Here is a 370,208-nt window from a genome sequence, read left to right on the forward strand (position 1 = left end):
GCTCGATCAGCGTGACGGCGCTGTCCGCGCTGCTCGGCGTCGGCGCGGCGTTCGCCTCCGCGGTGATCACCGGCGACGCTGCGACGGCCGCCGAGGCGGCGACCGACACCCGAGCGCTGTTGGTCGTAGTGGGTGCGATCCTCGCCCAATTCGTCCTCTTCGACTTTACGAGCATCTACGGCGAGGACGAGTTCGGCGTGAAACACTACCTGTTCATCACGTTCATGACCTTCTCGTTCTGGTTCGTGGTGTGGGGCATCCTCCTCACGACGGAGGCAATGACGTAAGATGGCGGACGACAGCATCGCCGTCGTAGACTTAGATCGGTGCCAGCCGGACCGGTGTAGCTACGAGTGCAAGAACTACTGCCCGCCGAACCGCACCGGAAAGGAGTGTATCACCCTGCGAGGCGACGAGACGCCCCAGGGGCAGCCGGATCAGGTGCACATCTCCGAGGAGATCTGTCTCGGCGAAACCTGTGGGATCTGCGTCGAGAAGTGCCCCTTCGACGCGATCGAGATCATCAACCTCCCGCAGGAACTGCAGGACGATCCCGTCCACCGCTACGGCGAGAACGCGTTCTCCCTCTACGGACTCCCCGCGCCCCAGGAGGGGAAAGTCACGGGTATCCTCGGACCGAACGGGATCGGGAAGACGACGGCCGTCCGCATCCTCGCGGGCGACCTCGAGCCCAACCTCGGCCGCCACGACGAGGACGTCGGCTGGGACGACGTGCTCGAGGCCTACCGCGGAACCGAACTCCAGGATTACATCGCCGACGTCCGGGACAGCGAGGTGACCGTCGCCCAGAAGCCCCAGTACGTCGACCAGATTCCCGAGACGTTCGACGGCAACACGCGCGAACTGCTCGAGCGCACGGACGAGCGCGGCGCGCTCGACTCGCTGGTCGAACGGCTCTCGATCGGTCCCGTCATGGAGCAGTCGATCGACGACCTCTCCGGCGGAGAGCTCCAGCGCGTTGCGATCGCCGCAACCCTGGCCAGGGATACGGACTTCTACTTCCTCGACGAGGTAACGCCGTATCTCGACATCGGGCAGCGAGTGACGGCCGCGCGGCTGATCCAGGAACTCGCCGAGGAGGAGGACAAGTCGATGCTCGTCGTCGAGCACGACCTCGCGATCCTGGACCTGCTCGCGGACACGCTGCACGTCGCCTACGGTGAGCCCGGCGCCTACGGCGTGATCACCTCGCCGAAGTCCGTCCGCAACGGGATCAACGAGTACCTCTCGGGCTACCTCGACAACGAGAACATGCGGATCCGACCGGATCCCATCGAGTTCGAGGAACACGCCCCGCGGTCCGCGACGCGCGGCGACGTGCTCGTCGACTACCCCGACCTCACGAAGAGCTACGGCGAGGGCGAGTTCAGCCTCGAGGTCGAGGGCGGCCAGATCCGCGAGAACGAGGTGCTCGGCATCGTCGGTCCCAACGGGATCGGGAAGTCGACGTTCGCGAAGCTGCTGACGGGCGACCTCGAGCTGGACGAGGGAGACGCGGATCTCGATCTGGACATCTCGTACAAGCCCCAGTACGTCACCATCGACCAGCACATGCGGGTCGACGCCTTCCTCTCGTCGATCACGGACCAGTTCGGCTCCTCGTACTGGAACACCGAGATCGCCCAGCCGCTCCAGTTAGAGCGCATCATGGAGCAGAACCTCTCGGACCTCTCCGGCGGTGAGCGCCAGCGGGTCGCCATCGCGGCCTGCCTGTCGGATTCCGCCGACCTCTACCTGCTCGACGAGCCGTCCGCACACCTCGACGTCGAACAGCGGGTGCAGGCGACGAGCGCGATCCGGCGCTACGCCGAACAGCAGGACGCTACCGTGATGGTCATCGACCACGACATCTACATGATCGACCTGCTCGCCGACCGACTGATGGTCTTCGACGGCGAGCCCGCAGTTCGCGGCCGAGCCGGCCAGCCACAGCCGATGCGCGACGGGATGAACGAGTTCCTCGCGAACCTCGAGGTCACGTTCCGCCGGGACAAGCGGACGTCGCGTCCGCGGATCAACAAGCCGGACTCACAGCTGGATCGCGAGCAAAAACGAGAGGGCGAGTACTACTACGCGCCCTGACCGGCGATTAAAAAAACGGTACTCAGCGAAACCGTTACTCCTGTCTCGAGAGGAGGTCACCCCGCTGTTCTCGCAGTTCGTCGATTCGTGACTGGGCGGTCAGCCGGCCCTCACCGATCGCCGAGCCGACGAGCGCACCGACGGCCGCACCGGAACTCGCAGCGCTCCTGCTGAACAGTCCGCCGATTCCACCGCCGATCGCGGCGCCGATAGCTGCGTACCGTGCTCGACTGAGCACCAGTTCGAGTTGCTGTTTTACCATGTGCGATACTCTATTCGGAAGCGAAATAAACGTGTTCCCGGAGAGTCGCAACCACGAACACGAACGGGCGCGATATCGACGTTCGCAGCCGGTGCGATGGCGACACACGAACCCGCAGTTCGGTATGCTGGCGACGCACTGGTGACGACGAACAGGCCGTCTCGGGCAGGGCCCCCTTCGAACGACTCGCGGTCGAGTTCCACGAGTCCTCGAAGACGGTCCGGACGCGCTGCTCGGCGGAAAGTTCGGCCGCTTCGACGGCGATACACGGTTCTTTCCCCGTCAGAAAGTTCGCGTGCGCAGAGACGGTTCTCGTCCTTACACCCCTGGTAGCCCCGCTCGAGCGGACTCGAGCGATCGAGCGCGGCGACGGTGGAACTCTCGTCGTCGAGCGCACGACGACCCTCCACGAACGCCGCCGTGAAATCGTCGAGGAAACAGACTGTGACGAACGGGGCGCAATCAAGCGCATCGTCGGCGACGGGCAGCGATTCGGCGACGCCGCGGACGGGTCGACACCACGGTCGCGGGCGCGCTCGAGCGGGTTCAGTGTGAGATCGATACCGACGGAGATACCGAGCGGAGCGACGAAGCGGACGGTTCCGACGCCGATCTCGAGGCGCGCTCGCGGGCCGATCCGTCGGGAAGAACGCGATCGATCGCGGCCTGGTCCGTCAGGTGAGCGGTCTCGTTCGCGTCGAATCAGTCGTCGTACGCTCCGGGATGCGTTTCGAACGGGTGAGCCGTCGTCATCGGCCGCCGAGAGACGCGCCGAGCAGGAGAGTTCGGAGAATGGTCCGGATAACTCTGATCGATGTATTCAGTGGAATAAACGCTGACAGCTGCCACAGAGGTTCTCTTCTTTGATGTCGACCTCTCGAACCGTCGGAGAGAAGTTCATCACGCAGCGGTTGTTGTCGCAGTGTTCGAGCCCGTAGGTGTGGCCGATCTCGTGGACGATCTCCTTTCGAACGCGGTTCTCGAAGATCTCGCTCGAGCTCTTGTTCGAGAAGCCGCCGTCGCTCGAAGTCTGGAGGCGGTAGGTGGAGACGACGCTGCCGCTGCCGTCGAGGTACGCGAGCCCGAAGACGTAGTTTCGACGCCGGTAGAAGAGGTCGTGTGGCGTGATCGCGATGTTCTTCTCTCCGCGGCCGACGCGTTCGGCGAGCTGGATGAACGTCTCGGCGCAGTACTGGTTCCGTCCGGAGTCGTACGCACCGGTCGGGACCGACTGCGAGTCGTTGACCGTAACGTCGCAGTCGTAGACCGATCGCAGCGCGGTGGAGGCAGCCCGCTTGACCTCTGCGGGCACGCTGCCGACCGGCACGATATCGACGAGCATAGCAACTGCTATGATGGCGGGTGGCATAAACGTCCCGCCATGGCGACTCCCTGCCGTGATCCCGCGACGATCGAAGCACATCTTGCGACGTACGACCGGGCGGTCGAGGTCGGCATCGGACGCCGAACCGATCTGGCAGCGGCGCTCGTCGACGCGGGAGTGGCCGTAACGGCGACGGACGTCTACCAGCGCGACGTCCCCGAAGGCGTCCGGTTCGTTCGCGACGATATCGTCGATCCCGATCCGCAGGTCTACGCGGACGCCGACGCGATGTACGCCCGAAACCTGCCGCCGGAGCTCCACCGACCGGCGCTCGAAGTCGCCGAACGCGCGGACGCCGAGTTCCTGTTCACGACGCTGGGTAGCGATCAGCCGGCGATTCCGGTCGAGCGACGAACGGTCCGGAAGGGGACGCTGTACGTCGCTCGCACGGCGCCGCGGTAAGACGCGAAGGTATTAGTGGGGTGCGCGAGAGTTGCTCGAGCAATGAACAGCGAGTACGTGATCTACGCCGTCGCTGCGGTGGTTCTCGTTGCAGTGCTCGCACTCGCGGTGATGGGAATCGAGTACCTCCTCAGATACGCGTACCATCTCTTTACGTTCCCCGGCGTCGTCGCCCACGAGTTCGCTCACGCGACCGCCTGCAGGGCCGTCGGCGTGCCGGTGCTCGAGGTCGTCTACTTCCGGTTCGACGATCCGCCCGGATACGTCCGTCACGTCAATCCCGCACGCTATCGCCAGTCCGTCATCATCAGCGTCGCTCCGTTTCTCGTCAACACGATCGTGGCGTTCGGCTCGTTCCTCGGTCTGGGCGTCCTCGTATCGATGACCGAGAGTCTCGGCACGGCCCAGATCGAGACGATCGTCGCGGGAATCGTGCTCACCTGGATCGGGCTCTCCGTCGGGATGCACGCGTTTCCGAGCACCACCGACGCGAAGACGCTGTGGGACCGGTCCCGACAGGAGTGGCGGCGCTCGCCGATCGTCCTGCTCGGGATTCCGGTCGTCGCCCTGATCTACGTCGTCAACCTGCTCTCCTGGCTGTGGGCGCACTTCTTCTACGCGCTCGGCCTGCTCGTCACGGCGCTCTATCTCGTCTGGACGCTGCTATTTTGAATCCCGGGCGCTCCTGCCCCGAATCCGACCGCCTTTATCCCCGGGAGCACCTTCGAGTCGGTATGAACGCAGATGCCGTCGTCCTCGACATCGACGGAGTGCTCGTCGACGTCGCCGACTCCTACCGTCGAGCGATCGTCGACTCCGTCGAACGCGTCTACGATCGAACGATCCGCAAGGAAGACATACAGCAGTTCAAGAACGCGGGCGGGTTCAACAACGACTGGGAGCTGACATACGCCGCCGCGCTCTACGTGCTGGCGACCGAAGAGGGGTACCGCGGGTCGATCGACGAGTTCACCGACGCGATCGCCGCCGAGGGTGGCGGCCTCGAGGCCGCCGAAACCGTCGTCCGCGAGGCGATCGGCGCCCGGGCGACCCAGCGGGTGACGGAGCGCTGGGACCGCGACGGGCTCCGAGACGTTTTCCAGCAACTGTACCTCGGCGCCGACCTCTACCGCGGCCTCGAGGGCGGCGAACCCGAGATCGAGAGTCGCGGCTTCATCCACGACGAGCCGGTGATCCTCGAGGCCGACGTCCGGGACGCCCTCCTGGAGCGCTACGACGTCGGCGTCCTGACCGGCCGCCCCGAAGCCGAGGCCGAGATCGCCCTCGAGCGCGTCGGTCTCGAGGGCGAGATCCCCCACGAGCACCGATTCACGATGGACGACTGGGAGGAGGGCAAGCCCCACCCGCGGGCGCTGACCGCGCTCGCCGACCGGTTCGGCTCCGAGCGCGTCGTCTTCGTCGGCGACACGCTGGACGACGTGCGGACGGCGAACAATGCCCGCGAGGCGGATCCCCGGCGTGAGTACGACGGGATCGGCGTCCTGACCGGCGGGCTCACCGGCGAGGAGGGGCGCCGAGCCTACGAGGCGGAAGACGCCGCGGCGGTCCTCGAGTCGGTCAACGAACTCCCCGCGCTGCTCGAGTAACGAGCGGTCGAGCGCGGTTGGAGGACCGGGAACGTCTCGGGGCCTGCATCTTCCCCCCACTCGTTTTTTGCCCGCCTTCGGTGTAGTACGGCTCCGTTCTATGGCCGAACCCACCCGCGGCGGCGATCTTCCCGGCGAACCGACGTCCGTCTGGCTCGCGAGTACGCGCGACGACGATCCCGAACCGGAGTCGCTCGAGACCGACCACACCGTCGACGTCGCCGTCGTCGGGGCGGGGATCGCCGGCCTCTCGACGGCGATCAACCTGCGCGAGCGAGGGCGGACGGTCACGGTCCTCGAGCGCGACCGCGTCGCGACGGGCGTGACGGGGAAGACGACGGCGAAGCTGACCAGCCAGCACGGAGCGATCTACGACCACCTGCGCCGGGAGTTCGGCCGCCGGAAGGCGAGCCAGTACGCCTCGGTCCAGGAGGCGTCGATCGACGAGGTCGAACGCCGGATCAGTGAGAGAGGAATCGACTGCGGATTCGAGCGCCAGCCGTCGTACCTCTACAGCAACGAATCGGACCAGATCGAGCGCGAGACCGACGCCGCCCGCGCCGCGGGGCTCGAGGCGAGCTACGTTACCTCGGTGCCGCCGTTCGAGCGCGCCGCTGCCGCCGTCCGCTTCGACGATCAGGCGTGGTTCCACCCGCGGAAGTACCTGCTCGCGATCGCGGACGAGCTTCGGGCCGACGACGGGGCCAATCTCTACGAGGAGACCCGCGTCACCGATCTCGAGTCCGGAACGCCCTGCCGCGTCCGGACCGAGACGGCGACGGTGACGGCGCGCCAGGTCGTGCTCGCGACCGGGTTCCCGATCCTCGACCGGGCGGGCTACTTCGCCCGGATGCACCCGAAGCGCTCCTACGTCCTCGGGATTCGCCTCGACGGCGCGCCCCCGGAGGGAATGTACTACCGCACCGGCGACAACTACCGATCGGTCCGCACTTACCGCGATGACGACGAAGAACTCCTGCTCGTCGGCGGCGAGAATCACAAGACCGGGCAGGGAGGCTCGACGGCCGACCGATACCGGCGGCTCGAGCGGTGGGCTCGCGAGCGGTTCCCCGTCGACGAAATCGCGTACCGGTGGTCGACCCAGGACTACAAACCGGTCGACAAGGTACCCTTTATCGGCCGCGCCGGTGCCGGCACCGAGAACGTCTCCGTCGCCACCGGCTTTCGCGGCTGGGGGATGACCAACGGCACCGCCGCGGGTCGGCTCCTCGCCGCCGCGATCGACGGCGATCGGCCCGCCGAACTCGACCTCTTCGATCCGCTCCGGCTGACGCCGAAGGCGTCGTTCGGCAAGACGGTCACCGAGAACGCCGATGCCGCGAGCGAGTTCACCACCGACTGGGTCCGGGCGTTGCTCACACCCGACCGCTCGAGCCTCGAGCCCGGCGAGGGAAAGATCGTCCGCGAGGGCGGGAAGCCGATCGCCTGCGCCCGCGACGAGGACGGCGACGTCCACGCCGTCTCGGCCGTCTGCACCCACATGTACTGTCTCGTCGAGTGGAACGACGCCGAGGAGAGCTGGGACTGTCCCTGCCACGGCTCGCGGTTCGACCCGGACGGGGAGGTGCTCGAGGGGCCGGCGAACGAAGGACTGCCGGCTCGAAAGTCCCGGGAGCGATGATTCAGCGGACGGGTGCGTTCGTCGCGACTCCCGGATAGTCGGCGACGATCCCGTCGACGCCCGCCGCGGCGAGCTGGTCGAACTGGCACCAGGTGTCGATCGTCCAGACGTTGACGGCTCGGCCCTCGTCGCGGGCGATCTCGACGATGTCGAGAGCCGGCTCGTCGGTCGGGAGTCCGTAGTACGGCTCGCCCGCGAGTGGCGTGCCGGCGATCGCGTTTCGGGGCGGGTGGATCGCCTCGCAGTCGTACCGGCGCGCGATCTCGAGGCCCGCCTCGAGGTCGTCCCAGACGAGCGCGCCCGCGGCGTAGTCGGGTGCGACGTCTCGGACGGCGGCGAGGGCGCCCTCGCAGAACGAGGAGAAGAGGATCTCACCGTCGAACTCGTCACAGACGTCGACGACGCGCTCGACGAACGGGCACCACACCTCGCGCCGTTTCTCGCGTGCGCCCTGCGGCAGCGACTCGGCGAACCGCAGGTCCGTCGTTCCCGGATTCTTCAGTTCGACGTTGACGCCGACCGTCTCGGGAACCGCCTCGAGCAGCGACTCGAGCGTCGGAATCGACTCGTCTGTGCCGAGGACGGCCGTCGACTCGAGATCCGCGAGTGGCGTTTCCCAGACCAGGCCGGACGCGGGGGTGATGGGACGACCGTCGCGAGTTCCCTCGAGTCGCTCGTCGTGGAAGACGACCGGCGCACCGCAGGCCGCGGGCTGGACGTCGATCTCGAGCATCGCGGTTCCGTCGCGGTCGGCCGCGGAGACGGCCGCGGCGACGGTGTTCTCGGGGGCGATGCCGGCGTAGCCTCGGTGTGCGATGACTGCGGGGCGCGGCATATCGGCACCACGAGCGCGAGGCTATTGGCAGCACCGTTCGCTCGAGTGCTCGTCTGCCGGGCCGGCTTTCAATACCCTACTGACCGAAGCGTCGACGTATGACCGATACGACCCTCGACGACATCGAACGGAACCTCGACCGCGCGACCGACCTCGAGGCCGACGAGGCGGTTTCGGTACTGCAGACGGCCAGGCAGGATCTCGAGGCGCTCGGCACCGACGCCGACGTCGACGAGGCGCGCCGACGGGCCCTCGAGGAGCGACTCGACCAGCGTATCCGGGAGGTACAGGAACGCGACGCGTACAGCAGCGGCCTGGGGGCGGCGATGAATCCGGAGGAAGACGACGCTCCCTGAGAGTCGGTCGGGACGACAGCTGCCGGGCCGCGGGAGTGCCGCAACCGAGAACCCGGCGAGATCGGCCGACCCCCCACCATTTTATTCGGGTACCGTCCCGAGAGACGGGTATGCGAATCGCACTACTCGGCGGAACCGGCGATATCGGACAGGGACTCGCGCTTCGCTTCGCGCGCGATACGGATCACGAGGTCCTCATCGGCTCTCGCGACCCCGAGAAGGCTCGCGACGCGGTCGAGCGGTACGAGGCGGAACTCGAGGAACGCGGCGCCGAGTCAAACGTCAAGGGGTTCGTCAACGAGATGGCGGCCGACCGCGCCGACGTCGTGGTCCTCTCGGTCCCACCGTACTACGCCGGCGACACGGTCGAGGCGGTCGAAGACGTCCTCGACGAGGAGACGATCCTCGTTACGCCGGCCGTCGGCATGCAGGGCGACGAGGACGGACTGCACTACCATCCGCCGAGCGCCGGCAGCGTCACCCAGCTGGTCGCCCAGCGCGCGCCCGACGAGGTCCCGGTCGTCGGCGCCTTCCACAACCTCGCGGCGGACGCGCTGTCGGATCTGGACGACGAACTCGAGTTGGACACGCTCGTCGTCGGCGACGACGCGGATGCCAAGCGGACGGTGGTGGCCCTCGCGAACGAAATCGAGGGGCTTCGCGCCCTCGACGTCGGTCCGCTCGCCAACGCCGCCGAGGTCGAGAGCGTGACGCCGCTGGTCATCAACATCGCTCGATACAACGAGGACCTCCACGACGTCGGCGTGCAGTTCCACTGAGAACGCGAGGGGCGCTCAGACCCGTTCGAGCGAGCGAACCGTCTCGAGAAACTCCTCGGAGTCGACCGGCTTCGTGAGCGCGGCGTCGACCGGAAGGTCGTCGGTCCCGATGACTTCGTCCCGCGCGGGGTGGCCGGTCAGTACGATGAGCGGGATCTGGTCGAGGTCTCCCGTGTCGTCGATCTTGGCCGCGACTTCGTCCCCGTTCAGCCGCGGCAGTTTGAAATCGAGGAGGATGATGTCCGGTCTGGGCGCGTCGGCGTGCTCCCCCCGCCGGTGGAGGAAGTCGAGCGCTTCGGCGCCGTCGGTGACGACGTGAAAATCGTGGTCGATCGACGTCGCTCGCAGCGCTTCCTTCGTCAACCGCACGTCTCCCGGGTTATCTTCGACGAGTAAGATCTCTAACGCTGCGGGAGACTCACCAACACCATCCGACATGGTCCCACTTCGGTGTCACGAACGGATCCAATCGCTGCCTGAATCTGAAGGCATTAAAATACTATTCGTCGATCAGCGTCGTCTCGACGAGCGTCTTCGTTCCCCGTCGAAGCCGTTCTGAGAGCGACTGGGACGCGATATCGAGTTGCGCGGCGACGTCGGGTTGTGAGGCACCCCGCGGAACGTCGAAGTAGCCCGACTCGTAGGCGGTGATCAGCGCCTCGTGCTGGTTCGACGTGAGCGACGCGGTAGTTCCGTTCTCGCGTCCCCGCTGCCGGTACAGCGACCGGAGGTGAAACTCGAGTTCGCGATCCCGCAACGCGGCCCGGTACTTCGCGAGCATCCCGCGGTTGGGAAATCCGAGTCGGCTCGTCCACCCCTCGCTCGTTACCGCGATGTCAGCCGAGATCACGTCGAGGCCGGACCGCACCCGATACGCCGTGCCCGTCTCCCCCGCCTCGGAGATCGTCACCCGGTACATGGTACGCGACGGTGTCTCCGCGAGTTTCGTCGGGTCGGTGACCGTCGGATCCCCCTCGAGCGCCGACGCGAACTCGTCGTGGCCCTCGTCCCCTCTCGCCCAGAACAACACGCGGATCCCCTCGGACGTGGCGTACTGCTCCTCGACGGAGAGCGTCACTCCGGGCGATCGCTCGAGGGCAGTCCGAAAGAGCGGCGAGTCGACTCGGAACTCCGCGATCAGCATTATCCGATCGCATACGTGCTGGGAGCAAAAAGCTGCCCGGTCTTCGGGTGGCGCTGCGGCATCTCCGAACGCGGCGATCGCTTTGGCGGGCCGAGAAAACGTCGATAACGAGAGTCGGTGGCCGATCAGGCGCCTGCGTCCTCGAGGGCGTCCTCGAGGTCCTCGCGCTGGGTGACGCCGACGAATCGCTCGGCGACGCCGTCGTCGTTCTCGATAATGAGCGTCGGCAGCGAGCGGACTTGGTACTCGTTGGCGACGTCTTGCTGTTCGTCGACGTTTACCTTCTCGACTTCGAAGCGCCCCTCCCAGTCCTCCTCGAGATCCTCGAGGATCGGGTCCTGGGTCTTGCAGGGGCCACACCAGTCTGCGTAGAAATCCTTCAGTGTGACAGTCATCGGTTCACCGCTAGTTCCAACGCGTCGCGCATAAGGGTTTCCCACCGGCCTTCAATTGCCGCAAGTGGTGACGGAAACCGGTTCGAGCGCGCTGTCCGGTTCGAACCTGAGCCGGACGGTCGGTGAACTCCCGGTGCTTCCGTCGGACAGTACTCTCCGTCGAACGCGGCGATGATGTGTGAGATTTGGCGAATGTAATACGGCGCGAACACTACTCCAGAACGGGACGAAAGATTTAGTTCTGCTCGGCCGTTAGGGCCGATATGGATAAAGGGCAGAACACTGGTGGGCTGATGTCCAGTGCCGGACTCGTCCGGTACTTCGACTCGGAGGACTCGAACGCGATCCGTATCGACCCGAAGACGGTCATCGCAACTGGCGTCATGCTGGGCGTCCTCGTTCAGCTACTGACGTTCGTCTCGTAACGCGTCGCATCACCCCTCTCACAGACTCCGTCCGCGAGCGGTTGCGCCGTCGGATGCGGACGGACGTACTCGATCGACTTCCAGCGGCGCATCCGTCGCGGCCGCTCTCTTCCTCGTCGCTGTCGATCTATCCGGCACTCGGACCGTGACGTGGCACTTTTGCCGACCCTCTCCGTAGGGCGGGTATGACACTGGTTGCCGGCGTCGTCGCCGTCCAGGGCGACGTCGAAGAGCACGCCAAGGCCATCGAACGAGCAGCACGGGCACACGGGCGAGAGGTTACAGTCCGCGAAGTTCGCGAGTCGGAGATCGTCCCCGAGTGCGATCTGCTGGCGATGCCGGGCGGCGAGTCGACGACCATCTCGCGGCTCGTCCGCGACCAGGGAATCGACGACGAGATCCGAGACCACGTCGACGCCGGGAAACCCCTGCTCGCCACCTGTGCCGGCCTGATCGTCTCCTCGAGCGACGCGAACGACGACCGGGTCGACGAACTCGGTCTCGTCGACGCGAGCATCGAGCGCAACGCCTTCGGCCGCCAGAAGGACAGTTTCGAGGCACCGCTCGAGATTTCGGGACTCGAGGAGCCGTATCCGGCGGTGTTCATCCGCGCGCCGGCCATCGACGACGTCGGCGAGGCCGACGTCCTCGCGCGCTGGGACGGCCGTCCCGTTGCGGTTCGGGACGGGTCGGTCGTCGCCACCGCTTTCCACCCCGAACTGACCCCCGACAGCCGTATTCACGGGTTAGCTTTCTTCGAAAACGACGAGTCGACCGGTCCGGCCCTCGAGGAGACGACGGAGTGATCGATCGAGTTCCGCGGAAACGAGCGGCGAAATTCCCGAACCGTGCCGGCATTTGCGGCCGAACACGTTTTTCTCCCTCGCCCGCATCGGTTGGGATATGAACGCATCTATCGACGCGGTTCGCGTCGCGGGGACCCCGCAGGGACCGGTGCCCGTGGTCATCCTCGCCGTCGATGGGGAGAACGACATCGTCCCCATCTTCATCGGGTTCAACGAGGCGACCAGCATCGCGCGGGGACTCGAGGCCGAGGACATCGGCCGACCGCTGACCCACGACCTGCTGCTCGACGTGATGGAGGAACTCGGCAGCCGGATCGACCGCATCGTCGTCAACGGGATCGAACAACAGGCGGACGGGCGCGGTGGCACCTACATCGCCGACCTTCACCTCCAGACACCTCGCGGCGAGACGGTCGTCGACGCGCGGCCGAGCGACTCGCTCGCGCTCGCCGCCCGCACGAACGCCCCGATCGAGGTCACCGAAGACGTCTTCGAGGACGGACGAGACGACAGCGAAAAGTTCGAGCACCTCGAATCCATCCGCAACGTCTCCGGTGAGTTCTAGATGGAAGATACACTCGACGACCTGTTCGCCGTTATCGAAGACCGCAAGGAAACGCTGCCCGAGGACTCCTACACCGCGTCGCTGTTCACCCACGAGAAGGGGGAGAACGCGGTGCTCGAGAAACTCGGCGAGGAGACCACCGAACTCGTGCTCGCGGCGAAAGACGACGACCGCGACGAGATCGCCTACGAGGCGGCCGACATCGTCTACCACCTCCTCGTCCTGCTCTCGATGAAGGATATGGACCTCGAGGAACTCGAAGCGGAACTCGAGGCGCGACGCTGAGCGAAACGGCCGAGACCCGCTCTCGGCGCCTGCACTCGTCGCCTTGCAGTCGCTCAGCCCACCTTGATAGGAGCGATCGGCGATAGTCGACTACATGGCACTCGAACGACTCGAACACGCCGACGAGCACATGCAGGAGTGTATCGACAACTGCCTCGAGGCCGCACAGGTCTGCGAGTGGTGCGCCGACGCCTGTGCAGGTGAGGGCGAGGGGATGGCCCGCTGTATCCGGCTCTGTCGGGACGTGGCGGACGTGACGACGCTGCACGCGCGGTTCATGGCCCGCAACTCGGGCTACCACCGCGAACTCGCTTCGATCTGTGCGGATCTCTGCGAGGAGTGCGCCGAGGAGTGCGAACAGCACGATCACGACCACTGTCAGGCCTGCGCGGAGATCCTGCCGGAGTGTGCCGAGAGCTGTCGCGAGATGGCGTCAGCCTGAGTGGTCACCGATGGAGACGTCACTTCCGGGCACGGCGGAACGAGTGCCCGCGAGCACCCGGGAAACGATCAACGAGGCAATCAGACACCGGACCGGCGACCGGCAGCAGTACTACGCGGAACACCCCGAAGGGATCGACGACCGGCTCGCCGAACTCGAACGCGAGTGAGACGTCGAACGGACGCTCGAGGCGTTACAGGACGCGCAGTAACGATCCGAGGGTTAGTACCGGTCGGCGGGACGACCCGTTCGGTCGGGTCGACCGGGATTGAGGACGCCGCCGATGGCTCCCGCAACGGCGCTCTCGAGGGCCATGATGAACGAGACGATCACGGCGATCGCGAAGATCCCGAGACCGGCGATGCCGGTGATCGCACCGCCGATCGGACCCCCCGCCCAGCCGGCGACGCCGACGACGAGCGCGAGGAGTAGCCCTCCCACGATACCGCCGAGCGCCCCGGCGAGCAGGCCGTGCCAGAACCCGCTCCCGAGACCGCCGCCGGCGATGTAGCCGGCGACGAAGCCGCCGATCAGTCCCGCGGCGAGCTGGCCGATTCCCGGCAGGGCGAGCCCGACGATTCCGAGGACGGTCGCGACGAGGAAGCCGATGATGACGGCGCGCCAGTTTGTCATACGTGAAACCAGGTCTCGAGCGGACATAAGCGCTCGGCGTGTATACTGCGGCTGTCAATCAGTGAGTGAGATTCATCGACGGTGTCGGGCGAATTCCACAGCCAGTTACGGCCCGCGGTATAACGAACGACCTTTTACCATCGCGCGTTCTATCTGTGAACATGATTTTCGAAGACCTTCCGACGACGCCCACGTCGGAAGAGCTGATCGATAAGGCGTTTTCGCGGGCGGCCCGGGCCGGGAGGTCCAAACACAGCCTCGAGGCCCAGCAGTCGATGCTCCAGACCGCGGCGAACATCATCTCGGACAATCTCGAGAACGTGGTCACCGCGTGGCCGGACTTCGCGTACGAGGACGACGTACACCCGTTCTACTACGAACTCGCCGACGCGATCGTCGACGTGGATCGGCTCCGCCAGAGTCTCTCCGAAGTGATGTGGGCCAGCCGCAAGGCTCGAGAGATCCACGAGGAGTACCAGCCGAAGCTTCGCAAGACGGACGTCGACACCGCGCGCAAGCACCGCAAGCAGGCGTTCGCGCGACTCGCGGACATCGTCGAACAGGTCGACGACGAACTCATCTACATCAACAAGTCCCGCAACGACCTGCGGGACCTGCCCGAGATCAACCCCGACGAGCCGACGATCGTCGTCGCGGGCTACCCGAACGTCGGCAAGTCCTCGTTCGTCAACGACGTCACGAACGCCCGCGGCGAGACCGCCTCCTACCCGTTCACGACGAGGGGAATCGGTCTCGGCCACTTCGAACGGGATCACATCCGCTACCAGATCGTCGACACGCCGGGTCTGCTCGACCGGCCGCCGGCGGAACGCAACGAGATCGAGACCCAGGCGGTCAGCGCCATCGAACACCTGGCCGACTGTATGCTCGTCGTGCTCGACCCCAGCGCCGAGTGTGGCTACCCGATCGAGTCCCAGCTCGAGCTGCGGGACGCGATCGCCGCCCGGTTCGAGGACGTCCCGGTGCTCACGATCGCGAACAAGGTCGACCGCGCCGAGCACTGGAACGCCGACGTCGATGCGGACTACGAGATGAGCGTCGAGACCGGTACGAACGTCGAGACGGTGCTCAAGGCGGCGGTCGAGGCGATCGGCTACGAGCCCGAGCTACCGTTCGAGGAGTGAAACAGCGTACGAGAGGGATACGATGAAGGGACCGGGAATCTTCTGGATGATTCAGACCGCGGCGGGCCTCTCGATGGCCGGCCCGATGTTCGTCGTTGGAGTCGAGTTCGCGCGCACCGGCAGCCCCATCGCCGGCGTCGGGTTCTTCACGCTCGGCGCGCTCGCGCTGTACTTTCCGACCTACCTCATCAATCGGATCGGGGGCCCCCGGACGTGGATCCGGCGGCGACTCGGACGCAGCGACGACGGCAACGACGAAGAATCGACTCGTGCGCGTCCGAGCGCCGACGCCGGCGAGGAACACGGCGGACTGCGAGGGTCCGTCCTCGAGCGGCTTCGAAACCGGTGAGGAACACGTTCGGGCGAGACCGCGCCGCAGCCGCTACTCCTCGTAGACCGCGATATACCTGATCTCGACTTCGACGGGGTCGTCCGCGTGTTGTTCGATCCGATCGCGGAGTTCGGAGCCGAGCCCCGGCGCAATTTCACCCGGAGGACCGCCGATCGTGACGACCACCCGCTCGGGACTCTGGAACGGGTAGTCCTGGTCCATCACCACCTCGAATTCGAGCAGCTGGTACTGGGCGAACTCGTCTTCCTCGAGGGCGAGCACGACCTCCTCGCGGGCGTTCTCCTCGAAGCTTCCGGTCTGGTAGGAGGTGTAGGTGATCGCGCCGAGAAACGCGGAGAAGATCAGGACGATCACGACGAGACCGACGACCCGCTTTCGGACGCGTCGCTCCGTCTCCCCGAGCGCGAACAGGTTCTCGGGTCGGTAGCCGAGGTACCAGAGGGTCAGGAGGCCGGCGAGGTTCACCGAGAGAACGTTCACGAACACGAGCACCGTCGAGCCGATGGCCGCATCGGGTTGACCCCACGCCATCGCGATTCCCGCGGCCGCAGCGGGCGGAATCAGCGCCGCCGCGATCATGACGCCGACGAGCGCGACGGAGATCCCCGTCGCGATGCTGACGATGCCCGCGACGCCGGCGCCGAGCGCGACCGCGAGCGAGAGCAGGTCGGGCGCGAGCCGTTCGGAGATCTCGTCGACCTCCGCGAGGACGAGCCCCGGCGGGACGATGTTGGTCGTCCGTACCATCAAGGCGAAGGCGGCCGCAGCGCCAATCGCAAGGACGACTCCGATGATCTGGTAGGTCATGCTCTCGATGAACAGTTCCTCCTCGTCGATCACCGAGCCGACGCTGGCGCCGAGGGCCGGACCGATCAGCGGCGCGATCACCATCGATCCGACGACGACCGCGGGTGAGTCGAGCAATAGCCCCGCCGTCGCGACGACCGAACTGATGATCGTCATGATCGAGTAGACGCCGAACGTCGGCGTCAACGACTCCGCTTCCGTCCGGAGCTCCTGTCGGGAGATCCGGTCGGATTCGACGTCTCCCTCCTCGTACTCCTCGCGAAGCGCCTCGAACCGCCGAGAGACAACCGTCTCCGCGTCGACGACGACCGTGTACGCGTCCTCGTCGACGCCCGCCTCCTGGAGTTCGTCGAGCACCGGTTCGACCGCCGGTGACGGCAGCGGGAAGTACACGACCGCCGTGTAGTCCCGACTGCTCGCCTCGTCGGTGACGACGTAATCGATCTCGCGATCGTCGAGCGTCTCGAGGATCGTCTGTCGCTTGCCCGTCGGAACCGTCAGCTGTACCAGCCGCACGTCCGGTGGATAACGGCCCCGGGGGTCATAACTTCGGGCGCTTTCACTGTGCAGGAGGCCGGTTTCGCTCGTTCGAACTCGGTCGTCACCACGGCGGCGACCGCCGGCCGGTCGCGTGCGTGAACTATACCCCTCTCGCGTTCGTTGCAGGCGCCATGACACATCGGGTCACGGTCTCGCTGGACGACGACGCGCACGCGGCCCTCGAGACGCTCGGCGCCGAGACGGGGATGGGACAGAGCGAACTCGTTCGCCGCGCACTCTCGTTTTACGCCGCGAACTTCGAGGCCGCGCGCGAACGGCCGAGCGATAACTTAGAGCAGTACTACCAGATGCTCTCCTCGGGCGAGCACGTGCTGCTGGACGTGGACTTCCTGCACGCCTTCCTCGAGCACCTCTACGCCGGCGGCGACCCCGACCCGGCGTTCGTCGAGGCGGCCGACCGCGTCTCGGACTACCACGCCCGCGAGTACGAACACCGGTTCACCGAGGTCAGCGAACTCCTCGAGTGGCTCGCGTTCTGCGGGTTTCTCGAGGTACGCCACGAGGCCGGCGAGGTCTACCACGTCGTCTTCCCCTCGGAAGCGATTCAGTGGTTCATGACCCGCTTCATCGAGCGCAGTACCGCCTCGATGCCGACGGAGATCGAGATCGAACGGGGCGTCTCGAAGACGATCGTCGCCGAGCAGGGGAACGACTGATCGCCGGGAGCGCAGGCGGTCACAAGAGTTCATACGAATTCACACGCAGGCCGATCGGATCTGGTCGCTGACGCGACCGTATGATCGATTCTCAACAACCCTTATGCCGCTCTCGGAGAGCGAAGTATGTGGACAGTCAACATGGGCATCACCGACAGGCTGAAAGCGGTCGGACCGGGGGCGCTCGTCGCCGCGGCGTTCGTCGGTCCGGGAACCGTCACGACTGCGAGCGTCATCGGCGCGGAGTACGCGTACCTGCTCGTGTGGACGATCGCGTTCTCGATTCTCGCGACGATCGTCCTCCAGGAGATGAGTGCGCGGCTCGGCCTGATCACGAAGGAGGGGCTCGGCGAGGCGTTTCGAGACGAGTTCTCGAACCCGCTCGCGAAGGGGGCGACCGTCGTGCTCGTCGTGAGCGCGATCGGAATCGGGACGGCGGCGTTCCAGACCGGCAACATCGTCGGCGGTGCTGCCGGCCTGTCGACGATCACCGGCGTCAGCGAGAACGTCTGGGGGCCGCTCATCGGACTCGTCGCCGGCGCGCTGCTGTGGACGGGAAACTACAAACTGATCGAACGGGTGTTCGTCGGCCTCGTGGTCGTCATGGGGCTGGCGTTCATCATCAACGCCGCCGTCGTCCGTCCGGATCTCGGCGCGCTCGGCGGCGGGCTCGTCCCGACGGTCCCCGAGGGCTCGGCGTACCTGATCGCCGGCCTCGTCGGGACCACCGTCGTCGGCTACAACCTGTTCCTGCACGCGAGCACCGTCCAGGAGCGCTGGGACGGAGCGAGCGATCTGGCGGAGTGTCGCACCGACACGATCGCGATGATCGTCGTCGGCGGTATCATCACGACCTCGATCGTCGTCACGGCCGCCGCGGTGTTCCCCGAAGGAACCGGGATCACCGACGTCGGCGAGATGGCCGACCAGCTCGAGCCGGTCTTCGGCGGCTACGCGCTCACGTTCTTCGCGATCGGCCTCTTCGCGGCCGGCTTCACGAGCGCGATGAGCGCGCCGCTGGCCGGCGCCTACGCGACCGCCGGCGCGCTCGGCTGGGAGCGCGACCTGAAATCGACCCGGTTCCGGGCGATCTGGGGGACGATCCTCGGCGTCGGCATCGTCTTCTCGGCGCTCGACTACGACCCGGTCGAAGTGATCGTCTTCGCCCAGGTGGCCAACGGCCTCCTGTTACCGATCCTCGCCGTGTTCCTCGTCTACGCGATGAACAACGACGACTTGCTCGGCGAGTACACCAACAGCACCCTCCAGAACGTTCTCGGCGGGCTCGTCACGCTCGTCGTGATCGGCATCGGCGTTCAGACGCTCTACGACGTTATCTTCCTCTGAATTCGAATGAACGACGCAAACGAGACGACGGACCGACGCACAGCACGAAACCGAACCGAACCGGCACGGACGGACGGCGGAGCGGTCGACGACTCGAGCCGGACGCGAATCGGCGTCGACGTCGGCGGTACCTTCACGGACGTCGCGCTGTCGGTCGACGACAGCCTCGTCACGGCGAAGGTGCCCACGACCGCCGACCAGCACGTCGGCGTCCTCGAGGGGATCGCGAAGGCCTGCGATCGGGCCGGGATCGACCCCGGCGAGATCGACGCCTTCGCCCACGCGATGACCGTCTCGGTCAACGCCCTGCTCGAGCGCGGCGGCGCGAAGACCGCACTCGTGACGACCGAGGGGTTCGGCGACGTGCTCGAGATCGGCCGCCAGAACCGGCCCGACCTGTACGACCTCGAGGCCGAGAAGCCGGACCCGCTCGTCCCGCGACGACGGCGCTTCGAGGTCGACGAGCGGACCACCGCCGAGGGCGTCGAGCGACCGGTCGACCCCGAAGAGATCCGAGGGCTCGCGGCGACCCTGCGGGAGCGGGACGTCGAGAGCGTCGCGATCTGCCTGCTGCACGCCTACGCCGACCCGGAGAACGAACGGCGGGTCGCCGGGATCCTGCGCGAGGAACTCGAGGTCCCCGTGTCGGCCTCCTACGAGGTGCTCGCGGAGTTCCGCGAGTTCGAGCGCACGTCGACGACGGCCGTCGACGCCTACGTCCGACCCGCGATCGACCGCTACGTCGGCCGACTGGTCGAGGAGGCGACCGAGCGGGGGATTCCCGCGCCGCGAATCATGCAGGCCAACGGCGGGATCGCCGACCCCGAGACCGTCCGCGAGCACGCCGTGACGACGACGCTGTCCGGTCCCGCGGCGGGCGTCGTCGGCGCCGCCGCGACCGTCGGCGACGAGGACGTCGAGGGGCTCGTCACGTTCGACATGGGCGGCACCTCGAGCGACGTGAGCCTCGTCCGGGACGGCGAGGCCGAGCGGACGACCGACGCCGAGATCGACGGCCTGCCGATCCGCACGCCGATGGTCGACGTCAACACCGTCGGCGCGGGCGGGGGCTCGATCGCCTGGGTCGACGCCGGCGGCGCCCTTCGAGTGGGACCCCGATCCTCGGGTGCCGACCCAGGCCCCGCTTGCTACGGCCGCGGCGGCACGGAGCCGACCGTGACCGACGCCAACGTCGTGCTGGGCTACATCGGCCCCGAGACGGCGCTGGGCGGCGAGATGACCCTCGACGTCGAGGCGGCCCGCGACGCCCTCGAGCGGCTGGCGGACGAGGCCGGCCTCGAGAGCGCTCTCGAGGCCGCGCGGGGCGTCTACCGCGTCGCGAACGCGACGATGACCCGGACCGTTCGATCGGTAACGGTCGAGCGCGGCCACGACCCGCGCGAGTTCGCCCTCGTCGCGTTCGGCGGCGCGGGTCCGATGCACGCCGGGGCGCTGGCCGAGTCGCTCGAGGTCGACCGCGTCGTCGTCCCGCGGCCCGGCGGCGTCCTCTCCGCGTTCGGGCTGCTGGCGGCCGACGAGAGCTACGACGCCGCTCGCACCGTTCAGGTCGACCTCGCGAACGCGGAGACGGGACGCCTCGAGGACGTCTACGACGAACTCGTCGCGAACGTGCTCTCCGACGTCTCCGACTCTCGAACCGCGCAGGTCGAGCGCGGGGCCGACTGCCGGTACGCCGGCCAGAGCTTCGAACTGACCGTTCCGGTCGACGAATCGTTCGATTCCGATGCAGTCCGCGAGCGGTTCCACGCCGCCCACAAGCGGGCCTACGGCTACCGGATGGACGAGGGTATCGAGGTCGTCACCCTCCGCACGTCGGCGACCGTCGAGGGTGCGTCGCCGACCGTCCGCCACGCCGGTTCCGGTGACGCGCGGATCGGAACCCGGGAGGCGCAGTTCCCCGGACACGGCGCGCGCGAGACGGCGGTCTACGATCGCGACCGGCTCGATCCCGGAACGCCCGTCACGGGGCCCGCGGTTCTCGAACAGGCGGAGAGCACGACCGTCGTTCCGCCGTCGTGGGCGGGCGAGGTGCTCGAAGACGGAACGCTCGTGATGACGGAAGCGGAGGCGGATCAGGACCGATGAACGCGAATCAGCCCGCTACAGACGGCGGAATCGATCCAGTGACTCTGGAGGTGCTGCGAAATCAGCTCGAGAGCGTCGCCGAGGAGATGGGCCAAACCCTGATCCGCGGGGCGTACTCGCCGAACATCAAGGAACGACGGGACTGCTCGACGGCGCTGTTCGACGCCGACGGGCGGATGATCGCCCAGGCCGAGCACATCCCCGTCCACCTCGGCGCGATGCCGGAGGCGGTCGACGCCGTCCGCGAGTTCGATCCCGAACCCGGCGACGTGTTCGTGCTCAACGACCCGTTCGCCGGCGGCACCCACCTGCCGGACGTGACGATGGTGTCGCCGATCGCTCCCGAAGACGAAGCGGGGAACGACGAGGACCGATCCGACCGCGAGATCGTCGGCTACGCCGTTTCGCGCGCCCACCACGCCGACGTCGGCGGGATGACTCCCGGCAGCATGCCGGCCGGCGCGCGCGAAATCTACCAGGAGGGACTCCGATTGCCTCCCACTCGGCTCGTCGAAGGCGGCGAGATCCGAGAGGACGTCCGGGCGCTGGTGCTCGCGAACGTCCGCAACCCGCGCGAGCGCCGCGCCGACCTCCGAGCCCAGCTCGCAGCGAACGACCGCGCGGCCGATCGACTCGCCGCGCTGTTCGACGAGCACGGCCGGGCAACCGTCCTCGAGGGGTTCGACGCCGTGATCGACTACTCCGCCGAGCGGATGCGCGATCAGATCCGAGAGCTGCCGGACGGCACCTACGAGGCGACCGACGTCCTCGAAGGCGACGGCATCACGGACGAGGATATCGAGATCACCGTCGCTGTGACCGTCGACGGCGACGCCATCGAGGTCGACTTCGCGGGGACAGAGGGCCAGCTTACGGGCAATCTCAACGCGCCCCTCGCGGTCGCGAAGAGCGCCGTCTACTTCGTCGTCCGTTGCGTCACGGACCCCGAGATCCCGCCGAATCACGGCTGCTACGATCCCGTCGGGGTACGCGCCCCCGACGGGTCGCTCCTGAATCCGAACCCGCCCGCCGCCGTCGTCGGCGGGAACGTCGAGACCAGCCAGCGCGTCACGGACGTCGTCTTCACCGCGCTGGCGGCCGCCGCCCCCGACCGCGTCCCCGCCCAGAGCCAGGGGACGATGAACAACCTGACGGTGGGCGCCCGCGACGGCTCCTTTACCTACTACGAGACCATCGCCGGCGGCTTCGGCGCGCGCGCCGACAAGGACGGGATGGACGGCGTCCAGGTCGGCATGACGAACACGCTCAACACGCCCGTCGAGTCGATCGAGACGGAGTACCCCCTCCGGATCGAGCGCTACGCGCTGCGGCCCGACAGCGGCGGACGGGGCGCGTTCCGGGGCGGTCTGGGCCTCGAGCGCACCGTCACCGTCGAGACGGACGCGACCGTCTCGCTGCTGACCGAGCGCCGACGGCACGCGCCGAGCGGCGTCGCCGGCGGCGAGTCCGGCGCCCGCGGAGAGAACCTGATCGACGGCGAGTCGGTCCCCGCGAAGACGACGGTCGACGTCGACGCGGGAACGACGGTTACGGTGCGAACGCCGGGCGGCGGCGGCCACGGCAACCCCGACGACCGCGATCCGGACGCGCTCGAGGAGGACCGCGCCGACGAAAAGGTCGCTCGAGGGGACGATGAATGAGCCGACGGCCGACGGGCGGACGCGGCTGGGGCTGATCGTTCCCTCCTCGAACACCACCGCAGAACCCGAGTTTCGCCGACACGGTCCCGACGCGGCGACCGTCCACGCGGCGCGGATGCCCCTCGAGTCCGTCACCGTCGACGCACTCGACGCGATGAGCCGCGACGCGGTTCGCGCGGCGGAACTGCTCGGCCACGCCGACGTCGACGCGGTCGCCTACGCCTGCACGACCGGCAGCCTGATCCACGGGCCGGGGTTCGACGCCGAACTCGAGGCCGACCTCGCCGACGCGGCGGGCGTTCCCGCAGTCGCGACCGCCCGTTCGGTGTGCCGGGCGCTCGAGGCGCTTTCCGCCGAACGGGTCGCCGTCGCCACGCCCTACACCGCCGCGCTCGACGAGAAGGAGCGGGAGTTCCTCGAGGCGGCCGGTCACGAGGTCGCGGCGATCGACGGCCGCGGAATCGAGGCGAACGCGGAGATCGGCGCGCTCGAGGCCGCCGACGCGCGCCGACAGGTGGTCGACCTCGCCGCCGAAGCGGCGGCCCTCGACGAGAACGACGTCGACGCCGTCTTCGTCTCCTGTACGAACTACCGGTCGCTCGCGGCGGTGGCGGACCTCGAGGCCGAACTCGGGATCCCGGTCGTCACGAGCAACGGCGCGACGCTCTGGGACGTCTGCCGTATCGCTGGGATCTCGGTCGACGCGCCGGGAGCGCTCTTCCAGGGGTAACGGGATCGCAAATCGTCACCCGTTCGAGTGACTGCTGCGAGCGGCCGTCGCGCCACTTATAAGCCGCGACGCGACTACGGCTACACATGTTCGATACGCGTCCCGACCGCGAGGCGGAGGTCGCCCTCGTCGGTCGCTCGAACGTGGGCAAGTCCACGCTCATGCGCGAGCTGACCGGCCACACGTTCGATACCGGCGGCAAGCCCGGCGTCACCCGAGAGCCGAATCACTACGACTGGGCCCCGGAGGACTTCGTCATCACCGACCTCCCGGGCTTCGGCTTCATGAGCGGCGTCCACGAGGATCGCCGCGAGCAGATCAAGACCGACATCGTCCACTACTTAGAGGAGTACGCCGACAACGTCCTCGTCGGAATTCTCGTCGTCGACGGCAAGAGCGTCATCGACATCATCGACCGTCACTCCGGTCCCGACGAGATCCCCTACGACGTCGAGATGTTCCACTTCCTGCGCGAACTCGAGATCCCGACCGTGGTCGCCGTCAACAAGATGGACAAGGTCGACGACAGGGACGAGCGGCTGAACGAACTCTGCGACCGGCTGGGCCTGCTACCGCCGTGGCAGCAGTGGCGGGAGACCATCGCGCCGATCACCGCCAAGCGCGGGCAGATCGACCCGCTGAACGAGGCCGTTCGCGAACACCTGCACGAGCACGAGCGGGACGATCTGTTCAAATTCTTCTGAACCAACCTTTTGCTCTGCGGTCTGCTGCGCTCGCGACGGGTTTCCCGTCGCGAGCGCATCGTCCCTCGGCAAAAGGTTGATCAAAAGCACTCCTCCTTCCGTTCGCTCGTCCATTCGTCCTCGCTCACATCAGTCGTCGGCCCGCTCACTCCCTACGGTCGCTCGCGGCGAGTCCCGGGGCAGCCGCCTGCCCTCCCCCGAGTTGCACGGCTCTCGTGGTACTCGAGCCGTGCGCTCGGCCGTTCTCACACTCGGTCGTTCGTACGCTCGGCCGTTTCACCGACTGGTAGCCTGCAGTGCCTTCTTGGGTCCGTCCGTGCTCACTCCAGCCATGGTCGAACCCGGACGAATCGCGATCTGTCACTACACCGGACGCATCGTCGACGGCGACGAGGTGGGGGAGCCGTTCGACACCACCGACGTCGACCTCGCGAGGGAGAGCGGCATCTACCACGACGATCGAGATTACAAACCCCTCCAGATTCGCGTCGGCGAGGGCGAGGTCCTGCCCGGCGTCGAGACCGCGCTGCTCGACCTCGAGGCCGACCCCGACGCGTTGCCCGTGGAGACGACGATGCGACTCGAACCCGACGAGGCCTTCGGCGAGCACGACGGGAGCCAGGTCGTCGAGATTCCGGTCGACGAAATCGACGACTCCGGTGCCGAGGGCTCGCTCGAGCCCGAGACGCCGGTCCACACCGACGACGGGAAGACCGGCTGGGTGACCGACGTCGGCAACGAGACCGCCATCGTCGACTTCAACCACGAGCTCGCCGGCGTCCCCGTCGAGATCGAACTCGAGGTGCTCGAGGTGCGCGACGAACGGACGAAAAGCGAGTAACGTACCGGAATGGAAGCCGCAATATTTTCGGTCGCGGTTTGATCAAGCAGCCGTTACGTAGAGAGTGCGAATGGAACACCGGAAGTATTATCGGCTGAGTTGATACGGGTAGCGTATGACAGACGAGATTTCACTGGATGGACGGACACTTGCTGGCGTCGCAAATGATGAAGGCGGAGAAGTGGATGCAGATACCGTCTTTCACTTCGAGCAGAACGGCGAACGAATATACGCGAACTATTCTGGTGGCAGTGTTGTGGACGGACATTTGGTTGGAACCTTCGATGGGAAACAGTGGGATATCCGATACACCCAAATAAACACAGAAAACGAAACCGCCACCGGCCACTCCATCGGTGACGTTGAGCTTCTCGACGATGGTCGTATTAGGGTTGAAGATGAGTGGGAATGGGAATCGAAGCCCGGGAAAGGTGAGTCGGTGCACGAAGAAGTTGACCAGTAGATGGTTCCTGAATAATCAACCTTCGACCGTTCACTATTTGGCCTACACGTAACGCGAGTTTCGCACGCGATTCTGAAAGAAGAAACCCTGCTACTATCTACTGTTAACTGCTTGCCCTGAACGGAACACCGACCGGGCGGCTGACTACTCGCAGCCGTCGTCGACGACCGTCACGTCCACGCCGTGGGGGAGGTAAGCATTGTTCCCGTAACCGTCCTGATTCCACGGGAACCGATCGTCTTCGATCGTGAGTAGCCCCTCCTCGGCGTCTGCGACGGTCCTGGGCTGGTTGCGGCCGTGTTCGTCCGTCGCTCGAGAGACGATCGTATACTCTCCCGGTTCGGCGTCCCAGCAGTAGCGGAACTGTCGCCAGCCGTAGGGTCCGAGATCCTGGCCGAAGAAGTCGGCGTCGGCCCACGTCTCGCCGCCGTCGACGGAGATCTCGACTCGCTCGGCCCGGTCGTCGCCCGCCCACGCGACGCCGACGATCTCGATCCGTCCGTCCTGTTCTCGAGGCTCGAGCGTCGCGTTCTCGCCGGGATATCCGACGAGCGACTTGACGAGTTGATCGTAGAGATACGGCGCGTAATCGATCTCGCCGGCCGCCTCGGCGTCCATCTGCGCCCGGGTATCGAACTCGTCGATCGACTCGCGTTCGCTGGGCTCCTGGTCCGCGGCGAGCATCCGGTAGGACTCGTGTTGCCACTCGACGTAGTCGGCCCACGCCTCGCCCGCGTGCATCTTCTCCGTCACCTCGAGTTCGGCGACCCACTTCACGCAGTTGTTGCCGAACCAGCCGGGGACGACGAGTCGGACGGGGTAGCCGTGGTCCGGCGTCAGCGGCTCGCCGTCCATCTCGTAGGCGAGGATGCAGTCCTCGAGGACCTTCTCCACGGGCAGCGAGCGGGCGAAGACGTCCTCGTCCTCGGGGTGCTCGCCGCCGGCGACCACGAGCCACGTCCCGTTGTGCGTCTCCGCGCCGGCGCCCTCGAGCACCTCCCGGAGTGGCGCGCCCGTCCAGACGGTCGTGCCGACGGCGCCGACCGTCCAGGGGACGCCGTCGACCTCGGGTTCGAAATCGGCGCGGCCGTTGCCGGAGCACTGCATCGTGTGGGCGACCGACTCCGTCGAGAACTCCTCGCGGAGGGTCCGCGTATCGAGTTCGAGGCAGTCCTCGAGGCCGAGTCCGCGGAGTTCGATCGTCCACTCGTCGGCGTCGATCGCCGGCGTCGGGTAGTGGTTACGGACGTAATGCTCCGACGTCGGCGTCGTGGCTTTCGTGTACGTCTCGCGGTCGGCCGCCTCCGCGTTCTCGGGATCGTGGGTCATGACCCGCAGTCCGGGGTAGCGCTCCTCGAACGACTCCGGTTCCTCGCCGGGGCGCAGGTCCGGCGGCGGATCGGACTCGTCGCTCGAGGCCGTACTCGAGCGGCCCGCGATCGCGACGCCGGCGAGCGTTCCCGATGCCATCAGGAACCGACGGCGGTCGAGGAGGCGGCGTCGCGCGGTGGTCGACTCTGAACGGGACTCGGACGCCGGTTCGGACTCCGCTGGAGTGTGTTCCGGTGGCATAGTGAGACGCATCGCTCGAGTCGGTTACCTCACAGCCGTCCCGCTCTCGAGCGATGAACGCACCCGGCGCTATTCCGTTCCGCCGTGACAATCAACCGATTGCGGAATATCTCGCCGCTTTACGCGAACCGGTCGGCTTTCCGTCGCGGGCGAACGCCGCAAAACCGATTTCGAGTTACGGGGACGACAGTCGTTTCCGCATTCGGAGCGCCGCGAGCGACACGTCGTCGGTCATCTCGAGCACGACCGTCTCGTCCCCCTCGTACCCCTGGCGACGGTAGAAGTCGATCGCGTGTTTCGACGCGACGAGGACGATCGATTCGAGTCCCGCGTCGCGGGCGACTCCCTCGAGACGCTCGAGGATCTCGCGGCCGACCCCCTCGCGAACGGCGTCGGGGCGGACGTAAACGGCCACGATTTCGCCGACCGACTCGTCGCGGCCGCTCGAGTTACGATCGAGCCAGCCGAAGCCGACGAGTCGATCGTCGCGTTCGGCGACGAGCACGTGGATGCCGGCGTCGGTCTCCTCGATCGGATAGCGCTCCGGATGGACGTTCGCGAGCCACGCCCGTCGCTGCCGGTCGTCGTAGTCGCCGCTCCCGAGTTCCCGGATCGCCGCAGCGTGGACGGCGGCGATCGCGTCGGCGTCCGTCGGTGTCGCCTCCCGAACCCGCACGTCCGTCACGCTCACACGACCCGATTGTGGAACTGCTCGTCGCCCGCGAGTCGGTCGGCGTTCTCGCGGACGATCTCGCCGACGTCCCGGAAGTAGTCCCGCGTGTAGGCCGCGCAGTGGGGCGTGACGATCACCTCGTCCATCTCCCACAGCGGCGACCCCTCGGGGAGCGGTTCGGCCTCGAAGACGTCGAGCGCCGCACCCTCGATCGTCCCGGCCTCGAGGGCGTCGGTCAGCGCAGACTCGTCGACGACGGAGCCGCGGCCGACGTTGACGAAGTAGGCGTCCTCGGCCAGCGCGTCGAACGCGTCGGCGTCGAAGAGATGGTGGGTCTCGTCGGTCAGCGGCAGCGTGACGATCACGAAGTCAGCCTCGGAGATCGCTTCGTGGAGGTCGTCGTTCGCGTAGATCTCTTCGAAGCCGGGGACCGACTCGCCGCTCCGGCGAACGCCGGTCACCCGAACGCCGAGCGCGCCGACCACGTCGGCAACGCCCCTGCCGAGCGTTCCCGTCCCGACGACGCAGGCCGTCGTTCCGGGCAGCGTGAACGCCTCGTCCCACTCGGGGCGGTCCCACCGGCGCTCCTGCTGGTCGGCGACGTGGACGTGGAGCCGACGGGCGAACGCGAGCAGGTAGCCGGCGACCGTTTCTCCCACCGTGCGGTCGTGGATCCCGGTGCTGTTCGTGAGGATCACGTCGCGTGCCTCGAGTTCGTCGAACGGGAAGCGGTCGACGCCCGCCTGGATCGAGTGGATCCACTCGCACTCGAGGAAGGCGTCGCGGTGCTCGAGGGTGACGACCGCGTCGCAGTCGGTGATTTCGTCGTCGCCAACGACGGCGACGTCGACGGGCAGATCTGAGAGGAAGTCCGCGAGTTCCGACGGCGGGAACACCGCCTCGACGGAGTCGTGGACGCCGAGTCGCTCGAGTTCGAACTGCATGGCTGGCGCTACGAACGACTCGAGGTTCAACGTTTGCATGAAAGGCGGCTCGGAGAAAATCCCTCGTCACAAGGGGCTCGGAGGGGGTAACACTTCGTCACGGCCGCCACGTTCGGGCTACGCTCGTCACACGCAAAAACCCCACGAACCGCTCGAGTTCACCGAAACTCGCCGCAAACGAGCCTCGATGAGCTACCGATCGCGTTCGACTCGCCACTTCTCGCGCAGTAGCCCGTACCGGATCGTATCGCGGTAGTTCCCGTCGACGAACCGATCCTTGCGGATCCGGCCCTCCTCCGTGAAGCCGAGCGACTCGAGCAACCCTCGAGACGCGTCGTTGAAGTCGTACGCCACCGCGCCGACCCCGGGCACGTCGTACGTCCGGAAGACGTAGTCGATCAGCTGAGAGACTGCTTCCCGACCGTACCCCTCGCCGTGAACGTCGGGGAGGAGCCAGTACGTGAGATCGGGCCGTCGCCAGGCGGCGTCTTCGACGGTAACCGCGCCGATCCGGCGAGTCGATCCCTCGTCGAGAGTGCCGTCGTCCGCGTCGTCTTCGTCGAGACAGACGAGGAACCGATCCGCGTCGTCGTCCTCGAGCCACGCCTCGAGTTGGTCCCGGTTCTGCAGCGGCGCCCCGAGCGGGTAGCGAAGTTCGGGATTCGCGTAGGCCCGCTGGAGAAACGGCAGATCCTCGTCCTCGAGCGTCCGCAGCGTCACCCGCTCGCCGCGCTGAATGCGTGCTCCCGGCATACGGTATCGTTTCTATCAGTCAGCAAAAACGTTATGTGTCGGCCGGTGGCGCCGCTACGCGTCTCGCCACGCTTCGAGTTCGCGCAACTCCTCGGCCACGTCGGCGACGTCCCCGGACTCGAGCCGCCCGCGCTCGGTGGCGACTTCGTCCACGCAGTCGGCGGGCGTCACGTCGAACGTCGGATTGACCACGTCGATTGCGGCGTCGCCGTCGTACACCGCCGATCGGTTGCCGGACTCGAGGTTCACCTCCTCGCGGGTCGAGATCTTGTCCGTGGCCGCGACGACCGTCACCGGCACGCCTTCCCGGGCGGCGGCGATCGCGAGCGCTCGCGTGCCGGTCTTGTTCACGACGGCGCCGTCCGGACGGATCGCGTCCGCGCCGACGACGACTCGGTCGACGTCCTCGCTCGCGAGAACGTGTGCGGCGGCCGCGTCGGTGTGCACGGTTACGGCAAGGTCGTCGGCCAATTCCTCGGCGACGGCGACACCCTCTCGAGCCGGTCGGGACTCGCTGACGAACGCTCGAGTCGGGTCGCCGCCGCGAAGCGCCTCGAGGACGGTTCCCGACCGCGAAAGTGTCGCGACCGGGCCGTCGATCAGGTCAGCTGCGGTCGCCGCGGCCTCGGCGTCGGCCTCGAGCGCGCGGTCGATCCCCGCGAGCGTCGACTCGAGGATCGCAGACGCGTCGACCGCGTCGTCCGTGCTGTACTCGTCCGCCTCGGCCATCGCCCGGTTCACCCGGTTTCGGAGAACGGCCATCGAGGGCCGAGCCTCGAGCAGACGGCCCGCGAGTTCGGCGAGTTCGTCGCGCTCACCCTCCGGGTCGTCACCCTGCTCACGGATCCCCCGTTCGCCGTTCCGAGGCGACGGCGTCGCCTCGCTCTCGGCTCGTTCCGCGACCAGCAATCCCGCACGGTCGCGCAACACCTCGAGCGCGCGGATCGACAGGGACGCGGCGCCGTGTTCGTCGTCGGCGGCGATCGAGCGCACCGTCGGCGCGACCCGCTCGTAGGCGGTCCACAGCTTCGGCACCGTCTCGCGATCCGATTCGGGATCGATAATTTCGGTCGGCGGAACCCATTCGAACGCGTCGTGTTCCTCGCTCAGTTCGACGTCGGGGTCCCCGCAGTCGAAGAGGGAGGGGTGGACGACCCACTCGCGCTCGAGGTCCGGATCCGTAAACTCGACGGGACGGCCCGACCGGACGGGCGAAACGTCGTCCTCGAGGCCGGTTTCCTCACGGATTTCGGTCCAGACCTGTTCCTCGGGTTCAGCCTCCGCGAAGCCGGAGACGCCGCCCCACTGCCCCGTGTAGGTGCCGACAGCGTCGCTGCGGCGCAACAGGAGGATTTTGCCCCCGTTGCGGAGAAACGCAGTGACGACGTGGGTTCCAGTGCCCTCGCCGTTCGATGACTCGCTCATACGAACGCGAACGACCGGGGGGAGGGAATCGCTTTCGGGACTGCACGAAGTACGTCCGTCCATGCCGCGTATCGCCATCGTCGCAGACACACACACGTCCCGTCTCGAGCGACCGGCGTCCCCGACTGGGTCGAGGACAGAATCGGACGGGCCGACCACACGATTCACGCAGGTGATTTCGACTCGAAACGGGCCTACGATCGGATCGTCGATCTCGCCGAGGGAGAACTGACGAGCGTGAGCGGAAACGCGGATCCCGCGAGCCTCGAGGTGCCATCAGTGGCGACCCTCGAGGCGGGAAAAACGACGTTCGTCGCCACCCACGGAACTGGCTCACCTGTAGGGTGGTACCAGCGAGTGGTAGAGACTGCCCGCGAGCAAGCAGGATCGGATGCGATCGCCGTCGCGGGCCACACCCACGAGGTGGTCGACACGACGGTGGACGGAGTTCGGGTGCTCGACCCGGGTAGTGCGACCGGCGCGAACCCTGCCGACCGCGAGACGATGCTCGTCGCGACCGTCGACAACGGCGATGTCGCCGTCGAGACGCTGACCGAGTGAGCACGGTAGAGGGGGCGGCCGAATGCTCCGGTGACGGTGCGCTTTTGGCGCCGCTTGCCCACCCTCCGGTATGGAACTGCACGCAGTGCCGGACCTGCCCGAGATCCGGCCCGGCGACGACATCGCCGCGCTCGTCACGGATCGGGCCGATCTCGAGGCCGGCGACGTGCTCACGGTCGCGAGTACGATCGTCTCGAAGGCCGAGGGGCGGACGGCGAACCTCGAGGACTACCCCGTCAGCGGCCGCGCCAAGGAGATCGCCGAGCGGATCGGCGAGGTCGCCGGCGAGGAGAAAGATCCCAGATTCGCACAGGCGGTGCTCGAGGAGAGCACCGAGTTGCTGATCGACTGCCCGTTCATGCTCACCGAGACGCGCTTCGGTCACATCTGCGTCAACGCGGGGATCGACCGCTCGAACGTGCCGGATCACGACGTTCTGTTGCTCCCGCGAAAGCCGGCCGAGAGCGCCGAGCGGATCCGCGACGGACTCGCTGCGCGCGGCCACGAGGACGTCGCGGTGATCGTCACGGACACCTGCGGGCGGCCGTTCCGCCACGGTCAGCGCGGCGTCGCGCTCGGGTGGGCCGGGATGCCCGCGAGCCGGGACTGGCGCGGCGAACTCGACCGCGACGGACACGAACTCGGCGTCACCGTCCAGTCGGTCGTCGACGAACTCGCCGCCGCCGCGAACCTCGTGACCGGCGAGGCCGCCGGCGGGACGCCCGCCGTCGTCGTCCGCGACTGGGAGTTCGGCAACCTCGAGGGCAGCGACGAACTGTTCAGGGACGTCGAGGACGACCTGATTCGCCAGGCCCTGCGAGAGTGGGGGTTCGAACGGTGAGCGACGCGACGCCGCCGCTCGGCGACGGAACGACCTGGGGGATCGAACTCACGCCCGAACACCCGCCGGATCGGATGGGTGAACTCGCGGCATTGGCCGAGACGGAGGGGTTCGACGTCGCGTTCGCGAGCAGCCACTACTTCAACCGGGATCCGTTCGTCGCGCTCTCGCGGATGGCCGACGCGACCGACTCGATCCGGCTCGGGCCGGGGGTCGTCAACCCGTACGACAGCCATCCGGTGAAGCTCGCGAGCCGGACGGCGACGATCGACGAGGTCAGCGACGGCCGCGGGGTCTTCGGCGTCGGCGCGGGCGATCGCTCCTCGCTCGCGAACCTCGGATACGAGCACGAGCGTCCGCTCCGACGAGTTCTCGAGACGTTCGACGTCGCTCGCGATCTGTGGGCCGGCGAGACGGTGACTCACGAGGGAACGTTCACCGCGCGGGACGCCTCGCTCAACTTCGACGACCGAGAAATTCCCGTCTACGTCGGCGCGCAGGGCCCGCACATGCTCCGCATGAGCGCGAAACACGCCGACGGCGTGCTGATCAACGCGGCCCATCCGGACGACCTCGAATGGGCCGCCGGGCAACTCGAGAGGGGACTCGAGGAGCGCAGCGACCCGCGAGACGGCGCGTTCGAGGCGCTTGCCTTCGCCAGCGTTAGCGTCGCTGCGGACGAGGACGCGGCCCGCGAGGCGGCCCGTCCTCCCGTCGCGTTCATCGTCGGCGGCGCGGCCGAACCGGTGCTCGAGCGTCACGATATCGACCGCGACGCGGCGAGTGCGGTCAGCGAGGCCGTCGAGCAGGGTGACCTGCAGGCGGCGTTCGACGAGGTCACGCCTGCGATGATCGACGCCTTCTGTATCGCCGGGACGACCGAAACGGTCGCAGAACGGTTCGACGCGGCGCTCGAGCACGTCGACGGACTTGTCGTCGGCTCGCCGCTGGGGCCGGATCTCGAGGACGCGATCGAGCGAGCGAGCGACGCGATCGAGCGCGTCGAGCAATCACCGAGCGGTTAGTCCGACGTAAAGAGGCTGCCGACGGCACCGAGGGTCAACGCGCCGAAGACGCCGAGCGAGAAGACGATGAGCAGCGTGCCGACGAGGACGAGCAGGGGCGCGAGTCCCTCTCCCACCGCGACGTCGGTGAAGAGTTCGTTCATCTCCCGAATGTTGTCCGCGATGACGTTCAGCACTACGGCGGATTCCATGCGTGGGAATTGTCACCGGTGGTACTTGGGGGTGCCGGTCCGACCGGAGGACGGACGGATTGGCGATCGCGGAAGTGGCTACAGCAGAGCGATTAAGCCGTTCGCATTCGTACGACAGCACGTGACCGACGACGCGACGCTCTCCGATTTCGAATCTGCGGCGGACGGAGCGGACGACGAGCGAGCGACGGGCGAGACGACTCCCGGTGAGGTAGACATCGACGAGTCGGATGCCGACGGGGATCCGACCGGCTCGAGCGCGGCTGAATCGGACGACGGGACGGCACTATCGACCTACGCCTGGGGAACGTACACCTGTGCTCGCTGCGGGACGACGACCGAGCGCGCCTGGCGCGACGAGGGTTCGTTCGTCTGTACCGGCTGTAAGTCCTGGTAATAGCCGGCGTTCCGAGCGCCGAACGATCCTTCCTCCCAAACATTTATATCTCAGTCGCGGCTCTATAAACTTGCAATGGCGAAAGGAACGGTTGACTTCTTCAACGACACTGGCGGCTACGGATTCATCGAAACTGAGGACGCGGACGAGGACGTGTTCTTCCACATGGAAGATGTCGGCGGCCCTGACCTCGAGGAGGGTCAGGAGGTCGAGTTCGACATCGTCGAAGCCGATAAGGGCCCGCGCGCGGACAACGTCGAACGGCTCTGAGGCGATCCGGCGGAGGTATCGTTTTCTGATCGTTACTCGCCCAGTGGCGACACTCGTTCTCGACGGAGTCCAGAGGAAACGGCCGATCAGCGACTCGAGTCGCGGCCGACATAGTAGCCGCTGAAAGCCGGTGCACACCCGATCGTACGACGGCTGTGCGATCGGTGTGTGAACCGTTTGAGCTGGTACTACAACCCGTCTGTTCAGCGCACGACCACCTGAAACCGACCGTCAACCTGACCGACACAAAACATATAGTTCTAACTCATAGAACACGTACTGATGAGCAATTCGGCTGGGTCCCCCGTGAAGATCGTTTTGAGCCATGACTGACGCCAACCCGACATCCGCGACTGGCCGCGAACCGCACACCCCGAACACCCTTCCGGTATCCGCTATCGAATCTCTCTGCTCCGACGTCGAAGCGAACGTTTCGCGCGTGATCGTCGGTCACGACGACGCCATCGAGCACGTGATCACGGCGATTCTGGGACGCGGTCACGTACTGCTCGACGACGTCCCCGGCGTCGGCAAGACGATGCTCGCTCGTTCGCTCGCGAGGTCCGTCGACTGCAGGTTTCGCCGGGTCCAGTTTACGCCCGATCTCCTCCCCGCGGACGTAACCGGCGTCAACGTCTTCAACCAGAAGACGCGAGAGTTCGAGTTCAACGAGGGACCCGTCTTCGCCAACGTCGTCCTCGGCGACGAGATCAACCGCGCGCCGCCGAAGACCCAGTCGGCGCTGCTCGAGGCGATGGCCGAACAACAGGTGACCGTCGACGGAACGACGCGAGAGCTTCCGGACCCGTTTACGGTCATCGCGACCCAGAACGCCGTCGAGCCGAACCAGACCTACGAGCTGCCGTTCGCCGAGGTCGACCGTTTCATGAAGAAGCTCACCCTCGGCTACCCCGAGGCCGACGAGGAGACCGAACTGCTCGGGCGAGCGGTCGGCCACCACCCGATCGACTCGCTCGAGCCGGTGACCGACCTCGAGACGCTCGTTCGCGCCCGCGAGACGGTCGCCGGCGTTCGCGTCGAAGAGCCGATTCGGGAGTACGCGACGCGACTGGCGGGGTACACCCGCGAACACGCAGACATCGGCGTGAGCCCCCGGGCGGCGATCTCGCTGCTGCGAGCCGCCCAGGCCCGCGCGGTCACCGACGGCCGAGAGTACGTCATTCCGGACGACGTTCAGACGGAGGCACCCGTCGTGTTGAGTCACCGCATCAAGACCGACGGCCGCGACCGGGACGGCGCGTCGATCGTCGAGGACGCACTCGAGTACGTCCGCGTCACATGAGACTCACGAGCCGGGGATGGGCCGTCGTCGCCGTCGTCGCGTTCGGTATCACGATGAGCTGGCAGTACGGCCCTCGAGCGCTGGACGCCGTCGTCACGCCGCTGCTCGTCGTCCTGTTCGCCGGCGTGCTCACGACGGTCCGCGCCGAGCGTCCGCGAACGAGACGGCTCCCCGTCTCCGAGGGGTTCATCGGCGAGCGCCGGACGGTAGCCGTCGGGATCGAAACCGACTCGAGCGTCGCGGCGACCGTCCGCGACGACGTCGGCGACGGGCTCTCGGCGTCGGGCGCCGCTGCAGAGACGACCCTCGAGGGTGAAACCGAGTTCGAGTACGACCTCACCCTCGAGGGGCGAGGCGAACGCCGGATCGGCCCGCTGTCGGTCACCGTCGGCGACGTCTTCGGTCTCTGTGAGCGACGGTTCGAGTACGAGGAGACGACGAACGTCCTCGTCTACCCGCGCGTCTACGACCTGCGCGAGGGGACGAACCGCGACCTCGAGTTGCTCGCCGACGTCGCGAGGCGTGAGGATCGCGAGGAGTTCGACCACCTCCGGGAGTACCAGCGCGGCGACCCGCTCCGGGACGTCCACTGGAAGTCCGCCGCCAAGCGGCCGGGCGACGAACTGGTCGTCAAGGAGTTCGCCGCCGACGAGACGAGCGGGTCGGCGACGATCGCCGCCGAGTGTATCCCCGGTCGCGAGGACGAACTAGCGGGCGCCGCCGCCAGCGTCGCGACCTACCTGCTCGAACTCGAGGTCGACGTCGGTCTCACCCTCGCGGACGACCGTCGTCCGTCGAGCACCGGCCGCGAGCACCACCGGTCGCTCCTTCGACTGCTCGCCGTTCTCGAGGGCCGCGAACTCGACGACCGGGACCGGACGGAAGCGGACGTGCTGATCCAGTCCGACGCGAACGGGACGGTAGTCGTCGTCGACGGATACGAGATCCCGTTCGATCGGCTTCGCGGTGCCGCCGGAGATGAGACTCGCACCGATCGCGAGACCACCCCCGACGGCGGCTCCTCGCGAGGGGTTGCCGCATGAGCACGGAGTCGCGCGGGCGAACCGTCGGGGTCGACCTCGACTCGCCGATCGATCCCGACCCGTTCCGTCTGCTCGCACTCGGCTGCGTCGCGGTGCTGATCGCCTCGTACGTTTACGTTCTGCGGGAGGTGACTCGAGTCGTCGGCGGAACCGAGTCCTTGCTGTTGCTCGTCGGCGCGATGATCGTCGCGGCGACGGTGCTCGCGCGGACGATCCGGCCCCGGACCGCGACGATAGCGACCGTCGTGGCCGTCACCGTCGGCTTCACCTACTACTTCGAAGCGACCGGCGCCGGCGTCGGTGTCGCGCTCGCGGCGAGCGGAGCGCTCGTTTCCGACACCGCCGCGCTCGCGACCGGCCTCCCGCTCCTTCGAATGGTCGAAGTCGGTCTCTGGACGCTCGGATTCGCACCCGGCCCCGCTTTCCTCTCGTGGTATCTCGCGCTGCGCGGGCGGTACGCGCTGAGCGTCCTCCCCGCGAGCGGCGCGCTGCTGTTTCTCGTCCTCACGGGCGACGCGGGAACGACGATCACCCTGCTCGGGACGGTCGGCGCGATCGGCGCCGTCGGCTTCGGCGAACTCGAGCGCCGCGGCGGCTCGATCGCACAGGCTGACCTGCTCGCCGTGCTGTTCGCGGCGATCATCGTGCTCTCGCTGTCGGTGACGTTCCTCCCCGGCGACGATAGCGGTCCGGCGTTCGCGGACGGAGGCAGCGGGACCCTCGAGGGGACGATCGACACCTCGGACGAACAGTCGGGGATCGGCGGCCGGGTCGACCTCTCGCCGGAGGTCCGGTTCACGGTCGAGGCTGAGGAGCACTCCTACTGGCGAACCGGCGTCTACGACCGGTTCGCAGGCGACGAGTGGATCCGATCGGGCCAGACCGAGGAGTACGACGGCCGGATCGGCGCGCCGCCGGGCGAACACGAGACGACGACGCAGCGGATTACCGCCGAAACGGAACTCGGCGTCCTCCCCGGCGCGCCCCAGCAGGTCGGACTCGAGGGACCGCCGGTGAGATACGCCGACGTCTCGAGTCACGGCCAGCCCCAGCCGGCCGATACGCTCGTCGAGGGCGACGAGTACATCGTCGAGAGCGCGGTGATCGATCCCGATCCCGACGAACTTCGAGCGGCGGGGACGGACGATCCCGAGTACGTGACCGACGAGCACGATTACCTGCAGATGCCGGAGGACACCTCGAGCGAGTTCGAAGAGCACACCGCCGAGGTAACCGAGGGCGCGGAGACCCGCTACGACGCGGCCGTCGCGATCGAGCAGTACCTCCGCACGTCGAAGGGGTACTCGCTCGAGGTCGACCAGCCCTCGGGCAACGTCGCCGAGGAGTTCCTGTTCGAGATGGACGAGGGCTACTGCGTCTACTTCGCGACGACGATGGTCCAGATGCTGCGGAGCGAGGAGATTCCGGCCCGGTACGTCACCGGCTACACCACCGGTCAGCAGGTCGACGACGACACGTACGTCGTCCGCGGGCTGGACGCCCACGCCTGGGTCGAGGTCTACTTCCCCGGCCACGGCTGGGTCGCGTTCGAACCGACTCCCGGTGACGCCCGTGAGAACGTCCACAACGACCGCCTCGAGGAGGCTCGCGAGGACGGCCGCGACGACGTCGACACGGAGGAGAGCGAGGACGTTCCGATCTCCGACGACGAGGACGAGAACGAAAACGAGTCCGAGAGCGAACGCGACGACGAGCCGAACGAGTCGACGAACGACACCGATCCCAACGACGACTCGCCCGATACCGACGACGATCCGAGCGACGACACAGATGACGGATCCGGCGTCGACGACGGCGGCGGCGACGGTGATGGCAACCGAGATCTGAGCGAACTCGTCGCGGTCACGCGCGAGCAACTCGCCGTCGGATTCGTCGCACTCGTCGGACTGGTAGCCGGCGTCCGCCGAACCGACGCGACGACCCAGGTCCGTCGGGAGTTCCGGCTGTACCGACACGGCCGCCGGGGCGACCCCGACGCGGACGCCCGCCACGCGTATCGTCGACTCGAGCGACTGCTCGCACGCGAGTATCGGCCCCGACGCCGCGCGGAGTCGAGCCGACAGTACCTGGCGGCGCTGTCGGCCGAGGAGGCAGTCGATCCGCGCGCAAAACGGGTCGCGGAAGCCTACGAGCGGGCGACCTACGGCGGCGGCGTCGATCGAGAGGCGGCGGACGAGGCGATCACGACCGTCGACGAACTCGCTCGAGAGCGGCTGCCGATCCTCCGTCGGTTCCGCTAACCTCCTTTCCCTCAAAAAGAATCGCACGACGCGATGTAGGTCCCGATAGTGTTTAATATGCCCATTTCGTACCATCGGATGTAATGTCGGAAGTCTGCTCGACGTGCGGGCTGCCTGAAGAGCTTTGCGTCTGTGAGGACGTGGCCAAGGGACAACAGCAACTCAACATCCGCATTGACGAGCGCAGATACGGTAAAGAGGTAACGATCGTCGAAGGATTCGATCCGAAGGACGTCGATCTGGACAGTCTCTCGTCGGATCTCAAGTCCAAGTTCGCCTGTGGCGGAACCGTCGAGGACGGCCAGATCGAACTCCAGGGCAACCACACCGGCCGCATCGAGGATTTCCTTCGGGATCGCGGCTTCAACGTCGCCTGAGCCCGCGATGATCTGAGACGACTTCCGAACCCGCGACCGCAGCACGTACCGCCCGGCATCGATTTTCCGTCGCGCTGACGAATTTCCCGATAACTGACAAGGCAGTGGCTGCTGAAAAACGCCTCGAAGACGGAATACGGGTCCGAACGGAGACCGATCAGAACGGAGACTCGGCGTTCGCGGACTCGTCGGCGTCGCTCTCTTCCTCTCGAGCGAGTCCGTACTTCATACCGTACTCCTCCAGACCGCCGGCCATGCTCTCGACCGTCGCGTCGGCCGTCCCCTCGTAGGAGCCGATGAGCCTGGCGGCCTGAACGCTCGCCTCGCCGTGCGGGCAGACGGTGACGATGCGCTCGGCACCCTCGAGATCCTCGATACGGCCCGAGAGTTCGTGGAACGGCAGGTTCTCGCTGTCGGGGATGTGGCTGTGTTCGAAGCTGTGCTCGTCGCGGATGTCGACGACGCGAACGTCGGCGCCGTCCTCGAGGAGTTCCTTGACCTCCTCGGTCGAAATTTCGCCGTCCATGATTTGCGAGTTAGAACGCCGCGTGAATAAGCCCCACGGGTCGACATCGGTTCGAGCGTCCCTCGTTAGAGCAGGCCGTCCTCCTTCGCGAGCAACAGCGCGGTCATCGTCGAGTCGTTCGCCGGCTGCTCGCGGGCGCGCTCGAGGGCGCCGTCGACCGGCACCGTCGTCACCTCGAGGAACTCGTTGCTGTCGAGTTCGCGTTCGCCGGGTTCGAGCCCCTCGGCGTAGACGATACCGCGGTCGTGGCGGAGCACGCCGGTCGCGACGGCGTACTCCTGCAGCAGCGACGTACTCGCGGGACGAAAACCGGTCTCCTCCTCGAGTTCGCGAGCGGCGGCCCGCGTGTAGGACTCGCCGTCCTCGACGATTCCCGCGGGAAGTTCGAGGTGAGTCTCGCGGATCGTCGGACGGTACTGCTCGACGAACAGCAGGCGGTCGCCGTCCTCGTCGACCTCCGCGCTCTCGAGCACGTCGGCGTCGATCCGGGCGACCACGACGACCGCGGGCGGCAGGTCCGCCCAATAGTACTGTTTCTCGCTCCCGTCGGGCTGGACGAGCCGATCGTACCCCCCGTCGTACCAGGGCGTCTCGTACTCGGTCACTTCCTCGAGTAGCTCCCACTCGTCGGGCTCGGTCATGGTGAGAGGCTGCGTTCTCGAGGGTGTAATAGGTGCCGTCTCGTTCGATGCTCCGTTCGGCGCCGACGATCCGGCAGCCCGTTGCTCGCGTTCCGAACGTGGGCGACGGTATGGTCTCCGACGCGCCGCGCTCGAGCGGACGCCCGTCTCGACCGTCCCGACGAACTCCACGACGGCGACCCGCTTCGACGTCCCCGCGGTCGCGCGCCGACGCGACCGCTCCGTTCAGTCCGTCTCTTCCGCGAGTTCCCGGTAGATCCGGCCGAACGCCTGCCGTCGCAGCGTGGCGACCGCAGCGTCCTCTTCGTCCTGAAAGGTCGCCGCGACGGCGTCGCCGGTCGGCCCGGCGTGCCAGACGACGCGGTCGACGCGCTCGTGGCCGACTTCGGTCACCTCGCCGTCGAAGGACCCGCGCCACTGCTCGTACTCCTCGCGAGAGCCGACGGCGACCTCGAGTAGACTCGCGAAGAGCGCGTCGCGGGCGGTTTCGACGACGTCGCCGCTAACGCGCTCGTCGTACTCCTCGCGGTCGAACTCCATCGACTTCGCGACCTCGCGGACGACCGTCTGTGCCGCGGGGCCGACCGACTGGTACTGCGTGCGTGCCTCCTCGATCGACTCGAACGTGAACGTCCCCACCGTGTGCATATACGATCGGTCGACGGACGGGCAGTTACGCGTTTTCGTTTTCGTCGCCGGACTCGTCCGCGTTCGCTTCGTCCGCAGAATCAGCGGCCTCCATCTGACGGGTCATCTCGCGCGCCTCCTCTAGCACGCTCTCGGCTTCGGCCGTCATCGCGCCGCGACCCGGCTGGTTCGCCTGGCGGGAGAGTTCGTCCTCGAGCGCCGGCGGGCGGCCGGGGTCGTGTGCGCGGTCGTCGAACTCGGGCGTCTCGATCTCGGTCGCGCGCTCGGCGAGGATTTCGCCGAGTTCCTCGGGCCCGCAGTCGGCCCAATCGGGGGCGTGTTCCTCGAGCCAGGCGCGGTGGTCCTGGCGGCCGAGCGAGGCGGTGACGGCGAGGTGGTTCGCGAGGTGGACCGCGTCGGCCTCTTCGACGTCACAGACCGGGCAGACGTATCCCATAGCCGCCCGTACGAACGCCGGCGGTAAAACGTCCTCGCACCCCGAGGCTCACTCGAGTTTCCGGAGCATCACGATCGCATCCTCGTCGTTGTAGTATCCCGGAACCCGTCGAAGCCCCTCGAAACCGAACTTTCGGTAGAGGCGTTTCGCGCCGTCGTTCGACTCTCGTACCTCGAGTTTGACCGAGTCGGCGCCGTGCGCCGCGAGGACGGGGAGTACCTGCGACAGCAGCGCGGAACCGACGCCAGCGCCGCGTCGGTCGGGGTGGACGGCGATATCCTTGATGTGGCCGAGATCCCAACCGTAGTTTCGCGTCACGTCGGCGACGACGTACCCCGTGATCCCACCGTGTCCGCCGACCGCGACGAGAAATCCCGGTTCCTCGACGAACCGTTCGAACGCGTCGTAGGGCCAGGGTTGAGCGAACGACGCGTTCTCGATGCGAGTGACCGCGAGCAGGTCGGCGCGTTCTACGGGCCGGATCGAAAACCCGCTGTCGTTGTGGCTCGTCGGAACCGGGGTTGTCACACCCGTCACTACCGTGTCGAGACGTAAAAGAGGTGACGGCGGGTCCGGCTCAGACGCGGTCGAGGCGGTCGATCTCTTCGCTCGACCAGTCGTAGAAGTGCCTGTCGGTCTGCACCAGTGCGTCGACGCACTCGTTGTGTTGTTGCCGGGCCTCGTCGACCAGCGGGTCGTTCGGATTGTTCTCGATCCACTCGCGCAGTTCCGCGAGCGCCGCCGGCGAGTAGGTATCCATCCGCTTCTGGCGTTTGAGGATCTCGACCTTTCGGTCCTCCTGACGCAGGGTGCGGGCGAGCGCCCAGCCGGCGACGCCGTAGAACGCCAGCAGGGTGAACGCGAGCATCCCGAGGACTTCGGCGGTCAGCGCCATCAGTCGTCACCCCTCGTGACGCCAGCGGTATCCGGTTCGCCGCCACGACCCTCGAGAACGGACATGAGCGCGTAGCCGATGATCGGGAACAGCACGAGCACGAGCATGCCGCCGATCATCTCCGTGGTGCCGAAGTTCTCCCAGGCGAAGTAGGCCATGATGAACAGCATTACGGCCGGAATAACGTACTTGATGACCGGGTTCCACCAGCGGCCGATGTGGATGCCGGCGTTCTGGTTGACCGCGAGCAGGCGCAGGCGCTCGGGCCCCATCACCCAGCCGATGATTCCGATGATCATGAGCGTCGCCAGCGGCAGCCCCCAGTTGCCGAAGACGAAGTCCAGGTAGTCGAGAACGTCCACGGAGTACGCGCTCGGTAGGCCGAGCAGCCAGATACCGCCGCAGACGCCGAGGACGGTCTGGGTTCGATCGAAGCGCGTCTCCTCGGCCAGCGTCGTGACGCTCACTTCGGTGATCAACAGCCCGGAAGTGAACGTCGCGAGGAAGAAGCCGATGAAAAAGAGGACGGCAACGAACCCGCCCAGCGGGATCTCGGGGAAGACCTCCACCAGCGAGATGAACGCCAGTCCAGCGCCGACGTCGGGTTCGATGCCGACGGCGAAGACGATCGGGAAGATAGCGAGTGCCGCGAGGATACCGATACTCGACTCGCCGATCGCAGTGAATACGCCACCGCCCAACGGGACGTCGTCGTACTCCCGCAGGTAGCTGCCGACCGTCAGGGCGATCCCCCAGCCGAGGCCGGTCGAAAACAGCGCCTGTCCGAGCGCGGCGATCCAGGTGTCGCTGAACGTCAGGTACTCCCACTGGATCGTGAACGCGAAGGCGATCCCTTCACTCGCGCCGTCGAGCGTGAGTCCGCGGATAGCCATCACGACGAGTGCGAGCACCAGCGCAGGCACGGCGTACACGACGATTCGCTCGACCCCCCGCCGGATACCGAGCGCGAGTATCGCGGCAATCGAGCCCATCACGACCGTGTGGAGCCCGATCATCAGCGCCGCGTTGTCGAAGAGCCCCATCATGAACGGTTCGGCCTCGAATCCGGGTGCCGTGAACGTAAAGAGCAACGAGTGGACCGCGTAGTACAGCGTCCAGGCGATCACCGGCGAGTAGTACGACATCAGTGCGATGTTCACCAAGAGGACGACGACCCCGAAACCGACCATCCCGCCGCGGCCGACGACGTCACGGAACGCACCGATAACCCCCTTGTTCGTGTACCGGCCGAGCGCGACTTCGGCCATCAGTCCGGGAACCGCGAGGACGAACAGGAGGACGAGGAACGCGAGGACGAACGCACCACCACCGTTGTTCCCCATCACGTACGGGAATCGCCAGATGTTTCCAGCGCCGACCATGGCGCCGATCATCGCCATCAGGAACCCGAAACGCGTTCCCCACTCCGCTCGAGCCGTTTTTGTCGGAACATCTGCCATCGTAGACTCACACGAGCTGCATCATCGTATAGATAGGTCATATGTTACCGTGAAACACAATAGTAATGATCGATTTCCTATCAGACTGGAAAACAGCGCTTGTAGGCGTAATACCCCTCGGCCGGAAGCGCGTCCGAACCACGCTGGCTCGCTCCCGGAGCGGCGGCGTCGAACTGATGTTCGAGGTTCGGGACCTCGATAAACGTGTAGTCGACGTCTCGAGCGAAGAGCGGTAACCGATCCGGGGAGAACGCGCGATTCAGCGATCCGACGAGACGATACTCGAGTCCTTCTCCGTCAGCGGTACTTCACCTGCGGACGCGGTCGAAGCGGTTCAGTCCACTCATCGGCCCGTATCGCCTGCATCGTTCACGAGGGCGACGACGAAACGTTGATCGAGATTCACCTCGACGGCGTCCGTCTCTTTTCGGTGAAATGACGGATCAGCCACACGCCGACGGAGCGTCGGTGACGATCTCTCAGGAGGGGTCAGCGGTGCCGTCTCGACGCTTCTCATCGAACGGGCGCCGACTTCGACGGTCTCCCGCCGCTGTACGAGCGGGTCGATCCGGATGCGCTCGCACAACCCCTCGAACACAGCACCGATCACCTCTCCGTCTCCTTCGAATACGCGGGATACCGGATCACCGTCGCCGATGTCGACCAAATCGAGTTCGATCCGCAATCGAACGCCACGACATCGGACTGACGGTTCTTCCCGACCGGTTGATTCGTCACGACGAAAAGTTCGGACCGAAACGAGCTACGTCTCGTCTTCCTCGTCGTCGTCCTTGTCCTCGTCGGAAGAGGTGGTCGGCTGCTTGTCCTCAGTTCCGCCGGGTCTGTTTCTCCTCGGTTTCGTTCTCGTCCGTGTCGTCAGTCATGGGGTTACTCGGCCGGAATCGCGTCAATCTCGAAGGACTCGGTCAGTTCCTTCAACTCGTCGAGTGCGTCCTGTTCCTCACGGAGGTTCTCCTCCAGGAGGTCGGCTGCGTCGTCCAATCCGAGCTGATCCGCGAGCGGAATCAGGTTTCCGTAAGCGGCGATTTCGTAGTGCTCGGTCTTCTCCGCCGCGGCCATGCTGTGGTAGTCGAGCACTTCCTGGGACGGGTCCTCCTCGGTGAACTCCTCGTACTCCTGGATCAGCCCCTGGATCCCTTCGCACTCCTCTTTTTCGGGCGGCTCGCCGAACATCTCGAAGACCTTTTCGAGTCGATCGATCTGGCCCTCCGTCTCCTCGCGGTGCTCGGCGAACGCCTCGGAGATCTCCTCGCGTTCGGTGTGCTGCTCGAGATCCTCGAGCGCATCGAGCAGTTCGTGTTCGGCGTGGTAGATGTCCTCGAGGCCGTGCTCGAACAGATCGTGAATTGTATCGACGCTCATGGTTCGACCAACAGTGGTTCCGCTATCCGGGAGAAAAAGTCGCGTCCCTGCGAGGGCAGGCGATACTGGGATCGTCGCATTCGGAGCGTCTGTGCCGGTAGAACGCCGTCCGAGAGGATCGTTGCCGTACCAGACGATACGACGCCGAAGCCGGTATCGACTCGAGTGACGCCCTACGAGCCACCCTGTAGGTGCACGCAGCGCACTCACTCTCGATCACCCGACAGCGTCCACCGGGCAACCGTGGTGGTGATTCGAAAGGCTGCAGACGGAACCGACCTCCTCGAGCAGATCGCATCAACCGAGCCCGTCGACTCGACCGTGACGAATCGGTTGAGATCGCACACGAGACAGCCCCCTGGAGCGTTCGACGTCGTCTTCGAGCCCGTCCAGTTGCTGGACGATCAGGAGAGCTACAGTATCGTCACGGGGGAGCCTTCCCGAAGTGTCGACGCGGAACTCCCGGAAGCGACGCTGCGATACTCCACACCCTCGCGGAGCGCATTACCGGTGGACAGGTGACCTCGCGCTGTACTGCCACGAGAGGTTCGACGGCCCCTCACCGACAGCGACAAGGAGAGCCGCGAGTTCGACTGCGACGAGTTTCTCGAGCGGATTGCAGTGCGGACCGATACCGAGCGGAGCGACGCCCCGGCCTCGCGCGGGCAGTGTCCGACCGTGAGTCGACGGCCCGTGAAGAACTCGAGAACGTCGTCCGCAACTTCTCGAGGAGCACGACGGCTTCTTCGGCCGGTGATCCCCGACTCGGGATGCTACCGGGCCATCCGCCCATCCGCGTCGGAGGACTCGGACAAGCTGACAGCTGGAAGATATTACCGCATCCCCAGCACCCCATCTACCGGTGATTTTTACCACACTTCAAAAATTCGATCCGCGACAGTCCGCGTGAAGACGATTTCATCTACCAGAACGATTATTTTTCCTCCTCCGACCGGCCGGAAGGGTCGAAGGGTCAAACTCGATGAACACGCCCGTTCGCGGACGCCGGTAACGACTGCCCCAGCAGTCCGAACGTGCCGTCTTCCAGTACCGGCACCCGAATCGATTCAGTCCGAAAAAACGGAGCCATCGAATTCGTTCGCACACGATCCGACCGAGAGGATCTGCTCTCGGGAACGGCACATCAGCGGAATCACCTCGTCACGATGTTATTTCGTTGCCATCGACGTCCGAGATAACGGCAGAAGTCACCTCTAGGACAGAGCACGGGTATCGCTTGCAGCCGAAGCGCCACTTATCCCTACGGACTCCGAAGGGGGTTCCATGACTGACGCGGTCGAGCACACGGCAGAGACATCCGAGGAAGACGACGAGCGTGACGACTCTCACCTCGACGACATCGAGGAAGGCGCCGGTTGCACGGAAATCTGGGAGCACCTCGCAGAGAAACGCGGAAACTGATCGAGATACTTACCGTAGCATCGCCCTTTTTGACTGCGCCACCCCTACCAGGAGTCATGACCGACAACCGGCCCCGCGAGAACGCTGACGACCGCGACAAACGCGGTCGATTCGTTCCCACAGACCGTGAGTCGCCCGTTGGCACGCCAGTCATCCGGGGTGACGAATCGGTTGCCGGAACGCACGCCCGCGAGGCCGTCCAGTTCGATCCCGACGATCCAGACAGCCTCGCCAACGCCGCCGAAACCGTCCACCAGTTCGCCAGCGGCGAAATCGCGGACGATCACCTCTACATGCTTCGCGGCGCCGCCGCCTGTGCCGCACTCGTCCGCGGAGAGGGGTCGTACAAGGCCGCAGCCGAGCGCGCGGGAGGAGACGCGACCATCTCGTTCATTCGAAAGTGGGCCCGCGTTCACGACCTGCCGCGGTCGGTCCGCAAACAGGTCGCACTCGGCCAGATCGCGCCGACAGCCGCCAAACACATCGCTCGCGTCGCCGGCGAGGCCCGTCTCCTGCTCGCCTGGGCAACCCTCGACGGCAGCCTCACCGTCCGCGAGGTCCGGAGCGTTGCCAGTGCTATCAACGATGGTACCCCTATCGAGCAGGCGCTCGGAGAGTACGACGTCGAACTCGGCCGAATCGACGTGACGCTCTCACCAGAGACGTATCGGGACCTCCGGCGTCGTGCTTCCATCGACGATGTCGAACCCGGCGAACTCGTGACGACTGCACTCGAGGTGTACTTCGAGTAATCGCCGTCGTATCCACACCGAGAAAGAAACGTTTAACCACTACTCACCGATAGTAGGAAACGAAGGGCCGGTAGCTCAGTCTGGCAGAGCGTCTGGCTTTTAACCAGACGGTCGCGTGTTCAAATCGCGCCCGGCCCGCTTTTGCCACGAGCAAACTTGCGAGCGGCAGAACCGTCACGAGCGATTTGAAATAGACAAGTCGCAACCCGGGAAGCGAACAATCTGGAACGTCTTGGCGTAGTTCAAATCGCGTCCAGTTCGGTTTCTGTCAGCGAACGATACCGTGAACCGACAGCACCGAAATTGGCGACATTTGAATACAGGAACACACGACACGAACAACGGGAAGAGGATACACAGTCCGGCGGGTATACTCGTATAATCCGTGTGAACCATCGTACGTCATACCCGATCCGACATTGATCCGTCGCAATGAGTGGTTGCGAACGATCGCCCCCAGGTCGCGGAATTAGGAGTTGAACTCGAACGGGTGACGTTACTAAAAGTCTCTATGCCAGGTACACCATCACGGACACCAACATGATTAGGGATCAGAATTATTCCCCGTTGGGTGATACGGTAAAACGCAGTTAACTCCATTGACAGTCACAGTGATCTCACCGGTGTGATTCAACGCCGGAGGTCACATTTCCGAAGCACGACCTGTAGTTAACAGTCCGTTACCTCGGAGAATCAAAAGCGAAGTGAACGGACTGGAAGGTTTCGACTGTGACGTCTCACGTTCTACGTTCGTCCGAGAACACGCTCCAAACAAAGAATCGAAACGGAGCTGTCGCTCACAAACGAGTTACGATATCAAGCTAAGGACCGAATTCGAACCGGAGGGACTTCGCTTCGCTCCTCCAGGGTTCGAGTCCGTTGTCTGGTTCTGCCGCTCGTGAATTTGCTCGCGGCAAAGAAGCCAAGGGCCGGATTTGAACCGGCGGTGGGCGGCTCTGCAGGCCGCTGCGTTCGGCCGGACTCTGCCACCTTGGCGCAGTTTAGTGTTGTTACTGCGTTCGTTTAAACATAGCGGTACGGCCCAGCGAGACGAAACTGCGTACGCTGAGTGATATTGAAATACAGGAACCCGCACGAAGCTGGTGCTCCGTGCGGGCGTTGAAACGTGGAAGTGGCAAAACCACCCCACGGAGGGCGCGACCGCTGATCGGGCGCGGAATGAACGAAAGTATGAGTGGAGGCGGCGAATCGGATTTCCCAGAGGCTCGCGCACTCCAGTACTGACCGAAACGCAGGCAGGCTTATCTTCCGTGTTCGGGATGGGTACGGGAGGAACCCCGCCGCTGTGGCCGCCGTAACGCCGATTCACGGAATCGAACCGTGATCATGCCAATATCGGTGGCTTGTGACCGTGTGTATGTGTAGTCCAGTTTGCGTCCGGACCCGTTCGCGGGTACTGTTGATCCGAATGCGGTTATGATTGTGTGGCTCGATCGGTTAGTGCTCGCGGGCTCAATGCCTCGTTGCCTTGGCACGTACACCCCGAGTCTATCGAACTCGTCTTCTACGAGTGATCTCGATGGTATCTCTTTTCCAGGTGGGTTTCGAGCTTAGATGCGTTCAGCTCTTACCCCGTGGTGCGTAGCTGCCCGGCACGTGCTCTTTCGAACAGCCGGTACACTAGTGGCACCCATTCGTAGTTCCTCTCGTACTATACGAACGTTCCCGTCAGATACCGTAACACCCCCAATAGATAGCAGCCGACCTGTCTCACGACGGTCTAAACCCATCACGACCTCCTTTAATAGGCGAACAACCTCACCCTTGCCCGCTTCTGCACGGGCAGGATGGAGGGAACCGACATCGAGGTAGCAAGCCACTCGGTCGATATGTGCTCTTGCGAGTGACGACTCTGTTATCCCTAAGGTAGCTTTTCTGTCAGCAATTTCCCGCATCAAGCAGGATAATTGGTTCGCTAGACCACGCTTTCGCGTCAGCGTCCGTCGTTGTGCCGGACACTGTCAGGCTTCCGTATGCTCTTGCGCTCTTTCCCGAGTCTCCGACTCGGGTGAGGAAACCTTGGGGCGCGCTCGATATCTTTTCAAGCGCGTACCGCCCCAGTCAAACTGCCCGGCTACCAGTGTCCTCCGCCAGGAGTGAGAGTCGCAGTCACCATCGGGTAGTATTTCAATGATGGCTCGGTGGGCCGCTAGCGCGGCTACCTGTGTAACGCCTCCTACCTATGCTGCACAATGGCGACCACGTCTCAGTGACAGCCTGCAGTAAAGCTCTATAGGGTCTTCGCTTCCCCTTGGGGGTCTCCAGACTCCGCACTGGAAAGTACAGTTCACCGGGCCCAACGTTGGGACAGTGGCGCTCTCGTTGATCCATTCATGCAAGCCGCTACTAAAGCGGCAAGGTACTACGCTACCTTAAGAGGGTCATAGTTACCCCCGCCGTTAACGGGTCCTTCGTCCCCTTGTAAGGGGTGTTCAGATACCCGCACTGGGCAGGATTCAGTGACCGTACGAGTCTTTGCAGATTTGCGGTCACCTATGTTGTTACTAGACAGTCGGAGCGCCCGAGTCACTGCGACCTGCCTCTTTCCGAGGCAGGCATCCCTTCTTCCGAAGGTACGGGACTAACTTGCCGAATTCCCTAACGTCGGTTGATCCCGACAGACCTTGGCTTTCGCCGCCATGAGTACCTGTGTCGGATCTCGGTACGGACAGTGTGTTCGCCTTTTCACGGGCTCTAGGTTGACCTCTCTTGCGCTATCCAGCCATTCGTTCGCTTCGTGCCATTACGGCTTCCACGAATTTCGACTGTTCGACCGGGCGAGTGCCCGGCAGAGGCGGCCCCAAAGCGTTGGCTTTGAGTACACACTGGCATAGGAATATTAACCTATTTCCCTGTTGTCAGCTTCGACTTACGGGCTGACTTAGGACCGGCTAACCCTCAGCTGATCAGCATTGCTGAGGAACCCTTACTCATTCGGCCGTCGGGGTTCACACCCGACTAACGCTGCTACTATGACCAGGATTTTCGTTACTGAACGGTCCACACGACTTCTCAGCCATGCTTCCGCCCGAACAGAACGCCAACCTACGAGATCACCAGTTGAGTGGTGCTGCTAGGTCTCGGTGGTAGACTTGAGCCCCGATCATTTTGGGCGCCTCAAACCTCGGCCGGTAAGCTGTTACGCTTTTCTTAGAGGGTAGCTGCTTCTAAGCTCACCTCCCGGCTGTCTAGGGCTTGAGACCACCTTCGATCGCACTTAGTCTACACTTGGGGACCTTAACCCAGCTCTGGGTTGTCTCCCTCACGGTACACAGGCTTACCCCGTGCACCGGACTCCCCGCGTCGAACGGCGTTCGTAAGTTTGGAGTTGGACAGGGGGGCGCACTCCTCTCGGAGTGCGGTCCCCCAATCCGTCGCTCTACCTCACGAACTACCTCAGCGGAGGTCATGCTTCGACATGTTTCGGTTGGAACCAGCTGTTTCTGGATTCGATGGGCCTTTCACCCCTAGACGTAAGTCACGAGAGGGTATTGTAGGACACCAACTCTAACAGACTTCCACGTGCCTTTCGGCACGCTTCATCTTGCTCACGCCTAGATCATCCAGTTTCGGGTAATGCCCGTTTGACTCCCCGCGCTTGAACACGGCGGCCCTCACACAAAGTGCTGCGGCCCTGTCGGTTTCCCTACGCCTCCCCGGATAATCCGGTTAGACTCGTCAAACAGGCATACTCCCTGGTTCGTTTTTCAAAACGTACGACGGAACACCGGCTTCCTGATCGTCCTACTATGGGTTCGCACCCAGTTCGTTTTGATCAGGACCTTGTGTGCCCCGTCGCTCTATCGCCAACTGATTTCACGCCCTATTGCACCTCCCTTCTCGGGGTGCTTTTCAGCGTTCGCTCACGCTACTTGTTCGCTATCGGTCTTGAGGAGTGTTTAGTCTTTGCAGTCGATGCCTGCAACATTCACGAGGAATATCCAATCCCCGCTACTCTGGAGCTGACTCGTTCCTTACTCGTCAACAGTACGGGACTGTCACCCTGTATCGTGCTCCGTTCCAGGAGACTTCGTGTTGCGTTTCGGGAAGTGATCGTCAGTCCGAACACCACATTGCCCGTAAGGGCTTCGGTTTGGACTTCATCGCGTTCATTCGCCATTACTAACGACATCACGTTACGTTTTCTTTTCCTGTCGATACTAAGATGTTTCAATTCTCGACGTTCCCCATTGCGCGAAGCAATTGCGGTGGGGATTCCCATTCGGAGATCCCAAGTTCTTTGCCTCCGTGCGGCTCCCTTGGGCTTATCGCAGCTTGGCACGTCCTTCTTCAGCTCTCAAGCCGAGCGATCCACCAGCTGGCACAGTAGCCACGTTCGTCGGATCGGGGTTGCAACGCGGCGTTGCAACCGTAGAGTGACCCGGGAACGGGTCCAGTGGACGCCTGGACTACACGTACACACGGTCTCATTTGCACGCTTGTAGACGGCAAGCCTGCATTAACCCTTCCCAGCCACACTTGCGCGGGCTGGTGCATCGGTTCGTTCGGATTGATTCGTAGCGCCCTCTCCCACTTAAGGGGAGTGGTTTGCTTCGAATCGCACCGAGACATGGACCCACAGGGATTCGAACCCTGGGCATCCTCCTTGCAAAGGAGGCACTCTACCGCTGAGCTATGGGCCCACCCCGTCCGCCTCGATCGAGGCGGACGGGAGCGTAATGTTAGCCTTGGTAGTTCAAAGGTGCCCAGTCGGCCCGTAATGGGTCGACCGAACGTGGAACCGCTGTTAGGTGGGCTGGGGCAACGCCCCAGTCCCGATCTGTGGAGGTGATCCAGCCGCAGATTCCCCTACGGCTACCTTGTTACGACTTAAGCCCCCTTGCGAAGCCCAGATTCGACCCCTATACAGGGGCCTCATCCGGACCTCACTCGGGTGCTTTGACGGGCGGTGTGTGCAAGGAGCAGGGACGTATTCACCGCGCTCTTCTGAAGCGCGATTACTACCGAATCCAGCTTCATGAGGGCGAGTTTCAGCCCTCAATCCGAACTACGATCGAGTTTCGGAGATTAGCGTCGCCTCTCGGCGTAGCGTCCCACTGTCTCGACCATTGTAGCCCGCGTGTTGCCCAGCACATTCGGGGCATACTGACCTACCGTTGCCCGTTCCTTCCTCCAGTTTGGCACTGGCAGTCCTCTTAATGTACCCAACTACCACAAGGGTATTGCTGGCAATTAAGGGTGCGGGTCTCGCTCGTTGCCTGACTTAACAGGACGCCTCACGGTACGAGCTGACGGCGGCCATGCACCTCCTCTCAGTAGCTCCAGTAAGCTCATCACACTGACCTTCATTGCATACTGTCGATGCTGGTGAGATGTCCGGCGTTGAGTCCAATTAAACCGCAGGCTCCTCCGGTTGTAGTGCTCCCCCGCCAATTCCTTTAAGTTTCATCCTTGCGGACGTACTTCCCAGGCGGTCTGCTTCACGGCTTCCCTACGACACAGCACAGGCTCGTAGCCTGTGCCACATCTAGCAGACATCGTTTACAGCTCGGACTACCCGGGTATCTAATCCGGTTCGTGACCCGAGCTTTCGTCCCTCACCGTCGGATCCGTCTTTCCAGAGCGCTTTCGCCACCGGTGGTCCGTCCAGGATTACAGGATTTCACTCCTACCCCGGACGTACCCTCTGGATCTTCCGGTCCCAAGCCACGCAGTTTCCGTCGGACGCCTCTCCGTTAGGCGGAGAGATTTCCCGATGGACTTGCGCGGCCAGCTACGGACGCTTTAGGCCCAATAAGAGCGGCCATCACTCGTGCTGCCGGTATTACCGCGGCGGCTGGCACCGGTCTTGCCCAGCACTTATTCTGTGACCACCTTACGGTCACGAAAAGCGAGGGCTCTATGCCCTCGCACTTGGAGTCCCCTTATCGCACTGGCGTGCAGTGTAAAGGTTTCGCGCCTGCTGCGCCCCGTAGGGCCCGGTATCTTGTCTCAGATACCGTCTCCGGGCTCTTGCTCTCACAACCCGTACCGATTACTGGCACGGTGGGCCGTTACCCCACCGTCTACCTAATCGGCCGCAGCCACATCCTACAGCGCCGGAGCGTTTCGAGCTCACACCACTCCAGGTGATGAGCCGTATGCGCTATTAGCCTCAGTTTCCCGAGGTTATCGCGCTCTGTAGGGTAGTTTGGCCACGTGTTACTGAGCTATCTGCTACGAGTCTAAACTCGTGCAACTAGCATGGCTAAATCGGACTCCAATAGCAATGGCCTCCGGCAGGATCAACCGGAGTGCTCTTCCCCGGCAGAGCCGGGGGGTTTGGCGGAGTATGTAATGAATACACACTCACTTGCTATGGTCCACGTTCGGATCGACCACGATCGCGGACCGATCGGGCGTCACCGAACTACCAAGGCTAACATCAGATCCCATCTGTACGGCGGACCGCAGGGGTAGGATCCTCATTTCCTTCGGACGTATTCGTAAGCGCCGAGGAGTACTTAACCCCTTCGAAGCTACGTCAGCCCGAGATGACGGAGCGAGTTGAACGCTCCGTCGATCACGTCTTACATTGCATCCGAACCCCCGTATACACTTAAGGGCAACGGATCGCTCCCGCGCCGAAAACCGCATCCGGCGTGGACGTTTGCAATCCAATCTGAGTGCCCAGTTACGTATAAGGGCATCGGATCGTCGTGACCGGCAAAGCCGGCCACGAACACATCCAAATTCGAGTGCCCTCGTACGGATAAGGTCGTCGGATCGGACCGACGACCGAAGGGTACGGATATATGACCTGCCTCCGTGCCGGGAAACGGCCGGAGGGGACGTGGCGGCTTGCGCCACGTCGTTCGCATTAGTATCGAATGCCGGGTACACATATAATACCGTCGAACTGGATAGAGGTCGAAACCCGATACCATGGCACGGTTTTCCACTGGACAGTCACCAGTGTGACACGTATAAATCCCCAGCCGTTGCTCGAGCGGTCGCTCGTCGATCAGAATATCGCGCGGGCGGAGGTCGGCCGCTCATTCCTCCCTCGCAGGTACGGTCGGACCGAATGATACCCGCGCGTTTCGCACTACGAGCGCGCACGCGCAAGAAGGCTTCGAGTCGCAAGACGCGTCCGTCGGTTCTCGAGACCCACTGGGCGAGGTCGGTGAGAGTACCACACGTGCCGGCTTTCACGTCTGCATCGATGCCGATAAACCACCCGCGTTACAACAGCAAGACGAATGGTCCGGGACCCGATCACTTCGGAATCATCGCCGTCTCCGGAAGTGATCTGTTCTGCGCTGGACGACCCTGACTGCCGAGAGATCATTCGGAACCTCGAGGAGCCGATGACGGCGTCGGAGCTCAACGCGCGGTGTGAGATCCCCCAATCGACGCTGTATCGGAAGCTCGAGGTACTGACCGAGTCGACGTTACTCGAGGAATCGACCGAGATCCGTCGGGACGGCCACCACGCGAGCAAGTACTCGATCGCGTTCGACGAAATCACGCTCGCGCTCGATGACGACCGAACGCTGTCAGTTCAGATCGACCGCCCGGCGCGGACAGCGGACGAACGACTCGCCGAACTGTGGTCCGAGGTGCGAAAGGAGACATGACTCTACCACTGACTGAAATGGAAATCGCGCTCGCACTGGCAATCGTCAAGACGCTCGTTCTCGTCGTCGGAAGCGTAATCACGTACTTCTCGTTCAAGGCCTACCGCCGAACGCGTCAGCCGGCACTCGGCTACCTGACGGCAGGCTTCGGCATCGTTACGCTTGGGTTCGTCCTGGCCGGCGTTCTCCACGAAATTCTCGGCGTCTCGCTCGCGACGGGCGTCCTCCTCGAGAGTCTGCTGGTACTCGCGGGCTTTCTCGTGATCGCCTACTCGCTGTACGTTCAGTAAGACGACAACCAAAACCGGTTAGCCGTCGTATCCTGCATCGTCCATGATTTCGCCGAACTCCTCGGTCTCCATCGCTTCCTCGTAGACGATCGCAGTTGCCATGCCACCCGGGTAGGCGTCTTCGGTCGTAACGTGGTGTACCTTGTGGCAGTGGGCCGGATAGATACCCGGATCAGCATTGGCCTCGAACTCGAGGGTGTACCGTTCGGCGGGGGCAATGTTGATCACGTCTTCCTCGTGCTGGGCCGACTCCGGAATCGGCGACCCGTCCTTCTCGATGACCGTAAACCGGTGGCCGTGCGTGTGGAAGGGGTGGCTCTCGTAGCCGTGGTTCGCGATGTTCAGGTGGACCGTCTCGCCCTCGGAGACGATCAGCGGCGAGCCCAGTTCGGGGTGGAACGTCGTCGGTGCGCTCCGGCCGTTGATCGTGTAGGCGTTCGAGGACCGCTCGGACGGGCTGTAATCGGAGTCGCCGCCGGCCTCGCGGTCGTGGAGACGGGTGTCCCAGTCCCGTAGCGTAAAGAAGTACTCCCGGTCCGGCGGGTTGTAGTCCTCGGGATCCACCCGAATAATTCCGTACATCCCCATGTCGAGGTGGTTCTGCGTCTGGTAGTGGCAGTGGTAGACGTGCGTCCCCGGGACGTCGCCGTGAAGTGTGTAGGTGTGGCTCTCGCCGGCGTTCACCTGGGTCCGGTTGGTGACAGGGGCACCGTCGTCCGCCCACGTCTTGCCGACCGCGTGGACGTGAACGGTGTGGGGTCGGTTGTGCTCGCTATTGTCGTAGGTGAGTTCGAACGTATCGCCTTCCTGCATACGGTAGACGGGACCGGGAACCGATGGCTCGAGGTCGTCCGCCTGCCAGGCCCACACCTCGGGGAGTTCGACGGGACCACCGGACGCCGCCTCGGTGACGAGTTCGTGACGAGCTGCGACGGTTCGCAGCGTCGACTCGTACCCCTGCTCCGCGACGTCGACGATCTGGGGCGGTGCGGTGTAGGGGTAATCGGTTAGCGGTCCGTTATCGGCCTCTTCTTCATCGTCGCTGTCGTCGCTCTCGACACCGCCATCGTTGCCCGATAGCGCGGACGTACAGCCGGCCAGTGCGCCGAGCGCGCCCGTGCCAGCGATCGAGAGGACGGTTCGGCGTCGAATACCGGAGGGCGTGTTGGAGGTCCTGGTCACATGCGTCCGTTGGAGCCGACTAATAAAGGGTTGTTAAGTCAGTTCCCACCTGTCGGGAAACGCGCGATCAGTTTCTGGCCGTTTCGAACCAGTTTGGTCAAAAAGAGGGTGGCGACTCGGCCGTCGGTACCGAGTCAGCGGTTCAGCGTGTGAATCGCGTGGCCGAGCGCGTTCTCGGCGGCTTCCATCACGGCCTCCGAGAGCGTCGGATGCGTGTGGACCGTCGACGCGACGTCCTCGAGGGTCGCGCCGAGTTCGATCGCGAGGCCGAGTTCGGCGATGAGTTCGGACGCTTCCGGGCCGACGATCTGTGCGCCGAGTACGTAGCCCTGCTCGTCGTCGGCGACGATTTTGACGAACCCGTCCGACTCGCCGGTCGTCAGCGCCCGGCCGCTGGCCCGGAACGGGAACTTGCCGACGACGGTTTCGAAGCCGGCCTCCTCGGCCTCGGCTTCGGACATCCCCACCGTACCGATCTCGGGTTCGGTAAAGACCGCGGCCGGCATCGCCTGGTAGTCGACCGCCGACGGCTCACCGGCGATTACCTCGGCCGCGACCTGACCCTCCGTGCTCCCCTTGTGGGCGAGCATCGGTTCGCCGGCCACGTCCCCGACGGCGAGGATGTGCTCGACGTTCGATCGCGTGCGCGAATCCGTCTGGATGAAGCCGCGGTCGTCGGTCTCGACGCCGGCCTCCTCGAGGTTCAGCGTGTCCGAGACCGGTTCGCGGCCGACGGCGACGAGCACCTTCTCGGCGTCGAGTTCGAGCGTCTCGTCCTCTCCGCTCGCGGCTTCGCCGTTCGCTTGTTCCGAGGCGCCACGCGCCTCGCTCCCACCGTCGGCCGCAGCCTGTTCGGCTGCCTCGGCGACGACCTGGATGCCGTCGCCCGTCTCGGTCCACTCCGAGGCCGCGTAGCCGAAGTGAAAGTCGATCCCGAGATCGTTCGCGCGTTGCTTGACCGGCCGTTTGAGATCGTCGTCGTAGCCAGGCAGGATGCCGTCGAGCATCTCGATGACCGTCACGTCGGTGCCGAGTTTGGCGTAGACGCCGGCCAGTTCCATCCCGATGTAGCCGGCACCGACGATAACCATCGAGTCGGGCACGGAGTCGAGCGCCAGCGCCTGCGTCGAGTCGAGCACGGGCTCGTCGCCGTAGTCGAATCCGGGAATCTGGATCGGTCGAGAGCCCGTCGCGACGATGGCGTGTTCGAACTCGAGGGTTTCCGAGCCCTGCCCCTCGCCGCTGTGAGAGACCCGGACGGTGTTCTCGTCGGCGAAGGTCGCGGTTCCCTCGAGCAGGTTGACGCCGTTGGCCTTACAGAGCTTCTCGACGCCGCCCGTAAGCTGGCCGACGACCTCGTCCTTCCACTCCATCATCTTGGCGAGATCGATCGCGGGGTCGGCGTGAATCCCCATCTCCTCGGCGGTCTCCGCCTCGTGGGCGACGTCGGTCGCGGTGATCAGCGCCTTCGAGGGGATGCAGCCGTCGTTCAGGCAGGTCCCGCCGTAGGCGTCCTTTTCGACGAGCGTTACGTCCAGATCGAGCTGACCGGCCCGGATCGCGGCTACGTAGCCCGCGGGTCCGGCACCGACGACCAGCACGTCCGTTCCGGTTGTGACATCTCCGACGACCATCAGTTCGTTCCCTCGCGCGGTAGTGTACTAAGTTTCATCATTCGAGCAGTAGTAGTTCGGGGTTCTCGAGGTATTCCATCACGGTGTTGGTAAACTCTGCGCCGATCGCGCCGTCGATCAGCCGGTGGTCGAACGACAGCGACAGCGTCATCACCGAGCGCGGTTCGATCGACTCGGTGCCGTCTTCGTCGGTAACGACGCGGGGCTTGCGTTTGATCTCGCCGATCGCGAGGATCCCCGCCTCGGGGTAGTTGATGATCGGCGTGGCGTACTCGCCGCCGATTCCGCCGATGTTCGTGATCGTGAACGTCGATCCCTGGAGTTCGCCGGGGCTGATCGTGCGCTCGCGGGCCTTCTGGACGAGTTCGTTCATCTCCGAGGAAAGCTGGAGCAGCCCCTTTCCGTCGGCGTCGTCGACGACCGGAACCATCAGTCCGACGTCGGTCGCCGTGGCGACGCCCACGTTGTAGTAGTCGCGGTAGACGACCTCCTCGTTCTCCTCGTCGATCACCGCGTTCATCTCGGGGTACTCCTTCAGCGCCGCCGTCGCCGCTTTCATGATGAACGGCATGTACGTGAGGCGGATCCCCTGCTCCTCGGCGCGCGGTTTGAGTCGCTCCCGCGCCTCGACGAGTTCGGTCACGTCGACCTCGTCGTGGTGGGTGACGTGTGGCGCGCTGTACTTCGACTCGACCATCGCGTCGGCGATGGTCCTGCGGACGCCCTTGAAAGGCTCCCGGCGCTCGCGTTCGCCCTCGGCGAACTCGCCGGTCCCTTTCGAGACCGGTTCGCCGGCTTCGACCGCTTCGACGTCGGCTTCCTGCGCCTGACGCTGGGCCTCGGCGTACTCCTGGACGGCTTCGGGCGTAACGAACGCCTCGCCGTCGCGCTCCTCGGTCGCGGGCACGGCGTCGATGTCGACGCCCCCCTCCTCGGCGATCCGCCGGGTTGCGGGTGCCGCCAGCGTTCGGTCGCGGTCGGCCGACTCGACCTGGGCCGGCGCGGACGTCGACTGGGTCGTCTGCGTCGCGGCCGCCGCTTCGGCGGCCTCGGCGGAACTCGAGTCCGTCCCCGCGTCGGGTTCGGGCTCGGCGGTCGACGCCGCGGGCTCAGTCGCCTGCGCCGGGACGTCCGAACCGCCGGCGGCGGCCTCTACGTCGGCCGCGGTGATGCGACCGCCGGGGCCGCTGCCCTCGAGTGCGGAGAGGTCGATTCCCTCCTCGCGGGCCATCCGTCGAACGCGCGGCGGGGCGAAGACCCGGTCGTCCGGCGGTGCTACCTCGGCGGTTTCGGCGCCGGTCGCACCGGCGTCGCCGGCGGGTTCGCCCGCCGCGTCGTCCTGCGCCTGATCGGGAGAATCGACGCCCGACGGTTCGCTCGCTCGTTCCTCCTCGGACGTCGTCGGTTCGGCCGCGGCGGCGGACTCCTCGTCGGCCTCTTCGCCTTCGACGTCGAAGACAACGAACACGTCGCCGACGGGGACGATGTCGCCCTCCTCGTAGCGACGCTCGCGAACCGCGCCGTTGACCGGCGCGGGCACCTCGACGAGGGCCTTATCCGTCTCGACCTCCGCAACCGGCTGGTCCTCGCTGACCTCGTCGCCTTCTTCGACCAGCCACGAGACCAGTTCGCCCTCGGCTACCCCCTCGCCGACGTCGGGGAGTTTGAACTCGCGTACCATGTTAGAACCCCATCGCGTCCCGGATGCCGTCCTCGATGCGGGCCGGTTCGGGCAGGTAGTAGTCTTCGAGCGCGTACAGCGGGAACGGCGTGTCGAATCCCGTGATTCGCTCGACCGGAGCCTCCTGGTAGAGCAGCGCCTCCTCCTGGATCGTCGCGGCGATCTCGGCGCCCAGACCGCCCGTCTTGGGCGCCTCGTGGACGACCGCCGCGCGCCCGGTTTTCTTGAACGACTCGATGATGGTCTCCTCGTCGAGCGGCGACAGCGTCCGGAGGTCGACGACCTCGACGTCGACCTCGCCCTCGAGATTCTCCGCGGCCTCGAGCGTCGGTCGACTCATCGCACCCCACGTGAAGACGGAGATGTCCGATCCCTCGCGGCGGACGGCAGCCTCGCCGATCGGGACCTCGTAGGGTTCGTCGGGGACCTCCTCGCGGAACGCGCGGTAGATGAGCTTCGGCTCGAGGAAGATCACTGGATCCGGCGAGCGGATCGCGCTGGTCAGCAGCCCCTTCGTGTCGTACGGCGTCGAGGGGATGACGACCTTGAGTCCGGGCTGGTGGACGAACATCGCCTCCGAGGACTCTGAGTGGTGTTCGGGCGCGCGGATCCCGCCGCCGTAGGGTGCGCGAAGGACCATCGGACACGTGTATCGGCCGCGCGAGCGCGTTCGCAGGCGCGCGGCGTGGGAGACGATCTGGTCGAATCCGGGGTAGATGAAGCCGAGGAACTGGATCTCCGGCACGGGTCGCATCCCGTAGGCGGCCATCCCGATCGCCGTGCCGACGATTCCCGACTCGGCCAGCGGCGTGTCGATGACCCGGTTCTCGCCGAACTCGTCGTACAACCCCTCGGTGGCTCGGAAGACACCGCCGTTCTTGCCGACGTCCTCGCCCATGACGACGACGTCGTCGTTGCGTTCCATCTCGCTTTGTAACCCGTCTCGGACCGCCTGTACCAGCGTGAGATTCTCTGATTCTGCAGCCATGTCTTAGCCCTCCAGTAGCGCGTCGTCGCCGTGTCGCTCGCGAATCGATTCGAACCACTCGAGCTGTTCCTGTAATCGTTTGGGCATTCCCTCGTAGACGTGTGCGAAGATCTCCTCCGGGTCGGGACGCTCGACCGCTTCCGCGGCGTCGATGGCGTCGGCCACGTCCTCGGTGATCCGGCTCTCGATCGCGTCGACGCGCTCGTCGTCGAGGACGCCGTTGTTACGCAGGAACGTCTCCATCCGCGGAATCGGATCCTTCTGCTTCCAGTGTTCGACCTCGTCGTCGTCACGATACACCGAGGGGTCGTCCGCCGTCGTGTGCGCACCGAAGCGGTACTGAATCGCCTCGATGAGCGTCGGTCGGAGTTCGCCTTCGCCCGGGTTCTTCGCCTTCTCGACGGCGTCGCGGGTGACCTTGTAGACCGCGAGCGGGTCCATCCCGTCGACCTGGACGCCCTCGAAGCCGTAGGCCGTAGCCTTCTGGGCCAACGTGTCGCTCGCGGTCTGGCGCTCTCGCGGAACCGAGATCGCCCACTGATTGTTGTTACAGAAGAAGACGTTCGGGGTATCGAAGACGCCGGCGAAGTTCAACCCCTCGTGGAAGTCACCCTCGCTCGTCGCGCCGTCGCCGAAGTAACAGAGGAACGCCTTCTCCTCGTCCTGCAGACGGGAGGCCCACGCCGCACCCGTCGCGTGTGGGATCTGAGTGGCGATCGGGACGGCCACGGTGAAGATGTTGGCGTCCTCCGGGATCTGGTTGCCACGTTCGTGACCCATCCAGTACAGCAGGGTTCGCTTGAGCGACATCCCGCGAACGAGCGCGGAGCCGTGCTCGCGGTAGCTCGGGAACAGCCAGTCGTCGGTGTCCAGCGCGTGCGCGCTGCCGATCTGGGCGCCCTCCTGGCCGGACAGCGGGGGATACGTACCCATCCGACCCTGTCGCTGCAGGCTCACCGCGCGCTCGTCGAAGTGGCGAACGAGCCGCATCTGCTCGTACATCTCGACGAGTTCGTCCTCGGAGAGCTCCGGTACCTCGGCGCCCTCGAGGACGCGTCCGGCGTCGTCGAGAATCTGTACTCGCTCGCTGGGGTCTCGTTGTATCGTACTCACGGGTAAACCCACCTGTACATACCCTAACGAATTATCGCTCGCGTTAAAGGATTTTCGTAAATAGTTTACTATCAAAGAGATTCTTGCCCGACATACCGAGAGTGTTCGATGAACCGGGCTCGAACCGGGTGATCGTCCGAAAGGTGAGGGGTAGGGGTTCGGTTCGCGCAATATTTGCAAATAAATCATCGGAATACTGGACGAGCGGTCGATCTCGAGTCGAATTCGAAACCGGAGGCTGCGAGCGTACTCGAGGCGAGAACACGAGACGGGCGACGGATAACGGGCGACGGATAACGGGCGGCGGATAACGAGCGACGAGTAATGAGCGAAGGGTGACGAGCGGCGGACACCGAGCCCCGAGTCGTCGAGTCACCGGTTTCCCGGCGATCCGCGTCGATTACTCGGCCAGTTCCGTCGGCGATTTCGACTCCGACCGCGCGGCGCGGCGCGCCTCCGCCACGCTCTTGCCTTCCCGCAGGATGGCGTCGACGAAGAGTTCGCCCGCCTTGTACGACGAACGCACCATCGGACCGCTGGCGCAGTAGAGGAAGTCGAGTTCCTCCTCGGCGACCCGCCGCCACGTCTCGTACTTGTCCGGGTGGTCGTAGCGCCGGACGTCGAGGTGGCTCCGCGAAGGCTGGAGGTACTGTCCCAGCGTGACGACGTCGACGCCGCGCTCGCGGCAGTCCGCGAGCGTCTGGTAGACCTCGTGGTCGTACTCGCCGTGGCCGAGCATGATCGAGGTCTTCGTGTAGGTATCGGACTCGCGCTCGACCTGCTCGAGTACCTTCAGGCTCTGTTCGTACCCCGCGCGGCGGTCCCGGACGGGGAACTGGAGCCGTTCGACGGTCTCGATGTTGTGCGCGATGACGTCCGGATCCGCATCGATTATCTTGCGCACGAGGCGCTCCTCGCCCCGGAAGTCCGGAATCAGGACCTCGACGAGGATGCCGGGATGGCGCGCTTTGATCTCGCGGATCGTCTCCGCGAAGTGACCCGCTCCCTGGTCGGGCAGGTCGTCCCGGTCGACGCTCGTGAGGACGACGTAGTCCAGTCCGATCTCGGCGACGGCTTCCGCGACGTTTTCGGGTTCGTCGGGGTCGAGGGGCTCCATCCCGCCGGTCTGGACGTCACAGAAGTTACAGGCTCGAGAGCAGCGATCGCCCATCAGCATGAACGTGGCCGTCCCGCCTTCACTGTCGCCGGTCCCGGCACCGCCCGACCAGCACTCTCCGAGATTCGGGCAGTTCGCCTCCTCACAGACGGTGTGGAGGTTCCGCTCGCGGAGGGTCTCCCGGATGTCGGTGAACTCCCGACCCGACGGGGGTCGCATCTTGAGCCAGTCGGGCTTTCGAGCGCTGCTCATACTCCGAACGTGGTGGTCCGGAGGGAAAAATAGTTATGATCCACCACCCCGGATCCGCCGGCGCGTACGTTCCATCCGATAGAAATATTTATTTTACTTACTAATAATCGTGGGTACGATATGCTCGATCTCGACCGCGAGGAGATTACGACGGGATCCATTCCGAAGGCGCTCGCCCTTCTGGCGGCGCCGTTGCTCGTCCAGAATCTCGTTCAGGTCCTCCAGCAGGTCGTCGACACCCTCTGGCTCGGCCGACACAGCCTCGAGGCGGTCGCCGCGGTCGGGTTGACGTTCCCGCTCATGGGACTGCTGGCGGCGGTCTCGATCGGCGCCGGCATCGGAACCCAGGTGCTCGTCTCTCAGCGCGTCGGTGCGGGAAACGAGCGAAGCGCGCGTCGTGCGGTAGGAAACGGAATCGTCGTCGGCTTCGTCGCCGGGTCGCTCGCCGGACTCGCGGTCGCGTACTTCGCAGCCGACATCGTTGGCGTCTTCGGCGCCGGCGAACTCGTCACCCGGTACGCCGCCGCGTACCTCGTGGTCGCCGCGCTCGTGTTTCCCATCCTGGGTGCGAGCAACTGCCTCGAGTCGAGTTTCACCGGCTGGGGAGACACGCGAGCGGCGCTCTACATCAACGTCGTTGCGGTCGCAGTAAACCTCGTTCTCGATCCGTTCCTGATCTTCGGCTGGTGGCTGTTCCCCGAACTCGGCGTCAGCGGCGCGGCGCTGGCGACGGGGATCGGCTACGGCTTCGGCTTCCTGTTCGGCCTCGGAATGGCGGTGCGGGGACGCGACGGGTTCGTTCTCTCGCGAGACGTCTGCAAGTTCGACCTCGAGGACTGTCGCGAGATCGTCGACATCGGCTGGCCGACCGCCGGCCAGTACGTCTCGAGCCAGTCGGCGCGCGTCGGAATGGTCTGGCTCGTCGCGCTCGTCGGCGGCGCGACGGGACTGGCAGCGTACACGATCGGCGCCCGGGTCGCGACGATCGCGTTCGTTCCGGCGATGGGACTCCAGCAGGCCGCGCAGAGCATGGTCGGCCAGAACCTCGGGGCGGAACTCCCCGAACGGGCGCGGCGGACGACATGGATCGGCGTCGGCATCGCGAGCGTCAGCCTCACGGCCGTGGGGGCGATCCAGTTGGCGATTCCCGAAACGCTGTCGGTGCTGTTCGTCCCCGACGCGACGCAGGCCGAGGTCGCGATCGCCGCCGACTACCTCCGGATCCTCGCGTACGGCTACTGGGCGATCGGGGCGACGTATCTCCTTCAGGCCGGGTTCAACGGCGCCCGACGGACGCGGACCAGCCTGATCGCGACCCTGCTACAGTACTGGATCATCCGGTTGCCGATCGCACTCGGCGCGGCGCACCTCCTGAACATGGGCGTCATCGGCGTCTTCTGGGGCGTGACGATCTCGAACATCGTCGCCGCGCTCGGACTCGGCGTCTACTACTGGTACGAGACCGAGACCGGAATGAACGTCCGGGCGGTCGAAACCGCGGCTTCGGAGCCCGCGGACTGACTCGATTCCCGGTATCGACGCGCCGCGACAGCTTTACGGCGAAGAATAGAATAACAAGAGCCATGCCTCCTTCGTCACCGGACTGGCTCCACCTCTCGGACGACGAACGGATCGTCTGGGAGAGCCGACCCCACCCGATCACGATGGGGATCAGGGTGCCGATCGCCCTCCTGATCGTCCTCGGCGGGTTCGTACTCGCCGGCTGGAGCGCGGCCGACGGCACCAGTGTCCTCACGTACGCCGGGATCCTCCTCGCGCTCGTCGGAGCCGCCGCCGCGTTCGTCCGGTACATCTTCTGGCGAAACACTCGATACGTGATCACCTCCGCGGAGCTGTACAAGAAACGCGGCGTCGTCTCGCGGGACGTCACCCAGTTCCGACTCGACCGGGTCCAGAACACGACCCTGGAACAGGACGCGATCGGCCGACTGCTCGGCTACGGCGATCTGACGGTGTACACCGCCGGCTCCGGCGACCCGGAGCTCACCTTCGAGCGGACGCCTCGCCCCGAACGAGCGGGCAGCGCGCTCTCGGACCAGCTGAACGAAGCCGTCGACGGAACTCGAACCCGGACGCCGTGACTCGCGTCACGTCTCGGACAGATCGCGAAGGAAACGCCTTTCACTGCCGACTGCCCGTTTCAGTCTGATGGAGGTCGCCGAGGTTTTACCCGAGTTCGCCGACGCCTTCGCCTTCGAGGAGTTCAACCGAATGCAACGCGAGGCTCTGCCCGCGTTGCTCGAGTCCGAGGAGAACGTGGTCGCGAGCGCGCCGACGGCTTCGGGCAAGACCGCGCTCGCCGAGCTCGCGATCTGCAAGGCGCTGGCCGACGGCGGCACCGCGCTCTTTATCGCGCCGATGCGAGCGCTAACCAACGAGAAGGAAGACGACTGGGACCGCTTCGAAAAACTCGACTACTCGGTCTACGTCGTCACCGGGGAACGGGACCTCAATCCGCGGCGGGCGCGTCACGCGGACATCCTCGTGATGACCCCCGAAAAGCTCGACTCGGCGACCCGAAAACACGACTCTCGACGGTACGACTTCGTCACCGACATCGACCTCTGCGTCATCGACGAGGTCCACCTCCTCGACGCCGACCGCCGGGGATCGGTGCTCGAGGTGACGATCTCCCGGCTGCGGCGGCTCTGCGATCCCCGGATCGTCGCTCTCTCGGCGACGATGCCTAACGTCGACGACGTCGCGGCGTGGCTCGACGCGCCCGACGAGACCACCTTCGAGTTCGGCGACGAGTACCGGCCCGTCGATCTGAACGCCGGGGTCAAGACCTACACGCACGGCGAGAACTCCTTCGCGGACAAGTACCGCCGCCTGTACCGCGCGCTCGACCTCGCGGAACCGCACCTCCGCGAGGACGGCCAGTCGCTCGTCTTCGTCTCCTCTCGCCAGGACACCGTTCAGGCGGCCAAGAAGGCCAGAGACGAGATCGCCGAGCGCGACGTGCCGATGGGCGCCCGCGGCGACTACGACTTCCACACCGAGTCGAAGGAACTCGACAACGACACCCTCCGCAACTCCGTCCTCGACGGCGTCGCCTTCCACCACGCGGGACTCTCGAAAAACGACCGCGACCTCGTCGAGGAGTGGTTCAAGCAGGGACACGTCGAACTGCTGTTCTCGACCTCGACGCTGGCGTGGGGAGTGAACCTTCCGGCCCGTTGCGTCGTGATTCGGGACACGAAACTCCACGATCCGCTCGAGGGCGAGGTCGATATGAGCCCGCTCGACGTGCTCCAGATGCTCGGGCGCGCGGGCCGGCCCGGCTACGACGACGTCGGCTACGGCTGGGTTGTCTGTGACACCGCCGAGGCAGACAAGTACCGCCGGCTGCTGCGCGACGGCAAGGAGATCGAGTCCAGACTCGCGGAGAGCCTGGAAACGCACCTCAACGCCGAGATCGCGATGGGGACCATCACCGACTTAGAGGACGTGATGGACTGGCTCGAGACGACCTTCTACTACGTTCGCGGGCAGTCACAGCCCGAGGAGTACGACTTCCCCAACCTCCGCCAGCGCGTCCGGGACTGCCTCGAGGAACTGGTCGACCGAGGGTTCGTCACGATGGGCGAGTCGGGCGACCTCTCGATCGAGGCCACCCCGCGCGGAATGCTCGCCTCGAAGTACTACCTGCGCCTCGAGACGGCCGCTCGGTTTGCGGAACTCTGTGACGACGCTACGGTCGGCGACCTCGAGGCGGCGGATATCCTCGAGGCCGTCGCGACCGCCGCGGAGTTCGACTCGGTGTCGTCCCGGCAGGCCGAACGGGACGCCATCAGCGCGGTGCTCGTAGGCCAAGAGACCGACGACCTCGAGGCGGGCGAGCGAAAGGTGCTGGCGATCCTGCGCGGCGCCGCGAGCGGCTCCGTTCCGGGCGAACTCAGGAGCGACGCCTGGGTCATCCGCCAGAACGCGACGCGGCTCGTCTCCGCCCTCGGTGCCTTCCTCGACCGACTGGCAGGGCCGCAGGCCGCGAACCTCGCCCGGCGCGTCGAGGCGCGAATCGAGAACGGCGTCGCCGAGGACGCGGTCGGGCTGACCGCCATCGACGGGGTCGGCCCCGGCCGGGCGAGCAAACTCTCGAAGGAGGGGCTGTCGACGCCGGGCCACATCGTCGGCGCCGGCGTCACCGGCCTCGTCGACGCGGGTCTTTCAGAGGGCGTCGCCGAGCGCGTCTACGAGGGCGCGCAGTCGCTCCCCGCGGCCGAACTCGAGTGGGGGCCCTTCCCGGAGACGATCGGCGTCGGCGAGAACGACGTCTGTGAGGTCACCGTCCGAAACGTCGGCGAACCCGCGCGGGCGGGCATCCGCGTCACGGTAAACGGGGTCGAGATGACGAGCACGAACACCTACCTGCGCGATGCCGAGACGGTCCCCGTCGGCGTTTTCGGTGCCGACGCCGACGAACTCGAGTTTACCGTCAGCGTCGTCTTTCCCGAGGAGCCGCTGGTGCCGCTCGAGGAGACGCGGACCGTCGATGTCGTCTGAAAGGAGGCGATTTGCGCACCGGAACTACCGACTCGGTGTTCGGAGTCCGGCTCGTCGCGTGGAGTGCGAAACGTACCGCCGGGAGTTCTGTCAAGTCTCGAGTCTTATTGCTAGAAAGTGGTGACGCGGTCGCGGTGATACGCCTCGGCGTACTCGACGAAGTTCCGGAGTATCCGTAGCCCGAGCGGGCCGCTCTTTTCGGGGTGGAACTGCGTTCCCATCACGTTTCCAGTCTCGTTCGTAGCGATAGCGGCGAAGTCGAACCCGTAGTCACAAGACGCGACGGTGTGAGCGTCGACAGCCGACCCGTAAGAGTGGACGAAATACACGTACTCTCCGTCTTCGATGCCCTCTACGATCGGATGTTCCCGTTCGATCGTGAGCTGGTTCCAGCCCATGTGTGGCACTTTGACATCGGTGTGAGGGAGGCGTTCGACTCGTCCCGGAACGAGATCGAGCCCCTCGGTCGTTTCGCCGTCCGGAACACCCTCGCTACTCTCGGTGAACATGAGTTGGAGGCCCACGCAGATTCCGAGTATCGGAGTATCTTCGGCCGCCTCGACGAGAACGTCGTGGAACGGTCTGGAGTTGCGAACGCACTCTCCGAACGCGCCCACGCCGGGAAGAACGAGCGCCTCTGCGTCGGCAATCTGCTGTGGATCATCCGATATCTCTACCGTCGCGTCGGCTTGTTCGAGTCCGCGCTGAAGACTCCGGATATTTCCAACCCCGTAATCGATGATCGTTACCTTCACGTACGCAGTTCGAACCGGATCCACAAATGGTTATTCCCCGTGTTGCCCGCGTACGCACGTCTCCCGAGCTACGTTCAGCGCAGGGAGGGCGAGATACTCGCGGGGTCGCGCCGAACTCACCCTCTCCGTCCGGCACGCCGTTTTTGACAGGGTTTGTACGGATTACGATCCGGAGCGTTACGCCGTCCACCGGCATACAGCAGCCGTTTCACGAGCAGTTCGTCACCGCAGATCGGCGGCTTCGAGTTACGCGTCCTCGACGAACTCGAGCACCGTCTCACGAACCCCGTCGGGCGAGTCGACGACCTCGTCGGCCGGCGAGTAGTCGATACCGTCGTGGGCGTCGATCCGGTAGGCGACGACGAGCGTCTCCGCGCGGTCCGCCGCTTTGATCCCGTTCTCGGAGTCCTCGACGACGACGCAGCCCTCGGTCGGTACGTCGAGTTCGTCGGCGGCGTACTCGAAGACGTCCGGTTCCGGCTTGCTCGAGGCGTCGATCTCCTCGGCGCTGATCACGCGGTCGAACCCGTCCTCGAGGTCGAATCGCTCGAGGACCATCCCGATCCAGTCGTGGGGCGAGGAGGAGACGACCGCCGTCGAGACGTCGCGGTCGTCCAGTTCCGCGAGCAGGTCGTGGGTCCCGTCGAGCAACTCGACGCGCTCGGTGTAGAGCGTCTCGGCAGCATCGGCGAACTTGTCGACGTGTTCCTCGCGGGAGATCGCCGTTCCGTACTCCTCGTCGAGGTAGTCGTAGATCTCCCGGTAGTTCATGCCGGTCACTTCGGCGACGTCGACGTCCTCGTCGGGGACGGCCGCGGGGAGGATCTCCTCGCGCTGAAACTCGACCCAGTAATCTTCGGAGTTGACGAGAACGCCGTCCATGTCGAACAGGACTGCACTCATGTACGTCAGGGTAGCCGGGACGGACGTATAGCCGTTTGGCTATAGTAGTCACTGAAAATCGATGCACACCCGATCGCACGACGGCTGTGCGATCGGTGCGTGCATCGTTTTAGTTGGTACCACAGCGGTCGTCAGCCGAAAACCTCGCCGCGGCGCTCGTGTTCCATCTCTTCTTCGACCGCCGCAGCGACCTCGGCGCCGAACTCCCGCTCGAGCAGCCACAGCGCCAGGTCGATCCCCGCCGTGACGCCGCCGGCGGTGAGCACGTCGCCGTCGTCGACTACGCGCTCCTCGACGACGTTCGCGGCCGACTCCTCGAGGTCGTCGATCGCGACCTGGTGGGTCGTCGCGGGGCGCCCCTCGAGCAGGCCCGCCTCGGCCAGGATCATCGCGCCGGTGCAGACCGAGGCGACCGTCGCTCCGTCGGCGTACCGCTCGTCGAGGACGTCCGGCAGCACGCCCTCCTCGACGACGGCGCGGACGCCCTCGTTCGCGGCCGTCCAGCCGCCGCCGGGGACGAGCAGCAGGTCCGGCTCCTCGAGCGTTCCCTGCGGTTCGACCCGGAGATCGTGGCTCGCGGTGACGAGGTCGGTCTCCTCGAGCGTGACCAGCCGCGTCCCGATCGACGCGCCGGCCTCCGCGCCGTTCTCGAGGACCTCGTAGGGTCCGATCGCGTCGAGTTCGTCGAAGCCGTCGAATAACAGTATTTCTGCGGTAACGTCGACCATGTACGGGACGTCTTCGCCGTCGTAGAAACGTATTTCGCCGGACAGTTCGGGCCCGATCGTCGCCGCGAACCCGGGCGCGTATATCTCGAGATCCGCTCCGGACGCCGCGAGCAGAACGTCCTCCCAGCCGAACGCACCGACCAGTACGGCGATCAGAGCGACGGCGACCGTAAACGCCGCCGCGACGCGGACGAGATCGCCGTCGGCGTCGAGATCGGGATCGGGGTCGGGATCGTTCGTGGCGATCGAGCGGTGAAGTCGAGCGGGCCGCGTTTCCGCCGTCTTCGCTCGTGACGGGACGCGGACCGCGAACGGGGGATTACTTTCGGTCCGCGAGTGCGTCTCGAGGGATTTCGACGAGTGCGTCGAACACCGCCTCGTTGCCGGCGGCGACGAACCAGCCCTCGCCGCGCTCGGTCTCGAGGCCACTCTCGTCCGCAAAGAGTTCGCCGAGTCGCTGCTCTTCTCGATCCGGACGGTAGCAGACGATACCATCCAGCCGACCGCGAGCGAGCAGCCCCCAGTGGACCGTCGGGCTCCAGCTCTCGAGGCGGCGCTTGCACCGGTCCTCGACGGCCCGGTTAATCGCCTCCGAGATCGCCGCGCGGTCGGGCTCCCGCTTCACGTCGTGACCGATGACCGAGGCGACGGTCGCCGTCGACGGAGTCGCGTCGCTGTCGGCCCGCACGGGCCGTCCGTCGTACCTGACGCCCTCGTCTCGCCATCCGACGTACAGGTCGTCGAGCAGCGGCACGTAGACGACGCCGAGGACGGGATCGTCGTCCTCGAGGACGGTCACCGCCGAGGCGAACGACGGCAGCCCCGACTCGAAGTTGTTCGTCCCGTCGAGCGGGTCGACGAGCCACTCGTGCGCTCTGTCTCCGTCGTGAACGCCCGATTCTTCGGCGTCGATCCGGTGGTCCGGAAACCGCGACCGGACGACCTCGAGCATCCGCACCTCCGATTCGACATCGGCGCTCGATTTGACGTCGTGCTCGAGGCGGTCGGCTTCCGTGTCCCCGGCGCGATAGGCGTCGCGCAGGTACCTGCCGCCCGCGATACAGGCCTCGATCGCAGTCACCTCGAGTTCCGAGAGGGATGGCTCCATGACTCGCGTACGTCACCGATCCGTCATCTTGAACATTTCTATGACGGGGGCCGAACACACGCGAGTCGGCTGGGGAGGATGCGGTGAGTCCGCGTGTTCGGTAGAAGAAGAGCAGTCCCGTCGAACGCTCTCCTCCGTACGGACGATTCCGGATCGGAGCGCTATTCGGTGCAAGAAGGTACCGGACAGCGCGTTCGAAAGAGAGTGACTGAAACGACGTGTCCTGCTATCGTGACAACACGGAATTGCCACGCCCTCCCCAGCCGACTCGCTCGCACAGTATCGTCGACCGCCCTCGCTTTCGCTCGGTCGGCCGACAGCGCGCGCCACCTCGTGAGGTAGCCAGTCCGAAGCGGGACGTCGTCGACCACTATTGATCGCGAAGCACACCGCACCTTTCTTAGTCATGTTCCGAACCGATAGCATATGAACGACCGACAGCGACAGGTCGCGGCGTTCGTTGACGAACACGACCTCGAGACCCCGCTCGAGTACAGGCTGCTCGACCTCGTCTCCGAGGTCGGCGAACTCGCCAAGGACGCGAACGAGTCGACCGGCTACGGCGCGTCGCCCGCCGACCTCTCGATCGAGTCCGACGAACTCGGCGACGCCCTGTTCGCGCTGCTGGCCGTCGCCGACGCCCTCGAGATCGACGCCGACGCGGCGCTCGAGGAGGCCCTCGAGAAGTACGAGCGGCGACTCGAAGACGGGGGATCGCCGGGCTCCGGCGAGTGAGAAGCAGGGTCGATCAGGGGGTGGGGTCGTCCTCGACCGCGAGGACGGTCGCGGCCGCCTCTCGAACCGACTCGAGCTGCGCCGGCGGGGCGTAGACGCCGAGTCGCCAGATCTCGCGCGCGCAGGCGTCGAGGCCGGCGACCAGCGGCGAGCGATCGGCGAGGCGCTGCGATTCGCCGTCGACGACGACGCGGGCCCTGGACTCGGGCGAGGACGGGTCGCCGGGGCTGTCGAGGATGACGGACGCGGGATCGACGCCGGCCGCGCTCGCGATCTCGCGCTCGAGGTCGCGCGTCCGGTCGTAGTCGATCGCGACGAACTCGTCGGGGACGGCGTCGCGCCTGGCCCAGACCGCGCGCTTGTAGAGCCGGCGGTTGCGCAGCCGGGCCGCCAGGTCGGCCGTGGGCTCGTGGTCGGCGAGCGTCGCGAGCAGTTCCTCGTCGGTCAGCCGAGCGAACCGTTCTGCCGGGAGAACGCCGTCGACGAGGAGCCGTTCGCTCGCCCGGTCGAGCATCGCGCCGGCGATCCGGGAGACGTGGTGGCGGTAGACCGTCGCGTTCATGAGCGTCCGGGCGATCAGCGCGCTCTCGGCGGTCGCGACGTTGCCGTCGGCGAGCGCGAGGTCGCCGTCGACGATCTGGAACGCCCGGATCAGCCGTCCGTGATCGATCGTCCCGTAGGGGACGCCGGTGTGGTGGGCGTCGCGCACCAGGTAGTCCATCCGGTCGACGTCGAGCCCGCCCGAGACGAGTTCGCCGAGCGGGCCGCGCCCGTCGACGGTCGCCGCGACCGCGTCGGGGTCGACGCCCCGCTCCTCGAGGACGGTCCCGAGGTCCGTCTCCTCGAGCAGCCACTCGATCTCGTCGTGGTGGCGACCGAGGTGTCGCTCGATCGCGCGCTCGGTCTGGTGACCGAACGGGCCGTGGCCGGCGTCGTGGACCAGCGCCGCGGCGCGGAGACGGTCGGAGAGATCGTCTTCGAGGTCGAGGTGGTCGACGGCTCGCGAGGCGAGGTGGTAGACGCCGAGACTGTGTTCGAACCGGGTGTGGTTCGCAGAGGGGTAGACGAGCTGGACGGTGCTCAGCTGTCGGACGTACCGGAGCCGTTGCATCGGCTCGGTGTCGAGCAGCGCCTCCGCCATCGGACAGAGTTCGATGTAGTCGTGGACGCTATCCTTGATCGTCGTCATACGCGACAACTCGGCGGACCGGGGTCTTAGACGCGGTGGTCTCCGGCGGCCGAGAGCGAGGGCGGGGCGGCTGCCAGCGACGTTCGACGGCGGTTACCGCCCCTGGACGGCCGGCTCGAGGAGTTCGTGATCGATCTGCTCGTAGGTCGCCTCGAGCGATCCCGAGTTGTCGACGACGACGTGGTCGCGCTCGAGCGGATCGAACGACTCGCGCAGCTGCAGGTACTGTTCGAACCGGGCGTCGCTGACGGCGTCCGTACGGTTCTCGATTCGCACCTTGACGACCTCGAGGTCGCAGTCGACGTGGACGAACGTGAGTTCGGCGTCGACCGCCCGCGCGATCTCGACGGCCCGGTCGCGGTACGGTTTCGACTGGAACGTGGCGTCGAGAACGACGTTCGTGCCGGACTCGAGGTCCGAGCGCGCGAGTCGGAGCAGTTCTTCGTACGTTGCCTCGGACTCCTCCGAGGAGTACGTCGGTTCGGGGAAGAGCCGCTTTCGAACCCGGTCGCTGCGGTAGCGTTCCGCCTCGAGGTGCTCCGCCGTATAGGCGGACGCGACGGATTTGCCCACACCCGGCAATCCACAGTAGACGATCAGCGTTGGACGAGCCACGGTACCTATCGAGAGTACTCGTACTAAATCCGAACGGATTCCCGCGACGCGTCCCGAACGAGGTTCCGGGACACACCGAGCGAATCTCCTGTGTCGGCATATTATTCCACCGAGATAACTAAATATGAATACCGAAGTGATAACATATAAATTATCATTGATTTTATGTCGGTTCGCTTTTCGTACTACGTATGGCGCAGAGACCACGCGGCGGTGACAGCAGCCGACGATCGTTTTTGGCAGCTTCCGGGGGAGCCACACTCGTAGGTCTGGCGGGGTGTGTCGGCGGACTCGGCGGATCCGACGACGATGCCGTCCGGTTCATCCTCAACCCGGCGGAGGAACAGACCGACATCGTCGAAGAGTACACGCCGATGAAGGAGTACCTCGAGGAGGAGACCGGTGCAACCATCGACCTCATCCGCGCCGGCAGTTACGTCGAAACCCTCGAGGCGCTCGACTCGAACCAGGCGGATCTAGCGGACACGTCGCCGACGGCGGTGCCCGGCGGCGAAGGGTTCGCCGACGTCGTCGGCATGCGAACGGCCTTCGGCGGTCCGCTGTACTTCGCGACGATCTCGACGCTGCCGGACAGCGGGATCGAAAGCCTCGAAGATCTCGAGGGTGAGACGATCACCACGGGATCGCGGTTGTCGTTCAGTGGAACGCTGACCCCGACGCTGATGCTCAGCGAGGCCGGACTCGACGTCGGAAGTTTCCCGGACGGAGATGCGAACGACCTGGATATCCAGACCGCGGAGGATCACGACACCTCTCGCGAGCAGATGATCAACGACGATACGGTTGCGGCCGCTGCGACGGGCGCGTTCGCCTCCGCCCCGCAGATCCCACAGGAACAGTTCGAGGAGTACGACGAATTCGTCGAACACTCCGCCGAGTACGACGGTGCGGGCGACGGAGTCGACGACGAGAACCCGGAGCTACAGTTGCTCGCCGTCTCGGATCCGCTTCCTCGGGCACCGATTATGGCCCGCAGCGAGTGGGACGCCCCCGAGCGCGAGGATATCGAGGAGGCGCTTCTCGACGCCGAAGAGGAGGATCTGGTGCCCGAAGACGTCGACGAAGACAAGGAACTCTGGTTCACCGGCATCGAGGAAGCCGACCGGAGCGATTACGAACCCGTCCAGGAGGTTCTCGACGAACTCGGGCTCGAATTCGAAGACTTTGAGGAAGAGTAGCGGACACGTTCTAACAGACCGCGCAAGAATATTTAACAATGTCCGCTATCCGAGTAGAAAACCTCACAAAACGGTACGGTGAGACCGTCGCGCTTGACGACGTCTCGTTCGAAATCGCCGAGGGGGAGTTCGTGATCGTTCTCGGCATCTCGGGATCGGGGAAATCGACGCTCCTCCGGTGCATCAACGGGTTGACTGCGCCGACGAACGGCGAGGTAATCGTTCAAGGCGAGCCGGTCACGTCCCACCGAAACGACGTCTCGATGGTCTTCCAGCAGCACAATGTCATCGGCGATATGAGCGCGTATTCGAACGCGCTTACCGGCGCACTGAGTCGAGCCGACTTCGTGGAGAGCCTGCTCCGCTTCAACGACCGAGAAGACAAAATAAAAGCGCTGAACGCGCTCGACACGGTTGGACTGCTCGACGAGGCAGAACAACGCGCCGGCCGCATGAGCGGAGGACAACAGCAGCGGGTCGGCATCGCGAGAGCACTCGTTCAGAATTCGGATATTCTCCTCGCCGACGAACCGGTCGCGAGTCTCGACCCGGGTAGCGCACAGACGGTGATGGGGTATCTCCGTACTGCAGCCGAGGAACGCGGGTTGACCGCGATTATCAGTCTGCACCAGGTGAATCTCGCTCGGCAGTTCGGACAGCGGTTCATCGGCCTCGCCGACGGCGAGCTGGTCTTCGACGGCTATCACGACGATCTGACACTCGACGTAATCGACGAGCTGTACGGTGGCATCGATATGGGAGAGTTCCTGTCGGGCGGAGACAACAAAAGCGAGGCGACACGATGAGCGAGGACAAACTCATCGAACAGCGGTTAGAAGAGATCCGTCTGACCCGTCGGGTTCAGTGGGTCATGTACGGACTGTTCTCGCTGCTGTTTCTGATCGCTATCTACGGCTCGGTACGGTTGATGGATTTCTCGTTCGGCTATCTCTACCGGCAGTGGCCGTACTTCACCGATCAAGTCGTGAACTACGTCCCGGACATCGAATTCCTTATCGAGCGAAATCTGCCGCGTGAAGCAGGGATTACGCTCGCGATGGGATTCGTCGGAACCGTGTTCGGTATTCCGCTCGCGTTAGCCCTCGGCGTCCTCGGAAGCGGACGGGTTACTCCCTTCCCGTTTAATTTCATCTTTCGGTCGATCATGGCCGTCTCCCGTGCGATTCCCGCGCTGGTCTGGTTTTTCATCTTTATCCCGCTGAGCGGACTCACGGCCATCACCTCGACCATCGCGATCGCCGTCAGCACGATCGGAAACCTCGGTCGGCTGTTTACCGACGAGCTCGAGGAGGTCAAGGAGGGACCGATCGAGGCGATGGAAACCACCGGCGCGTCGAAATCACAGACGGTTACCTTCGGGATGCTCAGTCAGGTCAAAACGTCCTTCATCGCGTGGACGCTGTATATCTTCGAGGTGAACGTCCGACAGGCCGTCACCCTCGGGTTGATCGGCGGCGGCGGAATCGGCGTCGTCATCGAAGTTCAGCAAGGACTACGCGCCTACGACAACATGATGGCCGGCATCCTCGTCGTCTTCGTGCTAATCGTCGTCGTCGAGATGATCAGTCAGCGCATTCGATCCTACCTCCGCGACGACGAGGAAGCCGACGGGCTGATTCAACTCATCGTCGGGTTCCCCCAGCGGATGGCCGAGTCGGCGATCAAATAAGCGGCTCTTCTCTCGCGTTCTTCGCGATACTCAGTCGAGGTCCAGTTCCAGCGCTCGCGCACGCTCGAGGAACAGCGCCTTCGCATCGGTCTCGGGGTCGATATCGTCGGGGACGTACTCGAGGGCGGGTTTCTCACGCTCGCCGTTCGGAAAGTGCACGGCCAGCTCGTACCGACCGATCTCGGCGTCGACGGCCTCGACCAGCCGCTCGTCCGTACTCGTCACCTCGAGTCCCGCGGCCTCTCGGACGGCCGCCTGCAGTCGCGTCTCGGCGCGAGTGTACCCCGGAAGGCTGCGCTTGACCGGCGCGGGCACGTCCGAGAGGTAGGCCTCGCTGGCGTCGTGGAGCAGTCCCCAGCGCCGGGCCGCGCGGCTCCCGCCGCGGGCCTCGACCTCGCGGCTGACGTGAATCGAGTGACGGGCGACGCTGTAGAACCACCTCCCCTGGCCGGTGAATCGGCTGAGGTTCGCGAGGGCGTGGGCGACGTCGGCCAGATCGATGCGCTCCGGCTCGGGTTCGAGCGGCGTGATCGTGCTCCCCGATCGCGTGTCGATGGCGCCGTGATCGTCGGTTCGCTCGACGAGCAGGTCCTGGAGCCGACCTACGACGGTCTCGGTCCGCCGTCGAAGCTCGGCGTCGGGCCCCTCGCCCGCTCGGAGCGCCTGCGCCAGGGTCACCACCTCGTCCTCGAGTCGCCGGCGCTCCCCCGGAGGCCCCTCCGAATCGTCGTCTGGACTGACCATACTGTCACCGGTTCGAGAGGAGAGCCAAAGGTGTGACGCTGTCGGTGCCGGACTTCGACCGCCGGTCGGCAGCGGGAATCGGACCGCCGTCGTCCTCGAGTTTAAGTACCAGACCGCGGCCAACGGGGGTATGATCGACGACGCCATCCGCGTGCTCGCGGGCGACTGTACCGTCATCGCGGAAGGAACCGACCGATCGGAGTACCGCGGCCGCGTAACGACCATCGTCAAGCCGGACAACACCGTGCTCGTCCACGACGTCGACGGCTACCAGCCCGTCGCCTGGCTCACCCGCGCCGACAGCGTCTCGAGCGATCGTTCGGACGGGTTCACGCTCGTCGCGAAGAAGGACACCCAGACGCTGCGCATCGCCGCCCACGAGCAGGACGGGTTCGCCCACTACCCGGCCTCCGCGGCCGGAACGCCCGTCGGAACGTGTCCCGACTGCGATAGCGCGCTCGTACGTTCCTCGGGCGTCCACTGCGTCGGCTGCGGCAACCGCTACGGCGTCCCGACCGACGCGACGATCCGCGACGACCGGTGTGAGTGCGGACTGCCGCGGATGCGCGTCGAGCGCGGTCTCGCGTTCGACGTCTGTCTCGACCGGAACTGCGAGTCGCTCGACGAGGCCGTTCGCGAGGCGTTCGACCGCGAGTGGGACTGTCCCGAATCGGACTGCGACGGCGACCTCCGTATCCTCCGGCGGGGAGGCCTGATCGCCGGCTGCGAGCACTACCCCGACTGCGAGACCGGATTCGCGATGCCCACCGGCGTCGTCGACGGCGAGTGCAGCTGTGGGCTCCCGACGTTCGAAACGTCGACGGGGACACGCTGTCTCGACGCGACCTGTGAACGGGTACTGGAGGGGCCGCTCGAGGTCGGCACGAACGACTGATCCACCGACTCGATAGCGATTCGGCCATCTACCGAGCGAGAGCCGACCGATCAGCCGTCGCTGCGGTGGGCAGGAATGAAAGGGACAGGGGCTGTCAGGGTATTCGAATCACCGTTCGCGTTGGCTCTCCGGAAGAAGCGATCCACAGCCACTTAGTGGCCGACGGCCAAGCCACCGGTATGTCACTCGAGGGGCGGTTCGAGGACGGCGTCGTTCGCGTCGGCGGCGACGCTCGCCAGCGCTATCACGACTCGCGGGGGTACGGCTACCCGCTCGAGGGGAACGAGATCGCCCTCGCTCCCATCGAGGCGGCTCACCTGCTCTACCGGGGCGACCTCGAGGCCGTCGTCGACGAGAGCGGCGACCGCCTCGAGTTCCGGTCGTTCCTGGCTCGCGAACCCGGGCCCGACTTCGGCGTCCGCTTTCTTGTCTACGCCGACCTCCGCTCGCGGGGGTTCTATCTCTCGCCCGCAGCGGAGCCGTGGCTCGACGATCCGCCGGAAACCGACTTCGCCGTCTTCCCGCGGGGTAAGGGACCCGGCGACGGGAAGGTCGCCTACGCGCTCCAGGTCATCGGCGAGCGAACGGACGTGCCGGCACGCGACCTCGAAGCGGGCGTCCTCGCGGTCGTCGACGAGGAGAGCGAAATAACGTACTTCGAGGTCGCACGGCGGGATCCGACGGGTTCGTCGGCGTCGTCGCTGCCGGAGGGCTGCGAGGCGGACCTGCTCGCGGACCGCGTCGTCGTCTGGGAGCCGCCGCTCGCCCTGTACGAGGAGACGTTCTACGGCCAGCCGCTCGAGGGCCGGGAGTACGACGAACCGACGTTACAGTGTTCGCTGCTCGAGGCGGCCTACCTCGCCGAGGGGGACGCGATCGACCTCGAGCCGACGACGGTTCGCGAACGTGGCCGAAAGGTCGAGGGCGAGCGGTTCGACCGACGGTTCCGAGTCTACACTGAACTGCGCGAGCGTGGCATTGTACCCAAGACGGGGTACAAGTTCGGCGCGGACTTCCGAACCTACGCCGACGTCGACTCCGTCGACGACCTCGGTCACTCGGAGCTACTGGTGCGCGTCCATCCGGACGACTACGTCTTCGAGCCGCGCGACCTCGCGCTCGACGTGCGGCTGGCCCACGGCGTCCGGAAGACGATGGTGTTCGCGCTCGTGGGTGCGGAGAGCGTCGAGTGGTGGTCGATCGAGCGGCTGACGCCCTGAAGAATCGCACGACGGTTCCGTACAGGCGAACTGCGTATCACTTCGGACCAACCTATTTCCTGCGGTGGCGCGCGCTGTCGGCCGACCGAGCGCGAGCGAGGGCGGTCGACGACGCTGTGCGAGGGGCGAACGAGCGCAGCGAGTGAGTCGGCTGGGGAGGGCGTGGTAATCCCCCGTGTTCGTGCGAGGAGGACCTGCTCCTGGAGAATTACCGCGAAAGTCCCTGGCCCGCTCGCCGACTGCGACTCGCTGCGCGCTTCTTTCGCTCCGCTCAGTCTCGTTCGAAAGGCGCTTCGCGCCTTTCGTGATCACGAGAGAGCGAAGCTCTCTCGAACGACAGTGCTTGCGTCGTCTCGCTCGTCAACCGGGCCAGCCCCTTTCAGTCCCACCCGGCGGCGGTTGGCCGGTACTGCAGACTCGACGTCGGACGTTCCATTCGCCTCTCTACGTAACGAACGACCAGTTCGGGTTCAGAACCAAACTGCTGCTATTCGGTCCCCGGAATCGAGGCCCCCTCGTGCTCGAGTAGGCGACGCTTCAGCTTCAGCCCGCCGGCGTAGCCGGTGAGCGAATCGGTGCTCACGACGCGGTGGCAGGGGACGATCACGGGAAGCGGATTGCGGCCGCAGGCCTGTCCGACGGCGATCGGCGCGGTCTCGAGGTCGGCCGCAAGTTCGCCGTACGTGCGCGTTTCTCCGCGTGGAATCCGCTCCATCGCCCGCATCACCGCACCTGTAAAGTCGCCGGGATACTCGATTTCGAGGTCGAACTGCGCCCGCTGCCCGGCTTCGTACTCCCGCAGTTGCTCACGAACGGACGACGGATCCGCGTCGATCCGCACCTCGTCGAGTTCGAGTTCGCTCCCGAAGATTCGAATGCGCATCGGTCAGTCGTTCGTCGTCGGACGACTTAGCCCGTACGGTGGGTCGAGATCGACGGCGAGACCGAAGGCGAAGGCTTTTGCGCTCCGGCGCGCCAAAACCGTGGTAATGACCGGAGACGACCCATGCGAGGAGCCCGACTCAGCGGAACCGCGAACCGGGCAGCCGGTAGCGGACGGTGTTGAGCGATTCGCCTCGGCGCTCCGTTCCGACGGCGGAGCAGCAGGCGCAGACGACGTCGCACTGGATCCGTGGGGCTCCTCGGCCGTCTCCGACTACCGCAAACTGTTCGAGGAGTTCGGCATCGAGGAGTTTGACGAGATACTCGAGGAGGTTCCGAACCCCCACTACCTGATGCGTCGGGGCGTCATCTTCGGACACCGCGACTATCGACCGGTCGCGGAGGCGCTACGCAACGGGGAGGACGCGGCCGTCCTCTCAGGATTCATGCCCACCGGCGATCCGCACATCGGTCACAAGCTGGTGTTCGACGAGATCGTCTGGCACCAGCAACAGGGCGCCGACGCCTACGCGCTGATCGCCGACCTCGAGGCCAACTCCGCCCGCGGGATGAGCTGGGACGAGATCGACGAGCACGCGCGTAACTACCTCCTCTCGCTGCTTGCGCTCGGGTTCGATCCCGAGGAGGGAGAGCTCTACCGCCAGTCGACCAACCGCGAGGTCCAGGACCTCGCGTTCGACCTCGGCGCGGACGCCAACTTCTCCGAGTTCCAGGCGATCTACGGCTTCGACGGCGAGACCGACGTCTCCCACATGCAGTCGGTCGTCACGCAGATGGCCGACATCCTCTACCCGCAACTCGAGGAGCCCAAACCCACCGTGATCCCCGTCGGCCCGGACCAGGATCCACACGTCCGACTGGCTCGCGACCTCGCCGAGCGGACCCGATTCTTCAAGGTCTCGGAGGCGTACGCGAGCTTCGAACTCGATCCCGAGGAACGCGCCCTCGTCGCCGACTACTACGAGCGCCTCGATCCGGCCGAGTTCGACGACGACTCGCTCCGCTGCGTCCACGTCGCCGGGGCGATCGAGGAGACGCCGCTCGAGGAACTCGACGTCGCGGCCGACACGCTCAGCTCGGTCCTGACGAAGCTCGAGGAGGGCGGAATGGAGCCGATCCGTCCGCGGACGCGCTTCTCCGACCGACGGGCGACCGAGGAAGCGTTCGACGCGCTCATCGACGCCATCGACGGCGAGAAGCGCGTCTACGAGAGCCACGTCGACGCCTTCGAGATCGACCGCGCCGAGGCCGAGGAACTCGCCCGACAGGTCGAGGTCGACAACGGCGGCTACGGCTTCCGTCCGCCCTCCTCGATCTACCACCGCTTCATGACCGGGCTGACGGGCGGCAAGATGTCGTCGTCGGTGCCGGCGAGTCACATCTCGCTGCTGGACGATCCCGAGGACGGCTACAGCAAGGTGAAGTCGGCGACGACCGGCGGCCGCGAGACGGCCGAAGAGCAGCGCGAACTCGGCGGCCGCGCCGACGAGTGTCCCGTCTACGAACTGTACGCCTACCTGCTCTCGGGGGACGACGACGAGTTCGCCAAGCGCGTCTACGACGAGTGCGTCGGCGGGGAGCGGCTCTGTGGCGACTGCAAGGAGCAGGCCGCCCAGCTCATGAAGGAGTTCCTCGAGGAGCACCAGGAGAAGCGCAAGGAGGTCGCGGAGCTGCTCGAGGCGGCGGATATCGAACTCGAGTCGCCGCGGCGGGGGTAAATCGCCGCTCGAAGTTCGTTTCTATACCGGCTCTGACGAGAGCGCGTCGACTCACTTACTGCGTACGTCTGATTTTGCGATCGGTGTAGCGGAGTCTCGGACGGTGCAGCAACACACTGAATCGACCGCTCGACGGCTAGCGTCAGTTGATAACACAGACCAAACAGACTTACGAGTTTCTTTCTAAGATAAATTTAACAGCAGTCCTACTGAAACGTGTGATTATGAGCGAGACAACACACAGCGGCCTCGTAAAGGCGTTATCCTCGAAAGAGGTGCTGATACTGTCGTTCGGTGCGATGATCGGGTGGGGCTGGATCATCTTGACGGGAGAGTGGATCAACGAAGGGGGGCCGCTGGGGGCGATCACGGCGTTCCTTCTCGGCGGGGTCGTCGTCGGAGCAGTTGCGATAGTATACAGTGAACTCGCTTCCGCGATGCCGTTGGTCGGCGGCGAGCACGTGTACAGTCTGCGCGCTCTCGGTCCGGTCGGATCGTTCGTCTGTACGTGGGCAATTATCTTCGGTTACGTTACCGTCGCCGCCTTCGAAGCCGTAGCTCTTCCGTCTGCGATGGCGTTTATCATCCCCGGATTCAATGCGGTGCCGCTGTGGTCCGTGGCCGGCGAACCCGTCTACGGAACCTGGGTGCTCGTTGGAGTGCTCGGCACCGTCGGGGTGACCTATTTGAACTACATCGGTATTCGGCCGGCAGCACAGTTTCAGATAATCATGACGACGATCATCGCGTTCGCGGGGATCGTGCTGATCGCCGGTGCGATCGTCGGTGGTCAACCGTCGCCGGATAGCTCGTTTGGCGCGGGGACTGCGGGTATCTTTGCCGTGATTCTGATGGTCCCGTTCATGTTCGTCGGGTTCGACGTAATCCCTCAATCGGCCGAAGAGGCCAACGTCCCTCCTCGGACGTTAGGCCTTTTGATCGTTCTCTCGGTGGGACTGGCCGCAGCGTTCTACGTGGCCGTTATCTGGGGTGCCAGTCGTGCACTTCCCGGAAGCGCGCTCGTCGAAAGTCCGCTCCCCGCCGCCGAGGCGATGGCCGTCTTGTACGACAGTCAACAGATCGGACAGCTGATGGCCCTCGCCGGAATCGCAGGAATCCTCACCAGCTGGAACGCGTTTATCATCGGCGGAAGTCGAGCCCTCTTTGCGCTTTCCGAGTCCGGAATGCTCCCCGGAGTGCTCTCAAAAGTCCATCCGGAGTACAATACGCCGAGCAACGCGATTCTCCTCGTCGGAGGGCTCTCCGTACTCGCCCCGCTCTTCGGGGAGCAGATGTTGACGTGGATCGTCAATGCCGGAGGGCTCGGGATCGTCACCGCCTGGTTCCTGGTCGTCGTGTCGTTTCTCGTTCTGCGCTACCGCGAGCCGGAGATGAACCGGCCGTACGAAGTTCCGGCAGGATACCTCATCGGGACGATCGCGCTCGTGATGACCGCTGCGTTCGTCTATCTGTACCTTCCAGGGGGCGAATCCGAGCTGCTCTGGCCTTACGAGTGGATGATCGTCCTCGTCTGGATCGTACTCGGTGTCGTGCTCTATGCAGCATCAGGAGGAGCGACGTCGGAGACGACCGAGGATCTCGTCGAAAAGCTCGAGTCGTTGGAAGAATCTGACGATTAACCGCACGACTCGATTCCGTACTTGTGGGGTTCGGCGTCGTAAAACGACTCCCAGTCGAGTCACAGTATCGCATTCGCGTGCGAACAAACGGTTGTAAATCCCTGTCACCGTCCCGCAAAGCTTTTGCTCCGGACGGGGTATCCTGCGAACGTGGCACCCGAATCCCACGCCCGTGCCGGTGTCGCGCGCCAGCCACCGCTCTCGAAGGCGGGATTCGGTTTTTTCTTCGTCCGGTGACCCCGGGTCGGTGGAGTCTCGAGGGGCCACACCGGCTTCTCGAGCCGAAACCGACCGCACCGACGCCGGACGATTCGCGTCGACGCGAGTCGAGTCGGAACCGCTAACTGACCGACCAACAGCAATTCAGGTAAGCGAATGCAACTTCCCGAACAACAGGTCGCGGTCGTAGAGGCCGCGAGTGCAGACGAGGCAACGTCCGTCGACGCCCTCGCTGCGGCGACCGACCTCCCGCCGGAGACCGTCACCGGGGCGGCCTTCGAACTCGAGGAGGACGGACTGGTCGCCGTCGCCGAACGCGTCGACGAAACGATCGCCCTCACCGAGGAGGGCCGCGAGTACGCCGCGGACGGACTGCCGGAGGTTCGTCTCTACGAGGCCGCCCTCGAGGCCGGCGCCGACGCCGATCCCGTCTCGATGGGACAGGTCATCGGCGCCTCCGGACTCGAGGGGGCCCAGGTCGACATCGCGCTCTCGAACTACGCCCGGAAAGGCTACGGTGTGATCGACAGCGGCGAGATCACGGCCGATCCCGACGCCGATCCCGCCACGGATTCGGAGAGGAACGCGCTCGAGTCGCTGGCCGGCGACGGGGTGCTCGAGGGGAGCGAGGACGTTCTCGACCGGCTCGAGCGCCGCGGTCTCGTCGAGATCACCGTGTCGACCGTCCGCGAGGTGACGCTGACCGAGCAGGGCGTCACGGAGCTGATGGCCGGTATCGAGACCGCCGAGACGGTCGGGGAGGTCACGCCAGAACTCCTGACCAGCGGCGAGTGGGAGGACGCCGAGTTCGCCGAGTACAACGTCGAGGCCGACGCCGAGTCCGTCGAGGGCGGCCGCGTCCACGTCCTGCGCGAGACGTCCGAGCGGGTCAAGGACGTCCTCGTCGGGATGGGATTCGAAGAGATGGACGGCCCCCACGCCGACGCGGACTTCTGGATCAACGACTGCCTGTTCATGCCCCAGGACCATCCCGCGCGGACCCACTGGGACCGGTTCGCCCTGGAGCAGCCGACGCACATCGACGAACTCCCCGAGGACCTCGTCGAGCGCGTCGAGCGCGCCCACAGGGAGGGCGTCGGCGAGGACGGCGAGGGCTATCACTCGCCGTGGGACGAGAGCTTCGCGCGGGCGCTCGCGCTTCGCGGGCACACGACCTCGCTGTCGACGCGCTACCTCTCCGGCACCGAGATCGGCGAGATCGAACCGCCCGCCCGCTACTTCAGCGTCGAGAAGGCCTACCGCAACGACACCCTGGACGCGACGCACCTGCTCGAGTTCTACCAGATCGAGGGTTGGGTGATGGCCGAGGATCTCTCGGTACGGGATCTGATGGGCACCTTCGAGGAGTTCTACGCCCAGTTCGGCATCGAAGACATCCAGTTCAAGCCGCACTACAACCCCTACACCGAACCGAGCTTCGAGCTGTTCGGAACCCACCCGACGACGGGCGAACTGATCGAGATCGGTAACTCCGGCATCTTCCGCGAGGAGATGCTCGAGCCGCTGGGCGTCGACTGCGACGTGATGGCCTGGGGTCTCGCCTTAGAGCGGCTGGCCATGCTCACCACCGGCGCGGAGGACATCCGCGACCTCCACGGTACGCTCGCCGATCTCGAGTTCCTGCGGAACGCGGAGGTGACCTACTGATGCCAACCGTCGATATCGACCCGGACGAACTGCGAGAACTGACCGGCCACGAGGAGAAAAACGACGACGAACTCATCGACGACCTGTTCGGCCTCGGCCTCGAGTTCGAGGGCTGGACGGAAGACGACGAGTTCGAACTCGAGTTCGCGCCTGACCGCCTCGATCGGCTTTCGGTCGAGGGGGTCGCGCGATCCATGCGGTACCACTACGGCGACGCCCGCGGCGTTCACGTCCCGTCGACGAACAGCGCGGAGTGGACCATCGAGGTCGACGAGTCGGTTCCCGACGAGCGACCGTACGTCACGGGTGCGGTGGTCCGCGACGTCGATCTCGACGAGGAGAGTCTCGACTCGCTGATTCAGTTGCAAGAAAAGCTCCACGCGACGATGGGGCGCAAGCGCGCGAAGGGCGCGATCGGGATTCACGATCTGACGATGCTGAAGGGGAGTTCAGCCGTAGAGGAAGGCACCCCGTCGATCGAGTACGTCGGCATCGAACCCGACGAGGACCGGTTCGTCCCCCTCGACTCGGACGCCGAGATGACGCCGGCCGAGGTGCTCGAGGACCACCAGACCGGCCAGACCTATGCGGATCTCGTCAGCGAGTACGAGCGCTACCCCGCGATCTACGACGATATCGGGCTGTTCTCGTTCCCGCCAGTGATCAACGGCCGCCGCACCGAGGTCTCGACGGACTCGAGAGACCTGTTCGTCGAGATGACGGGCACCGACCAGTGGACGATCGACAAGATGCTGAACATCGTCTGCTACGCGCTCACGGCCCGCGGCGCGACGCTCGAGGACGTGACAGTCGAATACCCAGATAGCGAGTCCGCGAACGCGGACTCGGACGGGAGCCGGACGCAGTCCGGCGGGCGCGACCTCGTCCGGCCCGATCTCTCGACCAAGACCAAGACCGTCTCCCACGACCGTATCGAGACCGTTCTGGGGATCGATCTCGACCCCGACGAAGTGATCGATCTGGCGGAGCGATCCGGTCTCGATGCCGAGAAAGACGAGGACGAGGTCGAAGACGAACCCGAGGAGAGTATTACTCCGCTGGAGCAACGAGATGGACTCGAGGAACGGAGTTCCGCGGACGGTTCGAGCGGGCCGCGAGAGAACGACGAAGCCGCGCCGGTTGGCGACCTCGTCTACGAGGTCACCGTCCCGCCCTACCGCGTCGACGTGCTCCACCCGCTGGACGTCATCGACGACCTCGGGCGGGCCTACGGCTTCAACGACCTCGAGCCGACTTACCCCGACGTGGGGACCGTCGGCGGGCGTCACGAGCGCTCTCGACTCGAGCGCGCCGTCCGCACCCAGCTCGTCGGACTCGGCTTCGAGGACCTGCTGAACTTCCACATGAGCAACGAGGAGGTGAACTACGAGCGAGTCGACGTTCGACCGGGCAAGGAGTTCTACGGTGCCGGCGAACCCGCGACGATCAAGGAGCCCTACAGCGAGGACTACACCATCCTCCGGACGTGGTGTCTCCCCTCCCTACTGATGGTTCTCGAGAACAACACTCACCGCGCCTACCCCCAGCACCTCTCCGAGGTCGGCTTCGCCGCCGAAGTCGACGGGCGCGAGAACACGGGCGTCGCGGAGGGCCGTCACGTCGGAGCCGTCCTCGCGAGCCACGACGCCGGCTACGAGGACGCCAAGGCACGACTCCAGGCGATCGCCCGGGACTTCGACGTCGACCTCGAGACGCCCGCGACCGACCACCCGACGTTCATCTCGGGCCGCGCGGCGGACGTCGTCATCGACGGCGAGACCGTCGGCGTCGTCGGCGAGGTCCACCCGAAGGTGCTCGTCGAGCACGACCTCGAGGTGCCCGTCGCGGCGTTCGAGTTCGACCTCGATGCGCTTCGATAGGGCCGCTACCGAATCTCGCCGTACGTTCGCACCAGTTCTCCTTCCGCATATCGGCGTTGTTCGAAGCCGAGCGCGTTACACACCAGCGTGTGGCCCATAAAGGAGACGGCGTAGTCCGCCATTCCGAAGGGGTGAAGCTCGGTCTGCCGAGCCGGCGGGAGGACCGAACCGAGCACGGTGATCTCTGACTCGTCCGCGGCGAGCGTGCCGGCGCCGACGCCGGAGCCGACCGGTGCCAGGTTGCCGCCGTCGTCGTCCCACTCCGTGAACGTGCCCGCGATCGAGCCGCCGGCGTCCGCGAAGGCGTCCGGATCGACGGTCGTCGCCGGCTGGTCGACACCGGTGGTGTAGCCGAGCTGTGAGCCCTTCCAGATCTCCCGCTGTCGGGTCCTGATTCCCGCTAGCAGCGGGTGATCGAACTCACGATCCTCGAGGTTCACGAACTGCATCTGGACGTCGCGGACGTCTTCGGTCGTAATCGACGCGGCTTCGCCGACCTCGAGTTCGCCGAGCAAGTTGACGCCCGAATCGGTGAGGACGAGGTCGCCGCCGGCGTCGACGAACGCCTCGATCGCCTCGAGATACTGCGGATCGTCGACGCCGTCGTCGTGCGAAACGACGAGTTTGTCGTAGCGGCGTTCGCCCGAGTTTCCGCGCAGTAACCGACCGATGCGCACGTCGTGGACGCGCAGTCCGTCCAGCGAGCCGTCCTCGAGGACGGGTCCGAGATCGGCGAAGAACTGCATCGGGTTGACGGTGTACTCGCGCTGCTCGTAGCCGAGGACTTCCTCGGGGTCGGGAACGTCGCCGTCGACGTCGAGCATCGTCGTACCGACCGCGACTTCGGCGTCGCTCTCGACCTCGACCTCCCACCGGCCCGCCCGCGGTCGGCGGACGAAGAATTCCTCGAAGTCGTGTTTCCGCGCCGACGAGTCGTCCGGGTCCGCCGTCGCATCGATGTCGATCTCGCGAACGACGGTTCCGGACGGATTTCTCACGCGAACGACGCCCTCGGTCGCGTTGCGGATCCCGTCGAGGTGGACGAACAGGGAGTGTGAGGCGTCGGACGCGTCCGCCGAGACGCTCGAGGCACCGACGGGGCCGGGCTGGATCACGTCGTGGCGCCGTCGCATCTCCGTCGCGCGCTCCTGGCCGTGGCCGCCGCCCTGTCCGGGGTGCTCGTCGGCGTGAGGAAGATCGGCCGACGACCGCGTGAGTTCGTCCGTCGTGACGTAGGCGGTGTTCTGGTCGCCGGTCGCGACGGTCGCGTTCGTCTCCCGCGCGGTCATCTCGGCGTACTCGCGCATCGAGATCCGGTAGGCCGTTTCGTAGTGACGCACCCAGTACGGTTTCCAGTCCTTCCGGGCGTCCTGGTAGTGATTCGAGAGGATGATCTCCGGCGCGACGGTAATCGCGCCGAGTCCGCCGAACTCCTCGGGTTGGCCGGCCCAGCCGAGAAAGCCGCCGGTGATCTGGTAGGCGAGCGAGTCGTAGATCGTCCCCCAGTCGAACAGGCCGTCGTAGCTGTCGCCCTCCGGCACGAACGGGAATCCGTACATCTCGTCGCCGGCCGTAGCGATGTCGTCCGCGATCGCGTCGACGCTACCCCAGTGGTCGTGCATTCCCTCGCCGATCTGGATGTTGACCTCGTCTAAGTCGTGAGTGCCGTCGTGATCGAACGGCGCGTTCGTCTCGAGGTTGAACACCACGTGGTCCGCGGTGTACATGCCGTGGTAGTCACAGAGGAACGCCACGTTGTCGTAGCCGCGGAAGTGGTCGACGATCGCGAGCGAGTCCGGAACGAGATCGTGGAACTCCTCGGGCGCGCCGTCGGGTTCGGCCGGCCGGAAGCTCGGGTTCGTCCAGCCCATCGTCGGGTACTGGCGGTTGGTGTCGACCGGTTGTCCGTCGAAGAGACTCGCGTTCCCGCGCTGGAAGTTGGTGTCGTGGCCTTCGACCCACGGAATCTCGGTCTGGGGCTTGCGCGAGACCCAGCCGTCCGGGTTGGTAAACAGGAAGAGGATGACGATGTCGTCGAGCAGCTCCTCGAACTCGTCGGCTTCGCCCGCTGCGATGTCCTCGATGAGCCGACAGCCGGCCTCCGTGCCGGCCCGCTCGTCGCCGTGGATGCTGAGCGAGAACACGACTTTCTCCTTCTCGGCGAACGAGGAATCGTCCCGGACGTCGTTCGTGACCTCGGTGACGTAGATGTCCCGCCCGTCGGACTCTTCGCCCGCGAACTGGTTCGTCCAGCCCGGCGACTGTCCGATCGCCTTCGCTCGGATCCGGTCGGGGTTGTCCGCCTCGAGGTGCTCGAGCGCCTGGACCGACTCCTCGTAGGCGAGGTAGTTCCGGGCCTCCTCGACCGGCGGGAAGACGCCGTCCTCGTAGGGCGCCTCGAGTTTCCACCAGGGGTTCGCGCCGGGTGAGAAGTCCATCCGTTCGACCCCGTCCAGTTCGAGGACGTCACCGACCTCGTCGGCGGTGAGGTGTGCGTGTGCGGCCGGCGCGGGCGACTCGCGAGTGACCGCCTTCGGAGCGCGCTCGAGGTCCGGATCGGGTTCCTCCGCGTACTCGTCCGCGAAGGCCTCGAGCGCCTCCCCGTCGGCGAACTCGATGACGGTCGCGGTCTCGTACTCGTCGGGGGTGTGGTTGACGACGAACGCGTACTCGTCGGTTAACGGCTCCCCCGTTACGTCGGCTGTCGCGGCACCGGGGAGCGCGAGCGCGGCCCCCGTGGCGGCGGAGAGGCTGAGAAACGTTCGGCGGTCGATACCGCCCTCGAACGCCTCGTCCGGGTGTTCGTCCGCGGGACCGCCGTCGACACCGCTGGATCGGAAGCTGTCTGGATTCCGTATCATTTGGTATCGTGGGTGCGCCCCACGAGAACGAATCACAATGATTTCGGATAAATAAAATGATGAACGAGAGAATGTATCTGGAAGGTGCATATTTACGTTGCTGAGAGGCGGGAGAGTTCGGGAGGCGCGTCGCTCGGAGGCAAGTGAGTTCAGTCTCAGAAACACTGAAACGCGGCAGCGAGGCTCGAAGCGTTCGTATCGGCGCCGATCGATACCGGTTAGAATCGAGAACGAGGTCGGCGGCTCCCGTTAGAATTCGTGCTCTACATCGTTTTCGTCGGCCTTCTGAATGATAATCTTGCCATCCCGGACGCGGACGAACACCTCGTCACCGATATCCATGCCCGCGACTGCGAGTTCGTCCTCGTGGAGATTCAGATGAACGTTGTGATAATTGCCGTCTTCGTCTTTGGCACCGCTTGGACTCAACTTCTTTTTCCGTACCATCGCGGGATTCTAGGTCGAACTTCGCCGTAGGATATACTTAAGTGTTTTCTACGTCACAGCGAACGATATCGTCTTAACAGTGAATTACAGGAAAATACGCGACAGCGAGCGCATCGCGTGGAGAGAACACCACGGAAAGACCCGCGGCGGTATCACTTAAAGATGACGGCGCAGTCGGTCGGTTTTGGGGGATATCTTTATGTCGGATCGTGTGCTGAACTGACATGGAGGCGAAAACTATGGTACGTGAAGATGGCAAGCGAAACTTCGCACTGCGCGAATCGAGTGGCGACGAGACGAGCGTCTTCTCGGGGAACACCCCTCGTCAGGCCGCCCTCAAGGCGGCCCGTCGGCTCGAGCCCGGCTCGAGCGAGGACGCTGCTGATCGGGTCGAACTCCGACTCCGAGAGAAGGGAACGGACAAGGTCCACATCTACGACGGCTGGGCCTGGGAGGAGACGGCTCCGGACGACAAACCCGACTGGATGCCCAGCGAGATCACGGAGGCGAACGTCTCGAAGAAAGGAATCGAACACTTAGAGGAGTGAACGGACGACCGGCAGATGGGTTTTCAGAGAACTCGAGCCGCCGCGGATAGCGGTGTCGATGTCGGTCCATCGAGCGCGGACGCCCGAAACGTTCGGTACGACTCTTCTCGTCCGGGATCAAGAAGACGCGCTCGCGGAGCGCACACTCGCGTCAGTTCTGCACCCAGCGACGGTCTTTTGCTGTGGAACCAGTAAGGGATAGATAATGAGTACTGTAACTCTCGGTCCCGAAGGGACCTACTCGCATCGCGCAGCGGGCGCGATCGCCGCGGACGACGAGATCGACTTCCGGCAGTCGGTGACCGCGATCGTCGAGGCCGTCGCGACCGGCGAGTACGACCGCGGGATCGTTCCCATCGAGAACAGCATCGAGGGGAGCGTCAGCGAGAGTCTCGACGCCGTCGCCGAGTACGACGTCGCGATCACTCGCGAGATCGTCACCCCGATCAGGCACGCCCTGCTCGCCCAGGGGACGGAGTTCGACACGATCGCCAGCCACTCCCAGGCGCTGGCCCAGTGTCGCACCTACCTCGAGCGCGAGCATCCAGACGCGACCCTCGAGGCCGTCGCGAGCACGGCCCAGGGCGTCGAGTTCGCTCGCGAGGATCCCTCGGTTGCGGGGATCGGCCACCCGGCGAACGCCGACATCGAGAACGGACTCGAGGTGCTCGCCGAGGACATCCAGGATCAGGACTCGAACGCGACCCGGTTCTTCGCGCTCGCACCCGTCGAGGAGCGCTCGAAGGGCGGCGGGAAGACCACGCTCGTCGTCTACCCGAACGCGAACTATCCGGGTCTCCTGCTCGAGTTGCTCGAGCCGTTTGCAGATCGAGATATCAACCTCTCTCGCGTCGAGTCGCGTCCGAGCGGCCAGCGACTGGGTGACTACGTCTTCCACATCGATATCGACGCGGGACTGTACGAGTCCCGGGCCACCGAAGCGATCGCCGAAATCGAGGAACTCGCCGAAAATGGGTGGGTGCGACGGCTCGGTTCGTACGACACGGAACACGTAGTGGAGTGAGCACTCCCATCTCCGACGGCTCGTGAATCGCCTCGGGTACGACCTCGATGCGCTCGCCCCGTTTCGTCTCGAACGGCCGATTCCGAAGACGTCAGTAGTGTCCCATGACGCCGGCCGTTCGTGCTCGTTCCGTGAAGTACCGGAATAGAACGTATCCGAACGCAAAGTACGCGAGTCCGACCAACACGAGTACGGACAGTTCGAGGAGTTCGAGATCCCAGAGGCGAAGTTCTTCGTTCATTACGCGTTGAAGCAGATAGCTCCCCTGGACGAGCGGAAGGAATTTGAGCGCGAAGACGTTCTCCGAGGCCGGCCCCGCGGCGATGAGCGCGACGAAAACGAATTTGACGAGGCCGAAAATCGAACTGATGTTTTTGTATCGGATCGTGGCTCCACCGAACAGCAGTCCGAGACCTACCGTAGAGAGAAGCGTGAACGTGACGATCGGAAGGATGCTGACTAGATCGAGCGAAATCGAGGTTCCCGTCGTAAGAAGCATCAGCGCGAGCATCGTGAAACCGATGAAAAACGTCACGAGGAGTGAACTGACCGACAGGAGTACTGCGACGTGACCGAATTTGACCGGTGAGAGGTACAGCCGCTCTAACGTCCCCCACTTTGCCTCCGTCGCGAAGAGGCCCGCGAGCGTTTTGTAAGAGGCATTTCCCATAATAAAGAGAAAGAACCCGACGATGAGTGCCCCGAGCGTACCGCTGAATCCCGGACCGAGAAGCGAGCGACCGCCGAGATAGACGAGAAGGAACAGCGCGTACAGACCGATTATTGCCCCGGCGGTATTCAGCGGATACCGCTTCATGATGAGAATATCACGCGTCACTAGGGCCCGTAGTATCGAGACAGAGCTGGACACTCTCCCTCCCCCACCTCGTATCATCGTTCACCCCGCGCCGCACGGGATTCGTCGACGTGCGGTCGATCGTACACGAGAGACGCGAAAACGGTCTCGAAATCCGTATCGTCCATTCGTATCGACCTGATTTGCAGACCGCTCCGTACGAGTACACCCGTCAAGCCGTGAACGCGATTTGCGTTCGAAACGGCGACGGTCAGTTTCGTACAGCCTCGGTGTTCGACCCAGGAGACGACGTCGTACGCTCGTTCGATTTCGTTCCGGGTCGAGGCCGCGACGCGTCCCTCAACGATCAGTTCGTACACCCTCGTCTGGAGCACGTCGAGTAGATTCTCGATAGCGTCGTCGGCCACGATTTCGCCGTCGTCGAGGACGATGCCGCGATCGCAGACGGACTCGATCATACCCAGGTCGTGACTCGAAACGAGAATCGTTACGCCCCGCTGAGCCGCTAGTTCGGTGAGCGTCTGCTGCAATTCGAACGACCCCTCGACGTCGAGTCCGAGCGTCGGCTCGTCCAGGAACAGAACGTCGATATCTTGTGCCATTGCCGTGGCCAGCGAGACTCGCTGTTTCTCGCCTCGAGAAAGATCGTTTACCACGTCGTCCATCTTTTCGGTCAAGTTCAACCGCTCGAGGAACTGATGATCCCGTTTGCGCTCTTCGGTACCAACCTCGCCGTTCAACCGGCCGAAGAACTCGAGATTTTCGCGTATCGTCAACCGCCAGTAGGTGCTCCGCGCTCCTTCTAACACCGCAGCCATCTTCGCGTGAGCGCGATTCGGGTTTTCGACGACGTCGACGCCACCGACCGAAATCGAGCCGCTCGTCGGAGTGATGAGACCGAGTATCGATTTGATGAGCGTCGTCTTTCCGGCGCCGTTCGGGCCGAGCAGACCGACGATGCGTCCGGCTTCGACGGTTAGACTTACGCCGTCGATAGCGCGAACCGTCTCTTCTCGCCCGCCGTACGACTTGACGAGGTCCTCGATGGAGACGATCGAATGCGGGTTCGTCTCTCGTTCTACTTCTTCGCTTCCGATCATACACCGGTCCCTGTGCCTCGCTATGATACATATAATTCCGCGCCGGTACAGCGCTCGAGACGACTATTGACGATCGAACCGCTGTATTACGGATAGAGATCGGGCGCAGAAGTCCTTCGGACACCTATAGTAGCCACTGGAAGTCAATGCACATCCGATCGCACAGCCGTCGTGCGATCGGTGTGTACATCGTTCCAGTTGGTACTATAATGCGATATCCCGGTACCTAATTCGTTTGATAGTTCGTAAGTTTATATATGGATACGAGCAATCCGAGGTTGGGTGCTACCAACCCATGCTACAGTATATCGAAGCCAGTTACGATGGCGACACTATAAGCGCAACCCTCAGTATCGACATCGGTCCGTTCTAAACGGACGGACAGCAGGAGTATAGCCCACAAACAATCCGCTTTCGGACGCGAAACCGATCCTGTTCGGAAAGGAACGTTCATCCGAAGACTTCAGTTAGAAGATACGTCAATGGTTACGGACTGCGAGAACGAAGAAGCGGTACGATCGATAGACGAGTGGAAGGCCGGAATCATCCTACTCACGCTCCTCGGTGCTGCGTTGCTCATACTGGTCGGTTCGCACATCGCATCGAATCGATACCTGTCGATACCGTGGCTGCTGCCGGAGGCAGAAGGAGCGCTCGTCGGTATCCCAGCGGCACTCCTGCTCTACCTGTCTCTTCCGAGGTTCCTCAGTATCCCGTACGGCGCAGTGTTCATCGAGATGCCCGACAGATCGACGCTTCGATGGGTGTGCTTCGGAATCGTCCTTGCGGCGAGTGTCGCCACCGGGGCCGTCGTACTGCTACCCGGAACGATAACGGTACAGTACGACGGCCTGCAGACCCTCTCGACGATCCTGCTTAGTGCGATTCTGTTGGGGCTGCTCGCGGCGATCACGGAGGAACTGGTGTTTCGAGGATACATGCTCTCGTTCGTCGGGTATCGGTGGGGATGGCCGAAGGCCATCGTCCTGACTTCGGTGCTGTTCGGGGTATTACACAACGCGAAGGTCGAAGGGACGGGCGCCTCGGAACTCTACGTGCTCATCGCGGCGTCTGCAGGCCTGCTGTACGCTCTCGTCACATACTATACGGAAACCGTCTGGAACGCCGTCGCTCTTCACGCGATGTGGAACGCGGTGTTTCACGCCGACGTTCTCTCGATCAGACCGTTCGACGAACGGGCGAGTGAAGCAGTAATAACGTACGAGTATACCGACTCGAGTCACCTGTTCGGCGCCGACTGGACCGCCGTTACCGGATCGCCGTTCGTTCTCCTTACTCTGGTAGCCGTGTCAGCTGCCGTGTACGTTACGTATGACGAAATTAGTCTGAAAACGTCCGGTGTCAAATAGAAGTTGTTTTCATATTTATATAGGATAGGTAAGCTAGCAATCACGAGATGGCTGCAATACGAACGACCGACCTGACGAAGCGGTACGGATCTCACACGGCGGTTTCGGAGCTAAATCTCACGGTGAACGGCGGAGAGGTGTACGGATTTCTGGGTCCGAACGGAGCCGGCAAGTCGACGACGATCGGAATGCTGCTGTCGTACATCTACCCGACCGAGGGGACCGCTCGAGTCTTCGGGAAAGACGTCCACGAGGAACCGGTTGCGACCAAACGCCGCGTCGGCGTCCTACCGGAGTCGTGCCAGCTGTACGATCGACTGAGCGGGCGAAAGCACCTCCAGTTCGCCATCGACGCGATGGAGGCGGACGACGACCCTGACGCACTGGTCGGCCGCGTCGGACTCGAACCCGACGCGGCCCGACGGCCGGTGGGCGAGTACTCGACCGGGATGAAACAGCGACTGAAGATCGCGGTAACGCTGGTCGGCGAGCCCGACCTGCTCGTTCTCGACGAACCGTCGAGCGGGCTCGATCCAGCAGGGATTCAGTTGCTCAGGGAGATCGTCCTCGAGGAACGCGACCGCGGTGCTGCGGTTTTCTTTTCGAGCCACATCCTCGAGCAGGTCGAGGCGGTTTGCGACCGCATCGGCATCCTCGTCGACGGGCGGCTCCGAACGAGCGGCGACATCGAGGTGCTCAAATCGGATACCGGTCCCGCGGTCGAGCTCGACATCGAGGTCGATGCCCTTTCGTCGGAGCTCGTGACTGCCCTCGAGTCGATCGACGCCGTCACCGCGTGTACCGCTATGGAAGGGATTTCAGCGGGTTCTACTCCTACCATCACGGTGTCGCTGTCGACCGCTTCCGCGAAGGCCGAAATCCTGCGGACGGTCGAGGAGTATGCAACGGTCGAGGACTTCACCGCCGAGGAGCCGTCGCTCGAGTCGCTGTTCGACGATCAGGTCGCGGAGGCCAAACGATGACGGCGATCGACATCGCGCGCAAAGACGTCGCCGACGCCGTTCGATCGAGAGCGCTGTGGGCAGCGACCGCGATTTTTCTGGGATTCACGGTCCTGGCACAGTTCCTCGTGGTTACGGTGATCGAGAATCCGGACCCCGAGCTCGCCACGCACTTCCTCGAAGGTCCCGCGACCGAGGTCGTGCTTCCGATCGTCGGATTGATCGTCGGCTACCAGGCGATCGTCGGCGAACGCGAGACGGGGAACGTCAAATTCCTCCTCGGGCTTCCCCACTCCCGGCTCGACGTCGTGGTCGGGAAGTTTATCGGACGGTTCGCCGTGCTCTCGGTCGCACTCCTGAGCGGGTTCCTGGCAGCCATCGGTGTCATCGTCGCGACGCTCGGCGTTCCGCCGATCGTTCCGATCGTAACGTACGTCCTGTTCGTCCTCCTGTCGGCAGCGGCCATCGTTTCGATCGCGATCGGAATTTCGGCCGTCGTCGGCACCAGGGGCCGTGCCATCAGCATCGTCGTCGGCGGGTACATCTTTGCGACGATGCTCTGGTCGTACGTCGTCGACGGGGCCTATTACGCCATCAATCGGGACGTTCCGGGAGCGGATCCGCCGACGTGGGTCGCGGTGCTCGATCACCTCAATCCTCTCACCGCGCTGCGTACGAGTGGGAACGTGGTGCTCCCTGAAGCGAGCCATATCTCGATTACCGTGACGGAAGAGGGGGTCTCCGCGGCGCAGACGGGACAAGCACCAGCCGGGACGACGGAGACCCTCGTTCACGAACCGTTGTTCCTGATAGGAGTGCTCGTACTGTGGACCGTCCTGCCGCTCGCGGTCGGGTATCTTCGATTCCGCGACGCCGACCTCTCGTAGACGCTCCCTCGAGTTCGGCGTCGACACTGTGTTCCACAGATCCCAATCGCGCGCCCGCACTCTTGCCGTCTTCGAGCACCGTTCTACCGGGGGTCGCGACGATCGCGTGCAAACCGTTTTTTCGCATCGCCGCGCTATCAGGAGTATGGCACTCACCGCAGGCGACGACACGCCGACCGTAACCGCGCGCAACCAGGACGGCGAGGAGGTGACTCTCGAGTTCGAGGAGCCGACGGTACTGTACTTCTACCCCCGGGACGAGACCCCCGGCTGTACGGTCGAAGCGAACCAGTTCCAGCGCGAACTCGAGACGTACCACGACGCCGGCGTCTCCGTCTACGGCGTCTCGACCGACGACGTCGGCTCCCACCAGTCGTTCTGCGACGCGGAGGACCTCGAGTTCGACCTGCTCGCGGATCCCGACGGCGACCTCGCGTCGGCGTTCGACGTCGACGTCCGAGACGGGGCTGCCGCCCGGACGACGTTCTTCCTCGGCGACGGCGAGGTCAAGGCGGCGTACGAGAACGTCGACCCCGACGGCCACGCGCGCCAAGTGTTGCTCGACGCGCTCGAGGACGACCGCGTGACGCTTCCGGAGTAGCCGGGCGGCCGACTGTTCGCGGAACCGTTTCTGGAGTCTCCGGCCGATCGACTGCGATGGGCGTAATGGGTGGTTGGGTATACCAAGCACACTTTTTATAACGGCAGAGATGAAACGTGCGTCTGTCGCTGGACGATAGCAAGTCCGGTGATCGACTGGTAGCGTATCGCGTGTGAAATGGCCAGACACGACGATACGGGCCGCGCCTCCTCGGGGAATGGAGAAGAGAGACACGAGCGAGGAGTCGAGTCACCTGTTCGCGCGGCCCCTTTCAGCGCTGGAAGCCGCTGACGGCGAGACGAGCGTTCTGTTGTTTCGCTTCGAGCAGAATTTATCCCCGTCCACCTCCTACGTCGAGGTATGCGACGAAACCCGTTCGACGAGATCGAAGAGATGCTCGACCGCGTCAGCCAGCAGGTCGAAGAGGGGATGACCGGCGGCGGGCTTCAGGTTCCGAACTCGGTACCGGTCGACGTCGCCGATACGGGCGAGGAGTACGTCGTCACGGCCGACCTTCCCGGCTACGACACCGAAGACATCGACCTGACGCTCGCGGATGGGACGTTGCGTCTCGAGGCCCGCCGTGCCGACGAGACGGAAGTGGAGACGACGGACGAGGCGGGACGATACCTCCGTCGCGAGCGAACCCGAAAGTCGGTGAATCGACGAATTCGCCTGCCCGATCCGGTCGAGGAGGAGTCGGTGTCGGCGGGCTACGAGAACGGCGTTCTCACGGTTCGACTACCGAAGGTTTCGGGCGGCGAGGACTCGAGAGAGATCGATATCGAGTGAACGACGACCGCGGAAACCGGCGTGAGTTCGTGCGCGGCCGCCTTCTGTCGAGGCTATCGCGGCGTCCTGGAATCCAGCCCGCCCCGTTTTCGCCTCGCGGGCCGGCGACAGTACGTATCGACCAACCGTTGTATGGAAAGCTATAGGACGGCCTCGGCACCAAGCGTATATAAGCAAATGAGCGACGCGGGATACGACCACGCGGCGGTCGAACGACGCTGGCAAGAGGCGTGGGACGAGGCGGACGTTTACCGAACGCCCGACGACGTCGACGATCCGACGTACGTCCTCGGGATGTACCCGTATCCGTCGGGCAAACTTCACATGGGCCACGTCCGGAACTACACGATCACGGACGCGTACGCGCGCTACCGACGGCTTCGCGGCGACGAGGTTCTCCACCCGATGGGCTGGGACGCGTTCGGCCTCCCCGCGGAGAACGCGGCCAAGGAACGCGACACCAACCCTCGAGACTGGACGTTCGACTGCATCGAAACCATGCGCGACCAGATGGAGTCGATGGGCTTTGGCTACGACTGGGACCGCGAGATCGCGACCTGCACCCCCGAGTACTACCGGTGGAACCAGTGGCTGTTCACGCGGTTCCACGAGGAGGGATTGGTCGAACGCCGCGACGCCGAAGTGAACTGGTGTCCCGAGTGCGAAACCGTCCTGGCCGACGAGCAGGTCGAAGGCGAGGCGGAACTCTGTTGGCGCTGTGACACCCCCGTCGAGCAGCGCGAACTCGATCAGTGGTTCCTGCGGATCACCGAGTACGCCGACGAACTGCTCGAGGGTATCGACGGCCTCGAGGGGTGGCCGAACTCGGTGCGCCAGATGCAGCGCAACTGGATCGGCCGGCAGTACGGCACCGAACTCGAGTTCCCAATTGACGGCTACGGCAGCGTCGAGGCGTTCACAACCCGCGTCGACACCATCCACGGCGCGACCTTCTTCGCGCTCGCACCGGACCACCCGATCAGCGAGAAGCTGGCGGAGGAAGACGACGAGATTCACCAGTTCGTCCACCACGAGGCCGACCGCGAGGGGGACGAGCCGAACGGCGTCGAGACCGAACTGACCGCGACGAACCCCGTCACCGGCGAGGAGATCCCGGTCTACGTCGCCGACTTCGTCCTCTCGGACGTCGGCACGGGCGCGCTGATGGCCGTTCCGGGTCACGACGAGCGCGACCACGCCTTCGCGACGAAGATGGACGAGGAGATCGTTCCGGTCATCGCCCCCGAGCCGGACGACTGGGACGGCGAGACGGTTCCCGACGCTCCGGACGTCGGCGAGGAAGCATTCACCGACGACGGCGTGCTCGTGAACTCGGGCGAGTACTCCGGCCTCGAGAGCGAGACGGCCCGCGAGCGGCTGACGGCCGAGATCGAGAGCGCCGAGGAGGCGACGCAGTACCAACTGCGCGACTGGGGGATCTCCCGCCAGCGCTACTGGGGGACGCCGATCCCGGTCGTCCACTGCGACGACTGCGGGCCCGTGATGGTCCCCGACGAGGAGCTGCCGGTCGAACTGCCCGAGTTCATCAACACCACTGGGAACCCGCTGGACGCCGCCGAGGAGTGGAAACAGACGACGTGTCCGGACTGCGGTGCGGATGCGGTTCGGGAGACCGACACGATGGACACCTTCGTCGACTCCTCGTGGTACTTCCTGCGGTACGTCTCGCCCGACCTCGCGGACGCCCCGTTCGATCTCGAGCAAGCAAACGACTGGATGCCCGTCGACCAGTACGTCGGCGGGATCGAGCACGCCGTGATGCACCTGCTCTATTCGAGGTTCTTCACGAAGGTGCTGGCCGACAACGAGGGCCTGGAGCATCGCGAGCCGTTCACGAACCTGCTCGCCCAGGGGATGGTCCAGCTCGAGGGCGAGAAGATGTCCAAGTCGAAGGGCAACGTCGTCTCCCCGCAGCGAATCGTCGAGGAGTACGGCGCGGACACCGCCCGCCTGTTCATGATGCAGGCCGCCCAGCCCGAACGGGACTTCGACTGGAGCGAGGAGGGCGTCCGCTCGACATACGCCTTCCTGAACCGGCTGAAGGGGATGGTCGAGACCGCTGCCGAGACCGAGCCTGGCGGTGACGACGACGCAATCGCGAGCTATGTCGCAAACGAGATCGACGCGACGATCGCCATCGCGAGCGAGAAGTACGACGATCTGACGTTCAACCGGGCGCTGCGCCAGACGCAGGACCTGGTTCGGACCCTGCGCCAGTACGAGGACTACGCCGAACCCCACGCCGAGACCTACGAGCGCGGACTGTCCGCCGTCGTCCGACTGCTGGCCCCCGTCGCTCCGCACCTGGCCGAGGAGCTGTACGCCGAACTGGGTAACGACGAGTTCGTCGTCGACGCCGACTGGCCGACCGCCGAAGTCGACCGTGACCGCGTCCGGAAGCGCCGTCAGCTGGTCGAGAACACGCGCGAGGACGTCCGCCAGATCGTCGACGTCGCCGGGATCGAGGATCCCGAGCAAATCGACGTCGTCGTCGCGCCCGAGTGGAAGTACGACGCGCTCGAACTGGCGATCGAGAGCGACGCCGGCAACCTGATCGGCGAACTCATGCAGGAGTCACACATCCGCGAGCAGGGCGACGCCGCGGCCGACTACGGCCAGGATCTGCAGGCCGAACGCGAGGCGCTGTCGATGACGCTCGCGCCCGACGAAGAGTACGACGCGCTCGAGTCCGCCGCCTGGCTGATCGAGCGCGAGTTCGAGGCGCCCGTCCGCGTCGTCCGCGCGGACGAGGCCGACGAGAGCGTCCTCAAGAACGCCGAACCCGGCCGACCGGCGATCGAGATCGACGACTGACATCTCGGTCGCGATCGGCCGTAGTACCGGTCAGGGAGCCATTTTATGCGCCCGCTCGTCGTGTCGGAGGACACAGCGGCTTCGCTCCGCGAGGAGGACGATGAACGTACGATCCCGCACGGATCCCTCGAAATGGCCGGACTCAGGAGTACCGAGTCCGAAGGCACCGCACGTCGCCGCGATGACCTGGCGGGACGGACTGTTCGTCCACTGGCCCGTCGACCCCGACGACGTTCGTCCCCGCGTTCCCGACCGGTTGACCCTCGAGACGCGAGACGGCCACGCCTGGCTCAGCGTCCTGCCGTTCGTGCTCACGAACGCCGGACTTCGCGGCACGCCGTCGATCACGAGGACGGCGTTCGCCGAACTCAACGTCCGGACCTACGTTCGGTACCGGGGAGATCCCGCCCTCTTTTTCTTTAGTATCGACGTCGGGAACCCGATGATCGCCGAAACGGTCGGTCGGGCGACCCGCCTTCCCGTCTACTCCGCGCGAATGAACGTCAGTAGCTCCGAGCGGCAGGTCGTCTTCTCGAGCGAGCGTCGAGGAACCGAGGCGAGTAATCCGGCCCGGTTTATCGCGAGGTACCGTCCCGACGGCGACGTCTTTACCGCCGAGCCGGACACGCTCGCGTACTGGCTTACCGAGCGACGGCGGTTCTACGCCCCGTCGAACGGCGGCGTGCTGGCCGGCGAAATCGCACACGACCCGTGGCCGCTCCAGCCGGCCGACGTGACGATCCACGAGAACACGATGCTCGCCGTCAACGGACTGCCGTCGCCGACGGACGAACCGGTCATCCACTACTGCGACCAGCTTTCGATGACGGGGTCGATCCTCCGTCGACTGCCCGACGGCTGAACTCCAGTCGGTACCGGACGTCGGCTCGGGATCTCACTCGTTCGAACTGGAATCGCAAACCCGTCGTAGAGGGATACTGGTTAGAAATTGATAATAAGCACCACGCGTACATAATAGACTACCATTTTACTTCCGTATTTTTAATTATATAGTCACAAAACCGGCAGATTTGTTTACTGAGATTCGAAAGAACTCTTCATCGCTACCCTGTATGACAACAGAAAACACAAGCCACAAATCTGATGAACGGAACTCGTTCGTCTACGTGGTCGCGGCGCTGGCCGCGCTCAACGGGTTACTGTTCGGGTTCGACACCGGCGTCATCTCCGGTGCGATGCTCTACATTCGGGAGACGTTCGAACTGGCGACGATCCTCGGCTACTCGATGAACCCTGCGTACGTCGAAGGCGTCATCGTCAGTGGCGCGATGATCGGCGCAATTATCGGTGCGGCACTCGGTGGACGCCTCGCCGATCGGCTCGGTCGACGACGGCTCATTCTGGTCGGCGCCGTCGTCTTCTTCGTCGGGTCGTTGATTATGGCGATCGCGCCGACCGTCGAGGTGTTGATCCTCGGACGAATCGTCGACGGGATCGGGGTCGGGTTCGCCTCGGTCGTCGGTCCGCTGTACATTTCCGAGATCTCGCCGCCGAAGATACGGGGATCGCTCGTTTCGCTGAACCAGCTGACTATCACGAGCGGGATCCTCATCGCCTATCTCGTGAACTACGCGTTCTCGAGCGGCGGCGAGTGGCGGTGGATGCTCGGTCTGGGCATGGTCCCCGCAACCGTCCTGTTCGTCGGAATGCTGTTCATGCCCGAAAGTCCCCGGTGGCTCTACGAGCAGGGTCGTGAGGCGGACGCTCGGGACGTGCTATCCAGGACTCGTACCGAGGGACAGGTTGCCGCCGAACTTCGCGAGATCAAAGAAACCATCCGGACCGAGTCCGGAACGCTCCGGGATCTGCTCCAGCCGTGGGTGCGCCCGATGCTCGTCGTCGGTATCGGTCTGGCGGTGTTCCAGCAAGTCACCGGTATCAACACGGTGATGTACTACGCGCCGACGATCCTCGAGTCGACCGGCTTCGAGGATACCGCCTCGATCCTCGCGACCGTCGGTATCGGCGTCGTCAACGTCGTGATGACCGTCGTTGCGGTTCTGCTGATCGATCGTACCGGCCGCCGTCCGCTGTTGCTCACGGGACTGGGGGGGATGACGGTCATGCTCGCCGTCCTCGGAGCCGTGTTCTACCTTCCCGGACTGTCCGGCGGACTCGGCTTGCTCGCGACCGGGAGCCTGATGCTGTACGTCGCCTTCTTCGCGATCGGTCTCGGGCCGGTGTTCTGGCTGATGATCGCCGAGATCTACCCGATGGAGGTCCGAGGAACGGCGATGGGCGTCGTCACCGTGCTCAACTGGGCTGCGAACCTGATCGTCTCGCTAACCTTCCTCAGGCTCGTCGACGTCTTCGGTCAGTCGGGGACGTTCTGGCTGTACGGCGCGCTGACCCTGCTCGCGCTCGTCTTCTGTTACCACCTCGTTCCCGAGACGAAGGGACGGTCGCTCGAGGAGATCGAGGCCGACCTGCGCGAGACCGCGTTCGGAAGCGACGCCGACCGTCGCGACGCCGTCGGGAGCGACGACTAGTCGATCGCTGAATTTTTCGAAAATCGGGTTCGGATCGCAGTTCTCGACCGACGACCGGCGCGCTTATCGGTCGGTGTGGATCAGGCCGAAGTCGTAGCCGGACTCGTTCGCTCGAGCGTTCTCGTAGACGACGTGCGCCGCCGCGACGTCCTGGATCGCGAGGCCGGTCGAGTCGAAGACCGTGACGCCGGTGTCCTCGGTGCGGCCCGATTTCTCCCCGACGACGAGTTCGCCGATCTCGCCGTAGATGTCGTCGTCCGAGAGCGTTCCCTCGTGGTACGGGACGTTGACCTCCCCCGAGTGGGTGCACTGCTTGTGGTCGTCGATAACGATCGTCGACTCGAGCAGGAGGTCGTCCGACAGCTCGTGTTTCCCTTCCGCGTCGGCGCCGATCGCGTTAATGTGGGTGTGCTCGCCGACGTCCTCGAGGTCGACGATCGGATCCCTGACGGGCGTCACCGTCGAGAGGACGTCGCAGTGGCCGGCCTCGGAGATCGAGCCGGCGCGGACGTCGAACTCGTCGCCGTAGGCGTCGACGAACCGCTGGACGCGATCCTCGTCCTTGTCGGCGACGACGACCTCTTCGATCGGGCGAACCGTGCTGATCGCGTCGAGCTGGGTGTACGACTGGACCCCTGCGCCGATGACGCCGAACGTCGTGGCGTCCTCGACGGCGAGGTAGTCGGTGGCGACGGCCGCCGCGGCGCCGGTGCGCTTCATCGTCAGCGCCGTCCCGTCCAGGATGGCGAGCGGGCGCGCCGTCTCGGGATCGGAGTAGATCATCGTCCCCAGGACCGTCGGCAGGTCGTGGTCCGTCGGATTGTCGGGGTGGACGTTGACCCACTTGACGCCCGCGGCATCCCACTCGCCCGCGTCGAGGTAGGCGGGCATCGACCGGAAGTCGCCGTTGTACTGCGGGAGGTCGATGTAGGACTTGGCCGGCATCTGGGCGTCGCCGCGCTCGTAGGCGCCGAAGGCGTCCTCGACCGCGCCGATGACGTCCGCCATCCGCGCGTGCTCGTCGACGTCGTCGCTATCCAGGAGAAGCGTGTTCATGGTGGCGAATTTTGCGAGGGACTACTTAGTTGAATCGGATGTCGGAACCGGCCAGCGCTCACGGCGTTCGGCGGTCTCGGCTCAGGGTGAGATACGGCTCATCGGATACCGACGGCAGTATTATCTCTGCATACATCGAAGTAGCGGTCGATGGTTTCCGCGAACGAAGAGGAAGAATCCCGGCACGGCACTGGTGCGGGGATGTCGACCGGGCTCGCTCTCGGCGTCGCTATCGGTGTCGCGATGAACGAGTTGGCTATCGGTATTGCGCTCGGAATCGTCTTCGGTGCGAGCATCGAAGCTGGCTGGCCTCGAAAACGGCTGTCGTAGTTCGGTCGTCGTTCAGTACGTTCTCTTCCGCCAGTTCGGGATTCGCAGATCGAAACGAAGGGAGTGGCCGTGCCGTACAGAATCTCCGTATTCAGCACGCTACTCTCGAAGGCGCTTCGGCATTGCGGGTGGAATCTGCTGAACGGAGGGCGCGAATGCGACACGAATATCGGTCGGATTTCTCGAACCGAGGGCCGACGTCACCTACTCGAGAAGAACGATACGAGTCGGCGTTACGATAATACTACCGACACGTTTTAACTGAACGGTACTTATTCGCGTTAGAGAAATTGTACGCCATGAACACGAATCACACTGGAAGAGTGAGTCGGCGTCGCGTACTCCAGACGGTCGCCGGAAGCGGGTTCGTCTCGATCGCCGGGTGTGGGAGTCTCTCGTCTGACGACACCGAGCCCGGTGAGTTGAAGTGGGAGTTCAATCGATCACTCGTGGAATTCTCCTCGCCGACGGTAGTGGACGGAACCGTTTACCTCGGGTTCGACCACAGTGACGCGTTGTACGCGGTGGACGCGGAAACGGGCGAGGAAGAGTGGGCGTTCACCGAGCCGTCGTGGCGAGTAACCGTGTCGCCGGCAGTAGCTGACGGGACCGTCTACGTCGGATCGTGGGACGAGACGGTGTACGCGGTGGACGCGGAGACCGGCGAGTCGGAGTGGGAGTTCACCGACTCGTCCGGTGAAATACGTTCGACGACGGCGGCCGGTGGAATCGTCTACGTCGGGTCGTGGGACGGAACCGTATACGCGGTGGGCGCGGAGACCGGCGAGTCGGAGTGGGAATTTACCGGGCCGTCCGAAGGACTGCACTCGTCGCCGACGGTGGCCGATGGGATCGTCTACGTCGGGTCGTGGGACGGAACCCTATACGCGGTGGATGCAGAGACGGGCGAACGGGAGTGGGCGTTCACCGAACCGTCCGGAGAAGTAGAGTCTTCGCCGACGGTGGCGGAAGGGACCGTCTACGTCGGATCGTGGGACGAGACGGTGTACGCGGTGGATGCAGAGACTGGGGAGCGGGAGTGGGAATTCACTGACCCGTCCGATACGGTACGTTCTTCGCCGACGGTCTCGGCGGGGACCGTCTACGTCGGGTCTGCGGATACCACGTTGTACGCGGTGGATGCAGAGACGGGCGAACGAGAGTGGGCGTTCACCGAGCCGTCCGCGGGCGTGAATTCGTCGCCGACGGTGGCCGGTGGAATCGTCTACGTCGGGTCGTGGGACGGAACCGTATACGCGGTGAGCGCGGAGACGGGCGAGCAAGAGTGGGCGTTCACCGAGCCGAACGGCATTATGCAATCGTCGCCGACGGTAGCGGAGGGCACCCTATACGTCGGGAGTGCCGACGGGAGCCTGTACGCAGTCGATGCGGGCGTCGACGGATCGAGCGAAGACTCGAGGGTCGTGTTAGGGACGCTCGGCCATCACGACGAAACGGTCACTAATTGACCACCGTCGTTCGTCGACGCCGTTCTCGAGCCCACCGTTCGAAGCGGGGCGAGAATCAACTACGGGCGCGACGACGAACCGCAGGAAGAGTGAATATGGGCCGACTCGAGCGGTGAACGACGGCTCGAGCGGAAGAATCGCCCGATCCGAAAGAGCGGGAGCGCTCCGTGCTCTTTCGAAGATTCTGTCGAGGGTGCGCCGGAGGCGCACGTACGGTGCGGAAGGTCGGCCTACATCATGCCGCCCATACCGCCGCCCATGCCGCCCATGCCGCCACCCATGCCGCCGCCGGGTGGCATCTCCTCGTCATCGTCGTCGTCGGCAACCGCGAGGTCGCCGGCGGCGATGACGTCGTCGATGCGCAGCAGCATGACGGCCGCTTCGGTAGCGGACTCGATCGCCTGGGTCTTCACGCGCAGCGGCTCGTAGACGCCTTCCTCGCTCATGTCGATGGTGTCGCCGGTGAAGGCGTCCAGTCCGGACGCCGTGTCGCCGGCGTCGTGGTCGGCGCGCAGCTCGACCAGCGAGTCGATGGGGTCGAGACCGGCGTTCTCCGCGAGGGTTCGCGGGATGACCTCGAGTGCGTCCGCGAAGGCCTCGACGGCCAGCTGCTCGCGGCCGCCGACGGAGTCGGCGTAGTTACGCAGGGCGAGCGAGAGCTCGACTTCGGGTGCGCCGCCGCCGGCGAGGACCTTACCGTCCTCGAGGGTGGTGCGCACGACGCCGAGGGAGTCCTCGATGGCGCGGTCGACCTCGTCGATGACGTGCTCGGTGCCGCCGCGAAGGATGAGGGTGACGGCCTTCGCGTCGTCGACGTCCTCGACGAAGATGCGCTGGTCGCCGGCGATCTCCTTCTGGGCGACGTTGCCGGCGAAGCCGAGGTCGTCCTCGGTGAGGTCGTCGACGCTCGTGACGGGCGTGGCGCCGGTCGCGCGGGCCAGCTGGGACTGGTCGCTGGACTTGACGCGACGGACGGCGATGATGCCCTCCTGGGCGAGGTAGTGCTGGGCCATGTCGTCGATGCCGCCGTCGACGAAGACGACGTCGGCGCCGGCGTCGGCGACCTTCCCGGCCATCTCCTGGAGCTGCTGTTCTTCCTGCTCGAGGAACTGCTCGAGCTGGTCGGGGTCGGTGACGTTGACCTCGGCGTCGATCTCCGTCTCCTTGATCTCGAGGTCGCCGTCGACGATCGCAACCGACGCGTCCTCGGCGAAGTACGGCATGTTCTCCGAGACGCGTTCTTTGTCGACGATGACGCCCTCGACGAGTTCGGAGTTCTCGATCGAGCCGCCGACGACCTTCTCGACCTTGATGTTGTCCGTGTCGACCTCGTCGTCGTCCGCGACGGACTGGACGGCGTCGACGACGAGCCCCGCGAGCAGGTCGCGGGCGCTCTCCGCACCCTTGCCGGTCATCGCCGTAGCGGCGATCTGCTGGAGGATCTCCTCGTCGTCCTCGTCGACGTCGATCGCGATCTCCTCGAGGGCGTCCGTGGCCTCCTCGGCGGCCTGGCGGTACCCCTGGGCGAGGGTCGTCGCGTGGATGTCCTGGTCGAGGAGGTCCTCGGCCTGGCTGAGGAGTTCGCCGGCGATGACGACGGCGCTGGTGGTGCCGTCACCGACCTCGTCCTCCTGAGTCTCGGCGACTTCGACGATCATGTCCGCCGCCGGGTGGTCGATTTCCATCTCCGAGAGGAGGGTCACACCGTCGTTGGTGACGATGACGTTGCCCGACGAATCGACGAGCATCTTGTCCATCCCCTTCGGTCCGAGCGTCGTTCGTACCGACTCGGCGACGGCCTTTCCGGCCTGAACGTTCATCGACTGCGCGTCTTTACCGGAGGTTCGCTGGCTGTCCTCCGAGAGAACGATAAGGGGCTGGTTGCCCATCTGCTGTTGAGCCATAGTCACCCGAAGGATTGATTGTTATTCTATATAAAAGTTTCGTAACCGGCCCGCTCGAGGCGTGCGAATGGTTTACAGTCAGGCGGTCCTGCTGGCCCGTTGAAGGTGTATTATAATCGCTGTAGCCAGCCGATGAAGCGAGTTCGCTGAGGGTCGGTTAAGTAGGAGTCGTCCCGAAAAGCAATCGGGGTAGTGTATCCGGTTCGAACGGGAGGAGCCGACCCGAACCGGTTCCCGGCCCGACGACGCCGACATTGCCCTCCCGGCGTTCGAGATTTCGGATCGCTTCCAGCGACTTCCGTGACGATTTCGAATCGGGAAACCGACCGGCTCTCGGGCGGCACGGTCGGCCGCCCGTTCGATCGGTGCGTCCACTGCAGGGGCAGACCGTAGCTCGAAGATGTGCCACGGACCCGCCGCTCACGGGGTACAGTCACTGCAGGAAATGCATCTGCGACCGGTCGTCGAGAGGAGGGTGTTTCGAGGGTCGACTCAGACCTGCTCTTCGCCCGATCCAGGGTACCGGTGGTACTGCATGCCCTGGTGTTTCATCTCGTTGTGTCGCTCCTCGAGGAACGAGTAGACGGCGCCGTGTGGCGCTCCGTCCAGGAGCATCTCGGCGGCGCTGCGGACGGCGTCGACCTGGGGTGGCGTACCGATGATCCCGAGCGTCGAGCCGTAGATGACGACGTCGGCGCCAGAGAGTTCCTCCATGAGTTCTCGGGTGCGGCCACCCTCCCCGATGAGCCGGCCCTTCTTTCGCTTCATGTCGTTCGTGTTGCGCGCGGCGGCGTCGATGTCGACGAGGTCGAAGAGGATCATGTCGTCCTCGAGCAACTGCAGTGCTTCCTCGGGCGGGAAGCCACGGCCGATCGCACGAACGATCTCCGGGCCCTTGAGGCCGCGAACGGGGTCGCCAACTGTCTCGACGGCGACGGATCCGTTCTCCGAGTCGATGTCCAATCGGACCTCGGCTTCCGCCTCGATTTCGCGCATCGTCTCGCCGCCCTCACCGATGAGAACGCCGATGCGGTCCTGCGGAATCTTCACGTGCTTCATACCCCACGGTACTCGCCGGGCGAGGTTAAGACCTTTGTCCGTGATCAGCAGTGGAACAACTATGATCCGCTCCGACGTACGCACCCTATGACGAGTGAACCGCGATACGAGGTCGCCGTCTCGAGCGACGAATCGCTCGAGGGAACGCTCGTAGTCGGCCTCTCGAACGTCGGACTCGCAGGCCTCACCGCCGTCGATCACCTGGTCCACCGGCACGAGTTCGAGCAGATCGGTCACGTTCGGGCCCGAAACTTTCCGACGAGCACGCCGTTCAAAGACGGAACCCCGCGACAGCCGATCCGGCTCTACGCGGCCCCGGAGCACGACTGCTACGTCCTCACCAGCGAGACCGTCGTCCCGGTGTGGACCGCGCCGACGTTCGCGGACGCCGTCCAGAATTTCGTCGCCTCGAGCGAACTCGAGGAGATCACGGTCTTTCACGGCGTGCCGGTTCCGCACGGGCCCGACGAACACGCGCTCTTCTTCGTCGCGACCCCCGAGTATCGAGCGCGGCGACTCGACGACACCGAGATCGCACCGCTCGGCGGGGGCGTCCTCGACGGCGTTCCCGGCGAGTTCGCGAACCGGAGTCTGAGCGGCGAGCTTCCGCCGGTAGGGACGCTCGTCACGCCGATCCACCCGCCGGGACCGGACTTCGACGCGGCCCTTCGATTCCTTGCGTTTCTTCGGGAGCAGTACGGACTGGCGATCGAGGACGAACAGCTTCGCGAACGCTCCGAGGCGATGAGTCGGTACTACGACGAGCTCGCGGACCGGATCGAGACCCTCGGGTCGGATGGACTCGCACCGAGCGATCGGAACCTCCCCGTCGATCGGATGTTCATGTGAGAGGTGACGAACGACGTTACGGCTGCCGGGAACGAGCGACCGCCTCGCCGAGTCGCGGGAACGAAAGCGTCGCCAGGGCCGCGACGACGAACGCGACTACGAGCGAGAGCGTCGGCGTCCCGACCGCGGTCGCGACCACCACGCCGCCGGGGGCCGCCGCGAGGAAGACGGCGTTGTAGTACACCAGTCGCAGGCCGATCAACGAAGGAGAGAACGTCACCCAGCCGAGGGTCTCCGTTCCCAGCGGGCGGATCGATCCGCCGCGAACGAGGGCCCCCCCGAAGACCATCGTCGTCCACGCGACCAGCGCGGCCGCCGTCACGCCGTAATTTCCACCCGTACCGGTCGTCGCGATGTACATCAGTACCGGCAGTCCGAGGATCGAAACTTCTCCGAAGATGGACGCGACGTCGTGGAGAAAACAGCCGAACCGGCTCTTCTCCATGCTCGCTATCGACCCGTATCCGTACCAGGACTGTCGTCTTCGGGTGTAGGCGGGGCGCGTCCGCCTTCCGGGCGGACGATCGCGGCGATCTCGGCCCATGTCGGTCGCAACGGCTACCGCAGATAAATAGCCGGTGACTCGCTGCAAGCCGAGTATCCTCCGACTACTCGAGGACGGACCGGAACCGAACCGACTCCGAGAGCGTGTCGATGACAGCGACCGTTCGATGGTCGTCGTCGACGGTCGGGAAGTGGGCACCGGGGTTGAGCACCGTCGTTCGCCCCACCTCGGTGTGGTCGCGCTGATGGTGGTGGCCGTAGCAGACGAAGTCGTACTCTTCGGCCGCGGCGAGCGCCTCGACCTCCGCTTTCGATTCGCCGTGGAGCGCCGCGAAGGAGAGGCCGTCGAACTCGAGGGTTGCGAATCGGCCGTGGAGCGCGCTCTCCCCGCCGAGAGCGTCGAACCCCGCCTCGAGGCCGGAGATCTCGCCGTCGTTGTTCCCGAGAACGCCGTGGAGTTCGAACCCGTCGAAGGAGGGGAGCACCGGCGGCGCGACGAAGTCGCCGCAGTGGACGACGACCTCGACGCCCTCCTCCTCGAAGATCTGGCCCGCTCGCTCGGCCGCCGCGACGTTGTCGTGGGTGTCGGAGACGATGCCGATATTCATACGTAGTCGCGCGCGGGCGAGCCACTAAGACGTTCGGGAGGGAGAAGAGGAGAGAAGAAGCGAATTGCGGCGGTTACGTCCGCAGCGACGCCGGAACGCCGGCGGACTCGAGCGCCGTCCGTCGCTCTTCGGCGGTCAACCGGTAGGGCTCGAGTTCGTCCGCGAGCGGTCCGAGGGCCGCCCGACGGCGCTGGTGTTCGGCGAGGAAGTCGGTGATTCGCTCGATCGCGATCCCCTTCAGCTCGGCGCTGAGCAGGTCGCCGGACCGATACTCGCGAGCGAGGCGCTCGAGTTCGTCGTCGTCCGCCTCGAAGAAGTATCGGAGGTACCGGAACGGAACGTCGACCGACGGGTCGCCGCCTCGCTCGCGGTGTTCCTCGAGCGTCGCCCGGCCGCCGGTGTAGGCGCGGGTTCGGATCGTCTCGGCGACGGTCTCGGGATCGTCGGTGAGTGCAATCGACGCCGAATCGCCGGAGGAACTCATCTTTCCGGGCCCCTCGAGTCCCGGGAGGAAGCGACCGAGCAGGGCACCCGGCTTCTCGACGGGCAGGGCCCCCTTCGCCGCGACGTCGCGGCAGATCCGCACGTGCGGATCCTGGTCGACGGCGATGGGAACCAGCGTCGGCTGGCGACCCGAAACGAGTTGCGGAAGCAGGAGGTGCGTCGCCTGCACGGCGGGGTAGAACTGCAGTCCGACGGTATCCTGCTCGCCGTAGACGGCCTCGACGGTTGCGGGCGTGAGGTGTTTCGCGAGGCGAACGGCGATCGGATAGATGACGTCCGCGTCCGCGGAATCGACGACGATCCGCGTCCGGTCGGGATCGAGGCCGACGGCGAGGATATCCCGCAGGTTCTCGCGGGTGTGCTCGCCGATCTCCGCGAACGACCGGTCCTTCGCGAGGAACTTCTCGTCGTCCGAGAGAGGGACGGTGACGGTCGCGCCCGTCTCCTGCTGGAAGCGCTTCGCGAGATAGAGCGGCAGAGCGTGGCCGAGGTGCATCGGACCGGACGGTCCCCTGCCGGTGACGACGGCGTGGGGAGCGCCCGATTCGGCGGCCTCGAGATAGCGATCGACGCCCCGTCCGGCGTAGAACGTCCGCCGGCGGATCGCCGGATGATCGGGCAGGCGGTCGATCTGCTCGTCGGTGAGGGGGTCGGCACCGAAGCGCTCGAGCAGTTTCGCATAGTCGACGTCGCCTTCGACGTCGTACGGCGTAACGGTGAAGTCGTCGGCGGCAGTCGTGTCGTCGACGTCGGCAATCGTACGGTCGGTTCTGTCGGTCGAATCGGTCGGGTTCGGCATTCTATTTCGAATTCGATGGCGGCGGCTGACCCGCGATACGTGGAGAAGAACGGAGGGAGCGCCCGTCGCCGCGGCCGCCGGGTTAGGCCGCGTCGCCCGCGGTGACGAGACTGTTCGCTCTCGAGACGTCCCGGCGCCAGTGCCACTCGAGAGCGGACGGCATCGAGTAACCAGTGTCGCGCGGCGATAACAAGCGTTTCGGCCGGCTCAGTCTCGAGACGGATCCGGATCCGGATCCGTCACGAACTCGAGCAACTCGTCGGGATCGGTCTCGAGTCCCTGCCGGGAGAAGAAGTTCGCGACGTTCTCGCAGTCCCGCTCGAGGAAGGTGCGGCTGTTGGGATGGTGGACGGTCACGGCCTGGCCGAGGTCGATGACGACGAGCTGGCCCTCGTCGAAGACGACGTTGTACTCGCTCAGGTCGCCGTGGATCAGCCCCGCCGAGTAGAGTCGGCGCATGTACTCGCGCATGACCTCGTAGGCGGTCTGTGGGTTCTCGATGTGGACCTCGCCGAGGCGCTTCGCGCGGCCCTCGTCGTCGCCGATGTACTCCATCACGAGGACGTTGCGCTCGGTCGCGATCGGCTCCGGCACCCGGACGCCCGCCCGGGCCGCCCGTCCGAGGTTGGCGTACTCCTTTTTGGTCCAGGCGAGGACGACGTCCTTCTTCTTGCCCCCTAGGCCCTCGAAGCGCGGATCGCCCTCGAGGTAGTCGCGCATCTGCCGGAAGTTCGAGGCGTTGATCCGGTAGACCTTGACGGCGACGTCGCGGTCGTCGCCGAGCGCGTGGTAGACGTTCGCCTCCTTGCCGGTCGAGAGCGGGCCGCCGAAGGCCTCGACGTAGCCGTCCTGGACCAGTTTGTACAGCGCCGCCAGCGTCGCATCGTCGAACACCGACTGCTCGACCTTGAACTGGTCGGCGTCCTTGATCCGCTCTTCGAACTGCTCGAACTTCCGATCGCGCTTGCGGGCGATTCGATCGGCTTCGGTGTCCGAGACGTCGATCTCCTCCCACTCGTCCCCCGGCGTCTCGGCTTCCTCGAGATCGACCAGTCCGTACTCCGATTCCGGTCCCTGTTCCATCTACTCGGTCCTACTCGCTCTGGCGGGTAAAGTACTGGGTATCCTCTACCCGAGCCCGGGTCGCGTCGCCGCTTACCGCGACGGCGTTCGACGTCGGCTCTCCCGAGACTCCGTCGAGATGCCGAGAACAACCGTCGGCCGCGTCAGTTTGTCGACCCCGTTTACTCGCCCGAACCGGGTCGGTGTAGCCCCCGCACAGACTTATGTGCAGGTTCGTGGTCAGAAGATCTGCAGAACTATGAGTGACGTTAACACGCCAAGTGACGGGGAACCGGACCAGGATCACGACCACGCACATCACGACCACGACCACGAGGGGCCCGGCTACGCGACGCCCCAGGCCGCCATCGAGGAAGGAGGACGGGAGGAACTCGCCTACGTGATGAGCCTCTACGTCGGCACGGACGTCGACGCGCCCGACTTCGTAGCGGTCGTCGACCTCGATCCCGACTCCGACACCCACGGAGAGATCCTCGACCAGGTCGAGCTACCCAACCGCGGCGACGAACTTCACCACTTCGGCTGGAACGCCTGTTCCTCCTCGTGTCACGTGGAGGGTCTCGAGCGCCGGCACCTGATCGTCCCCGGTCAGCGCTCCTCGCGGATCCACGTGATCGACGCGAAGGATCGGCGGAACCCGGAACTGGTCGAGGTGATCGAACCTGAGGAGGTCTTCGAGCACGACCTCTCCGCACCGCATACCGTCCACTGCATTCCGGACGGGGAGATCCTAATCAGCATGCTCGGGGACGCCGACGGCGAGCTTCCGGGCGGGTTCCTCGAACTGAACGACGACTTCGAGATCGAAGGGCGGTGGGAGCCGCCGGGCGAGGTCGAGATGAACTACGACTACTGGTACCAGCCCCGGCACAACGTGATGGTTTCCAGCGAGTGGGCCGCGCCGAAGACCTACTACCCGGGGTTCGACATCGAGGACGTCGAGGCGGGCAACTACGGCCAGAAGATCCACTTCTGGGACTGGGAGGAGGGCACCGTCGAGCAGACCATCGACCTCGGCGAGGAGGGAATGATCCCGCTCGAGGTGCGCTTCCTCCACACGCCGGAATCGACCCACGGGTTCGTCGGCGCCGCGCTCTCGTCGAATATTTTCCACTTCTGGTGGGACGACGAGGGGGACGAGTACCGCGCCGAGAAGGTGATCGACTTCGAGAGCCGAGAGCACGACGACTGGGACATGCCGGTTCCCGCCCTGCCGACCGACATCCTGATTTCGATGGACGATCGCTATCTGTTCGGCTCGAACTGGCTCCACGGCGAGGTCTGGATGTACGACGTCTCTGACCCCGCGAACCCGCGCCGGGCCGACTCGCTCTCGGTCGGCGGCACCTTCGGCGAGGTCCAGGAAGTCCAGGGCCGCGAACTGGCCGCCGGCCCGCAGATGATTCAGCTCTCGCTGGACGGCGAACGGCTCTACTGGACCACCTCGCTGTTCTCGTCGTGGGACAACCAGTTCTACCCCGAGGAGGGTGAACGGGGATCGGTGATGCTGAAAGCCGACGTCGACCCGCGAAAGGGCACCCTCGAACTCGACGAGGACTTCCTCGTCGACTGGGGAGAGTGTCCGGCAGGGCCGGCCCGCGCACACGAGATCCGGTGGCCCGACGGCGACTGCACGAGCGACGTCTGGCAGTGAGCCGAGCGATGGCTCGCTACGAAGTCGCCCTCGACTGGGTCGGCGGTCCGAGTCGGACGATCGACGTCGACGAGAACGAGACGGTGCTCGAGGCGTCCCAGCGGACCGGCCGCTCCTTGCCGTACGGCTGCCGCACCGGGGCGTGTGGGACCTGTGTGGGACGGCTGCTCGCGATCGACGGGACGGCGGCCGACGACGATGCACGCGACGAGGAGCCGACCAACGTCGCGGACGCGTTCGCCTATCGACGGACGCCGAAAGCGCTGAAGTCACGACACCGAGACGACGGCTACGTGCTCCTGTGTATCGCCGCCCCACGAACGGACTGTCGGATCGCCGTCGGCTCGCGTGTCCAGGCCGAACTGGTGGACAATCCGTGGAAGTGATTCGTCTCGAGTCGGATCGATTCGCTCGCGGCCCCGCTCAACCGAGTCGTCGTCAGTAACGTTAACGGGTGGGAGTGGCTACGCTCGAGCAACGAATGTCCGTCGCCGACGAAAACGTAGACGAAGACAACCCGTACATCCGGGATCCGCCGACCGACTTCGCGCCGGTCGAGGACCTCCCGCCGGAGCGAGCCGAACGGCAGGTCGAACTGCTCCGCGAGGCGATCCGCGAGCACGACCGCCGATACTACGTCGAGAACGAGCCGATCATCGCGGACCGGACCTACGACGCGCTGTTCGCCCGGCTACAGGAACTCGAGGGGGCGTTCGACCTCTCGCATCCCGACAGCCCCACCCGGAGCGTCGGCGGCGAGCCGATCGACGCGTTCGAGACGGTCGAACACGTCGCGCCGATGCTCTCGATCGACCAGAGCGGCGAGGTCGAGAACGTCCGCGAATTTGATTCGCGCGTGCGAAGGGAGGTCGACGAGGTCGACTACGTCTGCGAACCCAAGTTCGACGGCGTCTCGATGGAGTTCGTCTACGAGGACGGCAGCTTGGAGCGCGCGGTCACCCGCGGCGACGGCCGCGAGGGCGACGACGTGACGCGAAACGCCCGGACCATCGGCTCCGTCCCCCAGCGGCTCCACGGCGACTATCCGGAGTTCCTCGCGGTCCGCGGCGAGGTCTACATGCCGAAAGACGCCTTTCAGGAACACAACCGGGAGCGGATCGAACGCGGCGAGGAGCCGTTCGCCAACCCCCGCAACGCGACCGCAGGCACGATCCGACAGCTCGATCCGTCGGTCGTCGCCGACCGGCCCCTCGAGGTCTTCTACTTCGACGTGCTCGAGGCCAGCGAACTCGAGGACAGCCACCGCGAGGAACTCGAGCGCTTCCCCGAGTACGGCCTCCGAACCAACGACCGCGTCGAGGTGGCGGACGACATCGAGGGCGCGATCGACTACCGCGATCGCATGCTCGAGGCCCGCGACGACCTCGGCTACGAGATCGACGGCACCGTCATCAAGGTCGACGACCGCGAAGCCCGCGAGGAGCTGGGACGGACCGCGCGCCACGACCGCTACGCGTTCGCCTACAAGTTCCCCGCACGCGCGGAGGTGACCCCGATCGCCGACGTGGCGGTTCAGATCGGTCGTACCGGCCGGGTCACACCCGTCGCCCTGCTCGAGCCGGTCGACGTCGGCGGCGTGACGGTCTCCCGGGCGAGTCTTCACAACCCGGAGGAGATCGCGGAGAAGAACGTCAACGTGGGCGACACCGTCCGCGTACAACGCGCCGGCGACGTGATCCCGTACGTCGAGGAGGTCGTCGAGAAAGGGAGTACCGGCCATTACGACCTCCCCGACCGCTGCCCCGTCTGTGACAGCGCCATCGAGCGCGACGGGCCGATGGCTTTCTGTACCGGCGGGCTGGCCTGCGACGCCCAGCTTCGGCGGTCGATCGAGTACTACGCGAGCGACGCCGGACTGGATCTAGAGGGGCTGGGCGAGCAGAGCGTCCGCCAGCTCGTGAACGCGGGCCTGCTCGAGTCCGTCGCCGACCTCTACGAACTCGAGCGCGAGGCGCTGACCGCCCTCGAAGGATGGGGTGCGACGAGCGCCGAGAACCTCCTCGCGGAGCTCGAATCCGGCAGGGAGCCGCCGCTGCCGGACTTCCTCTCCGCGCTCGGCATCCCCCACGTCGGGCCGGCGACGGCCCGCGAACTCGCGGGCGAGTTCGGCACGTTCGCGGCGTTCCGGGAGGTCGCCGAGACCGAACCCGAGCGGCTCGAGGGCGTCGACGACGTCGGCGAGACCGTCGCCGGGCAGATCCACGACTTCTTCGCGAGCGAGGCCAACGCCGAGGCCGTCGACGACGTCCTCGAGCACGTCTCGCCCGAGGAGTCCGACCTCGAGACCGGCGGCGACGAGCTCGAGGGCCTGACGTTCGTCTTTACGGGGTCACTCGAAGACGTCACTCGAAGCGAGGCCCAGGAGACCGTCGAGGCCCACGGCGCGAACGCGGCGGGCAGCGTCTCGGGGAACACGGATTACCTCGTCGTCGGGGAGAACCCCGGACAGACGAAGCGCGACGACGCCGAAGCCAACGACGTGCCGATCGTCGACGAGGACGAGTTCCGGGAGCTACTCGCGGAGCGCGGGATCGACCTCGAGTAATCGAACTGGGGAGACGGACACCAGCGGTGGCGCGTGCCGTCTCGCGATGAACGGCGGTGAATCGCGAGACGAAGCCGCGCGAGCGAATCGGCTGGGGAGGACGTGGAATCCCGAGTGCTCGTGCGAGCAGGACGCTCGGATTCACGAACCCAGGCACGTGCGCACGGTTCGAGTTCGTGATCACGTCCCGAGCCACGATTACGGGGAGACGACCGACAGCGTTCCCAACCTATTCCTCTGGAAGCCGTCCGGCGATCGACTCGAGCGCCTCGAGCCCCTGCACCTCGCCCTCGCGTTCCGGAAGCGTGACAACCTCGAGGCCGGGAAACGTCTCCCGAATCTCCCCCACCCGCCGTTCGTGGCGCTCGCGTCGCGACTGACAGCGCGAACAGTCCTCGTCGGGGTTCTCGAGCACCTGGTTTACCACGAGCCGTTCCACCGACACGTCGGCCTCGCGAAGCCGGTCGACGAGCCGCTCCGACTCGGCGATGGCCATCCCCTCGGGGAGCAAGACAACGCGGAACTCGGTCCGCTCGGGATCGACGAGCAGTTCGCGGGCGCGCTCGAGGCGCGCCTGGAACGCGGCGAGGTCGTCTTCCTCCTCCCTGCTTCCGGACATCATCGACATCGGGCCGAGCATCGCGCTCCGGGCCGCGTTCCCGATCCGGCGAACCTGTCCGCGAAGCGAGCGCGCCGTCTCGAGCGCCAGCCCCATCACCTCGGGCGTGTCGAACAGCCTGAGGGTGTGGCCCGTCGGCGCGGTGTCGAAGACGACGACGTCCCACTCCCCCGAGTCGACGAACTCGACGAGCAGGTCCAGCGCAGCGATCTCGTCGCTCCCGGCCGGCGTTCCCGAGGCGAAGAGCCGCTCGATCTCCTCGTCCTCGAGTCGAATGCCCGCCCGGCGGAGGTCGGCGGCCAGCGCCCGGGTCAGGTCCTCGTAGCGTTCCCTGCGCGTCTCCGGATCGATCTCGACGGCCCAGAGCCCGCCCGATTCCGCGGCTGAACCGGTTGCTACGCCGTCGAGATCGAGCGCCGTCGGCTCCGGGCCGAGGTCGGCGTCGAACGAGTCGGCCAGCGAGTGAGCCGGATCCGTCGAGACGACGAGCGTCTCCCGGCCCTCGGCCGCGAGACGGCGGCCGGTCGCCGCCGCGCAGGTCGTCTTGCCGACGCCGCCCTTGCCGCCGTAGAGGATGCAGTCGGTCACGCGCTCGAGTACGCCGCTCGGACACCTAATTCAATTCGCAGGGTGTCTCGAGTATCTCGCCGACTGAGGGGAACGGCGGACTGCAGTAAAACGGGCTCCCGGACGACCGCGGCGTTAGAGGTCGACCCGATCGAACCGGTAGAGCGCGACGGCGATCGGCGCGACGATCCAGAACAGGAGGATCAGGAACGCGAACCAGTCCTGGAGGTAGAACGGGATGTCGCCGCCGAACATGACCTCCTCGAGCTGGACGTCCAGGTCGGACTCCGCGGCACCCGTCACGATCGACAGCGCGTTGTTGTAGGCGTATCCGGGATCGATCGACTCGATGAAGAAGGCCCAGTCGGGCAGCCGTTCGGGTTCGAACGTCTCGCCGTTGAGCGTCATCGTGTACGTCTCGCCCGAGATGTAACCGCGGTCCATCAGGAGCCGAAGGGCCGACATGATGGCGTTCCAGACGATGTAGAAGAGGACGAAGACGCCGACCATCGCCGCTCCCGCGATCGTCGTCGAGCGAGTCAGCGAGGAGAGCGAGACGGCGATGCTCGTGTAGGCGACGCCGTAGAGGATCGACATCGCGAGCAGCCCGAGGTAGTCGGCGATATCGAAGCTCCCGAGCAGCGCGGCGACGATGATCGCCGCGAGGACGAACCCGACGACCAGCGAGAGCGACAGGACGGCCGACCGGCCGATCAGCTTCCCGAGGAGGACGTCCTTCCGCGAGTGGGGAAGCGACAGCAGGATCTTGATGCTGCCGGATTCGCGCTCGCCGGCGATGGCTTTCCAGCCCAGGATCAGCGAGATCAGCGGGAGGATGAGCCGCGTGATCTCGCTGACGAAGACGACGAGCACTTCCGTCGTCACGCCCTGCGCCGCGAGGTCTTCGCCGAAGTACGAGACGACGCCGGTCAGCGCGACCAGCAGCGTGAAGAAGAAGATGCTCAGCCCCCAGAACATCCACGAGCGGACGGAGTCCTGGAAGTCCTTCTTCGCGACGGCGCGGACGCTCTCGAGGTGGATGGAGCTCGCGGATGACGACCGATCGCTCCCACCCGTTCCGGTGCCGGTTTCGGAGCTCATCGAGCCTGCACCTCCGTCGTGTACGAGCGGAAGACGTCGTCGAGCGACGCCTTGGCCGTCGAGAAGTCCCGCACTTCGACGCCGCGGTCCTCGAGTTCACCGAGGACGGCCGTCTTCGATCCCTCGACCTGGACGACCAGCGTCGGGGGCTGTTCGCCCTCGACAACTGCGTTCGAAACGTCCGGCAGCGACCGAACGGCGTGGAGCGCGTCGTCGTCGATCCGGTCGACCGTGACCCGGAGGGTCGTTCCCTCGCTGACGGAGTCCCGGAGCCCCTCGACGGAGTCGACGGCGACCATCTCGCCGTCCCGGAGGATGCCGACGCGGTCACAGACCGCCTCGACCTGCTCCATGATGTGACTCGAGAAGAACACCGTCGCGCCGCGTTCGTTCTCCCGGCGGACGATCTCTCGCATCTCGCGTGCTCCGTTGGGGTCGAGTCCGGTGGAGGGCTCGTCGAGGATCAACAGCTCCGGCTCGCCGACGAGCGCCATCGCCAGCATGAGCCGTTGGGCCATCCCCTTCGAGTAGCCGCCGGCCTTCTTGTCGAGGGCGTCGACCAGGTCGACTCGCTCGAGCAGCCGTACGGGGTCGTCGTCGACGCCCTTGGACTCCATGGCGAACTCGAGGTGTTGGCGAGCGGTGAGTCGTTCGTAGGTCTGGTATCCCTCGGGGAGAACGCCGGTTCTCGAGCGGATCTCCCGACTGTGCGTCTGCGCGTCGAGTCCGAGCACTTCGATCTGACCGGCGGTCGGACGGACGAAATCGAGGAGGGCGTTGATCGTCGTCGACTTCCCGGCGCCGTTCGGGCCGAGAAAGCCGAACACCTCGCCCTCTTCGACCTGAAACGAGAGGTCGTCGAGCGCGAGCGTCTGACCGTACCTCTTGGTCAGGCCGTCGACTGCGATGGCGGGCATGTCTAGCCGTGTGGTCACACCGTCCGCCGATAAGGTTTGTTACTCGAGCGGGAAAATTACGGCCGGCGATTCGGAGAATCATAAGCGTCTCGACCGGTCGGATCGATTGACCGGTCGACCTTGATCGTAACGGCCAAGCCGTCGAATCCAACCGGTCGAAACCGTTCGATTTCGTTTCATTCTCGTTCGCAACAGTTGACGAGGAGATAAGTTCGCATAGTGACCTGATAATAATGAAACTGGTAGGTGTGAAGACCCGCATGTCGGATTGGAACCGACGGTCGGTACTGGCGACTGGTGCAGCGCTTTCGATCAGCGGGTTCGCGTCGATCGGCGCCGGATCCGAGGGGGACGACGCCGCGGGTTTGCCAGATTCGGACGTCGACCCTAACCCGGGGATGGTGGACGAGGATTGGCCGTCGTTCGCCGGCGACGCCGGCCACGCGCGGTTTATCGAAGACGGCCATGAGTTCGACGGCGACGAACTCGAGGTCGCCTGGACCGTCGACGGCGACTCGGTAAGTCACGGAGCCGCAAGTTCGCTGGCGGTCGCCGTCGCCGACGGCACCGTCTACGCGACCGGTCCCGTCGGCGCCTACGACGCGGCCGACGGCTCGCTGCGCTGGGAGAACGACGACCTCGACGTGCACAAGCCGTCGGTCGTCGGCGATACCGTCTACGTGACGGGCGAGGAACTCTACGCGCTCGACGTTTCGGACGGCAGCGTCCGCTGGCAGACCGAGTTCGCACCCGAGGAGCCGATCGAGAGCCAGACGGTCGCCTACGGAGCCGCGTTCGTCGTCGCCGACGGCACGCTGTACGCCCTCGAGGCCGACGACGGTTCGGTCCGGTGGGAGATCGACTCGGTCACCGTCGAAACGGGCGCCGACGAGGACGAAGAGGAGTTCGACTTCCACGCCACTACCGCCGCGGCGAACGGCGTCGTCTACGCCACGGTCGGGGAGAACTGGTCGGGAGCCGGGCTCGCGCTCGAGCCCGAAACCGGCGACGAGATCTGGCGAACTGATCGCTTGGAGAGGGGAAGCTACCAGGTTCGCGCGACGGAGACTGCGGTCCTCCTGGACAGGCTCTCGTACGCTCGACCCATCACCGACGCACAGACGGGCGAGGGAATCGGAAAAGTTCCCTCCGAAGGAGTCGACGCCGTGATCGGCAACGAGCTGTACGCCGGCGGGGGCGACTTCACGTTCAGCGTGGGTCGATTCGACGGTTCCGAGACGGGCGTGGAAGCACAACTTCGCTACAATAACGTCTCGTCCGTCATCAGCGGCGACACCGTCTACGCCTACTTCTACGAGCCGTCCCACCCCGATATCGAGTACGACGAGGATCTGGTCGCCTTTGACACGGACGAGGGCACCGCAAAGTGGGTGCTGGACGGATCGGAGCTGCCGGTCGGACCGATCTGTGCGATCAGCGACGAGACGATCTACGTCGCACACGACGACGAACTCGTCGCGCTCCGCGAACCAACGGACGAAGACGAGGGCGAGGAACAGCCCGACGAGGGAGACGAGGACGACGAGAGCGACGACGAACACGGTGACGGGGACGAACCCGAAGACGGGGGCGGCCAGCAGGAAGGCGAGGACGAAGAGGACGACCAGCAGGAAGACGAAAGCGACGGCGATGAAGACGAGTACGAAGGCGACGAGGACGACTGCCCGTCCGACTGTCCGGACGACGACCCGGCCGGCGGAGACGGATCCGGGGACGACGATGACGAGAGTGAGGTCGGAGACGACGACAGCGACAGCGATTCGGAGATCGGAGACGACGGAGCCGGAGACGAAACGGACGACGAAAGTGGGGACGCCGGAGACGGAAACGAGACGGACGATACCGACGCCGACGACGAAATGCCCGGCTTCACGACCGGCGCCGGACTCGCCGGCGGGGCGGCGACGCTCGAGTGGCTTCGCCGGCGGGCCGACGCGGACGACGAACCGGCCGAGTAACGGAGTTTCGGCTGCGACGATCTCGAGCGGGATCGACGCGACCGTCGCTCGAGGCGTCCGAACTCGCGTCGCTAGATCGCTTCGTCGGGGTCGTACCGGTCGGCGGTGCGGTCGACCTCCGTCGCGTACCGCTCCCGGGTTTCGGCGTCGGACACCGCCTCGAGTTGCGCCGGCTGCAGGTCCTTCGCCGCGGTCACCGTCGACCCGGTCGCGGCCGAGGCGGCCAGCTCGCGGCGATAGACGGACTCGCCGTCCGGCGTCGCGTAGGCCAGGGTGACGAGCCCCTTGTCGTCGTACTCCCGTTCGACCAGCCAGCAGCGGATCTCCTCGCTCATGGTCGGACGTGGTGAGTCCACCACCGAGAATGTACCGCGTCGGCCCGAGGAGTCAGGCTGAAACCTCCCGCCGCCCTAGGGCCGCCGATGAACGCCGACGGGGTTCGGGATCGCGCGCAGTCGCTGCCTCGAGAGCCGGGCGTCTACCAGTTTCGGGCCGACGGAGCGACCCTCTACGTCGGCAAGGCGGTCGACATCCGGGACCGGGTCCGCTCCTACGCCGACCCGCGGAGCGCCCGTATTCGTCGGATGGTCGACCGCGCCGACGAGATCGAGATCGCCGTCACCGACACCGAGACGCAGGCGCTGTTGCTCGAGGCGAACCTCATCAAGCGCCACCAGCCTCGGTACAACGTCCGGCTCAAGGACGACAAGTCCTATCCGATGGTCCAGTTGACGAACCACGAGGCTCCGCAGATCGAAATCACTCGCGACCCCAACGAGTCCGCAACCGTCTTCGGCCCCTACACGAACAAGCGCCAGGTCGAGACCGTCGTGAAGGCCCTGCGAGAAACGTACGGCGTCCGGGGCTGCTCGGACCACAAGTACGCCGGCCGGGACCGACCCTGCCTCGACTACGAGATGGGGCTCTGTACCGCGCCCTGCACCCGCGAGATCGACCTCGAGAGCTACGGGGAGGACGTCACCGCCGTCGAGCGCTTCCTCGAGGGCGAGACCGGCATCCTCGCCGATCCGCTCCGCCGGGAGATGGAGGCCGCCGCCCAGGATCGGAACTTCGAGCGCGCGGCGAACCTCCGGGACCGACTCGAGACCGTCGAGGCCTTCCACGGCGAGGGCGGCGAGGCGGTCCAGTCGGTCGGCGACGAGCGCGCCGTCGACGTCCTCGGCGTCGCCATCGAGGGCGGGGACGCGACCGTCGCCCGCCTGCGCGCGGAGAACGGGAAGCTGGTCGACCGGGATCGGCACACGCTCGAGGCGCCCGGCCCCGGCGGCGGCGCGCCGGCCGAGCCCTCGAGCGGCGGACTCGAGATCGACCCCGAAGAGGAGGGCGTCCCCGCCGTTCTCGCCGCCTTTATCGTCCAGTACTACGCCGAGCGCGACCTGCCCGACGCCCTGTTGCTGCCCGAACGCCACGAGGACGAGGAGGTCGCGGCCTGGCTCGAGGCCGAGGGCGTCTCCGTGCGAGTCCCCGGCGCGGGCCGGGAGGCCAAACTCGTCGACCTCGCGCTGAAGAACGCCCGGCGCAACGTCGGCGGCCGCGACGAGTGCGGCATGCTCGCGGACGCGCTCGAGATCGATTCGGCCCGCCGGATCGAGGGCTTCGACGTGAGCCACGCCCACGGAAAGTCCGCGGTGGGGAGCGACGTCACGTTCGTCGACGGCAGCGCCGAGAAGGCCGACTATCGCCGGAAGAAGCTCACGGACGAGAACGACGACTACGCGAACATGCGGGCGCTGCTCGAGTGGCGCGCTCTCCGGGCCGTCGAGGGGCGCGACGAGCGTCCCGACCCCGATCTGTTGCTGATCGACGGCGGCGAGGGACAGCTCGAGGCGGCCCGGGACGCGCTCGAGGAGGTTGGCTGGGACGTGCCCGCCGTCGCGCTCGCGAAGGCCGAAGAGCGCGTCATCACTCCCCGTCGCGAGTTCGCCTGGCCAAACGACGCGCCGCACCTGCACCTCCTGCAGCGAGTTCGGGACGAGGCCCACCGCTTCGCGGTCCAGTACCACCAGACGGTCCGCGACGAGGTGAAGACGGTGCTGGACGACGTCCCCGGGATCGGCCCCGAGACGCGCAAACGGCTACTGGGTCGGTTCGGCAGCGTGGAGAACGTTCGGGAGGCGAGTCTCGAGGACCTACGGAGCGTCGCGGGCGTAGGCGAGAAGACGGCCCGAACGGTCAAGGAGCGACTGTAGGCGCCCTCACCCGGACGTCCCGCGGCGAGAGTGAGGCGAGGCCCCAAACTCGGCACGAATCTTTCACGAGGGTGAAAAATACGCGGTACACGGCGTTTGAGGCGAGAAAGTCGGCCGATTACGAAATATTTTAAATACAATAGGTGTGAAGCGCGTTAGCATGGCATCAGAATTCGGAGCACTGTCGCTGGTACCGCCGTTGCTGGCGATCGCACTCGCCATCGTTACTCGTCGAGCGCTGTTATCGCTGTTTATCGGCATCTGGGTCGGGGGCGCGCTCTTCGCTTCGAGGGGGGCCGAGGGGATCGTCGACTACGTCGTACTGCCGCTGTCAGGCGGCGTACAGGCGGTCGACTGGATCATCGGGTCGATCGCCGACGAGTTCAACGCCCAAATCATCCTCTTCACGATGCTCATCGGCGCCGCGATCGCCCTCATCTGGCGGATGGGCGGGTCGATCGCCGTCGCCAATTACGCGACCTCGCGGGTCGATTCCCACCGGAAGGTCGGCGTCGCTTCGTGGGTGCTCGGCCTGTTCTGGTTCTTCGACGACTACGCCAACACGGCGATCGTCGGCTCGGCGATGAAGGACATCGCCGACCAGATGAACATGTCGCGGGAGAAGTTTTCGTACATCCTCGACTCGACGGCGGCGCCCGTCGCCACGTTCGGCATCTCGAGCTGGGTCGCTTTCCAGATCAGCCTCATCGACAACGAACTCCCGGCACTGGAGGGCGAGACGCCCGGCGCGGTGGCGACGTTCTTGCGGTCGATCCCGTTCAACGTCTACTGCCTGCTGGCGATCGTCATGGTGTTGCTGATCGTGCTCACCCGCCGGGACTTCGGCGAGATGCTCGACGCGGAGACGCGCGCCCAGACCACGGGCAAGGTCAACCGCGACGGCGCCCAGCCGCTCCAGAGTATGAAAGACGACCTCGGGGAGATGGCCTCCGACAACCCTCGACTCCGGTCGTTCGTCGTGCCCGTCGCGGTGCTCGTGCTCGTCGTCATTTCCGGTGCGCTCTACACCGGCTTCTCGGCGATCGACGCCGGACCGGCCGACGTGTTCACCGACTCCGACGCCCTCATCGACCTCGTCGACAACATGGACTTCATCGGCGCGCTCGTCTGGGGTTCGCTCGCCATGCTCGTGATGGGGATCGCCCTCGCACTGTACGACGACGTGATGGACTTGAACGAGTCGATGGAGACCGTCATCGACGGATTCGCGGTCATGCTCAACGCCGTCAGCATCCTCGTGATGGCGTGGTCGATCGGAACCGTCGCCGGCGAACTCGGAACGGGAGAGTACGTCACCAGCGTCACGGAGGGTATCATCACGCCGGCACTGTTGCCGGTCGTGATCGTGCTCTCCGCGGCGATCATCTCGTTCTCGATCGGCACCTCGTGGGGGACCATGGGAATCATGACTCCCATCGCCGTTCCGATGGCGTGGGAGATCGGGAGCCAGTCGCCCGAACTGCTGGCGGTCGCCGTCGGCGCGGTGTTCTCGGGAGCGATCTTCGGCGACCACTGCTCGCCTATCTCCGATACGACCATCCTCTCGTCGACGTTCGCCGGCGCCGACCACATCGACCACGTCCGAACGCAGATCTACTACGCCGCGACGGTGATGTTCGTGGCGATGCTCGTCTACCTCGCCTACGGCTTCACCGGCCTCACGCCGCTCGTGTTGCTGCCGGCGGGCGTGACGATCCTCGTCGGCCTCGTCTACGGCCTCTCCGAGTGGGACGCAGCGCGCAAGGGAATCGTCGCGAAGCCGTTCGCCGACACGACCGATCAAGAGGTTCCCGCCGACGACTGACTCGGACTCGCTCCGGGTCCGATCGGGTCGCCTCGAGACGAGTCGAAAACCCGGACGGTGCACAGTCCTATGCTGTTGGCGAGCGTAGTACAGTACGTGTCCAACGACGACCCGATCGACGACCTGCTCGACGAACTCGACAGCCACGGCGACCTCGAGGCCGCGGAACAACTGCTGTCGATTCGAATGGAAAAACGGCGGTACGGAAAGCCGGTGACGATCATCGAGGGGTTCGACCTCCCGAAATCGGAAATCGAATCGATCGCCTCGGAGCTCAAATCGTCGGTCGGAACCGGCGGCACCGTCGACGAGGGGCGCGTCGAACTGCAGGGCGACCACCGGAACAGGGTGCCGGAACTGCTTCGCGAGCGCGGTTTCGACGTCCAGACGTAACGCAGGTTGCACTGGTGCAACTCGAGTTGCGAGTACAGCTTTGGTTCTCGCTACCGTAGCACGCGCTATGGAGATCCGACCAGCTACCGCAGACGACCGCGAGGCGATCCGCGAGGTTGCCCGCGACGCCTGGCACGACACCTACGACGAACTCTCGAGTGACGTCGTCGACGAGACGATCGACGACTGGTACGCCGACGAGGAACTCGAGCGCGCGCTCTCGACGTCCGGAACAGTGATGCTCGTCGCCGAGACCGATGACGGCGTCGCCGGCTTCACCCACGGCGTCGTCCAGGACGACGAGGGCGACGTCCTGCGGATGTACGTCCATCCCGACCACCAGCGCGAGGGGATCGGGACGGCGCTGCACGAACGCCTGCGCGACGACCTCGAGGACTTCAACATGAACCGGATGCGAGCGATCGACCTGGCCTCCAACGACGGAGGCCGGGCCTTCTACGAGGAACTCGGCTTCGAGCGAACCGGCGACGGCGAGGTCGAGATCGGCGACGAGCAGCGGCGAGAGGTGGTCTACACCCTCGAACTGTAGTCCACGGATCGCGCGCGGAATCGGCGACAAAAGAAGAGGCTTGCATATTCACCGAACGGATGGAAGTGACCGCTTCGCGTGAGGGTGTGAACGACTCTCACAATGGGAACGAAAACGCCGTCAGAAGCTGACATTCTCCGTCCGATCAAGAATACGTCGACGACGTACTTCGTACTGGTTGGAATCGCCGGGCTAGCGTTCGTCCTCTTCCTCATCGGCTGGGCATATCAGCTCGCGGAGGGGATGGTCGTCACTGGGCTCTCCGACTGGGGGACCGGCGGCGGCGTCACCTGGGGAGTGTACATCGGTGCGTTCATCTGGTGGGTCGGGATCGCCCACGGCGGAATCATTCTCTCCGCAGCGGTCAGACTGCTCAGGATGGAGCGGTACATGCCGGTCGCGCGCATGGCCGAGCTCCTGACGATCGCCGGACTCTCCGCCGCGGGATTTTACATCGTCATCCACCTCGGCCGCCCCGACCGGATGGTCACGAGCGTCCTCGGACACTACCACATCACCGTCCACGCTTCGCCGCTGGTATGGGACGTGACCGTCATCACGGCCTACTTCGTGCTGACGGCGACCTACCTCGGACTCACCCTGCGCTACGACGTGACCCGACTCCGCGATCAGCTGCCGGATCACTTCGAGCCGGTCTACAGGGGGTTGACGATCGGTTACACCGAGCAAGAAGACGAGATCGTCCAGCGAATGGTCTGGTGGCTCGCGCTCGCGATCATCATCATGGCACCGCTGTTGCTCCACGGCGGCGTGATTCCGTGGCTGTTCGCGGTGCTGCCGACGTATCCGACGTGGTACGGCGGTGTCCAGGGGCCGCAGTTCCTCACGATCGCCCTGACGTCGGCGATCAGCGGGGTGATACTGCTCTCGTACGCCTTCCGCTGGGGGTACGACTGGGATCACATCATTACCGACGACGTCTTCCGAGGACTGTTGCTCTGGCTCGGGTTCTTCTGTCTCCTCTTCCTCTGGCTCCAGCTCCAGCAGAACGTGACCGGCCTCTTCAAGCCGCCCGTCGACGTGGGTCACGCCGCGGAAGGGAGGCTGGGTCATCCCATCTACCTCACCGCGATGGGTCTGGTCTTCCTCGTGCTCACGTACATCTTCGCGCAGGCGATCCGACCGTCGCTGTTCGCCAAGAAGCGAGCCGTCGTCGCGGGTCTCATGGTGCTCACCGCGACGCTGCTCGAGAAGATCCTCTTCGTCGTCGAGGGGTTCTTCCACCCCAGCTTCGATATCTACGGGGCGACCCCCGGCCTCTACTTCCCGAGTTGGATCGAGATCGCCTCGGTGACGGGCACGATCGGCATGGTCACGCTGTTCTTCCTCACCGTCGCCAAGGTCGTGCCGGTGGTCGAACTGCACGCGATCGAGCACCTGCGAGGTGACGACCGCGGCGATCGCGGAAACGAGCACAGCACGCGCGACGAACACCGGCGCGAGTGAGTTCGGCGGTCGTCGTATCCCTCGAAATCAGAACTCCTCGGCCGGCGGCGCGATCCCCTCGTCCTCACCCTCGAGTTCGAACTCCTCGCGCACCTCCCGGATTCGATCCCGGATGTCGGCCGCGAGTTCGAACTCGAGGTTGCTCGCCGCCTCCTCCATCCGATCTTCCAGTTCCGAGAGGTAGCGGGCGGCCTCCTCCTCGTCCTCGAGAGAGCGACCGGAGATCTCGGTGGTGTCCGTCTTGCTCCCCGGTAGGTTCGTCTCGCCGACCTCCTTCTCGATGGTCGTCGGCTCGAGACCGCGTTCTTCGTTGTACTCCTGTTGAATCTCGCGGCGTCGCCGAGTCTCATCGATGGCCGACTCCATCGCGCTCGAGGGGTCGTCGGCGTAGAGAACGACCTCGCCGTTGACGTTGCGGGCCGCACGTCCCATCGTCTGGACGAGCGTCGTCTCCGAGCGCAGGAAGCCTTCCTGGTCGGCGTCGAGAATGCCGACGAGCGAGACTTCGGGGATGTCCAGCCCCTCCCGGAGGAGGTTGATCCCGACGAGGACGTCGATCTCGCCGAGTCGGAGCGAGCGGATGATCTCGTGCCGTTCCAGCGTATCGGTCTCGTCGTGCATGTAGGCGACGTCGACGCCGGATTCCTCGAGGTACTCGGTCAGATCCTCTGCCATCCGCTTGGTCAGCGTCGTAACGAGGGTGCGCTCTTCGCGCTCGATCCGCTCGTCGATGCGATCCATGAGGTCGTCGATCTGGCCGCTGGCGGGCGAGACCTCGATCTCGGGGTCGACGAGGTGGGTCGGGCGAACGATCTGTTCGACGATCTGGTCCGATTCCTCGCGCTCGTAGTCGCTCGGAGTCGCCGACACGTAGAGCGTCTGGTCGGTCTTCTCCTGGAACTCCTCGAAGGTGAGCGGACGGTTGTCGTAGGCGGTCGGGAGTCGGAACCCGTTCTCGACCAGCGAGTCCTTCCGGGACTTGTCGCCGGCGTACTGGCCCCGGATCTGGGGCAGGGTCACGTGGGATTCGTCGACCACCGTCAGAAAGTCGTCCGGGAAGTAATCCAGCAGCGTGTACGGCGCCTCCCCTGACTCGCGATCCGAGAGGTAGACGGAGTAGTTCTCGATGCCCGAACAGTAGCCCGTCTCCTGCATCATCTCGAGGTCGAACGTGGTTCGCTCGTCGATGCGCTGGGCCGAGAGCATGTCGCCCTGGCGTTCGAAGTAGCTGATCCGCGAGTCCAGATCGTCGCGGATCTCGTCCATCGCGCGCTCGAGTTTCGTCTCGGGAATGGAGTAGTGCTCCGCCGGGTGGACGAGGACGGCCTGCTGGTCGCCCTGGGTCTTGCCCTCGAGCGGATCGACCTTGACCATGCGGTCGATCTCGTCGCCCCAGAGTTCGACCCGGACGGCGTAGCGGCCGTACATCGGGTAGATCTCGATCGTGTCGCCGCGGACGCGGAACGTCCCCTGCGTGAAGTCGACGTCGTTGCGCTCGTAGTTCAGGTCAACGAGCCGCGCTAAGAGCTCGTCGCGGCCGGTCTCCTCGCCGACCTCGAGTCGCATCGACATGTCGACGTAGTTGCGCGGGTCACCCAGTCCGTAAATGGCGGAGACGCTCGCGACGACGATCACGTCCTCGCGAGTCAGCAGCGAGCGCGTCGCGGAGTGGCGCAGGCGGTCGATCTCGTCGTTGATCGAGGCGTCCTTGTCGATGTAGGTGTCGGTCTGTTCGACGTAGGCCTCGGGCTGGTAGTAGTCGTAGTAGGAGACGAAGTACTCGACGGCGTTCTCGGGGAAGAGGTTCCGGAACTCCTCGTACAGCTGGGCGGCGAGGGTCTTGTTGTGGGCGATGACGAGGGTCGGCTTCTGGACCTCCTCGATGGTCCACGAGACGGTGTTCGTCTTCCCCGATCCCGTCACGCCGAGCAGCGTCTGCTTCTCCATTCCCGACCGGAACCCGTCGGCGAGTTGCTCGATCGCCTCGGGCTGATCGCCCGCCGGGTCGAACGGCGCGTCGACCTCGAACGGGTGGTCGGCCTCGGGACGATCCGGCTGGAGGGGACCTCGAGAGTCACTCATCATCGAGATCAGGGACTCGAGATACTTTACGCGCTCGCATGCGGCGCGCGAGCGCTCTCGAGAGTCATGACATCCGACCAGAAAGAATATGTGCGGAACCTGTAGACTGTCGCGCATGCCCTCCCGACGCACCGTGCTCGCCGCTGGAACGGCGGCCGGACTCGCCGCCGTCGCCGGCTGCCTCTCGAGCGGCCACTCGTTCGACAGCTTCGAGACCGACCCCGACACCTGGCGGCTCTCGCGGTACGACCTGGAGAACACGGGCCACAACGCCGACGCGACCGTCCCCGACGATCCCGAGAAACGATGGCGATTCGAGCCCGAGTCGCCGGTTCGCAGCATCGACGGGCTCGCCGTCGGCGAGGACGTCGTGGTCGCGGGCAGCGAGCGAAAGGCGAGCGACAGTCTCGTCGCGCTCGAGCGCGAGACCGGCGACGTTCGGTGGAAAGTCGACGACAGGGACGCGGACGTCGCTGCAGTGGCGCTCGGCGACGAAACGGTGTACACGACGTCGGACGGGCAGTACGTCGCCGCCTACGACCTCGAGACCGGCGAGCGGCGCTGGGCGATCGACGAGGAACGGCATGCCAGAACGTACGGAGCGCCGCTTCTGTTCGACGGGGACACCCTCTACCGAGGGGACGGTAACGGACTCACCGCCTACGACGCCGAGTCGGGCGACGAGCGCTGGCGCGTCTCCGAGCGGGGTGCGGTCGCGATCGACGGCGATCGGTTGTTTCAGGGCGGGATAACCGTCACCGCGTACGAGTCGCCGAGCGCGCCGGTTCGTCTCGGTACCGATAGCGAACTGGAAACGCTGTGGGAATCGTCCGGTAGCGGTAACGGGGAGCCGCCGGTCGTCTGGAGCGACCGCGTTCTCTCGGGTGTCGAACCCCGGCCGTTTGACGAGGGCGAACGACTGCAGGCGTACGACGCTGACAGCGGGGACCTCGAGTGGACCCACGAGTATCCCGACACGCACGTCACGTCTCCGGTAATCGTCGACGACCGGGCGATCTTCCACGTCGGTCGCGGCGACTGGGACGACGTTCCCGACGGGCCGAACGAGCTGCTCGCGGTCGACGCCGAGGGGAAGATCGACTGGGAGTTCGAGACCGAGTGGGGGGTGACGGTGGTTCTGGCCGCCGCCGGAGACACCCTGTTCGTCGGCGGCGAACCCGACGCTCCCGGTCTCGCCGCAATCGATCCTGCAACTGGCGACGTCCGCTGGGAGCGCGAGCCCCGCGGCGATAGCGTCCGCGTGGCCGAGGTGACGTCGCTGGCCGCGGTCGACGGGCTGCTGGTCGCGGGAACCGAGCACGGGCACGTCGTCGCCTACGGCTGAGGGGCGTCGAAAACGGTGTGAACGTCGAGTCGGACAAACGGTTCGAGAAGGGACCGGACGCCGAACCGGTACGTCGGTTACGGTTCGTTACTCGAGCCTAACACTGGTGGTCAGCTTCCGGCTTCTCCTTCCCGTCGGCAGCCGGTTTCTCGTCGTCGTCGGGCGGCTCGTCCTTCGCGTTCTTCTCGTCGCCCGGTTTCTCGTCCTTCTCGTCGACCGGCCGTTCGTCTTCCTCGTCGGCCATCGGCCCGTCGACCGTCAGCTCTACGGTAAAATCTCGGTCCGTCACGTCCTTCGCGGCTCGAAGTAGCCGATCGCGTAGCCGGTGTAGAGGGTTCCCGCCTCGAGCGTGACGTCGAACGTCGCCACTTCGGTGTCGGGATCGCCCGCGGGTCGGATCGAGAGCGTGTACGTTCCGGCGGGAACGGCGAGGTAATCGGAGACGTCGCCGCGATCGTGTAGAACGCCTCCCCCACCTCGACCTCGCCTTCGAACGCGATTCGCCGACGGTTCGACCCGGCACGTCGGGATCGCGCTCAGTTGCCACGTTAACTGTTATGGGTCGAGTCGTGCTTGCCTCGTATATGGCTCAGGAACTCAAGCAGGTTCGCGACGAACTCGAAAAGGCAGCGAAAGCGGCCGACGACGACGGCCTCCGCGACGACCTCCGCGAGCAAGTCGACGCGTTCGAGGACTACACGATCGGCGACCACGAACCCGATCACGCGATCCTCGACGAACACCTCAACCGGCTCCGCCAGCTCAGCCAGGCCGCCAGCGACGCCACGACGAAAGACCGGATCGAAAACGCGCTCGAGACGGCCGAGGACTACCGCGAAGGCGTCGACCAGGCTTAGACTACCGCTCCCGCGGCGTTCGGTCGGTGACGTCGACCTCGGTGTCCGTCTCCGAGAGCAGTTCCTCGAACCCGTAGTGCTCGAACTGGTCGACGGCGGCAGCGCGTTCGCTCTCGTCGACGGCCTCGAGCGTCGTTCCCAGGACCGCGGTCGTTGCATGCTCGCCGGTGACGTCGACCGTCTCCGTGCGCTGGTTTACCCGCGAGATGAACTCTTCTTCGGAGAACTGCTGTCCGGACTCGCCTCCCGTGAGGTGGTCGTCGATCTCTCGGGGCAGGTCGTCCGCGAGCCGGCGGGACCGGTGTTCGTCGATCCGTTCGCCGAGCGAGGAAACGACCGCCTGCGTCGCGTTTTGGGCGTCGGTCTCGTCGGCGAGGTTCGCTCGCTGTTCGACGGAATCGTAGAAGTCGTGACGTACCATACGGGATCGTTGAACGGATTCCGCCGTGGGGATCGGACCAGCGACTGCCGGTTCCGGTGACGACGAGTCCGCGCTCGACCCGCGACGGTCGACTACGTCCCAGACACGCTACCGCAGTAGCGGGTTGATCGCCGACGACGAGTCCGGTTCCGACTCGTCGAAGAAGCCCTCGACGCCGTCGAGTTCGAGGACGAAGTCGGCGCCGAACGCGCCGGCCGGCGTCTGGAACCCGCTATCGGCGTCGCCGGCGAGGACGCGTTCGGCCGCCGTCACGGCCGCGTTGACGGTCAGGATGTACGGGTCGGGCGTCCGTAGGCGGGAGACGACGCGCTCGTCGTCGGTACGCGCCTCGCCCCAGATATAGGCCGAGCCGCGCTCGCGCGACCACTCTGCGGGACCCTCGCGGACGAAACCGGCGAGTTGCTTCAGCGTCCACTGGACGGGCTTCAGTCCGAGCACGGGGGCGAGGTAGCGGTGGAGTTTGAGCGCGGTCCGAGCGGGTTCGGGCATCAGCGCGTACACCTCGACGTTCGGGATGCCGGTCGTGTAGTGTGCGGTCGAGACGTCGCCCATCGGCATCGTGACGGCCGGGCGAGTGCCGCGGCCGAAGTCGATCTCCCGCGTTCGCCACGCGGTCGGCACGCGCTCGAGTCGGCCGTCGCGACGGATCGCGCCGCCCGTATCGGCCCCCTCGATCACCGTCCTCACCGTTCCGATGGAGGGCGGCCGGAACGAGTCGACGCCGAGCGCGAGCGACGTCGCGTCCGGGAGCCGGTCGGCGAGGTGTGCGGCGAGACAGTCCAGCGGGACCGTCGAGAAGCCGGCGGCCGGGAGCAGCGTCGCGTCGGCGTCGATCGCCTCCTCGTCTCGACCCCGGATCGATTCGATGACCGGGATCTCTCCGGTGATGTCGACGTAGTCCGTCGCGCTCCGGAGACAGCCCTCGACGAGCGGTTCCGCGGTGTTCGAGAACGGGCCGGCGCAGTTCAGGACGCAGTCGACGTCCTCGAGCGCGTCCGCGACGGTCGCCGGATCCTCGAGGTCGAACCGACGACCCGGTTGGCCGAGTTCGTCGACCTGCTCGGCGAGTCGGTCGCGGTCGCGACCGGCGAGGACGAGGTCCCCGTCTCGGTCGATCGCCTCGCGGGCGATCAGGTCACCGACGAAGCCGTACGAGCCGTAACACAGGAGCGAGGGCATAGCTGCTGGTTCGACGCGTCAGCGGTTAAGCCATGGCCCAGCACTACGCAACGGAACGGGAGCGGTCCGAGAGGAACTGTTGTTGGTACGCGTCTTCGACTGGACGGACGAACGATGCAATGCTGGGGCATCTACGCTCCCGGTTCACTCGTTCCGCCGTCGATCCAACCGTCGTCTCCGTCGTATCGGTGACTGTGAACGCTCCTCGATCAGTAACGTTCTCGACCCACGCGAGACCGGTCGCGTTTCGCTCGAGCGCCGTCGCTCATACTGTCGGACGAACGTCAGTGAACACTCGGTCGCGTTTCACGGGTCGTCGCCGCCGGCGACGACCGTTCGAGTGCAATCGATCTGTGAATAGTTCTGTCCGACAGTATCAACTGTCGGCGTTTCCGTCGTCTTCCTCGTCGGAGTCGTCGATCTCGCCGTCGGAAGCGTCGGTCTCGTCCTCGACCGAGGATTGGACGTCGTCCATCTCGACCCCCGAATCGAGTTCGTCCCGATCGATCGCCTCGTCGAGCACGTCCGAGTCGGTGACTGCGTCCATCCCCCCGTTCTCGACCGCGGATTCGATCGTCGTCGCGTCGATAGCCGAATCGACGTCGTCCGATCCCGTGGCCGACTGCAGCGCCCGACGAACGGCCACGTACCCCGCCAGTGCGATCCCGCCGGAGGCGACGGCTCCCGGGATTCCGAAGCGCTTGTAGCCGAACGTGATAGCCTTTTTGCCGACGGTGAGTGCGCCGATCATAGTGCCCGGTGTAGCGTCAGCAACGACAAGTGTGCGGGGCTTTCGTGTGGAAGCCCGTGATCGAACGAAAATCCACCCGATTGATTTTTCTCTATCGAGAGTCGCTCGTGATTCGGCGAGCGCGTCCGGGAAAGACGTCGGACTGCCGGCTCACTCGAGCCGATCCAGCACCGCGTCCTTCTCGTAGGACAGCGAGAGCGAGCGCGAGCGACCGCGCCCCTCGATGTCGGCGTAGTCGGCGTCGATCAGTCCGAGCTGGTCGAGCTTGTTGACGATCTCGGAGTAGCGGGTGTAGCCGAGTTCCGACTCCTCGTGGAAGGTCTCGTACACCTCGCCGGCCTGGCCGCCGTCGTTGTTAGCGATGACCTCGAGCAGCGTCCGCTCGGTGTCCGAGAGCTCGGAGAGGCTCCGGGAGAGGGAGATGTACTTCGACTTCTCGTAGGCCTGCTCGACGTCCGTCATTTCGACGGTGCGACTGCCTCGCATCTCGGCGTTGAGCCCCGCCCGCCGCAGCAGATCGATTCCGACCCGGAGGTCGCCGCTCTCGGCCGTGCGGTCGGCCACGTGCTCGAGGGTGTCCCGCGAGATGACCCGGTCGCGAAAGCCGCGCTCGACCCGTTCCGCGAGGATGTCGACGATCTCCGACTGGCCGTACACCGGGAAGTAGACCTCCTCGGGGCGGAAGACGCTCTGGACGCGCGAGTCGAGTTCGTCGATGACCTCGAGCGTGGGATCCGAGGAGACGACGATGACGCCGATCTTCGCGCCGGGATACTCCTCGTGGGCCCGCAACAGCGAGTACAGCGTGTCGGAGGCCTCGTTCTCGTAGAAGAGATAGTTGATGTCGTCGAGGGCGACGACCAGCACGCGGTCGTCCTCGACGAGCTTTTCGGCGATCTGCCCGAAGAGCTTCTTGAACGAGATGCCCGAAGAGGGGGGTTCGTAGTCGAACGTTCCCTCGAACAGCCGCGAGAACACCGAGTAGCGGGTGGAGTTGACCTGACAGTTGACGCGAATCGTGCGCACGTCGCTGGTCTGGGTTCCGACCTCGTCGAACAGCTTCTGGATCGCCGTCGTCTTCCCCGTCCCGGGCGGTCCTCGAACCATAACGTTTAACGGTCGCGAGCCGCGCACCGCTGGCCGTAACGCGTACGTGAGGTTCTGGGTCTGGCCCTCGCGGTGCTTGAACGTCTCGGGAACGTAGTCGATTTCGAAGACGTGCTCGTTTCGGAACACGGACTCGTCCCACGACAACATCCCCTCCTCGGGGTCGTCTGCCATTACTTTCACCTCGCTGTCGAAGTTACTTAGTTGTTTGCGAGCGATGCGCGAACTGCAGGCGGTTCGACTCGATCGAGGCTAACGGAGCCCACTCTGGCGGTTTTCGTCCTAAAACGTCACGCCCGCCGAGCGCCGTTTACTTCGAGCAACGGTAAATGGCCGGACGGGCCGTCGAACTCGAGAATCCGTTTAACACCTGTATAATGAAGCGCTATACTCCAGAATAGGATTCTTGATGGGACCAGGTATCTCGTCGTGGCACGCGGACCGCACACAGACGAGCGCCACAGCACGTATCGCTGCCGGCGCCACAGCGTGTATCGCTGCCGATGTGTACTCGACGAGCCACGGCGTGACGCGAGCGGCATCGACGAGCTGGATCTACGGCTCGTCTGCCAGCACGGCTCGCGATCACGAGCGTCGTGGAGCCCCGCACGTCACGATCGCACCTCGATCCGTCTCCGATCGCCCTCGAGCGTCGCCAGCGTTCCGACGTGAGACGAACGCCGCGTCAGAACTACCGGAGACAGTACTATGAGCCATCCAAGTCAACAGCAGGAGGCACGATCAGTCTCTACCGGTGCACAGTTGCTGCTGGTCGTCGCCGGCATCGCGTTTCTCGTCGCCGGGATCGCACTCGCGGCGAGCGGTTCGAGCATCGACGAGGCGATCACCGGCGTCGACACCGACGATATCGACGAGGATCCCGACGAAACCGATACTCGAGACGACGAGGAACCCAACGACGGAAACGGCGGAGACGGCGCCGGTGATGAGAGCGACGGTGGAGACGAAAGCGGCGGCGGCGACGGAACCGACGACACCGGCGGGAACGACGAAGACGGTTCCGACGACTCCGGCGCCGACGACGGTGGCGACGGAGGCGGTGGCGGCGACGGAAACGACGGAGGCGGCGGCGACGGAACCGACGACACCGGCGGGAACGACGAAGACGGTTCCGACGACTCCGGCGCCGACGACGGTGGCACTGACGACGATGACGGAACCGACGACGGCGGGGATGACGGCGGTGACGGTACCGATGACGACGAAAGTGACGACGACGAAGCGGATGACGATCCGTTCGGAGGCGGCGATGACGACGCTGACGACGACGACGGTGGCGCTGACGACGGTGACGGAACCGACGACGGCGGGGATGACGGCGGTGACGGAACCGACGACGGCGGTGACGGTGCCGATGACGAGGAAGGTGACGACGAGACAGATGGCGACAGCGAGGAAGACGACGGGGATGACGAGGACGATGACGACAGCTGGTTCTCCTCCGTCAACAACTGACGTCGTCCGGCGGATCTAACTGCTTTAATACCGGTCCAACGATTGTTGTCCTCGAGGCGTTCTCACTCGTTCGATCGCACTGGTAGTGACGACGACGACTCGGTCGACAGCTGCTGACCCCGTCTCGACGTTCGAATCCGAGGCGTCGACGGATCTCTCGGAAGCGGTCGTCGACGACACCTGCACGGCTACGGTCTCGAGCCGGTCCGAAACGTACGGCACGGCTCGACAGTTCGCGGCGCACTGCGCTGACTCGTCCGGCAGCTCACAGGAGGAGAGACGACGCGTTTCGATCGGTCCTGTCGTTCGTCCCGATGAGCGAGCAGTCCACTGAGACGCTGGCGACCGTCCGTCGGATCGACATCGACGGTCCGTGATAGCGACGGGAGTAGCGCTCCCGCCCGGTGGCGAACTCGCGACGATCACCGCGGGTCGCTCGAGGTCGACGCTTCCGGCATCGTCGGTCGCGCCGAGTCCGAGGGGGACTGTCCGGACTTCGACGTGACGGTTCCTGCTCGTCGCAGTAAACCCACCTCACCGTAGTCGGGACGTAATCAACGTAGCGCCGGTAGCGACTCCTTGCGCGGGAACCGCTGACTGGCCGGTCACCAACTGCGAGAGCGACGCCGACCCGTCGGCGGACCAGTTGCGGCCACCGAAACCGGCCGCTGACCATCATCCGGGATGTACGGGCGCGTGCGTACATTCGAGCCTACGGGAGGCTCGAGGGGACCGACGACCCGAGCAGTCGGCGTTCCCCGTTCGTTCTGGCGACGACGAACGGCCGGCAGCGGTAGTTCGAGGAGTCGCGAGCGACGAACGTTGCTCTACGGGCGACGCCGGAAAATCAACGACAGAGTAGCCGCGGAACACCGCTGCAAAATCACCGAATCGACGAAAATCGGACCGACGCGGAAAGAGACAGTCAGCGCGGGAGGATGACCGCTACGGCGGTAGCCTTACTCGACGGTGACGCTCTTCGCCAGGTTGCGCGGCTTGTCGATCGGTCGGTCGAGCAGGTCCGCGGCGTAGTAGGAGACGAGTTGCAGCTGGACGTTCGCGAGCAGTCCGGCCCAGACGGGATGCGTGTCGGGGACCGAGAGGTGGACCTCGGCCGCGTCGACGACCGGGTGGTCGTCCGGCGAGACGGCGATGATCGACGCGCCGCGGGTTTGGGCCTCGATCGCGTTCGTCTTCGTCTTGTCGTCGTCGCCGCCGGTACAGACCGCGAAGATCGGGGTCTGTTCCGTGACGAGCGCCAGCGGTCCGTGCTTGAGTTCGCCGGACGCGAACCCTTCGGCGTGCTCGTAGGTGATCTCCTTGAACTTCAGCGCCCCCTCGAGCGCGACGGGGTGGCCGAGGCCGTTACCGATAAAGAAGAACGCCTCGCTGTCGATGAACTGTTTGGCGAGGCGTTCGGCGTCGGTGGTCTCGAGGATCTCTTCGACGTGCTCGGGGAGGTCCTCTAGGTCCGCGAGCATCTCCTCGAGGTCGTCGACGGGTGTGCCGTGCGGAACGTCGGCGGCGATGCGCTGGCTGACCAGCGCGAGCGAGACCGCCTGCGAGGAGAACGTCTTGGTCGCGGCGACCCCGACCTCCGGACCGGCGCGGATGTACATCGCGTCGTCGGTCTCGCGAGCGATCGTCGAACCGACGACGTTCGTAACGGCCAGCGTTCGCGCGCCACGATCGCTCGCCTCACGGATCGCGCCCAGCGTGTCCGCGGTCTCGCCGCTCTGCGTGACGGCGATCGTCAGGGTATCCTCGTCGACGGGCCCCGAAGCGGAGTCGTACTCGCTCGCGCGGATCACTTCGGTCCGGACGCCGGATGCCTTCAGCAGCTGAGCGCCGTAAAGTGCCGCGTGGTAGGACGTTCCACAGGCGACGAACTGGACCTCCTCGACGTCCGTAAAGGAGCCGGCCGGCAGCGCCTCGAGGTCGACCTCGCCGTCCTCGACGCGGCCCTCGATCGTGTTCGCGAGCGAGGTTGGCTGGCTGTGGATCTCCTTTTTCATGTAGTGGTCGTACTCGCCCTTGCCGGCGTCCTCCGGATCCCAGTCGACCGTGTCGACCTCGCGGTGGATCGTCTCGCCCTCGAGGTCGGTAATCTCGTACGACTCCGGCTCGAGAACGACGGCGTCGCCGTCCTCGAGGTAGATCACTTCGTCCGTATAGTCGAGGAACGCGGGGACGTCGCTCGCGAGGTACCACTCGTCAGCGCCGAGTCCGAGGACGAGCGGGGAGCCCTTCCGGGCCGCGTAGACGCGGTCCTCGCCGTCGACGATCGCCGCGATGGCGTAGCTGCCCTCGAGCGTGTCGACTGCGTGACGGACCGCCTCCTCGGTCGACATCTCGCCGCGGTACTCGTCGATGAGGTGCGGGATGACCTCGGTGTCCGTGTCGCTCTTGAAGACGTGGCCCTTCTCGCTGAGCTCCTCGCGGAGTTCGTCGTAGTTGTCGATGACGCCGTTGTGAACGACGGCGACGTCACCGGCAGTGTCCGTGTGCGGGTGTGCGTTCTCCTCGGTCGGCGGGCCGTGGGTACTCCAGCGAGTGTGGCCGATGCCGACGTTTCCGCTCGGCAGGTAGTTCAGCTTCGACTTCAGGTCGGAGACCTCACCGGAGGTCTTGTGGACTTTCACGCCCGAGCCGTTCTGGACGGCGATCCCCGCGGAGTCGTAGCCGCGGTACTCGAGGTTCTCGAGACCGGTCAGCAGCGAGTCGGCGGCGTCGTCGGAACCGATTCGCGCGATGATTCCGCACATTAGTGTGACACCTCCGGAGCTACGGTCGCTACGACCGGGGAGGGAGAGCGAGCAGAGCAGGCCGTCCGAGTCGCGGTGATCGAACGTCGGTTCGGTACGCCAGTGTGGCGTGCAGTCCTGTAGCGTGTCATAGATGTATTCCTCCCGGGCCTTCTGTCCCTGAGCGTCGACCCGGTGCGTACTCCGTAGATGTCCGACAACGCCCATTACTATGGATCGGATAAGTAGCGAGAGACGAGTGTTTCCGAAGTTTTTCCAGAAACGGTCAGAAGAATTATGCGAGTGTGTGATGGTTAGACGTGCTACTTCCTTCTCGGAACGAACGATCTCGGTCGTCCGGGGGGTGCTACGGGGCGAAAAACGACCGCTGACGCACGCGCGCACTCTGTTTCACGCGCGTTACGTGACCTTATTCGACCACTAAGGAGCGTACAGCCGTTGACTCCGCAACCCTGTCGATCGGCGTCGATACGACCGGCATCCAGAGCGATACTGTCACGATAGCCCGACGAATTCGTTGAAACGGCAGTTCTGTGTAAACAGTGGTCTTCGAAGAGCGCCGATAGACGAGCGCCGGGAACGTTCGTGTGACAGATATCGGATGCGCTTTTGCGCTTCGATCACCACTCGAGACTGGCGTAGTCGTTCGACCAGCGTCCGCGTGACTACCGGTCAGAACGGTTCGTAATCGTTCGGTCGAAATCCGCACGTCGGGCACCGAGAAGGAACGGGAAGCGAGCGGAAGGTGGAGAGAACCAGCGACGCTGACTGCGCAGCAACGATCTGGTTACTGCGGCGACTTTCTGACGGCGACCGACGGGTCGTCGGCCTGATCGGATCCGTCGGGACCGTGGTCCGCGAGGACGATTGCGTTCTCACGACCGACCGAAACCTTACCGACCTCGCCCCGTTCGTGCATTTCCGAGAGGAGACGGCTGACCTTCGACTTCGACCAGCCCGTCTCCTCGACGATGCGATACTGGTACGTCCGACCGTCGTTCTCGACGAGTATCCGGATGATCTGTCCCCTGTCACTCAGCAACTCGTCCGGCGTGTCTGGTGAGATGTACGCTTCGTACGTGTGCGTTGGCTCGTCGTCTACCGGCTCGTCGGTTTCGTCGGCTGTCTCCTGACCCGACAGTGCTGCCATCGGATCGAGGTCGAGGTCGCGGTTCGACAGCGCCTCGATGAGACGCGCCCCGATGAGTACGCTGATGATCAAGACCGCGGCGGCCACCAGTGCGAACTCCCAGATGGGGGCGTTCAGGAAGTGAACGACCTGCGAGACGCCCCGATCGACGACGGGAGCGGCCGCTGCCGGACGGAGTGTCCCGCTGTCGGCGGCCGAAACCAACGCTGTGGCGGGGTCTCCGTCGGTGAACAGTGCGTCGCTGAAGACGGATGCGGATACGATATCGGTCGTGCTGGGCTCCATGGTTGCTAGATTCGGGTATGACCGAACGTGAGAGAACATATTCACATCGGTCGTATCTGGGTACAATAATGACATCCAACTTCATTATGCGGTCAAACAGATTCGCTTAAGGCCGAGATAAGGGCTCAGCCCATGAGAAACGAAACCAAGGCCGAACAGTGGGCGAGCGGTGCGTAGACCGTTGATGTATCCGAACGGCGTCGGACGGGACAGTTTATCGGCTATATAGTAAACCAGTGACGCTGTCTTGTCCCACTCGAGGCATGTCAGCCGTCTCGAACGGCGTCTGACACAGCAGCCCGACGCACAGGCGTCGACCGTGCGTCGGGCGCGTGACACACCACTATGACCCCACCACTTAGCGACACCGAGAGACGAACGGACGGGCCAGAGAGCGATCATCAGACAGACAGTCAGCCGGACGGAGAGGTCCTCCTCGAGGAATCGGTGGAAGAGCGGGTCCAGGACGCGACGGTCTGTGTGGTCGGTCTCGGATACGTCGGACTCCCCCTCGCGGTCGGGTTCGCGAAGGCGGACTACCGCGTCGTCGGATTCGACGTCGACGATTCGAAGGTCGAGACGCTGCAAAGCGGGGTCGACACGACCGGCGACCTCTCGGACGACGATATCCTCGACGGTGACGTTACGTACACGACCGACGACGCCGCGATCCGTGACGCAGATTACGTGCTCGTCACGGTTCCGACCCCCGTCGAGGAGGAGCGACCGAACCTGGCGTTCATCAAGAGCGCCGCCGAAACCGTCGGTGAGCACGTCGAGCGTGGAACCACCGTAATTCTCGAGTCGACGGTCTACCCGGGGGTCACGCGCGAGGTGTTCGCCCCGGCTATCGAGGACGCCTCCGGGCTCGAGGCCGGCGAGGACTTCTTCGTCGGCTACTCGCCCGAGCGGGCGACGCCGGGTGACGGAGAACACTCGCTCGAGAACGTCGTCAAGGTCGTGGGCGGGCAGAACGAGGCTGTCCGGGAGGACGTCGCGACGCTCTACGAGTCCGTCGTCGACGCGGGCGTCCACCGCGCCTCGTCGGTCGAAGTGGCCGAGGCGAGCAAGGTCATCGAGAACGTTCAGCGCGACGTCAACATCGCGCTGATGAACGAGCTCTCGATGGTCTTCGAGGAGATGGATCTCGATACCCACGAGGTGCTCGAGGCGGCGGGGACGAAGTGGAACTTCCACGACTACCGGCCGGGGCTCGTCGGCGGACACTGCATTCCGGTCGATCCGTACTTCTTCGCCCACCGCGCGAAGCAGGTGGGTGCCGACCCGGAGCTGGTCCTGTCCAGCCGGAAGGTCAACGAGTCGATGCCCGAGCACGTCGCGGACCTGACGATCAAGGCGCTCAACGAGGGCCACAAGACGCTTCGAGACAGTCGCGTGCTCGTCCTCGGACTCACGTACAAGCGAAACGTCGCCGACATCCGGAGTTCGAAGGTCGCGAACGTCATCGACGAGCTGAAAGAGTTCGACGTCGACGTCGTCGGCTACGATCCGCACGCGGACGACGACGCCGTCGAGCAGTCGTTCGGCATCGACGTCCAGGACTCGCTCTCGTTCGAGGAGTTCGACGGCGTCCTGCTGGCGACGCCGCACAGCGAGTTCGACGACCTCGACCTCGGAGAGCTGTCGACGTCGCTCAACGACGACGCCGCGCTGGTCGACGTCGCCGGAGCGTTCGACGCCGACGAGGCGACCGCTGAAGGACTCATCTACCGGGGGGTATAATGTATCGCGGAAACACGGTCGGCGTCATCGTGCCGGCGTACAACGAGGAATCGCACGTCGGCGAGGTGCTCGAGACCATGCCCGCGTTCGTCGATCGAATTTACGCGGTCGACGACCGTTCGACGGACGGGACCTGGGGGATCATCCAGGAGTACGCGGCCGCTTCGACCCAGTCCACCGGCGAAGAGCGCGCGGATTCGACTGCCGACGAACGGGCCGCGACACCGGCCTCGATCCCCGACGGCGGAACGGTCGAAGGAACGGAGGTCGTCGCGATCCGTCACGAGGAGAACCAGGGTGCCGGCGGGGCACTCAGGACCGGCTACGTCCGCGCACGCGATGACGGAATAGACGTCGTCGCCACGATGGACGCGGACGGCCAGATGGATCCCGACCAGCTTTCGCGGCTGCTGGACCCGATCGTCGGGGGCGAGGCCGACTACACGAAGGGGAACCGGCTCGCCGACCGGGAGGACCGCAAGGAGATGCCGCCGTTCCGTCTGTTCGGCAACTGGACGTTGACCCAACTGACGAAGATCGCGAGCGGCTACTGGACCCTCCAGGACCCGCAGAACGGCTATACCGCGATCTCCAACGAGGCGCTGTCGGCGGTCGATATCGAGTCGCTGCCTGACGATCACGAGTATCCCAACGACCTGCTCGTCAGACTGAACATCGCGGACATGCGCGTCGCCGACGTCTCGATGCCCGCCAAGTACGCCGACGAGGAGAGCACCATCGAGTACAAGCGGTTCATCCCGACCACCTCGGTGACGCTGCTTCGCGGCTTCCTCCGGCGGATGAAAGCGCAACTCGCCGACGACCGAAGCGACCCGGCCGCACTCAGTTACCTGATCGGCATCGCGTCGCTGATCGGCGCCGTCGCGTTCACCGCCGCTGCTGGCATGAACGCCCTCGGAGGCGAAACGTCGCCTCGCGAACTGCTCACCACAGGATTCACGTTCGTCGCGAGCGCGGTCGTGTTCCTCGCCGCGATGGGAATCGACGCCACCAAAAACGCGGGGAATGGGGTGCGTCGCTAGATGCGTGCCATCGTGACGATCCAGCATCCCGGGCACGTCCACTTCTTCAAGCACGCCATCGCGGAACTCGAGTCCTCGGGCCACGACGTTCACGTCTTCGCGCGCGAGAACGAGGTCGTCACCGACCTACTCGAGTTCTACGGCATCGACCACGAGATCCTGGCCGGCGAGTCGAGTTCGCTGCTCTCGCTGGCGGCGGTCCAGGCGACCTACGAGACGCGACTGCTCGCGCGAGCGCGCCGGATCGATCCGGACGTGATCACCGCAATCGGCGGCGTCGCCGCGGCTCACGTCGCGAAACTCGTCGGCGCGAAGAGCGTCGTCTTCTACGACACCGAGCACGCGACGATCATCAAGCGACTCGCCTACCCGTTCGCAGACGTCATCTGCACGCCCGAGTGTTACGACGGCGACATCGGCTCGAAGAAGGTCGAGTACGCGGGCTACCACGAACTCGCCTACCTCCACCCCGACCGCTTCGAGCCCGATCCCGCGATCCTCGAGGAGGCCGGACTGGAGCCCGACGATACGTTCGTCGTGATGCGTCTGAGTAGCTGGGACTCCTCGCACGACGTGGGCCAGGGCGGCTTCGACGATCCGATCGAGGCCGTCGAGCGCCTCGAGGACGCCGGCGCCGAGGTGCTGATCACCTCGGAGGTCCCCCTTCCGCCCGAACTCGAATCCAACCGGCTCACGACGTCGCCGGATCGGATGCACGACCTGCTCGCGTACGCCGACTGTTTCGTCGGCGAGGGCGCGACGATGGCCTCCGAAGCCGCGGTGCTCGGCACGCCCGCGGTGTACGTCAACTCCCTGGAGCTCGGCTACACGACCGAACTCGAGGAGAACTACGGCCTCGTCTTCAACTTCAACGGCACGAACCGCCACGCTCGATCGCTCGAGCGGGCGGTGTCGATCGTCGAAGAGGCCGACGACGAGAAGTGGAACCGCCGACGCGAACGACTGCTCGCCGACCGGGTCGACGTCACCGACGTCATCGTCAGAGAGGTCGAAACCGTCTCCGGACACGATCCGGACCGGTCGGCGCTCGCTGCCAACGCTGATTGACACGATATGCACGTACTACATCTCATCACTACCACGCGCTCGTTCTTCGAGCAGCAGATCGACGTGCTCGAAGCGCGCGGCGTCGAGTGCACCGTCATCGGCGTCCCCGGCGAATACGCCGCCGACTCACCGCGGACGCCCGTCGACTACCTGCGGTTTTACCCGAGGGTGCTCTCGCACGTCCGTTCGGACGAGTACGATCTGATTCACGGCCACTACGGTCTCGTCGCGCCGTTCGCACTCGCCCAGCCGACGCGTCCGGTGGTGATGAGTCTGTGGGGAACCGACCTGATGAGCGACATGGGCTGGCTCGAGACGATCAGTCGATACGGCGCCCGGTTTGCGGACGCCACGATCGTGCCCAGCCCGGCGATGTCGCGCGAACTCGACGCCGACCACCTCGAGATCCCGTTCGGCGTCGACACCGAGCAGTTCAGACCCATCACGCGCGAGGAGGCCCGCGAACGCGTGGGCTGGGACCCCGACGAGCGGATTGCACTCTTTCCGTACGATCCCGAACGAGACGAAAAGGACTACTCGCGGGCCGAACGCGTCGTCGAGTGCGCCGACGCCGACCTCGAGTTGCGAACGATCGACGGCGTTCCCTACGAAGAGATGCCCTACTACATGAACGCGAGCGACGTTCTCCTCGTGACCTCGAAGCGCGAGGCCGGTCCGATGGTCGTCAAGGAGGCCGCCGCTTGCAACGTGCCGACCGTCTCGACCGACGTCGGCTTCGTCCGCGAGGCGATCGGCAACGTCGAGAACTGCGTCGTCAGCGACAGTGACGCCGAACTCGCCGCCGGACTCGAGTCGGTGCTCGCCGGCGACCGGCGCTCGAACGGCCGCGAGGTGATCGACGGCCTGAGCCTCGAGGCGATGGGTGACCGGCTGCTCGAGTGCTATCGAGAGGTTCTCGAGCGCAGGGGCCGCGAGGCGGCCGAACTGACCGTCGATCGAACCGAGGACGGAGAGGAGATCCACCATGGCGTCTAAGATATCACTGTCGAACGTGCGACCGCTGCGTCTCGATACGACGGCGGCGATCATCGGACTGGTCGTCGCCCTGTTGCTGTTCCCGCTGCGGTTTTTCGCCTCGCAGATATACATCAATACGATTCCGATCGTCATCGGGGTCGGCAGTCTCCTGTATCTCGCCGCCGTCCGACAGAGCCAGGACGAACGGACGCTTCCCGTGCTGTCGACGCCGGCGGCCATGGCGTTGCCGAGCATCGTCGTCGTCGGCATGGCGGCGATGGTGCTCGTAACGATGCTGCAGGAGGCTCGAACGACCGCGTTCTTCGTGATCTCGGGCGTGGTCGGGACGTTACTGTTCGGTCAGATCCTGTTCACCAGTGATCGCGATTTCAACCACGGACTCATCCTGTTCCAGCTCGTCCTCTTCGCGCTCGTCTTCCGGCTGCTCGCGTTGTACGCGACGCCGGGATTCGTCGGAATCGACGTCTGGACGCACATGACGGAGCTAGCGAGTGCGATCTACACCGAGGAGTCGCTGGGAGCGATCGCCAACGACAAGCACTTCGCCTCGCCGTTTTTCCACCTGCTCGTGGTCGCCTCCGCGCTCGTCTACGACGTCTCCCTGCGACTCGGGCTGTTCCTCTCGGTCGGTATCGTGATGCCGCTGTCGATTCTGCTCGTCTACGCCACGGCGAACTTACTCGTTCCGAGTCGATGGGCGACGTTAGCCGGGGCCCTGTTCGCGGTGAGCAGTCACGCCGTACTGTGGGGGATACACCTCATTCCGACGAGTCTGGGACTCGTCTTCTTCCTCGGCCTGTTGTACGCCCTGCTCCGCGTGATGCGGATCGAGTACACGGGTCGCGACTTCACGCTGTTGATCCTCCTCTCCGTCGCGATCATCCTCACCCACCAGGTGTCGACGTTCATCATGCTCGTTCTGCTGGGTGCCGCCTTTCTCGCCCAGATCGTGTTCATGATCGGACCGCTCGGGCTCACGCGACTCGACACGAGCGTCTTCCAGACGAAAAAACCCGTCAACCTCATCGGACTCGTCGTGTTCAACTTCGGGTTCGCGATCTTCGTCTGGTCGCTGACCCCGTTCCGACAGGACTCGTTCCTCGGAACCGTCCTCACCTGGTTCGGCGAAACCGTCTCCGAGAGCGCGGGCTTCCTGAATCTCGCATCACCGGGTGCGACGGATGACGACGTCCAACCCGGCGCCGCCGCGGAGACGACCACCACGCTGATCGATCAGATCGTTCCCTACGTGAACGAACTCGGTTTTCTCCTGTTGCTCAGCTTCATGCTCATCGGCTGTCTGTACGTCGTCCACCGGCGGCGCGCCGAGCAGTCGGTCTTCACCCTGGCGCTCGGGTCGGGTATCATGCTGTTCTTCGTGCTCGGATTGCCGATGTTCGGCATTCGAAACTTCATTCCGACGCGCTGGTTCGCGTTCCTCTACGCGCTGATGGCCATCCTCGGCGCGATCGGACTTCGGACGCTCAGTCGTAACCTCTCGGCGACGCCCGTCCTCGTCGTCCTGCTGCTGGTCGCACTGATCTTCCCGGGCGGGATGATGCTCGCGTCGGCCAGCAGCATCGACAACCCCGTCTTCGAGGAGCAGAACGAGCGCCTCGCGTACGACGAGGACGAAATCGCCGCGGCGTACACCGTCGGCGAGATGACCGGTTCACCGACCGGGAGCGAGATTCGCGAGGATCAACAGCTCTACACCGATCATCCGTACCAGACGATGGTGATGCGAACCCACTCCTATCCGCAGACAACGTCGGCGGAGATACCCGCGGAGGGCGGTGCCGACCACGAGTACACACTCTATCGAACGGCACAGTCGGAGGGGTCGGCGACGTACTTCCGGGACGAAAACGGCCACGGCTACATCGCGACGATCGACAGACACGAGCTCTGTCAGCCGGCCCAGTCGACTGTGTACGACAACGGCAACGTGCAGTTCTGTACGCCGTCGCCCGCACTCGAGTGATCCCGGACGGATAGCGATTCATTCCCGTCTCCCGGTCTCATTCCGCGTGGTTCGGTGTCAAACGGCCGGTACGAACCGACGAGCTTTCCTCTTCTGCGGACAGGTACGTACTGATGACGTTCACGCGTCGGCACGTTCTTGCGACGGGGGCAGCCGTTGGAACGGGACTCGGTGCTGGATGTACCCGACTCACTGAAGACGCGCTCTCGTCGACGCCAGCGACCGTCGACGACGACGCGCTGGCCGAAACGGGGTACGGCGAGCACGCGGTCGACGAACTCACGATCGAGCGCACCGTCGGCCGGTTCGGCCTCGAGCGAACGATCGAGGTGCGTAACTGGTACGCCGAGTACGACCGTGCCATCGCACTCGACGCGATCGGATTGACGCGCCTTCAGGCGGCGGTCGTCGCCGTCCTGAGCACGCCGCGAGTATCCGCCTTCGGGCGGTCGTTCAACCCCGTCGGCGAGTACACGACCGACGAACTCGTCGAGCTACTTCAGGAACGGTACGACGAACTCGAGGGGGTCGAGCGCGTCGACGAAACGGTCGTCTCGATCCTCGACACCGAGACGACGGTCGCTCGGTACGACGCCCGCGCTCGCCTCGTCGAAGCCGGTATCAGGTTCGACGTCGTCCTGCAGGTCAGCGAGCCGGTCGAGCACGGCGACGACTTCGTGCTCGGCGTCGCCGTCTATCCACGGATCGCCGGGCTCGAAACCGAGTCCGACGCGGTCCGGACGCTGATGGCCGGGATCGAGCACGAACAGGAGTAACGGGCAGCGGGGACGCTAACGGCTCGAATCGGGAAAACGAGCGGTCGGTAGAGAACGAGTCGTCGAAACCTAATCGAACGCGACCTGCTCGAACCGGCTACGAGACCGTGACCGGAAGCTCGATCGTTCGGTAGGCGTTCTCCCCGGTCGGCTCCTCCGGTGGCTCACCCTCGTAGAGGTACAACACCAGTCGGAGGTCGTCACCGGTCCTCGTCGGTTCGAACTCGAGCGTCTGCTCGTGGGTCTCGCCGTTCGCGACGGTCGCGGACTCGCTGGCGAGGACGTCCTGTTCGTGAACGGTCACGCTGTCGTCCTCGTAGCTCACCTGCTGGAGTGCGACCACGGTCGTGTAGGATCGCTCCTCGCGTTCCTCGTTCGCGATGTACGCCGTCACCGACTGCGATTCGCCGGCCGAGAGGGAGTCGTCGTACATCACCTCCATCTCCCCGTTGACTTCCTCCGTCTCGAGATAGAACTCGGTGTAGCCGTCGTGCTCGGGCGGGTTCGCGACCGCGAACCCTGCGGTCGCGAGCAGGACGACCAGCGCAACAACGAAGATCGCGTTGTACAATCCCGGACTCGGTGCCGATCGGCCGTACGAGCTCCGGTCAGCAGAGAACAGCAGGGACGACCCCGACAGCGAGAGGGCAAACCGACGTTCGGGCGGACACCGATACCGCTGGACGATCCCGAGCAGCGAGAAGACGATCGTCGCCAGGGCAACTCCGGCGACGACCGGTCGGACCGTGATTCCCCAGGGCGTCGCGGACGTAACCAGCGTGACCGCCGGAACGATCGCGACGCTGGCGACGACCGACAGGACGAGTCGCTCGATCGACTCGAGTCCACCGCTGCTCAACAACGGTCCTCGCCGGGTGCTCTTCTCGTCGTCGAACGACTGATACTCGTCGTCGGATCTGTCCGGGTACAACACTGCAACGAGGGCGTACCCCGGCAGGAACAGCAGGAACGGGATTCCGAGGAGGATACGAACCGGTCCTGGCACGCCGATGAACAGCCCGAACGTAACGAGGCCAGTCACCGCGATAACCAGTGCCAGATCGAGAAGCCACCAGTCGGAGTCACTCATTTATCGGGAATGAGTCCCTTGAGCGTTTAGTTATCGGTCGTATAAGCCGATCTGTGCCGACGCCGGTCGGCTCCGACGGCGGACGACGACCGGCGAGCGTACCTGCAACTCGGTGACAACAAACAGCGTCGAAGATCGAGGTGCGTTTCGTTCAACTATAAGAGTGTTTCGTCGATTCACGAAGTTCTGAACGGTGGAGTGTTGAGTGAGAGGATATCGACGGGACGAGAACTCGATATAGATTATTTGACTATTGAACGGAGTGGATCGAACAGAGGCCGATTGTGAACGCCCTTCCCGGAGAATGTACGTTCTGAAACAGTTAGGAACTCGAATATTAGTGGCAATTTCACCGAGATCAAACCGTTCATCTGTGGACGATTTTCAGCCTTTAATACTGGTCCGCGAGTGACGATCAACCAGTACGATGAGTTCCACACAGGCGGTCGCCGACGAACAGAATCGAGGTGAAGACCGGGCGGACGAACAGGCTTCGTCCGACGAGGAGTTACCGGTAGACGAGATCTTCCACATTCTGCAGAACGAGCGCCGTCGAATGGTCCTCGAGTACCTCCAAGAGACGGACGATTCCGTACGCATGCGCGACGTAGCCGAGCAGGTTGCGGCGTGGGAGAACGACACGACGGTCGAGGAACTGAGTTCCGATCAGCGACAGCGCGTCTACATCCCACTCTATCAGTCTCACCTGCCGAAACTGGACAAGGCAGGCATAATCGACTATCAACAGAACCGCGGCATCGTCGAGCGCCGCCCCCTCGCAAAGCAACTCGACTACTACCTCAACGCAGACTCGGAGACGAACGCGAGTAGAGCCGACGGCAACGCGGCGACCGGTGGCTGGGACGACTACTATATCGGCGCCGCCGGTCTGGGCGCGGTCTTGCTTCTCGGCGCAGTGTTCGAGCTGCCGCTCTTCTCGCTCATTACCGGAATCGGACTGAGCGCCCTCATCCTGCTGATGTTTACGGCACTGACGATCGGACAGTACGTCAGGTAATCGCGTTCGAATCCGACGAGCTCATCAGGAGGAAAGTGGCGCCCGTTACCCGATCTGCACGACCCTGCTCGAGATTACTATAGTACCAACTGAAACGATTTCCACACCGATCGCACTGTGCGCGGTTCTCGCTTGCTTCGCTCACTCCGACCCGCGCTCCCGTCGGGCGATCGGGTGTGCACTGACTGTCAGTGGCTACTATAGACGACGGTCGCGAGGATTCCGACAGCGGCGGTCAGGAGACCGAGAAGCGAAACCATCGCCGTAACGTTGAGGACGACCGGCGCGAAGAGCAGTCCGAGTGATGCCGCAAACAGGACGGCGAGCGCGTAGTTCCGAAGACGGGAACCCCGTTGTTCCACCAGTGTAACCGTTCCCCGCTCCGGATGGAAGTTGATCACGCCGGAGGCGTCGAGCGCCGGCAGCGCAGTCTGTGAAAGTCGTTCGTGAACGTCACCCCAGGCTTCGACGTCGTCGATTCCATCAGCGTCGTAGATCTGATCCGCGATCTCGTCTATCGTCACCGGTTCGTCACGCGACTTGAGCAGCGCAACGATGTCCCACTCGAGTTCCGGCGGTGCGGTGGCCGCTCCCGCATCGGTCTCGGTATCGTGTGAGACGACCGACGATTCGTCGTAATTAAACACTCTGACGGACGTCGACGCTTGAACTGTGGACTCGTCGCCACTCGAGTCCGAGGATGAGTTATCTCGAAACGGCGTCAGACGCATATTGTATATCACACACATCGGGTACTATAAATATGGTCCCGATATCGAAATCTGAATCGATTGCGGCCGTTCGTTCGCGCGTTCAAACCGAGGATAAACGTTTTACAGCCCGTGAAAACACCCATTACGACGCGAATTGTTACGCAACCGACGGGTGTTGGTCGAGCCAGGTTCTGGGCTGGTCGGCACCGTCCGCCCAACTGTCAACCCAGCCGAGGAAGTCGTTGAGTCGGAGTTTGTGACGGGCGGGCAGGTCGTGGACGTGCTCGAGTTCCGGCAACAGTCGCTGGTCGAAGTCGTACCGGTTGAACTGTTGTTCCCGGTCCGGCCAGGGGGACTCGAACGACTCGAGAAATGGCGTCTTACGCCGGACGAACCGTTCCATCTCGTTGAATAACGTGAGATCGTGGGGACGGTCCGGGGGCCGGTGTTTGAGCATGTCCGAGTCGATCATCTCGCAGGCCTCGAGAAACGTCTCGGTGGTCCGCTTGGCCGGCGGTGCCTGGAGGTGCCACTCGAGCAGTTCCGCGTCCGCGGCGAGAAACGACGCGAAGTAGTTGTCCGCAAGCTGCGTGTGGAACGGGATCGAGGGCTGGTTGGAGATTCCACAGCAGTTGAGCGCGTTCTGGATGGAGTCGGAGCGGTCCAGAACGGACTCGAACTCGGTTCGAACGGACTGTCTGACGAACGATTCGGGGTCGACGTCGAACGCCGTTCGCTCGGCCAGTTCGACGCTCGCCGACGGGCTGTAGCCGAACCGCGAGAGAAGAACGTCGATCGGATCCGGGTCGGGATCGAGGCGCTCGAACGGAATGCGTTTGCCGAACACCTCGAAATCCACCTGTGCCGTGAAGTGCCCGCGGAAGAACGTGTCACAGAGCAGGCCGTGGTACATCGTATCGACGTCCATCTCGTCGGAGTAGCCGGCGTGGTGGATATGCAGCGACTCCTTGATGCCCTGCGAGTAGCGGACTTTCGTCTCGTCCGCGTGGAGGTAGCGCTCGTCCGGTTCGAACGCGGTGTGTTCCGCGCCGTACTGCGTCGCGAGACGTTTGGCACCCGTGACTTCCTGGGCGGTCGGACTGCCGACCGTGTAACAGTGTTCGATCTCGGGGAGCTGAGAGAGGAGCGTTCGCGAGTCGTACCCCGCAGAGAGGAGCAGCCCCTTTCGTCCGGGGAGTATCGAGCGCCTGTCGATCGCCCGCTCGAGACGGTTCGCCAGGCTCTCGGCGTAGTCGAACTCCCGCGTGTCGTAGACGAACCGCTCGAGGTGCTCGACGGACGACCGCGTCAGGTAGCTGTCGATCGAGAGTCGAGACAGTTGCTCGACGCTCGTCTTCTCTCCGAGGGTGACGCCGAGGTGGAGAAACTCGAGAAGGGCATCCCGCCGGAACTCGGGCTCCTGAATCGTTGCCGCGACGGTAGAGGAGTCCGTCCCGAACACGCGAACCCCGGGGTCGTCGGTGTAGAAGCACTCCCGAGATCGAATCGGATCGGTCGCGGTGAACGCCCCGTCTCCGGTGTCGAGCACGACCAGGTACGAGCCGTTGAGCCTGGACAGCGCGTCGGTCCCCTCGCGCTCGTACGCCTCGAGGAACCATCGCGCGGCGTTCGACTCGCTACCGGGGACGTACACCTCACCCCAGATAGCGCAGACGCCGTCGTCACCCTCGTACGTCGCACTCCAGCCGGGGGTTCCGACCCGGGAATCTCTGATCCCGACGGTCGTCGACGGTCCGACGAGCATCTCGTCGAACTCGTCGGTCGACCTGAACCGGGTAAACGCTTCCATGCCGCCAAACACGCCGAAGAGTTCCGTATTCATCTCGAAGCCACCTCACTACGTGACTGCGGCGTGTGATCTCGACAGGCGACTCGTCGGTCTCGCGGTCGAGTTCGGTTGGCTGACCGGTGATCGCAGATCGGATACACGCTTGACTAGATCACAGTCGGGGCGAGCCACCATTAACTATAGTTCCACTAACGCGGCCCCGAGCGGTATCGATCGTGGGTAACTGAGAGAGATCCGTAAAATCGGTCTGCAACGATCAGCGGCGCCCTTTTCAACCGAGTTACCCGGGCTAATACCCATATAAGACGGCCGCTGAACGGCAGCTAAACCACTATCGGCTCCATAATAATACCGTTGCTGCCGGTAGGCCGATCCAGCAATGACCAAACGACCGAACACCCGACGACGATTCCTCGCAGCGTCCGGTGCGACAGCGTTTGCGGCCATGGCCGGCTGTATGGACCGGGTGAATTCCGCAATTCCGAACGGCGACGACGACTCCTCGAACGGAAACGACTCCGAGGGCGACAGCGGCGGCGACAGCGACGCAGACGAGTTCGATTCGCCCGAGCTCGCGGTCGAGACGGAGTACAACAGCCGGGAAGAGTTCAAACAGCCCGGCGACCAGCTCGACGACTTCGGAAACCTCGACGACTGGGAAGTGTCCAGCGGATCGGCCGAACCCACCGAGGACGTCGTCTTCGACGGCGATCAGAGCCTCAGGCTCACCGCCGAGGACGGTGAGAACATCGTCGTGGGGAAGCAGATCGAGACGACGGACATGAGCGATCTCGATATCTCGATGGCCGTACGCACGTCGACCCCCTCCAACATCGCCATCGACATCCGGCTCCTCGACATCTACGGCGGGTACGCCCACCACCAGCTTCGGTCGGTCACCTACCGGGATTCCGAGGTCGGCTGGTTCCGGATGTCCCCCGGCGTCTTCGAGGAGAGCTCGATGCCGCTCGAGCGAGACGTGGTCGAGGAGATCGAGATCATCGTCTACAACACCGACGACGAAGCGGAGGTGTGGGTCGACGACCTGCGCACGCACCAGAAGCCCGACAAGGGGTACGTTATCCTCAGCTGGGACGACGGCCTGACCGACTTCTACGACAACGCCTCGCCGCTGCACGACGAGTACGACGTCAACGCCGTGCAGGCCGCCGTCCGCCAGTGGACGCGAAACCAGCGCGAGGGCGTCATGTCGATCGACCAGCTCAAGGAGCGCCAGGAGGCCGGCGACCAGATCGTCGCCCACGGTACCCACACGCAGCTCGCGAACATGGAGGAGGAGAACCTCCGAGACGCGATCCGGCGGGACAAGAACTGGGCAGTCCAGAACGACATCGAGGGCGGACACTACATCGTCTACCCGCACAACAGCTTCAACCAGACGGTTCTCGACGCCGTGTCTAACTACTACTACGCCGGCGGATTCAACCAGTCCGGGAACGTCAACCTCACCGGCGTCACCGGCTTCGATCCGCTGGTGCTGCCGCGAACGATCGCCCACGACCTCGACATCGCGATGCGGTGTGTCAACCTCGCGGCGGAACACCGACAGTGTACGATCCTGAACTTCCACGCCTTCGACCAGGACAACACGATGGACCAGGACGACTACGAACAGCTGCTCCAGCACATCAACGACACCGACGACGTCGAGGTCATCGACTTCGACGACCTCTGGAAGATGCGCCGCCAGGGCCACGAGAACTGATCGGCGCCTCGAAAACCTGCTCGATCGGTCCGCTACTGACCGAAACCTGTCTGCGGTTCCCCGTTTCAATTTCTCGAACGAGAGCGAGAGCAGCTGCAAGCACGGCGGTCTATCGACGGACCAGTGTACTGTGATTTGCGCGGTCCGCTCGAGACGACTGCCGATGCTCGAGTCACGACCGGAGGCGGTTAGCGCTCGACGTTGCAAAAAAAGACGCTGCTAATCCGGTGCGGTCGAGTGCGAGTTACTCGCCCGAGAGCACGACCTCGGCGACCGAGGTCCGGCCCCCCTCGCTGGTGACACGAAGCGTAACGGTGTGGTCGCCGTTCGCGGAGATCGTCACGTCGATCGCCTCACCGGTGTCGTCGAAGTATCCGTCGTCGTTGACGTCCCACTCGTAGCAGTCGATCTCGCCGTCGACGACGCAGGAAGCGGACGCGTCGAGCGTAACGGTGGCTCCCTCCTCGAGAACCCGTTCGTCCGCGTCAGCGGGGATCGTCTCGATCTTAGCGATCGGTCGTCCCGCGTCGTAACCATCGTTCTCGGACTCGTCGGGCGCGTCTTCCTCCGGCTCTTCCGGCTCTTCCGGCTCTTCCGGCTCTTCCGGCTCTTCCGGCTCTTCCGGCTCTTCTTCCTCCGGCTCTTCCGGCTCTTCTTCCTCCGGCTCTTCCGGCTCCTCCGGCTCTTCCGGCTCCTCCGGCTCTTCTTCCTCCGGCTCTTCCGGCTCTTCTGGTTCTTCCGGCTCCTCCGGCTCTTCCGGCTCTTCCGGCTCGTCTTCCTCCGGCTCTTCCGGCTCTTCTGGTTCTTCCGGCTCGTCTACAGGTCCTTCTACCGGCTCTTCGGGAATGCCACTCGGGAAGAGTTCGTCCGCGACCAGTTCACCGACCAGTTGCAGATGCCAGTCGACGCGTGTCTCGAGATCGACGCCTCCGGAAAGCGTCTCGACGAGGTGTGACTGGGCGCCCAGATCGAGCCAGGTCTTGTGGGCGATCAGGTCGGTCGGATTGGTGTCGGGGCCGAGCGAGCTGGTCAGGAACTCGCGTTCCGAACTGTCGACGTAGTTCCGGTTCGCGTACTCGGCCGCCTGTTGGGCGTCCTGCGTAGCCTGCTCGTCGTCGGAGTGGAAGATCGCCTGACCGACACCGTCGACCGGGGAGCCCGCGTAGATACCGGTCGACTCGTGGAGATCGATGACGACGTCGGGATCGTACTCGACGAGAACGTCCCAGATCGCCTGGGCGAGGTCCGTTTGTGGTTCCTCGCCCTCGGGAAACTGACGGTTGAGATCGGATCCGTCCGGGCCGGATCGCGTTCCGCTCTCGACGGCGGGAGCGTCCGCTTCGGGAATCACGACGAGCGTCCCGGCTTCGATGTTCCACTCGGTGAGTATGCCTGCAGCCTCGTACCCCGCGACTTCGTTCCCGTGAACGCCACCGAGTACGGCGACGGTTCCCCCATCAGCACTCGCCGTCGTTTCGTATACCGTCGTCTCGTACTCGGTACCTCCCATAATTTCGAAGGAATCACGAGAGAGCGACGTTGACGTCGACTCCTGCTGAGCACCGCTGAGACCGACGATCCCGGCGGCTGTACAACTGGCTGCGGCGGTCAACACTTTCCGCCGATGCGTCTTCAAGCGCTCCATTACAACGTCCACGTGACGTGTAGGGGGCTTTACTATAGCTCCGTTAGTAAATTACCCTAAGTTGTTCATGAAACGAAACCGTTTAGCAAAAGGCCGAATGTCGTTCAAAATCGTTACGGATCGGCAACGGAACGTATTCTTCGGGGAAGAATTATCTATCTCCCGATATCTTCCGTGCAGCCACCGGGTTCAGGAGCGGAGGGCGATCAGACTGCCGACTGCGACGAGGGCGAGACCGGCGACCAGAACCGGGGTGGGGCGCCGGCGAACACCCGAGCCGGCCGCCCAGAGAACACCCGGAACGTGGCGCGGTTCGGGTGCCGCCCGGAGGAGGTGCCAGCCGCCGCGGAGCGGTCGTCCCTCCTTGAAGTAGGTCTTCGCGAGAACGAGGTCGTGGCTCGAGCGGATCTGATAGCCGTCTGCCTCGAACCGATCGACCTCGTCGGCGTACAGCGAGAGGTACTGTTCGTCGGCCCGCCTGATCGTCTCGGCCGGCGGCGTTCCGGTTTCCTCGCGAACGACGAGCGGCTCGTCGACGTACGCGAGTTTGCCGACCTCGAGGATGCGCAGGACGAACTCGGGATCCTGGAAGCGGTCGAGCGTCTCGTCGAAGCCACCGACCTCCCTGGCGACGTCCGTGCGGACGAGCAGCGTCGAACCGGCCCCCGTGTGGACGTTGTCCGCGAGAATCTCGCCGATCAGCTCCTCTCCGCCCTCCATCTGCGTCTGGTCGTCGGCGCGGGAGAGCACGCTGGCGGCCAGTCCACGCAGTCGATCGACCGGGCTGGTGAGTTCGAACATGAAGTCGCAGTAGGCGGCAACCCACTCCGCCGAACGCTTCTCGAGCAGATCGAGCTGGGCCTCGAGCTTCTCGGAGCGCCACTCGTCGTCCGAGTCGAGGAAGGCGACGTACTTGCCCCGGGCGTGTTCGATCCCGGTGTTCCGTGCGACGTTCGCCCCCTGGTTCGTCTCGTGATAGACCGGTCGCAGCCGCTCGTCGTCGTAGGACTCGAGTACGTCCTCGGTGTCGTCGGTCGACCCGTCGTCGACGACGACGACTTCGACGTTCTCGACGGTCTGGGCGAGCACGCTGTCGATCGCTCGAGAGACCGTCTCCTCCCGGTTGTAGGTCGGGATAATAACGCTAACCAGTGCCATTTCGCTCGACTTGGGACGCACGGCGTTTTATTATCGACGGGCTAAACGGCGCTGTCGCTCGGAGTCGGGAAGCAGTCGGATACCGGTGTCCGTCGAAACTCGAGACCTCACCGGCCTCAGCCGGCGCTGGGTGAACGAAAGCGTCGAGTTCGAGCACGCCGGGTTCGCGAACGTCGAGGCCGCCATCCCGAGCGTACCCGGGACGAGAGCCGGCTTACTCTCGAATGGGTGGAGACGATGGTCGAAGCCGGGTAGGAGGTAGCGCTTCCGGACACGACGTCGCGGACGCGATTCGGTTCGTCGATCTCGCCGATATCGGCAGGCCGGAGCGTTCGCTTCGAGCACGTCGGCGACGAGGAGACGTTCCGTGACCTGCTCGCCGTCGACGATCGGGACGTCTGCTTGGTAGCCGCGTCCGAATTACTCGAGCGGCGAATCGACGCGGCGTCGATCGTCGCATCTCACGGCCTCGGTTTTTCGCGGCGATCGAACGCGAGTCAGTCAGCGCGTCGTTCACGACGTGTACCGTTCGACGCCGCGCTACCCGAACACCGGACTGCCGCCCTCCGGCCCGAACAGGGCGATCAGCAGTCCGGACAGCAGGAACGTCACGCCCGTCAGGAACAGCATACTCTGGACCCAGCCCGCGATGGTCAGATCGGCGTGAACGCCCTCGAGTCGCTCCCGGACGAACTCCGCTCTCGAACCGAGCGGATCCGGGAACTCCGCGAGGACCTCGAACGGTTCGGCAGGTTCGATCGCGCCGGTCAGCACGGCGAACGCCAGGTAGATCGCGAGGCCCGTTGGCGGAACGATCACCAGCGCCAGCCACTCGTTCGTGATGACCGTCGCGAGCGCGAAGATCGGAACCGCGGCGAGCGCGGTCGTCGCGAGGACCCGGCTGAACCGTGCGTCGGCAAGCGGATTGAAGCCGACGTGTCGGGCAGAGACGCAGTGGAAGATGAACATCCCTCCGTACCCGATACTGGTCGCGACGGCCGCACCGCTCATCCCGTATCGGGGGATCAGCAGAAAGTTGAGTACGACATTGATCACCGCCGCGGTGCCGGTCGCCGCGACCGGATACCGGAGCGTTCCCTCACCCTGAGACACTGCCAGGATCGGCCGCGCGAGCGCGAATCCGAGCGCGCCGGGGAGCAACAGCAACAGCGGCTCGATCGCCGGCGTCGCGTCCGGACCGAAGTAGATCGGGACGGCGACGTCCGCCAGCGCTGCGAGCCCGACGGCCATGATGGCCGTCAGGAGGAACGTATACCGCGTCGTCTTCGAGGCGAGCGAGGTGATCTGTCTGGTGCGGTTTCTGGACCACAGCTCGGAGGTCGAGTGGACGTACACGGTCTGCAGTGCCAGCGGAACGAACCAGAGGAACTCCGCGAGGGTGAGCGCCGCCTTGTAGTTCCCGACTTCTGCACTCTCCCGGAAGTGCTGGAGCATGACGACGTCGATGTGATAGAGCGAGGAGAGCAGGAACAGGAGAACGATGCTCATCGAGTTGAACGAGAGCATCTTCTTCCGGGGGAAGTCAGTCGGCGGCGTCCGGAACACGTTCGAGAGCGAGGTCTGCTGGTGAATCAACAGCATTCCGATCCCGCCGACGACGATGCTGGCGACGGCGTGGCCCGCGAGCGCTCCGGCGACGCCGAGGCCGAAGTAGACGAGCGGGAGCGAGACGACGACGAACGTCACCTTGTCGAGGACGTTGAGCGGTTCCGAGTAGCGCTCGAGGCCGAAGCCCATGAGCGTCTTGCGCGAGTACGTCTGGAACTGGACCGAGACGACGAGCAGCGCCAGCCCGTAGAAGTAGGTCGTGTACTCCGCTCCGAAGAGCCGGGTAACGAGCCCGCTCCGGGAGGAGACGATCATCAGGAACGCGCCGGTGAGCGAGAACAGCAGCGCTAACCGGAAGTAGTAGCCGACCACGTGCGGTTCCCAGTCCGACATGGCACGATCCTCCGCGAGGAACTTGCGGACGCCGTCGGCGATACCCGAACTGACGAAGATCATGTAGATGGAGAACACCGACATCAGGAACGAGTAGTCCCCGAAACCGGAGGGCTCGAGGAGTCGGTAGAGGACCGGCGTCGAGACGATACCGACTAGAAGAACCACGATCTTGGCGCTGACGACGGAGAGAACACCGCTGGAAAGGCTTCGGTTCACCGTACCCTCCGGGAGCAACGCCGTTCGGTGGCTCCCATCACCGACGTTCGCTGAACTATCGGTACTTGAACGATATCCACAGTAGCTGGCACTCTGGCTCGGAGGGGCCTTATTATAACCGTATTAAGTGCCGGCCGACGGGGAAAATGCGACGGTGGTGGGCCCGATTCGGGCCGGCGACGTCGACGGTCGGGTGTCCGTCGATACGAGGACGACGGCGACCCGCTCGAATCGACGTTTAACCGGCTGATATATACGGGTGTGAAAGCGTGAGTGAAATCTGATGAACGACAAAGCGGCGCGGCGGGCCCTCCTCGGCACTGTTGGTGCCGGAACGCTCGCGTTGTGTGCCGGCTGTCTCGACCCGCGGACCGGCGGTAGCGGCGGCGAACCGATCGACGACGACGAGGAACCGGATGACGATACGAACGAGTCCGAGGATCTCGACGAAGTTCCCGATATCGACGGTGGAGCCGTGGTCTTCACGTACGACGACGGACCCATAGAAGACTACGAACAGGCGTTCCCCGTCCACCAGGAGTTCGACGCACCCGCGAGTACGGCCATCGTAACGGAGTGGGTCGGCCGCGAGGATTTTCTGGGTACCGACTGGATGGATATCGAACACCTCGAGGAACTCGAGGAGGCCGGCTGGGAGATCATGTCCCACACGACGGATCACACCGGAGTCGCGTCGTTCGAACTCGTCGAAGACGTCAACCCGGACGACACCCGAATCTATCCGGAACGACCACACCACGGGTTTCACGGCGGCTACGACGTCGAGATCACCGACGGAGAGAACTCCGTTCAACAGCCGATCGTCGACTCCGGCACGGACGACGTCGGGAACTACCTCGAGTTCGACGAGGCGATCGGCGAATCCTTCGCGGCCGGCGAGGCAGTCGAACGGTACCCCGAGGACCTCATGCACGAGTTCCTCGGAAACTCCAAGGAGCGACTCGAACGGTGGGGGTTCGAGATCGACACCTTCCTCGCACCGTACGACGTCTGCGACGAGTGGACGATCGGTATCGCCGAGGAATACTACGACGGAATCGCAAACACCAGTCCCACGTCCATAATCAACGACCCCGAGACGTTCGATCCGTTCGAGACGAAGCGCGACTACTTCATCGAATTTACGTCGCCGGTGAACACCAGAAAGATGATCGAAGAGATCGCGATGCAGGAGGCGATCGGCGTCGTCGGAGCGCACACTTTCAAGGAAGAGGTTACTGAGGAGCGCATCCGGGAGACCCTCGAGTGGGTCGAAGAGTACGATCTCGAGGTCGTGACCTTCCGTGATGCGATTAGAGCGACAGCCGCCGATTCCGCCCGAGCGGTCGCTGTCGGCGCGGAAAAATAAAAAGTGCCCCGTTACGGGGCGAACCTGACAGGGTTGACGATAGTAGTCGATACGAGGGGCCCGCGGAGTGGGACTCGAGTCGGGACCAGTTTTCGCCGCGTGTTACGTACTGTTGCCCTCCATGACGACCCCTTCTGCGCCGAAGTTGGCGACGCCGTCGACGATGCGGCTGTCTCTGATCGTCAGATCGCGACACGTATCGTACAGACAGACGGCCGAGCGACTGCCGTACGATTCCGCGTCGATGTTCGCGTACAGCGAGTCGGACGCCTGCTCGGAAACGGGGTAGAGAGTGGAACGAATTCGGGTGTTCTCGAGCGTCAGATTGTCGCCCGTGTTGCTGATCCCGACCCGATCGGCACCGTCGTCTCCGCGTTGAACGATCTCGGAGTCGACGACCGTAACGTTGTCTCGGCCACACCGGATTCCGTCGCGGAAGCCGTACTTGTTACCGGACCGGCCGTTGATCGTGACGTTCTCGCAGACGACTGGATCGGTACTGTCGGAGTCGCGGATCCAGAGCGGATAGCCGCCCGAAACCTCGTGGTTGATCTCCGTATCAACGATCCGCGTTTCACCGGCACTCGGCGAAACGACGATACCGTGCTGGGTCGTGTCGCCGCTCACGTTCACCGTCGTGTTCTCGATCGTGGCCGTGTTACAGGCGTTCATCACGGTGATCGGGTGACAGTTGTGTCGTTCCACGGAGACGTTAGCCACGAGCCCTCGCACGCGAACGTCTCCGCTCTCGAGTCGAATGCCGCGCTGGGAGGTGCGCCGGCCGTTAGACTCCTCGACGAAGACCTGCGGCCACCTGACGATGCTGTCGGAGCCACCGATTCGGATGCTCGCGGCGGTGCTGTTCCGGTAGACGCCGCCGTGGACGATGATTTTTCCGGACCCGCCGATCGCGTACAGGCCGGTTCCCGGGAAGCCGCTGATCTGGCACCGTCTGAACATGAGTTCTCCCTGGTTTTGGGTCGCGTTGATCCCGACCGGACCGCGCGATGACGTGTTACCAGCGTGAGGGGTACTGTCCGTCCACTCGCCGCCGTCGTTCGCGTAAAAGTCGACGACCCTCCCCGTTCCGGACGGGTCGACGACGTTGAACAGCGCCGGTCCCCACGTTCCGCTGTCGTGCTCTCCTCGAATGACGATGTCTTCGACGTCGAGTTCGTCAGTGACGTACGCTTCGAAGGCGCGAATCCCGGTGTCCGGCGCCGTCTGATCGACCTGAAACCCTCTGATCTGGAGGCGTCCGCCAGGATTCGTACTCGTCCCCAGACGGAACAGTCGATACCGGGGCCCGTCGAAGTCGTAGTAGTTCGCCGGGACGAGCGTCGCATTGTTGCCGATGATAGCGAAGTTCTCGTAGTTCGTAAACCGGAACTGGCTATCCATGTAGTACCGGCCCTCGGGGAAGTAGAATGCCGTGTTGTCGGCTCGAAGATCCTCGAGTACCGGTGTGATCGACTCGGAGCCGCTTCTGTCGGCGCCGGCCGCGGCGACGTTGACGACGTTGTCGTAGTTCTCGTAGTCGACGACCCCGTGGTAGGCCGCGGCCGACCCGCTTGCGGCCGCAGTCGCGCCGAGCGCCGAAAGTCCAGCGACCGCCGTACCCCGAAGGACAGATCGCCTGCTCTGGCACTCCGCTTCAGTTTCGTTTCTCGTTCGCTCGTTCGATTGCCCCCCTGTGTGAGAATCACACAGGCTGACCTGTTCGGATGGCTTACTTCCGTTCTCCATTGACAGTCACGTTAGAAGATATGACTTATCCATCCAATAAATGAGGATTCGGATATCCAGTCTTTAAGTAACCTCGTCATGATACATCATGCCACCCAGCTGACGCCCGGGTAAGGGTGAAACGGTCCGGCCGGCCGAAAACAGCAGAGAGATGTCGTCTTTCACAGAAACTCGTCAGTCATGGATCGATCGTAATCCGACGTATACTCGCCCGACCGGACCGTTCGAGATCTGAAACAGTACGTCGTTCGGCTGAGCGATACCGCACTCGAGCTCGAGCGGCGGTTCACGAGGTTTGCACACTTGTCAGAAGAATTTCACCCTGGCAAAAAGGAGGCGAGACGACCGGTGGGGACGATCACTGGAGCGTTTCCGGCGTCCGGTTGGTCTCGAGCGTCGCTGTGATGAGTTCCGCGACTGCGCGTCGAAGGCGCTGTGAGACGGCCGACGTCGAGATTCCGAGCTGCTCCGCGAGATCCCCCTGGGAGACGCGCCGCGGAATATCGTAGTAGCCGGCGTAGTACGCCAGCAACAGAATCTCGTGTTGCTGTTCGGTCAGGAAGTACGTGGCATCGTCGAGTGAACCGGACTCCTGGAGTTGGCGCACCCGAAACGAAACGTCGCGGTCCTGACAACCCTCCCGGAACGCGGCCAGTGCGTCCCGGTTGGGGAGGTAGATCCGGACGACCCAGCCTTGCTCGCCACTGGTAAGTTTAAAGACGAACAGTCCCTCCTCGGGATACTGTGTCGGATGCGGATCGAGTGCCGACGCCATCGTCACGCGGTAGATCGCTCGGTTGGGAAAGACGGCGATCTGCGTCGAGTCGGCAACCGTGTGGTCCGCATCGAACGCCTCCTCGATCGACTCGTACTCGTTTCCGAACACGGAGACGAAAAGAAACGAGTTCTCTCCGCTAGAGACGGTGTACTCGTACTTGATCGTGACATCCGAGACGGCCTCGATCGTCGGCAGTAACACGAGGTCCTCGTGGGAGAGGCTGGCTTCCAGTACGAAACCCATCAGCGACGCACCCTCACAGTATCCTCAGTTGAAGGGTCTCGGTTTTCCTTATATTGACGTTAAACTGTTTTTCTGTCCTGCCGATAGGTACGCGACGAATACGCTCGTCGCTGCGAAAACAGCCGGTGTGATCGGAGAGCCGACCGCCGAAACTCGAGCGAGAACCGACTTTGATCTGGATCTCTCCAATATGTGTCTATCGTGTCATATTCGACTCGGGAAGTGAAAACGGCGCCGACCACGGCGGTCGACAAACGATCGACTCGGTCGGGCGGTGGACTACGCCTCGAGTACGGTCTTCTTCTCGTCAGCCTTCGTGATTGCCGAGACCGCCGTCAGCAGAACGTTCTTCTGGTGGGTGGAGTACGAACTGTTGTTCCACGTGATCCGCTGGATCTCTTCGGACGAGAGATACGGTTCGACGCTGTTGGCGTCGTTCGGCGTGTAAACGAGTTCGCGAGGCATATCGACCGTCGAGTCCGCGCTCTTCCCGCCGATGAGAGACGTCACCCGCTTTTTGAGCTCCGGATGACCGAGCAGCCACTCGTAGGCGTAGCGCTTCGCTCGGTACTCGAAGGAGTTGATCGGGGTCCCGTAGTCGACGTAGTCGATCTCGACCGACCTCGGATCGAGTTCCGTGAGGAACGCCCGGGAGAGTTTGGATCCGCGCTTTTGCTCGGGCGGACAGGCCATCGACTCGGCGAAGAACTCCGGCGAGTACGCCGGCGTCGTCGACCACATCTGGTACCGGGTGCGGTCCTCGCCGTGGTTCTGGAAGTTGATGACCCGCTCGCGGAAGAAGAAGTGCAGGTGTTTCCCGTCGACCGTCGTCTCGGGGTACGAGTGGAGCCGCTCACGGAGCGACTCGACGAGTTTCGCCTCGGTGACGCCGGTCAGTGCGGTAACGTCCTCGAGCGAGAACACCTGCTTCTGGGTCGTGACCGACTTCACGATGTCGTCTATCGAGTCGACCTCCTGACGCGGCCAGCGGTCGGGGATCGCGATCCCGTCGCCGGTGATAAACATCGGATCGCCGTGTTTCGCCGCGACCTGTTCGGCGAAGTCGAGTCCGATAGCCATTCCGAGGTTGTTCATCCCCTGGGTCATGTCGAGGAGCTTCTCGCGGTGCTCCTCGGTTCTGTCCGCGATATAGGACTCCCAGGGAACGTCGAGGGTGCGCGCGACCTCTCTCGCGATATCGACCTCGTCGGCGTTGCCACCGTCCTTTCGGGCGGACGTCGCCGCCGTGACCGGGCCGTCAGTGTAGGTGTACGCCGCGAGGACTGCACGGGAATCGAGTCCGCCGCTCATCGAGACGATCGTATGGTCGGTGACCTCCGAGCGGCGTCGACAGGACTCGACGAATCGCTTCTTGAGCTGTTTCGCGTTCTCCTCGATGCTCCGGTTCGCATTGGTGTGCCGGTCGAGGCGCCACTCGTGGAGTGACTCCGCTTCGTCCGTCCCGACCTCGAGCACCGAGCCGGGCGGGAGCTGTTCGACACCCTCGTACAGCGTCCGCGTTCCGAGCGGATAGCCGAAGAGGAGCGTCTGACCGAACGCCAGCCGGTTCGGCTCGAGACCGTCTTCGAGTTCGTTGGCGAGCTGTCGAATGACCTTGAGTTCACGGGAGAGGATCGTTACGTCGCCGAACGACGCTCGGTACGTCGGGAGTCGACCGAACGCGTCGTTGACGGCCCAGGTCGTCCCGTCCGTGTGGTCGGTCACGACGATCAGGAAATCGCCGTCCCGGTTCCGGACCCAGTCGCCGAGTTCGTCGGTCTTCCCCTCGCGGAGCAGCGGGAGAATCTCCGAGACGGTCGCCTCGACGTCGTCGGCGTCGTAGAGATAGCCCTCGAGGACGATCGTCGCCTCGTCGAACTCGAAGACCTCGAACGGATACGCGTCGTACCCGGTCGTCGCGATCAGGTGCTCCGAGTCGTCGACTGCATCCTGGCGTCCGTACGCGGGAGTAAAGCAGACTGAATCGAGAGCCTCGTCAACTACGTCGTCGGCAGGGGGGTTCTCGATCGTCGTAATTCCTGGCATATGGGGACAGAGAAGCGTCCACCGGTGTTTATTATAATGTCGGTAACGACCGCCGGTTCGGCCCGCTGTCGCTATCGTACCCGATCACGAGCGTAACGAACGGTGTCGATCACAACCGGTAGTTTACGCGGTCTTCAATCGGCGACCGAGAAACCGATCCTGTGGAATCCTCGCGGCCGATATTGGGGCAGAGACGCGCCGTATCGGCTTAATTTGCCGTTAAACGGCGTAGCCGAGAACGGGTCGGTGCAGACGACGAACGACTGCTGGCCCGGTTATCGGAACGGAGCGTCGGCTTTCCGGCCGGACGGCTACGGAGAACGAAAAACGGAGCTCGAAAGAACGGAGAAGCGTCGGGGGCTGGAGCGCTCGGTCGAAGCCGCCGGTGACAGGCGGGCCGTCAGTTCATATATCCGAGGTCGGCGAGGCGATCCGTCACCTCGTCGTCGGCCTCCGGTCGGCCCCGGGTGCCGTTCTCGTCGTACTCCGGATAGCTGGTCGAGTCGACCGCGTCGACGACCGGGATGACGCTTCCGTCCATCCGGTCGCTGTACGGAATGCCGAACGACGCCATGATCGTCGGCGCGACGTCGAAGAGGTGTGCGCGCTCGAGATCCGCGTCCTCGTCGACGCCCTCGCCCATCGCTGCGAACACGCCGTCGAGTTTGTGGTTCCAGGGTTCTGCCGGACCGAAGTACTCGTCGCCGAGTTGCTCGGAGATGGCGTGGTCGAACTCGTCGGGGATCATGATGATGTCGACGGCCTCGTCAGCGTAATCGCCGTGGAAGTACCGTTCTCGCGGCGCGACGGTCTCGAAGACCGGCTCGCCGTCCGGCGTCTCGACCCCCTCGAGTTCGCGGATGATCTCCTCGCGAAGCTGCTCGTACTCCTCTTCCGGCACGACGCCCTCCGGGTCGCGCCCCTCGAGGTTGATCCGGATCCCGAGTTCCGTCCGCGCGCGGACGTACGCCTTCGAGGACTCGAAGTCGACCTGTTCGTTCGCGGTTCGTGCGACGCCGCCGGGCGCATACTTCATCGCGACGCCCGCCAGGCCGACGCGTTCGAGGATCATCCGGACGCGGTGAGCCGTGATTCCACACCGGTCGGCGACGGTCGCCGCGGCGCGCTCGACCGTGCCCGGCTCCCAGGTGTCGCACTCCTCGCCCTCGCGAAGCTTGCGACGCATGGGCGTCCAGGACGGCATCCCCTTGCCGCCGGTCATCGTCTCGAGATACCCCTGATCGCGGAGGAACTCGTTGACGCGGAACTCGTAGCCGTCGTACTCTCCCATCCCGTGGTCGCTGGCGACGAAGACGTGGTCCGGATCGAACTCCTCGAGGATCGCCGCGATCTGCTCGTCGGCCGTCTCGTAGACCGTCCTGACCTTCTCCTCGTCGCCGAAGAACTCGTGGAAGACGGTGTCCGTCTTCTGGAACTGAACGAAGCCGAAATCCGGCTCGTACTCGTCGGCGAGGTAGCGGAACGCGTCGCCGCGCATGCGGATCAGGCGCTGGTACTCTTCTATCTTCTCGGACTCCGGGATCGTGTCGTCGTCGCGCGAGTACGACGGGTACACCCGGTAGTCGCCGATCTCGTCGCGAACGTCGTCGAGTAGGCCCTCAGGGTGACACTGCGGGTCCTCCGGGCCGATGAAACCGGGGAGCAACGCGCCGTCGAACTCCTCCGGTGGATGCGTGATCGGCGCGTTGACGACGACGCTCGAGTAGCCGTGTTGATCCAGCAGCGACCAGACCGTGTGTTCGCCGACGTCGTCGCTGCTGGTGACGTGCCAGTCGTAGCCGTCGTAGCCGACGAAGCCGAACGCACCGTGCTTCCCGGGGTTGACGCCCGTGTACATCGAGGGCCAGGCGCTCGGCGTCCAGGGCGGGATCTGGGACTCGAGGGGCGCGCTGACGCCGTCGGAACAGAGCCGATGGATCGTCGGAATCTCCTCTTTCTCGTCGAGATCGTCGAAGACCGAGAGACTCCCCGCGTCGATGCCGATCAACAGCGTGTTCATACCGCTGGATTCGTTTTCATTCGATACCGCGTTGTTGTCTTGAGACGTTCGTGCCCTCCGTTCCATATTCTATCGTAAATCGTGTTCGTTCAAAGCAGACGATGTCGCTCCAGACCAATCGTTTCGGTTCGAGAAGGGCACTCCGCACACCTTATTATCTCGTCGTTAAACCGCACCTCACGCGCTGAAACGCACGTTCGAGTCGGAGCGCCGATACGTTCGAGCGGTTCGGTCAGTCGAACTTCTCGAGCAAGCGGTCGTAGAATCCGGATTCCGTCTCCTCTCGCCGAGATCCGTTCCGGTCCGACGCGACGGCCGCGTCCCGCGATTCGTCGGCGAGTTTCTCCACGATCAACTCCGGCGTCGACCGCGCCAGGTGGTCCTTGACCGGCGAACGGTTCACCTCGAGCTCGCCGTCGACCAGTCCGACGGCTTCGATCCCGTCGATCGTCACGTCGAAGCCGGCCATCTCGCGGATCTCGCCCGCGAGGTGAGAGACGAACACCGCGGTCGCGCCGTTCTCCGAGAGCGCCTCGAGGATCCCGGCGATGATCTTCGCGCTGGCCCCGGGTTCGGTGATGCTCTCGAGTTCGTCGACCAGCACGAGCGAGCCCTCCCCGCCCCGGGCCAGGTCGGCGAACTCTCTCACCGTGGACTCGAAGGCGCCCGCGTCGAGGGTTCCCTGGGTCTTGCCGTGATAGTGGAGGTCGTCGAACCGTCGGACGCGCGCGTTCTCGGCGGGGACGGGCAGTCCCATGTGGGCCAGCACGACCACGCTCGCCACGAGGTCGAGCGTCGAGGTCTTGCCGCCGCTGTTAACCCCCGAGAGCAGCGCGACGCCCGAGACCTCGTAGTCGACGGGATCGATCGCCTCGATCGGTTCGTCGAGCAGCGGCGAGCGGCCGCCCTCGATCGAGAAGCCGACGGGCTCCGAACGAGCGTCCGCCTCGACGACCGTCGGCATCGTACACTCGAACTCGCGGGCGAAGCGGGCGACGGCGAGTTCGACGTCGAGTTCGAGCGCGTCCCGGACTAGCTCGCGTGCATCCGCCCGCTGGTCGGCGAGGTCGGCCGCCAGTTCGCGCTTGAGTCGACCCGCGCGCCGCTCCTTGGCCGCCGTCAGCTCGGTTCGGAGCCGACCGAGGACGTCCTCGTCCCGTTCGACCGGGAACGCCGGCTCGTCGGTGAAGACCCGTCGAGCCAGTTCGGCCTCGCCCGGATCGAGCGAGAGCGACTCGATCAGGTGCTCGCGGGCGGCGTCGACGGCCGCCGCGTGTTCGTCCGCGAGCTCTCGAGACAGCAGCGAGTCGACGCCGGCGCCGCGCTCGACCAGCGAGAGCAGGTCCGAGCCCTCGATCGTGACGTCCTGCTCCCGGATCGCCTCCCGCAGGTGGTCGTTCGCGACGCTCTCGGCCGTCCCCGTCGCGGCGTCGAGGTCGTCGGCGGCCGTCGTCAGCCGGTCGAGTTCCTCGTCGCCGGCGACCGTCCCGTCCTCGGCGAGCCGCGAGAGCCCGTCCGTGAGCGTCTCGAGGTCGCAGGCCGGCTCGAGATCCGACGCGCGGTGAACCTCGACGGCCGCGCGCAGGCGGTCTCGGTTGCGGGCAAAAAAGGCCAGCGACCGTTCGGGAACGACGTCGGCGGGGTTCTCGAGGGCGTCCGGCTCGACCCGAACGTCGCCTTCGACGGTGACCCCCGCGAACGACTCGTCGAGCGCGATCACCGTCGCGTAGCCGCGAGCGAGTTCCGCCAGTCCCTGCGCGTCCTCGACGACCTCGACGGGCAGTTCGGGAATCGCCTCCCGCGCCTCGGCGTAGCGCTCCGCGTCGGTCGTCGCCAGACAGCGCTCGCGAACCCGGACGTCGCCCGGCTGTCGGAGCGGTTCGACGCCCTCGAGCGATCCGAGAACCGCGAGATCGGGGTCGCGCTCTATCGCCTCGCTCGCGAACGCCTGCACCTCCTCGATACGCGACCGCCGGGCGCTCGGATACAGCGTCTCGAGGCGCTGGGCCGCGTAGTCGGTGACCGTGCGTTCCTTGAGCAGACCGAGCACGTTCCGGTAGACCTCGCGGGCGCGATCGGTCGCGAGAAAACCGCCGGGATCGTCGTGTTCGCGACGGATCGCGCCGCGCGCGATGCGGGCGGCCCGCCCCTGCGAAATGTCGGGCGCCGCCGCGATCGCGGCGACGTCGCCCGCCCGCAGCGCTCCTTCCGGGTCGTCGAGGGCCGACAACGACCGGGCGGTCTTCTCGCCGACGCCCGGAATCGACTCGAGGTCCATCGTTCTCGAGCGTCGTATCAAAGCGGAGTGAGAAAAAGCTCCCGTCCGCTTTTCACCGCGGGAATGGTACCACTGCGCATGGAAACCGGCGCTCGCGCGTACCACGAACGGACGAAACACTCCCCGCGAAGCGTTCGCGAGGGCGGTCGCGGTCTCGACTTCGACAACAAGCCGACGCCGTACAAGGAGTACGAGAACCTCCCGGCGAAGTCGCTCGTCGAGCGGCTCCGTCCGCCCCAGCAGCCGGCGCTGGCGGCGATCGCCGAGCCGACGCCCGACGGCGATCGGAAGCGATCGCCCGATCTCGAGGCGCTGACGAACCTGTGTTACTACGCCGCGGGCATTACGAAGGAGATCGGCCGACGCGGCCGCAGCCTGCTGTTCCGGGCCGCCGCGACGACCGGCGCCCTGTACCACGTCGACCTCTACGTCGTCTGCGGGGATCTCGAGGCCGCGGACGAGGACGGCGGTGGCGGGCGAAACGGGCGCGCGCTCGAGGCTGGCGTCTACCACTTCGATCCGCAGACGCTGTCGCTGGACGTGCTTCGAGAAGGTGACTACCGGGGCGTACTCACGGCTGCCAGCGAATACGACTCCGTGAGCGAGGCGCCGCTGACGTTCGTCGCGACCTCGACCTGGTGGCGCAACGCCTGGAAGTACGAGGAGCGAACCTTTCGCCACGCGTTCTGGGACTCCGGGACGACGCTCGCGAATCTCCTCTCGGTCGCCCACGCGCTCGACTACCGGGCCGAGGTCGTTACCGGCTTCGCAGACCGACCCGTCGTCGACCTGCTGGGTCTCGATCCCCGGCTGGAAGCGCCCCTCGAGATCGTGCCGATCGGCACCGGCCAGTCCGCACCCGCGTTCGATCCCGGCGAACTCGAGCCGATCGATCCCGCGACCGCGCCGCTCTCGCCGAACGAGCGGGAGTTCCCGGCGATCCGCGAGGCCTGGGAGGACGGCACGCTCGCGGACGGCGCTGCCGCTGCGTCGTGGCGCTCCGAGCGGCCGTCTGGTCCCGTCGGGACGCGCGATCCCGGCGACGGCGAGCGAGTCGCGCTCGAGCCGGTCGATCCGGAGACGGCCTCGAGTCGCCCGTTGCACGAGACGATCCGCCGGCGAGGCTCCTGTCGCGAGTACGAGCGCGAGCCGATCAGCTTCCGGAAGCTGTCGACCGTGCTCGACAGGGCCGTGAGCGGCGTTCCGATGGATGTACGAGACGAGGACGACCCGCCGCTCTCGTTCGTCGATCCCTACCTGCTCGTCGACGGCGTTGACGGGCTCGAGCCCGGCAGCTACCACTACCATCCGGCCGACGGCGAACTCGAGTTGCTCCGGGCCGGTTCGTTCCGCCAGGAGGCGGGCCACCTCGCGCTGGACCAGCGACTGGGAGCCGACGCCGCGGTCTGTCTGTACCTCGTGAGCGACCTCGAGGCGATCGTCGACGCGCTCGGTGAACGGGGCTACCGGGTGGCCCAACTCGAGGCGGCGCTGACCGCGGGCCGCTGCTATCTCGGCACCTACGCGCATCGAAAACTGGGTGGAACCGGGCTGACGTTCTACGACGATATCGTTACGGACTTCTTCGCGCCGCGTGCTGCCGGACAGACCCCGATGTTCCTGTACACGATGGGGCGTCCTGCCTGAGAGAACCGTTACCAGCCGGTACCATTTTACGGGGCGTGAGCCGACCGGTTCGATCGTGACAGCTACCCGCTTTCGGAGATCGTGGCGGGGTATTCACTCAGTTAATCAGAACTCAGATACCCGTGAAAATGTTCGGGGATCAACAGCGCACGTATCCAATTATATACCCGCATGCTGCAAATGAACGATAGGCTCTTCGAAGCACTGGCAAACGAACGGCGACGGCAGATATTGTTTTCTCTCAAAGACGGTCCGGCGACGATCAGTATCGATTCACCGCCGGACGGGATCGACGAGCGAAAAGCCGTCATCCTCGAGCAGCGCCATACGCACCTTCCGAAACTGGCGGATTACGGGTTTATCCGATGGGTGCCAGGAACGAACACCGTCGAGAAGGGATCCCGGTTCAAGGAGATCAAACCGATTCTCGATCTATTCGACGAGTATCGGGAGTAGTTCGCCGACGCTCGAGCGTGCCACACTATTCGTTCCAAACACAATGCCCACTACTACCCGCCAGCAACACCCCGGCGAACCAGTCGACGTCCTCGTCGTCAAGGACAATCCCGGCGACGTTCGACTGATACGCGAGGCGTTCGAGATGACGGAGACTGACACCGAGACGGACCTACAAGTCGTCAACACCGGAAAAGACGCGATGGCGTTTCTGACACAGTCCGGCGAGTTCGAAGCGGCACCACACCCCGACCTCGTTCTCCTGGATCTGAATCTTCCCGGTCAGGACGGATGCGAGGTTCTCGAAACGGTCAGAACCGACCTCCAATTCCGACGGCTGCCGGTAATCGTGCTTACGGGTTCCGACTCCGCCGAAAACATCGAGCGGTGTTACAACGCCCGCGCCAACGCCTACCTGATGAAACCGACGGCTCCGGACGAGTTCGTCTCGACAGTCGAGGACGTCGAACGGTTCTGGCTCGATCAGGCACGATTTCCGCCGACAGCGCGATAATTTGCTGCGATTTTACGCGTTCTCGCTCGAATCCGGTGGCAGCAACCGGGCCGGTCGTCGCTGACGGCTCACGTCTACCGAGATTCCAGAAAGATTCGTCTGTTCGTCGAGATAAACGATTGATCTCTTCGCTCGAAAGCAATCGACGAGCCCCGCCGTGGTTGGGCCATAACGGGACTCGCCAGTACACTCTTCAGCCCGTGCCCTCAAGTAGCTTGTGTGATAATCCGAGTGAACAGGATAATTTCACAGGATTATTCTTGAAAACACCAACGTAGTGAACAAGAAGCAAACATGAATTCTTTTCCATCTGTGCGCCGTAGACTGCATGTTCGGATATCCGAATTCGTGGTTGGGCCATGACACAGGACGAAACAGAAACAGAGGCGATTAGCCTGTTACAGGATCTCGGGCTGCAGGAGTACGAAGCACGCTGTTTTATAGCGCTAAACAAACTCCCCAACGGGACCGCAAAGGAGATACACGAGATTTCCGAGGTGCCGCGGACGAGGGTGTACGACGCGATTCGCGTCCTCGAGTCCCAGGGGCTGGTCGAAGTCCAGCACTCGAGTCCGCAGCTCTATCGCGCCGTCGGGATCGACGAGGCGACGCGGATCCTCCGACAGCGGTACAACGACCGGATCGACACGCTCGAGACGTATCTCGAGAATACCGAGGTCCAGGAGAGCGAGGACGACGGGGACATCCAGGAGGTCTGGTCGCTGACCGGCCACGACGTGATCGAGTCGCGAACGCTCGACCTCATCGACGGAGCGGAGTCCGAGATCGCACTCCTCGTCGTCGACGAGGACATTCTGTCCGAGGCGCTGTTCGATACCGTCCACGACGCGGCGGAGCGCGAACTCTCGGTTATCCTCGGCGGACAGACCGAAGCGATCACGGAGAAAATCGGGACCGAACTGCCCAGCATTCGCGTGTTCGAAACGGGTCTCGAGTGGCTCACCGGTGTCGGAAGCCACGAAGAAGTCGCGATCAGTCGTATTCTGCTCGTCGACCGCGAGACGCTCCTGATCGGGTCGTACTATCCGGACAGGGACGGGAAAGAACAGGCGATCTTCGCGAAAGGGCTCCAGAACGGCGTCGTGGTACTGCTCCGTCGGCTAATGACGGAGGGATTGACCACCGTGGACGATCCGGGGAAGTAACTCCCGGAATTCGGTAGCGAGTCGCGGGCGTTCGTGACAGTCGGTACCCACACCGAGTACGAACGATCGGAAACGAAGGAATCAGTCACCGAACTCCGGACCGCTCGAGGGCTTGCGCGCTCCGGGACGCTCGTTATCCCGTCGACTCCGCAAGGACAGGTATGGTACTCAAGAAGCTCCTCGGGTCGAAGGCGACGCGATCGCTAACGGTCTTCTCGGTGCTCGCCGAGGCGAAACGGGCGCTCGACCGCGGAAACAGGACGCGCGCGCTGCTGCTGCTCGGGGTTGCGGCGCTCGCCTGGAAGTGGACTATCATCGGCATGGCGGCACAGGGTGTCGTCAAACTGCTCCGAAAGGGCGGTTCGTCGGCCTCGCAGGCGGCGTAATTGGTTCGACGTAGCGTTAGTTACCGAAGTCGGCTTCCTCGAAGTGTTCGTTGGCCAGGTCGTCGATGAGGCCCTCGATTTCTTTTCGCAGATCGTCGTCGAGATCCTCGACCGCGCCGACTCCGTGGCCGCCGCTCTTGGCGGTCTGCAGCGCGTTCCTGTTCAACTCGCCGCCGGGTTCGACCACCGGCAGTTTCAGATCGGTGAAGTTCTCCGGCGGGAACCCCGACGCCGAGAGGACGAAGTGATCGTCGACCTCGCTCAGATCGTCCGTCTCGAAATCCTCGAGTTGCGGGTCGTCCCACTCCTCCGTCGTTGTGGCCGAGAACTCGGGTTCGTGCATCTCGTAATCGGTCACACCCGAGCGAACGTCGACCGGCGTAATCGAGACTACCCCTGCGTTTTCAACCGACCGAACTCGAAGGAATCGTCAGCCGCAGCCGACTCACCGAAGAAGTTAGTTATCTGAACGTACAGAGGTAGGGATATGTGGCGTTCCGTCTCGCGGTCCGTCCGGTTGTTCCTGCGGGATCCGGCCGCGTTCTTCGCGGAGTACAGGCCGGCAGCGACGCTGCCGGTCGCCGTCGGACTGGTGATCGCGCTCGCGGTTGCACTCGTCCTCTCGCTCTTGGTGCTCGGATCGATGCTCGCCGGAACGATGGACGCGACGCTGACGATCGACAACCCCGACCGGCCTCCGGAGTGGGTCTGTGAACAGCACGGCTCCGACTCGTCGGAGTGGGAGGGCTGTGACGAACCCGAAACCGTCGAACGCGACGCCGGATCGCTGGTGTACGAGGCGACGACCGACTACCTCGGCTACGCCGCAGTCGTTCCGTTCGTCGTGTGGCTTCTCGGCGGCCTCGTCCTGTTTGGCGCCGCGCGACTCGCGAACGGGACGCCCTCGTTCGCCGGTGCGTTCGCACTGGCGGGCTGGGCCACGGTACCCGAATTCGTCCGACTGGCTGCCGGCCTGCTCGCGTTCCGCTACGCGCTCTCGGACGTCACGATCAGCGATCCCGAGCGAGGACCGGAGGTCGTCGAGGCGGCGCTCGCGCCCGTCGGTCCGGTTCTGGCGGTCATCACCGTCCTCACCGTCGCCTGGCAGTGGTATCTGCTCGCGGGCGGCCTCGAGCAGGACGCCGACCTGTCCCGCGCCGCGGCGGCGGCGGCGGTCGGCGTTCCGCTGGCGGTCTGGCTCCTCATCGGTCTGGCCTGACGGTGCGGGTCGCTACCCGAAGTCGTCGACGAGCGGAAACGTGGCCTGCTGGGCCGCCGACAGCAGGACGCGGTCCTTCTCGTAGCCGTGAGCGATCGACTCGACCATCCCGTCGCCGTCGGTAAGAGGAACGAGACGGACGACCGTCCCCCGTTCGTCGACCTCGAGTAGCAACAGCGCGTGGGGGAACGAGGAGACGGCCGGAACGGTCAGTTCCGTGACGCCGTCGGCGCGTTCGATCGCGGGAAAGTGAAGGTGGCCGGTGACGACTAGTGCGACGTCGTGGCTCACGAGCAGTTCGACCAGCGGTTCGGGGTTGGAGAAGCCGGGCACCTCTCCGGCGACGGGCAACTCCGCGCGGTACCGTTCGTAGAGGTCGCCCGTCGCCGGCAGGTTGTGGTGGACCACGACGATCGACCTGTCAGCGTTCGAATCGGACAGCGCCTCGTCGATCCACATCAGTTGTTTCGCGTCGACGCGACCGTCCCACGTCTCCGCGGGCGAGCCGGGAGTCGCGGCGTGGCTGTCGAGGCCGAACACCTCGAGGTCCCCGAATCCGACGCGGAACGGCAGTCCGCCGGGCGTGTACCGATCCTCGAACGCGGGGATCGGCAGCGACTCGTGCTCGTCGAACGTCGTCGGGAAGTCGTGGTTGCCCGGCACCGCGACCGTCGTCGGATCGAAGTCGGCGAGAGAGTCGAACAGGTCGAACTCCGCCGGATCGCCGTTGCGCGTCAGATCGCCGGCGACGACGACTCCGTCGAGATTCCGCTCGTTCACGGCGGTTGCGGCCGCTCGGAGGTGGCGTTCGGTCCGGTGGAACACCTTCCAGGTCCCCGTCGCGTCCGTCGCGAGGTGGACGTCCGAGAGCACGGCGACCCGGGTCGGCTCGGCCGCCGTCGGCCGATCGAGGCGGGCGAGGAGTTGTCCGGAGTGAGGTCGCTTCATCAGTGTCGGATCCAACGGGCAGGAACCAGGTAATGCACCTACCGTCACTCGCCGTCAGTTCGCGACGGCCGGACGCCGCCCGCGTCGCAGGCGCCACTCGCCGGCCGCGCACCGCCGTTCAGTCGTTCCGGTAGCTCGCGATCCGTCCCCACGTCGACTTCTTGCCCCACAGCCCTGAGCGCATGCACTCGAGTTCGACGATCTGGGAGTTGTCGACGAACAGGTTCACCCGCGGCCCGAACTGCTTGATGTACCACTCGAACACCTCGGGGTCGGCGGCCTCGAAAACGCAGTTCTCGATGCCGAGTTCGTTCGCGATCTCGAAGGCGACGTCGGTTCGCCAGTCGCGGACCTGCTCGGTGATGCCTTCGGACTCGACCATGATCTTGTACGCGCCGGCCTCGAGGTGGCGCCGCCCCTCCTCGATCGCGCTCGTGGGGTCGACCGCCGACTCGGCCTCGAGTTCCTCGACGCTCGAGGCGCCGCCGGCGCCGAACTGGACGTTGATCTCCGGCTTCGCCTTCAGCCCGTGGTCCTGGACGAGTTCGGTCAGGGCGACCATGTCGTCGGTGTCGATCGCGAGGAAGCCGCTCGAGACCTCCACGATGTCGAAGCCAAGGTCGCCGGCCTCCTCGACGTAGCGCTCCACCTGGTCGTAGTCTCGGATCAGGACGTGCTCGATGAACCCGCCCGTCGACACCAGGACGTCGTGCTCGTGGCAGATTCCGATCAGCTCCTCGACGACGTCCTCGGGCATCAGCGCGAACGAGCCGCCGGAGAACTTGTAGATGTCGACGTAGGCGCCCATCGTCTCGAGGATGTCCCGGAGCTCTCGCGGCCCCATCGGGTCGTAGTAGGGCCCCCGAATTTCGGTGATGCCGTTCTCTCGCGGTTTCGCCTCGCGGTCATTGACGTGCAGGAAGTCGAACGCACGGTCTGTGTCGGCCATGGGGGTCCCCGACTACGAGCAGGACTAAAACGCTGTCACGCAGCTTCGCTGGGATCTCTTTGTAATTGAGACAATAGCTGTGTTACGTGCAGGCGGAGAAGGTAACGCTTCGGTAGCGGGTCGAGCACAGCAGCCGCGAGCGACCATCGGGAGCGAGCGGCCTTTTTCATCGAAGTTTTTGCGCCGAATGGTTCCGAGCGAAGTCGTTCGAGACGGCTTCGCCGTCTCGTGATCTTCAAAAGAGCGCTTTGCGCTCTTTTGGACCTCGCGGAGCTTCGCTCCGCTCAGTGACGAGAGACTTCCAGTCTCTCGAACCACGAGGAATCCCGAGGCGGAAAGAGTTCGGTGCGTATCTCTACCTCACAATTGGTTCTTCGGCCGAATCCGAAACGGCCGTCAGGCGAGCAGCGCCGTCAGGTCGGCCACGTCGCGGTCCTCGAGCGAGCGAATCGTCTCGACGATCTCGTCGCGGCGCTCGGCGTCGACGTGCTCCGCGGTGACGGTCTCGAATTTCTCCTCGAGACCCTCCCAGCCGATCGGATCCGTCGGGTGACCGCGGAAGGCGTCCTTCTCGACGCGGTAGGTGGTGCCGTCGTCCATCGTCACGTCGATGACGGCGGGCATCTCGCCGTTCTCGAAGCGCTCGGTGAGTTCGGGATCCTCGGTGACGTCGACGATCCGGAGCAGGTCCTGGACGTCGTTCCGGCGGATCCGCTCGGGTTCGTACTGCGCGAGCGAGAGGTCGCGGTCGATCAGCGCCGCGGCGAGCATGTACGGCAGCGAGTGATCCGCCTGAGCGCGGTTGCCGACCTCGTAGCGGTTCCCCTCGCCGCCGCCGATGATGAGCTTCGCGCCGGCGAACGTCTCGAGTTTGATCCCCGCGACCTCGTCGGAGTCGAGATCCTGGCTCTCGGCGAGTTCGACGATCCCCTCGACCGCCGACTGGGCGTACGTCTCGGCGACGTACCGCTTCGTCATAACGTCGTGGACGCGCTCGCCGGGCGTCAGGTCGACATCGAACGGACCGGCGACGACGTCCTGCCACCCCTTCTGCCCCTCGAAGGCGTCTCGCGGCCCCGCCACTCCGTTCTTCGCGAGCATCGCCGCGTAGACCGCGTTGCGCGCCGCGTTCGCCGATGCGAGCCCCTTCCACTCGGTGATCCCGCCCGTCCTCGTGACCCGCAGGGCGTTGTGCCCCGTGCCGGCGATAGCGACGGCGTTTCGCGTCTCCTCGAGGTCGAGTCCGAGCAGTTTCGACGCGCCTGCGGCGGCCGAGATCACGGTGTGCGTGACGTGGTCGAACCCCTTCTCGCGGACGGGCGCGTTCCACGCCAGTTCGGCCTGGATCTCGTAGGCGACGGCGAGTCCCGCGAGCAGCTCCTCGCCGGTCGCGCCGGCGTACTCCCCGGCCGCGACGACCGCACCGATATTATCGCTCGGGTGGGGCGTCTCGCCCGGCGCGAGGTACGAGTCCATGTAGTCGAGGTACCGGACGAGCGCCGTGTTGTGCATCGCCGCCTGTACCGGCGACGCACCGCCGTCGCGCCCCCACAGCGTACAGGGGCCGCCGGCCTCGAGTTCCGTCACCGTCCGGTAGACTGCCCGCGGCGGGCCGGCGACTTCGGCGGCGATCGCGATGCCAACCGAGTCGAGAAGCCGCCGTTTGAGCGCGTCGCGAACGTCCCCAGAGAGGTCGTCGTAGTCGGTCTCCCGGACGAACTCCGCGAACTCGATCGTCGTGGTCATAGGTGGCGTTCCACAACCACCGCCAAACGTTTTGGCGTGGCAGACGGCGGCGGTTCGGTCGACGTTCAGCCGCGACGATACCGACCCCGTTTCGCTCACGTTTCCCCGCCGTACCGGTCGTATCGGGCCCGGTGGCCCGCGAGTCGGCCGAGCGGCGCGGTCGCCGAGGCCATCGCTCGCTGAATCGGAACCGGGACGCCAGCGAGGGCGAACTCCTCGCGGTACGCGTCCGCGAGCACCGCCAGCTGGAGCGGAGCCGGCAACCCCCAGTCGTTCGTCTTCCCGTCCCGAGCGAGGCCGAACATCGTCTCGAAGAAGGGCTCCAGCTCGAGTCCGGGGCGAAGTTCGACTATCGCGTGCATCTCGTCGGCCCCGGCGTTCCAGACGGTGTGTGGAGTTTCGAAGAGTATCGAAAACCGCGTCCCCGGCGTCGCCGTCCACTCGTCGCCGTCGATCCGGACGCCGAGCCGTCCCGACCGAATCGCAAACCGTTCCTCCTGGTTCGGGTGGACGTGGTCGACTTTTCCGAGCGCGAACCCGCCCGGCTCGAGGGTGTAGTCGAACCGAAGCGCCGCGTCGGTTTGCTCACGAAACGCGATCCGTTCTCCCGTCACCGGATTCTCGAGTACTCGTCCCATTGTCGTCTCTCGGTCGGCGACCGACGCCTCGAGTAGGGCTTCACCGAACTCCGACAAAAATCGTTCACCAGTCCTCGCCGAGAACGTGCGGAGAGCTGGCTCGACCGGCGAGTGATCGCGTCAGCCCGTCCCGCTCGAGAACGGTTCAGTCGGGCGATACCGGCTGAAGTATAGCCGGCTGCTGCAGGCAGGATCGGTTCTGCGAAACCGATCGTCGTTACAGTACGAAGACGGTTCGTGCAGGGGCGCATTCTGGGCAGTGAATCGGGTCGTGGACGATCAGCGGGCCTCAACCGAACAATGAACACGAGCCTCGAAGTCGAGTACTGGGTAGTCGATAGCGACGGAGAACTCATCTCGCCGGGATCGCTCGCAGCCGTTTCCGAACGCACCGAGCGGGAGTTCGTCGAACCGCTGTTCGAGATGAAAACACCGCCGTGCGAGTCGATAGCGGAACTCCGGAGGACCTTCGTCGAGCAACTGGGCGAGGTGCTCGAACGCGCCGAGCGGGTGGACAAGCACCTCGTCCCGCTTGGAACGCCGATCAACTGCGACGGGATCGACCGCCGGCCCGGCGAGCGCGGCCGGATCCAGAAGAAGGTCGTCGGAGCCAACTTCGACTACGCGAAGTACTGCGCCGGCACGCACGTCCACTTCGAGAAGCGCAACGTCACGGATCAGCTCAACACGCTCATCGCTCTGGATCCGGCACTCGCCCTCGTGAACTCCTCGCCGTACTTCCAGGGCGAACGCGTCGCTAACGGCGCTCGAGCGTACTGTTATCGAAAGAAGGGGTACGCGGAGTTCCCGAGACACGGCCAGCTGTGGAACTACGTAGAGAACGTCGGCGAGTGGTCTCGACGGCTCGATCAGTGCTTCGAGGAGTTCGAGACGCAAGCGCTCGAGGCGGGCGTCGACGGCGACGCCCTCGCCGACAACTTCTCGTCGGACGACGTCGTCTGGACGCCGGTTCGACTGCGCGACGAGATGCCGACCGTCGAGTGGCGCTCGCCCGACGCGGCGCTGCCGAGTCAACTGCTCCGGCTGACAGAGGAGATGCACGGCGTGATGGAGACGCTCCACCACACGAACGTGCAGATCGACGACGGAACCGGCAACGAGGCGAGCCACGTCACGAGCGAGGGGATTACACTTCCGGAGTTCGACGCCGCCTTCGATCTCGCCGAGTCGGCGATCCACAACGGCCTCGAGTCCGCGCCGGTCGCGAACTACCTCGATCGAATGGGGTTCTCGATCGACGACTATCACCCGATCTCGACCCGGATCGACGGTCGCCAGTACGTGACGAAAGGCGACGCTCGAGACATGCGCCTCGAGTACGCGAGTCGTCTCGAGACGGACCTCGAGCGCCTGCGTGCGACGGTCGATAGCTAACGCGTTAGAGCACGCCCGCGATGAACGCCAGTCCCATTCCGATGAGCACCGCTGCGGTGACCATCGGCAGGTACGGCGTGTACCGCTCGATCCGGTCGCGGTAGTGCTCGTAGCCCGCGATCAATAGCAGCGTCGGCACGATGATCGCGACGATGACGGCCAGCGAGTAGACCAGCATCAACTCGAGACAGGACTCCGTTCCGACGCAGATCGCCAGAATCTGGATCGGTTCTTCGTGGGCAAATCCGAGCAACAGTGCCGTCGTTCCGAGCGCGAACAGCCCGCGCTCGGCGTGTTCCTCGCTTATGTGCTGGTGTCCACCGCCGCCCGGGAGCGCATCGCGGACGCGCTCGAGGAGGCCGGGTTCGGAGTCGTCGCGGTAGCGAGGGTCGGTCGCGCCGACGCGCTCGCCGCCGTTGGTGTGGCGGTCGTGGTCGTGATGATCGTGGAGGCTGCCTTCAGCGTGGTGGTCGTGTTCGTGGTCGGCCTGTCCGTGTGAATCACTGCGGTCGTGGCTATGATCGTGATCGTGGTCGTGATCGTGCGCCCCGTGGCCGCCGTGTCGGTACTCGTGGATGCCGAGCAGAATCAGGAGCGTGCCGGCGACGTACCGGAGCCACGGCCCCTCGGCGAACTCGTTGAACGCGCTGAACCAGAAGTACGCCAGAACGAGGACGACGCTGCTGATCAGGTGCCCGACGCCGAGTACCGACGCCGCGACGAACCCGGACAGCAAGCGGCGCTGCCGGTTCAGCGCGTACGTCGCCGCGATCGGCCAGCCGTGATCCGGCAACACGCCGTGGACGAAGCCGATCAGGACGACGCCGGCAACGAGTCCGATATCCATGTCGGATATCAGTTTCCCTCTGGGATGGATGTTGTGATACCGGCGGCTTCGCGAGTGCTGCGAGCGAAGGCTCGGAAAAGCGGCCAGTAGCGGCAACGACTAAAACCGCGGTCGGCGGTCGCTCAGTTGCCGTCGTCGTACTCGTACTCCGACTCCGGATCCTGGACGCCTTCGGTCCGCGAGCCGACCCAGGCCCCGAGCGAGAGCCCGTACACGAGGTGGGCGGCGTGGAACAGCGCGAGTTCGTCGGCGTCGAGGCGGATATCCAGCAGTTCCTTCAGCATGACCTGCGAGCCGAACGCGGACAGCGCCATCCCGAAGACCGACCCCCAGACGAGGCCGCGCTGCTCGGGTTCGATGGAGCGGTCGGCGTCGAACAGGGCGAACAGGGCGCCGAAGATCATTCCGCCCTGAATCCCGTACGCGAGGTGCAGGATCAGCCCGGCGATCGGGTGATCCTCCGGATCGCCGCCCGTGACGTACTTCGCCCAGAAATTGGCGGATGGGGGCAAGGAGCGCAGGATCGGGAGCCGAAACGCGGTCATGATGAGGGTCGCGACGAATCCGGCCTGGATCCCGCGGATAGCCGCGGAGACGGCGTGGGCGCCGCGCGATCGGCTGTCGGCCTCCTCGGTGTGTCCTTCGGTGTCGGCGCTCGGTCGAAGCCGTCGAAGTCGGTCGAACATGGTGGCCACTGCGTGAACGGTACGGCTGATATCGACTTAACGTTCCGGCGCGCTGCTTACTGCATCCGGCGATCGCTCGGCGAAAGCGGCCGGTCGACGACAACGCGCTTTTGCCCGTCCGGGACGAACGGGGGGTCATGACACGGGTCGAGGCGAAACTCGAGGCCGCGCGCGACGACCTCGCATCCCACGACGGCGTGCTGATCGCGTTCTCCGGCGGAGTCGACTCGAGCGTGGTGGCCGCCCTCGCCCACGATGCGGTCGGCGAGGACGCGGTCGCCTGCACCGCGAAGAGCGAGACGCTCCCGGAGGCCGAACTCGAGGACGCCAGGGAGGTCGCCGAGGAGATCGGCATCCGCCACGAGATCGTCGAGTTCTCCGAACTCGAGAGCGACGCGTTCGTCGAGAACGACGACGACCGCTGCTATCACTGCCGGACGATGCGACTGGGCGAGATGATCGAGACCGCTCGCGACCTGAAGATCGGGACGGTCTGTGACGGGACCAACGCCGACGATCCGGGCGCCGGACACCGGCCGGGGCTGCAGGCCGTCGACGAACTCGAGGTCCACTCGCCGCTGCTGGCCCACGATATCTCGAAGGAGGAGGTCCGGAAGATCGCCGAACACTACGGCCTCTCGGTCGCCGACAAGCCCTCGATGGCCTGTCTCTCCTCGCGCATCCCGACGGGGCTCGAAGTCACCGAGGAACGGCTCACCCGCGTCGAGCAGGCCGAGGCCCTCCTCCGCCAGTGGGGGTTCGACCAGTTCCGCGTCCGGGACCACGACGGCCTCGCCCGCATCGAGGTCTCGCCCGACGAACTCGAGCGCGCGCTCGAACCCGAGTTCGTCGAGACCGTCCGGGAAGCGCTCTCGGAGATCGGCTTCGAGCACGTCACGCTGGATCTCCACGGCTACCGGACCGGCAGCGTCAGTCCCGGCGACGAGGCCGTCGTCGAGGACGTCTTCGCCGCCGACTCGGAGTCGGACGACTGAGCGCCGGCTCGAGCGAAGTCCGCCGAACGTCCGACTCGACCGCGTCTCAGTGCCCATTGTTACAGAATATAACCGTATTTATCGGACTGAATGTAACGGTGGCGGGCCTTTTGGACTCGCGTACGGAAATATTGCACAGTTCGACACGAACGTACTCTTTCCGCGAGTAGCGGTGATCGATGGACGACGACGACGTGCCGTCCGGGTGGACGATCGAGGCGTGTCGGAGCTATACGCAGGCGAACAGCGACCGAGAACTGCAGTATCGTACGTATCGACACGAATCGGACGACCTGCGGGTGAAGGTCGCGCCCGCGTCGCTCGACGGTGCGGATCATCCCGGCTACGCGCTCACGGCGACGAGCTATCCGGGGCTCGACTGTTCCGAGACGATCCGGATCAGGACGGTGCTGACGTTCGACCGCTGTGATCGGATCGCCGCCCGGTTCATGCAGTTGTTCTCGGCCAGCTACGACGGCACGCTCGAGGAGGCGCTCGAGTACACCTACCAGCGAACGCGGGACCACCGGTGAGTCGGGGCGGCTCCGATCGGCCAGCGCGCGGAAGTCGACGTGTCCGGAGTCGGCGTGACCTCGAGCGGTGCGTTCGCTTCGGAAGGACGAAGAGCGTTCTCGCTCCGAGTAGCATCCCGAGCGGCGAGAGCGACTCGTCCGTCACCTCGCGGGATTCGACGTCGGCGACGCTGCTGATTCTCTAGAGCGTCATCGCGAGCACGACGAGGCACAGCTATCCCGACGAGAGGAACCCCCCAGCTGACCGCATCTCGGATGCCCAGAGACGAGCGGTTGCCGGATCGGGCGCCGCGGCCGTCCGGTCCTCGAGGCGACGAGGCGACTCAGTCGTCGGCGAGCGACGGCTCGGTCCCCACCGGTTCCGGTGCCGGCTGCGTTCGGTAGAGACCGCTCGAGAGGCCGACCGAGACGAGTGCGAGCGCGAGGAAGACGACGAAACCGGTCGCGTACCCCGCGGTACCGTACAGGTCGACGAAGACGCCGAGGATCGGCGGGACGACGAAGCCGCCGAACGCGCCGAGTCCGCCGACGAGTCCCGACGCGCCGCCGACGGCTTCCGGCACGTACGTCGGAACGAGTTGAAAGACAGCCGCGTTGGCGACGCCCATTCCGGCGCTGAGCAGTACCGTCGCGCCGAGCGCGAGTGCGAACTCGCGCGTGAAGACGAGAACGCCCGCGGCGACCGCGACGGCGACGAAGCTCGCGATCGCGGTCCGTTCTCCGCCGATCCGGTCGCTGACGACGCCGCCCGGAATCCGAATCCCGGCTGCGAGCAGCGTAAACGCCAGCGCAGTCAGGATTCCGGCGCGCTGGATACCGATCCCGTGAACGGCAGTCCAGTAGGAGGGCAGCCAGGTGGTCAGCGCGAGAAAGCCCCCAAAGGACGTGAAAAAGAGCGCGACCAGCGCCCACGTCCGCGGAATACTCGCTGCGTTGCGGAGGGAGGCGGCCGCATCACCGTTGGGAAACAGCTCCTGTCCGTGATCGCGTGCGCGGCGCTTAGCCCGCGCGCGACTGAGACCGCGCTTAGTAAATTGGAAGTACGGCGCGTCGACGGTGAGAATCGCGTAGCCGATCGTCCCCAGGATAAGGAAGGCGAACCACGTGAGGTACGCACCGGTCAGACCGAGCGCGGCGAGTGCAATGGGGACGAGCAGCGTGAAGACGCCCGGCGAACTGTTGCCGAGTCCGGCGTAAACCGCGAGCATCGTCCCCTGCTGATCCTGCGGATACCAGTAGGACGTCTGTGCGATCCCGACCGAGAACGTCGCGATGCCACAGCCGCTCAGTGCGCCGAAGAGAAACACGAGCGGATAGCGCTCCATCGTGAGTCCGTCCGGAGACGCCGTGAGGAGGAGCACCGACAGCCCGCCCATACCGACGATGGAGAGCCCGAGCAGGACCAGGAACGGTGTTCTCGTCCCGACGTCCTCAGCCCACGCACCGAAGGGGATTCGGAGCAACGAACCCGTCAACTGCGGGGCCGCGACGAGCAGGCCGAGCAACAGCCCGGACAGCCCCATCGCCCCCTGAAACTCGGCGGCGACGGGTCCGTAGAGGACGACCCCGGCGAACCCGACGAAGAAGCCGAGCGTCGCGGCGACGAGGCCCCGTCGCGGAGTTCCGTATACCTGGTCGGTCATCGGTCTCGTCTCAGACGTCCGCCCCGGGGAGTTCCGCGGCGTCGCGTTCCAGCGGCGTCTCGAGGCGAACCGTCCACCGAGTCGGTTCAGCCGACCGTGCCCGTCGAACGCGTCTCGTCACCGGGAGTTCCGTCACGCAACCCACCTCCGACGATCGAACGGCAAGCCCGGTTGTTTACACTCGTAAAGGAGATCCGGATATCGAACCAACATCGTGCTCCAATTCACGGAAGAGTGGAACACCCATAACCACTAAACGGTAATCATTTACGAACGTCTGTTTTACCGGGTAATCGGTGTGAGGTTCCGATAATCTGGGGACGGATACGGATAATATAAGGGTGTAAAGGAATCGGAAGACGGCGGTCTATCGGACGAACGGTCGGTGCGGCGAACTCGGGACTGCCGGAGTTACCGGCCGGTCCACTTCAGGATCAACAGCGTCCCCTCGAACAGCACGATCATCATGATCGCGACGAGGATGGGGGCCATCATCGTCGGGTCCACGGTGAACATGAACGACAGCCCCGCGAACGCGGCCCAGAAGTAGAGCCGCTTGTCGGCGAGCCACTTTCGGGTCGTGACGCCCATCATGATCGCGAGCATGATGAACAGCGGGATCTGGAAGACGATCGCGAGGAAACCGGTCAGCGTGATGATCAGGTTGAACGTCTCGCCGAGCGCGTAGGCGATGTTCGCGCTGCCCTCGGAGTAGAAGGTGAAGTACTGGAAGAGGATCGGCAACACGAGCAGGTAGGAAAACACCATGCCGAGTCCAGCCAGCACGACGCTCGTCGGAACCGCCGCGAGGTAGTACTTGCGCTCGTGCGGATAGAGCCCCGGCCGCATGAACAGGTAACACTGGTAGATGAACATCGGCAGCGCGACCATGATGCCGAGCAGCGCCGACAGCTTGATCCGGGTCAGCCACAGCTCGAGCGGATGGTAGATGCGCGGCGGCTCGTTGATCTGCGTCGGGAAGACGTGGAGCCAGATGTGCTCGATGGCCTGTGAGGCCCACAGCAGTCCGATCGCCGTCCCGGCCGCGCCGACGAGCAGGACGACCGCAAGCCGGAGGACCATCTCCTCGATGTGATCCGCCAGCGGCATCTCCTCGTCGTCCGGCGGCGTCGAGATGCCGCCGACGTCCTCGTCCGGGTCCGGATAGGTCGGATCGCTCTCGTCGGGGTGGTCGCCGACGATCCCTTCGCCGTCGGTCTCGACCGTGGGCGGCTCGTCGTCCACTTTCTCGAGGTTGTCCGTCGCGGAATCGTCGTCGGCCGCCGCGTCGTCGGGTTCGTCGGGATCCTCGGCCGCAGGGGTCGTGGAACCGGTGTCCGAATCGGCGTCGTTCGGCGGTTGCTCCCCGGGATTGTCCCGCGGCTCCTCGGGGTGCTCGGTATCCCCATCGTTCGCCGACTCGTCCGTCATCTACGAGATATAGATAGCCCGCCAGTTATAGGCCTTTTCTTACAGACACCGTGAGATGCTGACAAGGGGGGAATTTCATCGAGACGAGCGCTACGTACACGAAAGGTTGATAACCGGATGTCAGTTACCAACCATCAGTAAATGAGTTCTGCCGTCGACGAAGATACCGCCCGAGCCATCAACACCGGCCGGGAAACGATCGGCGCGTTGCTCTCGAGCGTGCAGACGCACCTCCAGAAGGTTTTCATCGTCTTCGTCATCGGCTTCGTCGGTTCCTTCTACGCCCTGCGGATATGGATCTGGAACTTCCTCAGAGCGACGGCGAAATCGGAGATGAATCAGGACGTCGCCATGGCGACCGACATCATCACCCGAACGCCGTTCGAGGTGATCCTCTTGCAGGCGAAGATCGGAATGCTGGTCGGGATCATCGTCGCGATTCCGGCGTTGGTGTACTTTTCCCGGGATAAACTTCGTCAGCGCGGGTTCCAGTCGGTCGTTCCCATCTCGAAGCTCCATATGGCCGGCTTCGCCGCAACCTCGTTCGTCCTGTTCTGGGTCGGCGTCTTCTACGCCTACGCGGTCTTCTTCCCCTTCGCGTTCGACTTCCTCGCCGTCGTCGCATACGAGGCCGGCGTCGATCCAAGCTGGGGGATCACCGAGTTCACCGAATTCATGGCCCTGTTGACCCTCTCGTTCGGTCTCGCGGCACAGATGCCGCTGTTTATGGGCATCCTCTCGTACACCGAGATCGTCCCCTACGAGACGTTCCGGGACAAGTGGCGCCACGCGGCGGTCGCCATCACGATCTTCGGCGCGATGTTCTCCCCGCCGGACCCGTTCACGCTGGTCATGTGGGCGCTCCCGCTGTTTGCGCTCTACGTATTCAGTCTCGGTCTCTCGAAGGTAGTCACCAACGTCCGCCGACGGGGTGCGGCCGAACTCGACACCGGAACGGCGCTCATGAAACGCCGCTTCCTCCAGTTCACCGGTCTCGTGATCGTCGCCGCCGTCGCGGCGATCGCGTTCGTCAACCAGGTCGGATTCACGTTCGTCAGCGAATCGGTGTATCCGCAGCTTCCGGACGTACTGCAACCCGCCGACGGGAACATCGGTCTCTGGCCGATCGTCGCCGAACACGGCCTGCTGGGAGAGCTGGCCGTCGGTGCGATCGCAGCCGCCACCATCGGCTTTCTCGTGCTCATCGGCTACGCGCTGAAGATCCTACAGTCGCCGGTCTACCCGCGCGAGGACGACATCCGGGCGGCCGATACCGCCGAGGACGTCGACTTCGAGACGCTCGAGGCCACGGACATCGAAGACGTGCCGGCGACGGTCTTCCTCGAGATGGAAGAAGAAGAGGCCCTCGAGTACTCCCGGAAGGCGATGTACGACGACGACCGGGACAAGGCGCAGGCGATCCTCAACCGGTTCGACGGACTGCAAAAGCAACAACAGGAGGCCGCCGACTCGAGCGCCGGCGCGACCGGCGGCACGGGTGCCGGCGGCGCGGCCGCCGCGGGCACCGAGGAGGAGGAAGGGAACGTCTTCTCGAGTACGGCCGCCGGGATGTTCGACGCGTTTACCGAGGAGGAGACGACCGAGGACGACATCGGCGGTTACGCCTACGACCTCGCGTTCATCTTCAACAGCCTCACCTCGAAGATGTTCTACATCGTGGGCGTATTCATGGCCGTCCTCGGCGGGACGTTCGTCGCGCTCTACCAGGGCGGGTTCGGCGTCATCCTCGCCCAGTTCGTCAATCGCGTGCCGGACGAAGTCCTCATCGAGGTCGCGGAAGGAAACGACGCGGAGATCACCGGCGCCGAGTCCACGACGGATTTGATCGGCGAACTCGGACTCGTCATCGCGCTTCACCCGGTCGAAGTGCTGATCTTCATGGTGAAGGTGAGCACGATCCTGGCGATCCTCGCCGTCCTGCCGCTGATCATGTACTGGGGCTGGCCGGCCGCCAGGGAGCGCGGACTCGTTCGCGGCGATCCGCGGGTGATCCTCGTCTGGGGCGGCACGATGCTCGGCGGATTCGGTCTCGGCCTGTTCCTGGGCTTCTACTGGATCGCGCCCGCAGTGATCTCGTATCTGATCACCGACGCCGTCACGAACGGGATGGTCGTCACCTACCGGATCAATAGCTTCTCCTGGCTCGTGATCTACACGACCATCGGCGTCGGCTTCCTGTTCAACATCATCGTCACGATGGCGATGTTCCACATCGGTGGCATCGTCAACTACCGGACGATGCTCGCGCGCTGGCGGCCCGTCGTCGTCGGGATCTTTACGGCCGCCGCGTTCTTCAGCCCGAAGGGGATCCTGACGATGCTGCTGGTGGCTATTCCGATCGCGCTGACCTACGTCCTCGGCCTCGTCGTGCTGTACGTCCTCACCGGCGGCGGGCGGCTCTTCGGCGGTGGACGCGGCGGCACCCCCGAACCCGAAGCCAACGCCGCCGAGTGAGGCAGCCGACGGCTTAAGGGAGATCACTACAAACGCCACCACATGCCCAAGATCAGCGTCGAAATTCCACAGGAACTGCTCGACGATCTGGACGGTCACGTCGGCGACGACGGCAAGTTCGTCAATCGCAGCGATGCGATCCGCGCCTCGGTTCGCAAGACGCTCGACATCCTCGACGAGATCGACGACCGCCACGACCGTCTCGAGACCGACGAATAGTAGCCGTAATTTCCGATGGTTTATGTGGGGCTAGCAGAGAGTCCCCAACGATGACAGTACCCGCGACCGAAAGGGGAGACGGAGAGTCGACCGAGACGATCGAACTCCCGGCGACCGAAACGGTCCAGCGCGCCCTCCACGAAGCGACCGGACACCTCTACGACGAACTCGCGACCGTCGACCAGAACGACGCTGCGGAAGGCGACCAACTGTCGGCAGCGGTTTTCGATTCACTCGAGGAGTTCTACGTGGCGACCGCGGAGGAGTCGGTAACGGCCGTCCGTATTAGCTACGAGCGGGAGTGAGAAGCGAGACGAAACGACCGCGGAGGAGTCGGGAAAGTCGGCGCTTTACTCGTCGTCGATCTGCTCTGCGAACCCGAAGTTCGGCTTCACGTCCTCGACGCGAACCTCGACGACGTCACCCGTTTCGGTCGAGGGGACGAACAGCCGGAATCCTTCCACGGACGCGATACCGTCGCCCTCGCTGCCGACGTCGACGATCTCGACCTCGAGTTCGTCGCCCTGGCTGACCGGTGCCGTGAGCCGTCCCTTGGCAATGAGGAAGAGTTCGGAGGACTCCTTTCGCGACGCCTTCGGCGTCGTCGCGCGGACGTACTGAAACTCCTCTTCGACCTCCGCCCGGAACTCGTCGACGTCGGGGCCGTCGAACACCTTGGCGACGAAATTACCGCCGCTGTCGAGCAGTTCGAGGGACGTCTCGAACGCCTGCCGGGCGAGGTGTAGCGAACGGGCCTGGTCGAGCGAGTACTCGCCGGTCATGTTGGGCGCCATGTCCGAGATGACAGCATCGACCTTCCCACCGGCGGCGTCGGTGACGCGATCGCGCGTCTTCTCCTCGGTCATGTCCCCGCGGAGCGTCTCGACGCGGTCGTTGACGGACGGATCCTCGAGATCCTTGATTCGCTGAAGGTCGACGCCGATCACCTGTCCCTGCGGGCCGACCTTCTCGGCGGCGACCTCGAGCCAGCCGCCGGGGGCGGCACCCAGGTCGACGACCGTGTCGCCGCCGGAGATGACGTTCTCGAGGTCGTCGAGCTGCTTGAGCTTGTACGCCGCTCGACTCCGGTATCCTTCCTGTTTCGCCTTGTTGTAGTAGTGGTCTCGTCGTGTCATGATTCGTACCTCGTGAAGCGACCTCGAGTCAGTACCGCGGCCGATGCTGATCGAGGGGTCGATCCGGGTGCCGTCGCGGGACGGCTGCGTGACGGATCGACCGTGTTCGTACCGAGGGTACGGACCAGAAGCGGAAAGACCTGCTGAAAGCGGGCCGGACGGGGGTTGCGCGGTTCGAACCGCCGGACGGGACGGAGTCGCGGTGAGCGAGGTAGCAACTTCGTGCCTACCTCTTACGGACGGCGGCCGCTAATGGCCGATTATGGAAACGCCACCCGAGCTCGAAGCGGCGGCCGGAGAGAACGACGAGGTCACGATCACCGAGCGGGAGTACGACGAGGAGTACGTCATCGCGGTGGATTTCGGTCGACGTGCCGGAAAGCCGACGCTCGACGTCGTCGACGAGACGGCGATCGTCGTCGTGGACGACGGCCAGTTCGAGTTCGCGATTCCGTCCGACGCGACCGAGGTGACGGTCAACGACGGCATTCTAACTGTCAAGGGCTGATCACGGGCCGCGAGCGCCCCGGGGGAGACCCGCCGTAGTAGCTCGGGGAGGAACGAACCGATTTTTCGCAGTAGCACCGACAACTGTCGCCGAGCGAGACGACCAGCGACCGACGACTTTCCCGTCGATTCGATCGTCTCGAGCGGTCCGCAGACTCCGGTTTTTTTCGTCAGCGGTGCGCTACCGTATCACTACGGACTACCACGAATTCGTCGGCGAGGTACAGCATCGACTCGAGCTTTCCGGAATGGGGGCGGCGGTTCGGGCAACTCGTGCCGTCCTGACGACGCTCGGGGAGCGCGTACAGGAAGGTGAAGCGTCCAATCTCGCGGGTCCGCTGCCGATGTAGATCGATCGGTTCCTGCTCGAGGCGGAGTCGGACCAGCAGTTCGGCTTCGACGAGTTCGTCTCCCGCGTCGCCGAGCGGGCGGGTCTCGGGGACGACGACGGAGGGTCGGAAGCCGTCTACTACGTGCAGGCGATCTTCGCGCTCCTCGCGGAGATCGTCTCGGGAAGCGAGTTCGAGGAAGTGCGGGAGAACTTCCCGGAAGACGAGGACCACGACCAGTTCTTCGAACTCGCCGGCGTCGAATCGGCGTTCGAGGAGGGGAAAGACCGCGGGAACTGACGAGCGGGGCGAACGACTCCGTCGGCGTTCGGCCGCGGATCGCTCCCAGCGACCCACCTCACCGCAGAACGGCGTCGATCGAGGGTTCTCGAGCGGAAGAGATACCGTTCGCCGTCGTTACTGATTCTCGTCTCGCTCGTCGTCGGCTCCCTCTGTCGTGGAGTCGGTGGACGCGTCGTCCTCGTCGCGGATCCGTCCCGATTCTTCGCGTCGATCGGGCTCGTCCTCGGCCGCGGGATCGGTCGATCCCTCGCGTTGCCCGACGTCCTCGTCGGCCGTGATCTCGGCCTCCGGCTCCTGGTCGGTCAGTTCGGTCGGGTCGACCTCGAGTTCGTGGCTCGCCTCGTCCTCGATCGACTCCATCTCCTCGGCGCTCGGCTCGTCGGTCCGCTCGCCGGCTTCCGGCTGGTCCGTCTCCTCCGGCGGCTCCATCTCTTCGGACGGATCCACGCGCGGCCCGTCCTCGGCAGTGTCGTAGAACTCGTCGTCCTCCATCATCGGTTCGGAGTCGTCGGGTCCGCCGGTTCCGGCGCGGTTTCCCGTCCCGTCGACGTCGGTCTCCGGGTCGGTGGGATCCGACGCCACCGGCTCCCCGGGAGCGTGGCCGACCTCCCGCTCTTCGGCGTCGTCGGCTGGCGTCTCCGCATCGTCGTCCGTGTCTCCCGTCGTGATGCTCTCCGTCGGAAACTCCGCCTCGAGCCGGATCGTCTCGTCCGTCACCCGATCGACGGCGTCGTCCGCGAGCGGGATGGCGTCGTCGGCGTCACCTTCCCAGTCGAGCGCGGCTTTGATCGAGTCCGTTACGCCCGGGTTCGGTTCGACGTAGGACGTTCCCGAATCGACGGCAATGACGACGCCGAGGTTCTCGCCCGATGCGCTCTCGACGGTCTTGCCGATATCGTCCTCCGTAAACGTAGGACTCATACCCGGACGTAGCACCGTCCGTGACAAGCCGTTCCTGCCTGCACAGCCCGGGAGTCGAGGGCGGTGGCTCCGTCACGCGAGGTCGAGCGCCGTCGCCAGATCCGACTCGATAGCGTCGACCTTGCTCCGGTCGTACAGCGCCGCCGCCGGGTGAAACGCCGGCACGACGGTCCGACCGTCGCGTGCCACCTCCCGGCCGTGCAGGTCCGTGATCGTCTCGTCGGTATCGAGGAGTTCGGCCGTCGCAAAGCTCCCCATCGGAACGAGAACGGACGGATCGACGCGCTCGAGTTCGGCCTCGAGCACCGGCCACCAGGCCTCGATCTCGGCGACGGACGGGTCGCGGTTCTCCGGCGGTCGCACCTTGACGAGGTTGGTGATGTAGAGATCCCGCCGGTCGTGCCCGATGGACTCGAGCGCGCGATCCAGCTGTTTTCCCGCCTGGCCGACGAACGGTTCGCCTTGGGCGACCTCCTGCTCGCCCGGTGCCTCGCCGACGAGCACCACCTCCGCGGAGAGCGGTCCGACGCCGGGGACGAACCGCTCGGGGTCGAACTGGTCGTCCGGGACGGTCTCGAGCGCGTCGGCGAACACGGTGTCGAACTCCCAATCGGTCGATTCCCGGTCGGTCATCGTTTCGGTGTCCGGCCGCGTCGAAAAACATCGTTTCCCTGCGTACGCACCCCGTCGGCGCGCTCGCCGCTCGACAGTCGCGTGTCGCACGTTTTCGCTCGCTGAGAGCGACGGCCGCGGCGAGAGACGGTGGAGCACCGAACCGGAAGGAGCACATTCAGGGCCGATCGTTAGGCACCTGCCCGACGGCTATCCGCACATGGCCGACGTTCCAGGCGTCGAAATGGTCGAAACGGAAGGCGAGTACATTCACGTCCGGTTTCGGGATCCCGACCGGTACGACGAGATCCGAACGCCCGACTGGGCGAAAGAGCCCGCGGAATCGGTCTCCGAGGGGAGCGAGGTGCGAACCGGCAAGATCGGGGGCGAAGACGACTGGGAGGTGACCAGCGTGCTGATCGAGAAGCACGTCGGCGAGGAGAAAGCCGAAGAGCAGGCGCGCGAGATCGTCGAGAAGATCGAGTCCTGAACGGCGAACCCGGTCGCTCGAGCAGCCGATCGACCGGACGGTTGCGAACTCCGGGACAGCAGTTATGCCGTCGAGACGTTGACGTCCGAACGTGGGCGCAGAGATCACCGTGGAGGACGGCGGAAAGCCCGTGATCGACAGCGAGGGAACCGAGATCGGCGTCGTCACCGACGTCGACGACGACGAGGGGACGGCCTACGTCGAGCCGAACCAGGATCTCGGCGGCGAACCCAAGACCAGACTCGGCTGGGGGTCGGACACCCAGAGCGAGTATCCGCTTCGAAACGACGCGATCGATACGGTCACCGACGACGAGATCCAGTTGCGCGAGGAGTACTGAGCGGAACGACCGTTTCGAGGCGGCCCGGCGTCGGTTTCTCGAGTCTCGTTCTGATAGCGGTGATCGACCGGCCGACCGCTCGGCTCGCGAGACGTGCGAAGCGCGGAACGCGGGTCTACTGCACGGTGACGCTCTTCGCCAGGTTCCGGGGTTTGTCGATCGGGCGGCCGAGGTAGTTCGCCAGCCAGTAGGCGACGTACTGGAGCTGAACGTTCGCGACGATCGGGGCGACCCACGGGTGCGTCTCCGGAATTTCGAGCGTGAAGTCGGACTGGATCGGGAGCTCGTCGGGCGTGTCGGTCACCGCGACGACGGGCGCGCCGCGGGCCTGGACCTCCTTGATGTTGCCGACGGTCTTCGCCGCGTTTCCGTGCTCGGAGACGAGTGCGAACACCGGCGTCGACTCGGTCACGAGCGCGAGCGGGCCGTGTTTCAGTTCCCCCGCGGGATACCCCTCGGCGTGCTTGTAGCTGATCTCCTTGAGCTTCAGCGCCCCCTCGAACGCGACGGGCGTGTTGAGGCCGCGTCCGATAAAGAAGTACGCGTCGGAGTCGAGAAACGCCTCGGCGACGGTCGGTGCGCTCGAGTCGTCGAGAACCGTTTGAATGTGGTCCGGTAGCTGGCGCAGGCTGCGGACGAGTTCCTGATCGTGCGGGGACGGGTCGGCGAGGGCGCTCACGAGCATGAACAGCGTGGCCTGCTGGGACGCGAACGACTTCGTCGCCGCGACGCTGATCTCCGGCCCGGCGCGGATGTAGAGGGTGTGATCGCACTCCCGATCGGCGGAGCTAGCGACGACGTTGGTCACCGCGAGCGTGGTCGCACCGGCCCGGTTCGCCTCGCGAAGGGCGCGCATCGTGTCGGCGGTTTCGCCGCTCTGGGAGATTCCGACGACGAGCGTCTCCTCGTCTACCGGGATCTCGTCGGCGACGTACTCGCTCGCGACGAACGACTGTGCGGGGATGCCCCGCCGCTGGAACAGTCGTTCGGCGTACAGTCCGGCGTGATACGACGTCCCGCAGGCGACCAGTTGAACCGTCGACGGTCTGGAGAGCTCCTCGAGGGACTCGAGCGTGACGGCGGCCGAGAGCTCCTCGACTCGGCCGCGGAGACAGTCCCGGATCGCGATCGGCTGCTCCTGAATCTCCTTGAGCATGTAGTGGTCGTAGCCGACCTTTCCGACCGCCTCGGGCTCCCAGTCGATCGTCTCGATCGACTTCTCGACGACGGCGCCGCTTCCGTCCGTTACCGTCACCTCCGTCGGGGTCAACGCGGCGAACTCGCCGTCCTCGAGGTAGATCACGCGGTTCGTGTGCTCGATGAACGCGGGAACGTCGCTCCCGAGGTAAGTGCCGTCCTCGCCGAGTCCGAGGACGAGCGGCGACTCGTGGCGAGCGGCGAAGACCGTCTCGGTGTCCGCAAAGACCGCCGCGACCGCGTAGCTCCCCGCGAGTCGGTCGATAGCCGTGCGAAACGCCGTCTCCCGGTCGTCGCCGCCCTCGAGGGCCCGGTCGATGAGGTGCGGGACGACCTCCGTATCGGTGTCGCTCTCGAACGTGTGGCCCGCGGCCGACAGCTCCTCGCGTAGCTCCGCGTCGTTCTCGATGATGCCGTTGTGGACGACGGCCACCGTTCCGGTCGGGTCCGTGTGCGGGTGGGCGTTCTCGTCGGACGGCGGCCCGTGCGTGCTCCAGCGGGTGTGGCCGATACCGGCCGCGCCGTCGATTCCGTCGTCGGGGAGCGCGGACTCGAGCGCTTCGAGTGTGCCCGCTCGCTTGCAGACCGAGAGCGACGAGTTCACCACGCCGACGCCGGCCGAATCGTAGCCGCGATACTCGAGCCGCGAGAGTCCGTCCATGAGAATCTCGAGCGTCTCGTCGTCGCCGACGTAGCCGATGATTCCGCACATCAGGAGCGCACCTCGATATCGTCGTCGATCGTCCCGCGGACGGTCATTCCGGACGCGATCGTTACGGCGGCGCCGACGATCGCTCCCGGGACGTAGGTTACGCCCCCGTGATCGGTGACGTGGTCGGCGAGCAGCGCGCCGATCGGTTCGTCCTCGAAGAATCGATTATCGACCCTGACGTCGCCCGGACCGCCGGGAACGGTCGTCCCCGGACCGACGTCGACGCCGACGCCGGTCACGCAGTCGAGAACGGTCGCGTTGGGCCCGATTCGGGTGTCGCTGTCGATCACACAGCGTCTGACCACGGCGTTCGAACCGATCGTGACGTTCTCGCCGAGACACGTGTACGGTCCGACGACGGCGCCGGGGCCGACTTCGCAGTCGCGATCGACGACGACGGGCGGACGAAACACCGCCGAATCGTGGACGGTCGCCGACGCCGCGGTCTCGTCGGCGATGACACCCTCTTCGAACAGCGTCTCCGAAACCTCGAGGAGATCCCACGGATAGGTCGCATCGACCCAGCAGCCGTCGGAGACCACGCCGCGAACCGTCTCTCCCTCCTCGATCAGCGCCGAAATTCCGTCGACGATCGAGTACTCACCCCCGGTGGGCTCTATCTCGCGGATCGCTTCGAGGACTCGCGGCTCGATCGCGTAGACGCCCGCGTTGAGCCGGTAGTCCCGATCGTCCCGCGGCCGTTCGACCAGTTCGGAGACGGCCCCGTCGTTCTCGAGTATCGCACCGCCGTACCTGCCGAGATCCGTGCGGGTTATCAGACCGAGCGTCGCGGCGCTGTCCTCGTCGTGGGCGGCGATAACGTCCTCGATGATCTGACGCTCGACGAACTGGTCGCCGTTGACGACCACGGCGGTCCCGTCGACGGCCGAGGCCGCAGCCAGCAGCGCGTGTCCCGATCCGAGCTGTCGTTCCTGGGCGGCGTACGTCACCGACGTGTTCCGGTAGCTCGGACCGAAGTACGACCGAATCCGGTTTCCGCGGTAGCCGACGACGGCGGTAATGTCCCGTACACCGGCATCGATCAACTCGTCGAACACGTGCTCGAGGATCGGATGGGTTCCCGCCGGAAGCATCGGCTTCGGCCGGTTCCGCGTGAGCGGTCGAAGCCGCGTGCCCTCGCCCGCTGCGAGGACGATTGCAGGAGGAGCGCTCATGGCCCCGTAGTCGGACCACACCGTATTTTGTTTGGATCATCGTACAGCGGGGCAAACTGTCGATACCGGCGACACGTCCGGCGACTCGACGTCGGTCGAAGCGGGACCGTCGACGAACGAAATCGAATCCGGGAGCGACGAATCTGTCGTCGAAATCGATCGTTGTCGGCACCGGTCGTTGCCGTAACCCGTTCGGTGAGCCGCCCGCGCGTAAAGAGTGGCTTTTTATGGCAACCGTTCGTACCCCGACTCATATGTTCAAGGCCATCGTGAGCGCAGAAACGCTCACCAGCGCGCTCGATTCGGTGAGCGTTCTGGTCGACGAGTGTAAGATCCACCTCGAGGAGGACGGCCTCGAAATCCGGGCCGTCGACCCCGCGAACGTCGGGATGGTCGATCTCTCGCTGGAGGCGGCCGCGTTCGAATCCTACGAGGCCGACGGCGGGCTGATCGGCGTGGATCTCTCCCGACTCGAGGACATCGCTGGTATGGCCGACTCCGGCCAGCTCATCCAGTTCGAACTCGACGAGGAGACTCGCAAGCTTCACATCCAGATCGACGGACTCGAGTACACCCTGGCGCTGATCGACCCCGACTCCATCCGCCAGGAGCCGGACATCCCGGAGCTCGACCTGCCGGCGCGGGTCGTCCTCGAGGGGAAGGACGTCAACCGCTCGGTGAAGGCGGCGGACATGGTCTCCGATCACATCGCCCTCGGCGTCGACGAGGGCGAGGAGTTCTTCTACGTCAACGCCGAGGGCGACACCGACGACGTCCACCTCGAACTCACCCAGGAGGAGCTGATCGACCTGCAGTCCGGTCCGGCCCACTCGCTGTTCTCGCTGGACTACCTCAAGGACATGGACAAGGCGATTCCCGGCGACGCCGAGGTCACGCTCGACCTCGGTGAGGAGTTCCCGGTCAAGATCTACTACGGATTCGCCGAGGGGCAGGGCCAGGTCACCTACATGCTGGCACCGCGCATCCAGAGCGACTGATCGCGTCGACACCCTCGTCTCTTCGTTCTCTCTGCCGTTCCCGTCGAACACCGGCGACTCCGTCGGTGACGCGAGTGTGACCGACACTCACGCTCGCCGTGATTTAAAGCAGAGATATGGTAAGGAGGAATTCTACCAGTGCAGCCGACGCACACGATAGTATGCCCTCCACCGGCAACTCCAGCGACTGTCGAGAATCGCGATACGAGACGACGTTCGATCCGGCTGCCGGCGAGCGTGCGAGCGAAGTCGTCATCACGGCGGTCGGAACGGTTACCGACTCGGATCCGGTCCACCTCGAGCCGCTGTACGACGCCATCGAGCCGGACGCGCTCGACTCGCTGTGCGATCACGCCCGCCGAAAGCTCGAGACCGACGCCCACCAGCTCCAATTTTCGTACGCGGGGTTCGACGTCGACGTCCGAACCGACGGTCGGGTTCGGCTGCTCGAGCCGTCGTCCGACGCCGAACGCTCCGACGAGTAGTCGACCGACCGGCGCGTCAGTCGTGAGCGGCCAGAAACGAACGCAGCCGCTGATTAACGCGGTCCGCGTCCTCGATGAAGAAACAGTGTGAGCCGCCGTCGACGAGTTCGATCCGCGCGTCGGGAATCTTCTCGTCGAGCAGTTTGCCGTTCGCGACGGGGACTACCTCGTCGTTCGTCCCGTGCATGACCAGCGTCGGGACCCGAATGCCCTCGAGGCGGTCGCTGACGTCGAAGTCGAGCACGGCCGCGGCCTGGGCCTCCCGGGCCGGGTCGTCGGCGTCTTGCTCGAGCCGCCACTCGATGATCCGATCCATCAGGTGCGGATTCCGGTTCGTGAACCGCTCGTTGAACGCGGGCCGCATCCGGTGGCGGATGATCTCTCGCTCGCTCGCCCCGTCGGGCGCGTCGAAAATGTGTTCCCGGGTCTCCTCGGGGACGGGAACCGCGTCCACGCCCCCGTGGCTCGTACAGCACAGCGTGAGCGTTTTCGCCCGCGAGTACTCGAGCGCGTGGCGCTGGGCGATCATTCCGCCCATGCTCGCGCCGACGATGTGGGCGTCGTAGACCCCCGCCTCGTCGAGGACGGCCTCGAGGTCGGCGGCCAGTCCGCCGATCGAGTAGCCGGCCAGCTTGAAGATGAGCGGTGCGCGGATCGCGCGCGGGAGCCGTCCGACCAGCGGCGGCAGTCCGGCGTCGGATCGACCGGTTCCCCGGTTGTCCGGGGCGATCACGCCGTAGTCGCCGGCGACGGCCTCCCGCTGCCAGCGCCACATCCACCGGCCGAAACCGAGTCCCTGGACGAAGACGACCGGCGTCCCCTCGCCCTCCTCCCGTTCGTAGTAGATCGACACGCCGTCTCGAGTGACCCGTGGCATACCCGTGCTGACGGGTCGGACGCCCTTGAAGCCGACCCTCGAGGCAGGGCAATAGGAAGTTACCGACTCGAACCGTCGCCTCGACGAGAAACCGACGACAGCGAAGGGGTGGTAAAACGGTATTACGGACGACTGGTTCGAATCGGTGACTGACGGGATCGGTGAATAGTCACGGTTCCCGATAGTCGCGACAATCAGGGCGTTTAACCCGTCGCGGTAACACTACATTACCGATGGAGCGACTGCACGCCAGATACCCGTTTCTCGAGGCCGCTCGCGAGACCGTGGCGACGGAGGCCGTCGATCTGGCCACCATCGTCGAACAGGACGAGGCGGTCGTCGAGCGCGCCACGGAGCGGGTCAGTACCGCACTCGAGGAGGGCGAGGTCGGCGACTCGCACCGCGACCCGCGCGTCGAACTCCTCTCGTATCCGGTCGCTCGCGTGCTCGTCTCGCTGGTCGACGAACGCGTCCTCGTGCGCAAGTACGCCCGCGCCGAGGCCGCGAGCGCCTACGAGCGGTTCACCGCCGACCTCGAGGACACCGTCGAACTCAAGAGCGTCGAGTCGACCGGGCTGGATCTCGAGCACCTGCTCGCGGAGTTCGACCTCCAGGGCGTCGTCCGGGAGACGACCGACGGCTACCGGATCGACGTCGGCACCTACCTCCCGCTCGCCGAGGACCTCTGGGATGACGAGTGGCGACTCGTCAACCGCGCGCTGGCCGACGGCGAGGTCCCCGTCGAGGAGGACGACCTCCTCCTGCTCGTTCGGGAGGCGATCCGGGATCGGATCGAGGACGGGTTGCCGTTCGACGTCCCCGGCGCCATCGAGACGAGTCTCGAGGAGGAGGCGGCCGAGATCCGGGAGGTGCTCGCCGACCTCGAGTTGACCCGCGAGATCGACACCGTCGTGCCGGACCTGTTCCCGCCGTGTATGAAGGCGCTGCTCGACCAGATCCAGAAGGGCGAACACCTGCCCCACCACTCCCGGTTCGCGATCACCGCCTTCCTGACGAGCATCGGGATGTCGACCGACGACATCGTCGACCTCTACCGGGTGAACTCCTCGTTCGGAGAGGAGATGACCCGTTACCAGACCGACCACATCGGCGGCGAGACGTCGCCGACGGAGTACTCGCCGCCCTCCTGTGCGACGATGCAGTCCTACGGGGACTGCGTCAACAAGGACGACCTCTGCGAGCGCATTCCGCACCCGATGGCCTACTACGAGCAGCGGATCGACGACAGCGACGACGAGGAACTCGAGGACTGGCGCGAGGACGCGAGCGAGTCGGCGACCGGAGACTAGGTTGTGAGAGCCGACTCGAGCGTTAGCGCTGATCGTCCTCGGTGAGTTCCTCCGCCTATCGCCGTCTCTCCCGAAGTGCCGCTTCCCAGTAGCTACCCGAACAGAAAAGATACCGACCGGTCAGACTGCGTTCTTCGTCTCCGTTTCGTCCTCACCCTCGAGACCGTCCTCGGGATCGTTCAGCGCGTACGCCAGACCGATCCCGGCGGCGGTCAGCAGGAAGATGAAGCCGACGATCACGCCGACGAGCATCTCGCCACCCTCGGGTGGGAGCGTCCCGTCGGCCCCCCCGTACTCGGAGCCGATGGCGATCATGGAAGCGAGCATCAGGAGGACGGCCGTCACGGCCACGACGATTTCGATGAGCCGCTCGCGCTCGAGCATTACCGCATCAGTTTCGCCGGCCGAGGCAAAAGCGCTTCGAAGGGCTACTCGGAAGAATTACCGTTCCGTCTGAACCCGCGTTCGCTCGAGTCGGAGAACAATACAGCGAGCGTGGAGATCGGCATTTCGTATATAAAGGTGAGGCAAGCGTGCGCAGGCAGTCCCGTTATTTCGATCGAGTCCCTAGAGGCGTCGAATAGCCAGACGAGTACGATTCCGGCCCGTTAGCCGGCAAATCAGCCCCCACGACGCAACCCATGAAAACAACAGCGTCACCGAAGACACCGCTTCCAGTACCGTCCGCCGAGCACCTCGAGGAGCGTTCGCGCCGCGCGCGCACCGAACCGATGTCGGTGCTCGCGCTCGGCGACGGCCTCTACGAGATCGAATCGGCCAGCGATCACACCTACCTCGTCGATCTCGAGGGCGGCCGGTGTACCTGCCCCGATCACGTCTTCCGCGGCGTTCGGTGCAAACACATCCGCCGCGTCGCGATCGAGATCACCGACGGACGAACGCCGCCGCCGGGAAAGATCGCCGTCGGCTGTCACGACTGCGACGGGACGGTGTTCGTCGAGGAGGACGACCCCGGACCGTACTACTGCGACGAGCACGCGATCTGGCCCGGCGACCGCGTCGTCGACCGCGAGACCGGCGATCGGCTCACCGTCGTCGACGTCTCGGAACTGCGCGCCGACGCGGTTCGACTCGAGGCCACGGGTCGGTCCGTCGCCGAGTACGAGACGAACGCGAACTACGACGCCGACGTGCCCGTCGTCGGCGCCGTCTACCCGCACGCGACGGTCGCCCGCAACGGCGTCGTCCCCGAGTCGCTGAAGGTCTACGTCTTTCCCCGAACGCGACTCGAGAAGGTGACGTCGCGACGGTCGCGACGGAAGCGATCCGCCGTGTAACAACGGCCGACAACGCGCGACACGTTGGATAGCTTGCGTTTTATTGATGATCGTGATCAAGTAGCACGGCATGGACACCGGGATCGACTACGGCCAGTACGACGAGGGCCGACACGTCAACTACTGGAGCCTGGACCGAACGCTCGAGCGCGAGCTCCGCCGGGTCTACGCCGACGAGGAGTTCGATTGGGCCCTGCCCAGACTCGAGGCGTTCGGCGAGACCGTCGGCCACACGATCGCCGACAACGCCGACTACGTCGACGAGCACGGGCCGGAACTCGAGCCCTACGACGAGTACGGCGTGGTTCAGAACTTCGTTCGCTACCCGGCCGAGCAGTTCGAGAACGAGCGCCTCGCCTACGAGGCCGGCATCGTCGCCGACGCCTTCGAAGCCCCGCCGGGACGCGACGAACGGATGCCCCTCTCGCACAACCTCGCGATGCAGTACCTGCTGTGTTACGCCGATCCCGGCTTCGACTGTCCCGTCGCGATGACCGCCGGCGCGGCGCTCGTCCTCGAGAAGTTCGGCGACGAGCGTCTCGAGCCCTACTACGAGGCGCTGACGAGTCGCGACTACGACGACTGTATCGAGGGCGCGATGTTCCTCACCGAGAAGCAGGGCGGCAGCGACGTCGGCGCGAACGAGACGCGCGCCGAGTACGACGAGGAGGCGGAGTGCTGGCGCCTCACCGGCGAGAAGTGGTTCTGTTCGAACATCGACGCCGAGGGGACGCTCGCGCTCGCTCGGACCGAGGACGCCCCCGAGGGAACCGACGGCCTCTCGATGTTTCTCGTTCCCCACGCCGATCCGGAAGACAGTCCGGTCACGAAGGGCGAACTGCTCGAGGACGGCCCCCTCTCCCCAGAGGACGTCAACGACCAGCTCTACCGCCGGCTGAAGGACAAACTCGGCACCATCTCGGTGCCGACGGGCGAGGTCGAATTTACGGGCGCGAAGGCGATCCTCGTCGGCGAGGCGGAGAACGGCTTCCGGCAGATGGCCGAGATGCTCAACCTCGAGCGCCTATCGAACGCGGCGGCCTCCTGCGGGATCATCGGACGGGTGTTGCTCGAGAGCAAGATCCACGCTGCCAACCGCGAGGCCTTCGGCGAGACGATCGACCGGTACCCGCTAATGCGCGCCGATCTGGTCGATATGGCCGTCGATCACGAGGCCGCGATGGCGTACGTCTTCGAGGCCGCGCGGCTCCTTTCGGAGCGCGAACGCGCGGCCAGAGCGGGGGAAGACGCCGACGACGCCTACCGCCTGATGCGACTCCTGATCCCCATCGCGAAGCTCCGGACCGCCCGCACGGCCGTCGACACGGCCTCCTACGGAATGGAGATTCACGGCGGCAACGGCTACGTGAACGACTTCGTCACTAACCGGATGCTTCGAGATGCACAGGTCCTGCCCATCTGGGAGGGCACCGAGAACATCCTCTCGCTGGACGTGCTGCGAGCGCTCGAGCGCGAGGACGCCCACGAGCCGCTTCGGGAAGTGATCGAGAACCGACTCGAGACCGCTTCCCACCCCGCGCTCGCCGAAACCGTCGAGACCGTCGAGAGCGAGTATCACGACCTGATGGGCGCACTGGCGACGCTGGCCGGCGAGGACGGCGAGTACGCCCAGCTGTCGGCCAAGCGACTCGCCCACTACGTCTTCGACGTGTTCACCGCCGCGTTGCTGCTCGAGGAGGCCCAATCCGAACTCGAGGACGGGAACGGCCGGACGGCGCTCGTCGCGAAGCGGTTCGTCGCGAACGAGCTCGAGGTGCCGGAGGCGCGCGGGATTACCGGCGGGGACCGGTTCGCGCTCGAGGCGTTCGACCCGATCGTGCGATATGCGCCGGTCGATCCCGCGACGGTTTCGGAGACCCTTCCGGCCGACGACTAGGACGATCTACGCTCTCTGACGCGGCCGTGGGCGCGCGCTGAGTCGCGGTGAGGGGACTCGAACCGCGGCTCGAAACCGTGCGAGGGGTGAGTGAGTGAACCGTGTGAACGAGCGAACCGGCTGGGGGGACGTGGAAATCTACGTGTTCGTGCGAGCAGAGCACGTTCCTGACCGGTTCTGAAACGTTCGGTTGACGGTTGACGCGCCTGTTAGCGAACTGAGTAACTGACGGCTGGAGAGTTCGGAATCGCCGATGACGGGACGGGCGTCCTGCCTATTCGACTCCTGGAAGTCGCTACGTCCTCCCCAGCCGGTTTCTCCTCACGGCGCGAAGCGCCCGCTTGCACGGTCTGCGAGACCGAAGGTCTCGCACTATTCGGATGGTTCGCGGAACCTTCGATTCCGCGCTAACGCTCGCGCCGTTCCGCCGCTCGCTCACCCCTCGCACGACGTCGGGCCGCCGAAACGAATGGGCAGCCGCAAACGCCAGAATCCCGTCCGAGCGGATCCCGGACGAATCGTCCATCCGCGTCGTTACTCGCGCCGGCCGTCGGACCAGTTCCGCGAGTTACGAACGCCGAACGAGTTCCATCGGCATCCCGCCCTCCGGGTGGGCCGTCAGCGAGCCCCGAAGCTCGAGCGGCCCCTCCTCGACCCGTCGCAACTCGAACTCGCGAGCGACGACCGCCGCGATGATCGGCGCCTCGAGCATGGTGAACCCCTTGCCGATACAGCTCCGCGGCCCGGCGCCGAACGGGAAGTAGGCGTAGGTCGGGTGGGTCGGCTCGAGCCAGCGATCCGGATCGAACCGCGTCGGGTGCTCGAAGTAGCGCGGGTCGCGGTGGCTCACCCACTGGGAGAGCGCGACGAGCGAGCCCTCCGGGAGTCGATAGCCCGAGAACGCGACCGGCTCCTCGGCTTGCCGAAAGAGGACGTACACCGGCGGGTAGAGCCGCATCGCCTCCCGAAGGACGTTCCGGAGCGTCGTGAGGCCGCGGACGTCGGCCGCGGCGAGCGACGCCGGCCCCTCGAGGTCGGCGAACAGCGCGTCGACCTCTTCGTGGATGCGCGCCTCGACGTCCGGCCGCGCCGAGAGCAACGCCCACGTGTAGGTGAGGACCAGCGCCGTCGTATCGTGGCCCGCGAGCAGCATCGTCAGGAGTTCGTCACGGATTCCCGTCTCGTCGATCATCCCCGCCTCGCCGGCGCGCAGGAGCAGCGCGAGCAGGTCTCCGTCGTCCGGTTCGACTCCGCGGGCTCGGCGACGGGCGACGAACAGGTCGACGACGCGCTCGAGTTCGGCGATCGACCGGTCGAACTCCCGCCGTTCGGGCGTCGGCACCCAGTCGGGAACGAGTGCTCGGCGGGGATCGGGTTCGAACTGCTCGCCCACGGGCTCGAGGAGCAGCCGGATCTGGCGGGCGCGGCCGGGGCTGAGGTCGATCCCGAACGTGGCCTCGACGATGATCTCGAGGGTCGTGCGGGTCATTTCCCACTCGACGTCGCGCTCGTCGCCGTCGTCCCAGCGCTCGACCATCGCGACGGCGCGCTCGGCCATCGTCGGCGCCAGGTTCGCGATGCGGTCGGGAGCGAACGCGGGACTGGCGATGGCCTGGCGCTGTTTCCAGAGATCGCCATCGCTCAGGAGGAGCCCCTCGCCGAGGAGTTCGCCGAGCGCGTCGGACTGGAACTCCGGTTTCGAGAACGACGCCTCCTCGGAGACGAGCACGCGTTCGACGGCCGCGGGCGTGGTGAGCAGATGGGTCCGGTTCGGTCCGAGGTCGAACGCCGCGATATCGCCGTAGGTCTCGCGCAGGTCCGTCAGGAACCCGAACGGATCCTGCGCGTATCGCGGCAACGAGCCGGCGACCGGCACACCTCGAGGGCCGGGCGGCCCGATAGCAGACGTCATCGTCTCTGCGTAGGGCCGAGCGAGCAAGAACGTTTGTCCCCTCTCGGGGCGCAACCGGTCGTTTCCGGCGCGATATTCCGCCTCTCGAGTGGAGCAGCCGGCAGAACAGAACGTTACTCGAGCAGTTCGGCGGCCTCTTCGACCTCCATCACGCCCTGCTTGACCGCGTTCAGCACGCGAACGATCTCCTCGTCGGGGCCGGAGTCGGCGTCGCCGACCTCCTCGAGGGTGACCTTCTCGGACGCGCCGACGAATTCCGGGAAGTCGGTGCCGTCGGCGATGGCGGTCTCCTTCTTGACCCGGTAGTTTCCGCCGTCGGTGACGTGGAGGTCGGCGGGGTGGAAGAAGTACCAGTCCTCGCGGTCGAATCGGACGCCGATCCGGGGTTTCGCGCCGAAGTTCTGGGCGAAGTAGGTCAGCGCTTCGACCTCCTCGCCGGAGAGATAGATCGGATCACCCGAACTCGACTTGGCCTCGATCGCGTAGAAGATTTCGCCGTCGCCGGCGAGCACGTCGGGGAGTTCGCGCTCGGTCGCGGAACCGCTCGCGGGCGCACGCATCACCGCGAAGCCGGCCTCGTCGAGTTCGTTGACGAGTTCCCGTTCGCGGCGGTCGCCCTTCGCCTGAGACATACCCGTAGTTCACCGGCGGGTGATAATAAACGGGCCGAAGCACGGTCCCGGTCGGGAGCGTTCCTGCGGGAATCCGAACAGATCAGCGTAGTGTCTGGTTAGAGCGGAAGGAGCGCCAGTCCGGTCTCGAGGCTCACGGCCATCATGTTCTCGAGTTCCTCGGGTGCAAAGCGGAGCACGAGGTAGAGGATGGCGAACTGGAAGGCGTTGAACGCCGCGTGGGCCGCCGTGGGGACGAGGAGATTGTCGGTCTTCGCATAGAGCGTTCCGAAAATGATCGAGCCGCCGAAGACGACGGCGAGCGAGACGCCGACAGCCCCGAGCGGCGCGAGACCGCCGTCGGCCGCCAGCGCGTACGCCGGGATGTGAACGAGCGCGAAGATGGCGCTCGTGACGACGACCGCACCCATCCGGCTGAACGCCGCGTACAGCCGTTTCTGAATCACGTTCCGGAACAGGAACTCCTCGGCGGGCGCGTTGAACAGGAAGACGACGACGATCATGAGCAACACCATGGTCGGATCGTCGCCGATCAGTTGCATCACCTGGTTCTCCGACGACGGCAGTTCGAACAGCGTCGCGACGACGTTGACGAACATCACGAACAGGACACTGCCGAAGATGCCCGCGAGAACGTAGAGCCAGCCGCGTCGCGTCGGCATCCGAAGGTCGAGCCAGTCCCAGCTACGCTCGGTCCACCAGAGGTAGGCCCCGCCGACGAGGAAGAACCCGGCGAAGTTCAGGGTGAGAAAAATGAACGTCGCCGTGTTGGAGGCCTCCGCCGGAGACTCGAGGAGCGTCGGATCGAGCAGAAACGCCGGAACCGTCGTGAACTGGGACGCGAGAATGCCAGCGACTGAGAGGAAGGTGGCGACGAGTATCGACCGCGTGTACCCGTCTGCCTGGTCTATCGTCGACATACGACGAGTTATGGACGGCGTACCCTTGGGCGTTCCTCTTTCGTATGACGGCGATCTGAAACGATCGCGGCGAGTTTACGTTCCGTGATCCCAGGAGCCCATGTACTCGCGCTGGGTCTCCGTCAGCGCGTCGTAATCGACGCCCTCGGCCGCGAGTTTGATCTCGGCGATCTCCTGGTCGAGTTCGTCCGGCACGTCGTGGACGCCCGCATCGTACTGCTCGCTGTTCTCGAGCATCTCCCGCACGCAGACGGCCTGGACGCCGAAGCTCTGGTCCATCACTTCGACCGGGTGACCCAGCGAGATGGGCGCGGCGAGGTTGACGAGGCGGCCCTCGGCGATCACGTTCAGCCGGCGGCCGTCGTCCATCTCGTAGGCCTCGACGCCGTCGCGAGCCTCGTAGCGGTCGACCGCGAGGTCGTCCAGCGCGTCGAGGTCGATCTCGATGTCGAAGTGCCCCGCGTTGGCGAGCAGGACGCCGTCGTTCATCTTCTCGAAGTGCTCCCGAACGACGACGTCGCGGTTACCCGTCGTCGTGAGGAAGACGTCACCCACTTCGGCGGCCTCGGCCATCGGCATGACCTCGTAGCCCTCCATGTGGGCCTCGAGAGCGCGTCGGGGCTCGACCTCGGTGACGATAACGTTCGCGTTCTGGCCCGACGCCTTCCGGGCGACGCCCTTCCCGCAGTAACCGAAGCCGGCGACGACGACGTCCTTGCCGGCCCACGAGAGGTTCGTGGTCATGGCGATCGACGCCAGCGAGGACTCGCCGGTGCCGTGAACGTTGTCGAACAGGCGCTTCATCGGCGTGTCGTTCACGGCGAAGACGGGGTAGTCGAGCGCGCCGTCCTCGTCCATCGCGCGCAGGCGGTGAACGCCCGTCGTCGTCTCCTCGCAGCCGCCGACGATGCCGTCGATCAGTTCGGGGTAGTCCTCGTGGATCGCGGCGACGAGGTCCATCCCGTCGTCGACCGTCACGGTGGGTTCGTGGGCGATGACGGCCTCGATGGCGGCGTAGTACTCCTCGTCGTCGACGCCGCGTTTCGCGTAGCTCGTGATGTTCTCGTGGGCGTCGAGCGCCGCCGAGACGTCGTCGTGGGTCGACAGCGGGTTGCAGCCAGTCACCGCGACCTCCGCGCCACCCTCCGCGAGCGTCTCGACGAGCATCGCGGTCTTGGCCTCGACGTGCATCGCCATCGCGATGCGCTCGCCCTCGAACGGCTGGTCCGCGACGAACCCCTCGCGGACGTGCTCGAGGATCGGCATGTGTTGGGCTGCCCAGTCCATCTTGCGGCGGCCGTCTTCTCGAGCCGCATCCAGATCGTTCAGCTGATCGCTGATCGGCGGATACTCGGTCATGCCTGCACAGAGAGGGACCGGAGCAAAAACGCTACCGAACCCGATGTCGAACGACGATACCGCAAAAAGATGCAGTCGTTACGGCCGTATCCGGCCGCTCACCGCTCGTTCGCTCGGTTCAATCGTCACTGTGGCCCGGTGGACCGCCACCGTTGTTGCCGTTTCCGTTCCCGGCGTGTTCGGGTGGCCCCTGCTTGTCGTCCTCGTCGTCGCCGTCGGCGTCGTCGTTCCCGTTGCCAGCGTGTTCGGGCGGCCCCTGCTTGTTGCTCTCGGAGTCGTCACTCGGTGGGCCGGCGTGGCTCGGCGGGCCCGCGTGCTTGGGCGCGTTACCCGGGTTGTTCTCGACGACGAAGCCTGCGATCCGCACTCCGAGCGGCTTGTCGGACTCGTTGTTCTTCTCGTTCTCGACAAGGTCGGTGACGAACGCGCCGAAGTTCTCCAACTCCTCGTCGGCCGGCTCGAGCGTTTCCGTCGTCGTATCGACGGTCTCGTCGTCGACGATCGCCTCGAAGTTTACGTCGACGCTCTCGTTACCCGTGGGCGCGGCGAGCGTGACTGTCCCGTTGTCGTTCGTCGTGTACGCCCCGTCGCCCGCGTAGGACGCGTTCTCGTCGTTCTCGTCGACCGTTGAAACTTCGACGGTTGCGTTGTCGACGCCGGTGCCGTTCTCCTCGATCGTCACGGTGACTTCGCCCTCCTGGAAGACGGAAATCGAGGGACCTTCTGACTCCGTCTCGTTAGTTTCGTTACTCTCGGAGTCGTCTTCAGCGTCCCCCTCATCTTCCTCGTCTATTCCGTCATCCCCTTCATCCGTTTCATCGTCCGTCTCGTTCCCGTCCGCTTCATCTCCGTCGACATCCTCGGCGGTCGAGAAGGTCGGTTCGGCGTCGCCCGTCTCCGCGGCTGCCATCCCCGGCAGCGCAACCAGCGACAGGATCATGACGACGACCAGCGCCCTCGTGAGCAGTCGATTCTTCTTCATGCGTTACTGAAATTCAATTATTAGTGAATAAATCCCGCTGGTAGTTACGCGACGCTCCGGTTTCGAGAAACGGGCCGAGAATCCGTTTTAACGTTTATCGGCTCCCCTGGGCGTTTAGATTTCGTTCACGGACCGATCAGCGGTGTAAACGGTCGGGACGCTGTTCCGTCACGAATTATCCGCTCCGGTGCTGGCGATCCATCCGTCAGGAATGCCGGCCAACAGCCCACCGAGAAGGAACTTCACCGATGGAACATCGTCACGCGAGAAAGCTTGGCCCGGGAGGGCTATTCCTCGGCTCGAGCCACCAGCGACGCCGCCGCCTCGCTCGCCCGCTCGCGAACGGCCGACTCCTCGAGCGTCAGCACTTCTCGATCCCGCATGAGCACCTGCCCGTCACAGATGGTGTGGCGGACGTCGGCGGCGGCCGCGGCGTACGCGAGGTGGCTCACGAGGTCGTGGGCCGGCGTCAGGTGCGGCTTCTCGAGGTCGAGCACCGCGAGGTCGGCTGGGGCTCCCGCCTCGAGGCGACCGGCGTCGAGACCGATGGCGTCGGCGCTCCCCTGCGTCATCATCTCGACGACCGCCTCGGCGGGCACCGCGCTGGCGTCCTCCGCGGCGAGTTTGCCGAGCATCGCCGCGTCGCGGGCCTCGTCGAGCATGGAGAGATCGTTGTTCGAAGCCACCCCGTCGGTACCGATCCCGACGGTGACGCCCTCCTCGAGCATTCGCTGGACGGGCGCCATCCCGCTGGCGAGTTTCATGTTCGAGGCCGGGCAGTGGATCACGCCCGTTCCCGCCTCCGCGAGCAGACCGATCTCGCTCTCGTCGACGTGGACGCCGTGGGCGACGAAGTCCTGGGGCTCGAGCATTCCCTTCTCGGCGGCGTAGGCGAGCGGCCGGACGCCGTGCTCGTCGACGATCGGCGTCACCTCGTCAGCGGTCTCGTTCGCGTGGTAGTGGATCGGCACGCCGGCCTCGCGGGCCTTCGGGACGAACTCCTCGAGGTACTCCCCGCCGACGGTCGTCAGCGAGTGGGGCATGAACGCCGTCGAGATCCGGCCGTCGGCCGCGCCGTCGTACTCCGCGGCGACCTCGAGGCTCGTCTGGGCGTCCTCCCGGGCGCCCTCGTCGTTCTTGACGACGGTGACGACACCGTGGCCGAGTCGAGCCCGGAGGCCGGCCCGCTCGACCGCGTCGGCGATCTCCGGAACCTCGAAGTACATGTCCGCGAAGGCGGTCGTCCCGCTCTTGATCATCTCGACCAGCCCCAGCTCCGCGCCGATCCGGATATCGTCCGGGGTCAGTTCGCCCTCCGCGGGCCAGATGTCCTCCTGGAGCCAGGCGTCGAGGGGTTTGTCGTCGGCGTAGCCCCGCAGCAGCGTCATCGAGACGTGACAGTGGCCGTTGACGAATCCGGGCGTGACGAGCGAACCCGACGCGTCGAGGGTCTCGTCGGCGTCGGCCGCGAGGTCGTCGCCGAGTTCGAGGATCTCGCCGCGCTCTTGGTCGATCAGTACGTCCGCGCGCGTCACGGTCAGGTCGGGCGACAGCACCCGTCCGCCGGTGATAGCCAGCGTCGTCATTACCTCGGGTTTCTCGCCGGCCTGCCTTAGCGTGTCGATTCGGTAGACTGGGAAACGGACCTCACACCGTTCGTTCGCACCGCCAGTATCCCTCCCGCTCCCGGATCTCGTATCCGGCGGCCTCGAGCGCCGCCCTCGTTTCCCGCGTCGCGTCGCCCTCGAGGCCGTCCTCGTGAATCTCGACGAATACAGCGGGTTCGTGACGCTCGAGGGTCTCCCGCGCGCCGCGTATCACGGCCGGCGCGGCGCCCTCGACGTCGACCTTGATCGCGTCCGGCGCCGGCAGGTCGGTCGCGAGGTCGTCGAGCCGGCGAATCGGAACCGGCCGAACGGCGGCCACCGACGCCTCCCAGCGGCTCGCACCCGCCCGGTCGAACGCCGAGAGTTCGGGGTACGTCGAGACGTAAAGGAGTCGTTTGCCGCTCTCGTCGCCGATTCCGCAATCGTGGGCGTCGATCCGCTCCTCGAGTCCGTTTAGCCAGACGTTCAGCCGGAGCCGATCGGCGGCCGTCGGGCCGTGTTCGAAGGTGACGATCCGGTGAACGGGCCGGCCCGCGGCCAGCGCGAGCGCGTAGATACCCACTTCTCGCCGACGTCGAAGACGACGGCCGCGGGACCGCAGCGGGCGCTCAGTTCCGCAAGCATCGCGTTGTCGCCGTGGCGGTTGAGCTGCTCGTAACACCGGAGCGTTCCCGCGGGCGTCCGGTTTCGACGCGAAACCAGCCGGCGCTCGTAGTTCGCCCGTAGCCGAATCCGCGGAGGACGTAGAACGCTCGCGTCGCGAGATCGGACGCCGAAGGCACGGTGCGGCCGCAGTCGCGCTATCGCTCGAACGGGATCGCGACTCCCGTCACGCCGTCGACGCCGAGCACCTGGGATCGCCACTCGCCGTCGGTCGCCGCCGCGAACGTGCCGTCCTCGGTGACCGCGTAGACCGCGTCGCCGTAGCCGACGTCGACGACGGGATCGTGGGGGTGCTCGAGGGGCCGCCACTCGCCGTCCTCGGCCGTGTATTCGGAGACCGTCTCGTCGGAAACGGCGTGAGCGCGAGCGATCCGGCCGGGTTCGGAGCGCGGATCGGCGGCGACGACGTTGAACGCGCCCTCGAGAATCGACATCCAGCCGTTACCGAGCTTGTAGAGGCCGTCGTCGGTCGCGGCGAGCGGGACGCCGCTGGCGGAGACGTCGCGGACGTCGGTGAGTCCGGCGTGGTCGAGACCGCCCTCGTGGACCCGGTAGACCCCGCGGTCCGTGCCGATGAGGTTGCCGTCGATAGCGCGGACCGACGCGCCGAGGTCGTCCTCGAGCGTCAGCCAATTCTCGTCGTCCCGTCGAGCGATGCGGCCGTCGGGACCGGCTGCGAGCAGCCGCGATCCGTCGGCGCCGACCGCGACCGCGGGGCCGAACCCGGTCTCGACGAAGGTGGCGTCCTCGTCGGTCGCGTCGACTCCCGAACGCAGCAGGCGAACGTCCTCGTCCGTCGCGACCGCGATCGTCTCGCCGGCCGCGGCGACGTCTCGCGCATCACAGCGCTCACAGAGGCCGAACTCGCCGACGGAGTCGCCGGCGACGCGCACGCGAACGATCCCGAACGAACTCGCGACGTAGGCGCGCGTGGCACCATCGCGGCCGTCGTAGACGCGTTTCTCCTCGATCGAATCCATACCCGTACGGTCGTGATCGCGCGCCGAAAGCGTTCTGTCTGCTCCGTCGGCTTCGGAACCCATTTGGGGGGTCCGACCCGACTAACTGGTGATGCAAGTATTCGGATCGAGCGGGACGCGCGGCGTCGCCAACGAGGAGCTGACGCCCGCGTTCGTCCTTCGCGTCGCGAAAGCAGCGGGGACGGCCTGGGAGGCCGGCCGCATCGCGATCGCACGCGACACGAGATACACCGGGCAGATGCTCGCCGACGCCGCCGCGAGCGGACTGGCGAGCACGGGAACCGACGTCGACCGCCTGGGGATCGTTCCGACGCCCGGCGCACAGGCCTACGCCGAGCGCGAGGGGGTGCCGGTTATGGTCATCACGGCCTCGCACAATCCGCCGCAGTACAACGGCGTCAAACTCGTCAACAGCGACGGGGTCGAACTCGGAATTACCGGCCTCGAGTCGATCGAGGAGACGCTGCTCGCGGAGGCGTTTACGGTCGCCCCGTGGGACGAGACGGGCCGCGTCCGGATGGTCGAGGGGGCGAAACAGGAGTACGTCGACGAACTGCTCGAGGCGGTCGACCGCGAGCGGATCGCCGACGCCGACCTGACGATCGCGCTCGACCCGGGCCACGGGGCGGGGTCGCTGACCAGTCCGGAGTTCTTCCGCAAGCTGGGCTGTCGCGTCGTCACGGTCAACGGCCAGCCCGACGGTCACTTCCCAGGCCGCGATCCGGAGCCGGTCCTCTCGAACCTCGAGGATCTGGGCCGGCTCGTCCGGGCCACCGACGCCGACATCGGGATCGCCCACGACGGCGACGCCGACCGGGCCATCTTCTTCGACGAGAACGGCGAGTACGTCGAGGGCGACGCCACCCTCGCCGCCCTCGCGGCGGCGGAACTCGGGCCCGAGGACACCACCGTCTCCGCGGTGAACGTCTCCCAGCGCCTCGTCGACGTCGCCAACGAGATCGGCGCCGAACTCGAACTGACGCCGATCGGTTCGACGAACATCATCACCCGAATCGAGGAACTCGAGGCGAAGAACAAGCACGTCCCCGTCGCGGGCGAGGGCAACGGCGGGATTTTCTTCCCCAACTACCGGCTCACGCGAGACGGCGCCTTCACCGCCGCACGGTTCCTCGAACTCGTCGCCGAGCGGCCGGTGAGCGAGATCGTCGCCCCGTACAACGGGTACGCCAACGTTCGGCGCAACATCGAGTACGAGTCGACGGCCGAACGCGACGCGATGCTCGACGCCGCGGCCAACCACGCCCAGGCCGCGGACGCCGAGCTCAACACGCGAGACGGCTACCGCCTGGACTACGGCGACGCGTGGGTGCTCGCGCGTCCGTCCGGCACGGAGCCGCTCGTCCGGATCTACGCCGAGGCCCGCGACGCCGACCGTGCGAACGACCTCGCCGACGACATGTACGAGACGCTGGCCGAAGCGAAAGCCGACGCCTGACGCCTGTCCGCTGCCGGCAGCAGTTCTTTCCGTCGACCCGGCGTCAGTTCGCCTACGAGGCTCGTACTGGAAGATGAGCGACGAGTCGGCACAGCGACCTCGAGACCCGCCGGCGGAAGACGACGCGCCGCAATCCCAGCCCGATCCGCTCGTCGGCGCTGGATCGCGCGTCGACAGGGTACTCCACTGGCTCTACCTGCACGGCGACCGCCGCGTCATCTCCGGCGTGATCCTGGTCGGCGTCTTCGTCGCCTCGCTGCTGTTGATTCGCGGCGAACTCATCACGCCGGCCGAGGCGGGCGACGTCACAGCCATCTCCGCCGCGCTGGTCGGCGGGATGCTCCCGTTTATCACCGTCGTGCTCGCGATCAACCAGCTCATCCTCTCCGAGGAGTTCGGCACGACCGGCGCCTTCTTCGAGCGCCTCGAGGAGACCCGCGAGTTCCGGCGAACGATCGAGTCACACACCGGCTACCGGCCGAGCCCGGTCGAACCTTCGGCGTTCCTCCGGACGCTGATCGAGGCCAAGCGCCGGACCGCGCTCGGACTCCAGAACGTCTGTCGCGACGCCGATCCCGACGTCCAGGACGACGTCGACGAGTTCGTCACGACCACGACGTCGCGAGACGACGAGGCCATCGAGACCCTCGAGGACGCGAGGTTCGGCTCGTTCGTCGTCATCTCCGTCATCCTCCACTACAACGATCCCTGGCAGCTTCAGGAGGTCCGAAAGATCCGGGAGTATCACCGATACGGCCTCTCCGACGCCGCGGACAATCAGCTCGAGCGGCTGGAGGATCTCCTCGGCGACATCCACGTCGCCCGGCAGTACTTCAAGACCGTCTACATGCAACAGGAGCTGGCGGATCTCTCGAAGATCCTGCTGTACGTCGGCTTCCCGACGCTACTCGGCGGCGCCTTCATCATCGTGTCGTACGGTAACCTGCTGGCGCTGGATCTCCACCCGTGGGTCTACGTGGGCGTCGTCAGCGCGACGATCGCGGCGCTGTTCAGTCCCTTCGCCGTCCTGATCACGTACGTGCTCCGGATCGCGACTATCGCGCGACGGACGGCCGCCGACTTCGGCCCGTTCGTCCTGCAACAGCAGCTCCCCCAGGAGGGACTCGAGACGAGCGACGCCGGCGACTGATCGGCGCTCCTACCGTCGGCAGAACTGTTTAAAGACCGGGCACGAACGGGCGGCCGTATCAGGACCGCAGTTCCTCGCCGTACCGCACACCGGCCCGCTCGGTCGCGAGCAACAGCCGGTGTGCGACCACGAGCAGAACGACCGCGAGAACGATCAGCACCCCCTCCCAGAGCGCCGAGAGGATTCCGAGCGAGACGATCAGCGTCGTCGCGCAGGCGGGCGGGTGACGGGTATCGGTCGCGAGCATTCCACCCGCAGTCAGCGTCGTCGCGAGGACCGCGCTCCCGGCGAGCCGGAGCCCCTCTATCGAACCGGGCGCCGTCGCGACCGTCATGCTCGCCTCGACGGCGAGCAGGTGGTACGCGAGCAGTCCGGCGGCGACGCCGATGGCGTGGCCGCCGATCACCCGCTTCGGCGAGGTCGCGTCACTGTCCTGGAACAGTGCCAGCACGAACGCCGAGGGTCCGAGGCTCGGAAAGATCATCGGCAGTCCCGACAGCCAGGCCATCCCCGCCGTCGTCGAGATGAGAAGGGCAGTGTGTAGCGTCGTTCCCGTCCGATCGTCCATACACTCCGTTCGAGGCGTCGAGGTGAAAACACCGATGGTTCGGCCCGTTCGGAGCTCAGGGGACGATCATCACCGGTATCGGCGACCGGCGGGCGACCTTCTCCGCGACGCTTCCCAGTAGCATCCGCGAGACGCCCGAGCGGCCCTCGCTACCGATGACGATGTCGTCGACGTCCTCCTCCTCGACGTACTGGAGGATCGCGGACGCTGCCTGTCCTTCGACGACCTGCGTCTCGACTCGGCGCCCGTACTTCTCGGCGATCCGATCGACGTCGTCGAAGACGTCGGGGTGGCTGTCCTCGCCGGCGACCGCCGGCGGTCGGCCTGCGTATCCCGCCTCGAGGTCGTCGACCGCGTGGAGAACCGTGATGTCGTCGTCGGGAAACCGTTCGAGGGCGTACTCGAGGGCCGCCCGCGCGGGCTCGGAGTCGTCCATCGGAACGAGAAGGCGTCTGGTCATACCGGAAGTACGATCGGCGGCTCCTTCAGTTATTGGCACGACGGTTCGGCCGCCGGACGACGTTTAGAACGGATCGGTCTCCTCGAGTACGTCCTCCTCGAGCGCGTCCTCGAGTCGGTGCTGTTCCGTTCGAAGCGACTCGAGTTCGTCCGCGACGCGGCCGTCTCGCAGCCGCTCGCGCTCTGTGGGAGTTAACTGATCGACCGCCTGAGCCGCGGTCTGGAGGCGGTCGTACTCCGAACCGTACGTCAGGGCGCGTACGTCCCGAAGCGCCGCGACGGTTTCCTCGTCGGCGACGCGGGCGACGAACGGCTGGTACTCTCGACTCTGGCGCCGGAGGAACCCCGCCGGACCGGGCGGCCACGCGACCGTCAGCGGTTCGGCGTCGATCCCCTCGAGGTACGTCTGCTGGGTCGCGACCGTCCGCTTGAGTTCGTCCGCGTCCTCGACGTAGTGCTCGAGCTTCGACCGGGAGTAGTCAGCGTACTCGAGCAGTTCGGGAACGGTGTACTCTCCGGCGGGCCGTTCGGACACGAACCGCCGCAGATCCTCCGGCGGACGTTCGTAGCCGACGAAGGGGTACCATCGGCTCCGCTCGAGCAGTGAGAAGACCTTCCGGGCCGAGACCTCGAGGCGGTACTCCCGGAACGCGGTCCGGACCGCCTCGTTGTACGTCTCGATCGGCTCCCGGAGTCGCTCGACCGGCGCCCCCAGGTCGGCGGTCGCGAGTTCGAGCAGTCGCTCGCGCTCGTCGATCGCGTCGTCGATCTCCCGCACGCGTCTGCTGGCGGCCTTTCGCGCCTCGACGAGTTCCTCCTGCGCAGCGTTTCGGTCCTCGAGCAGTTCCGCGTACCGGCGGGCGGGTGCGAGCGCCTCGTGTGCGCGCTCGAAGTCGGACTCGCTCAGCCGTCGCTTGTCGAGGACGTCGAGCGCGTCCTCGAACGCTTCGCGACCCTTCAGATCGTCGGACAGCCCGTCGACGAGGGTGTCGAACTTGCCCTCGAGTTCGATGTACGCCTGGAAGTTCTCCCGGCCGGTACCCGTCGCCCGGTCGACGTAGGTGTCGAGGAGGTCCGTCGCGTCTCGATAGGCTTCGGCGGCGTCGACGACCGCCTCGCCGCCGTGGTCCTCGATCTCTCGGCGGGCCCGTTCGAACCGCTCGCGAGCGACCTCGAGTCGCTCGAGCGGCGTACGGTTCGTCCCGGCTGCGTCGGGTTCCGAGCGAGAGACGCCTTCAGTCATCCTACTCGTAGACGGCCTCGGGATCGAACACTCGTTCGCCGACGTTCTCGCCCTCGACGGTTCGGTAGAAACAGGAGCGGTGGCCCGTGTGACACGCACCCCCCTCCTGGTCGACCAGGTACAGCAGGGTGTCGGCGTCGCAGTCGACCCTGACCTCCTCGACGTGCTGGACGTGCCCGCTCGTCCCGCCCTTCTGCCAGAGTTCGTCCCGGCTTCGCGAGTAGTAGTGTGCCAGTCCCGTCTCGCGGGTGTGCTCGAGCGCCTCCGGGGAGACGTAGGCGAGCATCAACACCTCGCCCGTGTCGGCGTCCTGTGCGACGGCCGGAACGAGTCCGTCCTCGCCGAAGTCGACCGCGATCTCGTCCATGATAGAGTCGATGACCGTCCCCGCGATAGGTCTTTTGCCGCGTCGTCACGAAACGGCCTCCAGAAGCCGCCGCTGGGCACGGGCGCATCTCGAGCCGAACGCGTTCGATTCGGTCGATCTCGAGCAGCGCCCTCAGACTGGACGCCAACCGCTCCACTTTCGCACAGGTTCGTCCGAAATACAGTCATGTCGGCGTTACACGCCCTTCTTGGAATTGATCCCGAACCCGTAGTATGGGAGCAGTCGCGGCAACCCGATCCGTGGTCGACCGTGCGCGAGAGGAACAAATTACTCTTCTCGCGGCGAGCATCGCCTATTACGCCTTCTTTTCGATCATTCCGTTGCTGTTGCTCGTCCTCGCGATCGGATCGCTCGTCGGCGGACAGGCGTTCGCCGACCGTCTCGTCGGACTCATCGGAGGGCAGCTCTCCTCGCAGGGCCAAACCGTGGTCGAGCAAGCGTTGACGAGCCCGACCGGCCGAGGTGGTGCGTCGATCGTCGGGGTCGTCGGGCTGCTGTGGGGAGGTCTCAAGGTGTTCCGGACGGTCGACGTCGCGTTCGATCAGGTCTACCTGGTCGGAGAGGACTCCTCCCTGGTTCGCCAGGTCGTCGACGGCGTGCTCGTGCTGTTCCTCGTCGGTCTCGCGGTGATCGTCATGGTCGGCCTCGGGGCGGTAATTCAGCGCGCGGAACTGGTCGGTATCCCCGGTATCAGCATCCTCGGCTGGATCGGGATGTTCGTCGGACTCGTCGTCGTCTTTCTCCCGCTGTTTTACGTAATGCCGCCGGTCGAGGTCAGCTTTCGAGAGGTGGTTCCGGGCACGGTGTTCACGGTCGCGGGCTGGATAATCCTCCAGGCTGGATTCCAGGTGTACGCCGCAAACGCGGGCGACTACCAGGCCTACGGGCTGCTCGGGGCCGTGCTCCTGTTTCTCACGTGGTTGTACTTCGCGGGCGTTCTCGTGCTGCTCGGCGCGACGATCAACGCCGTGCTCGCGGACCGGTGATCCGCGGTAGTCTCGGCTTCGAACCGCTCATGTCGAGCGCTTCCGTCCGAACCCCGCCGAACGAGCGCGAGCACGCGGTAGCACGTTTCGAGTCGATCCGCTGCGCTCCGACGACCGAAAGCCGAAACGGGACGCCGAATCGGCGGCTCGAGCCAGCGGGGGAGCGGACTTCGTGACGGCAGCCGTGGTTCTGCTTCTCGTACTGATCGTCGGGGTGATGATCGCGCTCTGCGACGTCGATCCGTTCCGGCTCACGTTCGACGACGGTCTGGCTGATGGCCGGCCGAGCCGCGACGAGTACCCTCTGTGGCCGTGGATCGCGACGTTTGTCGTGGTAAGTATCATCGTCTCGAGGATGTTCCTCGGCGTTCACTGCCGATCGACGTGATCGCCAGGCTCGGGCTGGCCGCGATCAGCGTGGCAGTTGCTTTGCGCTTCGTCGATCGCGAGGGCGACGACGTTGAGAGGGGATCGGAGGCCGCCGTCGAGTAAGAGAGCGGCGCCGCGGCCGTTTTTCCCGATCCGAATGGAAACGGAGGACGTTTCGCGGATCGGGCGCCCTGCGGTACGCTTGCCGCACTCGCCGGAACGAACTCGAGTCGGTTCGGGCCGAAGGGGACACCGTCGAGCTTTCGACCGGCTCGGCGTGCGATCGGTAGCGGGGTTTCGATCGCCGCGTTCGACTGCACTGCCCGATCGCGGCCCTCGGCGGGGCGACGGCGTTCGAACGGTGACTGCCGAAAGAGGACGAAAATCGCCGCTCGCGGCCGTCACTGGAATCCGATCATCGACTCTCCGGACTCGTCGGTCGCGTCTCCGCCGAGATTCTCGACGAGATCGTCGTAGAACTCCCGCATCTCGTCGGTCACCGATCGGCTGATTTTTTGCATCGCCTGGCCGAAGTGCGCGCTGGTAACGGTCAACTCGTCTGCCGCGGCCGAGATATCATCGGCGGATGCGTCTTCGTCCCCTTCGATCGAGGTGACTACCCCGTCCATTGAGAGCATACTCGCCTCGCGAATGATCGCCTCGATATCGCTGCCGGTGTACCCGTCCGTCTCTTCGGCTAACTCGTCGAGGTCGACGTCGTCTGTGAGCGGAACGCCGCGAGTGTGAACGCCGAAAATTTCGCGCCTCGCCTCGAGATCCGGCGTCGGGACGTAGACGGTTTTCTCCAGCCGACCCGGTCGCAACAGCGCACGATCGACGATATCCGGCCGATTGGTCGCGCCGAGGACGAACACGTTTTTCAGATCCTCGATCCCGTCGAGTTCCGTCAGCAGCTGAGAGACGACCCGCTCGGTTACGCGCGAATCGAACGATCCCCCCCGTTCCGGAGCGATCGCATCGATTTCGTCGAAAAACACGATCGTCGGCGCGTTCTGGCGCGCTCGCTGAAACACGTCTCTGACGGCGCGTTCGCTCTCACCGACGAATTTATCGAGCAGTTCCGGCCCCTTGACCGAGATGAAATTGACGCGACTGGCGTTGGCGACTGCTCGAGCGAGCAGCGTCTTTCCCGTTCCGGGCGGACCGTACAGGAGGACGCCCCGCGGAGGGGCCGTGCGCAACTTTTCGAACAGCTGCGGGTACGCGAGCGGCCATTCGACGGCTCTGACCAGCTCTCGTTTCACCGACTCGAGTCCGCCCACGTCCTCGTACGTGACGTCCGGGATCTCGACGAACACTTCGCGCATCGCGCTGGGCTCGACGGTCCGGAGCGCTCGCTCGAAGTCGTCTCCCGTGACCGTTATCTGGTCGAGGACGTCGGGCGGGATAACCTCGACCTCTAAATCGACGTCGACCTGAATCCGGCGCAGGGCGCGCATGGCGGCTTCCTTCGCCAGCGACTCGAGGTCGGCACCCGCGAACCCGTACGTTCGGTCGGCGAAATCCTCGATGTCCACGTCGTCGGCGAGGGGCATCCCTCGCGTGTGAATCTGCAGGATCTCGAGGCGGCCATCCCGCGAGGGAACGCCGATCTCGATCTCGCGATCGAAGCGGCCGCCGCGCCGGAGCGCGGGATCGATCGCGTCGATCCGATTGGTTGCGGCGATCACGATCACGTCTCCGCGTTCCTCGAGGCCGTCCATCAGGCTGAGAAGCTGGGCGACCACTCGACGTTCCACGTCGCCCGTCACTTCGTCGCGACTCGGTGCGACGGAGTCGAGTTCGTCGATGAAGACGATCGCGGGCGCGTTCTCCTGTGCTTCGTCGAATACCTCGCGGAGTTGCTCCTCGCTCTCGCCGTAGTACTTCGACATGATCTCCGGTCCGGAGATCGTTCGAAAGTGGGCGTTGATCTCGTTCGCGACCGCTCTCGCCAGAAGGGTCTTCCCGGTGCCGGGCGGCCCGTGCAGGAGAACGCCTTTCGGGGGCGCGATGCCGAGACGCCGAAAGAGTTCGGGATGGCGCATCGGCAACTCGATCATCTCGCGGATTTGTTCCAACTCGCGATCGAGCCCGCCGATATCCTCGTACGTGACGTCCGGGAGTTCGGTCCGCTCGCCCCGGAGATCCTCCTCGGTGATCGGCGCGTCGCGGACGGTGAACGTCGTCCGTTCGGTGATCGTGACCGGCCCCGCGGGAGACGTTTGGGTGACGAGAAACACGAACGGACGGCCCAGAAGGCGCATGTGGACGGTGTCTCCCCTCACGACCGGCCGATCGACGAGGCGTCGCTGGAGGAACGGTTCCGCGCCGCGGAGGATGACGTACTCCGGGAGCGCAACCGTCACCGAGTCTGCGGCGCTCACGTCCGCTTTCGTCACCTCGACGCGATCGTTTATCCCGACGCTCGCGTTCGCTCGCACGTTCCCGTCGATCCGGACGACGTCGTCGGGATCACCTTCGTATCCGGGCGCCGCTTTTGCAACCGTCTGGCGCCGGCCGGTGATCTGAACGATCTCCCCGGAGTCGATCGCTAGATTCTCCGTGGTGGTTCGGCTCAACCGGGCGATTCCGCGGCCTGCGTCTCGTGCCGTCAGTTCCTGAACTCGTAGCTCCTCGACCATACAAATCGTCTACTGCTCTCCAGGGTTGCCAGGCCGATATACTCGTATTAACCGTGATAAAGAAGTACATTATCGCCGCCCATTGTGCGGTGAGATACACCGGATTCGTGGCGGAATTATAACGCGGTCCTCGGGACGGGATCCTCGGTCGTCCGGAGCTCTTCGAGCGGGATGTGAGCTGTACGCCGCAAACGTCGGTGAATACGGGCCGACGGCTTCGGAGCCGGACAGCGGGAGAAACGGCTACCTCGAAGACGCGGACGCGAAACGGTAGTAGAAATTAGACGACGGCCAGCTCGGAGAAGAGTTACGGCGTTACGCCTGGCCGTTCAGCATGATGAAGTCGATGCCGAGAATTCGGTCGTCCTCGTTGAGTTCCTGGCGCGCCTGGTCGGGGATCTCGCTGTCGACGTTGTAGACCGTCAGCGCCTCGCCCCCGATCGTCTCGCGGGCGTTGAACATCCCGGCGATGTTGACGCCGTATTTGCCCATAACCGAACCGATGAGGCCGATGACGCCCGGTTCGTCCGTGTTGCGCGTGACGACCATCTTTCCGTGGGGGATGGCGTCGACGCGGTAGCCGTCCACGCGGACGATCCGCGGGTCGTCGCCCGCGAAGAGGGTACCGTCGACCGAGACCTCGTCGTCGCCGTTGCTGACTGTCACCGAGATGAGGCTCTGGAAGTCCGCGGCCTGCCGGGTCTTCGATTCGGTGACCTCGACGCCGCGATCCTCGGCGATCTGCGGCGCGTTGACCGCGTTGACCTGCCACTCGAGGGGCTCGAAGACGCCCTTGAGCGCCGAGGCGGTGATGAACTCGACGTCCTCGTCGGCGATCTCACCCTCGTAGGTGACCTCGACGCCCTCGATGCGACCGTCGAGCAACTGCGCGGCCACCTTGCCGCCGGTCTCGGCGATCTCGATGTACGGTTTGACGCGCGGGAACGCGCTCTCGTCGATCGACGGCGCGTTGAGCGCGTTCGCGACGGGTTCGCTGGAGAACGCGGCGTTGATCTGCTCGGCCGTCGAGACGGCGACGTTCTCCTGGGCGGCCTCCGTCGAGGCGCCGAGGTGGGGCGTGACGATGACGTCGTCGTGTTCCAGCAGCGGCGAGTCGTCCGCGAGCGGTTCCTCCGCGAAGACGTCGAGTGCCGCGCCGGCGAGCGTGCCGTCTTCGACCTTCGCGGCGAGGGCGTCCTCGTCGACGACGCCGCCGCGGGCACAGTTGATCAGGTAGCCGTCGCCGAGGCTCTCGAGTTCCGCCTCGGAGATCAACCCTTTCGTCTCGGGCGTCAGCGGCGTGTGGACGGTGAGGAAGTCGGCCTCCTCGAGACACTCGTCGAACTCGACGAGTTCGGCGCCGATGCGGTCGGCGCGCTCCTGGGAGATGTACGGGTCGTAGGCGACGATGTCCATCCCGAGCGAGTCGAGTTTCTTGGCGACCTCCTGGCCGACGCGGCCGAGGCCGACGACGCCGAGCGTTTTGTTGTCGAGTTCGGCGCCGAGGTAGTCGCTCTTGGCCCACTCGCCGTTTTTCAGGCGAATGTGGGCCTGCGGGATCGAACGGGCGGCCGCGAACGTCATCGCGACGGTGTGTTCGGCCGCCGCGCGAACGTTGCCCTCGGGCGCGTTGGCGACGATAACCCCGTGGTCCGTCGCGGCTTCGATGTCGATATTGTCGACGCCGATTCCGGCGCGACCGACGATGACGAGCTCCTCGGCGGTTTCGAGTACCTCCTCGGTGACCTCGGTTCCCGATCGGACGATCAGTCCGTGGGCGTCCGACACCGCCTCGAGAAGATCGTCGCCCTCGAGTTCGTACCCCGTCTCCACGTCGTGGCCAGCGTCTCTGAGAACGTCCAGACCCGCGTCAGCGATCGGGTCCGTAACGAGCACCTTCATGCGCGAGACACCGGCTCGGAGCGGGTAAACCCTTCCGTTGTCGACGGGGCCGGCAAAAACTACCTAATCGACCGCCTGGCGGCGGTTACGCGGCACCGTTCGCGACGAAACCGAGCGCCGTCAGCGCTCGCGAGGGAAGTGACAACGATCCTCGCTCATACAATGTAATTTTCGGTTCTGAAAGTTGATTGCCAAAGTGCTGGTTCAGCTCCCGAATCCGTCGTCGGACCGACGAGAGACGCGCCGCTCGAGAAGTTCACCGTCTGCGAGGACGCACCGGACGGCGACCGCGAGTTCGCGCGCTCGGTACGAAAACAGGAACGAGCGATTCCGCCGCTGAGAACGGCGATGCTCGCGGCGCGTTCAGATCGTGATCAGCACGGCGCCGACGACCACCAGCGCCGCTCCGGCGACTACGCCCCTCGTCACCCGTTCGAGATCCCGCAGGAGCGCCGCGGCGAACAGCAGCGTAAAGAGGGGGGCGGTCGCGACCAGCGGATCGACGACGGCGATCCGCCCCTCTTCGAGGCCGAGCGCGGCCATCAGCGAGAGCATCGCGACCGTCGTCAGCAGTCCGCTCCCGGTGAAGTAGCGGTAGGTCTCCCGCGGCCGGGAGAGCACGGCAGTCCCCCTGACGGCGAGCGCGTACCCGACGAGCACGATCAGTCCCGCCGTTTCGTTGATCGCGACGGCCTCGAGCGCCGAGATGGGCGTCTCGAGCATCCCGTAGCGGCGGCTGACGTTCGCGACCGCGAACGTGGCGGCCGCCGCGATCGGCCACAGCAGATCGCGCGGGCGCCATCCGCCGAGGTCACCGCCTTTCGACAGCGTCAGTGTCGAGACGCCGGCGACGAGGATCACGATCCCCAGTCCCGTAATCGGTCCCAGCGGTTCGCCGAGGAACGCCAGCGCGATCAGCGTCGCGAACAGCGGTCGGGTGCTGAGGATGGTGCTGTTGAGGCTCGCGCCCACCCTGTCGACGCCGACGAAGATCGTGATCCGGCCGAGGGCGGTGCCGATCACGCCCGCGAAAGCGAAGACGGCGAGCACCTCGAGCGTCAGGCCCGCGAACGCCGACCGGCCGTAGAGGGCGGCGATGGCGAGCCAGTAGCAGATCAGTTCGACGACCACGACGACGAGCGACGCCTGGACGGAGCCGCCGCCCGCGGCCATTCCCCGCTTGTCGAAGATCGGCGCGAACCCCCAGAGGATCGCCGGAACCAGCGCGAGCGCGAGGACCTCGAGCGACGCCTCGGTCATCGATCTCGACCCTCCCGTTCGTCGGCGGCCATCGGTGGCAGTCCGTGAGGCGGATGGATCACCGTTGCGGTGTCGGCGATCGACTCGAGGCGAACGTAAAAGGCGTCGATTGGCACATCCAACAGTATATTACTCGCCTCAACCACAGCATACGTATCTGCGATGTCCCTCCAGACTCTCCCGTGGCGGTTGCTGCAGACCGACCACGCCGGTCGGCCCGCGCTCTCGACGGCACTCCTCGAGTGGGAGTGGCTCCTGCTCGCGCTGATCATCGTCGGCTCGTACCTGCTGGCTCGCCTCGTACACTGGGTCAGTCGTCGGTATCTCGGTCGCACCGAACCGGCCGAGGCGTCCTCGTTCGGACGAGCGGTGTTCGAGGAGATCTACACGCCACTGTCGGTGTCGATCGCGCTGCTCGGGTTCTCGATCAGCCTGCAGGTGTTCGGCGTCGTCGGAACGGAGTCGCTGCTCAGTAACGCGGTCGTAACGGCGCTGACGGTGCTGTGGGCCCGTGCGGCGATACGGATCGGCGGCCACTGGCTCGAGATGCTCAACGGCCGCGACCAGAGCTACGAGTTCGCGCCGATCTTCCAGAACTTCTGGACGATCGCGGTCGTCGCCGTCGCGGCGCTGGTCGTGGTGTCGGTCTGGAACCTGCAGGTGACGCCGTTTCTCGCCTCGGCCGGTGTGCTCGGCATCGTCCTCGGCCTCGCCGCCCAGGACGCGATCGGCAACCTGATCGGCGGCGTCGCGCTCTACTTCGACAACACGTACAAGCCGGGTGACGTCATCCTGCTCGAGGGCAATATGCGCGGCACGGTCGTCGACATCGGTATCCGCTCGACGACGGTGCTCACTCCCGAGAACACGATCGTGACGGTCCCGAACGCGGTGTTGAACTCGACGCAAGTCGTCAACCAGACGGCTCCGAAACGTCACATCCGGATCAGCGTCCCGCTGTCGGCCGCCTACGGGACGGACTACGAGACGGTCGAAGAGATCGCCCTCGAGGTTTGCGAGGAGGCGTCCCTGGTTCGTGACTCGCCCAGACCGCGCCTGCTGTTCGACGAGTTCGGCGACTCCGCGCTCGTCTTCGAGCTCCAGGCGTACATCACTCACCCGCTGACCGAGAAGCGCGCCATCGATCAGCTCAACCGTCACGTCTACGACCGCTTCGCCGAGGAAGAGATTACGATCCCGTTCCCGCAGCGCGAACTCTCCTTTCTCGAGCGAGCCGACGAGCCGGAACAGCGACTCGACTTCCGCGAGGGGGACGACCCGAGGGAGCCGCCGGCCGGCGGCGTGAGAGCCGACGAGTGAGCGCGCACGGTCGAAGCGCTCGAGGGGCCTACGACGTCGTATCCGCGTTCGTCGTCGCTATCGGCGCGCACTCGAGCAGGCGCGGTAATGCGGCGACGGCAGCCCCGAGCGTCACGAACAGGATCACGGAACTCCCCATCGAGAACAGTAGGGATCCGTCGACGGCAACGGCGACGACGTCCGGGTCGGCCTCGGGAGCGAACTCGCCTTCTTCGGGTGCCCACGTTGCGAGACGCGCGAGAGCGGTAGCGAGGGCGACGTAACTCGCAATCGTCACTCCGATCGCGAGTCCGGCGTCTCTGCTCGTCTCGAGGCGGACGTACCGGACGAGCAGATAGCCGGCGAGGACGAAGACGACGACCGGTACCAGCGCCGTGGTGTCCGAGGTGAGCACACCCGCCGGCTGGCGACCGAGCTGAATCGGTTCGCCGCCGTACTCGATCGTGCCGCCGTGACTGGCGAGCATCGAGACGCCCGCGAGCGCCCACTGACTCGGTTCGTTCTCCGCCAAACTACCGAATCCTGCGGCGAGTCTCGAGCCGGTCAACTGATAGATGACCGCGAAGACGACCGCGAACGCGCTCGCGCCGAAAAGCGCGCCGGCTTTCCACGGTGCGACGACGAACTGCAGTCCCCCGTCGTCCGTTCGTTCTTCCCGCTCGCGGCCCTCGTCGGCGGGCTCATCCGCCTCGGCGGAATCGGCGGGTTCGTCCTCGAGCGACGGTCCCCTGTCGTACTCGAGTCGTCTCTCACCTGACATACCGCGGGCATGGGAGCGAATTGATAATAGCTTTCGGGTATTTTTCGAGTCGGCACGGGTTCCGACCTGGACGAACGCGTTTCGTCCCGTTCACGAGAACGGACATCGTTCACACCGGAAACGGCGGCGAACCTGAACTGGTTTATTCGGGGCCGCACAACGAGCGAGCGATGACAGTCGTTGCGTTCGACTTCGACGGGACGCTTTCGGACTCCGAGATGACCGTCTTGCTCGGCAAGCAGTGTGGAGTCGCCGACGAGATGGCCGACATCACCGAACGATCGATGAACGACGAGATCGACTACGCCGAGAGCCTCAGGAAGCGGGCGGCCCTGCTCGAGGGGCTCGACGAAGAGGACGTCGCGGCCGCCTACGCCGAGGTAAAACTTCGGGAGGGCGCCGCCTCGCTCATCGACGCGTTGAACGACGCGGGCGTCACGACCGCCATCCTGACCGGCGGCTTCGAGCGCGGCGTCGAGGCTGCACTCGAGCGCGAGGAGGTCGCGGTCGATCACGTCGTCTCGAACCGGCTGCCGATGGTCGACGGCCGACTCACCGGCGAGGTCGAGGGGAGCCTGATCGAGGGCACCAAGGACACCGCGCTCGAGGACCTCGCGAACCGCGTCGGGGCCGAGATGGAGGAGACCGTCGCCGTTGGCGACGGCGCGAACGACCTGCCGATGCTCCGGGTCGCCGGCCTCTCGATCGGGTTCGACCCGAAGCCTGCGGTCGAACCGCACTGTGAAGTCGTCGTTACCTCGATGGCCGGGGTGCGCGACACGATGCTGGCCGAGGGCGTCCTCGATCGGACGTAATTTCCAGTAGTACACTTTATTGAATTTCAGCGATAACGGCCCATTTCCAGACCAAGAGAGTTATTTACTCTGGGCCGAGTAAGTAGTTTTGATGATGTGGCAAGACTTCGTCTTCATGGTAGGGAGCAGCCTTTCGATCCTCTTCCTCGCACCGACGCTCCGCGACGCCAGCGCTCGCGTTCCCCTCGGAACGAGCCTCCCGTCGATGGCGATCGGGATGGTCTACGGCTTCACGTTCTTCACGCTCGGGATGACCTTCTCCGCGGCGGGTGCACTCGCGGCGGGAACGATGTGGTCGTTAATCGCGATGCTCCGATCGCCGAAGAGTCCGTTTCGACATCTCACCAGAACGAGTAGTCTCTCGCTGATCGCGCGAGACGTGCGGTGCTGGGTCGACCGCCGCCGCGGAAACCGCCAGTTCGCCGACCAGTACGTCGCAGCCGATCGCGCCAGCGGGCAGTCGAACTGATTACGGCCGAGTAAGCGGCTCGTTTCTCTCGAAAATTCGCAGTTGACCCCGTGACAGCGATCGTTACCTCGAGAAGAGGCTCGTGTGAACCGGAGCGAACGACTCGTCCGCGTCGGCCTCCGGTTCGGTGTCGGAGATCATCCGTCCCTCGAGTCCCGTCGCGAGCAGTTCCGACAGCGGCGGGCCGACCTTCTCCGGTTCCACGAGGAACGCGTCGTGGCCGTGGTCCGACTCGACGACGTGGTGAGCGACGTCGACGCCGGCCGCGCGGCCGGCCTCGGCGACCGCCTCGGCCTGCTCGACGGTGAAGTGCCAGTCGCCGGTAAAGGAGAGCAGGAGCAGTTCGCCCTCGAAGGCCGCCAGCGCGTCGGCGTCCGACTCGTACCCCGCCGAGAGGTCGAAGTCGTCCATCGCCCGGGTCAGGTAGAGATAGCTGTTCGCGTCGAAGCGGTCGGTGAACTTCTCGGCCTGGTAGTCGAGGTAGGATTCGACCTCGCGGTAGGGGAAGAACGCGCCCGCGGGATCCGTCGGTTCGTCGCGAACTGCCTCCCGACCCGCGGACCGGCGGCCGAACTTCCGGGCCATCGAGGCCTTCGAGAGGTACATGACGTGGCCGATCTGTCGGGCTCGAGCCAGCCCCTCCTCGGGTTCGGGACCCCCGTAATAGTGGCCGCCGTTCCAGTTCGGATCACCGGTGATCGCTCTGCGGGCGATCGTGTCGAGCGCGAGACACTGGGCGTCGAGTCGGGCGGCTGTAGCGACTCCCGCGGCCCGCTCGACGTCGTCGGGATAGCGCCGCAGCCAGTCCAGGACGTTCATCCCGCCGACGCTGCCGCCGACGACGGCGCGGATCCGGCCGACGCCGAGTTCGTCGAGCAGCCGTCGCTGGGCGCGGGTCCAGTCGCCGATCGTGACCGGCGGGAACTCCGTGCCGTACGGTTCGCCGGTTTCGGGGTTCGTGCTCGAGGGACCCGTCGTCCCGTAACACGACCCCGGCGCGTTCGCACAGACGACGTAGTACTCGCTGGTGTCGATCGCCTTGCCGGGACCGACGACGTCGCCCCACCAGGCCCGCGCCTGGCCGGCGGTCTCGGTTCCCGCGTCGGGGCGACGGGCGACGTGCGCGCTGCCGGTCAGCGCGTGACAGACGAGGACGGCGTTATCCCCGGTGAACTCGCCGTACGTCTCGTAGGCGACCTCGAGGCTCGGAATCGTCTCCCCGGATTCGAACCGGAACTCGCCGAGATCGATCGTCTCCTTCGTCGTCACGGATTATCCCTCGCGACACGCGCGTGTAGCCGTGTCGATGGCACCCTCGAGATCCGAGAGGATGTCCTCGGGGTCCTCGATCCCGACGGACATCCGGACGAGATCCGGCGTGACGCCCGCTTCCTCCTGTTCCTCGGGGGTAAGCTGACCGTGGGTCGTGCTCGCGGGGTGGATCACCAGCGTCTTCGCGTCGCCGATGTTCGCGAGGAACTGGGCGACCTCGACGTTCTCGCAAAGCACCTTGCCGGCTTCGTAGCCTGCGCGGGACGACGTCCCGCGAGCAGACGGGTCCGACCCGTCAGCGCCCTCGAGGCCGAACGCGATCATTCCGCCGTAGTCCGAGAGATACTCGCTCGCGTTGTCGTGGGTCGGGTGGGAGTCGAGACCCGGATAGGTGACCCAGGCGACGTCCTCGTGTTCCTCGAGGTAGTCGGCGACGATGGCGGCGTTCTCGCAGTGTTTCTCGACGCGCAGCGGCAGGGTCTCGAGGCCTTGCAGGGTCTGCCAGGCGTCGAACGGCGACTGCTGGTTGCCGAGGCTGCGAAGCGAGCGGAACCGAACCGTCTCCGCGAACGGAGCCTCGGGGAAGTCCCGCGAGAAGTCGACGTCGTGGTAGGCGGGGTTCTGACCGGCGACCTCCTCGTACCCGTGCTCGCCCCACGGGAACGAGCCGCCGTCGACGAGGATCCCGCCGACGGTCGTGCCGGAGCCGTGGAGCCACTTCGTCGTCGACTCCCAAACGACGTCGGCGCCGTGCTCGAGCGGGCGGCAGAGCGCCGGCGTCGCGAACGTGTTGTCGACGACCAGCGGAACGCCGTGCTCATGGGCGATTTCGGCGACGCGCTCGAAGTCAGGCGTGACGAGCGACGGGTTGCCGACCGTCTCGACGTGGACGAAGGCGGTGTCCTCGTCGATCTCCTCCTCGTAGGCGTCGTACTCGAGCGTCGGGACGAACCGCGCGTCGATGTCCCGGCGCGTCGCCGTCTTCGAGAAGTAGGCCGTCGTTCCGCCGTAGGTGTCGGTCGAACAGACCACGTTGTCACCCGCCTCGGCGAGCACGAGCACGGCCGAGTCCAGCGCGGCCATCCCGCTCGCGGTCGCGACCGCGCCGGCCCCGCCCTCGAGCGAGGCCAGCCGATCCTCGAGCGTTCGAACCGTCGGGTTGGCGATCCGCGAGTAGATGTATCCCTCGCCCTCGAGGGCGTACAGCTCCGCCGCGGTGTCGGCGTCCTCGAAGACGTACGAGGTCGTCTGGTAGAGCGGCGGCGCCATCGCGCCCGTCTCCGGGTCAGGAGACTGTCCGGCGTGGACGCTACGCGTCCCGAATCGACGATCAGACGGCTCGCCGCGCCCCTCGCTCGCGTCGTCACTCATGTTTAGTACGCATACTTCCCCACGTTCATATGCGTCTCAGTAACGGCAAAAACCGCAGCCGATTCGACGCGGCTCACACGGAAGGTTCGAGCGACAGCGAACCGCCGAGAACCGCGCGAACGTGCCGAGACGAACGCCTTCATAGGCGACGAGCGCGAACCGACGGCCGTGCACTCGAGTGACCGCGATCGGATCCTCCTCGCGGCGGTCGTGTTCGCCGTGCTGTTCTCGCAGGTGTTGCTCTACCCGGGCGTGGCCGCGCTCGTCGAGACGCTGGGGGCGGACGCGACGAGTTCGCCGTTCGCGGAGACTCCCCTCGACGCGAGTATGTGGTTTCTCGTGAGCGAGTTCGCCGCCTACGTCGCCTTCGTCGGCGTCTGGGGGATCGCGAGCGACGTGACGGGCCGACGGCGCCCCTTCGTCGTCGCCGGTGCGCTGGCCGGCGCGGCGGGATACGCCGCCCTCGCCGCCGTACCCGCGATCGGGTCGATCTCGTTCGAGGGCGTGTTGCTCCTGCGCGTCTTTCAGGGGGCGATGACCATCGGCGCCTTCTCGCTGACGATGACCATGCTGATGGACCTCGAGGGCGGCCACGGCCGCAACATGGGCGCCGCCGGAATCGCGATCGGTCTCGGCGCCGCCCTCGGCGCACCCGTGGGCGGCCAACTGACGGAACTCGATCCGATCGCGCCGCTGGCGGTCGCCGCCGTCCTGCTCCTCTGCGTCGGCGCGCTCGTCTCGATCCCGCCGGATCGAACGCCGAACGATCGTCGGGGCGCTCGAGCGCTCGTCGACGGAATCCGACGACAGCCGTCCCTGACGATCCCGTACACGTTCGGGTTCGTCGATCGGCTGACGGCGGGTTTCTTCGCCCTCGTCGGGACGCTCTACTTCCAGGAGACGTTCGGACTCGGCCCCGGTGCGACCGGGCTCGTCCTGGCCTGTTTCTTCGCTCCCTTCGCGCTGTTGCAGTATCCGATGGGCGTGCTCTCGGATCGGATCGGTCGCACGATCCCTATCGTCGTCGGGTCGCTGTGTTACGGCGCAGGGATCCTCGCCGTCGGCGTCGCACCGTCGGTCGGGATCGTCGCCGTGACGATGGTCGTCGTCGGCGTACTCGGCGCACTGATCGCTCCGGCGACGATGGCGCTCGTCACGGACCTCGCCGACGAACGCGAACGCGGCGTCGCGATGGCCGGATTCAACCTCGCCGGCAGCCTCGGCTTCCTCGGCGGCTTCCTCGTCGGCGGCACCATCGCCGGGAGTTACGGCTACGATCGGGCATTTCTCGTCGTCGGCGGTCTCGAGATCGCGATCGCTCTCGTCGCCGTGCCCGCGTTCCTTCGCCTGTCGATCGATCGAAACGAGCAATTTCGAACGAGCGATCGCGGCGACAGCTGACGATACGGTCCGCAAACTGAATTTTTGTTACGAGCAAGTAGTCACGTATTCTTTGGTATGGAAACGCATGCCGACGCTCTAATGGAAGGTGCTAATTTTTATGTACTCAGTCCCAATCACTCGTTGATGACACGAGACAACGGTATTTCACGGCGGACCGCGATGAAGGTCACGGGTGCAGCGGCTGCGACCGCCCTCGTCGCAGGATGTTCCGACGACAACGGCGGCGACGAGAACGGCGAGAACGGCGGCGACGAGAACGGCGAGAACGGCGAGAACGGCGGAGACGGACACCAGATCGAAGCCGGCGAGACGATCGAGCTTGAAGCAGATAGCGGTGGTTGGATCGGTGTCGCACCCGACGATATCGCGGACGAAGATAACCCGACGCTCATCCTCGAGGAAGGCGAGGACTACGAGATCGGCTGGGAAGAAGGCGACGGCAGTACCCACAACCTCGAACTCGTCGACGAGAACGACGAGGTCGTCGAGGATTACGAGACTGATGAGGCCAGCGAGGGTGGCGAGGACCAGTTCATCGAGTTCGAAGCCACCAGCGATATCGCGGAGTACCTCTGCCGACCCCACGACAACGCGATGGTCGGAACGATCGAGGTCGAAGAAGGCGAAGGCGGCAACGGTGCCGACGAAGAGGAGAACGGCGAGGACGAGAACGGCGAAGACGGGAACGAGACGGACGAAAACGGTGAGGACGAAGTCGGCGAGGACGAGAACGGCGACAACGAAAGCGACGAATAACTGAATCGCGACTCAGCCGTTTTTTCGACGCTCGATAGTCGGACAGCGACTGCTGTTCCGAACCGATTACGCTCGCTCGAGATCGATTACGACTCCGCGATTGCTCAGCGTGAAATTTCGCGGTGGACTCGAGCGAACGCGGTGTGACCTGTCCGTAGCCTCACCGAATACCACCGTTCGTCTCCTCAACGAAGTCGCAATTCCGGCCCGCTGATTGATTGTCGTATTACTTAGTAACACACGCTATCAGGAGCGTGAGTAGTGCTAGCATTTATCTGTGGATTCGAGGGGCACAGCCACTGTCCTCCCGGGTATCAAGATACAAGTAGCCCCAGCCCATTTCGTGATGAAATGACTTCACAGCGAGATATCTTCCTCTTCGTTGCGCTCGCGGTCGCCTGGGGGACCGCGTTCGGAGCGATCGAGATCGGCCTGGCGACGCTGCCGCCGATCCTCTTCGCGGCGCTCCGACTCGACGGTGCGGTCCTCCTCTTTGCCGTCGCCGTCGCGGCGCTCGGCCACACGTGGCGACCGGAGACGCGAGACGACTGGTTCACGATCGCGATCTCCGGCGGCCTGATCGTCGGCGGCCACTACGGACTGCTGTTCCTCGGACAGTCGTACGTCTCGAGCGCTGTCGCCGCGATCGTCCTCAGTTTGACGCCGATCGTGACGCCGCCGCTCGCGCTCGCACTGCTCCCTCGCGAGCGGATCCGCGCCCCTGCAGTCGTCGGCATCGTCGTCGGCCTCGCCGGCGTCGTCGTCATCGCCCTCTCGGGCGGGTCGGTCGACGGGAAGGTGCTCGGCGTCGCCCTGCTGTTCGGCTCGTCGCTCGTCTTCGCGGTCGGTTCGGTCCTGACCGAGCGAACCCGCGGAACGCTACCGCTGCTGTCGCTCCAGACGTGGGCGATGGCGGTCGGCGCGGCCATGCTTCACGCGCTGAGCTTCGCACACCCCGGCGAGACCGTCGTCTCGACGCTGGCGACGGCGTGGACGCCCGAAACGGCCGCCGCGCTGGTTTACCTGGCCGTGGTATCCACCGCCGGCGGCTTCCTCGCGTACTTCGTCCTGCTCGAGCGGGTCGGCGCGAGCGAACTCAGTCTGGTCAACTACGCCTCGCCCGTCGTCGCGGCGATCATCGGCTGGGCGCTCCTGGGCGAGCCGATCACGCTCACGACGATCGCCGGCTTCGCGCTGATCGTGCTCGGCTTCTCGCTCTGTAAGATCGGCGCCCTCTGGAAGACCGCCGCGCCCGTGATCGGCTACGGCCCGACACGACAGTCGGCGGTCGCAGCCGAGGAGATCGTCGTCGACGGGAACGTCTACGTCACCAGCACCGATCGCTACACCGGATCGATGCAATCGGCGGACTGAGAAGTCCAGACTGACAAGAGTTGTCGGCAGTTACGAACCACTAGTTTTCGTGGCTGTGAATCCGAACGGCGGTCCACTGATTAGCGAACCGGCCGTCGATAGCCGGGAGAGTACGCGTTTCTGGGACCGTTCGGAGTCCTGGCGTTTCTGGCGATCGTAGCGCGGTTCCAACGCACCCTGGCAACGTTCGGCGGCGACGAATCGGCGCCACTGCAGTCGAAAACCAACTGGCCGGCCTGCGGGGCTCGTATCGCGGTCGAATCCGACCGACGTACACACTGTGAGCACTCACTGGTCGACGACGAACGACGCGTCGTGGGAAGCGGCGATCTCGCCGATCGCCTCGACCGGGTTGAGAAGTCCGGTCGAGGTCTCGTCGTGACATCGTGGCGACCGCGGTGTCCTCCGAGATGACGGCCTCGAGGTCGTCGAGGACGCGGCAGTGTCACGGCGGGGGACGGTGGCGCCGCTCGTGTGGCCGCTCGTAGTTACGCAGACGGTGCACTATCACGGCTTCAACCGTCGGTCAGCTGCCTCGTTCCCGATGCGGCATCCAAAAGTACCATACCGTCTCGCGGCCCAGTAAGTTGTATTCAGGTGGTTCCGTGACCAAGAAACGCGAATACAAGGACGACTATCCCGACAAAACGCTGTACATCCCGGGTCCGACCGAGGTGCGCGAGGACGTCATCGAGGCGATGTGCGAGCCGATGTTCGGCCACCGTATGGACCGAATGACGGATCTGTACACGACCGTCGTCGAAGACACGAAGGAGTTTCTCGGCACCGACAACGACGTCATCATCCTCACGGGTTCGGGGACCGAGTTCATGGAGAGTTCGATCCTCAACCTCGTCGACGAGAACGTCCTCTGTACGACCTGCGGCAGTTTCAGCGAGCGGCAGGCCAACGTCGCCGAACGCCTCGACAAGTCCGTCGATACGCTCGAGTACGAGTGGGGACGGGCAGTCAAACCCGAGGACGTGCGCGAGGCGCTCGAAGCGAGTGAGGCCGAGTACGACGCCGTCACCTGCGTGATGAACGAGAGTTCGACCGGCGTCCGGAACCCCGTCGAGGAGATCGGCGACGTCGTCGCCGAGTATCCCGACACCTGCTTCGTCGTCGACGCCGTCTCGTCGCTGGGCGGCGACTACGTCGACATCGACGAACACAACATCGACGTCATCTTCACGTCGATCCAGAAGGCCTTCGCCATGCCGCCGGGACTGGCGGTCTGCGCAGTCAGCGACGACGCCTACGAGCGCGAACTCGAGAAGGATTCCGCGTCGTGGTACGGCGGCTTCCAGCGAACGATCGACTACTACGACCGGAAGGGACAGACCCACTCCACGCCGGCGATTCCCGTCATGCTGGCCTACCGCGAGCAGATGAAATACATGCTCGAGGAGAGCCACGAGGCGCGCGACCGGCGCCACCGAGAGATGGCCGAGTACACGCGCGAGTGGGCCCGCGAACACTTCGAGATGTTCCCCGAGGAGGGATACGAGTCCCAGACGGTGGCCTGCATCGAGAACACGCAGGGCATCGACGTCGCCGAAACCATCGAAACCGTCTCCGAGCGGTACGATATGGTCTTCTCGAACGGGTACGGCTCGCAACTCGGCGAGCAGACGTTCCGCATCGGCCACATGGGTGAACACGACCTCGAGAGTATCGAGGAGCTAACTGACGCTATCGAAGACGTCGCCGGTCTGTGAGTCGACGCTCGAGGACACCGATCGAAAAGTAGTGGCTGATCGGGCGTGGCGACGGGACGACTGTCCCAACCGTTCTACGACGATATTCTCTCTCGAGAACAAGACGGGGGCGGCGTCTATCGTTTCTCTCACGACATCGTCCGGCACTGGTCGGGATTCAACAGGAGAACCGACCCGTCTTGCATCCGCGGCTCTTTCGACCGGGCGTCGATGAACACCCCAGATGAACGCACGTGCCGCCACCCCTCGACCTGAGGACAGAACGACACCAAGTCCACTCGCGGGTGCGAATCGACGACTCGTCCCGCTATAACGCGTCCGTCAGCGGAGATAGTATAATAATTCATTAATATTGAGAATTAGTAGCATGCCACCGATTACGTAGTGTTATAGACCGTTACGGTACGGTTTGAGACCCTGTTCCATGCTAACTCCCATACATACCTGACAGGAATGTGAAACATTATATACGCCGGAGACGTATTTCGATCCGAAACTACGCTCATGACGCGATACCCACATCTCGGACGGGACGCATCGGCTCGGAAACCACCCACAGCGATCGACTCGATCGTCGGCGGATTCGTCTTCGTGCTCGCCGGGATGGGACTGCTCGTCACCCTCAGCTACCCGGTCGCTGCCGTCGCGCTCGTCGCGGGTCTCGCGCTCGTCGCTGCGGTCCTCCGCGTCGGCGTTCCCGCGCTCGCTCGAGAGCTCCACGGTCGCGTCACGGAGCTCGAGGTCCCCGGCATCGGCACCGTCCGGATTCGCGTCAGCGCTCGCTAACGACGGTTCTATTGCTTCGAGACTCCGCGTTACCGCGCCGTGTGAGGCATCCACCGCAGACGGCGGCTACCGAAACAACCCACGAAGCCGCTCGAAGACGCCAGCGACCAGGTCGACGACCTGCTCGAACGCCGACGCGACCCGCTCGAGTAGCGATCCCGCCGCTCCGCCGACGGCGGATTCGTCGCCTCGATTCCCGCCGCGGTCGCCGCCGTCGGTCGAGCGATCGTCGCCGACCGCCGCGCGGGCGTCTACGAGTCCGTCTCCTTCCTCGCAGGTTCCGAGAACTTCCGCTGCCGTCTCGGCGAGGATCTCCCCGACCGGTTCGTTCGGTCCCGGTCCCTCCTCCTCGCGGGTCCCCCAGACCAGCGCCGCGACGCCGGTGACGAACGGGCAGGCGATGCTCGTCCCGCTCGCCTCGGCGTACTCGTTGCCGACGATCGTCGAGGTGACGGCCGTTCCCGGCGCCAGCAGGTCGATAGCTGAACCGACGCTGCTGTAGGACGCCAGCGTGTCGTCCTCGTCCATCGCGGTGACCGCGACGACGTCGTCGTGCGTCGCGGGATACGTCATCGTCTCCGCCTCGCACGATCCGTCGCCGTCGTTTCCCTCGTTGCCGGCCGCACAGAGCAGGAGGTGGCCCGCCGAATGCGCGGCGTCGATGGCCTCGTCGACCGTGGAACTCTCTGACTCGCCGCCGAGGCTCATCGAGATCAGCTCCACGTCGTTCGACATGCACCAGTCGATCCCGGCGATCAGCTCGCTGTACCGGCCGGATCCGTCGTCGCCGAGCACCTTCACCGCGTACAGGTTCGCACCGGGAGCGACGCCCACGACGCCGACGTCGTTGTCCGATGCACCCGCGACACCGGCAACGTGCGTCCCGTGGCCGTGGCGGTCCTCGTAGTCGTCGGACATCCCGTCACCGGTGAAGTTCCGACCGCCGGCGACCGACAGACTGCAGTGTTCTGACTCGATTCCCGTGTCGAGAATACCGACGTCGACGTCCGACCCGTCCGGTTCGACGTCGTCGGCACCGATACGTTCCAAGCCCCAGGACGGCCGTTGGTCGGGGTGGGTGGAACAGTCGGAGTTGTCCGGGGGATCCAGGATGTTCGGCAGGGACGGCGACCAGTCCGAGGGGATCCCCGTCTCCTCGTCCTCCTCGACGGACGCCACGCGACGATCGTCGAGCAAGTCCGTTCGCGCGTCGGCCGGAACCTCTGCGACGACGAACTCGAAGTTGTCGTACTCGAGGACCGGGGTTCCGCCGACGGCCTCGATCACGTCGACGAGTTCACCGAGATCGTCGAGCAGTCCCGTCCGCGGGTGCACGAACACCCGCTCCCTGTCGGTGTCGGTCTCCGCGGCCGACGCGGGCGCGCCGAGTAGCCCGACCGCGACGCCGGCCCCGATACCGCCGAGTAGCCGCCGCCGGTTGAGTTGCATGCACGGGTCGACGGCCAAGTTCGGGATAAGTCTTCTGTGCGTCGGTGACTGTCACCGAATTCGATAGTTCTGCGTCCTCGAGCGGCATCCGTCACCGAAGAGTACGACACGGTCTTCTCGAACGGCTACGGGTCGGTACTCGGCGAGAAGACGTTCCGCATCGGTTACACGGGCGAACGCGACGTGGAGAGCATCGAGGCGCTGAACCGACGTCATCGAGGACGTCGCCGACCAGTGAGCCGACGCTCGATCGGTGTCCTTGAGCGTCATCGGTAGAATTCGGCCGCGGTGTCGGGGCGACCGTGCGAAATCGTTGGCTCTGTTGAAATCCTACTCTTCAGATACAATACGGTATGCAACATCCGCTCGCTGAATACTGCGAATTGATCGCTAATTATACAACAATATTTTGGAGTGACTACACTCTGTAATTAGTAATAGAATCTCTTCAGACCGGGTGGTTTTATCAACTCGATTCGTGCGTATCATTTGCTTGAGGCCCGTGTCGTACTACTGCGGACCGAATCGACTCGCGCTTGATCAGGATAAATCCAAGGGTGATAATAATAAATCCGACGACTGTCCGTAACGCGAGGGGTTCGTCGAGAAACACCCAGCCGCCGATCGCTGCAAATACCGGGGCGGCATATCCGATCAAATTGATTTCGATTGCTCCAATCCGATCGAGCAGTTCGAAGTAGAGCAAGTATCCACCTGCGCCAGCGATGAGTGCGAGATACGTGAGGCCTGCGAGCGCTGGCGTCGTCCACTCGATCATCTCAAACCCGGGGAACGGAAAAACAACTTCTGCGAGATGCAACAACGGAGCTCCGAGGATCATCATCCACGCCAGCATAGACTGGACAGGAAGGTCTGTTCGATATCGGCGCGTAAGGACTGCTCCCAGAGCGAACACAGCAGCTGACAGGAAGACGAGAAGGACACCGAATAGCATCGCGGTATCCGTTCCATCGAACGTCGGATTCGCAATGATTCCGACGCCGAGTAACCCTAACCCGAGCCCGAGGAGACCACCACGATCGAGTCGCTCATCGGGCAGCAGAAGCCATGCAAACCCAGCAGCGAGTATCGGGTCGAGGCTGATGACGGTGGCGGCGACAGCGCTGGTCACGTACTGCTGACCGGCGAACAGCAGTGCATGATGAACTGCGATGAATAGTGTCCCTCCGAGAACGACGACTCGCCACTCGTCGTGCGTTTTGGGGTACCATCGATCCGTCGTGAACCACGCATACGCGAGCACGACTACGGCCACAATATCGAACCGGAGGGCTGCAAGTGGGACGGGAGGGATGTACGGCAAAGCGGCACGAGCAGCAACGAATGAGAGCCCCCAAATAGCTGCGAGCAGGATGAACAGTCCAGCAGTTCCGAGGCGCATACACGTTCTACCGAAGAGTAGATGATAATCATTTTCATCGTGTTGACATTTATCAACATGAACAATAGGGTCGTGTTGACGCTAATTCTCGTATTACGATAACCTGTATTGACCGCTCAGAGCGATCGGTCGATGTTGTGAACGAGACAAGCGATGGTGAGTTCACGGAACTGCTTCCACCACCGTTGTGATCGAACGAACGCACCGTATTTTCGCTCGAGTCGAGAGTTCACCGTTTCGCTCCGGTTCCGTTGGGCGTAGAGGGCGGAATCCAGCCGAGCGTTCCACGCTTTCTGCAGTGAGGAGAACTCACGGTGTTTGATGAGTGGGCGAATATCGCTCTCGCGGGCCAGCCATCGAATCTGTTGATCGTCGTACCCCTTGTCACCGAACAGAACTTCGAGGAGTGTCGAGCCACAGCACGTTTCGCTAACTGAAATGCTTCCTCGACAAACCGGAGCACCGTGACTTCGGGAGAGTCTGCATTCGGTCACGCTACTGTCCAAACGTGTGACTTCTCAAGGATTTCAACAGAGCCACAGAGCCAAATAGCCCCACCTACGTTCACCCCGTTCGGCGACGAATACGGCAGTTAACCACCCCGAAACCGCCGATTGGTACCGAACGACGGGGGCGTGCAACGAATCGTCCGCCGGCACACCGAAACGCGATCGTCGGGACCAGCGCTCGCGATCTGTGGGGGCGTCGCTCGAAATCCCGTCGTCGGGGCCGATCGAAAAGTCGCTACTGAATGTGTCCTTCACGCCGGAGCTGATCGGCTTCGCTCTTCTCGTAGCGCCAGGTGATGTCCGCCTTCTCGTCCTGCCAGTCCCAGGGTTCGACGAGAACCACGTCGTCCTCTCGGATCCAGATGCGCTTTTGCATCTTGCCGGGGATGCGCGCGGTTCGCTCCGTTCCGTCGGCGCATCGTACCTTGACGCGGTTCGCTCCGAGCATGTTCGTAACGGTCGCAAACACCTCGTCGTCGTCGGGCATCCGGAGATTCTTACGACCGCCATCACCGTCGTCGCTCATAGCGCGACGTTGGGGTTCGATCGGTTTAAAAGAATAGGTTAGCAGAATCCCTCGAGATGAGTACGATAGGCGGCCCTCATCCGAGACACCGTATAGCAATTTTCTGAACCGTTCAGTTGTAGTGGAGCCGACCTGCCGCTATCGCGCGTCCCCTGAAAACGACACGGTGTCGATTTCGCCGGACGGACCGCTACCCGCCGTCGGTTTGGCGGCTGCGACGAACCACGTCGTTTATCTCTCTTCCCTGATCAGTTCACCGTATGCTGAAGAATCTCGGACCGCTCGGAATCGCCGGCGTCGCGATTCTGCTGGTCGGAATCGCACTTATCGCGTACGCCGACCCGGTGATCGCTGCGGGAATAGCCCTCGTCCTCGCCGGTCTCGGCCTCGTCGTCAAGGCGCTCATCTCGGGCGTTCTCCGGCAGTTCGGCATGTTCTGACAGACGGGACGGATCGAGACGCGTCCGATTCCCGCTCGAAGAATCCACCGTCTCCCGACCTTTTTGAGCCGACGCAGCCGACGATACGTACGGACGACACGCTCCGGTACGACGGTCTCGTACTGATCGGTATCGCCGCGAGCCTCGAGACCGGCGTCTTCGTCGGGTACGCGGCTTCGCCCCTCGAGTCGCCGGAGTCACGACGGCGGCGCGGTCCACCGCCCGACCGATCGTCAGACCTCGTTGTCGCCCGCCCGGTGTTCGCTGATGAGCTGGTCGACCATCGCCGCCTTCCGTTCGTGCGCTCGTTTCTCGGCCCGGTCGTGCCAGTCGTCGATCACCGCCTCGACGTCGTCCTCGCGAGCGACCGCGAGTTCGTCGACCTCCTGCATCGCGACGTCGCCGGCCGGTCCGACGGGAATCTCGCTGTCGAAGAGGATATCGTCGGCGACGTCGGAGAGGCCGCCGTCTTTCAGGATGACTCGCGGCTCGAACTCCGCGAGGAGTTCGGCGGTCGAGCGACCCGCACCGCTGGCATCCCGCAGGTAGACGACGTCGTCGGCCGCGATCCCGTACTGCTCGTCGGCCTCGCGGATCGCCCCTTTCGTGAACTTCTCGATCACCTTGACTGGGACGAGTCCCTCCTTCTCCGCGGAGACGTCGCTGAAGTTCGAGTGATCGAGCTTCCAGAGCGCCTTCATCCGCTCGACCTTCCGCTCGAGTTCCTCGACCTCATCCCGGGCGTCGTCGCGCTCGCCCTCGAGTCGGTTCGTCTTGCGCTCGAGACGGGACACCTCGCGGTCCTTGCGGACCTCCTTGCGCTCCTGTCGGCGAGCGCCGGTGAGGCTCGCCTCGAGTTCGTCGATCCGGTCGTCTTTCTCCTCCAGGCGTCCCTCGAGCGTCTCGACGTGGGACTGGAGGCGCTCGACCTGCCGTTTGAGATCCTTGATCTGCCGTTCCTCCTCGGTCAGTTCCCGGGGCTCGTGCTCGGTCGACTCCTCCTCGGGTTCCTCGTCGTCGGTCAGGTCGGTCAGGACGGCCTCGACGCTCTCCTCGTCAGCGACGACGCGGGCGGTCACCTCGCCGCGGTCGAGTCCCGGCGGGAGTTTGTCGGCGATGCGCTCGAACTGGTCCTCGTGGGCGTCGAAGGCGTAGAGTGCAGCGGCCATCGCGTCGCGCTGGTGGTCGTCGTCGTACGGTTCTTCTCGCGTCCGGTGTTGTTTCTCGTCGATCGGCAGATCGTTCGTCGGCGTCCAGCCCGCGGCATCGAAGCTCCGGCGGAACTTCTCGACGGTCTCGGGCATCGGCGTCACGTCCGCCGCGACGACGATCGGACGGCCACGCTCGACGATCCACTCGATCACGTCGGCGGTGTCGCTGGTGCGTGAACTCCAGACGTCGAGCACCTCGCCCTCGAGCGAGACGATGGCGACCGCAGTCGTCGTGCCGGGATCGATGCCGACGAGGACGTGATCCCGGCGCTTGGCCAGCGGCCGAAACTCGATGCCGTCCCGGCGCTCGCGCTCGATTTCGACGCGGACGTCGCCCGACCGGTTGCGCGAGACGGGGATCTCGCTCGGCTTGGCTTCGACAGTAAAGATCGCGTTGGCGAAGCCGCCGTAGGACTCCCGGACGTCTTTCTCGTACTCGAGGTTTTCGTCCTCGAGTTCGGACTCCACCTCTCGAGCCCGTCGCTTGACGGAGCCGTGGATGCGCCGGGTGTAACGGTCCTCGCTCCAGCCGCCGCTGCCGGTCGATCGACCTCTCGCGACCTTGACCTCGGTGGTATTGGTGAAGGCCGACACTTCGTGGCCGACGTTGTGGGCGGCCAGACGGGCGGCCGCTTCGGCCTCCTTCATCGGCTGCTTTCCGTACGGGATGCCGTGGCGCTTCGCGACGCGAGAGAGGGGCTCGGGCTGTTCGGCGCCCGTCACCTGGACGAGTTTCGTCCCGGTGGGCAGCGAACCGAGAAGGTGAATCAGCTGGTCCTTGTCCGCCGCGAGTTCGTACATGTTGTCCGTCGCGACGATCGCCGGCTCCTCGTCGTCGATCAGTCGCCTGAGCTTTCGGTGGCTGACGACGTCCCGGGTGACGTCCTCACCGTCGTAAACGGCCAGTGCGTACGACGGTGCGTCCCCCCGCACGTCACCGCTCTGAACGTCGACGCCGAAGACGACCGCGTCGAGCGCACTCGTTCGCGTACTCACGGAGGGCCATAGGGGCGAGTCGGGTATAAATCCGGCGCGGAATCACACGACGCGCAGCGCGGTACCCGGTCTATTATAGCGACAACTGAAACGGTTACCACACCGATCGCACAGCCGTCGTGGGCGAGGTCGGTGGTGTCGACCTGCTGACCCGGCACTTCCGGAACGACAACGTGACGGCGCCGATTCTCGGCACCTCGAGCGGCGAGCACCTGGAAGAGGCGGCGGAAGCGCTCGAGATCGAGCTCTCGGAGTCGGACGTGGAGTATCTCGAGGAGCCGTACGAACCGGTGCCCGTCTACGGTCACGAGGAGGAGTTCGGTGGGCAGTATCTCAGTCGGACATTCGTTACGTACGAAAGGAACCGAGAAATCCACCTCCGTCCCTGATTTGTCCGTCAGTACTGCGCGGAAGAGCCGCGATTGTGACTGTCGCTGCGGACGGCGTGAGGAAAAACGGCTGAACGAGGGGGCGTGAACGGACGCGCCGTTCAGGTGGACGTAGTCTCGAGATTCCAACCGGGATCGCGACCCGTGCGTTCGATGTGATCCGATCGGCACGCCGGGCAGTAGTCGGGTGTGGTAGCTGCACTTCGGGGGACGTAGACCGCGCCGCTACACTCCACGCACGCATCAGAAACGATGGTCGCGCAGTCGACGCAGACGTTGAAGTCGTCGACCGTGAGTCCGCGCAGGGGTTCGAGTTGTTTGTCCAGGGTGTACTCGTCGATGACCGCCTGACAGTTCTGGCACGGTTTCATGTCGATCCGTTTGGTACTGTGTGACAGTAACACAAATGCCTACCGGCCCCGCGGAAACTCGCCGTCGTTTCGGCGTCGTCAGACCGCGTGAATCTATATATCTCGTAAGAAGTACAGTTTATTATAACTACCTTCCAAAAAAGAACGTATGTCGACGATATCTAACTCGTTGACGGGTTCCTCGGCAGTCTTCGTCGGAGCGATCGCGTTGATCGGTCTGTAGATTGCTTACGAAGCTGCCGCGCTTCAGTTGACGGTGTCGAGGCTCTCAACCGCTCTCGTCGATTCACGATCGTTCGGTACGTGATTCTCAGCGCAGGTGTGGGCGTTGCGCTGGTAGCAACTATCTGGATCGGGCTATCAGTACTCTCCGCGACGGACGGGCTTTCCCTGACGATTCCCGGCGTCCTGCTCGCGTTCACTGGATTATTCGTCCTCTTTCGAGGGGTGGAGACTTTCGGCGGCGGCTATCGCGGAGACGATACGATAAATTTCAACGGATACCGCGTCTCGCAACCGTCATCACGGGTCCGGATACGGAATGTCGAGTTCCTCGCCGTCGTCGGGAACGAACACGTCGCGGTCGAACACCCCGCGGGCCTCCTCGAGGTGGGCCGACGGATCTCCCGCGTACCGGGAAGAGAGGTGCATCAGCGCCAGTCGCTTCGCGTCGGCGCGGTTCGCGATTTCGGCCGCCTGGCGGGCCGTCGAGTGAGCGGTGGCGGCGGCCCGATCCGCACGGTCGTCCGCGAACGTGGCGTCGTGGATCAACAGGTCCGGTTCGTCGGCGATCTCGATCGTCGCGCTCGTCGGCCGCGTGTCGCCGGTGTAGACGAGCGATCGGCCGGGGCGGGGGTCGCCGACGACCTGCTCCGGGCGGACGACGGTGCCGTCCTCGAGTTCGACCGATTCGCCCTCGTGGAGCTTCGAGAACTTCGGACCGATCGGGACGCCGAGTTCCTCGGCGCGCTCGCGGTCGAACCGTCCCTTCCGGTCGTCCTCGACGAGCGCGTAGCCGACCGACCGAGTTTCGTGGTCGGTCGCGAACGCGCGAACCTCGTACTCGTCGGCGCGGTAGGCGACGTCGCCGTCGCCGACCTCGTTGATCTGCACCGGAAACGAAGGGGTATTGCCGAGGGCGTTCACCAGCGACTTCAGCTCTCGACGCGTGCCGTGAGGCGCGTGAATCGTCAGAGGGTCCTCGCGGTCGTTAAAGTCCATCGTCTGGAGGAGGCCGGGAATCCCGAGGACGTGGTCGCCGTGAAGGTGCGTGACGAAGAGGTGGGCGATCGAGAATCCCGTTCCGAACCGCATCATCTGGCGCTGGGTTCCCTCGCCGGCGTCGAACAGCAACTCCTCGCCCTCGCGGGCGACGAAGATCCCGCTGGGATTGCGCTCGGTCGTCGGAACGGCCCCACTTGTCCCCAAAAACGTCACGCGCAGTGGCATCACTGCCTGTTCGACGGGCTGAGACTAAACCGGCTTCGGATCGCTCGAGTTCGGAACGGCGACCGACCAGGGTGTCACTGTTTCACACACCGTGGGAACGGACTGGGCGTTTTACGTCCCTCGAGTCCGAACCGATCGATCGTTACCCTTCCAAATGAGTTCGAGACTGACGTTCGGAACTATCAAACGAGTCGCCGCCATCCTGATCGCGATCGCGGTCGTCCTCGCGGCGGGTATCGTCGTCGGCCAAGCCCCTGCGATCTTCGGCGTCGACGAGGATCCGAAGGCCTCGATCACGTTCGAGGATCAAGAGACCGACGGAACGAACGTGACGATCGGCGAAGTCACCCTCTCGGACGGCGGCTTCGTCGTTATCACGGACGGCGGTGACGAACCGCTCGCCGTCTCGGAGTACCTCGGAGACGGCACCCACGAGAACGTCACCGTCGACCGCGACGATAACGAGACCGAACTCGTCGGCCAGCTAACCGCGACGGTCCACCAGGATACGACCGACAACGAGACGTACGCCTACGAGGAGACCGACGGCCAAGAGGACCATCCCTACCTCGAGGACGGCTACCCCGTCAGCGACACCGCGACGGTGACGTCGACCGACGACGAGGCGGTCTCGGACTCCTTCGTCGTCGAATCCATCGACGCACCTGCGACGGCGACGACCAACCAGACGATCGAGATCGTCGCGCAGATCCGCAACCCGACCGACTTCGACCAGCAGCAGACCGTCGAGTTACGCCTCGACGGATCGGTCCTCGAGCGCCAGGTGCTCGAACTCGAGGCCGGCGACGAGCGCGAGGTGACTTTCGCGGTCGACACGAGCAGAACGCCCCCAGGGACCCAGATTCTCGGCGTCTACACCGACGACGACGGCGCGCTCGAGGAGATCGAACTCGAGTTCCACACCGATCCCTCGGTAACGGTCGTCGACGCGGACGACGAGGCGGTCACGGTCGACGTGGCGACCCCCGAGAGCGGCTTCGTCGCCGTCGAGAACGGCGAGGAGGTGCTCGGAACGAGCGACGAACTCGAGGCCGGCGAACACGACAACGCCACCGTCGAGTTCGACGAGAACGCCTCCGTCGACGAGAACGACGAACTCACGGCCGTCGTCTACGAGGGCAACCCCGAGGACGTCGAGGCGGCGTCGCCGCTCGAACACGACGGCGAACCGGTCGAGGAGACGTTTACCATCGCGGACGTGGCGGCCGAGTCGGACGACGAAGACGGCGATGACGAGAACGGCGGCGACGAGTAACCGACCGATTCTTACCGCCGTCTCCCCTACCGACAGTCGATGGACGCGCCGCTGTGGACAGACACGTACGCCCCGGAGCTGGCCGAGTTGCCACAGGACGACGCTCGCGAGTACCTCGAGCGAGCCGTCGAGGAGCCGATCAACCTCGTCCTGCAGGGACCGCCCGGCAGCGGAAAGACGGCGGCAGCGCGCGCACTGGCTCGAGACGCACACGAGGACCCCGACAACGACCTGGTCGAGATCAACGTCGCCGACTTCTTCGGGCGGACGAAAACGGAGATCAAGAACGATCCCCGGTTCGCCTCGTTTCTCACCGGTCGCTCGTCGATGTCCAAGCGAGACATGATCAACCGCGTTCTCAAGGAGTCCGCGAGCTACGCACCCGTCTCCGGCGAGTACAAGACGATCCTGCTCGACAACGCCGAGGACGTCCGCGAGGACTTCCAGCAGGCCCTGCGCCGGATCATGGAACAACACCACCGGACGACGCAGTTCGTCATCGCGACCCGCCAGCCGACGATGCTCATCCCGCCGATCCGTTCGCGCTGTTTCCCCGTCTCCCTGCGCGCACCGTCGAGCGAGGAGACCGTGACGGTCCTCGAGCGAATCGTCACGGCCGAGGGAGTCGACTACGACCGGGACGGCCTCGAATTCGTCGCGGGCTACGCGAACGGCAACCTCAGGCAGGCGATTCTGGCGGCACAGACCACCGTCGAGGACGAGGGCGAACTGACGATGAGCGCGGCCTACGAGACCATCGGCGAGGTCGGTCTCGACGACGAGATCGAGTCCATGCTCGACGACGCCGAAGCCGGGGAGTTCACGGACGCGCGAAGTACCCTCGACGACCTCCTCGTCGACGAGGGGCTCGACGGCCAGGAAGTGATCGACGAGATGCTTCGGATCGCTCGCAAACGCTATCAGGGGCCGCGGCTGGCTCGCGTCCACCGCCTCGCGGGCGACATCGAGTTCGAGATGCACGAGGGGACGAGCGATCGGATCCACGTCTCGCATCTCCTCGCCGAACTCGGTCGGAACGCGTAAGCTGTACGTTTTTCGTCGTTCCCGAGACATAGAGTACTGTGCCTACTGTTCTCGAAACCCGCATCAGGAACCGATTTCGCGTCCAGCCGAATCACGCGAACAACAACGGGACGCTCCACGGCGGCCACCTCATGAAGTGGCTCGACGAGATCGGCGCCATGTCGGCGATGCGATTCGCCGGCGAGACCTGCGTCACCGCCCGGGTGAACGAACTCGACTTCGAGCGACCGATCGGGATCGGCGACACGGCGCTCGTCGAGGCCTACGTCTACGACGCCGGCCGAACGAGCGTCCACGTCGCGTTACGGGCCTGGCGCGAGGAGCCCCGTTCCGGCGAGACCGAGAAGACGACCGAGTCCTCGTTCACGTTCGTCGCGATCGACGAGGAGAACAGATCGACTCCGGTCCCGGAACTGACCGTCGAGACCGACGAGGGTGAGCAGCTACGACGGCGAGCGCTCGAGTCGTAAGCACCGCGACTGGTCGCGAGCCCGTTCGGTCACCGACCCGTATATCACAATTTTTTTGGATAGTGTTCGGGTCGATAGAACGATGTCCGAGGATAACACGACGCAGCAGCCGTCGGATAGCAGCCGCGATCCGTCCCGGCGATCCCTCCTTCGAACCGCCGGAACGGCGACTGCCGCCGGACTCCTGGGAACGGGACTCGGGGCCGGTGTGACGGCAGCGGGCGGCGACTGTCCCGGCGCCGACCACCTCGAGTCCCCGCGACCCGGTCCCGAGGTGCTGTACGAGGATCCCGTATCGTCGCCCGAGCTCGAGCCCACCGGCAACTGGGAGGCGGACCCCCTGCTCGTCTGCGGGCGAACGGGCTACGACGACGGCGAGTTCCTCTCGCAGGGCTGGCCCTTCGACGACCGCGGGGCGACCAACGAGCGGGAGTATCCCGACGCGGAACGGTACGCCAACAACGCCGCGGACCTCCTCGAGATCCGCGCTCGGCCGACGCGCGACGGCGTCAGCTATCGGATCGCGCTGAACACGATGGTCGAACCCGACGCGGCCATCGTCGCCGTCGGGATCGACACGGGGACCGACGAGGGGCGAACCGACTGGGGGCACGAACTCGGCGACCTGGGTGCGTCCGTCGACCACGTCCTCGCGATCTGGGGCACCGGAGCGACCCTCGACGGCGAACCGCTCCCGGACGACGCGTACGCGGTCGATCTCGAGCGCAACCAGCTCGAGGTCGAACTGGAACTCGACCCCGGCCGGGAGACCTGGCGCCAGTACGCCGTCTCGGGGGTTCACGACGGGGACGGCGGCTTCTCGCGGGAAGACGGACCGTTCGACTCGGACGAGCCGCCGGTGTACAACGTCGGCTTCCGGACCGTCGCGGACGAACCGCTCGAGTTCCGCGACGAGGAAAGCGAGATCGAAGAGCTGGGGACGCTCCTGGTCGACCAGGAGGGGATGTGGCGCGCCGCCGAACAGGCGGAGGCACTCGAGGAGCGTGACATCGCCGATCTCGGGGAAGACGTCGACTTCGGTCGGCTGGAAGACGGCGACGTCGATCGGTCGGTCCCGGAGGCGGGCTATCACAACCGGCTCTACGCCTCGCGGTACGATCTCGGGGACGGAATCGATCTCGAGGAGCCCCGGGACGTCTATCAGACGCGGGTTCAGCCCTACTCGGTGTACGTCCCCGAGAGCTACGAACCCGGCGAGCCGACGTCGCTGCTGGTGCTGTTGCACTCGCTGAACAGCAACTACAACCAGTACGCCGCCTCGCCGAACAAGCTCGCTCAACTCGGAGAGGAGCGCGACGCGATCGTGTTGATGCCGTTCGGCCGCGGCCCCGCGGGCTGGTGGAAGAACGAGGCCGAACTCGACGCCTTCGAAGCCTGGGCGGATCTGCGGAGCCGCTACGATATCGATCCCGACCGCGTCACCCTCAGCGGTTACTCGATGGGCGGCCACGGCACCTACCGGTTCGGATCGCTGTATCCGGACCTGTTCGGCCGCGGGTTCGCCGTCGTCGGACCGGCCGACGAGTCGATCTTCGGGGGTCCGACCGACGGCGTCTACGGCGACTACTCGACTGCCTCGGAGAACCCGCAGAACATGATGCGCGTGACGAACAACCTTCGGCACGTGCCGCTGCTCGTGTGGGCCGGAATGTTGGACGAACTCGTCCCCTACCCGGGCGTTCGTAACTACCGCGACCGACTCGTCGAGCACGGCTACCGCCACCGACTCGACTCGTTCCCCCAGGACGACCACTTCACGTTCTTCGGTCACGACGAGTGGGGGCCGGGTCGGGACTACCTCGGCGACGCGAGCGTCGAGCGTCGGCCCGCACGCGTCACCTACCGCGCCGTTCCCGAGTTCGGAAACGAGCGCTACGACATCTCTCACGACGGGGCGTACTGGGTGCGTGAGATCGCTGTCGACGACGACGCCGCGGACGGAGCGGTCGACGCGCTCTCGCTTACCGACGGCTACGCCGAGCCGGTCGCCGAGGAGTTCGAGACCGAATCGACCGATCCCAGAGCCAACACTCGGGAGGGGATGCGCTGGCGCTCGTCGCTCGAGCGCCGCCCCGCGGAGAACGCGATCGAGCTCGAGGCCGAGGACGTCGCCGCTGCCACGCTGTACGTCGACGACGCCGGCGTCGATACGACGGAACCGCTCGAGGTCCGCGTCGAGACGAACCGCGAGCTAACGCTGACGCTGAAGAGTGGTGCGGGCGAGCGAACGCTCGAGTTCGACTCGGGCGAATCGAGCGAAACCGTCGTACTCTGTGAGACGGGCTCGGATTCGTAGGTCGATTGCGACCGCGACCTCGGCGTATTGCGTTCGGCGGCGCGGGCAGCTTCCCGAAACCGCGCCTCGCCCTCAGCGGTGCTGTCGGAGGAATTCGTCGAGAACGGACTCGACTTCCGCGGGCGTTCGGTACTCCGTTACCTCGACGGCGTCGTTGCCGCGCACCATCGCGGACAGTTCGCGCTCCCCTTCGGGGCGGTACAGACAGAGCACGGGTTTCTCCCGCGCGACCGCCCTGCCGAGTTCGTACCCGACGCCGAGGCTGGGCGTCGTCACCTCGGCCACGACGACGTCGGCCTGCCGGAGCCAGGCGACGTCCTGGTCGTGAATGTCGCCGTCAGACAGCCCCGCTTCCTCCTGTTCCGCTTCGACGCCTTCGGTTCCGACGTGTTCACTGAGGACCGTCCCGTGTTGCTGGAGAAATTCGACGAGGTCACCGTACAGATCCACGTCAGCACGACCGCCGCGGATGGAACCGCTGAAGAAGATGTCCATGCCGCGGCCGTGGAGCCGGCGAGTATTAATATTCGCTTATTTCGACTCGTCTCCCGTGCGATTCCGTCCGGAGTCCGATTTCGAACCGGGCGGCGGACGGATCGTCACTCGAGCACCAGCACGTACCGCGTCAGCGACCGGTGGACGCGCCGTTCGAATGCGGCCTCGAGCTCCCACCCGGCCTCGCGAGCCTCGGGGGCCCACGAGCGGTCGGCGACGACGACGGCTCGCGACGCGACGCGACGGGCTTCCGAGAGCGCCCCGGAAACGAGGTCCTCGAGCCGGTGAGTGTCGATCTTCGACTGGCGACCGTACGGTGCGTCGAAGACGACGGCGTCGACGGCGTCGTCCGCGAACGGGAGCCGGGTCGCGTCGCCGCGGCCGACGTGCCACGACCCGCGGGAGACGCCGGTCGGCGACGGCTCGTTCCGCTCGAGGAAGTGCGCGAGGTTCGTTCGGGCGCCCTCGACCATCTTCGCCTGCGCGTCGGCGCCGAGGACGTCCGCGCCGACGAGGCCGGCCTCGACCAGGACGCCGCCGGTGCCACACATCGGATCCAGCACCGTCGCGCCGGGACGCGCGCCGGCGATGTTCGCGACCGCGCGGGCGAGCAGCGGGTCCATGCTGCCGGGCTGAAAGAACGGCTTGTCCGTCGGGGCGCGGGTTCCGAAGTCGCGAACGCTCTCGGCCGCGAGCCAGCCCAGCGCGCAGACCGAGATCTCCTCGCCTCGCGAGACATCTCCCTCGGCCGTCGAGAAGGGATCGCCGCGCCCGTCGGCGTCGCGCTCGAGTTCACCCGCCGAAAAGGACGCTCGCAGGACGCGATCCGGATCCTCGAGGTCGACCTCGAAGCCGCGGTCGACCAGCACCTGGCCGAGTTCGCGCTCCGCGCGGTCGGTCTCGACGCCGCTCGAGCCGTGGACGTCCGTCGCGCGCACCGCGACGGTCCCCTCGGGGTCGAGCGACGCGGCCTCGAGCAACTTGCAGGCACCGGCGAGATCGGCGTCGGTTCGGCCGAGGAGGTCGCTCGCGCAGTGCGTGTAGGCCAGTCCGCGAACGCGATCGGGAACGACCGCGTTCGCGACGGCGAGTCCGGGTGCGATCCGGCGAACGTCGGCCGCGGCGCTCGCCGCCTCGCGGGCCGCAAACGCGTCGTCCTCACCGCCGAGTTCGAGCAGGTACACGCCCATTCGTCGCCGTGGCGCGAGTATGAGCGTACCGTTTTCCGCGAATCGGCTTCGGGAACAGGTCCCACGATCCCGCCCGAGAGACGGCGAGGAGGCAAAAGACGGTCGTTTCGGAACGTAGCGAAAACCGTATAAACCGGATATATCAGGTACCGGCACCAACCTTTATAAACCTTAAATACGTCTTTTTAAGCGACTTATGACGGATCCGAAGGATACCATCAACATCGAAAACGTGGTGGCGTCGACTGGCATCGGACAGGAACTCGACCTGCAGAGCGTCGCGATGGACCTCGAGGGGGCGGACTACGACCCCGAACAGTTCCCCGGTCTCGTCTACCGTACTCAGAATCCCAAGTCCGCAGCGCTCATCTTCCGCTCGGGGAAGATCGTCTGTACCGGTGCGAAGAGCACCGACGACGTCCACGAGAGTCTCCGCATCGTCTTCGACAAGCTCCGTGAACTCCAGATTCAGGTCAACGAGGACCCCGAGATCGTCGTCCAGAACATCGTGACGAGCGCGGACCTCGGTCGAAACCTCAACCTGAACGCGATCGCGATCGGACTCGGCCTCGAGAACATCGAGTACGAACCCGAACAGTTCCCCGGTCTCGTCTACCGACTCGACGAACCCGAAGTCGTCGCGCTGCTGTTCGGTTCCGGGAAGCTCGTTATCACCGGCGGGAAAAAGCCCAAAGACGCCGAACACGCCGTCGACAAGATCGTCTCGCGACTCGAGGACCTCGGCCTGCTCGAGTAACGGAGCACGACCCGATTCGATTCTTTCGAGCGAACGACGCCACCGAGACGTTCGTTCGTACTGACCGTTCACGCCCGTTTTGCCGAAATCCGGCCGGATAGACGGACGGTCGCGATTTCGAACGACACGTTTATCGACGACGAGTGTCGCCGGTAATGGCGTTTTAACGACCACATACCCGTCTCCGACGGCGTTCCGGGTCGAGATCGTTCGACCGAATTGTCGACCGTTTATTCCGGGACGAGCCTCCCACATTCACCTGAAACGACGCTGAGTGTCCGAAACGACCGGCCGCGTTTATTCGGTGGTATTGAGTCTCCGTCGACGATGACGATCCATCCCGACCGAACGACGGCCGTACCGGAGCAGCTCAGTGGCGAGAACGTCTGCCTCCGTACGATCTCACGGGTGGAGTTCGGTCGCGTGCTGGCGAGCGACCGTCGGTGCGAAGTAGTTCGATACCTCCTCGAGGCTGACGAGCCGATCACGGTCCAGCGGCTCGTCGGCTGGCTCGCGGACACGGAGGACGAGAACGCCGTCCTGACGACGATCCACGAACTGCGCCAGCGCGTCCACGTCGCGCTCTGTCGCACCCACCTCCCGCTGCTCGAGCGGTACGGGATCGTCCAGTACGACCGCGAACGGGGCCTCGTCTCGCCGGCGGCGAACCTCACCGAGTTCGAGGCGGCGATCGACGCCGTCGATCTCGAGCGGCCCTGGTGATCGCCAAAGCGGCCAAGAAACTCGAGCAGCGCTGTATCCCCTCCCTGCTCGCGCCTCCGGCGCTCGCTGAGGGAAGGGGCTTAGCGCCTCGATTCAGCTAAAGAGCAGCTATCTCACAACACCGACTGCCGGGAAGAACGGTTCGTGTTCACGACAGCTACCGGTAGGGAGTAGCACGGTTGCTCTATTCAGAGCTACTCGTGACGGTGTTCTGCACAAGTGAAGCAGTGAACGCGGCCGCACCCCCGTGAGCGAAGCGAGCGGTTTTCCGCCGAAGCGGGCGAAGCCCGCGGCCTTTTTGGCGCAAAAAGGTACTTCTGCACAGCGACGTAACGAATCAGCAGTTCGGATTCGAGGCTAAGACGGGGTCGAGAAATCGTACTCCCAACTGCCCCTACTCGACCAGTCGTTCGATCTCGGTCACCAGGATCCCGCTCGCACCGGCCTTCTTGACCTCGGTGATCGTCTCGAAGACGTCGCGTTCGTCGACGACGACGTGGACTGCGAGCATCTCGTCGTCACCGTTACCGTCGTCGGCGATGTCCATGACCGTCGGGCCGCCGAGACCGGGGATCACCTCGCGGACCTCCTCGAGTCGGTCCTCGGGGACGTTCATCATCAGGTAGCGCTTCCCGTCGGCCGAGATCACGGAGGAAAGGGCCGTCCGCACCTCCCGAACTTTCGGATCGTCGACGACGTCCTCGCGAGCGAAGAGTCGGACGGAACTCGAGAGCACCTCCTCGACGACGGCCAGCTGATTCATCTTCAGCGTGGTGCCGGTGCTGGTGATGTCGACGATCGCGTCGGCCATCTCGACGTGTGGCGTGAGCTCCGTCGCGCCGGAGACCTCGACGACGTTGGGGTCGACGCCGGTGTCGGCGAAGAAGTCGCGGGTGACGTTCGGGAACTCCGTGGCGACGGTCTTGCCGGCGAGGTCCTCGACGCCGTCGATGTCGCCGTCCTCGGGTGCGGCGAGCACGAGGCGGCAACGACCGAACTCGAGGTCGAGCAGTTCGGAGACGGTGTCGACGCGGGCCTCCCGGACCTGGTCGTAGCCGGTGATACCCATCTCGGCCGCGCCGTCGGCGACGTACTCCGGGATGTCCGCCGCGCGGGCGAAGAGGACGGAGACGTCGGGGTCGACGGTGTCGGCGTAGAGTTTCCGCTCGGCACCGTTCTCGAGGTGGAGTCCCGCCCGCTCGAGGAGGTCGATCGTCGGCTCGTGCAGGCGGCCCTTGTTGGGAACGGCGATTCGCATTTGCCGGGATTTCGGCGTCGGCGGGGAACTGTCTTTCCATCCCGGCGACTCGGACGGCGCTGTCGCTGTCGAAAGGTGACACTACCGAGAAGGACGAACGTGAAAACGGCGACCTCCCGTCGTAGCTTCACCTCGTGACCGGAACCACTTGACGAACGGACGGCGATCGGGTGTGGAGATAGCCGTTCGACTACGGGGTCTGAAAGCGGTAGAACGGCCGGCTTCCCGTCATAGCTCTACTTTGTGACCAGAAGCGCTTAAAGCGCGAACCGTTCGGATAGCTCGATCGGACACTCGCCACTACCGACGCACAGCCGTCGCTACCGAAATCGAGGACCGTGAGAAGCGACGATCTCCCGTCGTATCTCTATCTTGTGACCAGAAGCACTTAAAGAACGATCGACCACCCGGCCTCGAGTGTCGACGCCGGTCGCCGGACGGTCAGATCTCGAGGTCGACCCGGCGCAACAGCTGCGCGTTGATCGCGACGATCACGGTACTCGCGGACATGAGGACCGCGCCGACCGCGGGTGAGAGCAGGATGCCGATCGGCGCCAGGATCCCGGCGGCAAGCGGCAGTGCGAACACGTTGTAGCCGGCGGCCCAGGCGATGTTCTCCTGCATCTTCCGGTAGCTCTTCCGGCTCAGCCGCACGAGCCGGGCGACGTCGCGCGGATCGTTCTCGACGAGTACCACGTCCGCCGACTCGACGGCGACGTCCGTCCCGGAGCCGATGGCGATCCCCACGTCGGATCGGGTGAGCGCCGGCGCGTCGTTGACGCCGTCGCCGACCATCGCGACGAGTTTGTCCTGCGCCTGGAGTTCGACGATCTTCTCGTCTTTGTCCTCCGGCAGCACCTCCGCGAACACGGTGTCGATCCCGAGTTCGTCGGCGACGGCGCGGGCGACGTCCTCGTCGTCGCCGGTCAGCATCGCGACCTCGATGCCCGTTCCCTGCAGCGCGTCGATCGCCTCGAAGCTCTCCTCGCGCACGACGTCGGCGAGCGCGAGTGCGCCGACGACGGACTCGTCGCGCAGCACGTAGACGACGCCCTGTCCGCGCTCGCCGGCCTCGTCGGCGAACCGCTCGAGATCCGCTCCGGGCTCGACCCCGAGGTGGCGCAGCAGGTTGGGGCCGCCGACGGAGACGGTTCGGCCGTCGCGGTCGTGGGAGACGCTCTCGCCGGCCGGACCACCTTCGCCGCCGGGTATCACGGCCGGAATCGCGTCGTGCTCGATCGTCGCTCGGACGCCCCGGCCCTCGAGTGCCTCGAATCCGCGGACGTCGGGCACTGAGAGACCCCGCCCGCTGGCTTCCTCGAGGATGGCCTGGGCGATCATGTGTTCAGAGTCGCCCTCCGCGGCGGCCGCGAGCGTCAGGACGTCGTCTTCGCTCCAGCCCTCGACCGCCGCGATCTCGACGACGCCCTGTTCGCCCTCGGTGAGCGTTCCCGTCTTGTCGAAGACGACGGTGTCGAGGTTCCGGGCCTCCTCCATCGCGATCCGGTCGCGGACGAGCATCCCGTTCCGGGCGGCCGTCGACGTGTTGATCGCGACCACCAGCGGGACGGCCAGTCCGAGCGCGTGCGGACAAGCGATGACGAGGACGGTGACGACGCGTTCCACGACCGGTAGCCCGAAGCCGGCGGCGACGGTCCAGCCGACGGCGGTGACCGCCGCGACGCTAAGTGCCGCATAAAAGAGCCAGCCGGCAGCCCGGTCGGCGAGCACCTGCGTTCTCGAGCGGCTCTCCTGGGCCTCCTCGACCAGGCGCATGATACCCGACAGCGTGGTCTCCTCGCCGGTCGCGGCGATCCGAACGCGCAGGCTCCCGTCGCGGTTGGTCGTCCCGCCGATGACCTCGTCGCCCGGCTCCTTCTTGACCGGCTTCGACTCGCCCGTGAGCATCGCCTCGGTGACGTTCGACTCGCCCTCCTCGACGACGCCGTCGGCCGGAACGTTCGAGCCGGGCCGGACGAGCACGAGGTCGTCCTCCTCGAGGTCGTCGACGGGAACTTCTTCGGTCTCGCCCTCCTCCGTGATTCGTTCCGCGGTGTCGGGCAGCAGTTCGGCGAGTTCGTCGAGCGCGCCCGAGGCGCGCCTGACGCTTCGCATCTCGATCCAGTGGCCCAGCAGGAAGATGACGATCAGCGTCACGAGCTCCCAGAAGAACGGCTCGCCGATGCCGAACGCCACCGCCGCGACGCTGTAGACGAACGCGACGGTGATCGCCAGCGAGATCAGCAGCATCATCCCCGGCTCGCGGTTGCGGGCTTCGACCGCGCCCATCCGGAGAAACGGAATCCCGCCGTAGCCGAAGACGGCGACGCCGAGGACGGGGCTCGCGAACTCGCTGCCGGGGACCGTCACCGCGGCGTAGCCGAACCACTCCTGGAGCATCGGACTGTAGTACAGCACCGGCAGGGAGAGCGCGAGGCAGGCGAAAAATCGTTTCCTGAACATCCCCTCGTGATCCGAGTGATCGACGTGCGCGCCGTGGTCTCGCTCGCGGTCGTGGCGATCCGCGTGATCGTCGTGGTCCTCCGACGGCATCTCGTCGGGCCCCGGCGTATCCCGATAGCAGTTACAGACCCGACAACACGAGCAGTACCCGTCGGTCGGCCGCTCGTCGCGGGACGGTCCGTGTCGGTCCGATGAGCGGTCGGCCATCGGCGCTACGCACCTCGTTCGAGACGGTGTGGTAGGCCCCCCTCCCGAGCGGTCGAGTGAGCCGCGATCCCGATCGTGCTGGTGTAGCCGGTGACGAGAGACACAAGCGTTCTTCTCGAGACGCGAGTATAATTCTCACACGTCGGACTCCGATCGGTCGGCCCGTACTTTCGTCTCGAAGGTCGATACCCGGCTTCAGATTTTATTCGAAATTGTGATCGTGAAATATTTTGCGCGTGTAAGTCACAATCCGCTTGAACGTGTAGCCCATACGATCAGGTATGACTACCAGGCGAGCGCACCTCGAGATCACCGGCATGTCCTGTTCGACGTGCTCGGGGAGCGTCGAGGACGCGGTGGGAGCCCTCGAGGGCGTCGCGTCGGCGAACGCGAACTACGCGACCGACGAAGGGACAGTCGAGTACGACCCCGACGAGACCTCGCTGGCCGAGATCTACGACGCGATCGCGGACGCGGGGTACGAGGCGGCCTCCGAGACGGGGACGCTCACCGTCCTCGGGATGTCGTGTTCGACCTGTTCGGGGACGGTGAGCGACGCCGTCTCCGACCTGCCGGGGGTGATCCGGGCGGACGTGAACTTCGCCTCGGACGAGGCGCGGGTCGCGTACAACCCGAACGACGTCTCGCTCGCCGAGATCGGCCGGGCGATCGAGGAAGCGGGGTACGAACCCGTCCGCGACGAGGTCGAGGAGACCCAGGGGGCGAGCCGGCGCGAGCGCGCCGTCGAGAAAGAACTCCGCCGTCAGCGCCGGTTGGTGATCGGCGGCGGCCTGCTGACGCTCCCGTTCGTGCCGATCATGCTCGCGATGTTCGGTCTGGTCGACCTCCCGCACGCGGTGTTCGGGATCGATCTCGACTGGATCGAGTTCGTCCTCGCGACCGCGCTGATGGCGACGCTCGGTAGGGAGTTCCTCGTCGGCGCCTACCGCGCGTTCGCGAACGACCGCCGCGCCAACATGGACACCCTGGTCGCGATGGGGACCTCGACGGGGTACGTCTACAGCGTGGCCCTGCTGTTCGGTCTCATCAGCGGCGCCGGACTCTACTTCGAGGCCGTGGGGTTCATCCTCTGGTTCATCACGCTCGGCAACTGGCTCGAGGTGCGCTCGAAGGCCCGCGCGGGCAGCGCGCTGCGGGAACTGCTCGAGATGGAGGCCGACGAGGCGATCGTCGTCGAGGACGGCGAGGAGAAGCAGGTTCCGCTCGAGGACGTCGAAGTCGGCGACGTCATGAAGGTCCGGCCGGGCGAGCGAATTCCGACCGACGGCGTCGTCGTCGACGGCCAGAGCGCGGTCGACGAGTCGATGCTCACCGGCGAGTCCGTCCCCGTCGAGAAGGGCGACGGCGACGAGGTCGTCGGCTCGACGATCAACGAGAACGGCGTCCTGTTGGTCGAAGCGACGCGGGTCGGCTCCGAGACGGCGATCCAGCAAATCGTTAACCGGGTCAAGGAGGCCCAGTCGCGCCAGCCCGAAATTCAGCGACTGGTCGACAGGGTGAGCGGCTACTTCGTTCCCGCGGTGATCGCCAACGCCGTCTTCTGGTCGCTGCTCTGGTTCCTCTTCCCAGAGACGCTGTACGGTGCGTCCTCGTCGCTGAGCGCCTGGATCCCGGTGCTCGATCCCGTCGACGGCGGTCCCGTCGCCGGCGGCGTCCCGATCCTCGAGTTCTCGGTGATCGTGCTCGCCTCCGCGCTCCTGATCGCCTGTCCCTGCGCGCTCGGACTGGCGACGCCGGCCGCGACGATGGTCGGCTCGACGCTGGCCGCGACGAACGGCGTCCTCTTCGAGGGCGGCGACGTGCTCGAGCAGGTCCGCGGCATCGACACGATCGTCTTCGACAAGACGGGGACGCTGACCCACGGCGAGATGGTGCTGACGGACGTCGAACTCGTCGGCGAGCGGACGGCCACCGACGGGGGCGCTGACGCCGCACCGGACGGTGGAGCGCTCGCCGAACCCGAGGAGACCCTCGAGTCGTTCGTCCTGGGCGCCGCTGCAACCGCGGAATCCGGCTCCGAACACCCCATCGCGAGGGCGATCGTCGACGGCGCCGAGGACCGCGGCGCCGACGTCGGCGAGGTTTCCGAGTTCGAGAACGTTCCCGGTCACGGTATCCGCGCGGAGACCGACCGCGGAACCGTGCTGATCGGCCGGCGCAAGCTCCTCGAGGAGGAGGGAATCGACACGCAGTCCGCAGAGGAGACGCTGATGCGTCTCGAGCGCGAAGGAAAGACGGCGATGCCGATCGCGGTCGACGGGGACCTACTGGGCGTGCTCGCGGTCGCGGACGAGGTCCGCGAGAGCGCGACGGAGACCGTCGCGGCGCTGCGCGAGCGCGGAACCGAGGTCGCGATGCTCACCGGCGACAACGAGCGCACGGCGAAGGCGGTCGCCGAGCAGGTCGGCATCGACCCCGCGAACGTCCGGGCGGAGGTGCTGCCGGAGGACAAGGCGGACCACGTCGAGGCGCTCCAGGAGGATGGATCCCGAGTGATGATGGTCGGCGACGGCGTCAACGACGCGCCCGCGCTGACGACCGCCCAGGTCGGCGTCGCCATCGGGTCGGGGACCGACGTCGCCATCGAGAGCGCCGACGTGACGCTGATGCGCGACGATCCCGCGGACGTGCTGAAGGCCGTCCGGATCTCCGAAGCGACGATCTCGAAGGTTCGCCAGAACCTCTTCTGGGCCTTTATTTACAACACGACGCTGATTCCGATCGCCTCGCTCGGCCTTCTGAATCCGGCGCTGGCGGGGCTGGCGATGGCCACCTCGAGCGTGAGCGTCATGACGAACAGCCTCGCGTTCGCGAAGTACGACCCCCACGAGGACTACCGACTCGCCGTAACGAAACCGCTCGCGCGGCTCCGTCGGAAGTGACGGTATCACGGAACGGTCGGGAGTTCCGACTATCCGTCGACCGTCGGACAACTGGATCGGCCGGGAGACGCTCTGATCCAGTTATGAATGGATCGTATCGGAAAAGTCTAAGTGGTATATCGAAGTAATGATACTGGTGCTTGATAGCATCCATCATGGTATCGAGCGCTAGTCACTGATCGACGCGCGGCAGAAGGGGAGCGACTGCATATGGCGAAAGCACACAAACTCGATTGCGAGGCGGCAGAGGCTGACTGCCGATTCATCATCCAATCGGAAAACGAAGAAGAGGCGGTAGAACTGGCCAAAAACCACATGAGAGACGTTCACGGAAAAGACTTCACGGACGAGGAGCTTCAGGAACAACACCTACAGGTCGTATAACGACCGGAGAAGTCGGCCCGATAGCGCTATCCGGTGCATCCGGGACCCCGCTTTCACAGGGGACGGGTAGATTGCGGTCCGGGGCGGCGCGCCGTTCGCCCGGACGCAACGAGGATCGGACGAGTGTTCTCGAACGCGAAACCCGCGCTATCGACGACTGCTACTCGCCGAGTTGCGGGAACAGCGTTTCCGCGACGACGGCCGTCAGGTAGGCCTCGACGAACGCCGCCAGCACGAGCAGCAGCCAGCCGAAGACGATCAGCAGGGCCGTCCGGTAGGCGTACGATTTCGTGAACAGCGCGTCGCGCGAGCCGCTGATTCGCTGGACGACTCGATGGAGGAACCGGAAGCCGACCCCCGAGGCGATGAACAGCGCCGGAAGCTCGAAGATGCCGTGGGGCACGAGCAGGGCGACAATCGGTCCGAACCCGACCTCGAGTCCGGTTACGATCGCGAGATTGCCGACGAGGATGCCGTTGAACACCATGATGAACGCCGTCACCAGCCCCAGCGTGAGCGCGCCGAGGATCGCGACCAGGAACGGCGGCGTGTTCTGGACGATGAAGAACGTCGCCGAGAGTTCGATCTCGCCGCCGCCCTCGGCGAACTCGCCCTCGTCGAACTCCTCCATCACCAGCTCGAAGAACAGCTCCGTCAGGTCGACGCCCGCGGCGACGAGCGCGCCGCCGATGAGGACGCCGCCGGCGAACAGCGCCGTCGCGAACCAGACGTAGAGACGGTGTTCGGCCCATCCCTCGGCGAGTCCGGCAGCGATTCCGAGACCGCCGGTCAGCGCCAGGGCACCGAGTGCACCGAAACCGACCGCGAGCGCGACTGCGCCGGTCGCGGCGAGCGCCGCGTCGTGAGCGGCCGCCGTGGTCCCCGCCGTCACGAGCGAAACGACCGCGAGCGCGAACGCGAGGGCCGCCCAGCCGCGTCCCGCCGTTTCCCCCGGCTCCCGTCCTCCGGGCGGGCTCGAGCCGGGCTCTGCGGGCGGAGTCGAGGGAGCGGTCCGGCCCTCGGCGTCGCTCGATTCGCGAGACTCGGCCGACGATCGCTCGGTACGTTTGCGGTGACCGGAGTCGATCGTCTCGGTCTCGTCGCCGCCGGGTCGTCGATCGTTCATGCATCTCCGTTGGACGAAATCGCGGATAAATCCGCCGACGGAACCGACCTGCCGAGAACGCGTCGCGATCACTCGAGCGGTCGGCGACTGCGAGCGTCGCGGGAGGACGGTTCGAACGGAGGGGGCCTCGGCGGTGCGCTCGAGTACGTCGCCGGTCATCGTCGTGAGATACGTTCGGGGAGCCCGCAGCCCGTCGGCTACGGACGAGACCGCGACCGCAGGAGGGCGAGAACGAAAACTGGTTTACCCGCCGGACTGTGGCAACGACTATGATCATCAGCGGATCCGCGTCGCAGTCTCTCGCCGCGGCGCTCGCACGCGAACTCGAGGAACCGCTCGCCGCCGTCGAGTACGACCGCTTCCCCGACGGCGAACTGCTCGCGGCCGTTCCGGAGATCGGCGAGGCCGGGGCCGACGTCGACCGGGCGGTCGTCGTCGCCTCGACCGTCTCGAGTGACGCCCACCTCGAGGTACTCCAGTTACAGGACGCCGCTCGAGAGGCGGGCGTCGACGAGGTCGTGACCGTCCTGCCGTACATGGGCTACGGCCGCCAGGACGAGGCTTTCGAGCCGGGACACCCGATCTCGGCGCGGGCGGTCGCCCGCGCCGTCTCGACCGGTGCGGACCGCGTGCTCACCGTCAACCCCCACGAGCGGGACGTCCGCGAGTTCTTCGAGCCGTCGGCGACGACCGTCGACGCCGCCGATCGACTTGCCGAACCCCTCCCCGACGAACTCGAGGATCCCGTCTTCCTCTCGCCCGACGAGGGGGCGATCGAACTCGCCGAGACGGTTCGCGACGCCTACGGGGCGGGCGAGACCGACTACTTCGAGAAGACCCGCTACTCCGGGACGGAGGTCGAAATCTCGCCGAGCGACGTCGCCGTCGAGAACCGGGACGTCGTCGTCACCGACGACATCATCGCGACGGGATCGACGATGAGCGAAGCCGTCGGGGTCCTCCAGGAGCGCGGCGTCGGGCGCGTCTTCGTCGCCTGCGTCCACCCGCTGCTGGCGCGCGACGCCGTGACGAAGCTCTCGCGGGCCGGCGTCGAGCGGATCTACGGAACGGACACCATCGAACGCCAGCACAGCGCCGTCTCGGTCGCGCCGACGATCGCCGAGCAGCTATAGGAGGCACTGAAAGTCAGTTCACACCCGATCGCACAGCCGTCCGTCGTGCGATCGGGTGTGAATCGTTTCAGTTACTGCATGACGTTCTCGGCCAGTCGAGTTCCTGAAGGGTTAAGTGCTCGCTCCGCCCCGTTCTAGCCATCTCGAGCGGCGTGTCGACCGCGCCGCGATCACCACGCAGACTCCTCGGATGCACGGAATCGTTCACAAATCTCTGAAATCGTACGTCGTCGCGAAGGCCGGCGGCGAGACGTGGGACACGATCGTCGAGCAGGCGGATATCGAGCCGACGCTGTACCTTTCGGTCAGTCGCTACGACGACGCGGAGATCGACGCTGTTCTCGAGGCGCTCGCGTCGATGGCCGTTCAGGATCGGCCCGCGATCGAACGCGACTTCGGCCGCTCGCTCGCGCCGGAACTGTGTTCGACGTTCGACGCCCACCTCGACGACGAGGCCGAACTTCTGGAGGGACTCACCTCGCTCGAGGCGATTACCGCGACCGTCGAGCGGACGACGACGGAGACGACGCTTCCGAGCGTTACCTGCGCGGAGGACGACCGGGCGGTTGTCGTCCGCTACGACTCCCACCGCGACTACTGCGACCTGGCTCACGGTGTGCTCGAGGGACTCGTCGCCGAGTCCGACGCCGAGGCGACCGTCACGGAACGAGTGTGTGTCCGGAACGGAGCCGGTGACTGTGCGTTTCGGGTCGAACTCGAGGAACTCGAGTAGCCGACGTGCGGGACGTTCTCACCGGCGCCGCGCCAGCGAGAACGCCGCAACCGCGAGTCCCGCGATCGCTACCGTCGCGCCGAAGCCGGAGAGTTCCTCGAGTCGCGTCAGCGCGCCGCCGCCGACCGCGACCGTCGCCGACTGGCCGTCGACGGCGACCTCGTAGCGGCCGTCGTACGCGAACGTCAGCGTCGCCTCGACGGTCGTTCGCTCGCCGGGCGCGACCGACACCGGCCGCTCGACGGTTCCGCCGCTGGTCCGGAACTCGAGGACGGCCGCACCGGGCCGGGAGTCGGCGGCCGTGACCGTCGCGGTCGCCGTCACCGAATCGCCCGGATCGACCCGTTCGGGTTCGACCGCGAGGTCGGTTACTTCTACGCTCGAGGACGAGCGGACGAGCACCGTGAACCGATCCTCGCCGACTCGGACGTCGTACTCGCCGGGTTCGAACGGCGTCCAGGTGAGCGAGGTCGTCGTCCGCCCGCCACCCTCGAGAGCGATCGGATCGTAGTCGACGATCCTGCCGTCGACCGTCAGCGCGGCGTCGGCGGTGCCGTCCCGGTCGTCGGCGTTCTCGAGTTCGACCGGAACCGTGACGGGTTCGCCGACGGGAACCGCGACGGCCGAGCCGCCGGTTTCGATCTGACCGCTCCAGGGCTCGCCGGCGACCTCGAGTTCGCCCTCGCCCAGCCCGGACGTGATGGTGGTGGCCACCAGATCGAACGCGGCCGCGTGAGCCGATCGGTCCCAGGTCGACGGCGTCTGAGCGGTCCGCGCGTACCGTTCGGCGGTCGACCGCACGTCCGATCCGCCCGCGTCCTCGACGGCTTCGAGGAACGCCCGTTCGGTGACGCGATCGTCCCGCGCGTTCAGCGCCCGGAAAACGTCTTCGAGCGTCCGGTCACCGTCGGTTTCCAGCCGAAGCCGTCGGTCGAGTTCGCCGTAGACGAGCGGCCCCTTCACGTAGTCGGTCCGCTCGTCGCTCCAGGTTCCGGGATCGGCGAGCACCGCGTCCGCGTACGGCGATCGCTCGCCGCGCTCGAGGAACGCGCGGAACTCGCGAAACTCGATCAGTCCCTGCTCGAGGGCGAGCGCGGCCGCGTAGTACTCGGCCTGGGCCTCGACGAGCCAGGCGGTCTCGCTCGCGGTCCCGACGGCCGGATCGGCGTACGGCTGTCGCGTGTGGACGAACTCGTGGAGCCAGACGCTCGGGGATCCCTCGAGGGGCGCGTCGGCGACGACCCAGGCGTCGGCTGCTCCGTACTGGAGGCCGCGGGCGGCCCAGTCGACCTCGTCGGGTACAGCGACGACAAACACCTCGTCGTGGCTGGCACCGACGTCGAGGCTCGCGCTCGCGGCGGCGAGACTCTCGAGGACGTCGTCGGGATCCTCCCGGAGGTCGACGGCCGCGGGGACGGCCAGTCGGATCGTCTCGCCGTCGACCGTTCGCTCGTACTCCTCGACCTCGCCGAAGAAGGCGATGTCGCCGCCGGTCGCTCCGGGACCGTCGACGGCGACCGTCTCCTCGTGACCGACGGGATCGGTCCGCTGGAGGGAGATACCGACCGTCGGCACCTGGACGACGGCCCACTCGCCCGTGTCGACGAACGTGTAGCCGCGGTCGGTCGACTGCGTCTCGGCCGTCGCTCCCGAACCGTCGTGATGGGCCTCGTACCCCGTCCGATCCGTCGGCATCGTGAACCGGACCGTCGGGTCGTCGTCGCCGGTCCACCGGTACGTTCCGTCGCCGGTCGACTCGAAGCCGTCCGTCTCGACGACGGACGCTTCCGGCTCGAGATCGATCTCGAACTCGCTCACCGGGTCGGGCACGCGAAACGTCATCTCGGCTTCGAACGCGTCGTCCCGCTCGGGAAGATGTCGAAGCACGGTCGTTCGATGGAGGACGTCCGACGTCTCCGACGACGAAACGGTTACGCCGCCGCCGGCGACGGCCGGTGTGCCGTCGGGCGCAGCGCGAGTTTGCTCGGTGACCGAGCGCTCGGGAGTGCTCCCCGCCTCGAGGCCTGCGACCCCCGCCGGCAACGACCCGATCAGGAGGAACGCGATGACGACGACCCGGTGGTTCACGAACAGATACTGGAAGCTGACCGTCAAGACTGTTGTGGAGTTCTCGATAGACGGCGTTCGAGAGAGTCGACGACTTCGGCAAAGACGAGAGCCGTCGGACAATTCCTGCATGTGTCCGGGTAATTCTTTCAGGGGCCGCGATAGAAGACCGTCCGTGACCGCGATGGAACTCGACGACGTCGATCGTGGAATCTTGCACCTGCTCCAGAATGACGCTCGAGACACGACTACCGCCGAGATGGCGGAGCAGGTCGGCGTCTCGGCCAGTACCGTTCGCAACCGGATCGAGAACCTCGAAGAGGAGGGGGTGATTCGGGGCTACCATCCGGAGATCGATTACGAGCGAGCGCAGTACCAGCTTCACACGGTCGTCATCTGCCACGCGCCGGTTCGCGAGCGACCGGAACTCGTCGAGGCGGCGATGGAGGTCGAGGGCGTCGTTACCGTCCGGGAGATGCTCACCGGAGAGGCGAACGTGCACGTCGAGGCGATCGGAGCGGACTCCGAGAACGTCGACCGAATCACCGAGGGGCTCACCGATATCGGTCTCGAGATCGAGTCCGTCAACCTCGTGAAGGAGCGGCACGTCCAGCCGTTCGATCACTTCGGGATCGAGATAGTAGACGACTGACGGCCCGGTACTGAGAAAATCGGAGTTATTCTTCTAAAATCTGCTGAAACCGCACTCGTTTGGTCGAACACATCGCAATTTCTAATCGGTGACGCGACGTATTACGCACCGGATCTGCGTATCTCACAATCCGACGGGCTATCACAGATGACTGGAGAACACAACCGTTCGAAAGGAGCCGTCCGGGGTATCGACCGTTCGGCGATCTACACGACGTGGACGCGGGATCACGAGAGTTTCCGGTTCGGCGGGACCGACGACGAGTTCGAAAAAAGCGAGCTCCAACTGCGCCCCTAACGGCCGTGGACGCAAGCGACACGACCGGACCGACCCTGGACGACGTGTTCCGAGCGCTCGCCGACCGGCGGCGGCGTCTCGCTCTCGTCGCGCTTCTCGAGTCCGAGACGCCGCTCACGATCGACGAACTCGCCGCGGATATCGTCGCTCGAGAGCGCGAGGAACGATCGACCGACGGTTCGGCGCGCGAGACCGAACGCGCACGAATCGAGCTCCATCACAAACAGCTACCGCACCTGGTCGACGCCGACCTCGTTCGCGGCGGGATCGACGGGCAGCCGATCGAGCCGACGGCTCGAGTCGACGAGATCGAATCGCTGCTTCCGATGGCTTCCTCGGAGAACCGTTCTGACGACTGACGGCTGAACGTCGGTCCGACGCTTCCGCGGCCGCGCGGGCACGATCGCGGTCGTGGCATCCACCTTTTTCCGGTTCGGGTTCGCTCACGCCGTGAGCTCATCCTCAGCGAAAAACCGGACCAAAAACTACAGAGCGGTCGGCTCCGCCTCCCGTTCTGGGAAATACCTCGGGCTCGCTAGTCCGACGCTTCCGCGGCCGCCACCGGCTCGATCGCGATCGTCATCGAGACGTCCTCGACGTCCCACTCCTTGCGGTGACCGTCCTCGACGGTCCGAAGTTCGTCGGCACGAACCTCCTCGCGGATCAGGCCTTCGTGTTCCTCGACGAGATCGGCCACGCGGTCGTCGGCGATCTCGAGTTCGAGCGTGATTCGTTCCTCGACGTCCAGGTCGAGGTCCTTGCGCATCTCCTGGACGCGCCGGATGACCTCGCGGGCGTAGCCCTCGCTCTCGATGTCGTCGGTCAGCGAGGCGTCGACGTAGACGACGCCGCGGTCGTCGCCGTCGAGTCCGAACGCGGTTCCCGCGACGCCCTCGGGGGTCTCCGTGACGAACGAGACCATCTCGTCGGTCAGTTCCTCGTCGCCCTCGAGGACGTCTGCGACGGCCGTCTCGAGGCTCTCGAGGGTCGGATCCTCGATTCGAGCCTCGTTGAGCGCGTTCATGACCCGGCCGGCGCGGTCGCCGAAGGCGGGGCCGAGTTCGCTCATGTCCGCCTGGGCGCTGTACTCGAGTTCGCCCCAGCGGTCGTCGGGGGCGACGAGTTCGACGCCGCGGGCGTTGAGCCGATCCTCGAGCAGGTCGGTGTGGCGCTCGACGGCGTCGACGACGCGGTCGTCGTCAGCCGCGACGACGACCCGCGGGACTGGCCAGCGCAGCTTACGGCCGGCCTGCTGGCGTGCGTTGGCGCCGGCTTCTTCGATCGCTCGCAGGAGGGCGACGTCCTCCTCGAGCTGGTCGTCGACCCAGTACTCCTCGACGGCGGGCCAGTCGCACATGTGGACCGTGTCGTGCTCGGCGTCGCCGGTCAGCGTGCCGTAAATCTCCTCGCTGACGAACGGCGCGTAGGGTGCGAGCAGGGCGACGCTCTCCCGGAGGACGCGGTAGATGGTCGCGTAGGCCGCCCGCTTGGAGTCGCTGTCCTCCTCGTCCCACATCCGTTCGCGGACCGCCTGGACGTAGAACCGGGAGACGTCCTCGACGACGAAGTCGACGAGCGCCTCGAGCGCGCGGTCCTGGCGAAACGCCTCGAGTTCCTCGGTCATCTCGGCCTTCGTCGACTGGAGCCGGGCGAGGATCCACTCGTCGACGAGCTCGAGGTCACCGTCGGAGCTTCGCTCCGACGAGCCTCCGCTCGCGTCGCTCGCGGAGACGCCGTCGACGCTCTCGAGATCCGTTTCGGACGGATCGAAGCCGTCTAATCGCATGTACGGCAGCGGGAACCGGAAGACGTTCCACAGCGTCCGAAGGTGGTTCTCCATCGTCCCCATCTCGTCCCACGAGAAGCGCATGTCGTCGCCCTGCGGGTTCGCCGACAGCAGGAACATCCGCATCGCGTCCGAGCCGTGGCGCTCGATGGCCGTGTCGGGCTCGACGACGTTGCCGACGGACTTGGACATCTTCCGGCCGTCCTCGTCTAACGCGTGGCCGTGCATCAGCACCTCGTCGTAGGGAATCTCGCCGAGCGCGGCGGTTCCCATGCCGAGCTGGGACCAGAACCAGCCGCGGGTCTGGTCGTGGGCCTCGAGGATGAGGTCGGCGGGCCAGAGCTCGTCGAACTGACTGTCGTCCGAGGGGAAATCGAGGGTTCCCCACGACGCCACGGAGGAGTCGAGCCAGACGTCGAACACGTCGGGGACGCGAGTGTAGGTGGTGTCCCCATCGGTGATCGTGAGGTCGTCCACCGTGTCCTTGTGGAGATCCACAGCCTCGGGATCGACGTCCTGGTCGACCCGCTCGGCGAGTTCCTCGCGGGTGCTGACGACGATCGTGTCCTCGTCGTCGTCGCGGTCCTCGGGCGTCCAGACGGGCAGCGGGATTCCCCAGTAGCGCTGGCGGGAGACGTTCCAGTCCGGCGCCTCCTCGACGAAGTCGCGGAAGCGGTTGTCGCGGGCCCACTGCGGATGCCACTCGCTGTCCTCGATGTTGTCGAGGAGTTCGTCCTTGACGTCCGTGATCGTGATGAACCACTGGTCGGTGACGATCTGGATGATTCCCGTATCACAGCGCCAGCAGTGGCCGTAGCTGTGGTGGACCGTCTCCGAGGTGAGCAGGGCGTCGTTCTCCTCGAGATCGGCCGTGATCTCGTCGTCGGCCTCCTTGACGAACTGGTCCTCGTACTTGCCGGCCTTCTCGGTGTAGACGCCGTCGCCGCCGACGGGACAGAAGATCGGCAGGCCGAGTTCGCGGCCGCGCTCGAAGTCCTCCTCACCGTGGCCGGGCGCGGAGTGGACGAGCCCGGTGCGGTCGGCCTCGACGTAGTCGGCGGCGTAGACCTGCAGCGCGTCGTCGACGTCGACGTGGTCGGGCACTTCCTCCGCGAGGGGGTGCTCGTACTCCCAGCCGATCATCTCCTCGCCGGTGACCTCCTCGACGACCTCGTAGTCGCCGTAGCGGCCCGCCTTCAGGACGCCCTCGACGCACTCCTCGGCGACGTAGAGCACTTCTTCCTCGCCGTCGCGCTCCGCGCGAACGCCCCGGTAGGTCAGGTCGGGGTCGACGGCGACGAACGTGTTCGCGGGGATCGTCCACGGGGTGGTCGTCCAGATGACGACCGAGCCCTCGCGATCCTCGAGGTCGAACTTGACGTAGATCGAGGGGTCCTCGACGTCCTCGTACTCGACCTCGTTGTTCGCGATTGCGGTCTCGCAGCGCGGACACTGCGAGATCGAGCGGTGGCCCTTCTCGACGAGGCCGCGCTCGGCGGCCTTCGAGAAGCCCCACCAGGCGGCCTCCATGTACTCGGGGCTGACCGTCCGGTAGGGATTGTCCCAGTCCATCCAGACGCCGAACGATTTGAAGTCGTCCTGGAGTCCCTCGAGCTGCTCGTCGGCGTAGTTCTTGCACTCCTGGATGAAGTTCTCCTCGCCGAACTCCTCGATGTCTTTCTTGTTCTCGAATCCGAGTCGCTCCTCGACTTTGGTCTCGATCGGGAGTCCGTGCATGTCGTAGCCCGGTCGGTCGGTCACGTCGTAGCCCTGCATCCGCAGGAAGCGGATGTAGACGTCCTTCAGGGACTTGTTCCAGGTCGTCCCCATGTGTGCCGACCCGGAGGTGTACGGCGGACCGTCGACGAAGAAGAAGGACTCACCGTCGGACCGATGCTCGACCGTCTGTTCGTAGGCGTCGACCTCGTCCCAGTACTCGAACACCCGCTGCTCGAGTGCGTGGGGGTCGTACTGGTCGTCGACCTCGCCGAACCTGCTCATACCTGACGTAATTGCCTGGGACGGTAAAGAGGAATCGATATTGCAGGTTCGACCGGCAGCGGGGCCGAGAGCGTATTCGCGACGCTCGTCGGTCCGGCACGACCCTTCGATACCCCTATCAGTTAGAAATGGAACCTGTTTGCACGAACGCTCGAGGCGCGCGACGCCGTCGGCGTATCGCTCGATCGAGAGGTCCTGAAACTCGTCCTCGTCGCGCTGCTCGGCTGGTGAACGATCGGGACGGAGGCGGAACGACGGCGTTCACCGCCTTTCCGAGCATCCTGAACGCGCTTTAGGAAAGGATAGGCGCGCTCACGGCGCTCGTCGGGTACATATTCTACTACGGCGGGACGCTCGCGCTCCCGGTCAAAGTCGTCGACGAAGCGATAGTACTGGCCGAGTCGCGCTAGCTCGAGCGAACGGATCCGAGCACCTTCTGGTAACCGATACCGTAGACGCCGGCGTAGAGCATGACGCCGCCCAGCGCGGCGAGCCACAGCGCGACGGCCGCTTCGCCCGAGCCGAAGTGCTGGACGCTCGCGTACTCGGCGGCGATCCCGCCAGTCGTGAGGACGGCACCGACGGCGACGTACAACAGTACCGAGAGCGATTCTGCGATGAGTTCGGAAGCCATTATCGTGGGTAAACCACCCGGAGAAGGTAAACTTGTCCCCCGAGACCGAAGCCGCCGCATTCCCGATCCGACTGGCCTATACGCCTCGAAGCCCGAACGAAGCCGTGCCCGCGTCGAACGACGATACCGATCCTGATACCGCCGCAGACCCGTCGTTCCCCGACTCGAGGAACGTTCTCGAGGCCGACTGTCGGCGCTGTCCCGCCCTCGCCGAGAACCGCAACTGCATCTCGTGGGGAACCGGGCCGCTCGACGCCGACGTCCTGGTCGTCGGCGAGGCTCCCGGCTCCGGCAACCCGGACGCCGACCCCTGGCAGGGCGGCAACTGGACCGGAAAGGCCTACACCTCCCGCCACTCCGGCCGGCGCATTCGCCGAATGGTCGAGCGGATCGGGTACGGAGACGAGGCCTACTACACGAACGCCGTGAAGTGCTTCCCCGCGAGCGAGGACGAGCCGACGAGCAACCGCGAACCGACCGACGAGGAGCGAGCGAACTGCCGTACCCACCTGGTGACCGAAGTCGAGGCGCTCGAGCCGAGCGTCGTTCTCGCGACGGGCAAGCACGCGACAAAATCCGTGCTGGCCGCCGAGCAGCGATCGCTCGAGGGGTTTATCGACACCGTTCTCGAGCCCGTCCGCTGCGAGCGCCTCGATACCTGGCTCGTGCCGATTCTTCACCCTTCCTACCAGGACGTCTGGATCGGCCGACTCGGGTTCGAACCCGACGAGTACCTCGAGGAGATCCGAACGACGCTCGACGAACTGTGTTCGCCGGACGGCCGCGGAAGCTAAGCCGCTCGCGTCCGAGGCCGGAGTATGGCCACTCGGTACCGGCTGGCGACCGTGGAAACCGTCGAGGAGGAGGAGTCGTGGCTGTTCACCGTTCGCGATCGACGCGGAAACCGCGAGGAAGCGATTCTCGTCCCCTGCCGCGACGAGGAGAACGGACCCGTCGAAGCGTGGATCAACCGGTGTACCCACGAGAACCAGCGCCTCCACCGCGAAGGCGTCGGCGTCGTGTTCCGGGAGGGGCGGATCGTCTGCCCGAAGCACGGATCGATGTTCGACGCCTGTTCGGGCTACTGTGACAACGGCGAGGCGGCGGAGACGACGCTCGTCTCCCTCGACGTCGACGTCGAGGACGGTACGGTGTACCTGACCGACGACGACGTCGGTTTCCTCTCGGCGGGACCGAGCGGTGACGACGAAGACGACGACGAGCCGGATTCGACATCTCACCTGCGGTTCTAGCGGGCGTCGTCGCTGACGGATCGTCCGGCAGCAAAACGAGTCAGCCGCGCCCCTCGAGGTGGGGCCGGGGGTCGGCTCGATCAGCGCGGCGAATTCACCGACTTCTCGACAGCAGGAAGCGTGAACGAGAACGTCGCCCCCTCGCCGGGTTCGGACTCGACCCAGATCTCGCCGCCGTGACGTTCGATAATGCGCTGACAGAGCGCGAGGGCGATTCCCGTCCCCTCGTACTCCTCGCGGCTGTGGAGCCGGTCGAAGACGGTAAACACCCGCTCCTGATCGTCCGGATCGATGCCGATCCCCTCGTCTCGAACCGAGATCACCCACTCCTGACTCCGACGCTTCGCGTCCACGTGGACGCGCGCCGGCTCGTCTCCCGAGTAAGTGATCGCGTTGTCGAGCAGGTTCTGGAAGATCTGGCGCACCTGGCTCGCGTCACCCTCCGTGCGAGGCAGTTCCTCGGCGGTGATTTCGGCGTCGTTCTCCTGAATGCAAAGCTGGAGATCCTCGAGGACGTCGTCGAGGACCGCGTCGAGGTCCATCGGTTCGAACGGGTCGCCGCTCGTCTCGACGCGGGAGTACTCGAGCAGCCCGTCGATCATCTGACGCATCCGGTCGGCGCCGTCGACCGCGAACTCGAGGAACTCCTCGCCGTCCTCGTCGAACTCGTCGTCGTAGCGGCTCTCGAGCAGTTGCAGGTAGCTCGTCACCATCCGCAGCGGCTCTTGCAGGTCGTGCGAGGCCGCGTACGCGAACTGCTCCAAGCGCTCGTTTGACTCCTCGAGGGCTCGTTCGCGCTGTTTTTGCTCGAGTTCGTACTCGATCCACTGCGACATTAGGTGGTGAAACGTCCGTTCGGCGTCGGAAAACGGCTGCTCGCGGGGCTCCGACGAGACGAAGAAGAACGTTCGATCGGACCCGTTCTCGAGTTCGATCCGCGTTCCGAGGTAGGTTCCGATGCCGAACTCCTCGTGAGCGAAGCAGTCGTCCAGACCGGCTCGCTCGGGATCGATAACGGCGGCCGTCCGCTCCCTGCCGAGGGTCAGCTGACAGTAGGTGTCCGAAAGCTGCGCCCGGTCGCCGACTTCGAAGTAACCGCTCTCGCCGCTCACCGCTTCGACCTCGAACGTGTCACTCGCCAGATCGATGCGAGCCAGACCGCCTGTGTCGAGGTCGAACCGCTCGCGGCCCAGTTCGAACATTTCTCGGAGCTTCTCGTCGAACGTGCTGTCCGGATCCGCCGCGATCTCGTACAGCGTGCGCTTGTGGTACTCGCGCCGGTTCTGCTCGAGTTGATACTTCGCCCACTGTCCCATCAGCCGGTTGAACGTCTGTTCTTCGTCGGTGAACCCCTCGTCGCGGTCCTCCGACGAGACGAAGAAGAACGTTCGGTCGTCGCCGCCGTCGATCTCGAGGTAGGTGCCGAGATACGCCTGCAGTCCGAGTTCCTCGTAGACGGTGGCGTCGTCGTACCCGTCCGTCTCCGGATCCGAGACGCACTCACCCGCCTCGGTTCCGGCGGCGCCGATACAGTACGTCTCCGACAGCGGCAGTTCGACGCCGGGTTCGAAGTGTTCGTGGTCGCCGCTGACGTACTCGACCTCGAACCAGTCCCGTTCGGGATCGACGCGGGCCATCGCGCCGAATTCGAGACCGAACCGCTCACAGCCCAGTTCGAACATTTCCTGGAGTTTCTGCTCGAAGGAGGTGTCCGGATCGGCCGTGATCTCGTTCTGGTGCTTCAGGTGCTGGTGGCGCCGTTGCAGTTCGACCCGTGCTTCGGTCCGGTCGAGCAGGGTTCCCACCATCCGGTCGATCTCCCGTTCCGGTTCGTCCGGACCGAAAAACTCCTCGGGCGGCGTGTAGTAGAAATTATGACAGACCGTGTTGTCGTAGATCAGGTGCGGGTGAGTCTTGATAACGTCTCGAAGGATCTCTGCGGGGAACTGCTCGCGGTTGTACTGACAGAGCGCGATGCCGTTCGTGCCGGGAAGGAGCCTGTTGAGTTTCCCCTCGTACTCGACGAGTTCCTCGATCGGAGGGTCGTCGCCGAACACCCACGTCATCTCGCCGGCGATTCGAAGACCCTCGTACTCCTCGGTGGCCTCCTCGATGGCGCCCTCGAGGAAGGCGATCATGTCGTCGGGATCGAACGCACCGTTCCGGAGATACGAGTCCTGGGCGGTGTGCATCGTGAGCGCGCCCGACTCGAGCGCCCCGTCGACGTCGACGCCCGCGTCCCGGAGCGCCGAACGGATCTCGTCGATGTCGTTCTCGTCCGCGATGTAGACGCACCGCTCTCCGCGCTCGAGGCCGCGTTTGACGTACGGAACCACCGCCGCGAACTGTTCCGCCTGTGACTCGTAGACGAGGGCGAGGTGGTCGTACGAGTCGTGTTCGGCGACCGATTCGACGGGTCCCGTGAACTCGGGCGTCGCGTGTAGCGCCTCGAGGCCGGCCTCGAGTCCGAGGAGGTCGTCGGTGCGTTGTATTTGCTGGCTCATGGTGTGTATCGAGCGGTGATCGATCGTCCGACAAGCGTCTCTCAACAGTCGAACAGTGGCCGCCCGCCGCTGCAGTGGGTCTCTGTTCGAAATCGCAGGGGAGTCTCCCCCGCCACTGACAACTGTAGTTTAGTACCGTGAAAAGCGGACTCGAAGGGATAAGTACGCGGCTTATTTTCTCCCGTATCCGATAGGAAAAACGACCACACTACGATATTTACGCGGTAGGGAGCTTCAGCACTGGCGGACGTTCGAACCGGTTGTGCTCGAAGAGGCGGAGTCGTGAACGCTTCCGCACTCGCACGTCGGGTAACCTTCTTACGGTGAGCCGACACACACTCGCGTATGAGTACGATCTTCAGCCAGATCGTGGAGGGGGATATCCCCGCTCGAGTCGTGTACGAGGACGAGACGACGTTCGCGTTTCTCGACGCCAACCCGCTGGCGCCGGGTCACACGCTCGTGATCCCGAAAGACGAGTACGAACGGCTCAACGACGTCCCCGACGACGTCGCGACGGACCTCTACGCGACGATTCACCGACTGGTTCCGGTCGTCGAGGAGAGCGTCGACGCCGACGCCTCCACCGTCGCCTTCAACAACGGCGAGGCCGCCGGTCAGGAAGTACCCCACGTCCACTGTCACATCGTGCCGCGGTTCGACGGCGACGGCGGCGGTCCGATCCACGCCGCCGCGGGCGACCGACCCGACCTCGCGGACGACGAACTCGACGACATCGCCGCGGACATCGAGTCTCGAGTCTGAACCGGGTCGAAGATACGCGGACTTTTATCGGCCGCGTCCGAGTCGCCAGGTATGTCGCTGTCCCTCGCCGACCTCGCCGCCCAGTTGCGGGCCCACCCGGTCGCCGCGACGGTCGAACTCGGGAGTCTCCTCGTCTGTTGTCTGCTGTTCGTCGGCACCGTCGGCCTGCTCGCGAGCGGAGCGCCGACCGGCTCCGGGCGGCCGTGGCTCCTGATCGTCGGCGTCGGCGCCGCGTTCGTGGTGTTCTGGACGGTCCTCGTCCCGCTGTACGAGCGAACGCTAGAGTAGCGTCCCGACGAGCAGGTCGCCGTAAACCAGTGCGATCACCAGACCGACGAACACCGGCACGAGAAACGGCATCCCCGGCGAGATCCAGACTCGCTCCTCGGTCGCGAGCGCCTCGAGGCCGTCCCGTAACTCGTCCGGGGCGGTCCCGTAGGCCGTGCCCTCGATATCGGCGAGGAAGGTCTCGGCGCCCCAGGGATCGTCGGGCGCGCCGCCGCCCGTGTTTCGGGGTTTTTCTCGGGTCGCCTGCTCGAGCGCCGTCTCGCCGTCGCCGGACCCGTCCGCGGTGACGGCGCCGTCGGTCGGCGGATTCGGCTCGTCCGGAAGCGTCGCCGGATCGCGGAACCGATCGGGGTGTTCGCGAACGGCAGCGAGGGACAGTCCGCGCCAGCGGAGGTACATCCGCAGCGCGTCGAGGTCGAGTCCGCCCCGTGACCGGCCGTCGGGTGCCGAGAGCAGTTTGCCGTGCGCGGTCGTCGCCCGCTCCCACGGGACGGGCCAGCCGACGAACATCACGGGCGTGAGCCGACCGGCGGCGGCGTTACGGAGGGCGAGCGCGAGCGGAATTGCGACCCCGACGAGGACGGCGTTCGTCAGAATCGTGAAGGAAAACGCCCCGAGCGGCATCGTCACTACCGGAACCGTCACCGGGCCGACCGCGTACCGGGGCACCGTCGGAAACAGCAACGCGAGGACGAACAGGGCTTTCGCGTCCGCACCGCCGAAGCCGCCGAACCACCAGAAGCAGTAGGCGAGCGGAACCACGAACCCCAGACTGATCGCCGCCGGAACGAGAAACTCGTAGCTCCAGGCGTACGGGCCGGCGTTCCAGGCCGTCCAGCCGTCCCACACGAGCAGGACGGCCCCGAGAGTCGCGAGCGGAATCCAGACCGCACTCGAGACTCGCCTGGTCTTGACGTCGCGAACGGCCGTCCAGGCGAAGAGCGGAAGCGCGACGAGTCGCAGGAGGTCGGGTACGGTCGCCGACACGCCGGCCAGTGACACGTCTCACTCTCTCGAGTGCGACAGTGTCATTGTTTCGGCCTTCCGGTCACGGGATTCGGTCGACGAACCGGAGACGACGATCGACGGAAGCCCGCGACGGCGAACGGCAGCGCTGACGCTCGTCGGCCCTTGAAAAACGGAAAACGGAAGATCGGGTCTAAATGACGCGGTTCTGCAGGTAGTCGAGGTGCTTCGCGTTGTACACGATCTGGACCTCGTCGGTCTCGGCGGAGCCGATGCAGGTCAGACGGACGTTCTTGTCCTCGACTTCCTCGTCCGAGAGGATCTGCTGCATGTCCATGTCGATCTCGCCCTCGTAGACGATCGCTGCGCAGTTCGCACAGGCGCCTGCACGGCACGAGAAGGGCCAGTCGTAGCCCTGGGCCTCGGCGGCCTCGAGGATGTACTCGCCCTCGGCGACGTCAAGGGTACCGTAGTCCTCCTCGTCGAGGCCGGCGTCGGCAGCCTGACCGAAGAGGTCGTCGTCATCCATTTCCCAGCCCTGGTCGTCTAGTACTTCGTAGTTGAGGTATTCTACCGTGGGCATCACTCGCCGGTTCGAGGGCCGCATTGGTATAGCTTGCTGTTCGGTCCTCAATTGTCTTTGACTCGGAATTGGAACGTTCGAAGGGAAGAATGTCGATATCCGTCAAACGTCGGGTCGGAAAACGGATGGGAGAAAGAAACACTGAAACAGAACCGCGTGGCTCCGGTTTCGTTTGCCGCGTTCATTACGAATCGCGTCTTGCACTCGTCGGGTGACGTTCAGGACGGTACTACGCGAGCTCGCGTGTTGGCACGGAGAACGCGTCGAAGACTAGCCGACCGTCAGAAGCCGAAGATCGGGACGAACCGGAAGGTCAGGAACGCGCCGACCGTCGAGATGATCGGGACGACGTTTTGCATGAGGACGACACGAGCCGTCGTCGAGGGGTTGAAAAGATCGGAGGCTTTCGGGATGTCTTCGGGTTCTTCTTCCCCGATGTCGGGCGAGCGTTCGCCCTCTTCTTCAGCGGTTAAGGCACCCACGGAGACCGTGGTTTCTTCGCCGGCTCTGACGTCCGATAGCGTCGTCGTCCGGGTCGCTCGTCCCCACCCCAGCCCGATAATGCTCATCGTCGCGATGACGACGAAACTGGCGGGAATGCCGATCCACGAGAGGCCGATGACGATCCCCGAACTGATGATGGCGACGACGATCGCTGCCGTCAGCGGGAGATTCGTAATGTCGTTGCCGAGCGTATCGAGCGTTCGTCGAGCGATGGTGAAACAGCCGACGGCGACGGCGGCCGAGCCGAGCAGGATCAGCGGAATCATATCGACGCCGGTGCCGTAGATCGGTGCGATGGCGTTGGCGATGTTGCTCGTCCCGGAGGAAAAGGCCATCAGACAGCCGATCCCGACGACGACCAGCGCGCCCGTGATCTCGCGTCGATCGGCGTTCTCGCCGAACTGCAGCCGTGGAACGGTCCCCGAGCGGTCGACCGTGACCATCTCGCGTCCCTCGCGGTTGCCCTCGATGGCGACCCACGCGTTGATTCGCGGGTAAAAGTAGCGGCCAACGACGCCGGCCACCCAGAACCCGATGATCGGGGCGACGACCCACCAGACGACGATCTCACCGAGCACCGCGAAGTCGAGTTCCCCCGTCGCGAGGCCGAGTGCGGAGATCGCGCCGACGGCGGTCATCGACGTCGAGGCCGGTACCCCGAAGTAGTTGCCCACGAACAGCGCACCGCCGATGAAAAAGAGGACGGCAACGTTGGATCGGAGGGTGAAGATATCGGTCGTGTGGACCAGTTCGTCCCCGAGCGTCGTGACGACCTGTGGACCGATCGTGATCGCACCGAGAAAGAAGAAAATCGACATCAACGCGGCCGCCATCAGTTTCGTGATCACGTTTGCGCCGACAGCGGGGCCGAATGCGGGTCCCGTCGTCGCGCCACCGATATTATAGCCGACGAAAGCCGCGACGAGGAGTCCCACGATCAGCAGTACTTCTGTCACACTGTCACCCACATTGCCCGTCCCTAAAAACGCGGCTATTTGCGGCCGCAACCGCCGACCAGGCACGGCTCAGTCGTCGCGGACGGGGAGCCGCTGATCGCGCGAGTGGCCCCGATCCGGACGACGTTCTACGAGACGGTTCGATCCTAAAGAACTTCAACCGGCCACACCATGGAATACAGTATCATGTACTCCGACTGGAATCTCGTCTCGAGAGAGCCTCAGGGGCGAACTGGATCGTCTCCCCAGTGCGCAGGAATCGACTCTGTCGACGAACGCTTGGGCCCCATCCGATTCGGACGTGTCGGTGGCGATCGTCTATGCTGAACCCGGTCCGGGTCGATGCAGCCGTCGACCTCGCCTATGGGGCACTGATCGCGCTCTCGATCGTGCTGATCATGGTTCTCGGCACGAACGTCGGGATCGCGTTCGGGGTAGGCGTGTTCGCTTCGTACGTCATCCACGTCGTCTGGAAGATGGCGCGTTTCGATCCCGACTGGATGACCAGAGCCGTCCAGGAATCGGTCGAGGAAAGCGTGGGCGAAACCGTCGAGAAGAGCGTCGGCGAGACCGTCGAGAAGACGGTCGGTGAAACTGTCGAAAAGAAGGTTGGCGAGACCGTCGAAGAAAGCGTGGGCGAGACGGTCGAGGAACGGGTCGGCGAAACCGTCGAGGAACGGGTCGGCGAGACCGTCGAGGAACGGGTCGGCGAGACCGTCGAAAGGAAGGTCGGCGAGACCGTCGAAGAGGCCGTCGAACGAACCGTCGGCGAACAGCTCGACGAGATGCAAGCGGAGGTCGAAGCCGTCGACGAGCGGATCGACCGCCGTCCCCGTGAGGACGAGGTCGAGGAGTTGATCGACAGCTCCGCCGAGGGTGATCGAGCGGAGAACGACGAGCGAACGGAAAACGGCGACGACCGCTGACGACCGTCGCTACCGGTAGCACGAAATCGATTCGAATACGGCGAACCGGCACCGTCTCTGCCGACAGTCGGCCGGTTTCACGGTCTCGGTTACCGAACGACCGTCACCGGAACCGGCGACTGGTGGACGACCTTCTTGGCGACGTTGCCGACGTAGAGATTATCCGCGATCGTCCCCCCGTGACTGCCGACGACGACCGTATCGTAGTCACCGGCGCGATTGATTATTGCGCGAACGGGGTGTCCCAGATCGTAAACGGTCTCGAGTTCCGCGTCGCCGTCGGCGCCGTCGACGATCTCGCGTGCCCGATCGAACGTCGACTGGGCGTGTTCCCGTGCTGCCTCCTCGAGATCGTCGGCGAGCGCGAGGCCGGTCGCTGCTCCCCACATCGACGACGGTTCGCCCACGACGGTCAGGACGGTTATCTCGGCGTCCGGAAAGGCATCGAGGGCGTACTCGAGTGCGTGTTCGCTCATCTCCGAGCCGTCCATCGGAACGAGAACGCGCGCAGTCATACGCGAGCTACGACAGCGACTCGAATAAACGCGAGGGAAAGGCTCGGCCGACGAACGGGAAGGCGACGAAGAACCCGTAGACGAGGATCGTCGGCATCGAGACGTGCTTCACGAGGCCCGCGAGTTGAACGGGCTGCCCGCGTCGAGGACCTCCTGAAAGTCTGTCTCGTCGATTTTCGTCACGAAGGTGAGTGTATCCGTCGCCGGTCCCAGCCTCGCGAACCGGCCGTCGCTTCGCAGCGCGGCTCGGTTCGTGGCGGTCACCTCGTCGGTGCGGTCAGACGCCCCAGAGGAACGCGATGCCGAGCACGGTCACGACTGACAGCAGCAACTGCAGCGGCGCGCCGACCCGGAAGTAGTCGCCGAATCGGTAGCCGCCCGGTCCGTAGACGAACAGGTTCGTCTGGTAACCGATCGGACCCAGGAACGCGGTGCTCGCCGCGAAGGTGACCGCCAGCACGAAGGCAAACGGGTTCGCACCGATTCCCGCTGCCGCGGCTGCCGCAACTGGGATCAGGAGGACGACGCTCGCGTTGTTGCTGATCACCTCCGTGATAAGACCCGTGACGATGTAGAACAGCCACAGCACGAGCAGCGTCGGCAGGAACCCCGCCGTCGAGACGACGAGCCAGGCGAGGTAGGCCGCGGTGCCGGTCCCCTCGAGCGCGATTCCCAGCGGAATGACGCCCGCCAGCAGGAAGATGATGTCCCACTCGACGGCGTCGTACAGCTCGTTCGGCTCGAGCACGCCGGCGACGATCATCGCCACGACGCCCGCGAGCGCGGAGAGGAGGATCGGATAGATCTCGAGGGCCGCGACGGCGACGACGCCGATCATGATGGCGACGGCGATCGGCGCCTTGTCCGCGCGGTAGTCGGGTTGAGGGGGCTCGCGGGCGACGATCACGTCGTCGCTTCGAGAGAGGCGATCGAGCGTCTCCGGCGGCGCCTGCACGAGGAGCGTGTCCCCGACGTCGAGTCGTTTACCGACGATCCGATCGGCGACGAGTTCGCCGTGGCTCCGCAGGCCGAGCACGGCGGCGCCGAACTCTTCGCGGAAGCGCTCGGGATCGAGCCGTTCGCCGACCAGTCGCGAGTCCAGCGAGACGATCAGTTCCGTCACCAGCCCTTCCTCCGACTCCGGCGCCAGCTCCGCCTCCGTTCTCGGACGGCCGACCGGTTCGACGCCCGCCGCGTCCTCGAGCGTCCTGATCGCGTCGCGGTCCGTGCGGACGACGAGGACGTCACCCTCCGCGAGGTGCGTCTCCCGTCGCGGCGCGACCGACCGGTCCCTGTCGTGAACGACCTGGACGACGTCGACTTCGGGACCGAGCACGTTCGTCGCGTCGCCGACTGTTGCCCCCACGAGCGGCGACCCCGGGACGATCGCCACGTCGGCGATGTAGTCGCCAACCTCGTACTCCTCGAGGTAGTCCGCCCGCGGCGGCACCCGCTCGGGGAGGAGGTAGTGGCTGACGAAGATCAGGTAGAGCGCACCGGTAACGACGACGAGCGCGCCGAGCTGTGTGAACTCGAACATCGAGAACCCGTGGAGTTCGGGGTACTCCTCGCCCAGTCGAGCGCTGATGTCGCTCGCGAGGATGTTCGTCGACGTTCCGATGAGGGTGAGCATCCCGCCGACCTGCGAGGCGTAGGAGAGCGGGATGAGGAGTTTGGAGGGGGAGGTGTTGCCGCGGTTGGCGACGTCGGTGACGACCGGCACGAGCAGTGCGACGACGGGCGTGTTGTTCAGAAAACCGGAGACGGGACTGGTCGCGAGAACGGTCGCAAACAGCTGTTTGCGGACGCTAGTTCCCGCGTACGACGCCATCCGTCTGCCGAGTTCCTGGACGAGCCCCGTCCGAGCGATGCCACCGCTCAGAATCAACATCGCCAGCACCGTGATCGTCGCGTCGTTCGCAAAGCCGGAGATTCCGGTACTCGCATCGATCCCCGTCCACGGTTCCAGGACGACGAGGATAACGATCAGCAAGATTGCGGTGACGTCGACCGGCAGGCGCTCGGTGACGAACAACGCGAGCGCGCATAGAACGACGCCGAGGACGACGAGAATGTCCGTCGTCAGCTCCGGTTGCGTCATCGGCTCCTGAGCGAGCACCAGCCCCGTCGACATTGTTCACCCGCACACCGACTCGACAGGTAACAATTCCGCATGAAGTACGAACTGTGTGAAACACGTGGTATTCGTCGAAACCGTCGGCTTTACTCGCGTCGGCCACGGGCACTCGAGTATGGCTACTGACGACGCGGGCGAGGCGGCGTTCGAGGTGATTCCGGCGGTCGACGTCCAGGACGGCGAGGTCGTCCAACTGGTTCAGGGCGAGCGCGGGACGGAGAAGACCTACGGCGATCCCGTCGAGGCCGCGCGCCGGTGGATCGACGCCGGCGCGGAGACGCTCCACCTGGTCGATCTGGACGGCGCTTTCGAGGGCGAGCGCGAGAACGCCGACGCCATCGACGCCGTGATCGACGCCGTCGACGTGCCGACCCAGCTCGGCGGCGGCATCCGAACCGCCGAGGGCGCGACCGACCTGCTCGAGCGCGGCGTCGACCGCGTCATCCTCGGGACGGCGGCGGTCGAGAACCCGGATATCGTCGCCGAGATCAGCGACTCCCGCCCCGAGAGCGTGATCGTCAGCCTCGACGCCAAGGACGGCGAGGTCGTCGTCGAGGGCTGGACCGAGGGCGCCGGTATTACGCCGGTCGAGGCAGCCGAGCGGTACGAGGAGCTGGGCGCCGCCGCGATTCTCTTTACGAACGTCGACGTCGAGGGACAGCTCGAGGGCGTCGCGACCGACCCCGTCCGGGAACTGGTCGAGGCGACCGACGTGCCCGTGATCGCCAGCGGCGGCGTCGCGACGCTCGAGGACGTTCGAGCGCTCCGGGAGGCCGGTGCCGCCGCGGTCGTCGTCGGCAGCGCCCTGTACGAAGGGAAGTTCACGCTCGAGGAGGCCCAGGCTGCGGTCGACGAGCGCTGAACCCGCTATCGGAGTAGAGTGGTAGGAAGTAGCACACCACCAAAACCGAATTAGCGGCGGCGGAGACAGCGAGAGGTGATGACTCGGGTTCGAGATCTAACACCCGACGACCCCCGCACTGACCGGCCTCTACGAGGACTACGAGCGGTGGACCGACCGCGACGCCGACGGCGTTCGGCGGGCGCTCGCCGAGACGGAGGTCGTCGGCCTCTCGTCGCTCTGCCGCCGCGGTCTGGTGCCGCACTACGAGACGATCGGCTTCGAACCGTTCGACCTCGAGACGGAGATTCCGGAGGGCGGTACGGAGGAACTGGTCCGGATGACCTCCGAGCAGGGCGACCGAACCAGATCGATTTTCGAAACGCGAAGAGGAGCGGATCGACGACCGCGAAAATCGACAGCAGGAAGAAGGTGGGGATTGCCGGTCGCACGGTGGTGTAGGGGTCCCGGACCGTCTCCCCGTCGATGACCGTGTCACCGAGTCGGAGCGAACGAACCGCCTCTGGCTGCACCGGCGGGAAGATAATCAGTTCGGAACGGCGATGTGGGGATCGCTCGATAACGAACCGTCGCGGTGCAGTGTCGAGGCCGAGAGGGATCCAGACGACTCGAGTGCGTTCACTCCCGGTTGTGGCCGTGACCAATGTAGAGGGCAAAGACGTTGAGCAACAGCAACAGGAGGAACGCGAGCGAGACGCTCGGATCGCCCAGTCCGCGCGCGAGCAACGGCAGGTGGACGAACGGGAGCGTGACGGCGACCCAGAACGCGAGGAACTCTGCCGGTTTCTTGAGCGAGCGGGCGAGTCGGTGGTGACGGCCCTCGGGGTTGGGCTTGGCTTCGGCGCCGGAGGGCGTGATCGATTCGTTCGAGAGCGGGGAGTGATTCGACATGGGACCGGATCCTACCTCTGTGTATTCACGACTTTCACAGGAGACGTCATATAAGCAGCCGAATATTGGACTGGTTTCGGATAGTTTTATCTCGTAAACGACTGCTACCGACGTTTCGTAACTCCCCCAAAATCGGTTAGATATTTTATAACCGATTCTAAATCTGTTTCTTTGATCGAGAGTGTCTCGGAGTTACCGGTCCGAATCCCGGTAGATCTGACGGGCGGAGCAGTCGAGACGAGCGGAACCCCCTTGTACCGGCGGCGGTATCGATGCGGCATGAGCGATCGGACAGCAACGGTGACGCGCGAGACGGGCGAGACGTCGATCGAGTGTACCATCGCGATCGACGGCAGCGGCGACGCCGACGTCGAAACCGGAATCGGCTTCTTCGATCACATGCTGGCGTCGTTCGCCAAACACGGCCTGTTCGACCTCGAAGTCGACTGTGACGGCGACCTCGAGATCGACGATCATCACACCGTCGAGGACGTCGCGATCGTCCTCGGGACGGCGATCGACGAAGCGCTCGGCGATCGGTCCGGGATCGTCCGCTACGCGGACCGGCGCGTGCCGCTCGACGAGGCCGTCGCTGGTGCCGTCGTCGACGTCAGCGGCCGGCCGCGCTTTTACTTCGACGGCGCGTTTTCGCAGGACGAGATCGGCGACTTCACGAGCGACATGGCCCGTCACTTCGGGGAATCGCTCGCGATGAACGCCGAACTCACCCTCCACCTCGAGGTCGACGGCGAGAACGCCCACCACGAGGTCGAGGCGCTGTTCAAGGCGCTCACGCGGGCGCTCGACGACGCGACCCGGATCGACGAGCGGCGCGACGGAGCGCCGAGCACCAAGGGGACGCTCTAGGGTCGACGGGCGGGCGCACGGACCGACCACCGATCATTATACCACGGCCGGCGTACACCCGGTACGGAATGTTCGACGAGATCATGGAGAAGTTCGAGGGCTCGCCGAGCCAGCAGGCGGTTATTCGCCTGCTGCTCGAGCGGGGCTTCTCCGTCAACGACGACGGCCGGGTCGTCTCCGGCGGCATCGAGATACCGAACACGGGAATCGCCCGCGAGATCGACGTCGATCGGCGGGTCGTGGACTCGACGACCGACGCGATCCTCGAGGATCCGGAACTGCGTCGGATCTTCCAGAACATCTCGCAGGTGCCGAGCCTGATGGACCTCGCACCCGTCCTCGATCTGACGGTGCTATCGATCGCGGTCGACAACGCCGAACAGGAGGGGATCGTCGCCCGGATCACGGGAACGCTCGCCGACCACGACATCTCGATCCGCCAGACTATCAGCGAGGATCCGGAGTTCACCGACGAGCCACGACTCTACCTGGTGACCGATCAGGATCTGCCGGGCGACGTCATTACCGAAATCCGCGACCTCGAGTTCGTCCGGAAGATCGAACTGCAGTGAGTTCGGACGCGGCGGGCCGTCACTCGCCGTCTGCCGGCCGCTCCTCGTCGAGGACGGCCGCGAGTGCGCTCGTGAGTTCCTCGAACCGTTCCATCGACATGTCGTCGGTCGTCACCCAGACGCCGTGTGGCTCCCGGATAACCCGCGACAGGTAGCCGTTCTCGAACATCCGGATCGTCGCCTGGTACTCGCCGAGTTGGGTGTCGCGGTAGGCGGACTGGGACCGAAACCCCATTCGTTCGTGCTCTGCGAAACCGATCAGATCGGCGGTTCGGTCGAGATCCGACCGGAGGTACACCTGTTCGACCGTTTCCTCGGAGAAGTAGGTGATACTGCGAAGTTCGTCACCGACGGTAGTCCGACAGACGCTGCGTAACTCATCGGCAAACTGTGGATCGATGGACTCTCTCGCCATGCTTATTCATACCATAGAAGCAGTAATAGCATAGTAGGTCGGCTTGAATAACACACTGAGCTTCGTGCGCCGCCAACTCGGCGACCGATAGCGGGGACCGATGGGCTCTTTTCGGTGGCCGGAATAGCGCTGGCATGATCGAACCGGGGCGCGAGCGGGGTGGACGCGCGTGAGCGAGACGTACCGAACCGTCGCCGAATCCGCGACCGCCAGTTTCGTCGTCCGGGGATCGGAGTTCATCGGGCACGTTCGACCGGTCGAGTCCGTCGACGCCGCGGAGGGGTTCGTCGACACCGTCCGGACGGAGTACGCCGACGCGACCCACAACGTTCCCGCCTATCGGGTGCGAGCCGATTCCGAGGGGGAGTTCCTGCGGGAGTACTCGAGCGACGACGGCGAGCCGTCCGGATCGGCGGGTAAGCCGGCGTTAAACGTCCTCGCTCAGCAGGACATCGAGAACTGCGCGGTCGTTGTCACCCGCTACTACGGCGGGACGAACCTCGGCGTCGGCGGTCTCGTCCGGGCTTACTCCCGCGCGGTGAAGGAGGCCGTCGAGGAAGCCGGAATCGTCGAGGAGCGTCCTCACGAGCGGGTAACCGTCACCGTCGAGTACGACGACTCCGGGACGGTACGAGGAATTCTGGAGAGCGAGGGACTCGAGTTCGACGCCGACTACGAGGCCGACGTCTCCTTTTCGGTCCAGGTCCCCGTCGAGGAGGCCGAGGCACTGCGGGATCGACTCCGGAGTGCAACGAGCGGGCGGGCCGACCTCGAGTGAGGAGACCGATCAGTCCGCGGTTCGATTCCGACCGGTGGCGTTCGGACGGGTTCGCTCGATCGCATCGCGGACGGCCTCGAGGTCCTCGAGTTCCGACCGCTCGAGGCGGACGTCGAACAGCCCGCGGTCGAGGACCAGTTCGTCGTCCCGCAGTCGGACGTGCGAGACGTCCGCCCAGGGGACGAACGTCTCCGTGAACGGTCGTCGTTTGACGAACCCGTTCTCGTAGACCCGGATTTCGGGCCGGACGCCCCATTCGATCCGCCATCGGCCCTCGATGATACCGGCGACGATCCAGCCCAGTACGATCACGATCCACGCGGCGGCGGCGGTCCAGTTCCCGTTCGCGGCACTGGCGATCACCATGAACAGCCAACCGAGAGCGACGAGCGTGTAGGCCCTTCCTGCCCTCGGCGGCGTCCACCACCACGAGTCGACGGGGTCGGCGGCGACGACGGCGTCGACGTACCGCGTCCGGGCCAGTTCGGCGACGACGTACCCTAACACGAGGAGGCCGGCGGCTGACACGGTCGCGACGAGGGAAAGCGCGGACTCGAGCGAGAGCCACCACGAGGCGACGGCCACCGCCCCGAACGGGGCGGCCGGAACGGATAGCGACGCGCGACGGACTCGACTCCTGCCGAGTCGAATCGCCAGCGTTCCGTCGATCCTCGCGGCAGCGATGCCCGCGAGGAACCCGCCCGCGAAGCCGATCAGGTAGATTCCGGCGAGGGCGGCGCTCGAGACGGCCTGCAGTGTGGCAACTGCAGTTACGAACCCCGCGACGAGCACGCCCGTATAGAGCCCGAAGAGCGTCTGAAACCACACGTTCGAGGAGCGCGGCCGGTGGTCAGCGTCGATCGGCTCGAGTCGGTTCGAAGGACTCACGGCTCGATCTACGTCGAACAAATTAAAATAATGACTGGAAAAGGGGGCCCGGCTCAGGCGTCACCGGCAGCCGGGGCGGAAACGTCCGCGTCGGCTTCCTCGAGCGACGCTCGCGACCGGTTGCGATAGGAGAACCCGACGAGAAGCGCCAGGCCGACGACCCGAAGCGGGAAGGTAATCGAGAAGATCGTCAGTGCCGAGGGGACGCCGGCGAGGGTGAGAATTCCCTCGACGACGAGCAGGGGAATCTCCGGCACCATCAGCAGGACCGAGGAGATCGAGTAGAGCACTCGACTCGTGGAGGTGACTTTCGAGTACTGGTAGCCGATGATCGTCACGCCGAGCGCGTACACTCCGAGGAACATTCCGATGATGGGAATCACGACCTCCGGGAGGAAGTAGCCGACGTCGGCGATGTCGGCCCAGCCGACGAGTCCCCACTCTCCGTCGGTGTAGCGATAGAACAGGATCCCCGGCGAGAAAACGAACGCGAACGGGACGAGAACCTTGTTCAGCGAGAGCAGGAAGGCGATCGCCGCCGTTTTCATCTCGTCAGCCTTGGCGACGCCGGCGCCGGCGAAGGCGGCGACGGCGACCGGCGGCGTGACGTCCGCCATCAGCCCGAAGTAGAGGATGAAGAGATGGGCCGCGATAATCGCCATTCCGGTGGCCTCCAGCGGCGCTTCGAGCATCGCGACCAGAATGATGTACATCGCGGTCGTGGGCATCCCCATCCCGAAGATGATCGAGGCGACACCCGTCAGGCTGAGCAGGATCAGCATCGAATCGCCGCTGACGGAGGCGATGAGCGCCGCGAGGTTCGGCCCGAGTCCGGAGACGCTGATGACTCCCGGGACGATTCCCGCCGCAGCGACGGCGATGACGACCGTTGTCGCGGTTCTAGCGCCCGAATCCATCGACTTCAGGATGAACGCGCCGAACCGATACGCCGTGTTGCCCGACAGCTTCGGTCGGCCGAGCGTCTCGGCACCCTTCTCGGCCGCCTCGTCGACCGTCTCGTTGAACTCGAGCAGGGGAGCATCGACGCGCGGTCGGACGAGCAGGAAGGCGACGGAGACGAGGATGGCGATGATCCCGAGGTCTGACACCGCGGCCGTCGCGGCAGTTCCGAGCGGGAGCGGCTCGGCCGTCTCGAGACCCGCCGCGTTCTGGACCGCAGTGGCGATTCCACCGCCCGTGGTCGCGTAGGCCGCCGCCTGGACGAAGTAGAGCCCCCCGATCGAGGCGAGCAGCGGGAGCCGCGTCCGTTCGTTGTACGCGGCGACGACCGCGATCAACGCGATCACGGCGACGATGGTGAACCAGCCGGCGCGATTGATCGAGAGACGGGCGACGATCAGGTAGTACAACAGCAGGACGATCGGGATCAGGTAGAACCAGCCGCTCCGGAGGCTAGAGCGAATTTCCGGAAGTTCGGATCGGGGGAGGCCGCCGATACCGCCCCGGACGGCTTCGAAGTGGACCATGATCCACATTCCGAAGAAAAAGGCGATCGCCGGAAGCGTGGCAGCGATGATCACGTCCGCGTACGGCGTTCCGGTGAATTCGACGATGAGGAACGCCGCCGCCCCCATCACCGGCGGGAGCATCTGGCCGCCGGAGGACGAAGACGACTCGACCGCGCCGGAGAACTCGGGCGAGTAGCCCGAGCGCTTCATCAGCGGAATCGTGAACGCGCCCGTCGTCACCGTGTTCGCGATCGACGATCCCGAAAGCATTCCCATGAAGCCGCTCGAGACGACGCTCGCTTTCGCCGGTCCACCTTTCTTCGTCCCGGTCGCGGAGTACGCCATATCGATGAACCACTTGCCCGCGCCGCTCATCTCGAGGAAGGCGCCGAAGAGGATGAAGATGTATATGAACCGGACGCTGACGGCGACGGGAGTGCTGTGAACGCCCGCCTCGGTCGTGTACCAGAGGTTGTAGACGATGTTCCCCCAACTGTCCGGCTGGATCGCCAGCGCCCCGACGATCGAGTCCCGAGGGACGAGATATCCCCACCGGGCGTAGACGATGAACGAGGCGACCAGCGACATGAGCAACGCGCCGAGCGCCCGCCGGGTCGCCTCGAGCACGAGCAGAAGGCCGAGGACGCCGAGGAAAAATCCGTAGGAGACCTCGTTGAGCGGGACGCCGAGCGAAGCGAGAGCCGTCACGGGAATTTCGAGCCAGGGGTACACGTCGTGGACGGCGGGACCGCCCTCGAATCGGCGGTAGGCGTACTGCTGGTTGATCACCTGGTATTCGGTCGCGATGTAATAGGCGGGCAACACCGAGAGGAAGACGAAGAGAACGTCGATAGGGGTAACCCGCTTCATCTCCGGATCGAGAACCATCCAGCGGACGGTCTCCGCGACGGAGACAGTTGCGCGGGTGAGCGGATGTTCGTCGCCGAACCGGCTCCTGACGGCAGGTTCGACCCGGCCGAGTTTCCGGGCGACGAATCCGTCGCCGCGACTCGCCGGAAAGAGGAGGAACGCGAGCACCAGCGCGAACGCCACGTGGATCGCATAGACCTGTAGCGGCTGAAAGCCGACGAGGTACACCTCGCCTACTACCGGAAGGTCCGCCGCGAACGTGTTTCCTCGAGCAGCGATCCACATCTGGAACGCCGAAAAGGCGATGCCGATCAAGGTGACGATCAGGGCCGTCGCGCCTCGATGGGTTCGGCGTCGCTCGACCTCGTCGAGCAGCTGCTGCTTTTCCTCCTCGCTCATCGTGTCCGTGTCTTCAGTGTCTATACTCATTCGCTGATATCGATTAGCTCGTAGCTGTGGTCCGCAAACATAGTTTCGAGTCGAGACTCGAGCGCATCTCGGGCGTTGGCGTCGATGAGAGACAGGACGACGTTACCGTCCGTCCGGTCGACGAGATCGTACCGTTCGCCGTTGACGACGAGTTCGTGACCGGCGATCGATCCCGGTGACACCCGCAGTTTCTCGTACGTTCCGGTACCCTCGACGACGAATCCCTCGTCGGTTCGTTCGACGTTTTTCGTCGGTAAGCCCGCACCGTGTGAGTGAAACACCATCCGCTCCGCTCGCAATTCGGGCCAGTCGACGACGTAGACGTCCTCGACCGGCGTCCGCTCGACGCTGTGCATGTACTCGAGCGCTACTTCGTCCCCGTCGTCGACCGGAATTTCGAGCAACCGTTCCTCCGAGTCGGCGGCGTCGACGACCAGAGTCCGGTCGGCCGCAACCGACGAGAGAGCGACGGTCGATGCTCCGGCCACCGCACAGACGGAAGCGATGAATTTCCGGCGACTCAGAGGGTTCACAGTAGTGATTTGACGGTAGCGTTATTCGTCTTCGCCGTTCTCGTCCTCCTCGTCGGCGTCGCCGAAGTACGCCTCTGCACCGGGGTGGAGGTCGATCGGCATCCCGTCCTGAGCCGACTCGACGTCGATGAACTCGCTCTGCGTGGAGAACTCGTCGACGTTATCGAACAGCGCCGTCGTTACTTCCTCGATGACTGCGTCGTCCATCCCGTCGTGAGTGGCGAGCATCGCCTGGACCGAGACCGTCTCCACGTCGTCGTCGACACCGTCGTAGGTGCCGCCGGGAATGGTGTCCTCGGCCAGCCACTCGGCGTCGTCCAGGAGCTGCTCGCGGATGTCGCCTGTGACCTCGACGAACGCGATGTCCTGAGTCGTCGCGAGTTCCTCGACGGAACCCACCGGCCAGCCGCCGACGACGACAGCGGCGTCGATGTCACCGTCCCTGATCTGGTCGGCTGCCGTCCCGAAGTCGCCGCTCTGCTCGTCGTAATCGTCGATTTCGGCCGTCTCGAGGATCTGGCGAGCGTTGACCTGCGTCCCGCTCCCGGCGTCGCCCGTGTTGACCGACGCACCCTCGAGATCCTCGACGGACTCGATACCCGAGTCCGCCTGGGTGATGATGTGAATCGTCTCCGGGTAGAGCGAAGCGATGCCGCGGAGGTTCTCGACGGGTTCTCCTTCGAACTCCTCGATGCCCGTTCCCTCGTACGCGAAGTAGCCGATGTCGTTCTGAATCAGGGCGAGTTCGGCGTCTCCGCGGGCGAGACTGCCGACGTTCTCGACGCTGGCGCCGGTCGACTGCACCTGGATACCATGTGGCGTGTGGTCTTCGACGATAGTCTTCATGTCGCCGCCCAGCGGGTAGTACGTCCCCTCGGTTCCGCCGGCGTGCAGCGAGAGGATTTCGCCACCCTCGTCAGGGTCGGCCTCCTCGAGGTCCTCGTCGTCGCCGTTTCCGTCGTCATCGACGGCGTCCTCGCCGATACAACCTGCGAATCCAGCGATTCCAGCAGCCCCACCGATCGCGACGAACTCGCGTCGCTTGATATGTCGAACCATACTGAATATATAATGTGGAATTCGTTAATAGCTGCTTCGGATTTTGCCCGTTCGTTAATATTGCAACGATTCCAGTAATAAATAACACACCGGTGAATCACTCGGCGCCGTGTTCGCCGACACTCGAGGCGGAGAATCCGCAGACGGGAGCGGTGAGTACGCGTTCAACGATCATCACGAAACGGACAGATTCGTGTCAACACGTGGCGGTTGTGCTCTGAGACCGATACGAATCGAAATACTTTCACGCCCTTCACGACGGTTGTTGGCATGAAGCAGATCGAAGCAGCCGATTATCACGACGTGGTTCGCGTCGCGGATCCGCAGCCCGCACCCAGCGGCGAGCGGGTCGCGTTCGTGCGAAAGACTCCCGAGGACGACGAGACGGACGACGCGACGATCCACGTCGTCCCCGTCGGCGGCGGCGAGCCCAGGCAGTTCACCGCCGCCGACGGCGTCGACGGGGAGCCCCGGTGGAGTCCCGACGGCACTCGACTCGCGTTCGCCAGCACGCGCGGCGAGGGCGACCGACAGCAGCTGTGGATCCTCCCGACGACCGGCGGCGAGGCGCGGCGGGTCACCGGCGTCGTCGGCGGCGTCAGCGGTCTCGAGTGGAGTCCCGACGGCACTCGCCTCTGCTTCACCCAGCAGGTGAGCGAATCCGACCGCGAGGAAGGACGCGACTACGCGGTCGACGCGGAGTACGAACCGGAGACGCCGGACCCGCGGGTGATCGACCGCATGATCTACCGCGCCGGGACGGAGTACGTCGACGGCCGGCGGAACCACGTCTACGTCCTCGACGTCGAGGCGGCGCTCGAGGGCGACGTCGATCCCGCGGACGAGGACGACGACGGCGCGGGCGACGCGATTACCCGGCTCACCGAGGGAGACACCGACTACGTCGGAGCGACCTGGGGCGACAGCGAGACGGTCTACTACGCGGCCAAAACCGGTGAGCAGCCCGACGACTCGATCGCGTACGATCTCTTTGCGCACGACCTCGAGACGGACGGGACCGAAGCCTTCACGCAGACGACGGGCTGGATCGGCGCGCTCGACGCGACCGAAGACGGACGGGTCGCGTTCGAGTACACGCCCGAGGAGGGAATGACGCTGCGCCAGACCGAACTCCGGGTTCACGACCGTGAAAGTGGGACCGAAACCACGCCCACCGAACCGCTCGACCGAACGATCAGCCACAAATCGAGCTTCGAGTGGGGGCCGGACGACGATCTGCTCTACTTCACCACGCCCGACGAGGGTTCGCAAGTCCTCTGGTCGGTGCCCGGCGACGGGACCGACGCGCCGACGAGGATCTACGGCGACGGCGTCACCGTCGAGGCGTTCTCGGTCGGGAGCGACGCCGTCGCCTACGTCCAGAGCGAGTGGGACCATCCGGGCGACGTCTTCGCTACAACTCGCGGCGGCAACGAGACGACGCGGCTAACCCGCATCAACGACGCCTACCTCACCGATCGAGCGGTCTGCCAGCCCGAAGAGGTGTGGTTCGAGAGCGAGGGAACGGAGATTCAGGGCTGGATCCTCACGCCGCCGGACTTCGACCCCGACGAGACGTACCCGCTGATCGTCGAGATTCACGGCGGCCCCCACTCGCAGTGGACGACCGCGGGGACGATGTGGCACGAGTTCCAGACGCTCGCCGCGCGCGGCTACGTCGTCTTCTGGTCGAACCCCCGCGGATCGACGGGCTACGGCGAGGATCACGCGAGCGCCATCGAACGCGACTGGGGCGACGTCACCCTGACCGACGTGCTCGCGGGCGTCGACGTCGTCTGCGAGCGCGAGTACGTCGATTCCGAGGAGCTGTTCGTCACCGGCGGGAGCTTCGGCGGCTTCATGACCGCGTGGACGGTCACGCAGACCGATCGCTTCCGGGCTGCCGTCTCCCAGCGCGGCGTCTACGACCTCACCGGATTCTACGGCTCGACGGACGCGTTCAAGCTCGTCGAAGGCGATTTCGGCACGACCCCCTGGGAGGAGCCCGACTTCCTCTGGGAGCGCTCGCCCGTCGCTTACGTCCCGAACGTCGAGACGCCGACGCTCGTGATACACTCCGACCGGGATTACCGGACGCCCGCGAACACCGCCGAACTGTTCTACCTCGGGCTACAGAAACACGGCGTCGACACGCGACTCGTCCGATACCCCCGCGAGGGACACGAACTCTCCCGCAGCGGCGAGCCCGGTCACGTCGTCGACCGCCTCGAGCGCATCGCTCGCTGGTTCGACGGCTACTCGGAGTCCCACGAGTCCCCGCCCGCACTCGAGCGCGAGCGAGACGCCGACCTCTCGGCCGAAGCGAGCGAGAACGACGCGGACGAGTAACGCTGACAGGGAGCGTTTCCACTCGAGTCCCACGATCGAAACCACCCGACTGAACCGTGGTTCGACCGGAAACGAAGGGGTTCAGGGAACGGATCTACAGGACCGACGCTTCTACGATCAGATACGGAGCGAAACGTCGGCGGCTTCGACCGCGCGCTGCGAGTCGTGCCCGGTGCCGCCCTGCTGATCGTCGGCTACCGGAACCGAGAAAGAACGGCCGGTAGCCTGGCGTTCATCGCCGGGAGCGACATCGTTGCGACCGCAATCATCCAGCGCTGTCCGGGAAACACCGTATTGGGGATCGATACCTGCCAGTAGCGCCAACGGCGTCGACGAATCGACCGACTCACCGATTGTAGGGGACCGCGAGAAAAACCACGACGACAGCCGCCGGGATGCCCGACGCGCAGCGACAGCAGGTGCCACTCACTCCGACCGGGGACCGTAGGCGAGGCGGCTCCCGACGTCGTCGAGCCACCGTCTGAATCGGGCCATGAGGACGACGTGTGGCGAGACGCGGCGGAGTTCCGCGTCCTCGAGTTCGATGCGTTCGCCCTCGATGATCTCGCGGTCGCTTCGGGCGTCCTCGGTCGCGTCGAGGACGGTGGTCATCGAACAGCGACCACAGGCTTCCGCGCGGTTGTCGGAATCGGTCATCGGCGAACGGTACGAGCGCAATCGCGTTATGTCTTGTGTCACTCTATCACGCATCGGCCAGGTATATGCTACTAAGGAACATACGATAAGAGCGTTCGACCGACTCCGACCATGAGCGAGGATCGAGATCCGACCGATGTGCAAAGTCCGGACGTGAGCAGCGAGTCACGACTCGATGGCGGCGCCGACGAACGCGAGCGGCGCGCCGAGACGAACATCGACGAAACGGACGTCGACGAAACGGGGATCGACGACCGGCCACCTGACGTCCCGCGCTGGGAGGACGAGTACCTCGCCGCCGTCGCACGGCGGCTGTGGAGCCACTACGACCTCGAGCGGGAGTACCGCGTCGCCGGCGAGTCGTTCGACCTCTACGGGAATCTCCGGATCGAAACCGAACGACACGCCTTCCACCCCACGGTCCGGTTCGCCCGCCACCACTCGAACGAGCACCTGTTCGTCCGCCGGGAGCCACGGCCGCGCGTCGAGACGCTCGAGAGCCTCGAGTCCCTGGGCGAGACGATCGCCGACGAGTGGATCGACGCCGACGAACACCACTTCAGCACCGACTTCACGTTCGTCGTCGTGGCGACGGAGATTTCCGACGCTGTCGGCGATTTCGTCGAACGGTATCGGAATCGAACGCTAATCAAGTTCGGCTACTACGGCCACTACGAGATCAACCTGATCGTCGTCGCACCCGACCGCGAGCAACTGGTCTCGAGCGACGGGGCCGGCGTCGCGAAGGCGTTCCGAACCTGGCAGCCGATCGAGCGCAACGAACTCGGCAGGGTAGGGCGATTCCTCGACTGGATCACCCGATAAGAAGCGGAGAGCCGATCCTCAGTCGTCGTCCGAACCTGGAGCGATGGCGTCGGTTCCGAGTCCGGCGCGCGCGTCGCGGATATTGTTCAGTCCCAGGTACAGCAGGCCGATCGCGAGCACGATGAGGACGACTGCGATGATGCTCTGGAGCGCCCGGGCGACGTTGGCGTAGGTGAGCGACGGATCCGCCAGGATCGCCTGCGGGTTCCGCCAGAGACCGATCACGGCCAGCGCGACGATGGTAACGCTGACCATGAACACCATCGGGGCCCCGGTCGTGAGCAACTGCTTCGACTCGTCCGCGTTGGCGAGCCAGACGGTCGCGACGAGCAGCGCGAGCGACGCCAGCAGCTGGTTCGCGCCGCCGAACAGCGGCCAGATGTCGCCCCACGTTCCGGAGGCGACGAGCAGGTAACCGCCGAACGCGCAAACCGCAGAGCTCACGTAGCGGTTCGCCGCGAACTCCTGCGTGGTCGACTCGGGTGTGCCGACGAGTTCCTCGATCATGTACCGTCCGAGCCGAGCTGCCGTGTCGGTGCTGGTCAACAGGAAGCTGACGAACACCAGCGCGACGAAGATCACGCCGATCATTACGCTGATCCCGAGCGCGGAGATGAGCGCGCCACCACCTGCCGGGAACGTCGCGATCGCCTCCATGAGCCCCTCGGTCGTGGCGGAGATGATCACCACCGCGAGAATCGCAGTCACCGCGAGCAGTCCCTCCGCGAGCATACCACCGTAGCCGATGAGTCGGGCGTCCGACTCCTTGTCGAGCTGTTTCGCCGTCGTCCCCGACGAGACCAGCGAGTGGAAGCCGCTGATGGCTCCGCAGGCGATGGTCACGAACAGGAAGGGGAACAGCCAGCCCAGCTCCGGATGGACGAAGCCGGTGTACGCCGGTACCTCGGTGACCAGCCGATCGACCTGGACCGACTCGACCCCGGCGGTCGCAATCGAGATTTCGACCGATTCGAAACCGATTACGCTGCCGACGATCGCTCCGAGCAACATCGCACCGATCCCGACGTACAGCAGCGTCGACGTGAGGAAGTCACGCGGCTGGAGCAAGACCCACACCGGCAACACCGCGGCGGCGAAACAGTAGAGCGCGACCACGATCGCCCACAGCGCGGCGTTCGGGTTCGTCTCGGCGGCGAGCGGGAGCCACTCCCAGGCCGCAGCGTCGCCGAGCAGGACGATCGTCCCCTCCGGAAGCAACCCGGTGTCGGCCATCGCGATCGGGTACTGAAGGCCGACCCAGACCCCCGCGAACACGCCCGCGGTGAACAGGAGCGCGCCGGGCCAGAACGGCAGCTGGAACTGGTACAGGTACACCCCGAACAGCAGCGCCAGCCCGATGTAGATCATGCTCGCCGTCGCCGCCGCCGGGTACGCGTTGAACACCGTCGCCACCAGGAAGATGAACGCGGCGATCACCAGGATGACCAGCAGGAACGCGAACCACAGCAGCATGTTCTTTCCCTGCTCACCGACGTACTCGCCGATGATGTACCCGATCGACTTCCCCTCGTGACGAGCGCTCGAGACCAGCGCCATGAAGTCGTGCACCGCGCCGAAGATCGGGTTCCCGATCGCGATCCACAGCAACGCGGGGAGCCAGCCGAAGGCCGCGACGGCAGTGATCGGGCCGGCGATCGGTCCCCCGCCGGCGATCGAGGAGTAGTGGTGCCCGAGCAGGACCGGCTTCTCCGAGGGAACGTACTCCTGTCCGTCGCTGTACCTGTGCGCCGGCGTCTCTCGACTATCGTCGAGATCCGTCAACGAAGTGAGATATCTCGAGTACCCGATGTACCCGATCGTGAACGCCACCAGTATGAACAGCACCATCCAGATGACTTGCATGGTATGTGTGCCCCTACCACATCGACGGAGTCGCGTACAATAAAATTATTTAGTCTAAAAAATTGAAATTATATGGTTCGGTACTCGCTGGTCGTGTTTTTTGAATCTTTCGCGGTGATTCTTACGAAATCGGCGGCGGCCCGATTCTCGGTGACGGCTGAACGACCCGACGGTCTCCCGAGTCGAAAGAACCGACCCGTCCTCCGCGAACACCGCGGTCGGTTCAGAGCGGATGGAACTGTTCGCCCTTTCGCTCGAGCAGCGACCAGCGGTCCCACGTGCGGCGCTGCCACGCTTCGTACTCGTCTTCGAGGTACGGGAGGAACTCCGCGGTGTAGTACGAAACCGGGCTGGGAACGCCGAACGCGTCGGGAAAACACGCGAGCAGGAACGCGTCCTCCAAGTCCTCGGCCTGGGCTTCGACGATCTCGTAGGTCGGGTGCGAGATCATCCCGTGATACAGCCCCCGGATCCACGTGTCCGCGACCTCTCGGTCGACGACCAGCGAGGTGATCCCCAGTATCGGGCCCTCGTACGCGCGGCGAACGAACGCCAGCACCCGCTGCCGGTACGCGTCGATCCGCGCTGCCAGGTCCATGCCGTGTGTTACCAGCCCGTGTCGAATAAGGATGTCGTCCCCCGGGATCGCTAGCGTACCGACGCGAGTAATACGAGCAACAACAACAGCGCGATACCGATCAGGATCGCGTAAAACAGCCGCTGTAGTCGATGTTCGACGGGAACTCGCTCCCGACGCACCGGGTCGTTCGCCCAGACGAGGTGGTAGTACGCGGCGACGGTCGCGAGGAGAAAGCCGACCGAGGCGACGACGAGTGCAGCGGCGGTGGAGACCCCGAGTTCGCCGAGATAGATCGGGACCCAGGCGTAGCTCACCAGGAACGCGATGCAGACGACGACGAAAAACGGAACCGGATCGATCGGCGTTCCGTCTCGATTGCGCAACCGCACAGTATCAACGGCCGCGTCCCGAATCGGACGAGCACTCGGCGGAGATGGTGATTCGACCCATGTGGTACGTGCGCCCCTCACGCGTCGGAGCGGCAAAGACACCGGGGTCGAACCGGTCCGCCGACTACGTCGTCCGGAACGCGCGATCGCCGGCGTCGCCGAGACCCGGCACGATGAAGCCGTCTTCGTCGAGGTGGTCGTCGATCGACACCGTCAGGAGGTCCGCCTGGGGGAACGCCTCGTCCACTCGGAGCAGCCCCTCCGGCGCGGAGACCGCGGAGAGCACGATCAGGTTCTCCGGATCGGGCGAGTTCTCGACGACGTGCTCGAGGACGGTACACATCGTACTCCCGGTCGCGAGCATCGGATCGGCGATGATCACCGTGTCCTCCTCGTGGATCTCGGGCAGTTTGACGTAGTCGACCGTGATCGGGAACGAGCCGTCCTCGTCCCGACCGGCCTCCTCGTTACGGCTCGCGCTGATGACGCCCTGGCGGGCGCGCGGGAACGCCTTCAGCAGCCCCTCGACGAACGGCGTCGCCGCGCGCAGGACGTTGATGATCACGACGTCGTCGAGCCCCCGGACCCGTTCGCCCATCGTCGGCTCGAGGGGCGTCTCGATCTCGACGTACTCGGTTTCCATCCGGCCGTCGATGACCTCGTAGCCGCAGATGCGGCCGAGTTTGACCAGTCCTTTCCGGAAGCTTACCTGTTCGGTTTCGACGTCCCGGAGCTGTGAGAGCGTGTGTTTCGCGAGCGCGTGCGTGACGAGGTACGCATCCTCCCGATCTTCGATCGTCATTACCCGAATGCGAACGCGCCGGGAATTTTACGGTGTCGGTCCGTCTCGAGCACCGGACACCGCGTGATGGTGCCCTATCTCGCGTGTGATCGGGTGACGTAACAGTGTCGTTCCCACGCAGCGACGAAGTTTATACTCGTCCATCTCATAGGGATCGCCCAACCGAATGGAAGAGAGCATTTCGGGGTTCAAGATACGCGGTGACTGGGGTGACGTCGTCGAACACGGCGAACGCATCACGCGCGCGCTGCGGAACGTGGGTGTGCACGACCCCGATCACGACTACGGCGCCCGCTTCGCCCGCGCCTTCGAGGAGTGGGACGAGTGGCGACCCAAGGCCCACGAGACACTCGAAACGGACGTCAGCGAGAAGACGGCCGATCAGGCGAGCGTCGAGGAGGGAAAGGGCGAACGGGCCGGCAAGGAGCCCGACGAGGACCTGAAGACCGCCGGCGAGAAGCTCTCAGAGTCGTACGAGCGCCTCGAGCGGGACGACGCCGACGCCGCGGTCGACAACTGGAAGGAATCGATCGACTACGTCGCGCGAGCGGCCGACTCGGCGAGTCGCAAGGCGCTGCGTCGCGTCGAGGACACGGTCTACCAGAACGTGATGACCCAGCTCGCGCCGTACTACTTCGACAACGAACTCATCAGCGCGAACATCCAGCAGTCGACGCGCGGCGAGGGCGAACAGTTCATTTTCGAGGTCAACGTCAACGACGACGTGCTAAAGGAGAACGTCTCCGACCGCCTCACCGAGTTCGAGGACGAGATCGATCGCTGGCACGTCGAGGTCGAGAAGGACACCGAGGCCGCCGAAGCGATCGAGGGCGTCGAACCGCCGCCGGAGCCCGAGGACAACTCGAAGTCGACGACGAACTGAAGACGGCCGGTCGAACCACTCCTCGGTTCAGAAAGGACTTCTCACCACCAGCGGTTCTCTATCAGCCGGTCGATAGCCTCCTCGAGGGTCGCCTCGTTTCGCGAGAACGTAAACCGGATCCAGTCGGCCTCGACGTCGGGATCCGTGTAGAAGCTGCTGCCGGGAACGGCGGCGACGCCGGCCTCCCGGATCAGCCGGTAGCAGAACTCGATATCGCTCTCGTCCGTCGGGTACCGCGTCATGATGTAGTAGGCACCGTCCGGTTTGACGGGGTCCAGTCCCGCCTCGAGTAATCCGTCGTAGAGGAGGTCCCGGCGCTTCTCGTAGGAGTCGGACAGCTCGTCGTAGTACGAGTCGGGAAGCGACAGCGCTTCGACCCCCGCCCGCTGGAACGGCGTCGGCGCGCAGATGCTCGTGTAGTCGTGGATCTTCCGGAGTTCCTTCGAGAGGTACTCGGGGGCGAGACAGAAGCCGACCCGCCACCCGGTAACGCTGAACGTCTTGGACATCCCCGTACAGACGACGGTCCGTTCGGCGAGATTGCCGACCTCGACCGGACTGCAGTACTCCTCGTAGACGATGTGCTCGTAGATTTCGTCGGTCAGCACGATCAGGTCGTGTTCGACCGCGATCTCCTCGATCGTCTCGAGTTCCTCGCGGGAGAAGATTTTCCCGGTCGGATTCATCGGCGTATTGAGAACGAGAATCCGGGCGCGCTCGGCCGCCTCGGCGAGACGCTCGGCGTCGATCGTGAGGTCGTCGGTGATGTCGAGGGGGATCGGCGTGGCGCCGGCGAACTGGCTCGCCGGGATGTAGCTCTCGTAGACCGGCTCGAAGTAAATCACCTCGTCGCCCGCTCCCGCGAGGGAGAGCATCGTCGACATGATCGCCTCGCTGGTGCCGCTGGTGATCGTGACCTCCGTCTCGGGGTCGTAGGTGACCCCCTTCCACTCGGCGTAGCGTTCCGAGACGGCCTCCCTGAGTTCCGGCAGCCCCCAGGTGATCGTGTACTGGCTGTCGGTGTCGATCGCCTCCTTCGCGGCGGCTTTGATCTCGGGCGGCGTCTCGTCCTCGTCGGGGATCCCCTGGGACAGGTTGATCGCGTCCTTTCGAATCGCCTCCCGGGTCATCTCGCGGATCACCGATTCGACGACGGTGTTCGTTCGCTCGGTTCCGATCGGGGGTGCTGTCTTCGGCTTGTTTACCATGAATGGGTAGGTGGGGTTTCGGTCGATCGGCTCACTCCGCGAACTGCCGTTCGAGCAGCGTGACGAGAAGATACGCCGCGAGTCGTTCGGTACCCTCCGTGGCGTCGTACCGCGGCGCGACCTCCATCAGGTCGGCCGCGCCGACGGCGTCGGCCGCTCCGAGTACCTCCATCGTTCTGAGGGCCTGCTGGGCGGTCAAGCCGCCCGGAACGGGTGTTCCAGTTCCCGGCGCGACGCCCGGATCGACGGCGTCGATGTCGAACGAGACGTACACCGCGTCGGTGTCCGCGGCGGCCGCCGCGATCGCATCTTCGACCACGGAGACGATCCCGTCCTCCTCGACGTCGCGCATCGTGTAGAGGTTCAGTCCCGTCTCGTCGGCGAACTCGAAGAACTCGGGCGATTCGTAGCCGCGAATGCCCACCTGACTCACGTCGCTGTACTCGGTGTGCGGCGAGTCGGCGATCAGCGCCGTACTCGAGCCGTGGAAATCGGTTCCGAAGACGGGGCTTTCGGAGACGGTGTCGGTGTGCGCGTCGATCTGGACGAACCCGACCCGGTCGTGGCCGGCGCCCTCGGCGAATCCGCGGACGGCGGGGAACGTACAGTAGTGGTCCCCGCCGAGCACGACCGGAAACGTCCGGGCCGCGACCGTCGCCACGTGAGCCGTAATGCTCTCGGCCGTCGTCTCGCTGTCCATCGGGAAGATCGGCACGTCGCCGCAGTCAGCGACGGTGAGATCGTCGAAGTTTACCTGCCGGCCGGTCTGCATGTTCGTCAGTCCGCCCTTGTAATCGGATAGGTAGGCCCACCAGCCGCTCGCGCGCCGAATCGCCTCGGGGCCGTACCGGGTACCCGGTCGGTTCGACACCGCTCCGTCGTACGGAACGCCGAGCGCGGCCGCGTCGACGTCCGAGACGTCGTCGATCTCCCGCGGGTCACCCTTCAGAAACGTCTTGAGACCGGCGTAGGCGAGTTCGACGGACGAACCGGAAACCGACTCTCGGAACGCCGCCGCTGGCGTTTTCTCAGTCATCGATCTCACCCGCCTCCTCCTCGAGCGTGCGATCGTCGGCTCGCTCGACGGGAACGTCGGGATCCGTCCAGATCGGAGTTCCGGACTCGTCGTAGCGTGACTCTACCGCCCCGTTGCTCGTGTACGGCGTTTCGGATGTCATGTGTGGTGGCACACCATTGCCACCGTATTCTTTTTTTACGGAGGCTAAAAGGTTCCCCCGAGACGGATCGCAGTCGGGTGAGTACGGGAGGGTCCGTCGAAACCAAAGCTTGGTGTCGGTTCCGCCCCACTGTGGACGTATCAATGGCCCCGGATCTGGACAGACGAACGTACGATCTCCTCCGTCTCGTCGATCGGCACGGACCGATCGGCAGCATCCAACTCTTCGAACTGCTGCAGTTACACGGATACGACATCAAGGACCGAACGATCAGGCTGCTGCTCTCGGAACTCGACGATCTCGGATTGACCGAGAAGGTTCCCGGTCGGGGTCGCCGGCTGACGGCGAAAGGGCAGTCGGAGCTGGAGAAGGGCGACGTCAACAGTCGCCTCGAACAGCTTCGGGCCCGAATCGCCACGCTCACCAGTCACGTCAGTTACGACCCGATCGACGACAGCGGCGTCCTCGTCGCGTCGGGCGCCTTCCTCTCCGAGGCGAACGTCGACGCGGCGCTCGAGCTCGTCGACCGACTCGAGGAGCTCCCGCTCGGTCCGATCCCGGTATCGCTCGAGGAGAGCGCCGATAGCGAACCGGGGGAGTTCCGCCTGGTCACCTCCTCGAGTATCACCCTCGACGGCGTGTTGCTCGCCCACGGCGTCAACGCCAGTATCTCGAACTCCGGCGTGCTCGAGTACGAGCCGACCGAACCCGACTCCGAGGAGACCTTCGCGGCGGGATGCGGCGGCCAAATCCGACGCTACGTCGACGTAATAAACGGCGAAGGGTCGTCGATCGACGTCATCTCCCTTCTCATCGAAGCCGGTCGAACCGATATCGCGGCCGTCATCGAATCGGAAGGGTGTGGCCTCCTCGTCGGGGATAGCCGCGAGTTTCCGATCAACCGGTACGAGGAGGCGCGCGACCTTTCGGTGGCGACCCAGCGATCGCTCGGCGGCGTGATCGACTTCCGGCGACCGCGCGAACAGGAACACCTTCCCAGCGGCACCTCGGCCTGGGCCTTCGGCTCGATCACGTACGTCGGCGCCGGCGAACTCCTGCTGACCGCGCTCAGCGAGTACGGACTGGCGGAGTCGTGGGAAACGCTGTACGGAACGATCGAACGAGTCGAGCTCGAGCCGGTTCGAGCCGTCCTGAGCGAGCCTCCACTCGACGACTAATCGAGGTCGTAGACGTCCGGCCGACGGTCGGCGAGCGCGTCGTCGTAGGCAGTCAGCGACTTCGTTCGTGCACGCTCGAGATCGCAGTCGGCCGTGATCGCGTGCGAGCCCGTCGTCGGGGCCGGTCCTGCGAGCGGTATCCCGTTCGGATCGACGACGACGCTCTGTCCTTCGAAGGAAACGCCGCGTTCGGTTCCGGCACGATCCGCACACGCGACGAAGACCCGGTTCGCGTTCGCGTGTGCGACCGCCTGGTGAACGCCCATCGTCCAGCCGGCGGGACGGGCTCCCTCGCTCGATCCCGGGACCCAGTTCGTCGGAACGGCGACGAGATCCACCCCCGAGCGGGCCTGCGCGGTCGTCAACTCGGGAAACCACAGGTCGTTACAGATCTGGACGCCGATCCGACCGAACGGCGTCTCGAACGTCGGTACCGCTCCGCCGGGCTCGAACCACCGTTTCTCCTCGTTCCACAGGTGGAGCTTTCGGTAGCAGCCCTCGAGACCGTCCGGCGAGACGACGAGCGCACTGTTGTAGAACGAGCCGTCCTCGACCTCGACGAATCCGCCGACGATCCACGTCTCCGTCTCCGCCGCGACCGCCGCCCACTCCCGGGCCGTCGCGCCGTCGCTCGGCTCGGCCATCGTTTCCAGTTCGGCGCTCGACTCGAAAACGTATCCCGTCGTCGCCAGTTCCGGCAGGACGACGAGGTCGGCGAGCGCGTGCTCGCGGACGGCCTCGACCGTCCGCGTTCGGTTCCGCTCGACGGCCCCGAACTCGGGCACCGTCTGAACGGCGACGACAGTCGCCTCCGCTGCGCCGATCACTCCCAGATCCCCCCGGACATCCGATCGATCGCGACCATGACGACGACCGTGAGACCGATGAAGACGACGCTCGCGGCTGCGATGGTCGGCGAGTAGCCGTACCGGAGCGAGTTGAAGATCTGTATCGGGATGGTGTCGACGAGGAACAGCGACAGCAGCCAGGCGATGATGTACTCGTTCAGCGAGAGGATGAACGCGAACAGCGCGCCCGAGACCACGTTCGCCCGCAACAGCGGGTAGGTGATCGTCCGGATCGTCCGGATCGGTCCCGCTCCGAGATTCATCGCGGCTTCCTCGTACGTGCGGTCGAGTTCGTCGAGTCCCTGCGAGATCAGAATGAACGGGAACGGGGCGTAGAAGATCCCGTGAGCGATGACGATACTCGATCGGGTTCCCGCGAATCCGAGTTCGAGGAAGAAGACGAGAAACGCCACGCCGACGATCACCGGCGGCACCAGGATCGGGAGCACGCCGAAGGTCCCGAAGACGGTGTTCCACCGGTATCCGTATCGATCCAGTGCGAACGCCAGCGTCCCGCCGATCGTCGTGCTGAGGAGCGCAGCGGCGGCGGCGATACCCAAGCTGTTGATCAGGGCGATGAGCCACGACGGACTGGTGAAGAACTCGACGTACCACTGCACCGAGAACCCGCCCGGCGGGAACGTGAGGAACTGTTCGGGCGTAACCGATACCGCGATGATGATCGCGAGCGGCGCGGCGATGAAGGTCATCACGGCCGCGACGTACAGCCGACTCGTCGTCCACAGCACGCGCTCGCGGGTCCGGGCGTCGACCGTCGAAACGACGGCGTCGAGGCGCGCCCCGATGCCGCCGACCACGCGCGCGAGTCCCACGGCGTCGGCGATCGAACCGAGGCCGCTTCGCACTCGAGCGCCGACGCCCGACGACCGAGCGTAGGTGCTCGAGTCAGGTCGACCGCTGTCGGGTTCCGCAACGTCGTTCCCGCCGAGACTCGCGGCGGTCATGTTCGTGACCTTGACCATCACCCAGAGGAAGGCGAGAACGACGGCGATCAGCCCGATGCTCATCGCCGCGCCGAACGGGTAGTTCTGCTCGCCCATGATCTGGGCCTCGATCAACACCGGCAGCGTCCGCTCCGCGGAGCTACCGAGCAGTCGGGGCATGACGTACGCTCCCAGCGCGAGGATGAACACCAGCGCCGTTCCGCTGACGATTCCGTTTCGCGACAGCGGGAGCGTCACTCGGCGGAACGTCTTCGTCGGCCCCGCTCCGAGGTTCTTCGACGCCTCGAGTAGCTCGCCGTCGATATTCCGGATGCTGCTGTACAGCGTCAGTATCATGAACGGGAGGAACACGTACACCATCCCGACGATGAGCCCCCAGTATCCCGGATAGAACGAGCGCGGCTCCGAGAGGAGACCGAGGGCGACACCGGTCGAGCTCAGAACGCCGCCGGACGCCAGAATCACCTGCCAGGCGTACGCTCTGATCACGTACGTCACCCACAGCGACGAGATGATCGTGAGCAACAGCAGGCTCCGGAGCCACGGGCGATCCATCCGGGCAAGGTAGTACGCGATCGGGTAGCCGAGCAGCAGCGAGGCGATCGCGGTGACGAGCGAAATCTCGATCGTCAGCCACAGCTGCCTGAGATAGAGATTCGTCTCGAGCGGCGGCCACCCGAGCGAGAAACTCATTTCGATGAACCGCGCGTAGTTGTCGAAGGTGAACCCGGGACGGTACGAGCCGCCGGGGATGTTCGCGTAGAAACTGAACACGACCAGCATGCCGAGCGGCACGAGGAAGACGGCGACGAGCCAGAACAGCGGATACGCCAGCGCGTACCACTTGGCCCCGGCTTTCAGCCCCGCACGGCCCGATTCGCCGGCCTTCGCAGACGACGATTTCGTTCCCATTTACGCCTCCACGATCCGACAGTTGTCGGCCTCGGTGTGGATCGACACCCGATCGCCGGCCGACCGTTCGTCCGTACCGCTCCGTCGAACGACGACGAGTTCGCGGCCGTCCTGGGTTTCGATCTGATACTCGATGCTGCTGCCGAGATGTCGTTTGAACGTGATCGTCCCCTCGAAGGCGTTTTCGGTCGCGGTCCGACCCGCGCCGTTTGCAGTCGCGTCGTCGATTTCGAACCGCTCCGGGCGGACGACGACCGACACTGACTCGCCGGGTTCGATGCCGTTTCGACTCCGGGCTCGGATCGTCGTCCCCTCGCAGTCGACGGTCGCGTACCCCTCGTCGACGCTCGTCACCGATCCGTCGAAGAGGTTCGCCGTTCCGAGGAAGTCGGCGACGAATCGCGTCTCGGGGTCGTTGTACACCTCTTCCGGCGGGCCGACCTGTTCGAATCGTCCGTCGTTCATCACGGCGAGTCGGTCGGACATGGTTAGCGCTTCCTCCTGATTGTGCGTGACGAAGACGGTGGTGATCCCGACTTCCTGTTGAATTCGGCGCAGTTCGACTTGCATCTGTTCGCGGAGCTTCTTGTCGAGGCTCGCGAGCGGTTCGTCGAGCAACAGCGCGTCCGGTCGGGGTGCGAGTGCGCGAGCGAGCGCGATCCGCTGCTGTTGGCCGCCGGAGAGCTGGTCGGGCGTTCGGTCGGCGACGCCCGGTAGTTCGACCAGTTCGAGCATTTCGTCGATCCTGGCGTCGATCTCCTCGTCCGTGTAGTCGCCCGACACCTCCATCCCGTACGCAACGTTCTCGTAGACGGTCATGTGAGGGAAGAGCGCGAAATCCTGGAACACCATCCCGGTGTTTCGCTCGTACGGCGGCGCGTCGGTCACGTCCGCGCCGGCGATCGAAACCGTCCCCTCCGTCGGTCGTTCGAAACCGGCAATCGTCCGCAGGGTGGTCGTCTTCCCGCAACCCGACGGACCGACGAGGGTGACGAACTCGCCGCTTTCGATGTCGATGTCGACGCCTTTGACCGCGAGGACGCCGCCCGGATACTCCTTCGTGACGCCCGAAAGTGAAATTCCACTCATCGATCGTCAGCCGATAATGAACTCTTCCCACCGCTCGTTGACCCACTCTTCTTCCTCGAGGTAGAGATCGTAGTAGGGAACGATCGCCTCCTCCGGCCCCGGACCGGCGACCTCCTCGTACGTCTCGTCGTCGAGTTCCGAGTGCTCCCGGTCGATCACCGGTGCGGTGAACAGGTTCTCGGACAGCGTGTCCTGCACCTCGGGCTGACTCGCGTAGTCGATGAACTGTCTGGCCTCCTCCGCCAGGTCGGTCGTCTCGAGGGTAACCCACGATCCGGAGTCGAGCACCGATCCCTCTTCGACGAAGTTCGACTGGACCGGCGCACCGTCCTCCTGCATAACCTTCGTGATGTCACTGTAGAGCATCCCCGCGGGCACTTCGGCGTCTCTGAGTCGCTGCTGGAATTCCGGTTCGTTCTCGTACCAGAAGTTCGCCTGGTCGGTGACGCCCTCGAGTTCCTCGAACACCTCTTCGACGCCGTCTCGATCTTCGAGGGTTGCCTGACCGTCGAAGTACAGTTCGGCGGTAATATCGAGCAGGAAGGAGTTCGACGCGAGACCGAGCAACCCCATCTGGTCCTCGTACTCGTCGTCCCAGAGCGCCTCCCAGCTGTCGATCGGCTCCTCGAATACCTCGGTGTTCTGGACGAGGTTGATGTACCACGAGAGCGCGCCGACGCTGGCGATACCGCCGTCTCGCTCCTCGATAAGGTCGTCGCTTATGTACTGGAGGTTCTCGAACTCGCTGTCGTCCTCCCAGATGTGCCACAGGTCGGAGTTCAGTCCGCGAAGGACCCCGACCGTCGACATAATCGCGACGTCGACTGGGGCTTCGCCGGCACCGACGGCGCTCTCGTACTGGGCCAGCGCTTCCTCGGCCGTCGGTTGTTCCTGGGACTCGGCCTCGAAGTCGACCTCCTCGTTGAACGGTCCGAAGAGTTCCTCGTCCATCACCCTCCGAAAAAGGCCTCCGTACACCGCGACGGTCAGTGTCTCTTCCTCCAGAAATCCTGTACACCCCGCGATCCCCCCGAGGGCCACAGCGCTCCCCGTCGCTGCCGTCGTTCGAAGGAATTCCCGCCGCCCGTGTGTTTCTAGTCCCGGCATTATATTGCCACCGTATCGGAACTGTTGCCGACAGCCGCACATAAAGCTTCCCACGTTAAAACACACCATACGTCGAGTAGACGGCCGAACGGTGCTCGTTTCTTTCATTCGCAGACGCCGCAACGGTCGAGTCGTCTCGAGCGAGCAATACCGACCCGAAACTCGAAACCAGTAGAAAGGACGCACATCGTTCGATGCGATCGATACGGCCCAAAAGTCTACTCGGTCGTTCCGACCGCGGAGAGAGCGGCACGTGAATCGCAGGCCGGCACACACTTGTACGGGCTTCGATTAATACCCGGTAGATGGTCGAGATCGTGACGATCGCGACGTTTCTGGTCGCCGCAGTCGCCAGTCTCTTTATGGCCTGGGCGATCGGTGCCGGCTCGAGCGGCTCGACGCCGTTCGCACCGGCGGTCGGGGCCAACGCGGTCTCGGTGATGCGAGCCGGCTTCTTCGTCGGCATCCTCGGCTTCGCCGGCGCGGTGTTACAGGGAGCGAACGTCTCCGAAGCGGTCGGTACGGAACTGATCGGCGGCGGTGTAACGCTGTCGCCGTTGGCGGCGACGATCGCGCTGGTAATCGCGGCCGGACTCGTCGCGATCGGCGTCTTCGCCGGCTATCCGATAGCGACGGCGTTTACCGTCACCGGCGCCGTCATCGGCGTCGGCCTCGCCATGGGCGGCGATCCGGCCTGGCCCAAGTACGTCGAGATCGCCACGCTGTGGATCCTGACGCCGTTCGTCGGCGGCGGTCTCGCCTACGGAATCGCCCGAACGCTGCGGGCCGAACCGATCGGCGAGGAGTACCTGATCGTCGCGCTGGCGGCGCTCGTCGGTCTGATCGTCGCCAACATCGAATTCGCCGTACTCGGCTCGTCCGGCGCTGGCGGTGCCTCGATCGCACAGGCCTCGAGTCGCGGGATCCCCGGTTCGGAGCTGGCCGGGGTCATCGCCGTGTCGTCGCTCATCGCGGCCGCCTGGGCGCTCGTCGTCGGATTCGATCTTCGGAACGGAATCGAACGCGGCGAACGGCACTTCCTGCTCCTGCTCGGCGGTCTCGTCGCCTTCTCCGCCGGCGGGAGTCAAGTCGGGCTGGCGATCGGGCCGCTGATTCCGCTGTCGGGCGACGTCGGGTTGCCGCTGATCGCGCTGCTCGTCGGCGGCGGATTCGGACTCCTGATCGGCTCCTGGACCGGGGCTCCGCGGATGATCAAGGCGATCGCGCAGGACTACTCCTCGCTCGGCCCGCGCCGGTCGATCGCCGCTCTCATCCCGTCGTTCATCATCGCCCAGACGGCGGTGCTGTTCGGCATTCCCGTCTCGTTCAACGAGATCATCGTCAGTTCGATCATCGGCAGCGGGTACGCCGCGGCCGGCGCCGGCGGCGGCGTTAGCGCGCGCAAGATGGGGTACACCGTGTTCGCGTGGGTGCTCTCGCTCGCCGGTTCGATCGTCATCTCGTTCGTCGGCTTCGTCGCCATCGACGCCGTTCTCTTCTAACCCGCGGAAAACATCGAACGGTCTTTACACGATCGGTGGCGAGAGTCGGGTATGGACGAGACCGAACCGATCCAGTGGCGACGGGACGCCGACACCTCCCGAACCGTGCGCATCCTGTGGTCACTCGGCGTCGGGACCTTCTTCGCCGCGATCTCCATTATCGTCTTCTGGCGACTGTTCGATCTGGCCGGCCAGACCGGCGGCCGGTCGTTCTTGGTCGCCGCCCTGGCCGCCCTCGTCGTCACGACCGTGGCGGTCGCCGTCTCCGACAGCGCCGAGCGCCAGCTCGAGCGACTCGCCGAGCGGCTGTCGATCTCCGCGCCGGCCGGCGTCGACCGCCTGGCGGATGCGGCGCTGGGCGCGGTCACGATGGGGTGTCTCATCACTGCGTTAATGATAATCGGACGATTCGTCTCCCAGAACGACCTGCTGGGCGGCGTCGGTGCCGGCCCCTTCACCGGCCTGGCCGCACTGACGATTCCGCTCGCGCTGGTCGCGCTCGTTCTCGCGTCGTTTCTCCGCTCCGTCGGTGCGTTCGACCCGGATGAGCAGGTTATCTACCTCTACGATCCGAACCAGGCGATCGATCTCGGCGTGATCGAGGAAACGTCCGTCCGGCAGTTCGGCGATGCGGCGATCGTGAAATTGGGCTACGCACAGCCGGACGGCCAGTACGTTCAGGGACCGCGTAGAATCGTTGTTCCGCCTCACGTCGCTCGCGAAATCACGGCGGCCGTCGGGGCCTGACTCGGATCAGGCGTCGGTCTCCTCGAGTTCGTCTACCGTTTCCTCCTCGTCGGGTTGCTCGAGTTTCCGCAGCCGTGCCATCATGATCCGGGTGTTCTCGACGTCCTCGACCGTGATGCGGACGCCGTCGTACGTGATCTCCTCTCCCTCCTCGACGAGGCGGCCGGCTCGGTTGAAGATGAAGCCGGCGATAGTCTCGAACTCCTCGCCCTCCGGGAGTTCGATATCGAGGGCCTCGTTGACGTCCTCGATGTTGACCTCGCCGCGGACGAGGACGGTGTTCTCGTCGATCTCCTCGATCGGCTGTTCCTCGCCTCCCTCGAGGATCTCACCGATGATCTCCTCGACCATGTCCTCCATCGTCACCAGCCCCTCGGTGGTGCCGAACTCGTCGATGACGAGCGCCATGTGCATCCGGTTTTCGCGCATCTCGGTGAGCAGTTCGTCGACGTTTTTCGACTCCGGTACGTGCAGCGTCGGCTGGATCAGATCCGCGAGTTCCAGGTCTTCCGTCTCGGCCTCGCCGTAGTTGAGGTCCCGGACGAGGTCACGGATGTGGACGACTCCCTGCACGTTGTCGAGGCTCCCCTCGTAGACCGGCACTCTGGCGTGTCCGCTCTGGATACAGGTCTCGATCGCCTCGTCGATGCCGGCGTCTTTCGGCACCGCCGTCATGTCCAGTCGCGGCGTCATCACCTCCTTGACGATCGTCTTATTGAACCGGAAGATCCGGGTTAGCATCTCGTGTTCTTCCTCCTCTAAGACCCCCTCGCGCTCGCCGGACTCGATCATCTCCTGGATCTCGTCGCGGGTGACGTAGGGCGACTCGATCGCGCCCGTCGAGCCGGTGAGCCTGTTCACCTGTCGCGTGAGGTAATCGAAGAGGACGATCAGCGGGTACAGCAGGTACTCGGTTCCCTTCAGCGGTTTCGAGATCCGGATCGCCCACGCCTCCGTGTTCTCGACCGCGTAGGACTTCGGTACGCTCTCGCCGAACAGGAGGACGATCGCGGTGATCCCGAACGTCGCGAGGATGACGCCGAGCAGGCCGCCGAAGTGAAGCGAGAGCACGGCCGTCGCGATCGATGACATCGCGATGTTGACGATATTGTTGCCGACCAGAATCGTCACGAGCAGTCGGTGCGGATCGTCCTTGAGGGATTTTACTAACTCGGCGCCCTCGATACCGTTCTCGACCATCGTCTCGAGGCGGTGTTTCGGAAGGTTGAACATCGCGATCTCGGAGGAGGAAAAGAATCCCGAGAGTGCGATGAGTACGGCGACAGCGAGAACGCCCAGAATTGATACGGTCGACTCGTCGAGCTCGAGTCCCAGAAACGGGACCTCGTAGGCGGCGAGCACGACCTCGAGCAGCGGAGACAGCGCCATTGATGTACTGACTTAACACCGGATCGGTTAACCGTTTACCATTTTTGCATACGACACGTTTACCCGCTCGTTTCCCGAACGAGCGTCCATGTCCGAGGCCACCACCCACGACGGTGAGCCGGCGATCACGTTCTACCGGCTCCAGGCGTGTCCGTACTGCGAGCGCGTCGCCCGCGTCCTCGAGGAACAGAACCTCGACTATCGCTCGCGGTTCGTCGAACCGCTGCACTCCCGGCGCGACGTCGTCAAGCGCGTCGCCGGCGTCCGGACCGTCCCGGCTATCGTCGACGAGCGGACCGGCGTGACGATGGCCGAGAGCGCGAACATCGTCGACTACCTCGAGGCGACCTACGGCGACGGTTCGACGGCCGCCTCAACCGGCGCAACCGCCGGAGGTGACGACTGATGCCCGAGTTCGACGTCGTCGAACTCGAGCCGACGGCCCACGTCCAGCCGGGCGAGGGAGCACCCGACTTTACGCGACCGCTGGTCTCCGACGAGTACTGGGAGGACCGCACGTTCGCCGATCTCGTAGACGGGCGAACGATCCTCGTCTTCACGCCGATGATCGGCTCGTTCGTCGCCAAGTACGTCTGGGACGAACTGGTCGAGCGCGGCTGGGACGACCGCGAGGAACGCATCGTCGGCGTCACGGCCTCGACGCCCTACGGCGTCTCGCGCTTCCTCGACGAAAACGACTTTTCGTTCGAGATCTTCGCCGACCCCGCTAACGACGTGGCCGACGCCTACGGTCTCGCCCACGACCTCGACGGGATGGCGGGTATCAGCGAGCCGCGCCCCGCGTTCGTCGCCGTCGACGCCGACCGAACCGTCGACGCCGTCTGGGTCGCGAGCGAGTGGCCCGAGTTCCCCGACTACGACGAGCTCGAGGAACAGCTCGGGCTCGCGTAACGCGGTGCGTTTTTGCCGATTCCGAGCCGAAAGTCGGACATGAGCGAACTCGAGCGTGCCGCTACCGCGATTCGGAGCGGCGAGCTGGTCGTCTATCCCACGGAAACCGTCTACGGGCTCGGCGCGGATGCGCTCGACCCCGCCGCCGTCGAGCGCGTCTTCGAGGCGAAGGGGCGCGATCGATCCAAGCCCGTCTCGCTGGCGATCCCGTCGGTGCCGGCGGCACTCGAGTACGTTCACGCGAGCACGCGTGAGCGCGAGTTTATGGCAACGTTCCTTCCCGGCCCGGTGACGGTGCTCTGTCGCCGCCGCGACGTCGTCCCCGACACGCTCACGGCAGGGCGCGACCGCGTCGGCGTCAGGATCCCGGATCACGCCCTCGCACTCCGGCTCTGTGAGCGAGCGGGGACCCCGATCACCGCGACGAGCGCGAACGTCAGCGGCCGCGGGAGCGTCCGACGGCTCGCGGAACTCGAGCCGGCGATTCGGGAGACGGCCGCGGTGACCCTCGACGACGGCGAAGCGCCCGGCACCGAGAGCACGGTCGTCGACGTCTCGAGCGGGACGATCCACCGCCGCGGCGCGCGAGCGGACGAGATCGAGCGCTGGCTCGAGACGCACTAGAAGCCGAGCAGCGACCGCAGCGTCCGCGTCCGGACGCCGCACTCCGCGGCGAACTCGCAGGCCTCGCACTTCGCCCGATCGTCGATTCTGGCCGGCGGCCCGTCGAGTTCCCGAACCGTCCGAAGCGCCCGACGGTAGCGCGCCTTGCGACGCGTCGTGAGCCGAACGCGGCGGATCACGCCGTAGGCGGGGTACTCGAGCCACGCGCGTTCGACCGGACGCTCGTGCTCCCACGCGAGTGCCTTCGCGGCCGCGACGGCGTGGGTCGACTGGGGTTCCCAGACGCCGTTCTCCGGCGGCTGTCCCGTCGAGACGAGCGCTGGCTCGAGCGGATCCTCGAGCACTTTGTGGACGATCCCGCGACAGTGTCGTCCGGTCGCCAGGACGTTCCGATTAGCGGGCTCACAGAGTCGCTCCCAACGATCGTCCGCGGCGAACCGTTCCTTCGTGGCGGCGAGGCGCTCCCGGTACGCCGACGGGGAGACGGCGATCGGTTCAGCCTCGAGGTCGCTGTCGGGCTCGAGAAGCGTCTCGTATCGGGTGGCGAGCGTCCGAATCGACTCGACCTCGGGTGGCGGCTCGCGGTCGTCCGGATCGCGCTGGCGCTGGTAGTAGCACTTCCGCGGACAGTAGGCGGCCGTCCGCAGGTCGCTGAAGGGGACGTGGGCTCGAGACACGGCTCGTCTGGCCGCCCCTTCGTATAAAAAGTCTCGTCCGTTTCCGGACTGACGAGAGCCGTTGTGGTCGTGCAGAGGCAAGCGGTCGTGGTTGTACGGTGGTGACAGGCGATTGTACCGATCGCGAGCGAAGCGAGCGTTCGGCTTTTTTCATCGAACTTTTTTCCGGGGCATCGCGACCAGCCTTTGGCGGGTCGCTCAACCCCCGTAAAAACTTCGTCGTTTAGAACTCCACGTCGGTCTCCATTCCCTCGGTCGCGTCCTCGAGGCCGTCCTCGCGGACGTCCGTCGCCATCCGCTCGGAGAGCGCCGCGTCGGCGAGGATGCTGTCGAACTCGTCGCGGTAGCGGTCGTTCGCCGCTCGAGACTCGTCCTGGGCCGCCGCGATTCGTCGGTAGCGGCTGATCTGGGCCTCGGAAACGTCGTACTCCTCGGCGAGCGTCGCGTCGTCTTCCTCGCGGTCGCGAATCGCGACGAGATCGACTTCGTCGGCGTCGCCGTCGTCGACGAGGTGGAGCGACATCCGCGCCTCGAAGATATCGCTCTCGTCGACGCCGAGGTCGTCGGCGAGTTCCTCGTCGGGCAAGCCGTCGTAGAACCCTCTCGCAACAGCGACGTAGTCGTCGGTCGAGAGCGGGCCCTCGAACTCGTATCGTTCTCGCATCCGGGTGACGACGCTCTCGAGGCGTTCCCGGTCGGTTCGCTCGTCCTTCTCGAGCGATCCGCGGGTGTCTTCCTGTGCTTCGGTAACGGTTTCCTCGCCGTCGGTGACGTCCGTGAAGATGTCTCGGAGTTCTTCGGTTTTGTCGTTCATGGGTAGACACTCCCGGCAGGTGGCTATTTAAGCCTGTTGCCAGATAACCTTGGGCAAATCGCGTATTGACGATTATGATGAACTCAAAATAGTTTGTCAATTTACGCAAGAAGGCGTTACGATACGTCACCCAGTAACGTGACAAGAATTAAGTTACAGCCCCGCTCCTGATTGTACATGAACGTTGTAGCGCAGACGGAGGTGACGAGAGAGACGTACTGGGGACTCAGCAGCACGGAGTACGCGCTGTTCTATCTCCTCGCGACCGTTGTGGTCCTCGTATTCCTCTACGGTGTATACCAGCGGTTCGCCCGCTACACGGCGGGCGACGACGACCCGTTCGAACGACTCGACAACCTCCCGAGTCGAATCGTCGGCGGGGCCAAGATCGTCCTCTCGAACGAGAAGCAGTTCAACAGGGACCTCTACGGCGGGCTGATGCACGCCTTCATCATGTGGGGCTTTCTGACCCTGCTGATCGCGACGACGATCCTCTTCATCGACGGCTACTTCTGGGAACCGTTCCAGGGCTCGTTCTGGGTCGGCGACTTCTACCTCGCCTACCAGTTCATGGTCGACGCGATGGGGCTGCTGTTCGTCGTCGGCATCGGAATGGCGATGTACCGGCGCTACTGGGTCCGCAACGAGCGTCTCTGGGACCGCCACACGAGCGGCGAGGACGACGTCTTCATCTGGACGCTGTTCGCGCTGGGCGTCGGCGGCTTCCTGCTCGAGGGACTGCGAATCTACGCGACCGGGATGCCGGACCACGAGATCGTCAGCTTCGTCGGCTGGGGACTCGCGCTCGTCTTTCAGGCGATCGGACTGCCGACGGTCGCCGGCACCGCGACCGATCCGAACCACGTCACGCTCGGCATTCTCGGCTTCAACGCCGAGACGTTTCACTGGCTGACGTGGTGGTCGCACTCGCTGATCGCCTTCTTCTTCATCGCGTGGATCCCCTACGCCAAGCCGTTCCACATGCTCTCCTCGTTCGCGAACGTCGTCACCCGCGACGAGAAGGCCGGCAAACGGCTGCCGAACGTTCCGTCGGATCTGGACGCGACCAACGCGGAGGACATCGACGACTTCTCCTGGAAGGAACTGCTCGACCAGGACGCCTGTACCAAGTGCGGTCGCTGTTCCTCGGTCTGTCCCGCGAAGGCCTCCGACCGACCGCTCGACCCGCGCAACGTCATCCTCGACCTGAAGAAGTACCGCGAGGAACGCGCCGAGGGCGGCGAGGAGCAGCCGATCATCGCCGACGGCGGCACGAGCGTCATCAACACGGAGACGATGGAGTCCTGCATGGCCTGTATGGCCTGTATGGACGCCTGTCCGGTCGAGATCGAGCACCTCCAATCGTTCACCCGGCTCAACCGCCAGATGACCGACCAGGGCGACGTCTCCTCGGGCATGCAGGACGTCTTCCAGAACGTCATGCAGAACGGCAACACGTTCGGCGACAGTCCCCGCAACCGGGCCGACTGGGCCGACGACCTCGAGTTCGACGTCACCGACGCCCGCGAGGAGGAGGTCGACTACCTCTGGTACGTCGGCGACTACCCGAGCTACGACGATCGCAACAAGCAGGTCGCTCGCTCGCTGGCGGCCATTCTCCAGGAAGCGGACGTCAGCTTCGGGATCCTCTTCGACGACGAGAAGTACGACGGCAACGACATCCGTCGCGTCGGCGAGGAGTTCCTCTACATCGAACTCGCCGGCCACCACGTCGAAACGTGGGAGGACTGCGAGTTCGACAAGATCGTCTGCACCGACCCGCACTCCTACAACACGTTCAAAAACGAGTATCCGGAGCTCGACTTCGAGGAGTTCGCGGACGATCCGATGATGCCGTTCGAGTACGAGGACGAGTGGAACGCCGACGGCGAGATCGACGTCCTTCACTGGACCCAGGCCGTCGAAGAACTCGTGACCGAGGGGAGCCTCGAGCTCACCGGCACCGAACTCGACTACACCGTCACCTACCACGATCCGTGTCACCTGGGTCGGTACAACGACGAGTACGAGGCCCCGCGCGAACTCATCGAGGCGACGGGCTGTACGCTCGACGAGATGCCGCGCAACCGCGCCAACTCCTTTTGCTGCGGCGGCGGCGGCGGCGGCCTCTGGATGGAGTTCGACGAAGAGCCCAAGCCGAGCGAGGAGCGGATCCGGGAAGCGCTCGAGGACACCGACGCCGGTTCGGGCGTCGAGAAGTTCGTCGTCGCCTGTCCGATGTGCATGACGATGTACGAGGACGGCCGCAAGACCGGCGGCTACGAGGACGATATCGAGGTCGTCGACGTCGCGGAGCTGATCGTCGAGGCGATCGGCGCCGAGAACGAGGCGAACCTCGAGGTCGCGGCCGACTGAGTCGACTTCGGGGTTTCGATCGAGTACGCTTTTATTTCTCCGTTCCCGCCGACACCTCCGTTCCACTCGAGGACACTGTCTTCGTCGCGGGATGGGACGCCACCGTCTACGCGCTGCGGAGCGCGGACTGAGGCGCGGCTCTCGTCGAGAGCGACCGCGGACGGAGGACGAAAATCGAGATTACGACGAGGAGGGTTCGGGCTGCGAACTCGAGTCCGCCGTCGCCTCGGCGGACTGAAGCTCGAGGACGTACTCGAGGAAGTTCTCGAACACCAGTTTCGCCTCGCAGGCGCGCTGGTAGTTCTCCTCGGTGATCTCCGCGAGCACGGACTCGCGGCGCTCGTCCGAGAGCTCCTTCTTGTGGACGAGGTCGCGGGCGGTCCTGGTATCGTACTCGGGGTGAAACTGGACGCCGAAGACCCGACCCTTGCGGAAGCCGTGGTTGGAGTAGCGGTTCTGTGCGAGCGGTTCGGCGCCGTCCGGGAGTGCGGAGACCTCGTCGGCGTGACTCGTGAAGGCGGTGAAATCCCGGGAGATGCCGTCGAACAGTCGCGAGTCGCCGACCTGCTCGATCTCGCTGTAGCCGACCTCGTACGCGCCCATGTCCTCGACGGTTCCGCCGAGGGCGTCCGCGAGCAGTTGGTGACCCCAACAGATGCCGAGGAACGGAATGTCGCGATCGATCGCCTCGCCGACCCACTCCTTGGTCGGTTGAATCCACTCGTCGTCCCAGTAGACCGAGGACCGGGAACCGGTGACGACGGCCCCGTCGAAATCGAACGTCTCCGGCAGCGACCCCTCGGTGACGTCGAATTCGGCGAGGGAAGCGTCGAGTTCGCGTCGGAAGTTTCGCGTCGTGTTCTCGTCCTGGTGCGACGCGTTCAGGACGGCAATACGTAGCTGGCTCATCACCAATACGTGATTACTCCGTGGAAAAAGGTCTTCTGCCCCGCGCCGGCGTTGCCGCAACCGTGGAGCCGAAACGGAATCCGGACTATCAACGGATCTGATAGAAGTCGAACGGAGCGAAAGCGACCAATCGGCAGTTACTCCCGGTAGTAGACGCCGTCCCCGTCCCGTCGAAATCGGCCGCCGGTGTCGAACCATCCGTCCGTGAACCGCCCGGTATCGTCGCCCCCGTCGGCCGATCCCGCAGAGCCGTGCTCGTCGCCCTCGTCGGTTCCCCGCTCCGTGCTCTCCCCTTCGTTCGAGTCGTCCTCCCGTTTCGCCTCCCTCGAGCCGGTCGCGTCGCCGGTATCGGCGGGGTTCACGTAGCCGTCGGCGACGACAGCCCCCGAAAGCTGGAGGGCTCCTTCGGCGGCGCCCTCGAGGACGGTACCCTCGTCGTCGACCAATCGGGCTCGACAGTCGAGTACCGGCCGTCCGATCTCGCCGTCCGCGCTCGGCTCGGAGACCGTTCGGCTCATCGCCGTGGGACACTCGAGCAGACCGTACGCGCGCGAGACGGAAACGTCGTACCCGAGAAGCGTCTCGACCGCCTCTTCCTCGACCGTCCGGTCACAGATAGCGCGGTCGAGTCCCGCGAGCGCGGCAGCTCCCTCGGCGGCCGTAAGGTCGCGAACCGCCGCCGTCCGCCCGCTGAACACCGTCACGTCGTGTCGGTCGATCGCCGTCAGCGTGTCGCCGGGATCGAAGGCGCGATCGAGCAGGAGTCGGCCGCCGACGTACAACAGCGGCAACGCGGCGCGAAACAGCCCGTCGGAAGTCGACAGCGGATCGAGGACGATCCCCGAATCGCTCTTCGAGAGCCCCCACGTGATGATAGCGTTAATGCAGTTCCACTCGACCGTACTCGCGGAGAACGCGGCGACGGGGCGACCGGATGCGCCGTGGAGTGCGAGCAGCGGCGCGTCCGCGTCTGATGGTCGCTTGCGGGCGCCGACGGTCGACGTGTCCGCGTCGGCGAGTTGCTCGAGCGTGACGGTCCGGTCGGACGGAATCGATCGAACGAGGTCGCGCTGGGCCGCCTCGGCGACGATGAGGGACGGATCGAGGGATTCGAACGGGCGTTTCACCGTCGTCGGCGTCAGTCGGTGCGAGATCGGTGCGAGCGTCGCTCCCAGTCGACGGCACGCGAACAGGAGTGCGACCGACGCGACGCGATTTCGCGTCACGAGACAGACGGTATCGCCGGGTCCGACGCCGTGTCCGGCGAGCGCACCGACAGTTCGATCGACGATCCGCGATAGTTCGGCGTAGGAAACCCGATCCTCGTGGACGGTTTCCGCGGGCGCGTAGAGGCGCTCTTCGGAGATGTCGATGACGGCCGTACGGTCCGGGGATCGTTCGGCGCGACGAGCCAGCGAAAGAGTCACGGATCAGATTTCGACGTCCGAACACGTAGTTCGGTGGGGCACAATCGCAAGCAGCGTGCCGGCCGAGCCTCGATGGAGTGGGAGTCGTTACTCGTCGGTCGCTTTCGTCTCGAGAAATCCGAGCAGTCGGTCGTTGACCGTTCGCGAGCGCTCGATAGTCGCGAGATGGGCCGCGCCCTCGAGCGGGACGAATTCCCCGCGCGGAAGCCCGTTCGCCAGCTCCCGGCCGGCGGACGGCTGAACGAGGGCGTCGTCCGTTCCGTGAAAGACTCGCGTCGGTTGGGTCACGGAGACGAGCGAGTCAGTCGCGTCGAACCCCTCGAGCGCGGCGGTCTGTGAAGCCCATCCCTCGCGGGTCGCGTCCCCTTCGGCACGCCAGTCGACGATGCCGTCGACGACCTCCGGCTGCTCGTCGAGAAAGTCGGCGGAGAGCCCCGCCTCGAGCGACGTTCGCAGTCCCGAACGATCGTCCGGCGACGCGAAGAGCGGTTCGAGGTCGAACGCGTCGCCGCGGGCGGCGGTGCCGAACAGCGACAGCGACTCGACGCGAGTCGAGGTTCGGGCTGCGGTGAGCGCGACCGCACCCCCGAGCCCCGCGCCGACGAGGTGGGCGTTTCGCGCGCCGATCGCCTCGAGGATCGTCTCGAGGTCGTCGACGAGCGTCTCCATGGCGTACGGTCCCTTCGGCGCGTCCGACCGGCCCGTCCCGCGGAGATCCCAGACGACCGTCTCGTACGGCCCGGTGAGCGCGGCGTGTTGCCACCCCCACGACCAGCCGCCGAGTCCGGCCTCGGGGACGAAGACGACGGGGACGTTCCCTCCATCTCCCCCGCTCTCGCCCTCGCGGCGGTAGTACAGCGAGACGCTTCCGTTCGATGCGGTGGGCATATCGAAACGAACGGGCGGATCGGGGAAAGAAGACGCGGTTCGACCCGAAACCATCGCGAGGGCGGCTCGACCGCACGCGTCCCGCCCGATGGAACACATACGGGAAGAGTGATATGTTCTAGTTCGAACGAATGAGTTATGGTTCCCGACGATCGATCGGATCGACCGCCGATTCGAACCGCCTCCCGTCGACGGCTGCTCGCCTCCGGCGGCGTCGGACTTGCCGCGGCCCTCGCCGGCTGTGGCGACCTCCGAACGCGGACCCTCGCTCACTCGGAGACGATCGAAGAGGACGGCGAAACCCACCTCGTTTTCGGCGGCGACGAGCGGATCGCCGAGGTCTCGTTTCTCGACCGGTGGAACACGGACGGGGGCCGTCCCCCGTACGGAATGAGACTCCACGCGTGGCACGCGGAGGACACGCACCTCGAGCGACTCCGCTACGAACTTCGACCGATCGACGTCGAACGCCCGCCGGAGTTCTCGCTCACCCGACCCGGCGGCGGTCCCTGGGAGCCGATCGAGTTTGCCAGCGGCGACGATCACGAGACGACGATCCTCAACGCACCCGAACTCGGCACCATCGGTCGCGGGTCGGTTGGGTTCGACCTCCTCGTCGAACCCTGGAACGACGACGCGTTCGACCTCCGCGTCGACGTCGAGGCGACGATCGAATCGGGGGGCGTCCTCGGCCGAACGTACGAGATCGAGGGCCATTTGGTCCGAGCGCTCCCAGGATACGAACAGTTCGAGTGACGGAACCGAGGATGCGATCGATCGCCGATCGCCGATCGGCGCCGAGTGAGAATCCGGCGGGTTCTCGCCCCGATCGCGGTCCAATCCCGCCGATCACCCTCGATCGACCGCGAAAACCGACTTAGGCCGCGAGGTACGACTCGGCCGCCGCGGCGAGCGCCTCGCCGGCTACGAGGACCTCGTCCCACTCGATGCTCTCCTCGGGGAAGTGCGCCTGTTCGACGCTCCCCGGTCCGAACAGGACGGTCGGAATCCCCGCTCGCACGTAGTGACGGCTGTCGGCGCCGTAGGTCGCACCATGACAGTCGGTCGCCTCGAGACCGGTGTCCTCCATCGCCGACTGTACCGCCCGAACCACCGGTTCGTCCGTCTCGACCTCGGCGGGTTCGAACTGGATCGAGAACCGCTCGAACTCGGGCGGCCGGGACTCGAGGAACGGATCCTCGGCGACGACTGCGGCCAGTCGTCGTTCGAACTCCCGTTCGACCTCGTCGACCGTTTCGCCCGGCGCCACGCCGATGCGAACCTCCGCCGTGAGTTCGTCCGCCACCGACGACGCCCAGCGACCCGCCTCGACCCGACCGAAACAGACCGGCCACGGGATCGGGAACTCCCCGTACAGCGGGTGCGTGACTCGCTCGCCGCGCTCTTCCTCGAGGGCCTCGAACGCCTGCCGAATCCGCTCGAACCGGGGAAGGACGGACTCGCCGTTCCAGCGCGTCGCCGCGTGGGCCGACCGCCCCTCGAGACGGAGCCGCTTCATCAGGCTCCCTTCGGTCGCCGTCACCGGCCGACAGTCAGTCGGTTCGGCGACGATCGCCGCGTCGCGCGAGAACGGATACGGGTTCTCCAGGGCCGCGGCGGCCGCGCCGATGCCACCTTCCTCCTCGCCGGCGACGCTCTCGACGACGATCCGCCCGTCGAGCGAGGGATCGGACGACGCGAGGTGGCGCGCCGCGAACACGCAGGTCGCCAGTCCGCACTTCATGTCCGCCGCGCCGCGAGCGGTGAGCCGTCCGTCCGTCCACCGCGGCTCGAACGGATCCCCGTTCCAGCCGGTTCCCGGCGGAACGACGTCGACGTGGCCGTTCAACACCAGCGTCCGTCCCGACCCCGGATCGCCGAACTCGAGGACGCCCGCGACGCTCGGTCGGTCGGCCGTCTCGATCTCGTCGGGGTCGTCCGGAAACGACGGGTGCTCCGCGAGCGTCTCGGCGTCGGCCTCCCAGCGGTAGGTCTCGAAGCCGGCGGACTCGAGGAAGTCGTAGAGCCACTCCTGGGCGGCCGCCTCGTTCCCCGCGGTCGTCTCGAATCGACACAGTTCGCCGGCGAACGACCGTAACTCCTCGTCCCACGTCGTCGCGAACTCCATACTCGAGTCAGGAAGTGACTTCACAAAATACCAGGGTATCCGACGCGAAAGCGAGAACGAGAGTACCGGTGTTGCGTCGAGAGTCGACCGAAGCGGAGGGTTACGACGCTGTTCTGTCCGCCTCTCGCGCGACGCCGAGATCGCCGAGATCGGCAGGCGAAACGCCGAGTCGATAATCGGCGAGGGGGGAGCTTCGTCAGCGGAAACGCCGTACTCGACGAACGGTTCTATCAGCGCTACTACCGCGTTCCCGTCGTCACGACGGGCCCGGCGGCCGAATCTTCACGGCGTCGACGGTAGCTGCCAGCCGGTTCGGTCGGTCGGTGCGGTCACGACATTTCGATTACAAGAAGCGTCCGAACTTATTTTCGAGAGCAGCGTACCGTGGCACGGTATGGCAAAACAGCATCACGGCTATCGGGTCGACTACTATCTCGGCGACGGCGACCACAACATCCACAACGCGTGGGACAACAGCCTCGAGCCCGTACTCACGGTAGAGCCCGGCGACGTCGTCCGGTTCGAGTGCCGCGACGCCGTCGACGGCCAGGTGACGATCGAGTGCGGTCCGGAGGAGTTCTCGAACGTCAGCTTCGACCCCGTCCACCCGCTGACGGGCCCCGTCGGCGTCGAGGGAGCCGAACCGGGCGACGCCCTCGTCGTCGAACTGCTCAGCCTCCAGCACAAGGGGTGGGGATACACCGGCTTCCTTCCGGGCGAGATGGGACTCGGACTCCTGCCGGAAGAGTTCCCGGAGGCCGGCGTTCACATCTGGGACCTCGAGGACGACGTCGGTCACTTCGTCGACGGGATCGAGGTGCCCCTCGACCCGTTCCCGGGCACCATCGGCGTGGCACCCGCCGAGGAGGGCGAACACGAAACGCTCCCGCCGCGGGACGTCGGCGGCAATATGGACGTCAAACACATGACGGCGGGTTCGACCGTCTCCCTTCCCGTCGAGGTCGACGGCGCCCTGTTCTCGATCGGCGACTGTCACGCCGCTCAGGGCGACGGCGAGGTTTCCGTGACGGGCATCGAGGCGCCGATGTTCGTCACCGCCCGATTCGGACTGAAGAAAGACGCCGGAATCGAACAACCCCAGTTCGAGACCGACGGCCCGTTCACGCCGACCGGGCGGGACGAGCGGATGTACGGAACGACCGGCATCGCCGACGACCTGATGGAGGCGGCGCGACTCGCGGTGCGACACATGATCGATCACCTCCACGAGGAGCGCGGCCTCTCGAGGGGCGAGGCCTACATCCTCTGTTCGGCCGCCGTCGACCTGAAGATCAACGAAATCGTCGACGCGCCGAACTGGGTCGTCTCGGCGTACCTTCCCGAGAGTATCTTCCCGGAGCAGGAGAACGGCGACTCCTGAGCCGACGATTCGGTCCGCAGGTTGCAATCGCTCAGCCGTCGAGGAACCGCTGAAGGCGTCCGGGGATCTTCGAGGGGGTTACCCGACCGACGGCGGTTGGACCGCCACCCGATGTGAAGTCCGCCGGATCGTCACCGCCGCTGATTGCGATCACGAACTCCGCGACATCGCCGGCATCACCGGCGGCGACTTCCACCACGTGCAGCGGGAGGAAGATCTCCCAGACACGTTCGAACGGGTCGCCGAGAATCAAACCGGCGTCGACCTGACCGACACCAACGGCGACGGCATCCCCGACCTCGTGGCGGAGATGGATCTCGCCATGCCGACCGGCGAGCCCGGCGTCGTCGGCGAACCGCTGGACCTCGATCCGTACGCGTTGGACACGAGCGGCGACGGGATCCAGGATAACGAAACGGTCGATATCAACTACCAGGTGTTCGAAGAGGACAACGAGACGAAACTCCACGCGTCGGTCACGTACGCCGAACACCACCCGGCGCGGGTAGATACGACCGGTGATGGGCTGACCGACGCCGAGCAGCTCGAGGGGTGGGAGATCGCTCACACGACCTCGCGCGAGGATTCGCTGGAACTGCTCTCGGAACTCGAAGATGCCGACGATATCGACGACATGGAGGGACTGGAAGGAGACGTTCTCGAAATCGGGACCGTCAATGCCGATCCGCTGGTGAGCGATACCGACGGCGACGGAGTGACCGACGTCGAGGAAATCCAGCTCGGAACGGATCCCGAATCGCGCGACACGACCGGCGACGGAATTTCCGACGGCGAGGCGCTCGACCGCGGGGACGATCCGACCCTGTTCGACATCGAACCGCCCGAAATCACCGTTACGTACGCGACGTTCAACGATCCGGACGCGGACCTTTCGGGTTACGATCCCCGGGACTGGGAAGTTCGGATCGCCGGCAGCTACGAAGTCGAGTTCCTCGTACACGATCCGGCCGGCCTCGACGAGGCGCGGGTCGTTCGCGACGGCGATATCGAAGAGACGGTTCCGCTGTCCGGGACGAGTGACGAGGCCGACGTCGAGTTCGAGATCGGAACCGTCGATACGTTTACCGACGCCTTCGCGGGCTCGCGAGTGACCGTCCGGGCCGAGGACCGTCACGGGACCGTCGACGGGTTCTGCACTGCCGAGGTCGCCGCCGTCGAAGGAGCGGCGTCTCGAGCGAAATTCGATCGCAGGGAATCACGTACGCGCAACTCGAACACGGCGTCAAAAAGTCGGAAGCGACTATGTCTCGAGGCCGATCAGGCGTCGAGAACCTGCCGAACGACGTCCGGCGCGTCCTCGAGCGCGTCGTCCAGATCGTCGACGTTGGGGCCGCCACCCTGCGCGAAGTCCGCCGGACCGCCGCCGCCGCCGCCGACCTTCGCGGCGAGTTCGCCGACGACCTCGCCGGCGTTGACGTTGATGCCGTCGGGGATTGCGACGACGAACTGAGCGCCGCTCTCTCCGCTGCCGAGGACAGCGATCTTGTCGTCCTCGGCGAGCGCGTTCGCGGTCGCGCGCAGTTCGTCCATGTCGGCGTCGATCCGCTGGACGACCGCCGTGGTGTCGCCGACCTCGACCTCCTCGCCGCCGCCACCGCCGCCCGCCCGGGCCGCGGCGAGCTGTTCTTTCAGAGTCTCGATCTCCTTGCCCCGCCCCTTCCACTCCTCGAAGAAGCGTTCGGCCGTGTCGGGGACGTCCTCGGGGGAGACGTCGAGCACCTCGGCGGCCTCGTAGAGGGCGTCCTCTTTCGTCTGGGTCGCCTCGATGGCGGCCTCGCCGGCGGCGAACGTGATCCGCTCGACGCCGTCCTGGACGCGCTCGGTCGAGAGCACTTTAATCGTCCCGATCTCGCCGGTTCGAGCGACGTGCGTGCCGCCGCAGGCCTGGACGTCCTCGTCGACGTGGATCAGCCGGATCTGCTCGCCCGGCGGGATGCCGCCCTGGTAGAGGTCGAAGCCGTGTTCGGTCTCCGCGTCGTGGCGGTCGGGCCACTCCTGGGTGACAGGCGTGTTGTCCATCACGATCTCGTTCGCCCGGTTTTCGATCCGCTTGACGTCGTCGCGCGAGATGCGGTCGTAGTGGCGCACGTCGATCCGCGAGGAGTCGACGCCTTTCTGAGCACCCGCCTGGCGGATGTGCTCGCCGAGAATCTGTCGTGCGGCGTGGATGACGATGTGAGTCGCCGTGTGGTGGCGCATCAGCTGTCGGCGGCGGCCGACGTCGATCTGGCCCCGGACGAACTCGCCTTTGCCCGGATCCGCGTCGGTCCGGTGAAGGATCACGCCGTCCTCGATCTGGGCGTCCGTGACCTCGACGGTCGCGTCGCCGGTCGAGAGCGTCCCCGTGTCGGCCGGCTGGCCGCCGCCCTCGGGGTAGAACATCGTCTGGTCGAGAACGACGTCGTAGCCGTCCTCGCGCTCGAAGACGTCGAGCACGACCGCCTCGAACTCGATGCGCTGCTGGTCGTCGTAGTAGAGCTTCTCCGTCTCCGGCAGGTCCTCGAAGCGCTCGTCCGTTTCGGACGCCGCCTCCTCGAGCGCCTCGACGGTGTCGTGGCGCTCGGCGACCAGGCTGTAGAAGTCGTCGGGGACGTCGGCGTCGGCGCCGGCCTCGGCGGCGATCTCCTCGACCATATCCGGCTGGATGCCGTGGGAGTCGTAGAGTTCGATCAGCTCCTCGGTCGGAATCGGAGCCTCCTTCTTCGCGTACTCGGCGGCGAGCGCCTCCACCCGCCGCCCGCCGCGCTCGAGCGTCTCGCGGTACTTCTCGACCTCGGTTCGGACGATGTCGCGGATCGTGTCGCGGTTCTCGTACTCGAGGCGCTCGGCCTGCATGTCGACGAGTTCGTCGAGCGGCGCGTCGACGCCGACGTTGTCACAGAGTCGCTTCGTCCGCCGGAGGACCATCCGGGCGAGGTAGCCGGTCCCGACGTTCGAGGGAACGATACCGTCGCCGAGCATGTACGCGAGCGTGCGACAGTGGTCGGCGATCGCGTAGATGTCCTCAAGCGGTTCCATCAGCGCCTCGAGTTCGTCGGCGTCGACGTCGAGTTCGCTCGCGATCTCCGCGCGAGCGGTTTCCATGTCCTCGGCCTCGTCGATGTCCATGTGGCCCGCGAGTTTGGCGGCGCGGTGGACGAGGTTTGACTCCTCGTCGCTGTGGTCGATCTCGGCGTTCCCCTTCAGGAACTCGATCATGTCGGGGTAGATCGCCTCGTAGACGGTCGGCGTCCCCTGGGACACCCAGGCCCACCGCTCGAGCCCGTAGCCGGTGTCGACGATGTAGGTGTCCATGTAGGAGTAGGAGTTCCCGTCTTTCATCTCGAACTCGCCGTCGGGATCCTGCTCCATGCACATGAAGACGAGCGTGGCGAGTTCGACGCCCTTGAAGATGACCTCGATCGCGGGCCCGGCGTTGCCGCCGCCGACCCACGGATCCTCGATGTAGATGACTTCCTCGAGATCGACGCCCATCGAGGCGAAGAACTCGTCGCAGAGCTCGACGGTTCGATCCTTCCAGTAGACCTCGCCCTCGTAGGCGTACTGTCCGGGATCGTCCAGGTCCTCGCGCGCGTTGAACGCGTGGTGGGCCATCATCTCGAAGGCCATCGTGTGTCGACCCGTCTTCCCGACGTTGTCGATGTCCTGCATCCGGATGCAGGGCTGGCTGATGGTCAGCGGGTTGGCCGGCGGCGGCGCCTCGCCGCTCGTCACCAGCGGCTGGAAGTCGTAGATCGACGCCTGGGTCAGCAGGACGTCGTCCCGCCAGCGGTTCGCCGCTACGGGGTACGGCTCGATCCGCTCGTGGTCGTGTTCCTCGAAGAACGAGAGGAACGTCTCCCGCATCTCCTCGAGGCTGTACTCCTCGTCGAATCCGGGGTTCCCGATGAAGTCGTACTCCTCGCAGGGCGGTTCGCCGCAGGTCTCTCGCTCGTGGTCGCGCGTCCAGAAGTGCGCGCCACAGGAGGGACACTCCTTGCGCTCGAACCCTTCCTCCTCGAAGTACTCGAGGCGGTACTCTTCCTCCAGTTCGCTCATTACCCATGTGTTGGCCGTGCAGCGGGTAAAATAGTTCCGCAACCGTTATTCGGGATAGACGGCCCCGTGGCACCCGAATTGCGGCGCGTCCACCGCCTCGAGTCGTCGCCCGCGGTGGGATCGTTCCTCGTTCTCGAACGTCGGCGCCACGAACAGCGCCTTTCGGATACGAGGCTTCGCCTCGTGAGCGGGCGCCACGACTCGCGTACTGCCCGAACCAGTAACTATTTGCGAACGTTGACTCGCAGTACGTGACGACTGACTCGTCTCCGACCCATGACCGTCATCGTTCTGTACGTCGCAGCCACCGAATCGGACGCCCTCGAGGGAGCCGCCGCCCTCGAGCGGGCCGCGTCCGATATCTCGGTCGCGCCGGCCGTCTCGCTCGACGCGATCCGCGGGCGGGCGCCCGCAGCCGACTGCGTCGTCTTCGCCGAGACGCCGACGACCGCCGAGGGCTCGCACCTGCTCGAGGTCGGCGACGCCTGCGACGAAACCCCGCTGGTGCTCTACGCCGACGCGACCTACGCGCCGACGACCGCCCGCGCAACGGACGGCATCGAGGGGTACATTCGTCGCGACGGCGATCGGTCGACGGTTCACCTCGCCGACGAGATTCGCTGGGTCAGTCACGAACCGGCCTCCGGCGAACGGCCGTCACCCGGCGGCGGGGACGGAACGGCTACCGAGTCCGCCGATGAATCCGACCGAGGGCACCGCGAACGGATGCTCGCCGCTCAGCGCGACCGCCTCGAGGAGATCGATCGAATCGTCGACGGCGACCTTCGCAGCCCACTCAACCTCGCCCAGGGCTACCTCGAGATCGCGCGGGAGACGAACGACCCCGACCACGTCGCGGAGGTCGAGGCCGCTCACGAACGGCTCGGGGAGTCGCTCGACGCGGTGTCGTCCCTCTCGCAGCGACGAGACGTGATCGCCGCGCTCGAACCCGTCGCCCTGCACGATATCGCCCGCCGTTCCTGGGCGCGACTGGACGAACCGGACGATCGAACCCTCCACCTCGAGGAGGATCGAGTGCTCGAAGCCGACAAGGAACGGCTCACGGACCTGCTCGAACGACTGTTCCGGCGGAGCGACTCCAGGGGCAGGGGTGCCGAACCGATGACGATCCACGTCGGCTCGAGTTCGAACGGGTTCTTCGTCGCCGACGACGGCGACGCGATTCCCGAATCGAAGCGCGAGGATCTCCACGAGACCGACGCCGAGGCACTGGATCGTCGCGGCGACGGCTTCGCGCTCGTCGGACGGATCGCCGAAGCCCACGGCTGGTCGGTGTCGATCGGCGAGAGCGACGAGGGTGGGACTCGCGTCGACGTCACTGGGACGGCGGTCGACTGGAAGAACGCGTTCGACGGCACCTCGCTCAATTCGGAACTCGAACTCGAGCGGTGATCGATAACCGCGGCCGGATCGCGGTCGCGGTTATTCGTCCTCGAGCGCCAGCGACGCCAGCATCGCCTCGAGTTGCAGCCGTTCGTTCGCCCCCTCGGTGATCCGGTAGTCCACTTCGCCGAGGCGCTCGAGCAGCCGAACGGTGGCCTGTTCGGGGAGGTCGAACTGCCACGCCGAACGGTGAAGCTGGTCGATGACGTCGCCGCCGGCGAGGCCGCGGTCCATCAGGAGGTCCTCGAGCGCCGCTCGGGCGGCGGTGAAGTCGCCGTCGATGGCGTGCTGAACCATCTCCTCGACCTCCTCGGGGCGGGCGGTGGCGGTGATCGCGAACACCGTCTCCTCGTCGACGGTCTCGCCCATCACGGCCGCGGCCTGCAGGGCGTTGATCGCCTTTCGCATGTCGCCGTCGGCGGCGTAGACCAGCGCGTCGACCCCGTCGTCGGTGACCGCGATCCCTTCAGTTTCGGCGATCTCGCGGACCTGCGCCTCGACGGCTTCCTCGGTGAGTTCGGTGAACCGAAAGACCGCACACCGCGACTGGATTGGGTCGATGATCTGACTCGAGTAGTTGCACGAGAGGATGAAGCGCGTGTTGTTCGAGAACTGCTCCATCGTCCGACGCAGCGCGGACTGGGCGTCGCTCGTCAGCGCGTCGGCCTCGTCCAGGAAGATGATGCGGTGGTCGTAGCCGCCGAAGGACGAACGCGCGAAGTCCTTGATCCGGTCGCGGACGACGTCGATCCCGCGCTGATCGGAGGCGTTCAGCTCGAGGAAGTTCTCGCGCCAGTCGTCGTCGTAGATTTCGCGGGCTATAGCCTGTGATGCGGTCGTCTTCCCGGTTCCGGCTGGCCCCGCGAACATGAGGTGCGGGAGGTCCCCCTGCTCGACGTAGCGTCGCAGCCGCGGGACGATGTTCTCGTGGCCCTTGATCTCGTCGAGCCGCTCCGGGCGATACTTCTCGATCCAGACTTCGGTCTTGCCGGGAGTCGGCTCCGCCGCCTCGGCGTCGGCCTCGCTCATACCGGTCGCAAGGGGCGGCCGGCAGATAAATCGCCCGAAGGGCGTCCTCGAGACGGCCCACGGAACGGCTACCGATCCAGCCGCTCCGTCCGGAACCGGAAACGCGATCGAACTGTTCTAACTGGCGACGGGTGAGACACATGTTTTTCATCTCACACGATGTGCGGTGTGTATGGGGTTTCGAACGGCCATCGGAGCGCGAGTCGCGATCGTCCTGCTCGTCGTCGTCCTTCTGGGGACGATGCCGGCGTCGGTCGCCGCCCAGTCGGACGAACGGGCCGGCGGGACGATCGTCGTCGAGGAGGGGGAGACGGTCGACGAGATCGAAGCCTTCGCGGGCACCGTGATCATCAGCGGTACCGTCACCAACGACGTCAGCGCGTTCGCGGGCAACGTCCACATCGACGGCGAGGTCGGCGGCGACGTCGAAGCCGTGTCCGGCAACGTCGAGATCACCGGCACCGTCGACGGCGACGTCAGCGGCGCCGGCGGAAACTTCGCCGTCGCCGAGGGCGCGACGATCGGCGGCTCGCTCGAGGCCGGCGCCGGAGCGGTCGAGATCGACGGCACGATCGCAGGCGACGCGGCGGTCGGGGCGGAGACGATCCGGCTCGGCGAAAACGCGGCCATCGGCGGCGATCTCCGGTACAGCGGCACGCTCGAGGGCAACACCGACGCGGTCGCCGGCGAGATCACGGAGGACTCGCGGATCGGCATCGAGCCGACGCTCCAGCCGTTCGCCGGGTGGCTCTTCGCGGCCTACGCGTTCGTGCTGAACCTGTTGCTCGGTGCGATACTGCTCGGCTTGTTCCCCCGGTTCTCCGACGGCGTCGCCCGCCGCGTCGCGACCGATCCCGTCAGGAGCGGCCTCGCGGGGCTGGGCGTCCTCGTCGGCGTGCCGATCCTGCTGGTCGCCGTCGCGATAACGATCGTCGGGATCCCCGTCACCGTCGTCGGCGCGCTCCTGTTCGTACTCCTGGTCTGGATCGGCGTCGTCTACGGCCGGTTCGCCGTCGCCGCCTGGCTCCTCTCGTACGCCGACGTCGAGAACCGGTGGCTCGCGCTCGTCGTCGGCCTGCTCGGCGGCGCGGTGCTCGCACAGATTCCCTTCGTCGGCGGGTTGCTCAACTTCCTCATCCTCCTGCTCGGACTCGGTGCGCTGGCCCGGGGACTGTACGGCCATCGGCGGACGGCGAGGGCTCGAGAGCCCGAGCGACGGGATCGGATCGGTCCAGACGAGTCGGCGAGCGATTAACGTCGACCGATCCCCTCTGCCAGCGCCCGTTACGCAGGCCCACGTGTGACTGCTGTGCGGCGAACCATCACCTCTCTCGAGCCGAGCGAACACCTCGCGGTGGCGTACGCTGGGCTATTGCGAGCGGAGCGAGGCGCGAGCACCGTGAGCGCCTCGGAAGGCGAGCGGTGACCACGGGGAACCGCGAGCGAACAGCGAGCGATAGGCCGACGCCGTGCGAGGGATGAGTGAGCGAACGGGGAGAAACAACCCGTCAGCGAACGAATCGGTTGGGGAGGACGTAGACATTCCTTGGTCCAGTAGGAGTATCTAGCTGAAGGGTATCGTTATATCCAGGTGAGACAATGAGCAGCCGCAATGTATCGTACAATTGTTATAATTTATAAGCCATGACAGCTATTTTCAGATATGAGTGATATTTTTCAATCTCCGTTTCGGAGAGCCATTCTAGGACTGTTCCTTGGTTTAGGTCTGGGGTTTGTAATCGGGATCGGCGGGTTTGGGGAGTCTTGGCAGGAGGCGACTTTCTCCGCTATTGGGACTGGAATCGGTCTTGCATTCATTTTCTATGTTGTTTTCCCCCTAACTGTACCCGCTGATGGGTGATTCGGCAGGTGATGATACGTTCGCATCTCTACGTAACGGAACCGTGGTCGTACGATCTCGAACCCCTCGCCCAGTCGACGCGCTCAAGTCCACACTCGAGCAAGGACGACCATGCACGTCACCGTCGACGTCAAGGGTGAGGGGAGCCACGAACTCGCGCTCGAGGACGTGGCGACCGACGCGCCGGAGCCGACCTACGCGGACCTGCTCCGCGAGGTCGACCTCAGCCCCCACGAGGTGAGCGTCCTGGTCGACGGACGGCCCGTCCCCGAGGATCAGCCGGTCGAGAGCGAGCGCGTGACGGTGTTGCGGCTGATCAAGGGCGGCTCCCGCTAGTCCCGTCTGGACTCGAGTCGCGTCCCCCTCGCCGCGGTCGCCTTGAACGAGGCGACGACCTCCCGGCCGGGTTCGAGCGCCAGTCGCTCGCGGCTCGAGCGCGTCACGAGCGCCTCGAGATCGACCCCCTCTGCCAGCGAGAGCGTTACGCTGGCGATCTCCTCGCCCGCTTCGACGTTCGTTACCGTTCCGTCGAAGCGGTTTCGGAGGCTCGTCCCGTCGGGTTCGGGCGTTTCGTCCGGGTCGGTCAGGACGACCGCGTCCGAGCGAACGCCGATCTGGACCTCGCGCGCGGTCCGCGGCACTAGCGCTACGACCGAACCGGCGGCCGTCTCGACGGTCGCGAGTTCGCCGGTTCGCTCGTCGACGGTTCCCGTGAACACCGACTCCGTCACCGTCGCCACGCCGTCGAGTTCGGTCTCGTAGCGGTCGAACCGTCGGCGTAGCTCGTGGGCGGTATCGGTTAGCCTGGTCCCGCCGCCGCCGCGGCCGCCGCGCTGACGTTCCGTAAGCTGGCCGACCTCCGCCTCGAGTTCGACGATCCGGTTCTGGAGCCGAGCGTAGGATCGTCCCAGTTCCTCGGCCGCCCCGTGCATCGATCCCTCTCGGTCGACGGCCGCGAGCATCTCGATGTCGCGGCGATCGATCGTGACGTCGCCGGCCGAGAGTTTCGTGCTGAAGTCCTTCTCGATGCCCATCGCTGTCTCCGTGCGGTCTTGCTCAATAGAGCAGTTCGCCGTCGATAAACTTCCGGGTGCGTTCGTCCCGCGGGTCGTCGAAGACCGTCGCCGTCTCGCCGACCTCGATGATGCCGTCGCCGAGCAGGACCGCGACCCGATCGGCGACGCGCTCGGCCTGGTTCATGTCGTGGGTCGCGACGACGACGCCGATGTCCCGGTCGCGCGCCTCGAGCACCGCGTCCTCGATGACGGCCGTGTTCCGCGGATCCAGGTCCGACGTCGGCTCGTCGAGCAACAGGACGTCGGGATCGTACGCGAGCGCGCGGGCGAACGCGACGCGCTGAGCCTCGCCGCCCGAGAGCGACCCGGCGCTCTGCTCGGCGTCGTCGGCGAGGCCGACGATATCCAGCGCCTCGAGGGTGGTCCCCGCGCCGGGCGCGTCCCCGGTGAGGGACTCGAGCGTCCACTTCGCCCGCTCGAGCCAGGACCGACGGACGCGGATCCCGTACTCGACGTTCCGGCGGACGCTCGCGTCGAACAGGTTCGCCTCCTGGAACACCATTCCGATCCGTCGGCGACAGGCGAGGCGCCGCCGCTCCGAGGCGGCCCAGACGTCGGTACCGTCGTACTCGATCCGTCCGCGCTCCGGCCGCTCGAACAGCGCGAGCAGGCGCAACAGGGTCGACTTACCGACCCCGGACGGACCGATTATCGCGACGACTTCTCCGGGCGATACCGACAGCGAGACGTTCTCGAAGACCGGGTCGCCGTCGTAGCCGTGGTGAACGTCGGCGACGTCGAGCGTCACCGGTACCCCCCGGAGTCGCTCCCCAGCCGAACGACGATAGCGTTGACGAGCAGTACCAGGGCGACGAGCAGCGCCCCGAGGATCAGCGCGGTCTCGAACCGGCCCTGTCGCGCCTCGAGTTGAATCGCGGTCGTGAGCGTTCGGGTGTAGGATTCGCCGTCGGGTCCGGCGATGTTCCCGCCGACGATGAGGACGGAGCCGACCTCGCTGATCGCCCGGCCGAAGCCGGCGAGGACGGCCGTCGCGATGCCGTATCTCGCTTCCTTGATCGTGACGAGGGCGACGTCGAACCGCGTTCCGCCGATCGCGAACGCCGCGTCGCGGACGCCCTGATCGACGCTCGAGACGGCCGCGAGACTGACGCCGGTGATGACCGGCGCGGCGAGGACGAACTGCGACACGATCATCGCCTCGCGGGTGAAGACGAGTTCGAACGACCCGAGCGGCCCCTGGTTCGAGACCGCAAACAGAACGAGGAGGCCGACGACGACGCTCGGAAACCCCATCCCGGTGTTGATGAGCGACGCGAGTAGCCGCTTGCCCCGGAACTCCGCGAATCCGATCAGGAGCGCGACCGGGAGGCTACACAGCGTGCTCAGCGCGACCGCGATAAGACTCACGTACAGCGAGACGTAGACGATGCTCCGGATGTACGTCCACTCGAAGGGGAACTCGATCAACAGCGGCACCAGCGATCCGGTTCCAGGTATCATCCCTATCGCGTGTCAGTCGTCGTCGGTCGCTCCCTCCCAGTCCTCCGGAACGTACTGCTGGAAGTTCGGCTCTTCGGCCAGCGCCTCGGGGAAGAACAGCTGTTCGCCGTCGACGGCGTACTCCTCGATGAGCCGCTGGCCCTCGGCGCTCGTGAGGTAACCGATGTACGCCATCGAGAGGTCATACTCGACGTTCTCGTGGACCGCGGGGTTAACCGCGGCGATTCCGTACGGATTCGCGAGCAGTTCCGGGCCGCCCTCGATCGGTCCCTCGACGAGAATCTCGAGGTCGATGTCCGACTGCATCGAGAGGTACGTTCCGCGGTCGGCGAGCGTGTAGCCGCCGCTCTGATCGGCTTGCGTGAGCACTTCCCCCATCCCCTGGCCGGCTTCCCGGTACCACTCGCCGAGATCGTCGTCGGTCGTTTCGGCCGCGTCCCAGATCGCGAGTTCCTTCGTGTGCGTCCCGGATTCGTCGCCGCGCGAGACGAACGTCGCTTCCGCCGCGGCGATCGCGTCGAACGCCTCGGTGGCGCTTTCCGTCCCCCCGATCGCCGCCGGATCGTCCGACGGCCCGACGGTGACGAAGTCGTTGAACATGAGATCGCGACGGTTGACGCCGTACCCCTCCCTGAGGAACTCGTCTTCGAGCGAGCGTGCGTGAACCAGGACCACGTCCGAGTCGCCGTTGCGGGCGGTTTCGAGCGCGGCACCCGTTCCCTGCGGGACCGTTTCGACGCTCACCCCGTACCGGTCCTCGAACGACGCGTTCACCTCGTCGAGCAGACCCGTGTCGTAGGTGCTCGTGGTCGTCGTGAGCGTGATGCTCTCGCCGTTGATCGCGGGTCCGTCGTCGTCTTCGCCGCCGTCATTCATGGCCGTACAGCCGGCGAGTCCGGCAGCGACACCGCTCCCGGCTAACGCGAGGAACTCGCGTCGTTGTATCGTCATAGATACCACGATCCACCGAACCGGCAAATAGTTTTGGGACGACGAGTAACCGAATGCAGTTTCGCCTCGAGCGTTCTCCGCATCCGTCGGTTCTCGAGCGGCGTTTCCAGAAGAGTTTCTACAGGCGATAACCGGATCACGTTACGGATCGGGAGAGACGATCCGGGATCCCTGCGGAGATCGGCGACGTCGCGGTACCGACCGTTCGCGCCCGGACGCGCTCGGTGCCGCCCGGTCCGCGAAGCCAAACATACGTAGCGATCCGCGTCTAACGTAGCGAGCGTCGGGAGCCTCGGTTCTCGACGCGCCGCGATCCGCACGATACGCATGACACCAGACACGGAACCGGCGCCGGGAGTGCGCGCGTTGCTCGGCGAGCCCCGATTCGAACTGCTCCCCCTCGAGGGGTTCGAGGAGCAACTGCGACGGCTGCCCGACGGCGCGACGGTCGCGATCACCACGTCGCCGTCGCTGGGACTCGAGGCGACGATCGACCGCGCCGAGACCGCGGCCGCGCGCGGCTACGCGGTCGTTCCTCACGTCGCGGCCCGCTACGTCCGCGACGAGGCCCACCTCGAGGGGATCGCCGCTCGCCTCACCGACACCGGAGTTACCGATATTTTCGTGCCGGGCGGCGACCGCGACGAGCCGATCGGCGCGTTCGACTCGTCGCACGCGCTGCTCTCGGCGCTCGCGGACCTCGAGTACGGGTTCGAGGAGGTGGGTATCACCGGCTATCCCGAGGGCCACCCCGTCATCGACGACGAGACCCTCGCCGACTCGCTGGCGCGAAAGGCGCCGTACGCGACCTACGTCGTAACGCAGCTCTGTTACGACCACGAGACCGTCCTCGAGTGGATCGCCGACCTTCGAGCGCGCGGGATCGAGCTTCCCGTCGAGATCGGGATTCCAGGCGTATTGGACTCGCGTCGCCTGCTGGACGTCTCCCGGCGAATCGGCGTCGGCGAGTCGATCAGCTTCCTCCGGAAAACCGAGGGGATCGTGGGGCTCCTCCGCCGCCTCGTCGGTGCGCGCGGAACCTACGCCCCCGACGAACTGATCGACGGCCTCGCGCCGGCCGCGACCGATCCCGCGTACGGCGTTCGCGGCGTCCACATCTACACGTTCAACCAGGTCGCAGCCCTCGAGTCGTGGCGACGCGACAGGCTAGCCCGAGACCGATGAGTTGTTTGCGCTCACCGCCCTCCGTTCGACCGATGCACGTCCGGACGGCGACGCCCGACGACGCGCTCGAGGTCCGACGGATCCTCGACGGCGCGATGCTCGACCCCGGCGACGTCGAGACGCGGATCGGCGACGGCGACGTCTTCGTCGCCGGGGACCGCCGCGGCAGAAGCGGGGGTGCCGAGGGAACGGCGGAGCGGATTCTCGGCGCGCTCGTCCTCAAGCCCCGCGAGCGCGGCGCGCACGTCTCGGCGGTCGGCGTCCGGCGTCGCCACCGGGGGCGCGGTATCGGGCGAGCGCTGGTCGAACGCGCGCTCGAGCGAGAGCGGCGGCTCACGGCGCGGTTCGACGACGGCGTCCGCCCGTTCTACGAGACGCTCGGGTTCGCGATCGAACCGATCGACGACCGGCGACACCGCGGCGTCGCCGTGGCGAGCGAGGAGCCGTGACGGAAGCCGTCGGTTGCCGGCGGAACTTTAACACCCAGCGCGTGGTACGAGCCTTCGCATGGCGATACAACGGATGCTCAGCGGAGACCCGTCGAAGAGTTCGAAGCTGTACCTCGCGATCGGTATTATCTCGCTCCTGAAGGCAATCGCGGTACGGAAGGACCGGGAACGGTTCCGGACGGAACTAATCGACGCCGGCCTCTTCATCGGCGTCGGCGTAGCGCTCCGGAAGTACAGTCAGCTCAAGGCGGAAAAACGGGAAGAGATCGAATCGCAGGTGCCGGACTGGCTGGCCAGCGCCGCGGAGTCCGAAGCGGCACGAGAGGGCGTTCGTACCCTCGCGAAGCGAAAGTTTGGTAGCCAATCCGAACCGGAACCGACGTTCCGCGGCCGCGCGAAGGACGCGATCTCGGGCCGATAGCTCATCCGCCGGCCCGCGAGCGATTTTTTTACGCCAGCCAGAATCGAGGAAGGACGCCGCCGCGCGACAAAAATAGGAGAGCGCCCCGTTACAACTCGAGGTCGCGGAGGTGGCGTAAGTCGAACGGCTCGATCTGGCCGGCGAGCTCGCCCCCCGGATACTCCTCGGTGTGGACGTTGACGTACGCCTCACCCGCCTCGATCTTCGCGACCAGTTGCTGGACGGTCTGGGACTCGGCCTCCGGAGCGCGTCCAGCCTGGATGACGTCGTCGGTGATCGTTCCCGCGTCCAGCAGGCCGGTGAACGTGCCCTCGACGAGTTCCTCGTCCTGCGTCTCGAAGTCGTGTAGCCAGACCGCGATGGGTCCGAGGGGCTCGTCCTCGTGGATGTGCGCCATGAACGTATTCTCGATGTTCGCGAGCGTGAGCGCGAACGTCAGTTCGCCGTCGCGGTGCTGGAAGACGGCGAGCCCGCTCGCGTCCGTTTCGACGCCCTCCTGGGGCATCAGTCGCGCGACGTAGAGGCCCTGGACGTCGGCCTCGTCGGGGCGGTCATCCGCGTTCTCGTTTTTCTTCTCGGCGTCATCGTGATCCGGTTTCTCGTCGTCGTGGTGATCGGCCGCGACGAGGCCGGAACCCGCGGTCGCGGCGGCTCCGACGCCGAGGAGTTTGAGCGCTGTTCGTCTGGTTGAATCGTGGTCAGTCATCGATCGACACCCGAAACGGGCATCGGACGATGCCACCATAGTTTTCGTTCACGTACAGTGAGCGAGCCGTCGTAAGGCCGCCGTACAGCCGCGTACGATCCACCTACAGCAGCCGCTTCGCATCGGCGGCGTCAGGGCGTGATCGGCTCGAGCGTCGCCGTGAAGTGTCGGATTTCCTTCATCTCCGGCTCGTCAACGATCTCGAGGCCGGAGACCTCCTCGCGGCGCTCGAGAACCCCGGCCGCGGTCTCGGCGACGTGTTCCAGGTGCTCCCGGTGGTACATTCGTCGCGGGACGGCGAGTCGGACGAGTTCCGGTCGATCCGTTCCCGGGAACGCGAAGCTTCCGAGTTCGACCCCGCGAACGCCGCCCTCGCGGTAGAGTTCACAGACCAGCACCTGTCCGGGGAACTCCTCGGCTTCGAGGTGCGAGAAGAGTGCGCCGGCGTCGAGGTAGACCGCGTGTCCGCCCGCGGGCGTGTACAGCGGGACGCCGACCGACTCGAGCATCGAGGCGAGTTCCTGGATCTGTTCGACGCGGTCGGCGACGTAGGCCTCGTCGACCGCCTCGCGAAGACCGACTGCCATCGCCGCGACGTCCCGGCCGGCCATCCCGCCGTAGGTCGGAAAGCCCTCGTAGAGAATCGCTCGCTGCTTGCACTGCTCGTACAGCCGTTCGTCGTCGGTCGCGACGAAGCCGCCGGCGTTCGACAGGGCGTCCTTCTTGCCGCTCATCACGAGCGCGTCGGCGAGTGAAAGCTGTTCGCGGGCGACCTCGGCGACCGAGACGTCGGCGAACTCGGACTCCCGCTGGGTGACGAAGTAGGCGTTCTCGGCGAACCGGCAGGCATCGATGACGAACGTCGCGCCGATCTGATCGGCGAAGTCCCGGACGCGGCGCGTGTTCTCGACGCTGACCGGCTGTCCCGCCGCGGAGTTGTTCGTGATCGTCTGAACGACGACCGGAACCCGCTCTGGACCGTACTCGTCGACGACCGCGCGGGCCCGCTCGAGCGAGAAGTTCCCCTTGAAATCACCCTCCACGTCCGGATCTGTGGCGTCGTCGACCGGACAGTCGACCGGCTCCGCCCCCTGGTTGGCGATGTGAGCGCGCGTCGTGTCGAAGTGCGTGTTGTTGGGGACGATATCGCCCTCAGAGATCAGCGTCCCGTAGAGGACGTTCTCCGCGCCTCGCCCCTGATGGGCCGGCACCACGCGTTCGAACCCCATCACTTCCTCGACGGCGGACTCGAGTTCGTCGAAGCTCCGCGACCCCGCGTACGATTCGTCGCCACGGATCAGCGCCGCCCACTGTTCGTCGCTCATCGCGCCCGTCCCGCTGTCGGTGAGCAGATCGACGAACACGTCGTCCGAGGAGAGATTGAAGACGTTGTACCCTGCCGCTTCGAGGGCTCGCTCTCGCTGCGCTCGCGAGGGGAGCCGGATCTGTTCGACCAGCTTCGACTTGTAACCGACCATACAACCGGTTCGCGCGCCATACAGTTCAATTCGAGTGAGAGGTCCTGGGCACGAACGTCACGACCCTCCCATCGGCGAATCGATGTGGAACTCGCTGTCCGAATGCTGCCAGTAGTGAGCAAAACGTCACGCTACGGGTCAGCGATCGGCGTAAAAACCGCGCGGCATCCGCGGTATGTTCAGCGGGTGGTTCGTGTCCGTGCTCGAGACGGCGGTCCGGGATCGGACTACAGGCCGTCGCCTGCTATCAGAGCAGGAACGACAGCACGGCGAGCACCAGGAACACCAGTACGAGCCACTTGGCGATGGTCATCGAGATTCCTGCGACGCCGGTCGCACCGACGGCGGCGGCGATCAGTGCGATGACGAAGAACAGGATTGCGAGTTCTAACATACTTCGAGTTTCGGGCGGACGCTAAAAGTGCGTTGAGCCTGAATCTGCCATCTAGTAACTTCTCAGGAAACGTAACGGTGAGTGAAAGCGCCGGTTTCGGTGCCCTCGGCGGCCTCAGTTCCGCGTTCTCGTCGTGAAAGCCACCGTCCCGCACGAGGAGGAGTAAAACGGCCGCGATCGGACGGTGGTCGAGCCTAGAACAGGTCCTGGGTCAACTCGAGCGTCCGCTCTCGATCCTCCCAGTTGACGAAGATGGCGACGCTCGTCGCGCTCGTGATGATGTCGTGAACGTTGATACGCGCCTCGGAGAGCGGGTTGACGATGTCGCTGATGATGCCCGGCTGGTTGGGCAGTTCGCCCCCCGTGACCCGAACGACCGCCAGCGGCTTGTCGACGGTGACGCTCGAGAGTTCGTCGCGCGCGATGACCTCGCGGTGGAGGATGTTCTCGGCGCGTTCGGCCTCCTTCTCGTCGACGTAGAACGTGACGCTGTCGAGTCCGCTCGCGACGGCGTCGACGTTGATATCGCTCTCGCTGAGCGGTTTCGAGAGGTGGTTGAAGACGCCGGGCTGGTTACGGATCGCGCGGCCTGCGACCGTCAGACAGGCCAGCGGCCGCTCGCGAAGGTCGACCAGGTTGTGAAACTCGCCCTCGATGCTCGTCCCGCCGGAGAGGAGGTCGCCGTGCTGGTAGTGGACGACGCGGACGTCGAGCTTTCCGCCCTTGTAGGAGAGCGCGGAGGGGGCGACGACCTCGGCACCGCGGAACGAGAGGTTCCGGAGTTCGTCGACGGAAATCTCGCCGACGTTTCGGGCACCCTCGACGACGTTGGGATCGCCCGTCATGACGCCCTCGACGTCGGTGACGATGACGACCTCGTCGGCGTCCATGTACTTGCCCATCATGACCGCCGTCGTGTCGCTGCCCCCACGACCGAGCGTCGTGATCGAGCCGTCCGGCCCCTCGGCGAGGAACCCGGTGATCACCGGCACCGTCTCGTCGAGATCCTCGGCAACCTCGAACGCGCGGTTCTGGGTCTCCTCGACGTCGACCTCGCCGTACTCGTCGGTGACGATGGGCCAGTTCTCGCTACCGGGCTCGAGGAAGGTCGCGTCGACGTCGCGGGCCGTCAGTGCGGCCTTGAGCATCCGAACTGAGGTTCGTTCCCCCATGCTGACGATCTGGGCGCGGTCCGCCTCGTCGGTCTCGAAGGTGATCTCGTCGAGCAGGTCGTCGGTGGTCGACCCCATCGCACTCGCGACCACGGCGATCTCGTGACCGTCCTCGACGGCGGCCGCGATCGAGTCCGCGGCCCGGTTGATCCGGTCGCCGCTGCCGAGACTCGTTCCGCCGAACTTCACTACGACGCGCATGCTACCACCTCACCGAGAGGAAGCGCACTGGTGGATTGACTCATGGCAGGTGGTTGCAAGAGCGAGCAGATAACTGTGTCTCATCGTCCTCATTTTTACCCGAAGCCGGGTATACTGTCGGCTGGAAGTCAGTGTGGTTAATTCGCCGGACGACCGCGGCAAATCCCACAAACGGTTACAGTCGACAGTACGACGATCGCGTCGTCACGCGACGACTCGCGAACGCCGACGGTCGTGATGGGACCCTCTTCTATCGTCGGATGCCGACTGGATTTATGTTCGTGCGCATCATTACCACATTCGAATGAACGTACGGGACGCACTCGAGGCCGACGCCGACGCGCTGGCGGCGATCGCCGACTCACCCACCGACGTGATGCGAAATCTGGTCCACGACCGAACGGTGCGTGTCGCGGAGGACGGAACCCACGATCCGAACGCGGACGTCTCGGAATCGCAGTACAGCGGCTCGGATCCCGAGGATCTGCTCGGATTCGTCAGTTTCGACGCCCGCGAGGACACCGTTCACGTCACCCAACTCGACGGCACCCCCGAAGCGTGCAAACGGCTGCTCGCCGAACCGGTTCGGTTCGCCCGACGCGAGTCGATGGCCGTCGAGGTTCTGGTCGCGTCCGGCGCTAACCCGATCGAGGACGCCGCCGAGGAGTTGGGATTCGAGAAACGAGGACGGGGGCCGCAGTTCGAAGGCGCCTCGACGGTTCGGTTCCGGCTGGACCCCGCTAGCTGAACTTCTGGACCGTGACGTCGAGCGTGTCGAGATCGACGATAGGCGCGTAGCCGGCGTCGGGATCGATGTTGACGCTCTTCTGGAAGTCCGTCTGGGCCTGCCAGCAGCCGGAGTTGATCGCGAGCACGTCGTGGTACTTGCCGAAACCGAGCTTGTGAACGTGGCCCGTGTGGAAGATGTCCGGGACCTCCTCCATGATGAGGTAGTCCCGTTCTTCGGGGGCGAGTCGAGTGTGACCGCCGAACTGCGGCGCGACGTGACGTTTCTTCAGGAGCTGGTACATCGCCCTGTGGGGATCGTCGTAGCTCGCCTTCTCCTCCGGAAGTTCCGCGATCACCTCGTCGAGCGAGACGCCGTGGTACATCAGGACGGAGACGCCCTCGAGCGTCACCGTCGACGGGTTGCTCACGATCTGGGCGTCGTGCGCGGACATGATCCCCCGGAGCTCCTCGTCGAATCCGGGCTGAGGTTCGGCGAGGCGGACCGCGTCGTGGTTCCCCGGAATCATGACGATCTCGATGTCGCCCGGAACCCGTTTGAGATGTTCGTTGAACAGTTCGTACTGCTCGTAGATGTCGACGACGTCGAGTTCCTCGTCCTGGTTCGGATAGATGCCGACGCCCTCGACCATGTCGCCCGCGATCAGCAGGTACTCGACGTGCTGGGCCTGCTCCGTGTGGAGCCAGTCGGCAAAGCGGTTCCAGGCGTCGCCCATGAACTCCTGGCTGCCGACGTGGACGTCGCTGATGAGCGCCGCCTGCACGTGACGATCGGCGGTCGAGGGCTCGTGCGTCCGCGGAACGTCCGGGAAGTACATCGAGTCGACGAACGCGATCCCCGAGTCGTCGGCGAGCGTCCCCTCCATCGCCAGCACCTCGTCACGGAGCAGTTCGTCGACGAGGTCGACGTACTCCCGATCCTTCATCACCAGCCACGGGAAGGTTCCGGTGGCGTCCTCGAGTTCTATCAGCCAGTGACCGCTCGCCGTCGACCGGATGTCGTTGACCAGACCGACCATCGCGGCGTCGCTACCGCCGGGCATCGACTGGATGGCCGTCGCCGGCCGGTGGTTGACGCGGCCGCGAAGCTTCGACCCCAGTCGCTCGAGTCGGTCCCGGAAGACGGAGACGAAGTCGCCGTACTCTCCCGTCCCCGTACTCTCGCCGGTCATGTCGCCGACGATCTCGAGCGAGCGTTCGTCGGGATCCGACGACCTGCCGGCGCCCTGAGACACCCCCTTCGTTTCAACTGGACTACCTCCTGCAGTGGGCTGAGTATTCGTCTGCGGAGCTCCAGTTGAAGCGGAGGAGTCGGTCGGCGAGGACGGGGCATCCGGTCCGGCGGTTCGGGCGTCGTCGGTGGCGTTCGATCCGCGATTCCGTCGGTCCGACCCGCTCAGTTCGTTCGGGACCGATTCGACGTGTTCGAGACGAACGACCAGCGCGTCCGACGGAAGCTCCTCGATGACGCGCTCGAGCACCGTTACCGGGTCGTCCGCGGACGCAATTCGGGTTACTGCCTCGCGTTCGGCGTTGTAGCCGCGGCTCGTGAGTTCGCTGACGATCCGGGCGGGCCCCTCGAGTGGCACACGCCTCGCATTCGCGACCGGGGGCAAAAGGATAGCGGATGCAGATCGGTACGGCGAACAGAACCTTGATTGTCGGTCCCGGAATAAGACGGGACGATGAGCGGTCCCGACCCCGGAGACGTCGACGACAGCAGCGATAACACCGGTGAGTCCAGCCGCCACGATCCGCACGACGACCGATCGGACGGGACCGGCGATCCGGACCACGGTAGAGCGCCGCCTCCCGACCAGGACGAGATGACCGCCGGTGGGACTCGTCAGGGCGTCCCTGACGGCGCTCGAGACGGGAACGCGGCCGCACGCAACGGGCGCGCAGATAACGGCGACGGCGCCGGCGTCTCGATCGAGGACGACGGGGTCCTCCGCTGGTTCCTCAAGACGAACGACGACTCCGCCGTCCTGGTGCGCGACGTCCTGAGCAGCGTCGCCATCGTCGTGGTCATCGGACTCCTCCTCTTTGCGGTCAGTGGCATCTGGCCGCCGCTGGTCGCCGTCGAGAGCGGCAGTATGGAACCGAACATGGAGAAGGGTGATCTCATCTTCGTCGTCGCGGACGACCGCTTCGTCGGCGACGATCCCGCCGGCGAGACCGGCGTCGTCACCCTCGAGAGCGGCCAGGGGAACGGCCACGAGAAGTTCGGACAGCCGGGTGACGTCATCATCTTCGAGCCGAACGGCGACGAGTTCCGGACACCCGTGATACACCGCGCTCACTTCTGGGTCCAAGAGGATGAAAACTGGGTCGACACCAAGGCGAACGAGGAGTACGTCAACGGTGCGACCTGCGAACAGCTTCAGACCTGTCCCGCCAATCACGACGGCTTCGTCACGAAGGGTGACGCCAACAGCTACTACGACCAGTACCAGCAGGGCCCCGGCGCACAGACTGACGTCGTCCAGCCCGGGTGGGTCACCGGAAAGGCGACCTTCCGGATCCCGTGGCTCGGCTACGTCCGGCTGACGTTCGACTCGATCCTGGGTGAACTCGTCGCGCCTCAGCCGACGATCGAAACGGTCAGCAGTCCGCTCGAGAACGAGGCGGGACTGTCCGACGAAAGCGCCGTCGTCGGCGGAATCGGTGCGACGGGCGCCGCCGCAACCGGAACCGGCGTCGCGATGGCCGCCGGCCGTTTCCGCCGCGAGTAATCCCGCCGCGCGTAACCCCGTCTGGCGTAACACGCCATCGATCCCCCGTCTCGCTCGGTTTTTCGGCCGTCCGTATCGATCGAACGCTCGCCCAGCCTCTCGTGTCGCTCGTGGTCTCGAGCAGAATGCTGGCGGTCTCGAGTCGCCGAAACGGTCGATCCGAACCGGTCTCGAGTCGAAATGAGGGGGTTCCGGGACGCCGTTCCCGATCGTCAGTTCTCGAAGCGGGCCTGTACGAACGGCTGAACGTCGTCGATGTTGCTCAGGCGCGAGTCGCTCAGGAGGACGGCCTCGGTCTCGTCGATCGGAACCGAGAGACTGATCTCCTTCGTTCGGCCGTACCGTCCCTTCGAGACGACCACGGCGTTGACGATGCCGAGCATGTCGAGTTCGCTGATGAGGTCGGTGACGCGGCGCTGGGTCAGGACGTCGGCGTCGATCTCCTCGCAGAGGCGCTTGTAGATGTTGAACACCTCGCCGGTGTTGATGCTGTGAACGCCGTTTTTCTCGAGCAAGATGGTCGAGAAGAGGACGAGTTTGCTCTGAGTCGGGAGCGTGCGGACGACTTCGACGACGCGGTCGAGTTCGATCTTGTCCTGGGCCTGCCGGACGTGCTCCTCGACGATCGTCTCGGCCTGAGATCGCTCCGCGAGTTCGCCCGCTGTCCGGAGGAGGTCGAGCGCCCGACGGGCGTCCCCGTGTTCCTGTGCAGCGAAGGCCGCACACAGCGGGATCACGTCGCCCGAGAGCGCGTTCCCCTTGAACGCGACCTCCGATCGGTGCTGGAGGATATCTCGCAACTGGTTCGCGTCGTACGGCGGGAAGACGATCTCCTCCTCGCCGAGACTCGACTTCACGCGCGGATCCAGAAAGTCGGTGAACTTGAGGTCGTTCGAGATGCCGATGATCGAGACTCGCGAGTTCTCGAGTTCGGAGTTCATCCGCGAGAGGTTGTAGAGCGTGTCGTCGCCGCTCTTCTCGACCAGTTTGTCGATCTCGTCGAGCATGATAACGACGACGCGCTCGTCGTAGTCGACGGCGTCGAAGAAGACGCTGTAGACCCGATCCGTCGGCCACCCCGTCATCGGGACCTCCTCGAAGGACTCCTTGTCCGCCTCGAGGGAAGCGATTCGATCCTCGACTTCGGCGACGGCGGTAAACGGCGTCGACTCGAGCGGATGCGTCGGCGATGGTTCGTCCTCGACTGAGTCGGATGTAGACCCCCCTGTTTCTAGTGGAGAATCACGGGACACAGCGTCGGTTTCGGTTGCAAACGAAACGCCACTGCCGTCCGTTTTTTCCTCGCCGGTGAGCGGGTCGCCTTCGGCGGATCGGCCCTGCTGGACGGCGGACTCGAACGGGTCGTCGCTCGTCCCGCCGTCGGTCGGTGATCCATCCTCGGATCGAGAGGGGGCCTCGTTCTCGTACTGTTCGACGGTCTCGAGGAGTTCCTCGAGGGAGGCGACCTTTTCGTCGATTCGCGCCTTGTTCTTCTCGATGAACTTGTTCGCGAGCTGTGCCAGGACGCGATACTGGGTGTCGGTAACCTCGCAGTTGATGTACTCGACGTCACAGGGGACGCTGTACTTCTGGGAGGTGCTCTCGAGTTCCTTGCTGACGAACTTCGCACTCGCGGTCTTCCCCGTTCCCGTCTTGCCGTAAATCAGGATGTTCGACGGCGTCTCGCCGCGGAGTGCGGCGACGAGGATCGTCGCCATCTTGTTGATCTGATCACTTCGATGCGGGAGCTCGTGTGGCGTATAGGAGGGTCTGAGAACCTCCTTGTTCTCGAAGATCGGCTCCCCGCTGAGCAGGTCGTCGAACAATCCCTGATTCGGCTCGTCGTCGCCGATTGCCGTTTCCTCGAGCGGCGTCGAAAATCCGTGTGTTCCGTCGGGTTCGACCTCGTCCGCCCCTGGTATCTCCGAGTTGTCATCTGACATCAGTCGTTCGAGTACCCCCTTGTTTCGTGTGGAACACTGGTCCAGAAAGCAGGAATATCGGCGCCAGGATGGCCATTGAAGCCGATCCAGTATGACGGTTACCCGATCCGGATCCAGTTGATGCAAACGAAACAGAGGAAGACCGAGATATTAAATTCTTCCCTTTCACTCACGCACAGTGTAACGTGTTTTTCACGCGGGCGGGCACATCGGTTAGTAGTGGAGGCCGAGTACCCCCTCTACAGGAACTGGAACCGGCTATTGCGGCGATCAATCTATCTCCGAACGACTCGTGTTCGTTTCGCCCCGAAGCGTTTAGCCGACGTCGGATCGGTTCGGGTACCTCTCCTTCACGTCGAACGCGACGATCACCGCTGCACCGAGTCGAACGCTAACACATCGTACCGAACGCTGCGTCGATCAGCGCTCGAAAACTGACGGTGGCGGCTCCTCCGTTTGCTCGGTACTCGGTCACTCCGAGAGAGCGTCGAACCAGCCGGCCGTGAGTAGCGTGTTCCAAGGTCAAAAAGAGCGGAACGCCGGAAAAGGATGGAGCGAGCGCTGGAACGTACCGGGCAATTCGTGTGATAGCGAATCCTCACGTCGTGTGTCTCCGAAGGTGTCATCACAGATAGTGTAGTGGTCGATCGATAGGTGAGCGGGATTCTGCCGGAAGGAGAGGAAGATGACCACGGGGAGTGATAACGCTGGTCACGATGGACGGGGTAACCCCCACCCCTTCGTTTCAGGTGGAACCGTCCGAAGGAGGGGGTGGGAACGAGAGTTTTTGGGATGGAAGGTTTTATAATAGTAGGGCAGAAACAATATCCGCAGCACTAGCAAAAGAGCGCTGTTACTAGGAGAGGGCGTTTATATTACTAGTTACTACTAGAATTCTCTTTCTAACCCGCTCGAGTTACTAGTCCCTTCGTTCTCCCCGAATTTCCGGTCGAGACGGCTCGAGCGCCCGTCTCGAGAGGAAACCAGGGTCTCTCTCGAACCGTTCTCCACCGATCCTCCCCCCATACCATCGTCACTCTCCAGTTGAAACGAAGGGGTGGGGGTGGGTCCGCCGGGATAACACCCATCGAAATAGCGATCGACCACTACCGATAACGTGAACTCGACACTCTTACTGTAGAACGGTACCATCCTACTATCGATTCATGTTACCGCCCCTCTTAGATGGTGACTGACTACATCTTTTCGCAGGTTACTGCAAATCGACGATTCGGCCGTCGCTCGCACGTATTCGATCAGTTCACCGCGGATACTGATAATTCAAATCCGTTGGATAGTAAACACGTCTGACGTAGGCTTAAGTGGGTTCAGTTTGTAGTACGCGCAGATGCACCCCGCGGTGCTGGAGGGCCCCAAAGGATGGGATTGTTAACAGAACTCAAGGATAGTGTCTCCCGGGTTACGGATCGGTTGTTTACCGACGCGGAACCCAAACGAATCGGTATCTACGGACCGCCCAACGCTGGAAAGACGACCCTCGCGAATCGGATCGCTCGTGACTGGACGGGCGACGCGATCGGTACGGAGAGTCACGTTCCACACGAAACACGCCGTGCACGCAGGAAAGAAGACGTCGAGATCGAGCGCAACGGCAAGTCGGTGTCGATCGATATCGTCGACACGCCCGGTGTAACGACGAAAGTCGACTACGAGGAGTTCACCGACGAGATGGAAGAGGAGGACGCGATTCGTCGGTCTCGCGAGGCGACCGAGGGGGTCGCCGAGGCGATGCACTGGCTCCGCGAGGACGTCGACGGCGTCATCTACGTACTGGACAGCGCAAAAGATCCGATCACGCAGGTCAACACGATGCTGATCGGCATCGTCGAGTCACGCGATCTACCGGTACTCATCTTCGCGAACAAGATCGACCTCGACGAGTCGAGTGTCAAACGAATCGAGGACGCGTTCCCGCAGCACAAGACGGTGCCGCTGTCTGCAAAGGAGGGAGAAAACATGGACGAGGTCTACGACAACATCGCAGAGTACTTCGGGTGATTACGATGCCGAAAGCAACTAACGCAGACGACCTGGACGGCCCGGACGGTGTGCAAATCGACCTCATCAGCGGCGAGCGGATGGATCGGATGGCGACGACGGAAAAGATCCGGATGATCCTCGATGGGGTCCACGACGGAAATATCGTCATTCTCGAGGAGGGGCTGACCCCGGACGAGGAGAGCAAACTCATCGAGATGACGATGGCCGAGATCAGCCCCGACGGCTTCAACGGGATCGAGATCGAGACGTATCCGAAATCGGAGACGCGTGATTCGTCGCTGCTCGGCCGCATCATGGGGTCGAACGAGTCGACTGCGAAGCTGACGGTGATCGGGCCGGCGAACCAGATCGAAACGCTCCACAAGGACGAAACGCTCATCAGCGCGCTGGTGTCCCGTAACTAATGCCACACCAATGCACGAACTGCGGCCGCACGTTCCCCGACGGCTCCAAGGAGATGCTCTCGGGCTGTCCCGACTGTGGCGGGAACAAGTTCCAGTTCGCGCCGAGTTCGGGCACGACGGCCGCTGGTACCGCTTCTGAACCGAATGCTGGAGCCGGTGGAGAACAAACGGGCGCGGCCGAGACGCCGTCCGGGGATGAGTCCGAACCGAACCCGGACGGCGTCGCGTCCCGCGCTGCGGAGACAGTTCGTGGATGGGTCTCTTCGGGGTCGAGCGGCGGGTCGACGGCAGACCCAAGGGTCTCTTCGGGGTCGAGCGGCGGGTCGACGGCAGACCCAACGACGACAGATCCGGCGGACACGACGACAGCGGACGCAGCGACGACGAACGCAACGGCGACAGAGACGACGGACGCCGAGTCACCGTCGACGACCCCCGAGAACGCCGAGCAGCGGCGTCCGTCGGAGCCGGCATCGTCCTCGAGCGAAACCCAGTCCGGGACGACGTCGGCTGCCGAGAGCGACGGGTTCTCCGAGTGGCCGGACTCGGCTCGCCGCCCGGAAGACCGGTCGTCCGGAACCGAGTCCGGAGACGATCGGTCCGTGACTACACAGTCGTCGACCGAGCAGACTACGGCTCCACGGTCTGTGACGAACGATCAATCCGCTGGAGTAGCGAACGATCAGCCCGCTGGGATAACGGAGGTCGAGACGACCGTACATCCGGTCGAATCAGAGGACTCTGCACAGGCGAGCGCTCGTAGCGAAGTCGTTCCGGCGGACGATCTCCCGACGGACGCCGGACAGGACGGCGGCTCCGGAGTGGTCACCGATGTCGGCGGAAGCGCGGAAACCGGCGCAGGCAGCGAGGACGACCAGCCGCCGAACGACGGCCGGGTCGTTAGCGAGCCGTCAGGTGAACAGCCGTCGATCGAGGATCTCCGGGCGGAACTCAACGAGCAGTTCGAGAGTATCAAGATCGTTCGTCCCGGACAGTACGAGCTCAACCTCATGGAGCTCTACAACCGCGACGAGTACATCATCTCTCTCCAGGAGGACGGGCGGTACGTTATCGACGTCCCGGATTCGTGGCACGACGGCGCGGACGAGTAACTTCGATCGCACCGATTTCGTTCGACCGATGGTGCCGACCCTCATACCGCAGCCGCTCTCCCTTTAGAGCACTCCGATACGACCGTACTTATAGCACCAACTGAAACGATTTACACACCGATCGCACTGTCCGCGGTTCTCGCTTGCGTCGCTCGCTCCGAACCGCGCTCCTGTCGTGCGATCGGGTGTGCACTGATTTTCAGCGACTACTATCGTTTCCTTCCCGGCTCGAGCCCGGTTTCGAAAATCACCGCCGTGTGGCCTCGTTCCGGGGGAAACGATGCCCTCGGGTCCAGTCCGGGAAGGACGATCCCCGGGAGACAGCGACGGCCCGTTAAAACGCCGATCCGGGCGTGATTTCGGCCGAGACAGATGGATTTAAGCGACGCGACCGATAGCCTCAGCATATGAGTACTGCAACCAAGGTCGTCCTCGCGACGGTCGCTGCATCGGCGCTGCTGTCGGCCCTGACAATCTTCCAGACAGTCTTCGTCTGATGTTCGAGCTTCGAGAGCTCTCGAGCCCGGTCGAGGCGATCCGGGCGGAGCACGCGCCCGACGCCGTCGTCGTCGACTGCGAGCGGGACTTCGAGACGCTCCCGCCAGCCCAGGCCGAGGACGTGGGACTGTTCGTCGACGCGCTCGAGCCGACGAGCTACCCTACCGAGTGGCTCCCGACGGACGCGCCGAAACTGCTCGCTCGCTACGCGGGTTCCGATTTCACGATCGGAATGCCGGGCGACGGCAGCATCGCCTGGACGCGCCAGACCGAACCGCCGACGATCATCGTCAAACCCCGCGTGGGGGGATCGCCGGAGCCGTTCCTGAACTTTCTGCTCGCGGAAGCGCTCGTCGAGGTCGGACTCGACGTTCCAGAACACTTCATCGGTTTCTTCGAGGAGGAGTACCGCGCGCTCGATAGGGCGACGGCCCTCGACGCCGGCGGTACCTATCAGGTCGCCGCCGCGCTCTACGACGGTTGGAAGGGACTTCACACGCGCGAGGTGTTTGCCGGATGGCGCACCGACCATCCCGAACTCGCCGACGCGTGGCAGGACGCCGGAACACGACTCGAGGACCGCGTCTCGGGGCTCCCGCGCGCCGTCGCCCGCGGCGAGACCGACTTCGCGGACGCGACGGAGCTAGCCTGTGCGGCGCTCAAGCACGCGATCGAACTCCCGGCGCCGTTCGCCGCCCTCGACACCGAGGCCTACCGGGAGCACGGCCCCGACTACGCGATCACGTGGGCCGAGAAGACGTTCGACGCGCTCGAGGAGTAGCGAGCGTATTTTCGCGACGGAGACGGCGCCGACTCAGTCGTCCTCGACGCGCTCGAGGACGATCCGCTCCTCGAACCTCCCGCGTTCAGCTCGCTTTTCGCGACGCGTGCGTTCGATGGATTCGCGGGATCGATTCTGCGCCTCGAGAATCGCGTCGACGACCTCCAGCACGTCGGCCAGTTCCTCGGGGTCTCTCGACTCCTCGAACTCCCTCGCCTCCTCGAGAAGCTTCGCCGCGAGTCTGTCGGCGTACTCCTCGTCGTCGGCGACGTGCGTTACCGGGCGCTCGTCCTGTTCTTCGATGATCTCGGGAATGCGATCGCGGACGAGTTTGTTGTACCCAGTGGGCATGAGTGTGGTGAACGGTGAAATACCGCGGCTCGTGCGTTCAGAAGCTCGCGTCGACGCTGCCGTCCTCGTCGAGGTCGATGGTACCGTCGAACAGCGCGCGGAACTCGTCGACGAACGCCTCGTCGTGTGGATCCTCCGAGAGGTGGAACAGTCCGACAGCGTCGTGTTCCTCGAGCAGCGAGAGGATCCGCTCGGCGGCGGAAAGGGCCTGTTCCTCGCCGGCGTAGTAGGCGAGTTCGGTGACCGAGTCGAAGCTGATCCGGAGTTTGCCGTCGTGATCGTCGAGGAAGCCGTCGATGTGGTCGACGATGCCGTCGACGTCGTCCGGTGCGGCGACGTAGTGAACGGCGTCGCTGGAGCGTCGCGAGTAGCCGCGTTCGATGCTCAGCGTGTCGAGAATCTCGGCGCGGTTCTCGTCGACGTCGTAGTACTCGAGTTTCTGTCTGACTTCGCGGGCGGTCGTCCGCGTGGAGACGACGAGAAAGTTGTCGGTGTCGGTCTTGAGGAAATCCGTGTCGATTCGGTCCGTCTCACCGGTGCTCGGGTGAAGCAAGAGAATCCCGGTCCCCCCTGGAACCGTCTCGGGCGTCCCGTCGATCGCCAGTTCGTACTCCATATTGCGTGATCAATTTCCGGAACGGACTTAATACTGCGGATGTGTCTCGCGGGGGCACGGGCGGTCGGTTCGTGCGATACAACCCGATTCCGGACCGTCAGACGTCCTCCTGGCGCAAAAGCACGAGCATCGACAGTCCGGAGATAACGACGAGGATGAGCGCGGGAAGCGCGGCGTACCGGTAGTGGGCGGTTCCGTGGGCGCTCCAGATGAGGGTCACGAGCGTTTCCATTCCGATCGGTTGCAGCATCAGCGTTGCCGGAAGTTCCTTCATCGTGGTCAGGAAGACGAGGACGCCCCCGGCGACGACCCCCGGCGCGATTAGCGGCAGCGTTACTCGGCGGAAGGTTTCCAGTCGACCGGCGTTCAGCGTTCGCGCCGCTTCGGGGAGTCGATCGTCGACCTGGAGTACGGACGTCCGCGTGCTCCCGACGGCTTGCGGGAGGAACCGAACGACGTACGCGAACACGAGAAGGACGACGCCCTCCCGATAGATGAACGGAACGTAGTTCGCACCGAAAAAGACGAGCGCGAGACCGATGACGATTCCGGGGACTGCGAAACCGACGTACGTAACGCGTTCGAACAGTCGGGCGAGTATCGATTCTGACTGCGACGACAGATAGCCGACGGGAATGGCAAACGTACAGGCGATGACCGCGGCGAGGCCGGCGAGATAGACCGAGTTGAGGGCGTACTCCCACTCGAACGCGTACGTCGAGGCTTCGGCGCCGATCCCTCGAACGATCCAGACGCCGAAGATCGCGATCGGCACCGCGAGCGTCAAGATACCGATCCCGGCGACGGTGCCCATCGCCGGCCACTTCCACCGGCCCAACCGAATTTGGGATCCACTCGGAGTTCCGCCGCTCGCATCCTCATCGCGTCCAACGTTCGCCTCGATCAGGAGGACGATGCCAGTTACCGCGAGCAACTGCAGCGACAACAGGGCCGCGTACTCCACGTTGAGCGCGCCGAACTCCCAGTAGATTGCACTCGTGAACACCTCGACGTGCATGAACGCCGGCGTTCCGAAGTCCGAAATCGCATAGAGCGCGGTCAGCAACGCGCCGGCGGCGATCGCCGGCCGAATCTGCGGGAAGGTCACGCGACGGAACGCTTCGAACCGGTCCGCATTCAGCGTCCGTGCGGCGTCGACGAGCGAGGCGTCCATCGACAGAAGCGCGGCGCGTGCGGTGAGAAAGACGTACGGATACGTATACAGGGTGATGACCAGGACGGCGCCCCAGAACCCGCGAACGTGGGGCATCGGAACACCGAGGAGCGAACTCACTTCTCCGTACGGACCGAACGCGGAGACGAACGCGAACGCGCCGATATAGCTCGGAATTACCAGCGGCAGCGCGGCGACGATGGTCCAGAACCGGCGAAATGGAAGATTCGTTCGGGTCGTCAGAATCGCCAACGGGAGTCCGATGGCGACCGAGAGGACGGTCACCGAGACCATGAGCCCCAGACTGGTAAGGAGAATACCGGCGGTCCGGGCTGAAAATACCAACTCGCCCGCTCGAGTCGGATTCACCTGCAGTGCCCGCAGGACGATCCACAGTAACGGCGACGCGACGAGCAGCGCGATCAACCCGCTAATAATCGTCAAACCGGGGTATGAGACTTTCTCGCCCGCGTTCGACAGTTTCTCGAATCGGTTCGATGCCACGATAGTAGTTCGACCGGTGTGTTTCGGCGGAACGGATTTAGGGCTTCCTAAAATTACCGGTCAGCCGGATCGTTCGAGTCCCGGTCTGGACGGCGGCGATTCGCGCCGCTGAACGGAGTGCGGACCGCATCGGAGACGGAGAACCGGCGCGAGATGTCCGATTAGACCGTCATTCCTTCTTCGCGGAGCAGGTCGATGGCGGGCTCGACGTCGCCGAGTTTGTTCAGGTCGAACTCGAGCGGATCGATCTCGTCGAGGGTCGGGAGTTCGCCGACGTACTCGACGCCGTCGACGACGGGATACTCTCCGTTGACGTCGACGAAGAAGTCCTGTCCCTGTTCGGCGATGATGTGGCGGGTAAACTCCGCCGCGAGGTTCGGCTTGTCCGCTCCCTCGAGAATGGCGACGCCGGAGACGTTGAACAGGCAGCCGGGATCGTTACTGGTGAACGTCACGTCGAGGGGAGCGTCCGGATCGTCGTCGACGATGCGGCCGGCGTAGTACTGGTTGCCGAGCGCGATCTCCTGTTCGCCGCTCGCAACGGCCTCGGCCTGGTCCGAGCCGCTACTGTACAGCGTCGCGTTCTGATCCTCGACCATCGCGCGGACCCATTCGCGGGTCGCGTCTTCGCCCTCTTCCTCCATCATCGCGACGATGAACGAGTGGAAGGTCCCCGAATTCGGGCGCGTCGAGATAACGTCCCGGAATCGCTCGTCTTCGGCGTACGCGAAGATGTCGTCCGGAAGATCGTCGCCGTCGAAGTGGTCGGTGTTGTACTGCACGGCACGAACCCGGCCGGACGCACCGGTCCACTGTCCGTCCGAGTCTCGGTAGTTGTCGTCCACCGCGTCGATAACGTCTTCCGGCAGCTCGCGCGCGAGCCCTTCGTCCTTGAGTCGCGCGAGTTCGCCCGAGGATTGCGTGTAGAAGACGTCCGCCGGGCTGTTTTCGCCCTCCTCCAGGATACTCGCCAGCTGATCGCCCTCGTCGTCGTAGTCACGCTTGATCGTGAAATCGTCGTACTCGTCCTCGAGTTTCTCGAACAGGGGATCGATCTGATCCTGGGTCCGAGCGGAGTAGATCGTCAGTTCGCCCTCGAGGTCGCCGAGGTCGTCCCAGGAAACGGCGCTCGATTCCGCGGCCGCTTCCTGGGGCTCGTAACTATCGAACGGGTCCTCGTCTCCACCGCCGAGACCGTCGAGACAGCCGGCGACGGCGAGCGTGCCGACCGCAGCCGAACCCGCGCCGAGGAATCGCCGGCGGTTGATCGTCGTTCCCCGCCCGCTGAGATCGTGTCGTTGCATATATAGTTTAGGCCAGCCTAAAACACTAATACCTTCCGGTTACCCGCAGCAGAGCGGTCGAGAGGGTGAGACAGCGAACGCTGTCCGATCGCCGGCCGTCCGATGCCCACGGTTTTCGGCCGACCTAAACCTCTCCGGTCACACCTTTTTAGGCCAACCTAAAGAATCTGTCGGTCACTACTTCGAGCGGAGCCACCCGGCCGCGTGTACGCCTCCGATGCGACGGAGCAGACCGCTCTCTACGGCCTGTGCTCGAGTCGAACTCGTTTTGATGCTCTGGGCTGATGAGTCTCGTATGAGCGTTCGCGAGGAGTTCGACGACTGGGCCACGAGCGGAAAGGACAGGGGGATGGAGGAGCGCCACTGGCACACCGCCAAGCACGCGCTCGCGCGGATGCCCGTCGAACCGGGCGATACCGTCCTCGATCTGGGCTGTGGCAGCGGCTACGCCGGTCGGGCGCTGCGAGACACCAAGGGTGCGGGCCGAGTCTACGGACTCGACGGCTCGCCGGAGATGGCCCACAACGCCGCGGGTTACACGGACGACGGCCAGGTCGGCTACGTCGTCGGCGACTTCGGTTCGCTCCCGTTCGCCGACGACTCGATCGATCACATCTGGTCCATGGAGGCGTTCTACTACGCCGCCGATCCCCACGAGACGCTCGAGGAGGTCGCCCGCGTGCTTCGTCCCGGCGGAACGTTCTACTGCGCGGTCAACTACTACGAGGAAAACGTCCACTCCCGCGAGTGGCAGGAGTTCATCTCGATCGAGATGACCCGCTGGGACCGCGACCAGTACCGCGAGGCGTTCCGCGACGCGGGACTCCTCGTCGCCGAACAGGACAACGTTCCGGACCGCGAGATCACGATCCCCGGCGAGGCCGAGTTCCCGCTCGAGGACTGGGACACCCGCGAGGCGATGGTCGAGCGCTACCGCGAGTACGGCACCCTCCTGACGGTCGGCGTAGCCCCTTGATTTCGGGTCGAACGGCGCGGCGCACCCCTTGGTTTCCACTCGAACCGGGCTCGACGCTCCGCTCTATTCGGCTCACGTCAGTCGATTCACACCCTTCGTGCAGCTTCGAGCCGATACTGCTCACTCGGGCTCGCTCGAGTCGAAACGATCCCCCGTGTCTCACTCGCACTGACTGCGTCAGTTCGATTCGAACCCCTCGCCCGCCGGAATCGCGATCTCGAGCCAGTTCTCCTCGGGGGGCAGCGGACAGTCGAAGGTCTCACTGTAGGCGCAAAACGGCGTGTACGCGAGGTTGAAGTCGACGACGAGTTCGTCGCCGGTCTCGAGGTCCCGATCCGGCGCGAGTTCCATGTATCGCCCGCCCCGGTAGCTCTGCTGACCGGTCGTCTTGTCCCGGAACGGGATGAAGATCGGCTCCTCGTCGGGGCTCTCGAGTTGATAGCCGGCCAGTTCGAACGTCCCGTCCTCGAGGTCCTCGTCGTCGCGTTCGAGTTCGAACTCGAGCGTGACGGTCCGAAGATACCGCATCTCTCGATCCGCGGTCGTATCCATCAACACGACCTCCGGATCGTCGTGGACCGTAGCGGTCGCGGCGACGCGGTAGTCCGAGTCCGGGCTGAAGTACTCGAGCCCGTCGAAGCCGTCGCGATCCTCGGGCGGAATCGGCGACTGGGGATGCTCGGCGAAGAACTCGTCCTTCTCGGCGCGCTTTGACTCGAGTTCGTCGCGCCACTCGTCGACGTCGATAGAATCGCTCATACGGTCCGTTGGAGGGGAAGATTGGAAGGCGTTGCGTTTGCCGTCTTCTCGTCCCTCGCGACCGGGACGTCTGTCCCCAACGATCGTTACTAACTCGGGAAGAACGATTATTATACTGGCCGCCCGAGGGTCAGATCATGTGGCCGTGGGAACACGCAATCGTGGGGTATCTCGCCTACTCGCTGTTCTGTCACACCTACTACCGGGACTCTCCCGGCGGCCTCGAGGCGTTCGCGGTCGTCTTCGCGTCGGTGCTTCCCGACCTGATCGACAAACCGTTGACGTGGGAGTACGAGATTTTCGAGGTCGGATACGCGCTCGGCCACTCGATCTTCTTCGCGATTCCGCTGTCGGTCGCCGTCGGTGCACTCGCCAGGTCCTACGACCGACCCCGAACTGGCGTTGCGTTCGCCGTCGGCTACCTCCTGCACCTGCCCGCTGACATCGTCGACGGCTACGTCCGGAACGACCACCTCATCTTCTGGATCGTCCTGTGGCCGGTCGAGAGGGGCGACGCTCACCTCCACGCCCACGAACACGGTCCCGGCTTCATCGACCAGTTCTTCGTGTTTTTCACGCATTACCGACACGAACTGTTCTCGAGCGATCCCTCGACGTACATCCTGCTCCAGTTCGCCATGGCCGCCTTCGCCGCGCTGATCTGGCTCTACGACGGCGCACCCGTCCTCCGCGAGTGTCTGCTCGGCGGAAAGCGACTCGTCGAAGCGACGATCGAACGAGCAACCGAGTCCCGGAACCGGTAACCCGCTGCTGCTGTCGCCCGCCAGCGGGCGATTGCGCCGAGCCGGTCCGCACGTTTATATTCGAAGCCGCCGCAATCGCAGTTCGTCAACGCTATGGACGACCGACGATGAGTACGGCAAGAATGACGGACTGGCGCTCGATCTTCGGCCACGAGCAACCCTACGACGAGCAGGTCGACGGTATCGAGACCGCAATCGAGACCGCTCGAGACGACGGCTACACCGTCGTCGAGGGGGCCTGTGGCACCGGAAAGACGATGATTGCGCTCAGCGCGGGGATCGACCTCGTGCGCGATCCCGACACCGACTACGAGCGCGTGTTCGTGCTCACGAGCGTCAAGCAGCAACTGCGCCAGTTCGAGGCCGACCTCGAGACGATCAACGCGAACCTGCCCGACGACTGGAACCCGATCTCGGGACTGACCCTCGTCGGCAAGGCCGACGTCTGCCCGTACAACCGGGAGGGAGCGGGCGGGATCGACGACGGCAACGTCTACGACCGCTGTGAGACGCTGCGGGACCGAACCCGCGACCTCACCGGTGAGGGCGGGGAGACGACGGCCGGCACGCTGACCGCGCGGGCGCGCCAGCAACAGACCGGACTCGCCGACAGCGGGACGGCCGGAACGACGGGCCGGTTCCTCGAGACCGCCGGGGAGACGGCCGCTTATCCGCCGGAAATGCCGACGTACGGCGACGGGGGAGCGGTCGGCGCCGAAACCGAGTACTGCCCGTTCTACGCGCAGTACCTCGAGGACCTGCCCGAAGAGGAGAGCGACGGAGACGCCTCGGAGGCCGTCCCGTTCGACTTTACGAGCGCCGGCCTACTCACTCCCGAGGATCTCGTCGCGCGATCCGTTCGACACGGCACCTGCCCCCACTCCGTGATGGGGGCGCTGCTCGGCCACGTCGAGGTCGTCCTGGGAAATTACTACCACGCGTTCGATCCGACGACGACGAACACCTTCACCGGCGCGCTGCTCGACGACTCGACGTTCGTCGTCTGCGACGAGGCCCACATGCTCGAGCCCCGGGTGCGGGACCTGGTCAGTGACGGCGTCGGCGACACGACCCTGCGCGACGCCGAAACCGAACTCTCGCGGGTCATCCAGCCGATCAGGTTCGAACGCGAGGGACGCCAGGCGGAGGGCGGATCGAAGACGGCCGACGCCGAACTCGTTCGCGGAGAACTGGCGGACAGCGACGTCTCGTTCGAGGAACTCGCACGCACGCTCGAGTTCGTTCGAGACCTTCGGCAGGAACTCGACCGCCGGGTCACCGCCCATCTCGACCGGACTCACCGGGGGTGGAAGTCGAACCTGACCGAACTCGCGGACGACGAGATCCCGCTACGCGACCCGCAGGAACCCGCCGAGGACGAACTCTCCGAGTGGGCCGTCGACGCCGGCTACAGCGACGCCGTCTGGGTTCGCGCCGAGGCCGCCGGCGCCGTCGTCGAGCGCGTCCTGAACGAGGCCGAGGACGAGGAGCGCACCCGCGCCGCGCCAGCCGTCGGTCGCGTCCTCGGCGAGTGGTACCGCCGCGACCACACCGACTACTTCCGGGAGATCGAACTCGAGCGGACCTGGGACGACACCGAACCCGCCGACTCGTGGCGCCGGGCCTACACCGCCCGACTCGCCCTGCACAACTGCGTGCCGAGCGACGCCATCGGCGAGCGCCTCGGGAGCTTCGGCGGCGGGATCCTGATGAGTGCGACACTCGAGCCCATGGATGCCTTCACCGAGGTGACGGGCCTCGACTACCTCGCTCGCGAGGAGGACCGCCCGGTCGTCGAACGGCGGTACGGACTGCACTTCCCGGAGACGAACCGCGAGAGCTTCGCGGTCGCCGCGCCCAAGTACACCTACGAGAACCGGGGGCGACCCGGAGAGACCAATCCGACCAGAACGCACTACGCCGACGCTATCGCGAAGGTCGCTCGTCTCCCCGGAAACGTCCTCGTCGGCATGCCGAGCTACGCGGAGGCCGAGTGGGCCGCGGGCGTCGTCGAGGAGCGGATCGAGAAACCCGTCCTGCTCGACGCCGCGAGCGACGACGAGACCACCCAGTCGCTCAAAAGCGAGTTCTTCGCGGGCGACGGGAAGGTGCTCGTCACGAGCCTCCGGGGGACGCTCACCGAGGGCGTCGACTACAGCGGTGACCGGCTCTCGGCGGCCGTCGTCTGTGGCGTCCCGATCGTCAACACCTCGAGTCCCCGGACGAAGGCCGTCCGCCGAGCCTACGACGACGCCTTCGAGGACGGGTTCACGTACGCGCTGACGATTCCCGCGGTGCGGAAGGCGCGCCAGGCGATCGGTCGCGTCATCCGCTCGCCAGAGGACGTCGGCGTTCGCGTGCTGTTGGACGAGCGCTACGCTCGCGATAGCTGGGATTCGGTTCGACCGTACCTGCCCGACGACGACGAGTTCCAGCCCGTCAGTCCCGATATGCTCGAGCACGGCCTCGAGCGGTTCCGGTCACGGTTGTCGTAACGACGGCTGCTCTTCGATGGTGTCCACCGCGCCGCCCTCGACCGCGCTGCTCCAGTTACCGAGCCACTCCTCGAGGCTGCCTCGCAGTCGATCGTATTCGATAGTCACGGACTCCGCGGGAATCTCGGCGCGCTCCTCGAACCCCTCGTCGAGATCGACGAACGCGTTGCTGACCGCGGGAATCTGGGCCCGTCGTTCGGCGAGTTCGACCTGCACCTCGCTCGAGAGGGCGAAGTTGAGGAAGTCGTAGGCGAGATCGATCTTCTCGGCCTGATCGAAGATGGCCACCCCGAGGGTGTCTCGTACCCCTGTTCGTCCGGGAACGCGACCCGGTAGCGGTCCGGATCTCGATCCTCTCGATCGGCGATCACCGGATCGGTCGAGTAGGCGACTGACAGCGGTCGCTCCGCCGCCGCGTAGAGCTCGTCGGACGCCGCCCAGCCGTCGGTGATCCGGGCGCCGTTCTCTCGGAGTCCGCTCCAGTAGTCGAGGTAGCCGTCGGTTCCGAAGGCGTCGATCGTCCAGAGGAGAAACGCCAGCCCCGAGTCGGCGCGCTCGGGATGGGGAATCAGCAGCGTCTCCTCGTACTCGGGCTCGGTCAGGTCAGCGAGCGTTTCGGGGGCCTCGAGTTCGTCGTCATCCGCGTGGAGGAGACAGCTGTATCGCACCCCGGAGGGGAGAACGCGACCGTTCGGATCGCCGAACTCGAGATCATCGCGGATGCGGTCGGTCGCTGTGATCCGATCCTGGTTGAGTTGGCGGAAGAGTTCGCGCCCCTCGAGTTCGCGGTCGACCGCTGCGAGCGCGGCCGGAGTGAGCCCGAAGTAGACGTCCGCGTCGATTTCGGCCTCCTGGTGGACGCGCCGGACGTAGTGATCGAGGCCGGCTTCCGGGATCGTCCACTGGAGTTCCGCGTCGGGAAACTCCTCCTCGAAGAGTTCCCTGAGTCGCTCGTCGGCGGCTCGCTCGCCGCGGACCATCGACTCGGTTGTGGCGATCCGGAGCGTCCCGTCGAGGTCGGGCTCTTCGGGCTCGGGGTCGTCCCGGTCGTCGACGTCGGCCGGTTCCGCTTCCTCCTCGTCGTCCGCTTCGCGGGTGAAACAGCCGGCTAACCCGGCGAGCCCACCGCCACCGACGGCCCGTACGACCGAACGCCGTTTCATAGCGGTAGTGATACGCCGTATCGCCTTAAGCGCCGGGATCACCCCGTATCGACCGACGTCCGTCTTCTCGCGGCGATTTCCCCGGCATCGGGTCCGGGACAGAAAGGTTTTATCCGACGGCTGAGACTCACCGGTGTGACAGCGAACGCGAACGGAGCGCGACGACGCCGCCACGTGCTCGCTGGTGTGGTTGCTGCGCTCGGCGTCGTAACCGGGGCGATCCTGCTCGAGGTCCTCGGAACGATCCTCTTCGCGCTGACGGTCGCCTACGTTCTGCTTCCCGTACAGGGATGGCTGGTCAGGCGGGGCTCTCCGAGTGGACGTCCGCCGTCGCCGCGACGCTACTCGGTTTCGTGGGCGCGGTCGCCGTCTTCTCGCCGATCGTCCTCACGCTGTACTTCCGAATCGACGAGGTGATCGCCCTCGTCGAGGACGTTCCGCCGGAGATGCCGGTCACGGTGCTCGACGTGACGTACACGATCGAGGCAGGGGAGGTCCAGACGCTCGCAGTGACCTTCCTGCGCGACCTCGCCGTCTCCCTCGCGTCGTCGCTTCCGGTGCTCGCGATCAAGTTCGCCCTCTTCGTCATCCTGCTGTTCGCGCTACTGTACAAGGGCGACGCGGCCGGACGAGCGGCGATCGCCCCCGTTCCACACGAGTTCCGCGACGTCGTCCACGCGCTCGCCACTCGAGCCCGGGAGACGCTGTACGCGATCTACGTGCTGCAACTCGCCACGTCTGTCGCCTCGCTGCTGATCGGCTACCCGCTGTTCCGGCTGCTGGGTTACGAGATGGCCTTCACGCTCGCGCTCTTCGCCGCAATCTTGCAGTTCGTCCCGATCATCGGCCCGAGCCTGCTCGTCGCACCGATCGCGCTCTACCACGTCGCCGCGGGCGAACTGGCCGCAGCGGCGCTGGTCGGCGTCCTCGGAATCGGGCTGGTTGCCTGGTTTCCCGACATCGCCGTTCGACCGCGACTCGCCCGCCGCTCCGCCGGCTTGCCGGGCAGTCTCTACTTCGTCGGCTTCACAGGCGGCCTCTTTACGCTCGGCGCGATCGGAATCGTCGTCGGCCCGCTGATCGTCGCGGTCTTCGTCGAGGCCGTCGACCTGCTCGCCGAGGAGGTCAACGGCGACACGACGCTCGAGGACTTCGCGAGGCCGGAGTCGGAGACGCCGGCCGAACCCGTCGAGGCGGAACCTGGCAACTCGTCCGACGACTGACGCTCGAGTCCGCGTCTCGTCCCCAGCCCACTCAGCCGTCCAGCTTTTCTATCTGCCCGTCGTCGGTCACGTATGGCCAGTGGCCGAACGATCATCAACGCGATCATCGGTGCCGTCGTCGGTATCGTCCTCTCGTTCGTCCCGTTCTCGACGATCATCGGCGGCGCCGTCGCAGGATTTCTCGAGGGTCCGGACGAGCGCGACGGGGCGCTCGTCGGCGCCCTCGCCGGCGCGGTCACGTTCGTCCCGATCGCCGCCGTCGCACTCCTCGCGATCGGGGTCGTCGGCTTCGGGATGGGCGTCGCCGCCGCCCCGGCAGAGGGATTCGCGTTCGTCGTGCTCGTGATCCTCGCGCTCGTGCTGTTCGCGTTCCTCTACACCGTCGGACTGTCGCTGCTCGGCGGGTATCTCGGCGCCTACCTGGCGCGTGAGTATCCGGAACGGCACGCGAAGACGCGAGAGACGATCGGAATGAGCGGGCGCGAGTCGAGGCGGAAACGAACGCCGACGACCGACGACCGACCTCGATCGGAGACGCGAGAGCCGCGGGAGCCGTTCGAGACCGACCGCGACGATCCGGACCGCTCGAACGTATCGAACCGCGAGGACCGGCCGGAAGCCGCCGAAGGCGCCGAATCCGATCCCTCCGACCCGCTGCGATGGCACGAGGAACACGAGTCCGACCGGGACGAGTGACGCTCGCGACGACTCACTCGTACCGGAGCGCGTCGATCGGATCCGTCCGCGCCGCCCGCCAGGCCGGGTACAGTCCCGAGAGGATCCCGACGAGGATCCCGACCGCGATCGCGAGGGCGACGTACTCGTAGGGGTAGACCAGCGGGAGATCGATGTACCACGCGCCCACGTAGCCCGCGACGAGACCGAGCGCCGTTCCCAGTACGGCGCCGATGACGCCCAGAATCACCGCCTCCGTGAGAAAGAGGCCGAGCACGTCCCGGTTCTGTGCGCCGACCGCTTTCATGATCCCGATCTCGCGGGTGCGCTCGGTGACGCTGACGAGCATGATGTTCGCGATGCCGATCGACCCGACCAGCAGGGAGATGGCGGCGATGCCGACGATGAAGTTCTGCAGGAGATCGAGAACGTCCTGCAGCTGCTGGAGCAGCTCCGTGCTCGTCCGGAACGTTATCTCGAGGTCGTTGCCGAGGAACTCGCTCGCGTCGGCTGCGTCGCTCTCGAGGTACGCGACGGCGCTCTCGCGGGCGGCGTCGATATCCGCCTCGCTGGCGGACTCCCCCTCGATGATGATGGCGATGAAGCGGGCGTCGCCGGTCTCCGCGGTTCCGTCGGCTTCGCCTCCTCCGGCGTCTCCCCCGATCCCGGCCGCCCGCTCGACGTAGTAGGGATCGGTCGGGACGTAGATCCGCGGCGACGATTCGAACCCCTCGAACGGACTC

The 370,208-nt window shown here is 65.1% G+C and carries 343 protein-coding genes, 3 tRNA genes, 3 rRNA genes and 8 pseudogenes (1 of these 357 only partly in view); 178 read left to right on the forward strand and 179 right to left on the reverse strand.

The features are described from left to right. Together NED97_RS18060 and NED97_RS18065 are read left to right on the forward strand one after the other, a co-directional pair. Positions 1-287, forward strand: the 3' portion of a protein-coding gene (locus tag NED97_RS18060) for an EMC6-like membrane protein (protein ID WP_252488406.1). The gene continues 40 nt to the left of window position 1, outside the view; 287 of the gene's 327 nt are visible here — the last part of the coding sequence; the start codon falls outside the window, past its left edge; it ends in the stop codon at positions 285-287. Position 288: 1 nt separating this feature from the next. Next, a complete protein-coding gene (locus tag NED97_RS18065) occupies positions 289-2,103 on the forward strand; it encodes a ribosome biogenesis/translation initiation ATPase RLI (protein WP_252488407.1) in 1,815 nt (604 codons plus the stop codon). A gap of 34 nt (positions 2,104-2,137) precedes the next feature. Here NED97_RS18065 and NED97_RS18070 read toward each other — a convergent pair whose 3' ends face one another. Both NED97_RS18070 and NED97_RS18075 read right to left on the reverse strand, forming a co-directional pair. Next, a complete protein-coding gene (locus tag NED97_RS18070) occupies positions 2,138-2,365 on the reverse strand; it encodes a hypothetical protein (RefSeq protein ID WP_252488408.1) in 228 nt (75 codons plus the stop codon). An 820-nt stretch (positions 2,366-3,185) separates the two neighbouring features. Further along, positions 3,186-3,707, reverse strand: coding sequence for an archaemetzincin family Zn-dependent metalloprotease (locus NED97_RS18075; protein WP_252488409.1), 522 nt, complete (start codon positions 3,705-3,707; stop codon positions 3,186-3,188). 39 nt (positions 3,708-3,746) lie between these two features. On the opposite strand from NED97_RS18075, the gene NED97_RS18080 reads away from it, so the two are divergent. The 4 genes from NED97_RS18080 (at position 3,747) to NED97_RS18095 (ending at position 7,400) form a co-directional block, all read left to right on the forward strand. Next, positions 3,747-4,151 (forward strand): UPF0146 family protein, encoded by a 405-nt coding sequence (locus tag NED97_RS18080; RefSeq protein ID WP_252488410.1) that lies wholly within the window; start codon positions 3,747-3,749, stop codon positions 4,149-4,151. Positions 4,152-4,193: 42 nt separating this feature from the next. Continuing rightward, a complete protein-coding gene (locus NED97_RS18085) occupies positions 4,194-4,823 on the forward strand; it encodes a metalloprotease family protein (protein ID WP_252488411.1) in 630 nt (209 codons plus the stop codon). Positions 4,824-4,885: 62 nt separating this feature from the next. After that, on the forward strand, positions 4,886-5,758 hold the full coding sequence (locus tag NED97_RS18090) for a TIGR01548 family HAD-type hydrolase (RefSeq protein WP_252488412.1): 873 nt from the start codon (positions 4,886-4,888) through the stop codon (positions 5,756-5,758). Positions 5,759-5,858: 100 nt separating this feature from the next. Continuing rightward, the gene (locus NED97_RS18095; RefSeq protein WP_252488413.1) at positions 5,859-7,400 is read left to right on the forward strand and encodes an FAD-dependent oxidoreductase; all 1,542 of its coding nucleotides are present in this window, start codon (positions 5,859-5,861) and stop codon (positions 7,398-7,400) included. Position 7,401: 1 nt separating this feature from the next. Here NED97_RS18095 and NED97_RS18100 read toward each other — a convergent pair whose 3' ends face one another. After that, positions 7,402-8,235, reverse strand: a complete 834-nt coding sequence (locus NED97_RS18100; protein ID WP_252488414.1) for a glycerophosphodiester phosphodiesterase — start codon at positions 8,233-8,235, stop codon at positions 7,402-7,404. Positions 8,236-8,333: 98 nt separating this feature from the next. Between NED97_RS18100 and NED97_RS18105 the strand changes: the two genes are divergently transcribed. Beyond that, positions 8,334-8,591: a hypothetical protein gene (locus NED97_RS18105; RefSeq protein ID WP_252488415.1), complete on the forward strand. Its 258-nt coding sequence runs from the start codon at positions 8,334-8,336 to the stop codon at positions 8,589-8,591. Positions 8,592-8,701: 110 nt separating this feature from the next. After that, a complete protein-coding gene (gene npdG, locus NED97_RS18110) occupies positions 8,702-9,370 on the forward strand; it encodes an NADPH-dependent F420 reductase (protein ID WP_252488416.1) in 669 nt (222 codons plus the stop codon). A 15-nt stretch (positions 9,371-9,385) separates the two neighbouring features. On the opposite strand, the gene NED97_RS18115 is transcribed toward npdG, so the two are convergent. The 3 genes from NED97_RS18115 to NED97_RS18125 form a co-directional block, all read right to left on the reverse strand. Further along, complete coding sequence (locus NED97_RS18115) at positions 9,386-9,808, reverse strand: response regulator (RefSeq protein WP_252488417.1); 423 nt, start codon at positions 9,806-9,808, stop codon at positions 9,386-9,388. 61 nt (positions 9,809-9,869) lie between these two features. Further along, positions 9,870-10,514 carry a helix-turn-helix domain-containing protein gene (locus NED97_RS18120; protein WP_252488418.1) on the reverse strand — a complete coding sequence of 215 codons (645 nt, stop codon included), beginning with the start codon at positions 10,512-10,514 and terminating at the stop codon, positions 9,870-9,872. A gap of 125 nt (positions 10,515-10,639) precedes the next feature. Continuing rightward, positions 10,640-10,909 carry a thioredoxin family protein gene (locus NED97_RS18125; protein ID WP_252488419.1) on the reverse strand — a complete coding sequence of 90 codons (270 nt, stop codon included), beginning with the start codon at positions 10,907-10,909 and terminating at the stop codon, positions 10,640-10,642. A 263-nt stretch (positions 10,910-11,172) separates the two neighbouring features. Here NED97_RS18125 and NED97_RS18130 point away from each other — a divergent pair, with 263 nt between their 5' ends. The 6 genes from NED97_RS18130 (at position 11,173) to NED97_RS18155 (ending at position 13,601) form a co-directional block, all read left to right on the forward strand. Further along, a complete protein-coding gene (locus NED97_RS18130; RefSeq protein ID WP_252488420.1) occupies positions 11,173-11,334 on the forward strand; it encodes a preprotein translocase subunit Sec61beta in 162 nt (53 codons plus the stop codon). 185 nt (positions 11,335-11,519) lie between these two features. Beyond that, complete coding sequence (gene pdxT / locus NED97_RS18135) at positions 11,520-12,140, forward strand: pyridoxal 5'-phosphate synthase glutaminase subunit PdxT (protein ID WP_252488421.1); 621 nt, start codon at positions 11,520-11,522, stop codon at positions 12,138-12,140. 97 nt (positions 12,141-12,237) lie between these two features. Then, positions 12,238-12,705: a bifunctional nuclease family protein gene (locus tag NED97_RS18140; RefSeq protein ID WP_252488422.1), complete on the forward strand. Its 468-nt coding sequence runs from the start codon at positions 12,238-12,240 to the stop codon at positions 12,703-12,705. Beyond that, positions 12,706-12,990 carry a phosphoribosyl-ATP diphosphatase gene (gene hisE, locus NED97_RS18145; protein ID WP_252488423.1) on the forward strand — a complete coding sequence of 95 codons (285 nt, stop codon included), beginning with the start codon at positions 12,706-12,708 and terminating at the stop codon, positions 12,988-12,990. 94 nt (positions 12,991-13,084) lie between these two features. Next, a complete protein-coding gene (locus NED97_RS18150) occupies positions 13,085-13,432 on the forward strand; it encodes a four-helix bundle copper-binding protein (protein ID WP_252488424.1) in 348 nt (115 codons plus the stop codon). A gap of 10 nt (positions 13,433-13,442) precedes the next feature. Further along, complete coding sequence (locus NED97_RS18155; protein WP_252488425.1) at positions 13,443-13,601, forward strand: hypothetical protein; 159 nt, start codon at positions 13,443-13,445, stop codon at positions 13,599-13,601. A 53-nt stretch (positions 13,602-13,654) separates the two neighbouring features. Here the strand turns inward: NED97_RS18155 and NED97_RS18160 are convergent, their stop codons facing one another. Beyond that, on the reverse strand, positions 13,655-14,065 hold the full coding sequence (locus tag NED97_RS18160; RefSeq protein ID WP_252488426.1) for a DUF5518 domain-containing protein: 411 nt from the start codon (positions 14,063-14,065) through the stop codon (positions 13,655-13,657). Positions 14,066-14,226: 161 nt separating this feature from the next. Here NED97_RS18160 and NED97_RS18165 point away from each other — a divergent pair, with 161 nt between their 5' ends. Both NED97_RS18165 and NED97_RS18170 read left to right on the forward strand, forming a co-directional pair. Continuing rightward, positions 14,227-15,210: an NOG1 family protein gene (locus NED97_RS18165; protein ID WP_252488427.1), complete on the forward strand. Its 984-nt coding sequence runs from the start codon at positions 14,227-14,229 to the stop codon at positions 15,208-15,210. A 22-nt stretch (positions 15,211-15,232) separates the two neighbouring features. Further along, a complete protein-coding gene (locus NED97_RS18170) occupies positions 15,233-15,559 on the forward strand; it encodes a hypothetical protein (protein WP_252488428.1) in 327 nt (108 codons plus the stop codon). Positions 15,560-15,592: 33 nt separating this feature from the next. On the opposite strand, the gene NED97_RS18175 is transcribed toward NED97_RS18170, so the two are convergent. Continuing rightward, positions 15,593-16,885, reverse strand: coding sequence for a TIGR00341 family protein (locus NED97_RS18175; RefSeq protein ID WP_252488429.1), 1,293 nt, complete (start codon positions 16,883-16,885; stop codon positions 15,593-15,595). A 155-nt stretch (positions 16,886-17,040) separates the two neighbouring features. Between NED97_RS18175 and NED97_RS18180 the strand changes: the two genes are divergently transcribed. The 8 genes from NED97_RS18180 (at position 17,041) to NED97_RS18215 (ending at position 25,438) form a co-directional block, all read left to right on the forward strand. Next, complete coding sequence (locus NED97_RS18180) at positions 17,041-17,586, forward strand: ribbon-helix-helix protein, CopG family (RefSeq protein WP_252488430.1); 546 nt, start codon at positions 17,041-17,043, stop codon at positions 17,584-17,586. 141 nt (positions 17,587-17,727) lie between these two features. Continuing rightward, the gene (locus NED97_RS18185) at positions 17,728-18,933 is read left to right on the forward strand and encodes an Nramp family divalent metal transporter (protein ID WP_252490651.1); all 1,206 of its coding nucleotides are present in this window, start codon (positions 17,728-17,730) and stop codon (positions 18,931-18,933) included. Positions 18,934-18,939: 6 nt separating this feature from the next. Beyond that, on the forward strand, positions 18,940-21,039 hold the full coding sequence (locus NED97_RS18190) for a hydantoinase/oxoprolinase family protein (protein WP_252488431.1): 2,100 nt from the start codon (positions 18,940-18,942) through the stop codon (positions 21,037-21,039). Further along, positions 21,036-22,700 carry a hydantoinase B/oxoprolinase family protein gene (locus NED97_RS18195; RefSeq protein ID WP_252488432.1) on the forward strand — a complete coding sequence of 555 codons (1,665 nt, stop codon included), beginning with the start codon at positions 21,036-21,038 and terminating at the stop codon, positions 22,698-22,700. The genes NED97_RS18190 and NED97_RS18195 overlap by 4 nt, the downstream gene beginning before the upstream one ends. Further along, complete coding sequence (locus NED97_RS18200) at positions 22,693-23,430, forward strand: maleate cis-trans isomerase family protein (protein WP_252488433.1); 738 nt, start codon at positions 22,693-22,695, stop codon at positions 23,428-23,430. The genes NED97_RS18195 and NED97_RS18200 overlap by 8 nt, the downstream gene beginning before the upstream one ends. Before the next feature lie 86 nt (positions 23,431-23,516). Continuing rightward, a complete protein-coding gene (engB, locus tag NED97_RS18205) occupies positions 23,517-24,134 on the forward strand; it encodes a GTP-binding protein EngB (RefSeq protein WP_252488434.1) in 618 nt (205 codons plus the stop codon). A gap of 331 nt (positions 24,135-24,465) precedes the next feature. Next, entirely contained in the window at positions 24,466-24,975 is a 510-nt protein-coding gene (locus NED97_RS18210; RefSeq protein ID WP_252488435.1) for an FKBP-type peptidyl-prolyl cis-trans isomerase, read from the forward strand. 115 nt (positions 24,976-25,090) lie between these two features. Beyond that, positions 25,091-25,438 (forward strand): hypothetical protein, encoded by a 348-nt coding sequence (locus tag NED97_RS18215; RefSeq protein ID WP_252488436.1) that lies wholly within the window; start codon positions 25,091-25,093, stop codon positions 25,436-25,438. A gap of 144 nt (positions 25,439-25,582) precedes the next feature. On the opposite strand, the gene NED97_RS18220 is transcribed toward NED97_RS18215, so the two are convergent. The 5 genes from NED97_RS18220 to NED97_RS18240 all read right to left on the reverse strand — a co-directional run bounded on the left by NED97_RS18220 (position 25,583) and on the right by NED97_RS18240 (position 30,805). Then, the gene (locus NED97_RS18220) at positions 25,583-26,908 is read right to left on the reverse strand and encodes a sulfite oxidase (RefSeq protein WP_252488437.1); all 1,326 of its coding nucleotides are present in this window, start codon (positions 26,906-26,908) and stop codon (positions 25,583-25,585) included. A gap of 277 nt (positions 26,909-27,185) precedes the next feature. Then, on the reverse strand, positions 27,186-27,701 hold the full coding sequence (locus NED97_RS18225) for a GNAT family N-acetyltransferase (protein WP_252488438.1): 516 nt from the start codon (positions 27,699-27,701) through the stop codon (positions 27,186-27,188). Further along, positions 27,698-28,627, reverse strand: coding sequence for a D-2-hydroxyacid dehydrogenase (gene ddh, locus NED97_RS18230; RefSeq protein WP_252488439.1), 930 nt, complete (start codon positions 28,625-28,627; stop codon positions 27,698-27,700). The genes NED97_RS18225 and ddh overlap by 4 nt, the downstream gene beginning before the upstream one ends. A 192-nt stretch (positions 28,628-28,819) precedes the next feature. Then, a complete protein-coding gene (locus NED97_RS18235; RefSeq protein ID WP_252488440.1) occupies positions 28,820-29,380 on the reverse strand; it encodes a GNAT family N-acetyltransferase in 561 nt (186 codons plus the stop codon). 54 nt (positions 29,381-29,434) lie between these two features. Beyond that, the gene (locus tag NED97_RS18240) at positions 29,435-30,805 is read right to left on the reverse strand and encodes an NUDIX domain-containing protein (RefSeq protein WP_252488441.1); all 1,371 of its coding nucleotides are present in this window, start codon (positions 30,803-30,805) and stop codon (positions 29,435-29,437) included. 61 nt (positions 30,806-30,866) lie between these two features. Here NED97_RS18240 and NED97_RS18245 point away from each other — a divergent pair. From NED97_RS18245 to NED97_RS18255, 3 genes and pseudogenes are all read left to right on the forward strand, one after another. Continuing rightward, positions 30,867-31,366, forward strand: a pseudogene (locus tag NED97_RS18245) (metallophosphoesterase family protein). A 70-nt stretch (positions 31,367-31,436) separates the two neighbouring features. Beyond that, positions 31,437-32,207: a coenzyme F420-0:L-glutamate ligase gene (locus tag NED97_RS18250; RefSeq protein ID WP_252488442.1), complete on the forward strand. Its 771-nt coding sequence runs from the start codon at positions 31,437-31,439 to the stop codon at positions 32,205-32,207. A 74-nt stretch (positions 32,208-32,281) separates the two neighbouring features. Then, positions 32,282-33,232 (forward strand): 5,10-methylenetetrahydromethanopterin reductase, encoded by a 951-nt coding sequence (locus NED97_RS18255; RefSeq protein ID WP_252490652.1) that lies wholly within the window; start codon positions 32,282-32,284, stop codon positions 33,230-33,232. Here NED97_RS18255 and NED97_RS18260 read toward each other — a convergent pair. After that, a complete protein-coding gene (locus NED97_RS18260) occupies positions 33,229-33,423 on the reverse strand; it encodes a hypothetical protein (protein WP_252488443.1) in 195 nt (64 codons plus the stop codon). The two genes, NED97_RS18255 and NED97_RS18260, sit on opposite strands and share 4 nt — an antisense overlap. 121 nt (positions 33,424-33,544) lie before the next feature. Between NED97_RS18260 and NED97_RS18265 the strand changes: the two genes are divergently transcribed. The 6 genes from NED97_RS18265 to yciH (NED97_RS18290) all read left to right on the forward strand — a co-directional run bounded on the left by NED97_RS18265 (position 33,545) and on the right by yciH (NED97_RS18290) (position 39,074). Beyond that, entirely contained in the window at positions 33,545-33,820 is a 276-nt protein-coding gene (locus NED97_RS18265; RefSeq protein ID WP_252488444.1) for a DUF7573 domain-containing protein, read from the forward strand. Between the two features lie 75 nt (positions 33,821-33,895). Further along, a complete protein-coding gene (locus NED97_RS18270) occupies positions 33,896-34,090 on the forward strand; it encodes a cold-shock protein (protein WP_252488445.1) in 195 nt (64 codons plus the stop codon). Positions 34,091-34,415: 325 nt separating this feature from the next. Then, positions 34,416-35,393: an AAA family ATPase gene (locus tag NED97_RS18275; protein WP_252488446.1), complete on the forward strand. Its 978-nt coding sequence runs from the start codon at positions 34,416-34,418 to the stop codon at positions 35,391-35,393. Further along, positions 35,390-36,436, forward strand: coding sequence for a DUF58 domain-containing protein (locus NED97_RS18280; RefSeq protein WP_252488447.1), 1,047 nt, complete (start codon positions 35,390-35,392; stop codon positions 36,434-36,436). Before NED97_RS18275 ends, NED97_RS18280 begins: the two co-directional genes overlap by 4 nt. Further along, positions 36,433-38,697, forward strand: coding sequence for a transglutaminase TgpA family protein (locus NED97_RS18285; RefSeq protein WP_252488448.1), 2,265 nt, complete (start codon positions 36,433-36,435; stop codon positions 38,695-38,697). The genes NED97_RS18280 and NED97_RS18285 overlap by 4 nt, the downstream gene beginning before the upstream one ends. 83 nt (positions 38,698-38,780) lie before the next feature. Continuing rightward, entirely contained in the window at positions 38,781-39,074 is a 294-nt protein-coding gene (gene yciH / locus NED97_RS18290) for a stress response translation initiation inhibitor YciH (RefSeq protein ID WP_005553381.1), read from the forward strand. A gap of 157 nt (positions 39,075-39,231) precedes the next feature. Here yciH (NED97_RS18290) and NED97_RS18295 read toward each other — a convergent pair whose 3' ends face one another. The 7 genes from NED97_RS18295 to NED97_RS18325 all read right to left on the reverse strand — a co-directional run bounded on the left by NED97_RS18295 (position 39,232) and on the right by NED97_RS18325 (position 43,620). Further along, positions 39,232-39,600, reverse strand: a complete 369-nt coding sequence (locus NED97_RS18295) for a rhodanese-like domain-containing protein (protein ID WP_252488449.1) — start codon at positions 39,598-39,600, stop codon at positions 39,232-39,234. 65 nt (positions 39,601-39,665) lie between these two features. Then, entirely contained in the window at positions 39,666-40,241 is a 576-nt protein-coding gene (locus NED97_RS18300; RefSeq protein ID WP_252488450.1) for an NUDIX hydrolase, read from the reverse strand. A 225-nt stretch (positions 40,242-40,466) separates the two neighbouring features. Further along, positions 40,467-40,889: a DUF5809 family protein gene (locus tag NED97_RS18305; protein ID WP_252488451.1), complete on the reverse strand. Its 423-nt coding sequence runs from the start codon at positions 40,887-40,889 to the stop codon at positions 40,467-40,469. A 25-nt stretch (positions 40,890-40,914) separates the two neighbouring features. Next, on the reverse strand, positions 40,915-41,325 hold the full coding sequence (locus NED97_RS18310) for a DUF5810 domain-containing protein (RefSeq protein ID WP_252488452.1): 411 nt from the start codon (positions 41,323-41,325) through the stop codon (positions 40,915-40,917). A gap of 48 nt (positions 41,326-41,373) precedes the next feature. Next, positions 41,374-41,853: a ribosomal protein S18-alanine N-acetyltransferase gene (gene rimI, locus NED97_RS18315; RefSeq protein ID WP_252488453.1), complete on the reverse strand. Its 480-nt coding sequence runs from the start codon at positions 41,851-41,853 to the stop codon at positions 41,374-41,376. 49 nt (positions 41,854-41,902) lie between these two features. After that, on the reverse strand, positions 41,903-42,220 hold the full coding sequence (locus tag NED97_RS18320; protein WP_252488454.1) for a hypothetical protein: 318 nt from the start codon (positions 42,218-42,220) through the stop codon (positions 41,903-41,905). Continuing rightward, positions 42,220-43,620 carry a sodium-dependent transporter gene (locus NED97_RS18325; protein WP_252490653.1) on the reverse strand — a complete coding sequence of 467 codons (1,401 nt, stop codon included), beginning with the start codon at positions 43,618-43,620 and terminating at the stop codon, positions 42,220-42,222. The genes NED97_RS18320 and NED97_RS18325 overlap by 1 nt, the downstream gene beginning before the upstream one ends. 125 nt (positions 43,621-43,745) lie before the next feature. Between NED97_RS18325 and NED97_RS18330 the strand changes: the two genes are divergently transcribed. Both NED97_RS18330 and NED97_RS18335 read left to right on the forward strand, forming a co-directional pair. After that, positions 43,746-43,916, forward strand: coding sequence for a hypothetical protein (locus NED97_RS18330; RefSeq protein WP_252488455.1), 171 nt, complete (start codon positions 43,746-43,748; stop codon positions 43,914-43,916). A gap of 314 nt (positions 43,917-44,230) precedes the next feature. Beyond that, the gene (locus NED97_RS18335) at positions 44,231-44,389 is read left to right on the forward strand and encodes a HalOD1 output domain-containing protein (protein ID WP_252490654.1); all 159 of its coding nucleotides are present in this window, start codon (positions 44,231-44,233) and stop codon (positions 44,387-44,389) included. Positions 44,390-44,568: 179 nt separating this feature from the next. Here the strand turns inward: NED97_RS18335 and NED97_RS18340 are convergent, their stop codons facing one another. Then, positions 44,569-45,063 carry a ferritin-like domain-containing protein gene (locus NED97_RS18340; protein WP_252488456.1) on the reverse strand — a complete coding sequence of 165 codons (495 nt, stop codon included), beginning with the start codon at positions 45,061-45,063 and terminating at the stop codon, positions 44,569-44,571. A 1,284-nt stretch (positions 45,064-46,347) separates the two neighbouring features. Between NED97_RS18340 and NED97_RS18345 the strand changes: the two genes are divergently transcribed. The 3 genes from NED97_RS18345 to NED97_RS18355 all read left to right on the forward strand — a co-directional run bounded on the left by NED97_RS18345 (position 46,348) and on the right by NED97_RS18355 (position 47,375). Continuing rightward, a complete protein-coding gene (locus NED97_RS18345) occupies positions 46,348-46,485 on the forward strand; it encodes a hypothetical protein (protein ID WP_252488457.1) in 138 nt (45 codons plus the stop codon). A 56-nt stretch (positions 46,486-46,541) separates the two neighbouring features. Beyond that, positions 46,542-47,237, forward strand: a complete 696-nt coding sequence (locus tag NED97_RS18350) for a DUF7119 family protein (protein ID WP_252488458.1) — start codon at positions 46,542-46,544, stop codon at positions 47,235-47,237. Between the two features lie 64 nt (positions 47,238-47,301). After that, positions 47,302-47,375 (forward strand) — tRNA-Lys (locus NED97_RS18355). Between the two features lie 782 nt (positions 47,376-48,157). Here NED97_RS18355 and NED97_RS18360 read toward each other — a convergent pair. The 5 genes from NED97_RS18360 to NED97_RS18380 form a co-directional block, all read right to left on the reverse strand. Further along, a tRNA-Cys gene (locus tag NED97_RS18360) sits at positions 48,158-48,233 on the reverse strand. 200 nt (positions 48,234-48,433) lie between these two features. Further along, a 5S ribosomal RNA gene (gene rrf, locus NED97_RS18365) occupies positions 48,434-48,555 on the reverse strand. A gap of 122 nt (positions 48,556-48,677) precedes the next feature. Continuing rightward, positions 48,678-51,597: ribosomal RNA gene (locus NED97_RS18370) — 23S ribosomal RNA — on the reverse strand. 232 nt (positions 51,598-51,829) lie between these two features. Then, positions 51,830-51,901 (reverse strand) — tRNA-Ala (locus NED97_RS18375). Positions 51,902-52,041: 140 nt separating this feature from the next. Continuing rightward, a 16S ribosomal RNA gene (locus tag NED97_RS18380) occupies positions 52,042-53,514 on the reverse strand. Together the 16S, 23S and 5S rRNA genes with 2 tRNA genes alongside form the textbook arrangement of a ribosomal RNA operon. Before the next feature lie 946 nt (positions 53,515-54,460). Here NED97_RS18380 and NED97_RS18385 point away from each other — a divergent pair. Further along, positions 54,461-54,838: a winged helix-turn-helix domain-containing protein gene (locus NED97_RS18385; protein WP_252488459.1), complete on the forward strand. Its 378-nt coding sequence runs from the start codon at positions 54,461-54,463 to the stop codon at positions 54,836-54,838. Beyond that, on the forward strand, positions 54,835-55,128 hold the full coding sequence (locus NED97_RS18390) for a DUF7521 family protein (RefSeq protein WP_252488460.1): 294 nt from the start codon (positions 54,835-54,837) through the stop codon (positions 55,126-55,128). Before NED97_RS18385 ends, NED97_RS18390 begins: the two co-directional genes overlap by 4 nt. An 18-nt stretch (positions 55,129-55,146) precedes the next feature. Here the strand turns inward: NED97_RS18390 and NED97_RS18395 are convergent, their stop codons facing one another. From NED97_RS18395 to lipA, 6 genes are all read right to left on the reverse strand, one after another. Continuing rightward, positions 55,147-56,310: a multicopper oxidase domain-containing protein gene (locus NED97_RS18395; protein WP_382207455.1), complete on the reverse strand. Its 1,164-nt coding sequence runs from the start codon at positions 56,308-56,310 to the stop codon at positions 55,147-55,149. A 134-nt stretch (positions 56,311-56,444) separates the two neighbouring features. After that, entirely contained in the window at positions 56,445-57,944 is a 1,500-nt protein-coding gene (locus NED97_RS18400) for a dihydrolipoyl dehydrogenase (protein ID WP_252488461.1), read from the reverse strand. Positions 57,945-57,981: 37 nt separating this feature from the next. Next, positions 57,982-59,625 (reverse strand): 2-oxo acid dehydrogenase subunit E2, encoded by a 1,644-nt coding sequence (locus NED97_RS18405; protein ID WP_252488462.1) that lies wholly within the window; start codon positions 59,623-59,625, stop codon positions 57,982-57,984. Position 59,626: 1 nt separating this feature from the next. Beyond that, the gene (locus NED97_RS18410; RefSeq protein WP_252488463.1) at positions 59,627-60,613 is read right to left on the reverse strand and encodes an alpha-ketoacid dehydrogenase subunit beta; all 987 of its coding nucleotides are present in this window, start codon (positions 60,611-60,613) and stop codon (positions 59,627-59,629) included. 3 nt (positions 60,614-60,616) lie between these two features. Beyond that, positions 60,617-61,726: a pyruvate dehydrogenase (acetyl-transferring) E1 component subunit alpha gene (gene pdhA, locus NED97_RS18415; RefSeq protein ID WP_252488464.1), complete on the reverse strand. Its 1,110-nt coding sequence runs from the start codon at positions 61,724-61,726 to the stop codon at positions 60,617-60,619. Positions 61,727-62,126: 400 nt separating this feature from the next. After that, on the reverse strand, positions 62,127-63,095 hold the full coding sequence (gene lipA, locus NED97_RS18420; RefSeq protein WP_252488465.1) for a lipoyl synthase: 969 nt from the start codon (positions 63,093-63,095) through the stop codon (positions 62,127-62,129). Positions 63,096-63,215: 120 nt separating this feature from the next. Here lipA and NED97_RS18425 point away from each other — a divergent pair, with 120 nt between their 5' ends. The 3 genes from NED97_RS18425 (at position 63,216) to NED97_RS18435 (ending at position 67,622) form a co-directional block, all read left to right on the forward strand. Continuing rightward, positions 63,216-64,616, forward strand: coding sequence for an MATE family efflux transporter (locus NED97_RS18425; protein WP_252488466.1), 1,401 nt, complete (start codon positions 63,216-63,218; stop codon positions 64,614-64,616). A 62-nt stretch (positions 64,617-64,678) separates the two neighbouring features. Then, on the forward strand, positions 64,679-65,197 hold the full coding sequence (locus NED97_RS18430) for a PH domain-containing protein (RefSeq protein ID WP_252488467.1): 519 nt from the start codon (positions 64,679-64,681) through the stop codon (positions 65,195-65,197). A gap of 67 nt (positions 65,198-65,264) precedes the next feature. Next, a complete protein-coding gene (locus NED97_RS18435; protein ID WP_252488468.1) occupies positions 65,265-67,622 on the forward strand; it encodes a DEAD/DEAH box helicase in 2,358 nt (785 codons plus the stop codon). 110 nt (positions 67,623-67,732) lie between these two features. On the opposite strand, the gene hisH is transcribed toward NED97_RS18435, so the two are convergent. The 4 genes from hisH to NED97_RS18455 form a co-directional block, all read right to left on the reverse strand. Next, complete coding sequence (gene hisH, locus NED97_RS18440; protein ID WP_252488469.1) at positions 67,733-68,377, reverse strand: imidazole glycerol phosphate synthase subunit HisH; 645 nt, start codon at positions 68,375-68,377, stop codon at positions 67,733-67,735. Between the two features lie 246 nt (positions 68,378-68,623). After that, on the reverse strand, positions 68,624-69,280 hold the full coding sequence (locus NED97_RS18445; RefSeq protein WP_252488470.1) for an HAD family hydrolase: 657 nt from the start codon (positions 69,278-69,280) through the stop codon (positions 68,624-68,626). 131 nt (positions 69,281-69,411) lie between these two features. Continuing rightward, positions 69,412-70,008: a DJ-1/PfpI family protein gene (locus NED97_RS18450; protein ID WP_252490656.1), complete on the reverse strand. Its 597-nt coding sequence runs from the start codon at positions 70,006-70,008 to the stop codon at positions 69,412-69,414. A gap of 319 nt (positions 70,009-70,327) precedes the next feature. Further along, complete coding sequence (locus NED97_RS18455; RefSeq protein WP_252488471.1) at positions 70,328-71,116, reverse strand: inositol monophosphatase family protein; 789 nt, start codon at positions 71,114-71,116, stop codon at positions 70,328-70,330. Positions 71,117-71,542: 426 nt separating this feature from the next. Here NED97_RS18455 and NED97_RS18460 point away from each other — a divergent pair, with 426 nt between their 5' ends. Next, the gene (locus tag NED97_RS18460; protein WP_252488472.1) at positions 71,543-71,851 is read left to right on the forward strand and encodes a MazG nucleotide pyrophosphohydrolase domain-containing protein; all 309 of its coding nucleotides are present in this window, start codon (positions 71,543-71,545) and stop codon (positions 71,849-71,851) included. 13 nt (positions 71,852-71,864) lie between these two features. Here NED97_RS18460 and NED97_RS18465 read toward each other — a convergent pair whose 3' ends face one another. Both NED97_RS18465 and NED97_RS18470 read right to left on the reverse strand, forming a co-directional pair. Then, entirely contained in the window at positions 71,865-73,040 is a 1,176-nt protein-coding gene (locus NED97_RS18465) for an HD domain-containing protein (RefSeq protein ID WP_252488473.1), read from the reverse strand. Between the two features lie 93 nt (positions 73,041-73,133). Beyond that, positions 73,134-73,655, reverse strand: coding sequence for an AAA family ATPase (locus NED97_RS18470; RefSeq protein WP_252488474.1), 522 nt, complete (start codon positions 73,653-73,655; stop codon positions 73,134-73,136). 191 nt (positions 73,656-73,846) lie between these two features. Here NED97_RS18470 and NED97_RS18475 point away from each other — a divergent pair, with 191 nt between their 5' ends. The 3 genes from NED97_RS18475 to phnE are packed head-to-tail and all read left to right on the forward strand — an operon-like array spanning position 73,847 to position 76,544. Then, positions 73,847-74,854 (forward strand): PhnD/SsuA/transferrin family substrate-binding protein, encoded by a 1,008-nt coding sequence (locus NED97_RS18475; RefSeq protein WP_252488475.1) that lies wholly within the window; start codon positions 73,847-73,849, stop codon positions 74,852-74,854. A gap of 38 nt (positions 74,855-74,892) precedes the next feature. Further along, positions 74,893-75,660, forward strand: a complete 768-nt coding sequence (phnC, locus tag NED97_RS18480) for a phosphonate ABC transporter ATP-binding protein (protein WP_252488476.1) — start codon at positions 74,893-74,895, stop codon at positions 75,658-75,660. Beyond that, the gene (gene phnE / locus NED97_RS18485) at positions 75,657-76,544 is read left to right on the forward strand and encodes a phosphonate ABC transporter, permease protein PhnE (RefSeq protein WP_252488477.1); all 888 of its coding nucleotides are present in this window, start codon (positions 75,657-75,659) and stop codon (positions 76,542-76,544) included. The genes phnC and phnE overlap by 4 nt, the downstream gene beginning before the upstream one ends. 30 nt (positions 76,545-76,574) lie before the next feature. On the opposite strand, the gene NED97_RS18490 is transcribed toward phnE, so the two are convergent. Next, the gene (locus NED97_RS18490) at positions 76,575-77,288 is read right to left on the reverse strand and encodes a hypothetical protein (RefSeq protein WP_252488478.1); all 714 of its coding nucleotides are present in this window, start codon (positions 77,286-77,288) and stop codon (positions 76,575-76,577) included. A gap of 130 nt (positions 77,289-77,418) precedes the next feature. Here NED97_RS18490 and NED97_RS18495 point away from each other — a divergent pair, with 130 nt between their 5' ends. Beyond that, on the forward strand, positions 77,419-78,183 hold the full coding sequence (locus tag NED97_RS18495; protein WP_252488479.1) for an endonuclease NucS domain-containing protein: 765 nt from the start codon (positions 77,419-77,421) through the stop codon (positions 78,181-78,183). A gap of 179 nt (positions 78,184-78,362) precedes the next feature. After that, positions 78,363-79,403 (forward strand): tRNA-intron lyase, encoded by a 1,041-nt coding sequence (endA, locus tag NED97_RS18500; protein WP_252488480.1) that lies wholly within the window; start codon positions 78,363-78,365, stop codon positions 79,401-79,403. A 487-nt stretch (positions 79,404-79,890) separates the two neighbouring features. On the opposite strand, the gene NED97_RS18505 is transcribed toward endA, so the two are convergent. Beyond that, positions 79,891-80,286 (reverse strand): methylated-DNA--[protein]-cysteine S-methyltransferase, encoded by a 396-nt coding sequence (locus NED97_RS18505; protein WP_252488481.1) that lies wholly within the window; start codon positions 80,284-80,286, stop codon positions 79,891-79,893. 106 nt (positions 80,287-80,392) lie between these two features. Between NED97_RS18505 and NED97_RS18510 the strand changes: the two genes are divergently transcribed. The 4 genes from NED97_RS18510 to NED97_RS18525 all read left to right on the forward strand — a co-directional run bounded on the left by NED97_RS18510 (position 80,393) and on the right by NED97_RS18525 (position 87,431). Next, positions 80,393-82,024 (forward strand): tryptophan--tRNA ligase, encoded by a 1,632-nt coding sequence (locus NED97_RS18510; protein ID WP_252488482.1) that lies wholly within the window; start codon positions 80,393-80,395, stop codon positions 82,022-82,024. A 224-nt stretch (positions 82,025-82,248) separates the two neighbouring features. After that, positions 82,249-83,664: an APC family permease gene (locus tag NED97_RS18515; protein ID WP_252488483.1), complete on the forward strand. Its 1,416-nt coding sequence runs from the start codon at positions 82,249-82,251 to the stop codon at positions 83,662-83,664. A 375-nt stretch (positions 83,665-84,039) separates the two neighbouring features. Continuing rightward, positions 84,040-85,551 (forward strand): phenylalanine--tRNA ligase subunit alpha, encoded by a 1,512-nt coding sequence (pheS, locus tag NED97_RS18520; RefSeq protein WP_252488484.1) that lies wholly within the window; start codon positions 84,040-84,042, stop codon positions 85,549-85,551. Then, positions 85,551-87,431: a phenylalanine--tRNA ligase beta subunit-related protein gene (locus NED97_RS18525; protein ID WP_252488485.1), complete on the forward strand. Its 1,881-nt coding sequence runs from the start codon at positions 85,551-85,553 to the stop codon at positions 87,429-87,431. Before pheS ends, NED97_RS18525 begins: the two co-directional genes overlap by 1 nt. Before the next feature lie 5 nt (positions 87,432-87,436). Here NED97_RS18525 and NED97_RS18530 read toward each other — a convergent pair whose 3' ends face one another. Together NED97_RS18530 and NED97_RS18535 are read right to left on the reverse strand one after the other, a co-directional pair. After that, positions 87,437-90,292 (reverse strand): M14 family zinc carboxypeptidase, encoded by a 2,856-nt coding sequence (locus NED97_RS18530; protein WP_252488486.1) that lies wholly within the window; start codon positions 90,290-90,292, stop codon positions 87,437-87,439. Between the two features lie 249 nt (positions 90,293-90,541). Then, positions 90,542-90,739: a hypothetical protein gene (locus NED97_RS18535; RefSeq protein ID WP_152939738.1), complete on the reverse strand. Its 198-nt coding sequence runs from the start codon at positions 90,737-90,739 to the stop codon at positions 90,542-90,544. A gap of 239 nt (positions 90,740-90,978) precedes the next feature. Here NED97_RS18535 and NED97_RS18540 point away from each other — a divergent pair, with 239 nt between their 5' ends. Both NED97_RS18540 and pheA read left to right on the forward strand, forming a co-directional pair. Then, positions 90,979-91,287: a non-histone chromosomal MC1 family protein gene (locus NED97_RS18540; protein ID WP_252488487.1), complete on the forward strand. Its 309-nt coding sequence runs from the start codon at positions 90,979-90,981 to the stop codon at positions 91,285-91,287. Positions 91,288-91,492: 205 nt separating this feature from the next. After that, positions 91,493-92,311: a prephenate dehydratase gene (gene pheA / locus NED97_RS18545; protein ID WP_252488488.1), complete on the forward strand. Its 819-nt coding sequence runs from the start codon at positions 91,493-91,495 to the stop codon at positions 92,309-92,311. Positions 92,312-92,402: 91 nt separating this feature from the next. Here pheA and NED97_RS18550 read toward each other — a convergent pair whose 3' ends face one another. After that, positions 92,403-93,149 carry an ABC transporter gene (locus NED97_RS18550; RefSeq protein ID WP_252488489.1) on the reverse strand — a complete coding sequence of 249 codons (747 nt, stop codon included), beginning with the start codon at positions 93,147-93,149 and terminating at the stop codon, positions 92,403-92,405. 53 nt (positions 93,150-93,202) lie between these two features. Continuing rightward, positions 93,203-94,228, reverse strand: coding sequence for an ABC transporter ATP-binding protein (locus NED97_RS18555; RefSeq protein ID WP_252488490.1), 1,026 nt, complete (start codon positions 94,226-94,228; stop codon positions 93,203-93,205). A 482-nt stretch (positions 94,229-94,710) separates the two neighbouring features. On the opposite strand from NED97_RS18555, the gene NED97_RS18560 reads away from it, so the two are divergent. From NED97_RS18560 to NED97_RS18595, 8 genes are all read left to right on the forward strand, one after another. After that, entirely contained in the window at positions 94,711-95,598 is an 888-nt protein-coding gene (locus NED97_RS18560) for a CPBP family intramembrane glutamic endopeptidase (RefSeq protein WP_252488491.1), read from the forward strand. 47 nt (positions 95,599-95,645) lie between these two features. Beyond that, positions 95,646-96,581 (forward strand): ABC transporter ATP-binding protein, encoded by a 936-nt coding sequence (locus tag NED97_RS18565; RefSeq protein ID WP_252488492.1) that lies wholly within the window; start codon positions 95,646-95,648, stop codon positions 96,579-96,581. Continuing rightward, positions 96,578-97,447: an ABC transporter permease gene (locus tag NED97_RS18570; protein ID WP_252488493.1), complete on the forward strand. Its 870-nt coding sequence runs from the start codon at positions 96,578-96,580 to the stop codon at positions 97,445-97,447. The genes NED97_RS18565 and NED97_RS18570 overlap by 4 nt, the downstream gene beginning before the upstream one ends. 145 nt (positions 97,448-97,592) lie before the next feature. Next, the gene (locus NED97_RS18575; protein WP_252488494.1) at positions 97,593-98,048 is read left to right on the forward strand and encodes a peroxiredoxin; all 456 of its coding nucleotides are present in this window, start codon (positions 97,593-97,595) and stop codon (positions 98,046-98,048) included. A 360-nt stretch (positions 98,049-98,408) separates the two neighbouring features. Beyond that, entirely contained in the window at positions 98,409-98,840 is a 432-nt protein-coding gene (locus tag NED97_RS18580) for an Hsp20/alpha crystallin family protein (protein ID WP_252488495.1), read from the forward strand. A gap of 177 nt (positions 98,841-99,017) precedes the next feature. Then, positions 99,018-101,675: a leucine--tRNA ligase gene (gene leuS, locus NED97_RS18585; RefSeq protein ID WP_252488496.1), complete on the forward strand. Its 2,658-nt coding sequence runs from the start codon at positions 99,018-99,020 to the stop codon at positions 101,673-101,675. Positions 101,676-101,775: 100 nt separating this feature from the next. Beyond that, the gene (locus tag NED97_RS18590) at positions 101,776-102,537 is read left to right on the forward strand and encodes a YqjF family protein (protein WP_252488497.1); all 762 of its coding nucleotides are present in this window, start codon (positions 101,776-101,778) and stop codon (positions 102,535-102,537) included. 211 nt (positions 102,538-102,748) lie between these two features. Beyond that, positions 102,749-104,185: a sugar porter family MFS transporter gene (locus tag NED97_RS18595; RefSeq protein WP_252488498.1), complete on the forward strand. Its 1,437-nt coding sequence runs from the start codon at positions 102,749-102,751 to the stop codon at positions 104,183-104,185. Between the two features lie 63 nt (positions 104,186-104,248). On the opposite strand, the gene NED97_RS18600 is transcribed toward NED97_RS18595, so the two are convergent. Beyond that, on the reverse strand, positions 104,249-105,241 hold the full coding sequence (locus tag NED97_RS18600; protein WP_252488499.1) for an ornithine cyclodeaminase family protein: 993 nt from the start codon (positions 105,239-105,241) through the stop codon (positions 104,249-104,251). Positions 105,242-105,391: 150 nt separating this feature from the next. Between NED97_RS18600 and NED97_RS18605 the strand changes: the two genes are divergently transcribed. Both NED97_RS18605 and NED97_RS18610 read left to right on the forward strand, forming a co-directional pair. Beyond that, positions 105,392-105,571, forward strand: a complete 180-nt coding sequence (locus NED97_RS18605) for a hypothetical protein (protein WP_252488500.1) — start codon at positions 105,392-105,394, stop codon at positions 105,569-105,571. Positions 105,572-105,870: 299 nt separating this feature from the next. After that, on the forward strand, positions 105,871-107,040 hold the full coding sequence (locus NED97_RS18610) for an outer membrane protein assembly factor BamB family protein (RefSeq protein WP_252488501.1): 1,170 nt from the start codon (positions 105,871-105,873) through the stop codon (positions 107,038-107,040). A gap of 230 nt (positions 107,041-107,270) precedes the next feature. On the opposite strand, the gene thsA is transcribed toward NED97_RS18610, so the two are convergent. Together thsA and NED97_RS18620 are read right to left on the reverse strand one after the other, a co-directional pair. Beyond that, complete coding sequence (gene thsA, locus NED97_RS18615) at positions 107,271-108,929, reverse strand: thermosome subunit alpha (protein ID WP_252490657.1); 1,659 nt, start codon at positions 108,927-108,929, stop codon at positions 107,271-107,273. 507 nt (positions 108,930-109,436) lie between these two features. Then, entirely contained in the window at positions 109,437-110,003 is a 567-nt protein-coding gene (locus NED97_RS18620) for a KH domain-containing protein (RefSeq protein WP_252488502.1), read from the reverse strand. 87 nt (positions 110,004-110,090) lie between these two features. Between NED97_RS18620 and NED97_RS18625 the strand changes: the two genes are divergently transcribed. Further along, a complete protein-coding gene (locus NED97_RS18625) occupies positions 110,091-110,852 on the forward strand; it encodes a proteasome assembly chaperone family protein (RefSeq protein ID WP_252488503.1) in 762 nt (253 codons plus the stop codon). Between the two features lie 16 nt (positions 110,853-110,868). Here the strand turns inward: NED97_RS18625 and NED97_RS18630 are convergent, their stop codons facing one another. The 4 genes from NED97_RS18630 to rio1 form a co-directional block, all read right to left on the reverse strand. Next, positions 110,869-111,297 carry a hypothetical protein gene (locus NED97_RS18630; RefSeq protein WP_252488504.1) on the reverse strand — a complete coding sequence of 143 codons (429 nt, stop codon included), beginning with the start codon at positions 111,295-111,297 and terminating at the stop codon, positions 110,869-110,871. A 163-nt stretch (positions 111,298-111,460) separates the two neighbouring features. Continuing rightward, positions 111,461-111,964, reverse strand: a complete 504-nt coding sequence (locus NED97_RS18635) for a YfcE family phosphodiesterase (protein ID WP_252488505.1) — start codon at positions 111,962-111,964, stop codon at positions 111,461-111,463. Between the two features lie 73 nt (positions 111,965-112,037). Beyond that, positions 112,038-113,267, reverse strand: coding sequence for a tryptophan--tRNA ligase (locus NED97_RS18640; RefSeq protein WP_252488506.1), 1,230 nt, complete (start codon positions 113,265-113,267; stop codon positions 112,038-112,040). A 207-nt stretch (positions 113,268-113,474) separates the two neighbouring features. Further along, a complete protein-coding gene (rio1, locus tag NED97_RS18645; RefSeq protein ID WP_252488507.1) occupies positions 113,475-114,350 on the reverse strand; it encodes a serine/threonine-protein kinase Rio1 in 876 nt (291 codons plus the stop codon). A gap of 238 nt (positions 114,351-114,588) precedes the next feature. On the opposite strand from rio1, the gene NED97_RS18650 reads away from it, so the two are divergent. The 3 genes from NED97_RS18650 (at position 114,589) to ligA (ending at position 118,570) form a co-directional block, all read left to right on the forward strand. Continuing rightward, positions 114,589-116,004, forward strand: a complete 1,416-nt coding sequence (locus NED97_RS18650; RefSeq protein WP_252488508.1) for a selenium-binding family protein — start codon at positions 114,589-114,591, stop codon at positions 116,002-116,004. 8 nt (positions 116,005-116,012) lie between these two features. Then, positions 116,013-116,390, forward strand: coding sequence for a 2Fe-2S iron-sulfur cluster-binding protein (locus NED97_RS18655; RefSeq protein WP_252488509.1), 378 nt, complete (start codon positions 116,013-116,015; stop codon positions 116,388-116,390). Between the two features lie 95 nt (positions 116,391-116,485). After that, entirely contained in the window at positions 116,486-118,570 is a 2,085-nt protein-coding gene (gene ligA / locus NED97_RS18660; protein WP_252488510.1) for an NAD-dependent DNA ligase LigA, read from the forward strand. A 229-nt stretch (positions 118,571-118,799) separates the two neighbouring features. Here ligA and NED97_RS18665 read toward each other — a convergent pair whose 3' ends face one another. The 3 genes from NED97_RS18665 to NED97_RS18675 all read right to left on the reverse strand — a co-directional run bounded on the left by NED97_RS18665 (position 118,800) and on the right by NED97_RS18675 (position 121,774). Next, on the reverse strand, positions 118,800-119,777 hold the full coding sequence (locus NED97_RS18665; RefSeq protein WP_252488511.1) for an ArsA family ATPase: 978 nt from the start codon (positions 119,775-119,777) through the stop codon (positions 118,800-118,802). Between the two features lie 114 nt (positions 119,778-119,891). After that, a complete protein-coding gene (locus tag NED97_RS18670) occupies positions 119,892-120,857 on the reverse strand; it encodes an ABC transporter permease (protein WP_252488512.1) in 966 nt (321 codons plus the stop codon). Next, entirely contained in the window at positions 120,854-121,774 is a 921-nt protein-coding gene (locus tag NED97_RS18675) for an ABC transporter ATP-binding protein (RefSeq protein ID WP_252488513.1), read from the reverse strand. Before NED97_RS18675 ends, NED97_RS18670 begins: the two co-directional genes overlap by 4 nt. Before the next feature lie 260 nt (positions 121,775-122,034). On the opposite strand from NED97_RS18675, the gene NED97_RS18680 reads away from it, so the two are divergent. Then, positions 122,035-123,753: an outer membrane protein assembly factor BamB family protein gene (locus NED97_RS18680; RefSeq protein ID WP_252488514.1), complete on the forward strand. Its 1,719-nt coding sequence runs from the start codon at positions 122,035-122,037 to the stop codon at positions 123,751-123,753. Positions 123,754-123,824: 71 nt separating this feature from the next. On the opposite strand, the gene NED97_RS18685 is transcribed toward NED97_RS18680, so the two are convergent. Then, positions 123,825-124,088, reverse strand: coding sequence for a hypothetical protein (locus tag NED97_RS18685; RefSeq protein ID WP_252488515.1), 264 nt, complete (start codon positions 124,086-124,088; stop codon positions 123,825-123,827). An 87-nt stretch (positions 124,089-124,175) separates the two neighbouring features. Here NED97_RS18685 and NED97_RS18690 point away from each other — a divergent pair, with 87 nt between their 5' ends. From NED97_RS18690 to nrfD, 5 genes are all read left to right on the forward strand, one after another. Then, positions 124,176-125,963, forward strand: coding sequence for an excinuclease ABC subunit C (locus NED97_RS18690; RefSeq protein ID WP_252488516.1), 1,788 nt, complete (start codon positions 124,176-124,178; stop codon positions 125,961-125,963). Positions 125,964-126,123: 160 nt separating this feature from the next. Next, positions 126,124-127,788, forward strand: coding sequence for a Na+/H+ antiporter NhaC family protein (locus NED97_RS18695; protein WP_252488517.1), 1,665 nt, complete (start codon positions 126,124-126,126; stop codon positions 127,786-127,788). Positions 127,789-127,884: 96 nt separating this feature from the next. Continuing rightward, positions 127,885-128,181, forward strand: coding sequence for a stress response translation initiation inhibitor YciH (gene yciH, locus NED97_RS18700; RefSeq protein ID WP_252488518.1), 297 nt, complete (start codon positions 127,885-127,887; stop codon positions 128,179-128,181). A gap of 67 nt (positions 128,182-128,248) precedes the next feature. Then, positions 128,249-128,731 (forward strand): GNAT family N-acetyltransferase, encoded by a 483-nt coding sequence (locus tag NED97_RS18705; protein ID WP_252488519.1) that lies wholly within the window; start codon positions 128,249-128,251, stop codon positions 128,729-128,731. Between the two features lie 102 nt (positions 128,732-128,833). After that, positions 128,834-130,198: an NrfD/PsrC family molybdoenzyme membrane anchor subunit gene (nrfD, locus tag NED97_RS18710; RefSeq protein WP_252488520.1), complete on the forward strand. Its 1,365-nt coding sequence runs from the start codon at positions 128,834-128,836 to the stop codon at positions 130,196-130,198. Positions 130,199-130,225: 27 nt separating this feature from the next. Here the strand turns inward: nrfD and uvrB are convergent, their stop codons facing one another. Further along, positions 130,226-132,280, reverse strand: coding sequence for an excinuclease ABC subunit UvrB (uvrB, locus tag NED97_RS18715; protein ID WP_252488521.1), 2,055 nt, complete (start codon positions 132,278-132,280; stop codon positions 130,226-130,228). A 115-nt stretch (positions 132,281-132,395) separates the two neighbouring features. On the opposite strand from uvrB, the gene NED97_RS18720 reads away from it, so the two are divergent. Beyond that, positions 132,396-133,625, forward strand: a complete 1,230-nt coding sequence (locus NED97_RS18720; protein WP_252488522.1) for an outer membrane protein assembly factor BamB family protein — start codon at positions 132,396-132,398, stop codon at positions 133,623-133,625. Positions 133,626-133,722: 97 nt separating this feature from the next. Here the strand turns inward: NED97_RS18720 and NED97_RS18725 are convergent. After that, positions 133,723-134,075: pseudogene (locus NED97_RS18725) on the reverse strand (DUF4397 domain-containing protein); the annotation flags it as partial. A 134-nt stretch (positions 134,076-134,209) separates the two neighbouring features. Here NED97_RS18725 and NED97_RS18730 point away from each other — a divergent pair. Beyond that, positions 134,210-134,482, forward strand: coding sequence for a DUF7553 family protein (locus NED97_RS18730; protein WP_252488523.1), 273 nt, complete (start codon positions 134,210-134,212; stop codon positions 134,480-134,482). A gap of 1 nt (position 134,483) precedes the next feature. Here NED97_RS18730 and NED97_RS18735 read toward each other — a convergent pair whose 3' ends face one another. From NED97_RS18735 to NED97_RS18750, 4 genes are all read right to left on the reverse strand, one after another. Then, a complete protein-coding gene (locus NED97_RS18735) occupies positions 134,484-134,903 on the reverse strand; it encodes a DUF2267 domain-containing protein (protein ID WP_252488524.1) in 420 nt (139 codons plus the stop codon). Between the two features lie 108 nt (positions 134,904-135,011). Further along, positions 135,012-136,103, reverse strand: coding sequence for a saccharopine dehydrogenase family protein (locus NED97_RS18740; RefSeq protein ID WP_252488525.1), 1,092 nt, complete (start codon positions 136,101-136,103; stop codon positions 135,012-135,014). Positions 136,104-136,479: 376 nt separating this feature from the next. Then, complete coding sequence (locus NED97_RS18745) at positions 136,480-136,854, reverse strand: hypothetical protein (protein WP_252488526.1); 375 nt, start codon at positions 136,852-136,854, stop codon at positions 136,480-136,482. A gap of 150 nt (positions 136,855-137,004) precedes the next feature. After that, complete coding sequence (locus tag NED97_RS18750; protein ID WP_252488527.1) at positions 137,005-138,135, reverse strand: ORC1-type DNA replication protein; 1,131 nt, start codon at positions 138,133-138,135, stop codon at positions 137,005-137,007. A 534-nt stretch (positions 138,136-138,669) separates the two neighbouring features. Between NED97_RS18750 and NED97_RS18755 the strand changes: the two genes are divergently transcribed. Beyond that, positions 138,670-139,437, forward strand: a complete 768-nt coding sequence (locus NED97_RS18755) for a hypothetical protein (protein ID WP_252488528.1) — start codon at positions 138,670-138,672, stop codon at positions 139,435-139,437. A 959-nt stretch (positions 139,438-140,396) separates the two neighbouring features. Here NED97_RS18755 and glmS (NED97_RS18760) read toward each other — a convergent pair. Then, entirely contained in the window at positions 140,397-142,202 is a 1,806-nt protein-coding gene (gene glmS, locus NED97_RS18760) for a glutamine--fructose-6-phosphate transaminase (isomerizing) (RefSeq protein WP_252488529.1), read from the reverse strand. A 787-nt stretch (positions 142,203-142,989) separates the two neighbouring features. Beyond that, positions 142,990-143,637, reverse strand: a complete 648-nt coding sequence (locus NED97_RS18765) for a helix-turn-helix transcriptional regulator (RefSeq protein ID WP_252488530.1) — start codon at positions 143,635-143,637, stop codon at positions 142,990-142,992. Between the two features lie 345 nt (positions 143,638-143,982). Here NED97_RS18765 and NED97_RS18770 point away from each other — a divergent pair, with 345 nt between their 5' ends. The 6 genes from NED97_RS18770 to NED97_RS18795 all read left to right on the forward strand — a co-directional run bounded on the left by NED97_RS18770 (position 143,983) and on the right by NED97_RS18795 (position 151,250). Continuing rightward, on the forward strand, positions 143,983-145,380 hold the full coding sequence (locus NED97_RS18770) for a nucleotide sugar dehydrogenase (RefSeq protein WP_252488531.1): 1,398 nt from the start codon (positions 143,983-143,985) through the stop codon (positions 145,378-145,380). Next, a complete protein-coding gene (locus NED97_RS18775; RefSeq protein WP_252488532.1) occupies positions 145,380-146,423 on the forward strand; it encodes a glycosyltransferase family 2 protein in 1,044 nt (347 codons plus the stop codon). Before NED97_RS18770 ends, NED97_RS18775 begins: the two co-directional genes overlap by 1 nt. Further along, a complete protein-coding gene (locus NED97_RS18780; RefSeq protein WP_252488533.1) occupies positions 146,424-147,491 on the forward strand; it encodes a DUF354 domain-containing protein in 1,068 nt (355 codons plus the stop codon). Positions 147,492-147,497: 6 nt separating this feature from the next. After that, entirely contained in the window at positions 147,498-148,487 is a 990-nt protein-coding gene (locus NED97_RS18785; protein ID WP_252488534.1) for a glycosyltransferase family 4 protein, read from the forward strand. After that, positions 148,477-150,474: a glycosyltransferase family protein gene (locus tag NED97_RS18790; RefSeq protein WP_252488535.1), complete on the forward strand. Its 1,998-nt coding sequence runs from the start codon at positions 148,477-148,479 to the stop codon at positions 150,472-150,474. The genes NED97_RS18785 and NED97_RS18790 overlap by 11 nt, the downstream gene beginning before the upstream one ends. Before the next feature lie 113 nt (positions 150,475-150,587). After that, positions 150,588-151,250, forward strand: a complete 663-nt coding sequence (locus tag NED97_RS18795; protein WP_252488536.1) for a DUF6517 family protein — start codon at positions 150,588-150,590, stop codon at positions 151,248-151,250. 97 nt (positions 151,251-151,347) lie between these two features. Here NED97_RS18795 and NED97_RS18800 read toward each other — a convergent pair whose 3' ends face one another. Continuing rightward, a complete protein-coding gene (locus NED97_RS18800) occupies positions 151,348-152,340 on the reverse strand; it encodes a DUF1616 domain-containing protein (RefSeq protein ID WP_252488537.1) in 993 nt (330 codons plus the stop codon). Between the two features lie 427 nt (positions 152,341-152,767). On the opposite strand from NED97_RS18800, the gene NED97_RS18805 reads away from it, so the two are divergent. Further along, a complete protein-coding gene (locus NED97_RS18805; RefSeq protein WP_252488538.1) occupies positions 152,768-153,358 on the forward strand; it encodes a DUF7344 domain-containing protein in 591 nt (196 codons plus the stop codon). Between the two features lie 188 nt (positions 153,359-153,546). Here the strand turns inward: NED97_RS18805 and NED97_RS18810 are convergent, their stop codons facing one another. Together NED97_RS18810 and NED97_RS18815 are read right to left on the reverse strand one after the other, a co-directional pair. Continuing rightward, positions 153,547-154,005 (reverse strand): DUF7344 domain-containing protein, encoded by a 459-nt coding sequence (locus NED97_RS18810; RefSeq protein ID WP_252488539.1) that lies wholly within the window; start codon positions 154,003-154,005, stop codon positions 153,547-153,549. Between the two features lie 223 nt (positions 154,006-154,228). Next, positions 154,229-155,914, reverse strand: coding sequence for an asparagine synthetase B family protein (locus tag NED97_RS18815; RefSeq protein ID WP_252488540.1), 1,686 nt, complete (start codon positions 155,912-155,914; stop codon positions 154,229-154,231). 346 nt (positions 155,915-156,260) lie between these two features. On the opposite strand from NED97_RS18815, the gene NED97_RS18820 reads away from it, so the two are divergent. Continuing rightward, complete coding sequence (locus tag NED97_RS18820) at positions 156,261-157,607, forward strand: polysaccharide deacetylase family protein (RefSeq protein WP_252488541.1); 1,347 nt, start codon at positions 156,261-156,263, stop codon at positions 157,605-157,607. A 244-nt stretch (positions 157,608-157,851) separates the two neighbouring features. Here the strand turns inward: NED97_RS18820 and NED97_RS18825 are convergent, their stop codons facing one another. The 3 genes from NED97_RS18825 to NED97_RS18835 all read right to left on the reverse strand — a co-directional run bounded on the left by NED97_RS18825 (position 157,852) and on the right by NED97_RS18835 (position 162,591). Continuing rightward, a complete protein-coding gene (locus tag NED97_RS18825; RefSeq protein ID WP_252488542.1) occupies positions 157,852-159,117 on the reverse strand; it encodes a PKD domain-containing protein in 1,266 nt (421 codons plus the stop codon). A 324-nt stretch (positions 159,118-159,441) separates the two neighbouring features. Then, positions 159,442-160,410, reverse strand: a complete 969-nt coding sequence (locus NED97_RS18830) for a glycosyltransferase family 2 protein (protein ID WP_252488543.1) — start codon at positions 160,408-160,410, stop codon at positions 159,442-159,444. A gap of 540 nt (positions 160,411-160,950) precedes the next feature. Then, positions 160,951-162,591, reverse strand: a complete 1,641-nt coding sequence (locus NED97_RS18835; RefSeq protein ID WP_252488544.1) for an oligosaccharide flippase family protein — start codon at positions 162,589-162,591, stop codon at positions 160,951-160,953. 283 nt (positions 162,592-162,874) lie between these two features. Between NED97_RS18835 and NED97_RS18840 the strand changes: the two genes are divergently transcribed. After that, entirely contained in the window at positions 162,875-163,960 is a 1,086-nt protein-coding gene (locus NED97_RS18840) for a polysaccharide deacetylase family protein (protein ID WP_252488545.1), read from the forward strand. A gap of 102 nt (positions 163,961-164,062) precedes the next feature. On the opposite strand, the gene NED97_RS18845 is transcribed toward NED97_RS18840, so the two are convergent. From NED97_RS18845 to NED97_RS18865, 5 genes are all read right to left on the reverse strand, one after another. Then, positions 164,063-165,706, reverse strand: coding sequence for a right-handed parallel beta-helix repeat-containing protein (locus tag NED97_RS18845; protein WP_252488546.1), 1,644 nt, complete (start codon positions 165,704-165,706; stop codon positions 164,063-164,065). A gap of 358 nt (positions 165,707-166,064) precedes the next feature. Then, a complete protein-coding gene (locus NED97_RS18850) occupies positions 166,065-166,727 on the reverse strand; it encodes a helix-turn-helix domain-containing protein (RefSeq protein WP_252488547.1) in 663 nt (220 codons plus the stop codon). Between the two features lie 279 nt (positions 166,728-167,006). Next, positions 167,007-168,773 carry an asparagine synthase-related protein gene (locus tag NED97_RS18855; RefSeq protein WP_252488548.1) on the reverse strand — a complete coding sequence of 589 codons (1,767 nt, stop codon included), beginning with the start codon at positions 168,771-168,773 and terminating at the stop codon, positions 167,007-167,009. Between the two features lie 400 nt (positions 168,774-169,173). Next, the gene (locus NED97_RS18860) at positions 169,174-170,859 is read right to left on the reverse strand and encodes an alkaline phosphatase family protein (protein ID WP_252488549.1); all 1,686 of its coding nucleotides are present in this window, start codon (positions 170,857-170,859) and stop codon (positions 169,174-169,176) included. Between the two features lie 166 nt (positions 170,860-171,025). Beyond that, the gene (locus NED97_RS18865; RefSeq protein ID WP_252488550.1) at positions 171,026-173,071 is read right to left on the reverse strand and encodes a MutS-related protein; all 2,046 of its coding nucleotides are present in this window, start codon (positions 173,069-173,071) and stop codon (positions 171,026-171,028) included. Positions 173,072-173,149: 78 nt separating this feature from the next. Between NED97_RS18865 and NED97_RS18870 the strand changes: the two genes are divergently transcribed. From NED97_RS18870 to NED97_RS18890, 5 genes are all read left to right on the forward strand, one after another. Beyond that, positions 173,150-174,718 (forward strand): SagB/ThcOx family dehydrogenase, encoded by a 1,569-nt coding sequence (locus NED97_RS18870; protein WP_252488551.1) that lies wholly within the window; start codon positions 173,150-173,152, stop codon positions 174,716-174,718. A 180-nt stretch (positions 174,719-174,898) separates the two neighbouring features. Continuing rightward, positions 174,899-175,174 carry a DUF7344 domain-containing protein gene (locus tag NED97_RS18875; protein WP_252488552.1) on the forward strand — a complete coding sequence of 92 codons (276 nt, stop codon included), beginning with the start codon at positions 174,899-174,901 and terminating at the stop codon, positions 175,172-175,174. Between the two features lie 43 nt (positions 175,175-175,217). Then, positions 175,218-175,688 (forward strand): response regulator, encoded by a 471-nt coding sequence (locus NED97_RS18880; RefSeq protein WP_252488553.1) that lies wholly within the window; start codon positions 175,218-175,220, stop codon positions 175,686-175,688. A 359-nt stretch (positions 175,689-176,047) separates the two neighbouring features. Continuing rightward, a complete protein-coding gene (locus NED97_RS18885) occupies positions 176,048-176,854 on the forward strand; it encodes a TrmB family transcriptional regulator (RefSeq protein WP_252488554.1) in 807 nt (268 codons plus the stop codon). A 161-nt stretch (positions 176,855-177,015) separates the two neighbouring features. Then, the gene (locus NED97_RS18890) at positions 177,016-177,240 is read left to right on the forward strand and encodes a hypothetical protein (RefSeq protein ID WP_252488555.1); all 225 of its coding nucleotides are present in this window, start codon (positions 177,016-177,018) and stop codon (positions 177,238-177,240) included. 16 nt (positions 177,241-177,256) lie between these two features. Here the strand turns inward: NED97_RS18890 and NED97_RS18895 are convergent, their stop codons facing one another. Further along, the gene (locus NED97_RS18895; protein WP_252488556.1) at positions 177,257-177,598 is read right to left on the reverse strand and encodes a hypothetical protein; all 342 of its coding nucleotides are present in this window, start codon (positions 177,596-177,598) and stop codon (positions 177,257-177,259) included. A gap of 129 nt (positions 177,599-177,727) precedes the next feature. On the opposite strand from NED97_RS18895, the gene NED97_RS18900 reads away from it, so the two are divergent. Then, a complete protein-coding gene (locus tag NED97_RS18900; protein ID WP_252488557.1) occupies positions 177,728-178,459 on the forward strand; it encodes a YIP1 family protein in 732 nt (243 codons plus the stop codon). Positions 178,460-178,471: 12 nt separating this feature from the next. On the opposite strand, the gene NED97_RS18905 is transcribed toward NED97_RS18900, so the two are convergent. The 4 genes from NED97_RS18905 to NED97_RS18920 form a co-directional block, all read right to left on the reverse strand. After that, positions 178,472-179,407: a metallophosphoesterase family protein gene (locus NED97_RS18905; RefSeq protein WP_252488558.1), complete on the reverse strand. Its 936-nt coding sequence runs from the start codon at positions 179,405-179,407 to the stop codon at positions 178,472-178,474. A 118-nt stretch (positions 179,408-179,525) separates the two neighbouring features. After that, on the reverse strand, positions 179,526-180,356 hold the full coding sequence (locus NED97_RS18910; RefSeq protein ID WP_252488559.1) for a phosphosulfolactate synthase: 831 nt from the start codon (positions 180,354-180,356) through the stop codon (positions 179,526-179,528). 396 nt (positions 180,357-180,752) lie between these two features. After that, on the reverse strand, positions 180,753-182,102 hold the full coding sequence (locus NED97_RS18915) for an MmgE/PrpD family protein (protein ID WP_252488560.1): 1,350 nt from the start codon (positions 182,100-182,102) through the stop codon (positions 180,753-180,755). A 95-nt stretch (positions 182,103-182,197) separates the two neighbouring features. Then, positions 182,198-182,740 (reverse strand): cupin domain-containing protein, encoded by a 543-nt coding sequence (locus NED97_RS18920; RefSeq protein WP_252488561.1) that lies wholly within the window; start codon positions 182,738-182,740, stop codon positions 182,198-182,200. Positions 182,741-183,040: 300 nt separating this feature from the next. Here NED97_RS18920 and NED97_RS18925 point away from each other — a divergent pair, with 300 nt between their 5' ends. Continuing rightward, positions 183,041-184,135: a glutamate-cysteine ligase family protein gene (locus tag NED97_RS18925; protein ID WP_252488562.1), complete on the forward strand. Its 1,095-nt coding sequence runs from the start codon at positions 183,041-183,043 to the stop codon at positions 184,133-184,135. Between the two features lie 4 nt (positions 184,136-184,139). Here the strand turns inward: NED97_RS18925 and NED97_RS18930 are convergent, their stop codons facing one another. Both NED97_RS18930 and NED97_RS18935 read right to left on the reverse strand, forming a co-directional pair. Beyond that, entirely contained in the window at positions 184,140-184,982 is an 843-nt protein-coding gene (locus NED97_RS18930) for an ABC transporter permease (RefSeq protein ID WP_252488563.1), read from the reverse strand. Positions 184,983-185,104: 122 nt separating this feature from the next. Next, positions 185,105-185,668 carry a DUF6789 family protein gene (locus NED97_RS18935; RefSeq protein WP_252488564.1) on the reverse strand — a complete coding sequence of 188 codons (564 nt, stop codon included), beginning with the start codon at positions 185,666-185,668 and terminating at the stop codon, positions 185,105-185,107. Positions 185,669-185,805: 137 nt separating this feature from the next. Here NED97_RS18935 and larE point away from each other — a divergent pair, with 137 nt between their 5' ends. After that, positions 185,806-186,663 (forward strand): ATP-dependent sacrificial sulfur transferase LarE, encoded by an 858-nt coding sequence (gene larE, locus NED97_RS18940; RefSeq protein WP_252488565.1) that lies wholly within the window; start codon positions 185,806-185,808, stop codon positions 186,661-186,663. Positions 186,664-186,842: 179 nt separating this feature from the next. Next, the gene (locus NED97_RS18945) at positions 186,843-187,196 is read left to right on the forward strand and encodes a hypothetical protein (protein ID WP_252488566.1); all 354 of its coding nucleotides are present in this window, start codon (positions 186,843-186,845) and stop codon (positions 187,194-187,196) included. 323 nt (positions 187,197-187,519) lie between these two features. Here NED97_RS18945 and NED97_RS18950 read toward each other — a convergent pair whose 3' ends face one another. From NED97_RS18950 to tatC, 3 genes are all read right to left on the reverse strand, one after another. Then, positions 187,520-188,839: an MFS transporter gene (locus NED97_RS18950; RefSeq protein ID WP_252488567.1), complete on the reverse strand. Its 1,320-nt coding sequence runs from the start codon at positions 188,837-188,839 to the stop codon at positions 187,520-187,522. Positions 188,840-188,849: 10 nt separating this feature from the next. Further along, positions 188,850-188,975 carry a hypothetical protein gene (locus tag NED97_RS23155; RefSeq protein ID WP_256493359.1) on the reverse strand — a complete coding sequence of 42 codons (126 nt, stop codon included), beginning with the start codon at positions 188,973-188,975 and terminating at the stop codon, positions 188,850-188,852. A gap of 275 nt (positions 188,976-189,250) precedes the next feature. Further along, positions 189,251-190,270 (reverse strand): twin-arginine translocase subunit TatC, encoded by a 1,020-nt coding sequence (gene tatC, locus NED97_RS18955; RefSeq protein WP_252488568.1) that lies wholly within the window; start codon positions 190,268-190,270, stop codon positions 189,251-189,253. 141 nt (positions 190,271-190,411) lie between these two features. On the opposite strand from tatC, the gene NED97_RS18960 reads away from it, so the two are divergent. Genes NED97_RS18960 through NED97_RS18970 form a run of 3 tightly spaced genes read left to right on the forward strand, consistent with a single transcriptional unit; the run spans position 190,412 to position 193,269 of the window. After that, on the forward strand, positions 190,412-192,745 hold the full coding sequence (locus NED97_RS18960; RefSeq protein ID WP_252488569.1) for a twin-arginine translocase subunit TatC: 2,334 nt from the start codon (positions 190,412-190,414) through the stop codon (positions 192,743-192,745). 42 nt (positions 192,746-192,787) lie between these two features. Next, positions 192,788-192,964: a ribbon-helix-helix domain-containing protein gene (locus NED97_RS18965; protein ID WP_252488570.1), complete on the forward strand. Its 177-nt coding sequence runs from the start codon at positions 192,788-192,790 to the stop codon at positions 192,962-192,964. A gap of 50 nt (positions 192,965-193,014) precedes the next feature. After that, positions 193,015-193,269, forward strand: coding sequence for a hypothetical protein (locus NED97_RS18970; RefSeq protein ID WP_252488571.1), 255 nt, complete (start codon positions 193,015-193,017; stop codon positions 193,267-193,269). A 45-nt stretch (positions 193,270-193,314) separates the two neighbouring features. Here the strand turns inward: NED97_RS18970 and NED97_RS18975 are convergent, their stop codons facing one another. Next, complete coding sequence (locus tag NED97_RS18975; RefSeq protein ID WP_252488572.1) at positions 193,315-194,100, reverse strand: 23S rRNA (uridine(2552)-2'-O)-methyltransferase; 786 nt, start codon at positions 194,098-194,100, stop codon at positions 193,315-193,317. Positions 194,101-194,362: 262 nt separating this feature from the next. On the opposite strand from NED97_RS18975, the gene NED97_RS18980 reads away from it, so the two are divergent. The 3 genes from NED97_RS18980 (at position 194,363) to NED97_RS23485 (ending at position 195,236) form a co-directional block, all read left to right on the forward strand. Beyond that, a complete protein-coding gene (locus NED97_RS18980; RefSeq protein ID WP_252488573.1) occupies positions 194,363-194,608 on the forward strand; it encodes a DUF7127 family protein in 246 nt (81 codons plus the stop codon). Between the two features lie 247 nt (positions 194,609-194,855). Then, a complete protein-coding gene (locus NED97_RS23480) occupies positions 194,856-194,957 on the forward strand; it encodes a DUF2267 domain-containing protein (RefSeq protein WP_455429877.1) in 102 nt (33 codons plus the stop codon). 123 nt (positions 194,958-195,080) lie between these two features. Continuing rightward, positions 195,081-195,236 carry a hypothetical protein gene (locus NED97_RS23485; protein WP_455429864.1) on the forward strand — a complete coding sequence of 52 codons (156 nt, stop codon included), beginning with the start codon at positions 195,081-195,083 and terminating at the stop codon, positions 195,234-195,236. 117 nt (positions 195,237-195,353) lie between these two features. Here NED97_RS23485 and NED97_RS18990 read toward each other — a convergent pair whose 3' ends face one another. Both NED97_RS18990 and NED97_RS18995 read right to left on the reverse strand, forming a co-directional pair. Then, positions 195,354-196,160: a prolipoprotein diacylglyceryl transferase gene (locus NED97_RS18990; protein WP_252488574.1), complete on the reverse strand. Its 807-nt coding sequence runs from the start codon at positions 196,158-196,160 to the stop codon at positions 195,354-195,356. Positions 196,161-196,232: 72 nt separating this feature from the next. Continuing rightward, positions 196,233-196,793 carry a uracil-DNA glycosylase gene (locus tag NED97_RS18995; protein WP_252488575.1) on the reverse strand — a complete coding sequence of 187 codons (561 nt, stop codon included), beginning with the start codon at positions 196,791-196,793 and terminating at the stop codon, positions 196,233-196,235. Between the two features lie 199 nt (positions 196,794-196,992). On the opposite strand from NED97_RS18995, the gene NED97_RS19000 reads away from it, so the two are divergent. Both NED97_RS19000 and NED97_RS19005 read left to right on the forward strand, forming a co-directional pair. Then, positions 196,993-197,262 carry a hypothetical protein gene (locus tag NED97_RS19000; protein WP_252488576.1) on the forward strand — a complete coding sequence of 90 codons (270 nt, stop codon included), beginning with the start codon at positions 196,993-196,995 and terminating at the stop codon, positions 197,260-197,262. 91 nt (positions 197,263-197,353) lie between these two features. Next, positions 197,354-197,602, forward strand: a complete 249-nt coding sequence (locus NED97_RS19005) for a hypothetical protein (protein ID WP_252488577.1) — start codon at positions 197,354-197,356, stop codon at positions 197,600-197,602. A 115-nt stretch (positions 197,603-197,717) separates the two neighbouring features. Here NED97_RS19005 and glmS (NED97_RS19010) read toward each other — a convergent pair whose 3' ends face one another. Both glmS (NED97_RS19010) and NED97_RS19015 read right to left on the reverse strand, forming a co-directional pair. Next, positions 197,718-199,511: a glutamine--fructose-6-phosphate transaminase (isomerizing) gene (gene glmS, locus NED97_RS19010; protein WP_252488578.1), complete on the reverse strand. Its 1,794-nt coding sequence runs from the start codon at positions 199,509-199,511 to the stop codon at positions 197,718-197,720. Beyond that, positions 199,511-200,686, reverse strand: coding sequence for a sugar phosphate nucleotidyltransferase (locus tag NED97_RS19015; RefSeq protein WP_252488579.1), 1,176 nt, complete (start codon positions 200,684-200,686; stop codon positions 199,511-199,513). The genes glmS (NED97_RS19010) and NED97_RS19015 overlap by 1 nt, the downstream gene beginning before the upstream one ends. A 254-nt stretch (positions 200,687-200,940) precedes the next feature. On the opposite strand from NED97_RS19015, the gene NED97_RS19020 reads away from it, so the two are divergent. Together NED97_RS19020 and NED97_RS19025 are read left to right on the forward strand one after the other, a co-directional pair. Further along, positions 200,941-201,684, forward strand: coding sequence for a DNA polymerase sliding clamp (locus tag NED97_RS19020; RefSeq protein ID WP_148856678.1), 744 nt, complete (start codon positions 200,941-200,943; stop codon positions 201,682-201,684). Between the two features lie 161 nt (positions 201,685-201,845). Beyond that, positions 201,846-202,169 (forward strand): HalOD1 output domain-containing protein, encoded by a 324-nt coding sequence (locus tag NED97_RS19025; protein ID WP_252488580.1) that lies wholly within the window; start codon positions 201,846-201,848, stop codon positions 202,167-202,169. Positions 202,170-202,185: 16 nt separating this feature from the next. Here the strand turns inward: NED97_RS19025 and NED97_RS19030 are convergent, their stop codons facing one another. Continuing rightward, on the reverse strand, positions 202,186-203,046 hold the full coding sequence (locus NED97_RS19030) for an alpha/beta fold hydrolase (RefSeq protein ID WP_252488581.1): 861 nt from the start codon (positions 203,044-203,046) through the stop codon (positions 202,186-202,188). A 233-nt stretch (positions 203,047-203,279) separates the two neighbouring features. Here NED97_RS19030 and priL point away from each other — a divergent pair, with 233 nt between their 5' ends. After that, positions 203,280-204,356: a DNA primase regulatory subunit PriL gene (gene priL / locus NED97_RS19035; protein ID WP_252488582.1), complete on the forward strand. Its 1,077-nt coding sequence runs from the start codon at positions 203,280-203,282 to the stop codon at positions 204,354-204,356. Between the two features lie 120 nt (positions 204,357-204,476). On the opposite strand, the gene NED97_RS19040 is transcribed toward priL, so the two are convergent. Beyond that, positions 204,477-204,740, reverse strand: coding sequence for a DUF7472 family protein (locus NED97_RS19040; protein WP_252488583.1), 264 nt, complete (start codon positions 204,738-204,740; stop codon positions 204,477-204,479). Positions 204,741-204,997: 257 nt separating this feature from the next. Between NED97_RS19040 and NED97_RS19045 the strand changes: the two genes are divergently transcribed. Beyond that, the gene (locus NED97_RS19045; RefSeq protein WP_252488584.1) at positions 204,998-205,654 is read left to right on the forward strand and encodes an SWIM zinc finger family protein; all 657 of its coding nucleotides are present in this window, start codon (positions 204,998-205,000) and stop codon (positions 205,652-205,654) included. Between the two features lie 70 nt (positions 205,655-205,724). Next, positions 205,725-207,551 carry an acyl-CoA dehydrogenase family protein gene (locus NED97_RS19050; protein ID WP_252488585.1) on the forward strand — a complete coding sequence of 609 codons (1,827 nt, stop codon included), beginning with the start codon at positions 205,725-205,727 and terminating at the stop codon, positions 207,549-207,551. Positions 207,552-208,119: 568 nt separating this feature from the next. Here NED97_RS19050 and NED97_RS19055 read toward each other — a convergent pair. The 8 genes from NED97_RS19055 to NED97_RS19090 all read right to left on the reverse strand — a co-directional run bounded on the left by NED97_RS19055 (position 208,120) and on the right by NED97_RS19090 (position 216,606). Then, entirely contained in the window at positions 208,120-209,463 is a 1,344-nt protein-coding gene (locus NED97_RS19055; protein WP_252488586.1) for a cytochrome P450, read from the reverse strand. A gap of 113 nt (positions 209,464-209,576) precedes the next feature. Then, positions 209,577-210,095 (reverse strand): Holliday junction resolvase Hjc, encoded by a 519-nt coding sequence (gene hjc, locus NED97_RS19060; protein WP_252488587.1) that lies wholly within the window; start codon positions 210,093-210,095, stop codon positions 209,577-209,579. A 98-nt stretch (positions 210,096-210,193) separates the two neighbouring features. After that, entirely contained in the window at positions 210,194-211,015 is an 822-nt protein-coding gene (locus NED97_RS19065; protein WP_252488588.1) for a CPBP family intramembrane glutamic endopeptidase, read from the reverse strand. A gap of 75 nt (positions 211,016-211,090) precedes the next feature. Then, positions 211,091-212,374, reverse strand: coding sequence for an adenosylhomocysteinase (locus NED97_RS19070; RefSeq protein ID WP_252488589.1), 1,284 nt, complete (start codon positions 212,372-212,374; stop codon positions 211,091-211,093). 118 nt (positions 212,375-212,492) lie between these two features. Further along, complete coding sequence (locus tag NED97_RS19075) at positions 212,493-213,356, reverse strand: hypothetical protein (RefSeq protein ID WP_252488590.1); 864 nt, start codon at positions 213,354-213,356, stop codon at positions 212,493-212,495. Positions 213,357-213,643: 287 nt separating this feature from the next. Further along, positions 213,644-214,942, reverse strand: coding sequence for an amidohydrolase (locus NED97_RS19080; protein ID WP_252488591.1), 1,299 nt, complete (start codon positions 214,940-214,942; stop codon positions 213,644-213,646). A 61-nt stretch (positions 214,943-215,003) separates the two neighbouring features. Continuing rightward, entirely contained in the window at positions 215,004-215,525 is a 522-nt protein-coding gene (locus NED97_RS19085; protein WP_252488592.1) for an FkbM family methyltransferase, read from the reverse strand. 238 nt (positions 215,526-215,763) lie between these two features. Further along, the gene (locus NED97_RS19090; protein WP_252488593.1) at positions 215,764-216,606 is read right to left on the reverse strand and encodes an HVO_0234 family beta-propeller protein; all 843 of its coding nucleotides are present in this window, start codon (positions 216,604-216,606) and stop codon (positions 215,764-215,766) included. Between the two features lie 91 nt (positions 216,607-216,697). Between NED97_RS19090 and glmM the strand changes: the two genes are divergently transcribed. Together glmM and NED97_RS19100 are read left to right on the forward strand one after the other, a co-directional pair. Further along, complete coding sequence (gene glmM / locus NED97_RS19095; RefSeq protein WP_252488594.1) at positions 216,698-218,062, forward strand: phosphoglucosamine mutase; 1,365 nt, start codon at positions 216,698-216,700, stop codon at positions 218,060-218,062. A gap of 73 nt (positions 218,063-218,135) precedes the next feature. Further along, positions 218,136-219,212 carry a hypothetical protein gene (locus NED97_RS19100; protein ID WP_252488595.1) on the forward strand — a complete coding sequence of 359 codons (1,077 nt, stop codon included), beginning with the start codon at positions 218,136-218,138 and terminating at the stop codon, positions 219,210-219,212. Positions 219,213-219,270: 58 nt separating this feature from the next. Here NED97_RS19100 and NED97_RS19105 read toward each other — a convergent pair whose 3' ends face one another. The 4 genes from NED97_RS19105 to hisI all read right to left on the reverse strand — a co-directional run bounded on the left by NED97_RS19105 (position 219,271) and on the right by hisI (position 221,849). Beyond that, positions 219,271-219,780 carry an HPP family protein gene (locus NED97_RS19105; RefSeq protein WP_252488596.1) on the reverse strand — a complete coding sequence of 170 codons (510 nt, stop codon included), beginning with the start codon at positions 219,778-219,780 and terminating at the stop codon, positions 219,271-219,273. Positions 219,781-219,835: 55 nt separating this feature from the next. Next, positions 219,836-220,240: a universal stress protein gene (locus tag NED97_RS19110; protein ID WP_252488597.1), complete on the reverse strand. Its 405-nt coding sequence runs from the start codon at positions 220,238-220,240 to the stop codon at positions 219,836-219,838. A gap of 63 nt (positions 220,241-220,303) precedes the next feature. Then, positions 220,304-221,482 (reverse strand): DUF7118 family protein, encoded by a 1,179-nt coding sequence (locus NED97_RS19115; protein WP_252488598.1) that lies wholly within the window; start codon positions 221,480-221,482, stop codon positions 220,304-220,306. Position 221,483: 1 nt separating this feature from the next. Next, positions 221,484-221,849 (reverse strand): phosphoribosyl-AMP cyclohydrolase, encoded by a 366-nt coding sequence (gene hisI, locus NED97_RS19120; RefSeq protein ID WP_382207527.1) that lies wholly within the window; start codon positions 221,847-221,849, stop codon positions 221,484-221,486. 233 nt (positions 221,850-222,082) lie between these two features. On the opposite strand from hisI, the gene NED97_RS19125 reads away from it, so the two are divergent. Then, a complete protein-coding gene (locus tag NED97_RS19125) occupies positions 222,083-222,856 on the forward strand; it encodes a YihY/virulence factor BrkB family protein (RefSeq protein WP_252488599.1) in 774 nt (257 codons plus the stop codon). 172 nt (positions 222,857-223,028) lie between these two features. Next, a complete protein-coding gene (locus tag NED97_RS19130; protein ID WP_252488600.1) occupies positions 223,029-223,244 on the forward strand; it encodes a hypothetical protein in 216 nt (71 codons plus the stop codon). Between the two features lie 382 nt (positions 223,245-223,626). Here NED97_RS19130 and NED97_RS19135 read toward each other — a convergent pair whose 3' ends face one another. From NED97_RS19135 to NED97_RS23160, 4 genes are all read right to left on the reverse strand, one after another. After that, on the reverse strand, positions 223,627-225,870 hold the full coding sequence (locus tag NED97_RS19135) for a CDC48 family AAA ATPase (protein WP_252488601.1): 2,244 nt from the start codon (positions 225,868-225,870) through the stop codon (positions 223,627-223,629). Between the two features lie 315 nt (positions 225,871-226,185). Next, a complete protein-coding gene (serA, locus tag NED97_RS19140) occupies positions 226,186-227,772 on the reverse strand; it encodes a phosphoglycerate dehydrogenase (protein ID WP_252488602.1) in 1,587 nt (528 codons plus the stop codon). A gap of 363 nt (positions 227,773-228,135) precedes the next feature. After that, complete coding sequence (locus tag NED97_RS19145; protein WP_252488603.1) at positions 228,136-229,032, reverse strand: DMT family transporter; 897 nt, start codon at positions 229,030-229,032, stop codon at positions 228,136-228,138. Then, positions 229,029-229,154 carry a hypothetical protein gene (locus NED97_RS23160; protein ID WP_256493367.1) on the reverse strand — a complete coding sequence of 42 codons (126 nt, stop codon included), beginning with the start codon at positions 229,152-229,154 and terminating at the stop codon, positions 229,029-229,031. The genes NED97_RS19145 and NED97_RS23160 overlap by 4 nt, the downstream gene beginning before the upstream one ends. 40 nt (positions 229,155-229,194) lie before the next feature. On the opposite strand from NED97_RS23160, the gene NED97_RS19150 reads away from it, so the two are divergent. Beyond that, positions 229,195-230,352 (forward strand): mechanosensitive ion channel family protein, encoded by a 1,158-nt coding sequence (locus NED97_RS19150; protein ID WP_252488604.1) that lies wholly within the window; start codon positions 229,195-229,197, stop codon positions 230,350-230,352. Positions 230,353-230,380: 28 nt separating this feature from the next. Here the strand turns inward: NED97_RS19150 and NED97_RS19155 are convergent, their stop codons facing one another. Then, positions 230,381-231,112: a hypothetical protein gene (locus NED97_RS19155; protein ID WP_252488605.1), complete on the reverse strand. Its 732-nt coding sequence runs from the start codon at positions 231,110-231,112 to the stop codon at positions 230,381-230,383. A gap of 170 nt (positions 231,113-231,282) precedes the next feature. Here NED97_RS19155 and serB point away from each other — a divergent pair, with 170 nt between their 5' ends. Both serB and NED97_RS19165 read left to right on the forward strand, forming a co-directional pair. After that, positions 231,283-231,927, forward strand: a complete 645-nt coding sequence (serB, locus tag NED97_RS19160) for a phosphoserine phosphatase SerB (protein WP_252488606.1) — start codon at positions 231,283-231,285, stop codon at positions 231,925-231,927. A gap of 91 nt (positions 231,928-232,018) precedes the next feature. After that, complete coding sequence (locus NED97_RS19165; RefSeq protein WP_252488607.1) at positions 232,019-232,396, forward strand: hypothetical protein; 378 nt, start codon at positions 232,019-232,021, stop codon at positions 232,394-232,396. A gap of 63 nt (positions 232,397-232,459) precedes the next feature. Here NED97_RS19165 and metX read toward each other — a convergent pair whose 3' ends face one another. Together metX and NED97_RS19175 are read right to left on the reverse strand one after the other, a co-directional pair. After that, on the reverse strand, positions 232,460-233,665 hold the full coding sequence (metX, locus tag NED97_RS19170; protein ID WP_252488608.1) for a homoserine O-acetyltransferase MetX: 1,206 nt from the start codon (positions 233,663-233,665) through the stop codon (positions 232,460-232,462). A gap of 3 nt (positions 233,666-233,668) precedes the next feature. Next, complete coding sequence (locus tag NED97_RS19175) at positions 233,669-235,039, reverse strand: O-acetylhomoserine aminocarboxypropyltransferase/cysteine synthase family protein (protein WP_252488609.1); 1,371 nt, start codon at positions 235,037-235,039, stop codon at positions 233,669-233,671. A gap of 168 nt (positions 235,040-235,207) precedes the next feature. On the opposite strand from NED97_RS19175, the gene NED97_RS19180 reads away from it, so the two are divergent. The 5 genes from NED97_RS19180 (at position 235,208) to NED97_RS19200 (ending at position 241,077) form a co-directional block, all read left to right on the forward strand. After that, positions 235,208-236,440, forward strand: a complete 1,233-nt coding sequence (locus NED97_RS19180) for an MFS transporter (RefSeq protein WP_252488610.1) — start codon at positions 235,208-235,210, stop codon at positions 236,438-236,440. Between the two features lie 126 nt (positions 236,441-236,566). Next, positions 236,567-237,199, forward strand: coding sequence for a plastocyanin/azurin family copper-binding protein (locus tag NED97_RS19185; protein ID WP_252488611.1), 633 nt, complete (start codon positions 236,567-236,569; stop codon positions 237,197-237,199). Between the two features lie 351 nt (positions 237,200-237,550). Continuing rightward, positions 237,551-238,573: a DMT family transporter gene (locus NED97_RS19190; RefSeq protein WP_252488612.1), complete on the forward strand. Its 1,023-nt coding sequence runs from the start codon at positions 237,551-237,553 to the stop codon at positions 238,571-238,573. 605 nt (positions 238,574-239,178) lie between these two features. Beyond that, the gene (locus NED97_RS19195; RefSeq protein WP_252488613.1) at positions 239,179-240,291 is read left to right on the forward strand and encodes a pyridoxal-phosphate-dependent aminotransferase family protein; all 1,113 of its coding nucleotides are present in this window, start codon (positions 239,179-239,181) and stop codon (positions 240,289-240,291) included. A 504-nt stretch (positions 240,292-240,795) separates the two neighbouring features. Beyond that, positions 240,796-241,077: a hypothetical protein gene (locus NED97_RS19200; protein ID WP_252488614.1), complete on the forward strand. Its 282-nt coding sequence runs from the start codon at positions 240,796-240,798 to the stop codon at positions 241,075-241,077. A 66-nt stretch (positions 241,078-241,143) separates the two neighbouring features. Here the strand turns inward: NED97_RS19200 and NED97_RS19205 are convergent, their stop codons facing one another. Further along, on the reverse strand, positions 241,144-242,526 hold the full coding sequence (locus tag NED97_RS19205; protein WP_252488615.1) for a S8 family peptidase: 1,383 nt from the start codon (positions 242,524-242,526) through the stop codon (positions 241,144-241,146). Positions 242,527-242,613: 87 nt separating this feature from the next. Here NED97_RS19205 and NED97_RS19210 point away from each other — a divergent pair. Further along, a pseudogene (locus NED97_RS19210) lies at positions 242,614-242,764 on the forward strand (alanine--glyoxylate aminotransferase family protein); the annotation flags it as partial. Between the two features lie 228 nt (positions 242,765-242,992). Here the strand turns inward: NED97_RS19210 and NED97_RS19215 are convergent. The 3 genes and pseudogenes from NED97_RS19215 to eif1A all read right to left on the reverse strand — a co-directional run bounded on the left by NED97_RS19215 (position 242,993) and on the right by eif1A (position 244,963). After that, positions 242,993-243,928, reverse strand: a complete 936-nt coding sequence (locus NED97_RS19215; RefSeq protein ID WP_252488616.1) for a DMT family transporter — start codon at positions 243,926-243,928, stop codon at positions 242,993-242,995. A 116-nt stretch (positions 243,929-244,044) separates the two neighbouring features. Continuing rightward, positions 244,045-244,332, reverse strand: a pseudogene (locus NED97_RS19220) (transposase); the annotation flags it as partial. Between the two features lie 340 nt (positions 244,333-244,672). Beyond that, positions 244,673-244,963, reverse strand: a complete 291-nt coding sequence (eif1A, locus tag NED97_RS19225) for a translation initiation factor eIF-1A (RefSeq protein ID WP_148856721.1) — start codon at positions 244,961-244,963, stop codon at positions 244,673-244,675. A 260-nt stretch (positions 244,964-245,223) separates the two neighbouring features. Between eif1A and NED97_RS19230 the strand changes: the two genes are divergently transcribed. Next, positions 245,224-245,403 (forward strand): DUF7470 family protein, encoded by a 180-nt coding sequence (locus NED97_RS19230; protein WP_252488617.1) that lies wholly within the window; start codon positions 245,224-245,226, stop codon positions 245,401-245,403. Positions 245,404-245,636: 233 nt separating this feature from the next. Here NED97_RS19230 and NED97_RS19235 read toward each other — a convergent pair whose 3' ends face one another. Then, positions 245,637-247,610, reverse strand: a complete 1,974-nt coding sequence (locus NED97_RS19235) for a DUF460 domain-containing protein (protein WP_252488618.1) — start codon at positions 247,608-247,610, stop codon at positions 245,637-245,639. A 146-nt stretch (positions 247,611-247,756) separates the two neighbouring features. Here NED97_RS19235 and NED97_RS19240 point away from each other — a divergent pair. Continuing rightward, positions 247,757-247,921, forward strand: a pseudogene (locus NED97_RS19240) (aldo/keto reductase); the annotation flags it as partial. Positions 247,922-248,100: 179 nt separating this feature from the next. Here NED97_RS19240 and NED97_RS19245 read toward each other — a convergent pair. Together NED97_RS19245 and rnz are read right to left on the reverse strand one after the other, a co-directional pair. Continuing rightward, a complete protein-coding gene (locus tag NED97_RS19245) occupies positions 248,101-248,370 on the reverse strand; it encodes a DUF7571 family protein (RefSeq protein ID WP_252488619.1) in 270 nt (89 codons plus the stop codon). Between the two features lie 522 nt (positions 248,371-248,892). Further along, positions 248,893-249,819, reverse strand: a complete 927-nt coding sequence (gene rnz / locus NED97_RS19250; protein ID WP_252488620.1) for a ribonuclease Z — start codon at positions 249,817-249,819, stop codon at positions 248,893-248,895. A gap of 154 nt (positions 249,820-249,973) precedes the next feature. Between rnz and NED97_RS19255 the strand changes: the two genes are divergently transcribed. The 4 genes from NED97_RS19255 to NED97_RS19270 all read left to right on the forward strand — a co-directional run bounded on the left by NED97_RS19255 (position 249,974) and on the right by NED97_RS19270 (position 254,926). Next, positions 249,974-251,095 carry a DUF7282 domain-containing protein gene (locus NED97_RS19255; protein WP_252488621.1) on the forward strand — a complete coding sequence of 374 codons (1,122 nt, stop codon included), beginning with the start codon at positions 249,974-249,976 and terminating at the stop codon, positions 251,093-251,095. 39 nt (positions 251,096-251,134) lie between these two features. Further along, on the forward strand, positions 251,135-252,139 hold the full coding sequence (locus NED97_RS19260; protein ID WP_252488622.1) for an AAA family ATPase: 1,005 nt from the start codon (positions 251,135-251,137) through the stop codon (positions 252,137-252,139). Between the two features lie 38 nt (positions 252,140-252,177). After that, positions 252,178-252,609: an acyl-CoA thioesterase gene (locus NED97_RS19265; RefSeq protein WP_252488623.1), complete on the forward strand. Its 432-nt coding sequence runs from the start codon at positions 252,178-252,180 to the stop codon at positions 252,607-252,609. 82 nt (positions 252,610-252,691) lie between these two features. Further along, a complete protein-coding gene (locus NED97_RS19270; protein WP_252488624.1) occupies positions 252,692-254,926 on the forward strand; it encodes a carboxylesterase family protein in 2,235 nt (744 codons plus the stop codon). Between the two features lie 72 nt (positions 254,927-254,998). Here NED97_RS19270 and NED97_RS19275 read toward each other — a convergent pair whose 3' ends face one another. Together NED97_RS19275 and NED97_RS19280 are read right to left on the reverse strand one after the other, a co-directional pair. Beyond that, the gene (locus NED97_RS19275; protein ID WP_252488625.1) at positions 254,999-255,421 is read right to left on the reverse strand and encodes a nucleoside 2-deoxyribosyltransferase; all 423 of its coding nucleotides are present in this window, start codon (positions 255,419-255,421) and stop codon (positions 254,999-255,001) included. A 104-nt stretch (positions 255,422-255,525) separates the two neighbouring features. Further along, positions 255,526-256,605: a methyltransferase domain-containing protein gene (locus NED97_RS19280; protein ID WP_252490659.1), complete on the reverse strand. Its 1,080-nt coding sequence runs from the start codon at positions 256,603-256,605 to the stop codon at positions 255,526-255,528. A gap of 202 nt (positions 256,606-256,807) precedes the next feature. Between NED97_RS19280 and NED97_RS19285 the strand changes: the two genes are divergently transcribed. Both NED97_RS19285 and NED97_RS19290 read left to right on the forward strand, forming a co-directional pair. Then, positions 256,808-257,368 (forward strand): TATA-box-binding protein, encoded by a 561-nt coding sequence (locus NED97_RS19285; RefSeq protein ID WP_005554970.1) that lies wholly within the window; start codon positions 256,808-256,810, stop codon positions 257,366-257,368. Between the two features lie 327 nt (positions 257,369-257,695). Continuing rightward, positions 257,696-258,091, forward strand: coding sequence for a DUF7344 domain-containing protein (locus NED97_RS19290; RefSeq protein WP_252488626.1), 396 nt, complete (start codon positions 257,696-257,698; stop codon positions 258,089-258,091). A gap of 394 nt (positions 258,092-258,485) precedes the next feature. Here the strand turns inward: NED97_RS19290 and hisG are convergent, their stop codons facing one another. Beyond that, the gene (gene hisG, locus NED97_RS19295; RefSeq protein WP_252488627.1) at positions 258,486-259,349 is read right to left on the reverse strand and encodes an ATP phosphoribosyltransferase; all 864 of its coding nucleotides are present in this window, start codon (positions 259,347-259,349) and stop codon (positions 258,486-258,488) included. A 441-nt stretch (positions 259,350-259,790) separates the two neighbouring features. Further along, on the reverse strand, positions 259,791-262,019 hold the full coding sequence (locus NED97_RS19300) for a heavy metal translocating P-type ATPase (RefSeq protein ID WP_252488628.1): 2,229 nt from the start codon (positions 262,017-262,019) through the stop codon (positions 259,791-259,793). A gap of 281 nt (positions 262,020-262,300) precedes the next feature. On the opposite strand from NED97_RS19300, the gene NED97_RS19305 reads away from it, so the two are divergent. Then, complete coding sequence (locus tag NED97_RS19305) at positions 262,301-264,922, forward strand: heavy metal translocating P-type ATPase (protein WP_252488629.1); 2,622 nt, start codon at positions 262,301-262,303, stop codon at positions 264,920-264,922. Between the two features lie 210 nt (positions 264,923-265,132). Continuing rightward, positions 265,133-265,306 carry a DUF1059 domain-containing protein gene (locus NED97_RS19310; protein WP_252488630.1) on the forward strand — a complete coding sequence of 58 codons (174 nt, stop codon included), beginning with the start codon at positions 265,133-265,135 and terminating at the stop codon, positions 265,304-265,306. A 160-nt stretch (positions 265,307-265,466) separates the two neighbouring features. Here the strand turns inward: NED97_RS19310 and NED97_RS19315 are convergent, their stop codons facing one another. Beyond that, positions 265,467-266,432, reverse strand: a complete 966-nt coding sequence (locus NED97_RS19315; RefSeq protein ID WP_252488631.1) for a stage II sporulation protein M — start codon at positions 266,430-266,432, stop codon at positions 265,467-265,469. A 269-nt stretch (positions 266,433-266,701) separates the two neighbouring features. Between NED97_RS19315 and NED97_RS19320 the strand changes: the two genes are divergently transcribed. Continuing rightward, a complete protein-coding gene (locus tag NED97_RS19320) occupies positions 266,702-267,565 on the forward strand; it encodes a ribose-phosphate diphosphokinase (protein ID WP_252488632.1) in 864 nt (287 codons plus the stop codon). 190 nt (positions 267,566-267,755) lie between these two features. Next, the gene (locus tag NED97_RS19325) at positions 267,756-268,298 is read left to right on the forward strand and encodes a heme NO-binding domain-containing protein (RefSeq protein WP_252488633.1); all 543 of its coding nucleotides are present in this window, start codon (positions 267,756-267,758) and stop codon (positions 268,296-268,298) included. An 18-nt stretch (positions 268,299-268,316) separates the two neighbouring features. On the opposite strand, the gene NED97_RS19330 is transcribed toward NED97_RS19325, so the two are convergent. Further along, the gene (locus NED97_RS19330; RefSeq protein ID WP_252488634.1) at positions 268,317-270,386 is read right to left on the reverse strand and encodes a hypothetical protein; all 2,070 of its coding nucleotides are present in this window, start codon (positions 270,384-270,386) and stop codon (positions 268,317-268,319) included. Between the two features lie 163 nt (positions 270,387-270,549). On the opposite strand from NED97_RS19330, the gene NED97_RS19335 reads away from it, so the two are divergent. The 3 genes from NED97_RS19335 (at position 270,550) to NED97_RS19345 (ending at position 271,673) form a co-directional block, all read left to right on the forward strand. Further along, positions 270,550-271,017: an Lrp/AsnC family transcriptional regulator gene (locus NED97_RS19335; RefSeq protein ID WP_252490660.1), complete on the forward strand. Its 468-nt coding sequence runs from the start codon at positions 270,550-270,552 to the stop codon at positions 271,015-271,017. A 147-nt stretch (positions 271,018-271,164) separates the two neighbouring features. Continuing rightward, entirely contained in the window at positions 271,165-271,314 is a 150-nt protein-coding gene (locus tag NED97_RS19340; protein WP_252488635.1) for a hypothetical protein, read from the forward strand. Between the two features lie 5 nt (positions 271,315-271,319). After that, positions 271,320-271,673, forward strand: a complete 354-nt coding sequence (locus NED97_RS19345) for a DUF7344 domain-containing protein (RefSeq protein ID WP_252488636.1) — start codon at positions 271,320-271,322, stop codon at positions 271,671-271,673. A 176-nt stretch (positions 271,674-271,849) separates the two neighbouring features. Here NED97_RS19345 and ileS read toward each other — a convergent pair whose 3' ends face one another. Together ileS and NED97_RS19355 are read right to left on the reverse strand one after the other, a co-directional pair. Next, positions 271,850-275,101 carry an isoleucine--tRNA ligase gene (ileS, locus tag NED97_RS19350; protein ID WP_252488637.1) on the reverse strand — a complete coding sequence of 1,084 codons (3,252 nt, stop codon included), beginning with the start codon at positions 275,099-275,101 and terminating at the stop codon, positions 271,850-271,852. 406 nt (positions 275,102-275,507) lie between these two features. Next, positions 275,508-275,735, reverse strand: a complete 228-nt coding sequence (locus NED97_RS19355) for a hypothetical protein (protein ID WP_252488638.1) — start codon at positions 275,733-275,735, stop codon at positions 275,508-275,510. A gap of 104 nt (positions 275,736-275,839) precedes the next feature. Between NED97_RS19355 and NED97_RS19360 the strand changes: the two genes are divergently transcribed. Together NED97_RS19360 and NED97_RS19365 are read left to right on the forward strand one after the other, a co-directional pair. Further along, positions 275,840-276,529, forward strand: coding sequence for a uracil-DNA glycosylase (locus tag NED97_RS19360; RefSeq protein ID WP_252490661.1), 690 nt, complete (start codon positions 275,840-275,842; stop codon positions 276,527-276,529). Positions 276,530-276,553: 24 nt separating this feature from the next. Next, the gene (locus tag NED97_RS19365; RefSeq protein ID WP_252488639.1) at positions 276,554-276,988 is read left to right on the forward strand and encodes a Rieske (2Fe-2S) protein; all 435 of its coding nucleotides are present in this window, start codon (positions 276,554-276,556) and stop codon (positions 276,986-276,988) included. Positions 276,989-277,068: 80 nt separating this feature from the next. On the opposite strand, the gene NED97_RS19370 is transcribed toward NED97_RS19365, so the two are convergent. Then, a complete protein-coding gene (locus NED97_RS19370) occupies positions 277,069-279,492 on the reverse strand; it encodes an MEDS domain-containing protein (RefSeq protein ID WP_252488640.1) in 2,424 nt (807 codons plus the stop codon). Between the two features lie 345 nt (positions 279,493-279,837). Here NED97_RS19370 and NED97_RS19375 point away from each other — a divergent pair, with 345 nt between their 5' ends. Then, positions 279,838-280,257: an HIT family protein gene (locus tag NED97_RS19375; protein ID WP_252488641.1), complete on the forward strand. Its 420-nt coding sequence runs from the start codon at positions 279,838-279,840 to the stop codon at positions 280,255-280,257. A 51-nt stretch (positions 280,258-280,308) separates the two neighbouring features. Continuing rightward, on the forward strand, positions 280,309-280,545 hold the full coding sequence (locus NED97_RS19380; RefSeq protein WP_252488642.1) for a prominin family protein: 237 nt from the start codon (positions 280,309-280,311) through the stop codon (positions 280,543-280,545). Here the strand turns inward: NED97_RS19380 and NED97_RS19385 are convergent. From NED97_RS19385 to NED97_RS19395, 3 genes are all read right to left on the reverse strand, one after another. After that, positions 280,537-281,547: an A24 family peptidase gene (locus NED97_RS19385; protein WP_252488643.1), complete on the reverse strand. Its 1,011-nt coding sequence runs from the start codon at positions 281,545-281,547 to the stop codon at positions 280,537-280,539. The genes NED97_RS19380 and NED97_RS19385 overlap by 9 nt on opposite strands. Positions 281,548-281,704: 157 nt before the next feature. Further along, entirely contained in the window at positions 281,705-282,094 is a 390-nt protein-coding gene (fer, locus tag NED97_RS19390) for a ferredoxin Fer (protein ID WP_252488644.1), read from the reverse strand. A 281-nt stretch (positions 282,095-282,375) separates the two neighbouring features. Continuing rightward, a complete protein-coding gene (locus NED97_RS19395; protein ID WP_252488645.1) occupies positions 282,376-283,554 on the reverse strand; it encodes an inorganic phosphate transporter in 1,179 nt (392 codons plus the stop codon). A gap of 320 nt (positions 283,555-283,874) precedes the next feature. Here NED97_RS19395 and NED97_RS19400 point away from each other — a divergent pair, with 320 nt between their 5' ends. After that, positions 283,875-284,480: a hypothetical protein gene (locus NED97_RS19400; RefSeq protein WP_252488646.1), complete on the forward strand. Its 606-nt coding sequence runs from the start codon at positions 283,875-283,877 to the stop codon at positions 284,478-284,480. Positions 284,481-284,569: 89 nt separating this feature from the next. Here NED97_RS19400 and NED97_RS19405 read toward each other — a convergent pair whose 3' ends face one another. The 3 genes from NED97_RS19405 to NED97_RS19415 all read right to left on the reverse strand — a co-directional run bounded on the left by NED97_RS19405 (position 284,570) and on the right by NED97_RS19415 (position 287,129). Continuing rightward, a complete protein-coding gene (locus tag NED97_RS19405) occupies positions 284,570-284,995 on the reverse strand; it encodes a universal stress protein (protein ID WP_252488647.1) in 426 nt (141 codons plus the stop codon). 108 nt (positions 284,996-285,103) lie between these two features. Then, positions 285,104-285,259 (reverse strand): hypothetical protein, encoded by a 156-nt coding sequence (locus tag NED97_RS19410; RefSeq protein ID WP_252488648.1) that lies wholly within the window; start codon positions 285,257-285,259, stop codon positions 285,104-285,106. Positions 285,260-285,272: 13 nt separating this feature from the next. Then, on the reverse strand, positions 285,273-287,129 hold the full coding sequence (locus NED97_RS19415; RefSeq protein ID WP_252488649.1) for an SLC13 family permease: 1,857 nt from the start codon (positions 287,127-287,129) through the stop codon (positions 285,273-285,275). A gap of 118 nt (positions 287,130-287,247) precedes the next feature. Between NED97_RS19415 and hisA the strand changes: the two genes are divergently transcribed. After that, positions 287,248-287,994 carry a 1-(5-phosphoribosyl)-5-[(5-phosphoribosylamino)methylideneamino]imidazole-4-carboxamide isomerase gene (gene hisA, locus NED97_RS19420; RefSeq protein WP_252488650.1) on the forward strand — a complete coding sequence of 249 codons (747 nt, stop codon included), beginning with the start codon at positions 287,248-287,250 and terminating at the stop codon, positions 287,992-287,994. A 618-nt stretch (positions 287,995-288,612) separates the two neighbouring features. On the opposite strand, the gene NED97_RS19425 is transcribed toward hisA, so the two are convergent. After that, complete coding sequence (locus NED97_RS19425; protein ID WP_252488651.1) at positions 288,613-288,885, reverse strand: hypothetical protein; 273 nt, start codon at positions 288,883-288,885, stop codon at positions 288,613-288,615. 279 nt (positions 288,886-289,164) lie between these two features. Here NED97_RS19425 and hisB point away from each other — a divergent pair, with 279 nt between their 5' ends. Both hisB and NED97_RS19435 read left to right on the forward strand, forming a co-directional pair. After that, positions 289,165-289,752: an imidazoleglycerol-phosphate dehydratase HisB gene (gene hisB / locus NED97_RS19430; RefSeq protein ID WP_252488652.1), complete on the forward strand. Its 588-nt coding sequence runs from the start codon at positions 289,165-289,167 to the stop codon at positions 289,750-289,752. Between the two features lie 68 nt (positions 289,753-289,820). Next, complete coding sequence (locus NED97_RS19435; RefSeq protein WP_252488653.1) at positions 289,821-290,324, forward strand: amino acid-binding protein; 504 nt, start codon at positions 289,821-289,823, stop codon at positions 290,322-290,324. Positions 290,325-290,343: 19 nt separating this feature from the next. Here NED97_RS19435 and NED97_RS19440 read toward each other — a convergent pair whose 3' ends face one another. Continuing rightward, positions 290,344-290,739 carry a DUF7522 family protein gene (locus NED97_RS19440; protein WP_252488654.1) on the reverse strand — a complete coding sequence of 132 codons (396 nt, stop codon included), beginning with the start codon at positions 290,737-290,739 and terminating at the stop codon, positions 290,344-290,346. Positions 290,740-290,908: 169 nt separating this feature from the next. Between NED97_RS19440 and NED97_RS19445 the strand changes: the two genes are divergently transcribed. Continuing rightward, the gene (locus tag NED97_RS19445) at positions 290,909-291,517 is read left to right on the forward strand and encodes an IMPACT family protein (protein WP_252488655.1); all 609 of its coding nucleotides are present in this window, start codon (positions 290,909-290,911) and stop codon (positions 291,515-291,517) included. A gap of 9 nt (positions 291,518-291,526) precedes the next feature. On the opposite strand, the gene NED97_RS19450 is transcribed toward NED97_RS19445, so the two are convergent. The 4 genes from NED97_RS19450 to NED97_RS19465 all read right to left on the reverse strand — a co-directional run bounded on the left by NED97_RS19450 (position 291,527) and on the right by NED97_RS19465 (position 296,765). Further along, entirely contained in the window at positions 291,527-292,405 is an 879-nt protein-coding gene (locus NED97_RS19450; RefSeq protein WP_252488656.1) for a hypothetical protein, read from the reverse strand. 53 nt (positions 292,406-292,458) lie between these two features. Beyond that, positions 292,459-295,173 carry a TRAP transporter permease gene (locus NED97_RS19455; protein ID WP_252488657.1) on the reverse strand — a complete coding sequence of 905 codons (2,715 nt, stop codon included), beginning with the start codon at positions 295,171-295,173 and terminating at the stop codon, positions 292,459-292,461. Further along, a complete protein-coding gene (locus NED97_RS19460) occupies positions 295,170-295,661 on the reverse strand; it encodes a DUF1850 domain-containing protein (RefSeq protein WP_252488658.1) in 492 nt (163 codons plus the stop codon). Before NED97_RS19460 ends, NED97_RS19455 begins: the two co-directional genes overlap by 4 nt. A gap of 66 nt (positions 295,662-295,727) precedes the next feature. Then, positions 295,728-296,765 (reverse strand): TAXI family TRAP transporter solute-binding subunit, encoded by a 1,038-nt coding sequence (locus tag NED97_RS19465; protein ID WP_252488659.1) that lies wholly within the window; start codon positions 296,763-296,765, stop codon positions 295,728-295,730. Between the two features lie 270 nt (positions 296,766-297,035). Between NED97_RS19465 and NED97_RS19470 the strand changes: the two genes are divergently transcribed. Further along, the gene (locus tag NED97_RS19470) at positions 297,036-299,114 is read left to right on the forward strand and encodes a S9 family peptidase (RefSeq protein ID WP_252488660.1); all 2,079 of its coding nucleotides are present in this window, start codon (positions 297,036-297,038) and stop codon (positions 299,112-299,114) included. Positions 299,115-299,270: 156 nt separating this feature from the next. Beyond that, a complete protein-coding gene (locus NED97_RS19475) occupies positions 299,271-299,432 on the forward strand; it encodes a YgaP family membrane protein (RefSeq protein ID WP_252490662.1) in 162 nt (53 codons plus the stop codon). Between the two features lie 108 nt (positions 299,433-299,540). Here the strand turns inward: NED97_RS19475 and NED97_RS19480 are convergent, their stop codons facing one another. Beyond that, positions 299,541-299,771 carry a hypothetical protein gene (locus NED97_RS19480; protein WP_252488661.1) on the reverse strand — a complete coding sequence of 77 codons (231 nt, stop codon included), beginning with the start codon at positions 299,769-299,771 and terminating at the stop codon, positions 299,541-299,543. A gap of 111 nt (positions 299,772-299,882) precedes the next feature. Between NED97_RS19480 and NED97_RS19485 the strand changes: the two genes are divergently transcribed. After that, positions 299,883-300,596 (forward strand): hypothetical protein, encoded by a 714-nt coding sequence (locus NED97_RS19485; RefSeq protein WP_252488662.1) that lies wholly within the window; start codon positions 299,883-299,885, stop codon positions 300,594-300,596. A gap of 18 nt (positions 300,597-300,614) precedes the next feature. On the opposite strand, the gene NED97_RS19490 is transcribed toward NED97_RS19485, so the two are convergent. From NED97_RS19490 to upp, 4 genes are all read right to left on the reverse strand, one after another. Continuing rightward, positions 300,615-302,459: a carbon starvation CstA family protein gene (locus NED97_RS19490; RefSeq protein WP_252488663.1), complete on the reverse strand. Its 1,845-nt coding sequence runs from the start codon at positions 302,457-302,459 to the stop codon at positions 300,615-300,617. 223 nt (positions 302,460-302,682) lie between these two features. Next, positions 302,683-303,057, reverse strand: coding sequence for a hypothetical protein (locus tag NED97_RS19495; RefSeq protein ID WP_252488664.1), 375 nt, complete (start codon positions 303,055-303,057; stop codon positions 302,683-302,685). A 50-nt stretch (positions 303,058-303,107) separates the two neighbouring features. After that, a complete protein-coding gene (locus NED97_RS19500; RefSeq protein WP_252488665.1) occupies positions 303,108-303,428 on the reverse strand; it encodes a hypothetical protein in 321 nt (106 codons plus the stop codon). A 124-nt stretch (positions 303,429-303,552) separates the two neighbouring features. After that, positions 303,553-304,230, reverse strand: coding sequence for a uracil phosphoribosyltransferase (gene upp, locus NED97_RS19505; RefSeq protein ID WP_252488666.1), 678 nt, complete (start codon positions 304,228-304,230; stop codon positions 303,553-303,555). 166 nt (positions 304,231-304,396) lie between these two features. Between upp and NED97_RS19510 the strand changes: the two genes are divergently transcribed. After that, entirely contained in the window at positions 304,397-305,113 is a 717-nt protein-coding gene (locus tag NED97_RS19510; RefSeq protein ID WP_252488667.1) for a DUF5828 family protein, read from the forward strand. A 41-nt stretch (positions 305,114-305,154) separates the two neighbouring features. On the opposite strand, the gene NED97_RS19515 is transcribed toward NED97_RS19510, so the two are convergent. The 3 genes from NED97_RS19515 to NED97_RS19525 are packed head-to-tail and all read right to left on the reverse strand — an operon-like array spanning position 305,155 to position 307,499. Continuing rightward, entirely contained in the window at positions 305,155-306,321 is a 1,167-nt protein-coding gene (locus NED97_RS19515; protein WP_252488668.1) for a pyridoxal phosphate-dependent aminotransferase, read from the reverse strand. 31 nt (positions 306,322-306,352) lie between these two features. Next, positions 306,353-307,357 (reverse strand): agmatinase family protein, encoded by a 1,005-nt coding sequence (locus NED97_RS19520; RefSeq protein WP_252488669.1) that lies wholly within the window; start codon positions 307,355-307,357, stop codon positions 306,353-306,355. Further along, positions 307,350-307,499 (reverse strand): hypothetical protein, encoded by a 150-nt coding sequence (locus tag NED97_RS19525; RefSeq protein WP_252488670.1) that lies wholly within the window; start codon positions 307,497-307,499, stop codon positions 307,350-307,352. Before NED97_RS19525 ends, NED97_RS19520 begins: the two co-directional genes overlap by 8 nt. 143 nt (positions 307,500-307,642) lie before the next feature. Between NED97_RS19525 and NED97_RS19530 the strand changes: the two genes are divergently transcribed. Further along, entirely contained in the window at positions 307,643-308,677 is a 1,035-nt protein-coding gene (locus NED97_RS19530) for an NrpR regulatory domain-containing protein (protein ID WP_252488671.1), read from the forward strand. Here the strand turns inward: NED97_RS19530 and NED97_RS19535 are convergent. The 4 genes from NED97_RS19535 to NED97_RS19550 are packed head-to-tail and all read right to left on the reverse strand — an operon-like array spanning position 308,674 to position 313,598. Further along, a complete protein-coding gene (locus tag NED97_RS19535; RefSeq protein WP_252488672.1) occupies positions 308,674-309,504 on the reverse strand; it encodes a nitrilase family protein in 831 nt (276 codons plus the stop codon). The two genes, NED97_RS19530 and NED97_RS19535, sit on opposite strands and share 4 nt — an antisense overlap. Further along, entirely contained in the window at positions 309,501-311,402 is a 1,902-nt protein-coding gene (locus tag NED97_RS19540; protein ID WP_252488673.1) for an ABC transporter permease subunit, read from the reverse strand. The genes NED97_RS19535 and NED97_RS19540 overlap by 4 nt, the downstream gene beginning before the upstream one ends. Continuing rightward, entirely contained in the window at positions 311,403-312,491 is a 1,089-nt protein-coding gene (locus tag NED97_RS19545) for an ABC transporter ATP-binding protein (RefSeq protein ID WP_252488674.1), read from the reverse strand. It abuts the gene before it with no gap. Positions 312,492-312,497: 6 nt separating this feature from the next. Further along, the gene (locus tag NED97_RS19550; RefSeq protein WP_345781211.1) at positions 312,498-313,598 is read right to left on the reverse strand and encodes an ABC transporter substrate-binding protein; all 1,101 of its coding nucleotides are present in this window, start codon (positions 313,596-313,598) and stop codon (positions 312,498-312,500) included. Positions 313,599-313,903: 305 nt separating this feature from the next. Between NED97_RS19550 and NED97_RS19555 the strand changes: the two genes are divergently transcribed. Both NED97_RS19555 and NED97_RS19560 read left to right on the forward strand, forming a co-directional pair. Then, complete coding sequence (locus NED97_RS19555; protein ID WP_252488676.1) at positions 313,904-315,100, forward strand: inorganic phosphate transporter; 1,197 nt, start codon at positions 313,904-313,906, stop codon at positions 315,098-315,100. 51 nt (positions 315,101-315,151) lie between these two features. Continuing rightward, positions 315,152-315,847, forward strand: a complete 696-nt coding sequence (locus NED97_RS19560; protein ID WP_252488677.1) for a hypothetical protein — start codon at positions 315,152-315,154, stop codon at positions 315,845-315,847. Between the two features lie 6 nt (positions 315,848-315,853). Here NED97_RS19560 and NED97_RS19565 read toward each other — a convergent pair whose 3' ends face one another. Continuing rightward, on the reverse strand, positions 315,854-317,236 hold the full coding sequence (locus NED97_RS19565; RefSeq protein WP_252488678.1) for a hemolysin family protein: 1,383 nt from the start codon (positions 317,234-317,236) through the stop codon (positions 315,854-315,856). A gap of 88 nt (positions 317,237-317,324) precedes the next feature. On the opposite strand from NED97_RS19565, the gene NED97_RS19570 reads away from it, so the two are divergent. From NED97_RS19570 to NED97_RS19580, 3 genes are read left to right on the forward strand one after another with little or no spacing between them, the layout of a single operon-like run. Then, entirely contained in the window at positions 317,325-317,642 is a 318-nt protein-coding gene (locus tag NED97_RS19570) for a glutathione S-transferase N-terminal domain-containing protein (RefSeq protein WP_252488679.1), read from the forward strand. Continuing rightward, complete coding sequence (locus tag NED97_RS19575) at positions 317,642-318,148, forward strand: redoxin domain-containing protein (protein WP_252488680.1); 507 nt, start codon at positions 317,642-317,644, stop codon at positions 318,146-318,148. The genes NED97_RS19570 and NED97_RS19575 overlap by 1 nt, the downstream gene beginning before the upstream one ends. Before the next feature lie 39 nt (positions 318,149-318,187). Continuing rightward, entirely contained in the window at positions 318,188-318,772 is a 585-nt protein-coding gene (locus tag NED97_RS19580) for an L-threonylcarbamoyladenylate synthase (protein ID WP_252488681.1), read from the forward strand. Here NED97_RS19580 and NED97_RS19585 read toward each other — a convergent pair. Further along, positions 318,769-319,449: a CRISPR-associated protein Cas4 gene (locus tag NED97_RS19585; RefSeq protein WP_252488682.1), complete on the reverse strand. Its 681-nt coding sequence runs from the start codon at positions 319,447-319,449 to the stop codon at positions 318,769-318,771. The two genes, NED97_RS19580 and NED97_RS19585, sit on opposite strands and share 4 nt — an antisense overlap. A 223-nt stretch (positions 319,450-319,672) precedes the next feature. Then, positions 319,673-320,263 (reverse strand): conditioned medium-induced protein 4, encoded by a 591-nt coding sequence (locus tag NED97_RS19590; RefSeq protein ID WP_252488683.1) that lies wholly within the window; start codon positions 320,261-320,263, stop codon positions 319,673-319,675. 177 nt (positions 320,264-320,440) lie between these two features. On the opposite strand from NED97_RS19590, the gene NED97_RS19595 reads away from it, so the two are divergent. After that, positions 320,441-322,639 carry a 4Fe-4S dicluster domain-containing protein gene (locus NED97_RS19595; RefSeq protein WP_252488684.1) on the forward strand — a complete coding sequence of 733 codons (2,199 nt, stop codon included), beginning with the start codon at positions 320,441-320,443 and terminating at the stop codon, positions 322,637-322,639. Positions 322,640-322,819: 180 nt separating this feature from the next. Here the strand turns inward: NED97_RS19595 and NED97_RS19600 are convergent, their stop codons facing one another. The 3 genes from NED97_RS19600 to NED97_RS19610 all read right to left on the reverse strand — a co-directional run bounded on the left by NED97_RS19600 (position 322,820) and on the right by NED97_RS19610 (position 325,863). Beyond that, positions 322,820-323,548, reverse strand: coding sequence for a type 1 glutamine amidotransferase (locus NED97_RS19600; protein ID WP_252488685.1), 729 nt, complete (start codon positions 323,546-323,548; stop codon positions 322,820-322,822). Between the two features lie 137 nt (positions 323,549-323,685). Continuing rightward, positions 323,686-324,975, reverse strand: a complete 1,290-nt coding sequence (locus tag NED97_RS19605; protein ID WP_252488686.1) for an AMP-binding protein — start codon at positions 324,973-324,975, stop codon at positions 323,686-323,688. Positions 324,976-325,062: 87 nt separating this feature from the next. Then, positions 325,063-325,863 carry an alpha/beta fold hydrolase gene (locus NED97_RS19610; protein ID WP_252488687.1) on the reverse strand — a complete coding sequence of 267 codons (801 nt, stop codon included), beginning with the start codon at positions 325,861-325,863 and terminating at the stop codon, positions 325,063-325,065. A gap of 138 nt (positions 325,864-326,001) precedes the next feature. Between NED97_RS19610 and NED97_RS19615 the strand changes: the two genes are divergently transcribed. Further along, positions 326,002-326,619, forward strand: a complete 618-nt coding sequence (locus NED97_RS19615) for a hypothetical protein (protein ID WP_252488688.1) — start codon at positions 326,002-326,004, stop codon at positions 326,617-326,619. 121 nt (positions 326,620-326,740) lie between these two features. Here NED97_RS19615 and NED97_RS19620 read toward each other — a convergent pair whose 3' ends face one another. Next, complete coding sequence (locus NED97_RS19620; protein WP_252488689.1) at positions 326,741-327,991, reverse strand: M20/M25/M40 family metallo-hydrolase; 1,251 nt, start codon at positions 327,989-327,991, stop codon at positions 326,741-326,743. Between the two features lie 394 nt (positions 327,992-328,385). Between NED97_RS19620 and NED97_RS19625 the strand changes: the two genes are divergently transcribed. After that, the gene (locus tag NED97_RS19625) at positions 328,386-329,372 is read left to right on the forward strand and encodes an acetamidase/formamidase family protein (protein WP_252488690.1); all 987 of its coding nucleotides are present in this window, start codon (positions 328,386-328,388) and stop codon (positions 329,370-329,372) included. A gap of 31 nt (positions 329,373-329,403) precedes the next feature. Here the strand turns inward: NED97_RS19625 and NED97_RS19630 are convergent, their stop codons facing one another. Next, entirely contained in the window at positions 329,404-329,568 is a 165-nt protein-coding gene (locus NED97_RS19630; protein WP_252488691.1) for a hypothetical protein, read from the reverse strand. 438 nt (positions 329,569-330,006) lie between these two features. Here NED97_RS19630 and NED97_RS23365 point away from each other — a divergent pair. After that, positions 330,007-330,102: pseudogene (locus NED97_RS23365) on the forward strand (hypothetical protein); the annotation flags it as partial. Positions 330,103-330,650: 548 nt separating this feature from the next. Here NED97_RS23365 and alaS read toward each other — a convergent pair. Further along, the gene (alaS, locus tag NED97_RS19635; RefSeq protein ID WP_252488692.1) at positions 330,651-333,431 is read right to left on the reverse strand and encodes an alanine--tRNA ligase; all 2,781 of its coding nucleotides are present in this window, start codon (positions 333,429-333,431) and stop codon (positions 330,651-330,653) included. Between the two features lie 276 nt (positions 333,432-333,707). On the opposite strand from alaS, the gene NED97_RS19640 reads away from it, so the two are divergent. Next, positions 333,708-334,844 (forward strand): sensor histidine kinase, encoded by a 1,137-nt coding sequence (locus NED97_RS19640; RefSeq protein WP_252488693.1) that lies wholly within the window; start codon positions 333,708-333,710, stop codon positions 334,842-334,844. A gap of 30 nt (positions 334,845-334,874) precedes the next feature. On the opposite strand, the gene NED97_RS19645 is transcribed toward NED97_RS19640, so the two are convergent. Next, a complete protein-coding gene (locus tag NED97_RS19645; protein ID WP_252488694.1) occupies positions 334,875-335,864 on the reverse strand; it encodes a replication factor C small subunit in 990 nt (329 codons plus the stop codon). A gap of 172 nt (positions 335,865-336,036) precedes the next feature. Between NED97_RS19645 and NED97_RS19650 the strand changes: the two genes are divergently transcribed. Together NED97_RS19650 and samp2 are read left to right on the forward strand one after the other, a co-directional pair. Beyond that, the gene (locus tag NED97_RS19650; RefSeq protein WP_252488695.1) at positions 336,037-337,119 is read left to right on the forward strand and encodes a bactofilin family protein; all 1,083 of its coding nucleotides are present in this window, start codon (positions 336,037-336,039) and stop codon (positions 337,117-337,119) included. A 717-nt stretch (positions 337,120-337,836) separates the two neighbouring features. Beyond that, positions 337,837-338,061, forward strand: coding sequence for a ubiquitin-like small modifier protein SAMP2 (gene samp2, locus NED97_RS19655; protein WP_252488696.1), 225 nt, complete (start codon positions 337,837-337,839; stop codon positions 338,059-338,061). Here samp2 and NED97_RS19660 read toward each other — a convergent pair. The 4 genes from NED97_RS19660 to NED97_RS19675 are packed head-to-tail and all read right to left on the reverse strand — an operon-like array spanning position 338,058 to position 341,213. Then, positions 338,058-338,759: a TOBE domain-containing protein gene (locus tag NED97_RS19660; RefSeq protein WP_252488697.1), complete on the reverse strand. Its 702-nt coding sequence runs from the start codon at positions 338,757-338,759 to the stop codon at positions 338,058-338,060. The genes samp2 and NED97_RS19660 overlap by 4 nt on opposite strands. A 22-nt stretch (positions 338,760-338,781) precedes the next feature. Further along, entirely contained in the window at positions 338,782-339,549 is a 768-nt protein-coding gene (locus NED97_RS19665; RefSeq protein WP_252488698.1) for an amino acid ABC transporter ATP-binding protein, read from the reverse strand. Then, a complete protein-coding gene (locus NED97_RS19670; RefSeq protein ID WP_252488699.1) occupies positions 339,546-340,262 on the reverse strand; it encodes an ABC transporter permease in 717 nt (238 codons plus the stop codon). Before NED97_RS19670 ends, NED97_RS19665 begins: the two co-directional genes overlap by 4 nt. Before the next feature lie 12 nt (positions 340,263-340,274). Next, positions 340,275-341,213 (reverse strand): substrate-binding domain-containing protein, encoded by a 939-nt coding sequence (locus tag NED97_RS19675; protein WP_252488700.1) that lies wholly within the window; start codon positions 341,211-341,213, stop codon positions 340,275-340,277. A 327-nt stretch (positions 341,214-341,540) separates the two neighbouring features. Between NED97_RS19675 and NED97_RS19680 the strand changes: the two genes are divergently transcribed. The 3 genes from NED97_RS19680 to NED97_RS19690 are packed head-to-tail and all read left to right on the forward strand — an operon-like array spanning position 341,541 to position 343,268. Next, positions 341,541-342,398 (forward strand): methylenetetrahydrofolate reductase, encoded by an 858-nt coding sequence (locus NED97_RS19680; protein ID WP_252488701.1) that lies wholly within the window; start codon positions 341,541-341,543, stop codon positions 342,396-342,398. Positions 342,399-342,430: 32 nt separating this feature from the next. Further along, positions 342,431-342,847, forward strand: a complete 417-nt coding sequence (locus tag NED97_RS19685) for a GNAT family N-acetyltransferase (protein ID WP_252488702.1) — start codon at positions 342,431-342,433, stop codon at positions 342,845-342,847. Positions 342,848-342,905: 58 nt separating this feature from the next. After that, positions 342,906-343,268, forward strand: a complete 363-nt coding sequence (locus tag NED97_RS19690) for a hypothetical protein (protein WP_252488703.1) — start codon at positions 342,906-342,908, stop codon at positions 343,266-343,268. Positions 343,269-343,356: 88 nt separating this feature from the next. Here the strand turns inward: NED97_RS19690 and NED97_RS19695 are convergent, their stop codons facing one another. The 4 genes from NED97_RS19695 to NED97_RS19710 form a co-directional block, all read right to left on the reverse strand. Beyond that, positions 343,357-343,974, reverse strand: a complete 618-nt coding sequence (locus NED97_RS19695) for a CHRD domain-containing protein (RefSeq protein ID WP_252488704.1) — start codon at positions 343,972-343,974, stop codon at positions 343,357-343,359. Positions 343,975-344,105: 131 nt separating this feature from the next. Further along, positions 344,106-345,452 (reverse strand): tryptophanase, encoded by a 1,347-nt coding sequence (locus tag NED97_RS19700; RefSeq protein ID WP_252488705.1) that lies wholly within the window; start codon positions 345,450-345,452, stop codon positions 344,106-344,108. Positions 345,453-345,699: 247 nt separating this feature from the next. After that, a complete protein-coding gene (locus NED97_RS19705; protein WP_252488706.1) occupies positions 345,700-345,846 on the reverse strand; it encodes a DUF1328 family protein in 147 nt (48 codons plus the stop codon). 194 nt (positions 345,847-346,040) lie between these two features. Further along, on the reverse strand, positions 346,041-347,219 hold the full coding sequence (locus NED97_RS19710) for an aspartate kinase (RefSeq protein WP_252488707.1): 1,179 nt from the start codon (positions 347,217-347,219) through the stop codon (positions 346,041-346,043). A 304-nt stretch (positions 347,220-347,523) separates the two neighbouring features. Between NED97_RS19710 and NED97_RS19715 the strand changes: the two genes are divergently transcribed. Further along, positions 347,524-347,967 (forward strand): hypothetical protein, encoded by a 444-nt coding sequence (locus NED97_RS19715; protein ID WP_252488708.1) that lies wholly within the window; start codon positions 347,524-347,526, stop codon positions 347,965-347,967. Here NED97_RS19715 and NED97_RS19720 read toward each other — a convergent pair. Then, complete coding sequence (locus NED97_RS19720; RefSeq protein WP_252488709.1) at positions 347,960-349,555, reverse strand: DNA-directed DNA polymerase II small subunit; 1,596 nt, start codon at positions 349,553-349,555, stop codon at positions 347,960-347,962. The genes NED97_RS19715 and NED97_RS19720 overlap by 8 nt on opposite strands. Before the next feature lie 96 nt (positions 349,556-349,651). Between NED97_RS19720 and NED97_RS19725 the strand changes: the two genes are divergently transcribed. Further along, a complete protein-coding gene (locus NED97_RS19725) occupies positions 349,652-350,701 on the forward strand; it encodes a S26 family signal peptidase (protein ID WP_252488710.1) in 1,050 nt (349 codons plus the stop codon). Positions 350,702-350,913: 212 nt separating this feature from the next. Here NED97_RS19725 and NED97_RS19730 read toward each other — a convergent pair whose 3' ends face one another. Then, complete coding sequence (locus NED97_RS19730) at positions 350,914-352,644, reverse strand: Cdc6/Cdc18 family protein (RefSeq protein ID WP_252488711.1); 1,731 nt, start codon at positions 352,642-352,644, stop codon at positions 350,914-350,916. 1,380 nt (positions 352,645-354,024) lie between these two features. Between NED97_RS19730 and NED97_RS19735 the strand changes: the two genes are divergently transcribed. The 5 genes from NED97_RS19735 to NED97_RS19750 all read left to right on the forward strand — a co-directional run bounded on the left by NED97_RS19735 (position 354,025) and on the right by NED97_RS19750 (position 357,461). Continuing rightward, positions 354,025-354,663, forward strand: coding sequence for an Era-like GTP-binding protein (locus tag NED97_RS19735; protein WP_252488712.1), 639 nt, complete (start codon positions 354,025-354,027; stop codon positions 354,661-354,663). 5 nt (positions 354,664-354,668) lie between these two features. Then, complete coding sequence (locus tag NED97_RS19740; protein ID WP_148856824.1) at positions 354,669-355,070, forward strand: DUF2073 domain-containing protein; 402 nt, start codon at positions 354,669-354,671, stop codon at positions 355,068-355,070. Next, on the forward strand, positions 355,070-356,182 hold the full coding sequence (locus tag NED97_RS19745) for an OapC/ArvC family zinc-ribbon domain-containing protein (RefSeq protein WP_252488713.1): 1,113 nt from the start codon (positions 355,070-355,072) through the stop codon (positions 356,180-356,182). Before NED97_RS19740 ends, NED97_RS19745 begins: the two co-directional genes overlap by 1 nt. 407 nt (positions 356,183-356,589) lie before the next feature. Beyond that, positions 356,590-356,679, forward strand: a complete 90-nt coding sequence (locus NED97_RS23490; protein WP_455429865.1) for a hypothetical protein — start codon at positions 356,590-356,592, stop codon at positions 356,677-356,679. Further along, on the forward strand, positions 356,679-357,461 hold the full coding sequence (locus tag NED97_RS19750) for a DUF7089 family protein (protein ID WP_252488714.1): 783 nt from the start codon (positions 356,679-356,681) through the stop codon (positions 357,459-357,461). Before NED97_RS23490 ends, NED97_RS19750 begins: the two co-directional genes overlap by 1 nt. Before the next feature lie 33 nt (positions 357,462-357,494). Here NED97_RS19750 and NED97_RS19755 read toward each other — a convergent pair whose 3' ends face one another. The 4 genes from NED97_RS19755 to NED97_RS19770 all read right to left on the reverse strand — a co-directional run bounded on the left by NED97_RS19755 (position 357,495) and on the right by NED97_RS19770 (position 361,410). After that, positions 357,495-357,812, reverse strand: a complete 318-nt coding sequence (locus tag NED97_RS19755; RefSeq protein WP_252488715.1) for a nucleoside triphosphate pyrophosphohydrolase — start codon at positions 357,810-357,812, stop codon at positions 357,495-357,497. Between the two features lie 37 nt (positions 357,813-357,849). After that, positions 357,850-358,428 carry a DUF7090 family protein gene (locus NED97_RS19760; protein WP_252488716.1) on the reverse strand — a complete coding sequence of 193 codons (579 nt, stop codon included), beginning with the start codon at positions 358,426-358,428 and terminating at the stop codon, positions 357,850-357,852. A 97-nt stretch (positions 358,429-358,525) separates the two neighbouring features. Further along, positions 358,526-360,106 (reverse strand): ABC transporter permease, encoded by a 1,581-nt coding sequence (locus tag NED97_RS19765; RefSeq protein WP_252488717.1) that lies wholly within the window; start codon positions 360,104-360,106, stop codon positions 358,526-358,528. A 161-nt stretch (positions 360,107-360,267) separates the two neighbouring features. After that, the gene (locus tag NED97_RS19770; protein WP_252488718.1) at positions 360,268-361,410 is read right to left on the reverse strand and encodes an extracellular solute-binding protein; all 1,143 of its coding nucleotides are present in this window, start codon (positions 361,408-361,410) and stop codon (positions 360,268-360,270) included. 295 nt (positions 361,411-361,705) lie between these two features. Between NED97_RS19770 and NED97_RS19775 the strand changes: the two genes are divergently transcribed. Further along, positions 361,706-362,386, forward strand: coding sequence for a class I SAM-dependent methyltransferase (locus NED97_RS19775; RefSeq protein WP_252488719.1), 681 nt, complete (start codon positions 361,706-361,708; stop codon positions 362,384-362,386). A gap of 177 nt (positions 362,387-362,563) precedes the next feature. Here the strand turns inward: NED97_RS19775 and NED97_RS19780 are convergent, their stop codons facing one another. Beyond that, on the reverse strand, positions 362,564-363,145 hold the full coding sequence (locus tag NED97_RS19780) for a DUF1684 domain-containing protein (RefSeq protein WP_252488720.1): 582 nt from the start codon (positions 363,143-363,145) through the stop codon (positions 362,564-362,566). A 137-nt stretch (positions 363,146-363,282) separates the two neighbouring features. Here NED97_RS19780 and NED97_RS19785 point away from each other — a divergent pair, with 137 nt between their 5' ends. Next, positions 363,283-363,909 (forward strand): metal-dependent hydrolase, encoded by a 627-nt coding sequence (locus NED97_RS19785; protein WP_252488721.1) that lies wholly within the window; start codon positions 363,283-363,285, stop codon positions 363,907-363,909. Between the two features lie 122 nt (positions 363,910-364,031). Then, a complete protein-coding gene (locus NED97_RS19790) occupies positions 364,032-366,404 on the forward strand; it encodes an ATP-dependent DNA helicase (RefSeq protein WP_252490663.1) in 2,373 nt (790 codons plus the stop codon). Here NED97_RS19790 and NED97_RS23260 read toward each other — a convergent pair. Further along, a complete protein-coding gene (locus tag NED97_RS23260) occupies positions 366,390-366,512 on the reverse strand; it encodes a hypothetical protein (RefSeq protein ID WP_345781212.1) in 123 nt (40 codons plus the stop codon). The genes NED97_RS19790 and NED97_RS23260 overlap by 15 nt on opposite strands. Then, positions 366,509-367,567 (reverse strand): ABC transporter substrate-binding protein, encoded by a 1,059-nt coding sequence (locus tag NED97_RS19795; protein ID WP_345781213.1) that lies wholly within the window; start codon positions 367,565-367,567, stop codon positions 366,509-366,511. Before NED97_RS19795 ends, NED97_RS23260 begins: the two co-directional genes overlap by 4 nt. Positions 367,568-367,702: 135 nt before the next feature. Here NED97_RS19795 and NED97_RS19800 point away from each other — a divergent pair. After that, a pseudogene (locus NED97_RS19800) lies at positions 367,703-368,790 on the forward strand (AI-2E family transporter). Between the two features lie 72 nt (positions 368,791-368,862). Further along, positions 368,863-369,486, forward strand: coding sequence for a DUF5518 domain-containing protein (locus tag NED97_RS19805; protein ID WP_252488722.1), 624 nt, complete (start codon positions 368,863-368,865; stop codon positions 369,484-369,486). 13 nt (positions 369,487-369,499) lie between these two features. Here the strand turns inward: NED97_RS19805 and NED97_RS00005 are convergent. Further along, a pseudogene (locus tag NED97_RS00005) lies at positions 369,500-370,207 on the reverse strand (ABC transporter permease); the annotation flags it as partial. Position 370,208 lies beyond the last annotated feature (1 nt).

It is taken from the genome of Natronococcus sp. CG52, from assembly GCF_023913515.1.
Taxonomy (GTDB): Archaea; Halobacteriota; Halobacteria; order Halobacteriales; family Natrialbaceae; genus Natronococcus; species Natronococcus zhouii.

Bases quoted from the DNA above. Each gene is read 5' to 3' on its own strand.
- NED97_RS19620 (WP_252488689.1), bottom strand. From the start codon at position 327,991: ATGGAGTTCGCGACGACGTGGGACGAGGAGTTACGGTCGTTCGCCGGC.
- NED97_RS19685 (WP_252488702.1), top strand. From the start codon at position 342,431: ATGCACGTCCGGACGGCGACGCCCGACGACGCGCTCGAGGTCCGACGG.
- NED97_RS19795 (WP_345781213.1), bottom strand. From the start codon at position 367,567: ATGAAACGGCGTTCGGTCGTACGGGCCGTCGGTGGCGGTGGGCTCGCC.
- NED97_RS19580 (WP_252488681.1), top strand. From the start codon at position 318,188: ATGAGCGAACTCGAGCGTGCCGCTACCGCGATTCGGAGCGGCGAGCTG.
- ligA (WP_252488510.1), top strand. From the start codon at position 116,486: ATGTCCGTCGCCGACGAAAACGTAGACGAAGACAACCCGTACATCCGG.
- NED97_RS18155 (WP_252488425.1), top strand. From the start codon at position 13,443: ATGGAGACGTCACTTCCGGGCACGGCGGAACGAGTGCCCGCGAGCACC.
- NED97_RS18195 (WP_252488432.1), top strand. From the start codon at position 21,036: ATGAACGCGAATCAGCCCGCTACAGACGGCGGAATCGATCCAGTGACT.
- NED97_RS18350 (WP_252488458.1), top strand. From the start codon at position 46,542: ATGACCGACAACCGGCCCCGCGAGAACGCTGACGACCGCGACAAACGC.
- NED97_RS18750 (WP_252488527.1), bottom strand. From the start codon at position 138,135: ATGGCAGACGACCCCGAGGAGGGGATGTTGTCGTGGGACGAGTCCGTG.
- larE (WP_252488565.1), top strand. From the start codon at position 185,806: ATGACACGGGTCGAGGCGAAACTCGAGGCCGCGCGCGACGACCTCGCA.
- NED97_RS18915 (WP_252488560.1), bottom strand. From the start codon at position 182,102: ATGACCACGACGATCGAGTTCGCGGAGTTCGTCCGGGAGACCGACTAC.
- NED97_RS18845 (WP_252488546.1), bottom strand. From the start codon at position 165,706: ATGGAGAACGGAAGTAAGCCATCCGAACAGGTCAGCCTGTGTGATTCT.
- NED97_RS18125 (WP_252488419.1), bottom strand. From the start codon at position 10,909: ATGACTGTCACACTGAAGGATTTCTACGCAGACTGGTGTGGCCCCTGC.
- phnC (WP_252488476.1), top strand. From the start codon at position 74,893: ATGTCCGCTATCCGAGTAGAAAACCTCACAAAACGGTACGGTGAGACC.
- NED97_RS18805 (WP_252488538.1), top strand. From the start codon at position 152,768: ATGAGTTCCACACAGGCGGTCGCCGACGAACAGAATCGAGGTGAAGAC.
- NED97_RS19780 (WP_252488720.1), bottom strand. From the start codon at position 363,145: ATGAGCGATTCTATCGACGTCGACGAGTGGCGCGACGAACTCGAGTCA.
- NED97_RS18850 (WP_252488547.1), bottom strand. From the start codon at position 166,727: ATGGGTTTCGTACTGGAAGCCAGCCTCTCCCACGAGGACCTCGTGTTA.
- NED97_RS18685 (WP_252488515.1), bottom strand. From the start codon at position 124,088: ATGAGCGAGGAGATCCGCTGCTGGCTGGTCGAACGGGAGTACGACGAC.
- NED97_RS18250 (WP_252488442.1), top strand. From the start codon at position 31,437: ATGGAACTGCACGCAGTGCCGGACCTGCCCGAGATCCGGCCCGGCGAC.
- NED97_RS18595 (WP_252488498.1), top strand. From the start codon at position 102,749: ATGACAACAGAAAACACAAGCCACAAATCTGATGAACGGAACTCGTTC.
- glmS (WP_252488529.1), bottom strand. From the start codon at position 142,202: ATGTGCGGAATCATCGCGCGAATCGGTTCCGACGACGCCGCCGACTCG.
- NED97_RS18540 (WP_252488487.1), top strand. From the start codon at position 90,979: ATGGTACGTGAAGATGGCAAGCGAAACTTCGCACTGCGCGAATCGAGT.
- NED97_RS18330 (WP_252488455.1), top strand. From the start codon at position 43,746: ATGATCGATTTCCTATCAGACTGGAAAACAGCGCTTGTAGGCGTAATA.
- glmM (WP_252488594.1), top strand. From the start codon at position 216,698: ATGCAAGTATTCGGATCGAGCGGGACGCGCGGCGTCGCCAACGAGGAG.
- NED97_RS18675 (WP_252488513.1), bottom strand. From the start codon at position 121,774: ATGCCCGCCATCGCAGTCGACGGCCTGACCAAGAGGTACGGTCAGACG.
- NED97_RS18490 (WP_252488478.1), bottom strand. From the start codon at position 77,288: ATGGTCAGTCCAGACGACGATTCGGAGGGGCCTCCGGGGGAGCGCCGG.
- samp2 (WP_252488696.1), top strand. From the start codon at position 337,837: ATGCACGTCACCGTCGACGTCAAGGGTGAGGGGAGCCACGAACTCGCG.
- ileS (WP_252488637.1), bottom strand. From the start codon at position 275,101: ATGAGCAGGTTCGGCGAGGTCGACGACCAGTACGACCCCCACGCACTC.
- NED97_RS18935 (WP_252488564.1), bottom strand. From the start codon at position 185,668: ATGTTCGACCGACTTCGACGGCTTCGACCGAGCGCCGACACCGAAGGA.
- NED97_RS18800 (WP_252488537.1), bottom strand. From the start codon at position 152,340: ATGAGTGACTCCGACTGGTGGCTTCTCGATCTGGCACTGGTTATCGCG.
- NED97_RS19540 (WP_252488673.1), bottom strand. From the start codon at position 311,402: ATGGGAACGAAATCGTCGTCTGCGAAGGCCGGCGAATCGGGCCGTGCG.
- NED97_RS19275 (WP_252488625.1), bottom strand. From the start codon at position 255,421: ATGGACATCTTCTTCAGCGGTTCCATCCGCGGCGGTCGTGCTGACGTG.
- NED97_RS19405 (WP_252488647.1), bottom strand. From the start codon at position 284,995: ATGACTGCGCGCGTTCTCGTTCCGATGGACGGCTCGGAGATGAGCGAA.
- priL (WP_252488582.1), top strand. From the start codon at position 203,280: ATGGAGCGACTGCACGCCAGATACCCGTTTCTCGAGGCCGCTCGCGAG.
- NED97_RS18280 (WP_252488447.1), top strand. From the start codon at position 35,390: ATGAGACTCACGAGCCGGGGATGGGCCGTCGTCGCCGTCGTCGCGTTC.
- NED97_RS18455 (WP_252488471.1), bottom strand. From the start codon at position 71,116: ATGGAGCCATCCCTCTCGGAACTCGAGGTGACTGCGATCGAGGCCTGT.
- NED97_RS18900 (WP_252488557.1), top strand. From the start codon at position 177,728: ATGTGGCGTTCCGTCTCGCGGTCCGTCCGGTTGTTCCTGCGGGATCCG.
- npdG (WP_252488416.1), top strand. From the start codon at position 8,702: ATGCGAATCGCACTACTCGGCGGAACCGGCGATATCGGACAGGGACTC.
- NED97_RS19245 (WP_252488619.1), bottom strand. From the start codon at position 248,370: ATGAAACCGTGCCAGAACTGTCAGGCGGTCATCGACGAGTACACCCTG.
- NED97_RS19380 (WP_252488642.1), top strand. From the start codon at position 280,309: ATGTCGCTGTCCCTCGCCGACCTCGCCGCCCAGTTGCGGGCCCACCCG.
- NED97_RS18270 (WP_252488445.1), top strand. From the start codon at position 33,896: ATGGCGAAAGGAACGGTTGACTTCTTCAACGACACTGGCGGCTACGGA.
- NED97_RS18680 (WP_252488514.1), top strand. From the start codon at position 122,035: ATGTCGGATTGGAACCGACGGTCGGTACTGGCGACTGGTGCAGCGCTT.
- NED97_RS19590 (WP_252488683.1), bottom strand. From the start codon at position 320,263: ATGAACGACAAAACCGAAGAACTCCGAGACATCTTCACGGACGTCACC.
- NED97_RS18580 (WP_252488495.1), top strand. From the start codon at position 98,409: ATGCGACGAAACCCGTTCGACGAGATCGAAGAGATGCTCGACCGCGTC.
- NED97_RS18120 (WP_252488418.1), bottom strand. From the start codon at position 10,514: ATGCTGATCGCGGAGTTCCGAGTCGACTCGCCGCTCTTTCGGACTGCC.
- NED97_RS18830 (WP_252488543.1), bottom strand. From the start codon at position 160,410: ATGGCACTGGTTAGCGTTATTATCCCGACCTACAACCGGGAGGAGACG.
- NED97_RS19755 (WP_252488715.1), bottom strand. From the start codon at position 357,812: ATGCCCACTGGGTACAACAAACTCGTCCGCGATCGCATTCCCGAGATC.
- NED97_RS19440 (WP_252488654.1), bottom strand. From the start codon at position 290,739: ATGGCGAGAGAGTCCATCGATCCACAGTTTGCCGATGAGTTACGCAGC.
- NED97_RS18775 (WP_252488532.1), top strand. From the start codon at position 145,380: ATGTATCGCGGAAACACGGTCGGCGTCATCGTGCCGGCGTACAACGAG.
- NED97_RS18610 (WP_252488501.1), top strand. From the start codon at position 105,871: ATGAACACGAATCACACTGGAAGAGTGAGTCGGCGTCGCGTACTCCAG.
- NED97_RS19600 (WP_252488685.1), bottom strand. From the start codon at position 323,548: ATGAGCCAGCTACGTATTGCCGTCCTGAACGCGTCGCACCAGGACGAG.
- NED97_RS19400 (WP_252488646.1), top strand. From the start codon at position 283,875: ATGCTGAACCCGGTCCGGGTCGATGCAGCCGTCGACCTCGCCTATGGG.
- NED97_RS18735 (WP_252488524.1), bottom strand. From the start codon at position 134,903: ATGGTACGTCACGACTTCTACGATTCCGTCGAACAGCGAGCGAACCTC.
- NED97_RS19310 (WP_252488630.1), top strand. From the start codon at position 265,133: ATGGCGAAAGCACACAAACTCGATTGCGAGGCGGCAGAGGCTGACTGC.
- NED97_RS18320 (WP_252488454.1), bottom strand. From the start codon at position 42,220: ATGGCGCTGACCGCCGAAGTCCTCGGGATGCTCGCGTTCACCCTGCTG.
- NED97_RS18475 (WP_252488475.1), top strand. From the start codon at position 73,847: ATGGCGCAGAGACCACGCGGCGGTGACAGCAGCCGACGATCGTTTTTG.
- NED97_RS18410 (WP_252488463.1), bottom strand. From the start codon at position 60,613: ATGGCTGCAGAATCAGAGAATCTCACGCTGGTACAGGCGGTCCGAGAC.
- NED97_RS18190 (WP_252488431.1), top strand. From the start codon at position 18,940: ATGAACGACGCAAACGAGACGACGGACCGACGCACAGCACGAAACCGA.
- NED97_RS19190 (WP_252488612.1), top strand. From the start codon at position 237,551: ATGACTTCACAGCGAGATATCTTCCTCTTCGTTGCGCTCGCGGTCGCC.
- NED97_RS18285 (WP_252488448.1), top strand. From the start codon at position 36,433: ATGAGCACGGAGTCGCGCGGGCGAACCGTCGGGGTCGACCTCGACTCG.
- NED97_RS18300 (WP_252488450.1), bottom strand. From the start codon at position 40,241: ATGACCGAGCCCGACGAGTGGGAGCTACTCGAGGAAGTGACCGAGTAC.
- NED97_RS19465 (WP_252488659.1), bottom strand. From the start codon at position 296,765: ATGGTTCGACATATCAAGCGACGCGAGTTCGTCGCGATCGGTGGGGCT.
- NED97_RS19325 (WP_252488633.1), top strand. From the start codon at position 267,756: ATGCACGGAATCGTTCACAAATCTCTGAAATCGTACGTCGTCGCGAAG.
- NED97_RS19690 (WP_252488703.1), top strand. From the start codon at position 342,906: ATGGCGATACAACGGATGCTCAGCGGAGACCCGTCGAAGAGTTCGAAG.
- NED97_RS19175 (WP_252488609.1), bottom strand. From the start codon at position 235,039: ATGAGTGACGACGCGAGCGAGGGGCGCGGCGAGCCGTCTGATCGTCGA.
- NED97_RS19055 (WP_252488586.1), bottom strand. From the start codon at position 209,463: ATGACGTCTGCTATCGGGCCGCCCGGCCCTCGAGGTGTGCCGGTCGCC.
- NED97_RS19805 (WP_252488722.1), top strand. From the start codon at position 368,863: ATGGCCAGTGGCCGAACGATCATCAACGCGATCATCGGTGCCGTCGTC.
- NED97_RS18295 (WP_252488449.1), bottom strand. From the start codon at position 39,600: ATGGACGGCGAAATTTCGACCGAGGAGGTCAAGGAACTCCTCGAGGAC.
- NED97_RS18910 (WP_252488559.1), bottom strand. From the start codon at position 180,356: ATGGCCGACACAGACCGTGCGTTCGACTTCCTGCACGTCAATGACCGC.
- engB (WP_252488434.1), top strand. From the start codon at position 23,517: ATGTTCGATACGCGTCCCGACCGCGAGGCGGAGGTCGCCCTCGTCGGT.
- NED97_RS18765 (WP_252488530.1), bottom strand. From the start codon at position 143,637: ATGGAGCCCAGCACGACCGATATCGTATCCGCATCCGTCTTCAGCGAC.
- NED97_RS18235 (WP_252488440.1), bottom strand. From the start codon at position 29,380: ATGCCGGGAGCACGCATTCAGCGCGGCGAGCGGGTGACGCTGCGGACG.
- thsA (WP_252490657.1), bottom strand. From the start codon at position 108,929: ATGGGCAACCAGCCCCTTATCGTTCTCTCGGAGGACAGCCAGCGAACC.
- NED97_RS19305 (WP_252488629.1), top strand. From the start codon at position 262,301: ATGACTACCAGGCGAGCGCACCTCGAGATCACCGGCATGTCCTGTTCG.
- NED97_RS19480 (WP_252488661.1), bottom strand. From the start codon at position 299,771: ATGACCGATTCCGACAACCGCGCGGAAGCCTGTGGTCGCTGTTCGATG.
- NED97_RS19675 (WP_252488700.1), bottom strand. From the start codon at position 341,213: ATGACGATACAACGACGCGAGTTCCTCGCGTTAGCCGGGAGCGGTGTC.
- NED97_RS18560 (WP_252488491.1), top strand. From the start codon at position 94,711: ATGGTTACGGACTGCGAGAACGAAGAAGCGGTACGATCGATAGACGAG.
- NED97_RS18220 (WP_252488437.1), bottom strand. From the start codon at position 26,908: ATGGCATCGGGAACGCTCGCCGGCGTCGCGATCGCGGGCCGCTCGAGT.
- rnz (WP_252488620.1), bottom strand. From the start codon at position 249,819: ATGCCACTGCGCGTGACGTTTTTGGGGACAAGTGGGGCCGTTCCGACG.
- NED97_RS18655 (WP_252488509.1), top strand. From the start codon at position 116,013: ATGGCTCGCTACGAAGTCGCCCTCGACTGGGTCGGCGGTCCGAGTCGG.
- ddh (WP_252488439.1), bottom strand. From the start codon at position 28,627: ATGCAGTTCGAACTCGAGCGACTCGGCGTCCACGACTCCGTCGAGGCG.
- serB (WP_252488606.1), top strand. From the start codon at position 231,283: ATGACAGTCGTTGCGTTCGACTTCGACGGGACGCTTTCGGACTCCGAG.
- NED97_RS18325 (WP_252490653.1), bottom strand. From the start codon at position 43,620: ATGGCGATGATCGGCGCCATGGTCGGCGCTGGAAACATCTGGCGATTC.
- NED97_RS18065 (WP_252488407.1), top strand. From the start codon at position 289: ATGGCGGACGACAGCATCGCCGTCGTAGACTTAGATCGGTGCCAGCCG.
- NED97_RS19100 (WP_252488595.1), top strand. From the start codon at position 218,136: ATGAGCGACGAGTCGGCACAGCGACCTCGAGACCCGCCGGCGGAAGAC.
- NED97_RS19570 (WP_252488679.1), top strand. From the start codon at position 317,325: ATGTCCGAGGCCACCACCCACGACGGTGAGCCGGCGATCACGTTCTAC.
- pheS (WP_252488484.1), top strand. From the start codon at position 84,040: ATGCAACTTCCCGAACAACAGGTCGCGGTCGTAGAGGCCGCGAGTGCA.
- NED97_RS19115 (WP_252488598.1), bottom strand. From the start codon at position 221,482: ATGACTGAAGGCGTCTCTCGCTCGGAACCCGACGCAGCCGGGACGAAC.
- NED97_RS19230 (WP_252488617.1), top strand. From the start codon at position 245,224: ATGCTGAAGAATCTCGGACCGCTCGGAATCGCCGGCGTCGCGATTCTG.
- NED97_RS18780 (WP_252488533.1), top strand. From the start codon at position 146,424: ATGCGTGCCATCGTGACGATCCAGCATCCCGGGCACGTCCACTTCTTC.
- NED97_RS19745 (WP_252488713.1), top strand. From the start codon at position 355,070: ATGCCACACCAATGCACGAACTGCGGCCGCACGTTCCCCGACGGCTCC.
- NED97_RS18465 (WP_252488473.1), bottom strand. From the start codon at position 73,040: ATGACGACGATCAAGGATAGCGTCCACGACTACATCGAACTCTGTCCG.
- NED97_RS19615 (WP_252488688.1), top strand. From the start codon at position 326,002: ATGGTTCCCGACGATCGATCGGATCGACCGCCGATTCGAACCGCCTCC.
- NED97_RS18635 (WP_252488505.1), bottom strand. From the start codon at position 111,964: ATGAATATCGGCATCGTCTCCGACACCCACGACAACGTCGCGGCGGCC.
- NED97_RS19645 (WP_252488694.1), bottom strand. From the start codon at position 335,864: ATGAGCGAGGCCGACGCCGAGGCGGCGGAGCCGACTCCCGGCAAGACC.
- NED97_RS19340 (WP_252488635.1), top strand. From the start codon at position 271,165: ATGACTGGAGAACACAACCGTTCGAAAGGAGCCGTCCGGGGTATCGAC.
- NED97_RS18995 (WP_252488575.1), bottom strand. From the start codon at position 196,793: ATGACCGACCGGGAATCGACCGATTGGGAGTTCGACACCGTGTTCGCC.
- uvrB (WP_252488521.1), bottom strand. From the start codon at position 132,280: ATGAGTGACTCTCGAGGTCCCCTCCAGCCGGATCGTCCCGAGGCCGAC.
- NED97_RS19660 (WP_252488697.1), bottom strand. From the start codon at position 338,759: ATGGGCATCGAGAAGGACTTCAGCACGAAACTCTCGGCCGGCGACGTC.
- NED97_RS19775 (WP_252488719.1), top strand. From the start codon at position 361,706: ATGAGCGTTCGCGAGGAGTTCGACGACTGGGCCACGAGCGGAAAGGAC.
- NED97_RS19680 (WP_252488701.1), top strand. From the start codon at position 341,541: ATGACACCAGACACGGAACCGGCGCCGGGAGTGCGCGCGTTGCTCGGC.
- NED97_RS19750 (WP_252488714.1), top strand. From the start codon at position 356,679: ATGTTCGAGCTTCGAGAGCTCTCGAGCCCGGTCGAGGCGATCCGGGCG.
- NED97_RS19150 (WP_252488604.1), top strand. From the start codon at position 229,195: ATGTCCCTCCAGACTCTCCCGTGGCGGTTGCTGCAGACCGACCACGCC.
- nrfD (WP_252488520.1), top strand. From the start codon at position 128,834: ATGGGAACGAAAACGCCGTCAGAAGCTGACATTCTCCGTCCGATCAAG.
- NED97_RS18130 (WP_252488420.1), top strand. From the start codon at position 11,173: ATGGATAAAGGGCAGAACACTGGTGGGCTGATGTCCAGTGCCGGACTC.
- hisE (WP_252488423.1), top strand. From the start codon at position 12,706: ATGGAAGATACACTCGACGACCTGTTCGCCGTTATCGAAGACCGCAAG.
- NED97_RS18625 (WP_252488503.1), top strand. From the start codon at position 110,091: ATGACGAGTGAACCGCGATACGAGGTCGCCGTCTCGAGCGACGAATCG.
- NED97_RS18875 (WP_252488552.1), top strand. From the start codon at position 174,899: ATGAACGATAGGCTCTTCGAAGCACTGGCAAACGAACGGCGACGGCAG.
- NED97_RS18960 (WP_252488569.1), top strand. From the start codon at position 190,412: ATGAGTTCTGCCGTCGACGAAGATACCGCCCGAGCCATCAACACCGGC.
- NED97_RS19135 (WP_252488601.1), bottom strand. From the start codon at position 225,870: ATGGTCGAGGAGCTACGAGTTCAGGAACTGACGGCACGAGACGCAGGC.
- NED97_RS18345 (WP_252488457.1), top strand. From the start codon at position 46,348: ATGACTGACGCGGTCGAGCACACGGCAGAGACATCCGAGGAAGACGAC.
- NED97_RS18080 (WP_252488410.1), top strand. From the start codon at position 3,747: ATGGCGACTCCCTGCCGTGATCCCGCGACGATCGAAGCACATCTTGCG.
- NED97_RS19080 (WP_252488591.1), bottom strand. From the start codon at position 214,942: ATGACGACGCTGGCTATCACCGGCGGACGGGTGCTGTCGCCCGACCTG.
- NED97_RS19625 (WP_252488690.1), top strand. From the start codon at position 328,386: ATGGCAAAACAGCATCACGGCTATCGGGTCGACTACTATCTCGGCGAC.
- NED97_RS19510 (WP_252488667.1), top strand. From the start codon at position 304,397: ATGGAAGAGAGCATTTCGGGGTTCAAGATACGCGGTGACTGGGGTGAC.
- NED97_RS18390 (WP_252488460.1), top strand. From the start codon at position 54,835: ATGACTCTACCACTGACTGAAATGGAAATCGCGCTCGCACTGGCAATC.
- NED97_RS19155 (WP_252488605.1), bottom strand. From the start codon at position 231,112: ATGTCAGGTGAGAGACGACTCGAGTACGACAGGGGACCGTCGCTCGAG.
- pdxT (WP_252488421.1), top strand. From the start codon at position 11,520: ATGACACTGGTTGCCGGCGTCGTCGCCGTCCAGGGCGACGTCGAAGAG.
- NED97_RS18340 (WP_252488456.1), bottom strand. From the start codon at position 45,063: ATGAGCGTCGATACAATTCACGATCTGTTCGAGCACGGCCTCGAGGAC.
- phnE (WP_252488477.1), top strand. From the start codon at position 75,657: ATGAGCGAGGACAAACTCATCGAACAGCGGTTAGAAGAGATCCGTCTG.
- NED97_RS19560 (WP_252488677.1), top strand. From the start codon at position 315,152: ATGGACGAGACCGAACCGATCCAGTGGCGACGGGACGCCGACACCTCC.
- hisA (WP_252488650.1), top strand. From the start codon at position 287,248: ATGGCTACTGACGACGCGGGCGAGGCGGCGTTCGAGGTGATTCCGGCG.
- NED97_RS18505 (WP_252488481.1), bottom strand. From the start codon at position 80,286: ATGCGCATTCGAATCTTCGGGAGCGAACTCGAACTCGACGAGGTGCGG.
- NED97_RS19760 (WP_252488716.1), bottom strand. From the start codon at position 358,428: ATGGAGTACGAACTGGCGATCGACGGGACGCCCGAGACGGTTCCAGGG.
- NED97_RS18965 (WP_252488570.1), top strand. From the start codon at position 192,788: ATGCCCAAGATCAGCGTCGAAATTCCACAGGAACTGCTCGACGATCTG.
- NED97_RS19470 (WP_252488660.1), top strand. From the start codon at position 297,036: ATGAAGCAGATCGAAGCAGCCGATTATCACGACGTGGTTCGCGTCGCG.
- NED97_RS18790 (WP_252488535.1), top strand. From the start codon at position 148,477: ATGGCGTCTAAGATATCACTGTCGAACGTGCGACCGCTGCGTCTCGAT.
- NED97_RS19260 (WP_252488622.1), top strand. From the start codon at position 251,135: ATGGACGCGCCGCTGTGGACAGACACGTACGCCCCGGAGCTGGCCGAG.
- NED97_RS19025 (WP_252488580.1), top strand. From the start codon at position 201,846: ATGCCCTCCACCGGCAACTCCAGCGACTGTCGAGAATCGCGATACGAG.
- NED97_RS18570 (WP_252488493.1), top strand. From the start codon at position 96,578: ATGACGGCGATCGACATCGCGCGCAAAGACGTCGCCGACGCCGTTCGA.
- NED97_RS19525 (WP_252488670.1), bottom strand. From the start codon at position 307,499: ATGACATCCGAAACGCCGTACACGAGCAACGGGGCGGTAGAGTCACGC.
- NED97_RS19495 (WP_252488664.1), bottom strand. From the start codon at position 303,057: ATGGACCTGGCAGCGCGGATCGACGCGTACCGGCAGCGGGTGCTGGCG.
- NED97_RS18555 (WP_252488490.1), bottom strand. From the start codon at position 94,228: ATGATCGGAAGCGAAGAAGTAGAACGAGAGACGAACCCGCATTCGATC.
- NED97_RS18720 (WP_252488522.1), top strand. From the start codon at position 132,396: ATGCCCTCCCGACGCACCGTGCTCGCCGCTGGAACGGCGGCCGGACTC.
- NED97_RS18740 (WP_252488525.1), bottom strand. From the start codon at position 136,103: ATGCCCTCGCTCCTGTGTTACGGCTCGTACGGCTTCGTCGGTGACCTG.
- NED97_RS18255 (WP_252490652.1), top strand. From the start codon at position 32,282: ATGGGTGAACTCGCGGCATTGGCCGAGACGGAGGGGTTCGACGTCGCG.
- NED97_RS19075 (WP_252488590.1), bottom strand. From the start codon at position 213,356: ATGAAGAAGAATCGACTGCTCACGAGGGCGCTGGTCGTCGTCATGATC.
- NED97_RS18210 (WP_252488435.1), top strand. From the start codon at position 24,466: ATGGTCGAACCCGGACGAATCGCGATCTGTCACTACACCGGACGCATC.
- NED97_RS18405 (WP_252488462.1), bottom strand. From the start codon at position 59,625: ATGGTACGCGAGTTCAAACTCCCCGACGTCGGCGAGGGGGTAGCCGAG.
- NED97_RS18920 (WP_252488561.1), bottom strand. From the start codon at position 182,740: ATGGGACGAGTACTCGAGAATCCGGTGACGGGAGAACGGATCGCGTTT.
- alaS (WP_252488692.1), bottom strand. From the start codon at position 333,431: ATGAGCGAACTGGAGGAAGAGTACCGCCTCGAGTACTTCGAGGAGGAA.
- NED97_RS23490 (WP_455429865.1), top strand. From the start codon at position 356,590: ATGAGTACTGCAACCAAGGTCGTCCTCGCGACGGTCGCTGCATCGGCG.
- NED97_RS19320 (WP_252488632.1), top strand. From the start codon at position 266,702: ATGATCATCAGCGGATCCGCGTCGCAGTCTCTCGCCGCGGCGCTCGCA.
- hisG (WP_252488627.1), bottom strand. From the start codon at position 259,349: ATGCGAATCGCCGTTCCCAACAAGGGCCGCCTGCACGAGCCGACGATC.
- NED97_RS19555 (WP_252488676.1), top strand. From the start codon at position 313,904: ATGGTCGAGATCGTGACGATCGCGACGTTTCTGGTCGCCGCAGTCGCC.
- NED97_RS19215 (WP_252488616.1), bottom strand. From the start codon at position 243,928: ATGCGCCTCGGAACTGCTGGACTGTTCATCCTGCTCGCAGCTATTTGG.
- NED97_RS19185 (WP_252488611.1), top strand. From the start codon at position 236,567: ATGACACGAGACAACGGTATTTCACGGCGGACCGCGATGAAGGTCACG.
- NED97_RS19735 (WP_252488712.1), top strand. From the start codon at position 354,025: ATGGGATTGTTAACAGAACTCAAGGATAGTGTCTCCCGGGTTACGGAT.
- NED97_RS19090 (WP_252488593.1), bottom strand. From the start codon at position 216,606: ATGGATTCGATCGAGGAGAAACGCGTCTACGACGGCCGCGATGGTGCC.
- NED97_RS18975 (WP_252488572.1), bottom strand. From the start codon at position 194,100: ATGACACGACGAGACCACTACTACAACAAGGCGAAACAGGAAGGATAC.
- NED97_RS18885 (WP_252488554.1), top strand. From the start codon at position 176,048: ATGACACAGGACGAAACAGAAACAGAGGCGATTAGCCTGTTACAGGAT.
- NED97_RS18730 (WP_252488523.1), top strand. From the start codon at position 134,210: ATGGCTCAGGAACTCAAGCAGGTTCGCGACGAACTCGAAAAGGCAGCG.
- NED97_RS18185 (WP_252490651.1), top strand. From the start codon at position 17,728: ATGGGCATCACCGACAGGCTGAAAGCGGTCGGACCGGGGGCGCTCGTC.
- NED97_RS18705 (WP_252488519.1), top strand. From the start codon at position 128,249: ATGGAGATCCGACCAGCTACCGCAGACGACCGCGAGGCGATCCGCGAG.
- hisB (WP_252488652.1), top strand. From the start codon at position 289,165: ATGAGCGATCGGACAGCAACGGTGACGCGCGAGACGGGCGAGACGTCG.
- endA (WP_252488480.1), top strand. From the start codon at position 78,363: ATGTCACTCGAGGGGCGGTTCGAGGACGGCGTCGTTCGCGTCGGCGGC.
- NED97_RS18240 (WP_252488441.1), bottom strand. From the start codon at position 30,805: ATGAGCGAGTCATCGAACGGCGAGGGCACTGGAACCCACGTCGTCACT.
- NED97_RS18530 (WP_252488486.1), bottom strand. From the start codon at position 90,292: ATGATACGGAATCCAGACAGCTTCCGATCCAGCGGTGTCGACGGCGGT.
- NED97_RS19575 (WP_252488680.1), top strand. From the start codon at position 317,642: ATGCCCGAGTTCGACGTCGTCGAACTCGAGCCGACGGCCCACGTCCAG.
- NED97_RS19790 (WP_252490663.1), top strand. From the start codon at position 364,032: ATGACGGACTGGCGCTCGATCTTCGGCCACGAGCAACCCTACGACGAG.
- rio1 (WP_252488507.1), bottom strand. From the start codon at position 114,350: ATGGAACAGGGACCGGAATCGGAGTACGGACTGGTCGATCTCGAGGAA.
- NED97_RS19565 (WP_252488678.1), bottom strand. From the start codon at position 317,236: ATGGCGCTGTCTCCGCTGCTCGAGGTCGTGCTCGCCGCCTACGAGGTC.
- NED97_RS19610 (WP_252488687.1), bottom strand. From the start codon at position 325,863: ATGCCCACCGCATCGAACGGAAGCGTCTCGCTGTACTACCGCCGCGAG.
- tatC (WP_252488568.1), bottom strand. From the start codon at position 190,270: ATGACGGACGAGTCGGCGAACGATGGGGATACCGAGCACCCCGAGGAG.
- NED97_RS19110 (WP_252488597.1), bottom strand. From the start codon at position 220,240: ATGACCAGACGCCTTCTCGTTCCGATGGACGACTCCGAGCCCGCGCGG.
- NED97_RS18170 (WP_252488428.1), top strand. From the start codon at position 15,233: ATGAAGGGACCGGGAATCTTCTGGATGATTCAGACCGCGGCGGGCCTC.
- NED97_RS18310 (WP_252488452.1), bottom strand. From the start codon at position 41,325: ATGGGATACGTCTGCCCGGTCTGTGACGTCGAAGAGGCCGACGCGGTC.
- NED97_RS18165 (WP_252488427.1), top strand. From the start codon at position 14,227: ATGATTTTCGAAGACCTTCCGACGACGCCCACGTCGGAAGAGCTGATC.
- NED97_RS18575 (WP_252488494.1), top strand. From the start codon at position 97,593: ATGGCACTCACCGCAGGCGACGACACGCCGACCGTAACCGCGCGCAAC.
- NED97_RS19040 (WP_252488583.1), bottom strand. From the start codon at position 204,740: ATGCTCGAGCGCGAGCGGCTCATCGAAATCGTCGTGGCCGTGACGGCC.
- NED97_RS19020 (WP_148856678.1), top strand. From the start codon at position 200,941: ATGTTCAAGGCCATCGTGAGCGCAGAAACGCTCACCAGCGCGCTCGAT.
- yciH (WP_005553381.1), top strand. From the start codon at position 38,781: ATGTCGGAAGTCTGCTCGACGTGCGGGCTGCCTGAAGAGCTTTGCGTC.
- NED97_RS18630 (WP_252488504.1), bottom strand. From the start codon at position 111,297: ATGGAGAAGAGCCGGTTCGGCTGTTTTCTCCACGACGTCGCGTCCATC.
- NED97_RS18970 (WP_252488571.1), top strand. From the start codon at position 193,015: ATGACAGTACCCGCGACCGAAAGGGGAGACGGAGAGTCGACCGAGACG.
- NED97_RS18070 (WP_252488408.1), bottom strand. From the start codon at position 2,365: ATGGTAAAACAGCAACTCGAACTGGTGCTCAGTCGAGCACGGTACGCA.
- NED97_RS18840 (WP_252488545.1), top strand. From the start codon at position 162,875: ATGAACGACAAAGCGGCGCGGCGGGCCCTCCTCGGCACTGTTGGTGCC.
- NED97_RS18180 (WP_252488430.1), top strand. From the start codon at position 17,041: ATGACACATCGGGTCACGGTCTCGCTGGACGACGACGCGCACGCGGCC.
- NED97_RS19700 (WP_252488705.1), bottom strand. From the start codon at position 345,452: ATGGTCGGTTACAAGTCGAAGCTGGTCGAACAGATCCGGCTCCCCTCG.
- NED97_RS18930 (WP_252488563.1), bottom strand. From the start codon at position 184,982: ATGGATATCGGACTCGTTGCCGGCGTCGTCCTGATCGGCTTCGTCCAC.
- NED97_RS18950 (WP_252488567.1), bottom strand. From the start codon at position 188,839: ATGACCGACCAGGTATACGGAACTCCGCGACGGGGCCTCGTCGCCGCG.
- NED97_RS18785 (WP_252488534.1), top strand. From the start codon at position 147,498: ATGCACGTACTACATCTCATCACTACCACGCGCTCGTTCTTCGAGCAG.
- hisI (WP_382207527.1), bottom strand. From the start codon at position 221,849: ATGGACGAGATCGCGGTCGACTTCGGCGAGGACGGACTCGTTCCGGCC.
- NED97_RS19165 (WP_252488607.1), top strand. From the start codon at position 232,019: ATGATGTGGCAAGACTTCGTCTTCATGGTAGGGAGCAGCCTTTCGATC.
- NED97_RS19650 (WP_252488695.1), top strand. From the start codon at position 336,037: ATGGGGTTTCGAACGGCCATCGGAGCGCGAGTCGCGATCGTCCTGCTC.
- NED97_RS19530 (WP_252488671.1), top strand. From the start codon at position 307,643: ATGGCCCCGGATCTGGACAGACGAACGTACGATCTCCTCCGTCTCGTC.
- NED97_RS19725 (WP_252488710.1), top strand. From the start codon at position 349,652: ATGAGCGGTCCCGACCCCGGAGACGTCGACGACAGCAGCGATAACACC.
- NED97_RS18860 (WP_252488549.1), bottom strand. From the start codon at position 170,859: ATGGAACGGAGGGCACGAACGTCTCAAGACAACAACGCGGTATCGAAT.
- NED97_RS19270 (WP_252488624.1), top strand. From the start codon at position 252,692: ATGTCCGAGGATAACACGACGCAGCAGCCGTCGGATAGCAGCCGCGAT.
- fer (WP_252488644.1), bottom strand. From the start codon at position 282,094: ATGCCCACGGTAGAATACCTCAACTACGAAGTACTAGACGACCAGGGC.
- NED97_RS19205 (WP_252488615.1), bottom strand. From the start codon at position 242,526: ATGCAACTCAACCGGCGGCGGCTACTCGGCGGTATCGGGGCCGGCGTC.
- NED97_RS18275 (WP_252488446.1), top strand. From the start codon at position 34,416: ATGACTGACGCCAACCCGACATCCGCGACTGGCCGCGAACCGCACACC.
- NED97_RS19485 (WP_252488662.1), top strand. From the start codon at position 299,883: ATGAGCGAGGATCGAGATCCGACCGATGTGCAAAGTCCGGACGTGAGC.
- NED97_RS18450 (WP_252490656.1), bottom strand. From the start codon at position 70,008: ATGGTCGACGTTACCGCAGAAATACTGTTATTCGACGGCTTCGACGAA.
- NED97_RS18980 (WP_252488573.1), top strand. From the start codon at position 194,363: ATGGAAACGCCACCCGAGCTCGAAGCGGCGGCCGGAGAGAACGACGAG.
- NED97_RS19145 (WP_252488603.1), bottom strand. From the start codon at position 229,032: ATGACCGAGGCGTCGCTCGAGGTCCTCGCGCTCGCGCTGGTTCCGGCG.
- NED97_RS19070 (WP_252488589.1), bottom strand. From the start codon at position 212,374: ATGACCGAGTATCCGCCGATCAGCGATCAGCTGAACGATCTGGATGCG.
- NED97_RS19065 (WP_252488588.1), bottom strand. From the start codon at position 211,015: ATGTCGACGATAGACCAGGCAGACGGGTACACGCGGTCGATACTCGTC.
- NED97_RS18825 (WP_252488542.1), bottom strand. From the start codon at position 159,117: ATGGGAGGTACCGAGTACGAGACGACGGTATACGAAACGACGGCGAGT.
- NED97_RS18690 (WP_252488516.1), top strand. From the start codon at position 124,176: ATGAACGCCGACGGGGTTCGGGATCGCGCGCAGTCGCTGCCTCGAGAG.
- NED97_RS19365 (WP_252488639.1), top strand. From the start codon at position 276,554: ATGGCCACTCGGTACCGGCTGGCGACCGTGGAAACCGTCGAGGAGGAG.
- hjc (WP_252488587.1), bottom strand. From the start codon at position 210,095: ATGTCTCAGGCGAAGGGCGACCGCCGCGAACGGGAACTCGTCAACGAA.
- NED97_RS19300 (WP_252488628.1), bottom strand. From the start codon at position 262,019: ATGGCCGACCGCTCATCGGACCGACACGGACCGTCCCGCGACGAGCGG.
- NED97_RS19125 (WP_252488599.1), top strand. From the start codon at position 222,083: ATGGGAGCAGTCGCGGCAACCCGATCCGTGGTCGACCGTGCGCGAGAG.
- NED97_RS19545 (WP_252488674.1), bottom strand. From the start codon at position 312,491: ATGAGTGGAATTTCACTTTCGGGCGTCACGAAGGAGTATCCGGGCGGC.
- NED97_RS18425 (WP_252488466.1), top strand. From the start codon at position 63,216: ATGCTCGATCTCGACCGCGAGGAGATTACGACGGGATCCATTCCGAAG.
- NED97_RS18445 (WP_252488470.1), bottom strand. From the start codon at position 69,280: ATGAGTGCAGTCCTGTTCGACATGGACGGCGTTCTCGTCAACTCCGAA.
- NED97_RS18515 (WP_252488483.1), top strand. From the start codon at position 82,249: ATGAGCGAGACAACACACAGCGGCCTCGTAAAGGCGTTATCCTCGAAA.
- NED97_RS18650 (WP_252488508.1), top strand. From the start codon at position 114,589: ATGAGTGACGTTAACACGCCAAGTGACGGGGAACCGGACCAGGATCAC.
- NED97_RS19425 (WP_252488651.1), bottom strand. From the start codon at position 288,885: ATGTCGAATCACTCCCCGCTCTCGAACGAATCGATCACGCCCTCCGGC.
- NED97_RS18460 (WP_252488472.1), top strand. From the start codon at position 71,543: ATGAACGACCGACAGCGACAGGTCGCGGCGTTCGTTGACGAACACGAC.
- NED97_RS18525 (WP_252488485.1), top strand. From the start codon at position 85,551: ATGCCAACCGTCGATATCGACCCGGACGAACTGCGAGAACTGACCGGC.
- NED97_RS18085 (WP_252488411.1), top strand. From the start codon at position 4,194: ATGAACAGCGAGTACGTGATCTACGCCGTCGCTGCGGTGGTTCTCGTT.
- eif1A (WP_148856721.1), bottom strand. From the start codon at position 244,963: ATGAGCGACGACGGTGATGGCGGTCGTAAGAATCTCCGGATGCCCGAC.
- NED97_RS19520 (WP_252488669.1), bottom strand. From the start codon at position 307,357: ATGACTGAGAAAACGCCAGCGGCGGCGTTCCGAGAGTCGGTTTCCGGT.
- NED97_RS19695 (WP_252488704.1), bottom strand. From the start codon at position 343,974: ATGACTGACCACGATTCAACCAGACGAACAGCGCTCAAACTCCTCGGC.
- NED97_RS19030 (WP_252488581.1), bottom strand. From the start codon at position 203,046: ATGCCACGGGTCACTCGAGACGGCGTGTCGATCTACTACGAACGGGAG.
- NED97_RS18880 (WP_252488553.1), top strand. From the start codon at position 175,218: ATGCCCACTACTACCCGCCAGCAACACCCCGGCGAACCAGTCGACGTC.
- serA (WP_252488602.1), bottom strand. From the start codon at position 227,772: ATGAAGGTGCTCGTTACGGACCCGATCGCTGACGCGGGTCTGGACGTT.
- NED97_RS18600 (WP_252488499.1), bottom strand. From the start codon at position 105,241: ATGAACACGCTTCTCCTGGATAGCGACGACGTCGACGAGCACGCGCGG.
- NED97_RS19015 (WP_252488579.1), bottom strand. From the start codon at position 200,686: ATGAGCGCTCCTCCTGCAATCGTCCTCGCAGCGGGCGAGGGCACGCGG.
- NED97_RS18260 (WP_252488443.1), bottom strand. From the start codon at position 33,423: ATGGAATCCGCCGTAGTGCTGAACGTCATCGCGGACAACATTCGGGAG.
- NED97_RS19105 (WP_252488596.1), bottom strand. From the start codon at position 219,780: ATGGACGATCGGACGGGAACGACGCTACACACTGCCCTTCTCATCTCG.
- NED97_RS18925 (WP_252488562.1), top strand. From the start codon at position 183,041: ATGAACACGAGCCTCGAAGTCGAGTACTGGGTAGTCGATAGCGACGGA.
- NED97_RS19290 (WP_252488626.1), top strand. From the start codon at position 257,696: ATGACGATCCATCCCGACCGAACGACGGCCGTACCGGAGCAGCTCAGT.
- NED97_RS19285 (WP_005554970.1), top strand. From the start codon at position 256,808: ATGACGGATCCGAAGGATACCATCAACATCGAAAACGTGGTGGCGTCG.
- NED97_RS18905 (WP_252488558.1), bottom strand. From the start codon at position 179,407: ATGAAGCGACCTCACTCCGGACAACTCCTCGCCCGCCTCGATCGGCCG.
- NED97_RS19550 (WP_345781211.1), bottom strand. From the start codon at position 313,598: ATGCCGGGACTAGAAACACACGGGCGGCGGGAATTCCTTCGAACGACG.
- NED97_RS19785 (WP_252488721.1), top strand. From the start codon at position 363,283: ATGTGGCCGTGGGAACACGCAATCGTGGGGTATCTCGCCTACTCGCTG.
- NED97_RS18385 (WP_252488459.1), top strand. From the start codon at position 54,461: ATGGTCCGGGACCCGATCACTTCGGAATCATCGCCGTCTCCGGAAGTG.
- NED97_RS18890 (WP_252488555.1), top strand. From the start codon at position 177,016: ATGGTACTCAAGAAGCTCCTCGGGTCGAAGGCGACGCGATCGCTAACG.
- NED97_RS18590 (WP_252488497.1), top strand. From the start codon at position 101,776: ATGAACGTACGATCCCGCACGGATCCCTCGAAATGGCCGGACTCAGGA.
- NED97_RS19255 (WP_252488621.1), top strand. From the start codon at position 249,974: ATGAGTTCGAGACTGACGTTCGGAACTATCAAACGAGTCGCCGCCATC.
- NED97_RS18565 (WP_252488492.1), top strand. From the start codon at position 95,646: ATGGCTGCAATACGAACGACCGACCTGACGAAGCGGTACGGATCTCAC.
- leuS (WP_252488496.1), top strand. From the start codon at position 99,018: ATGAGCGACGCGGGATACGACCACGCGGCGGTCGAACGACGCTGGCAA.
- NED97_RS18510 (WP_252488482.1), top strand. From the start codon at position 80,393: ATGACCGGAGACGACCCATGCGAGGAGCCCGACTCAGCGGAACCGCGA.
- NED97_RS19435 (WP_252488653.1), top strand. From the start codon at position 289,821: ATGTTCGACGAGATCATGGAGAAGTTCGAGGGCTCGCCGAGCCAGCAG.
- NED97_RS23480 (WP_455429877.1), top strand. From the start codon at position 194,856: ATGGGGGCGGCGGTTCGGGCAACTCGTGCCGTCCTGACGACGCTCGGG.
- NED97_RS18755 (WP_252488528.1), top strand. From the start codon at position 138,670: ATGAGCCATCCAAGTCAACAGCAGGAGGCACGATCAGTCTCTACCGGT.
- NED97_RS18150 (WP_252488424.1), top strand. From the start codon at position 13,085: ATGGCACTCGAACGACTCGAACACGCCGACGAGCACATGCAGGAGTGT.
- NED97_RS18605 (WP_252488500.1), top strand. From the start codon at position 105,392: ATGGTTTCCGCGAACGAAGAGGAAGAATCCCGGCACGGCACTGGTGCG.
- NED97_RS19335 (WP_252490660.1), top strand. From the start codon at position 270,550: ATGGAACTCGACGACGTCGATCGTGGAATCTTGCACCTGCTCCAGAAT.
- NED97_RS19705 (WP_252488706.1), bottom strand. From the start codon at position 345,846: ATGTTAGAACTCGCAATCCTGTTCTTCGTCATCGCACTGATCGCCGCC.
- pheA (WP_252488488.1), top strand. From the start codon at position 91,493: ATGAGTACTGTAACTCTCGGTCCCGAAGGGACCTACTCGCATCGCGCA.
- NED97_RS18670 (WP_252488512.1), bottom strand. From the start codon at position 120,857: ATGAGCTCCGAAACCGGCACCGGAACGGGTGGGAGCGATCGGTCGTCA.
- lipA (WP_252488465.1), bottom strand. From the start codon at position 63,095: ATGAGCAGCGCTCGAAAGCCCGACTGGCTCAAGATGCGACCCCCGTCG.
- NED97_RS19640 (WP_252488693.1), top strand. From the start codon at position 333,708: ATGACCGTCATCGTTCTGTACGTCGCAGCCACCGAATCGGACGCCCTC.
- NED97_RS18695 (WP_252488517.1), top strand. From the start codon at position 126,124: ATGGCATCAGAATTCGGAGCACTGTCGCTGGTACCGCCGTTGCTGGCG.
- glmS (WP_252488578.1), bottom strand. From the start codon at position 199,511: ATGTGCGGAATCATCGGCTACGTCGGCGACGACGAGACGCTCGAGATT.
- NED97_RS18105 (WP_252488415.1), top strand. From the start codon at position 8,334: ATGACCGATACGACCCTCGACGACATCGAACGGAACCTCGACCGCGCG.
- NED97_RS18200 (WP_252488433.1), top strand. From the start codon at position 22,693: ATGAATGAGCCGACGGCCGACGGGCGGACGCGGCTGGGGCTGATCGTT.
- NED97_RS19740 (WP_148856824.1), top strand. From the start codon at position 354,669: ATGCCGAAAGCAACTAACGCAGACGACCTGGACGGCCCGGACGGTGTG.
- NED97_RS19375 (WP_252488641.1), top strand. From the start codon at position 279,838: ATGAGTACGATCTTCAGCCAGATCGTGGAGGGGGATATCCCCGCTCGA.
- NED97_RS19595 (WP_252488684.1), top strand. From the start codon at position 320,441: ATGAACGTTGTAGCGCAGACGGAGGTGACGAGAGAGACGTACTGGGGA.
- NED97_RS18090 (WP_252488412.1), top strand. From the start codon at position 4,886: ATGAACGCAGATGCCGTCGTCCTCGACATCGACGGAGTGCTCGTCGAC.
- NED97_RS18640 (WP_252488506.1), bottom strand. From the start codon at position 113,267: ATGCCGAACCCGACCGATTCGACCGACAGAACCGACCGTACGATTGCC.
- NED97_RS18215 (WP_252488436.1), top strand. From the start codon at position 25,091: ATGACAGACGAGATTTCACTGGATGGACGGACACTTGCTGGCGTCGCA.
- NED97_RS18435 (WP_252488468.1), top strand. From the start codon at position 65,265: ATGGAGGTCGCCGAGGTTTTACCCGAGTTCGCCGACGCCTTCGCCTTC.
- NED97_RS19490 (WP_252488663.1), bottom strand. From the start codon at position 302,459: ATGCAAGTCATCTGGATGGTGCTGTTCATACTGGTGGCGTTCACGATC.
- NED97_RS18865 (WP_252488550.1), bottom strand. From the start codon at position 173,071: ATGGACCTCGAGTCGATTCCGGGCGTCGGCGAGAAGACCGCCCGGTCG.
- NED97_RS19715 (WP_252488708.1), top strand. From the start codon at position 347,524: ATGAACGTACGGGACGCACTCGAGGCCGACGCCGACGCGCTGGCGGCG.
- NED97_RS19200 (WP_252488614.1), top strand. From the start codon at position 240,796: ATGACGCGATACCCACATCTCGGACGGGACGCATCGGCTCGGAAACCA.
- NED97_RS19515 (WP_252488668.1), bottom strand. From the start codon at position 306,321: ATGGTAAACAAGCCGAAGACAGCACCCCCGATCGGAACCGAGCGAACG.
- NED97_RS19370 (WP_252488640.1), bottom strand. From the start codon at position 279,492: ATGAGCCAGCAAATACAACGCACCGACGACCTCCTCGGACTCGAGGCC.
- NED97_RS19355 (WP_252488638.1), bottom strand. From the start codon at position 275,735: ATGGCTTCCGAACTCATCGCAGAATCGCTCTCGGTACTGTTGTACGTC.
- NED97_RS19730 (WP_252488711.1), bottom strand. From the start codon at position 352,644: ATGTCAGATGACAACTCGGAGATACCAGGGGCGGACGAGGTCGAACCC.
- NED97_RS18140 (WP_252488422.1), top strand. From the start codon at position 12,238: ATGAACGCATCTATCGACGCGGTTCGCGTCGCGGGGACCCCGCAGGGA.
- NED97_RS19415 (WP_252488649.1), bottom strand. From the start codon at position 287,129: ATGTCGACGGGGCTGGTGCTCGCTCAGGAGCCGATGACGCAACCGGAG.
- NED97_RS19315 (WP_252488631.1), bottom strand. From the start codon at position 266,432: ATGAACGATCGACGACCCGGCGGCGACGAGACCGAGACGATCGACTCC.
- NED97_RS18495 (WP_252488479.1), top strand. From the start codon at position 77,419: ATGATCGACGACGCCATCCGCGTGCTCGCGGGCGACTGTACCGTCATC.
- NED97_RS18535 (WP_152939738.1), bottom strand. From the start codon at position 90,739: ATGGTACGGAAAAAGAAGTTGAGTCCAAGCGGTGCCAAAGACGAAGAC.
- NED97_RS19455 (WP_252488657.1), bottom strand. From the start codon at position 295,173: ATGAGTATAGACACTGAAGACACGGACACGATGAGCGAGGAGGAAAAG.
- NED97_RS19045 (WP_252488584.1), top strand. From the start codon at position 204,998: ATGAAAACAACAGCGTCACCGAAGACACCGCTTCCAGTACCGTCCGCC.
- NED97_RS18795 (WP_252488536.1), top strand. From the start codon at position 150,588: ATGACGTTCACGCGTCGGCACGTTCTTGCGACGGGGGCAGCCGTTGGA.
- NED97_RS18100 (WP_252488414.1), bottom strand. From the start codon at position 8,235: ATGCCGCGCCCCGCAGTCATCGCACACCGAGGCTACGCCGGCATCGCC.
- NED97_RS18620 (WP_252488502.1), bottom strand. From the start codon at position 110,003: ATGAAGCACGTGAAGATTCCGCAGGACCGCATCGGCGTTCTCATCGGT.
- NED97_RS18075 (WP_252488409.1), bottom strand. From the start codon at position 3,707: ATGCTCGTCGATATCGTGCCGGTCGGCAGCGTGCCCGCAGAGGTCAAG.
- NED97_RS18430 (WP_252488467.1), top strand. From the start codon at position 64,679: ATGCCTCCTTCGTCACCGGACTGGCTCCACCTCTCGGACGACGAACGG.
- NED97_RS19050 (WP_252488585.1), top strand. From the start codon at position 205,725: ATGGACACCGGGATCGACTACGGCCAGTACGACGAGGGCCGACACGTC.
- NED97_RS18160 (WP_252488426.1), bottom strand. From the start codon at position 14,065: ATGACAAACTGGCGCGCCGTCATCATCGGCTTCCTCGTCGCGACCGTC.
- NED97_RS18770 (WP_252488531.1), top strand. From the start codon at position 143,983: ATGACCCCACCACTTAGCGACACCGAGAGACGAACGGACGGGCCAGAG.
- NED97_RS18870 (WP_252488551.1), top strand. From the start codon at position 173,150: ATGGAAACCGGCGCTCGCGCGTACCACGAACGGACGAAACACTCCCCG.
- NED97_RS18095 (WP_252488413.1), top strand. From the start codon at position 5,859: ATGGCCGAACCCACCCGCGGCGGCGATCTTCCCGGCGAACCGACGTCC.
- NED97_RS18990 (WP_252488574.1), bottom strand. From the start codon at position 196,160: ATGAGTCCTACGTTTACGGAGGACGATATCGGCAAGACCGTCGAGAGC.
- NED97_RS18945 (WP_252488566.1), top strand. From the start codon at position 186,843: ATGGACGACGACGACGTGCCGTCCGGGTGGACGATCGAGGCGTGTCGG.
- NED97_RS18820 (WP_252488541.1), top strand. From the start codon at position 156,261: ATGACCAAACGACCGAACACCCGACGACGATTCCTCGCAGCGTCCGGT.
- NED97_RS19000 (WP_252488576.1), top strand. From the start codon at position 196,993: ATGGCCGACGTTCCAGGCGTCGAAATGGTCGAAACGGAAGGCGAGTAC.
- NED97_RS18305 (WP_252488451.1), bottom strand. From the start codon at position 40,889: ATGCACACGGTGGGGACGTTCACGTTCGAGTCGATCGAGGAGGCACGC.
- NED97_RS19710 (WP_252488707.1), bottom strand. From the start codon at position 347,219: ATGCGCGTCGTAGTGAAGTTCGGCGGAACGAGTCTCGGCAGCGGCGAC.
- NED97_RS18115 (WP_252488417.1), bottom strand. From the start codon at position 9,808: ATGTCGGATGGTGTTGGTGAGTCTCCCGCAGCGTTAGAGATCTTACTC.
- NED97_RS18855 (WP_252488548.1), bottom strand. From the start codon at position 168,773: ATGCCAGGAATTACGACGATCGAGAACCCCCCTGCCGACGACGTAGTT.
- NED97_RS19670 (WP_252488699.1), bottom strand. From the start codon at position 340,262: ATGATACCTGGAACCGGATCGCTGGTGCCGCTGTTGATCGAGTTCCCC.
- NED97_RS18400 (WP_252488461.1), bottom strand. From the start codon at position 57,944: ATGGTCGTCGGAGATGTCACAACCGGAACGGACGTGCTGGTCGTCGGT.
- NED97_RS19770 (WP_252488718.1), bottom strand. From the start codon at position 361,410: ATGCAACGACACGATCTCAGCGGGCGGGGAACGACGATCAACCGCCGG.
- upp (WP_252488666.1), bottom strand. From the start codon at position 304,230: ATGACGATCGAAGATCGGGAGGATGCGTACCTCGTCACGCACGCGCTC.
- NED97_RS18745 (WP_252488526.1), bottom strand. From the start codon at position 136,854: ATGATCGGCGCACTCACCGTCGGCAAAAAGGCTATCACGTTCGGCTAC.
- NED97_RS18815 (WP_252488540.1), bottom strand. From the start codon at position 155,914: ATGAATACGGAACTCTTCGGCGTGTTTGGCGGCATGGAAGCGTTTACC.